Annotated in this window: 386 protein-coding genes and 3 pseudogenes (1 of these 389 only partly in view); 119 read left to right on the top strand and 270 right to left on the bottom strand. The window is 47.1% G+C overall.

Annotated features, from left to right (window positions below):
- A protein-coding gene (locus tag EC604_RS10685; RefSeq protein ID WP_123064143.1) for an ATP-binding response regulator crosses the window boundary here: on the bottom strand, positions 1–1,576 show its 5' portion. It extends 62 nt beyond the left edge of the window; 1,576 of the gene's 1,638 nt are visible here — the first part of the coding sequence; the start codon lies at positions 1,574–1,576; the stop codon falls past the left edge of the window.
- A gap of 456 nt (positions 1,577–2,032) precedes the next feature.
- Here EC604_RS10685 and EC604_RS10680 point away from each other — a divergent pair, with 456 nt between their 5' ends.
- Positions 2,033–3,994, top strand: a complete 1,962-nt coding sequence (locus EC604_RS10680) for an anaerobic ribonucleoside triphosphate reductase (RefSeq protein WP_123064142.1) — start codon at positions 2,033–2,035, stop codon at positions 3,992–3,994.
- On the top strand, positions 3,991–4,500 hold the full coding sequence (gene nrdG, locus EC604_RS10675) for an anaerobic ribonucleoside-triphosphate reductase activating protein (protein ID WP_123064141.1): 510 nt from the start codon (positions 3,991–3,993) through the stop codon (positions 4,498–4,500). Before EC604_RS10680 ends, nrdG begins: the two co-directional genes overlap by 4 nt.
- Positions 4,501–4,607: 107 nt before the next feature.
- Here the strand turns inward: nrdG and EC604_RS10670 are convergent, their stop codons facing one another.
- Entirely contained in the window at positions 4,608–6,356 is a 1,749-nt protein-coding gene (locus EC604_RS10670; protein ID WP_123064140.1) for a methyl-accepting chemotaxis protein, read from the bottom strand.
- A gap of 293 nt (positions 6,357–6,649) precedes the next feature.
- Entirely contained in the window at positions 6,650–9,481 is a 2,832-nt protein-coding gene (locus tag EC604_RS10665) for a glycoside hydrolase family 3 protein (protein ID WP_123064139.1), read from the bottom strand.
- 366 nt (positions 9,482–9,847) lie between these two features.
- On the opposite strand from EC604_RS10665, the gene EC604_RS10660 reads away from it, so the two are divergent.
- The 7 genes from EC604_RS10660 to EC604_RS30485 all read left to right on the top strand — a co-directional run bounded on the left by EC604_RS10660 (position 9,848) and on the right by EC604_RS30485 (position 19,712).
- Complete coding sequence (locus tag EC604_RS10660) at positions 9,848–11,392, top strand: FAD-dependent oxidoreductase (RefSeq protein WP_123064138.1); 1,545 nt, start codon at positions 9,848–9,850, stop codon at positions 11,390–11,392.
- Between the two features lie 348 nt (positions 11,393–11,740).
- A complete protein-coding gene (locus tag EC604_RS10655; RefSeq protein ID WP_123064137.1) occupies positions 11,741–12,352 on the top strand; it encodes an HAAS domain-containing protein in 612 nt (203 codons plus the stop codon).
- Complete coding sequence (locus tag EC604_RS10650; RefSeq protein WP_123064136.1) at positions 12,349–13,272, top strand: DUF4097 family beta strand repeat-containing protein; 924 nt, start codon at positions 12,349–12,351, stop codon at positions 13,270–13,272. Before EC604_RS10655 ends, EC604_RS10650 begins: the two co-directional genes overlap by 4 nt.
- 83 nt (positions 13,273–13,355) lie before the next feature.
- Entirely contained in the window at positions 13,356–14,075 is a 720-nt protein-coding gene (locus EC604_RS10645; protein ID WP_090924125.1) for a 3-ketoacyl-ACP reductase, read from the top strand.
- A gap of 40 nt (positions 14,076–14,115) precedes the next feature.
- Complete coding sequence (locus EC604_RS29890) at positions 14,116–14,268, top strand: hypothetical protein (protein ID WP_161556914.1); 153 nt, start codon at positions 14,116–14,118, stop codon at positions 14,266–14,268.
- 95 nt (positions 14,269–14,363) lie between these two features.
- Positions 14,364–14,522, top strand: coding sequence for a hypothetical protein (locus EC604_RS10640; protein WP_192895082.1), 159 nt, complete (start codon positions 14,364–14,366; stop codon positions 14,520–14,522).
- A gap of 210 nt (positions 14,523–14,732) precedes the next feature.
- Entirely contained in the window at positions 14,733–19,712 is a 4,980-nt protein-coding gene (locus tag EC604_RS30485) for an S-layer homology domain-containing protein (RefSeq protein WP_240036784.1), read from the top strand.
- A gap of 187 nt (positions 19,713–19,899) precedes the next feature.
- On the opposite strand, the gene EC604_RS10625 is transcribed toward EC604_RS30485, so the two are convergent.
- Both EC604_RS10625 and EC604_RS10620 read right to left on the bottom strand, forming a co-directional pair.
- On the bottom strand, positions 19,900–20,448 hold the full coding sequence (locus EC604_RS10625; RefSeq protein ID WP_123064135.1) for a helix-turn-helix domain-containing protein: 549 nt from the start codon (positions 20,446–20,448) through the stop codon (positions 19,900–19,902).
- Between the two features lie 41 nt (positions 20,449–20,489).
- The gene (locus EC604_RS10620) at positions 20,490–20,855 is read right to left on the bottom strand and encodes a glyoxalase superfamily protein (RefSeq protein WP_430538764.1); all 366 of its coding nucleotides are present in this window, start codon (positions 20,853–20,855) and stop codon (positions 20,490–20,492) included.
- Positions 20,856–21,164: 309 nt separating this feature from the next.
- Between EC604_RS10620 and EC604_RS10615 the strand changes: the two genes are divergently transcribed.
- From EC604_RS10615 to EC604_RS10600, 4 genes are all read left to right on the top strand, one after another.
- A complete protein-coding gene (locus EC604_RS10615) occupies positions 21,165–21,842 on the top strand; it encodes an alpha/beta hydrolase (protein WP_123064133.1) in 678 nt (225 codons plus the stop codon).
- Positions 21,839–22,612, top strand: coding sequence for a DODA-type extradiol aromatic ring-opening family dioxygenase (locus EC604_RS10610; RefSeq protein WP_123064132.1), 774 nt, complete (start codon positions 21,839–21,841; stop codon positions 22,610–22,612). The genes EC604_RS10615 and EC604_RS10610 overlap by 4 nt, the downstream gene beginning before the upstream one ends.
- Positions 22,613–22,893: 281 nt before the next feature.
- On the top strand, positions 22,894–23,502 hold the full coding sequence (locus EC604_RS10605; RefSeq protein ID WP_240036782.1) for an SMI1/KNR4 family protein: 609 nt from the start codon (positions 22,894–22,896) through the stop codon (positions 23,500–23,502).
- A 180-nt stretch (positions 23,503–23,682) separates the two neighbouring features.
- On the top strand, positions 23,683–24,684 hold the full coding sequence (locus EC604_RS10600) for a cation diffusion facilitator family transporter (protein ID WP_123064130.1): 1,002 nt from the start codon (positions 23,683–23,685) through the stop codon (positions 24,682–24,684).
- A gap of 178 nt (positions 24,685–24,862) precedes the next feature.
- On the opposite strand, the gene EC604_RS10595 is transcribed toward EC604_RS10600, so the two are convergent.
- The gene (locus EC604_RS10595) at positions 24,863–25,450 is read right to left on the bottom strand and encodes an NAD(P)H-dependent oxidoreductase (RefSeq protein ID WP_123064129.1); all 588 of its coding nucleotides are present in this window, start codon (positions 25,448–25,450) and stop codon (positions 24,863–24,865) included.
- Between the two features lie 135 nt (positions 25,451–25,585).
- On the opposite strand from EC604_RS10595, the gene EC604_RS10590 reads away from it, so the two are divergent.
- Positions 25,586–26,620, top strand: a complete 1,035-nt coding sequence (locus EC604_RS10590; protein WP_123064128.1) for an AraC family transcriptional regulator — start codon at positions 25,586–25,588, stop codon at positions 26,618–26,620.
- A gap of 245 nt (positions 26,621–26,865) precedes the next feature.
- On the top strand, positions 26,866–27,366 hold the full coding sequence (locus tag EC604_RS10585; protein ID WP_123064127.1) for a hypothetical protein: 501 nt from the start codon (positions 26,866–26,868) through the stop codon (positions 27,364–27,366).
- 305 nt (positions 27,367–27,671) lie between these two features.
- Here EC604_RS10585 and EC604_RS10580 read toward each other — a convergent pair whose 3' ends face one another.
- The 5 genes from EC604_RS10580 to EC604_RS10560 all read right to left on the bottom strand — a co-directional run bounded on the left by EC604_RS10580 (position 27,672) and on the right by EC604_RS10560 (position 32,517).
- On the bottom strand, positions 27,672–28,376 hold the full coding sequence (locus EC604_RS10580; protein WP_123064126.1) for a CPBP family intramembrane glutamic endopeptidase: 705 nt from the start codon (positions 28,374–28,376) through the stop codon (positions 27,672–27,674).
- Positions 28,377–28,730: 354 nt separating this feature from the next.
- Positions 28,731–29,804, bottom strand: coding sequence for an ABC transporter substrate-binding protein (locus EC604_RS10575; RefSeq protein ID WP_123064125.1), 1,074 nt, complete (start codon positions 29,802–29,804; stop codon positions 28,731–28,733).
- On the bottom strand, positions 29,801–30,610 hold the full coding sequence (locus EC604_RS10570) for an ABC transporter permease (protein WP_123064124.1): 810 nt from the start codon (positions 30,608–30,610) through the stop codon (positions 29,801–29,803). Before EC604_RS10570 ends, EC604_RS10575 begins: the two co-directional genes overlap by 4 nt.
- Positions 30,585–31,418: an ABC transporter permease gene (locus EC604_RS10565; protein ID WP_090924110.1), complete on the bottom strand. Its 834-nt coding sequence runs from the start codon at positions 31,416–31,418 to the stop codon at positions 30,585–30,587. The genes EC604_RS10570 and EC604_RS10565 overlap by 26 nt, the downstream gene beginning before the upstream one ends.
- Positions 31,408–32,517, bottom strand: a complete 1,110-nt coding sequence (locus tag EC604_RS10560) for an ABC transporter ATP-binding protein (protein WP_123064123.1) — start codon at positions 32,515–32,517, stop codon at positions 31,408–31,410. Before EC604_RS10560 ends, EC604_RS10565 begins: the two co-directional genes overlap by 11 nt.
- Before the next feature lie 251 nt (positions 32,518–32,768).
- Between EC604_RS10560 and EC604_RS10555 the strand changes: the two genes are divergently transcribed.
- From EC604_RS10555 to EC604_RS10545, 3 genes are all read left to right on the top strand, one after another.
- On the top strand, positions 32,769–33,008 hold the full coding sequence (locus EC604_RS10555; RefSeq protein ID WP_123064122.1) for a hypothetical protein: 240 nt from the start codon (positions 32,769–32,771) through the stop codon (positions 33,006–33,008).
- A gap of 94 nt (positions 33,009–33,102) precedes the next feature.
- A complete protein-coding gene (locus EC604_RS10550; RefSeq protein WP_123064121.1) occupies positions 33,103–33,297 on the top strand; it encodes a hypothetical protein in 195 nt (64 codons plus the stop codon).
- Between the two features lie 207 nt (positions 33,298–33,504).
- Entirely contained in the window at positions 33,505–34,752 is a 1,248-nt protein-coding gene (locus tag EC604_RS10545) for an MFS transporter (protein ID WP_205127926.1), read from the top strand.
- Positions 34,753–34,812: 60 nt separating this feature from the next.
- Here the strand turns inward: EC604_RS10545 and EC604_RS10540 are convergent, their stop codons facing one another.
- From EC604_RS10540 to efeO, 8 genes are all read right to left on the bottom strand, one after another.
- Complete coding sequence (locus EC604_RS10540) at positions 34,813–35,271, bottom strand: NUDIX hydrolase (protein WP_123064119.1); 459 nt, start codon at positions 35,269–35,271, stop codon at positions 34,813–34,815.
- A gap of 129 nt (positions 35,272–35,400) precedes the next feature.
- Positions 35,401–36,654, bottom strand: coding sequence for a nitric oxide synthase oxygenase (locus EC604_RS10535; RefSeq protein ID WP_123064118.1), 1,254 nt, complete (start codon positions 36,652–36,654; stop codon positions 35,401–35,403).
- Positions 36,655–36,781: 127 nt separating this feature from the next.
- Positions 36,782–37,261, bottom strand: a complete 480-nt coding sequence (locus EC604_RS10530; RefSeq protein ID WP_123064117.1) for a Dps family protein — start codon at positions 37,259–37,261, stop codon at positions 36,782–36,784.
- 412 nt (positions 37,262–37,673) lie between these two features.
- Entirely contained in the window at positions 37,674–38,405 is a 732-nt protein-coding gene (locus EC604_RS10525; protein WP_123064116.1) for an HAD family hydrolase, read from the bottom strand.
- A gap of 78 nt (positions 38,406–38,483) precedes the next feature.
- Positions 38,484–40,052, bottom strand: coding sequence for a DUF2920 family protein (locus EC604_RS10520; protein WP_205127925.1), 1,569 nt, complete (start codon positions 40,050–40,052; stop codon positions 38,484–38,486).
- 311 nt (positions 40,053–40,363) lie between these two features.
- Positions 40,364–42,307 carry an FTR1 family iron permease gene (locus EC604_RS10515; protein WP_240036780.1) on the bottom strand — a complete coding sequence of 648 codons (1,944 nt, stop codon included), beginning with the start codon at positions 42,305–42,307 and terminating at the stop codon, positions 40,364–40,366.
- Between the two features lie 213 nt (positions 42,308–42,520).
- Entirely contained in the window at positions 42,521–43,801 is a 1,281-nt protein-coding gene (efeB, locus tag EC604_RS10510; RefSeq protein ID WP_123064114.1) for an iron uptake transporter deferrochelatase/peroxidase subunit, read from the bottom strand.
- A 4-nt stretch (positions 43,802–43,805) separates the two neighbouring features.
- Entirely contained in the window at positions 43,806–44,702 is an 897-nt protein-coding gene (efeO, locus tag EC604_RS10505) for an iron uptake system protein EfeO (protein ID WP_123064113.1), read from the bottom strand.
- A 375-nt stretch (positions 44,703–45,077) separates the two neighbouring features.
- Between efeO and EC604_RS10500 the strand changes: the two genes are divergently transcribed.
- The 3 genes from EC604_RS10500 to EC604_RS10490 all read left to right on the top strand — a co-directional run bounded on the left by EC604_RS10500 (position 45,078) and on the right by EC604_RS10490 (position 49,194).
- The gene (locus EC604_RS10500; protein ID WP_123064112.1) at positions 45,078–46,022 is read left to right on the top strand and encodes a zinc ribbon domain-containing protein; all 945 of its coding nucleotides are present in this window, start codon (positions 45,078–45,080) and stop codon (positions 46,020–46,022) included.
- 263 nt (positions 46,023–46,285) lie between these two features.
- Complete coding sequence (locus tag EC604_RS10495; RefSeq protein ID WP_123064111.1) at positions 46,286–47,032, top strand: DUF3105 domain-containing protein; 747 nt, start codon at positions 46,286–46,288, stop codon at positions 47,030–47,032.
- A gap of 440 nt (positions 47,033–47,472) precedes the next feature.
- Entirely contained in the window at positions 47,473–49,194 is a 1,722-nt protein-coding gene (locus EC604_RS10490; RefSeq protein WP_123064110.1) for a methyl-accepting chemotaxis protein, read from the top strand.
- 190 nt (positions 49,195–49,384) lie between these two features.
- Here the strand turns inward: EC604_RS10490 and EC604_RS10485 are convergent, their stop codons facing one another.
- Positions 49,385–50,338 (bottom strand): nucleoside hydrolase, encoded by a 954-nt coding sequence (locus EC604_RS10485; protein WP_123064109.1) that lies wholly within the window; start codon positions 50,336–50,338, stop codon positions 49,385–49,387.
- A gap of 268 nt (positions 50,339–50,606) precedes the next feature.
- The gene (locus EC604_RS10475) at positions 50,607–52,838 is read right to left on the bottom strand and encodes an MMPL family transporter (RefSeq protein ID WP_123064107.1); all 2,232 of its coding nucleotides are present in this window, start codon (positions 52,836–52,838) and stop codon (positions 50,607–50,609) included.
- A 211-nt stretch (positions 52,839–53,049) separates the two neighbouring features.
- Here EC604_RS10475 and EC604_RS10470 point away from each other — a divergent pair, with 211 nt between their 5' ends.
- Positions 53,050–53,685, top strand: a complete 636-nt coding sequence (locus EC604_RS10470) for a TetR/AcrR family transcriptional regulator (RefSeq protein ID WP_123064190.1) — start codon at positions 53,050–53,052, stop codon at positions 53,683–53,685.
- A gap of 112 nt (positions 53,686–53,797) precedes the next feature.
- Here the strand turns inward: EC604_RS10470 and EC604_RS10465 are convergent, their stop codons facing one another.
- Entirely contained in the window at positions 53,798–55,315 is a 1,518-nt protein-coding gene (locus EC604_RS10465) for a PLP-dependent aminotransferase family protein (RefSeq protein WP_123064106.1), read from the bottom strand.
- Between the two features lie 181 nt (positions 55,316–55,496).
- On the opposite strand from EC604_RS10465, the gene EC604_RS10460 reads away from it, so the two are divergent.
- On the top strand, positions 55,497–56,078 hold the full coding sequence (locus tag EC604_RS10460) for a GNAT family N-acetyltransferase (RefSeq protein ID WP_123064105.1): 582 nt from the start codon (positions 55,497–55,499) through the stop codon (positions 56,076–56,078).
- A 35-nt stretch (positions 56,079–56,113) separates the two neighbouring features.
- Here the strand turns inward: EC604_RS10460 and EC604_RS10455 are convergent, their stop codons facing one another.
- Complete coding sequence (locus EC604_RS10455; RefSeq protein WP_123064104.1) at positions 56,114–57,010, bottom strand: diacylglycerol/lipid kinase family protein; 897 nt, start codon at positions 57,008–57,010, stop codon at positions 56,114–56,116.
- A gap of 468 nt (positions 57,011–57,478) precedes the next feature.
- On the opposite strand from EC604_RS10455, the gene EC604_RS10450 reads away from it, so the two are divergent.
- Positions 57,479–58,141, top strand: a complete 663-nt coding sequence (locus tag EC604_RS10450) for a hypothetical protein (protein ID WP_123064103.1) — start codon at positions 57,479–57,481, stop codon at positions 58,139–58,141.
- Positions 58,142–58,413: 272 nt separating this feature from the next.
- Here the strand turns inward: EC604_RS10450 and EC604_RS10445 are convergent, their stop codons facing one another.
- The 5 genes from EC604_RS10445 to uxaC all read right to left on the bottom strand — a co-directional run bounded on the left by EC604_RS10445 (position 58,414) and on the right by uxaC (position 64,389).
- Positions 58,414–60,297, bottom strand: a complete 1,884-nt coding sequence (locus tag EC604_RS10445; RefSeq protein WP_123064102.1) for an ABC transporter ATP-binding protein — start codon at positions 60,295–60,297, stop codon at positions 58,414–58,416.
- Positions 60,294–62,021: an ABC transporter ATP-binding protein gene (locus tag EC604_RS10440; RefSeq protein ID WP_123064101.1), complete on the bottom strand. Its 1,728-nt coding sequence runs from the start codon at positions 62,019–62,021 to the stop codon at positions 60,294–60,296. The genes EC604_RS10445 and EC604_RS10440 overlap by 4 nt, the downstream gene beginning before the upstream one ends.
- Entirely contained in the window at positions 62,018–62,596 is a 579-nt protein-coding gene (locus EC604_RS10435; protein WP_123064100.1) for a MarR family winged helix-turn-helix transcriptional regulator, read from the bottom strand. Before EC604_RS10435 ends, EC604_RS10440 begins: the two co-directional genes overlap by 4 nt.
- A 176-nt stretch (positions 62,597–62,772) precedes the next feature.
- Entirely contained in the window at positions 62,773–62,919 is a 147-nt protein-coding gene (locus tag EC604_RS30260) for a hypothetical protein (protein WP_205127924.1), read from the bottom strand.
- Positions 62,920–62,949: 30 nt separating this feature from the next.
- Complete coding sequence (gene uxaC, locus EC604_RS10430) at positions 62,950–64,389, bottom strand: glucuronate isomerase (protein WP_123064099.1); 1,440 nt, start codon at positions 64,387–64,389, stop codon at positions 62,950–62,952.
- Between the two features lie 295 nt (positions 64,390–64,684).
- Between uxaC and EC604_RS10425 the strand changes: the two genes are divergently transcribed.
- Positions 64,685–65,443, top strand: coding sequence for an MBL fold metallo-hydrolase (locus EC604_RS10425; protein ID WP_123064098.1), 759 nt, complete (start codon positions 64,685–64,687; stop codon positions 65,441–65,443).
- 585 nt (positions 65,444–66,028) lie between these two features.
- Here the strand turns inward: EC604_RS10425 and EC604_RS10420 are convergent.
- On the bottom strand, positions 66,029–67,522 hold the full coding sequence (locus tag EC604_RS10420; protein WP_123064097.1) for an alpha-amylase: 1,494 nt from the start codon (positions 67,520–67,522) through the stop codon (positions 66,029–66,031).
- A 203-nt stretch (positions 67,523–67,725) separates the two neighbouring features.
- Positions 67,726–70,044: a helicase C-terminal domain-containing protein gene (locus EC604_RS10415; protein ID WP_123064096.1), complete on the bottom strand. Its 2,319-nt coding sequence runs from the start codon at positions 70,042–70,044 to the stop codon at positions 67,726–67,728.
- Positions 70,045–70,331: 287 nt separating this feature from the next.
- On the opposite strand from EC604_RS10415, the gene EC604_RS30820 reads away from it, so the two are divergent.
- Positions 70,332–70,829: an antibiotic biosynthesis monooxygenase family protein gene (locus EC604_RS30820; RefSeq protein WP_123064095.1), complete on the top strand. Its 498-nt coding sequence runs from the start codon at positions 70,332–70,334 to the stop codon at positions 70,827–70,829.
- A gap of 559 nt (positions 70,830–71,388) precedes the next feature.
- Here the strand turns inward: EC604_RS30820 and EC604_RS10405 are convergent.
- The 5 genes from EC604_RS10405 to cidR all read right to left on the bottom strand — a co-directional run bounded on the left by EC604_RS10405 (position 71,389) and on the right by cidR (position 76,073).
- The gene (locus tag EC604_RS10405) at positions 71,389–72,060 is read right to left on the bottom strand and encodes a GNAT family N-acetyltransferase (protein WP_123064094.1); all 672 of its coding nucleotides are present in this window, start codon (positions 72,058–72,060) and stop codon (positions 71,389–71,391) included.
- 19 nt (positions 72,061–72,079) lie between these two features.
- Complete coding sequence (locus EC604_RS10400; protein WP_123064093.1) at positions 72,080–72,772, bottom strand: GNAT family N-acetyltransferase; 693 nt, start codon at positions 72,770–72,772, stop codon at positions 72,080–72,082.
- A gap of 50 nt (positions 72,773–72,822) precedes the next feature.
- The gene (locus EC604_RS10395; RefSeq protein WP_123064092.1) at positions 72,823–73,680 is read right to left on the bottom strand and encodes a carbon-nitrogen hydrolase family protein; all 858 of its coding nucleotides are present in this window, start codon (positions 73,678–73,680) and stop codon (positions 72,823–72,825) included.
- Between the two features lie 209 nt (positions 73,681–73,889).
- Positions 73,890–74,621: a hypothetical protein gene (locus EC604_RS10390; RefSeq protein ID WP_123064091.1), complete on the bottom strand. Its 732-nt coding sequence runs from the start codon at positions 74,619–74,621 to the stop codon at positions 73,890–73,892.
- A 531-nt stretch (positions 74,622–75,152) separates the two neighbouring features.
- The gene (cidR, locus tag EC604_RS10385; RefSeq protein ID WP_123064090.1) at positions 75,153–76,073 is read right to left on the bottom strand and encodes a cidABC operon transcriptional activator CidR; all 921 of its coding nucleotides are present in this window, start codon (positions 76,071–76,073) and stop codon (positions 75,153–75,155) included.
- Positions 76,074–76,274: 201 nt separating this feature from the next.
- On the opposite strand from cidR, the gene EC604_RS10380 reads away from it, so the two are divergent.
- From EC604_RS10380 to EC604_RS10360, 5 genes are all read left to right on the top strand, one after another.
- Positions 76,275–76,646, top strand: coding sequence for a CidA/LrgA family protein (locus EC604_RS10380; protein WP_123064089.1), 372 nt, complete (start codon positions 76,275–76,277; stop codon positions 76,644–76,646).
- Entirely contained in the window at positions 76,643–77,323 is a 681-nt protein-coding gene (locus EC604_RS10375) for a CidB/LrgB family autolysis modulator (protein ID WP_123064088.1), read from the top strand. The genes EC604_RS10380 and EC604_RS10375 overlap by 4 nt, the downstream gene beginning before the upstream one ends.
- A 104-nt stretch (positions 77,324–77,427) precedes the next feature.
- Positions 77,428–77,946 carry an AbrB/MazE/SpoVT family DNA-binding domain-containing protein gene (locus tag EC604_RS10370; RefSeq protein WP_123064087.1) on the top strand — a complete coding sequence of 173 codons (519 nt, stop codon included), beginning with the start codon at positions 77,428–77,430 and terminating at the stop codon, positions 77,944–77,946.
- Between the two features lie 128 nt (positions 77,947–78,074).
- On the top strand, positions 78,075–78,779 hold the full coding sequence (locus EC604_RS10365) for a Crp/Fnr family transcriptional regulator (RefSeq protein ID WP_123064086.1): 705 nt from the start codon (positions 78,075–78,077) through the stop codon (positions 78,777–78,779).
- 84 nt (positions 78,780–78,863) lie between these two features.
- Positions 78,864–79,700, top strand: coding sequence for a DNA alkylation repair protein (locus tag EC604_RS10360; protein ID WP_192895081.1), 837 nt, complete (start codon positions 78,864–78,866; stop codon positions 79,698–79,700).
- 162 nt (positions 79,701–79,862) lie between these two features.
- On the opposite strand, the gene EC604_RS10355 is transcribed toward EC604_RS10360, so the two are convergent.
- Positions 79,863–80,240, bottom strand: coding sequence for a DoxX family protein (locus EC604_RS10355; RefSeq protein ID WP_161556911.1), 378 nt, complete (start codon positions 80,238–80,240; stop codon positions 79,863–79,865).
- A gap of 526 nt (positions 80,241–80,766) precedes the next feature.
- On the opposite strand from EC604_RS10355, the gene EC604_RS10350 reads away from it, so the two are divergent.
- Entirely contained in the window at positions 80,767–81,054 is a 288-nt protein-coding gene (locus EC604_RS10350) for a winged helix-turn-helix transcriptional regulator (protein ID WP_123064188.1), read from the top strand.
- A 148-nt stretch (positions 81,055–81,202) separates the two neighbouring features.
- On the opposite strand, the gene EC604_RS10345 is transcribed toward EC604_RS10350, so the two are convergent.
- The 5 genes from EC604_RS10345 to EC604_RS10325 all read right to left on the bottom strand — a co-directional run bounded on the left by EC604_RS10345 (position 81,203) and on the right by EC604_RS10325 (position 87,408).
- The gene (locus EC604_RS10345) at positions 81,203–82,189 is read right to left on the bottom strand and encodes a Gfo/Idh/MocA family protein (protein ID WP_123064084.1); all 987 of its coding nucleotides are present in this window, start codon (positions 82,187–82,189) and stop codon (positions 81,203–81,205) included.
- Positions 82,190–82,258: 69 nt separating this feature from the next.
- Positions 82,259–83,917, bottom strand: a complete 1,659-nt coding sequence (locus tag EC604_RS10340; RefSeq protein ID WP_123064083.1) for a glycerol-3-phosphate dehydrogenase/oxidase — start codon at positions 83,915–83,917, stop codon at positions 82,259–82,261.
- A gap of 412 nt (positions 83,918–84,329) precedes the next feature.
- Positions 84,330–85,817 carry a glycerol kinase GlpK gene (gene glpK / locus EC604_RS10335; RefSeq protein WP_123064082.1) on the bottom strand — a complete coding sequence of 496 codons (1,488 nt, stop codon included), beginning with the start codon at positions 85,815–85,817 and terminating at the stop codon, positions 84,330–84,332.
- Positions 85,818–85,839: 22 nt separating this feature from the next.
- Positions 85,840–86,409 (bottom strand): glycerol-3-phosphate responsive antiterminator, encoded by a 570-nt coding sequence (locus tag EC604_RS10330; protein WP_123064187.1) that lies wholly within the window; start codon positions 86,407–86,409, stop codon positions 85,840–85,842.
- Positions 86,410–86,634: 225 nt separating this feature from the next.
- Positions 86,635–87,408 carry a GTP cyclohydrolase II gene (locus EC604_RS10325; RefSeq protein ID WP_123064081.1) on the bottom strand — a complete coding sequence of 258 codons (774 nt, stop codon included), beginning with the start codon at positions 87,406–87,408 and terminating at the stop codon, positions 86,635–86,637.
- A 402-nt stretch (positions 87,409–87,810) separates the two neighbouring features.
- Between EC604_RS10325 and EC604_RS10320 the strand changes: the two genes are divergently transcribed.
- The 4 genes from EC604_RS10320 to gntK all read left to right on the top strand — a co-directional run bounded on the left by EC604_RS10320 (position 87,811) and on the right by gntK (position 92,745).
- Positions 87,811–89,085, top strand: a complete 1,275-nt coding sequence (locus EC604_RS10320; protein WP_123064080.1) for an ABC transporter substrate-binding protein — start codon at positions 87,811–87,813, stop codon at positions 89,083–89,085.
- A gap of 94 nt (positions 89,086–89,179) precedes the next feature.
- Positions 89,180–90,130, top strand: a complete 951-nt coding sequence (locus EC604_RS10315; RefSeq protein WP_240036778.1) for a carbohydrate ABC transporter permease — start codon at positions 89,180–89,182, stop codon at positions 90,128–90,130.
- A gap of 20 nt (positions 90,131–90,150) precedes the next feature.
- Complete coding sequence (locus EC604_RS10310) at positions 90,151–90,978, top strand: carbohydrate ABC transporter permease (RefSeq protein ID WP_123064079.1); 828 nt, start codon at positions 90,151–90,153, stop codon at positions 90,976–90,978.
- A gap of 216 nt (positions 90,979–91,194) precedes the next feature.
- Complete coding sequence (gene gntK / locus EC604_RS10305) at positions 91,195–92,745, top strand: gluconokinase (protein ID WP_123064078.1); 1,551 nt, start codon at positions 91,195–91,197, stop codon at positions 92,743–92,745.
- A 623-nt stretch (positions 92,746–93,368) separates the two neighbouring features.
- On the opposite strand, the gene EC604_RS10300 is transcribed toward gntK, so the two are convergent.
- On the bottom strand, positions 93,369–93,758 hold the full coding sequence (locus EC604_RS10300) for a nuclear transport factor 2 family protein (protein WP_123064077.1): 390 nt from the start codon (positions 93,756–93,758) through the stop codon (positions 93,369–93,371).
- A 202-nt stretch (positions 93,759–93,960) separates the two neighbouring features.
- Here EC604_RS10300 and EC604_RS10295 point away from each other — a divergent pair, with 202 nt between their 5' ends.
- The 3 genes from EC604_RS10295 to EC604_RS10285 all read left to right on the top strand — a co-directional run bounded on the left by EC604_RS10295 (position 93,961) and on the right by EC604_RS10285 (position 96,219).
- Positions 93,961–94,272: an ArsR/SmtB family transcription factor gene (locus EC604_RS10295; RefSeq protein WP_123064076.1), complete on the top strand. Its 312-nt coding sequence runs from the start codon at positions 93,961–93,963 to the stop codon at positions 94,270–94,272.
- A complete protein-coding gene (locus EC604_RS10290) occupies positions 94,272–95,126 on the top strand; it encodes a hypothetical protein (protein WP_123064075.1) in 855 nt (284 codons plus the stop codon). Before EC604_RS10295 ends, EC604_RS10290 begins: the two co-directional genes overlap by 1 nt.
- Before the next feature lie 133 nt (positions 95,127–95,259).
- The gene (locus EC604_RS10285; protein ID WP_090921690.1) at positions 95,260–96,219 is read left to right on the top strand and encodes an MraY family glycosyltransferase; all 960 of its coding nucleotides are present in this window, start codon (positions 95,260–95,262) and stop codon (positions 96,217–96,219) included.
- Between the two features lie 178 nt (positions 96,220–96,397).
- Here the strand turns inward: EC604_RS10285 and EC604_RS10280 are convergent, their stop codons facing one another.
- The 3 genes from EC604_RS10280 to EC604_RS10270 form a co-directional block, all read right to left on the bottom strand.
- On the bottom strand, positions 96,398–97,216 hold the full coding sequence (locus tag EC604_RS10280; RefSeq protein WP_123064074.1) for a carbohydrate ABC transporter permease: 819 nt from the start codon (positions 97,214–97,216) through the stop codon (positions 96,398–96,400).
- Positions 97,216–98,109, bottom strand: a complete 894-nt coding sequence (locus EC604_RS10275) for a carbohydrate ABC transporter permease (RefSeq protein ID WP_123064073.1) — start codon at positions 98,107–98,109, stop codon at positions 97,216–97,218. Before EC604_RS10275 ends, EC604_RS10280 begins: the two co-directional genes overlap by 1 nt.
- A 168-nt stretch (positions 98,110–98,277) precedes the next feature.
- Positions 98,278–99,621, bottom strand: a complete 1,344-nt coding sequence (locus EC604_RS10270; RefSeq protein ID WP_123064072.1) for an ABC transporter substrate-binding protein — start codon at positions 99,619–99,621, stop codon at positions 98,278–98,280.
- A 490-nt stretch (positions 99,622–100,111) separates the two neighbouring features.
- On the opposite strand from EC604_RS10270, the gene EC604_RS10265 reads away from it, so the two are divergent.
- Positions 100,112–101,134 carry a LacI family DNA-binding transcriptional regulator gene (locus tag EC604_RS10265; RefSeq protein ID WP_123064071.1) on the top strand — a complete coding sequence of 341 codons (1,023 nt, stop codon included), beginning with the start codon at positions 100,112–100,114 and terminating at the stop codon, positions 101,132–101,134.
- A gap of 903 nt (positions 101,135–102,037) precedes the next feature.
- Here EC604_RS10265 and cydC read toward each other — a convergent pair.
- The 4 genes from cydC to EC604_RS10245 are packed head-to-tail and all read right to left on the bottom strand — an operon-like array spanning position 102,038 to position 108,247.
- Positions 102,038–103,987, bottom strand: coding sequence for a thiol reductant ABC exporter subunit CydC (gene cydC, locus EC604_RS10260; RefSeq protein WP_123064070.1), 1,950 nt, complete (start codon positions 103,985–103,987; stop codon positions 102,038–102,040).
- A 1-nt stretch (position 103,988) separates the two neighbouring features.
- Positions 103,989–105,830: a thiol reductant ABC exporter subunit CydD gene (gene cydD / locus EC604_RS10255; protein ID WP_123064069.1), complete on the bottom strand. Its 1,842-nt coding sequence runs from the start codon at positions 105,828–105,830 to the stop codon at positions 103,989–103,991.
- A 1-nt stretch (position 105,831) separates the two neighbouring features.
- Positions 105,832–106,860: a cytochrome d ubiquinol oxidase subunit II gene (cydB, locus tag EC604_RS10250; RefSeq protein WP_123064068.1), complete on the bottom strand. Its 1,029-nt coding sequence runs from the start codon at positions 106,858–106,860 to the stop codon at positions 105,832–105,834.
- A complete protein-coding gene (locus tag EC604_RS10245) occupies positions 106,832–108,247 on the bottom strand; it encodes a cytochrome ubiquinol oxidase subunit I (protein WP_123064067.1) in 1,416 nt (471 codons plus the stop codon). The genes cydB and EC604_RS10245 overlap by 29 nt, the downstream gene beginning before the upstream one ends.
- Before the next feature lie 373 nt (positions 108,248–108,620).
- Here EC604_RS10245 and EC604_RS10240 point away from each other — a divergent pair, with 373 nt between their 5' ends.
- The 4 genes from EC604_RS10240 to EC604_RS10225 are packed head-to-tail and all read left to right on the top strand — an operon-like array spanning position 108,621 to position 112,991.
- Positions 108,621–109,952, top strand: a complete 1,332-nt coding sequence (locus EC604_RS10240; RefSeq protein WP_123064066.1) for a hypothetical protein — start codon at positions 108,621–108,623, stop codon at positions 109,950–109,952.
- The gene (locus tag EC604_RS10235; RefSeq protein WP_123064065.1) at positions 109,952–110,872 is read left to right on the top strand and encodes a glycosyltransferase; all 921 of its coding nucleotides are present in this window, start codon (positions 109,952–109,954) and stop codon (positions 110,870–110,872) included. The genes EC604_RS10240 and EC604_RS10235 overlap by 1 nt, the downstream gene beginning before the upstream one ends.
- Positions 110,873–110,874: 2 nt before the next feature.
- Positions 110,875–112,314, top strand: a complete 1,440-nt coding sequence (locus tag EC604_RS10230; RefSeq protein ID WP_123064064.1) for a glycosyltransferase family 4 protein — start codon at positions 110,875–110,877, stop codon at positions 112,312–112,314.
- Entirely contained in the window at positions 112,311–112,991 is a 681-nt protein-coding gene (locus tag EC604_RS10225; protein ID WP_123064063.1) for a class I SAM-dependent methyltransferase, read from the top strand. Before EC604_RS10230 ends, EC604_RS10225 begins: the two co-directional genes overlap by 4 nt.
- Before the next feature lie 242 nt (positions 112,992–113,233).
- Here EC604_RS10225 and EC604_RS10220 read toward each other — a convergent pair whose 3' ends face one another.
- The 5 genes from EC604_RS10220 to EC604_RS10190 form a co-directional block, all read right to left on the bottom strand.
- On the bottom strand, positions 113,234–115,201 hold the full coding sequence (locus EC604_RS10220; protein ID WP_205127923.1) for a glycosyltransferase: 1,968 nt from the start codon (positions 115,199–115,201) through the stop codon (positions 113,234–113,236).
- A gap of 101 nt (positions 115,202–115,302) precedes the next feature.
- Positions 115,303–117,390, bottom strand: coding sequence for a tetratricopeptide repeat-containing glycosyltransferase family 2 protein (locus EC604_RS10215; RefSeq protein WP_161556909.1), 2,088 nt, complete (start codon positions 117,388–117,390; stop codon positions 115,303–115,305).
- On the bottom strand, positions 117,317–119,764 hold the full coding sequence (locus EC604_RS29715) for a glycosyltransferase (protein ID WP_161556908.1): 2,448 nt from the start codon (positions 119,762–119,764) through the stop codon (positions 117,317–117,319). Before EC604_RS29715 ends, EC604_RS10215 begins: the two co-directional genes overlap by 74 nt.
- Before the next feature lie 80 nt (positions 119,765–119,844).
- Positions 119,845–121,110 carry a DUF6385 domain-containing protein gene (locus tag EC604_RS10195; protein WP_240036776.1) on the bottom strand — a complete coding sequence of 422 codons (1,266 nt, stop codon included), beginning with the start codon at positions 121,108–121,110 and terminating at the stop codon, positions 119,845–119,847.
- A 39-nt stretch (positions 121,111–121,149) separates the two neighbouring features.
- On the bottom strand, positions 121,150–121,620 hold the full coding sequence (locus EC604_RS10190; protein ID WP_145413978.1) for a DUF6385 domain-containing protein: 471 nt from the start codon (positions 121,618–121,620) through the stop codon (positions 121,150–121,152).
- A 285-nt stretch (positions 121,621–121,905) separates the two neighbouring features.
- On the opposite strand from EC604_RS10190, the gene EC604_RS10185 reads away from it, so the two are divergent.
- Together EC604_RS10185 and EC604_RS10180 are read left to right on the top strand one after the other, a co-directional pair.
- The gene (locus EC604_RS10185; protein ID WP_123064059.1) at positions 121,906–122,439 is read left to right on the top strand and encodes a hypothetical protein; all 534 of its coding nucleotides are present in this window, start codon (positions 121,906–121,908) and stop codon (positions 122,437–122,439) included.
- Positions 122,440–122,469: 30 nt separating this feature from the next.
- The gene (locus tag EC604_RS10180; RefSeq protein ID WP_123064058.1) at positions 122,470–123,051 is read left to right on the top strand and encodes a hypothetical protein; all 582 of its coding nucleotides are present in this window, start codon (positions 122,470–122,472) and stop codon (positions 123,049–123,051) included.
- A 264-nt stretch (positions 123,052–123,315) separates the two neighbouring features.
- Here the strand turns inward: EC604_RS10180 and EC604_RS10175 are convergent, their stop codons facing one another.
- The 20 genes and pseudogenes from EC604_RS10175 to lspA form a co-directional block, all read right to left on the bottom strand.
- Entirely contained in the window at positions 123,316–124,737 is a 1,422-nt protein-coding gene (locus tag EC604_RS10175) for an MFS transporter (RefSeq protein ID WP_123064057.1), read from the bottom strand.
- Positions 124,738–124,808: 71 nt separating this feature from the next.
- The gene (locus EC604_RS10170) at positions 124,809–125,987 is read right to left on the bottom strand and encodes a winged helix-turn-helix domain-containing protein (RefSeq protein WP_161556907.1); all 1,179 of its coding nucleotides are present in this window, start codon (positions 125,985–125,987) and stop codon (positions 124,809–124,811) included.
- A 247-nt stretch (positions 125,988–126,234) separates the two neighbouring features.
- The gene (locus EC604_RS10165; protein ID WP_123064055.1) at positions 126,235–127,029 is read right to left on the bottom strand and encodes an ABC transporter ATP-binding protein; all 795 of its coding nucleotides are present in this window, start codon (positions 127,027–127,029) and stop codon (positions 126,235–126,237) included.
- A 1-nt stretch (position 127,030) separates the two neighbouring features.
- On the bottom strand, positions 127,031–127,891 hold the full coding sequence (locus tag EC604_RS10160) for an ABC transporter permease (protein ID WP_240036800.1): 861 nt from the start codon (positions 127,889–127,891) through the stop codon (positions 127,031–127,033).
- Positions 127,892–128,090: 199 nt separating this feature from the next.
- A complete protein-coding gene (locus EC604_RS10155; protein WP_123064054.1) occupies positions 128,091–129,140 on the bottom strand; it encodes an ABC transporter substrate-binding protein in 1,050 nt (349 codons plus the stop codon).
- A 369-nt stretch (positions 129,141–129,509) separates the two neighbouring features.
- Positions 129,510–131,528: a methyl-accepting chemotaxis protein gene (locus tag EC604_RS10150; RefSeq protein WP_123064053.1), complete on the bottom strand. Its 2,019-nt coding sequence runs from the start codon at positions 131,526–131,528 to the stop codon at positions 129,510–129,512.
- A 272-nt stretch (positions 131,529–131,800) separates the two neighbouring features.
- Positions 131,801–132,445, bottom strand: a complete 645-nt coding sequence (locus EC604_RS10145; RefSeq protein WP_123064052.1) for a helix-turn-helix transcriptional regulator — start codon at positions 132,443–132,445, stop codon at positions 131,801–131,803.
- A gap of 21 nt (positions 132,446–132,466) precedes the next feature.
- The gene (locus EC604_RS10140; RefSeq protein WP_090921769.1) at positions 132,467–133,354 is read right to left on the bottom strand and encodes a rhodanese-related sulfurtransferase; all 888 of its coding nucleotides are present in this window, start codon (positions 133,352–133,354) and stop codon (positions 132,467–132,469) included.
- Between the two features lie 255 nt (positions 133,355–133,609).
- Positions 133,610–134,719 carry a hypothetical protein gene (locus EC604_RS10135; protein ID WP_123064051.1) on the bottom strand — a complete coding sequence of 370 codons (1,110 nt, stop codon included), beginning with the start codon at positions 134,717–134,719 and terminating at the stop codon, positions 133,610–133,612.
- 62 nt (positions 134,720–134,781) lie between these two features.
- Positions 134,782–136,299, bottom strand: a complete 1,518-nt coding sequence (locus tag EC604_RS10130; RefSeq protein ID WP_123064050.1) for a sensor histidine kinase — start codon at positions 136,297–136,299, stop codon at positions 134,782–134,784.
- A complete protein-coding gene (locus EC604_RS10125; protein ID WP_123064049.1) occupies positions 136,296–137,009 on the bottom strand; it encodes a response regulator transcription factor in 714 nt (237 codons plus the stop codon). Before EC604_RS10125 ends, EC604_RS10130 begins: the two co-directional genes overlap by 4 nt.
- A gap of 270 nt (positions 137,010–137,279) precedes the next feature.
- Positions 137,280–137,543: pseudogene (locus EC604_RS10120) on the bottom strand (Rpn family recombination-promoting nuclease/putative transposase); the annotation flags it as partial.
- A 95-nt stretch (positions 137,544–137,638) separates the two neighbouring features.
- Positions 137,639–138,556 (bottom strand): helix-turn-helix transcriptional regulator, encoded by a 918-nt coding sequence (locus EC604_RS10115; protein WP_123064048.1) that lies wholly within the window; start codon positions 138,554–138,556, stop codon positions 137,639–137,641.
- Between the two features lie 111 nt (positions 138,557–138,667).
- Positions 138,668–140,077 (bottom strand): MATE family efflux transporter, encoded by a 1,410-nt coding sequence (locus EC604_RS10110; RefSeq protein ID WP_123064047.1) that lies wholly within the window; start codon positions 140,075–140,077, stop codon positions 138,668–138,670.
- Between the two features lie 276 nt (positions 140,078–140,353).
- Positions 140,354–141,235 carry a carbohydrate ABC transporter permease gene (locus EC604_RS10105; protein WP_240036798.1) on the bottom strand — a complete coding sequence of 294 codons (882 nt, stop codon included), beginning with the start codon at positions 141,233–141,235 and terminating at the stop codon, positions 140,354–140,356.
- Positions 141,236–141,272: 37 nt separating this feature from the next.
- Positions 141,273–142,154, bottom strand: coding sequence for a carbohydrate ABC transporter permease (locus EC604_RS10100; RefSeq protein ID WP_123064045.1), 882 nt, complete (start codon positions 142,152–142,154; stop codon positions 141,273–141,275).
- A 62-nt stretch (positions 142,155–142,216) separates the two neighbouring features.
- The gene (locus EC604_RS10095) at positions 142,217–143,554 is read right to left on the bottom strand and encodes an extracellular solute-binding protein (RefSeq protein ID WP_123064044.1); all 1,338 of its coding nucleotides are present in this window, start codon (positions 143,552–143,554) and stop codon (positions 142,217–142,219) included.
- A 166-nt stretch (positions 143,555–143,720) separates the two neighbouring features.
- Positions 143,721–144,509 (bottom strand): response regulator, encoded by a 789-nt coding sequence (locus EC604_RS10090; RefSeq protein ID WP_123064043.1) that lies wholly within the window; start codon positions 144,507–144,509, stop codon positions 143,721–143,723.
- Positions 144,499–146,292 (bottom strand): cache domain-containing sensor histidine kinase, encoded by a 1,794-nt coding sequence (locus EC604_RS10085; protein ID WP_240036774.1) that lies wholly within the window; start codon positions 146,290–146,292, stop codon positions 144,499–144,501. The genes EC604_RS10090 and EC604_RS10085 overlap by 11 nt, the downstream gene beginning before the upstream one ends.
- Positions 146,293–146,721: 429 nt before the next feature.
- Positions 146,722–147,204 (bottom strand): signal peptidase II, encoded by a 483-nt coding sequence (gene lspA / locus EC604_RS10080; RefSeq protein ID WP_123064042.1) that lies wholly within the window; start codon positions 147,202–147,204, stop codon positions 146,722–146,724.
- A gap of 223 nt (positions 147,205–147,427) precedes the next feature.
- On the opposite strand from lspA, the gene EC604_RS10075 reads away from it, so the two are divergent.
- Complete coding sequence (locus EC604_RS10075; protein WP_240036772.1) at positions 147,428–147,907, top strand: heme-degrading domain-containing protein; 480 nt, start codon at positions 147,428–147,430, stop codon at positions 147,905–147,907.
- A gap of 127 nt (positions 147,908–148,034) precedes the next feature.
- Here the strand turns inward: EC604_RS10075 and EC604_RS29880 are convergent, their stop codons facing one another.
- From EC604_RS29880 to EC604_RS10010, 15 genes are all read right to left on the bottom strand, one after another.
- Positions 148,035–148,202 (bottom strand): hypothetical protein, encoded by a 168-nt coding sequence (locus EC604_RS29880; protein ID WP_161556906.1) that lies wholly within the window; start codon positions 148,200–148,202, stop codon positions 148,035–148,037.
- Positions 148,203–148,272: 70 nt separating this feature from the next.
- On the bottom strand, positions 148,273–150,075 hold the full coding sequence (locus EC604_RS10070) for an S-layer homology domain-containing protein (protein ID WP_161556905.1): 1,803 nt from the start codon (positions 150,073–150,075) through the stop codon (positions 148,273–148,275).
- 361 nt (positions 150,076–150,436) lie between these two features.
- The gene (locus EC604_RS10065; RefSeq protein WP_151458064.1) at positions 150,437–151,414 is read right to left on the bottom strand and encodes a permease prefix domain 1-containing protein; all 978 of its coding nucleotides are present in this window, start codon (positions 151,412–151,414) and stop codon (positions 150,437–150,439) included.
- Positions 151,415–151,420: 6 nt separating this feature from the next.
- Positions 151,421–151,747: a PadR family transcriptional regulator gene (locus EC604_RS10060; protein WP_090921618.1), complete on the bottom strand. Its 327-nt coding sequence runs from the start codon at positions 151,745–151,747 to the stop codon at positions 151,421–151,423.
- A gap of 209 nt (positions 151,748–151,956) precedes the next feature.
- Positions 151,957–152,904 carry a nucleoside hydrolase gene (locus EC604_RS10055; protein ID WP_123064039.1) on the bottom strand — a complete coding sequence of 316 codons (948 nt, stop codon included), beginning with the start codon at positions 152,902–152,904 and terminating at the stop codon, positions 151,957–151,959.
- Positions 152,905–153,016: 112 nt separating this feature from the next.
- Entirely contained in the window at positions 153,017–153,421 is a 405-nt protein-coding gene (locus EC604_RS10050; RefSeq protein WP_123064038.1) for a DUF350 domain-containing protein, read from the bottom strand.
- Positions 153,409–154,875, bottom strand: a complete 1,467-nt coding sequence (locus tag EC604_RS10045) for a glutathionylspermidine synthase family protein (protein WP_123064037.1) — start codon at positions 154,873–154,875, stop codon at positions 153,409–153,411. Before EC604_RS10045 ends, EC604_RS10050 begins: the two co-directional genes overlap by 13 nt.
- A 54-nt stretch (positions 154,876–154,929) precedes the next feature.
- The gene (locus EC604_RS10040) at positions 154,930–155,385 is read right to left on the bottom strand and encodes a hypothetical protein (RefSeq protein WP_345789267.1); all 456 of its coding nucleotides are present in this window, start codon (positions 155,383–155,385) and stop codon (positions 154,930–154,932) included.
- Complete coding sequence (locus tag EC604_RS10035) at positions 155,385–155,849, bottom strand: hypothetical protein (RefSeq protein ID WP_240036770.1); 465 nt, start codon at positions 155,847–155,849, stop codon at positions 155,385–155,387. The genes EC604_RS10040 and EC604_RS10035 overlap by 1 nt, the downstream gene beginning before the upstream one ends.
- Positions 155,850–156,562: 713 nt before the next feature.
- Complete coding sequence (gene abc-f / locus EC604_RS10030) at positions 156,563–158,692, bottom strand: ribosomal protection-like ABC-F family protein (protein WP_123064035.1); 2,130 nt, start codon at positions 158,690–158,692, stop codon at positions 156,563–156,565.
- Between the two features lie 98 nt (positions 158,693–158,790).
- Positions 158,791–158,952: a hypothetical protein gene (locus tag EC604_RS30135; protein WP_192895079.1), complete on the bottom strand. Its 162-nt coding sequence runs from the start codon at positions 158,950–158,952 to the stop codon at positions 158,791–158,793.
- Between the two features lie 221 nt (positions 158,953–159,173).
- Positions 159,174–159,626 (bottom strand): hypothetical protein, encoded by a 453-nt coding sequence (locus tag EC604_RS10025; protein WP_240036768.1) that lies wholly within the window; start codon positions 159,624–159,626, stop codon positions 159,174–159,176.
- Between the two features lie 125 nt (positions 159,627–159,751).
- On the bottom strand, positions 159,752–160,036 hold the full coding sequence (locus EC604_RS10020; protein WP_123064033.1) for a hypothetical protein: 285 nt from the start codon (positions 160,034–160,036) through the stop codon (positions 159,752–159,754).
- Between the two features lie 127 nt (positions 160,037–160,163).
- Positions 160,164–161,162: a glycosyltransferase gene (locus EC604_RS10015; RefSeq protein WP_123064032.1), complete on the bottom strand. Its 999-nt coding sequence runs from the start codon at positions 161,160–161,162 to the stop codon at positions 160,164–160,166.
- Positions 161,163–161,200: 38 nt separating this feature from the next.
- Positions 161,201–162,277, bottom strand: coding sequence for a phosphotransferase family protein (locus EC604_RS10010; protein ID WP_123064031.1), 1,077 nt, complete (start codon positions 162,275–162,277; stop codon positions 161,201–161,203).
- A 360-nt stretch (positions 162,278–162,637) separates the two neighbouring features.
- On the opposite strand from EC604_RS10010, the gene EC604_RS10005 reads away from it, so the two are divergent.
- Positions 162,638–163,081: a hypothetical protein gene (locus EC604_RS10005; protein ID WP_123064030.1), complete on the top strand. Its 444-nt coding sequence runs from the start codon at positions 162,638–162,640 to the stop codon at positions 163,079–163,081.
- A 119-nt stretch (positions 163,082–163,200) separates the two neighbouring features.
- Here the strand turns inward: EC604_RS10005 and nikE are convergent, their stop codons facing one another.
- The 9 genes from nikE to EC604_RS09960 form a co-directional block, all read right to left on the bottom strand.
- Positions 163,201–164,001 carry a nickel import ATP-binding protein NikE gene (gene nikE / locus EC604_RS10000; RefSeq protein ID WP_123064029.1) on the bottom strand — a complete coding sequence of 267 codons (801 nt, stop codon included), beginning with the start codon at positions 163,999–164,001 and terminating at the stop codon, positions 163,201–163,203.
- 178 nt (positions 164,002–164,179) lie between these two features.
- Positions 164,180–164,986 (bottom strand): nickel import ATP-binding protein NikD, encoded by an 807-nt coding sequence (gene nikD / locus EC604_RS09995; RefSeq protein WP_123064028.1) that lies wholly within the window; start codon positions 164,984–164,986, stop codon positions 164,180–164,182.
- Between the two features lie 34 nt (positions 164,987–165,020).
- Positions 165,021–165,848 carry a nickel ABC transporter permease subunit NikC gene (nikC, locus tag EC604_RS09990; RefSeq protein WP_123064027.1) on the bottom strand — a complete coding sequence of 276 codons (828 nt, stop codon included), beginning with the start codon at positions 165,846–165,848 and terminating at the stop codon, positions 165,021–165,023.
- Positions 165,848–166,792, bottom strand: a complete 945-nt coding sequence (nikB, locus tag EC604_RS09985) for a nickel ABC transporter permease subunit NikB (protein WP_123064026.1) — start codon at positions 166,790–166,792, stop codon at positions 165,848–165,850. Before nikB (EC604_RS09985) ends, nikC (EC604_RS09990) begins: the two co-directional genes overlap by 1 nt.
- 84 nt (positions 166,793–166,876) lie before the next feature.
- Positions 166,877–168,517: a nickel ABC transporter substrate-binding protein gene (gene nikA / locus EC604_RS09980; protein WP_123064025.1), complete on the bottom strand. Its 1,641-nt coding sequence runs from the start codon at positions 168,515–168,517 to the stop codon at positions 166,877–166,879.
- Positions 168,518–168,794: 277 nt separating this feature from the next.
- The gene (locus tag EC604_RS09975; RefSeq protein WP_123064024.1) at positions 168,795–169,832 is read right to left on the bottom strand and encodes a glycoside hydrolase family 130 protein; all 1,038 of its coding nucleotides are present in this window, start codon (positions 169,830–169,832) and stop codon (positions 168,795–168,797) included.
- A gap of 70 nt (positions 169,833–169,902) precedes the next feature.
- Positions 169,903–170,742: a carbohydrate ABC transporter permease gene (locus EC604_RS09970; RefSeq protein ID WP_123064023.1), complete on the bottom strand. Its 840-nt coding sequence runs from the start codon at positions 170,740–170,742 to the stop codon at positions 169,903–169,905.
- Entirely contained in the window at positions 170,739–171,626 is an 888-nt protein-coding gene (locus EC604_RS09965; protein ID WP_123064022.1) for a carbohydrate ABC transporter permease, read from the bottom strand. Before EC604_RS09965 ends, EC604_RS09970 begins: the two co-directional genes overlap by 4 nt.
- Before the next feature lie 227 nt (positions 171,627–171,853).
- Positions 171,854–173,164 carry an ABC transporter substrate-binding protein gene (locus tag EC604_RS09960; protein WP_123064021.1) on the bottom strand — a complete coding sequence of 437 codons (1,311 nt, stop codon included), beginning with the start codon at positions 173,162–173,164 and terminating at the stop codon, positions 171,854–171,856.
- Between the two features lie 225 nt (positions 173,165–173,389).
- On the opposite strand from EC604_RS09960, the gene EC604_RS09955 reads away from it, so the two are divergent.
- The 3 genes from EC604_RS09955 to EC604_RS09945 all read left to right on the top strand — a co-directional run bounded on the left by EC604_RS09955 (position 173,390) and on the right by EC604_RS09945 (position 176,992).
- Positions 173,390–174,574, top strand: coding sequence for an AGE family epimerase/isomerase (locus EC604_RS09955; RefSeq protein ID WP_240036764.1), 1,185 nt, complete (start codon positions 173,390–173,392; stop codon positions 174,572–174,574).
- A 2-nt stretch (positions 174,575–174,576) separates the two neighbouring features.
- Positions 174,577–175,755, top strand: a complete 1,179-nt coding sequence (locus EC604_RS09950; RefSeq protein WP_123064020.1) for a glycoside hydrolase family 130 protein — start codon at positions 174,577–174,579, stop codon at positions 175,753–175,755.
- 208 nt (positions 175,756–175,963) lie between these two features.
- Positions 175,964–176,992 carry a substrate-binding domain-containing protein gene (locus tag EC604_RS09945; RefSeq protein WP_123064019.1) on the top strand — a complete coding sequence of 343 codons (1,029 nt, stop codon included), beginning with the start codon at positions 175,964–175,966 and terminating at the stop codon, positions 176,990–176,992.
- A gap of 168 nt (positions 176,993–177,160) precedes the next feature.
- Here the strand turns inward: EC604_RS09945 and EC604_RS09940 are convergent, their stop codons facing one another.
- Positions 177,161–178,588: a hypothetical protein gene (locus tag EC604_RS09940; protein WP_123064018.1), complete on the bottom strand. Its 1,428-nt coding sequence runs from the start codon at positions 178,586–178,588 to the stop codon at positions 177,161–177,163.
- A gap of 314 nt (positions 178,589–178,902) precedes the next feature.
- Entirely contained in the window at positions 178,903–179,418 is a 516-nt protein-coding gene (locus EC604_RS09935; protein WP_123064017.1) for a DUF2179 domain-containing protein, read from the bottom strand.
- Positions 179,419–180,008: 590 nt separating this feature from the next.
- Here EC604_RS09935 and EC604_RS30815 point away from each other — a divergent pair.
- The gene (locus EC604_RS30815) at positions 180,009–181,274 is read left to right on the top strand and encodes a Glu/Leu/Phe/Val dehydrogenase (RefSeq protein ID WP_205127922.1); all 1,266 of its coding nucleotides are present in this window, start codon (positions 180,009–180,011) and stop codon (positions 181,272–181,274) included.
- Between the two features lie 54 nt (positions 181,275–181,328).
- On the opposite strand, the gene EC604_RS30255 is transcribed toward EC604_RS30815, so the two are convergent.
- The 10 genes from EC604_RS30255 to EC604_RS09885 form a co-directional block, all read right to left on the bottom strand.
- Complete coding sequence (locus EC604_RS30255) at positions 181,329–181,505, bottom strand: hypothetical protein (RefSeq protein WP_205127921.1); 177 nt, start codon at positions 181,503–181,505, stop codon at positions 181,329–181,331.
- A gap of 601 nt (positions 181,506–182,106) precedes the next feature.
- Positions 182,107–183,774 carry a hypothetical protein gene (locus EC604_RS09925; RefSeq protein ID WP_123064015.1) on the bottom strand — a complete coding sequence of 556 codons (1,668 nt, stop codon included), beginning with the start codon at positions 183,772–183,774 and terminating at the stop codon, positions 182,107–182,109.
- A gap of 1 nt (position 183,775) precedes the next feature.
- Complete coding sequence (locus EC604_RS09920) at positions 183,776–184,573, bottom strand: ABC transporter ATP-binding protein (RefSeq protein WP_123064178.1); 798 nt, start codon at positions 184,571–184,573, stop codon at positions 183,776–183,778.
- 231 nt (positions 184,574–184,804) lie between these two features.
- Positions 184,805–185,458 (bottom strand): PepSY domain-containing protein, encoded by a 654-nt coding sequence (locus EC604_RS09915; RefSeq protein WP_161556904.1) that lies wholly within the window; start codon positions 185,456–185,458, stop codon positions 184,805–184,807.
- 241 nt (positions 185,459–185,699) lie between these two features.
- The gene (locus tag EC604_RS09910; RefSeq protein WP_161556903.1) at positions 185,700–186,536 is read right to left on the bottom strand and encodes a PepSY domain-containing protein; all 837 of its coding nucleotides are present in this window, start codon (positions 186,534–186,536) and stop codon (positions 185,700–185,702) included.
- 105 nt (positions 186,537–186,641) lie between these two features.
- Positions 186,642–188,027, bottom strand: a complete 1,386-nt coding sequence (locus tag EC604_RS09905; RefSeq protein WP_123064012.1) for a sensor histidine kinase — start codon at positions 188,025–188,027, stop codon at positions 186,642–186,644.
- Positions 188,024–188,776 carry a response regulator transcription factor gene (locus tag EC604_RS09900; protein WP_123064011.1) on the bottom strand — a complete coding sequence of 251 codons (753 nt, stop codon included), beginning with the start codon at positions 188,774–188,776 and terminating at the stop codon, positions 188,024–188,026. The genes EC604_RS09905 and EC604_RS09900 overlap by 4 nt, the downstream gene beginning before the upstream one ends.
- A gap of 53 nt (positions 188,777–188,829) precedes the next feature.
- Positions 188,830–189,474 (bottom strand): SDR family oxidoreductase, encoded by a 645-nt coding sequence (locus EC604_RS09895; RefSeq protein WP_123064010.1) that lies wholly within the window; start codon positions 189,472–189,474, stop codon positions 188,830–188,832.
- Between the two features lie 521 nt (positions 189,475–189,995).
- The gene (locus EC604_RS09890) at positions 189,996–191,177 is read right to left on the bottom strand and encodes an NAD(P)/FAD-dependent oxidoreductase (protein WP_123064009.1); all 1,182 of its coding nucleotides are present in this window, start codon (positions 191,175–191,177) and stop codon (positions 189,996–189,998) included.
- A 25-nt stretch (positions 191,178–191,202) separates the two neighbouring features.
- Positions 191,203–191,640, bottom strand: coding sequence for a DUF1641 domain-containing protein (locus tag EC604_RS09885; RefSeq protein ID WP_123064008.1), 438 nt, complete (start codon positions 191,638–191,640; stop codon positions 191,203–191,205).
- Between the two features lie 788 nt (positions 191,641–192,428).
- Here EC604_RS09885 and EC604_RS09880 point away from each other — a divergent pair.
- Positions 192,429–192,605: a CsbD family protein gene (locus tag EC604_RS09880; protein ID WP_090921556.1), complete on the top strand. Its 177-nt coding sequence runs from the start codon at positions 192,429–192,431 to the stop codon at positions 192,603–192,605.
- Positions 192,606–192,803: 198 nt separating this feature from the next.
- Here EC604_RS09880 and EC604_RS09875 read toward each other — a convergent pair whose 3' ends face one another.
- Complete coding sequence (locus EC604_RS09875; protein WP_240036762.1) at positions 192,804–193,805, bottom strand: NAD-dependent epimerase/dehydratase family protein; 1,002 nt, start codon at positions 193,803–193,805, stop codon at positions 192,804–192,806.
- Positions 193,806–193,959: 154 nt separating this feature from the next.
- On the opposite strand from EC604_RS09875, the gene EC604_RS09870 reads away from it, so the two are divergent.
- A complete protein-coding gene (locus EC604_RS09870) occupies positions 193,960–194,484 on the top strand; it encodes a cupin domain-containing protein (protein WP_123064007.1) in 525 nt (174 codons plus the stop codon).
- A gap of 52 nt (positions 194,485–194,536) precedes the next feature.
- Here EC604_RS09870 and EC604_RS30980 read toward each other — a convergent pair.
- From EC604_RS30980 to EC604_RS09825, 10 genes and pseudogenes are all read right to left on the bottom strand, one after another.
- Positions 194,537–194,653: pseudogene (locus EC604_RS30980) on the bottom strand (DUF3658 domain-containing protein); the annotation flags it as partial.
- A gap of 24 nt (positions 194,654–194,677) precedes the next feature.
- Positions 194,678–195,313 carry a TVP38/TMEM64 family protein gene (locus EC604_RS09860; RefSeq protein WP_240036760.1) on the bottom strand — a complete coding sequence of 212 codons (636 nt, stop codon included), beginning with the start codon at positions 195,311–195,313 and terminating at the stop codon, positions 194,678–194,680.
- A gap of 280 nt (positions 195,314–195,593) precedes the next feature.
- On the bottom strand, positions 195,594–197,117 hold the full coding sequence (locus EC604_RS30975) for an HNH endonuclease (protein ID WP_430538763.1): 1,524 nt from the start codon (positions 197,115–197,117) through the stop codon (positions 195,594–195,596).
- 45 nt (positions 197,118–197,162) lie between these two features.
- Positions 197,163–197,312 carry a hypothetical protein gene (locus EC604_RS29875; RefSeq protein ID WP_161556902.1) on the bottom strand — a complete coding sequence of 50 codons (150 nt, stop codon included), beginning with the start codon at positions 197,310–197,312 and terminating at the stop codon, positions 197,163–197,165.
- A gap of 219 nt (positions 197,313–197,531) precedes the next feature.
- Positions 197,532–198,704 carry an acyltransferase gene (locus tag EC604_RS09850; protein WP_123064005.1) on the bottom strand — a complete coding sequence of 391 codons (1,173 nt, stop codon included), beginning with the start codon at positions 198,702–198,704 and terminating at the stop codon, positions 197,532–197,534.
- Between the two features lie 211 nt (positions 198,705–198,915).
- Positions 198,916–199,404, bottom strand: coding sequence for a GyrI-like domain-containing protein (locus tag EC604_RS09845; RefSeq protein WP_123064004.1), 489 nt, complete (start codon positions 199,402–199,404; stop codon positions 198,916–198,918).
- A 239-nt stretch (positions 199,405–199,643) separates the two neighbouring features.
- Positions 199,644–200,999: a cryptochrome/photolyase family protein gene (locus EC604_RS09840; RefSeq protein WP_123064003.1), complete on the bottom strand. Its 1,356-nt coding sequence runs from the start codon at positions 200,997–200,999 to the stop codon at positions 199,644–199,646.
- A gap of 26 nt (positions 201,000–201,025) precedes the next feature.
- Entirely contained in the window at positions 201,026–202,192 is a 1,167-nt protein-coding gene (locus tag EC604_RS09835) for a response regulator (protein WP_161556901.1), read from the bottom strand.
- Between the two features lie 106 nt (positions 202,193–202,298).
- Positions 202,299–205,412: a hybrid sensor histidine kinase/response regulator gene (locus EC604_RS09830; protein ID WP_123064001.1), complete on the bottom strand. Its 3,114-nt coding sequence runs from the start codon at positions 205,410–205,412 to the stop codon at positions 202,299–202,301.
- 427 nt (positions 205,413–205,839) lie between these two features.
- Positions 205,840–206,259: an SRPBCC family protein gene (locus EC604_RS09825; protein ID WP_123064000.1), complete on the bottom strand. Its 420-nt coding sequence runs from the start codon at positions 206,257–206,259 to the stop codon at positions 205,840–205,842.
- A gap of 194 nt (positions 206,260–206,453) precedes the next feature.
- Here EC604_RS09825 and EC604_RS09820 point away from each other — a divergent pair, with 194 nt between their 5' ends.
- Positions 206,454–207,221 (top strand): class I SAM-dependent methyltransferase, encoded by a 768-nt coding sequence (locus EC604_RS09820; protein WP_123063999.1) that lies wholly within the window; start codon positions 206,454–206,456, stop codon positions 207,219–207,221.
- Between the two features lie 967 nt (positions 207,222–208,188).
- Here EC604_RS09820 and EC604_RS09815 read toward each other — a convergent pair.
- Positions 208,189–209,223: an NADH:flavin oxidoreductase/NADH oxidase gene (locus EC604_RS09815; protein ID WP_123063998.1), complete on the bottom strand. Its 1,035-nt coding sequence runs from the start codon at positions 209,221–209,223 to the stop codon at positions 208,189–208,191.
- Positions 209,224–209,297: 74 nt separating this feature from the next.
- The gene (locus EC604_RS09810) at positions 209,298–209,492 is read right to left on the bottom strand and encodes a 2-hydroxymuconate tautomerase (RefSeq protein ID WP_123063997.1); all 195 of its coding nucleotides are present in this window, start codon (positions 209,490–209,492) and stop codon (positions 209,298–209,300) included.
- A 377-nt stretch (positions 209,493–209,869) separates the two neighbouring features.
- Between EC604_RS09810 and pepT the strand changes: the two genes are divergently transcribed.
- Positions 209,870–211,108: a peptidase T gene (gene pepT / locus EC604_RS09805; protein WP_123063996.1), complete on the top strand. Its 1,239-nt coding sequence runs from the start codon at positions 209,870–209,872 to the stop codon at positions 211,106–211,108.
- Between the two features lie 196 nt (positions 211,109–211,304).
- On the opposite strand, the gene EC604_RS09800 is transcribed toward pepT, so the two are convergent.
- Positions 211,305–211,997: a Crp/Fnr family transcriptional regulator gene (locus EC604_RS09800; protein ID WP_123063995.1), complete on the bottom strand. Its 693-nt coding sequence runs from the start codon at positions 211,995–211,997 to the stop codon at positions 211,305–211,307.
- Positions 211,998–212,294: 297 nt separating this feature from the next.
- On the opposite strand from EC604_RS09800, the gene EC604_RS09795 reads away from it, so the two are divergent.
- The gene (locus tag EC604_RS09795; RefSeq protein WP_429350252.1) at positions 212,295–213,134 is read left to right on the top strand and encodes a methyl-accepting chemotaxis protein; all 840 of its coding nucleotides are present in this window, start codon (positions 212,295–212,297) and stop codon (positions 213,132–213,134) included.
- A 201-nt stretch (positions 213,135–213,335) separates the two neighbouring features.
- Here the strand turns inward: EC604_RS09795 and EC604_RS09790 are convergent, their stop codons facing one another.
- Positions 213,336–214,769 carry an alanine/glycine:cation symporter family protein gene (locus EC604_RS09790; protein ID WP_123063993.1) on the bottom strand — a complete coding sequence of 478 codons (1,434 nt, stop codon included), beginning with the start codon at positions 214,767–214,769 and terminating at the stop codon, positions 213,336–213,338.
- A gap of 424 nt (positions 214,770–215,193) precedes the next feature.
- Between EC604_RS09790 and EC604_RS09785 the strand changes: the two genes are divergently transcribed.
- Positions 215,194–216,123, top strand: a complete 930-nt coding sequence (locus EC604_RS09785; RefSeq protein ID WP_123063992.1) for a response regulator — start codon at positions 215,194–215,196, stop codon at positions 216,121–216,123.
- A 185-nt stretch (positions 216,124–216,308) separates the two neighbouring features.
- Here EC604_RS09785 and EC604_RS09780 read toward each other — a convergent pair whose 3' ends face one another.
- Positions 216,309–216,485 carry an aspartyl-phosphate phosphatase Spo0E family protein gene (locus EC604_RS09780; protein WP_123063991.1) on the bottom strand — a complete coding sequence of 59 codons (177 nt, stop codon included), beginning with the start codon at positions 216,483–216,485 and terminating at the stop codon, positions 216,309–216,311.
- A 423-nt stretch (positions 216,486–216,908) separates the two neighbouring features.
- The gene (locus EC604_RS30810; RefSeq protein WP_123063990.1) at positions 216,909–222,113 is read right to left on the bottom strand and encodes a fibronectin type III domain-containing protein; all 5,205 of its coding nucleotides are present in this window, start codon (positions 222,111–222,113) and stop codon (positions 216,909–216,911) included.
- A gap of 535 nt (positions 222,114–222,648) precedes the next feature.
- Between EC604_RS30810 and EC604_RS09770 the strand changes: the two genes are divergently transcribed.
- Both EC604_RS09770 and EC604_RS09765 read left to right on the top strand, forming a co-directional pair.
- Positions 222,649–223,272, top strand: coding sequence for an acetate uptake transporter (locus tag EC604_RS09770; protein WP_123063989.1), 624 nt, complete (start codon positions 222,649–222,651; stop codon positions 223,270–223,272).
- 186 nt (positions 223,273–223,458) lie between these two features.
- Positions 223,459–224,007 carry an acyl-CoA thioesterase gene (locus EC604_RS09765; RefSeq protein ID WP_186331743.1) on the top strand — a complete coding sequence of 183 codons (549 nt, stop codon included), beginning with the start codon at positions 223,459–223,461 and terminating at the stop codon, positions 224,005–224,007.
- 93 nt (positions 224,008–224,100) lie between these two features.
- Here the strand turns inward: EC604_RS09765 and EC604_RS09760 are convergent, their stop codons facing one another.
- Both EC604_RS09760 and EC604_RS09755 read right to left on the bottom strand, forming a co-directional pair.
- Positions 224,101–225,177: an anthranilate phosphoribosyltransferase gene (locus tag EC604_RS09760; RefSeq protein ID WP_123063988.1), complete on the bottom strand. Its 1,077-nt coding sequence runs from the start codon at positions 225,175–225,177 to the stop codon at positions 224,101–224,103.
- 18 nt (positions 225,178–225,195) lie between these two features.
- Positions 225,196–225,789 carry an ANTAR domain-containing response regulator gene (locus EC604_RS09755; RefSeq protein ID WP_123063987.1) on the bottom strand — a complete coding sequence of 198 codons (594 nt, stop codon included), beginning with the start codon at positions 225,787–225,789 and terminating at the stop codon, positions 225,196–225,198.
- Positions 225,790–226,437: 648 nt separating this feature from the next.
- Between EC604_RS09755 and nirB the strand changes: the two genes are divergently transcribed.
- From nirB to cobA, 3 genes are read left to right on the top strand one after another with little or no spacing between them, the layout of a single operon-like run.
- On the top strand, positions 226,438–228,879 hold the full coding sequence (gene nirB, locus EC604_RS09750) for a nitrite reductase large subunit NirB (protein WP_123063986.1): 2,442 nt from the start codon (positions 226,438–226,440) through the stop codon (positions 228,877–228,879).
- A gap of 16 nt (positions 228,880–228,895) precedes the next feature.
- Complete coding sequence (gene nirD / locus EC604_RS09745) at positions 228,896–229,213, top strand: nitrite reductase small subunit NirD (protein ID WP_123063985.1); 318 nt, start codon at positions 228,896–228,898, stop codon at positions 229,211–229,213.
- A 49-nt stretch (positions 229,214–229,262) separates the two neighbouring features.
- Positions 229,263–230,078 (top strand): uroporphyrinogen-III C-methyltransferase, encoded by an 816-nt coding sequence (cobA, locus tag EC604_RS09740; RefSeq protein WP_240036758.1) that lies wholly within the window; start codon positions 229,263–229,265, stop codon positions 230,076–230,078.
- 67 nt (positions 230,079–230,145) lie between these two features.
- On the opposite strand, the gene EC604_RS09735 is transcribed toward cobA, so the two are convergent.
- The gene (locus tag EC604_RS09735) at positions 230,146–230,781 is read right to left on the bottom strand and encodes a TetR/AcrR family transcriptional regulator (RefSeq protein WP_161556900.1); all 636 of its coding nucleotides are present in this window, start codon (positions 230,779–230,781) and stop codon (positions 230,146–230,148) included.
- Positions 230,782–230,981: 200 nt separating this feature from the next.
- Here EC604_RS09735 and EC604_RS09730 point away from each other — a divergent pair, with 200 nt between their 5' ends.
- Positions 230,982–231,749: an SDR family NAD(P)-dependent oxidoreductase gene (locus tag EC604_RS09730; RefSeq protein ID WP_123063983.1), complete on the top strand. Its 768-nt coding sequence runs from the start codon at positions 230,982–230,984 to the stop codon at positions 231,747–231,749.
- A 446-nt stretch (positions 231,750–232,195) separates the two neighbouring features.
- On the opposite strand, the gene EC604_RS09725 is transcribed toward EC604_RS09730, so the two are convergent.
- From EC604_RS09725 to EC604_RS09715, 3 genes are all read right to left on the bottom strand, one after another.
- Complete coding sequence (locus tag EC604_RS09725) at positions 232,196–232,450, bottom strand: hypothetical protein (RefSeq protein WP_123064172.1); 255 nt, start codon at positions 232,448–232,450, stop codon at positions 232,196–232,198.
- Positions 232,451–232,647: 197 nt separating this feature from the next.
- Entirely contained in the window at positions 232,648–234,123 is a 1,476-nt protein-coding gene (locus tag EC604_RS09720; RefSeq protein ID WP_123063982.1) for a sensor histidine kinase, read from the bottom strand.
- Entirely contained in the window at positions 234,123–234,800 is a 678-nt protein-coding gene (locus EC604_RS09715; protein ID WP_123063981.1) for a response regulator transcription factor, read from the bottom strand. The genes EC604_RS09720 and EC604_RS09715 overlap by 1 nt, the downstream gene beginning before the upstream one ends.
- Positions 234,801–235,049: 249 nt before the next feature.
- On the opposite strand from EC604_RS09715, the gene EC604_RS09710 reads away from it, so the two are divergent.
- From EC604_RS09710 to EC604_RS09695, 4 genes are all read left to right on the top strand, one after another.
- A complete protein-coding gene (locus EC604_RS09710) occupies positions 235,050–235,883 on the top strand; it encodes a polyphosphate polymerase domain-containing protein (RefSeq protein ID WP_123063980.1) in 834 nt (277 codons plus the stop codon).
- Positions 235,876–236,556, top strand: a complete 681-nt coding sequence (locus EC604_RS09705) for a DUF4956 domain-containing protein (RefSeq protein WP_123063979.1) — start codon at positions 235,876–235,878, stop codon at positions 236,554–236,556. The genes EC604_RS09710 and EC604_RS09705 overlap by 8 nt, the downstream gene beginning before the upstream one ends.
- A 65-nt stretch (positions 236,557–236,621) precedes the next feature.
- Positions 236,622–238,997 carry a carbohydrate-binding domain-containing protein gene (locus tag EC604_RS09700; protein ID WP_123063978.1) on the top strand — a complete coding sequence of 792 codons (2,376 nt, stop codon included), beginning with the start codon at positions 236,622–236,624 and terminating at the stop codon, positions 238,995–238,997.
- A gap of 645 nt (positions 238,998–239,642) precedes the next feature.
- A complete protein-coding gene (locus tag EC604_RS09695; RefSeq protein WP_240036757.1) occupies positions 239,643–239,957 on the top strand; it encodes an ElyC/SanA/YdcF family protein in 315 nt (104 codons plus the stop codon).
- Between the two features lie 77 nt (positions 239,958–240,034).
- On the opposite strand, the gene EC604_RS09690 is transcribed toward EC604_RS09695, so the two are convergent.
- Positions 240,035–240,610, bottom strand: a complete 576-nt coding sequence (locus EC604_RS09690; RefSeq protein ID WP_240036755.1) for a class I SAM-dependent methyltransferase — start codon at positions 240,608–240,610, stop codon at positions 240,035–240,037.
- Between the two features lie 128 nt (positions 240,611–240,738).
- Positions 240,739–241,419 carry an FHA domain-containing protein gene (locus EC604_RS09685; protein WP_123063975.1) on the bottom strand — a complete coding sequence of 227 codons (681 nt, stop codon included), beginning with the start codon at positions 241,417–241,419 and terminating at the stop codon, positions 240,739–240,741.
- 241 nt (positions 241,420–241,660) lie between these two features.
- Between EC604_RS09685 and EC604_RS29870 the strand changes: the two genes are divergently transcribed.
- Positions 241,661–241,816 carry a hypothetical protein gene (locus EC604_RS29870; RefSeq protein ID WP_161556899.1) on the top strand — a complete coding sequence of 52 codons (156 nt, stop codon included), beginning with the start codon at positions 241,661–241,663 and terminating at the stop codon, positions 241,814–241,816.
- A 116-nt stretch (positions 241,817–241,932) separates the two neighbouring features.
- Positions 241,933–242,358: a hypothetical protein gene (locus EC604_RS09680; RefSeq protein WP_123063974.1), complete on the top strand. Its 426-nt coding sequence runs from the start codon at positions 241,933–241,935 to the stop codon at positions 242,356–242,358.
- 145 nt (positions 242,359–242,503) lie between these two features.
- Here EC604_RS09680 and EC604_RS09675 read toward each other — a convergent pair whose 3' ends face one another.
- The 4 genes from EC604_RS09675 to EC604_RS09660 form a co-directional block, all read right to left on the bottom strand.
- The gene (locus EC604_RS09675; RefSeq protein ID WP_123063973.1) at positions 242,504–245,080 is read right to left on the bottom strand and encodes a DUF2339 domain-containing protein; all 2,577 of its coding nucleotides are present in this window, start codon (positions 245,078–245,080) and stop codon (positions 242,504–242,506) included.
- Between the two features lie 266 nt (positions 245,081–245,346).
- Positions 245,347–246,663, bottom strand: a complete 1,317-nt coding sequence (locus EC604_RS09670; RefSeq protein ID WP_123063972.1) for an MFS transporter — start codon at positions 246,661–246,663, stop codon at positions 245,347–245,349.
- Positions 246,664–246,956: 293 nt separating this feature from the next.
- The gene (locus tag EC604_RS09665; protein WP_123063971.1) at positions 246,957–247,601 is read right to left on the bottom strand and encodes a bifunctional 2-keto-4-hydroxyglutarate aldolase/2-keto-3-deoxy-6-phosphogluconate aldolase; all 645 of its coding nucleotides are present in this window, start codon (positions 247,599–247,601) and stop codon (positions 246,957–246,959) included.
- 95 nt (positions 247,602–247,696) lie between these two features.
- On the bottom strand, positions 247,697–248,494 hold the full coding sequence (locus EC604_RS09660) for an IclR family transcriptional regulator (protein WP_123063970.1): 798 nt from the start codon (positions 248,492–248,494) through the stop codon (positions 247,697–247,699).
- 287 nt (positions 248,495–248,781) lie between these two features.
- Between EC604_RS09660 and EC604_RS09655 the strand changes: the two genes are divergently transcribed.
- Positions 248,782–249,372: an AAA family ATPase gene (locus EC604_RS09655; RefSeq protein WP_123063969.1), complete on the top strand. Its 591-nt coding sequence runs from the start codon at positions 248,782–248,784 to the stop codon at positions 249,370–249,372.
- A 176-nt stretch (positions 249,373–249,548) separates the two neighbouring features.
- Here EC604_RS09655 and EC604_RS09650 read toward each other — a convergent pair whose 3' ends face one another.
- Complete coding sequence (locus EC604_RS09650; protein ID WP_240036753.1) at positions 249,549–250,640, bottom strand: LCP family protein; 1,092 nt, start codon at positions 250,638–250,640, stop codon at positions 249,549–249,551.
- Between the two features lie 82 nt (positions 250,641–250,722).
- Here EC604_RS09650 and EC604_RS09645 point away from each other — a divergent pair, with 82 nt between their 5' ends.
- Entirely contained in the window at positions 250,723–251,697 is a 975-nt protein-coding gene (locus EC604_RS09645; protein ID WP_123063967.1) for an aldo/keto reductase, read from the top strand.
- A 139-nt stretch (positions 251,698–251,836) separates the two neighbouring features.
- Here EC604_RS09645 and EC604_RS09640 read toward each other — a convergent pair whose 3' ends face one another.
- The 3 genes from EC604_RS09640 to EC604_RS09630 form a co-directional block, all read right to left on the bottom strand.
- Entirely contained in the window at positions 251,837–252,298 is a 462-nt protein-coding gene (locus EC604_RS09640) for a MarR family winged helix-turn-helix transcriptional regulator (protein ID WP_123063966.1), read from the bottom strand.
- A gap of 143 nt (positions 252,299–252,441) precedes the next feature.
- Positions 252,442–253,119, bottom strand: a complete 678-nt coding sequence (locus tag EC604_RS09635) for a TIGR00266 family protein (RefSeq protein ID WP_123063965.1) — start codon at positions 253,117–253,119, stop codon at positions 252,442–252,444.
- Positions 253,116–253,514, bottom strand: coding sequence for a winged helix-turn-helix transcriptional regulator (locus EC604_RS09630; protein WP_123063964.1), 399 nt, complete (start codon positions 253,512–253,514; stop codon positions 253,116–253,118). Before EC604_RS09630 ends, EC604_RS09635 begins: the two co-directional genes overlap by 4 nt.
- Before the next feature lie 168 nt (positions 253,515–253,682).
- On the opposite strand from EC604_RS09630, the gene EC604_RS09625 reads away from it, so the two are divergent.
- Together EC604_RS09625 and EC604_RS09620 are read left to right on the top strand one after the other, a co-directional pair.
- Positions 253,683–254,903, top strand: a complete 1,221-nt coding sequence (locus EC604_RS09625; RefSeq protein WP_123063963.1) for an MFS transporter — start codon at positions 253,683–253,685, stop codon at positions 254,901–254,903.
- A gap of 206 nt (positions 254,904–255,109) precedes the next feature.
- Positions 255,110–255,952 (top strand): aldo/keto reductase, encoded by an 843-nt coding sequence (locus EC604_RS09620; protein ID WP_123064171.1) that lies wholly within the window; start codon positions 255,110–255,112, stop codon positions 255,950–255,952.
- Between the two features lie 49 nt (positions 255,953–256,001).
- Here EC604_RS09620 and EC604_RS09615 read toward each other — a convergent pair whose 3' ends face one another.
- From EC604_RS09615 to EC604_RS09570, 9 genes are all read right to left on the bottom strand, one after another.
- Complete coding sequence (locus EC604_RS09615) at positions 256,002–256,181, bottom strand: aspartyl-phosphate phosphatase Spo0E family protein (protein ID WP_240036751.1); 180 nt, start codon at positions 256,179–256,181, stop codon at positions 256,002–256,004.
- Positions 256,182–256,298: 117 nt separating this feature from the next.
- A complete protein-coding gene (locus EC604_RS09610; protein WP_123063961.1) occupies positions 256,299–257,627 on the bottom strand; it encodes a helix-turn-helix domain-containing protein in 1,329 nt (442 codons plus the stop codon).
- A gap of 357 nt (positions 257,628–257,984) precedes the next feature.
- Entirely contained in the window at positions 257,985–259,031 is a 1,047-nt protein-coding gene (locus tag EC604_RS09600) for a pectinesterase family protein (protein ID WP_123063959.1), read from the bottom strand.
- Positions 259,028–260,140 carry a glycoside hydrolase family 88/105 protein gene (locus tag EC604_RS09595; protein WP_123063958.1) on the bottom strand — a complete coding sequence of 371 codons (1,113 nt, stop codon included), beginning with the start codon at positions 260,138–260,140 and terminating at the stop codon, positions 259,028–259,030. The genes EC604_RS09600 and EC604_RS09595 overlap by 4 nt, the downstream gene beginning before the upstream one ends.
- Positions 260,141–260,261: 121 nt before the next feature.
- Positions 260,262–261,230, bottom strand: a complete 969-nt coding sequence (locus EC604_RS09590; protein WP_123063957.1) for a LacI family DNA-binding transcriptional regulator — start codon at positions 261,228–261,230, stop codon at positions 260,262–260,264.
- Positions 261,231–261,268: 38 nt separating this feature from the next.
- Positions 261,269–262,864, bottom strand: a complete 1,596-nt coding sequence (locus EC604_RS09585; protein ID WP_123063956.1) for an extracellular solute-binding protein — start codon at positions 262,862–262,864, stop codon at positions 261,269–261,271.
- 81 nt (positions 262,865–262,945) lie between these two features.
- Positions 262,946–263,827, bottom strand: a complete 882-nt coding sequence (locus EC604_RS09580; RefSeq protein WP_090921438.1) for a carbohydrate ABC transporter permease — start codon at positions 263,825–263,827, stop codon at positions 262,946–262,948.
- A 29-nt stretch (positions 263,828–263,856) separates the two neighbouring features.
- The gene (locus EC604_RS09575; RefSeq protein ID WP_418792713.1) at positions 263,857–264,774 is read right to left on the bottom strand and encodes an ABC transporter permease; all 918 of its coding nucleotides are present in this window, start codon (positions 264,772–264,774) and stop codon (positions 263,857–263,859) included.
- A gap of 428 nt (positions 264,775–265,202) precedes the next feature.
- Positions 265,203–266,087, bottom strand: coding sequence for an AraC family transcriptional regulator (locus EC604_RS09570; RefSeq protein ID WP_123063955.1), 885 nt, complete (start codon positions 266,085–266,087; stop codon positions 265,203–265,205).
- A gap of 115 nt (positions 266,088–266,202) precedes the next feature.
- Between EC604_RS09570 and EC604_RS09565 the strand changes: the two genes are divergently transcribed.
- Together EC604_RS09565 and EC604_RS09560 are read left to right on the top strand one after the other, a co-directional pair.
- Positions 266,203–267,432, top strand: coding sequence for an MFS transporter (locus tag EC604_RS09565; RefSeq protein WP_123063954.1), 1,230 nt, complete (start codon positions 266,203–266,205; stop codon positions 267,430–267,432).
- An 86-nt stretch (positions 267,433–267,518) separates the two neighbouring features.
- A complete protein-coding gene (locus EC604_RS09560) occupies positions 267,519–268,304 on the top strand; it encodes an ABC transporter ATP-binding protein (protein WP_123063953.1) in 786 nt (261 codons plus the stop codon).
- A gap of 181 nt (positions 268,305–268,485) precedes the next feature.
- Here the strand turns inward: EC604_RS09560 and EC604_RS09555 are convergent, their stop codons facing one another.
- From EC604_RS09555 to EC604_RS09535, 6 genes are all read right to left on the bottom strand, one after another.
- Positions 268,486–269,214 (bottom strand): class I SAM-dependent methyltransferase, encoded by a 729-nt coding sequence (locus EC604_RS09555; protein ID WP_123063952.1) that lies wholly within the window; start codon positions 269,212–269,214, stop codon positions 268,486–268,488.
- Between the two features lie 166 nt (positions 269,215–269,380).
- Positions 269,381–270,676, bottom strand: coding sequence for a glycosyltransferase family 2 protein (locus EC604_RS09550; RefSeq protein ID WP_123063951.1), 1,296 nt, complete (start codon positions 270,674–270,676; stop codon positions 269,381–269,383).
- The gene (locus EC604_RS30130; protein WP_167375743.1) at positions 270,669–270,812 is read right to left on the bottom strand and encodes a hypothetical protein; all 144 of its coding nucleotides are present in this window, start codon (positions 270,810–270,812) and stop codon (positions 270,669–270,671) included. The genes EC604_RS09550 and EC604_RS30130 overlap by 8 nt, the downstream gene beginning before the upstream one ends.
- Before the next feature lie 18 nt (positions 270,813–270,830).
- Entirely contained in the window at positions 270,831–271,706 is an 876-nt protein-coding gene (locus EC604_RS09545; protein ID WP_123063950.1) for a diguanylate cyclase domain-containing protein, read from the bottom strand.
- Between the two features lie 143 nt (positions 271,707–271,849).
- Entirely contained in the window at positions 271,850–272,962 is a 1,113-nt protein-coding gene (locus EC604_RS09540) for a glycosyl hydrolase (RefSeq protein WP_161556898.1), read from the bottom strand.
- Positions 272,963–273,047: 85 nt separating this feature from the next.
- Positions 273,048–273,488 (bottom strand): MarR family winged helix-turn-helix transcriptional regulator, encoded by a 441-nt coding sequence (locus EC604_RS09535; RefSeq protein ID WP_123064170.1) that lies wholly within the window; start codon positions 273,486–273,488, stop codon positions 273,048–273,050.
- 236 nt (positions 273,489–273,724) lie between these two features.
- On the opposite strand from EC604_RS09535, the gene EC604_RS09530 reads away from it, so the two are divergent.
- Positions 273,725–274,165, top strand: coding sequence for a GNAT family N-acetyltransferase (locus EC604_RS09530; protein WP_123063948.1), 441 nt, complete (start codon positions 273,725–273,727; stop codon positions 274,163–274,165).
- Positions 274,166–274,294: 129 nt separating this feature from the next.
- Here EC604_RS09530 and rlmN read toward each other — a convergent pair whose 3' ends face one another.
- From rlmN to greA, 3 genes are all read right to left on the bottom strand, one after another.
- Complete coding sequence (gene rlmN, locus EC604_RS09525) at positions 274,295–275,413, bottom strand: 23S rRNA (adenine(2503)-C(2))-methyltransferase RlmN (protein WP_123063947.1); 1,119 nt, start codon at positions 275,411–275,413, stop codon at positions 274,295–274,297.
- Positions 275,414–275,566: 153 nt separating this feature from the next.
- Positions 275,567–276,922: a sodium-dependent transporter gene (locus tag EC604_RS09520; protein WP_123063946.1), complete on the bottom strand. Its 1,356-nt coding sequence runs from the start codon at positions 276,920–276,922 to the stop codon at positions 275,567–275,569.
- Between the two features lie 313 nt (positions 276,923–277,235).
- A complete protein-coding gene (gene greA / locus EC604_RS09515; RefSeq protein WP_123063945.1) occupies positions 277,236–277,712 on the bottom strand; it encodes a transcription elongation factor GreA in 477 nt (158 codons plus the stop codon).
- Between the two features lie 292 nt (positions 277,713–278,004).
- Between greA and EC604_RS09510 the strand changes: the two genes are divergently transcribed.
- Positions 278,005–278,877: an arylamine N-acetyltransferase family protein gene (locus EC604_RS09510; RefSeq protein WP_123063944.1), complete on the top strand. Its 873-nt coding sequence runs from the start codon at positions 278,005–278,007 to the stop codon at positions 278,875–278,877.
- A gap of 82 nt (positions 278,878–278,959) precedes the next feature.
- Positions 278,960–279,664, top strand: coding sequence for a 4'-phosphopantetheinyl transferase family protein (locus EC604_RS09505; RefSeq protein ID WP_161556897.1), 705 nt, complete (start codon positions 278,960–278,962; stop codon positions 279,662–279,664).
- 112 nt (positions 279,665–279,776) lie between these two features.
- Here the strand turns inward: EC604_RS09505 and EC604_RS09500 are convergent, their stop codons facing one another.
- Both EC604_RS09500 and EC604_RS09495 read right to left on the bottom strand, forming a co-directional pair.
- Positions 279,777–280,523, bottom strand: a complete 747-nt coding sequence (locus EC604_RS09500; protein WP_123063942.1) for a Bax inhibitor-1/YccA family protein — start codon at positions 280,521–280,523, stop codon at positions 279,777–279,779.
- Positions 280,524–280,780: 257 nt separating this feature from the next.
- Positions 280,781–281,137, bottom strand: a complete 357-nt coding sequence (locus tag EC604_RS09495; protein ID WP_123063941.1) for a nucleotide excision repair endonuclease — start codon at positions 281,135–281,137, stop codon at positions 280,781–280,783.
- A 692-nt stretch (positions 281,138–281,829) separates the two neighbouring features.
- Here EC604_RS09495 and EC604_RS09490 point away from each other — a divergent pair.
- Genes EC604_RS09490 through EC604_RS09480 form a run of 3 tightly spaced genes read left to right on the top strand, consistent with a single transcriptional unit; the run spans position 281,830 to position 284,692 of the window.
- Positions 281,830–283,284, top strand: a complete 1,455-nt coding sequence (locus EC604_RS09490) for a PLP-dependent aminotransferase family protein (RefSeq protein ID WP_123063940.1) — start codon at positions 281,830–281,832, stop codon at positions 283,282–283,284.
- Between the two features lie 32 nt (positions 283,285–283,316).
- On the top strand, positions 283,317–284,237 hold the full coding sequence (locus tag EC604_RS09485) for a D-alanine--D-alanine ligase (RefSeq protein WP_123063939.1): 921 nt from the start codon (positions 283,317–283,319) through the stop codon (positions 284,235–284,237).
- Positions 284,234–284,692: a GNAT family N-acetyltransferase gene (locus EC604_RS09480; protein ID WP_123063938.1), complete on the top strand. Its 459-nt coding sequence runs from the start codon at positions 284,234–284,236 to the stop codon at positions 284,690–284,692. Before EC604_RS09485 ends, EC604_RS09480 begins: the two co-directional genes overlap by 4 nt.
- Positions 284,693–284,826: 134 nt before the next feature.
- On the opposite strand, the gene EC604_RS09475 is transcribed toward EC604_RS09480, so the two are convergent.
- The 5 genes from EC604_RS09475 to EC604_RS09460 form a co-directional block, all read right to left on the bottom strand.
- Positions 284,827–285,306: an SDR family oxidoreductase gene (locus tag EC604_RS09475; RefSeq protein WP_240036749.1), complete on the bottom strand. Its 480-nt coding sequence runs from the start codon at positions 285,304–285,306 to the stop codon at positions 284,827–284,829.
- Between the two features lie 19 nt (positions 285,307–285,325).
- On the bottom strand, positions 285,326–286,774 hold the full coding sequence (locus EC604_RS09470; RefSeq protein WP_123063937.1) for a GNAT family N-acetyltransferase: 1,449 nt from the start codon (positions 286,772–286,774) through the stop codon (positions 285,326–285,328).
- Between the two features lie 256 nt (positions 286,775–287,030).
- Positions 287,031–288,563 (bottom strand): copper amine oxidase N-terminal domain-containing protein, encoded by a 1,533-nt coding sequence (locus EC604_RS09465; protein ID WP_123063936.1) that lies wholly within the window; start codon positions 288,561–288,563, stop codon positions 287,031–287,033.
- Between the two features lie 187 nt (positions 288,564–288,750).
- Positions 288,751–288,891 carry a hypothetical protein gene (locus tag EC604_RS29865; protein WP_161556896.1) on the bottom strand — a complete coding sequence of 47 codons (141 nt, stop codon included), beginning with the start codon at positions 288,889–288,891 and terminating at the stop codon, positions 288,751–288,753.
- Between the two features lie 156 nt (positions 288,892–289,047).
- Complete coding sequence (locus tag EC604_RS09460; RefSeq protein ID WP_205127920.1) at positions 289,048–289,509, bottom strand: DUF1877 family protein; 462 nt, start codon at positions 289,507–289,509, stop codon at positions 289,048–289,050.
- A 160-nt stretch (positions 289,510–289,669) separates the two neighbouring features.
- Between EC604_RS09460 and EC604_RS09455 the strand changes: the two genes are divergently transcribed.
- Positions 289,670–290,134: a DUF4385 domain-containing protein gene (locus EC604_RS09455; RefSeq protein WP_123063934.1), complete on the top strand. Its 465-nt coding sequence runs from the start codon at positions 289,670–289,672 to the stop codon at positions 290,132–290,134.
- A 104-nt stretch (positions 290,135–290,238) separates the two neighbouring features.
- Positions 290,239–291,546 carry a VWA domain-containing protein gene (locus EC604_RS09450; RefSeq protein ID WP_123063933.1) on the top strand — a complete coding sequence of 436 codons (1,308 nt, stop codon included), beginning with the start codon at positions 290,239–290,241 and terminating at the stop codon, positions 291,544–291,546.
- A 60-nt stretch (positions 291,547–291,606) separates the two neighbouring features.
- Here EC604_RS09450 and EC604_RS09445 read toward each other — a convergent pair whose 3' ends face one another.
- Positions 291,607–292,392, bottom strand: a complete 786-nt coding sequence (locus EC604_RS09445; RefSeq protein WP_123063932.1) for an SDR family NAD(P)-dependent oxidoreductase — start codon at positions 292,390–292,392, stop codon at positions 291,607–291,609.
- A 253-nt stretch (positions 292,393–292,645) separates the two neighbouring features.
- Between EC604_RS09445 and EC604_RS09440 the strand changes: the two genes are divergently transcribed.
- Positions 292,646–293,305 (top strand): TetR/AcrR family transcriptional regulator, encoded by a 660-nt coding sequence (locus EC604_RS09440; protein ID WP_123063931.1) that lies wholly within the window; start codon positions 292,646–292,648, stop codon positions 293,303–293,305.
- Positions 293,306–293,457: 152 nt separating this feature from the next.
- Here EC604_RS09440 and EC604_RS09435 read toward each other — a convergent pair whose 3' ends face one another.
- The 7 genes from EC604_RS09435 to EC604_RS09405 all read right to left on the bottom strand — a co-directional run bounded on the left by EC604_RS09435 (position 293,458) and on the right by EC604_RS09405 (position 299,514).
- Complete coding sequence (locus tag EC604_RS09435; protein ID WP_123063930.1) at positions 293,458–294,510, bottom strand: LLM class flavin-dependent oxidoreductase; 1,053 nt, start codon at positions 294,508–294,510, stop codon at positions 293,458–293,460.
- A 153-nt stretch (positions 294,511–294,663) separates the two neighbouring features.
- Complete coding sequence (locus EC604_RS09430; RefSeq protein WP_123063929.1) at positions 294,664–294,963, bottom strand: hypothetical protein; 300 nt, start codon at positions 294,961–294,963, stop codon at positions 294,664–294,666.
- On the bottom strand, positions 294,960–295,217 hold the full coding sequence (locus tag EC604_RS09425) for a hypothetical protein (protein ID WP_123063928.1): 258 nt from the start codon (positions 295,215–295,217) through the stop codon (positions 294,960–294,962). The genes EC604_RS09430 and EC604_RS09425 overlap by 4 nt, the downstream gene beginning before the upstream one ends.
- 100 nt (positions 295,218–295,317) lie before the next feature.
- Positions 295,318–296,136 (bottom strand): class I SAM-dependent methyltransferase, encoded by an 819-nt coding sequence (locus EC604_RS09420; protein WP_123064169.1) that lies wholly within the window; start codon positions 296,134–296,136, stop codon positions 295,318–295,320.
- Positions 296,137–296,639: 503 nt separating this feature from the next.
- Positions 296,640–298,301, bottom strand: coding sequence for a DUF4179 domain-containing protein (locus EC604_RS09415; protein ID WP_123063927.1), 1,662 nt, complete (start codon positions 298,299–298,301; stop codon positions 296,640–296,642).
- Complete coding sequence (locus EC604_RS09410; protein ID WP_123063926.1) at positions 298,258–298,815, bottom strand: RNA polymerase sigma factor; 558 nt, start codon at positions 298,813–298,815, stop codon at positions 298,258–298,260. The genes EC604_RS09415 and EC604_RS09410 overlap by 44 nt, the downstream gene beginning before the upstream one ends.
- Before the next feature lie 357 nt (positions 298,816–299,172).
- Positions 299,173–299,514 carry a zinc ribbon domain-containing protein YjdM gene (locus tag EC604_RS09405; RefSeq protein WP_090921192.1) on the bottom strand — a complete coding sequence of 114 codons (342 nt, stop codon included), beginning with the start codon at positions 299,512–299,514 and terminating at the stop codon, positions 299,173–299,175.
- Positions 299,515–299,786: 272 nt separating this feature from the next.
- Between EC604_RS09405 and EC604_RS09400 the strand changes: the two genes are divergently transcribed.
- Positions 299,787–300,938, top strand: a complete 1,152-nt coding sequence (locus EC604_RS09400) for a VanZ family protein (RefSeq protein WP_123063925.1) — start codon at positions 299,787–299,789, stop codon at positions 300,936–300,938.
- Positions 300,939–301,109: 171 nt separating this feature from the next.
- Here the strand turns inward: EC604_RS09400 and EC604_RS09395 are convergent, their stop codons facing one another.
- The 8 genes from EC604_RS09395 to EC604_RS09360 all read right to left on the bottom strand — a co-directional run bounded on the left by EC604_RS09395 (position 301,110) and on the right by EC604_RS09360 (position 308,747).
- Positions 301,110–302,570: a carboxylesterase/lipase family protein gene (locus EC604_RS09395; RefSeq protein WP_123063924.1), complete on the bottom strand. Its 1,461-nt coding sequence runs from the start codon at positions 302,568–302,570 to the stop codon at positions 301,110–301,112.
- Between the two features lie 169 nt (positions 302,571–302,739).
- Positions 302,740–303,081, bottom strand: a complete 342-nt coding sequence (locus tag EC604_RS29860) for a hypothetical protein (RefSeq protein WP_123063923.1) — start codon at positions 303,079–303,081, stop codon at positions 302,740–302,742.
- A 54-nt stretch (positions 303,082–303,135) separates the two neighbouring features.
- On the bottom strand, positions 303,136–304,308 hold the full coding sequence (locus EC604_RS09385; protein WP_123063922.1) for a metallophosphoesterase family protein: 1,173 nt from the start codon (positions 304,306–304,308) through the stop codon (positions 303,136–303,138).
- Positions 304,308–304,646, bottom strand: coding sequence for a DMT family transporter (locus EC604_RS09380; RefSeq protein WP_123063921.1), 339 nt, complete (start codon positions 304,644–304,646; stop codon positions 304,308–304,310). Before EC604_RS09380 ends, EC604_RS09385 begins: the two co-directional genes overlap by 1 nt.
- Positions 304,643–305,413 (bottom strand): HAD family hydrolase, encoded by a 771-nt coding sequence (locus EC604_RS09375; protein WP_192895078.1) that lies wholly within the window; start codon positions 305,411–305,413, stop codon positions 304,643–304,645. Before EC604_RS09375 ends, EC604_RS09380 begins: the two co-directional genes overlap by 4 nt.
- A 124-nt stretch (positions 305,414–305,537) precedes the next feature.
- Positions 305,538–306,914 (bottom strand): ABC transporter substrate-binding protein, encoded by a 1,377-nt coding sequence (locus tag EC604_RS09370; RefSeq protein WP_123063920.1) that lies wholly within the window; start codon positions 306,912–306,914, stop codon positions 305,538–305,540.
- 52 nt (positions 306,915–306,966) lie between these two features.
- Positions 306,967–307,836, bottom strand: coding sequence for a carbohydrate ABC transporter permease (locus tag EC604_RS09365; RefSeq protein WP_240036748.1), 870 nt, complete (start codon positions 307,834–307,836; stop codon positions 306,967–306,969).
- A gap of 35 nt (positions 307,837–307,871) precedes the next feature.
- On the bottom strand, positions 307,872–308,747 hold the full coding sequence (locus tag EC604_RS09360; protein ID WP_123063919.1) for a carbohydrate ABC transporter permease: 876 nt from the start codon (positions 308,745–308,747) through the stop codon (positions 307,872–307,874).
- A gap of 165 nt (positions 308,748–308,912) precedes the next feature.
- Here EC604_RS09360 and EC604_RS09355 point away from each other — a divergent pair, with 165 nt between their 5' ends.
- Positions 308,913–309,515, top strand: coding sequence for a GbsR/MarR family transcriptional regulator (locus EC604_RS09355; protein WP_429350250.1), 603 nt, complete (start codon positions 308,913–308,915; stop codon positions 309,513–309,515).
- Positions 309,516–309,724: 209 nt separating this feature from the next.
- On the opposite strand, the gene EC604_RS09350 is transcribed toward EC604_RS09355, so the two are convergent.
- On the bottom strand, positions 309,725–313,759 hold the full coding sequence (locus EC604_RS09350; protein ID WP_123063918.1) for an S-layer homology domain-containing protein: 4,035 nt from the start codon (positions 313,757–313,759) through the stop codon (positions 309,725–309,727).
- Between the two features lie 203 nt (positions 313,760–313,962).
- Positions 313,963–314,511: a hypothetical protein gene (locus EC604_RS09345; RefSeq protein ID WP_123063917.1), complete on the bottom strand. Its 549-nt coding sequence runs from the start codon at positions 314,509–314,511 to the stop codon at positions 313,963–313,965.
- A 98-nt stretch (positions 314,512–314,609) separates the two neighbouring features.
- On the opposite strand from EC604_RS09345, the gene EC604_RS09340 reads away from it, so the two are divergent.
- Positions 314,610–315,527, top strand: coding sequence for a phosphatidate cytidylyltransferase (locus EC604_RS09340; protein ID WP_123063916.1), 918 nt, complete (start codon positions 314,610–314,612; stop codon positions 315,525–315,527).
- A 150-nt stretch (positions 315,528–315,677) separates the two neighbouring features.
- Here the strand turns inward: EC604_RS09340 and EC604_RS09335 are convergent, their stop codons facing one another.
- Both EC604_RS09335 and EC604_RS09330 read right to left on the bottom strand, forming a co-directional pair.
- The gene (locus EC604_RS09335) at positions 315,678–316,253 is read right to left on the bottom strand and encodes a hypothetical protein (RefSeq protein ID WP_123063915.1); all 576 of its coding nucleotides are present in this window, start codon (positions 316,251–316,253) and stop codon (positions 315,678–315,680) included.
- 211 nt (positions 316,254–316,464) lie between these two features.
- Entirely contained in the window at positions 316,465–316,851 is a 387-nt protein-coding gene (locus tag EC604_RS09330; protein ID WP_161556895.1) for a LysM peptidoglycan-binding domain-containing protein, read from the bottom strand.
- A gap of 309 nt (positions 316,852–317,160) precedes the next feature.
- Between EC604_RS09330 and EC604_RS09325 the strand changes: the two genes are divergently transcribed.
- The 3 genes from EC604_RS09325 to EC604_RS09315 all read left to right on the top strand — a co-directional run bounded on the left by EC604_RS09325 (position 317,161) and on the right by EC604_RS09315 (position 319,680).
- Entirely contained in the window at positions 317,161–318,213 is a 1,053-nt protein-coding gene (locus tag EC604_RS09325; protein WP_123063913.1) for a bifunctional transcriptional activator/DNA repair enzyme AdaA, read from the top strand.
- 51 nt (positions 318,214–318,264) lie between these two features.
- Positions 318,265–319,050: an isocitrate lyase/PEP mutase family protein gene (locus tag EC604_RS09320; protein ID WP_123063912.1), complete on the top strand. Its 786-nt coding sequence runs from the start codon at positions 318,265–318,267 to the stop codon at positions 319,048–319,050.
- 114 nt (positions 319,051–319,164) lie between these two features.
- The gene (locus tag EC604_RS09315; protein WP_123063911.1) at positions 319,165–319,680 is read left to right on the top strand and encodes a hypothetical protein; all 516 of its coding nucleotides are present in this window, start codon (positions 319,165–319,167) and stop codon (positions 319,678–319,680) included.
- Positions 319,681–319,836: 156 nt separating this feature from the next.
- Here the strand turns inward: EC604_RS09315 and EC604_RS09310 are convergent, their stop codons facing one another.
- From EC604_RS09310 to EC604_RS09280, 7 genes are all read right to left on the bottom strand, one after another.
- Positions 319,837–320,535: a hypothetical protein gene (locus EC604_RS09310; protein ID WP_123063910.1), complete on the bottom strand. Its 699-nt coding sequence runs from the start codon at positions 320,533–320,535 to the stop codon at positions 319,837–319,839.
- Positions 320,532–321,413: an ABC transporter ATP-binding protein gene (locus EC604_RS09305; RefSeq protein ID WP_123063909.1), complete on the bottom strand. Its 882-nt coding sequence runs from the start codon at positions 321,411–321,413 to the stop codon at positions 320,532–320,534. The genes EC604_RS09310 and EC604_RS09305 overlap by 4 nt, the downstream gene beginning before the upstream one ends.
- Positions 321,410–321,790 carry a GntR family transcriptional regulator gene (locus EC604_RS09300; RefSeq protein WP_123063908.1) on the bottom strand — a complete coding sequence of 127 codons (381 nt, stop codon included), beginning with the start codon at positions 321,788–321,790 and terminating at the stop codon, positions 321,410–321,412. The genes EC604_RS09305 and EC604_RS09300 overlap by 4 nt, the downstream gene beginning before the upstream one ends.
- A gap of 138 nt (positions 321,791–321,928) precedes the next feature.
- Positions 321,929–322,099, bottom strand: coding sequence for an aspartyl-phosphate phosphatase Spo0E family protein (locus tag EC604_RS09295; protein ID WP_123063907.1), 171 nt, complete (start codon positions 322,097–322,099; stop codon positions 321,929–321,931).
- Positions 322,100–322,356: 257 nt separating this feature from the next.
- On the bottom strand, positions 322,357–323,742 hold the full coding sequence (locus EC604_RS09290) for a transcriptional regulator (protein ID WP_345789266.1): 1,386 nt from the start codon (positions 323,740–323,742) through the stop codon (positions 322,357–322,359).
- A 298-nt stretch (positions 323,743–324,040) separates the two neighbouring features.
- The gene (locus EC604_RS09285; protein ID WP_123063906.1) at positions 324,041–324,958 is read right to left on the bottom strand and encodes an aldo/keto reductase; all 918 of its coding nucleotides are present in this window, start codon (positions 324,956–324,958) and stop codon (positions 324,041–324,043) included.
- Between the two features lie 193 nt (positions 324,959–325,151).
- Positions 325,152–326,042 carry a diacylglycerol/lipid kinase family protein gene (locus tag EC604_RS09280; RefSeq protein WP_123063905.1) on the bottom strand — a complete coding sequence of 297 codons (891 nt, stop codon included), beginning with the start codon at positions 326,040–326,042 and terminating at the stop codon, positions 325,152–325,154.
- 260 nt (positions 326,043–326,302) lie between these two features.
- Here EC604_RS09280 and EC604_RS09275 point away from each other — a divergent pair, with 260 nt between their 5' ends.
- Together EC604_RS09275 and EC604_RS09270 are read left to right on the top strand one after the other, a co-directional pair.
- Positions 326,303–327,796, top strand: coding sequence for a leucine-rich repeat domain-containing protein (locus EC604_RS09275; protein WP_161556894.1), 1,494 nt, complete (start codon positions 326,303–326,305; stop codon positions 327,794–327,796).
- A gap of 278 nt (positions 327,797–328,074) precedes the next feature.
- Positions 328,075–329,415: a glycoside hydrolase family 30 protein gene (locus tag EC604_RS09270; protein ID WP_123063903.1), complete on the top strand. Its 1,341-nt coding sequence runs from the start codon at positions 328,075–328,077 to the stop codon at positions 329,413–329,415.
- A gap of 203 nt (positions 329,416–329,618) precedes the next feature.
- On the opposite strand, the gene EC604_RS09265 is transcribed toward EC604_RS09270, so the two are convergent.
- A complete protein-coding gene (locus EC604_RS09265; protein WP_123063902.1) occupies positions 329,619–330,581 on the bottom strand; it encodes an endo-1,4-beta-xylanase in 963 nt (320 codons plus the stop codon).
- Positions 330,582–330,887: 306 nt separating this feature from the next.
- Here EC604_RS09265 and EC604_RS09260 point away from each other — a divergent pair, with 306 nt between their 5' ends.
- Together EC604_RS09260 and EC604_RS09255 are read left to right on the top strand one after the other, a co-directional pair.
- Entirely contained in the window at positions 330,888–333,224 is a 2,337-nt protein-coding gene (locus EC604_RS09260) for a 5'-nucleotidase C-terminal domain-containing protein (protein ID WP_123063901.1), read from the top strand.
- A gap of 628 nt (positions 333,225–333,852) precedes the next feature.
- Entirely contained in the window at positions 333,853–335,301 is a 1,449-nt protein-coding gene (locus EC604_RS09255) for a DEAD/DEAH box helicase (RefSeq protein ID WP_123063900.1), read from the top strand.
- 200 nt (positions 335,302–335,501) lie between these two features.
- Here EC604_RS09255 and EC604_RS09250 read toward each other — a convergent pair whose 3' ends face one another.
- From EC604_RS09250 to EC604_RS09240, 3 genes are all read right to left on the bottom strand, one after another.
- Positions 335,502–336,911, bottom strand: coding sequence for a DKNYY domain-containing protein (locus EC604_RS09250; protein WP_123063899.1), 1,410 nt, complete (start codon positions 336,909–336,911; stop codon positions 335,502–335,504).
- A gap of 39 nt (positions 336,912–336,950) precedes the next feature.
- A complete protein-coding gene (locus EC604_RS09245) occupies positions 336,951–337,727 on the bottom strand; it encodes an SDR family oxidoreductase (RefSeq protein WP_123063898.1) in 777 nt (258 codons plus the stop codon).
- Positions 337,728–337,833: 106 nt separating this feature from the next.
- Positions 337,834–338,610: an FRG domain-containing protein gene (locus tag EC604_RS09240; protein WP_123063897.1), complete on the bottom strand. Its 777-nt coding sequence runs from the start codon at positions 338,608–338,610 to the stop codon at positions 337,834–337,836.
- A gap of 313 nt (positions 338,611–338,923) precedes the next feature.
- On the opposite strand from EC604_RS09240, the gene EC604_RS09235 reads away from it, so the two are divergent.
- A complete protein-coding gene (locus EC604_RS09235; RefSeq protein ID WP_429350249.1) occupies positions 338,924–340,741 on the top strand; it encodes an AbfB domain-containing protein in 1,818 nt (605 codons plus the stop codon).
- Between the two features lie 121 nt (positions 340,742–340,862).
- Here EC604_RS09235 and EC604_RS30445 read toward each other — a convergent pair whose 3' ends face one another.
- From EC604_RS30445 to EC604_RS09220, 4 genes are all read right to left on the bottom strand, one after another.
- Entirely contained in the window at positions 340,863–341,198 is a 336-nt protein-coding gene (locus EC604_RS30445) for a hypothetical protein (RefSeq protein WP_345789268.1), read from the bottom strand.
- Between the two features lie 33 nt (positions 341,199–341,231).
- Positions 341,232–341,438 carry a hypothetical protein gene (locus EC604_RS30440; RefSeq protein WP_240036745.1) on the bottom strand — a complete coding sequence of 69 codons (207 nt, stop codon included), beginning with the start codon at positions 341,436–341,438 and terminating at the stop codon, positions 341,232–341,234.
- A gap of 224 nt (positions 341,439–341,662) precedes the next feature.
- A complete protein-coding gene (locus tag EC604_RS09225; RefSeq protein ID WP_123063895.1) occupies positions 341,663–341,935 on the bottom strand; it encodes a CD3324 family protein in 273 nt (90 codons plus the stop codon).
- Between the two features lie 279 nt (positions 341,936–342,214).
- Positions 342,215–343,123: a helix-turn-helix transcriptional regulator gene (locus tag EC604_RS09220; protein WP_123063894.1), complete on the bottom strand. Its 909-nt coding sequence runs from the start codon at positions 343,121–343,123 to the stop codon at positions 342,215–342,217.
- A gap of 184 nt (positions 343,124–343,307) precedes the next feature.
- On the opposite strand from EC604_RS09220, the gene EC604_RS09215 reads away from it, so the two are divergent.
- The 4 genes from EC604_RS09215 (at position 343,308) to EC604_RS09200 (ending at position 347,198) form a co-directional block, all read left to right on the top strand.
- Positions 343,308–343,874 carry a hypothetical protein gene (locus tag EC604_RS09215; protein ID WP_123063893.1) on the top strand — a complete coding sequence of 189 codons (567 nt, stop codon included), beginning with the start codon at positions 343,308–343,310 and terminating at the stop codon, positions 343,872–343,874.
- A gap of 500 nt (positions 343,875–344,374) precedes the next feature.
- On the top strand, positions 344,375–345,448 hold the full coding sequence (gene rsgA, locus EC604_RS09210; RefSeq protein WP_123063892.1) for a ribosome small subunit-dependent GTPase A: 1,074 nt from the start codon (positions 344,375–344,377) through the stop codon (positions 345,446–345,448).
- A 14-nt stretch (positions 345,449–345,462) separates the two neighbouring features.
- A complete protein-coding gene (locus tag EC604_RS09205; RefSeq protein ID WP_123064164.1) occupies positions 345,463–346,479 on the top strand; it encodes an aminoglycoside phosphotransferase family protein in 1,017 nt (338 codons plus the stop codon).
- A gap of 137 nt (positions 346,480–346,616) precedes the next feature.
- A complete protein-coding gene (locus EC604_RS09200) occupies positions 346,617–347,198 on the top strand; it encodes a dihydrofolate reductase family protein (RefSeq protein WP_123063891.1) in 582 nt (193 codons plus the stop codon).
- 161 nt (positions 347,199–347,359) lie between these two features.
- Here the strand turns inward: EC604_RS09200 and EC604_RS09195 are convergent, their stop codons facing one another.
- From EC604_RS09195 to EC604_RS09165, 7 genes are all read right to left on the bottom strand, one after another.
- Entirely contained in the window at positions 347,360–348,487 is a 1,128-nt protein-coding gene (locus EC604_RS09195; RefSeq protein WP_123063890.1) for an SGNH/GDSL hydrolase family protein, read from the bottom strand.
- Positions 348,488–348,535: 48 nt separating this feature from the next.
- Positions 348,536–348,940 carry a hypothetical protein gene (locus tag EC604_RS09190; protein ID WP_123063889.1) on the bottom strand — a complete coding sequence of 135 codons (405 nt, stop codon included), beginning with the start codon at positions 348,938–348,940 and terminating at the stop codon, positions 348,536–348,538.
- Positions 348,941–349,198: 258 nt separating this feature from the next.
- Positions 349,199–349,921, bottom strand: a complete 723-nt coding sequence (locus tag EC604_RS09185; RefSeq protein ID WP_123063888.1) for an amino acid ABC transporter ATP-binding protein — start codon at positions 349,919–349,921, stop codon at positions 349,199–349,201.
- Positions 349,918–350,574 (bottom strand): amino acid ABC transporter permease, encoded by a 657-nt coding sequence (locus tag EC604_RS09180; protein WP_123063887.1) that lies wholly within the window; start codon positions 350,572–350,574, stop codon positions 349,918–349,920. The genes EC604_RS09185 and EC604_RS09180 overlap by 4 nt, the downstream gene beginning before the upstream one ends.
- Before the next feature lie 18 nt (positions 350,575–350,592).
- Positions 350,593–351,390: a transporter substrate-binding domain-containing protein gene (locus EC604_RS09175; protein WP_123063886.1), complete on the bottom strand. Its 798-nt coding sequence runs from the start codon at positions 351,388–351,390 to the stop codon at positions 350,593–350,595.
- A 318-nt stretch (positions 351,391–351,708) separates the two neighbouring features.
- Positions 351,709–352,611 (bottom strand): response regulator, encoded by a 903-nt coding sequence (locus tag EC604_RS09170; protein ID WP_123063885.1) that lies wholly within the window; start codon positions 352,609–352,611, stop codon positions 351,709–351,711.
- Complete coding sequence (locus EC604_RS09165; RefSeq protein WP_123063884.1) at positions 352,583–353,899, bottom strand: sensor histidine kinase; 1,317 nt, start codon at positions 353,897–353,899, stop codon at positions 352,583–352,585. The genes EC604_RS09170 and EC604_RS09165 overlap by 29 nt, the downstream gene beginning before the upstream one ends.
- A gap of 248 nt (positions 353,900–354,147) precedes the next feature.
- Here EC604_RS09165 and EC604_RS09160 point away from each other — a divergent pair, with 248 nt between their 5' ends.
- Positions 354,148–354,645 (top strand): DinB family protein, encoded by a 498-nt coding sequence (locus EC604_RS09160; protein WP_123063883.1) that lies wholly within the window; start codon positions 354,148–354,150, stop codon positions 354,643–354,645.
- A gap of 115 nt (positions 354,646–354,760) precedes the next feature.
- Here EC604_RS09160 and EC604_RS09155 read toward each other — a convergent pair whose 3' ends face one another.
- The 4 genes from EC604_RS09155 to EC604_RS09140 form a co-directional block, all read right to left on the bottom strand.
- The gene (locus tag EC604_RS09155) at positions 354,761–355,741 is read right to left on the bottom strand and encodes an SMI1/KNR4 family protein (protein WP_123063882.1); all 981 of its coding nucleotides are present in this window, start codon (positions 355,739–355,741) and stop codon (positions 354,761–354,763) included.
- A 186-nt stretch (positions 355,742–355,927) separates the two neighbouring features.
- On the bottom strand, positions 355,928–357,553 hold the full coding sequence (locus EC604_RS09150) for a rhamnogalacturonan lyase B N-terminal domain-containing protein (RefSeq protein ID WP_123063881.1): 1,626 nt from the start codon (positions 357,551–357,553) through the stop codon (positions 355,928–355,930).
- A 261-nt stretch (positions 357,554–357,814) separates the two neighbouring features.
- Positions 357,815–358,432 (bottom strand): hypothetical protein, encoded by a 618-nt coding sequence (locus EC604_RS09145; RefSeq protein ID WP_123063880.1) that lies wholly within the window; start codon positions 358,430–358,432, stop codon positions 357,815–357,817.
- A 186-nt stretch (positions 358,433–358,618) separates the two neighbouring features.
- Positions 358,619–361,219, bottom strand: coding sequence for an S-layer homology domain-containing protein (locus EC604_RS09140; RefSeq protein WP_429350247.1), 2,601 nt, complete (start codon positions 361,217–361,219; stop codon positions 358,619–358,621).
- Positions 361,220–361,440: 221 nt separating this feature from the next.
- On the opposite strand from EC604_RS09140, the gene EC604_RS09135 reads away from it, so the two are divergent.
- A complete protein-coding gene (locus tag EC604_RS09135; RefSeq protein WP_123063878.1) occupies positions 361,441–363,780 on the top strand; it encodes an AraC family transcriptional regulator in 2,340 nt (779 codons plus the stop codon).
- Between the two features lie 20 nt (positions 363,781–363,800).
- Entirely contained in the window at positions 363,801–365,456 is a 1,656-nt protein-coding gene (locus EC604_RS09130) for an extracellular solute-binding protein (RefSeq protein WP_240036744.1), read from the top strand.
- A 386-nt stretch (positions 365,457–365,842) separates the two neighbouring features.
- Here the strand turns inward: EC604_RS09130 and EC604_RS09120 are convergent, their stop codons facing one another.
- Both EC604_RS09120 and EC604_RS09115 read right to left on the bottom strand, forming a co-directional pair.
- Positions 365,843–366,148, bottom strand: a complete 306-nt coding sequence (locus tag EC604_RS09120) for a hypothetical protein (RefSeq protein WP_123063876.1) — start codon at positions 366,146–366,148, stop codon at positions 365,843–365,845.
- Positions 366,149–366,207: 59 nt separating this feature from the next.
- Positions 366,208–368,361 carry a TerD family protein gene (locus tag EC604_RS09115; protein ID WP_240036742.1) on the bottom strand — a complete coding sequence of 718 codons (2,154 nt, stop codon included), beginning with the start codon at positions 368,359–368,361 and terminating at the stop codon, positions 366,208–366,210.
- A gap of 380 nt (positions 368,362–368,741) precedes the next feature.
- On the opposite strand from EC604_RS09115, the gene EC604_RS09110 reads away from it, so the two are divergent.
- Positions 368,742–369,884, top strand: a complete 1,143-nt coding sequence (locus tag EC604_RS09110; RefSeq protein WP_240036740.1) for a hypothetical protein — start codon at positions 368,742–368,744, stop codon at positions 369,882–369,884.
- 141 nt (positions 369,885–370,025) lie between these two features.
- On the opposite strand, the gene EC604_RS09105 is transcribed toward EC604_RS09110, so the two are convergent.
- Positions 370,026–371,171 (bottom strand): response regulator, encoded by a 1,146-nt coding sequence (locus EC604_RS09105; protein ID WP_123063874.1) that lies wholly within the window; start codon positions 371,169–371,171, stop codon positions 370,026–370,028.
- Positions 371,172–371,323: 152 nt separating this feature from the next.
- Between EC604_RS09105 and EC604_RS09100 the strand changes: the two genes are divergently transcribed.
- A complete protein-coding gene (locus tag EC604_RS09100; RefSeq protein ID WP_345789265.1) occupies positions 371,324–374,482 on the top strand; it encodes a hybrid sensor histidine kinase/response regulator in 3,159 nt (1,052 codons plus the stop codon).
- Between the two features lie 139 nt (positions 374,483–374,621).
- Here EC604_RS09100 and EC604_RS09095 read toward each other — a convergent pair whose 3' ends face one another.
- From EC604_RS09095 to EC604_RS30430, 16 genes are all read right to left on the bottom strand, one after another.
- A complete protein-coding gene (locus EC604_RS09095; RefSeq protein ID WP_123063873.1) occupies positions 374,622–376,127 on the bottom strand; it encodes a malate:quinone oxidoreductase in 1,506 nt (501 codons plus the stop codon).
- Between the two features lie 405 nt (positions 376,128–376,532).
- On the bottom strand, positions 376,533–377,291 hold the full coding sequence (locus EC604_RS09090) for an ABC transporter ATP-binding protein (protein WP_192895084.1): 759 nt from the start codon (positions 377,289–377,291) through the stop codon (positions 376,533–376,535).
- A 116-nt stretch (positions 377,292–377,407) separates the two neighbouring features.
- On the bottom strand, positions 377,408–378,208 hold the full coding sequence (locus EC604_RS09085; protein WP_123063872.1) for an ABC transporter ATP-binding protein: 801 nt from the start codon (positions 378,206–378,208) through the stop codon (positions 377,408–377,410).
- Positions 378,205–379,059, bottom strand: a complete 855-nt coding sequence (nikC, locus tag EC604_RS09080) for a nickel transporter permease (RefSeq protein WP_123063871.1) — start codon at positions 379,057–379,059, stop codon at positions 378,205–378,207. Before nikC (EC604_RS09080) ends, EC604_RS09085 begins: the two co-directional genes overlap by 4 nt.
- Positions 379,056–380,003 (bottom strand): nickel ABC transporter permease, encoded by a 948-nt coding sequence (gene nikB, locus EC604_RS09075; protein WP_123063870.1) that lies wholly within the window; start codon positions 380,001–380,003, stop codon positions 379,056–379,058. Before nikB (EC604_RS09075) ends, nikC (EC604_RS09080) begins: the two co-directional genes overlap by 4 nt.
- A complete protein-coding gene (gene nikA / locus EC604_RS09070; RefSeq protein ID WP_123063869.1) occupies positions 380,003–381,574 on the bottom strand; it encodes a nickel ABC transporter substrate-binding protein in 1,572 nt (523 codons plus the stop codon). Before nikA (EC604_RS09070) ends, nikB (EC604_RS09075) begins: the two co-directional genes overlap by 1 nt.
- Positions 381,575–381,759: 185 nt before the next feature.
- Entirely contained in the window at positions 381,760–382,923 is a 1,164-nt protein-coding gene (locus tag EC604_RS09065) for an immunity 26/phosphotriesterase HocA family protein (protein ID WP_123063868.1), read from the bottom strand.
- Positions 382,924–382,967: 44 nt separating this feature from the next.
- The gene (locus EC604_RS09060) at positions 382,968–383,366 is read right to left on the bottom strand and encodes an Imm7 family immunity protein (RefSeq protein WP_123063867.1); all 399 of its coding nucleotides are present in this window, start codon (positions 383,364–383,366) and stop codon (positions 382,968–382,970) included.
- 75 nt (positions 383,367–383,441) lie between these two features.
- On the bottom strand, positions 383,442–383,831 hold the full coding sequence (locus EC604_RS09055) for a contact-dependent growth inhibition system immunity protein (RefSeq protein ID WP_240036738.1): 390 nt from the start codon (positions 383,829–383,831) through the stop codon (positions 383,442–383,444).
- 11 nt (positions 383,832–383,842) lie between these two features.
- Positions 383,843–384,280: a hypothetical protein gene (locus EC604_RS09050; protein ID WP_123063865.1), complete on the bottom strand. Its 438-nt coding sequence runs from the start codon at positions 384,278–384,280 to the stop codon at positions 383,843–383,845.
- 8 nt (positions 384,281–384,288) lie between these two features.
- Positions 384,289–384,780 (bottom strand): hypothetical protein, encoded by a 492-nt coding sequence (locus EC604_RS09045; RefSeq protein WP_123063864.1) that lies wholly within the window; start codon positions 384,778–384,780, stop codon positions 384,289–384,291.
- A 52-nt stretch (positions 384,781–384,832) separates the two neighbouring features.
- Positions 384,833–385,435, bottom strand: a complete 603-nt coding sequence (locus tag EC604_RS09040; RefSeq protein WP_123063863.1) for a pentapeptide repeat-containing protein — start codon at positions 385,433–385,435, stop codon at positions 384,833–384,835.
- A gap of 14 nt (positions 385,436–385,449) precedes the next feature.
- The gene (locus EC604_RS09035) at positions 385,450–385,749 is read right to left on the bottom strand and encodes a hypothetical protein (RefSeq protein ID WP_123063862.1); all 300 of its coding nucleotides are present in this window, start codon (positions 385,747–385,749) and stop codon (positions 385,450–385,452) included.
- A gap of 19 nt (positions 385,750–385,768) precedes the next feature.
- The gene (locus EC604_RS09030; RefSeq protein WP_123063861.1) at positions 385,769–386,992 is read right to left on the bottom strand and encodes a WXG100 family type VII secretion target; all 1,224 of its coding nucleotides are present in this window, start codon (positions 386,990–386,992) and stop codon (positions 385,769–385,771) included.
- Positions 386,993–387,183: 191 nt separating this feature from the next.
- On the bottom strand, positions 387,184–387,669 hold the full coding sequence (locus EC604_RS30435) for a hypothetical protein (RefSeq protein WP_240036736.1): 486 nt from the start codon (positions 387,667–387,669) through the stop codon (positions 387,184–387,186).
- Positions 387,558–387,986: a hypothetical protein gene (locus tag EC604_RS30430; RefSeq protein ID WP_240036734.1), complete on the bottom strand. Its 429-nt coding sequence runs from the start codon at positions 387,984–387,986 to the stop codon at positions 387,558–387,560. Before EC604_RS30430 ends, EC604_RS30435 begins: the two co-directional genes overlap by 112 nt.
- A gap of 163 nt (positions 387,987–388,149) precedes the next feature.
- Between EC604_RS30430 and EC604_RS09020 the strand changes: the two genes are divergently transcribed.
- Positions 388,150–388,503: a helix-turn-helix domain-containing protein gene (locus EC604_RS09020; protein ID WP_123063860.1), complete on the top strand. Its 354-nt coding sequence runs from the start codon at positions 388,150–388,152 to the stop codon at positions 388,501–388,503.
- A 76-nt stretch (positions 388,504–388,579) separates the two neighbouring features.
- Here EC604_RS09020 and EC604_RS09015 read toward each other — a convergent pair whose 3' ends face one another.
- From EC604_RS09015 to EC604_RS08990, 6 genes are all read right to left on the bottom strand, one after another.
- Entirely contained in the window at positions 388,580–390,280 is a 1,701-nt protein-coding gene (locus EC604_RS09015; RefSeq protein WP_123063859.1) for a histidine kinase N-terminal 7TM domain-containing diguanylate cyclase, read from the bottom strand.
- Positions 390,281–390,655: 375 nt separating this feature from the next.
- Entirely contained in the window at positions 390,656–390,835 is a 180-nt protein-coding gene (locus tag EC604_RS09010) for a hypothetical protein (protein WP_123063858.1), read from the bottom strand.
- Between the two features lie 49 nt (positions 390,836–390,884).
- Complete coding sequence (locus EC604_RS09005; RefSeq protein ID WP_123063857.1) at positions 390,885–391,655, bottom strand: AAC(3) family N-acetyltransferase; 771 nt, start codon at positions 391,653–391,655, stop codon at positions 390,885–390,887.
- Positions 391,656–391,918: 263 nt separating this feature from the next.
- The gene (gene araA, locus EC604_RS09000; RefSeq protein ID WP_123063856.1) at positions 391,919–393,343 is read right to left on the bottom strand and encodes an L-arabinose isomerase; all 1,425 of its coding nucleotides are present in this window, start codon (positions 393,341–393,343) and stop codon (positions 391,919–391,921) included.
- Between the two features lie 323 nt (positions 393,344–393,666).
- Positions 393,667–394,362, bottom strand: coding sequence for an L-ribulose-5-phosphate 4-epimerase (locus EC604_RS08995; RefSeq protein WP_090923505.1), 696 nt, complete (start codon positions 394,360–394,362; stop codon positions 393,667–393,669).
- A 2-nt stretch (positions 394,363–394,364) separates the two neighbouring features.
- Positions 394,365–396,014, bottom strand: coding sequence for a xylulokinase (locus EC604_RS08990; RefSeq protein ID WP_123063855.1), 1,650 nt, complete (start codon positions 396,012–396,014; stop codon positions 394,365–394,367).
- A gap of 470 nt (positions 396,015–396,484) precedes the next feature.
- Here EC604_RS08990 and EC604_RS08985 point away from each other — a divergent pair, with 470 nt between their 5' ends.
- The 3 genes from EC604_RS08985 to EC604_RS08975 all read left to right on the top strand — a co-directional run bounded on the left by EC604_RS08985 (position 396,485) and on the right by EC604_RS08975 (position 399,860).
- Entirely contained in the window at positions 396,485–397,576 is a 1,092-nt protein-coding gene (locus tag EC604_RS08985) for a GntR family transcriptional regulator (protein WP_123063854.1), read from the top strand.
- A gap of 227 nt (positions 397,577–397,803) precedes the next feature.
- Positions 397,804–398,658, top strand: coding sequence for a helix-turn-helix transcriptional regulator (locus EC604_RS08980; protein ID WP_240036732.1), 855 nt, complete (start codon positions 397,804–397,806; stop codon positions 398,656–398,658).
- A 239-nt stretch (positions 398,659–398,897) separates the two neighbouring features.
- Positions 398,898–399,860 carry an aldo/keto reductase gene (locus tag EC604_RS08975; RefSeq protein ID WP_192895083.1) on the top strand — a complete coding sequence of 321 codons (963 nt, stop codon included), beginning with the start codon at positions 398,898–398,900 and terminating at the stop codon, positions 399,858–399,860.
- Between the two features lie 139 nt (positions 399,861–399,999).
- Here EC604_RS08975 and EC604_RS08970 read toward each other — a convergent pair whose 3' ends face one another.
- Entirely contained in the window at positions 400,000–401,214 is a 1,215-nt protein-coding gene (locus EC604_RS08970) for a sensor histidine kinase (protein WP_123063853.1), read from the bottom strand.
- A gap of 165 nt (positions 401,215–401,379) precedes the next feature.
- Positions 401,380–401,925: a 50S ribosomal protein L25 gene (locus EC604_RS08965; RefSeq protein WP_123063852.1), complete on the bottom strand. Its 546-nt coding sequence runs from the start codon at positions 401,923–401,925 to the stop codon at positions 401,380–401,382.
- Between the two features lie 338 nt (positions 401,926–402,263).
- Here EC604_RS08965 and EC604_RS08960 point away from each other — a divergent pair, with 338 nt between their 5' ends.
- The gene (locus tag EC604_RS08960; RefSeq protein WP_123063851.1) at positions 402,264–403,736 is read left to right on the top strand and encodes a hypothetical protein; all 1,473 of its coding nucleotides are present in this window, start codon (positions 402,264–402,266) and stop codon (positions 403,734–403,736) included.
- 160 nt (positions 403,737–403,896) lie between these two features.
- Positions 403,897–404,760: a hypothetical protein gene (locus EC604_RS08955; protein WP_123063850.1), complete on the top strand. Its 864-nt coding sequence runs from the start codon at positions 403,897–403,899 to the stop codon at positions 404,758–404,760.
- A gap of 166 nt (positions 404,761–404,926) precedes the next feature.
- On the opposite strand, the gene EC604_RS08950 is transcribed toward EC604_RS08955, so the two are convergent.
- The 4 genes from EC604_RS08950 to EC604_RS08935 all read right to left on the bottom strand — a co-directional run bounded on the left by EC604_RS08950 (position 404,927) and on the right by EC604_RS08935 (position 411,803).
- Entirely contained in the window at positions 404,927–406,792 is a 1,866-nt protein-coding gene (locus EC604_RS08950; protein ID WP_123063849.1) for a hypothetical protein, read from the bottom strand.
- Positions 406,793–406,803: 11 nt separating this feature from the next.
- On the bottom strand, positions 406,804–409,095 hold the full coding sequence (locus EC604_RS08945; protein WP_123063848.1) for a glycosyltransferase family 2 protein: 2,292 nt from the start codon (positions 409,093–409,095) through the stop codon (positions 406,804–406,806).
- A complete protein-coding gene (locus EC604_RS08940; protein ID WP_161556893.1) occupies positions 409,095–410,189 on the bottom strand; it encodes a bifunctional glycosyltransferase family 2/GtrA family protein in 1,095 nt (364 codons plus the stop codon). The genes EC604_RS08945 and EC604_RS08940 overlap by 1 nt, the downstream gene beginning before the upstream one ends.
- Before the next feature lie 345 nt (positions 410,190–410,534).
- Entirely contained in the window at positions 410,535–411,803 is a 1,269-nt protein-coding gene (locus tag EC604_RS08935; protein WP_123063846.1) for an L-lactate MFS transporter, read from the bottom strand.
- A gap of 247 nt (positions 411,804–412,050) precedes the next feature.
- Between EC604_RS08935 and EC604_RS08930 the strand changes: the two genes are divergently transcribed.
- Positions 412,051–412,773, top strand: a complete 723-nt coding sequence (locus tag EC604_RS08930; RefSeq protein ID WP_161556892.1) for a YheC/YheD family protein — start codon at positions 412,051–412,053, stop codon at positions 412,771–412,773.
- Between the two features lie 137 nt (positions 412,774–412,910).
- On the opposite strand, the gene EC604_RS08925 is transcribed toward EC604_RS08930, so the two are convergent.
- Both EC604_RS08925 and EC604_RS08920 read right to left on the bottom strand, forming a co-directional pair.
- Positions 412,911–413,246 carry a hypothetical protein gene (locus EC604_RS08925; protein WP_123063844.1) on the bottom strand — a complete coding sequence of 112 codons (336 nt, stop codon included), beginning with the start codon at positions 413,244–413,246 and terminating at the stop codon, positions 412,911–412,913.
- Between the two features lie 218 nt (positions 413,247–413,464).
- Complete coding sequence (locus tag EC604_RS08920) at positions 413,465–415,594, bottom strand: 5'-nucleotidase C-terminal domain-containing protein (protein ID WP_123063843.1); 2,130 nt, start codon at positions 415,592–415,594, stop codon at positions 413,465–413,467.
- Positions 415,595–416,101: 507 nt separating this feature from the next.
- On the opposite strand from EC604_RS08920, the gene EC604_RS08915 reads away from it, so the two are divergent.
- Positions 416,102–416,728 (top strand): hypothetical protein, encoded by a 627-nt coding sequence (locus EC604_RS08915; RefSeq protein WP_123063842.1) that lies wholly within the window; start codon positions 416,102–416,104, stop codon positions 416,726–416,728.
- A 166-nt stretch (positions 416,729–416,894) separates the two neighbouring features.
- On the opposite strand, the gene EC604_RS08910 is transcribed toward EC604_RS08915, so the two are convergent.
- The 7 genes from EC604_RS08910 to EC604_RS08880 form a co-directional block, all read right to left on the bottom strand.
- Entirely contained in the window at positions 416,895–423,194 is a 6,300-nt protein-coding gene (locus EC604_RS08910; RefSeq protein WP_123063841.1) for an Ig-like domain-containing protein, read from the bottom strand.
- A 393-nt stretch (positions 423,195–423,587) separates the two neighbouring features.
- Positions 423,588–424,979: an ADP-ribosylglycohydrolase family protein gene (locus tag EC604_RS08905; RefSeq protein WP_123063840.1), complete on the bottom strand. Its 1,392-nt coding sequence runs from the start codon at positions 424,977–424,979 to the stop codon at positions 423,588–423,590.
- A gap of 1 nt (position 424,980) precedes the next feature.
- Entirely contained in the window at positions 424,981–425,940 is a 960-nt protein-coding gene (locus EC604_RS08900) for a nucleoside hydrolase (RefSeq protein WP_123063839.1), read from the bottom strand.
- Positions 425,941–425,950: 10 nt separating this feature from the next.
- The gene (locus EC604_RS08895) at positions 425,951–426,886 is read right to left on the bottom strand and encodes an ABC transporter permease (protein ID WP_123063838.1); all 936 of its coding nucleotides are present in this window, start codon (positions 426,884–426,886) and stop codon (positions 425,951–425,953) included.
- Positions 426,879–427,928: an ABC transporter permease gene (locus tag EC604_RS08890; RefSeq protein WP_123063837.1), complete on the bottom strand. Its 1,050-nt coding sequence runs from the start codon at positions 427,926–427,928 to the stop codon at positions 426,879–426,881. Before EC604_RS08890 ends, EC604_RS08895 begins: the two co-directional genes overlap by 8 nt.
- On the bottom strand, positions 427,925–429,481 hold the full coding sequence (locus tag EC604_RS08885; RefSeq protein WP_123063836.1) for an ABC transporter ATP-binding protein: 1,557 nt from the start codon (positions 429,479–429,481) through the stop codon (positions 427,925–427,927). Before EC604_RS08885 ends, EC604_RS08890 begins: the two co-directional genes overlap by 4 nt.
- A 150-nt stretch (positions 429,482–429,631) precedes the next feature.
- The gene (locus tag EC604_RS08880; RefSeq protein ID WP_123063835.1) at positions 429,632–430,759 is read right to left on the bottom strand and encodes a BMP family ABC transporter substrate-binding protein; all 1,128 of its coding nucleotides are present in this window, start codon (positions 430,757–430,759) and stop codon (positions 429,632–429,634) included.
- 266 nt (positions 430,760–431,025) lie between these two features.
- Between EC604_RS08880 and EC604_RS08875 the strand changes: the two genes are divergently transcribed.
- Both EC604_RS08875 and EC604_RS30125 read left to right on the top strand, forming a co-directional pair.
- A complete protein-coding gene (locus EC604_RS08875; protein ID WP_123063834.1) occupies positions 431,026–431,787 on the top strand; it encodes an AraC family transcriptional regulator in 762 nt (253 codons plus the stop codon).
- Between the two features lie 376 nt (positions 431,788–432,163).
- Positions 432,164–432,310, top strand: coding sequence for a hypothetical protein (locus EC604_RS30125; RefSeq protein ID WP_192895090.1), 147 nt, complete (start codon positions 432,164–432,166; stop codon positions 432,308–432,310).
- A 557-nt stretch (positions 432,311–432,867) separates the two neighbouring features.
- Here the strand turns inward: EC604_RS30125 and EC604_RS30970 are convergent.
- The 11 genes and pseudogenes from EC604_RS30970 to EC604_RS08820 form a co-directional block, all read right to left on the bottom strand.
- Positions 432,868–433,125, bottom strand: a pseudogene (locus EC604_RS30970) (CD3324 family protein); the annotation flags it as partial.
- 11 nt (positions 433,126–433,136) lie between these two features.
- Positions 433,137–433,841 carry a hypothetical protein gene (locus EC604_RS08865; protein ID WP_123063833.1) on the bottom strand — a complete coding sequence of 235 codons (705 nt, stop codon included), beginning with the start codon at positions 433,839–433,841 and terminating at the stop codon, positions 433,137–433,139.
- Positions 433,842–434,074: 233 nt separating this feature from the next.
- Positions 434,075–434,950 (bottom strand): AraC family transcriptional regulator, encoded by an 876-nt coding sequence (locus EC604_RS08860; protein WP_123063832.1) that lies wholly within the window; start codon positions 434,948–434,950, stop codon positions 434,075–434,077.
- A gap of 103 nt (positions 434,951–435,053) precedes the next feature.
- Complete coding sequence (locus EC604_RS08855) at positions 435,054–436,304, bottom strand: TerD family protein (protein ID WP_123063831.1); 1,251 nt, start codon at positions 436,302–436,304, stop codon at positions 435,054–435,056.
- Positions 436,305–436,542: 238 nt separating this feature from the next.
- Entirely contained in the window at positions 436,543–436,953 is a 411-nt protein-coding gene (locus EC604_RS08850; protein WP_123063830.1) for a VOC family protein, read from the bottom strand.
- Positions 436,954–437,224: 271 nt separating this feature from the next.
- The gene (locus EC604_RS08845) at positions 437,225–437,857 is read right to left on the bottom strand and encodes a hypothetical protein (protein ID WP_429350245.1); all 633 of its coding nucleotides are present in this window, start codon (positions 437,855–437,857) and stop codon (positions 437,225–437,227) included.
- Positions 437,858–438,079: 222 nt separating this feature from the next.
- Positions 438,080–438,856, bottom strand: coding sequence for a class B sortase (locus EC604_RS08840; protein WP_123063828.1), 777 nt, complete (start codon positions 438,854–438,856; stop codon positions 438,080–438,082).
- A gap of 22 nt (positions 438,857–438,878) precedes the next feature.
- A complete protein-coding gene (locus tag EC604_RS08835) occupies positions 438,879–444,944 on the bottom strand; it encodes a DUF7601 domain-containing protein (protein WP_123063827.1) in 6,066 nt (2,021 codons plus the stop codon).
- 409 nt (positions 444,945–445,353) lie between these two features.
- Positions 445,354–446,844, bottom strand: coding sequence for an aldehyde dehydrogenase family protein (locus EC604_RS08830; RefSeq protein ID WP_123063826.1), 1,491 nt, complete (start codon positions 446,842–446,844; stop codon positions 445,354–445,356).
- A 14-nt stretch (positions 446,845–446,858) separates the two neighbouring features.
- Positions 446,859–447,944, bottom strand: coding sequence for a 5-methyltetrahydropteroyltriglutamate--homocysteine S-methyltransferase (locus tag EC604_RS08825; protein WP_123063825.1), 1,086 nt, complete (start codon positions 447,942–447,944; stop codon positions 446,859–446,861).
- 181 nt (positions 447,945–448,125) lie between these two features.
- Positions 448,126–449,865 (bottom strand): ABC-F family ATP-binding cassette domain-containing protein, encoded by a 1,740-nt coding sequence (locus tag EC604_RS08820; RefSeq protein ID WP_123063824.1) that lies wholly within the window; start codon positions 449,863–449,865, stop codon positions 448,126–448,128.
- A gap of 391 nt (positions 449,866–450,256) precedes the next feature.
- Between EC604_RS08820 and EC604_RS08815 the strand changes: the two genes are divergently transcribed.
- Positions 450,257–450,655, top strand: a complete 399-nt coding sequence (locus tag EC604_RS08815; RefSeq protein WP_123063823.1) for a hypothetical protein — start codon at positions 450,257–450,259, stop codon at positions 450,653–450,655.
- A gap of 139 nt (positions 450,656–450,794) precedes the next feature.
- Here EC604_RS08815 and EC604_RS08810 read toward each other — a convergent pair whose 3' ends face one another.
- Together EC604_RS08810 and EC604_RS08805 are read right to left on the bottom strand one after the other, a co-directional pair.
- Complete coding sequence (locus tag EC604_RS08810; RefSeq protein ID WP_123063822.1) at positions 450,795–451,658, bottom strand: aldo/keto reductase; 864 nt, start codon at positions 451,656–451,658, stop codon at positions 450,795–450,797.
- Entirely contained in the window at positions 451,658–452,044 is a 387-nt protein-coding gene (locus EC604_RS08805; RefSeq protein ID WP_240036789.1) for an ArsR/SmtB family transcription factor, read from the bottom strand. The genes EC604_RS08810 and EC604_RS08805 overlap by 1 nt, the downstream gene beginning before the upstream one ends.
- A gap of 371 nt (positions 452,045–452,415) precedes the next feature.
- Between EC604_RS08805 and EC604_RS08800 the strand changes: the two genes are divergently transcribed.
- The 3 genes from EC604_RS08800 (at position 452,416) to EC604_RS08790 (ending at position 456,303) form a co-directional block, all read left to right on the top strand.
- Entirely contained in the window at positions 452,416–453,411 is a 996-nt protein-coding gene (locus tag EC604_RS08800; RefSeq protein ID WP_123063820.1) for a YndJ family transporter, read from the top strand.
- A 132-nt stretch (positions 453,412–453,543) separates the two neighbouring features.
- Positions 453,544–453,996, top strand: coding sequence for a HEAT repeat domain-containing protein (locus tag EC604_RS08795; RefSeq protein ID WP_123063819.1), 453 nt, complete (start codon positions 453,544–453,546; stop codon positions 453,994–453,996).
- A 276-nt stretch (positions 453,997–454,272) separates the two neighbouring features.
- Complete coding sequence (locus EC604_RS08790) at positions 454,273–456,303, top strand: right-handed parallel beta-helix repeat-containing protein (RefSeq protein WP_123063818.1); 2,031 nt, start codon at positions 454,273–454,275, stop codon at positions 456,301–456,303.
- Positions 456,304–456,544: 241 nt separating this feature from the next.
- On the opposite strand, the gene EC604_RS08785 is transcribed toward EC604_RS08790, so the two are convergent.
- From EC604_RS08785 to EC604_RS08775, 3 genes are all read right to left on the bottom strand, one after another.
- Positions 456,545–457,000 carry a hypothetical protein gene (locus tag EC604_RS08785; protein WP_123063817.1) on the bottom strand — a complete coding sequence of 152 codons (456 nt, stop codon included), beginning with the start codon at positions 456,998–457,000 and terminating at the stop codon, positions 456,545–456,547.
- Between the two features lie 274 nt (positions 457,001–457,274).
- Positions 457,275–458,012, bottom strand: coding sequence for a UMP kinase (gene pyrH, locus EC604_RS08780; RefSeq protein WP_123063816.1), 738 nt, complete (start codon positions 458,010–458,012; stop codon positions 457,275–457,277).
- Between the two features lie 419 nt (positions 458,013–458,431).
- A complete protein-coding gene (locus EC604_RS08775) occupies positions 458,432–461,299 on the bottom strand; it encodes an S-layer homology domain-containing protein (protein WP_123063815.1) in 2,868 nt (955 codons plus the stop codon).
- Between the last annotated feature and the right edge of the window lie 74 nt (positions 461,300–461,373).

Raw genomic sequence — 461,373 nt, 5'->3', positions numbered from 1 at the left:
CGGCATCAAAGACCTCCGTCTGCTGAATATCCATATGCATCCCATATGGAACGAGCACAATGACAGGCAAGGCTTCAATCTGCTGTTTCAGCGCAATCACGAAATCGACTGTAATGCCCTCACGCAAGCCCAGATCTACAACAGCCACATCCGGCTTGTAACCTTCCTCGATCCACTCATATGCGGTAGCTGAACCCGAAGTCATGCACACATCCATCTCCCATCTTCGCATCAAGGAGGATACCCCCTGCAAAATATCAGGATCTTTGGCGAGCAGCACTTTTTTGGCTTTCAAACGTTGTTGCACACTTGTGATTTGCGGCAAATCCCAATATCTACGTAATGGCAATGAGATCTGGAACTCTGTTTCGTCACCTTGCGGACTGTTCACCTGAATACGACCATGCATCAGAATGGCCAGATTCTGGCTGACTGCTAGCCCGAGATTGCTGCCAATCAGTTTCTCCGTACTGATCGTGTCCAGTTTGGCAGTAGAGGTCCGCAAACGGTTTTCGGATAACAGCTGCCCCGTGTATCTAACCCGTAGCAAGAGACGACTTGTATCCTCTGTTTCCTCGCCCCTCATCTCTGCTGTCACCAGCACAGCACCTTCCCGAGTCGAATCTATTGCGTATTGCATTACATGGCCCAACATCTGGCCAATCTTGATCTCATCACCAATGAAAACTTGCGATACATTCAGATTCAGGTTTAATCCCAGTTCTATCTTTTTGCTTGCGGCTGTTCCGGCATAGAGATAGACGGTGTTCTCAATGGTGCTGACCAAATCAAAGGGATCATCATGAATAACTGTTTTCCCTGCCTCATTGATGTTAAAGTTCATCATGTTGTTGAGCAGTGAAAGCAGAATATTACCGCTCGTTTCAATCATATTCACATACTCAGCTTGTTCCTCCGACATATCGGGTGTCCGCATCAGATCCGTTAATCCCAAAATGCCGTTCAGCGGATTACGAATCTCATGACTCATCAGTTTGAGCATTTGTGTCTTGGTCATGGCCTCGGATTCAGCACGTTCCTTCTCCGCCTGTAATTTCTCTTGTAGCTGTTCTGAATCGCTAAGTCTCTGCTCCTGAACGTGCAACGCACTCTCCAAGTCGACAACGTATCCCAGAAATACAGCCATGGCTTTCAGCGTCTTCATATCGGTTTCACTGATCTTATATCCTGGATCGTCCATTATGCATATCGTTCCGAAGGCTTCACCTGTTCTACGTACAATAGGTACTCCCACGAAAAATCGATTTCCCAATCCACCCGTGACATCCATTAATCGTGTCACAGAATGCCCGGTGGTCTCCGAAATGGTGACGACACTGTTATTGTCTCTCAAGACCAGGCTGCAGTAAGATTCCATAAACGGAAGTGCAGTCCCTTTGACAATCAATTCTTCCTTGCGGTTGAAGGCTTCCAGAATGAAATTGGTCACTCCATCATTCGTAGCTACGAAGATGGTATTCACTCTTAATATGCCACTTAATACGTCCACAATGTGGGACGCTGCTTCTTCAATATTTTCATAGAAGCCTTGGTTAACGCCTTCTACCGTCCCCATGATCCAACCCCTCTTTGTTTGTCTTGGCTGCTATATTAAATTCACCGATCAGAATGTTAATTCACATGCAGGGGTCTGCCGGGGAATCCGAACGATTGTCACAAACTATACTTATATGTTTAACACCACAGAAGTACAAGAGAATCATCCTGGTGCCTGTAACCTCTTTTCTCACCGAACAGATCTGAAAAAACGCTTCGATCCACGATATCTGTCTTGTAAGTTTATACTTGCAGGGTAAGTAGAAATTATACGCCTCTGTTTGACATTTGGGAACCTTAAACCCGCGCCAAATCCCGGAAGACGCTCTTCTTCCTCACAGGGGGTGTGATCATAATCACACCCAAAAAACCACATATAGTTTATAAATGGATAATATCAATCTACATGTAGTATATATCTCATATATTAATCCAATTATAATCTATTCAAAAATCATTTAGGAGGCACGTTTACATGACTATGCTAGAGCATGCCGCACCACCGGCAACCGATCTGTTATCTGACCTGGGAAGACGTATTATTGGCGCAGAAGACGCTGATACGCTGAGGGAGAATGCAAATCTGAATGGAGATTCCTTCAGCGGCAAGATGAGCAGGCTCGGATCGGAGACAGCCAAATGGCATGCCATGCGTCATGTATTGCCAGAAGCGCTTGCAGATGCGGTGGAGAATGGCGATCTGTATGTGCACGATCTGGATCAGTATGCCCTCGGAACAACCAACTGCATTTTTATTCCATTCGATCGATTGCTGGCTTCCGGCTTCAATACGGGGAATGGATCGGTTCGCACACCACAGACGATTATGTCTGCGATGGCTCTGGTCGCAATCATCTTTCAGTCGCAGCAAAACAGCCAGTACGGCGGCGTATCTGCCAACAAAATCGACTGGGATCTCGCACCTTATGTGCAGCGTTCATTCATAAAACATTTCCGCAAAGGGCAGCGGCTTTTTAATGAACAGGCTTTGCTCACGGACGAGCAGCTGCATCTGGACAGCACCGAAGCGAAGCAGCATTGCCCACATGCATTTGCTTTTGCATATGAAGAGACGGAGCTGGAAACAGGACAAGCTGCCGAATCTCTTATACATAACCTGAATACGATGAGCAGTCGGGCGGGCGGACAGATTCCCTTTACATCGCTGAACTATGGCATGTGTACATCAGCTGAGGGTCGTCTTGTGTCCCGCTCCCTGCTGGAAGCAACGATTCGTGGCCTTGGACATGGGGAAACGCCTGTATTTCCACAGCATATTTTTCAGTGCAAGCAAGGGGTTAATCAGGCCCAGGGCGACCCGAACTATGACTTATTCCGCCTGGCGGTAACCTGTTCTTCGCGGCGCATGTACCCTAACTTTGTCAATGTGGATGCAACGTTTAATTTACCTTTTTATCATCCGGAAGACCCGGACACGATCATTGCGACGATGGGCTGCCGCACACGTACCCTTGCGGATCGGTTTGGACGAAATCGGCAGAGTGGTAAAGGAAATCTGTCCTTCAATACCGTCAATCTGGTGAAGCTCGGGATTCGGTTTGGCATTTGCCAAAATCAGCGGGCTGTCGCGGATCGGGAAGGATTCTATGTGGCTCTGGATAAAATCATGCACAACGCTGTGGATGGTTTACTTCATCGGTATGCCATTCAGAAAAAACAGCCTGCCAAATCATCGGACTTCATGATGCGTGAGGGGGTATGGGAAGGCGGAGAGAAGCTGGAACCGGATGAGCCGGTTGCCGATCTGTTGAAACACGGCACGTTGTCTCTTGGATTTATCGGACTCGCCGAATGTATGACTGCTATGTATGGGCGCCATCATGGACAAGATATGCATGTGCATCGCGAGGCGCTGCATGTGATTCGCACGATGAGAGCGTTCTGTGATCGGATGAGTGAGTTGCATAACCTGAACGTTACGCTCTTTGCTACACCTGCTGAAGGTCTATCCGGCAAATTCACCAAATTAGACCGGGCACGGTACGGGCCCATCTCCGGTGTAAATGAGCGGGAATATTATACGAACTCATTCCATATTCCGGTCTATTATAACCTTCCAGCCTACCGTAAGATCGAACTGGAAGCTCCATTTCACGCTCTGTGTAATGCGGGAGCCATCTCTTATGTTGAACTTGACGGCAATGTACGGGCGAATACAGCAGCCTTTATGCGTATCGTACAGTACGCGCTGGCACAGGATATCGGTTACTTCTCGATTAACCATCCGATTGATCGCTGCCCTGAATGCGGGTATGAGGGGGCCATCGGTGATACCTGCCCAGAATGTGAAGTTCACGAAAATGAGGTTCACTTCCAGCGCTTGCGCCGTGTAACCGGTTATCTGACAGGAGATTACAAGGTACGCTTCAATGCTGCGAAGCAGGCCGAAGTGCGGGATCGGGTGAAACACCGGTGAATCTGTTTGGTTACATTCCCGAGTCGGTCAATGAAGGAACCGGCCTGCGTGCTGTGCTGTTTATCAGCGGATGCCGCCACGCATGTCCGGGCTGCTTCAGCCCGGATTCTTGGAGTTTCCGCGCAGGTGAACCCTTTACAGAAGAGTGGCAGCAGCAGATTTTGCAGGAGGTCACGAACCATCCGCTGCTGGATGGCGTGACGTTATGCGGGGGTGACCCCTTTTTCTCAGCAGCAGCATGTACTCGGTGGGTACGCCAGTTTCGGGATGCCCGTCCGGATCTGACAGTATGGGCGTACACGGGGTTTGATTACGAAGAACTCATTACCGACCCGGAGAGAGCCGCGCTTGCGCAGCTGTGTGACGTAATTATTGACGGACGATACGTTGCGGCAGAGCGCGATGTATCTCTGCCCTTCCGTGGAAGCCGTAATCAGCGTTTGATCGATGTACGGGCCACTCAGGCATCTGGAAACATCGTTACATTGCATCTCGGTGCAGTGTAACGATGTTTTTATTGTATACAGAAAAAACGAGCAATAAAGTGAACACCAAAAAGTAAAGCAGCCTCTGCTGCTGTTCGCATGTTCAGAGCCTGCTTCACTAACCCTCGTTATACCTGAAACCTTTGGATGACCTGATTCAGTTCGTAAGCCAAACTTCTCAGCTCGTGAGAGAGGCTTGATACTTCTTCCATCAGCGCCAGTTGTTCTTCCGAAGAAGCACGGGCCTTGTTCGCATTGTCGGATGAATCCGTGGCCACGGTACCCAGCTGTTCCAGGGAAGCTGCAATCTGATCACTGCTGGCTGACATTTGCTCGGAGGCGGCAGATACTTCGTAGACTTGTCCCGATACCTTTTGAATAGATTCGACGATCTGGCGGAAAGTTTCTGCCGTTACGACGGATGTCTCTGCTCCTTGTTTAGCGACATCCACCGACTCTTCAATGGAGGTCACTGCCTTCTCCGTATGATTCAGAATACCTTGCAAGATCTGGTCGATCTGATCGGAAGACTCTTTGGAGCGAGCCGAAAGCTTCTGAATCTCTTGTGCAACCACGGCAAAGCCTCTTCCTGTCTCCCCTGCTCTAGCTGCCTCAATGGAAGCATTCAGCGCAAGCAGGCTCGTCTGATCCGCAATATCCCGAATCATGGACATGATTCCACCGATGCTGCCGTTCAGTTGTTGAAGATCATGGAGAACGACAACCGTGCCTGACATGTTAAGTTCAATCTTCTGCATCTGATCGACCATCGTTGTAATATCTGCCTCGCCTCGGCTAGCGAGATCGGTTGTATCCGAAGCCAGTTCAGCAACCACCTGAGATGAATCAGCAATTCGTTTGATGCCAATGACCATTTCGCCAATGGATTCCTGGCATTCATTCGTGGATTGTCGTTGCTGTTCTGCCCCGGAGGACACCTGCAGCATCGATTCGGTAATCTCTTGTGAAGCTTCAGTGGTACGTTCTGAACTCATCTGAAGATCCGCAGCTGAGCGGGTCACACTCGCAGAAGTGGACTGAATGCCTGTAATCAGTTGCTGTAGACCCCCAAGCATATGATTAAATGCGTTGGCAGTTTGGCCGATCTCATTGTTATTGCGTACATCCAGGCTGACGGTCAGATTACCCTCGGCTGCCTGCTTCGATACGTCTGCCAGTTTCTGTAATGGTCGAAGTACAATTCGAGCCAGAATGACCATAACCAGAATCATGATGATTGCAATGGCAAATCCACTCCCCAGACTGTACAAAAACATCCACATCTGATCCTGCTTGACTTGGGCTGCGTCCAAATCCAGACCAAAAATAGCAATCGTCTTACCCGTATCATCTTTAATCGTGCTTAGATAGGTCACCCACGTCCCAGCAGTATCCGTGTAAGATTCTGTAAGAGCGGTTCCGTTCTGGAATACATGATCATATGTATCTTGAACTATATCTGGAATTTCATATTCGACACCGGGAACCATATCCATTTCATAGAGAGCCTGATTGACTTGCAACCCAGTTAAGATCTGTTTCCCATCACGTTCAATAATATCCGATTTGAATATATAGGCGTTTGCAATGGAGGCAACGCCTGTCATCGCATCGAGTTGTTCTTTCAATGACGTCAGTTCGGGAGATGTTGGGTTAGGTGAAGCCTCCAGTTGCTGATTCGCTTGTTCTACCCATTTATGGTTGAGCTGAAGCTGATTGGACAGCGCCTTACCTACCTGATTGATTTCTTCGTAGTAAGCCTGCTGACTTTGTTTGAAATTCAACACACTCATCAGGATGATCATTACAAACAAAATGATGGCAATCAGGACAGAACTGGTGAAAACTAAACTTCGATTGCGGAAGTAGCGTAACATTGGAGATTCCCCTTTTCCTTTACTTTTCTAGCTTACATATCCGTCCTGATAAAGAATGCGTTCGGGTTCGATTCCTTTCTCCACCTATGCCTATAGCATATGATATGAAACTATATAGTATATATCGTTATATAATTGTTATTTATGAATGGGGATTATGTAAAAATCAAAAAAGGCCCACCCGCAAAAACGGGTTGACCTCATACGTATAAAGAGTAGGAATAGAAGAAGATTAGTGACTTCTCACTCTATTCTTAACCTATTCCTAACCTCTTCTTATTCCATCCTGAAGGTTAACGAACTTCAAAATGACGAACACGGGCGCCCGCAGGTAACACCAGGAAGACATCCTGCACTCCTGATGCGCCTGTCAGTTCAACCTGTACCGTAGACCACCGCTGGGCACCGCCTTGTGCCAGTTCTACACGTCCTGCGATTATACCATCTGGCGCACCCAATCTCACCTCCAGCACACCTCCCTGCTGTTCTGAGGATAGACGTGCCACAAAAGCAGTGGCCCCGTTGCCGAGGTCGGCATCTTTAAAGACGATCCACCCCTGCTCCCCTATGACACGGACAGCTGTGCCGCCCTCTTTGCACTCATCCAGTTCCACACTCTGATAAGCATCATAGTTCTCGGCGCGTGTAGTCACACTCAGGTCACGAGCAGGTATGGTCTCTCCATCTATTTTTAGATCCGCGACCAACTGCACATCCGAGGAAGATTTGGCTGCCATAATCGAATAGATGCCCTCCTCCACTACATAGCGATCACGAGTAACATCCCAGATGGCCAGCTCCTGAACAGGCAGGTCAAAATGAACGGTTGCTGTTGCTCCAGCTTCAATATGAAGACGTCGGAATGCTTTTAGCGTTTTGAGTGGACGTTTCACTCGTGACTTGCCTGCGCGCACATACAACTGCACGACCTCGTCACTGGCGATTGAACTAGTATTCGTCACATCCACACGAATGGCAACGCGGTCGTCTTTTCCTGCTTGTGCAGGACTAACCTCCAGATTGCTGTATTTAAATGAAGCATAGGTCAGACCATGTCCGAACGGATATAACACATTTCCTTCAAAATATTGATACGTGCGACCCGCTTGGATAATGTCATAATCCCGGATATCAGGCAGTTGATCTTCCGATTGCACCCAGGTCATGTTCAGACGGCCCGCAGGTGCATAATCTCCGTACAATACGTCAGCTACTGCGTTCCCCAGCTCCTGTCCGGCGTGTGACGTATACAGGACGGCTGGAATATTCTCCTGAACCCAGTTGCAGGTAAATGGATAACTTCCTACAATCACCACTATGGTGCTCGGGTTAGCCTCATATACAGCCTTTACCAGTTGAAGCTGTGATTCAGCCAGCTCCAGACTTGGGCGATCCACTTCTTCTTTGCCGTTAACAAGCGGGTTGTTACCGACAAATACAATCGCTGTCTCGGCTTCTTTGGCTACAGCAACAGCTTCGTCAATCCCACTGGATGCGACATTTTGCTCGAATAGCTCTGCAACACCGAACGTTTTCAACTCTTCGGTCACCTTGAGTGCATCATGACCATCGTTCGATGCCGTCACGGTTTTACCATTCCATGTGGTAAGCCCCACACGACCATCCGCCTGTGGCAACAGATGAAATACTTCTTTGACAAACCAGCCGTATACTTCATTAGCCGAAGCTGTGACAGACTCTTCATCTGTGGTCAGGTATTTGCCGTTACTCTCCGCCTGCAACGTGTAACTGCCAAACCCCCAATCCGTCACCCGGAATATCTCGGCTTCTTCTGAAGCTTTCACTGCCATCTCAGATGAGCCTTCCGCTCTGGTTAGGCCCAGCTTTTGGCCACTTGCTGCAGATGTCAGCGTGATGCGATCGTCACCATCTTTGAAGGTAACATTATCACTGCCCACTTTGCCGCGAATGGCTTCCAGAGGCGTGATGCTGTAGGGTAGCGTACCCGCATACCAATCCCGATAGACCGTTCCGCCGAGCTGACCAATCACAGCTACTTTTCCTGCTTTTGTTTTGTCTAATGGAAGGGTGCCTTTATCGTTTTTGAGCAGTACCACTTGCTCTCTTGCCGCCCGGAGAGAAAGTGCTTTGGCCTTCTCCGTCATCATGGATTCCTCGCCAATTGCAGCGTACGGATTGCCTTCTTCCGGATCAAATTCACCTAGACGGAATCTCACACGGAATGTATTGAACAAAGCTTTGTCGATATCTTCCATGGTCAGGAGCCCCTGCTCCAGCCCTTCACGAAGCGCTTGTTTGGACAGTTCGGCATCATCGGTGATGCTGTCAATACCTGCTTTGACCGACTCTACCGTACCCGGTGTGTGTGAATCATAATACTTATGATCATTCTTGATGCCCATCACGTCGCCCGCATCACTGACGATAAATCCGTCCATCCCCCATTCACCTTTGACGATCTCGTTCACAAAAGGATGCAGTAGAGCCGGCGTGCCATTAATCGAGTTGTACGCTGTCATCATCGACTGTGCTCCGCCTTGCTTGAATGGCTTTTCAAATGCTTTCAAATAATATTCGCGCATATTGCGTGGATCAATGCTGGATGAACCGTTGCCACGATCCACTTCGTTGTTGTTGCCTAGGAAGTGTTTGAGCGTCGCTACGGCCTTGTAATACTTGGGATGGTCGCCCTGAATGCCTTTGACCAGTGCGGTTGTCAACTCTGCAGTCAGTTCCGGGTCCTCACCATACGCCTCTTCATTTCGTCCCCAGCGCGGGTCACGTTCCATATCCACCGTGGGTGCCCAGAGTGTAAGACCGTTGACGGCAGGATTGCGTTTATAAAATACACGCGCCTCGTCTCCGATAACGGAGCCGATCTCTTTCATCAGGTCTGTATCCCACGTACATGCCAGCCCTACAGGCTGTGGGAATGAGGTAGCTTCACCAAGCCATGCCAAGCCGTGAGCAGCTTCCGTTCCATGTTTGTAAGCAGCAACACCCAGGCGTTCTACGGCTGGCTGGTATTGCAGCATGGATTCAATTTTTTCATCGTCCGTCAAGCGGGACACAAGGTCCTTCACTCGATCGTTAAGTGCCATTGTTGTATCTTGAAACGGATATTTCGTTTGATGAGTTGTCATATCTAATCTCCCTTTAATGTATAGTGTAGAATTATGATAGCGAATACATTTTAATTCGTGGAAGTGGTCCATAACTTCTGAATTTTCTCTCCAAAATAAGTAAGAAACCTTTATAAATCACGATATATATATATTTCAAAAAATATAAACCATAAATCTAAAACGGTTTCGATAATCCTACTATAAAACATTCTGATATAAAAAAACAGAGGGGCATTTCAAGAAAATGTTCCTCTTCCTTTCTTAAAATAAGCGGCTGCTCGTTTTTTTCTGGCATACTCTGGCAATCCTGAATAGAAGTACAGGGACTCAGCTTCTGAACGTCCCCTATTATGCTGTGATCATGATCTAGGAGGAAACCATTCCATGAATAACAATGAGCAGTTGAAGACCAACTTGCCGCAGGTACCCGAATCTCTGTGGCGTGCCGCGAATACATTCGAATCTTATCCGAAGTTAACAGAAGATACTACAGCTGATGTAGCAATTATCGGAGCCGGGATCGCTGGCATTACAACAGCGTACTTGCTGGCCCAGTCTGGTCTGAGTGTGGTTTTGCTTGAAGCCGGAAAAGTGCTGGACGGCACAACCGGACATACAACAGCCAAAGTATCTGCACAGCACGGCGTCATCTATGATGAAATCATGCATCACTTCGGACATGAGCAGGCACGGATGTACTATGAAGGGAATGCAAATGCAGCGAGCTGGATGCGCAGTCTAGTCAAGGAAAAGCAGATCGATTGTCAGTGGGCTGATGAAGATGCCTATGTCTATATTCAATCCGAAGACAATATCAAAAAGCTGGAGGTCGAGCTGACCGCTTATGGTAAACTCAACATCCCTGGTGAATGGGTAGACCCCCTTCCGATTCCTGTCCCCTCCAGAGCAGGCATTCGTATGCCTGGACAAGCACGTTTCGACCCTTTAGCTTACCTGCATTACCTGCTTGCTTCAGCTGTGAAGCAAGGGGTTCGTGTCTATGAACATACGACGGTAACGGACGTGGAAGAAGAAACCTCTCTGAAAATCCGAACCTATGGCGGTTCATTCGTGACGGCAGAGCATATCGTTGTCGCTTCCCATTTTCCCGTATACGATCCCGGTTTTTACTTTACGCGACTTCATGCTGAACGCTCCTATGCGGTGATGGTTGAACCCGAGAAGCCCTATGCAGGCGGCATGTACATCTCCGATGATGATCCAGCCCGTTCTCTTCGTGCTGTTATCCATAATGGTAAAGAGCATATTCTGTTCGGCGGAGAAAATCATAAAACCGGACAAGGCATCTGTACCTTTGGCCACTACGAGCGTCTGGAAAAGTATGCGTCCGAGACGTTTGGGATTCGCAATATCCCGTTTCGCTGGTCTGCCCAGGATCTGATCTCGATAGATAAAGTGCCCTACATCGGGCCGATCACCGGAAGGCATGAACGGATATATGTCGCTACAGGCTTTGCCAAATGGGGCATGACCACAGGCACGATGGCTGGACATCTGCTGGCAGACCGAATTACCGGCAGAGATAATCCGCACGCAGAAGTATTTGATCCGGCAAGATTCAAGGCAGACCCGAGTTTCAAACACTTTATCGTAGAGAACGTCAATGTTGCGAAGGAGTTAATTGCAGGCAAAGTCGGCATCGTGCACAAAAATGTAAACGAGCTTGGCAACGACGAGGGCGCAGTCGTGCGTCATAACGGTAAAAGGGCTGGTGCCTATAAGGACACCAGCGGTAAGCTGTTCCTGGTGGACACGACATGCACCCACTTGGGATGCGAAGTGGAGTGGAATAATGGGGAACGTTCCTGGGACTGCCCGTGTCACGGCTCCCGGTTTAATTATGAAGGACATGTCATTGAAGGGCCTGCGGTCGAAGACTTGCCCATCCTGGATGTGCAGGAGCAGTAAATACAGTAGAAGTAAACCATGTAGCATATAAGCCCTACCAGATGCACAGAAGATGTATTTCTGAACTCCATGTGTGAACGTACGTAGAGTTCCCTGACATACATCTCATCTCATAGACCGGATCGGTATCCGTCTCCAGACGGAAGCAGCCGAGCCGGTTTTTCTGTATGCTGATATAGAAGTAGGTTATAACACGATCTCACATTACATCAATACTGAATGCGTGGATGAGTCCACTAGTACTGCACTAAAACCATACATACGAATGATTTTAGAACAGAACCAAGAGCAGGGAACGATGTGAATGTAAACATCCAGTTTAAAATAAGGCTTCGAAAGGAACACAAGATGAATAGACAACAATTTATGCAAGCTATGGAATTGGTTTTACGTCCGATGGACCGGCTGGAACGTGCTGAACTACTTGCAGGTTATGCCCACAAGTTTACGCTAGGGTTACGTGAAGGCAAATCGGAGGAAGACATTGCACGGGAGCTCGGCCACCCGGAGGAGATTGCACGTAAAGTACTCGGTGAACGGTATAACGCTAACGCATACTCTGACACATCCGATAGAGGTAGAGTTCCCTTCGATGCACCATCGTTCAGAGAGATGAAACCACCTGTTAATCACAATCGGGCTACGCGGAACTTTTTTGTATGCATCGGTCTGATCTTCCTTAACCTTGCACTCATGATTCCGATCGGTCTTAGCCTCTGGTCCGTGTGGCTTACGATTGCAAGTCTATCCTTACTTGCTCTGGCTCCTGTCGCTGCTGCCTTCGACTATCTGTATCTGAATCACCTTGAAACAACAGAAGTTTTCGTTGCCATTGGGCTGCTCGGTATCGGCATTCTGTTTGCCCTTGCCTCCAAATTTGTCTTTATTGCATTTAAGAATGTGACACTTCGCTATATTCGGTGGAATGTAAACGTGATGAAAGGGGATGTTTCTGCATGAGCACCAAAAAATGGATAGCACTTGCTCTCGTCTGCATTGGAATAGGTTTACTTGGAACATCGGTCTATGGTTTTCAGTTCAAGGATGAAAGGGAAGCCTACAGCAAGCGGTGGGAACTCAACACCGGGGGACTGCAAGATGATCTGCAAAATATTCAGCTGGATGGTAACTTTAATGCGGATATTGAATTCATCGTTAGTCCAGATAACAATGCGTATATCGAAGTGGATGGAAAGTGGGATCCTGAGGTTATTCAAAGTTTCGAGGAGGCAAGTTTTACTGATGGAACATTCCAGCTGGCGCTGCAAAAACACAACCGTCTGAAGTTGTTCTCTTTTAATTGGAACTGGGGGGAACAAGATTCAAGAATAATCGTGGCTTTGCCAAAAGGATATCCCTTGAATGATGTCACATTACACTCTAGCTCAGCGGATTGGGATATAACTGGGCTAAATGCTGAACACTTGGAGATGAAAAGCACCTCAGGCTCCATCGTATTGCGTGATATTCAGGTTCCTCGCATTGAATTGTCACTGACCTCAGGGGACATTGCTGCTTCTGCTATCCAAGGCGATTTAGCCGTAGAACAGACATCAGGAAGCTTCACGGCAACACGAATCGATGGAAAAGTAAACAGCGTGATTCAATCAGGAGATGTGGAAATTGCACAATTGAATGGTGAGGCTAATGTTGAATTCACATCCGGCAGTATTGATATCCAGCAATCTCACGCAGCGCCTATTCAGGTATCAGGGACATCGGGGGATATATCTATTCAAGCTGCGCCTGATTTTGATGGGATTTATGAGGCCAAGGCTACTTCGGGCGATGTTAATATACCGGAGTCACCAGGCATAAGTCAGGATGTGATCCAGGCACGCACGACCTCTGGTAGCATTCGAATCACCCAACCGCGCTAACGTGTGATGAAGCATATTTCCGATCATTGGGTAAAGTATAGTATAATCAAGTGCTAACCCAAATGCTGAGGAGGAATATTCCTATGGAACTTAAAAATAAAACAGCCATCATTACTGGCGCCGGTAAAGGTATTGGACGTGCCATCGCGGAAGCCCTTGCCAAAGAAGGCGTACATCTTGGACTGATCGCCCGCACAGCTTCCGATCTGCAAGCTCTTCAAGAGTCTTTAAGCCAGCAATATGGCGTGAAAGTAACGAGTGCTGCAGCAGACATCTCGGATCGCTCTCAAGCTGAAGCAGCGGTAGCAGCTATTGAGATGGAGCTTGGAGCGGTAGATATCCTCATTAACAATGCCGGAATTGGAAGTTTCGGTACACTGTTAGAGATGGATCCTGAAGAGTGGGAACGCATCCTGCATGTGAATGTCATGGGTACATACTATGTAACTCGCGCCATTCTTCCAAGCATGATCAAGGAAAGCAGCGGCAGCATCATTAACATTGCTTCAACGGCAGGTGAGCGCGGATTCGCTACAGGTTCAGCCTACTGTGCGTCCAAATTCGCATTGCTTGGCATGACGGAATCCTTAATGCAGGAAGTTCGCAAATCCAACATTCGTGTAACCGCGTTGACACCAAGCACCGTGAATACGGAACTGGCTGTGAATGCCGGACTCAAAATCGGAGACGAGGATCGCATGATGCAAGCCGAAGATGTAGCCGAACTGGCGCTGGCCACACTCAAGCTGTCTGACCGCGTATTCGTCAAAGCCGCAGGGATCTGGACAACCAATCCACAGTAAGATGTGAGTGAAGGTTTCCACCAATGAATTGAGGCATGCAATGAAGACACCATCAACCAGCATTTTGGTTGGTGGTTTTTGTGTTTATTATAGAAAGGATAACAAACGCATTCGTGAAGATGCTGAAGGTAAAAAATTCAAAATTAGATATGACTCTGCTGGGAAACGTCAGGAGTTTGAATATCATGAGTAAGACCAAACCAGTTATGACTGTGTTTGCTGGAACCAACGGGGCAGAATGGTCATTAGATTGCTGAAGAGGATATCCGTTATCGATATGGTGAATCATTGAAGAACCTTACACCAGCTCTAACCACTGCAGATCGAGTTGTCATCATTGATAATACATACGAGCCTATTATTGTAGCGGAAATCATGAAAGAGCAATTAATCTATCGTGTAGATCTCATCCCTGCTTGGGCTAATCCTATTTTGGCTCAATACTGATACTCGAGTGACATTATAACTGTGACTACATCCCTTAAAGCTTACGTATCAATATCTTCGGACAGAGGTCAGGCTCCCCTCACCTCCAATAACAACAGAAAGGTCCCAGCCTATAGGCTGGGGCTTTTTTTGTTGCTCAGAATTTGTTCAGAATAATGTGATATGGTCAAGCGAGCTAAAGTATAGAGACTTGGGGAAGGAAGATGGAAATTGTCGAATCAAGGAGCACAGGCAAAAAAATTCAGTACGAATTTCTCTGATTGGAAACAAGTAGCTTTAAAAATCGTTCGGCTAAAATTGTCGTTTTTGTTGCTGTTTAGCACATTTATGCCGATCAATTGGGGACAAGTAGCAAATGCAGCACCTATAACGAGTTCCCTTGATAATTGGTACATCCGATCCATCGGACAAAATATGATTGGTGTGACATACGGCAACGGCATGTATGTAGCGGTTGGAACAAGTGGAACGGTGTTGACCTCCAGTGACGGAGTGAACTGGATGACCCGCACAGCGGGCACCGCAACTCAATTAAATGGTGTTGCCTATAGCAACGGCACATATGTGGCGGTGGGACAAGGTGGAAGGATATTGACCTCCAGTGACGGAATGAGCTGGATAATCCGCGATTCTGGCACCACGAATGATCTTCGTACAGTCAATTACATCAACGGCGCGTATATGGCGGTAGGTGCAAATGGAACAATCTTGACCTCTGGTGACGGAGTGAGCTGGACGAGCCAGGCCTCAGGCACCACCCAATTTCTTTTTGCCGTCAACTACTTCAATGGCACGTATATGGCGGTGGGGGCCGTTGGAACGATCTTAACCTCCAGTGACGGAGCGAGTTGGACGAGCCGCTCGTCGGGCACCACTACTGGCCTATACGGTGTAAGCTACGCCAACGGCACGTACGTAGTGGTGGGGTTAAGTGGAAAAATCTTGACTTCCAGCGACGGAACGAACTGGACAAGCCGCACATCGGGCACCACAAATAATCTTGTTGGCTTAATCTACGGCAACGGCACGTATGTGGCGGTTGGGATAGGTGGAACGATCGTGACCTCAAGTGACGGAGTGAGCTGGATGACCCGCATGTCGGGAACCACGAATAGTCTTGTTGGCATCAGCTACGACAACGGCACGTATATGGCGGTGGGTAATGGTGGAACGATTGTGACCTCCAGTGACGGAGCCAGCTGGACGAGCTCCCTGTCAAGTGTTGTCTCGAATCATCTTTTCGGTATCAGCTACGACAACGGCACGTATATAGGGGTGGGCAATGGGGGGACGATTGTGACCTCAAGTGACGGAGCGAGCTGGACGGCCCGCTCGTCGGGCACCTCGTTTCCTCTATACGGCTTCAGCTATGGCAACGGCACCTACGTGGCGGTGGGTTATGGTGGAAGGATATTAACCTCTAATGACGGAACGAGTTGGACGAGCCAAACATCGGGTACTTCGAATCATCTTTATGGCGTCACCTACGGCAACGGCAAGTATGTTGCGTCGGGGGCAAGTGGAACCATATTAATCTCTAGTGACGGATTGAATTGGACAAGCAGTTCGTCAGGTATTACCAATGATCTATGGAACATGACTTACAGCAATGGTACGTATGTGGCGATAGGAGTAAATGGAACGATACTGACCTCCAGTGACGGAGCGAGCTGGACGAGCCAGACGACAGGCACCACGAAAAATCTTTACGGTATCAGCTACGACAACGGCACGTACATGGTGGTGGGGCAAAGTGGAACGATCTTGACCTCCAGTGACGGAGTGAGCTGGACGAATCAAACGTCTGGCACCACCAATGAACTTCGTGGTGTAAGCTACGCCAACGGTACGTATATGGCGGTAGGGGTAAGCGGAACGATCTTGACCTCCACTGACGGAGCGAGCTGGACGGCCCACACGTCAGGCACCTTGAGTACTCTATATGGTGCCATCTACGTCAACAGCAAGTATGTGATGGTTGGGACAAACGGAATAATTTTGCAATCACCAGCAGTAGCCACAGTGACCAATGCGGCAACGCCGGGCATTGATAACCAGCCGACGGGCGCCACGGTAAATGAAGGCGACAGCAGCCCGAACTTGAGCGTAGTAGCCAACGTAAGTGACGGCGGAACGCTGTCCTACCAGTGGTACAGCAATACGGCGAACAGCACGAACGGCGGCACTGCAATCGCAGGTGCAACCGGCACAACCTTTGCCGCGCCGACGACACCGACAGGCACGACCTACTACTATGCTGTCGTGACGAACACAAACAACAGCGTGAGCGGCACCAAGACGGCAACGGCAACGAGCAACATCGCTGCGGTCAACGTGAACGCACTGACCAACGCGGCTACTCCGGGCATTGATAACCAGCCGACGGGCGCCACGGTTAACGAAGGAGACAACAGCCCGAACTTGAGCGTAGCGGCCAGTGTAAGTGACGGTGGAGTACTGTCCTACCAGTGGTACAGCAATACGGCGAACAGCACGAACGGCGGCACTGCAATCGCAGGTGCAACCGGCACAACCTTTGCCGCGCCGACGACACCGACAGGCACGACCTACTACTATGCTGTCGTGACGAACACAAACAACAGCGTGAGCGGCACCAAGACGGCAACGGCAACGAGCAACATCGCTGCGGTCAACGTGAACGCACTAACCAACGCGGCAACGCCGGGCATTGATAACCAGCCGACGGGCGCCACGGTTAACGAAGGAGACAACAGCCCGAACTTGAGCGTAGCAGCCAACGTAAGTGACGGCGGAACGCTGTCCTACCAGTGGTACAGCAATACGGCGAACAGCACGAACGGCGGCACTGCAATCGCAGGTGCAACCGGCACAACCTTTGCCGCGCCGACGACACCGACAGGCACGACCTACTACTATGCTGTCGTGACGAACACAAACAACAGCGTGAGCGGCACCAAGACGGCAACGGCAACGAGCAACATCGCTGCGGTCAACGTGAACATCGCACCTACCCATACGATTGCTCCTATTGCGGATCAAACGTTAGCTTCACTTACTCAAGGTTACGCTCCGGGTACCCAAGAGACAAAAACTATCGATGTAACTAATACTGGTACAAGCAATTTATCGAATCTGCAGGCTACGGTTAGCGGAAACCATGCCAGCAATTTTGTGATTACGCAGCCGAGTACAACATTAATGAACGGAGCGACCACGTCAGCCTTTACGGTTAAAGCGAAAGATGGCTTGCCAGCGGGGACATATACCGCAACAATAACGTTATCAGCAACCCGAATGACGGATGTGACGTTTACGGTGATACAAGTTGTGAACATGCCGAACGCACCGGCAAATCCGCAAAACCTTGTGGCTATCGGAGGAAACGGTGAGGTTACGCTAAATTGGAGTACGGTAACGGGAGCAACGTATTACAACCTTTATATGGCGACTGATCCAAGTCAGCTTAGTAACGCTTCAGTTGTTACCGTCACTTCCTTTACCTACAATGTACAAAACTTGCTAAACGGCACGACCTATTTCTTTACAGTGAAAGCAGGTAACTCGGGAGGCTTGAGTGGGGAATCGAATCAGGCAAATGCCACTCCTGCAACTGTACCAGCAGCACCAACGAATATTTTGGCAGTAGCTGGAAACGGAGAAGCCACCGTTACCTTTACAGCTCCAACCGAGAACGGTGGAAGTCCGATTACGGGGTATGAAGTAACCGTTTCACCAGGGAATGTAGTCACTACAGGAGCGGCAAACCCGATTGTGATTACAGGTTTAACGAATGGAACGAGCTATACGTTTAGGGTGAAAGCGATCAATGGTGTAGGAAAAAGTGCAGCCTCCGCTGATTCGAATGCGGTCATTCCGCAAACGCCATCCGGCGGCAGCACGGTTCCTATCGATACGCCATCCGTGTCTAGTACTCCAACGATCCCGGAGAAAACGACTACGGAAATGGATATATTTGTCAACGGTAAAGCGGAGAATGCGGGGACTATAACGAGAACACAACGAAACGGTCAAACCGTTACAACCGTGCTTATTGATCAGAAAAAGCTGGAGGACAAGCTCACGGCGGAAGGCCAAAATGCTGTGGTGGCGATACTTGTAAACAGCGAATCCCATGTGGCCGTCGGCTCACTGAACGGTCAGATGGTGAAAAACATGGAGGACAAACAAGCTGTTCTTGAGATCAAAACCGATCGTGCGACCTATACGATTCCAGCGCAACAAATCAATATTAATACCATATCCGAGCAAGTCGGCAAGTCGGTAGCCTTGCAAGACATCCAGGTACAAATCGAAATCTCCGAACCTACAACAGATATGGTGAAAGTTGTTGAGAATGCGGCAGCCAAGGGAACGTTCACGCTTGTCGTACCGCCGTTAAACTTTACGGTGAAGGGCATCTACGGAGATAAGACTGTCGAAGTATCGAAGTTTAATGCCTATGTCAAACGAACCATTGCGATTCCGGATGGTGTTGATTCCGGTAAGATTACCACAGGAATTGTTGTTGAAACGGACGGAACTATTCGTCATGTTCCGACCAAGATTGTCGTGATTGACGGTAAATATTACGCGCAAATCAATAGCTTGACGAATAGCACGTATTCTCTTGTCTACCATCCGCTCGAATTCGAAGATATGGCCAATCATTGGGCAAAACAAGCAGTGGGCGACATGGGATCACGGATGGTCATCGATGGTACGGGCAATGGTATGTTCAGTCCCGACCGAGATATTACCCGTGCTGAGTTTGCAGCCATCATTGTTCGCGCATTGGGACTCAAGACGGAAAATGGAGCAACACCATTCTCAGACGTACAATCAACAGATTGGTACAGCAGCGTTGTCAATACTGCTTATGCCTACCACTTGATCGGTGGTTTTGAAGATGGTACTTTCCGTCCGATGGACAGGATTACACGGGAACAGGCAATGGTTATCCTCTCCAAAGCCATGGCCGTCACTAGTCTCAAAGGTAATCTTTCTGTTCAAACGACAGACGTAATACTTCGTCCTTATGGAGATACGGCAGCTGTGTCTGCATGGGCGCTGAGCAGTGTCGCTGATACTGTAGAGGCTGGCATTGTATCAGGAAGAAGCGGCAATGAGCTTGCACCAAAGGATTACATTACTAGAGCTGAGGTTGCCAAAATTATTCAGGGACTATTGCAAAAGTCCGGCTTGATTTAAGCAAGGGGACGACGGCAACTGAATTGTGGATTTGCACAGCTAAGGCTCGCAAAGATGACCATGACATAAACAGGTGAGGGACACATGTCCCTCACCTGTTTATGCTTTTGTAAATACGTTCGATTTAGATCTGTACTAACGAAAGCAGACGGCACTCATCATACTTTACATCTGTCATCTCTCCTGCTTACTTGTTCAACAGATGATCCAGCTCCAATTCCTTGGACACCGCAATCAGTACAACGGCGGGTTCCTTGCCGATATTGGTCACTTCATGCGGTACAATCGCGTTCCATGTAAACGAATCTCCCGCTTCCAGCGTCTCGACATCTTCCCCCTGCTTTGCTTGGATGACACCTTGCAGTACCAGATGACTTTCTTCTCCCGCATGTTTGCTGATCCCCGTCGAAGCTCCTGCTGGCAGTTCTACAATGGACATACGCATCGCGCCTTTGGCGGTTAACTGCTGCACTTTAATCTGCCCGCTACCTGCTGTAGTCTCCTTGCGTTCATGCTTGCGAACCACATTCATACGCTGCTCTGATGTCAACAACAGGTAAGGAAGCGGGACGCCCAGGTAGTCCGCTATGCTTTCCAATGTAGCGATGGACGGTGACGTTTTGTTATTTTCCACATTACTGATGAATCCTTTGGATAACCCTGTCCCCTCACAGAGCTGCATAATCGTAATCTGTTTCTGTTTGCGTATCGTTCGAATGGCCAAGCCAATATCCATGTGACCGCCCTCTCTTCTCTCTTACTGCCGTTCCCTTGAAATCAAGATTCAACCGTTGACTCTACAAAAATAAGCCGATTACCGAATGGATCGGTAATGGTCATCTCCCGTGAATTCCAAGGGGTTTTTTCAATACCAGGTCTCGCATATTTATATTTTTGCAAAGAAATCCGCTCATGCAGCTCCTCCAGATGCTCTGTCTCAATGCGTAATGCCGCACCAGGGGTACAGTCTCCGTGATGTTCGGACAGATGAATGACAATCTCATCCTGCGACACCTGCATGTACAGCGGCATATCGGCCTCAAATCGATGTTCCCAGTCCACGTTGAACCCCAAGTAATCCGTGTAAAATTCCTTAGCCTTCGCTTCATCAAAAATTCTAAGAATAGGTACGATATGTTTCATCATCTTCTTCACGTCCTCCTCTACAGAAATAAAGTACAGTATGGATGCTCAATCCAAGTTCCCCTATACAAAACATATTTTCATCATACAAAAAAAGTGTTGACCCTACAATGAAAGCATGATAAATTTTGTTCATCAATAAGAATATTATTTTCACATTGGTGAACTTTATGTTTTTAGTTTAATCCCTGTCATTACTTCTTTCCACTCTTTTGCTTCATTGGTTTGATCTATGCATTTTTTTGATCTATACATTCATTTTATACATTGATTCATCGCAACTCATATTCCACCTGGAGGTGTATTGGTTTGAATTCTACTTATATTCATGAGGTGAAACTGCCTCCACATTACGATAAAGCCCAGCAATATCCCGTTATTTTTGCCCTGCACGGCATGGGATCAGATGAGCAGGACATGCTTCGATTAATGGAGCCGCTGTCTTCCGATTTCATTATTGTTGCCATTCGTGGACCTATTGTACAGGGCGGAGGTTATGCTTATTTTCAGATCAAAAGTATAGGCAATCCCGTTCGCGAATTATACGATGCCTCGGTTCAAGGACTGCAACAACTCATCATCGAGCTGTCGGCTCAATATGCGATCGATCCTGCACGGCGTTATATCGCCGGATTCAGCCAGGGCGGCATCATGGCGATGACGCTTGCCTTGGTGATGGGCGATGCCATCAAAGGTATCGTTGCTATGAGCGGATACATTCCGCAGTTTGTGAAGGAAGAATATGCTTTGCAGCCTTCATCCAATCTATCTGCATTTATCTCACACGGCGATCAGGATCACCTTTTCCCGTTACAGCTGGGTGAAGATAATGCTTCCTTTTTCCGCATTCATACGAATCAAGTTACGTATGTGCCATACAGCGGGGGTCACCATGTAACCCCTGAGTTATATGCCAAACTCCAACACTTCCTTCGGACGGATGCTGGGGTAACTACAGAAGACACGAAAGGAATGATTGAATCATGATGCCATCTTTGTTTATCGCCCATGGCGCCCCTTCACTTGCACTGGAGGAGAATGCGTACACTGAATTTTTGCAAAAACTTGGGCAGGATCTGCCCAAACCTAAAGCGATCGTTCTATTCTCCGCTCACTGGGAATCAGCTACACAGCTCGTTTCTTCTGTCACCGGCTCATATGACACGATCTATGATTTCGGCGGTTTTCAACCCGAACTGTACCAGATCAAATATCCAGCCCAAGGGCATGCAGAAACAACCGCTGAGATCGTCAAGTTGTTCACCGAAGCGGGCATTTCAGTGCAGACGGATGAGGTACGCGGCCTGGACCATGGAGCATGGGTTGTACTGCGCCTGCTCTATCCCGAGGCAGACATTCCTGTAATTGCTCTGTCCGTTAACCGTTATCTGACGGGTGAGCAACAGTATCAGATCGGTCAAGCACTCGCTTCTTTGCGTGAGCAAGACGTTCTTGTCATTGGCAGTGGCGGAACCGTGCATAACCTGCGCCGTCTGAACTGGGAAAGTCAAGGTGTGGATTCCTGGGCAACGGAATTCGACAACTGGCTTCAAGATAAGCTGGAGCGCTGGGATACGGATGCCCTCTTCGCGTATGACAAACTTGCTCCGTCTGCTCAGGCAGCGGTTCCTACACCCGAGCATTTCGTACCTCTCTTGATCGCCATGGGTGCAGGAGATAAGAAGAAACAAACCTCTCTTTTATTCCGGGCGTATCAGCTGGGCAACCTGAGTTTGTCCTGCTGGAAATTTGAATAACATGAACTTTACTTAAATCATATAAAGACAAAAGCGTGAGTCACAGGATAACCCTGCTGCTCACGCTTTTTTGAGATATTGTTAGGCGGCTGGATGCAACTGCATAGACCACAAGTGTACTTTTACACATCCATATTAATTCAGTATGCGGAACTTCCGCCTAGGTCTATCGTTTCTTGTACGAGCTTACGGAGTAAATCTATACTAGTGGGAAACCATCTCATCATCAGATTTACCAGACAAGTATTACATGCGAACTCTCATTAAGGAGGCGAAACATGATGTCAGAGCCAAAATCAGAACAACGGATCGATGAACTCATGGAAGAATTGTTGGAACTGCTGGAAGAAAAGGTACAGGATGAGGAAAACCAGGAGTTGCTAGAGGCCTACCGCGACCGGGAAGGGGCAAGCGATAAGGAGCTTGACGCGTTCGAGCAACACTACGGAATACGACTACCGGAAGACTTCAGGACATTTTACAAACGTAAAAATGGCAGCGGATATGCCTTTCACATCCTTTTTCCAGGTGATGCAGCACAAAACGAAGATATGGTCTTCTACATGTTATCGCTGGAACAAATGCAGAGAGAACATGACGGCTCCGTAGAGATTCGGATGGAAGACTACTTCTCTGAAGAAGAAATGCGTGAGCTCGACCCACGAATCAAGCCTTATCTTCATCAGAAGTCGTGGATTACCTTTGGTAAGCTGGGAGGCGGATCGCTGTATTTGATGATGGACTTTGACCCGACAGAGCAAGGAACATACGGACAGATGATTATGTTCAAACATGATCCTGACTTTGTCTATTACGTGGCCGAAACCTTTACCGAATTGCTGGAGCAATCCAATCGCAACTTGCGTGAGATCGACGTGATCGAATATTAAATCAATTAAATTACATCTATTTTATCGACAATCATTGTCGCACGGATGGTGATATGATCATTTTTTCATAATGCTGGGAGTAGTAAAGGCAGTTATAATAACATTTAGTGGAAATGCACAAGCTACCGGAAGAAGGACTGTCTTTCTACATCAACTACATATCTGGGAGGAACTACCGAAGTGGCTGAACAACCGAAGTCAGAGAGCTTTATGTCTCTCGTCAAAAAAGGAAACACATCCTCTGCCGTAGCCATGGCGGGAAACGCCATACTTGCACTATGTAAAGGAGGAGCCTTTATATTCAGTGGCAGCGGCGCCATGTTCGCATCAGCGATGCATTCACTGGCCGATGCCATTAACCAAGGGTTTGTATTTGTCGGAAGTGTATTATCCGAGAAAAAACCTACACGCCGCTTCCCGACCGGATTCGGACGGGTCATCAACATTTTCTGCATGATTGCCGTTATTGTAGTGACGATCATGGCCTATGAAACGATTCATGAAGGCATTCATCTGCTCCAGCATCCTGCTGGTCACTCGGGCGGACTGTGGATCAACATTGGTGTGCTTGTGCTTAATATTGTGATTGATGGAGCCATCCTCATCAAAGCCATGAAGGAAATCTTGAAAGAAGCTCGTGCGCCAAAAGCGACAGGATTTGCCCTTGTGCCTGCAGCGATTAAAAATGTAGGACGCGCGGCACCGCCAACCCGCCTTGTATTTTACGAGGACGTTGTAGCCGTGCTTGGAGCGACGCTTGCGCTCGTTTCTGTTGTTGTCATTGCACTGACAAACTTCGCTTTGCTTGATGGTATTGTCACCACCATCATCGGATGTCTGATGATCGCCGTTGCTTTCCGTGTCGGCTATGACAACATGATTGGTCTGATCGGTGTCGCCGCTCCACAGGATATCGAGGACAAGGTGTCCCAGACGATTTTGGCAGACAGCCATGTGGCTGATATCCAAATGATGCGTATTATTCAGGAAGGCCGGTATTACCATGTCGAGGGTCTGATTGAATTAACCAAGGGATTAAGTCTTGCCGATGCAGACGATATCAAGTTCCGGATTCAGGAGAAACTAATGACAAACCCGGATATTGCTGACGCGGCGATCTCCATCATTGAAGATGACGGCGTGAACAGCTGGGGCAAGAAACATTCGGACGTTATAAAATAGCAGTGAACTCGCAGGATCATAACTGGCTTATCACTGCTTTTATCTGAACAACAAAGAAACGAAGCAGGAAGTGCTCTGCCTCGTTTCTTTTGTATTCTTCGATCTTTTTCTATACTCTGTTCCTTTGTTCCTTATTCTTCATGTGCGCTGCTCATCTAATATGACTATCCCTCTCAGATCACCGTGCCTGCTTCATTCCCATTTCATTCACCTTATCCAGCCATTTCTGACGGAACGCATCTGTGGACTTGCGGACTGGACTAATATCGGTCACGCGTATAGGGGATACACCGCTGAATTTAAGGATGTTGGATTTCATGATTCGGTGCCCTGCCTGTCTATATACCAGTGTATTGTACAGGCGTGGTGTATCCGATGTTACGATGAGGTGCGCAGACTTCCCCTTGAGCAATTTATCCCAGAGCGGTGAGTTGTCCCGATATCTCATGGCGAACCCCGGCAGGAAAATCCGATCAATAAACCCTTTCAGCACAGCGGGCATCGTTCCCCACCACATTGGATAAACAAATACCAAATGATCAGCCCAGCGAATGAGTTCCTGTGCCTTCAGCAAATCAGGCTCGAGCTCTGTCCGCTGACGATAGCCGTATCGGAGATTAGGATTGAACTCGATCTCACTTAGATCGATCATCTCTACAGTCCCACCTGATTTTCGTACGCCCTCTGCGTAGGACTCTGACAGTGCCTTACAATAACTCTGTGGATCGGGATGACCGTTAATGATGAGAATTTTATTTGCATTCATACGTATATTCCTCCTGTATAATATGGTTCATGAAGACCGATGAAACGAACATATCACAAGCATAAAGTGAAGGAAGAGATAAAAAAATGATCAACGACGCCAAATCATTGCGGATTCGTGCAAACAGGAGGACTTATGAAAGATCTTAACCAAAGTGTCCCGATATCCATGGTATATCCTATTTTGAAAACGCTGGTACACAAAGGTTTTGACTCGGAATCCTTTTTCAAAGACATCGATCTGGATCCCTCCATCATGGAGAACCCGGATGCCCGGTTGCCCGTCACTGAATTGGAACGGATTATGCAACGTGCTGCTGATTATGCGAATGATCTGTATTTTGGATTACACCAGGGCGTGCGGCTGGATTTTGCAGATTTAAGCTTGCCCGGATATGTCATGATGCACTCCAAAACGATTGGTGATGCACTTAGCGCGTACCAGCGGTATAACGATATTTTGTATAGTGGATTTCAACTAGAGTGGGAAGTTAGCGGGCCGGATGTGATCATTCAGTTGTCTGTGCAAAATGAGGAACTCCCCATGTCTCGCCATTGCGTAGAGGATATGACTGTTTCGGTATTACATCTGATCAACAAGTTGGCGAATCGCCAGGCCGTGGTCCGAGCAGTCCAATTTCGTCACGAAGCTCCTGACGGGGCAGGTGATCTGTCTGTTTACGTGAACTTTTTTGGGGTCACTCCCGAGTTTGGTACTGCCCAAACCCTCTTGCGTCTATCCAAAGAGGTTCTGACGCTGCCCGTTTTATATTCGGATGCCAGGATGTTGAAGGTTTTCGAGAAGATGGCGGAGGAGACCCAAGCAGACTTGTATGCCTCTCAGCCCTTCTCCAGCAAAGTAAGCCGTTGGATCACAGAGAGTCTGCCTTCCTTCTTCCCCACATTACAACACACGGCAGCACATCTCGGCGTGAGCATTCGCACACTACAGAGCAGATTGCGTGAAGAAGGTACAACGTTTAACGAAATCTCTGTTCAGGTACGGAAGGAAATGGCGCAACGTTATTTACAAAGAGGCAACTATGCTTTCGGCGATATCGCCTATGCCCTGCATTTTTCAGAACAAAGTGCCTTTCAGAATGCGTTCAAAAAGTGGACGGGACAGACCCCAGGGCAATACCGGGCTAATCTGGCGAAAGCACAGCCGTAAATACCAGCCAGGTCATAAACATCTGATGCAACCACCCATTGTCATTATGCGAGGTGCACCAATTGTAATTGTGATCGACTCGGCAGGGATAGGATCGTAACCCCATACCTAGACTTTAGTCTAGGATAAGTTTAACGCCAAAGACGGAGGTTCCCCTTTTCCAGTTCGTGGTATGCTGTGTATAACGAAAGTGATTATACATATTGTACGGATGAAAGATTCCACAATCAAAAAGGAGAGAAATTATGGCTAAACGTACGATTCTTGCACCCGTCCTGATTTTACTCGGTGTGTACCTGATTCTGAATCAAGGCGGCACAATGGGCCCAGGCACAATCTTTGGTACTTTCTGGCCTACGTTATTTGTGATTCCGCTTGGACTGTTCTTCCACTGGCTATACTTCTCCATGATTGGCCGTGGTGTTGGATTGCTCGTTCCAGGCGGCGTGCTGCTGACCGTGGGTATTGTATGCCAGATCGCGATGCTGTTTGGTAACTGGGGCACGATGTGGCCTGGCTTCATTCTGGCACCAGCGGTTGGTTTGTTTGAACTCTACTGGTTTGGCGGCAAAAATAAATGGTTGCTGATTCCGATTAATATTTTGACGGTCCTTTCCCTGTTGTTCTTCACTGTCATGTCGATCGGTTCAGTACTGAGCAGTGTGAGCTACATTCAACCGTTTGTGGCCATTCTGTTGATTGTGGGCGGGGCGTATATCATTATGGGGCGCAAAAAGCATATGTAGTGGCATGATATCTGATGAATTGGGCTAGATTACACTGAGCCATTCCAGGGACAGAACAACTGCGGATCGCTGTTACCCCCAGATTTTTTTTGAGTATTATATCACTTGAGAAAATCTGGTGGTAAAGGCGAGCGCTTCGCTTCCTTCGTTTGTCCTGTCCCCTCCGTTAATGTGTGACTTGTTAATTATCTGATATCGCACTAAGGTGCTATTGCTTAGAAGCAAGGAAAGTAGCCATCCCTGATCTATAGGTGATCAGGGGTGGTTTTTGTTTTTTATGGGGGCTTTGTTTCATGTGACATTGTCTATTGGCTTGGTTTTGATTGCGTAGCTAAGTTGTATTTAATCCAGAAAAAAAGGATCAAAGGCAGGGCCGCGTTTGACGCTATAAAGAAAATCAGTGAAGGTATTCCGGCAAGTGGCATGTAGCTTATGCCTGTCACTTGAACGAACAACTGCTCACCGTTCGGACCGTCAGAGAACAGGATGGATGATGCTTCGTTCCAGCCCAGATGGCTGCCTGCTGCAAGAGCCATAGAACCGGTTTTGGCATACGCATATGCCCAAACCAAGCCCATGATAAAGGTCGTTGTAAATACAATGAGCATAACCGGGATGTTTCCGAACACACCGCCCGAGAACCAGTGATACATCCCAAACGCTATGGAAGAAAGTACGACTCCCCATCGTACTCCTAACCAGTGAATCATAAGCACAAGCAATGCACCACGGAAAAGCAATTCCTCAAACCAGACGGATTTGAAGTTCCACCAACTGGCTATCCAAAAATCAGCCCATACATAGTTAGCGTTCCCCTTCCAGCTTGACATGGTAACCAAAGATTCTGTCCAATGAACTGCTGAGGAAACAAGGATACCCAACAGCAAAGCTATGGCAAATTGCCGCAAACGCAACCCTGCCGGACGGTATCCGAGCACAGATAACGGTTGCTTGATCGTGAAACGAAGCAAGAGCCAAGATAATAGGATAAGCACGGTAATGCCTAACATCACGCCCCTCCTTTCCTTTTCATTTTAGTAAGACAACATGAATTCAATCATCACATCTGCACAGTTAGAGATTCTTTTGCAATTCATCCCGTTCCGTCCCCTCCATCCCGATATACTCTTTCATATTCGGGGTTATGGGCTTTATTACGCACGGGTGTAAATAAAGTTCCCGGCAACCAGAATTGCCAGAGCGGGCTTATGATCAAAGCTATGTTCGATACCCTATGCCAAGCTCTTCGTTTCGTTCCCTCAGAGCCTAGAATCCACTCAACGTCAAATATCCCCTGAAGCCACCAATAGGCTCAGGGGATATTTGAGTTGTATTCGTTGCAGTTTGCGTAGACTGGAGGACAATTATTTACTATGCATTTTAAACTCCAGAAACAGGTCGTTATAATGCGATAGCATTTTTTTGCCCAGATTGTTATAGACCTCCAGCTTGCTTGTCAGTGTCTCGTCCGGATAGAAGCGTTCATCCTGCGAGATATCTTCTGGCAACAGCTTAAGTGCCTCCGCATTCGGTGTAGAGTATCCCACGTACTCGGCATTGCGTGCAGCATGGTCCGGGTCCAGCATAAAGTTGATAAACTGGTGCGCGCCGTTCACATTTTTAGCTGTTTTCGGGATAACCATACTGTCGAACCAGAGATTTGAACCTTCCTCCGGTACCTTGTAATCCAGCTTGTCATTCTGATCCATAATCTCCGATGCATCCCCAGACCATACGAGTCCAACCGCGGCTTCTTCGTTCGCAAGCAGCATTTTGATCTCGTCCCCAACGATGGCTCTTACGTTAGGAGTCAGAGTAGAGAGTTTTTTGAGCGCAGCCTGGAGATGGTCTTCGTTCGTATCATTAAGTGAATACCCCAGACTATTCAGCCCCATACCGATGACTTCACGAGCACCATCGAGCAGCAGGATCTGATTTTTCAAACGCGGGTCCCACAGGTCATTCCAGCTGTCAAATGTCAGACCACCCACCAGCTCCGGATTATACACGATACCAACCGTTCCCCAGAAATAAGGGATGGAGAATTGGTTGTTTGGATCGTAGTTCAAGTTCAGGAACCGGGCATCGATGTTTTTCAGGTTGGGCAGCTTGTTGTGATCGATCGGAACGAGCAGATTTTCTTCTTTCATTTTGCTAATCGCATATTCGGAAGGAATCGCCACGTCGAACGTTGTGCCGCCCTGTTCAATCTTGGTCAGCATCGCCTCATTGGAATCAAACGTCTGATAGATGACCTTCATGCCGGACTCTTCTTCAAATTCCTTCAAAAGATCAGGGTCAATATAATCGCCCCAGTTGTAGATGGTCAGCGTGTTTCCGCCGGAATATCCCTGGCTTTTGTTCAGATACGAAGCCAGAATCATCAGGGCGAATGCGGCCACAAACACAAGCGCGAATGTCCGTACCAGCTGTTTCATGGACGCAGCCCCTTTCCTCCCGCTGGTATGCGTGCTGCACGGCGATTAAGGAAGTAATATCCAACCACCAGCAACACCGTAAGCAGGAACAGCAGGGTAGACAACGCATTAATCGACAGCGATACGCCCTGCCTTGCTCTGGAGTAAATCTCCACCGAAAGTGTAGAGTATCCGTTCCCTGTCACAAAGAAGGTTACGGCAAAGTCGTCGAGTGAGTACGTCAAAGCCATGAAAAATCCAGCGAAAATACCGGGTTTCACGTAAGGCAGCACAACGCGCGTTAGAATTTGCCATGATCCTGCCCCCAGATCGCGAGCCGCATCCATCAAGGTTGGGCTCATCTCCTGCAGCTTAGGGAGCACCATAATCACAACAATCGGCACACTGAATGCGATATGTGACAGCAATACCGAAGTGAAGCCCAGTTTGATGCCAATCATCGTAAACAGAATTAGGAAGGATGCACCAATAATGACATCCGGACTAACAATCAGCACGTTGTTTAGGGATAACAGTGTGTTTTTGGTTCGTTTGCGACGTACATGATAAATCGCCAGTGCACCTGCCACACCCAGAATGGTTGAAATCGCAGAGGACAACAGCGCAATAATAAACGTATTTAATACAATAATCAGCAGCCGAGTATCCGCAAAAACTTCCCTGTACCATTCCAGCGTGAAGCCTTCGAACCCACGCATATGGCCACCGCTATTGAATGAATAGAAGATCAAATAGGCAATCGGCGCGTACAAAATGGCGAACACAACCGCCAGATAGACGTTAGACAGCTTTCCGTTTCTTCCCATTTCGCACCTCCTTCTTGCCTGATCCGGTTAGAAACATAATGACCGCCATCGCGATAATCAAAAAGACGGCAATCGTCGAACCCATGCCCCAGTCCTGGGTAACGAGAAAATGTTGCTCAATCGCTGTACCCAGCGTAATAACACGGTTCCCCGCAATGAGGCGGGTAATCATAAACAGGGACAGCGCCGGGATAAATACGGCCTGACAGCCTGATTTCACCCCGCTGATCGTCAGCGGAAAGATCACGCGGCGGAACGTCAGCCAGGATGAAGCGCCCAGATCCCGTGCAGCATAGATCAGGGACGGATTCATCTCTTCCAGCGCGTTAAAGATTGGCAGAATCATAAACGGAATGAAGATGTACACCGAAACAAAGATAAAGCTGAAATCGGTGAACAAAATCTGCTGTGTGCCAATGCCCACCACTTCCAGCAGGGAGTTGGTCAGACCGTATGTGCCGAACAGGCCGATAAAGGCGTACGCTTTTAACAACAGATTGATCCAGCTCGGTAAAATGATCAGCAGTAACCACAGTTGCTTATGCTTCGTACGGGTCAGCATGTACGCCGTTGGATACGAGATAAGCAACGAGAACGCTGTAATCAGAAACGCGTACCAGAACGAACTGAGCGTCATCTGCATATACACCGGCGTAAAGAACCGTGCGTAGTTGCCCAGTGTGAAGTTACCCTCCACATCAAAGAACGAATAATAGATAACCAGCAGCACCGGCGCTACAACGAACAACACCATCCATAACACATATGGAATCAGATACGCATTGCGCGTGCTGGCTTTAGTCTGCATGAGCGGCCTCTTGATAAGCTTCGAGTCGTCTGTCGAACTCTTCCTCGGTTTCGTTGAAACGCATGACATGAATGGCTTCCGGATCAAAATAAAGCCCGATGCGCGATCCCACGACCGCTTTCTTCGTGGAATGAATCAGCCATTCGTTACCTGCGTCATCGTAGGTCGAGATTTCGTAATGCACGCCGCGGAACAGCTGCGAGTCCACCTTCACCTTGAGTTTGCCTTGCTCCTCGGTTGTGATCTCGAAATCCTCTGGGCGGATAACAATCTCAACAGGCTCATCCGGTTGCAACCCCTGGTCGACACATTCATACTGTGCACCTGCAAACTCAACGACAAAGTCCTGTTTCATCCTGCCTGCCACGATATTCGACTCTCCAATAAAGTCCGCGACAAAGCGGTTAATCGGCTCATCATAAATATCATTAGGCGTGCCGCTCTGCTGAATGACACCGCCGTTCAGGACAAAGATTTCATCAGACATGGCGAGTGCTTCTTCCTGGTCATGCGTGACAAAAATAAACGTGATGCCCAGCCGCTGCTGCAGCTCTCGCAGCTCGTACTGCATCTCCGTACGAAGTTTCAGGTCGAGCGCTGACAAAGGCTCGTCCAGCAGCAAAATTTCCGGCTCGTTCACAATCGCGCGGGCGATCGCCACACGCTGGCGCTGTCCGCCGGACATCTCGCCAATCTCCCGGTTCTCATAGCCGGACAAATTGACAAACTTGAGAGCTTCGAGCACTTTGCTGCGAATCTCGGATGTTTTCATTTTTTTAATCCGCAGGCCAAAGGCTACGTTCTCAAATACATTCAAATGTGGAAATAACGCATAATCCTGAAATACCGTATTCACCTGACGCTGATGCGCAGGCACCTTATTAATCAATGCCCCGTTAAAATAAATGCTGCCCTCCGTCGGCTCCGCAAAGCCGGCGATCAGCCGCAATATCGTTGTTTTACCGCAACCGGACGGACCGAGAAGCGTATAAAATTTCCCGCGTTCAATCTCAAAGCTGACAGCTTTCAATACAGCCTCATCCTGGTCGTATTGCTGTGTCACCCGCTCGAACCGAATGATCGGTTGTTGTTCTGACATGCTTCACGTCGCCCCCTTATCCTTGGGTTTATCCTAAGAAACCTTACCTATTATACACGACTTTAATTAAGTCATATCTCGAATATGAATAATTTACCCCATTTTCTTTTGTTTTGAAAGGTCACGCTCGTACGTTACAGATTTTAATATTATGGCAATAAATCTATTTTCTTAATAATTAGTCTTCTATACAAACGAATTAATAGATTCGGAATAGTATAACGTATATCCATTACAAGGAGGTATTCTTCATGGCTAACAACTTGTCCCCACTCTCTCCAAAGAGTAAAGCTGCAAACAAAAGCAAGCTGGTGTCCAAAAACCGCGCGAAAAACAAATCAAGAAACAATGCAGGCAACACAAGCAAGGCACAGCATATCCAAGAAACCGTCGTTAACGTCATTCTGCCAGAATCTAAAGAGAAAGATACACACCATCACCATCATCATCCACACTCTCATCATCACCATCACTGCAATCCTTACTGCTAATCTATCTATTTCAATATGTTGGCTCGCCCATACGAGTTGATAGATTCAAAAAATAGATGATGCAGATCATGCATTAATCAAGGAGGCATTCCTTATGACTAACTTCTTCTCTCCACTTTCTCCAAAAAGCAAAGCTGCGAACAAAAGCAAACTGGTTTCTAAAAACCGCGCGAAGAACAAGTCCAAAAATAACGCAGAAAACACGAACCACTCAACCCATATTCAAAAAACGGTTGTTAACGTTGTTGTACCTGACCATGAAAATAAACATCCTCACCATCATCACTGATTGCACATATGGCTATTGCTCCGCATTGATCTAAATTACGCAGTATAATTCTCACAAGAAAACGTAGCAGTGACATCTGCTACGTTCCTTTTTGAGTTACTTTGATTTTTCGAAGTGATTCAGTAAAGAATGAATAACGCCGGGACTCCATATCATGGAGTTGAGGTGAGGAAGACCATGGAGATGCGCCGTAATCTACCCCTTTTAATGAGTGTCTGTTTTCTTAGCCAGATGGGGGGATTTATGATTCTGCCCCTCTTTCCGATATATATCGACCAACTTGGCCTATCCGGCTGGGAGATGGGTTTAATTTTCGGAATGTTCTATTTAGGTAAAGTAGCCGGCGGGCTGCCTGCCTCTGCGCTCTATCGCCGGGCAGGGGTCAAAATGTCTCTGGTCCTTATGCTACTTATGCTTGCCACATGTACAGCTGGTTTTGCCATTGCCTCTACGCCCCTGTTCCTCGGTGTGTTGCGGTTATTGCAAGGAATGGCTTCAACCGGGCTGACCGTCATCGTGCGCTCCATCATCAGTGACGGGGGAAATATGGATAACCGGGGACTATACAACGGATATATCAGCAGTAGCGAGGGTGGGGGAATGATTCTGGGACCGGTCATCAGTGGCTGGCTTGCGCTCCACGTACCGCTGTCCGTTCCGTTCTGGCTGGTTGCATGCTGTTGTCTGATCGCCATGGTTATTGTTATGGGTATGCAAAACAAAACAACGTATAGATCATCTGGCTCAACACCCATTTTAGAGATGAAGGATAGTGAAATCCTCTCTTCGGCTCCTGCAGATCAAACTTCACGTCAAGAAAAGATTGCTCAGGAGTATGCCTCCAATAATACACAGTCTCGCCCAAGCCGTGGCACAGGTCCTATTCCTGTCCCGCTTACAGGATACATAACGGTGCATGTCCTGGAGATGAGTGCCTATGCCGTTTTCCTGACGTATTTTGCACTTTATGCAATACAGATCATGCAATGGGATACCTTCTCTGCCAGTCTGGCCTTTACCGTAGCCGGAATCTCTACCCTTGCGGCTGCCCCTTTTGTCGGTTTTCTCTCCGACCGCTTGGGTGATCGGCTCCTGCTGTGCATGCTGGGCATGTTCCTGATCGGCGTTGAAGTCGTTGTTTTTCTAAGTACATCTGTCCACCTCTGGGTGTACATTGGCATGTTCATCGGTGGCATTGGCGGAGCTTGTTACATGGATTCCTTTTTTGCGCATGTCGGGGATCACACTCCTGAAGCGAATCGAAGCGGAGTCATTGGTAAAATTGTCTCGTCAGCCGAGATCGGCTCTATTGCATCTCCCCTACTCGCAGCACTTCTGATGGAGACCTTGTCTCTGTATGCTGTATTTGTCTTTAATCTTGTTCTGATCGCGGCAGCCATTGCCGTTCAAGCCATCATGCGGAAGCAGATATCGGATGAAAGAAAGATGACGTAGCAGTTCTTTTAATTGGGAAGAGCTGTTCCTCCTGATCCAGAGAAACAGCTTTTCAGATTTTTAGAGGAGCGAAATTAGATCATGTGCATTTTCCTCGATTTTGCGTTTTATGTAAGGGTCTGTACTTTCAGGCAGTTCTGTCGGGTGATAAAACCTCGCTTCAAGAACTTCAACCCCGTCCGGATTTAATTCTCCTTCATACTCTGTACAGATATATCCAATAACTACATTATAGTATTCATCTCCATTCCTTAATTTGGCATACAACTGATCTCCCGAGAACACACCGTATAGTTGCATTTTTTTTATTTCTATCCCGATCTCTTCTCTGACTTCTCTTCGTGCAGACTCTTCCACCGTCTCACCGAGTTCCATTATCCCGCCAGGCACTCCCCACGTGTTATCCATATGTCTGACTAACAAAATTTCACATTTATCGTTAACAATCATGACGCTTGGCCTTACCAGAATTAACGGAGCATCACCCACCTGACCCCGTAACATTTCAATGTATCCCACGACATCGCCTCCTATCACGTATATGTTCAGTATAGAATCCCCTGGAGAATTCATATATAGAAAAAAATGTATCTTTTCTTTCTTATTTTCGTTTATAAACGTTAAAAAATAAAAACCCGATCACACAAATTAATGTGCAAACGGGCATTTCATTGGTGTATTCCCAGCCTGTGGCTGGGCGGCTTTATCGGACGGATGCTCTTGGTCGTTTGGATGATCCAGGTTCTCATGGTGCTTATGATATTGCTCACGGGTACCCTCGTCTGCGGCAACAGCCATCCCATTTTGAAACCTGTATGCGGGGTTCTGGTGAAAAAAGTTCGGCTTCACAATCTCATTCCGATAGGAACTGTGAAAAATATGAGTAGTGGCTGGGGACACTGGTGGAATCAGCCACACCCAGTCTCCAGTCAGCTCGCGTCCAGCCTTTTCTTCCCGCTGTTCAAACAGAGCAAACTGTGATGCAGCCGTATGGTGGTCCACGATACTCACGCCTGCCTTTTTGAATGAATGCAACACAGCAACATTAAGCTCCACCAGAGCTCGATCTCTCCACAGTGTCGTTTCACTCGACGTGTTTAACCCTAGTGCAGCAGCTACATCTGGCAACTTGTTATATCGGAATGTATCGGCAAAGTTTCGCGCACCAATCTCCGTTTCCATATACCACCCGTTAAATGGCGCAGCCGGGTAATTAATGCCCCCGATTTCGACCCGCATATCAGCGATCATTGGCACGCCGTACCAACGCATGCCGAGTTCAGCAATCTCCGCTCGCTCCGGGTGCTCAATCTGCACTTCGATGATCTCCTGCTCTGGTATTACATACCACTCTGGGGCCTGTCCTTGAGCTTGAATAATGATCGGCAACACATCATAATCGCCCCGAGCTCCCTGCCAGCCGAGCGAATTGGCCGCTTTGGTCAGTTCAACGGAAGCAGGATCACCCACAATGCCTTGCTCTGTCTCATACCCCGCATAACGGATCAACTGATGATTCCAGATACGGATGGGGGCTCCACCTGGGCCTTCTGGCGGCAAAATGGTAATCGTAGGGATGATCTTTCCGCCATTGGAAGCTGTATGGATATGATCCAACACAGCCTCCGCAGCCTCTCCTGAAGTTTCTGCATGGCGCGCGTCTACGATCCGCAGTTTATCCCAAAACAGCCTCCCGATACAGCGGTTGCTGTTCCTCCAGGCCATTTTGCAACCATGCTCCAATTCCTGGGCGGTATGGGTATAGGTTCCCGTCTTCTCAATCTCGTGCAAAATGGCAATAAGCCGGGCCTCTGCGTCTTCACGCGTATGGCCCAGCTCTTCGTAACTTGTATATATAAACCGTTCAGCTTCTTCCTGTAATCGATCCAGGTCTGTCCGCATTTCTCATTCCACCATTCTGTACATCTTGGATGCCATTATTATACGGGAAGCACACCGGATTTGTAAGCGAACGGGACGTTTGTTCACGGACTCTACATATCGTTGTCAGGAAACAGGTTCACTTCAATTATTTGCCCAAAAATGCGTTTAACATCCAGATCTCTTTATCCAGCGCTGCGGTAAATCCAATCAGCATATCTTCGCTTGCATTGTCTTCTGCTTCTCCAGCTTCATGAATGCCTTGGCGAATCACATTCAGCATTGCATTCAGATCGGCAACAACGTGTTCAACCATCTCTTCAGCAGACAATTGTCCTTGTACCTCTGTTATTGGGGATAGACGCAGTTGTTCTGTAATCGTTGCTACAGGACGACCACCAATGGTCAGAAGGCGCTCAGCAACCTCGTCCATATTCGCTGTAGCCAGGTTGTACAATTCTTCAAACTTGGCGTGAAGTGTGAAGAAGTTTGGTCCTTTGACATACCAATGGAAGTTATGCAACTTCGTGTAAAGAACAGACCATCCTGCGATCTGGCGGTTCAATACCTCTTGAAGTTTAGCTGTGTTTGTTACAGATGTGTTTGGGTTAGTTTGGATTGTGCTCATGGAATTTATCCCCTTTCGAATGTCTCACTTTAGTTTTGTTTATAATATGATTTGTTTGGAATCTCTTTGTTGTTCTTTTCTTCAATTTAGACTTAATCTAAATCTTGTTTTAATTATAACATTGACTATATACTTTGAAAAGAGCTTTGGCCTCTCTTCCAAATGAAGATTCCATGAAGCTGGGCTTCATGATGAACTTAAGGCTGCTTCCACTATGAACAAGGCTGCTCATGTAGTTATACCGCCAACCTTATCCACCTTCAGTGAACATTCTCACACACCCAAATGAGAATAAAAAAACAGCCCTTCATCTGCAACCACAGATGACAGGACTGAACGCCTTGTTACAACATGATCATAGTTCAATTCTTAGAAATGCTTCGATTCTCCGAGTTCCCGCCTATGAACAAACCTATTCAAACGTAAGAAATTGACTGATTTCCTCGTAGTTCCGTGCCGTAAAATGAGGTTGATGATCCGATTCAGGCGATGCCTCACGGTGATTAAACCAGATGATGTTCCAGCCTGCGTCTACCGCTCCGGCAACATCGTTGCGCCATGAATCTCCAACATAGTAGCTATTATCTGCTGTTGTTCCTGTCTGCTTGTTCACATGCTCAAACAGCCTGCCGTCCGGTTTCGCATAACCGACTTCGCCAGAAATAAACACCCGTTGCTCGTCCACCAGACCAAATACATCCAACGCTTCTAACTTACGCCGCTGATGCTGCCCTTCTCCATTTGTAACCAGCCCCACCGTATGTCCCTCCGCTAGAAGTCTGCGAATCAGATCATAGGCTCCTTGGAAGGGAGTAATCTCAAACTGTCTGCTCAAATACCTTCGTTGCAGTTCTTGCGCTTGCCCAGGCTGCAGTTCAATCCCAAAATCAGCCATCGTCAGCTCGAATCTACGGCATCTCATACGCTCCACCGCATCCTGTTTGGGAACCGCCGAAAGGTCTTCCTGGGCAGACAGCCAGTCGCTGTAATACCGAAAACGATGATATGCCAGCGCATAATCAAACGCTTCCGGTAATTCCAACACCTCCTGCAATGCTCTTCGAAGCGGCTGCAAGTGATCATATAAGGTATCATCCACATCGAAAAATATGGCTTTGGCTGTATTATTTCCACGTAATATCACTTACTTGTCCTCCTTGAAGAAAGGTGATATACCGAACCAAACGGGGCAATTAAAGCCCCGATTTGTAAATGAAACATTTTAATGCGTTAGATACGGACTAAAAACAGTGTGCATCTCATTCTTCCACATCAAAAAAGAAGGTACAACTTGTTCCGTCAACTGACTATTGAACAAAGGCCAGTTTTCATTATTAAAATGTTCAATCACTTTAAGAAGGCCATTCTTTAACTTTTCACTGTTTGGAAACAGGTCGTTTTTGCTCAGAAATCCAGAAAATGCGTTGATTTGTAAATTTATCGCTGTAAATGCTTCAATTATATCCAACATAACACCAAATACATCTCTGTATTCATCGTTTGAGACTTTTACAACGACATAGTTCAATGCTTCGTCTATTGAGTCACAGATATCTAACAGCTGCGGCATCATCTCAAACGATCCAATCAGATTATAGTCTGTCTTGATGTTATCTGTGATCGTGACGTTCATTGTATAGTCGTCATTAAAATTGAACACATAATTCTTGTTACCACAATTGTATGAGTTCGTCTTATTCATGGTGAATTCATTGTGGATTGATTCTTTCACTAATCCATACTCCCCATCTTGTTCCGCCACATGGTCAAAGAGTTTTCTTAGTGAGGCATTCATGGCATGTGCATAAGTTTTAAATAAAACACCATCTATATCTTGTTTTCCAACTCTTTTGTAACTAATAGGATTAAACATGTTTAATAGAGTAGCTACTTTATCTTTGTCTGCTACCGAGGCGATTTGATCTTCCTCACAATGAAAAATATAATATCTCGTGTTGGATTTAACTCTGTGCTCCCTAAGTAATAAGTTACGAATCTGCTTATGTGAGTCTCCAAAATAATGAGGTGATGTTTCATCCATAATCGTCCATGGATTGTTATAAGCTAATGGTAGAGTAAAACTTTTATTTTTAACATTCACAGTGACAGCAAAGTCACTTTCTAATAACTCTCTACCTGCAATATATTTCATCTCGGAGCGTGAAAAGCCTGAGTTGTCTATAATGACCGAAAATGTGTCCGGGGCAAACTTACCGCAAAGCATAGCTATATATCCACCATATGAAGAACCATAGGCAATTATCTTTTTCTTATTGGCTAATGGATATTTTCTGAGAACCTCACCCAGTACAGTTAGGCAATCTAGAGCAGGTAAGAATCCAAATGACTGATACTCTTCTCGTGCTGTGATCATAAGAGCCTGACATCGGTGATCCAAGGCGGTGATCCCTTTTCTCTCAAGCAACTCACCTACCTTCATATAGAAGTCACTATCTAATGAGATATCATCCCAGTAGGTTGCTGGAACACCGTAGATTCTCTCCATATTTCCAATGAATTGATTATCCAATCTGGTTTCCATGCTTCGGTATATACCAAAGTAATTCATGGAGACAACGATGCATTTATACTTTTCTGCCAGATAGGGATTTAATTTTTCAGATTGATAAACAGAATCCGCAAGTCCACCAAATCCGGGAATGGTTAGTATCACTCCAGTTTCTTCAGTTACACCTGCACTTGGCAACGTAACATAATAGTCCAGCTCTTCTCTAGCAAAACCTAATTCAATATCTGCATGCGGCCTTACCCTATACTCTACAGTTCCCAATTTTTCTCCTCCAAAGTATGTTTTCATAATAATTAAAAGGCATTTTGTTATCCTCATTATCGGAAAAGCAACCTGCTTTGATTAATTTGATCTGTCCTCTGAAGCAACGGGACAGACCTGTACTACATCTGTAAATCTTACTTTTTATTTGACATCCGCTCCTCATACTCGTCATATGATTAGGTGTTGTTTAAAATAGAAATAAGACATACGTCGTGTGAACTCTTCAAGGTTCTGACGTATGTCCTGCTTCTCCTATTTAATTCAAACTTCGCAACTTAGTGAGTTCAACTGCTTGATTCAGACAGATGTCAGATAGATGTACTGGACATGTCTCTCGCTGAGCGTTTCTCGGTGCAAACCAGACTAAAGACCAGATAGAGTAATACCACCATTTGCGGCACAAAGGTCTCCCATGTGGGATACATGCCAAGCCAGCTTAGGGCAGGCAACTCATGTGCCACATGTGCAGGAAGCGTGGCCGACACCTGCAGGGCGTGAATACTCTCGCCCAGAAAACGAAAGACCAGATAATAGATCAGCAGCGTAGCCGTGAGGAAAAACCAGCGCACCGGCAGACGCACACTGAACTGAATAATCGCTATGGCCAAAATAACCAGCATCACCAAGGCTATACCCACCCCGATGAACAACTGGGACAGCTGAATGGAAGGAGCCATGCCGATGTAAAAAATAGTGGTTTCCGCACCTTCTCTTAATATGGCAAGCCCAGCGACAGCAAACAAAGACCATAGACTTCCGCGTGCAAGCGCTCCTCCTACCTGGCGTTCTACATAACTGTTCCATGAGCGGGCGTTTGATTTGTTATGCATCCATTGTCCGACCGTTAACATCAGAACAACTGCCGCAAGTCCGGTATATCCTTCAATCATCTCGCGTGTACTGCCTGAAGATGCCGCAGCCAGCACCAGTGTTAGCACTACAGCCATCGCTACACTCAAGAGCAAGCCGCTGCCCGCCCCAGCCCAAATCCATCGCCGCGCAACAGCTTGTCCGCTCTTCTTGGCGTAGGCCAGCAAAGCAGCCAGTACCAGAATAGCCTCCAGTCCTTCACGAAGAAGAATTAAGGCCGCATCCCATGCAGTATAAGACGTTGTTTCCGTTAAAGGTTCCAACCGCTCTATCATTTGGGATACCACCACTGTTGCTTTCGATGTATTCGGCGGACTGGAGACCAGGTAGCCAGATGCTTCCGTCATCTCATTCTCGATTGCGGTATACGATGCAGGCGAAGAGATCTGCACCTGTCCTTCGACGGAAGGCCAAGCAACGATAAACTGTTCCATGCCTGCAGCCGCTCCGGAGCTATCCCCCGCCTGAATCTGCTGCTGCACCTGTTCCAACAATTGCAGCAGATCAGCTAGCGATGCAGAACCAGCATTGACTTCTTCTTTATCCAGTTCTCCATCCTTGAGTGTACCCACACTGTAATCCGTCAGCAACGTCACCATTTCGTTCATTTGCTGGATGGCCTGTGATTCCTTGCGCGGTTCAGCTTGCATTGCAATCCGAATCAGGCTCATCTTTTTCTCAAGCTGGCTGTATACCCCAAAATGATCCTTGCGAATCGGTGCTTCCGTGCCTTTCCAGGCAGTAACGATTCGTTTATACGTACGCTCTGCCAGAAGCCAGTCTCCTTTTTGCATTGCGACAAGACTGCTGCGGGAATCTGGAAGTAAATGTGCTGCCGCCTTCCGGCCTGCGTCACTACTGCCTTCCGCACTTTGGAACGCTTCTACGTATGCATTGACTGCCCTTGCAAGGTCTGCTAGCGCACTCTTGGCAGCATCGGCATCGCTGCCCTTCAACACATCTTGAACCTTGGTGAGTGCATCGTTAACGGTAGCTGCCAAACCGGCGACCTGCTCTGCATTTTGCTCCGGTTCCAGCTGTCCGGCCTGTTGCCATAACGCCTGAAAATCGGATATATCCCGAACGGCATCATCCAGCTTGCCCTGGCCTGCCTCTACCAGCGCACTTCCTACCGAAGGAAGCAGAGCATGCAATTGATCCGTTTTCGCACTTTCCTTTGGTACAGCGGACGCAGTTGCACCTGACGCATAAGAAGCATCTCCAGAAGCGTAAGCAATACCCTCAAAGGCATCGACGCGTTCACCAAAAACATAATCAACGTATTTGAACTGTCCCTCTCCCATCCATGAAAAAGAATAGATGAGGCCTACGAGTATAGATAATGTAATTCGTAAAGGTAATGTGATGCGTAGCAAGATCATATCGTTTTGCCCCTTAATCCGTGACCATTTGGATGTGGACTTCGATGTAACATAGATACAGGTATGGAGGTAATCGTTGTGGATCTAGTAGATGTGACGTTCGTTTTCATCGGTGTTTTGTTCCTCCTCTGCTCGTTGCCAGAATGCTTCATGATGTTACGAATGCTCCTTTTAAACAACGTTTATGTCCAATTCACCGCAACTCAATCAGCATTAGAACAATGTCTCCCCGATATATCCACCCTGTTTGCATCCGGGGAAACAGGCAAAGACGGCACTACCCACATGCACCGTATATTCATTTAGCTTGTCACTCTTCGCCAGCCGTGTCTGGATCGGGATAAATTGCTTGTCCATATCCCGTTGGTAGCTAATAAACAGCAAGCCTGCGTCAAGCTGGCCTGTTTTGGGATCGAGGCCGCTCGAATACGAGTATGAGCGGCGCAAGATCTGTTGACTCCCGTCTCCCTTGGCGAGCCGCAGATGCGATGTTGCCGGGATTAAAGGTTGTCCATCGGTGGATTTGGCCTGCAGATCCACCGGGTCGAATTCTCCACGGCTGCCGATCGGCGCGCCGCTGTCACGGTGGCGACCAAATGTCGCCTCCTGATCCTTCAGGGTGGAGCGGTCCCAGACCTCCACACGCATGCGCACCCGGCGGACGGCCATGTAGCTGCCGCCGGCCATCCACCCTGGACCGTCACTCGGCTGCGCCCAGACGGTCCGGTCCATGAGCACGGCATCCGTAGTATCCGGATTGCCGGTGCCGTCTTTGAAGCCGAGCAGATTGCGCGGTGTTCCACCCGCGGGGTCGGCTCGGCCTGTGCGCTGGAAGCCCTCCTGGGTCCAGCGCAGCACCGCATGCCCTCGCGCAATACGCGCGAGGTTGCGGATCGCATGGAAGGCGACCTGCATATCGTCTGCGCAGACTTGCACGCACAGGTCGCCACCACACCATTGCGGGTCCAGCGCATCCCCGGCAAATGCCGGCAGGTCGCGCAGTCCCCGCGGCTTCGGGCCCTTCAAGCCGAAGCGCCCGTCAAACAAAGACGGCCCCACACCAAACGTCAACGTGGTACGTGACGGTGTCAGGCCTGCCGCCTCCCCCGTATCGGTGGGCGGCGTATTCAGCGTGGTGTTATGCTCGCCAATCATCTGTCCGGAAGCCATGGCAGCCGAGGCTGCCGTCCAGTCCCGGAACAGACGGCGAAGCTCTTCCACGCTGCCTGCGGTAACGTCAAACGCCGCAAAGCAGATAAAATCCTGCGCGGGCGTAATAATGCCAGCCTGATGCTTGCCATAGAAAGGCAAACCCTGTTTATCAGCCGCCGCAGGTTCTACGGCGGCGACAGAAGAGCCTTTGCGGCCGAGCGCCATCAGTCCGCCTGCGCCGCCCCCGCCAATAAGCAGACCAAGCCCAGCTACGCCGGTCAGCTTCAGCATCTCACGCCGTGACAACGGCTTTTTCAGCGAATCCTGCTTGTTCTCCGTCATCGTTCTACACTCCCAGCACTTGTCCCATATTGGACAGCGGCTCCGCGAGCGCATCGAGATTCTGGCTTAGCTTGCGCACATCCTCATCCTTCAATTTCTCATAAGAAACGTACCCGTCACCATCCTTGAACGGAGCCAGCTCTTTCTCCAGCGCCTCAAATCGATCCGCAATCTGCTGGTTTAGCTGTTTGTCCTTGGCTGCCAGATCATCCTTCAGCAAGTTGTAAATCTCGCGTGCTCCTTCCACATTCGCCGCAAAATCATACAGATCTGTATGCGAATACCGCTCCTCTTCCCCCGTCACTTTGCTGGAAGATACCTCGTTCAGCAGTTCGACCGCACCTGTGACCATTAGACTCGCATCGATATCCATCGTTTCCACTTTAGCCCGCAGCAGCTTCGCATCACTGAGCAGTGTGTCAGCATATTCGCTCATGCCGTCGGTTGTTTTGTCTGCCCACAATGCTTTCTCAATCCGGTGAAAACCACGCCAGTCTGCAGCTTCAACGTCTCCATCGCGTGCATCAATGTTAGGGTCCAGATCACCTAGCGCCTCTGCTACCGGTTCAATCCGTTCATAATACATACGCGCCGGAGCATAGAGCAACTTGGCCTTCTCCAAATCACCCGCCTTCACCGCCTCTGTAAACTTCTCGGTCTCCTTCACAAACGCATCAATCTGCTCTACGGCAAACGTACGATACCCCTCAACCGCAACAGAGTAATCTGCAGCAGTTGCTTCTTGGCCTGCCTTGCTTGTATCCTGAGACGCTGTCTGGGCTTCACTCGTTACAGCTGTCTTCTCAGATACCTTGTTCACAGCCGCCCCATCATTGCCACAAGCTGCAAGCAAAACCGAAGTCACCATCACGACAGCTGGCAAAGTCACACTTTTTCTCATACTCAACACGAACACTCCCTATGGACGCAGTAATTAGGCAACAATTCCCGAAAACATGGAACGAATTCTTCAATTCAAACGGGAACAAATCTTTAAAACAATCCTTTACCGATACAGGAACGTCGAGCAGACATAAACATATCGCTCTTGACTCCCAGCTTTTAATTGATAATGATTATCAATTTCGATAATGACATCATAATTCCGTCCTATCTTTATGTCAATATGAAAATAAGATAGGTCAATTCCCGTGTTTCATAAGGTTTATTTTGGGTATTTAATTCTGCGATACATAGACAAAGTTCGTCATAGAACGTTAAAATGAGACACAATGTTAACTTGTTCCATAATTTAAGAAATTGGAGGCTTATGAACATGAAATGCCAAGTATGTAATCACGAAAATGGAGATGCCCAGTTTTGCGAGAAGTGCGGCTCTAATTTGACTGGAACCCATGCTTCTTCTGATCCTGTGGATTCCGTAACACGAACAAATTCAGCTTCTGCTGACTCGGAATACACGCATTGGTCCAGCAACAAGGAATCTGCTTCTCATCAACCAGAACCTACACGCTCTTCTTCCGTTTCGCCTGTACCATCGCTCGTGAAAGAAACAGCAACAGTAAATTCCAGTAACAATGATGCTCCTGATCAAGATCATTCCCAAAACAACAATGGAAATCAGTGGAACAATTTCGTGCAAAATGAGAAGGTACAGCAAGCCAAAGAAGTAAGCAAACAATACTTGTCCTATTTCCTCAGCGTACTGGCTCGTCCGTATCAATCGATGAAAACCGTTGGTGAACAGCATACCCTGCATGGGTGGTTAACGATGGCACTGTTTGCTGTTTTGACCTCTACATATGTTCTGATCACATTTGGCCGCCTCGGTGCGGAAGGCATATTTATTAGCGGATTTTTGCGCCCGCTCCTGTTTTCGGCTATTATTCTGGTTGCTGCTGTTGCACTCATCTATGGTGTACTTAAGCTGGAACGAATTACTTTCCGTCCCAAAATTCTGGTTGCCCAGTTCGGAACCCTACTGGTTCCTGCAATCGCTACGCTTCTGCTCGCTAACTTGATGATTGTGATCTCCTACTCATTCGCGATCTCCCTACTGGTGCTGTCGTATATTATGGTGTTTGTTGCTATGAATACCGTGCTGTTCCAGCATCCGCTAAATCGGACCAAAGCTGCCATTGACAGCACGTACAGCGTGCTGATTGTGAATGCTGTATTGTTTTACTTAATGTATCGTTTGTTATTTTCGACTATAGCTGGCTTATTTAGCCCGTTATTCTCGCCGTTTGGACGCTTGTAAATTCGTTTCTTCTACTTAAGATTGCTGAAATGGAGACTTCCCCCGATTGTGGGGGGAGTCTTTTTCATTTGCGAAAGGCAACATTGCACGGATCATATTCCATACACTATAATGTGTAGTGTAATATATATGTTTTTATTTACTTATATGAGTGAGCATCTAGATGGAGCAACTTTGCTCTTTTCTTTATTTTGATCCATCCTTAACACTACATCACGTAGTGTAACTGATTCATTATTTTACTAAAAAGCGGAGGAATTCGAATGGACATGAACCACATGGATCATATGCAAATGGAACACCAAACAGGCACCTCATATCTGGGGTTGATCATTGGAGCTGCTATGCTGCTACTTTCGATCGCCACCTATATCTGGGCATCACGTACACGCGGCAAAATTGTTAGTCATATGAAAAAGAACGAGCGAGCAACCATCCAGAAGAAAAGCCGCTCTCTTCGGCTTACGGCCCATGCTCTGATCGCTGTATCGATCGTAGCATTCGGAGTTTTTTTCCTGCAAGGTGCCGGAAAGACCTACGATGTAGCCGACCTCCCGAACAATGCAGCAATCGATGTGACGGATGACAAATACTATGGAGCCACCCACACCGAGGAACCGATCCAGTATGAAATGAAAATACCGACCTCAGGTCCACATAATCCACATGATATCAAATTTGGCTTTTACACCGACTTCCCGGGGTATCCTTATCTGGTTCACAACATGGAGCATGGAGACATCATCATCTATTATCGTGAAAATGCCAGTGATGAGCTGAAGGAACATCTCCAATATCTCGCAAAATTTCGCCAAGCAGGCTCAGGCATTCTCGCCGTACCCAACAAAGATATTCCTGAAGGCAGCGAGGTCGTTGTGACCGCCTGGACCAAAACGATGAAGCTGGACAAGTTCGATGATGCCAAGGTAGGTACGTTTATCCATCGTTACATCAATCAGGGGCCTGAGAAGATTCCGCCATCCATTCGCCAAGGCGGCGGAACAATGTAGAGGGGTTAATCAATCCACTGAAAAGAGACATAGCCCCATTGAAGCAACATAAGCATTATAGGCAATTTTAAATGTAACGATCTCCAGAAACCTTATCTCCTGAAAAAGGAGTGCTTAAGCTCAAAAACAATCCTTTTGCGCAAAATAAGGTCTTTCAGGAATCGTTACATTTTTAACTGTCCAAAAAGGAGCACACAGTATTTCCCAGGATTGATATTCTCCTAACAACAGAACCACGTAGAACACCACAGCATAAATGCTGGCTTTAAACTCTCACAACTTCTAATCCTTTTCCAATCTTATGCCGATAAACTGAAGTAGAAATGTGTAACGAACATATACCTTTATTTATAGGCCTACATTCCTGACCTACTTTACCTTACATATTACATATCACTTACTATTACAGTTTTACATATCAAGGGGGAGCAATCGGAACGATGAATAGTTTGTTTATGCGAATTTTTTTGTTTTTTTCCTGTCTGATGCTGGCTGCAGGGGCCATTTTAGGCATAACGATGTACCAGGCATCTGCTCAATTGGTTGAACAATCGATGGGGATGCAGGCACAGGCTGTAGCTGAACGTGCAGCCGCTTTAATTGATACGACACTGTATGCTCCACTCAGCACGGGGCAGGACAAAACGGCGTATTACGATACGCTGCGTGCACAACTTAGCCAGTTACGTGAAGCCAACGGACTCAAATATTTGTATACATTAGGCACACGCGAGGAAAATGGAAAGGCTGCGTATTATTACGTGGTAGACGGGGCCGCACCGGATGTAGCCGAGGATGATTTTTCCCCATACGGTACAACGGAGGAAACACTGTACGATGGCATGCTTCAAGCCTTTGCACAAGACATAGCGGTTCGCGGAGAGCTTACGCGGGATGAAGATTACGGGGCTACGATTACCGCTTATGTACCGATTCATGGATCGGATGGCAAGATGTTAGGTGTTGTAGGCGCAGATCTGGACTCTACCGCGGTCTATGAACTCATGGCAAGCAACCGAATTACGATGGTTTGGACAGCGCTGGCGATTGTATTACTTAGTGTATTGCTGGTGTATATTTTCGCACGTTATCTGACAAGGCCACTGGTGAAGCTGAAACAGCTCATTGCTGAGGTTGGAAAAGGAGACCTCACCGTCAACGTGGAGCTTGGACGCAAAGACGAAATTGGGCAGCTCGCTTCCGAGTTCAAACACCTGGTCACGGATACCCGGCAAGTCATGACGGGCATTCGCCAAAGCTCGGATTCCCTGCTTCACGCCGCAGCAGGTGTATCCCGGCATTCCCAGGCAACGGCCGAGGCCAGTCAGCGGATTGCAGAGCACACGAATCATACTGCACAGGGGGCTTCCGAACAGGTGGTACGGGCTGGAGAAGTCACTGTAGCCATGGAAGAAATCACACGTAGCATGCAGCATATTGCTCATTCTTCTTCCAGAGTTGCCGATGTGTCACAGCAGACAACGAACGATGCCATTCAAGGACAGGCGAAGCTGGATACAGCCATCCGCAGCATGGACGAGATTCATCAGGCCAATGTGCAGATGGCCACATCGACGACACAGCTTACGGATTACTCCAGCCAGATTGAATCCGTTGCCCACCTGATGAAAAATATTGCTTCACAGACGAACCTGCTTGCACTCAATGCCAGTATTGAAGCAGCCCGTGCAGGTGAACACGGTAACGGTTTCGCTGTAGTCGCTTCCGAGGTACGCAAGCTTGCAGGAGAATCCGAGCAATCTTCACAACATGTAGCCGAGTTGATTGCCGAGATGACACGTCAGACCTCTTTGCTTGCAGAACATATGTCGGCAAGCACTACAGCGGTGCAATCCGGTCTGACTGTCGTGCAAGAGGCAGGTCAATCGTTCTCTTCCATTCATGGCGGCATTGAAACGATCAACGAGCGCCTGCATGAAGTGTCCGCAGCTTCTGAACAACTGTCAGCAAGCTCAGAGGAAGTGTCGGCATCCATTGAAAACATGGAACATATCTCACGAGAATCTTCATCCAGCATTCAGAAAGTATCCCATGCTGCCGAAACGCAGCTGCAATCCATGGACGAGATCAGTGCCTCCGCCGAGTCGCTACGTGTTTTATCCAGTGAGCTGAATAGCCTGATCAGCCGCTTTAAGATCTAGTTCGTTGCCCGCTTGCTCGACACCAAAAAGCCGCATGGCAGTGATCCACATCATCGGGGTTCTTCCCGATCATCGGAACACAGCCTGCGGCTTGCTGTAGCTCTTACCTTTATACGATGCGTGTCGTTTATACGTATCGTATAAAGGTCTTTTTATCTTAAATGAAGGTCAGCCCTGCGGCTGCCGATCATTAGTAACGCTGCGGAGCAGCTTTTTTACCCAAATCAATCATGTATGTGAAAAATGCTTCCGGATCTGTATCATATACCAGTTGTACCGGACGTCCATCCGCTTGCTCCACCGTGCGGCCTTGGCTCGGGCCATCTGGAATGACGATGCAGTTCACGGTTTTTTTCTTCACGATGTCCTCGCGGCCTACGGAAGCCGTAGTCAACACATCCCATAGATAATAGGTGGAGTTGGTCTCACTGTACACCAGTGGCGGACAACCTGCATAACAGTTCCCCAGGAAATCCACGCCTTCGAAGCGGCGTTCTGCTGCCCAGCGGTTACGAACTGCGGGTGTAAGAGGTACTTTATTCGTGCTTTCGAGTGCAACCAGATCAATCTGGATACCGCTCTGCCATACGCGATAAGCCGCTTCCGGGTCCCAGAATACGTTCCATTCCGCAGTACCGTCATGCTCCGGCTCTTCTACGTTTCCGCGTTCGAATGTACCGCCCATCCATACCAGCTTGTCAATTTTCTCTTCGATGTCTGGTGCTTCGTCCAACGCACGCGCGAGGTCCGTCAGCGGGCCAGTGAACAACAGCAATGTTTTGCCTTCGGTATTGCGTACTTTCTCAATCAGATGCTGATGCGCAGGAATAGCCGAGAGCGGCGCTTCCATTTTACCGGATTCATTCAGAACAGGCAGTGCATCTACATAGAACGAGTGCAGTCTCCATGCTGCTGGAAACGGGTTTTTGCCTCTGGAATTAGATTTGGCTACTTCAATAGAATACGTCCCAAAACGATCGATAATTTTACGGCTCGCATCGGTTGCTGGCTCCAAATATCCGTCTGCCGGAATAACCGATACACCGGTTACGTTTACATTGTCCATTTGCAGAAGCATAAACAGCGATACGAGATCATCCACGCCGCCGTCATGATTGAAATACACATTCATTTTGTTCGTCATGCTTGCTTTCATCCTTCCTCTGGTTACCCCATTAATGTGAACTTGTCCGTCTGCCCAAGGCCGACGCTTCTTCTATTATGTCCCATAACCCTAAGCCGAGTAAACCTTCCGCACCCAAAGAATCCCTTATCTACAGCATCCCCTCCGCATTTTTCCCAGCTTATCCATTCCATCTCAGACTTACAACCCCAAGGCTCTCGCCTCTGGTAAAAAAGAAAGATGGACCACGGGCATGAAGCCCCGCCGTCCATCTGCCCATCTCCATGGTTTACAGGGATCGGGATGGTGTCTTCTCTTGTTTCTCGGCAATCTCCGTATACTTGCCTGGCCAGAACGCCCATTTACCCAGCAGCGCTGTAATCGCTGGCACCATGAACGGACGAACCAGGAACGTATCAAGCATTACGCCTACCGCGGTAATGATACCGAACTGCACCAGTACCTGAATGGGCAAGGTTGCCAGAACGGCGAACGTGCCCGCCAGAATCAGACCCGCAGAGGTAATAACCGAACCTGTCTCGCCTACCCCTTCCTTAATCGCCTGACGGAGCGGCATCGTTTTGCGTTTCTGCCAGATGCTTGAGATCATGAAGATGTTATAATCCTCGCCCAGTGCCACCAGGAAGACGAAGGAGTACAGCGGTATTGCACCCTGAATCGCCTCTGCTCCAAGGCCGTAGTGGATGATGATCCAACCCAGACCAAGTGCGGAGAAATACGAAAGTACAACGGTCGCGATCAGATACGCTGTTGCGACTACGGAACGCAGGTAGAGCAGCAGCAGCAAAGTGATCATACCGATGACGACCGGAATAATAATCTTTGCATCACGCTCTCCAGTCACTTCAATGTCGTACTGTTCGGCTGTCTGCCCATCAATCCACACTTGTTGATCCACATTGGTAACTCCGGCATCTTTCAATGCCGTTTCCGCCGTAGCTCGCAGGTCTGGGATATGTTGCATGGCTTCGATCGAATATGGATTGAGATTGAACTCTACGTCATACGCCGTAATGTTGGCATTCTCCGCACCTTGCTGCGCGTCACCCACCTTGCTGATATAATCCAGCGATTCAAGACGTGCTTTCAGATCCGTCTCTTTGCCCCCAGCATCCACGATCACTTTAACTGGAGCCAGCTCTCCTTGGGAAAATTGTTCCCCAATGACCTTAAAGCCTTCACGCGAAGGTACATTTTCCGGAAAGGAAGATAACAAGTCGTACGTAAATTTCACTTGAGTTGAAAAAGCAGCTAGTCCACCGAGCAAAACAACTGTAATCGCCAAAACCGTCCATGGTTTCGTCGTTACGATGCGTCCGATCCAGCTTTCACGGACTTTACGCGGAGCTGGAGCCGGTTTTCCTTTTTTCTTGGCACGCTCGACTTCCATCTCGTGAGTACGTGGAACAAACGGATAGAACGATCCCCGTCCGAAGATGGCCAGCAGCGCCGGAACAAGCGTCAGACTTGCAATAAACATAATAAAGATGGACAAACTGAATGGTACGGCAAAACGATGATATGCACCATATTCAGCCAGCAGCAGCACCAGCAATGCGGCAACGACCGTAAATCCACTCATTGCAATCGCGCCGGATGAACCAGTGATGGCCTGGAAGATGGCTTTCTTTTTGTCCGGCTCATGATAGAGAATTTGACGGTATCTGGAGATCATAAACAGACAGTAGTCCGTACCTGCTCCGAAGAGCAGTACAGTCATGATCGAGATCGACTGAGCATCAACTGTAATCCACCCTTGATCCGCCATAAATCCGAGAATCGGACTGGTGACCATATAGGCGAAGCCTACGGCAATAATCGGAATGATCGCTAGCACCGGTGAACGGTAGATCAGCAAGAGCAACACGAGTACAAGCACGACAGTTGCGATGAGCAGAGACACATCGGCGGATGAGAACAATCCGTTTGCATCAATCGATATCCCCACTGGTCCGGTTACGCGTGCAATTAACTTGCCTTCAGTATCTATAGCCGTATCAAATGGATTCATGCCGAAGATGGCTTTTGTTTTCTCCTCTAACCCTTCGACACCTGCCTTCAGTTGCTCTGAATCGGCATCTTTGTTGAAAAACAGCGGCATGACGATGGTGCTTCCGTCTTCCGAAAGCTGACCTTTAATCGCCTGCGGTGGCAGCTGATAGAGCGGTACAACCGACTGTTGCTGCTCCACCGGGTCTTGATCCAATCGCTCGGTTAACGCCTGAATCTGCTGGATCTGATCCTCTGTGAGTCCGGCAGAGTTACGCCAGACAATCAGTGCGGGTAAGCCCTCGCCGCCAGGGAATTCCTTTTTCGCCAAAGCAGCGGCCTGTACGGATGGTTTCGAATCACTTAAATCTTGTGCGTTGTTGGTCTCACGCTGATTTACTGCGGGCCATACCATACCAAGTACAACCGCAATGATAATCCACACGAGCAGTGTAACCCATTTACTTCGTTTGCCCGCTACGAAGCGGCCATAACCTGAACCTTCCTGCATGGTCTATTCATCTCCCTAGTTTTGTTGAAATCCATCATACGAGAAATCTTTTTATCAAAAACAGCTTTTAAATTAATGTCATGGTATGGAAATGAACCATGGGTCATAATATAATCGAGTTAATTATATATACCGGAAGGTTAATTATGCAATCCCTAATTTTTTGAAAAGTCACAATACGTTATTTTATCCGTAAATGAGGTCGAGTATGATGAACAAAAAACCAAGAAAAGAAGCACGCCCGACGCGTGCTCCAGGCAGACCCAAAGCAGGTACAGATCAAGCTTCCGCCTACAATAACATCCTAATGACGGCCTCACGGCTGTTTATGGAATACGGATACGAAGCCGTTTCCCTTCAGCAGATCGCTTCGTTATGTCAGGTGACCAAAGCATCGATCTATTATCATTTTTCGAGCAAACCGGAACTGTTCACCATAGCGATTACCCGTATGATGGCGATGGGCATGCAGCAGACCACACTGCGGCTTGAAGAACCCGGCACGTTGTACGAACGGCTGGTCAACGTGGCGGCTGCCAAGATGCAACAGTCTCATGTGGATACGGAAACGATGATGCGTGAAGCCGAAACGTATCTGAATGCCGACCAGTTTGCTCAGATTCGGGATGCAGAACATCGTATCTTCGAAGTTCTCGCTACACATTTCCAGCGTGAGATGGACAACGGGTATTTGAGAGAAGCCAAACCCTTGTTGCTTGCTCAGGCCTTCACGTCCCTGTTGATGTTAGCCAACCGTGAAGATGTACGCCGTATGCACGATACGATTGCCGAACTGGCCGAGGAACTCGTCGGACTCTTTTTGGACGGAGCAGTTAAACATCCATAGGATGATTAGACGTGTAAACACAACTTACCCATGTGCGCATCTGGAGAACATTTAGTAAGGTTTCAATGATCGTTAAATCGGCCGAATTTGGCTATAGTAACCTTGACTTAAATCAACAGATAGTCTCCCATACACGCGCCAGCGCGGCGATGCCTGGCTCGATGTTCTCTGCTTCAATGCCGGCAAATCCGATGATAAACTCTCTTTTGCCGTCAGCAGGAGCACTTCCGTCTGCCCACAGATACTCCGCCGAGGCCACACGTATACCCATCTCTAACGCCTTAGCCACCATATTGTCGGCTGGATTCGGGTTAATCAGCCTTAAGACCAGATGGAATCCGGCGTGTTCGCCCTTAATCTCCATTCCCGGTTGATCCCCGAAATGCTGCTGAATGGCCTGCACAGTCAGGTCATGTTTGCGTTTATACAGATTGCGCATTTTACGAATATGTTTACCCAACTCTCCCTCCCGCATGAATAACTCCAATGTCCGCTGATGCAGACGTGAAGCTGACTGTTCGAACAGAACCGTTCGATAAACCTCGCCAAAATGAGGAACGAGTTCCTTCGGGAGAACCATGTAATGCACGCAAAAAGCAGGGGCAAGCACCTGAGAGAATCCTCCCATGTAGATAACAGGTGCGTTCTCCCGCAGTCCCTGCATCGAAGAAATAGGACGACCGGAATATCTGAATTCGCCGTCATAATCATCCTCAATCAGATAGGCCCCGGAACATTCCGCCCAGTCCAGCAAGGCGAGTCTGCGGCTGATCGGCATCGGCATGCCCATGGGAAACTGATGCGACGGGGATACACCAGCCAGTGACACATCTGCTTGATCCAGTTCATCCAGATTTATGCCTTCGCTGTCCAGTGAGATTGGGATAATCTCATATCCATAATTCCGAAAGGTTCCAGGTAACAGGCGATACCCGGGGTTCTCCACGACAATTGATCTAACCCCACCTTTGCGAAGCATCGTCTGTGTAAGCAAGGACATGAGCAGATGCTGCTCTGCACCTATCACAATCTGCTCGGGCGTACAGCGAACTCCTCTAAATTGTCCTAGATAGGCCGCAATCTCGTTGCGCAATCCCCACTCACCCTGCGGGTTTCCGTAAAATAATAAATCCTTGGACTCTTCACGCCAAACGCGGTTTGCGTACTGCTGCCATTTTCCATAAGGAAACAGGCTGAAATCATTGTGTGACATATGAAAATCATAGGTAACATTCGTCACCGGACGTAGGCTCTGTAAGTCTTGTGATACTTCTCTAGAACCTGGCTGATCCTGCCTGTTGATCATGCTAATATGTTTAACCCCTTTTTCATTTCCTGCCGTATGTATATCGGACTTCCCCAGTAACATATCGTGATAACCTTCAACAACAGCTCGAACGCGGTAACCTCTGCGCGGCTGGCTATACACGTACCCTTCCGCAATAAGCTGCTGGTAGGCCGCTTCCACTGGTGTTGTGCTTATGCCCAGCAGTTCTGCCCATTTTCGTACAGAAGGAAGGCAGCTGTGTTCCACCAATTCCCCGCGGAAAATCTCCCGTTTGATATGATCCGAAAGCTGAATATAGACGGGTACACTGTCGTGCTCATCAAGTTTAGGTAATTGCATCATAACTGACTCACTCCATCTGTCCTTTTCATTTTATTAAAACTGTATATTTGGAAGTATACAGTATTGGGATATACTCATGTCAGAAGCAAGGACTTACAAACAATATTCAGGCGAAACAACACGCTATATGCCTTACAGGCCCCACAAGTTTGCTTGAATAGATCAGGAGGAAAACAAAACTATGTCACACCCTACATCTACAAATCGCATCGCCAAACTCATGCAGACTGAACGCATTTACCTGCGCCCATTCGATATCACCGATGTCGATGCTTATTATCCAAGCCTGTTTGAGCCCGAAATGCGTAAACAAACAGGAACTCAAGCGAGCTTTACCCGTTCTCAGGTTGAAAAGTATGTAGAGAGTTTAGCTCAAGACGACTCACGCCTGAACCTGCTTATTGCATTACAAAACACAGACGAAATCATCGGCGATGTCGCCCTGATGGACATGCATGCCAAAAATCGCAGTGCACATATTCGCATCGCCATTGATCAGCCAGCTCACCAAGGCAAGGGATATGGTAGTGAAGCCTTGCTACTTATGCTGGACTACGGCTTCGGCATTGCCAATCTGCATCGGATCGAACTGGATGTCTTTGCGTTTAACGAACGCGCCATTCATACGTATGAGAAGCTCGGCTTCCAGCGTGAAGGCGTGAAGCGGGACATGTTGTACTACAATCACCAGTATCATGATGCCATTCTGATGAGCATTCTTGAGCATGAGTTCCGGGAGAAACATCTGAAAATAGACAAATGATAGAGTTCACGCAAAAAATACAAAAACCGGGGAGGTTATTCCTCCGCCCCGGTCAGAAAATGCAGATGACCCGCCAGCACCGACAGCTCGGCGGGTGTCTCCATGTACAATTCGCCATCCGTATCGGCCGGCATCGGTACATCTGTTTTTATTTTCAACGTCGACGCCTTGAAGTAGGAAATACTCTCATTCCGCGGTTGCCATTCTCCCTCTGGCTTATGTGAAAGCACCTCACGCAGAAGTGGAATGCCTGTCTCATGAATAATAAGCACATCCAACTTACCATCCTGCAACGCATCCGGAGCAAAAGGTAACGCATTCGTGCCCAGAAAACGTCCATTCGCCGCGTAGATCATCACCGCTTCACCTGTTGTCCGCTCTCCATCGATCTCTAGCTCATACTGAAATGGATCGGAACGGGTTATCGTCTGGAGTGTGCTGATGAAATAACTGACTTTGCCGAGCGCCCCTTTCAAATTCTCGTTAATGTTCTGTGAGGTATCACTGATAAGACCTATTCCGAAAAAGTTCGTAAATACCCGGTCATCTGCTCGTCCCACGTCCACCGGTATAACCCGACCTGCCAGCATCTCTTGTGCCGCTGTCTCGGCATCCGGTGAAATGCCAAGTGATCGTGCAAAATCATTACATGTACCGCCTGGAAGTACGCCGATCTGTGGAGGATTTTGCAAGGATGCCAGCCCGTTTACACACTCATGCACCGTACCATCGCCGCCTAGAATAAACACCACATCGAACTCTTCCCCGCGCTTCCGGCACAGCTTCTCTCCTTCACCCGGTTCATCCGTACGAACCACGACCAATTCATGAATAGCTGGAGCAAGTACGCCTGTGACCAGACCTAATGTATTCTCCCGATTGGCTTTCCCTGCATGAAGATGATGTATTAACAAGGCTTTATTCCATTCCATGCTGCTTTCCTCCATTCCAATGCTTGTTTCCCTTTACCCAAAAAGGTTGAAGTGATAAACAAAACCATGGCTCAGCGCATGATCGTGACATGCGAACCGTGGTTGTGAAGGTGAAACTTCATATGAAGAAGCGACAGACGGAATATGCATCGTTTTTGTTGTTCATGCGTAATACCAGATAGCTGTACAGGACAAGCTACTTTCATTCATTTTTGGCAACGTGAGTTGTATTTTATTTTATAAAAATAAAGCTTCTGTTCTGTCTGGAGCCACATGATTACCATCATTTATTATCATGGTTTCGCATCTCCGGTCTTATAGCCATTACCTGCTTTAACCGGATGTATGCATGAGAAAAAAGGTTCCTCCGCAACCTATGAGATATAAGCAACAACTTCGCGGGAGCAACCCATTCAATTCGCTTCAAAACGGTTATATGTACACTATACACGAATGGAGGAATTCCCTATGATTCCAGCTACAATGGAGCAATTAGAGCAAGTTCGCAAGGAATGCCGTACGATGGTTCGCAAAAGAGCAACCGCTTCTGCTGGCTCCACACTCGTACCTCTTCCCGGTACAGATGTCATCGCTGATGTGGGCATGCTGATGCAGCTGTTACCTGCCATTAACAATAAATTCGGATTATCTCAAAAACAGCTCGACGGCATGGACCCTGAGACGAAGTCCATGATTTACGGATTTGTGATGTCGATCGGGAGTAAAATCATCGGCCGCATGGTCACGAAGGAATTAGTCATTCAGGTGCTCAAACGGGTGGGTGTACGAGTAGCGACGAAATCGGTCGCCAAGTTTGTTCCGTTTGCGGGGCAAGGTCTCGCCGCCGCTCTCAGCTTCACTGCCATGCGGTATGTGGGCAACAAACATATCGACGACTGTTATGAAGTGGTTAAACGTATGATTGAACAGCGCGAAGGCCTGCCTGGTGAACCGGCAACGGCATCACTGGAGGAAGCTACCCGCCATCACCTTGAGGAAAACTTGCAGGATATAGCCGAACATGAAACAAAGCAGCATGCTGATACGAAAGAGGAAGAGGAAATCAAACAGGACCATCAGAGCACCAGTGAAGGTAAGAAGGGTTTCCTGTGGAGACCAAGGCTTAAATAGTACGTTAAATTGTCTTCCATACATTGCATATCTGCAAGCGAACATGCTTGGGCGGGACAAGGCACAGCATCTATCCACAGGAAAACGTTGTGGCATAGCAGTGATAACACAAACGGGACGAAGCAGTGCAATGACTGCGACGTCCCGTTTGTGTTGATTTATGTTACACCAGAGGTGCGTGGAGCACCGTGGTGGAGGTTCTATTTTTCCAATAAACTATGGTTTCCAGATGTTCCTAAAGGGCCTGACAGCCTTAATAGATATCCAGTCCGTTAGATTGCCTGCGGCTGTTGCTCCGTAAACTGACTGTTATACAGATCCGCATAGAAGCCCTGTTTCGCCATCAGTTCCTCATGATTGCCCTGCTCAATCACATTACCGTGATCCATGACAAGGATGAGATCAGCACCACGAATGGTGGACAGACGGTGAGCGATAACAAAACTCGTACGATTTTGCATCAATTCATTCATCGCTTTCTGGATAAAGACCTCGGTCCGTGTGTCGACGCTACTGGTTGCTTCATCCAGAATCAGGATGGACGGGTCCGCCAGAATTGCTCTCGCAATCGTCAGCAATTGTTTCTGACCTTGAGAGATATTGGACGCCTCTTCATTTAATATCGTATCGTAACCGTCCGGCAGTGTGCGAATGAAATGATCGGCATGTGCAGCAACAGCAGCTTTAACCACTTCCTCTTCCGTTGCACCTTCCCGTCCGTAGGCAATGTTATCCCGAATCGTACCATTGAACAGCCAGGTATCCTGAAGCACCATACCAAACATACTGCGCAAATTACCACGGGACATATCTTTAATGTTAATGCCATCAATCGTAATCCGGCCGCTCTGGAGTTCATAGAAACGCATGAGCAGGTTAATCAGCGTTGTTTTCCCGGCACCTGTCGGTCCAACGATTGCTACGGTCTGACCTGGTGCAACATTAATATTCATATTGCGAATGAGCAGTTCATCTTCTTTATAGCCAAAATCCACCGCCTCAAAAGCTACAGCCCCTGCCGGGTGACGCAACGTTGCAGGTTGTTTCGACTCAGGAACTTCCTCTTCCTCATCCAGCAGTTCAAACACGCGCTCTGCCGAAGCAATCGTGGATTGAATAATGTTCGAGATGTTGGCAATCTGGTTAATTGGCTGTGTGAATTGACGCGAATATTGTGTGAAGGCCAGAATGTCCCCGATGGAGATGGAACCCCGTGTAACAAAAATCCCGCCGACCACACAGATCAGCACATATCCCAGGTTACCGACAAAGTTCATCAGTGGCATAATAATCCCGGAGATAAATTGTGCTTTCCAACCCGATGCATATAGCTCTTCATTCACTTTCTCAAACTGCTGTACGGATTGCTCCTCACGTCCAAAGGCTTTGACCACCTTGTGGCCGGTATACATTTCTTCTACGTGACCATTCAGTTCACCAAGCGACTTCTGCTGTCCGGCAAAATGCTTTTGCGAACGGGAAGCGACCAGCATAACCACCACGACACTAAGCGGTAAAGTCAAAATCGTAATCAGCGTCATCCATGGACTGATCGTCAGCATCATAATGATAACACCCACAATCGTTACCACGGACGTAATAAACTGAGCCAAACTTTGCTGCAGTGTGTTACTGATATTGTCCACGTCATTGGTTGCACGGCTAAGCGTCTCACCATGTGTACGGGAATCAAAATATTTCAGCGGTAAACGTCCAACCTTGGCACTAATCTGCTCACGCATATCATAGACGACCCGTTGGGCCACACCCGCCATCAGATATTGCTGTACATACGCAAAAGCGGCACTGAGCAGATACAGTCCAAGCAACAGGTACAATACTCGCATCAAGGCTGGAAAATCAATCCCTGCTCCCTGCACCCCCTGCATAATCGCAATAGCTCCATGGGCAAGGATATCTGTACCCTCAGCCATAATCTTCGGACTAATAATGCCAAACACGGTACTTAGAATGGCAGCAATCAGAACACCGATCAGACGAGAGCTATGTGGCTGGAGATACTGAACCAATCGGCGCAGTGTGCCTTTGAAATCCTTCGCTTTCTCGGCTGGAGGCCGCATACCCATTCCGCCGCCGGGATGACCCGGTCCGCGCGGAGCACCAGATGCTTTGTGCTGTGCTGTACGTTCACTCATGCGATCTCCTCCTCAGTCAGCTGGGAGGATACAATCTCACGATATACTTCATTGTTCTCCAGCAGCTCTTTGTGTGTTCCCGAACCGACAATTTTGCCCTCATCCATGACGAGAATACGGTCAGCATCCATTACCGTGCTTACCCGCTGAGCTACGATCAACACAGCCGCTTCCGTCGTTTCCGATTTGAGCGCAGCACGAAGTTTGGCGTCCGTTTTAAAATCAAGGGCCGAGAAACTGTCATCGAAAATATAAATTTCAGGACGGCGAACAAGTGCGCGTGCAATGGACAAACGTTGTTTCTGTCCACCTGACACGTTATTCCCGCCTTGTGCAATTAGGCTGTCATACCCTTCCTTCATCTCGGAGATGAAGTTTTCGGCTTGGGCCGTACGTGCCGCATGAATAACTTCATCCATACTCGCATCATCCTTACCTTGCCGAATGTTATCTGCAACCGTACCGGTGAAAAGGACGGCCTTTTGTGGGACAAACCCGATTTTGGATCGAAGCTCTTCTTGTTTAAGCTCCCGCACATCGGTTCCATTCACACGCACAGTACCTTCGGTCACATCATAGAAACGTGGAATGAGACTGAGCAATGTGGTTTTACCCGAACCCGTACCGCCGATAATCGCTGTCGTTTCACCGGAACGTGCCGTAAACGAGATATCGGACAACGCTGCATTCTCTGCACCTGGATAACGGAAAGTAACATGATCGAACTCGATCGTTCCCTGCATGGATTTCATGGTGCGGGGCTGTGCAGGATCAGAAAGATCCGGCTGCATATCCAGCACTTCGTTAATCCGCTCTGCCGAAGCTGATGCTCTTGGAATCATCACAAAAATCATGGATACCATAATCAATGAGAACATAATCTGCATTGCATATTGTACAAAGGCAATCAGGGAACCAATGTTCATATGTCCGCCATCAATACGCAGACCACCAAAGTAAAGAATGGCAATCATCGAAAAGTTCATGACCAGCATCATCACTGGCATAACTGTCGCCATCAGAACATTGACCTTAATCGACGCATCTCTTAATTCCGTATTTGCCCCATTGAAACGAACACGCTCATGCTCACCACGGTTAAAAGAACGAACAACCCGGATACCTGTCAGCTGTTCACGCAGAACCAGATTAAGCCGGTCCAGCTTTTTTTGAATTTGCTTGAAAAGCGGAAATCCTTTGGAACCAATTAAGGCGATTGCTCCTGCAAGTACAGGCAGAACAACCAGGAAGATGGTGGACAGCTTCGCGTCCTGAGAAACAGCCATGAAAATCCCCCCGATACACATCATCGGAGCCATAATCATCATGCGCAGCATCATCGTTAATACGTTCTGCACCTGTGTAATATCATTTGTTGTACGCGTAATCAGTGAAGCTGTACCCAGCTTATCAAATTCCTGCAACGAGAAATTTTCAACATGCCGGAACACTCGGCTGCGCAGCTGTTTGGCAAATCCGCCCGCTGTGCGCGAAGACAGATAACTCGCGATAATGGAACATGTGGTTCCGCCAATGGCAATCAGCAGCATGAAACCGCCAATTTTCCAGATATAAGGTACATCACCTTTGACGATACCAAGGTTGACGATATCAGCCATTAACGTAGGCAAGTACAACTCCGCCATCGTTTGCATAAAGATAAGCGCCAAAATAAAAATAATCGGAATACGATAGGGCTTTAACATGCGAAATAACTTCATCATGGCGTATCATCTCCTTGTTCGGGTGCTTCTGTTTCAGGTGCTTTATTATCGTTTGCATGTCCTTCATCCTGCTCAGAAACCTGAGCATCAAAGAAGGTATACACCTTGCTGAGCAGTTCAGCCAGTTGCAAACTATCCTCTTCGCCCAAATGTTTAACCAATCTGTTGAAGGTAGCCATTCGTTCTTCATGGGCTGCACGAATAATTGCACGGCCTGCGTCTGTAATTGTAATCCGCACGGCCCGGCGATCCTCAGGGTCCATCGTCCGCTCAACAAGCCCTTCATCCTCCAGACCGCGAATCACGGGCGTAATGGTTGGTGATTTTACTCGCATTAATGCGCTGATTTCGGACACTTTTAATCCTGGGTGTTCCTGGTTTAAATGGCTCTCGAAATCGGGCGGGTTATGCCGCCAATCCATGCGCTCTCCTGGATGTGCACCATGGAGCAAACAAGCGAGTACCATAATTTCATTGTGATTGCGCCCATGTGGTTTATGTTGTCTCCATTTGCCTTTGTTAAACTGCATGATGGAATACAACAGCTTTTGGGCTACCGGATCGATCCCAGCCATCTTACCTTCCTCCTTCTTCAGAACATCATGTCCCGTAAAACAATCCATAGTCCGCCTATTAAGTAGGTCCTTTATTTAATAGCCCACCAATATAATAGCAAACCAATTTAATAGTAACTCAATTAATTAGGTTACCTAAGTATATTCTCAGCTTATGTATATGTCAATCATTTCATTCATGTCAAAAGCATCCATTCTTCAAGTGACTTATTAGCTATTTGCTCAACTGTTTCATCATGACAAAAAAACTCTCCACCCTGCGTTTGCTTAAGACCAAACGAAGGGAACGGAGAGCTTTTTGAAATAGCATTTTCTATATCCATTTTCTTAAAGCAGACCTGTTGAATCCATATTTATTTTGAAGCAGATACACTCTCCGGCACAGTAGCAAACGGGAAATAGTCTTTAGCATTATTGTAGGCGATACCTTGTACGATCTGACCGAGCAGCTCCATATCGTTTGGCGCTTCGCCTTGTTCTGCCCATTCACCAATCAGGTTGCAGAGCAAGCGGCGGAAGTATTCATGCCTCGTATACGAGAGGAAACTTCTTGAATCTGTCAACATGCCGACAAAACGGCTGAGCAGCCCCACATTCGCAAGCGCCTTCATCTGAGCGAGCATGCCATCCTTCGTATCATTGAACCACCATGCCGCGCCAAGCTGAATTTTACCTGGCACGCCTCCACCTTGAAAACTTCCAATAATGGCAGCGAGCACTTCGTTATCTCTTGGATTAAGGGAGTACAGAATCGTTTTTGGCAGAGCATCCTGCTGCTCCAGCGTATCCAGCAATCCGATAACAGCCGCTGATAATGGCGTATCATTCACAGCATCGTACCCTGTGTCAGGCCCGAGCTTTTTGAACATTTTCGTATTGTTATTACGCGCTGCATTGATGTGGAACTGCATGACCCAACCACGCTCCGCATACAGCTTACCAAGGAATGTGAGTGTAACCGTCTTGTATCCGTCCTCTTCCATGCGTGAAACCTTCTCACCAGCGAGTGCTTTGGCAAATGTAGCGGCGGCTTCCTCGCGTGTCGCTGCAGCATAAGGCACATAATCCAATGCGTGGTCAGAGACACGGCCGCCTACGGAATGGAAGAACTCCACACGGGATTCCAGCGCAGCCAGGAATGAGTCATAATCTGTAATGTCCGTGCCCACAACCTGTGAAAGCTTGCCTACCCATTCGATAAATGTATCTCGGTTTAATTCCAGCCCTTTATCCGGGCGGAAAGACGGCAGTACCGCTGTGTCAAAACCTTCAATCCCCTGAATCTTCAGGTGATATTCCAGAGAATCGGTTGGGTCATCGGTGGTGCACACCACGGTGACATTGGATTTGGTAATTAGATCACGCGCACCGAAGCCTTCGCCGGTTAGTTGGGCGTTTACTTTTTCCCAGATCGCTGGGGCGCTTTTCTCATTAAGCACTTCATGTACATCAAAATAACGTTGTAATTCCAAGTGAGACCATGCATACAGCGGATTGCCGATCATCATCGGCACTGTTTTGGCATAAGCAAGGAAACGGTCATAATCCGTTACCCCTTCGCCGCCCGTCACATATTTCTCTTCAACACCGTTAGCCCGCATCAGGCGCCATTTGTAATGATCACCATATAACCAGGCCTCTGTCAGATTGCCAAATGTTTTGTTTTCGTAAATTTCCTGAGGACTGAGGTGACAGTGATAATCCATAATCGGCATGTCTTTTGCATACTGCTCGTACAGCTTGACCGCCGTTTCATTGTGAAGTAAAAAGTGTTCATCCAGAAAAGATTTCATTCGCCTTGCACGCTCCCTTTAGGTGAGTTTACGTTCATTTAGGTTCACTTTCCATCTTTAAGCTACACCGTTTGGCGCCAAAGTTCAATACAAAATGATAGCGTTCTCAAAAAAGGTTGATTTAGGCACACTCTTGGAAACACGGTATACTGGATTTAACGTCAATGATACTGATTTAAAGATGGACACTGATGTTACTCATAATAAAATCGCTACAATAAGATCGACACAGGATATTAATCAAAGCCTGACCCTAAGCGATCTTACTTTCGCCAAAATAAGGAGATGAAACCTGATGAAAATGAAAATTACTTTTCTGGGTACAGGAGATATGTTTAGTGTAGAACAACATCACAACAGTATGCTCGCTGAATTCGGCGATACGCATCTGGTCATTGATTTTCCAGAGTCCAATGCCAAAGCGCTCAAGGAATACGGATTCGCGATGACAGGCATTCATAATGTGTTTATCACCCATCTGCATGAGGATCATATTAACGGGGTGCAGATGCTGGGCTATTATTCCCAGATTGTCGGGGATCGCAAACCACGCCTGTTCATTCATGAAGAGTTGGTTGATCCACTGTGGAACATCCTTTCTCCAGGCATGCGGTATACAACGGACGGCGAGCGTACAATGAGTGACTATTATGATATCATTCCGCTGCCGGATGGCGGAAGTTTCGAGCTCGGCGGGGTCACGTTTGAGACATTTCGCACACAGCATGTTCCCGGCATGGTCAGCAACGGGCTGATGGCGAAGCCTTATTTTTATTATAGTGCGGACAGCACGCTGAATCGTGAGCGAGTGGAACAGGTCGCCCCCGATGTGCAACTGATTTTCCATGAATGCCACATGCATGACCTGGTGATTAAATCCCATACGTCACTGAAGGATTTGGAGCAGCTGCCCGCTGAAGTGAGACGGAAAACGGTACTGATGCATTATCATGATGAATATGCCGATGCGGCCAAACGTGCGGCATTCAACCGTACGTACGCGGAAGATCTGCGCATGGCCGGCACGCTGGAGTCCTTTGAAATTGGAGAGTAATTCAGAAAGGCATTTTACGCTAACGATCACCAGAGAGCTTATTCGGCATAAATTTTGAGGTTTTTAATTCTAACGATCACCAGAAACGTTATTTGGGTGAATTCTCTGTAAATGATACCGTTTTGACTGAATTTCGGTAAAATAAGCTCACTGGGGATCGTTAGATTTACGATAACCCGGTTTGGGGGCAAATAAGGTTTCCTGAGATCGTTAGAAATTCCAGAGCCCCAGGTTCCACTCAAAGTTCTCTACCCTAATTAGAATTGAAACACTTAAGCTAGAAACTCAGATTTTCTAAAAAGAAAAACCACCTGAATCAGCACGCAGCAGCGTGTCTGTCCGAACTTCCTTCACTCGTTGGATACTATCGAACAAGTGGATGCAGTTCAGCTTCAAGTGGTTTCATCCTTGCTTGCAATTCTTTATCATATGAACTTTTTAATTTGTGGCGTACCAACTATACCGAGACATTCTCCCGCAAATATGAGCCCACGGTTATTTAGGTAATTCTCAATCCCGTTTCCACCATTTGAATGTCTTTAGCAGCATTCAACTCCGCCTTCGACAATCGAACGCACATTACTCTTAATCTGTTGTATCCGTGCCAGTGCCACAGTCCTCGCTCGTTTCCGGCAGTGCCCAGACAGACACCCCTCCGCCGCAGACGTGGAACGTAGCCCAGCCATCTTGCTCAATGGTGATCGAATCTTCACAACTACCGGTGAGGTCTTCCCAGACTTGCCCTGCACGATGCTCTCCGACAAACATTCTCTTCTCACCGTCATCTCCGTTCGAGATGACCACTGCGCAACCCGAGCCTTCTATCTCTTCCACGCCGCGGCGAACCCAACCAATGGTGTTGGGATGATCGAAATAGTCTTCCTGCTCTCCATAGGCTTTGTTGCAACGAGCTGACAACAGAATGTCCAAAATCTCTTTTTTGCCCTCCACCAGTTCAGGTCCGCCAATCCCGTAATAATCGCCGTAAAAGACGACGGGATATCCGTCACGACGCAGCAACGTCAGTGCATACGCGCTCGGCTTGAACCAATCGCCAACCCAGGATTCGAGCGCCTCATGAGGCTGTGAATCATGGTTGTCTACAAAAGTCACCGCATGGGTTGGATGAGTCTGAACCAAGGTGTCCTCAAAAATTTTGGAAAGGTCAAAATCGCGTCCCGCCAACGAGGCCTCGTGAAATTTATAGTGAAGCGATACGTCAAACAAGTCAATCTGGTAATCCACTGTGTCTAAAAAGGTACGACAAGCATCCAGGTTGGGATTCCAGAACTCACCGACGATGTAAAAATCTTGCCCGCGTTTGCGGATCATCTCCGCAGCAAATTCCTTGATGAACTCATGGTTAATATGTTTGATCGCATCCAGTCGGAACCCGCCACACTGCAGCGTATCAATCAGCCATTTCCCCCACTCGATCATCTCACGCCGTACATCCGGGTGGTTATAATCTATATTGGCAAACATCAGATAATCATAGTTGCCAAACTCATCATCGACGTTTTCATTCCAGGTTTTGTTCTCGCCAGCAATGCGGAACACACCCGTACGTTCTTCTTTTGCATCAAAATCGGTGCCGTTGAAGTGTTCGGATGTCCATTTGAAGGAAGAATATTCATTGCCCCGGCCTGGAAATGTGAACTTCGTCCAGCCTTCAATCTCGAACGGTTCGGAAATTTCCTTCGTCCGGTCGTTGGGATCAACCTCGATCACCTTAAAAACTTCCTTCTCATCTGCTCCAGCCTTGTGATTCATTACAAGATCCACATAAACGACAATGCCGCTCTTCTGACATTCTGCAATGGCTTCCACCAGTTCCTGCTTGGTGCCATATTTCGTGCGTACCGTACCCTTTTGATCAAATTCACCCAGATCGTACAGATCATACACGCCATAACCTGTATCATCTGCAGACACTGCTTTCGTTACAGGAGGCACCCATACAGAGTCTATGCCTTTTGCTTTCAGTTCCGGGGCCATGTCAGCCAGTCGCTTCCAATGATTGCCGTCAGCAGCCAAGTGCCATTCAAAAAACTGCATCATGGTATGATTTCTCTTCATCACAAACCGACCTCCTTGATTTGCATTCGAAGCGGACCGCGGAACGGATAGGGTATCGCCGTTGTTCGTTCGTGCTAACCAAGTTATAACCCGATTGCCCTATGTTTCAATCATGAAAATGAAAGAATGTTAAGAAATTCAAAGAAAATTTTTCGTAAAGCACTGAAAATAGCACGATAAACACATAAAAAACGTAAACATCATCATATCCGTTTATAATCCATCCATTCGTCAGGTAAAAGAGAACGGTACGGCTCCTGCGTGAAACGGTCATCAACTAGCACGAGTACACCCTTATCTTCTTCGGTTCGAATGAGCCTGCCTCCAGCCTGAAGCACTTTGTTCATGCCCGGGAATACATAGGCGTAGTTAAAGCCGTTGCGGCCCGACTTGTCAAAGTAATCCTTGAGCACGTTATTCTCCAGACCAATCTGTGGCAGCCCTGCTCCTACAACGACAACGCCATTCAGACGGTCTCCCGGCAGATCGACCCCCTCCGAGAACACGCCGCCCATCACCGCAAAAACAAGACGTGTGCGCTCAGGATGCGGCTGGAAAGCCGCCAGGAACTGCTCTCGCTCCTGCTCGTTCATGCCCTGCTCCTGCATCACCGTATCCGCATCGCTGGCCCCCGGAAGCTGTGTATATGTTTGATAGATCTCGCGCATGTACGGATAGGAAGGGAAAAAGACCAGCAGGTTGCTGCGCGGCCACTCGGATACGAGTTGCTGTAACATCTCGGCAATCGGGCGTTTGGACCGCTCCCGGTCTTTATAACGTACAGACAGAGGCATGAGCCGAACGTCCAGCTGTTCCCGGTTGAACGGAGACGGAATCTGCAATGTGTAGTCTTCTTCCTCTGCCCCCAGCATATCGCGGTAATAACGAAGAGGTGACAAGGTTGCCGAGAAATGAATAGTCGAGCGGAAGCCCTTCGCCGTCTGACGCAGTAGCAAAGACGGGTCCAGACAGAACAGTTTCACCCGTACCTCGCTTCGTACACACTCTGCATAGGTGATAAAACGCTCGTCATATAGCCTAGCAATTCGTACGAAGTTCTGTGCAGTAAAATAGGCATCGAGCAGCAGCTGATCCATCTCAGCATTGCCAGACCCACCCTCGGCCAGACATTGCTCCGCCACCATGACAAATGGCTCAAGCCGTTCAATCAGTTCCTCTGGCGCTTCTTGCTGTATGATCTTGCCCTCTTCTCCGCCGTTCTTACGAAGGGTGATCAGATACTTGTCGATGGCTCCGGTATAGTCCACAATCGCTTTGGCGGCAGGTACACTGCTACCGAGCGTCTGGAACTCTCTTTTGACATCGAGAAATACGGCTTTTTCCAGCTCTGCCGAGAACATCATACGCCCACGATCCACCAGATTATGTGCCTCATCCACCAACAGCACCGTCTTGCGCTTCTGTTCCTCCAGCATCCGTTTGAGTGAGATACGCGGATCAAAAATGTAGTTATAATCGCAGATCACCGCATCGGCTGCATATGCCGCATCCAGCGAGAACTCAAACGGACACACCCGATGTTTGCGGGCATACTGCTCAATGACGGGCCGTGTCATCAACGTTTCATGTTCCAGCATGTCCAGCACAGCACCATTAATTCGGTCATAATACCCTTCACACATGCCGCACTGCCCTGTATCGCAGGCTTCCTCGTCCTTGAAGCAAATTTTGTCCTTTGCCGTCAAACTGACGACATGCATGTTCAACCCTTCCGCCTGCATCCGGGCAAAAGCTTCCTCCGCCGCCACTCTCGTAGTCGTTCTCGCGGTCAGGTAGAACAAACGACTGGCCTCACCTTCACCGATGGCTTTCACCGTAGGAAAAAGTACGGACATGGTTTTGCCAATGCCTGTAGGTGCTTTCGCCATAAGTCCCTGTCCTTCACGAATCGTTTTGTACACTGCACCTGCCAGCTTACGCTGTCCTTCCCGGTATTTGCGAAAAGGAAACGGCAGCTCGCGCACACTAACGTCCCGCTCCGCTTCATAAGCAGCAATCATCTCCGCATACGGTGCATAGCCGGCGATGACTTCTGCTGCAAACTGCTCTAGTTCCTGCCGCTCCGCCACGCGGCGAAACCGCCGCTCTTCACCCGTCACCGAATGCACATACGTCAACTGCACTTGCATCCGCGGCTCATCATGCTGAACGGCATACATGTAGGCATACATCTTCGCCTGGGCCCAGTGCACGTCGAGGCCACCTTCCAGCTCGTCCAGGTTACCCGCCGTGGATTTGATCTCATCCACCGTTAATTGCCCCTCCAGGCGAATCAAGCCGTCACATCGGCCTTCAATGACGTAGGTTAGATCTCCATGCTGAAGCTCGGCTTCCAGTACAACTTCTTTTAAATCTTCTTCGGTATATGTCTTCTGCACACGCTGATGAATTCGCGTTCCCTCTTGCATCGATGCATTGGTGCGAAATCCCGGACGGATACTGCCGCTCCGATAAACATACTCGACCAGCGGCCTGACTGATATCCGGATTGTTGTTTTCATACGATCACCCGTTCTGCTTGTAGTGGTTCTACTTTATCACGAAACGGGTTACTCTAACCAGATTTTTGGCAAATTGGACTCGTCCGTTCCCATATGCTATGTTGAGTTGTATAAGTTGAACTAGTTCACGTTACACTTGGACACTTCGATGACAGAACAATCTTTCGATCGCTGTTAAAGCGAACGCTCTGCTTCTCCGGCTTATTTCTGTCCTCTACGTTCTCGCGTGTAAAAATATAGTCAAACTTATTATGGTGTTTACGTATTTAAGAGGAGGCAGACTTCCTATGTATATTTATCTAGTTCCATCTCCATTGCCCGATGCGCTTGCGGCATATCCACATCTGACACTACGTGCTGAAGGTCAGGTACTTCTCGCTATAGAAACCACCGATCGTCTGCTGCATATTGAATCAGATGAACAGGTGGCTGCTTATGAAGCATTTGACGATGCAGGGTCATGGACAGGCGGCGGCTTCGCTGTGTTGAACAACATTCCCGTTACCGAAGATGGTCGAGCTGATTTTGAGGAACGTTTTAAAAATCGTGCTCGCAAAGTAGAAGATGAGCCTGGATTTGTCGGTATTCGTGTACTTCGTCCGCTTAAGGGGGATACATATGTCGTACTGACTCTATGGCAGACGGAGGAGAATTTTAAGGGCTGGCAGCAGTCGCAAGCCTACAACCACGCTCACCGCAATCGCAGCACAAGTGAAGGCCTGACTGCACAGAAACCAACCATGTTCCCTCGGCCTTCCTTTGTGACCACATATACGATTGAGTAGAGAGTAGAATTGGCGAGTTACGCTTAAGTAGAGTTGCTGGAGCTGGGATTTCCGAATAACAGGGCGTATAGTCGTATGATCGTGGATTCGCATAGCTACACGACACTAGGCTACGTACTAACGGTTTACCTGGGTGCGGAGTGAGTGGGGAGTTACGAATTGGAGCGAATGTAGCGATACAACCTCACCATCCTAGTATTCGAAATTCTAACGATCTCAGGGGAGCTTATTCGGTTCTTTTTGTCCTTTCTGGAGATCGTTAGCGCATTCCCTCACCCTCTATTCAGTAAAGCCACAGTTGCTCTACATGGAACAAATAAGTACCCGTAATTCAGAACTGAAACAGACTGAATTACGGGTACTTAAATTTAAACTTTAGTTACACTAGCGCCTCGTTCCAGTTCCAACTCAAACCACCGCTTCATCTCCAGCACTAGCACACCACACACCATAAATTCAATCTTACACTTCGTACATCTACTCTATCTTGTGCTTCTATAGTTTAGAGGTTCTTGTTCTCAGCGCCCTATTTCCTCTATATCTGCTACTGTGCAACAACTTACAACGGGAGCAATGCCACGGATTCACGGGCATTCAATTGCTCTACCATGGCAAGCCACTCTTGCGGTTTATTTGGCAGCACAGCATAGTACCGATTCAGGAAATCGGCAACCAGACTGGATGGCAGCTCCGAAAGGGACTCATCGCCTGGCATAAAGCACAGATCCAAGCCTCCTACCGCTTCACCGTCGCCTTGCCAGGATGGATGAACGTACGGGAAGTCCAGACGCTGATACCCCAGATGGGACAGCACTTCGCGGCGCACGTATGGGTCCATCGGTTTGATGCCGCCAAACGCATGATCCTGAGTCAAATAGGGATTGTAGATTTCGGCAAACATGCCGAACAACGATTTGCCGTTGGCAGCGGCGAGCTGCTGCAGATCAAGCTTCCGATGATTCGCCAGGAACGCGCCGATTCCCAAGCCTTCGCGTCCGATAATCGTAAAATCAGTCATGGCCACGTTCCAGTCCTCATAGTAACGGTACTCCGTTGCACCAACCACTTGGCCTTCATGTACAGCGACAAACACCCGAATGCCCGGGTCTTCCAGTGGTTCAGCCCATAACGGGAAATCGAGCACTTCCTCTGGCGGGAAAATTTCCTGCATCAACTTATGCATTTGAGCAAACAACGGGTCCTGAATGGATGTAATACGTGTAAATTCCATACATAAAAACCTCCCTATTTTAGATATGTATTGCTTTAAACGGATTACGCCACTCCATCAGAGCCGCGTAATGACAAGATTCCTCATCATCCAGATAATCGCTAGCCACACCAACAGGCATACGCCCGCATCGTAGCAGAAATGAAATAACCGGGTCATGCCTTTCTCCAGCGGCAACCTGATCCAGATACTGTTGTGCTGTCATTTGCTCAACTACCCGGTGATATCCAGGCATCCGCCCTGCCCCAAGCAAACGATCCATTCCCTGTGCAATTACAAGATGGTACATCGCCTGCATCATCAGCTGGGCCAGCCCCCACTTACGATATTTCGGGCGGACACAGAGGTCAACGATGTATAACGTATTCCCATCCGGCTGGTGATTGCGGATATATCCATCGTCTGTGACCTCTGCCCACGTATGGCTGGATGGGTGCGCAGCATCCCACTGCATTCGCAATGAAGTCATCGAGCCAGCCAGTTCCCCATCCACTTCGATGCAGATGGCTCCATCAGGATAATGCTGAATATGGCTGCTGAGCTGTTCTTGGTTCCAAAGCAGTTCCTCCGGATATGGTGGCGGAAAACTCTCTGCCTGAACACGGATAAGCTCTTCAAAGTCATGGGCCGCATAATTGCGGATGACCGCTTTGGCTCTACCATGTTCACTACTATCATCGGGAGGAGTTATCAGCATTTCTTTGACATACATCCTGCCTAATCCCTCCTTTGTTTAGCCCTATTCAGCTTCCAAAAGTAGATCTATTCCCAATCGGTGTACAGATCCGTACGACGGTCACGCCAGGTTGTTACCGAGCCACGTTCACGCACCTCGTACAGCAAATTCAGGTCGAGGTCGGCGGTTACAATCATATCGTTATTAATCTCACCTTCCGCCAGAATGCCGCGCGGAGGGAATGGTACATCATTCGGGGTAATGATCGCAGCTTGTCCATAATTGGCACGCATGAAATCCACTGTCGGCAGATGACCCACCGTTCCCGTTAATACAACGTAAATCTGGTTCTCCACCGCACGAGCATGACTCGTGTACCGTACCCGGTAAAATCCGTGGCGGTCGTCCGTACAGGAAGGACAGAAAATTACATCTGCTCCCTTGGCTTTCGCCATACGCACAATTTCGGGAAATTCAATATCATAACAGGTCAGCATCGCAATTCGACCTTTGTCTGTATCAAACACTTCCAGTCCATCACCCGCAGCCATATTCCACTCCGTTACTTCGGTCGGCGTAATATGAATCTTCGCCTGACGCGCAATCCGTCCATCCGGGTAGAACATATGCGCTGTATTGTACAGCTTGCCTTCCCGCCGGATAACGTGAGTGCCTCCGATCAGATGCATATTATATTTAGCAGCAAGCGAGATGAATAACTGCTCATACTGCTCTGTAAAATCAGGCAAATCTTCAATGGTTAACGCATTCCCCTGTGCGTCTCCAATGGACATTAATTGAGTTGTGAAAAATTCAGGGAACAACACAAATTCCGTTCCGAATTCGTCAGCTGTCCGTATGTAATGCTCAGCCTGAGCAGCAAATTCCTCAAATGAACCGATCGTTTGCAATTGATATTGTACAGCGGATACCCGCAGTTTCATAAGTCCCACACCTCCACCAGTATTGTGTCTATATTGTATCAATGATCCGACGATTTATCTAATGCTATAGCTATGGAGGTAAGCCAATGTAGCAGCAATATCTACGTTATTCATCCCTCTACATCCTGCACTTTTATACAAAAAAGCCTCTTCATATGATGAAGAGACTTTAGTAGACTCATTTATTCAATTAAATACCTGGAACCCGCTTATTCAATATCCGAACGTTTCACAATATTGCCGTCACCAAAGATGATTTGATCCATCTCAAACTCAACCTTGATTTTTTCTAAAGGTGTCTCCCTAAGTTCAGTATCTTTATCCATAAACTGATTTAATTCGAAACTACCCTCATAAGACGTGGAAGCTCCAGATTTGATGGGTTCATCATATTTAACGTTTAGTGACTTGATCTCATTATCAAACATGTCTTTGAAGGTAATGACTCCCTGAAACCCTTTAATATCCTTGTCCGAAATGTTCTTCAAGTCAAGCGTCATATGTATAACGTCGCTGAAGATCCATTTATTCGTGTCTTTCAATGTCACACTTTTTTTGATTAAACCAACCTGCACAGACTCATCCAACAGTTTCAATTGACTTTGTTTCTTTGCTTCAGCTTCTTCCTGTTTTCTTTTGATTTCTTCCTGTCTCTTCTTCTCTTCTTCCTCAAGCTTCAGCTGTCTTTGCTTCTCATCGGTTATAATTTGTCCCACCGTTTTAGTAGAAAGATCCGTATTGCTACCCATTGAATATAAAATAGCCTTTCCCAAGAGATCTTTATCTTCTTGCGTGATTTCAGTGCTATTTTTAATATCCTCGGGTACCGTTTCTGAGTATAGTTTTTCGGTTAACGGCTTACCACAAGCCACCAGCATAATCGTCATTAAACCAATCACTATAGACAACTTGAATCCTTTATTTGCAGTACGTTTCTTCAACTTTACACAACCCTTTCGAATTCGGAATAATTGGCAGCCAAGACGGCATAACGAGAAACCATTCAAGTCAATTACCGCGCTCAATCCAGACATACTTACCTCGAAATCTCTTTTGAAATTCGAGCTGCATACTTCATACTTCACACGTCATAGATGAAAAATATATGTAATCAACGCGCACTCTACTCTGTATAACTTTCACAGACTTCAAATCATCTAACTTCTGAACGCTCAGACACCAACCCAGTTTGTAATTATCTTTTTCCAGCAATCTTGTATGCTTTCCTTACTAATATTTTCCTAAAGCACACCCCCTCAGTATCTTTATATCGGTTGAAATGACAATAAAATTAGAAGAAAAGATCGATAAAACTGGAAAAATCAAAAAAATAATTCCAATAAAATTCCAATACAAGTGTTGTATAGTCATTATCCATACCATGTCATATGAAAAAGCCCGTTAATCAGGTCATTAGTGATTGATTAACGGGCTTCCGATCATTCATAACGGAACTCCAAACGATAACTAACCTACGGATGCTCAGGCCTAGTAATCGACTTTACTCTCTGTTCCCCCAGCATGGACTGGGTAAATCCGATCCATTCACGGGTAGCAAAAGACAGATATCGATCCTTCCGCCAGATCATGCCGAGCTGCCAAGGAATGACCGGTTCAATAACGGGGATGATCCTTACGCGCATATGATCAACCTCACGGCAGATCGTCTCCGGCAGCAAAGCCACACCCAGATTCGCAGCAACCATCGCACTTAGCAGATCCCACTGGGAACTCTCATACACCACGCGCGGCTGGAATCCGGTTTGCTGGCAAGCCGCAATAATGCGGTCATGGAGCGCAAAATCTTCCCTAAACAAAACAAAGGCATCCTGTTCCAGTTCATGCAGCGCCACCGACTTCTTTCCAGCAAGCGGATGCGAAGGGTGCACGAGCAGATTAAGCTTTTCCTGAACAAACACAAAATGATCGAGCAGTTCATCTACCGTTGGCAACACCGCAACACCGATATCCAGCGCACCACTGATGACATCGGCCTCCACTTTTTTCGCCCCATCCTCGAACAATTGGATGCTCACCTGTGGATACGCTTTGTGGAATTCACCGATAATCATCGGAAAAAAGCTTGATCCCACCATCGGCGGCAGACCAATGCGCAGATGTCCCTTCTTCAGATTCATCAGATCGTCCAGCTCGGACGAAAGACTGCGGAACGATTTTTCAATCTCCAGCGCCTGCCGAAAAAAGACATGCCCCGCATCCGTTAACTGTACCTGTTTACCGTATCGATCCAGTAGGGTCACGCCCAGTTCCTCCTCCAGACTTTTAACCGTCTTACTAATCGTAGGCTGGGTGATATACAACACCTCGGCGGCCTTTGTAAAGCTCTGCTGCCGGGCAACTTCGAGAAAATATTGCAAATGTCGAACATCCATCGTTTCCTCCCCCTCCTGTCCTTCTGGCCACATCTTTTTTACTACTATAGATAAAAGGAATAGAAAACATTCTTAATATGCATTTTACTCATGAAAGATTGCGCTGTAAAATTTGTGATACGAAGCAACGTTTCCATTCATTTTCATAATCATACGATTTAAATTGATCAGACACATGTTGATATACAAGGAGGGATTCGCGTGAAAAAATGGGGCATCGGGATTGCACAAATTGCGGTATTAATGGTTTTTTCACTGCTTATGGACCTGCTGGCCCGTACTCTCCACCTGCCTGTACCTGGCTCCATTCTCGGAATGGTCGTGCTGTTCATCTTGCTACAAACTGGCGTGGTGAAGCTGCGGTGGATTGAAGTCGGAGCGGCATGGCTGCTTGGTGAACTGCTGTTATTCTTTATCCCGTCGGCGGTTGGCATCATGAATTACATGCCTATGCTGGAGCATGACGGATTGCAGATTTTATTTATCGTGCTGCTAAGCACGTTTCTGGTTATGGCCTGCACCGGCCTCGTTGCTACACGTATTGCCAAACGAAAGGAGCGTCACACCGGATGATTGGATTTTTATGTTTGCTATTAACGGTCGGAATCTACATGGTTGCCAAAAGAATGTATCGCAGTCTGCCCAAAGTATATCTGTCACCGCTACTTATTACGCCGCTGCTCGTTGTAGGCGTACTCCTATTAACCGGAACCGATTATGCTGCATACAGTAGCGGAGGCAAATGGCTTAGCCTTCTGCTTCAACCTGCTACGGTCGCTTTTGCGGTACCGCTCTACACCTTCTTCCATGTGCTCAAAAAACATATTTCCGAAATTGTCGTCAGTGTCATGACCGGATCGGTTGTTGCCGTACTCTCCTCGGCTATGCTTGCAAAATGGTTGCACCTCGACTCCGGCTTGATTCACAGTCTGATTCCGCGCTCGATCACAACGCCCATTGCGATGAATGTATCAGCTTCCATCGGGGGAATCCCGGCAGTTACGGCCTTATTCGTGATTATGACGGGGCTGCTTGGAGCTATTATGGGGCCTTCCATCGTCAAAATGCTTCGTATTGATGGCGAAATTGCGCGCGGTACCCTCCTCGGAACAGGTGCTCATGGCACGGGGACTTCGAAAGCCTTTGAACTGAGTTCATTGACCGGAACGATCTCCAGTATCTCCATGGTTTTGGCTGCGCTCTTCACTTTAGCCGTCGCTCCCGCGCTCTCCAAACTTATTTTCCCATAATAGTTGGAATAATCCCTTTTTTTTGAAATATTATTGTTGTATTAAAGCCCTTTCTTCCTTACAATAAGGACAGGTTTTAATGTTAATATTGCGGGGGAGATGCGATGAAAAGAACCGGAATGAAGAGATCTCTGGACCGTCTCGGACGAATTGTCCTTCCCAAAGAGATGCGGGATACAATGGAAATCCATATCGGCGATCCGCTTGAATTTTTCATTGAAGGGAAAGAGTTGATTTTAAGAAAGTACAAATCAACATTGTGTATTTTTTGCGGTGACGTGGATACGGAAATGTATTTCAAAGAGCAATTCATCTGCCGGACTTGTGCGATTCAATTAAAACACCCAGATGACACTCCCGACTGGTTCGTACCTGAAAACAAACAGGTTTCTGCACCCAAAGAACGTCCTGTTGCCAAACCCGCTGCTGCCTCAGCTTCCTCTTGGGAAGAAGGAGATGCTGCTGCGAGCAAGGACTACCCCGACCTGCGGCCAAAGACGGCGCGCATGCTGCAACAGATGAAAGAGATTATCGAACAGCATCCTGGACTCGCTCAACAGCAAATTGCGGAGAAACTTGGCATTAGCCAGGGACGTGTCTCTCAACTAAAAAAGTTATTATAGCTAGAACGGTATATCATCATAAATAAACAGCGTACTCCCTCAACGACGGTTAGCACGCTGCCAAAGAACCCTGGCTTCATCGGGTTCTTCTTTTTTTATCATTTTATATGGTGAGCGAAAGGAGCCTCATGAATAAAATTTTGTATTTGTCTCAATTCGACCTCATGTCCTCCTTATCCGAGGCCGATCTCGTTGAGATGGACAGCATGACGTCGATAACAACACTCCCTAAACATACAACCATTCAGAGACCGGATACATTTACAGAAGGTTTCTATTTTGTCAAACGGGGCAGAATTCGCTTGTATACATTAAGCCCTGAGGGAAAACAATTTACGGTGGATATGTTGAGTGCAGGTCATGTTTTTGGAGAAATGAAGGGTATTTCCCTCGGCACACGTGATTTATATATTGAAACGCTGGAGATCTGCGACATCTGCCTGATGGACAGAAACCGATTCGAGCAGTTTTTAATCGATCATCCGGCCTTTATGATGAGGATGATGCATGTGCTGAGTGAACGAATCGAGCGAATGAGTGAGCTGACACAGACTCTTGCACTCGGGAATTTGCATGACAAAATTATTCATAGTTTATGTCGGTTGGCCGAGCAGATGGGTTGGACGCAAAAGGATGAATATTGCCTGATTCAGTGTACCATTACACATCAGGAGATTGCCTGGATGGCAGGAGCCTCCAGAGAATCGGTTACTGCGGCTATAAAAGAACTATCGCAATCAGGCCGTATCCGTACCGGATTCAAATCAGCTTCTATCCATGCAAGTGAACTCAGGGCCTTTCGCCAATTGATTTCCCCGTTGCAAGACGTATAACTTGTAAGCTGCCTTACATCCCTGTGCGCCTGTTTTATTGTACTTTATGTATAAATGAGTGCAGACAAGCAAGGAGGCCAAACTATGGAAGCTAACCCTGACAATATCATTGCCGAAGATATTCTGATTCGCAAAGGTGCGCGTAAAGCCGTAGAAATTCCAGAACATGTTCGCCATCTGTTACAAAGCGGGACGATTGAATCCGTGAATCTGACGGAATGGCTGGCGGTAGACCATATTCTTCTCTTGCAACAGATCACCCGCGAACTTGATGTTCCCCTCTCTACACAGGATGTCTATGGAAAACTAGAGCCGAAGGAACAACAGCGTATCATGAAAGTTATCCCTGCAATAGGTTCACTCTGGCTGGAATATATGGAGAGAATACCAAGACAGAAAGAAACAGACCTTTTCATATGTTTAGCAAATCACCGCTCAGACAGTGTTCGCTGCTGGGCAGCTTATATCATTGGGCTGAACCCCCATCTGCAATTGACGGAAAAGCTGAAGCAGATCCGCCCGTTTGCAGCGGATACCCACTTTGGTGTAAGAGAAATCGCTTGGATGGCTGTGCGGGATTCCATCCGCGCAGATTTATCAACGGCTCTGCACGATTTAATCCCGTGGAGTATCGACGCGGACCCAATGATTCGTCGCTTTGCTATTGAATCTACACGCCCTCGTGGGGTATGGGCGAAACACATCCAGCCTTTGAAAGATAATCCGGAGATTGCCCTTCCCTTATTATCCCCTGTGAAATCCGATGCACACCCCTATGTACAGGATTCCGTCAGCAACTGGTTGAACGATGCCAGTAAGACAAACCCGGATTGGGTTCGGCAGACATGTGCCATGTGGATCGAACAATCGGATACCAAACATACACAACGAATCGTTAAACGCGGTCAACGAAGTATCTAATGTGCGGGGAGGATGTGCTTGAATCTAACAGATCATTGCAAGCACATCCTGCAATGGATAACGGACGTAATCCCAATTCATGAAAATGAATTGCCGGCTATGTAACTCCCTGCATGACAGGCCTAAGCTTAGCCATGTTGAATAAGCATTTCCATACTTTGATTAAGCCTGAACCATATCCATATTGCTCTCTTCTTCTTCCAGTCTGTGCAGACTAACCAGTAACACAACGATATTTGCTACAAGCAATACTGCTGGGAGCGGTATAGCCGCATATTGTGCATAGATTAGATGGCTGCCTACAGCTCCGATCAGAATAAACGTTAGTATTCCGGAAGCTAAGATACGCGTACGCGGAATGAGCAACCCAACCGCACTAAGCAGTTCCAACACACCGATCAAATACATTGTCCACGTAGGGTAAGAGAAACTCTCGAAGGTATCAATCATCATCTCCGCTCCCGTAACTTTTGTATATCCCGTCATGATGAAAACACCCGCCAGCACCACCAAAAAAACATATCCCAACACCGTTTTCATATCTTTCATCTCCCATTCATTCAAATGTTATTTTGAGAAGCTTTAACTTATCGCTAATCTTTTCTGCACAAAAATCAGTAAAATACAGTATGTAAGCACTTATCTATGTAAAAGTTCCCTAGAAGAAACTGTAGTTTACTAAGATTTACTAGAACCTTAATAACGTTCAAATTCCCGATGTTTATCCACTGCTCTGGTCTCATGCGTGACTACTCATCCGGAAATGATATGTACATTTATAATACGAATTATTACTCATAAACTTACTTTTATGAAGTGAGTATATAATAATAAGATAATTTCATCAAGTAATTTTTCGTGAAATGATGTATAATACATACAAAAGGTATGTTACAGTATATTTTGTAGTGACGCCCCTTCACTTGAAGGTGCTTTTATTTTTCAGAGCGGCAGAAACTTTTGTCCTTTTATATAGGTTGTATTGCACATTTGCCATGAATCGAGGTGAAACACGTTGAAGTTGAGAAAAGTAAAATCTCCAAGCCCTTGTCTGATTACACAAGCCATGGACATCATTGGGAAAAAGTGGGTGCTGCTGATTATGTATCAGCTGTTATCCGGACCAAAACGGTTCACGGAACTGGAGGCCGAGATGGCGATTAGCGGACGGCTGTTATCGGAGCGGCTGAAAGAGATGGAGACGGAAGGCATTGTAACCCGGCATATGTATCCCGAGATTCCGCCCCGTGTGGAATATGAACTCACCCCTAAAGGTAGAGCGATCGAACCTGTCATTAATCAAATCTACAGCTGGTCCTCGGACTGGTTAAAAGAACAGCAACAATCGAACTAGTCCTAATACATGTTATGACCCGTTACCGTGTTAACACCTGCATTGCTGCCCCCTGCAAGGTAGCTGCAAGCATACGAAAAACGCCTGCATCCGGAACCACAGAGAACATGGTTCGGGTCGCAGGCGTTTTTGTGCGCTAACGATCTGTTTAAGCTTGGAGTTTTACAGGCAGACCGGAGTCCACGGATTCCTGAGCAGCGACGGTGATTGCCTGTGTACGGCAGGCATCTGCGTAATCGGACAAAATGCGGGAACGATCCCCCGTGCGAAGTGCATGAATAAATGCTTCATTCTCACGTTCGTAGGGATTCTGTCCAGCTGAAACCTCAAGTCCTGCCATCGGATGTGACGCCGCACTCGGTAACAGAAGACGGTCGGGTGTCCAGTCCCATACACCGGCATCCGTGTAGAATTGCAGCCCTGCTCCACCCTCACCGTCAGGTAGTAGACACGTATTCGCAATGCTCGCAATCGCGCCGCTTTCCAGCTTCAGCGTCACGTTAGCGACATCATCAACCGTCACATGCTCATGTTTGTCATGTATGCTGCGCTGGGCTGCTACGGCATAGACTTCCGTCACTTCGCCTGCACAGAAACGCAGTAGATCCACGATATGGGTCGTCTGCTCCACAAACTGACCTCCAGATCCATCTTGACGGCGCCACCAACTAACGCCAGGCATACCGCCCATCCAGCGCCCCAGAGCCATACCCACCTTTTGCTCCTGCATGGCTTGTTTCATGACCTGCGCAGCACCCTGGTAACGGAAGTGATATCCTACAGAGGTTAATAAAGAAGACTGTTGCACTTGCTCCAGTATGCGGAGTGGTACGTCCATTCCTGTGCTCAGTGGTTTTTCCACCAGGAACGGAATGCCCCGTTTGATCAACGCTGCCTCAATGAATCCGTGAGACATGGGAGGTACACAGATGTATACGGCATCCAGTTTCTCATTATCCAACATATGTTCAAGATCATCGTAACCCGCTGCATCATATACGGAGGCCATCGCTTCTGCCTTTTCGAGTGTTGTTCCACATATACTTGCGACACGAACACCTTCCATACGTGTAAGAATATCTGCGTGTACTTTACTAAACCAACCTGTTCCTATGATTCCGATCTGTAATGTCATGGATGTGATCCCCTCTCTGTTACGCGCTTACATGTTCCATTCGACCCAGTTCCGCAAATTCCTGCTCCTCTAACTCTTGCCGGATGCTTCCAGCAACAGTTGATCCAATTCCTTAGCGTAGGTTGCTACCTGCTGTTCTGACCAGCCAAGCTGTTCTGCCATATATATGCTGACTGCTGATTTATAACGGCGTACCTCATCGATGCGGAAAAATAAATCCCCCGTTCGGCGTACCCAGAAATCGGCTGGCGTTGCCGCCATCTCTTCCTCCATCGCGTAACGAAGCATCAACAAAAGCTCCTGTGACATGCCGTGAAGCTCTGCCTTGGTTCGTGGATCAGGCATACGCTCGTATAGCGCATCCACGTTGGAGCCATACGTACGAGCAAGCCGTTCCGCTGCTTTCCGGTCCAGACCTAACGCGACGCCATCCTTGATCTTGCGTTCGGTGTACGTGACGTATCCGGCTGAGCCGCCAACATCTCCCCCGGAGATCGGCATCTTCTTGGTTACACATGGTCCCGGAGTGTAACCGAACTCTTGGTGCATCTGACGTGCGACCAGATCCACGACCATCTCGGCCATTTTGCGATATCCCGTCAGTTTGCCTCCAGCGATAGTAATCAGGCCGGAATCCGATACCCAAACCTCATCCTTACGCGAAATCTCTGAAGGGCCTTTGCCCTCTTCATGGATCAGTGGACGCACGCCTGCCCAGCCTGATTCCACATCCTCTGCACGAATCTGGACATCCGGGAACATGCCGTTCACTGCATCAATGACATAATCACGGTCTGACTCCGAAATGAACGGATGAGCCGGGTCATCACGGTATACGGTATCGGTTGTACCTACATAGGTTTTGCCATCCCGCGGCACCGCAAAGACCATGCGTCCATCCGGCGTATCAAAATAAACCGCTTGCCGTAGCGGGAACCGGGCTCCGTCAAATACAAGATGAATGCCTTTGGTCATCTGTAGCGTTTTGCCCTGGCGTGAGCCATCCACTTCACGGAGGGTATCCACCCATGGCCCTGATGCATTGATCACTTTTTTCGCCATAAGCTTATAACTATTTCCGTTTAGTTGATCCATCACATGAATGCCTGTAATCATTCCATTCTCTTTCTGAAAAGAAGTTGCTTTCATATAATTAACAGCCAGCACCCCGTGCCGCACCGCTTCCTTCATGACTTCAATCGTAAGTCTCGCATCATCCGTCCGGTACTCCACATAACGTCCGCCTCCCAGCAGTCCCTGCTTCCGCAGCAAAGGCTCACTTGCAGATGTATCACTGGCACTCAGCATCTGACGACGCTCACTGCGCTTCACTCCAGCAAGCCGGTCGTACACCATCAAACCCATAGATGTACTGAAACGGCCAAACGTGCCTCCCGTGTATATGGGCAATAACATCGGTTCTGGTGTCGTTACATGTGGCCCATTCTCATAAACCACCGCCCGCTCTCTTCCAACTTCGGCTACCATCTTCACTTCAAACTGCTTCAGGTATCGCAAGCCGCCATGAACCAGTTTTGTGGAACGGCTCGATGTGCCTGCCGCGAAATCCTGCATCTCCACAAGCGCCGTCTTCAATCCACGAGATGCCGCATCCAGAGCAATTCCTGCACCCGTAATGCCTCCACCAATCACCAATACGTCAAAATGTGCATTCGACATTTGTTCCATAACTTCGGTTCGTTTTGCCGCCGAGAACGTTGCTGTCATGTACGACCCCTCCATAATTCCCCTTATTTTTCTCTAAAAAACAACAAAAAAAGAACCACGTCATTCGTTCAGCAATTGCTGAACGCACGTGGTCCCTCCCGATCTCCAGACATCATTTTTTAACTTGTAACCTAATCCTATCACAGATTTTCGGTGGCGTGAAGGCCTGATTTGACACATTATTCAAAAAAATTCAAAAAATTTTTTTTGTGCAAGGATGGAATTTCAAAGCAATCCACTAAATCTACAATTTTCCTTATTGTGGACAATACATCCCCTCCATCCAGGAAGATAATCCCTGTAAATCAAGCGTCATTTCCCACCAGTAAATATCATTTATAACATATGTTTAATGAAAAAGTACAAATGACCATTTTTAAAATTTTAGGGAGGCTTACGTCCGTTTTCTATTTTATTTAAAAGCCATGGCCGCCTTGATTGCTCGTTGCCAACCGAAATATAACTGCTCCCGCTCGTCCTTGGCCATCACAGACTCAAAGACTCGCTCCGTATGATCGTGCTGGTTCAATTCATCTACGTTTGACCAGAACCCGACGGCCAAGCCTGCCAGATAGGCTGCACCGAGAGCTGTCGTTTCGTTCACTGACGGGCGTTCCACAGGAATACCCAGAATATCACTTTGGAATTGCATCAGGAAATCATTCGCCGCCGCACCCCCATCAACACGTAGCATATGTACAGGGTACCCAGAATCAGTTACCATGGCCTCCAGTACATCCTTGGTCTGATAAGCCAGCGCCTCAAGTGCAGCACGGATAAAATGCTCCTTCGTGGTGCCGCGAGTAAGGCCAAATACCGCCCCTTTCACATCACTGTCCCAATACGGGCTCCCGAGTCCCACAAAGGCAGGTACCATATAGACTCCATCCGTCGAAGGTACCCGCTTCGCATAGTCCTCACTGTCTTTGGACGAACGAAGCATACGAAGACCGTCTCTCAGCCACTGCACAGCTGAACCTGCTACAAAAATGCTGCCTTCCAGCGCATATTGAACTTTACCATCCACACCCCAGGCAATCGTTGTAATCAGCCCGTGATCCGATTGCACAGGTTTTTCTCCTGTGTTCATCAACATGAAACATCCGGTACCGTATGTATTTTTCATACTGCCCTGGATGTAACATCTCTGACCAAACAATGCAGCCTGCTGATCTCCTGCCGCACCCGCGATCGGAACCCGGTGACCGAAGAAGTGGTAATCTGTCGTATGCGCATATATCTCGGAAGAGCCACGAACTTCAGGAAGCATCGCCTTAGGGATATTCAGAATGTCCAACAATTCGTCATCCCACTGCAGCTCATAGATGTTATACATCAGGGTGCGCGAAGCATTCGAAACATCCGTAACATGGGTCCCACCGCTCAGTTTCCAGATCAGCCAACTGTCGATGGTGCCAAACAGTAACTCCCCTTTCTCTGCCCGTTCACGTGCACCAGGGACATGATCCAGAATCCATTTTACTTTTGTGCCCGAAAAGTAGGGGTTAATGAGCAAGCCTGTTTTCTGATGAAACAGGTCGTCCAGCCCTTGCGTTTTCAACTCATCACAGATGGATGCTGTCTGTATGGACTGCCATACCACTGCGTTATAGATCGGTCTGCCGGTTTGCTTATCCCACACCACTGCGGTTTCCCGTTGATTGGTGATGCCGATACCTGCAATCTGTGCAGGTTTGATGCCACTCTCCGCCAGACAGGATGCCATTACAGCGAGGATGGAGCTCCAGATTTCGTTGGCATTTTGCTCCACCCAGCCCGGTTTGGGAAAATACTGCGGGAACTCTTGCTGTGCCATATGCACAATCTCGCCGCTGTGGTTAAACAGAATTGCCCGGGAGCTGGTTGTGCCTTGGTCCAGAGCCAAAATAAATTTTTCCATACCTTGTGCCTCCAGTGTGTAATCATAATGTAAGCGATTTCTTAAAATACTTGATCAAATCATCATTGGATGTCGTTACAGCTGCCGCTCCGACACCGAGTGCAAGTTCTACCTCTTCAGGTGTGCGAATCAGTCCCCCTGCAATGATGGGGATACCTGTTCGTTCAGACACCTCCGCAATAATATGCGGAATGACGCCAGGCAATACCTCGATATAGTCCGGCTGTGTTTTGGCAACCAGTTGGTAACTTTTCTCCAGCGCATGGGTATCCAGCAGGAATACCCTTTGAATCGCCGTAATGCCTTTTTGTTTTGCTTTCTGGATGATACTGGCACGTGTTGAGATCAGGCCGGCTGGGCGAATATGCTGGCATAGATATTCTGCAGCGTACTCGTCATTTTTCAGCCCCTGCACCAGATCGGCATGCAACAAAATCTTCTTTTCATACCGCCGAGCCTGCTCCATCATACTCTGCAGCTGTGCGATATGCGTTTCCAACATAACCCCGTAAGTATAAGGGCCTTCGATGATTGCTTCAAACTGCTTCATACTCTTCGCCGCTGGCAAAATACGCTGTCCCTCAAATGCCACCATCGTTCCTCCTGCATCCATCAGATGCCTATATTGTATAATTCGTCACACACCAACGGCAAGCTATTTGGGGGAAGAACAAGGAAAGCAGCGACGTATCTTGCAACGAAAAAAGACTGCTACTGCACTTTTCAATGAAAAGCACCGTAACAGCCCATCTACACTGCAATCTACGTTTGATTACTATCAATCAAAATCTTACTCCAAATCGTTATTTTTAATCAATCAAGCCTGTGCATGTGGAACACGTGTCTCTGTCCCCGCATCGGCCCAGTTATCGCTTTCCGCCAGGTGACCTGAACGGTTCACTTTCGTTTGCAGATACTTCTCATTAAATGCCGACCGATCTCCCCATAGCGGAACACGTCCGCCCACATTGAGTCCTGCTTCCTGCAAAGCAGCCAGCTTACGTGGATTATTCGTGATCAACGTAACCGGAGCCGAGCGAAGTGCGCGCAATACAGCAATTGCATCGTCATAATTACGTGCATCATCCGTGAAGCCGAGTTGCAGGTTCGCATCTACCGTATCCAGACCTTCTTCCTGCAAAATGTAAGCCATTGCTTTGCTGAACAGGCCAATGCCCCGTCCTTCATGATTCGCAAGATAAAACAGCGCACCTGCGCCATGTGCCGCAATCATTTTCATCGACTGCTCCAGCTGGAAGCCACAGTCACAGCGTTTGCTGCCAAAGATATCGCCCGTGTGACAGATGCTATGCATACGAATCAACGCATCCTGCGCCTCAGCAAAGTCGCCATATACCAGCACGCTGGATTGCTGACGCTCTGCCAGTTCAGCACCCGCAAGAGATGCGATCAGTTCGCCGCTTTCCATCGCTTTATCCGTTTTCAGCCAGCTGTACCACTGAAATGTTCTCGTTTCCCCATCCAGATTGACCGGCAGTTTAATGGGCCCCACCAAATGTATGAATTCTTTTCCACTCGGAAAAGTCTGGATTTTAGGGGCAAGCAGTTGAATAATATGTGAATTGATCATCGTTCGTTCCTCCTGTTAAGCATCTTCATCTCAAATTGTGCCATAATATTATGCATTCGCAACCGCTTTGATTTTGGATCACTTACTGACGCAATAAATTCCAAAGCATCTTATTTTCAAGCTCTGTTCACAGCGAAATATTACGTATCTATATAATCCTCACTATAATTAGTTACTTAATGTAAGTTAGTTTAGAATAAAAATTATATTGTGTCAAGTAACTTTTATTTTTAAAGTAACTACTAAATTTATGTTACGCAATGGACACAAACCATGTGTTTCATTCGAGGAATATTGGGTATGAGTTTAGAAACTGCTCATACACTATTGGTGTAGTCCACGAAGCCCAGCCTTAGTCCTTGATACTTCTTGCGTCAAACCTAATGATGAGGGGGTTAGCCTATGAAACGCCGTAGAAGAACTTGTTGGATAGCCATCATCATGGTCTGTGTCCTGCTAATCAGCGGATGCTCCATCTGGCCGGGACAGGATGATTCAGCATCCAGTAAAAAGGTAGCGCTTACATTGTGGTACTGGAATCGATCCATTGACGACAAACTCATTGCCAAGGCCAAAGAGAAATTCCCGAATATTGAACTGACTGCGCAGAAGATCGGCGGGGATTTCAAAGCCAAGCTTAAAACGACCCTCGCTGCACGTTCAGGTGAGCCAGATATCGTTGCACTCAACGACTGGATCATGGAGTTATTCCCAAGCGAGGATCGCTTCTATAACCTGTACGATCTAGGCGCAGGAGAGGTCGAAGACCAGTATCTGCCGTGGAAATGGAAGCAGGGCGTGACGCCAAATGGACAGATGATCGGCTTTCCGATGGATACGGGGCCAACAGCACTTTTCTATCGCGCAGACTTGTTCAAGGAAGCAGGGCTACCTTCCGAGCCGGAGCAGGTTGCACGCCAGATCGATAACTGGGATGCCTATGCTGTTGCCGGAGAGCAGATCAAGGAGAAGTTTGCCGGAAAGGTGTTTCTGACCGATAACATTGGAAGCGTTTACAATCAAGTTCTTTCTCAAGCTTCAGAACGTTATTTCCGTCCAGACGGGTCGTTTATCGGCATGGATTCTCCTACTGTACACAAAAGCTGGGATACAGCGGTTGCTTTCAAGGAAAAAGAACTGCTTGCTAACGCTGACGGCTGGACACCCACCTGGAATGCAGCGATGAATAACGGCGAAATTGCTTCGTTTGTTGGTGCCGTCTGGATGAAGCAAGTACTCCAGGAGGCAGCACCGGATACTTCAGGCAAATGGCGTGTTACGCGCGCTCCTGGGGGAGATGGCAATAATGGTGGCTCCTTTCTCTCCATTTTAAAATCAAGCAAACATCCAAAGGAGGCCTTTGAATTGATTCGCTGGCTGCAAAGCCCAGAAAACCAACTGGAGCAGTACCAGACACTCAACCTGTTCCCATCAGCCCCAAGCGTGTTTGATAAACCAACCATGAAAGAAAAGGAATCTTTCTTCGGCGGGCAAGCAACAGGTCCGATATTTGCTGAATCTGCACAGCATGTGCCGGATGCCTTTTTTGGCGAACGATATCCGTCTGTACACAACATTATCACCCGGCGGCTGAATGATATCGCCAAACAGGACGCTGATCCACAGCAAGTCTGGTCGGATACGGTGCACCGCGTCGAGCGGGCATTACAGCGTTAAAGCATGCATTTGATCACAACGGTTATCACTTATATTTATTAGCTTCACTGGATCTCGTTTGATGTGGTTCGTTATCCGTAAAGGAGGAGTTGTTATGGCTGTCACCGAACCTCGCACGTCCCCTGATTCCGGTCCGTTCCAGCCCGATCTAGACCGGCAAAAATCACTTTGGGCCCGTATATGGGAGCATCGTGCGCTCTATGTTGCCATCTCGCCTTTTTACATTTTGTTCGCCGTGTTTGGCCTATTCCCGATTGCCTTCTCGTTCTATCTGGCCTTTCATAAATGGGATGGTATCGGTGTGATGACGTATAACGGCTTGAACAATTTCAAATATATGCTTACGGATGCCGAGTTCTGGCAAGCGGTCGGCAACACGTTTATGATCTGGATTTATTCGACCATTCCCATGCTTTTCTTCGCTCTGATTATTGCGTTTCTGCTACATGCGCCTTTCATCAGATTCCGTACCTTGTTCCGGGTCGGTTACTTTCTGCCCAATGTGACGTCTATCGTGGCTGTAGCGATCATCTTCGGCGCACTGTTTGCGAACAATTACGGCTTCCTCAACTATCTGTTGCAGTCGGTCGGCCTTCCCGTAGTCGAGTGGCTGAATGCACCATGGGGCATCAAAATCGCTATCTCCTCCATGGTTGTCTGGCGCTGGACCGGATATAACGCCATTATCTATCTGGCCGGACTTCAGAGCATCCCGCAGACGCTGTATGAAGCAGCCAGAATTGATGGGGCATCCGCTGTGCAATCCTTCTTTCGTATTACCATTCCGATGCTACGCCCCGTCATCCTGTTCACGGTCATTACATCTACGATTGGCGGCATGCAACTGTTCACTGAACCACAAGTGCTCGTGGGAAATGACGGTGGTGCCGGAGCAGCCGGTATGACCATCGTACTTTACTTGTACCGTGAGTCATTTATCAACAACTATTTCGGATACGGTGCTGCCGTTGGCTGGGGCATGTTTCTGATTATTGCCCTGTTCTCGATCGTGAACTGGAAGCTTGTTCAAGGCAAATCATCCTGATGTGACAAGGGGGAGCGCTCATGGCGTCCAAACATCTCAAGTCGCTGGTGCTGTATACCGGCCTGATCGGTGGCATGCTTATATCCATGTTCCCGTTCTATTGGCTCATGGTTATGTCCACCCGAACAACGTCCGACATCTACAAGTTTCCGCCCCAGCTCTGGTTCGGCGGTGAACTGTGGAATAATATTACACGGGTTTTGCAGCAGATTGATTTCTGGGGAGCCTTTCTGAATACCTTGTTTGTATCAGGTATAGTGACCATTCTGGTGTTATTTTTTGATTCACTGGCGGGATTTGCGTTTGCGAAGTTTGAGTTTCCCGGCAAAAAATGGCTTTTCGTCCTGCTGCTCGCCACCATGATGGTGCCTTCCCAGCTGTCGCTGGTCCCTTCCTTCGTGCTGATGGCCACGTTCGGGTGGGTGGGTTCCTTCAAAGCCCTCATTATTCCGGGCATGGTCAATGCCTTCGGCATCTTCTGGATTCGTCAGTATGCGACGGAATCCATCCCGAACGATCTGCTGGATGCAGGACGAATTGACGGATGTAATTTCTTTCGTTTGTATTGGAACGTTGCGTTGCCGATTCTACGGCCTGCGTTTGCTTTTCTCGGAGCATTCACCTTTATCGGCGTGTGGAATGACTACCTGTGGCCGCTAATTGTACTGACAGATGCACGCAAGTACACGTTGCAAATTGCATTATCTCAATTAAATGGACTCTATAATACAGACTATGCGATGGTCATTGCAGGTACACTGCTTGCCGTTCTTCCACTCATCATCATGTTCCTGTTCATCAGCCGCCAGTTTATCTCGGATATTGCCGCAGGAGCTGTGAAGGACTGACCTTTGAGAAGTAAGAAAACTCTAGAGCGGAGCACGTAGATGAAGCCATTTTGATCCTTCCCTCAAGTCTGATATTCTTATTATATAGATGATATACCAGACGTTATATAAGCTTGGATGAGCTGTTATGTGCAAGTCGAGGAGACAGAACATTTTTGACACGCATTCCATAACACTTTCCGACGCAGTAATTGAAACGGAAGAGGGATGATCACCATGGCGGCTTCACCTTATATGATTGGCGTAGATATCGGCACAACCTCGACCAAGGCTGTGTTGTTCAAGCAAGACGGCAGCATTGTGGCACAAGGTGGTGCAGATTATCCGCTACACACACCATCGCCCGCGATTGCAGAGCAGGATGCAGAGGACATTTTCCAAGCAGTTATTTCCTCTGTGCAGCAAGCCACCTCTAAAGCTGGGGTAGAGCCGGACGACATTCTGTTTGTCTCGTTCAGTTCAGCCATGCACAGCGTCCTGCCTGTGGACGCACAAGGCAAACCGTTGATGCGAGCGATGACATGGGCAGACAATCGCAGCGCCGAGTGGACAGAAGCACTCAAATCGGAGATGAACGGACATGAAATCTACCTGCGAACAGGCACACCGATTCACCCGATGTCCCCACTCACCAAAATCATGTGGTTAACCCGGGAACAACCGGATCTGTTCAGACAGACGCATAAATTGATCTCCATGAAGGAATATGTTTTCTACAAGTTATTCTCTGAATTTGTTATCGACCATTCGATGGCTTCCGCCACCGGACTTATGAATCTGGAGAAACTCGAATGGGATGCAGAAGCATTGCATGTTGCCGGCATTACGCCAGAGCATCTGTCCAGCCTTGTACCAACAACTCATGTATTCAAAACAGGACTTCACCCCGAGTATGCCAAAGCGATGGGCATCGCGGAGACGACTTCATTTGTGATTGGGGCAAGCGACGGTGTGCTCTCGAATCTGGGTGTGAACGCCATTGACCCAGGGGTTGTTGCTGTGACGATCGGCACCAGCGGGGCGATTCGTACGGTCGTGGATAAACCAGTGACCGATCCAAAAGGGCGTTTCTTCTGTTATGCGCTAACGGAGGATCAATGGGTCATCGGGGGCCCGGTGAACAACGGCGGAGTGATTTTCCGCTGGATTCGGGATGAGTTTGCGGCTTCTGAGGTGGAAACGGCAAAACGCCTCGGGATTGATCCGTATGAAGTCCTGACACGTGTCGCTGAAAATGTACCGCCAGGTTCAGAGGGACTATTGTTCCACCCGTACATGACAGGAGAACGCGCACCACTCTGGAACCCGAATGCACGCGGGTCGTTTTTCGGCCTGACGTTGCATCACAAGAAGGAGCATATGATTCGTGCCGCACTCGAAGGTGTGCTCTTTAACCTGTACACGGTTATGCTCGCGATTGAAGAGAAGATTGGCCGTCCGAAAAAGATCCAGGCTACTGGAGGCTTCGCCCGCTCCGAGCTGTGGCGGCAGATGATGGCCGATATTTTCGATCAGGATGTCATCATCCCCGAAAGCATCGAGAGTTCCTGCCTTGGCGCCGCTGTACTCGGGCTGTATGCCACAGGCCGTATCGATTCCCTGAGCACCGTTTCCGGCATGATTGGATCGACACACCGCCATCAGCCACACCCGGAACGTGTACGCGTGTATCGTGAACTGTTGCCGATTTTCATCCGTATCTCACGCAAATTCGAAGAGGATTATGCCGATATCGCGGCATTCCAGAATCGAATGATGCAGGAGTAAGCGCGAGTTGGCACAGCAAGGAGCCGCGTTAGCGATTCTTAGAATCGGATAGATGGTGCTGATGTGTGAGCCTATGCGCTAAACATCTCCAAGAGCCGGACGAATGATGCTGGTGAGGAGTAAGCCGCTAACGATACTCTGAATCAGACGGTGCAGGAGCGTAGTAGCGATCTCCAATATCAAGATCAGGTACAAGATACTAACTAAGATAGCATTTGGTGCAGATGACAAAAAGCTAACGATCACCAGACACCTTATTTCTGAATTTCCAGGCTAAAAGTGGCCTAAAAACAGCTATTTGGCGTAAATAACGTCACTGGTGATCGTTAGAAATTAGGGAACTCTGGACGGCTTCGCCTCTTCCTCTCTCACCTCCTCTGTATTCTCGCATCCCTCACCTAAACCTAAATAAACCCCACAGTATTACACTGTGGAGTTCATCAAATAACTCAAATTACAATAAGTCAATACTGATTACCACCCAAATGGTATTACATTACCTACTTATAGCTATCGCGTGATTATAGCTCTCAAGAACTTATAATAACTCTTACAGATTAAATTCACTCTTATGAGTGACCTTAACGCTCAGACATATTTACTCTGGCGAATTAAATTCACACTTACGAATTATATTTGCTGAACGCATTCTCGTCCGTTTGTACATTTTCCAGATAAACAATCTGGCCAGCATCATTCACACGCGCAATATCCACGCCCACCTTCGCATACACCGATCCATCTGCTGCTTGTCCGCACACAGCCCAATTGGTTTGATAACTACCATCCGGTTGGGGCACCCAGGCATCCCACATATGTTTAATGTCTTGGTTGTAATCATAGAAAGCTTTCATAAACCCCTCAAACCCAGTATGACTAGTGCCATTCAACACAATCTCGGCATCCGGTGTAAACAGGGATAACAAGTCCTGCATAGCCCGTTTATCTGTCCGTGAAGCATCAAATAATCTGAAATAGTTATTTAACATCGTAATGTTCACTGCTGTATTCATTAGTAGTTAGCCTCCTGTTGGTCTCATGCTGTCTCGAACGAAAAATTTCATGCCGTATGATCAGCACATGCCATCAGTTCGAATAATTTCGAACTAAATGCTGTGATAAGAAATGTATCACACTCGCTTACCGAATCGCAACATACATTTCGGTTTTTTTCGAACATTGAAAGAAGTAGCCAACTATGCTAACGTCTATTTTATGAGAACTTTAACGATACCTACCGCTTCGGAAATGAGTTTGACCGCGGTTTGCAATGCACTCGGTGACCCGATACGCATGAAGATTGCATACTGTTTAGCCAGCTCGGGTGAGAAAAATTGCTCCGCTTTTGAAGTCGACCATATCTCCAAATCAACGTTGTCCCACCATATCAAAATCCTGCGAGAAGCTGGTATTATTCAGCCACGAATTGACGGCAAACACCACTTTTATTCCCTGAGAAAGGACGAACTAATTGCACGTTTTCCAGGACTGGTCGCTATGATTCTACAAACAGGAGGCTCAGCCTAATGGATAAAAAAGCTGCCAAAATTCTACTGAGTACATTTTGGGGCGGTGGCGGTTGGAAATCACCCCATGACCCCTTCGAGGGTGATGAATTTGAATATGCCAAAAGCAAGGGCGTCATGTTCGACCCGCTCACGATCAGCCATGACGAAATCGTACAGCGCCTGCATCACATGCATCAGAACCCTGTGCTTAAGGAGCGCGTCATTACGGCCTTTCTACACAGTCTCTCGACCAAAAAAGTGTATCTGCGCAGCGCATTATCCAGCTGGGCATTGACACGAAACATGCCTCTGCATACCTACGGTGAACGCCCGGCTTTACACGCCAATACAAGCGCCTGCGGGGACTGCAACTTCCTTCGTTTACAATCGGATAAACAATATGTTGATGAAGATCTGAATGTACTGAATTTTGAACGAATCAAATGGGGTGGGGTGCGCCACGGTTGGTTGCTCTACTGCCTGTTGGATCTGGAATTGTTGCTTCAGGATTACAATGATAATAGTTGCAACAGCACTGAGAGCAGTCATTTCCACCCTTACCCAGTAACTACGGAAGACCAAACAATTCTTGCCAAGATGCTGGAAGCCTCACAGACAGGAGACCCGAAAGACAGCGCCCGCTCTCTGGAGAAAAAGTGGAAAGAATGTCTGCCCTCTAGCAAACAGGAACGGGACTCCCTGCTAGAAATCTGGGCAGCCGCAGGTATTCTGGTTCCCGGGGATACGCCAAGGAAACGTAAAGGTGGTTCGGGCGACTTTGTCTTTGTCGCAACTTGGCAGGGCGATGATGGATATCATGCCGAAAACGTACTTGATTACTTTGGCCCTTATCTGCCTCAAAGTAACTTCTAAATTTGTTTCATCTATTACATCTGAATCGCATGACCATCCATGCTCCAGGTTACAATACTGATATCGACAGATTTCGGGTTGAACTCGTATAATAAGAGGAAATGAGGATGATGGGAGTGAACCAAGCGAGTTTATGATGTACATACTGGCTTTCATATTGTCTTTTGCTGTCGTGGTTTTGCTGATTCCGCCGCTGGGCCGACTGGCGCACAAACTGGATTTTGTGGACAAGCCCCGGGAAGATGTGGAGCGTAAGCTACACAGGCAACCGATACCACTGACCGCTAGCTACGCGATATTTACTGGATTTTTCCTGACATACATTGCTCTTACAAAAGAATTGACCTGGGAGACAGCCGCATTGGTTGCAGGTGGAATGCTTCTCCTGACGATCGGCACGATTGATGACTGGTACAAAACCAAAGGAAAAGACTTTCCCGCATTACCTAAAATGATTATTCAAGTCTCGGCTGCGGTGCTCGTCTTTGCGTCAGGTATTGCGTTTACCGGATTCGTGAATCCGTTCAATGCAGAGTATGTGCTCCTGCCGATCTGGCTGCAATTCATTCTGACGATCCTGTGGATTTTCGGAGTTACGACGGTGATTAACTTCTCAGATGGTATGGATGGACTGGCTGGTGGTTTGTCCGCGATCTCGGCAATTACGCTGTTTATCGTAGCCATTACGAAGGGCCAGAGTGATTCAGCACTGATGTCCATCACTTTAGTTGGGGTAACGCTTGGTTATCTCAAATACAACAAGGCTCCGGCCAAAGTATTTATGGGCGATGCTGGCGCTACGTTCCTAGGCTTCATTCTAGCAGTTATCGCACTTGACGGTGCATTCAAACAAGCGACGATGCTGTCCATTTTCATTCCGATCCTGGCACTCGGCGTACCGATTTTTGATAATATTTTTGTCGTGATCAAACGTTTCTTGCAAGGCAAAGCAATCTATCAGGCCGATGCAAGCCAAGCTCACTATCGCCTGCTACGTGCCGGTTTGAACCACAAACAGGTGGTTGCCGTGCTCTATCTGGTCAGCACTTGTCTATGCCTGTCCTCCATTATTTTGTTGTTAGTCGATATGTAAAAGAAAATCATTGTATCCTCCAATGCAAGCTACGCAATGAATGATTTAATAGAAATACAAGAATCCACCCTCATTAGCATGAGGGTGGCTTTCTTTGGTTATTCGATATCTTGTTACATTGATATCTACATATCAAGAACACATCAAGATTAGCCGTTTTTTCTAATTCGTAAAAAACCTATGATTTAACCGCGCCAGCCATTGCACCGCCAACGATAAAACGTTGCAACGCAACGTATAACACAACCAGTGGCAACGTCACGATCAGAATACCACACGCTAGTAGCGGCCAGTTATTCATATACTGCCCATAGAAGGTAAATAACCCTTTGGTCACTGGCTGATAATTCGGATCAGACAGATAGATCGTTGGACCAATAATATCATTCCATACCCCGATGGCTGTGAGAATAATGCCTGTTGCCAGAATCGGCTTCATTAACGGGACAAGGATGGTGAACAGATAACGGGTGTACCCACATCCGTCCATGGCAGCAGCCTCATCCAGCTCGCGTGATACCGATTTGATATAACCGACAAACATCAGAAACGCAATGCCCGTACCCGTCGTTTTCAGCAAAATGTAACCGGTTTGCGTATTATACAGACCCAGTTGATTGATCAAAGAGAACTGTGGGATCAGCGGGTTCGGCAAATACATGGAAATCAAAAAGAAAATATAAATAAACGTGCTAAACTTCACGTATCTGCGAGCAAGCGGGAAGGCTGCAAATATAGACAAAATTAAGGTCAGCAGTGTGGACACGCCCGTGTAAAGCACACTGTTCCACATGTACTGCGAGAAACTGCCTTTTGTCCATGCTTCGGCAAAGTTCTCCAGCCGTATGCCTTCCGTTAACGCTACAGGATTCAGCAAATACTCCGTCTGTGTTTTCATCGACACATTAAACAGATAGAACAGAGGGAAGACGTATAGCGCAAGCATCAGCAGCACAATAATGTAGCTGATTGTTCTTGATGTTCCGCTTTGCTTCATTATACTTCCACCTCTCTTTTCCGAAGATAGAACAACGCGACCATGGAGATCGTGAACACAAACAAGAACTGGATCATCGCTACCGCAGAAGCCAAACCATAATCCGCCGTACCGCTGCCAAACGCTGTTGCATACACGTCAAATGCCAGTGTCGTTGTATTAAACTTACCGCCTGTGAGAACGTAGATAATGTCAAAGGTTTGCAGTGCGCCGATGATAGACAACAGCATATTTACGGTAAAAGAAGGAGCAATCATCGGAAACGTAATGTTGGTGAATGCTTTCCAGCCCGATGCACCATCCATATAAGCTGCCTCGTATAGATCACTCGGAATCGTCTGCAAGCCAGCAAGGAAGATCGTCATGGAGTACCCCATGTACATCCAGATTTGCACGAAAATAATGAGCTCGAAGGCAATATTATAATCCCCGAAAAAGTTCGAGCTCGTGCCAAAGAAATTCAGAAGTGACTGCGCAGGTCCGCCGAGCGGATTCGCTACGAGCTGCCAGATCAATCCGGACACCGTTACACCCAGCACGACGGGCAAAAAGAATACCGCACGATACAGCTTGTCGCCTCGAAGTTTTTTGTTAATCAGGATTGCCATGAACAGACCTACTGCGTTTTGGATGATGACTACGGCAAACGCAAAATATAAGGAACGCCCGATCGCGTCCAGCCGGTCACCCGCATTGGATGCGCCAAAGAAGGTTTTATAATTTTCGAAACCGACAAAGTTCCATTCCTGCCCTCTCACTCCAGTCGCATCGGTAAACGAAAACAGCACAGTCACGAGCGACGGGCCAAAGCCAAACACGACATAAAGCAACAGCGGAATACTTAAATATAGATAAGGAATCAGCCGCGCCTTCCCTTTTCCAAACGGATACATCGTCCTCACACCTTTCATCGGGTAAAACCAAAAAACCGGAATAACAGCTTTGCTTGATCGAGGTTGGCCTGAAGGCTCTTACCCCAAGCGCTATTCCGGTGGATACTCTGTATGGGAATCTTAGATCGAGAATCGAATTATTTACAGTAGACGAGTCCAATCATGGGTTTATTTTGGAGCTGCTGCATCCCAGTCTGCTTGTGATTTGCTCGCAAGTTCCTCTGGTGTAGCAATTGGCCCAGCCGGTTTAAGCATCTCTGCGTGAACACTGGACTCCGCAATGTACTGTCCTACGTTCTGACGATTAATAAACAACTGATCCCAGGAAAGCTTGAAATTCTCAAGGTATGGTTGAATGTCTTTGATAAACTCGCTCTTGATTTCTACATCAGGCTGTGTCGGAAGGAATCCGGCTGCATTAACGAAATCCGTATAGTTACCTTTCTCCGACAGCATCTCAAGCCACTTCAGCGCATAATCCTTATTCGGTGACTTATCTACAACCATCCAGGTCATATCGTATTTACCAGCCAAGTCTTTGTTTTTCGCCGCATCATTACTACCCGGAATTGGGAAATATCCAAACTTTAGATCCGGGTTAGCCGCTTGAATCGTCGTAGCATCCCACGTACCGTCCGCAATCATCGCCACCTTACCTGTAGCAAACAGACTTGGCAGTGTTCCGTAGTCAATCCCCATGAAACCAGGCATTGCACTGTTCATTAGCGTTTGAGCCTTTTGCAATACTTCGATCTGTACCGGATCAGTCAACTTGGTTTGACCTGTCCACAGACCTTTGATGTAGCTCAGTTGGTCGTCATGAATCGAGGCTTGAAGCCCTTGTACTGCAAGGCCAATCGGCCAGACATCTTTACCTGCGAAGCCCAGTGCTTCTACGCCGTTATCTTTGAATACTTTGATGACGTTTTGCAGTTCATCCCACGTTGTTGGCACTTGCAGATTGTATTTGGCAAAAAGGTCTTTATTGTAGAACAAGCCTGTAAATGCCACTTTACCCATGTTGACACCGTACACCTTGTCGTTGTACGTCATCGCGTTCTGCACATCAACTTCGTTATAGTTTTTGATAAAAGCCTGACCCGACAAGTCACTGATCAGCCCTGCATCGATCCACTGCTTCCACATCGGATCAGCCGCACCCTTAGACCAGTCTTGCGGAGCACCAACGAAGCTGGACTTGAGCGGAATGATATCTACATCGCCCGTACTACCTGCGTTCATCCGTGTTTGCATCAATTGATCGTATGTTGCATCTGCCGGAACTGTTGTGTACTCCACTTTCACGTCCGGGTACTTCTCCTCAAACTTTTTATTAAATTCTTTGATGTAATTGTTGATATTCTCTTGCTGCCAGTGAATGATCTTTAACGTCACCTTTTTGTTTCCATCCGTAGAAGCCTTCCCATCTGAATCGGTCGAACCGTTGCCACATGCTGCGAGCACAAACATTAAAGCGGTTACAAGTGTAATAGATAAGATCTTTCTCTTCATATCACTTTCCCCCAGCCATTCAAGATTAATTTACGAATTTAGCGAATTCACGAAATCAGTTTCGTTAATTACACCCTCATTATGACTCCACCTGATAAATTTGTAAATAGTTTATTTGAGTTTTTACAAAATATGTGATGAAACCGCGTCATATCTGGGATTGAGCGTTGCTTTACGGGCAACTCCATATTTTATTTTACGAAACCTCTATTCGGCGGCTTTGTTTTTACACCTCTACTCTTCTTTTCAATCTAGTTAAAACAAGCCTCTACTTGCGGAAAAATAGGTTATTTTTACTAAAACATGCTGGTGTTTTCGTTAGATTCGAGAGCAAATACTAAAAATATATCCACACATATCATAATCATCTCGACGATTACCCTTTCTGTTATTGACTCTCAGATGGTTGTGACATAGAATGTTGGCAAGAAAGCAATAAAAATGCGCAGCCACAATCTACGAAACTAGTTTAGAATTTGAGGGATATATGATGAATATCAAAACGATAGCTCGTTTGGCCGGTGTGTCTGTTGCAACAGTGTCCAAAATTATTAACAACTATCCTGACATTGGTGAAGAGACACGCCAACGTGTACTTAAGATTATGGAGGAAACGGGTTATCGCCCCTCATCTTCCGCCAAAACACTGGCAACTAAAAAGTCCAACCTGGTGGGTGTTGTCTTTGCAGGGAAATTGAATGTGGATTTCAGTCACCCTTTCTTTGTAGAGGTCATTAATGCCTTTAAGAAACAGATCGGCCTGTTAGGATATGATTTGCTCTTCTTTTCCAATGAAAAATTTCTGGATCAGGGAGAGGACTATCTGGCACGTTCCAAATATTTTCAAGTGGATGGCTGTATTATCATTGCCGGGGATGAGGTGGAGAGCAGCGTATCTGACCTTGATGCCAGTCCTATTCCCTGTATCGGAATTGACATTGAGATGACTGGACAGAACTCCTGTTATATCATGTCGGATAACGAGAAAATCTCTACCAAAGTGGTGGAACAATTTTATATGAATGGATATCGGGATATCGGGTTTATCGGGCTAAAGCGTGCCTCCCTCGTCATGCAGCATCGGGAAAAAGCCTTTAAACAATCCCTAAAGCAGTTTAGTCTAGAAGAGAAACCGGAATGGTTGGTATATAGCCAAGATTATGCCGCTACCGATGGTTACGAGGCAGCCAAACAGCTATTACAAGCAGATGTCTTGCCGCGAGCTGTATTCGCCGCCACGGACTTGCTTGCATTTGGAGCAGTACGAGCCTTTAAAGAGGCGGGACTCCGTGTTCCCGAGGACATCGCTGTTGCAGGTTGTGATGACATTGAGGCCTGCCGCTACAGTGATCCGCCACTCACAACTGTTAAGCAGGATACAGACAAAATCGGACGTCTTGCGGCAATGATCCTGTTCGACCTAATGAACAAACAAATGGATAATCGTTGCATTAAAGTAGAGCCGGAACTGGTACTGCGCCGATCCTGTGGCACGTTGCTGGCATACCAGTAAAAGAGTCAGGCAGTGTAAAAGAAGGACTGGGCTGCTCGGCTGGATATCGCGTTATTCAAGTTGAGCGGCACTGTGATTTGAGAGTGACGTCGAGTAGAAACATCGTCTGTCGTGTCAGGTATATGTTGAACTCGAGGCTCTGATTATATGGATGGTTCGGTAGCAGTTCGTTATTTGATTGGTTCTTTTGGTTCTTTAGTTGGTTGGTTGGTTCGTTGGTTGACACTGAGGTGAAGCTAAATAGTTACTCTGTTATTATTTTTGTTGGAACCCCGTGTGCACTAGTTACCTCTCTCCCCCCTTCCATACTCTAACGATCACCAGAAGCCTTATTTGCCGGATTTGGCCTTGGTAAAAATTCTAACGATCACCAGCGACGCTATTTGAACCAAAACGGCTTATTTACTGCGGTTTTCGGGCACAAATGTGAAAATAGCGTTCCTCATGATCGTTAGAATTCGAAAAGAGCTAAATTGGGCCAAATAGCGTCATCTGTGATCGTTAGCCACATTGTCATCAAGTAAAAGATCCATAACTGACCCTGACGGGTGATGGAGAGGGCTCAACGAATCTTCGAATCTTCCATAACCCTAGACTGTATTTACCTTTTCCATTGTTGTAGCTTGGCAGTGCACAGATGGGGAGTAATGGGTGTTCAGTAAATGATGGTCAGTACATGAAGAGAGCTGCATAGTCGGACACCGACTTCGGGCGACTGGCGACTTCGGGCGACAAACAACAAAAAGACGAAGCAGGACTGTGCCTGCTTCGTCTTTTTTACATTATTTACTGCATTATATATTTTCCTGCATCCTATCTGCTACTCGTTGACACCACAGGACAACTAGTGGAGGGACGAAATCTCTCTACTCACATAGGGTCACAATCTCCTGCTACGGTCGGTTACTTGAAAGCAGCGGTGGGAGGCAGCGGGGATTTGCGCTGCCGATCCAGCCATCCGGGCCGATCCAGTTCAAGGAGTCGGCGATATCGTTCTTCCCGAGCTAGCAGTTGTTCGTGAGAACCCTGCATGACGATGTTTCCATTTTCCACAAACACGATCTCGTCCATCTTCTCTGCACCAATCAGGTGGTGGGTAACCCAGATTAAAGTTTTGCCTTGCAGGCTGTCCAGCATGGTGCGCATCAGTTCGCGTTCTGTCACGGGGTCTAACCCTACGGTCGGCTCATCAAAAATAACAACGGGCGTCTTCCGCAGCAAAACCCTGGCTAGCGCAATCCGCTGACGCTCTCCGCCGGAGAAGCGCAGTCCTGTCTCCAGCATCGGTGTCTGATACCCCTGTGGCAGAGACTCGATCAGTTCAGCCAGGCCAACCTGTGCAGCGACCTGCCGAATCTCTTCATCCGTTGCATCCGGACGACCAATCCGCAGATTGCCTGCAACCGTCGTATTAAAGAGATGTGGGCTCTGATTGAGCACTGCTATCACTTCGGTTACACTCTCGCCAAGCATCTCTACAGGCAGATCATTGATTAGAACCTCGCCGGATGAGGGAGACAAAGCACCTTGAATCAGCTTCAACAACGTTGATTTACCGCCACCGCTACGTCCAAGAATAGCCATTCGTTTGCCCTGAGGCAGATGCAGCGAGAGATCCCGAACGGCATATGCTGTCTCTTCTTCATACTGATAACTCACTTGCTCTATGGTAATATCCGCGCGCAGTTTCGGCGGAATACGTAGACGGATTCGTCCATCTGTAGTCGTTCCCCTATCCGCTGCGGGCATCCCCTCGGTCGATTGCATCGCAACTGAACTAGATCGATGTTTGTTATGCGACCCAAATGCGTGAGACTTCTTTTTCTGCTCTTCCCAATTCCGACGTCCCATATCTTCCGAGCCTTCCAGCTTGTTTAATCGGTCCAACGATTCACGGTAATCTGGCACATGCCCTGCTGCGTCACCGACCGGCAACAGCGATTCCGTGAGCGGGAACAGGACGAGCACAAATGCCGCAATCATAACCGCAGGTAGCTGAGCCGCTGAAGCATTTTGTCCTGCCCACATAGTGACCCACACAACCATTACTCCAATGAGGCATTGAGCAATAAAATCGCGCCAACGGTTCCAGCGACGCAGTCTACGGCGAATCTGATCAGCATACTCCTCATCCTCTTCCTGCCACTGCACGAACGCTGACGCTCTGCCACTTGCAATCCAGTCTCCCAGCCCGAGTACGCCGTCGGTCAGACGTGTGTACAACTTGCTGTTTTCTCTTTTGAGCTGCACACGCCATCTCCAGGTTCGTTTTAAAGAAATTGCAGGAAGCAACACAACAATAAACAACATGTACAGTGCCATCCATAGTGCAAACATCGGATCTACACTGCCAAATGCCAGTACAGCAGCACCGTAGATCACAAGTGCTGTAACAGCGGGGAATACGGTACGCAAATAAATATCTTGCAGACGTTCTACATCATCAGCCAGTGCACCGAGCACGTCACCGGTTTGCATTCGCGAACGCAGAAACAGAGCCTGCGGCTCCAAAATGCGATACAGCTTAACCCGCTGATCTGCGAGTACACGCAAAACAGCATCATGCCCAGCCAGTCGTTCGACATAACGGAACACCGCCCGGAAGATCCCAAAGGCACGTACACCCACAATCGGAACATAGACCATCAAAATATTTTCAGGACGCAGCGCAGACTTGGAGATCAGATATCCGGAGGTAAAAAGGAGCATCACCGCACAGAGAGCCGCGCATGTGCCGAGTGCAATCGCACCGATAAATCGCCAGCGGTACTGTGCCGCGTATGGAGTAATCCAGCTATTTTTTCCACCTTGTCCGCCTCGTTCGCTCTCTGTACCTGGATGTCCGGATTTCATCTCATATCGCCTCCATCTGCGCCTCAACCATGTGATAATATACCCCTTTTCGTGCAAGCAGTTCCTGATGTGTGCCTGTCTCGGCTACCGTACCGCCATCCATGACAATAATATGATCCATATGCGGCATCCAGTGCAGACGATGAGTTGCCAGAAAGACGAGTTTACCTTCGAACAAGGGCAGCATCGTCTGCTTCAGTTCATATTCAGTCTCCACATCCAGATGTGCCGTAGGTTCATCAAGCAACAGAACACTGCGTTCACTCAGCAAAGCTCTTGCCAGCGCCACACGTTGCTCCTGGCCGCCGCTGAGCTGTCTGCCCCCTGCACCAATTGGTTCATGCAGCCCATTTGCAAGAGATGACAATAGCTTTGTCAGCCCAGCTGCCTGCGCTGCTTGAGCCACTTCCACATCGGATGCTTCCGGCATGTAAAAACGAATATTATCCGCAATTGAACCGCTGAAAATATACGGATGTTGCGGAATCGCAGCCGTCTGGCTACGCCAAGCCTTGAGCAGTTCCAGACTCATAGGCTGACCATTGACCTGCATTTGTCCGGCTGTTGGAAGCTGAAAACCTGCGAGAACATCGATGAGCGTTGATTTTCCCGCTCCACTGGCACCGATAATTCCGATCTTACCAATGCCCTTCAGCTGAAAACTCACATCCTGAAGGGAATAAGTTCCCTCTGCTTCATGCTGAACCTGAATATCCTTCAGCGCTAATCGGCTGTGTTCTCCCCAAGAGGATGCCGTTGCCACATTATGCATCCCATGTTTATCCCGGTTAAACACCACTCGCAGTTGTGAAGAGGAGACAGGGCCGTTTTCATGTTCACCCAACACCCCCGCTTGATCCAATTCACTTGCATAGGCCTCTGTCTGACGCTGTTCTGCGGCCTTGCCTCGTCCAATCACTTGATTAATCGCTTCTCCAGCTTCCTTGCCATCCAGAGTCGCGTGGTAATCTGCACCCAACATGCGTACGGGCAGGAAATACTCCGGTGCTAGAATTAATACCGTTAGAGCAGGAAACAGTGACATATGTCCTTCCGTAAGCCGGAGTCCGAGACCTACCGCAACGGACGCAACCGACAACATGGTGAAGAAATCCAGCGCAAACGAGGACAAAAAGGCCATGCGTAGTGTGGACATCGTTGCTTTTCGGTATCGCTGGCTCACTCGCATGATGGAGCCCTCGTGTGTCTTGCTTTGACCCAGCGTTTTCAACGTTTCCAACCCACGCAGCGTATCCACAAAATGATTCGCCAGCGCTTTATGGGACTTGAATTGTCCATCGATCTTACGCTGAGTCGCCAGACCAATAAGGATCATAAACACGATCAGAATCGGCAGCGTCAGCATTAATATCACACCGGACATCGTATCCAGTTTGAATACATAAAGCAGAATGATAACTGGTGTGAAGCCCATGCCCAGCATACGCGGGATAAACAGCTCCAGATACGTTTTATATTGGGAAATACCTTCACGTGCCAGCGTCACCAGATGTCCCGTACCTTCTGTTTTGGCATAACGCGGCCCAAGTCTAAACCATTGTTCCGTCATCTGTTTACGCAGATCGGTTCCGGTTCTCTCCGCATACCGCGTAGTGACAAGCTGTAACCAGAATGACAAGGCATAGCGAGCGGCAAAAGCAGCCAGGAACAACAGCAGCACCGGATACTGTGACGAAACCGCAGCACCTTCAAACAATGCCGTAATGGCCTGTGCCAACCATTTGGCCTGCATAATAATCGTCATCGCCTGTAACAGCACCAACGCAGATGCCAGTGCGAGTACCGGCCGGATGCCCGGCAGCTTCATTAGCCCGCGTCCCATGTCAGTACTCCAGGTGGTGCTGTTCGTTCAGACGTTTGCGGAAAATATAATAACTCCAGATCTGATATCCAAGTACAAATGGCAGTAATGTGCAGGCAACAATGGTCATCACTTTTAATGAATAAGCACCCGATGCTGCGTTATATACAGTCAGATCAAATGCCGAATTGATGGAACTCACCATAACTCGTGGGAATAATCCGATAAATACGGAGGCAAAAGCAATGGCAATAACCGCACCCGTCATCCCGAAAGCCCAACCTTCACGCTGCTGACGAATGAAGTAAGCCGCAAGAGACAGCGCCACAGCACCCAGCGCAATCATAATCCAGAGCGCCCAGCCGCGAACGGTAAATACGTCGGTCATCAAATAGGTTAATATCGCGTATATAGCAAGAACTGCCACCAGTGGTATCATCAACTTTTTCGCCATGTGAAGTGCACGTTCTCTCAATTCACCTACGGTACGCAAGGAAGCAAATAACAGCCCGTGAACCAAACACAACAACGTTACACTCAAGCCGCCTACAACGGTGTACGGATTAACAATATCCAGGAAGCCGGCATGCATCTGCATGTTCTCATCAATAGGCAGCCCCTTCATCAACGTTGCAAAAACGACCCCAAACAGGAATGGCAGCAACGCACTTGCCACCACAATAATGATGTCCCACGTTCTACGCCAGTGCTGCTGTTTCATTTTACTGCGGAATTCAAAGGCAACTCCGCGTCCAATCAGCAATAGCAACACAACCACCAGCGGCAGGTAGAATCCGCTGAACAGCGTTGCATACCAGTGCGGGAAGGCTGCAAACATGGCACCGCCTGCGGTCAGCAGCCAGACCTCGTTTCCATCCCAGAACGGACCAATTGAATTGATTAACGTACGACGTTCACGATCTGTTTTGGCAATCAACCCCGTAGACATCCCCACCCCGAAATCGAATCCTTCAAGAAAGAAAAATCCGATAAACAATACGGCAATCAGCACAAACCACAGCTCACTTAGTAACAACGGAATACCCCCCATCTACGCCAAACGGATCGGCCGGCTCATCATGCTCTTCCGACTTATCGACTGCATATGGACCTGCTTTGATTTTGCGTACAAACAGGAAGACCATCACGATGCCAAGAACCGTATACGCAGCAGTAAAGGCAATCGTGGAGAACAAAATCATTCCTGCGGAAACATTCGGGGACACACCTGCTTCGGTCGTCATGTACCCGAACACCGTCCATGGCTGTCTTCCGACCTCGGTCATAATCCATCCTGCTGAATTTGCAATAAACGGTAGGGAGATCGCAAAGACCATCAGACGCATAAACCAAGGTTTAGCCACTTCCAGCTTCTTACGCCAAGCCAGATATGTGCCATACATCGCAAGCAGGATCATCAAGCCGCCTGCAGCAATCATGACACGGAAGCTCCAGAACGTCGTGCGTACAGGAGGGATATAGTCCCCAGGTCCGTACGTTTGTTGATACTCAGCATTCAGTTCTTTCATACCTTTGACACTGCCTGAAAATTTACTGTAAGACAGGTAGCTAAGTAATCCAGGAATTTTGATCTCACCCGAATTTTCCTGCTTCTCCGGGTCGATGGAGGCTATGACCGTCCACGGGGCCGGATCTTCTGTTGTCGTCCACGTACCTTCGCTTGCAGCCATCTTCATCGGTTGTGTTTCCACCAGATATTGTGCCTGAAAATGCCCCGAGAAAGCTACGCCCAGCGAGGATACGAGACCGATAATAATGGCAATGTTGAAAGATCTGCGGAACACGTCCACGTCTTGTTTTTTCATTAACTTATACGCACTAATTCCCGTCACCACAAAGGCTCCCGTCATTAACGCACCAAAAATTGTGTGCGGGAATTCAACGAGAAGCTGACCATTCGTAAGCAGTGCAAAGAAGTCATTCATCTCCGCCCGGCCATTATTGATGGCGAATCCAACGGGATGCTGCATAAACGAGTTCGCTGCCAGAATCCAAACCGCTGACAGGAATGTACCGGCAAATACGAGCCAGATGCAGGCCAGATGCACTTTTTTAGACAAACGATCCCAGCCGAATATCCATAAACCGATAAATGTCGATTCCATAAAAAACGCTAGCAGAGCCTCAATCGCCAGTGGCGCACCAAAGACGTCACCGACAAACCGGGAGTACTCCGACCAGTTCATGCCGAACTGGAATTCTTGCAAAATACCGGTGACCACACCGACGGCAAAGTTGATCAGGAACAACTTGCCCCAGAACTTGGCCATCGTTTTGTAAATCTCTTTTCCCTTCGCAACATACAACGTCTCCATAATCGCTACCAACAGCACGAGGCCAATGGATAGCGGTACGAAGAAAAAGTGGAAAATCGTTGTAAGTGCATATTGGATACGCGATAACATAATCGGATCCATACCTTTACCCCTTCTTTCTGTTCGCTTTAGCAAGATACGTAAATGGCCTTGAAGCGGGCATCTTCGCTGTCTGTCCTCCAAATACGTTGTTGAACGTATTGTGCCAGATTACCTATTTTTCACATGTGATAATTCTCACAATCCAGCCTCTCTTAAGCAAAAAAAGTGACCTCGGTCACACAATAGATAAAATTAAGCCTATTTATTGCGCTTGTCCGTACCTCCATTCGTCTTGAGCTGATGCATGTATTCATGGAAGTTGTTCATGTTTGGAGACAAATGCCCATATGTTAGTGTCAGACGGAGATATGCGAAGTGCTGCAACGACTTTTTACATACCAAAAATCCCTTGTCAAAGTGTGGTGAGTTACAGATGGAACACGCTGAACAGGCAACTGATACTGGTCCAACGCAAAAAATGAGGCAGGAAGAGGACTCCAAGAAGGCAACAACGGATCTGTCTGTGTCCACAGACATTGCAGTTCAATATGTGATTTTCCCGCGAAAAGGTGGCTGGTCATCCTTCCCCTACCCGGACATCGCTGCGTTATTCGTAGCTCAAGAAAGCACGATCTTTTATGTCAGCAGCCGTACATCTGAAGAAGAAGATTTGCCAAAAGCCATTCAAGTGATCTCCCTATCGGAGGCGGAAAAACGATTACAGGAACAACATACCGTTGCAATCGTTACACATCCATATTGGCTTATGGCTGTAGCTTCACTACAGCCGGAAATATGTATTGCACTATTGCCTGAACCGGTAGGAGATGAAGCCGCATCTCCACTCTGGGAGAGCAGTATCTCCAGACTTGTCGGCATTGCCGATCTGGTGGCCACATCTTCGGAGACCCGGTACATGAAGCTGCTCTTTCAAGGTACCCGTGCCATCTGGTTAGGAGGAGAAGACACTTCTCCCGCCGGTTACATCCATTATGAGGGTACACGTATTCCACTGCGCGATTATGAGATATTTTTTATGCATGCACTTCAGCAGGTACTGACAGGTAAGCCAGACCACATTACCATGCTTCAATGTCGTGCGCGAGCCGATTACTACAGACAGCTCCGAGCCAAAACAGGTGCTCATGAGACTATTTCGTTTCTTCTGTCCGCTTATGAGTATCTGCTGGAGGATTCGCGCGCCAGCACTTCACTCAAGGAAGCATTCAGTCATGCTGTTATCAACGGAAGACAGGATTGTGTGGTGTCCCATTACCGGTTCCTCTCCGCCATCTATGCGAGATCAGGTCAGATTGAAGAAGCCCTACAGGTGTTTGGCATCAGTGCAAATAACGAGCAGGAACGCCATCATTATGAGCAATTGTGCCGCTGGCTTGAAGCCGGAGAGGAACAGTTGGTGCGGGCAGAACTGCTGCGTATCAATGATGATTATGGCAGTGCTCTGCGCGTTCTGGATGAGCTTGGCGGGGAAACGGCAAGACATTGGAAGTTCCGCATCTATCAGGAAACGGAGTGTGTGGAGGATGCGCTTGCGCTCGTTCATGCCAGTGATATTCAGGATGCGGCCAGCCTTCTGCAATATCGACAACTATCCGGGACAGCTCTGGCTCTTCGGGGTGAACGTCACGGTGCGGTAAGACAGTTTCTGGAGACAGCTGTGGAGGATGAAGAGGCTTTAGCTCGGATTATGGAACTGGAGCTGCTGGATCATGCTGTACAGCAATTGCTTGGGGAGGTGCCTTAATGATAGACCCGAAGAAGCGCAGAACCCCTGGAAGTAGACCCGTTATGCATGATTCGCTTCAAACGTCTTCCAGTTCCGAATCCCAAAGTTCCTCAAGTCAAGTTCATCGTATCGTTAACTCACGGATCGAAGAGGAACCCCATCCTTCTGCCACACGTGATGTAGAGGTGGATGCGTATGAACAAAACTCTCCCGTACGCCGGGTGCGCAGAAGTAAAAACAACAAGCTGACTGCCATGCTCCAGGTACGTAATGAACAAGGTCGGTATCTGGAAGAAGTGTTGCAAGATCTGAGTGTATTCGTAGATGAAATCGTCATCGTGGATGACGCCAGTACAGATGGAACACCGGATATATGCAGAGCTTTCCCAAAAGTAGTTCGTCTTGACGTATTGGAGAAGCCACTGTTTGCCGAAGAATGGCGCCTTCGCAACACGTTATGGCAAGCTGCAGTCAGTACAGATCCAGACTGGCTTCTCTCGGTAGATGCAGATGAACTATACAGTGCTGAAGCCAAAAAGGCAATGCGCAAGCTCATTGATCAGGACTATGCAGACTGGTTTGCCTTCCGATTCTACGATATGTGGGGTTGCCGAACACATTATCGGGAGGATGAGCTTTGGGCGATGCACAAACGTCACACCGCCTCCCTTGTCCGTTACATGCCGGGCTATCCTTACTTTTACCCGCAACAGAATCACCATGTTCCTCGTCTTCCCGCGTCCTGTACCGTGTTGCCAGGAGTATGCACTGAACTGAAAGTTCAGCATCTCGGCTGGGCAGGGAGTTTGGAGGATCGGGTACGCAAATATTTACGCTACAAACGTATTGATCCGCATGGAGAATGGGGCAACCCAGCGCAGTATGAGTCCATTCTGGACCCTGAACCGCGCCTGCTCCCTTGGAAGGAGGAGTCCTAATTATGGGTGTGGTCAGCATACTGACCCATAGTTTTACCGATGGTTACAACCGGAAGTTTGGCCGGGTATTTGGAGGCGGACTGGAACGTTATATTCTCGATCTATGCAGTGTCATCCGCGGACTCGGACATATCCCCGAGGTGCACCAGCTATCCTATTTTGAAGCATTCCAAACCCGAACCGAACAGATTGACGTCTATGGTTATGATTACGACATGGAAAATGTACCGGAAGCCTTTGACCGAATGGCCGCAGCAGCCCGTGGTCCGATCATCTATGCCAGTTGCCTGTGGCAGCCCATCACCTATAAACCTGGCAGCCTTGGGATATGTCATGGAATTAATTGGGACCGTCCCCGCCTGCCGCTCGAGACGAAACGCCAGGTTGCCGATCACATTCAGCTGGCGCTGGACGGACTGGTTCGCATCGTTTCGGTAGACTCCCATTTCCAGACCTTCTGCCGGGCAACTTGTACGTATACTGATTCAGAACAAATTGTGCTGATTCCTAACGCAGTGGACACCTCTTATTTCATCCCAGCTCCGCCAAGCAGGGCACTCGCACCGCATCATGAAGAAGAGTGGATGTCGGCATGGAAAAAAGAGGCGGCACTTCAGGCTGGACATGAAGACATTCTCGTTCAGGAATCCAGAGCAGATGTAGTGCATCATGATACAGCAGGTCATGATGATTCAGATGTATATTTCAAGCAAGGGGAAAAAGCCCAAACGAAGAGTTTTAAGAAAGAGCACGGTGAAGGCTCTGTTGCCGGTGTTATCTCTTTTGAAAATGGGGTTGCCGAAACTACTTCTCAGCAAGGTCAAGTTCATTCGAACAACGCTGTGCCTGTGCCAGCACCACGTCCAATCCGCATTCTGTATCCACGCCGCATCAGCAGCGAGCGCGGTATTATTCCTATGATGCTTGCGGCAGATAAGCTGCTCGGGGCTTTTCCAGATGTGGAAGTTGAATTTGCCGGAGAGTTAGTGGAAGGCAGCACGGTGGGCAGAGCCTTTCGCTATTGGCAGCGTACACATCCGCATACGGCCCGCATCCATCAGCATACGTACGATTTCAAAGATATTCGTGACGCTTATCATCAGGCGGACATCGTTGTCATTCCTACGCTATTCTCGGAGGGAACCTCCTACGCATGCTTGGAAGCGATGAGCTGCGGTCTTCCGGTGATCGCTTCGAATGTCGGGGGACTCAATGATCTGATTCAGGATGGGTTCAACGGATTGCTTGTGCCCCCGGGTGAGCAGGCACTGACTGCCGCGCTCGTCAGGCTTGTTCAAGATCGCACCGAGCGGGAGCGGTTGGGTATCTATGCCCGCGAAACTGCACTGTCCTATGATCTGTCCATATGGCGCAGCCGTTGGAGCAGGATACTGGAATCTTTTTTAGCTGAAACAGGATTGAGGGAGGCGATTCAAACATGATGGACACACCCGACACCACGGCAATGATGGAATCAAGGTATATCCGGCAAAGCGACCCGAAGACAGATACGCTCGTTTTTCCGCTTCATCCCGCATGGTGGAGCCGTCCTTATGAGTATGAGTGGGCACGGCAGTTTGCACGTTCAAGCGACGTAGTGCTGGATGCAGCTTGCGGCATTTCGCACCCGTTCAAATTTTGGCTCACGGAGCATTGCCGCGAAGTTCACGCATGTGACTGGGATGAACGCATCTTGTCGGAAGAGGCGATTCGTTCAGATATTGCGGCTGATTTTGGCGAGCAGGCGGCTCTCCATCTGCCCGAACATTACCTCACCCGGCTTCACCGCGCTCAGGCCAATCTGGCTCAGCTTCCTTATCGTCCCGAGCAGTTTGACCGCATATTCTGCATCTCTGTGTTGGAGCATCTGGATACGGGCACGATGCTGCGGGCTTTTCGCGAATTCGCTCGTGTGTTGAAGCCGAGCGGACAGTTAATCGCCACTTTTGATGTGCCCGAGATGCGACCGGATTTACTGGAAACGATCATGGCTGTCACAGGCCTGACCATCGAAGATAAGCTAACTGTGGAAGAGCCGGCGGACGCAATCTCCTCGGAGATGTATGGTGCACCCATCCGCTGTTTCAGGGCTGTGATCTGTAAGACGGGAAAGGGATAGTGTCATGAAATATCAGGCTCAACTTTTCATTCCTCAATCGTTGTACAGCAAATGAGAAAACGATTAGGCATCCGAACGTAATGCGAGGAAACGGTAGTATTACGGGGTGCATAGGTTTATTCGTCTGAAATAGCACGCCAAACTGGCGGTAAATGCAGTGTGTGCCGGGATGCCCCGGCTTTTTTTGCTGTGCTGAAAAGCCGGGGCATCCCGGGGGTATCCGGCGCTATGAGTACGCCGGATTACAGGTATACCAGCAGCATGTTGCACTGCTGCTGGTAGGCTCGGGCATGGTCTGCGCCAGAGGAAGTCAGGCGCAGCAGGGTCTGCAAGCCCGGCGGCGGAGTCTTCGCCGGGCGGCCTTGGGCGGCAGCATGCCGTGCCGTGATCCGGGCCGCGTAATCGGCCCAATCACGCGCCAGGCTCTGCCGCCCGGCGAGCAGCGCGAGCGTGCCCGCGAGGAGCGCATGCGCTGCCAGCACCGGGGCGGGCACTTCGTCCGCGCAGGGCTGCTGCGCGCCGCTAGGCGTGCCGCATAGCGCAAGCAGCCCTGCGCGGGCGCAAGCGGGCGCGCGCAGCAGCCCGCAGCGGGCCGCAGGCGGGAGCGCTGCAAGCAGCGCCAGCGCGCCGCCCGGCGGCAGGGCCTGCAGCAGGCGCAGCCATGCGGGCCAGGCGCCCACGGCGGCGAGCGCTTGCGCGGGCAGCGCCATGCTGCTCGCAGCGCCGCACGCTGCCGCGCCCTCGCCTTGCAGCAGTGCCTCGGCAGCACGCGCCACCTCCGGTACGGCTACACGCTGGCGCGTTCGCGTTGCCGCCGCACGCCCGGGCACGCTGCACTCGCGCTGCTTGTGGCCCAGCGCCCACAGTGCCAGCGCAGCCTCTGGCCCATGCTGTACATGCGCTGTCCACAGCCGCAGCGCCTTGCTCGCGGCTGCATCCTCGCCGATCTGGGCCAGCGCCAGCCCAGCGGCAAGCGGCTTCGCGCGATACGCCGGGCCCAGTACCCCTGCATGGCGCAGCAGCCATTCCGTCCGATGCGCCGCCAGCGCGACCGAGACCAATGCTTGCCACGCCGCTAGCGGCAAGCTCCCCCCCTCGGCTACGCCAGCAATGGCCTGCGGCCGTCCCGTGGCTGCCCCAAGCAGCAACATTCGCTGCCATGCCGCCACGTTGCCGGGCTGTATGTCCAGCGCTGCCGTATAGGCTGCTTCCGCTTCTGCCCAGAGGCCAGCCTGCTCATGCGCCATGCCTTCCAACGTTAGGCTGCGGTAGCTTCCGGCACCAGACACCGAGGTATACCTCCTTGCTGTCGATACAGCCGTTTTCGCCTGCTTTAACCATTTTAATGCACGATCTGCACGCCCCTGATCCAATTCGAGCACAGCGGCAAGTTCAAGCAGATCCGGGAAATCATCGTACACCGTTACCCAGGTCTCCACCACAGAGAGCGCCAGCTCAATCTGCCCCAACTCTCTCCACGCATATGCTGTTTTTAGCACCACATCCGAATGATACCCACACGTCGGATCAAGCTGCGCCAGCAACGGCAACAGCAATCGAAGTGCTTCATCATACTTCGCTTGCTGAAACCACTCGGCAGCCAGCGCATATAGCAGTTCCTTCTGATCTGGTGTCTGCTGCAGAGCCAGCCGAATCAATCTCATGTTGCGCACATCTTTTCGTTTAGCAGCAATGACCTCATCCAAATAACCGTAATGAACAACCTCGATGTCTGAATGACGAAGCCCTTGCGGCAACAACGCGAGAATGGAAGAAGCGACTTCCTCATGGATTCTTCCACGAAAAGTAATCCGGTAGTCATTCCGAAATAATCGGCACACCTCATCCGTTACACGTTCTTCGCCGGAAATACCCAGCAGACTCGTCACCTTAACCCAATACCCCCACACCTCTTCGCTCCCCGCTTCGAGCCATTCCAGTAACTTTGACTTTGTCCATGACGTATGCATCCACATTTCATCGGCGTCCAGCACCAAAATCCACGAAAAACTTGCGGCAGCCAGCGAAAGATTACGCGCCTGGCTGAAGTCTCCGTTCCACTCTGTTTTAACGATCGTTGCATCATATCGCTGAGCAATAGCTACGGAATCATCCGCCGAGCCTGTATCCACGATTATGATCTCGTCTATGATTTCACTTACAGACCCCAGACAACGATCCAAAAACGAACTCTCATCTTTCACGATCATGCATAAACTGATACCTTCCTTCACCCGCACCCTACCCTCCTTCCGGGAAAACCCTCCCTGCCCGTCCTTCGCCTTCCACTTATTGTTCGCCGCTCTTCTGATCAACCTTCGAATCCGTCTGCTCCAGGCAACTCCAGCCGAATATGCTGAATGACAGGCCAGTATGAATGACGCTGCCTTTTCCCAGACTTCACCTGTTCTGTATCAGACGTAAGTTGCGCCAGATGGTGATCTGCGGCACGAATCAGTCCTTTAACAAGCCAGCTCGTTCCGCTCAGTGTATCTGAAGCTCCCGGAAAAGGTTCACGAATCCACCTTTTGGCATCTATGATCTCCCGTTCAACTTGTTCTCCCTGACTTCTCTCCTTCGCCAGCTCACCGTCAGCATGCTGTTCCTTCTCCAGCCTTTTTTCAGTTGTATCATCCACTTCATCCAGCAGTTGCCGCCCCCGTTGAATCAATCCATGCAGCGCCTGCCATCTTCCAGACTGAACACACCCTTCCAGCATCAGCCCGAGAGCTTGCCACCCGTCGTACAGCCCTGCATGATCTGCGTCCGCCGCACCCTTAAGTCCAGCTGGATTCTCCATTTTCGATCTGTTCTCCATCTCTACTGCGGCCTTCCCCCATCTTGTAAAACCCGACTCTGCTTCAGATGCACTCTCCCTGCCCTCGCCTACCTGTGAGCCGTGCATCAGCCAACGGGTAAAAGCATCCTGTCCGCTTGTTTCCTGCCCCTCTTTCCCCTCCAGCCAGCGTAAACGTTCAAGCCAACGGGCAGCCATAGGTGCAAATGAACCCTTTTTTCGCTTCACCGTTTCGAGTTTCAAACGCGCTGTACTCCAGTCCCCCCGTTGTACATGCAGAACAGCCTCAGCTACAGAACGTTTCTCTCGTTGCTCGCCGGAAGAACCAGACGGCAACTCCACAAGCAATTCAAGCGCCGCATCATAACAATGGCACTGTTCCAGAATGCCCAGTACTTTGGATAGAGCTTCCTCCGAACTCATGGCAAAACGAGACTCGATCACCGCTGGAATCTGCCCCTCCTGCCCCGATACCCGCATAATTCGAAATAGGCGATACAGTGGCGGTACCAAACTGGATTTTGCCCGCACCGTTTCCACATAAGCATCGACTGCTCCTTCAAGATCGGCCTTTCCTTCCAGCAAGCGGCCAAGCAAGTACCATGTCTGGTATGTGCCCATGCCTTCTTCTGTATGAAAAATCGCTGGCGGCGGCCCCTGCCGAATAGCTTTACGAAGCCATATCTCCGCGGCCTCCGGTTCTCCCAAAGCATCTGCACATACCGCACGATGATGCATCAGATCCGTGTATTCCGGAAAAAGTTCCAGCGCCGCATCCACAAGCTCCAGTGCCTCCTGCCAGCGCTGCAAATGCTCCAGACAGCGGACTTCGTATTTCAACAGCAAATGAGCATAACTGGTCACTGCAGGATCAATCATCTTCCGGGCTTTGCCGAACGAATCCAGCGCCTGCTCCGCTTCACCCACACGTAAATACTCCACGCCCAAATTATAGTGATGGAACGGTTGATCCGGCTCTTCCACCACCGCCTGTTGCAGTAGACGCACATTGCGATTTACCTTGTCCTTGCGCTCGACAACCACTGTCTGATACCCGTAATGGTGAATCACCATGTCCGTGATATGAAACGCAGCCTCCGGATTTCGCTCACAGATCGCCGCCGCAATCTGCTCATGAATCCGGCCCTTGAACCGATGCTCAGGATGATTGCGGAATAAACGCAGCACCGGATTCACTGTCGCGCCCTGCTGACCCGAACCCGTATAGTTATGAATGTTTAAAAACAATCCGTCACATCCGCTGACTTCCGTCCAGCTTCTGATCTGCTCCCGAGCTGTCGCTTCCAGCGCCTCGTCCGCATCAAGAAAGAGAATCCAGTCGCCGGAAGCCCGCTTCAGGCCAGCATTTCGTGCCGCGGCAAAATCATCGCACCACGCAAACTCAACCACCGATGCGCCATACTCCCGTGCAATGGCCACACTGCGATCAGATGATCCGGTATCTACCACGATGATCTCATCCACCGCACCCTGTACACTCTCAAGGCAACGTGGCAGCATCTCTTCCTCATCCTTGACGATCATGCACAGAGAGATCCGCTGCGCCTGACTCTGCTGTCTCTGATGCTGATGTGCCTGCATGATGATTCCTCCTTTCTTTTGCATGATATACTGTCCGCCAAGGTATACCCTCCGCTGTTCGCAACTGTTGCTCCAAAGCCAGCTGCTGATTCACAAGAGCTCCAGCCTCGGAGGAACGATTCCGTTCCTGACGAATTAAACCGAGGGCCATCTGCAAGTAACAAACAACTGCTCCGGTACGGGCTTGACTGAAATCCGGTTTTTGCTCCAGTGCCTGTTCCAGGAGCGACAGCGCTTGCTCCACGTGTCCTTTGGAGTACAGCGTTTCGCCCAGACAGAACAGCCCTTCCGCATCCAGTTCCCCTTCTGCCATACACTGAATCAGCATCTCGGCAGCAATCATCGTGTATCCATGCCGATGCAACAGACTCGCATAACTCTGCCGAATTGCTGCTTCTGAACTCTCAGTATCTGACATGATACGAGCCAGTCGCTCATGCAACTGCTGTGCGATGACCAACTGCCCGCTTTGGATCGTACGGGCCACTAACTTCCTTGCGATCCTCTGCACCGGTTCCCCCCATTGCAGTAGCCGCCCATCAGATGCATCAGGTACCAAAGGTACAGAAGTGCTAGTTGATAAGGTCACAGGCCTATACTCAAACAGTAACCGGTCCGCTACCTTCCACATTCCCTTCTCCAGAGAAGATACATTAGCGAAAAAGGATGAAGTCAAGCGCCTGCCACTCGCCCAGCATGCTAACGCCCAATCATTTCGCTCATCCGATTGAAGGTTCATATCAGCATCATCCTCAACTCCTGACGTGATGATAGACGAGACAGAGGTCCGTTTATGATCCGCTCTGTCCGCTTCCCCCCAGCAGCTCTCAGCGAGGTTCCATGCATCGGTGACTTGGCCTGCACACAACATCCAGTGAAGTTGATCACCTGCTGGAACATGAATATGGGATGCCTCACCACCCAGAAGAAGTAATGCCTGCTTATACGCTCCACAATCAGCGAGGGCATAGAGTATTTGCATCAGCACAAGCTCTGATTCTTTTTCTACAGAGGGGTGCGGCCGGTTCGTTTGATCTGCATGATCCGTCCCATGGATCTGATGTAATCGATTAGCTAGATGAAGCAAACGAGCTGCAATCGATTCATCCGAAACCCCCTGTTGCTGCAACGCATCCGCCAGCCCCACCCAAGCAGGTCTATAGGTAGATAGATGCTCCAGGGCAAGTTCGTATAGCCGAACTGCTTCTTGCCCGAATCCCCGTTTCTGCGCAATCCGTGCCATCGATGTACAAGCCCGGTAACTGCAAGAGCCTGCTTCTGTCACGTAAAAAGCTTTGGTCACGGCTTCATCGCTGCCAGACCTTCCGTGATCATTCGGACTGGGGCCACAGGTGCTCGCCCGCGCATAGGCACGATACGCCCGTTCCTGCAAACCTTGTTGTTCCAGAACCTCACCGTATATCAAATGCAGATCAGCGTATGCAGGGTAACGTTGACTTTCTCCGGAAAGCAGCAGATGTGCTTCTTCGTAACGCTCCAGTTCTACCAGCACTTTGGCCAAATCTCTTACAAGGGTGGAGCGATAGGGAGCTTGCCATTCGGCAAGTTTCAGCGACTCACGAAATGCCTTCGCCGCCTGTTCCAAATCACCCAACTGGCAGCGTGTTACGCCCAGATTATACAGATGAAAAGGATCTCCCGGATCATCGGTAAGTTCCTGCTCGATCAGGTGCAAATTACGCTTGGCCTTATCACCTTTGGCGATTACCGTAGCTAGATAACCATCATGCCCCAGACGCAAAGGAGCAAGCGGCTCTTCTTCAACTTCCACATCTACATCTACATCAACATCTGCTGAATCGTCTACTGCACTTGGTTCCAGTGAATCTAAGTGTATACCACTCTCTCCTATGGACTTATTTAGGGTAACGTTAGAGCTTTGATGGTTCGTATTTTGGCGAAACAACTGCTCATGAATGCGCCCTGTATACTGATAACCGTGCTGAGCACGGAACAGCCGTACCGGATGGGACAGGATCTTGTCCTCTACCCCTTCGCCGTATTGATTTTCGATCATGATGCGTAATCGGGTGATGCTTTTATGGACGTTTGGCAGAACATTCATCAATTGTTCCAGACCTTCGATGACATACTCATCGGCATCCAGACAGAGAATCCATTCCGTCGTTGCCAGAGGCAGGCTAATATTTCGGGCTTTAGCAAAATCATCTTCCCAACTGGCGTGTATCACTGTCGCACCATATGTTCTGGCAATATCAGCTGTCCGGTCGGACGAGCCTGTATCCGTAATGAACCATTCCGAACCTGCTTGCTTCAAGCTGTCCAGACAGCGGGGCAGGTGCTGCTCTTCATTTTGCACAATCATATGAATGCCGAGTAACCGGTTCTGCATCCGCATTGACCTCCGATACAAAAAAAGTACATGAAGCCCACCAAAGTGAACTCCATGTACCTATATGACAGCAAAGCGGGTTATGTGCCTTGTCCATTGAAGAACACATCAATCGTGCTCGGTGCGCCGATCAGACTCGAACGATAAGAAAGACGTGTGTATTTCAGAAATCTTTGAGGTACCAGAACATCTACAGAGCCGGACAGGATCCCTGTTACCGTAGCTACATCTGTATACCAGTTGGTCCCGTTGGCACTGATCTCTACCTGGGCATCCACCCTATTCAATCCTGGTCCCCTGTTATAAACGAAGAAGGAATACGTGCCGAACACACTCGTTGTCACAGCAGGCAGTGGAGTAAACGTGTTAGCCGTCGGCGTGCCGATAAGCTGGTTCTCCTGAAAACTTTTTTGAGAAATGGATGTAACGCTGCTCAATGTACCGGCCGTAATCGTTGCGCCGAGCACACTCGAAATGGTTCCGTTCAACAGGTTGGTTAACGTCCCCGCAGTAATGGTAGCCCCGAGTACACTGGTAAGTGTACCGTTCAGCAAGTTCGTCAATGTTCCGGCCGTTACTGTCGCACCGAGCACGCTTGTGATCGTTCCGTTTAACAGGTTCGTCAGCGTTCCTGCCGTCAACGTGGCACCAAGCACACTCGTAATGGTTCCCGCCGTAATCGTCGCACCGAGGACATTCGTAATCGTTCCGTTCAACAAGTTCGTTAATGTACCTGCGGTAATGGTCGCGCCAAGTACGCTGGTGAGCGTACCATTTAAGAGATTCGTCAGGGTACCCGCAGTCACCGTCGCGCCAAGTACACTCGTGATTGTCCCAGCTGTAATCGTAGCGCCGAGAACGTTCGTGATGGTACCATTTAGCAAGTTGGTCAACGTGCCGGCTGTTATTGTTGCCCCGAGCACACTGTTGATCGTTCCCGCGGTAATCGTTGCGCCGAGCACACTGGTAATTGTACCGTTCAACAGATTGGTTAGTGTTCCGGCCGTGACGGTTGCCCCGAGAACACTCGTAATCGTACCGTTTAACAAGTTGGTCAGCGTTCCAGCTGTTACTGTTGCTCCCAGCACACTTGTGATCGTTCCCGCCGTGATCGTAGCACCCAGTACATTCGTGATGGTACCATTCAGAATGTTGGTGATTGTGCCCGCGTTAATGGTAACCGTAGTCAGACCTGAAATGTTACTGATCGTCCCGTCTAGAATGATACCTACCACATTCCCGCTTGTATCCGTTCTGACGGGCTGAGCCGTACCTGTACTATCCTGACCAAAAATCAGCGTTCTCAAGTTATCCGGATTCGTATTAAACGTTGTAAAGTTAGGCATGAGCCTCGTCCTCCTCCCTGGACAATCTGTGTAATTAAACTACCTTACGAGCATACGCTGTGCCTGAAAATATACATCAAGCCGAGTAGGCTGAGCCGGATTTACAGGCAGGAGCACAAGCCGGGTATAATGCAGAAATCGCAAGGGAACCAGCGCCTTCGTCTGTCCTCCCTCAATGACTTCCTGACTATCCACTGCATAATCTACGGCATTTGGGCTGACCTGAACTTGAACGATCGCTGGATGTTTTCCACGATTCACAACGCCATAGCTGTACATGCTCAGAGATGAGGTGTCCTGCGGTGGGAGGGCATGTTCGCCTTGACCTGTCTCTGCTCCAGTGTAGGTATGCTCTGTAAAACAGTGAGTAGCACCAGGGAGTTTCGTGCGTGAGAAAGCACCCTGTTTGAACCTAGGACGGGTAATCCGGGAACAAGGGGGCTTCAGCAGTTTAGCGCGGCGAGAACAACGGGATGGGCGGCGGCTGACATATTTAGTTTTTGGTTTCATTGTCTGCTTGGCTGAGAGTTTCGTTCTCTTCCTGCTTCGCTTGGCTGTTCGACTCATCTCGATTTCCCCTTAAAAAATGTGCTTACGCATCGTATGCCCGGATTGAGAATACGGGCACGGCATCCGCCGTTATTTACGTATTCGGATGTAATCCCCAAACGCTTTCTCTTCCTTTTACATATCATGCTAGTAATGAGGACATGCGAAATAAAGTAGGCTATGTGCTATTCTCCATCTATTCCATACGTCTAGGTATTCCATTTCGTCCAGGGGAGGTTAAGTGGGATGACCAATGCTAATGTATTCAACCAGTCTAACGGCCCTCTATTTACCCAGCTGACCAATACGTTCGCGGCCCCGGGAATTGGAGCAGCTCCGGATACCGGGGCGGCTGCAGCAGGTAGTTTTTTTGCCCTGACCACAAACAATGTCTCAATTCCTTCGAGCCAAAATCTCCTTCTACAAATATTAAATGCCGCCGGAAGCGGCAGAACGATACGCATTGCGAGCCTCTCAGGGGGAACAACAGCAGCAGCTACACTCGTAGTCTATTCCGGTGGAACCGTCACTGTCGGCAGCACGCCCGTACCCGTCAATACACTGCTGGGCAATGCCAATACCAGCATCGCAACGACAAGGCAAAATACAGGGACTCTTGGGGGTACCTTCACCAGCCTGCTCAGCATACCGCTCACCGCAGGCATATACGTTTTGGATTTAAATGGCTCCATTGTTGTGCCTCCGGGTCAATCGTTATCCATAAGCTTGGGAACAGGAAGCCAAGTGGGGTCTATTAATCTATTCTGGTGGGAATTCTAACCTGGATTTTGAGTAAAGGTGGTGCGAATCATGCCGAACAATAATGTATTTAATCCCTTGAACCAACCCGTTTATACGTCCAATACCAACACATATATCTCACCTGGCATTGTTGCCCCACCCGAAAATAATGCGGGCAGCACGGGTAACCTGTACAACGCAGGTTCAACCAACTCCACCACACTGGGTTTGCTAGGAGGAAGCGTAACTGCAACACTACAACTCGCCAATCCTACCGGAAGTGGCAGAACCCTGTATGTCTCCCGATTGTCCGGTGGCATTACTGTCGCACTCAACTTGTTATCTTCCTTCAGTGGAACGATGAGCCTGAGTGTAAATGGTACCCTTTCATCCCCAAGCACACTCTCTGCGGTAAACAGCAATCTTTCCAGCAGTAACACAAGTGCCGCTCTCGTCCGATTCTCTACAGCAGCCCCATCTGGTGCGACTGCTGTAATGTCCATGCCTCTGCAAGTTGGCCCATTCCAATCCAATGAGTTCGGCAAATATGTCATTCCTCCCGGTCAGGCAATTAACCTGTCCGTGACAGGATCACTCTCCGTTGCTGGATTGTTAGCCTCCACGACGTATTTCACTTGGTGGGAAGTATGATAATCTATAGCCGTGCCTCTATGCAGGCCAAGGAACAGAAATAGCCACGTTCGGATGAGTACCGAAGGCGGCTATTTTATATGCGGAGATATCGACTTTGCCAAAAGGATCAGGCACAGCATTTGTTCCCTTGTAATGACATCCCCCTTTGGAAAAGGTAGTTCAAAAAATCTGGGGATAACAGCTGCTCTCCAGGTTCTTCTGTCACCGGAGTGGACTGTGTAAAATCTATAGTTCAACTTATATAGCTATGAGAAAAGCTTTTTACGAAATTCCTTGTTGGGCAGACCCTGTCTTCTCTACCGAAGAGGATGTTCTGCTGATCGACCACAACATACGCTGTAACAAGATGCCCCCAAGTCCAATGGCTAGTGTAACCAGGCCAATCATTTGAAAGGTTGGACTCGGCCCGACAGAACGAATGAGTGCACCTCCCGCCAGCGGGGCAGCGATCAGTACCACACTGTATAACGAGTTTTGAATGCCAAATACACGTCCTACATAATCAGGAGAGGTCTCTTTTTGCAGCAAATAATTCATCGTAACCATAAACAGTCCATTCCCCAGACCAATACACAAGCCCAAGACAATAATCCATGCTGTCGATGTATCTGGACCAACCCAGCCTAGTGCTGCAATGCCGGTCCCAATGAGAAAATATCCGCCGCCAAGCCCCCACCCGTATCCTAACCTTGGCAATCGGTTTAACAGTAGAATGATAAACACCGCTCCCGCACCTACGGATGATCCGAGCCAGCCGAGCAGGGATTCATCACCAGGCTTGATCCCCCGAAACAGGGTTGTAAATTGATATTCGATCATCAGAATAGACATCAGGCCCAAACATCCAAACACGATGGTATTCCTCACCGCGCGACTCCGGCGTAAATACCTCCAGCCCTCCTGCCACTGCGTGAAGAAGGATTCCGATTCCTTCGGAACTTCACCGGCATTCTCGCTTTGGATAACAGGTTCCTTCTTCTCCGCCAAACGTCGCAATGGCCATAACACAGCGCCCGATAACAGACGAGCACACGCATTGATCAGAATGCAGATTTGCGGAGAGAAAAAGGCTAACACCACCGCGCCCAGAAGGGGGCCGGCGATCTTCGCACACTGATTCACAAAACCGTTCAGAGACGAGGCCTGAAACAGTTGCTCCTCCGCCACGATCTGCCGTGTCAGCGCCTGCTGGGCAGGAACATGGAACACACTCATCATCGCACGCAGAGCCAGAAGGGGTAGCAGCCATGCTGGACTTGGCGCAAATAAAATCCCTACGGTTAGTGCGATGGTAATCCCATCACAGAGAATCATGATCCTCACTTTATGCAGCCGATCAGCCAGCGCTCCAGCTACAGAGCCAAACAGGATGCCGGGTACAGCCATACAGACGGGGATCAGTGCTATAATTAACGGATCAGCACCCCAACGGTAAGCCACCATGACCTGTATTGCCAGTGCATCGAACCAATCGCCAAAGGTGGCGAGCGCATAAGCAACAAACAGACGCACAAACCTCAGATTAGCCCAGAGGCTTTTTGAGGTTTGTGAAGCAGATTCACCAGATGAATCATCTGGTGTAGATGAAGGAAATACGTCGTTTCTTGATGAGTTCGCTGGACGAGATGGATTCTCTACATTGGATAAGTGGGGTTCTTCCGTCCTTGATGATTGTTGCTTCATACTTGATTTTCCTCCCTTGATTACAACCAGCTTATAAAATGGACTGCTCCTTGGCTGTAATCATAGAGGCGCTATGTCAGAGGAAGATCAGAGGATTCGGAATCCGTTGATAAAAAGTTAATAACGGTATTTACGATCTGCTGCCCATATACGGGAACACCATATGACTTACCGATCTCTGTATATATCTGCTGATATTTATTGCGAAGTCTTCCCGGGGTTCGATGGTGATCCATATACAGGAGGATCTGATAGGCTGAATTCAGATATAGCGGAGCATTGAGCGACATTTTTAATACATCCAGACCGTCATCCATTCGCAGTTCTGCCTCTCGCACCCGTCCCTGTCGAAGTAGCCATAAACCCTCCATCACCTGAAAACGACCAATTTCTCGCAGATAGGGAGCATCCTTTAATTCAGATCGCAACACAGCCAGTTGTTCCTCGGCAGCTTCTCCACTCCCACCCCACAGTTCAACCGATAACGCGGCGATACCTACGGGTAATTTGAAATAAGTCAACTGTTCTGCTTCCATTACCTGATATGTCTCTTCCAGCAGCCTCTTAGCTTCCTGGTACTGTCCCGTCTCCGCGTAGATATCAATAATATTCAGAATACGCAGTTCCTGACGATACTCGGCGGGCAACAAAGGTGATTGGATCGCTAGCCTGTATAATTCCAAACTTTCGGCTGGCTTAATGAGAGCATGTACATAAATCAATAACCAGTACAAGCGCTCTTCCAAAGGGAAGTCATCTGTGCTCGTCAGCCACTCCAGATCTCCCTGGATAAAATGCATATACAATTGGTAGTATGGTGAAATCTTCAAGCCAAGTGCTTCCTGCTGGTGAACCAGCATCTGAATTGAATTTCCCTGACCGAACAGATGATATTTGCGGAGCAGTCCGTGAATCACTTCCTGCATCTCTGGATCATGAACCGAAGGATTAGAGATCAACATCGCTTTGTTCTCCCGCAAGGCAAGTCGGTAGCCATAACCCCTGACCGTATCGAGGCTAATCTCATCCCAGCGTTTTAGCTTCTTGCGTAACCGATAGATATGATCGTCTACGGTTCGTTCCACCGGATATTCCAGCGGCCATACCCGATCCAGCAGTTGACTGCGCGTAAAGGCCTTGTCTTTGTTTGCGTACAGAAAATGCAAAAGGGCAAACTCCTTCGCCAGCAAATGAATAGACTCTGTACGCCAATATACAGTGTAGCTTCCTTCCTCAAATTGTAGAGACACTGCCCGTTCCTCCTCTTGCTTATTTCTATGTATGCCAAACTGCTACATCAGGGAATATTCCTTCAAAAACCTCTCGTTTATGTTTATTTAATTCTCTTTGAACCGTCTACCTCACTCTGAACCTCTTCAACATACCACATAAAAAATCCCTTTGCGAAAACGCAAAGGGATTTGGATACGAATATACGTCGCTAACATGGTTTGCCGATGTAATACGCCATACTCAGCACCCCAGCTACGGTACTTATTATCCCAGTACCACGCGGTCATCCGCCATTTTTTTGCCGCTAATCCGCTCGAATTCCCCGAGCAGTTCCGGCACCGTCAGTGTGCGCTTGCGCTCTTCACTGACATCGAGAATGATTCGTCCTTTGTCCATCATGATCAGGCGGTTGCCGAGACGAATGGCCTGTTCCATATTGTGCGTTACCATCAGCGTGGTGAGTCTCATCTCACGGACAAGAGTCTCCGTCAGCTCTGTAATCAGCTCTGCGCGAGATGGGTCAAGTGCCGCTGTATGTTCATCCAACAGCAAAATCTGCGGCTGGGTGAAGGTTGCCATCAACAAGCTGAGTGCCTGGCGCTCGCCGCCGGAAAGCAGACCTACCTTAGCATTGGGGCGTTTCTCCAACCCAATACCCAGCTTCTCCAACTGTGCATTAAAGATTTCACGTCTGGAGCGTGTCACACCAAAGCCAAGCCCGCGTCCTTTGCCGCGTTTATATGCCATCGCCATGTTCTCCTCGATCGACATATGCGGAGCGGTTCCAGCCATCGGGTCCTGAAAGACACGACCGATCCAGCTGCTGCGTTTATGCTCCGGCAGATTTCTGATCGAACGATCGTTGATGAGCACGTCGCCCATATCTGGTTTCATCACACCTGAGATAATGTTCATCAAGGTCGATTTCCCGGCGCCATTACTGCCAATGACCGTTACAAAATCACCCGGATTCATAGTCAGATTTACACCAACCAGAGCTGTTTTCTCATCTGTTGTGCCCGGGTTGAACAGTTTGGTGACTTGTGTAATCTCTAACATGCTACATGCCCCCCTTTGCCTGTTGACCGCCGGAACGCATCAGCTCTTCGGTCCGTTTGCGAGCGAGGCTGCGCTGTTTCATCGAACGCTGCATCGTAGGGAAGACGAGAGCGATAATAACGATCACAGCCGTGATCAGCTTCAAGTCGGACGTATCAAACCATTCCACCTGCAAAGCCAGTGCAACTACAATACGGTAAATGATTGAACCGACTACAGCCGCCAGTGTTGCCCAGAATACCGTTCTGGCACCGAGAATTGCTTCACCAATAATGACGGAGGCCAGACCAATAACGATCATGCCAATACCCATCGTAATATCAGCAAACCCGGATTGCTGGGCAATAAATGCACCAGACAAGGCTACCAGTCCATTGGACAAACTGACACCAATAATGGTTGTCACATCCGTGTTCGCACCAAAGCTGCGAATCATGCGTTTGTTATCCCCTGTGGCGCGGAGCGCGAGTCCAATATCTGTTTTCATGAACAGATCGAGCATGATTTTAAATACCAGCACAACAATAATGATAATGATCATGACATGTTCACCTGAAAACGGCGTTTCCACGCCCATAATCGATTTATTCGGCGCACCAAGAATACGCATGTTGATCGAATACAGAGCAATCATCATCAAAATCCCGGACAACAGTCCGTTAATTTTGCCTTTCGTATGCAAAAGACCCGTGAGGGCTCCAGCAATCATGCCGCCAGCCATAGCTGCCAAGCAGGCCAGCCAAGGGGAGTAATCATTGGAGATCATGACCGCTGCAATAGCGCCTCCTGTCGTAAAACTTCCGTCTACGGTAAGATCGGGGAAATCCAGAATGCGAAACGTAATATACACACCAAGTGCCATAAGTGCATATAACAGTCCCAGTTCAATGGCCCCTTCAATGGAATTCCAACTTATACTCACACTGCTTCCTCCCTGTCTATCTCTGTCCGAAAAGAATGAGGCGAACCCACCTGCGCGTTCGCCTCACCTCCATCTGCCGAAGTATTGTTTTACTGTCAGCTGCTCAATAAATCAGTCTGGCCGTTGGTTCACTGGTTCATTATTGGATAATGTTGTTCGCCTGGTCTTTCACTTCAGCCTTCATCTCATCCGTTACTGTGATGCCTTGAGCTTCAGCTGCCTTCAGGTTCAGGATCAGATCCAGCTTGTCCGGAACGGTCACCTTCATATCGCCCGGTTTGGTTCCATTTTTCAAGATGTCCGCAGCCATCTCACCGACTTGGTAGCCGTGGTCATAATATTTAAATCCTACGGTTGCAAAAGCGCCTTTCTCTACCGTATCCCGATCACTGGAGAAGAACGGAATTTTGTTGCTGTTTGCCGTCTGGATGATCGTATCTACTGCACTTACAACGGAGTTGTCGAGTGTAATGTAGAATGCGTCAACTTTACCAACCAGCGAGTCTGTCGCTTGTTTGACTTCCGATGTATTGGTTACTGGTGCTTTAACCAGCTTGATGTTATGTGTTGCCAGAGCCTTCTCGGCATTATTAGCCATGACAACTGCATTTGGTTCACCTTCGTTAATGACCAATCCCACAGTCTTTACATTCGGCAGGTTCTTAGCGATAAAATCAGCCAATTGCACAATCGCCTCTGGATTCGTATCCGATGCACCAGTTACATTGCCGCCCGGTTTGTCCATATCACTCACGAGCTTCGCACCCAGTGGGTCCGTCACAGCTGCAAACAAGAGTGGCTTGTCCTTCACTTGCTGTGCAAGAGCTAGTGCTGATGGCGTAGCAATCCCGAGCACGAGATCGTTTTTGGAATCACCCGCAATTTTCTGTGCAATAGACAAGTTGTTCGTGGAATCACCTTGCGCATTGTTATAATCAATCTTGAGGTTTTTGTTCTCTTCAATGCCGGCATCCTTCAGAGCTGCGATGAAGCCTTCACGTGTAGCATCCAGCGATGGGTGTTCCACAATCTGGGAGATAGCAATCTGATAGGATTTTTCTTCGCTTCCGCCTCCTGTTGTGCTGTCTGATCCTTTGGACTCCGAGCCTGCACCACTGTTATTTCCGCAACCTGCCGCTACGATCATCGAAGCAGCCATCATCAATGACATCCAAAACTTCTTTTTCATCTGTAAGAACCCCTCTCCAAATGTTAAAAATGTGGTCTTCCCGGTTACACTCCATCTTGTATCCCCTCAGGTACGATAGAGCGGGACAAAACAAACACTTCAACGCATTGTTGCTTTGATCGACAAAAGCAGACAAATCTAGACTTTTGGCATGCGACTGAGGTCCATGCCGTGTTGCTCTTTTATTGTTTTCCTAATATTAAAGGGCATCCCGGCTTCCGTCAATGGTTGAACCGCTTCCAATTTCGTTTTACCCGGATACGTGATAGAAAACTTTACATTGTTAAAAAAGACAACCCCAAATAACAGGTTGCCTCATTTTTATATCTACTTTAATTCATAAGCATCGATCTAATACTTTATCTCCATCTACAATTTAAACTTCTCAATCTGTGACCGCAGTTGCTCTGACATATTAGCGAGTTCTGCTGATGAGGAAGCCACTTCCTCCATAGAAGCCATTTGTTGCTGTGCTGCTGCGGAGACATTTTCAGTCTCTGCTGCTGTCTCGCTAGCCGAATCAGCAATGAGGCGAATAGAGCCCACCAGGCTTCCCGTTCCAGAGACAATCTCCTCTGCCGCCGCTGTGACACTACGGATACTGTCAGCGACCTGTTCCACGGACGAGCGAATATTCGTAAACAGCTCACTTGCAACTTCGCCCGCCTGTTTGCCCTGAGCAGCCTGCTCAACGGTCTGCTCAGAAGCACGAAGTGTACGCTCAATCTCCACCTGAATGCGCCCAATAAATCCAGCAATCTGCTCTGCGGATGCAATTGACTGTCCAGCAAGATTACGAACTTCATCGGCCACGACGGCAAATCCCCGGCCAGCCTCACCAGAACGTGATGCTTCAATTGCAGCATTCAGAGAGAGGATATTTGTTTGCCGGGCGATGTTGCTGATTACACCTACAACCTCACCAATAGAGGTGGACAAACTGCTGAGGTTTTGAATCGTACCGGACAGCTCACGAATGCCATACTCCATCTCATCCATCTTCCTACCCAGATCATGCATCGCTGTAGATCCATCCGTTGCGAGTACATTCGCTTCCGAAGCAACGGTAGATACATGAGAGCTATGTTCTGCGACACCATTAATCTGCATCGCAATATTTTCCGCTACATCGCTACCATCTTGTACACTTGACGTTTGACGCTCCGAGCCCTCGGCAACCACCATAATAGCCTCCGTAATGCTCTGTGATGCATTGGAACCTTGCTCAGCACCTACGGCTAGCTGTTTGGCAGAATCGGTTAATTGTCCGGACAGATCCGAAACATTCGTCATCAACTGATGTAGTTGCTCACTAGATCTATTAAATGAATGCAGGGCTGCGCTAATATCCGTTTTCCCTTTTACAGGAATGCGATACGTCAGATCTCCTTGTGCCAGTAGATCAATCCCGTGTGTGAGTTGACGAATGGGCTTTACAATTTTTGTCGCGATTAAAATACTGAGTAACAACGCGGCCGCAACGATGATAATTCCTACTGTAAGTATAAGCAAGAGCAGATCGTTAACCGGTTTTGAAAATTCACTCTCATCCATATATGTAACAACAACCCAGTTCAGTTCTGTTTGAGTCATGTATCCCAATCTTTTAACACCATCTATTTGAAAATCAAATGCAACATAATTGCCTTTTACCGCTTCGGCAAATGCTTCATTCATATGGGTGTTGCCCATATCCGTAATATTACTATTCATAATCTTCGTCTCATCTGGAGAATAGATAAAGATTCCACTCGCTGTCATCAACACTGCTTGTCCCGTGTTACCGTGCTTAAATGCACTTACATCTTCGACCAATTCATTAATACGATAACCAGCAGTATAGAAACCAACCGGTTGACCATCTTTCATAACTGGTGCACCAATGGCAACGCCAAGTGTATTATCTACTACAGAAATCAACGGTTCAGAGACATACGAACGACCCGCCTGAATTTCTTTTACATAAGGCCGGCTCGATAAGTCATATTCTTTACCTGTCGCGTCCATCGCAAACTGTCCTGTTACATCCGGTGAATACAGAACCGTAGTAAACTCAGGATGCTGCTCTTTTAAACTGGAGAGAAATTGCATCTGTTGCTCTTTATTGTCCTCAATTGATGCACCTTGCTCGGCAATCATTCTAACGACGGTTTGTTGCTCTTTCATTTTGATATCCATTTCTTTGGCCAACAATTTCGTATCTAATACGAGCTGTTTCGTTGAATAACTTTTGACCTGATTAGATGTAGGAACATAGAAGGTAACCGAAAGGAACGCAACACAGACAATGACGATGATCAGTGAAGACAGCATGATTTGTCCTGCCGTTTGCCTTAATGAACAAAATGTGAGTATTGAACGAAGAAAACCTGATTTTTTCCGAGCCATGACCTATCCCCTTTTTTTTAGAAGCTATAATTTTTATATGATATATATCGGTATAATCACGAGTGTTTTTAATCCGAAAAATACCGCTTCTAAAAAAAGTTTTGGATCAGAATTCAGATAACAAGAAGTTTAAATCACATATGTTCATAATGAGATATGGGTGTGTGTATTCAAATCAGAGTGAATAAACGTGTATAAAAACTATGTACACGTGTTTTTTTAGATAAAAAAAAGACTGCTTCGACATTCGAAACAATCTTATAGATGACCCGCTATGATGACTTCCCCGATACCTCGCGAATCTGGTACTTGCACTTTTTGCCGCCATCGGCGTAACATTCAGTGCGCTCGACGTCCGCTTGCAATAGGGAACGAAATAACTCTAACTCGCAGCGGCAAGCCTGCTTGTATACACTCGCGACCTGTACAATCGGGCAATTCAGTTCAGTGATGACATACGTGCCATCTTCTTCTCTGGATGCATCAGCCATATACCCGTTGGCATTCTGGATTCGTGCCAGTTCCTCCACACGTCCGGCAAGGTCATGCCCCTCCATCTGCGGCAAGCCACTGCGAAGCAACTTGTCACGGCGGCCTTCGAAAAGGGCATCCACGACTCCGCTGCCTGCCGTATCAGACAATTCATCAAGCAGTTCCAGTGTTAGAGAAGAGTAGGACTTCGGGAAATAACTGTCTCCGCGATCCGTCAGATGATATACCGAGGAGGGACGCCCTGCTGTTGCACGAGCCTCACGCACCTCGATCCATCCTTCCTGCTCCAGTGCTGTCAGATGTCGGCGAATCGCCATTCCGGTCAGCCCTAGCTCCGCCGTGATTTCACGAGCCGTCATCGTTCCTTGCTGCTTCAGCATGAACAGAATCCGTTCACGCGTTGTACGTTCTTCTTCACGCTTCATGTTCAGCACCTGCTCTCCTGCTTATGCCTGTACGGGCGCTGCCTCCCGGCAAGCATCCGAGCAAAAGCGGTTATGCGTCTCTTCGCAATCCTCACAGCAGACATGCTGCAGGTTGCAGGTCGGGCAATTAATATATCGGTCATGGGTCGTACCGCAGTGATAACAGCTGGCGATAACAATATCCTCATCGGTACGGTTGATCGGTACGGAAATCCGCTCGTCAAATACATAACATTTTCCATCAAACAGACGCCCTTGCACCTCAGGGTCTTTCCCGTAAGTTACAATTCCGCCTTCCAGTTGGGCAACATCCTGGAAACCTTCTTTGATCATAAACCCTGTCAGCTTCTCACAGCGGATACCGCCTGTGCAGTACGTAATGATTGTTTTGTCCTTCATATCGCCGAGATTCTCGCGAATCCACTCGGGGAATTCACGGAATGATTCGACATCCGGGCGGATAGCGCCGCGGAAATGACCGATTTCATACTCATAATCATTGCGTCCATCGATGACGATAACGTCATCCCGTTGCAAATGCTCGTGGAATTCCTTCGGTGAGAGGCGTTTACCGCTAATCTCATTCGGATCAAGTTCATCGTCTACGCGGAAAGTCACCAGTTCTGCTTTGTGACGCACAAAGATTTTTTTGAACGCATGCTCTTCCACATCATCAATCTTAAACACCATATCCTTGAACAACGGGTTGGCGTGCATGTCCTTCATATATTGCTCCGTCTGCTCCGGCGTTCCTGATACCGTACCGTTAATACCCTCGGAGGCAATCAGAATACGGCCTTTCACCCCTAGGTCTTTACAGTATTGCAGATGCTCCTGCGTAAACGTCTCGGGGTCTTCAATCTTCACGAACTTATAATATAAAAGCACGCGATACGCGCTGTTACACATGTATATCACCTGTTCCTCTTCCATGTTGTTGGCCGGTTCTTCCGGCGAGCCACCTACGTTGCACCCTGACTTGCAGAAAAAGAAAAGAAACAGCCGCCCGAAACATCGTCTCGAACTGCTGTCTAACCATTCGACTTTATATTCCTGCATACTAGTTTATCGGAAGCGCAAGGACTTAGTCAATATAAATGTATAGTAAGGCATGAAAGATATGGAACACGCCTTCCATGCCGTCACTATCCTTTGATTGGGCAACTATTCCGAAATCGTAATAATCGAGGTCACAAAGTGATATTTTTCATTCTCCATCACGGATTGTGACAGCAAAATTTTGTTTCCCTGCGGGCTCCAAGCCAACGCATCAGCTACATTGTCCATCTCTGCGGAGATCTGGAATTGCTCTGCCGATTCGGTATTGGAAACAAACAATCCTTTTTCGTTATCCTTATCCGAATTAATCGTGTACGCAATCTTGGAGTCGTCACCCGACCAGCTTGTGCCAAAAATCTGCGTGCCTCTGGCGAGTGTGGCCTTCTCATTGCCTTCCAGATCGGTGAGCACCAGCGCCCGTTTGGTATCCGCTGTTCTTTTTACAATCGCAAGCCTTGTTCCGTCGTTCGAAGGGATGACCCACTCCACGCTTTTGAGCACCTGTTTGACTTCGCCCGTCTTCGCATCATAGGTGTTCAGTTGACCGTCTTCTCCGGTAATGTAATAGATCGCGTTGCCCGACACCTTGATGCTGCGCACATTAAAGTTACCTGTCTCTACCAATACCTTTGTGGTACCGTCCAGTGAAGCCGAGACCAGATCCCCTTTCATATTGGAAAAAACGACATGTTCATTATCCAGCCAGGCACCTTCCTGAATGAATCCATCCTCTTTACCCGCGGCAATCGCTTCTCCGCTCTTCAGGTTCAGAATAAAAGGCCAGCCTGTCGTTTCCTCCGTCTGCCAGTAGAACAGATGCTGCCCATCCGGCGACACCTGCGGCGCTCCCAGGTTAACCTCGCTCTCTATGAGCGGTGTATCTGTGCCCTTCGTCAGATCATACATGTACAGGTTGTGCGGATACCGTTCCTCTCCCTCTACATTAACGGGTTTCATGGACGTGTTTTCTTTATCCGTCACAATCGAGTTCTCGCTCAACCAAGCGATTCCTCGCATATTAGGCAATTTATCTATTTTCTCAAGTTTGAAATTCTGGTAAACGGACGTGTTCGTGTTATCTTTGACCGTAATGTCTGTACCTGTTTTTGCACCTTGTGAATTGCCAGACGGCTCTGTGGTGCTTCCACAAGCGACAGTGGTCAATAATGCAGCTGCCCCCAGCGCTCCAAACGTAACTTTCATCCATCTCATCATGTCGTGATCCCCCTCGGTTACTTATGCTATACCCCCATCATAAAGCTGGCATACTTCCAAAGTTATTCAGACTTGTTTCCAACTTGTAAACTTGTATCTATGTCTTGATCTGCCAGTGGGAATACGAGTTGAAATGTCACGCCATCTTGATGCGCTGGATCGCTCGGTAATAATGTAATCGTTCCGCCTTGCTTCTCAACAAACTGCTTTACGAGGGATAGACCCAGTCCGGTTCCGCCTGTTTTACGAGCTCTGTCCTTATTGACCGTGTAAAACGGTTCAAAAATCTTCTCCCGTGCCTCTTCCGGAATCGGCGTACCTGAGTTATAGATGCGAATGACCGCCTGATGTTCCTCTGTACGCCGCTCATTCTCCACTCGAATGATGCCTCCAGGAACGTTATATTTGATCGCATTGTCCAGCAGGTTGATGAAAATATGCATCAGACTTTCCCGGTCACTGTGAATGATGGCAGGCTCCAGGCCCAGATCCATGTTCAGTGCAAACTTTTCGGCCTTACCTCGCATTCGTCCGCAAGCATCCTCCAGCAATGCACCGATCTCTACATCCTCCGCCTGATTCTCAAAATCATACTTTTCCAGCGCGGACAGATGCAGCACCTTTTCTACCATTTCATATAATCGTTCGGTTTCCTTCCCGATATTAATCGTCGCATCGTCCAGCAGTTGTGGATCATCCTTGTACATGTTTAAGAGCTCCACATATGCTTTGATCGACGTCAATGGTGTCTTGAACTCATGACTGATGTTGCCGATATATTGTTTCTGTTGCTGCTCAAGCGCTTGTAACTTCTCGATTGCCAGTTGCAGCTTCTGCTGCTCGGCATGCATGGCTGCAATGTTTTGTTGAATAGACGTGCTCATATAATAAATCCCTTGTCCCAGCTCGCCCAATTCATCCTTACGTTTGACCGGAGATTCGGTAATATAGTTGCCTTCTTGAATGGAAGACGCTGATTTCTTCAACCGGGTAATCGCTACAGCAAAACGGTTGTAGAACAGATAGCCGAGAATGAAACTAAGCGCGACCACCGTGATGCCCGCCCATAGGAACAATTGTTGAATCCGGGCATAGAAGTCCTGATAGTTCTGCACGGAATATTGAATCCAGATGGCACCAATCTGTCCCTCCGGGCCGTCCAGCGGGGCGGCATAAAGCAATGTCTCCCCCTGCTCGTGATAGGCAATTTTATTTTTCAATGCGTAATTCAAGGTCTCCTCAACAAGTTCACTCTCGGCTGGGGCAAAGGAAGCCCCTACTTGTTTGCCACTCATGTCATATAGTGCAATCGGCAAACCCGTTGAATCAGAGAGAGCCTGCGCCAATCTGCGTCCATTTTGTTGCAGGAACCGTTCCGGCTCTCGGCGAATGGCCTCCGTATAATACGCTTGGCGCACATTCAGATTAATGAGACGCGTCTGCTGCGCGAGAGTACTCTCCACCTGTGATTGCTGATTAAGTTCAATGCCCCGCAGCACGAGGGAGCTAAGCACAACCACCGTGAGGATGAGCAATGCAGCCAGAAACACGCTGAATTTTAGCTTAATGCTGACTCTCATACCGCTCCGCCTGCTTCAGGAGCAGCTGCCTTGTACCCAATACCGTATACCGTTTGCAGCAGTTGCTGATCGGTATCCCCGATTTTTTTGCGCAAACGCTGGATATGAATATCTACCGTCCGTGTCCCCCCTGCGTACTCCATGCCCCACACTCGATCCAGCAAATCATCCCGTGTGTACACCCGTTCCGGATTAGACATCAGGATGGTTAGCAGGTCGAACTCCTTCGGTGTTAAATCCAGCTTCTCTTCACCCACCGTCACTGTGCGATGAGCAACATGAATACGCAGTGTTCCATTGACAATCGCTTGGCTCTTGGAGTCGTCCTGCGGTGGGGTATTGCTCTTCTCCACCCGACGCATCAGTGCTTTCACGCGGGCGAGTAATTCACGGATTTCGAACGGTTTGGTCATATAATCATCTGCGCCCATTTCAAGGCCGACAATTTTGTCCACCAGTTCGTTCTTGACGGTGAGCAAAATAATTCCGATATCCTCCCGATCCTCCAGCCTGCGGCAGACACCATATCCGTCCAGTTTGGGCATCATCACATCCAGAATCATGACCTGAGGATGGAACAAAGCAACCTTTTCCAATGCCTCTTCGCCATCACTCGCTGTCTCCACTTCATACCCTTCACGCCGCAGTGCGTACGAAATGGCACTAACGATGCTGGATTCATCATCCACAACCAGCACTTTTCTATTCATCGGACTCATCCTCTTTATCTGTGTCATTGGTTTATGCGTTTATGTTAACAAGATGGCGATCAATATGCCATGAAACTTTGGTCGTTTCCAGCAATAGACGAGTATAGTCCAATCTGCACGCTGTCCTTTTTCTTTTTATACCCCAAAGACAACAAAAAGAGCCATTCCACCGATGGACTGGCTCAAAATTTCTCTATTACATGTTGACTGTAACCATGTGAAATTGACTGATAATATTTAAACGCTAATCATCTTTGTTGGTACCTATTGCTAAGGTAGCAACTTTCGGATTTCCTCTTCGGAAAGTCCTGAGGCTTTCACAATGGCGAACATGTCCACACCGAGCGCCAACAACTCACGGGCCATCTCTTGTTTACCTTCCCGTAAGCCTTCCAACCTGCCTTTGGCCGCCCCTTCTGCCCGCGCGCCCTCAATCATTGACTTCTCATCGCTCAACGCCTTCATCCGGGCGTCATACGCCATGCGGGTGGCAGCATCATGACTCAGAAATTCCAGCGTATCCATCGCTTTCTTTTCCGTCACACATCTTCAGCTCCATTCTTCACCAGCATTATACCATAATTCCCATCCCTCCTTCCGTTTAAAAATAACCCGCGCTATTTGATTTTTCATTCCTCAAACGATAAGTTTAACGGCTCGTCCGACATCTCATATTCCGTCTCCATATGCGTCACAGGTGTGTTTAGATCCACCTCTTCGAAGCGGAAGCTGTCGACCCAGACCTTGCCTTTCCCGTTCAGGATCACCCCAAACGAGATCACTGCGCTCTCTGCCGGTACATCCAGTACAATGCTGTACTGATTCCATGGCTGTGTACCCGTGATCGGCCGATCATGCATATTATCAAACTGAAGCACATCCTGCACCTGATTGTCCACACGCATCCAAAGTCCGCAGAACGCTTCCACACGATCGGTTTTGACAAACCCGGACAGTTTCATCCGTTTACCTACATACTTGTCTGCCCTGAACTGCTGCATCATCGTCGCAAATTCATTCGGTTCCATTGGTGTAACGGCCTTCAAATACCCTGAGGCCTTGCCTTGATGTACCTCCGCAGGATCAAGTCCCATCTCATAATTTTGCGGGTGACTCCCCGTTAACATCCAACCTTTGATTGCCGTTGTAGAATTCATCTCTATTTCTCCTCCTCTGGTTTTTCCAGTGAATAGTTTAAGATCAAATAATTTGCGAAAACGTCCAGGCGGCATGCCATACATTTTGCGAAAAGCCCGGGTGAACGCTTCCTGACTTTCAAATCCACAGGCAAGTGAAATGTCCAATATACCCGCATCTGTGGAGCGAAGTGCAATAGACGCCAGACTCATCCGCCGATGGCGAATGTAATCAACCACCGTCATGCCCACTTCTTCCCGAAATAGCCGGTGATAATGATACGGCGATAATGCCGCATGGGCAGCCACGTCTTCCAGTCCAATCTCTTCATGCAGATGGTTCTCGATGTAGAACAAGCTATGCTGAATCATCTCCTGATATCGACTCAATTGAGGATGTCCCCCTTCCATATCCTTACTATACGTGCTCAAGAAGGCGCCGTTTTGATCATTTTTGCGGAAAAATCAAAAAAGAAGAGCCAGACCAAGGACAACTCTGTCCTTGACTGACTCTTCGCGTATTTAGACTGCCGGAACCGGCTGTGCACCAGACTCTTCTTCATCATGCTCCACCAGCTCATGTCTCTCCCATGCACGGCTCTTCCAGCGGAAGTACATAATGACCGCACGTGTCCATTCGTCTGCCGCAATAGCAAGCCATACACCTGCCAGCCCCAGATTTAAATGGAACACCAGCAGATATCCGAGAGGCAGACTCATACATACCATGGAAATCAGGCCCATGTATACCGGGAACTTCGCATCCCCTGCCGCACGCAGAGAACCGATAATGACGATATTGCATGTACGTCCGGTCTCAAGCACCAAACTTAGCAAGAGCACTTGCGCTCCCAATCGGATAATCTCTGGATTATCCGTAAAGATGCTCATCAGCGGCACGCGGAAAATGATAATGATCACGTCAATCACAACGGTAGCCAGAAGCGCCCATTTTACACTGTCAAATACACGTTTATAAGCGTCATCCTTGCGCCGAGCACCGACAAGTCGGCCAACAATGATCGATGTCCCCATGCCGATGGCCATACTGAACAGATAAATGTAACTGGAAATGTTGCCTGCATATTGCTTCGTTGCCATCGCTTCCGCACCTAGATAGGTCACGTACAGCGTAAATACGAGCTGGCAAGAGTGGTACACCATCGACTCCATCGCAGAAGGAATGCCGATGCGCAGAATTTTGCCAATAAAATTTTTGGACAGCTTAATGTAATATTCAAAATCTACACGCACTTCGCTGACACGATACAAGAGCCAGAAGAAGATCAGCAAGCAGACGAAACGGCTGCCTACCGTCGAGATCGCTGCACCTTCCACACCCAGCTTCGGCAGTCCGAAGTGACCAAAGATCAGAGCATAGTTACCAATCACGTGAATGACGTTCATAAACACGGACACATACATCGTTTCCTTGGTATAACCGTGTGTACGTATCGTTGCGGCCAGTGCATTAATGAGGGCCTGCAGGAAGATTCCGCCCCCGACAATGCTGATATAGGAACGGGCATAATCATAAATTTCACCTTGTATATTCAAAAGCGACAGCAAGTGTCCGCCAAACACCAGGAAGATCACACTAAGGATCAATCCGACCGCTAGGTTTAGCGTAATGGCATTACCTGTAACCTGTGCTGCTTCTGTCAGCTTTTTCGAACCGATATATTGGGCTACTACAATGGCAGCACCATGTCCAATGACTTCAAGTACAAGAATCGCAATCGAGATAATTTGGTTGGCCGCTCCCACCCCGGAAACGGCATTATCCGATACCGAGCTAAGCATGAGCGTATCCACGCTCCCCATCAACATAAACAAGAAGAGTTCTAGGAAAATAGGCCAAGTCAGCCGGATCAGCTTCAGGTCCTGGGCATCTGAACGGAGGGACTCTTTGGTCGAGGATATTGCTGTCATTTTCTCACCTTTCCAACGTTTGCTTCAATTCATAGGGTATGTTAGCACAGGTGGTTTGAAAATGCAGTAGTTTTGCGAAAATAATTGAAAGTATTTTGAAAATTCCAGTAATAGGTAGTTTATTGTTTTCATAAAACCTGTTTGGCTGTCGCTTTTTTATGGCGTTCTGTGACGACTCCAAGACATAACAAAACCCTCCCACCACGCTAACTAAGCGAGTAGTGGAAGGGCTTAAATTCTTTTACTTTTAAAATCAGTGGAAGCACTGGCAGGCAATCATCCTTTAACCGAACCTGCAGCGATCCCTTCAACAATTCGTTCACTCAGCACAAGGAACGCAATCAAAATCGGCAAAATGCTGATCATCAGCGTAGCCCCGATGGCACCCCAATCGGTGGTGTACTGCCCGATAAAGTTCTGCACTCCGACCGTCAGTGTTTTGTATGCATCCGAACTGATGAAGGTATTCACGAAAATAAATTCGTTCCAGTCATAGATCATGTTAATGATCGCGGTTGTAGCAATGACCGAAGCCGTCATCGGCAGTACAATGCGGAAGAAGATGCGGTTCACCGAGCAGCCGTCCATCACCGCTGCCTCTTCTACCTCTCTTGGAAGCGCATAATAGAATCCTAGCAGAATCATAATCGTAATCGGCATATTAAATGCAATGTAAGAAAGAATGACCGATAACGGATGATCGGTAAGATTCAACTTCAAAAACAGGCTGAACAGCGGAATCAGCGTGGAATGCACCGGGATCATCAGCCCTACCATGAACAGTCCCAGCACCAGTGAACGCCCCTTCCAGCGCATGCGTGTGATCGCAAAGGTTACGAGACTTGCAAACAGCACCGTAAACACCACTGAAACGACCGTAATCCATACACTGTTGAAAAAGTATAAGCTGATATTGCCTTCCGTCCATACTTTGACATAGTTCTCCCAACGCGGCTGTGCCGGAAGCGCAAAAGGAGCCATGTCGAATACTTCCTGGTTATTTTTGAGTGAGAATAACATCAGCCAGATTAAAGGCAGGATTTGAAGCAAAGCCACCAGTGACAGAAGTACATAGAGCAGGACATATCCAAGCCTTCTCGTCCATGCAGGGCTGTGACCTGTCTCCGGGCCTACTGGCAGCCGAACAGCCGGTTCCATCTTCAACGGGATGACCTCCTTTCATTGTAAGTAAGCGTCAGGAATACTGAATTGTATCTTTGGATGCCGTTGCTTTGCGAAGCAGCCAAGTCACGACCAGACAGATCAGAAGCAGGAAGAAACCTACCGCACTGCCGTATCCAAAGTCAAAACTGCGAAATGCCTGACGATACATGTAGGAGGCCATGACTTCACTGGAGCCATTCGGACCGCCATCTGTCATGACATAAATGAGGTCAAAATATTTCAGTGAGCCGACCACGGCGAGCACCACGGTCACTTTAATGACTTCCGTAATGAGCGGCAGCTTAATCCGGAAAGCAATTTGCCACGGGTTTGCACCATCTATCCGCGCGGCCTCAATAAGCGATTCCGGGATATTTTTGAGTGCTGCATAGTAAATCAAAATATAGAAACCTGCATACTGCCACAAAATTGGCACGAACAATGCATACAACACCAGTGATGGCTCCGCCAGCCAAGCTGGCGGATTGCTAAATCCGATGGCTTCCAGGAAGCTGTTCAGCACACCGTTGCTGGGGTGGTAGATTTTCAGCCATAACTGGGCAATCGCAACGGAGGATAACAGCATCGGAATCAGATATATTTTACGAAATAGATTTGCACCCTTGATCTTGCCTGACAGCACCAATGCAATCATCAGATAACCAATGAGACTCAGCGCAGAGAATAAGGCTAACAAAAAGGTATGATTGGCACTCTGCCAGAACGTACTGTCCTGGAGCAATCTGGTGTAGTTATCCAAACCAATAAACGTCATTGCCCCAATTCCATCCCATTGCATCAAACCGTAATAGCCCGTAAGTACAATGGGGATGTAGACCAGAACCAGCAGCAGAAGCAGCGCAGGCAGTACATACAGTGCGGCCACCAGACGGTTCGACATGACTTTGTCCAAGACGTAATCCTCCCTTCAAGCGTTCAAACATTCAAATGGTGTACGTGTCGGTGAGGTCTACATCAGTTGCCTTTATCGATCGCAGCCTGATGATTCTTCACAAAGTCTTCCGGTGTAACTGCTTTGCCAAACAACGCCTGAATCATGTCGAGATGCGCCTGGGCAGCAGCCGGTTTCATCTGCACATCTGCAAAGAGGGTCAAGCTACTCGCCTGATTCAGCTCGTTCAGCAGATCGATGTAAAGTTGTGGCAGCTGGACTGCAGCGGTATCCACTTTAGTTGCTGGAATGACCCCAGCTTCGGTCACAGAGCTTTCGCCCCATTTTTCCACAAAGTATTGAATGAATTTCTGTGCTTCGTCCTTCACTTTCGAGTTCTGAGCCGCAAACAATCCTACGCCCGGTCCGCCTACCCAGCTGTTAATGTCGCCTTTGCCGCCGTCAATCGTCGGGAATTTGAAAAATCCAACCTTATCCTTGAATTCCTGCGGAATGTCCGGGTTCGTTGTAAAGTTTGGCAATTCCCATGTTCCCATCAGATACATAGCCGCTTTTTCATTCATGAATTCGGATTTGCCCTCATCGTTGGACAAGCCGTTAAAACCTTTGTTGAATGCATTCATATCCACCAGCTTCTGCACTTCAGCCGCAGCCTGTGTCAGCGCCGGATCATCAAACTTGCCAGAGCCATTAATGGCTTTCTCCAGCGCATCGCCGCCTACACGATTCGCCAGGTACATGTACCAGAGTGAACCCGTCCAGCGGTCCTTGTTCCCTAGTGCAATCGGCACTTCACCGTTATCGGTCAGCGTCTTCACCACGTTTAGGAATTCATCATAGGTGGCTGGTGTCTGCAAATTATATTTATCAAATATCGCTTTGTTGTAATAAATAGGTGAGATATTCAGCTCGATCGGCAGTGCATACGTTTTGCCGTCTACCGCGTAAGCCTCGGTCGTTCCGGCGATAAACTTCTCCCCAAGTTCCCCTTTCAGTAAATCATCGAGCGGTGCAAACAGGTTACCCTTCACATAAGGCTCCAGGAATCCCGCAGCCCAGGTTACGCCCACATCGGGAAGTTCATTGGAAGCAGACAGAATTTTCAGTTTGTTTTTGTATTGTTCATTCTCCAGCACTTCCTGCTTGATCGTCACATTTGGGTTATCGGTCTGATACTGCTGGATAATATCGTTCACCAGCTTGTTCTGTTGTGCCGAGCTGCCAGCTGGCCAGAGATGCATGAATTTCAGAGTAACCTTGCCATCTCCGCCACTGTCACCGCCGCTTGCATTACTACCGGAATCATTGCCCGCCCCGGAACCTGCATTGTTGCATCCAGACAAAATGACAGCCAAAATCAGCGTCCATGACAGGATCATCGCCAGTGTCTTTCTTTTCATATTTCCAACCCCCAATAGTGGAATTTCGGTTTTTGTAACCGCTTTAAAAAAATTGTAGCATGGGCACCACCAGCCTATAAGGGTAGAATGATTTGGAAAAACTCCACTATTTTGAGTATTTATTACCTGCTTTATTGGACGAGAGAACTCTCCTTCATTCACTCTGTTAATCCTTTTCGTTCACGGCATGACGATATTTACTCGGACTGATGTTCTCCAGGCTTTTGAATACTTTGATAAAATATTTATCGGTCTGATACCCTACTCTCTCCGCAATTTCGGAGATGGGCAGGTTCGTCTGCACTAACAGCTCCTTTGCTCGCTGTACCCGTTTGCGCATGAGATATTCGCTGAAATTCAGCCCGACCTGTTCTTTGAACAGCACACTAAAATAACTGGAATTCAGGTGCAGGGAATCGGCAAGCTCACGCATAGTCATCGGGTCACCCAGATGTGTCTCAATGTATGCTAAGGCTTCTCCAATCGGTGTATTATCCTGGTGCTCTCTCCGTTCCCGGATATCTACCAGCTTCGGGTCAACGAGGTCCTGCATCGCTTGAATACGTCGTTGCTGCTCATGAAGGAGAAGTGCCTTCTGTACCGTCTGAAGCAGCTGCTCTTTATCAATCGGCTTGAGCAAGTAATCCACCACACCCAGCTTAATCGCTTGCTGCGCATAATTGAAATCTGCGTATCCTGACATGATCAGCACCGCAGGTTTGCTAGGAAAATGTTGAATAGCTTCCACCAGAGACAAGCCAGAAAACTCTGGCATTCGTACATCCGTAATCAGGAGATCAGCCGGCTGGCTTGCAAGCCACTCTTTGGCCTCCACGCCACTCGCAACCGTCTGAATCCGGTTCTTCCCGGCAGACCATGCTTCAAGCGTCTTCCGTATGCCTTCTCTTGTACGCGGCTCGTCGTCCACAATCAGAATTGTTTTTTCATGAATCATGTGCAGCCTCCGTTCCCCTCGGAATCTCGAATCGAATCACTGTCCCTGCTCCAGCTTCGCTCTCCACAGTAAGTTTGGCATGCTCACCAAGCTGACGACCAAAATAAAGCCGTAGACGTTGATATACGTTGATCAACCCCACACCAGCTCCTCGGCCTGGAGCTACCGGCTCACCACCGTTTAGCGCCTGTTTAATCGTCTGAAGACGTTCCTCGTCTATGCCCGGCCCATTATCGCGCACCTCCACACGCACTAGCCCTGTTATTGAGGAAGGATATACATCGATCTCTACCCTTCCGGGTTTTAACGTGCTCTCGATGCCATACAAAACAGCATTCTCTACCAGCGGTTGAATGAGCAGTTTCGGCATAGGTGTACTGCGTAGTTCCTCACTCAGCCTGATCTCCCACTGCATCCTGTCACCGAGCCTCATCTGCATAATGTTCAGATATCGCTCTACATGCTCAAGCTCGTCCGCAATCGTCACCCATTCATCCTGGTGCGGACTGGAGATAATGTACCGAAATAACCGAGACATTGCGATAACCATCCGCGCCATCTCCTCCTCTCCTTTTTCCTCCAACGACCAGTAGAATGCTTCTAGTGTATTGAACAGAAAATGAGGGTTGATCTGGGATTGCAGCGCCTTCATCTCAGCTTGGGACTGCATGACCTCTTTCTCATGTACCACCTGCGTCAATTCATTCTGCCTGTATACCATCTGGTTATACACGTCATTCAGTTCATTGATTTCTAAGGTGGAGCTGATCATAAGGTTAGGCCTCATTGCTCCAGGCTGTGCCCCACGCATCGCTCGCATCAGCCGAATGAGCGGACGGGTAATCATCGTGGAGAGGAAGAAGGACATGACCAGAAAAAGCACAACGCCGATGACGCCTGATACAAGCAAAGCCGTTCTCAGGATCGACACCCCTTCCGTGGTCTCTCGCAGCGGTGTCAGTACAGCTAGCGTCCAGCCTGTTAGCTCGGAACGTTGCTTCACTACGATATAAGACTCTTTCCCGTTCTGAACGACGGACTCACTATCCATCACTGCCTGAGGGTCCAGATGTACGTCCAGATTGGAGGTCACGACTTCACCACCGGCGTCCAGTAGCATAATCGAATCCTGGGAGCCATCTGCCCCGTTCGAATCATTCAATTGAAAAAAACTACGTTGCATTCTCACAACCACGTATCCCCCATGCTCAAAAGAACGCTCCAGCAGACTGATCCGCCGAACAGCCAGAAGAATGCTCGGATCGTCGGGATCGGAGCCAGCCCACACCAGTCGCCCCTTACCCTCGTCCGCTTTGACAATCCAGTTCCGCTCCAGCCTATGACTTAAGGAACGGTCATCCATCGGAAAGATACGACTGTAATCCGTGGTGTATATCTCCATACTCTGGGCGCCATTAATAAAGGATTGGTAACTGCCTGCGATCTGCAGCAATGCCTGTCGCTGATTAAAGCTCGCCTTCTGCCCTCGCTTCTCTTCATTCAGCAGACGTTGCACGTAAGCATCATCTGCAACCTGGGCGGTTAGGGAATTCACCTGTGCAATCAGTGCATCTAACCTGCCACTGGCCTGTACTGCGGTCTGATGGATATGCTTTTCGGCATTGCTTTTCAGCAAAGCCGCTACACGGTCATAGGCTGTGATGCCTGCGAGCAGAAGAACAATGAGCATAACCATCACAAAACCGACAAAGATCTGATTGCGAAGCGAGTTAAAATGTTTTGTTTTCCGCTGCAATGTCCAAACGTCCTCCTCTTTCTGCATGTAAAAGAAACCACCATCTCACGCCCGCCTTTTTGCATTGACGGTGTTCACTCGATGCCGGATTTTATCTACATTATTCTGTTATGCTTGAATTAAAGCGCTTGCAAATTGAATTCGTACAATGTTATCTCCCCTACGTCCCGCTCCACTTTGTTTACCGATTAAACTAACAAATTCAAAATAGCACAGTTTGGTTTGGGAATCAATGGAAAAGTATTTTCCCAATGCCTACCTCTCTTTTTCCTTGCATTCGTCTCATCATTTCTCACATAAGTTTTCAAACCGCTATCGGTTATTCGTGCGCAAAGCCCTTAAATTTTGGGGTGCAGCACCTCTTGCATGTAACGTGCTAACTTTGTTACATCAAGCTGGCTACACCCCAATATGTATTCAACATGTTAAAACGCAGGGTGTATCATTGAATAGATGTCACCCCTTAGGCAATGCATTACGCAAGCGTTTCTCCCGATACCGCTGATAGGCGCGTATCAACATGCCGATGATGATCATCACCACACCAATGTTAATCGCCACATCCGCCAAGTTTAAGATACCCTGCCCCGACGGAAACACCAGAAAGTCCGTCACACGAGCATAAACAAAACGGTCTATGGCGTTGCCCAGCGCACCACCGACCATGAAACCTGCCCCGGCCTGCATCCAGAATCCCCGTATCTCACCTTTATGCCGATAATAGAGCATACCTGCGATAAACAGCACGGCAATGACCCCAAACAAACGCGCATTCCCTTGAAACATGCTTCCGGCCATCCCGCTATTTTCATAATGCTGCAGCTGCATCCCTGAATCCCCAAGCCGCATCACTTCGCCAACCTCCATATACATCCGAACCGCTATTTTGGTACCCTGATCTACAAGCGTAACCAGCAACGCGATAAAATAAAACAGCATGCTTTTCCCCCTCCTGCCTGCCTGAATTGCTCTTTATTTCAATTGTAAAAAATCATCATAACGTTCCCCTTACTTTACCACAGCGGTTATAACGTCTCCAAATGATCGGGTCTTGAGTCTCTTCTAACATCCGATAAAGTGTGTAATTCAGTGCGGGCAGGTAGAACCCTGTCCTGCGTCGAATGTAGAGCTTCATCACACATACGAAGGAGATGTCTTTCATTTGAATTCGATAAATCCCGAAATCACTGGCAGATTAGCGCAAATGCAGCAGGAAGAACAAGAACTGGTATGGGATACGTTCAACTCCGGAACAGCGCTACAACTCGGTCTGCATCTAGTTCAGGAAGCGAAACGCCGCTCACAAGCGGTAACCATTGATATTACGCTAAAGGGGCATCGTCTCTTTTTGCATGCGATGGAAGGCACACACCCCGATAACGAAAATTGGATTCGGCGCAAAAACAACGTGGTCAACCACTTCGGCTCCAGCTCCTGGCATACGGCCTTGCGATTACGGAGCGAAAACAAAACATTGGAGCAAGACTACCAACTAAATGACTCCGATTATGTACTGGCTGGTGGCGCATTTCCGCTGATCCTAAAAGAGGAAGGGCAAGTGGGGACAATCACAATATCGGGTCTGCCTGATGAGGAAGATCATGATCTCGTTACTACTGGCATTCGCTCGTTTTTGAAATAGAGCCTGCTTAAGGAAAAATAATTCCCAAGTCGCTCACCATACAAAAAACACCTTCTAGAGAAACGATATGAAAATATCTACTCTGAAGGTGTTTTGTTATAAAACTGTCCTTACTATCTTTTTATTCCTAGTAGACAGCCACCCTTACATCAGGTTTATTATCTTCTGGTACACTTGCTGTAAAAATGACATCATGACCCGTACGAGACACGTCCCATCCAATAATGGAGTGTCCGAATGCAGACTCAATTCTACCAGCCACTTCATCTAATGTCTCTGTTCCTGATAAACTCACACGTTTTACAGTTTCATTTGTGCCGTCTTGAAATACAACTCTAATACTTTACATACTAGTTGGAGCAGCATCAATTGTTAAAACGATAGTAACTTTTTTGAGGTACTCCAACAGGATGTGCGGCCCCTACGGTTGTAATCTTACTATCCGGCATGCCGATTCCTGTGTTCAACCCGGAAAGTCTTGCCAGAGCTTTACTATTATTCGCTGCCGGAAGTTTGGCTGTGAAGATCACTTTCGTCCCACTGGCAGATACATTCCAATCCGGAATGGTTGTCCCAAATGCTGTTGCGATCTTGTCCGCAAGCTCACTTCCCGTTTCGGGACTTCCCATCATATTTACATGGACTACCCATTCGGATGCTCCATCCATAAATTTAACACCTATCGGCCCATCACTACTTTCGGAACCAGGCAAACTTAATGTTACTACCTGAGACGTATTAGTCGCTGGATTTCCGGCAACTGTAGTTGTGCTTGAAGGCGCACCAACTCCTGATGCCTCCAATGCATATAACCGAACATGTTCGTTATTCGTGCCCGGTTGCTGCGATGTAAAGTGTACTTTGGATCCATCGGCGGCTGCACTCCACCCCGGTATGGATGTCCCAAAGGCTACGGCTATTTTCGATGCTACTTCCGTTGCCGTTTCTGTACCTGTAATAGAAACCGTTTCTGGGATCGGTGCTCCCCCATCTGTAAAATAGACATAATATGAACCCGGAGCTGTTGCTCCATTTTCGATTTCCAGTGTTACTACCTGTGCTGTATCAGGCATCGGTACAGCCCCTACGGTTGTAATCTTACTATCCGGCATGCCGATTCCTGTGTTCAACCCGGAAAGTCTTGCCAGAGCTTTACTATTATTCGCTGCCGGAAGTTTGGCTGTGAAGATCACTTTCGTCCCACTGGCAGATACATTCCAATCCGGAATGGTTGTCCCAAATGCTGTTGCGATCTTGTCCGCAAGCTCACTTCCCGTTTCGGGACTTCCCATCATATTTACATGGACTACCCATTCGGATGCTCCATCCATAAATTTAACACCTATCGGCCCATCACTACTTTCGGAACCAGGCAAACTTAATGTTACTACCTGAGACGTATTAGTCGCTGGATTTCCGGCAACTGTAGTTGTGCTTGAAGGCGCACCAACTCCTGATGCCTCCAATGCATATAACCGAACATGTTCGTTATTCGTGCCCGGTTGCTGCGATGTAAAGTGTACTTTGGATCCATCGGCGGCTGCACTCCACCCCGGTATGGATGTCCCAAAGGCTACGGCTATTTTCGATGCTACTTCCGTTGCCGTTTCTGTACCTGTAATAGAAACCGTTTCTGGGATCGGTGCTCCCCCATCTGTAAAATAGACATAATATGAACCCGGAGCTGTTGCTCCATTTTCGATTTCCAGTGTTACTACCTGTGCTGTACCTGCATTGTTTTCAGCAAAATCCACATTCCAGCCTATGTTATTCTCGGAGAATACAGCACCTGCGGAACCTTTACTCCACAATGAAAATTCTGACGAATCCTTGAATTCTAAAGCTACTTTCTCGTCACTAGGTAATTTATAACCTTTTATGTATCCTTCTTTTACCGCCTTCTGTACTTCTGAATAATTCCAATCTAAGGCAGACAGATCAGTATAATGCACTCCTGCTAGCTCATTAAATTCAAATTGACAATTAACTAATGCCATAAATTCTCCACGTGTAATTACATTGTTGGGCCTAAAGGAATCGTCGGAACATCCTTTGATCAATCCTTTTGAAAGCCATTTATCAATGGTAGGTTGTGCCCAATGCCCTTCAATATCTGAGGTCACATCTTGACCATAAACAACTCCACCTGATAGACATAACATACTCATAACTAAGATAAATATGTTTACTTTTTGAGTCATCCTTTTAAAAAACATACATTTCCTCCTATTAAGATATAGATATCTCTCACTAATTGATCGGACAAACCTTTCCTTCACTCCCTTTCCTTCTCATGTTGAATGTAGATCAAAGTGCTAACTTCGACCATTCAATTTCTAAATTCTATAAATGTAGTATAGCATTTTCTAGAAGGTACCATTAATACAAAAAATAAAGATCCTTACCGTAATATGGATCTTAATGATGAATTGACCTTTTTAAGTAAAATTAGAATGTGATAAAAGTTAAAGTAAAAAAACTCCCCCGAAAATTAATACATCGAAACTCTCAGGGGAATTATAGTTGAGATCAGGATGGCTTTTTATTTTTCATAATGTGATATACGTTGCTAAAGCTGCCGGAGAGAATGCCGACGATCGGGAAAATCGCCCAGTTAATATCCCAGCGCTGGTAGACGAAACCCGTAAAGAGGAAGAACGCTGTCGCGAGCGGCCAAACCACAGCCTCAACAGCTCTCACTGCTCGTGCCTCTTCTCTCTTGGCTGCATTCAGGTGCTGATTCTCCAGCAACGTCGTATAGGAACCCTGAATATTACCGTAATAGACAAACAAAAACACACCAATCCCCGCTGTAGCTAAGAGAGCCGACACACCGTAAGAAGCATACGTATCATTCACATAGGCCCCTGCAAAGATGAAAACAGGAGACAGGATGCACAGGCACACGCCCGTAATAAGAGCCACTCGATATGTGAGTGCAAAGCTTGCCTTATTACGCTGAAGAGTCATCAGAAGGGAGCGGGGGAGCTGGAACCCTATCTCCATATACTCAAACCGTCCCAGCTTCATACCGCTGTAGATGAACATGCCCACGGCAACAGCCACCAATACAAACATTCCACTCATGCCCAGCACAGAGCCAATGCCGAACGTACCTTGATCTGATGAAGACCCAAAGCTCTCGAACAGCGTATCCATTAATATAAGAAAAGCTATTCCCGCTGAGGACAGCCACACGCCCAGCCCCGTCCAGAAACCTGCACTTCGCTTAGCCGCGAGATAGGCCTGAACCTCTTCTTCGGTCAGCACTGGATATGTTTCCGCAGCATCCTCAGTCTGAATACCGAGCTCTTCCATCAGTTCCTCGATGTTGCCAAATTCGGAGATCACAATGCCAACCGCCTCATTCTCCGATCTGCCCTCCTGTTTTAACTCCAGATACTTATCTTCCATACCCGAAAGAAGCTCCTGTTTCATGCGCTCCACCTCAGGACTTCTCGGCAATCCCGCAAACATATTGTCCAGATACACCATTATTGTCTCCATATCCGATCACAGCTCCCTGATAAACAGATTAACGACCTCTTGCGTAACCTTCCATTCCTCGCATTTTTCCCTGTAATAGTCCAGGCCAGCTGGCGTGATCCGGTAATACGTGCGGCGTTTTCCCAGACTTTCATCCTGATAAAAGGATTCAATATAACCGTTTTTCTCCAAGCGGGTGAAGGCCGAATAGAGTGTGGTCTCCTTCATGACATACTTTTCATCAGTTAGCTGCCTGATGTTCTTGGAAATCTCGTATCCGTACGATTCTCCTTCAAGCAGCATATAAAGGATCAGCGTATCATTATAACCGCGTATTACGTCACTGCTGATCACAAAAGGTATTCCTCCTCATTACTTCATCTGTCGTAGTAGTTTGAGTATAGCATAGTTACTACGACAGATGAAGTAGTTTAGTTGAAAATAGGAAAAATAAAAATCCGCACCTGGTTAGAGGTACGGATTTAAGAGCTGTAACCTTAGTTTACGCATGTTCAGTCAACTATTTAACAAACGGTTCTCTTTCTCTGCGTTTAACGATGCGATTACTGAATGGCGGACAGCACATCCAGCAGCATGGACTTGAACTTCGGACGATCAATCGCTTCACAGACACGTACATTTGGCGCTTTACCCAAACGTCCGTTGATATCCACAACACTGTATCCTCGCGTTAATTCTCCTGCCGCTTCCACATCGACGTAATAATGACCCGACTTCGTCATGAGTGACTCATCTGCGGCAACCGCCATTAACAAAGTGTCGGGATGGGTTGTTCCGTTCAATTTATGTACCGATTTGTTGAATTGCATGACCACTTTATTAATCGCAATGAAGAAATCGGAGCCCGAGGTACGGAGTGCTGCAATCTCTGCATGATCGTTATCATCCATAACGGAATATTGAGTGCACATCTCCCAGCCAACCATCGTAATCGGAATGCCTGCATGCAGTACAATTTTGGCCGCTTCCGGGTCTACGTAAAAGTTATATTCTGCCGCCGGCGTGATATTGCCCAGTGCATTGTTCGTTCCACCCATGATGTATAGATGAGCGATCTCAGGGATGATGGTTGGATCTTTCTGAATCGCCATTGCAATGTTCGTTAGCGGCGCAATCGCCAGCAGTTCAATCTCACCTGGATGTGCATGCACCTTTTCGATAATAAAATCAACCGCATGCCCGCTCTCGGGACGCTGATCCGCCTTGGGGAAATGCGCGCCGCCCATACCATCATCGCCATGCACATCTTCTACCGTACGATGCTGGGCCTGACCATAGGCCATGAGTGGACGCTCGCAGCCTTTGTATACCGGAACCTTCCCGCCATGTCCGGCAACTTGCACGGTGTACAGTGCATTTTCAACCTCTTGGTCAAACTGCACATTACCTCCGGTGATCGTAATGCCCTCCACCTGAAAATGATGCAATGCCGTCAGAATCGCAATCGTATCGTCTCCTGCTGTATCCGTATCAATGATGACTCTTCTCATGCTGCCGCGCTCCTTCTTCTGTATAGTATTCGTTCTATATCCGCCAAACGGCCCTCGTGTATATCACCATGATCATTCGACGGACATATCTATGCGAAACGTCAGGTCTATTTTACATCAAAAATGTACCGATGACGATGGAAACGCCGATGATTACGGAACGAAGCAGTTGTGCCACCGCCATATTACCACGCGCAATTTCATCACACACTCGCATTTTCGGGATCAGGAAATCAAATATAATATAAACCAGACACAGAATAATGATACCCAGCCCCGACCACAGTAGCATATCCAGCCACGAATGCGTTGAGAACGACACCATACCCACAATGATACACAGACCTAATAACTTGCTTCCCATGTACATACCTGCTGCCTCGTTGCCTTTGGCGATTTCCTCGCTATCGTTATATCGGGTCAATTTGCTAAACGCAAAATACCCCACAATCAATACCACTAACAGAATGCCAATCCCCACCGCAACATTCACGAGGTTCAATCCTAGCTTTTCCATTCCTTCTCCTCCTCATCATTCATCGGTTCACGTACAGCAGCAGCGCAATAATATGCCATATCTCCGGTAACTTTCTCCCCTACCCGGGGTAACATTCCGGCAAAACGTCCACCAATCACAAATACACCCGTTAGCACATAACCATGGTATTCTCCATCCTCTGTCTGAATTACAGCCTGTTCCATCGGCACGAGTTGCTGATATACCTTGGGCTGGTTTGCATAATAGGCGGTGACCTCTTCGTCCTCGTCATCATATCTATTCAAGACTACAGGTATGTCCCCTGTGATGTCTGACTCCAGTTCTCTTTTCAAATTAGAAAGAGAATGTGCTTGAGTGTTCGTTGCCGTATCTGCATTCTTATTCGCATTTGTATCCACGACGTCCGCCTGATCTTGAACTGCTTGATGATCCAGCAAAATGGTCCCACGGCCCTCGCGCCCCCAATAGCTTTTGGCTACGTAAGGTACATCGCTCTGCTCAAACGGCTCCGCGGTGAAGTAGGTTGGCAACAGATAACGTGAAATCACTTCCATCTCTGCCTCGTCAAAAAGCGTAAATCCACAATACTCTGGCGTCTGCTCATTCCGCTCGTACAGCGACCAGAGGGCAGCCATAAAACCTTTGCTCTGCATCAGCACATGCTGGACAGGATTCATCAGGCCAAGCTGTCCTTCTCGCACTAGTTCAATCAGAGCAGCACCAATGTCTACATCGGTCGTCTCGTCCCGATCCCCGATCAGGTATTCCAGCGGATACAGCCGATACAACAATCGAATCTCGCAGCCCTGATGATACAGCGCCTCTCCCGGCACGATCTCAAGCTCCTCCAGCGGAGCATATAACACCTCGTATCCGGCTTCGCGGCAACGTTCCATAAGGTAGGCGGTGTTGGTTCGATCCTCAACATGATCGCCATATGAAGTAAACGTCACCGGCCCTTCTAACCCTTGCTCGGCATAAAACGTCAGCCAAGATCGGAAACAATCTCGGATACGTGCATCCATATGCACAGAGGGTGCAGTCCATGTATGGTCTTCTGTCCGTCCGATCAAAATGTGTTCAAGGGCCGCCGATTCAGGAATACCTGTCGGCGTGTCGGTGTTATTTTCAATACATTTCAGACCAGCTTCGCCAATAATCCAGTCCTGACGGGTGATTCCGCCCGTGACAGCTTCCATGCGTGCTGCGGCGATCAACCCCGGGTGGATACCCAGAGGATGCTCCAGAAATGAATCCGGCATATAGCGCTGAATAAAACGCATGACTTTGCTGTAAATCGCATCCACCGCCTCCGCCGCAGTGTGTAGCTCATCCAGTTCATCCGGTGTGTAAACCGTCAATGCGGGTACACAGTACTGCTTGCCGTACATGCGATGATATGGGATCTTCTCTCCAGCTTCACCCGAGAAAATCTCCTCGTGACTGAATGGCATCGAGTACACTTCCCTCATCCTGCCAGCCTCCCCCGAATGATGCGGAGAATGATTGCCTGCTTCATGATGTCATTAACCTCCCGAACTTCGGAAAAAGCTGCCGAAACCGCTCGATTTGGATTTGGTTGAGCTTTTATAAGAGCTGCTGCTATCTTTGCTTCCACGATAAGACGATCCACCATATCCGCCGTAATAATAATGACCGCTACTGGAGTCGTACTCACAGCCTGTATCATATTCGGGATCACATTCGTCGTTGTTACTGCCACATCCCGCAAGCACTGCAGGCACAGCCAGCATCAGCGAGAATGCAACCAGTTTCGCTTTGGAGCCCGGTTTGGCATCTGATTTAGGGCTTGGTTTGAAGCCCATTCCAGAGTCTAATGTGGATGACGATTTTGACTCTAATGCGCTGCTAGATGCCACTGTGGTCTCAGAACTAGACTCTAACGTGAATGCAACTTCATCCCCGACAATGTTTCTGGACACTTGCCCGGATAAAGGTTTTCGCACCTCTTCTTCCTTCATTACAGATCCACCTCTTTCATGAAAAACAGTACTTTCTTTCGATCCGCATCGAGCACGGAGTACAAAAACTCGTACGTCTTGCCTTCCCGCACCATGTAGTGATCCAGCAGCTGTTCGGCCAATTCCATCGTGTAGCCAGAAGATTCCGCAAGCTCCAGCTCCTCAAAGGAACGTCCATTCCACAGCATATATTCCGGGCTGTACATGGAAGACATTTTACACATGCCCAGCGCTGCATCCGCAATAGCAGCACCGTGCCCTTCCGGCATCTGCTGTTCATACGCAGTCACGTAGATGGCATGTTCGCGCCGATCCTGGCACTCATTGGACAGATGAGCCCATAATTTGTTTTTCATCAGGGTAGCATCCACCAGCTTGCGCATAAACAGTTCATCCCGCGTCACCGAGGTCTGATCAAGCACGCCCGTTTCTGCCTGTTTATCCTCCGACCAACTGCGGTACATCAATGAATAATAAATGGTGATTCCCTCCCTATCTGCAAGCTCGTAGGTGAGCCGATTCAATATACACAAACGTATTAAACGCATGAAGAGGAAAAAAGTTACACTATTCGCCGAGACATGTAAAAAGAAACACAGACATTTTTATGATTCTCTTTATAAATGTACTCCAGCCTGCGTACTTCCTGCGTACTTCCTGCCTACTTACCCGCGTAGTTGCCTGCTTGCCTGCCCATTTTATCCCTCTCTCATGCACTAACGATCACCACAGAGCTTATTTGGCGGAAAAACAACCTTTCCAAATTCTAACGATCAGGAGAAACATTATTTCGGAGAAAAACCAGTGAAATCGCCTAAAAGCTCCACATTTTTAGTAAATAACGTTCCTGGTGATCGTTAGAATTTTAAATCACTAAAAAACAGCCAAATAGCGTCTCCTCAGATCGTTAGAATATTCTGATTCACAACCACACAGATAAGGACTGCCTCATGTCAGTCGATGCATACCAAATGCATCAACCGTGAGACAGTCCTTTACGTCCTTTGTACTCTAGTCAGTTTCTTTGTACTCTAGTCAGTTTCTTTGTACTCTATTTAGTTTCCTTGTAATCTAGTCAGTTCCATACACTTATAGCTATTACCTCAACAATCAGCCTAGTATTTACCCCATGGTACGAGTCTTAGATGTTTTACTTGCACCATATCCGGTTCCACTATCACATCTCAGCCCATTGAGCCAATAACTCATCGTATGCTGCGGATAACTGCTCCCGCTCGTTCCAGGTTTGTTCCAGCGCTGCCGAATCATTGGCTAACGCTTCAAGCTGCTGATCAAGTTCCCGAATTTGAACCTCCATACGAGCCATCGCCTGCTCCAGCTGCTGAGCAGACCCGTGATTCCCACGATTGCTACCACTTCGGCTTCTGCTTCGGCTTTGACTGCTACTGCGGTCACCATTCCCGTTTCCAACATTCTTGTTCACCCGTCCAGCGTCGAGCTCAATATGAGCTTGCTCCAACATGATCTCTCCGCTTGCAGATATAGCATCAGGTCCGCCGCCCCCTGCTTTCAGTCGGGCACTTTTGTTCACTCCGGTCACCGCCGACTTCGCGTCGATCCCCGTATCCATCCCTGTTGCTTTTCTACTTTTTCCCGATCCGTTCCCAGCGCCTGCACGAGTTTCCGATGGTACCTCTTTCGCTGCACGTGCCTGTAAATCAAGCTTTTTCTCCCGGTACGCTTCATAATCTCCGAGGTATGCCGTCAGCTGTCCGTCCTCCAGTTCCCAGACACCGGAAGCCAGACGATTCACAAAGTATCGGTCATGGGAGATAGCCAGCACGGTACCTTCAAAATCAGCAAGTGAATCTTCCAGCGCTTCTCTTGAGGCAATATCCAGATGGTTGGTCGGCTCATCCAGCAGTAATACATTGGGTTTGCGGTGTACCAATAGCGCGAGCCTCAGGCGAGTCCATTCCCCTCCGGACAGTTGCCCTACCGAACGGAAAACATCTGCACCATAGAATAGATATCTCGCCAAAATGCCACGAGCCTCCCCTTCCTCTACGCCTGCTTCCAGACGGAAGTGCTCCAGCACACTCCGCTTTGGATTCTCAGGCTCCTCCTGCTGAGCCAGATATCCCACATCAACGCGCGCGCCCCATTCCAGCTTGCCTGCATCCGGCTGTTCTTCACCCAGCAACAGCTTGAACAGCGTGGTTTTACCGGAACCGTTACGGCCGATCAAGGCCGTTTTGTCCCCGTATTCAAGTAACGCCGAGACACCTTGCAAAATATCTCGATCACCGTATCGTTTCTCCACGTCTTCCAGCACGGCTACACGTTTACCTGTCCGATCCGTCGGATTCACATCAAAATCCGCATGACGACGTTCAAGCACGGGACGCTTCACCTGCTCCATCCGCTCCAGCGCTTTGCGCATGGAGGCTGCACGCCGGAAAAACTTTTCATTCCCGCCGACACGGCCCCATTCCTCGAGCTGGCGAATCGTTTCCTTCATCTTTTTCATGACCTTCTGTTGCTCTTTGAACTCCTCGAACTGTTTCAACAGCCGCTGTTCCTTCACCTTCATATATTCGGTGTATCCTCCCGCAGCGGTCTGTGCTTCGCCATCCTCCAGCTCCAACGTATTTGTCACGACCCGATCCAGGAAATAGCGGTCATGGGAGATAAGAATAACGGTTCCAGAATACTCTCGCAAAAATCCTTCCAGCCACTCCACTCGCTCCAAATCAAGGTGGTTTGTCGGCTCATCCAGTAATAACAGGTCAGGACTCACAATCAGCTGTGAAGCCAGCACAACACGCGTCTGCTCCCCGCCTGAAAGAGAACCGAAACGCCATCCGTAATGAGTCTTGGCAATATCCAGGCCATCCGCGACCTGATCAATCCGTGAATCCATCTCGTATCCGCCTTCGCGTTCGAACCGCTCCTGTAGTGCTGCATAACGTTTCAACAGACGATCCAGCTGCTCCGGATCTGCCGCACAGGAAGGATCGGACATCTGTTGTTCCATCTCCTTCATCTGGTTACGACAAGCGATTAACTCCTGAAATCCAAGGCCCAGTACATCCAGTACAGAATGGTCATCCAGCCCTTCCGGTACTTGGGCAACGTAACCGACTCTTGTATCTTTTTTTAGCATCAATTGTCCTTCATCCGGCTGGCTTAACCGGGCCATCAAACGCATCAAGGTAGTTTTGCCGCTTCCGTTGCGGCCGATCAGGGCAACCTTGTCCCCTTCCATAATTTCAAATGTAATGCCATCCAGCACCAGATGTGCTCCGTGATATTGTTTCAACTGTTGCGCGCTAATAATCATCATAATAAGGTTCCTCCTATGGTGTGGAAGAGCCTGACCGCAACACAAAAAGAGCCGCAGGAGGTTAGCTCCGCGGCCCTTCAGAATTCAAGCAAATATGCTTATAGTCCGAATGAGGTCAAGGCAGGCATCTTCTCGCAAATGTTAACTTCCGTATATTCAAAATTGGACAGACTTCTCCCGTTGTTCGAAAAAGTGTGAACAATGCCAGCCATAGCAATCGGCAGCTGGCTAATACGGTTGTTAAGCATCTCGTGATTCACCTGTCTTCACCTCCCTTTGTCATAAGTAATGTCAATATATCACAGACGGCCGCACCTCTGCAACCACGTCATACGCCTAGGGCCTCTGCCATATGCCTGTGCCATTGTTGTGGGTACGCCTATGGTTTTCAAACAGTCATCTGAATTAGCATTTTTCATCCCTCGACTACTCGTGCTGATCTCCTACCAATCTCCTACCGCTCTTATACCCGAAAGGCAAACTACCCCAGATAAGCCATCTTGATATCCACTAAATGATCCAAATTGATCTCCACGCGCAGTTCGTCATGCTCATTGATCGCAATTAACGAGTTACCGCTAACACTTAATTTTTGGATGGGATTGGTGCCCTCGAAAAAAATCCCCCACACCAAACGATCTGCTGCATCGGTACAAGCAATGAAGCCTTCATTCCCCATTTGCCCGTCTCCGCCAATAACTTCCCCACCTTGATAATCCACACTTGCCCACGCATCCACCATCGTCCAGCAATCTGGATTGTACTTCACTATACTATCTATCGTCGTATCACACAGCGGAGAAACAGACAGAGTACGCTCATTGTTGTTAGGGTCGAAATATGTTCGGATATCTAATATGGTGACCGTTCCATCAGCAAAAGCGATGCAATTCATACCTGGCATCTCTCGCTGTTCGGCAGACCAATGTTCCATGATTAAGCTATTCATCACATGTTCCTTTCTTTTTTAAAGCAACCGTAACTTACACCCGTATGGCTTCCAGCATTCAGCATTTGGCTACATCAAACTCCTGAAACGGCATGCCCGTATATCCCGGATTAACGCCTTCCACGACGCCGAAGCACCAGAGCCGTAACCGCAACGGTGACCAGCGTCAGCAGTCCTGATGTACCTAATGCCGCACCAAGGAGCGCATACCCGATACCGTTCCAACCCCCTATATCGATGCTGATCAAAATAATAACCGCCCCGCCAAGCAACGTCAGACACGGCAAAATGGATTGAACCCACGTCACTCGGCGCCCCTGCGCCCGATATATCACCCATTCGATCAACAGTTGCACCACCCACATCCCAAGCGTCCACAAAATAACGATATCCACAAAATCCTCTCCTTATGATTGGATATTCATACCGACCGCTACAGAGCTGTATTACGGCATAACCTCTCCATAGAGCATGAACTAGAATGATCGCTTTTTATCCATACATATTCATACCGTGGCGCTCTTACTTCAGCCATTCTGCAAAAAAGTTCCGGTACCCTTCTTTCATAATCGTCCTTGAAAAGGCACCAAATGCATACTCGCGGTTGTCCTCCGATACACTGCGCGGCGCGGCCGCCGCCATGTTAACCAGTTCAAACCAGTTATCCTCGTTGCCGGCAAAGGCATGCGTGGATCTGATGTGACCGTAGCAGGCATGCTCGGGCTTCACGACCATTTTCCCCATCGCCATCGCTTCTGTCAGCGGCATCGCAAACGTATCAAACGCCGAACAGTTCCAGTACACCTTGGCTGAGTTCATCAGCGTAAATATTTCATCCTGGGTGAGTGCAAACTTCAGCTTCACGTTACTTGGGATATCGTATTTCTTCATGCTCTCCTGGTAGCGCACACCGCCAAAAACCATGTACACTTCCTTGTCCGGGTTCTGCCGGGCATATTCGAGCACAAGGTCGGGACGGCGGTTCGCCTCATCCCGCCCGATCCAGAGCACGCGGTTATGCACAACCTGACTCGGGTCATAATGGCGGTGCGCCAGCTCTTCGTTAAAGCCAATCGGAATGACGTTCACGTCATGCACGCCGAAATTGCGCCCCAGCTCTCTTTTCAAAAACTCCGTCTGCACAATCGCTTTATCCACCATCGTATAGAACGGCTTCATCATCTCATACCCCGTCAGTGCCGGGTCAGGGAAACTGTGCGGAAACAGTACACTTTTCGGCAAAAACATCTTTAAAAACGTAAATCCCGATACCGTATAGATCACATGCTCTATATTTTGGCTATGGATCTGATCCAGCACGATATCATAATTCACCAGGTCACCCTTCTCATGCTCGTACCCCGGCAGCCAGTCGTATCCGCTCACATGACGCTCCGGCGAGATGAACACAATGTCCACGCCCAGCTCCAGCCCGATCTGCTTCAGTCGATCCGCGAACACCCGCGGCCCCTGAGCCTCCGTGAATTGAATCTTACGCATAACCAGTCCGACTTTACGCAAATGTTTCACCCCTTTTTTCCATTCTTCGCTTCATTCATCTAATCTCTTATCCCGTTCAAATGTTCCATGCACTGCTCCAGCGTTGCAGCTGTTTCGTGCCATTGATTGCGCAGTTGCTCCTGCGGCCACACACAGTCCGGATTCCGTAAATCGCCGTCGATCAGACGTATCATCCAGAGCGAGAATATGATCGCATAAGCATCGTACCATTTTGCAAAAGAATCCCGTTCAACCTGCACGCCAAGACTCTCCAGCTTGTCCAGATACACCTTCATCACACGTGCCCGCAGCCCCGGTGTCATCGTACGAGGAAAGAGCGGATGCGACAAGTCCAGCAGATGGTATACATCCCAGAGAGGCGTATTCAGATGAGCATGTTCCCAGTCCAGAATGACCAACCTGCCTTCTACCTCGGCTAGGTTGCCGGGGTGCAAATCGCCATGACATAGTACAAGCGGCAGCTCGTCCTCCGCCGTGAGGATCAGCATGGTGAGTCTGTCCCGGTCCGCTGCAGATAACGTCAGATGCAGTTGACGCAGAAGTTCATCCGTTGCTGACTGGTGCTGTTGCAGTTCATCCAGCATATCGCGGATGGGCGGCTTATGCCCGACTCGCGGCAGTTCTTGCCATGTTGCAACAGGCAGAACATGCCAAGCCGCCATATGTGCGGTAGCATTCAACATGGTCGATTCGCACAAATGATGCTCCAGTTGTCCCATGTCTTCGTAGATCATCCAGCTCTGCTCTGGAGCTTCCGCCTGATCCGAAGTCGCGATGAGCTGTGGATATACCGGAGGTAAGTGCGGCATCACATGCTCGTACATCCAGCGTTCCCGTCCATACTGTGCAGGATTCGTCAGCGGTTTGAAAATATAAGACTGGCCGGATTGAACAGTAAACCGTTCCACATGCCTGCCATTCAGCCCTCGATAGAGAATCTGCCGTGCTATAACCTGCTGCTCATCTAATATTCCTTCGGGTGTCACCCAGCGCTCTGGAAACATGTCATTCGCTAAATTCTCCATATGATTCATCTTCTGCATGTCTCGAGTGTCATCCATCTTCCTCATGTCCTCGAAATTCTCTGCATCCTCTATATTCTCCATGCTCTTCATAAACTCACCCTCCCTTCTGTCTGACCGTTCCGTACAGGATTTCTATTCATCATACGTTGCAGATGAACGGCCTGCAAGGGGGGGGCTTAATGGAAGCAGAGGTGTAGCACAAGTGCGTGCATTCATCCAATGACTGCAATATGTCCGCAATTTTTCTCCCCTTGCCATTCATTCCTTTCCGATCCCTCCAGAGACAATGATATAATGAATGGAATGATAGATTCTAAGGTTACCCGATACTTAATCACTAACAGATATTAGTTAGAACATAGGCATATATGGTCAGCTATAACGCAACATTTGGCATGAACAAGTAACGTGCATAGATCCAACCTGAACATTTACATAGGAGGAACGACCATGAACATTGTACTGATGCCTGAAAAAGTAGATTTTCGCATCTCCACAACCGATCTGAAGGCCATCTATACCGAATCCGGCGGTGTCACTTTACGTGTAGATGTGCAAACGCGTTGGGATGTGCCTCTAGATCAATACCGGGAAATCGAACTCACTTTCGGCACCGTCGCTGAACTGCGATGCATCACACTCAATTTTTTCGAGCTATACACAGATCAAATTGAAGGAATCAGCCAGCAAGACGATGTGCTCGCCTTCTGGGAGTCAAACAGCTATCATCCCGATCCGGGCTTCTATGAGGTGATGAATTCACCCATTTTGAACGAAAAAAGAACGCTCTTCGATCCCCGGAACCGGCTTAATCTGAAGCATTATCTTGTCGCTGGATATGACAGTTATGTAGAGGTTATTGCCTCATCTTATCAGTTTGCGGTGAAGGATTAGAACGGTCACCCGAGAATAAAGATACAACGTTTCGGCTGATCCAATACATACAAAAAGAACCAAGCCGATTATTCAACTTGGTTCTTTTTGTAACTCAAATTGGTCTTGGTTTTTCAAACCTATTCAAACACAATCCGACCTGACGGATGCTCTGGCAAAATGGAGGATACGAGCTGCCGGACAGCAGGCTGATCCGACTCCAAGATGGAATCCGTCGCATCCCCGGTATAGACCAGCCTTCCCTGATCCATTACGGCGATGCTGTCGCAGATCGTCAATGCGGCGCGGATATCATGCGTGATAAACAGATAGGACAGTCCATACGATGCTCGCAACTCTGCCAACAAGGACAGGATTTGTGTCTGGTGCACCATATCCAGGCTGCTGATCGATTCATCCAGCACGATTAACTTCGGCTTAAGTGCAATCGCTCTGGCGATGTTGACCCGTTGTAATTGCCCTCCGCTGAATTGATGCGGAAGCTTGCTCGCGTCCTGCGGTGTAAGCCCGACCTGCACGAGTAGCTGTTCAATCATGCGCTGTTGTTCCTTGGCAGACAGGCGCTCGTAATTGTCCAGCGGCTCTCCGATAATCTGCGCGGCCGTCATCATCGGATTCACGGCGGAGTAACAGTCTTGGAAAACGACTTGCAATTCACGACGCAGCCCTTTAAGCACCGTTTTATCCGCCCGATAGATGTCCTTGCCTTGAAATAATACCTGACCCTGGCTTGGTCTTTCCAGCCCAAGAATAACTTTGCCCAAGGTGCTTTTACCTGCCCCACTCGTTCCGAGTAGTCCAAGGCAAACACCTTCTTCAATCGTAAGTGAAACATCTGCCAGAACAGAAGGGCGCGATCCCGAACGCGGGAGCCAGCTCCGCTTGCCATAGCTATGACTCACTTCATATACTTGTAACATCCGGTTCATCGCCCTCCTTCCTTCGTTTCAATCGTACGTATCCCGACAGTTCTGCACACTACTCCACACCGATCATGTCTCCAGCTTTAACAAGTCCCTGCACGATAAGCACGTTTTAACCGCTGGAGCTTGTGACAACTTGCCCCTGTCTACTTCTTTAGCGACCAAAAGACCACTTCTAGTGGCCAAGAGACAACTTCGGCCGGGCATTTAGCAGCATCCGAGTATACTCATGCTGCGGATGATCGAACAATTGATACACGTCTGCCTGTTCGATGATCCGCCCCTTCTGCATAACCGCTACTTCATCTGCCATCTGTGAGATGACACCCAGATCGTGCGAGATAAGCAAAATAGATGTACCGTGCTCCTTCCGAAGCCGATCCAATTCCCGGAGCACATTCAACTGATTCACGACATCCAGTGCTGTTGTAGGTTCATCGGCAATCACCAGAGCTGGCCGCAGACACATGGATACGGCAATCATCACTCGTTGCAACATGCCTCCGCTGAGCTGAAACGGATAACGTTTCAGCAGCTTTGCCGGGTCTGGAAGTTTCATATCAGCCAGCGCAGCAATGGCCTGTTCCCGCGCTTCTGCTTTGGACATTTTCGTATGCGTTCGCAAAGTTTCAATAAATTGAGAGCCGATCGTATACACGGGCGTAAAAGCATTCATCGGATTTTGCATAATAAATCCGATGTCCCTTCCGCGTATGCGACGCATATCTTCTTCGGATAAGTTGCTAAGCTCCCGTCCGTTCAGACGAACACTGCCTGAGGATTCCATCCTGCGGGGATGCAGCAAGCGCATCAGCGCATTACACGTCACCGTTTTGCCGCAGCCACTCTCACCAACAAGGCCGAAGACCTGCCCTTTTTTTAAAGTCAGCTGAACAGGTTCCAGTAACGGGACGGCTCCCTTCGCTGTCTTGAGCTTAACCTCTAGATCACGAACTTCAAGTACGATCTCTGCCACGTCCATCGTCACATTCCCCCTTGTTCAGTTATTTTCACCATTACTTTTTGGAAATGTCGTAACGATCAGATAAAGCTTCTCCCAAAATGTTAAACGTCATCACAACTAGCAGAATAGCTACACCCGGATAGATCATCAGCTCCGGATGACTGCGAATATACCCTGTGCCTTCATGAATCATGGCTCCCCACTCCGCATTAGGCGGCTGAATGCCAAGTCCTAAGAAAGACAGCGCCGAGATATCCATAATCGCCCAGCCCATCTCGAGTGTTCCCATAACCACGATGGGGCGCTGCACATTGGGAATGATATGTTTACGAATGATCGTCCAGGTAGAGGAACCACTAATTCGAGCGGCTGCGATAAAGTTCCGTTCCTTCAAGCTAACAACCATATTCCGGCAGATTCGTGCATAATGCACCCACTGTACCATCATGAGCGCCAGCAGAATCTGCATTAGACCTGGACCGAAGATCCCGACGATGCCCAGCACCAGCACCAGTTGTGGAAATGCCAATATGCCTTCACATAAACGCATCAGCACATTGTCAATCCAGCCGCCCAGATAACCGGAGATCGACCCAACAATGAGACCGATAATCAACGACGACAGGAAGATCATCGTTGCAAATCCAATCGAAATCCGTGCCCCATAGAGAAGTCTGGAGAGATTGTCCCTTCCCAGATGATCTGTGCCGAGCCAGTGCTCGGCAGATGGAGCCTTCAGCTTCTGCAACAGGTTAACTTTGACCGGGTCATGCGGTGCGATCCATGGAGCTAATAATGCCAGGATGAAAAAAAGCAATACGACCGCAGCGCAAATCCAAATTATTTTTTTCCCTCGAAACAGTGTACGCCATCGGTTCATCAATGCTCTGCCCGTCCTTTCGCCGAAATCCGCGGGTCCATATACAGCTGTACCAGATCAACGATCAGATTACATACGATGAACAGACACGCCGAAATAAAGACATAACATTGGATCACGGGAATATCTCGGTTGAAGATGGCTTCTACAAAATAACGCCCGAAACCCGGCCACGAAAAGACTTGTTCTACAATAATCGTTCCGGTTAACAGCCTGCCCATGGTCATGCCCATTCCTGTAATAAACGGGGTGATGGCAATCTTGAGCACATGTTTCAGCATAATGACCCGTTCACGTATGCCGCGCGTTCTCGCGTATTGCACATATGCTTCCTGTAATTGTTCCAGTACACTGGTGCGCAACATACGGGTGTATAACGCAATCATCACCATAGAAAGCGTAAGCGTAGGCAGCACCAGGTTCTCCCAAGAGCCGCGCCCTTCGACCGGAAGCCAGTCCAGTTTCACAGCAAAAAAGAAAATGAGCAAGTAACCAAGCCAGAACTGCGGAATGGAAGCTCCAAAATAAGAGATCGCTCGGCTCACCATATCAATCCAGCTATTTTTGTATACCGCCGCCAAAATCCCCAAAGGAATACTCACCAGTGCAGAGAACAGAATACTCCACAAGGCCAGTTCTGCTGTGGCCGGAAACTTATCCTTGACCTCATCGATCACCGGTTTATTCGTGAGATACGAGGTACCAAAATCCAGCTGGGTTATTCTCTTCAATGTATCCACATACTGAGTGAGCAAAGGCCGATCCAGACCGAATTCATGTCGCTTCTCCGCCAGCAGCTCTGGTGTTGGATAAATGTGTGCAGCAGTCAGATACGCTTCGGCTGGATCAACCGGTGAAATATGGATCAGCCCAAAAGTCACGAGTGTAGCGATAAAAACGATAGGAATGATCGCGATCATTCGTTTACCTATATAGCCGATCACCAAACTTTCCTCCCCTTTACCATGCCACACAAGCTCTTTTTGCCTGATGTGTTACGTGTTCATAAATACGTTCTTCAATTATGATTATGGATTGCTTAACTGCATTCCCACGAATGGATTCTCATCACGATTGGCCGGGAAAACAAATTTAGCAATTTTCTTCTGATATACGGCCGTTTTCTTCACATAAGAGATCGGTACAATCGCCGACTGCTCCTGCAATGTCGTCAGGATGGATGTATACAGTTCCTGACGTTTCTTCTCGTCTGTAGAAGACAGTGCTGCATGCACCTGGTCGTCCAGTTCCTTTTTCATCGGCAACGCGCTAAGTGTCTCGGAGATTCCGAATCCCGGGCTTGCTACGACGTTAACGAAGGAATGCGGATCGTATGGCGCCCCGTAATTGTACCAGAAGTACAGGTCGAAATCATTGGCTTTCAGACGTTTAATCTGTACCGTTAGTTCAAGTCCGGTAAGGTTTACTTTAACCCCCAGCTCGCCCCATTCGGCCTGAATGGTTTCGCCCATCGCTTTTTGAATCGGATCGGTTTTATCAAAAATCAATTCGAATTCCAGCTTCTGTCCATCCTTCTCACGCACGGTTCCGCCTGCTGGCAGCTTCCAGCCGGCTTCATCCAGCAACGCTTTGGATTGCTCCACGTTATATTCAATCGGTTTCAGATCCACATTGGTATATGGATAGTTTTTGGACAATGCGGTATCAGCCGGTTCTTCCAGACCCGACGTGACACCTTCTACCATCGCTTTTTTGTTGAAGCCCTGTTGAAGCGCCTTCCGCACTCTCACATCAGACAACTTCGGATTCGAAGAGTTAAGCAACAAATCACGAGTACCTACAGGATCGGACAACTCACTTACATACTCATCATTCTCACGCAGCTGCTGGAATGCATCCAGACTAATTACACCTTCACCGTAAATCAGATCGAGATCGCCTTTTTCAAAAGCAAGCACACGTGTCTCTGCATCAGGGATGATTTTGACCGTAATCTGATCAAATGCGGGTGCAGTTCCCCAGTAATTCGGGTTACGTTTGAAGACCGCGTACTCATCCTGCTTATAATCAGCGAGCATCCATGGACCCGTACCTACTGGTTCCTTGATGCCTTTGGATGTATCCCCATCATCCGGGAATCCAGCCGCACCCAGGAAACGGAACGGACGAACAACAGACAAATCCTGAAGTACAGGATAATACGGCTCGGTAAGAGTCATGCGGAACGTATGGTCATCCACGACCTCTGTCTTGCCCAGCACGCCGATAATGCCCAGCCAGCTATGTGTTTTTTTATTTTTCATGATCGAGTCAAAATTCTTTTTCACAATTTCAGCGTTAAACGGTGTGCCGTCGGAAAATTTCACCCCTTGGCGCAGCTTGAATGTATATACTTTGCCATCATCAGAGATGGTCCATGACTCAGCAAGTGCCGGTTCCAGTTTACCACCCTTCTGGTAACTCACCAGTGGTTCGTAGATCATGGATTGGGCAAACAATTGGGACGGATTGTACGTATGTGGATTCATCGTACCGATATCCCGCGGCCAGGACATCGTAATCGACTTCGCCGAAGCCGCCTGATCTCCCGAAGCAGAAGAAGATTCTTTGTCACTTCCTGTATTACTGCAACCCACGATAAATAACAGCAACAACAGTGTTGTTGCCATCATAAGGGTAGTCAAACGTTTCCGTTGTTGTCCTGACATAGATATAAACCCCTTTTCTCTCTTCTCTCATTCTTTACCTGACCATCACCGTGATAATGATTCTCATATTCATTAAGAATATGAAGTAGCCTCCCTTTTGTCAACAAAAATCGACATAATATGTATGCCCATTAAATAGCTAGAAAAGCCCTTCCTATAGGAGGAGGAGCTTCCCGGGTGAATATAAGCAAATTTGCTGCATATTCTCTGCGTATTTCCTTTTCATTTCATATCTATATTCAATTTATCTAGTCATTTCTGAATGTGCATTAACTCATTAAAGTTTGCCCTCCTCGCGGTCGCCAGCAATCACTTCATCCGTTTCTTTGACATATTTCACAATTTCGTCAACGGTTGTGTAGGCCACACCGACATAGGTATCCGCTGCACCGTAATAGATGGCAATTCGTCCAGTATCGGCATCATGCAGGGTTGCACACGGGAAAACAACGTTATCAACGAAGCCCTGCTCCTCATACCATTTCTCCGGCGTGAGTACGAAGTTGGATGAACGATACTTCACTTTGGACGGCTCATCCAGATCGAGAATGACCGCACCCATACTGTACACAAAACCGTTGCACGTTCCGGTTACGCCATGGTAGAACATCAGCCAGCCTTCGGATGTCTCAATCGGAGCGGGACCACCGCCAATTTTCACGGATTGCCACCAGCCTTGACCGCCTTTGCTCATGACATGGCGATGTTTGCCCCAGTACACCAGATCCGGGCTTTCGCTCAGGAAAATATCTCCGAACGGGGTATGTCCGCTATCGCTTGGTCTGGAGAGCATCATGTAGTTATCGTTGATTTTGCGTGGAAACAATACGCCATTGCGGTTGAAGGGCAACATCGGATTCTCTAGACGGACAAACGTTTTGAAATCCTCTGTCTTGGCTAGGCCCAGGGCCGCACCGTAAAAATCGGTACACCAGATGATGTAATAGGTATCCTCCACTTTAACCAGACGCGGGTCGTATGCGTAGTTCGGCATAAACGGTTCGCCTTGTTCGTCCACAAAAGCGATGCGCCCTTCTTCAATCGTCCAGGATAACCCATCTTCACTGGAACCCATGTGCAGGTGCGGACGGCCATTGACCGTCTCGGCGCGGAATACACCGATAAATTTCCCATCATAAGGAACGACTGCACTGTTGAAAACGCGAGCAACTCCCTTCACCGGGTTACGCGGTACAACCGGATTAGCCGAGTGTCTCCACACCGGGCCTTCCGTCCCTTCCGGTTTATCCTCCCAAGGCATGTTTGGCAAAGCGGCCCCAACGATGTGTACCTTTTTCGTTTCAGCAACTGTCATATCTCATTTCCCCTTTAACAGTGATGTTTCAATTCAATTCACTTCTTTTGGATTGAATGTTTTTACGGAATTATTTCACAGAGCCCTGCGCAAAGCCGTTATAGATGTACTTCTGGAGCAGCAGGAAAATAATCATCGTAGGGATAATGGCAATCATAATCCCGGCACTGATGACCTCCCACTGTGATCCGAAGGGCCCCTTAAACTTGAATAAGGCAGTGGATATTACCTGCAAGTCGGTCTTAGGCATATATAGGAACGGCGTATAGAAATCGTTGTAAATGTTGACACCTTTGACGATGATGACCGTCACAATCGCCGGTTTCAGCAAAGGTAATATAATTCTCCAGTAGATCGTGAAGTACGAAGCGCCGTCCAGCATGGCCGATTCGTCGAGTGCACTGGAGATCGAGCCAAGGAATTGCAGGAAGATGTATACCGCGATAATATCGGTTCCCAGATACATGACGATGGCTGCCCATCGTGTGTTGAACAGGTCAAGTGCGTTAATAATCTGGAAGGTGGCGACTTGCGTAGTCACACTTGGGATCAGGGTAGCCAGCAGAAATGCAGTGACCATGATTATTTTGCCTTTGAACTTGAAACGATCCAGAACATAAGCAATCATGGAGCCTGTCAACGTTGCACCTACGATGGAGATGATCAGGATAATAACTGTATTTTTGAAGCCGACAAGCATGTTGCCATCCACAAATGCCTTGGCATAATTCGCAAAGTTAAGCCAGTTGGCGGGCGGGGCAAGCGGACTGCTTGTGGCGTACTCGGCATTGGTTTTCAGGGACGCAAACAGGATCACTACGATAGGCAAAAGTGCAATGAACGCCGCCAGAATCAAAGAAGCGTATTTCATTACGCTTGCGATGGTATATTTGAATGGGTTCACGTTCATTCCTCCCCTTTCATGCTGACACGCTGCACAAGCGTCACAAGAATAACGATCAGAAGCAGCACAACAGCCATCGCTGATGCGAGTCCCAGTTTGCCGTATTTAAATGCCAAGTGAACGGTCTGAATCACAAAGGTGATACTGCCGTTGGAACCGTCGGTCATAATATATGGAATATCGAACGCACTGATGGCGCCGCTTATGGCCAAGATCAGGTTGAGTTGCAGAATGCGGGTAATGCTCGGCAAAATAATATGGCGGAATTGCTGCCAGCGGTTCGCACCGTCAATATCGGAAGCTTCGTATACATCCTTCGGAATGGAAGAGATCGCGCCCAGAAAGATGATAAAGTTAAAGCCCATATATCTCCAGACGGATGCACCCGCGAGGGATACGTTAATGATATTCGGGTTCCCAAGCCAGAGCTGGGTGTACTGTCCCAGTCCGATCGCCTGCATCAGCGTATCGAGCGTCCCATCCGGTTTGAAGAAAAAGAGAAAGATAAACCCGATGGCTACACCATTCAGCAGGTAAGGAAAGAACAAAATGCCCTTGAAAAAATTTTTGCCTCTAATTTTGAAACTCAGGATGGTGGCAAAATAAAGGGCCAGGCCCATCTGTACAAAGGTAGCAACGAAATAGTACAGACTAACGATGAACACTTTAAAATACTCCGGGTCGCTAAAAATACGTGTGTAGTTTTCGAATCCGACATAATTTAATCTTTTGCTATATCCATTCCAGTCGGTAAAGCTGTATTTGAACATGTTAATGACAGGCAAATAAGCAAATGTAAATAGCAGTGCCAGCGGAATAATCGAGAAGGCACAGATAATAAATATGCGTTGTGCCGAGTAACTCCAGTTTGAAAGCCTTACGTATTTCATTCTCCCCACACCTCCCAGCGGTTCAGCCGCCTTGGTTCATAGACGCTCCGTATCACTCCTCGGATGTAACACAGGTTGGGCCAAGTAAATACATATTTAACAGGTTATCGCCTTAGTCATTCCACTAATGGCTTAAACACGCTGCGAACCTGGCCCCAAAGCCTCGAACTACCGGCACCCACATTACATCTGCTCACATCCGCTGTATGATACGCTCGTTGTACCTATTATTTCGTGACTTCCGCACGCGCTTTTACCCATTTATCGTTCAGATCTTTCATAATGTCATCATACGATTCACTCCGGTTGCCGATGGCCGCTTCAATAATGCGTTTCTTGAAGTCAGGTTGCCAGAGACCAATCTCGCCTTTGTTATCGATTTTGTCCATCAGTCCTTCCTGCCCCTCTTTAGCCGGAGTTAAAGTAGAGAATTTTACATCTTTGTACTGATCTAGAATCGGCGGCAGCTCTGCGCTCTTGTCTGCACTCATGCCTCCACCCTGCTGGGTAGCATAGTTGGATTTGGCCAGAAACCAGTCGATCCATGCTTTTGCCGCAGGTTTGTTCTCGCTGTTCACATTCATGCCAATGTTATAGTCTGCGGACAGCGGTACGATAACATCGCTAGCGTTGGTCGGGAATGGTAAGAAACCAATATTGTCTGGTGTATCGGTCATGCCTTGAATCTGTGTGATTGCCCATGATCCAAGAGCCATCGTTGCAATCTTGCCATTAGCTAGATCCGCCTTGGAGCTTTCCCAGTCTGTTGTTGTCGGGTCTTTCTCAATCAGGCCGTTCTTGGCTGCATCATAAAGCACTTTGTATAGCTCATAATGCGGCTGTCCTGGCACAAAGTTATCATCCGTATTGGGTTGATCTACGTTGACATAATCTACACTACCCGCAACCGTTGGCAGGTCAGCCTCCCATTGGGTAAGTGCCCAGCCTGATGCGTAGTTGGTGTAGAGCGGAATGGCATCCGTATTATCCTTCACCTTCTGAAGTGCTGCCTGGAATTGTTTAGGTGTCTTCGGCAACTCGGTGATCTCTGCGTCTTTGAAGACTTGTTTGTTATAAATGATACCGGAGAACGTGATGACCGTTGGAATCCCGTATACCTGGCCATCCACCATACGCTCTTCAATAGCAGTGTATTTGTCTTTCAGTTCATCGTATGTGCCAAGCGGCTCGAAAAAATCCGGGATATCGGCGATTGGAACACTCGTAGGAATCATAAGTACGTCGCCATAGTCTTTAGTGCTCATCCGAATCTTCACTTGTCCCTCGTAATCAGCCAAGGCCTGAAAATTCACTTTAACGTCCGGGTATTCCTTGTTGAACTCGGCCGCATAGTCCTTGAATACGGTATCAACAATATCTGTGCGTTGCGTCAAAACAGTAATTTCGCCCTTGATATCTGCCGGATCTGTACTGATCTCTTCTCCCGACTGCGCCTCACCTCCTGATGAACACGCAGCAAGCAGTGAAGTGATGAGTAGCATCGTCAGTAACAACACCCAGCCTTTATTTTTCCTCATTGTTCCGACCCCTTCCTTAATTAAATTAAGTTATCGTTAAGGTTACAGGATAGATTCTATTATGGTAACGCTTACCTGTCAATTGAATAATTTATTACTTCACTAGTAAAACCAAATATACATTTCGTTGACAAGGCAATTTCATAGAACTAATATTAATATATAAAGTTAACGATAACTTAATTTATTCAAATATGATTTTTTACGGATGAAGGAGTGCTCTGGATGACTCATAAGATGGTTCAGCTTCAAACTGAAATTGCGGAGCATTGGAAAAGCAAAATTATGCCGTTCTGGTCTAAGTTAAAAGATGAAATTCATGGTGGATTCTATGGCTGGGTTGGCAGCGATCTGCAGGTGGATCAAGAAGCACCCAAAGGCGGAATCGCTACAGCACGGCAGCTTTGGTCTTTTTCCGCAGCCTACCGGGTAACCGGTGAGGAGATCTGGCGGGAGCACGCTGAACATGCCTATCGTTTTCTCGCTGATCACGTGATGGACAGAGAGCACGGTGGGATGTACTGGATGGTGGATGCCATCGGTGAACCGCTGGATTCGAGCAAACATGTGTATACTCAGTCTTTTGGCGTATACGCGCTCAGCGAATACTATCGCGCAACCCGTGATGCTTCTGCGCTGGACTTAGCGAAAACGCTTTTTGCGATGATTGAGAGCAAAGGTTACAACACAGAAGCGCCTGCTTACAGAGAGCAATTTGACCGATTTTGGAATGAACAACCGAATGAAATGTTGAGTGAAAACGGGGTCATTGCGGATTACACGATGAATACGCATATCCATGTGCTGGAGGCCTACACCACCCTATACAAGGTGTGGCCGGACCCGCAAGTGAAGGCAGCGCTTGAGCGCCTGCTTGGAATTCTGTATGAACGGGTGTATGACAAGAACACCAAGTTCCTCGGGGTATTTTTCAACAAAAGGTGGGAGTCCATCATTGATCTGCGCTCATTTGGACATGACATCGAGGCCAGCTGGCTGATCGACGAAGCCCTCAAGGTGTTGGGGCTTGAAGATCATCCGCAGTATGCCGCCATGGTTACAGATATCGCATACAACATTTTGAATGTAGCTGTGCAGCCGGATGGTTCACTCATGAATGAACAGGAAGGCAAGCATGTAGATACCACTCGCATCTGGTGGGTTCAGGCGGAAGCGATGGTTGGTTTCTATAACGCCTATCAGCGCACTGGGGATTCTAGATTTCTGGAAACGGTCGAACAGTTGTGGAATTATACGCAGAAGCACATCGTGGATTACCGGCCAGGCGGTGAGTGGTACTGGGCTGTGGACGAAAACGGCACACCTGATCAGCATGAAATGGCCGGCCCGTGGAAATGTCCGTACCATAACAGCCGTTTTTGCATTGAACTCATGGAGAGGATGGGATAAGCATGATACACCCGAAATATAGAACGTTACTGGAACAGCAGGAGCAGCTTTTGTCACGAAAAAATGAGGTTGACTCTTCCTTCTACAATGGCATATACCAGCGTTATCAATATCCGGTCATTACACGCCATCATGTTCCGCTGCACTGGAGATTCGATCTCAATAAGAACTCGAACCCACATTTCATGGAGCGTCTGGGTATTAACGCAACCCTCAACCCGGGCGCTATCTACTTTAAAGGCAAATACATCATCGTTGTACGTACCGAAGGACTGGATCGAAAATCATTCTTTGCCCTTGCCGAGAGTGACAATGGCATTGACGGATTCCGCTTCACCCGCAAACCGCTCGTCTGGGACGATATCGATGCAGAGGAGACCAATCAATATGACATGCGCTTGGTTCAGCATGAGGATGGCTGGATCTATGGCATCTATTGTTCGGAACGCAAAGACCCTGAGGCTCCTGCCTTCGACACCTCCAGCGCTATTGCACAGGCAGGGCTTGTCCGTACACGTGACCTGATTCGTTGGGAACGCCTCCCGAATATTTCAACAAACTCCCCGCAACAGCGGAATGTGGTGTTGCATCCCGAGTTTGTGGGTGGCCAATATGCTTTTTACACGCGTCCACAGGATGGCTTCATCTCTACAGGCAGCGGCGGCGGAATCGCCTTTGGTCTGTGCGAGGATATTCTGAATCCGGTTATTCACGAAGAGATCATTATAGATGAACGGAAATACCATACGGTGTATGAGGTGAAAAATGGTCAGGGCCCTGCCCCGATCAAAACAGACCGTGGCTGGATTCATATTGCCCACGGCGTGCGGAACACCGCAGCAGGTCTTAGGTACGTACTGTACACCTTCGCCACCGATCTGCATGATCCGGCACGCATCATTGCCAAGCCGGGCGGCCACTTCATTGCCCCTTATGATGACGAGCGCGTGGGCGATGTATCCAATGTTATTTTTTGCAACGGTGCAGTGGTTAATGAGAAGGGTGAAGTCTTTATCTACTATGCATCCAGTGATACACGCTGTCATGTCGCCACAACCACGCTAGAGCAACTGGTAGACTACACGTTTAATACCCCTGCTGATCCTTATCGCTCCCTTGACTGCGCCAGCCAGCGGGGACACCTGATTGAGCAGAACGAACGTTTATTGCAAAAACAATGAAACGAACATCGGCTGATCCATCTTGACTAACCCTGCGGGACTCGCGAAAAATAGTGATGCGACATCTGGAATCGCTTTATTCCGGTTGGGTTAAGATGTATACTAAAATGGATTGTTATTATGTTGAAAGAAGCGCTCACCATAATGACATCACATTGTATTTAAGCCGGCTTGAAGGAGGCGACCAAAGCTGAAGAACAATATCACCATGCGGGATATCGCCGACAGGCTCGGGGTCAGCAGTGTGACCGTCTCGAAAGCGTTGAATGACAAAGAGGGTGTCAGTGGGGAATTAAAAGAAAAGATTAAACAACTTGCCGTTCAGATGGGTTATCGTTTTAACGCGACAGCCCGTTCTATGAAGGAAGGCTTAACTCATAATATTGGCGTAATTATCCCGGAGCGGTTCACCGGGCCTACGCAATCGTTCTATGTACGCGTGTTCCAGCGCATCACCAAACATCTTGAGGAACAGGGGTATTACGGTATTCTTCATATTCTGAACAGTGAGGACGAAGAAGAGCTATCATTGCCCAAACTGTACAGCGACAGCAAGGTCGACGGCTTCATTGTGCTGGGTCAGATCAGCAAGGAATATATTGAATTGGTGCAGTCGATGGACGTACCTAAGATGTTCCTCGATTTCTACGATGAACATTCCGATATCGATTCCGTTGTGACGGACAACTTCTATGCCGCGTATGAAATGACAAACTATCTGATCCAGCAGGGACACCGCAGCATCGCTTATGTAGGTAATCTGTATTCCACAAGCAGCATTCAGGATCGTTTTCTAGGTTATTATAAATCTTTGCTTGAGCACCGCATGCCTATGAACCCGGATTGGGTGCTTAATGATCGGGATGAACGAGGCACGTTTATCGAGATCGATCTACCAGAACAGCTTCCCACCGCATTTGTCTGCAACTGCGATCAGGTCGCTCATCTACTCGTGCAGAAGTTGACTTCGCTGGGTATTCAAGTGCCGGCTCAATGCTCTGTCGTTGGGTTCGACAATGATATTTACGCTATGCTATCGGAACCCAAGCTCACCACGGTTGAAGTGGATATCGAACAGATGGCACGGACGGCTGTTCAATCCATGCTCAAAAAGATGGATGACCCTAGCCGTAGCTTCGGCCGTGTCCATGTAAAGGGCAATATCATCTATCGCGAATCGGTGAGTCCTGCATCAGAGGCCCCGTCTCAAGTAACGAAAACGATGCAAAAACAATAAAACAGAAAATAACTAAACATAAAGCCTTTAAACCACAAACAGCAGATTGAAGGCATTTAGACCTGAGGAAATAACATTTTACAAGTAACATTAAAAAACAAGCGACCCAGCAAGAAGTGCAGGGTCGCTTGTTTTTTAACTTATTTTATATCGTACGGAGCGCTTAACTTAGTAACTCGTCTTCAGCCAATTGTCTTTAGACCAAGTTAACTTTCCGGCGCCTGCACCATTAGAACTTGTTAGACGTGCATTCAACGTAGACGGATCATCTGTCTGATAGCTGTATGGAAGGGAAGTAAAGCCGTTCCACGAGAACGGTTTGATTGCAGCTGGAACGGGTGCAAGCGGACTGCCCGCAGTATCACTGTTGCCACGGAAGGAACTTCCATCCAGAGAGTACATCGTATCGAGCACGCTGATTTTACCGGTGTACGTGGCGTTGGTCGGATCTGTCTGATTGTTGCGTACAGGGTACTGCACATCCTTGATTACTGATTTTTCGACCAGCACAGCGCCACTTTCGGTGGAGATAGCTCCATTGCTGGTAATACCGAATTTGTAACCTTTGGAAGCGATGGCTGTTGCCATAGCGCTAGTAATACGTGACTGAGCTGAACGGGCATCGGCAGCATCCATGATGATGTTATAGGCATGGGCATTACCGCCACGCAGACGAGGCATGCGATCCTGGATGTCTTTATACAGGTTATGATGCAGGGTGATCGACAAATTAGCGTTAGCCGACTCCAGACTGGTCGCACCGACGAGGTGCCCCTTTTTCTGCGGGCCGGAGATGGCAATGACGTCTTGTTTACTTAGACCGACCGCACTGCTTCGCAAGTAGTTATACATGGGATAGGAAGCTTTGTTTGCTTCCAGTTCATTGATCTGGCGGGTGACCCAGCTGTTCGCACTGCCGTCATCCCCTTTGAAGGTAGACCAGGAGATGGTTACACCGCTGGTTCCTTTTTTCGAATCGACGAGTCCGTCATACGCTTTGTTAAACGTGCAGTGATCGATCCACACACCGCTGCTGTCCTCCAGGGTAATGTAGTCCCAGTCGTTTTTGTCATAGTCCCCTTTGGTGGATTCATCCCACTCCCACAGCTCATCGAATTCCAGGTTGCGAATGATCACATTGGAGCTTCGTTTCACCGTGATGGCAGCGTGTTTGATCTTGGAGCCATTCGCCGAGAAAATGGTGAGTCCATTAAAGCCGTCCACCGTAATTTTGCTGACCCCCGTCTGCTTCAATACCGGATGTGTCAGTGCATCGTTATGCTTCGCAAAAGGTGAAGTCTGTGCCGCGCTAGGAATCTCGTTCCACCCTAAGTCGAGGTCGTTCATAATCTCAACGACTTTGACACCGGAGTTCTTTTTCAGAGCCAGCGCCAGGTCGGTGGCATTATACACTTTTTTATACGTGGACGTGTTCGACTCACTGATGATTCCGCCACCTGTGTTCCCTTGGGAGAAACCGGCCAGATTGTAATCTGCATTGCCCGCTGCCTGCACACTTGCAGGTCCGGATAATAAGGTGAACCCTAGCGTGAGAGCCAGAGCCGTGCTGCATAAACTTCGTACTGTTTTTTTCATCGAATCGATTCCTCCCGATAGTATAATGTTGAATGGTGAGCTGTCCTGCCTGTCCCTCTGCGTCATGTCATGTCGCAAGTGACATATTCACAATGTACTTGTCGAAAACGATTACAACAATAATCCTGATTTCACATCCCTGTGAGAATGGCGGACAGGAGGCAAATGGTACCCGAAACAACCTGGCATCGTATCAAGTTAACTTGTATAACGGGGTATGAGTGAGGAATGGGAAATCCACGGAGAGAATAACACGTGTGCAGATAAATGAAATAAAAAAGACAGGACCGCATCTAATGCAGACCTGCCCGATTTTACTTTTTGATTGAACGTGTCCAGAAACCGCCATGGAACTGTTTGGGCTCAACGGTAATGACAAAAGCTTTGGGATCGAGACCAAGAATGGTCTGGTAGAGTAACTTCTGGTTTTTGCGTTTCGCCAAAATCTCCATGACCAGCCGATCTCCGTCTCGTCCACTACCGACCCATGAGGTTACACCGTACCCTTTATCGCGCAAAGCGTTTGCCAGCCCTCCGTCCATCTGGTTGCAGATCACTTTCACGGTAACGTAACCTAGCGCAATCTTTTCCTCAATCCATGCTCCGAGCAGTACTCCAAGTCCATATCCCACTGCGTATACGATAAGCGCTTCTGGCTGTTTCAAATAGTTAAGCACCAGATTCAAGCCCAGCACATAGATCACAATCTCACCCATACTGATCAGGGCAGCGATGTATTTCTGTCCTTTGAGCGTTAAGATCATGCGAAGCGTGTAGGCCGATACATATACAATCTGAATCAAAAAGATAAATAACAGAATTTTAAGCAAAGACGATCCCTCTTTCCTAGACCTTTTTGAATAATCAGGCCCTTTGTTACGTGCTGCAAGGCGAACACTTATACCTTATTGGGAATGCATTTAACAGCTTTGGCTCATGTAGTCCATCATATTCCTCTATCTCCATCATTGGACGTTATGTCCTCTTCCTAAACGGCTTCATGTAAATTTTCAGTCATCGATCTAGGGCGTGTCTGAAAGCGCTGAAGGAAGAAGATTTTGCCAATCTTCGTTCCAAGCCAGAAAGTTTACCGCAGGCGTGCCGGAGCACGTCAAGGGAAAGTGACGCAGCAGGGGGCGAAAAGGCGGTAAAAGATGCACTTCAGAGGATTTCAAGACACGCCCTAGTCCGGATATTCCGGAACTGCCATTATAAAACGGTTTGTATCCATGTTCAACCCGGCGAAGTCCCCAGGGGCGTAATAACCGCAGCGTGAATATGATGTATGAATCAAATTGGATATAGGTAGAGTCCATATCCATATGCAGCAAAATATAACCTTAATTGAAAGCACACCATAGACGTGATGTAGGCTTTTAGGAAATGGAGATGCCTTTGGCGGATACAGGACGGATTAACTTTGAAGGAGGAGTATGCCGTGCAGATCTGGCGTGAAATGGAACGTGAAGGCATGGAAGAGCTGTTTTTTTGCCACGACCCCTCCAGCGGACTTAAAGCAGTCGTTGCCATTCATAATACTGCCCTGGGTCCGGCTTTAGGGGGATGCCGCTGCTGGACTTATGCATCCGAAGAAGAAGCCGTCCGTGATGCGGTAAAGCTGGCCAAAGGCATGACCTACAAAAATGCCATGGCAGGTCTGCCTTATGGCGGCGGCAAGGCTGTTGTCTGGAATGTGGTTGGCGATTCGGAGCAGATGACGACGGGGGAACGGATCGGAGAAGTGCTCATCGTGGAGCCCGCGAAGGGCAATATAATTGATGCGGCGCTGAAGGATCCGGCAAAGGGGGGAACACTTGGCGTGACACCAGTAGACGCGTCATTGGACGGTACACTTGACCAAGTGCAGGCAGATCCAGCGAAGAATGAAGAAATTCGTGCGTCCCAGTTTCGAGCACTGGGGCGGTTTCTGGAGCGACTACACGGTCGCTTCGTGACAGGTTTGGATCTGGGCACGACGGCGGCAGACATGGACCAGATCCGGGTGGAGACGGCATATGTGACGGATACCACAGGTTCCCTTGGCGCACAGGATGACTTCACTGCCGACATGACCGCCTATGGCGTGTACACCGGCATTGTCACCTCTCTGCGTCACCAGGGCGTAGCCGATCTGCAGGGCATTCCCGTTGCCGTCCAGGGACTGGGCAAGGTCGGGTATGCCCTGTGCCGTTACCTGCATGCAGCCGGGGCACGGCTGATCGTGGCAGACGTTGTACCGGAACGTGTACAACGCGCCCTTGTGCAGTTCAGCGGCGCCATTTCGGCCGATCCGGCCCGTATTCACGCCGCTGACTGCAAGGTGTTCGCCCCCTGTGCCCTAGGGGGCGTGATCACCCCGGCGACCGTGGAGGAGCTTCGCTGCTCCATTGTCGCCGGGGCGGCCAACAACCAGCTGAGTGAACGACAGCTGGTTGCTGGCCGCATGCAGGCGCGCGGCATTCTGTACGCGCCTGACTACGTGCTGAGCGCAGGCGGCATTATTAGCACCGCCTGCGAACTGCAAGGAGCTGGGCCTGACCTGATCCGCCAGAAAGTGGCGGGGATTGCAGGCACGCTCAGTAAGGTATTCGCAGAGGCTGCGCAATCTGGAATCTTCACAGCAGATGCAGCCGACCGCCTGGCCGAGGTCATTCTCGAATCAGGACAGACTGACCCCACCCAGTAAGTTACACTTAAAACATCTCTAACTTTCATGGATGAGGTGAGTACTGTTTCAGCATTATATTCGGAGCCTTGCAGAGCTCTTTATTCTAAAAAGTTCCCCACCTGCTCTCACACTTACATCTACTTCTACATCTACATCTACATCTACTTCTACTTCTACTTCTACTTCTACATCTGCATTTACACTAACATCTGCACCACCAGTTAGTTGTCTCCATACTCTAACGATCACAGGAAACGTTAATTGGCCTATTTTGCATGTTGCACCAGGCTAACGATCACCAGACACGCTATTTAGCAAAATTCACCTCTTTTTCGGGCTAAAACACCCTCTTTTGCAGAAATAAGCTTCCTGGTGATCGTTAGAATTCCTGAGCGCCACTTTTCGCCCAAATAAGCTCATCTGAGATCGTTAGAATCACAACACACCTTTGTCTCTACTGCACACTGGCTTACTTGTTTGGGTTACTTATCCAATCTACTGCAATGTGAGTTACTCACTATACCTAATTCACCTAATTCATTCACTATTTTCGCATTGTTTGCTTTGTTTGCTTTGTTTGCTTTATTCTCTTCATTTCTTCATTTTCATTTACTTCATACACTTTATTTTAAGCTACCCTATCTAACCCCTGCGCTTCTTCCCATGACTGGCAACCCTTCTTATGTAACAGAGCCCCGCGCGCGGGTAGTTGCAAGCCGCTCACGGGGCGAAAATAAATAACCACTTACTCACTCTTGCTTAGACTCACTATATAGAATTACACGACTTAAGCCAGGAGCCAGTTAAACCAGGTTAAACACTCCAGAAAGGTACCTTGGCAGACTCCAGCTCAAACGACCACAGACGACTTGACCGCTGGTTTCTTCACCCGATACAACAGCGTCCACAGCAGCACATTCGCCACAATCAAGATCACACCGTACATCCAGACACCTCCGGAGAAGGAGCGGAAAAAGACATGAGCGCCCCACAGTAAAGCGAATACAGGTAAAGCAGCGAAAATATACCAGCCGTCACTTTGCTGGGCCACACTGAACGATTGGGAGAACGGTGGCTTTTGCAGCATAAACTTGCCGGATACCGGGATCAGCGCCGTAGCTGTGAGCAGAATAATCGCAATATCTGGTAAAATCCGAAGTCCAAATGTCCATGTGAACACAACCGCATTTAGCAGAAATACGGGTATGAATATATTGCTTAGAAATGCCTTCAGGGCGCCTCGATATAATACATTTTCATTAGCCATTGGCGCGGCGCGAAAGATCCATGATGCCTTGTACTGACCAGAATATTTCAGCATGATTACGATGGTTACCAAAAGAACCAGCATAATATATAAGGTGTACATAAATGAACTTTGCCTGAATTCCGTCCAGGTCGACGATTGTAAAGCGGTATACCAAAAGATATAAGGCATTACTAATGAAAAGCCTAGCGAAGGGTATACTTTAAGCTTGAATTCCCGCTCATTACGCATCATGCTGGCTGACAGACGAAAGCAGGCTTGTTCTTCGGCAGAGCGACTGAACAGCTTGGCAACCATGCGATCCCACTTTCCCCGGCAGCGATCTGAGGTTTGTCCGGAATGAGCCATTTTTTCTAAATACAGCTCGAAGGATGGCATAAGCTTCACATATACGATCAGGCATATCACCGGAACAACAACAGCAATCGCTGTTAACGTGTAGATCCACACACCGCCATGACCTGCGAATAACCAATCGTATGCAGCAGCATACCATAGCGGCGGTAACAGCAGTTGCCACCATTCCGGCGTAAAAGCTACTTTAAAATCAATAATATCAAAGGAACGAACGACAAACTGATATCCAATTGCGATCCCCACGGAAAGCAGAATCTGCACCATATTAATCATGTCTTTCAGCTTCTCCCCATCCAGAAACTTCATCATGAACAGATAGATGAGGGATGTGGTTACGAGGATCAGAATACTGATCAGAATAATCTGTAACAGAAAGAGTAGAAAGAAACCAATCCCGTGCGTAACAAGCCCGGCAATCAGCGGCGCAGCCGTCACTGAACCTGTCAGCAGCACCAGATAGACCCCCGCATGAATAGCTCGGGCCATCCCCACGGTACGCGCATTGACAGGTTTGGTCAAAATAATATTTCTATCCCGGATGTCGAGAAGCACGGATGAAAAATCCGAAATCATCGACGTCATAATCATAAACATAAGCACGCCAAACAGAATACCCATCTGAAGCATGAATTGTCCTGTATTCCAGACGACAAAGGGGACCATGATTGCTCCCATCAAGGCATACAGCCAGAGAGAGCGAACATACTGGTTACCTTCTTTGTTCTCCTTACTCTTTGACCTTCCGGCCATAATCGTAGGCACTCTGCGCTGATCCATCTGGAACTTCACCCGTAAAATAAGGCGCAGCACATCATAATCAGCACCCGTCTTGGCGATGATCGGCCGAAAACGATCCAGAATTTGGAGCGTACGAAAATCGGAGGGTTCCGCCATATTAGTTCACCTCCTGCACAATCGAAACAAAGCGCTCAGCAATCGCCTTATGTTCATTAAAGCCTGTCAATTGATTAAACACTTCCTCCAGTGACCCTTCCATCGATTGCTGCTGAAGCTGCTTGAACGTCCCATCTGCCACGACACGACCCTCGGCAATCAATACAATCCGGCTACTGATCTTCTCCACCACATCCATAATGTGTGACGAATAGAAGATCGTTGTGCCTTTCGCGGACAGCTGTGACAAAATCTCTTTCACCACCATCACACTGTTGGCATCCAGCCCGCTGAGCGGTTCATCCAAGAACAGCAGATCAGGATCATGTAGCAGTGCCGAGATTAACAGCACTTTCTGACGCATCCCTTTGGAGAAGGAGGCAATGCGGGAATGATATGATTTTTCCAGTCCAAAACAATCCATCAACAGCCTTGCTTTATAGTCCGCATCTTCATAAGACAAGCCATATAACTCTCCCGTAAACGTTAAATACTCCGCCGGAGTTAATTGTTCATACAGTTCTGCCACTTCCGGTACATACCCGATTCTACGCTTATATTCCACATCGCCGTCAGCGATATCCTGTCCAAAAATACGAACGTTCCCCACATACCCTTCCACTAATCCAAGCAAAATCTTCACTGTTGTACTTTTGCCAGCTCCATTGGGCCCGATGTATCCGATCATCTCCCCCCGATTCACTTCCAGATCGATGCCGTTTAATACATAACGCCCGTTATACCGCATACGTAAGCCTTCAATTGACAGCACTTGTTCTCTAGTCGTTTCCGATCTCATTTGTTCACCAGCCAATTCGTTATCCAGCTCCTTGTCTATACTATTTTCTACAATTCTACTAGTTTACCACAGTTTGGATTAAAGAAACTATGAACAACACTATGAAGTACGACAAAAAGACGCTTCACTCGAAGCGTCTTCCCGTCTGATACGATCAGCCTAAGCTATATAAACCCGTCAAACGGTGGTCGGAGTCGAAAATCATTCCTATACTCCCCCGCAATTTAACAATTAATCCTCGTCATCAAAATCCTGATCAAACGACAACACTTTACCTGTGTTCGCATCGATATCAACGTCTGCCTCACCTTGAGCTGTTCTCAGCTCAATCTCATAGACATAACGACCATTATCACGGTCCAGTTCAACCTTGGTTACTTTGCCACCAGTCACTTGTTTCAGTGCAATGTTGGAAGCTTGTGCAACCGTCAATTTAACCTCATTGGAAGCAGACGCACTCGAAGAGTTACCTGTTCCATTTTCCCGATAATCATCATCGTCATCGTAGTCGTCATCATTAACAACTGCCAAAACCTTACCCGTATAAGCATCCAACCTAACAGTCACATCCGGTTTACCTTTTCGGTCGATCTCAACTTCATAGAACGTTTGACCGTTTCTACGCTCCAGATCCACATCATCCACTTTACCTTCCACTGCTTTCAGCGCTATGGATTTAGCTTGGGATACGGTCAGCAGCTTACCTGTGTTGTTCTGGTTCACACTCGTGGATTGTGTCACTGAGGCTGGTGCGGATTGTGTAGTTTCAGATTGTACTTTTGGCGCCGGTTGCCCGTTCATATTGCCGCTAGCTGCAACAGCTGATCCACCAAGCAACACCGCTGCGGACAAGCTGCCAATCCAAAGTTTATGTTTGTTCATCATCATCATTCATCTCCTCGTTATTGTTCTCGTTCTCGTCTACATATTTAGAATAACCTGGGCGAATGAGAGATTAGAGAGAGAAAGATTAGAATTTGATGAGAAAATGAGGAGAGTATTCTTATCCTTTTTCAGAAAATATTATAAATTGAACTGCAATGAGTGTTGACACGATTACTTCAATGTAAGAAATGTCCTTTCAGGCGATCATCACTTATCAATTCATAGATCCTTATAGAAATTCCTAATCGTCGTCCTTATCCCAAGTTACCGAACGTATGGCACCCGAAATCGCATTCACCTGTACCGTCGCCTCCCGGCCGTCTTCCAGATCGATCTCAACCAGGTAATACGGATTGCCACTGTTCGTGCCACGCAGCTCCACATCGTCCACTTCGCCGGGAACTCTCGCAAGTGCCTTCCGCTCGGCCTGCTTCTCACTTAGAAACTGTGGCTCTTTATCCGTTCCTCCCGTTGCCGATGGCGGAGGTGACTTGATCGCTTTGGACGAAACAATCTCGCCCGTATACGGATCAAGCGTCAGTTCTTGGCGGCTGTTATCCTTGGCTTTTACCACTGCGGTGAACACAGGACTGCCTTGCCGCTCAACCAGTTCCAGCGATACAAGCTGCTCCCCGGCTCTTTGCTTCAGCAACTCCGACTTCATCTGCTCACGGCTCCACAACGTCTTCTCTTCAGCCTGCGGACTCGACTCCAGACGTTTGATGGATTGAACAGCCGCCGTAAATGCATCGACCTGCACATCGTATAAACCTGTCTCCGAACGAAGCTGCATCAAATACGTACCGTCCTTCAGGGTAGAATGAATGATCTCTCCCGGGTATTGATTCAGCACAGATTGCGCGACTGTATCAGCAGATAACTGCTCACGAGCAGGTTCCCACGGTTTCCACCATATCACTGCTACGAGGAGCACTATGGCCAATGTTCCGGTCCCCAACCACAGTAACCTTCGTGATCCTTTCCCTGTATGACTTCTATTTAAATTTTTGTCTCCACGCCTATGCTCATGTTCGTTATCACTTCGTGTCATTTCAGGCTGCTGTTCCTGCTCTGCCATACGCACTTCCTCCTCACATTCTTCCATAACTTATCTGAGTATTCACGTTGAAACGCTATATACTAACCTTGTATGTCATCAGTATAGAAGAGAAGAATGAGAATTTCATGAGAGTGAGCTGCCTCGGCTGTCCGATTTGGATCGTGGTAAAATAATACATGCCTCCGTGCCAACCCCCTCGGTACTCGTTAGCTCAATCTGTGCCCCCACAGCGCTTGCCAGCTCCTTGGCCAGCGACAGTCCGAGACCAGACCCGCTGGCACTTCCGCTTCGGGTTCTGGAGACATCGACCTGGTAAAAACGGTCAAACACTTTCGCCAGATCCTCCTGCCGCATACCTATACCTGTATCCGCGATCCGTATCCGGCAGTGTTCGCTTTGGCTATCCAGTTTGACTTCAATGGCATCTTCACTATATTTGCGAGCATTATCCAGCAAAATAAACAGCAGCTGCTTGAGCTTGCTCTCATCGCTCATCGCCCAGAGGGGGCTTGAAGCGTCACACCGCACTTCTCGGTGATACGCTTCGCGGAATGCACGCGTAGAATCCTCGGCCAGCTTCGCAATATCTACGCGCTCTAGCTCTACATTCCATTGCTCCGGCTGTTTGGCCAGGAGCAACAGCTGCTCCGTCAACTCACGCATACGTACCGATTCCGACAGAATCGCTTCCACCGCTTCATCGAACACTTCAGGCCGCTCCTTCCCCCGGCGCTTGAGCAGACTGGCGTAACTCTCAATGATCGTCAGCGGTGTTTTTAGCTCATGTGACGCATCCGAGACAAAGCGCTCCTGCCGTTCGAAGTTCGACTCCAGCAGATCCATCATGCGATTGAACGTCTGGCCCATCGTGTTCAATTCGTCCTTTGAGGTTTCCTCCAGCGGCAACCGCTTAAAATGTCCACTCGCTTGAATATCACTCATCGTACGTGTCATTTGCTGAATCGGTCTTGTCATGCGGTTCGCCAAAATTCGGCTGGAGATCACCGCAGGAATCAGCGCAATAATGGTGACAATCACCAATACGGTGCGCAGGGTAACAAGCCCCTTCTCTGTTTCTGCCACACTCTGGGTAACCTGCAGGTTTACAACTTCTCCATCCGGCCAAATTAATGGCATGGAAACCCACACATAACCAACCTGATCCACCTGGAGATACGCGGCTTTTTTCTCATTTTCATACTGGTAAGACAATTTGCTGAGTTGTTCAGATGCTGCGGTTGTGGTCACAGGTGAACTGCTGCCGTCTTCATGTACAATGCGCAACATGCCATTCACGGGCGCATAAGCCCGAAGCAGATCATCCGGGGGAATCGAGCCAGCGGACTGACGCACTCCTGCGACGATCGATTCGGCTTCTGCTTCAATCCGGCGAATCTCATTATCAATGGATACTCGCTCAAATACGAAATAGACAGACAGATTCACCGCAATTAACAGCACAGCAAATAAAACCGACGAATATCCGTAGATTTTACTGCGCAAGCTCATGATTGCTCCTTCAGGACGTATCCTACGCCCCTTACGGTATGTATTAGAGGTAGCTTGAATCCGTTATCTACCTTCTTGCGCACATAACGGATATACACGTCCACCACATTGGTATCCCCATAATAATCGTATCCCCACACGGATTGTACGATCTGATCCCGGCTGAGCACCTGACGCTGATTGCGTAGGAGATACACCAGCAGATCAAACTCGCGAGGGGTAAGCTCTATGGCTTGTCCATCTCGAAAAACCTCGCGCGTCCCTTCATGCAGTTTCAAATCAGCAGCAGTTAACCACGCTGTGTCTGCTTCCCGCTGCTGACCTGCCGACTCCCGCACGGTTTCCTGCTTCGGGTCATGATTCAACGTCCTGGCAGAAGAAGCCGCAGCAAGCCGCAGCGCTGCACGAATTCGGGCAAGCAACTCCTCAATCTGAAAAGGCTTCGTGATATAGTCATTGGCGCCAAGATCCAGGCCCGACACTTTATCCTCCACTGAATCCTTCGCTGTCAGCATGAGGATTGGAATAGCTGCATCTCTGGCTCGGATTCGTCGCAAAACCTCGATGCCACTTAGACCAGGCAACATGATATCCAGTAAAATCAAATCCCATTGCCCCTCGCTATACTTTTCCAACCCTTCTGTTCCACTGCTTGCTTTCGTGACCTGATACCCTTCATACTGCAGCTCCAGTTCAAGCAATCGTGCAATTTTGGGCTCATCTTCAATGACCAGCACAGTCTCATTCATGCTGATTCCCCCTCACCCGTCATATCCTTCTCCCGTTAGTTTACAACATCTGTTTACAATTTACCTAAAGCGTCCGATACTGCATGATCTCCAGCTATCAGATCAAAAGCCATCCGATAGGTCTTCTCTTCCTGCAAGGAGGCTGCAATGACACGTGCCACATCTTCACGAGCAATACTGCCTGGTTTCAGGTCAGTACCCACAGCCACTTTGCCGGTTCCCGGTTCATTTTTCAGACCTCCGGGACGGATAATAGTATAGTTCAGATCACTGGCAAACAATGCACGATCCGCAAAATGCTTTGCCACATAATACGGTTTGATCTCTTCCGGCCATTTACTCCGCTGATCGGCACCATAGGCGCTGACTAGAATATATCTGGAAATGTTCTGTTTCGCTGCGGCCTCCATCGTTTTCACTGCACCATCCAGGTCGATTAGCAACGTTTTGTCCGGACCCGTCGAGCCACCTGAACCAGCCGTAAATACGATGGCATTCTGATCTTTCATCGCTTCAGCAAGCTCATCCACGGTACCCTCCAGATCACCTATGACAACCTGTGCACCAAGTTTCTTCAGTGCGTCTGCCTGCTCCGGCTTGCGAATCATGGCCGTAACCTGATGTTTGTCTTCCTGTGCCAGCTGTTCCACCAGGTGTTTACCAATCTGTCCATTTGCTCCAATCACCAGTACGTTCATAATTCATTCTCCTCTCGGGTTGCGCAAAAGAGCGATATCATTGCTCCCTGTCTGCTATATCTTTGTTTATCTTATAGACTCTAATGAAAGCCTCATCCTATCTTTTAAACGAAAGCGGCTGCTTTTAAGCGCTGGCTGAGTCGCTAAACCCTACACATCTTGGGTCCGTGATATATCGTAATACGTTATACCAACAGAATTCTTTGGAACGCGCACGTACTGTCCTGCTCATGATAAAGGAGCCCCCGCCTATCTTCACTATTGCCTATCTTCGCTTCTAATGTCTCTCCTACTATCACTTCTGTTTTCGTTTTCTTTCAGGCTCCTATCGGTTCCGGACGTTCCGTTTAATATCTGTATAAAGCCTTGTGTTCATACCTGTGAGTATCTCCAGTGCTTCGCTTACCATCTGCATGAAGCATCTCTCCTCTTACTTAGATCATATCAAGCAAGTTCAAGTCCAGAAGAGCATAACAAAAAAAGGACGCCCAGTGGGCGCCCTTTAACGTTAGTGCTATAGATTAATAAGCCAGTGCGAACAAGCCATGGATGTGGGACAGGTAACGGATGTTACTTGCTTCTTTCATCATGGTTGCAGGCAGACCTTTCAGACGAGTTTGGTTGCCACCGATCATGCCGACAGCGTCTTTACGACCCAAACTTCCGAGTGTACCGGAGAAGATTGGCGAGAAGGATTCCATTGCGCCACCTTTGAACATTACGCCCAGGTTGTGACCAATGGTTTCACCCATTTGCCAAGCCAATTGTGCTGTTGGAGGGTACGGACGAGCACCTTCGCTAGGGAAGACTACTGCGCTGTCACCAGCAACAAACACATCTTTGTGAGATGTGGATTGCAGTACTTCCGTTACTTTTGCACGGCCGCGATCCACTTCGATTCCACTGTTCGCAACAACCGCATTACCTTGTACGCCACCTGTCCATACGAGTGTGTTCGTAGGGATCGAGCTGCCGTCTTTCAGCAATACTTCGTTTTCTTTCATCTCAGTAATCGCTACGCCAACAATGAAGTTAACGCCGCGTTTTTCGAGACTGGATTTTGCACGATCAACCAGTTCTGGCGGGAAACCAGCCAGAATAGACGGGCCTGCTTCTACAGTGTACAGGGAGATATCATTGAAATCGATACCTTTCTGTTGGCATACGCCTGGCAGAAGGTCAGCGAATTCACCAACAAGCTCGATACCTGTCAAACCGCCGCCACCAATAACAAACGTTGCGTCTGCTTTGTTGCCGGATTGTTTGTAAGCATCCAGACGTGCTTCAACGTGTGCACGAATACGGTTTGCATCGCTAACCGATTTGAGTGTGAAGCTGTACTCCTGCAGTCCCGGAATTCCGAAGAATGCAGTTTCGCTGCCGAGGGCAACGACGAGTGCATCGTAAGAGTATGTGGAGCCGCTAGTCATGAGAACTTTTTTCTCGTCAGGCTTGATTGTATCCACCGTATCGATTTTCAGGTTCACATCTTTACCACGCAGCAATTTTTCAAGCGGGAGAGCAACAGCTTGCTCAGCAATGCTTCCTGCAGCAAGACGGTGCAGTTCCGTAATAATTTGGTGTGTAGGGTAACGGTTCACGACTGTAATTGTCGCTTCTTCCGGAGTCAAGTATTGACGCGCAGTCAGCGCAGTCAACAGACCGCCGTATCCTCCACCCAAGATCAAAATTTGCTTCGACATATCCATCCTCCGTTCTTTCTAAGTCTTAACGTTTCGTTTGCCCACGCTCGTTCAGGATGCTCAGGAAAGATTGAGCAAAACGAAGCGTTTGTTGTACGTTTGGATCTTTAAGCATTTTGAGCATAGCGAACAGGCCAACCGAAGATTGTTCGGTTTGCGCACGGTCATTTGCCTCGATGGCAGCAGAAGCTACACCTTTAGCTTTGTCTACAACAGGTTTAGCGAACTCACCCATTGCACTCATTGTGTCGCTGATCAGAACTTTGTCTGTAGCGATACCTTGCGCGAAGTCGTAAGCTTTCGTCATTGCTGTAACCATTTCAGCCAATTTAGGCAGGTTCTCCACCAATACAGTTAGAGACTCCTGTACCTCAGGCTTCATCAGTTGATCCAGTACGTCCAGGGACTGGCGCTCAGCGCCTTCTGTTACTGGCACCTCTTGTTGAGTAGGCGATTGTGACATAAGAGAAAGTCCTCCTTTACTTTGGGATAGAAGTCCGCGACTTTCATGATGCCTGTCAAGCTGAGCCGAACCACAAATACATCAATACACTAAATGTACCAAATTTCACACATTAGGATAAGCGCAGCCAAAGACCACTCTCACGTATGCATGGTATGTTGGGTCTGTTGCGCACAACACATGTTGACGCACAAAACGACAAGCAGGCCGAAACCGAACTCTATACCCTTATATTACACCTCTTACACATGAACATGAAAAAGAAATTTTTTACACTTGTGAAGATATTGTGAACATTGTAACAAAATCGATTTTTTTGTCAAGGCGCGCTGGCTTGTCCCGACAAGTCATATTTCTTTTCCAAACGCCACGAGCTACCATATGTGGTATTAAGACATGATCACAACAAACCATATGTACGAAAAGCACATATGAAAGTGCATATTGAACGTTTTTTCAGGAATGGATTTCCAAAAATATATCGTTCATGCAACGAATTTGGTCACTTTGGTTATTATGCAGCGATAGCCCCAGCCTTATTCTCTAGGTTCAAACATCGTACTCAAGCAAGTATGGACCTTTTCGAATGAGAATGCAAAAACGAATGACCCCAACGAAAGTTCGCGACAATCTCCAGCCGTCCAGACCCATTCTTAGATGACTTCACAAAGACATGAAATCTGACAACTTGCCAAAACCATTTTGAAATGGATTCTGCGCGTGAACGTTTAGATTATCTTCAGCCCGGTTAATAAGGACTACACCAGACAACGAAGGAGATGTTCGATATGAGTAATTCAACTGGCGATAAAATTAAAGCAGGCATTAACAAGGCCAAAGGCGAAGTGAAGGATCAGATCGGTAACGCGACGAACAACAAGTCACTTCAGGCTGAGGGTAAAATGGATAAGGCCAAAGGGGCCGTTCAAGATAAAGTGGCTGATGTGAAAAAACATCACGAATAATGCATTCAGGCTTGCATTCTCGGATAATCTTTACGCTCCTTGCGTGAAGATCGCAAAGAGTGGCAAACCAGCTTAACCGTCGAAATTTAGGCTCCATTCGTTCGGGTCCATTCCGAACACCTATATCTCATGGCGGGGGCGCAAAAAAAAGCCAAGGAAGGTGCCGAACAACCACCCTTCCCTGGCTTTTTTTTGTTTTTATATCGCTGGTACGGAATACCGTGCCATATCAATGATAAAGCTGCGACTTGTACGCGTCGTATGATACTCCCGGTTGAATAACCTGACCCAGTCGGCATGCTCCTGGTACCAGTGGAATGTTTTCTCCAGTCCCTGCTCCAATGTAGTCTGAGGATACCAGCCAAACGCTGCGCGCAGCTTGCCGGAGTGAACAACCAAGCTAGAACCCCTGGATTGTGTAGGTTCCAGTTCCCTTATCTCCTTCGCTGTTGCTGATCGATCGAGAGGCTCCAGCAACATCCCAATCTCTTGCATTGTCGTTCCAATACCGGTAGAGATGTTATAGGTCTGTCCATCTTGACCATGAGTCATAATCTGCTCGATCGCTCGCAGCGCATCATCGATATACAGAAAATCACGTACAGCTGATCCCTGAATATCCAGTGGCAATCCATCCAGCATGCGCCCTAAGTTACGCGGAATAATGCGATCAGGCACTTGCCATGGCCCGTACAAATTGGTCAGACGGAATGTTTTCACCGGAAGTTGATAACATTGAGCGTAGGATTGAGCTAGTGTCTCGCAGGCAACTTTCGAGGCAGAATAAGGGGAGACTGGTGCATAAGGATCTGATTCGTTGTAAACTCTGCCCCATTCGCCACCGTACACTTCAACGGACGAAGCGAGTAAAAGAGGAATGTCGTGATCGGCAGCATATTGCAGGATAGCTTGTGTACTGAGAGTATTATTGCGAAATACCTCTGCGGGCTGATGATATGAATAGTCGACGTGAGGCATGGCGGCAAGATGAATGATGCAATCGGTGTTGGGGGGCAAATGAATATTGTCTTTAGCAAGGTTACACTTGATGAATGGCATATCGTGCAATGGTGGTCGGTGAACAAGTCTCTGACAATAGTCATCCTGATCGAGTAAAGTGACCTGATGTCCCTTTTGCGCCAAAAATTGTGCAAGATTAAATCCAACAAATCCTGAAGCTCCTGTAACCACAATGTTCACATATTTTCCCCCTATTCATTGTTTTCATCGGGCGCTTTAAAGAGAATGTCTGTATCGAGTATAACCTGAAAATGATACATTTTGTATCATTTTACAAATATTTTTTGTTCCTTTATTCCTTGAAAGGTTAATACATGGAAAGAGGTGAACTAAAATGAGAGATCCAAGGCAAGATAGCGATATCCAGTCTATGAATTTTCAGGACGACGGAGTCATTCCGAACAATCCGCATCTGCCAGTACTTCTATACCAAGGAGTCTGGCGGACCGAGCCTACCCGTGCCGAATCCAACTTGAACCGGAACGGCTGGGGCAATAGCTGGATCAACGGGGTATATGATTATCATCATTACCACAGCAATGCACACGAGGCGCTTGCGGTAATGAGTGGATTTGTGAATTTAATTATAGGCGGTGAGAACGGAAAGAAGGTCTATCTGGAGAGTGGTGACGTCGTTGTATTGCCTGCCGGAACCGGCCATAAACGCCTGGAGGCCAGTCCCGATTTTCGAATCGCGGGAGCTTATCCTGGAGGTATGCGTTACAACACACGTACAGGCAAACCAGGGGAGCGGCCTAAGGTGTTACAAGAGATTTTAGAGGTTCCTGTACCTCGCACAGACCCGGTGTATGGGGAAGGCGGACCTCTAACCAAGCTATGGCTCAATCGCAGGATTTGAGTTGTAGTCGTGTTTTATACCTTCATAAACAGGGGGAGATTTCCGAATGGAGCTACATTCCCCCTGATATTCGAACACGATAGAAACGCATGGCACGCGGGCTGCCCTCCATATCCAGCTTACCTTGTAGTACAAGTTGACGTACCCGGTATTCGATAAAGGAGTCTCCGACATGCTGTTTGCTTGGCTAAGTTTATGAGGAAATCGATTTTTCTGAAGCCTGATGTATTGGTTGTCGTTCATCCTGATCGGGGTTAAGCCGGGTGAAGTGACGTTCCAATTTCCGGCTCGCCCACAAGGATAATGCAATGAACAACACAACGCCGATCCAACGTACCGGATGATCCAGAAACTGCTCTACGTTGGAACCAATATACGTTACAGAGAAAATCATGATACCTTTACCCAGCCCCACCGCCAGCAGGAAGGATAACAACCGCATTCGGGCAATACCTGCAGCCACATTAATAATGACAAACGGTCCCACCGGAAAAATGCTAAGCAGGAACACATAACTGAATGCATTTCTGCGAATCCATACCATGCTTCGCTTTACACGCGGTTTACGTGCCCACTTTTCCACAAAAGCAGACTTCCCGATCTCTCGTACGATCAGAAATGTCACGGTGCAGCCAAGCACCATGCCGATCCATGAGTATAAAAATCCGGCCCACAACCCGTACACCGCTCCGTTCACACCCACAATTAATAACGTTGGGAGCGGAGGTACAAATGACTTCATAAACGTAAGCAAAATGCCCGGCAATGGACCGAGAGAACGAAACTTCTCCAGCCAGAACCGAATATTTTCCTCCGTGATGTATGACATAATATCAAGTGCTGCTGGTGTCATCCGCATCCATCCAATCTATTCGATCTATTTCATTCGTAAAATAACGGGTAGCATTGATCAAAGCAGTACAGTTCAGTTTTAAAACAACTCGACTGCCGCCCTCCAAGTATAACGTACATTGGCATGCGGCATCGTTGTCAATTTGAAGAAATATTTAAATAGGAGAGCAAATCAAAAAGCACACCCTGATCATTCATCTGGATGTGCTTCACATATGAAAGCGCCTGAATCTTCAGGAGCATAGCTTGTCTCTTGCTTATTCCAATCCTGTTTCCTGTATCTCCAGGGCGAGTAATTCTGCCTGATGGGCCGCATTCCATTCGGGGATGCCCGAATGAATGAATTCATCCGCATCCATCGCCGCTTTGGATTGATTGCACAGATTGCAGGCGCATACACAATTGAGCGGTGTTGTATGCCCGCCTTTGGCCCGTGGAAGAAGATGATCAATGGTATCTCCGTAGGAACCACAGAAGTAACAGGTGTACTTGTCGCGGTCCAGAATAAACCGCTTGAAATCCTTGTTGCTGAACAATCGGCGAATGGTATACCGATTGACTACAACAGCAGCTTTTTCCTTTACCAGTGTAACAGCAAGTTCCATGTCCACTTCCTGATGCCAGCGGCGTCCTTTGTCCGTTTTGCCGCGCATGCGCACCATGCCTTGACGGTTGGTCCGGAGCGAAGCCGGATCTTCCGGATCAATCGCTGCCGGCGGCGCGTGATGACGCCGCGGACGGCCATCCATGCCAGCCCCGTGACTGCGGCTGGCATGCGATGGCTCCCGCCCTGCGGCGGCTGGCTTTGCCTTCGCCGCCGCATTGGGCTTGCCCGTGCTGGCATCGCCACGGGCAAGCCCTGGCTCCGGCGCAGAGGCCTCAGCAGCTCCGCTGCGGGCCTGCCCTGCGCCGGGCGCGAGCGCGGCCGCAAGCTTGCGGCGCCGCTTGCGTTTGCGCCGGGCTGCGGGCGGTTCGTCCGCAGCCACAGGCGCTGGCCCTGCTGCCGGGCCTTGCGGCGCAGCCGGCAGCAGGGCTTGGGCCGCCGACGCGGGCTCGGCGGCCGGAACTGCAGCGGCAGCTCGCTTGCGCGCCCGCTGTGCACTGCCCTTGCCATTCGCAGCGGCTGCGCCTGGCGAATGCACATCCCCGGGCGGATGCTCCCCGCCCGGCGGTCCTTCATCCACCGCATGCAGATCGGTGGATGCCTCACCCTCGCTCTCTGCCTGAGCAGAGGCATAAGCACTTATCATGTCTGACGGCTTCTTTTTCCGCCGTCTTCGTCGTTTTTTTCGCTGGCTAGACGTAGCAACCGAAGCAATCGCTACATCCTCCTCCATCTGGTTTTTCAGCACAGCCCCAGCCTCAGAAGATAACTTGCTTGCTAATTCATGTGTATCTACGTGTTTCCCCAGATCACGGCTCTGTTCAATGCGTGCGGCCGATTCCAGCGATGTAATTTGCTCGTTCCGTTCCCGTCCGTTCTTCACCGGAGATGAAGCCATGTCTTCCCGAGGGTTGTCCATCCCATCTTGGCCACGACGTTCAAGCATTACAGATGGAGTTGCCTGGGCCACTCGCATATCACGGTTATGATGTTCTCGTACACCGAGTTGACGACAACGGCGACAGGCTCCGCGTCTGGCTCCAGAACTCGCACGCCTTCCCGTTCTACGCCGAAACTCCGACGCAGGCCGTCGCTCCCCGCAATACATACATATCTTGGTTTGTCGCGTTTCGTGTTCTGTCTTTCCTTCGCGGAAAGGGGCTGATCCTGTCTCCATGGTTGTCACCTCGGTTCCGAATGAATCCGGTTTCTTTCTATTGTATCACAACTGCTCGCGAACACCCTCATAGCCGTAAGCCTTGTACTCCTCCGACTTAAATTCAGTTGCCTGATCACTGCATTCGTGGAGAATATGCTCCACATATTCCAATATATCTTGCATCGGTTTCCCGCATTGTTCACATCTCGTCATGTATGATCACCTTGATCCTGTTCTCGAAGTTTTCTAGTTATTATCATTCCGCCTTATGATTACCCTTCTATTCTGAAAAAGAAACATTCGTTCCCACGATAATCACCCATAGTATCTGCAGACAAGGAATCACCTCAGCACAACAAAAAGCCATTCTCAAGCTCAACCTAAGGCTGAATTTGAAAACGGCTTATGATCAGATATGATCTGACTCCAAGATCAGACGTCCACCTGCCCCGAATGTTGCTGTGGTACAAGACGCGGCTTCGGTTTGGGCAGATTACCAAAGATAATCCAGGCATGTGGCAAGAATCGTGCCGCCAGCCCGACCACAATCCATGAAGCGATCAGTGCAACGCCAAATCCGGCAGCGTACCAAAGATGAATCAACCAGGATACCCCCGTTTGGGGTGGATGCTCACGATAGAACAGAAGGAAAAACGGATGAATCAGATAAATACCAAAGGATAATGCACCCAGTCGATTGAGCGGTTTGACAATCAGTGCAGGACCTTTGCGGTAGAGCAAATATGCAATCTGGATAATGACCAGTGCACAGGCATAGGTATGCACATTCCAGAAAAGCTCATACCATAACGTGTTATAGGTCGCAATTTTCAACCGTAGCAAATAATAAATGTACACGTGAGCAAGTCCAGCCGTGATCCACACTACCCACAGCAAAATCCATGAAATTACACGCACTTTGGTTGCATTCGCCCGGCTGATCACAAACCATTGTTTGATCTGCGGGAAATACACGCCCATAAAAGCTCCTAACATAAAATAGGAGAAGTAGGAGAACGCCCAGCTTCCTTTGTTGGGCACCTGGAATCCGTATTTATTACTGACGATGAAGGCCCATTGAATAAGCAACCCGATCGGGATAGACCATTTTACAACAGAAGGATACTTCTTCAGCAGCCACAGCACGAGTGGGAAGATCAGATAAAATTGCATATTAATAAAGACAAAATATAGATGTGTGTAGGCCTTGCCTGTAAACAACTTCTCAATAAAAGTAATCAACGACTCATTAAATGGACGTCCCTGGTAATGCAGATAATGCAGATAAACATAATACATAATGGAAAATAAAAAGTAGGGCAGTAAAATGTAAACAAAGCGCTTCTTGTAAAAATTCGTGACTAATTTCTTGTCTAGCGGACGAGTATAGTAATTATAGAACAGCACAAAACTGCTCAAAAAAATAAAGGTCGGTGTACCATATTTCATAAAAATATTCACAAAGTTGTACAGCCAATAATAATTCGAATTGGTCATTTCCAGCGAAGCATTGGAGGTGGAATGTACAAATAGCACACCGATAATCGCCATAGCCCGGACGAGATTCAACTCCGGTATTCGTTCTCTTTTCAGTGTTTGACTCATAGTTTAGAGGTTCTCCTTTATGTATTCGTCAATATGTTAAATATGACTTAGTCCATGAAGCTCTCTATCTATTAAAAAGCATATCGCTTAACATGTGTAGTCTATTTGCTTAATATTTCTTTAATTTCCAAGAAGTTTTTATATACTTCACATCGTTACACATGTCAGAAAGGCCACTCTGACGCGACCTGTGGCTTGTTGTGTCGTTACTCTAACTTTTTTTGTTTATTGGTACAAAAATGCTGAATTCAGGTTCATGATCATTGGAATCCTGCTCCATAGGATACACTTCATAGTGCGTAAGCGGCTCATTCGATAGACGGAGTCCCTGTTCTTCAATCCATGCATATATTTGATGATATGAAGATTCAATGGATTCTCCTTTGATATGACTGTATTTCGCATAATCATGTGCCGGAATTTTAAATTGAACCATACCCTCCGGAACACTCGAAGATGCCACGTCATCTACCTGGACGGCAACATAGTGAACAAATCCGATTTCTGTCACATGGTACGACAGCCCGAGTAGCTCATCCGGGTGCATCACATTCCCGATTTCATGCAGGCGACGCTTGAATTCGGTCTGCACCTCGCGAATGCCCCCAGCCCCTGCTTCAGCGAACGTCCCCTCCCATTTCAGACCGATCATTGTCGCGGCCTCTTTACCGATCAACTCCACAGATTGACTTTGTTTCATGCACCTCATCCCTTCGGTTATCAATGCAATCGAAAATTCCATTTTTCCCTGTTCTAAATCTATCTTACACTAAAACAGTTACAAAATATGTAATTAATTACCACATAACCCAATCAGAAGTGCAAGAGCACACCCAAATGCAGATGTGGTTTCTTATTTCGCACATTTCTTAATTTATATAACAAAAGGCAAGGAGCTGCCTCCCTGCCTTCATCAGCATATCAGAATGTAGTTAAGACCTAATTTTTCTCCCGGCTCGCCAAAATCTGCTTGTACACGTCGATGGCTGCCTGCCTGGACACCTTCAGATCTACGATTGCATCCTTGCGTGGCTGGTGAATCTCCTTGCTATGCAAGTCCTTCAACTCAGGTAGCCACTTGCGAATATAGTCGCCTTGAGCATCATACTTCTCAGACTGCGTAACCGGATTATTCACACGGAAATATGGCGCAGCATTTTCACCCAGTGATGCGCACCACAGCCAGTTTCCCCGATTCTGGATGTTATCATAATCTTTCAGCTTCCTTCTGAAGTACGCTTCACCCAGCGTGAACGGACACTGAAGGTTTTTGGTCAGAAACATCGCTGTCAGAATGCGGAGCCGATTGGGCATATGCCCGGTCTCGTTCAGTTCTGTCATGGCAGCATCAATAATCGGAATGCCCGTTTCCGCGTTGCACCAACGTTCGAAATGAGCATCTTGAAGAACAGAGAGATCATACACTTTTTCATACGTAAAGTAATGTTGCTCATAGACTGCCCTGTACAAATAGAAATCGCGAAAGCAGAGCTGTCTAATCCACTCCCCAGCTTCGGAGATACGCTGTGCGGCATCATACATCTTGCGAATAGATACTGCCCCCACAGCTACATAAGAGCTGAGATGGCTTGGCTCATAGGCCTCGTACTCATCCCGATGATCCCCGTAATCCGCCACTCGTTCGGACAGAAAACGATCCAGCAACATATGCGGATCCTCTTCATCTCCTGCCTCGTCCGAATTCCCCAACAAAGCACCAGGAACCTTCATAACCTCCGGCCAATCCACATTTCGTTCAGTTATATTCACGTCTGCAATCGTGGCTGCCGATGGTGGATTAGGATGTTCGTTCATGAATTCAACCCAGCGCCGATGGAAGGCAGCAAAAACCTTATAAGGTTCTGATTTGCCTGTAAACGTGGCAAAAGCTTTCAGATCAACCAGCAAATGATCCGTCAGTTGGGTAAAGGCGATCCCATAAGAATCGCAGACGTTACGTATCTCTCGATCCCGTTCTATCGCATATGGCGTCATATCCCGATGGACGACAATCTCACTGATCTTGTCCTCCATGTGGCTCAGTAACCAATCCACCACTTCAGCAGGTCTGCCATAAGCTACTTGCAACTGCCGTTTGGCTTCCCTATACTTTCTGCCCAGTGCTGCAGCAAGACGGAGGAAGTTCACACCGCTGTGCTCCTTCTCCCGGCCTTGTCGAAGCAGAAATGGATCATAGATCAACACATGCAGGCTCTCTTCTTCCTGCTCACGCAAATAATCCAAAGCGCCTAGATCATCTGTACGTAGATCTTTACGGTGTATGAATAATTTCACGCGCTACACCCCTTCTGCCTGAATATCTATTGTTTGGTCAGACTTTCGTATAGCTTGCTCGTTTCAGGTTCGGGCTGATGACCCAGATCCTCCTTCAAGGTCAATGTGAAGGAATGATACAGTCGCGATATGCCTTGCTGGTCATCCATGGAAGCATAGATTTCCATCATTAATCGGCAGATTTCTTCCGAATAGGGCTCACGTTCCTGCAATTCCATTAATAGCTCAATCGCCTGCTCACCCCGCTCGTGGGACATCTCCCAATGAGCAATATCCATGACGAGTCCCATATACTTGCGCCGGAGCTCCCTGCTCTTGGATCTAGCCCAATCATAGTCATGCTCCTCCAGATAATCGCCGCGATAGAGCAGGGCAATCTGCCTCAGATCGTTCACATTATTCGAAGTGACAGCTTGATAAGACAAGCCTTGCTCAAATTGTTCAATATCGCTTACCAAGTTACCTGTCAGCAGACGATAACGGTTCATATTGTACTCCAGCTTGCCTGTCATATTCCATTCCTTCAATAGTTTGCGAATCTGATAGACAGATGTATGCAACAGTGTCAGCCCTTTATCCTGGGAAACATCGGCCCAAAGCTTATCAAGCAGAACTTCCTTGCTTACCCACTCTTGCCGGTGATGAAACAAAAATGCAAATAGTTCCTGTGATTTGGTGGTACGCCATTTATGTTTCTCCGCGCTATGCTCCAGACTTCTGAATATATCCAGATGTTTAAAGGTCAAAAGACCAGGTGCTTTAAATTCCGACTCCTCGGCGGCTTCCGATTCCGATTCCTGCACCTCCATCGCTGCAGCTGTCTGAGCGTGATAAGACATCGTGCCTGCAATACGATCAATAGTCTTGCTGAGTCTGGCGGAACTGACTGGCTTCAATACATAATCCAGAGCATGCAGCTCGAATGCCTCCACCGCATGGTCCGCATAGGCAGTTACAAATATAATCCGAATGCTCGAATCGAGTTGCTGTATATATTCAGCCGCTTCCAGACCATTAACCTCCGGCATACCAATATCCAAAAATACAACATCCACACGATCGATTGCCAAATAGTGAATACCTTCGCGTGCTGTTGAAAAACATTGAACGGAGTCAATTCTTCCGTCTGACTGCAGCAGGCGCTGCAGATGAAGCTGCGCTGGCTTCTCATCATCAATGACTATGGCTCTCAACGTTCCCCAACCTCCTGCCATGAGAGATTTAATATGGATAGCCGCTGTATCGGCTTTTGCTTCTTCATGTTAACCATAATTACCCAAAATTCACGAACTTAAAGTCTCATGTAAAATGATGAACCTGGTTTAGCGGAATATGAAATTGAATTTGTGTACCGCTTCCTACATGACTTTGGATATTCAGTCCTTGTCCGTAGAGCGACATAAGACGGCGATTGATGTTTTGCAGCCCAACACCTCCTGGACCTTCTGTTCGGCCTGATTTCACCTGAGCCATCCGTTCAGGAGGTATGCCAACACCGTCATCCTGCACACGAACGATGACATCGTCACCTTCCTGGAATATATGAAGCCGCACCGTACCGCCTGCGGCCCTCTCCATGACCCCATGACGAATCGCATTCTCTACAAGCGGTTGAATGGTGAGCGGTGGCAAAAACAACCTTATGTCCGGCTGCACTTCATATTTAACGACAAGCCTGTCTTCAAACCTCGCCTGTTCCAGATGAACGTAGGACTCCACCAATTCGAGTTCTTTGTACAAGGGAACCAGTTGCTCTCGATTTTGAAAATCAAAGCTGCCTCGCAAGTAATGACTCAGTTCGATCAGCAGATCCGTTGCCTTGTCGGGGTCTACAGCACAAGTTGCAATAATTACATTCAGCGCATTGTAAAGAAAATGAGGTTTGATCTGCGCCTGAAGAAAGGCCATCTCCGTTCGAATCGTATCCTGTACAGAAGTACGCAGCTCAATTAGAGTCCTAACCCGCGCCCGTAATTCACCCGCATCGACCGGTTTACTCAAAAAATCATTCGCGCCCGCCTGGAAACCGTGCCGAATATCTTCGGGTAATCCACGAGCAGTTAGCATCAAAATCGGCAGCTCGGACAACGATCGATGCTCCCGTAGCTTGCGGCAAAGCTCTGGACCGGACATTTTCGGCATCATCCAGTCGGTAATAACCAGATCGATGGATGGATGCTGCTCATACAGCTCGATGGCTTTAAAGCCGCTGTCTGCTGCGATGACCCGGTAATGCTCCGTAGAGAGCAAGTTCAGAAGCACATGGCGATTCACAGGGTCATCATCCACAATCAGAATCGTAGGTTCCCCAATGTGCTTCTCATTCTGCTCATATAGTGAACTGGAGTCATTCGAATCCCTAGCAACGTAGTCCTTCGTCTTTTTCCCTTGCGCTGTCACATAACGAGCCTTAACAGGGCTGGTCTGATCTTGCAGCAACGGTAACTGTACAACGGGTAACGTAAAATGAAATGTCGATCCGACTCCCGGCTCTGATTCAACCCATATTTCACCTTCACCCAGCTCAACGAGTTTTTTGGTGATGCTGAGGCCCAGTCCAGTCCCCTCATAAGCCCGTTCCATCGTTCCATTGCTTTGCTCATAAGATTGAAAAATATTGTCTAACCTTTCGGGTGCAATGCCCACGCCAGTATCCGCAACAGATACTCTAACCTTATCCCCTTCAACAGAGGCATACAGCCGTATTACACCATGCTCTGTAAACTTGTAAGCATTACCAAGAAGATTATAGAGAATTTGCCGCAGTCGATCCTCGTCCGCTTGCACCAGCGGCAATGCATCAGGCCATTGCTGAATCAGCACGATGGGCTTGTCCCCAAACGTAAAACCCGAAACTTCAACAACCGTTCGAGCGACCGACTCCAGATCAACAGGAACACGATTCAACTCGATTTCGCTGTTTTTCAGTTTGGAGAAGTCCAAAATGTCATTGACTAACAGGGATAACCTCTTCCCGGTGGCGGTAATCATGGACAGATTTTTGGCTTGTTTTGGAGTAACAGCGCCTGCAGCGCCTTCCAGCATAGACTCCGCAATGTTAATAATGCCATGCAACGGTGTCCTCAGCTCATGCGATGTATTCGCCATGAATTCATCTTTGAGGCTGTCAATCACCAGCAAGCGCTCCGACAAAGCCTCCACTTCAAGGAATGACTGTGCAAAACGAATGGCTGTAACAAACATCTGAATCAGAACAAATAACAGAAGTTCAAGCAAAGCGATAAAGGCGGTGTCAACCGCCACAAATGCCCCGATGGTGAACAGCACAACAACCATGATAATGCTCATAAGGCCGACCAGAGCAAAGTGGCTGTCGTTCGTCCTTTTACGCGACCAATGGATCATCGTTCGTATGGCATAGATCAGAACGGAGAACGAGATGAGCAGCATCGGCGCCTCAAAGGTCGAGAACAGCGTGGTTGGAAAAGTAAGACCAATCAGAGACTGAGCAATCAGCAAAATCAAACCCAAACGCACGAACCAATTATGGACGGCTCCCGGTACTAGTGCAGCTAGATATCGAAGCAAAAAATAATACGAGAACGCTCCGCTGAGAAGTTGAATGCGGAGCATCGCATCGTGCGTCAGGAAAGGTATAAAGGTTGCAAGCAGCTTCTCTCCATGTGTGAGAGCGTACAATGCCCCCGATAGACTGAAAAGTCCTAGAAATTGAAGTTCTTTTTCACTTCGTCGCAGCCTGAATAACACGAGAAAAAAAACAGCGGGCAGCATAAATCCAAACAAGGTCATGAGATCCTTGAGCCCTTCCAGCTGTTGACTCCGGAGAATACTGCCTTCATCCCCGAATAAAACAGATGCTACTATGCCTCCGGAGGCATAACTATAATTAGATACCTGAATAATAATGTCAGCTGTATCTCCCTCTATAGAAGTAAAGCCTGTAAAGGGTAGATTCATTTGACGGTCCGAGTCCTTCGTTACCCCAGGGGCCCCCATACCCCCTATGAGATTTCCGTTAATAAAAATGCGATGTGACATGCGGATATTCTGCGTACGAATCCCATAACGATCTTGCAAGTGACGGGGGGTGAGTTTCACTTGCAAGTGATATGTTCCATAACCTTCTCCCTTGCCAAGTGCTGCATTCCATTTGGACGGAACCGGAACCCCCATAGGTGCGGACAATGGTCTGCGGCCTGACATATCCGCTTCAAAATCTTCCGGGCCGAGCAGCTTGTCAGGATAGTATTCCCAGATGCCATTTAACGGAGCAGCACCTTCCTGGCTGAATTCCCATTGACGTAGATCTATACGCCCCTTTATCGCCTGAGGATTGTCCCGCTCACTGATCCATACCTGGGCGATCCAACCCAGCGGAAGCAGAACAACACAAATGAAACTTAGCGTCAGCATGATCCAGTGTTTTCTCATCTATGTATTCCTTCCACCCTCATTACAGCGACAGATATCACTTTTTGTCGATTTATTTCTATAAGATCCATGTTACACGTTTCCGGTGCTCACGGAAATAGTTCATGAGCAGTTTTAGCCCATTTGATAGCAAAAAAATACTTTTGAGGCTTTCTTATGGGAAATTGCAGCCCAAAAGCCCCGGACTTATTCTCGCCAGATGGAAACCAGGGAGAAGCCGGGGCTCAAGTGATGCTCGTAGGGTAAGTCTTGCAGGGAATTACACCTACCTATCATAACGTTCTCTGTTAATCTAACGATAGCCTGTCATCCATTCACGGCTTCCTATGTTCGTCCGAATTAACAGCCTAGCATCGCTTCATAACTTCCTTATTTAGCTACGCAACGCACATCATCCATTTCATCATATTCGGCGGCGTTTTAAGCTTTACTTGACGGCTTCGGCCAACTTCTGTACAAGACCGGCCCAACCTTGAGCCATACGTTCGCGGATCACTGCGTGAGCCTGTCCGAATTCAGTCAGTTTATCCGCATCCCAGCCGCTATGAATCAATGTAAAATGGGTGCCTTCCGCTTGTTCTGCGAGTTCAAATGTCAACGTCCAGTCTTTACCCCAGCGAAAGGCCAATTTTTGCTGCGGCTTCACTTCAATCACTTGGCAAGGAGACTGTCCAAACGGCCCCGCTTCCAGTGTGAATTCTTGTCCTTCAACAGGCTCCAGGTCGCTGGGCATGAACCATGACCCCAGACCTTCCGCTGTTGAGACCTTCGGCCATACCTTTTCCGCAGGTGCCATCAATACAAGTTCTTCCTTAATATCTGGTAATGCTGTTGGTGATGATTCCATTCATGGTGCCTCCTTGACGCTTTTTTCTAACTCAACCTATAATGGGTTTATCTTACATATAAGGTGTGTGATTCCTATGATAGTCTGCTCTGAAAAACCCATTTCCAAACACTTTTGCTGGAAGGGATAGTTCCGCAAAAATTCACCTTCCACACTTCTGTATTAAACATACTTACTAGTGGAGGTATTACACAATGTCATTCAGTTATTACGGCCCTTTATGCACCAAGGTATACGATATGACCAAGCCTATTGGACACTCCTTGGGAGGCGATATTGAATTTTACAGCAACCTGCTGCAACATTGCAACGGACGCATCCTTGAAGCGATGTCAGGTTCAGGCCGAATGCTCATTCCATTACTCGAAACAGGGTTGAAAGTGAATGGAGTCGATTATTCGGAAGCTATGGTTCAATCCTGCCGTTTTCGATGTACCGAACGTAATCTACCTATGCCTGAGCTATTTGTAGCCGATCTCGTAAATTTGCAGCTTCCCTATCGGTACGAAGCCATTATTATTCCAAGCGGTTCACTGATGCTTATTCAGGATCGTAGTTCTTCTATTCAAGTTTTGCAAAATCTGTATGATCACCTGGAACCAGGGGGCAAGTTAATCTTTGATCTCTTTTTGCCTGACATAACTCAACCCGCTTCGATCGATACTTCAACTATCCACTTACCCGATGGTGACACGATTACAGTTGAAGTGAGAACGACCGAAGTTAATCTGCTTCATCAGTACAAAACAAACCTGATTCGCTACGAACAATGGCACCAAGGCAAACTCGTAGGCACAGAGATGCAGGAACTCACCCTAAGATGGTATGGCATGGAGGAGTTACGTCTTGTGTTGGAGAAGATTGGATTCACCGATATTGAAGTCTATGCAGATTTTAATCCCGGGCAATCCCCTACACATTCCAGCCAAAAGTTCGTATATGAAGCAAGGCGCAAGAGTTAGTTATATGAGTTTGGTGCGCTATTTGAACTAGGCTATACTAGGCCGAACTGAACTAGGCTGACAGCTACGTTTATGGCTCGTCGTTTGAGTTCGCCCATTGTATTCGTTTAAAGTTACGAATCTCCAATCTTACGATTGTTCGGAGAATGTAGAAAGAAGTATGCAATGCTGTGAGTTAACCGGGTGTTCACTTTTCATTGTATCAATATGCAGCCAATAACACCGGTTAACCCAGTCAGCTACCACGAACGATTCACAAACGATTCAAGAAAACACAATGCGAAGTATTGTGGCAAATCAAAATATAGAACTGAACTTCTAACGATCACCACGAACCTTATTTGCCCCTAAAAGGGGCTCTCAAAATTCTAACGATCTCCAGTGAGCTTATTTCATCGAAAAACCTGAAAAACCGTCTCCAATGAAGCAAAATTAGCCAAATAACGTCTCTGGTGATCGTTAGAAATGTTGGAAGCTTCCATTTGCCTAAATAAGGTTTCTCCTGATCGTTAGCGCTCACCACACCCGTTTTACCCTATATGAACACCCTTACTCTAAACTCACACCGCTCCTACTCTGACGTTCACCACTACGCTTACGCTTACCAATACTTTACTGTTACTGTTACTCCTGCTCCTGCTCCTGCTCCTACTCCTACTCTTACTCTTACTCATACTCTTGCTCATACTCACATTGCTGCTTGCTCCTGCCTCACCCTAGCACTCATGTCCACACTTATACTTACACTAGTACTTATACTCATGCTGATACTCATATTCATATTCATATTCATGTTCATACCATCTCACGATACTCCACAGCTCTCTAAAATCTATAATCATATCCAGGGACCATACGAATATGCTCCCTGGGCATCCCTATCTATAAATAAGCCGCAGGATCACTTTCCCAGCACTCAGTACCCGGTGTCCTGCTTCCTGATAGTAGGCGTCAGCCAACAGAACCTTTAATATCCACGGGAGTATTGCTCGGCAATCGCCGCCTGCTCCTTGTTAACGCCCAGCTCAAGGGCTGCATGATTAGCCCAGTATGGGTCACGCAACATACCTCTTCCAATCGCAACCAAATCAGCATCACCATTACCGATTACAGACTGTGCCAGTGCTGCATCCTCCAGCATGCCTACAGCGATGACAGGCGCCTTCAACTCTTCCCGGAAACGACGGGCAAAAGGAACCTGATACCCCGGATAGTTACCAGGTTTACGCTGACCGGATGGCCCCTCGCCCCCGGAGCTGACGTGGAACATGTCCACGCCTGCTTCCTGATAGGCACGACCGATCTCAATCATATGATCGAGATCATACCCCCCGTCCGCATATTCCACCGCAGAGATTCGCATAATTAGCGGCATGTCAGCAGGCATTTCTTTTTTCACCGCATGAATCACCTCTGCGCCAAAACGAGACAGATCTTGTCCATACACATCCTCGCGATGATTCATCAGCGGAGAATGAAATTGGTGAATCAGATAACCATGCGCACCATGAAGCTCAATTGCATCCACGCCCGCCCGAACCGCGCGACGCACGCCATCTGCAAACTTCTGTACCATCGCTTCCACTTCTTCGGTGGTCAACGCACGCGGCTCTTTATATTTTTCTCCCGGGAACGTGACAACAGATGGAGCAACAGGCTGGGGCGCATCCTCGGCTTTACGTCCTGCATGTGCGATCTGGATCGCCACTTTAGAGCCATGGGCATGTATTCCCTCCACCAGCTTGGTAAAGGCCGGGATATGTTCATCTGACCAGATCCCAAGGTCATTGTCCGTAATGCGTCCATCCGGATCGACGTCCGTCATCTCGATAATAATCAGTCCTGTTCCACCAACGGCACGGCTCACATAGTGAACCTGATGCCAGTCATTCGGGATGCCGTCCTTGGCTGTGACCGAATATTGGCACATGGGCGCCATAACGACACGGTTCTGTAACTCTAGGCTTTTGAATTGATAAGGTGAGAATAACTGCTCTGCCATTGTTAAGTACAACTCCTATCCAAGGTTTATATTTGTAGTTCAGCTGCGTGAATATGTCATCCGCCCGAACTTAATCAGTTTGGTTCCTGATCGGAGAACATTTTCCCGTTTTTGCCGTAGTTATCTTGCTCCAAATCCTCTATGAAAATAAAAACCTTACTTGCTTCCACACCCAGCGTATCGCAAGCAACCTCGGTCATTCGTTCGATCAACTGGCGCTTCTGCTCCTTTGTTTTGCCTTCCAGCATCTTCACTGTAATAAATGGCATGATCTAAACACATCCTTTCTTCATAGCTATTATGAACCTGAGGTTCAAAAATTCAAGTACGCACTTTTTTGTGCCCTTCCACAGGCAGTCTTCTCAGCTTCATATCACATTCCATCGCGTCAGCAGAATACCCTTCTCGTAACCAGGCCAAAACATGGTATGATAGCGTTACGAGCCCGCCAAAAGGGATATCCTACCAATAGGCTTCCGTTTTGAAAGGCTCAAGAGGATGTCAAAATTCAAAATCCAGCAAAACGCAAAGACATTCTGGAGTACCCGATTCCCTGAAGATAATGCGATCGAATGATAACGTTACACTTGTCTTGCCTGGCACATCATATTCAACCTATATATTACCCATAAAGGAGCGATTACACTTGAAAGATATATTGATTCAGAGACTCAGCACATACGTAAAGATGGATACCCAATCCGATGAAAATAGTGACACCTGCCCATCCACGCCCGGACAACTGGCGCTGGGCAAGGTGCTTGTTGAAGAATGTACCTCCATCGGACTGCAAGAAGTTACGATGGATGAGAACGGCTACGTAATGGCTACCCTTCCGTCCAATACGGACAAGGATGTGCCTGTCATTGGATTCCTCGCTCATCTCGACACAGCCACCGACTTTACCGGAAAAAATGTAAAACCACAGATTGTCGAGAACTATGACGGTGCAGATCTCGTGCTGAACCGAGAACTGGACGTTATTTTGTCCACCAAAGACTTCCCGGAACTCCATGAGTATAAAGGCCATACGTTGATTACCACCGACGGCACAACACTGCTAGGTGCAGATAATAAAGCAGGGATTGCCGAGATCATGACCGCGATGGCTTATCTGATGGAGCACCCGGAAGTGAAACACGGCAAGATTCGGGTTGCTTTTACTCCCGATGAAGAGATCGGCCGCGGTCCACACAAGTTTGATGTCGCTGCCTTTGGTGCTAAATATGCGTTTACCGTAGACGGTGGGCCACTGGGGGAACTGGAATATGAGAGTTTTAACGCGGCAGCGGCCAAGATTACGGTACGTGGTACGAATGTGCATCCCGGCACGGCAAAAGGCAAAATGGTGAATTCACTGAAAATCGCGATGGAGTTAAACAGCAAGCTACCTGTAGAGGAAGCACCTGAATCGACTGAAGGTTATGAAGGCTTCTACCACCTGCTGGCGATGGAAGGTGATGTAGAGCTGACGAAGATGCACTATATTATTCGCGATTTTGATCGGGAGAAGTTTGAAGCACGCAAAACCAACCTGTTAAACATCACAAGCGAACTGCAAGCGAAGTATGGAGATAAAAGTGTTACGGTAGAGATGAACGACCAGTACTATAATATGCGTGAAAAAATTGAGCCGGTTCGCCAGATCGTTGATATCGCGCACGAAGCTATGACAAAACTGGGTATCGAGCCAATTATTCGCCCAATTCGGGGAGGAACAGACGGCTCCCAGCTCTCCTACATGGGCATGCCAACACCGAATATCTTCACGGGCGGGGAAAATTACCACGGCAAGTTCGAATACGTATCGGTAGATAATATGGTAAAGGCCACACAGGTCATTGTGGAGATTGCACAATTATTTGAGCAGCAGGGAAATGTCTGATCGAAGCAGATAGGACCAAGGTCGATTCATATATATAAGACCAAATGAAAAAGAGCACCTTATTCGTTGAAGGGTGCTCTTTTTATTATGACGGGCGGGATTGAACATGCGGGGTACAAGGAATGTAAAGTAAGTCAGCGAACAACGTTGCATGGTGCAAAGACACTTACTTATTCGTACTATGATCTCCTGCAATTTACTCGTACACATTACCTCCTGCAATCTCTCGCAGTTCCTCCACGTTCTGAATGATAATCTTTCGTCTTACTTTGCGAATAATATCTCGTCTGCACAAGTCCTGAATGACCCGATTGAGATGCCTGTAGCTGGTACCCAGCAGATCAGCAAGTTCCGTCAATTTGGATGTCTGAATCTCCTCTGATGCAGCCGTATCTTGATCAGCTGTAGATAACATATAGCTGGCAAACCTGCTTTCAACAGGATACAACATGTTCAGGCTCGACAGATTGGAGAACGTGTACAGCTTGTGTGTCACCTGACTCAGCATAAAATGGAGGAATTTCGGATTCTCGGCATACGTGTTCTGAATGACACGGTAGCTGATGGCGAGTAACAAACTGCGATTCACAGATTGCACGATATTGTTCGCTTCTTTTCCGTTCACAAGCTCCAAGTCACCCACAAGGGAAAGTGGTGTACTGAATCTGAGCAACAGTGACTTGCCATTTGGCAGTGTTGTGAAGATTTTGAGCTTACCTTCAACGAGAAAATATAAGCGTTCAGGACGTTCTCCTTTTTCACAAATAATCTCGCCCTTCTCCGCCTCCAGCAGACGCAGCTCGGCTATTAACGTTTCGTCCAGCACCTGATCTAATTCATGCTCCCGCACAAGTTGCCGCATAAGCTCAAAGTTCAACACTTCCTTCATCCAACCCCACCTCCAACGTGATCTATCTGATTAACAAAATAAATGGACACATGTCCTATATTTCAATCAAATTCGCAACGAATAATTGGCATAAAAACAGTTACAACTAGAACTAATATCCAAGAAAACGCACCACATGGGAAAAAGTTCGAAGTTCATTTGGAAAATAGTTCGAATTTCATGCAATCAAGCATTCAGGATATCCGATTTTTGTCCGATGAACAATAGAGGTTCTGCAAATTTTCCAATTCACTTCACATTTAAATATTGAGAGGATGATTTAGTTCCATGAGTAACATAAACATTATTGATGCACTGTTAAAATCCTTGCCGTATATTAGTCTAATCCTTCGGGAGCCAGCCAGCCTGACCGTGTATGACCACGAGAAAGTATTAGATGTAATTATGACAGAGAAGTTCAATCTTGGTTTTGAAAAAGGCATGAGACTTTTGGAATCCTTTCAAAACTTCGCCGTTTTGAAAAATGGAAGAGAAGCCACCCTCTCTACACTACCTAAGGAGATTTATGGAATTGAGCTAGACACACTGAATGTTCCTATCTTTGATGATCATAATAACGTTGTTGCTGTATTCTGTGTGTCCTATGACCAATCGAATCAGAATCAACTGGAGGACATCGTCCAAGAAAATCAAGACATCAATGCAAACCTTGTTGACATGGTGCAGCATGTAGCCGCTCATGCCGAAGAATTGCAGGCTACCAGTGAGCAGATTTTGGAGAACACACGACTGGCTGTCCAGAACTCATCCCAGATTAACAAGGTTGCTGGTTTCATTCGTGAAATTTCCGAACAGACCAACTTGCTTGGCCTGAATGCCGCAATTGAGGCAGCCCGTGTAGGTGAAGCCGGTGCCGGGTTTGGTGTCGTGGCATCCGAAGTGCGTAAACTATCTGTTGATGCGAAACAAGCAACGACCGATATTGATGCCAGCTTGAAAGAGGTACAGCAAGTGATTCAGCAGATGGAGGTTGAAGTATCCCAGATCGCCGCTTCTTCACAAGAACAGGCAACACTGGTTGCATCGTTCACCGATGTCATCGAGAAGCTGAATGATACGGGCACACGTATGAAAGCTCTGTCTGAGCAGCTAATCACTTACTCCGTACAAAAGTAAAATAGGGAAACAAGAACAACTCCTACACGAACGATCCACATAAAAACCTTATTAATAGATTGAAGTATGTACTAAACAGGACTTGGATGCCATCATGGTAGTCCAAGTCCTGTTTTATGGTGCCTTATAACAAGCTTATTCGTTTGTTTATTAAACCTTTGAACGAACCAGAATTGACATCAATCTAAATCATGCACAATATTATCCTGTCGCATCCAGCTCTGCACCCGTTACTTCCTCTTCCGACTCCCAGCATTCAATTTCACCAGGAATATGAATACGATCACGGGTAAAGACAGGATCACGTCCCTCGGCCTTTTGACGCTTATAATCCTTCAAAGCTTCAAAAGTGACTTTAGACAGCATCAAAATGGCAATCAGATTAACCACAACCATCAGCCCCATGAATAAGTCAGCCAAATCCCAAACAAGTTGCACCTTCGCTACCGCGCCGAACAGCACCATGCTAATTACAGCAACGCGATAAATCCAGAGCCAAACTTTGTTAGACTTAATAAATTCAATGTTTGTTTCCCCATAATAATAGTTACCAATCAACGTACTGAAGGCAAACAGGAATACCATCACTGCCAGGAAGCCTGACGCCCACGAACCGATGTGTACACTGAGCGCAGCTTGAGTCAGCTCAATACCACCCAGATCTGAACCCTGATATACCCCGGATAACAAAATAATCATAGCCGTACTTGTGCAAATAACCAGTGTATCTGTCAGAACGCCAAACGCTTGGATCAGACCTTGTTTGACCGGATGAGAGGTATCTGCCGTTGCCGCAGCATTCGGTGCACTACCCATCCCGGCTTCATTTGAGAATAATCCGCGTTTCACGCCATTCATCAGCGCAGCCCCCAGTGTCCCGCCAGCGACCTGTTCGATGCCAAAGGCATTTTTCACAATCAATGCAATCATGGCTGGAAGTTCTGTGATGTTTGCGAGCACGATAAATGCAGCCACACCAATATACAACACTGCGAGCACAACCACGATATATTCTGATGCTTTCGCGATCCGTTTAACCCCGCCCATAATGATACCTGCAAAAACAACGGCCATAATAATACCAACCGTCAAGCGATCCGTTCCAAAAGAGTTCTGGAATGCCACTGTAATGGTGTTGGACTGTACAGCGTTAAAGACCAAGCCGAACGAAAGGGTGATCAGGATAGCAAAAAGAACCCCCATCCATCTTTTTCCAAGCCCCCGCTCCATATAGTAGGCCGGCCCTCCGCGAAATCCGCCTTTGTCCTTAACCTTGTAGATCTGAGCCAGCGTGCTCTCAACAAAGCTCGAAGCCGATCCGATAATCGCAATAATCCACATCCAGAAAACAGCACCAGGTCCCCCTAAAGCTATGGCAAGTGCGATCCCTGTAATGTTTCCCGTACCCACGCGTGCGGCCATACTGATACAAAAGGCTTGAAATGGCGAGATTTTACCCGGTTCCTTGCTCTTTGGCTCTCTGAGCACCTTGACCATATCACCGATCATACGGAACTGCATGAACTTCGTTTTCGATGTGAAATAGACACCGCAGACGACCAGCAGAATGATTAACAGTTTAGACCAGAGAAAATCATTGAAAATAACGACAACATCTTGTATTGTTTGCTCCATCGATACGCCCCTTATTATGATGTATTATAAAAAAAGACTACTGCATTCGTTTCTTATCCCAGCCCTGTGTCTGACCGAGTGTTGTGCTTGAAACAACTGAAAATTTGCAACATTTTACACAACCATAGACTCAGACTAATACATGTTACTTATACTACAAGCGCATCTACCGAAATAGACAAATACCTACATGATTTCTGCACATTTTTTTTGAAAATGCGCCTCTCTCATCCAGTCACTGTCATCTAACCTCACATGTGAGCTTCTATGCAGAATCGCGATTGGGAAGTATGATAGGTGAGGTGCCTCAGGAGATGGAGATAGCCATTATGTGAAGTAAACAAGATTTTATGGCGACAAGAATCGCCGTTTAAATAGAGCTTTTCAAGCAACACCGTGATGAATTGGAAAGGACGTGAAAGATTTGCGTTATTTTATCGTGGATGATGATCCAAGCGTGCGTTCCATGCTAATGGACATTATTGAAGATGAAGGATTGGGTGACATTGCCGGGGAAGCCGAGGATGGAGCACATATTCATGCCGAATTGCTGGAGCTGCATAAGGTGGATGTCCTGCTGATCGATCTGTTGATGCCGCATCAAGACGGGATACAGACCGTTCGTGCGCTTGAAGGAAAGTTCAAAGGCAAGATCGTAATGATCTCCCAGATTGAGTCCAAAAACATGATTGGAGAAGCCTACTCCTTAGGCATTGAGTATTATATTACGAAACCGATTAACCGGCTGGAGATTTTATCCGTGTTGCGCCTTGTTGAAGAGAGACTGCGTATGCAGCAGTCTATAGCGGATATTCAGCGTACGCTACAAGGACTGACGGGTTTACAGACAGGTGAGCGCAAGCAGGCACAGGCTCCGGACAAAACCATTACTACCACAGGTCATTTTCTATTGTCCGAGATGGGCATGATTGGGGAGGCGGGCAGCCGAGATCTACTAGACATGCTGGAATACCTCGAACAACTAGAGACGGAGGAACATAAGCTATCACCTTACACCTTTCCTTCGCTCAAAGACATCTTCCAGCAAGTAGCTCAGCGTAAACTAGGAGAGACTGCCTCGGTTGCAGACATTACCAAAGAGGTAAAAGCATCGGAACAGCGGGTACGCAGAGCCATTTTTCAGACACTGAGCCATGTGGTTTCTCTTGGATTGACGGATTATACCCATCCGAAATTTGAGAACTACGCTTCCAAATTTTTTGATTTTACCGAGATTCGCAAAAAAATGCTCGAACTGCAAAACAACGTGGAGCCCTCACTATCCCAAACCCGTATCAATACAAAAAAATTCGTGCAGGTGTTGTACTTGGAAGCCAAACGCATGCTTCATTAAACCCAAAAGGGCATGAATGATCCACCTTCAAAGCTCTCTCACAGTGATGTGAGATTAGCCCTGACGGCGGTCTTCATGCCCTTCCTAGATTGGGGTTGATGTGCTGCTCTGTTCGCCCAAACCATACAAGTCATATCATGATACATTGTTGCGATATATAGTTGCATTCCCGTTTCATACCACTCTCACGTTCGCGTCTGACTCCGGGATATTCGATTATACTCATTAATCAATTCATCCAGTGCCATTGACTGGCGAATGACTTCAGGATGTCCAAGCCTTCCCTTATTATGCTCCACCAGTTTATGAAGGTTATGCCTGGCTTTTTCTATTTTATTTTTCAAATCCAAACTCATAACCATGGCCCCTGATACCTCCTTCATTTGTGTTCCATTGTAGTGTTTCCTGTCAATCTATAGTTGGATTAACATATGGCATAGGAGACATGGATGTTTTGTATGCTTCTCCAAAATTTGAAAGGGCTAATTTTATTCTAATAGAGATTGGTGAAAAATACCAGATGTAACGCCATGTTGTCACTTTCTCCCCACTCTATACGTAGCCTCTGTTTATGCCTTTTCCGCATGAAAAGGTTTTGTGTCATAATTGTGTATTTTATAAAAATAAACCAAAATGCACCCCTCCAATCTCGAACCCCATAGTTGGTGTCCTTCTGAGAATGGAGAGATGCTCTCGGTTACCTCTTATTTATGTCGGATGAAGCGTTCCTGTTGTTATGCTGACGTATATTTACACATTGGATATCCGTTATTAGATGTGGAATATCAGTTCGTAACTTTCACTTGTATCGTTTCACTTGTAGTCTTCCCATTATCATTAATCCATTCCACTACATATTCATAATCACCGACGGCACGATCTTTGATCTCAACCTTGGCTGTCTGCGCATGAGGAGAAGATGCTGTTAGCGGCTGGCTGTCAATCTCAGTACCATTCTCATACAATCGGTATGATGTGGCATTTGTGCCCCACCACATATTCATTGTGATCGTATAGTTGCCATCTCCATCCCAATTGTCGTGGGACAACTCAGGCTTGGATGGTTCAGCATTACGAACGGTTATCGTCAGCGGCTGACATTCCGTCTTACCTTTGGCATTCGTTAGCTCACACGTATATATATAGGTGCCATTGGCCCGACCTTGAATGGAAGTGGATGCCTTCTGTGCTGCAGGGGTAGATGCAGATAACTTCTGACTATCCAGCAGTTCTCCGTTCTCATAGAGCTTATACTCCGTACCATTATTCCCCCACCACATGTTCATGGTCACCGTATAGGTTCCATCACTAAGCCCGTTTCCGTGACCGTTATTGTCTGACAGAACAGGTACTCCGGGAGCACCGGCAACCTGATCCCCGGCCACTACCGTTATTTCAACGGTTGCCTCGGCGCTCAGTCCTGCACCATTCTCCGCACGAGCCGTAAAGATATGCTTGCCGACAAGCCCAGTCAGTGCAATCTCATCCCCTGACTGCACAATCCCGCCATCCCAAGTCAGCTCCAGACGTGTAATCCCCGATTCAGGGTCTTCAGCCTTCACCTTCACTTGAAGCACATCATCCTCACTCAACTGCTCCGCAGGCATACCTGTTATGACTGGAGGTGTAGTGTCTTCTGGCTCTTGACTGCCACCCACATAACGAATATTCGGTGCCTTGGGTTGCTCCATGTCTGTACCGAGATAAAAGCTGGTGTGTGGCGGCTGGTTATAAGCAACATTTTGCCATGCTACGCCGAGGCGATAGACCGGATCATGCATCAGCGTACGAAGCCGCACGTCGGTCTCATCGGTCGTGGTATAGATCCGCAGCTCGGTGCTGTCTTGACTGCGCCAAATGACTTCCTCACGCCAGTCACCAAACAGATCAGCTTGTAAGCTTGGATTGGCTTTGGTTCCATTGTTGGAAGCAGCCCCTGTTGCTGTCAGCAGGTTAACCGTAGTTTGGTTCTCGTAGTCCCACTTGTCAATTCGAATACCATCCTGCAATTCACGCAGCAAATCTCCGTCCCACCAGATGCCAAAGTTGGTCGAGGAAGGAATTTTGGTTGTAATCAACTCTCCCTTGGCACTGTACAGTCCGGTAATCGGGATATGCTGTTCATTCGTAATTGTGGCTGCCCACACTTCAGCACCCGGATAGTTTGGATCGATATCAGCCGCCATGCCGCGCCCCGTGTCCATCCCCGTGAACACGCCCCACAGCACTTCACCTGTGGCTGCATCTCTCATCTCCATGCCGTATTTCGAGCTTCGATCCTCATGTACCCCGAATACCTCCATGCCCGGACGGGTTGGATCAAGGTCACTCAGATGCATGGCGTCTCCATGTCCCAGTCTTGTGTTGTATAGCGGCTTGCCATCATCATCAATCGCCATCGCTCCGAATGTAATCTCATCCTTGCCATCACCGTCCACATCACCTACAGACAAGTTGTGATTCCCCTGACCTGCGTAGGAACCATAACCCTCATCGTTCGAGTCAAAACGCCATACCTGACTGAGCTTACCATCCTGAAAATTGTAAGAAGCAAGCACCGTACGTGTGTAATACCCGCGGCTAAACATCGCACTCGGATGCTCCCCGTCCAGATAGGCAACAGCCGCAAGGAAGCGGTCTACACGGTTTCCGTATCCGTCCCCCCATGCAGCAACATCTCCGCGCGGCGGATCATACTTCACCGTATCCAGCGCCGCCCCGGTCTCTCCATCAAATACGGTTAGAAACTCATCACCCAGCAGCACATATCCGGAGCTGTTACGATGATCTGCATTCGCATCCCCGATGACTTTCCCTTGTCCGTCAACGGTTCCGTCTGCGGTCTTCATCATCAGTTCAGTGCGGCCATCTCCATCAAAATCATAGACCAGAAACGGTGAGTAATGTGCACCTGCCCGGATATTCGGCCCCATATTGATCCGCCAGAGACGGGTTCCGTCCAACTTGTAGGCATCCATATATACGATGCCGGTAATGCCGGCCTGAGAATTATCCTTGCCGTTATTCGGCGACCACATGAGTACAATTTCGTACTCGCCGTCTCCATCCACATCCCCGACACTGGCATCCCCTGCGTAATAGGAATACGGCTGCCCGTCTTTGGTATACGCATCGGCAGGTTTCTGCAGCGGCACAGACAGGTATTGCTCCTGCCATACACCGAACTCTTTCGTCGCTGGCTTCTCTATTCCATTTTCTACCGTTGTAACACGGTATTTAGAGCTGTCCACACCTTCGGCATCCGTATAGTTCGTGCTTCCTGTCAGCGGCTCTGCGTTAAGCTTCACATCATCACGATACAGATTGAAAGCGATCGAATCCGCATCCAGGCCCAGCATGCGCCAACCGATGTAGTTGCCTTGCCCCGTTTTCACCGCAACCGGTGCACGATCCAAATACTCCATGGCCCGGTTCAGCGTTGTGGCTACCGGAGTTTCAAGCACGCTGGACAGCTCGGATATGCCACCTGCATTCACTGAGGCCACTTTATAATAATAAGGAACCGTACTAAGAATGGTGGAGTCTTTATACGAAGTTTCCTTGGTCCGACCAATCATCTCATACGGCCCACTCTGGCTTTTGGAACGATAGATTTGGTAAAATCGTGCACCAGTAGCTTCATTCCATATGAAGGAGACATCGTTTTTCTGGATCTCTTGTAACGCCAGCCCGGAAGGTGCTTCCGCTTTCGTTACACTCGGGTCAATTGTAGATACGTTCAGTGCATTGGATGCCAGCGACTCCATTCCTGTCTGATCCACTGCCGATACTGTGTACACGTAGTTCATCCCAAGTTCGATCTGGTTATCTGTGTAGGCAGGATTATCAACTGTAGCAAGCAATTCGGGTTTAGTTGCTCCGGCAGATTGCCGATAGACCTTGTACTGTACATCTCTAGCAGCTGCCTCCCACGACAATACTGCACGGATCGGATCACTGTTCAGATCGAGTTCATCCAGTTGAAGCCCGGATGGAGCCATAAAGGTTGGTGTGATCTCCAAACCGTTCAGATGCGCGGTCTGTCCACTAAACACCAGATTCATCTGACCATCCTGAACCTGGACATCGTTGATCACTTTTTCTGCGATATTCTGTGCACCGGAAGATACCGTCCCATAGTCCTTGCCCTCGATATTGATATTGGTTCGAGCGGAGCCGATCCAGTCCCCAATGTAGGCTTTAACCGAATAACCGCCATTCGGCATATCTACCTTAAACTCATAATTCCCGCCAAAATAGATGACGAAGTCACGGCGCAGCGCATCCGTGGCACTGCCACGATCCCGATCGGCCATATTGGCCGAAGAGGTAAGGCCATATCCTCGCTCCGGCGTGTATAACGTATTTCGAGTCACTTCGTTATACCCTTCTGCGACCGGAGAGCCCACTGGACCGAAGTCGTATCGATATGCAGCCGATTTCGTTGTGAAACTCACCTCGTCCGAAGGCTCGGATTCGCCTCGACCATTCACGGCAGTCACACGTACCATGTAGGTCTCACCTTCGGTAAGGCCAGATAAGGTCATGGTTGGAACCGTTGCTGTTCCAGCAAGCGTATACGCAGATGCTGGCTCGGAGGACAGCTTGCGATAGATTTTGTAGATATCCGCTGTATCATCTGCTGTCCATTTCAATACAGCACCGGCATTGCTGATGCTGCCAGCTTTCAAACCGCTTGGTTTCACCGGAACCTCGGCAGGCACTTCAGCATCTTTCACTGCATCCGCCAATGGAATATCAAGTTCACGCACCGCACCCGCTACCATTCTTGCGATCTGAATGGCACCATACTCCTGAAAATGCGTATTGTCAGCAACTCCGTTAGGGAACGCCTGATAAATCCCCGGTGCAACATGCAGGAACACCGACAACGTAGCCTCAGGCCCAATCGAGTCATAATACTCAACACTGAGTCTGCTCAGATCGATCAGAAGCACATCGTTTTCGGACGCTACCTCTTTGGCTGCCTGAACATATTCAGGGAAGGAAACATTGAATTTGCCCGCACTTGCATTGAAGTCCCTGCGCCCCATCGGCGTTACCAGAATCGGCGTTGCCCCCCGTTGCCGCACACCGTCTATGTAGGTTTTCAGATAGATTTTGTAATCGGCCGGGGAAGCGTAGCGGTCAGGCACACTGATGGTGGCATCATTATGTCCGAACTGTACAAATAGATAGTCTCCTGGACGGATCACTCTCAGAATTTCATCCAATCTCCCTTGAAAAATAAATGACTTGGAGCTGCGTCCGCCAATGGAATGATTTTTGATCTCCACAGAGTCATTGAAAAAGGAAGGGAACATCTGCCCCCAGCCCGCTTGCGGTTCCCAATACGGATTGTAGGTTTGCATCGTGGAGTCCCCTGCCAGATACAGAACAGGTTTGCTTCCGGCATCACGCTCAGCTTGCTTGGTAATAACCAGTGCATTCAAATTCGCAGCAGCACCGGAGAAGACCAGATTCATCTGACCATCCACCAATGCGATATCAAAATTCATCTCCAAATACTCGCCTGCAGCCTTGCTGTTCAGCTGCACCTTGTTCATGCTTTCTACATCTATTGCAATCTCTGTAGCTCCGGCTGCATCCCCGGCAACAAGCGAGACCGTATAGTCACCGTTCGGCAGATCCACGTTGAATTGTCCACCTGCAGCAAATGTTGCAAAATCAGACTTGATCGGATCACTCGTTCCACGGTCCTGCACCGTCACCTTAGATGCATCCGCAAAACCATATCCCCGTTCCGTTGTATAAACTGCATCCGCCCCCACACCGGTATACCCCTCCGCCACAGCCCCTGATCCAAAATCATATTGATAAACGGTTGTTTCCCCCGTATCAACAGCTGAATCCGGTTCTGCCGCACTTACTGCTGTCGTGCCAAAGAATGCACTCCATCCCAAGCTGGAAATCGTAAATATAAATATCAGCAAAATCAAGCCCAGCTGTCGTGTCTGTTTTGCAATCATCTACACCCACCCTTTCGTTTCTTCAACATGTCCTTCCACTTCCCTTATCATCATGACCTTGCACTTCTTGATCGTGGAATACGTACAGACTTTCCTGCTGAATTCAAATAAGTAAGCGCTTGCATTTTGTTGGTTTACAACCTTCCTCCGCTACTTACGACCCTCTCCGTCCTTCCCTGGTTCCGATTCCAGTTCCCCCTTTCCTGCCGCAGTTTATGCCGCCACTCTCAGGCTCGGCCGAACTGCAGATTTGATTTCCCCTCGATACTAACGTTAAATTTCTGGAAATAACATGTAATTATCCGTCTTTTTTCACCACAAACCCGATATATTAAAGCCAACCCATTCAACTGACTGTCACATAAGCAACCGTTTTCCGCTGTTTCAGGTAATAAATCCCCTTTCCTTAACCGGGCCATTCGGTTACAATAGGGCGATATGTGTGTCCGGGTCCGGCGGATGCCAAATGAAGTTCGAGGATGGCCTGTACAGGTTCATCATCCAGATTTGATATTATTGGAGGCTTATCAACACCATGCAAACCGAGTCACAGACTAAAGTCAAAATCATAAACGCCGATCCCAGCGCGATGGGATTATTTGGGCTTGCGATCGTAACCCTTGTCGCGTCTTCCCAAAAGCTCGGCATTACCGACGGACTTAGCTACGCTATTCCGTGGGCGATCTTCCTGGGTGCTTTCGCCCAACTATTCGCATGTATTCAGGATTCCAAACGCAACAACACCTTCGGTACCACTGCTTTCGGTGCGTATGCCTTCTTCTGGTTCGCCATGGGTGCCAACTGGATGATTAAAATGGGTGTGTTCGGCTCTACTCTCGCTGAGCAGACCGATGGCAAGCAGCTTGGATTTGCTTTTGCCGGATACCTGATCTTCACCTTGTTCATGACGATTGGCGCCGTTGAAGCCAACAAAGTGTTGCTTATCATTTTCATTCTGATCGATTTCTTGTTCCTTGGTCTGACCTTTGACGCTTTTGGCGTAGCACCACATATCTTCCATACAATCGCTGCATACGCTGAGATGGCGATTGGCATTGTGTCCCTGTATGGTACAGGTGCTTCCGTTCTGAATGCTCACTTCGGTTATGCTTTCCTTCCGATCGGCAAACCGTCCGGTATTTTCAGACCTAAGGCTTAATATACAGATTGATGTTCCACCGCCTGCGCGCCGGTCCGCGCCTGGCGGTTTTTTCGTATAAGCGAGTCTCATACCTCTACATTTGAATATGATTCTGACCGACACCTATACTAGGGAGAAAGAATCCGCAAGAAATGCTGCATTAGAAATACAGTGATGGTGGCCATACTGCAAGGAGGAAGAGACATGAGAGAGATACCGAAACCTACGGAGATGGATCAAACGGAGAGAAAGTATGTACGTGAAACGCGTTGCTTCAAAACGGCACGGGTGTTCCCGACAGATGTTAACAATCACAACACCTTGTTTGGCGGCAAGTTGATGTCCTACATTGACGATATTGCCTCCATCGCAGCCTCCAAGTTGTGCAGGGTAAATACCGTTACTGCATCAACCGACTCTGTCGATTTTTTGTACCCGATTAATCCTACAGACTCCGTAACACTTGAATCATTCGCGACGTGGACTGGTCGCAGTTCCATGGAAATTTTCGTGAAAGTCATTCGTGAGGATCTGAAGACGGGGGAGAAAAAAATCGCGGCGACAGCCTTCCTGACCTTTGTAGCTCTGGATGAAAACAACCGCAAACTGATTGTTCCCCGGATCATTCCCGAGACCGAAGAAGAGAAAAAGCTGTACGAGACTGCACCTGACCGGGCAGCTATGCGGAAACAACGGCGGGAAGAAAGCAAAAAGTTCGCTGACTTCCTGACCGTAACGTATCCTTGGGAATAAGCACAGAACAGAGCAAATGAAAGAGGAAATAGTACCTTACGCTGAAATATACAATTCGAAGTAACACGAGTGTTACCAAATTCAATGAACAGATTAACCAGATGATGCCGGATAGATCGATATCGTTCTGCTATCCGGCAACTCTCCTCCCATAGAAACACACCACTGTTGATAGAGACGGAATGCCGCCCCACTCTCTATATGCTGTTTACAGGTATATATCCCTTGCTCAATGGAAGGGACACGCCCTGCAACATATAGACGAAAGCCCGCATTCAACAACACCTGATTCACAAATGTGAGATGACCCTCACCACGCAGCACACTCTCGGCCACTTCAACCTGCTTCGCCGCGGTCCAGATCATATCCGGCACAGGCATATCCAGATCGTAGATTGAAGGATCTACGAGTTCAAGCTTCATCTCACCATTTTCCACAGCATATACACGTGTAGGACGATCAATGTATAGATCCTCCGACCCTTCCATACCTTGAACAACATAAGCACGTTGATACTGAAAACGAGTAAGAAGCTTGGCTATTCGATCCAGAAACGTATTATGAAACACCCCAAAAACAAGATAAGGCGAATGATTATAATCAATCAGCTTCTCGGCTGTATTCAGTACCGTCCGAAAACCCAGTTCTTCCCGTAATGGGCGAAGTCTGCGAAGCGGCTCACACCAGTCTTCTGCAGAAACATACATTACACCTGTATGGAGAGCAGCACTCCGGGCATTTTCCCGGTCCATCCTTCGTGTATCAATCCCTGCCTCTCTCAATACAACAGACAATGTAACTCCCCATTTGGGCGGTAAAGGTTCACTACCGTGTAGCGTAACCGGCAAGCCCGTTGCTGCCAGTACAAATGCCACAGGATATGTTGCCATAAATGACTTGGTTCGTCCGTCGTAAGGACCTGCACAATCCAAACTATCCTGAAATACGGAGGAACGCTCCGCACTGTTCCGGCACGCATGGACAAAGGCTTCCATTTCCTCGACATTCTCCATCTTCATCCGTTCTGCCATAAGAAATGCAGCCGTCTGGGCAGGAGAAACTTGCTGTTTCAATATATTCTCGGCAACGATGAGTGCCTCTGCATAATTCAGATCACGCGAACCTCGTTTGCCGCGCCCTACCTCTCTGAGGATCTGAGACATATCCATAGAGCATCCTCCTCCCAATTATGACTGGAGCAGTTGATGTGCTTTCACAATCGCTGTAGCTACATCGACCATCCGTTTGCGTTCATCCATCGCTTTTTTGCGTAACAAATCATAGGCTTCCGATTCGGAGATCTGCTTTAAATCACATAAGATCGCCTTCGCCATATCAATCCATTTCCGATCTTCCAGTCTGGATTGCAGTTGCTTCCGCTCCTGATCCCATTGCTTGCGTTCCATATAACGCCGCGCAGCAAAGTGCAGCGTCCAGTGAATTTCCGGCCCAGCCATGGACGGTGTAATGATGCCATCAAACGAGGTGTCAACCTCGCAGTCATGGGCAGAGGAAGATGCTGTATCTGGAGCACACCACCAGAGAAGCGGAGTATCCGACTTCTCCTCAACCAGCCGCTTTACCCAATAAGCCACGTCCGCAAGAGACAAATGCAGGATGGAGGCATCGACTTCACGAGCAAGCTTCATCACTTCATCCTCACTGTCCGAGACCTGCACATGATAACCAACCGCTCCCAGCAACTTCTCTGGTGTCAGAGGGATTGCTTCGGACGAGCCGGCCGGAATGGGTTGTACTCGGATGACCAATATGGATCGCATGATGGATCAATCCCTCCTTATATTGATATACAGACCCCGTGCTCGCTTTTAATACATTAACACACGAAAGCGATATAATGTCATGTTACCTGACAAAAAACAAGAAATAAACATCTATATTTCAAAATCTCAGGGTACTCTGAAGTATTCATGCGAGGCGCCGCGAGATACAACTTGATCCTCGGTCTAATCTCAACGGGTTAAAGTGGAACAAATCATGGATTCACTGTGTTCACCATGGCATATTTCCTACATTATATAACGTTTCAGAAGCATAAAATGGAGTTTTTTTCTTATTTTTATTATTTAGAGCCATATTCTCCGTTTCCGATTCAGATTTTCTTTAAACTCATGTAAACATAATTAACTTCAAATTTCAAATACTTTTTTATGTTAACTATATTGACACGAATAGATCATTATTTTATAGTTAACCCATAAGAACTCTATAACTGAAGGATCACTCACAGTTACAACGGCGTAGCTGGTTGAAACGGCAATGAAGCCTGTTTTGCAAATTCGGAGATAAGGGATGCGTATGTATATGCGCAGTCCTCCGAGGCATGACAGGCTTTTTCGATTTTTAAGAACAGGCGAAGGCAGTGTAGTACACAGAATACAGAAATGGATCTGAGGGGGCTAACCACAATGAGTACAACGAAAAAACTGGTGCTGGTCGGCAATGGTATGGCGGGAATTCGTACAATTGAGCATATTGTGAAACTCGCACCACATGCGTATGACATTACCGTCTTTGGCGCAGAGCCGCATCCAAACTACAACCGAATCATGCTATCTTCCGTTCTCGCAGGCGGAACATCCATTGAAGATATCGTGATTAACGACTGGAGCTGGTATGAAGATAACGGTATCCATGTCTATCCGGGTGACCCTGTCGTGCAGATTGATACGGTACGCAAGGAAGTTGTATCTCAGAATGGAGTTCACGCATCCTATGATGAGCTGATTATGGCGACAGGTTCACAGGCATTCATTCTGCCTCTCCCAGGCGCGAATAAAGAAGGGGTCATCGGTTTCCGTGATATTAAAGACTGTGAAACGATGATGCAAGCATCCCAGAAATATCGTAAGGCCGCAGTGATCGGCGGCGGATTGCTCGGTCTGGAAGCTGCCCGCGGACTATTAAATCTGGGCATGGACGTGACCGTCATTCATATTAACGGACATCTGATGGATCGAAATCTGGATCTACCTGCTGGATTAATGCTTCAGCGAGAGCTTGAGGAGCAAGGCATGAAGTTCCTTTTGAACAAACATACCGAAGAGATTACAGGCAAAGGCCGCGTTAAGGCCCTTCGATTCACCGATCAAACGGTGCTTGAGGCAGACCTCGTCGTGATGGCGGTCGGTATTCGCCCGCAGATTGAACTGGCGCGAAACAGCGGCCTGGACGTTAATCGCGGGGTCATCGTGGATGACTATATGCATACCAGTATCCCTGGAATCTCTGCTGTAGGAGAATGTGCGGAACATCGCGGTATTGCCTATGGACTCGTAGCTCCGTTATATGAACAAGGTATGGTTCTTGCCAAACGGCTCGCTGGTGCAGCAACCGAAGGATACGAAGGATCGGTCACTTCAACCAAGCTGAAGGTTTCGGGAGTCGACGTATTCTCTGCCGGACAATTCAAGGACTCACCGGACACACGCAGCATTCGCATCCAGGATGATGTAGACGGTGTATACAAAAAAATGGTGATCAAAGACGGCAAGCTCGTCGGAGCAGTGTTGTTTGGTGATACGACCGATGGCGCATCTCTCTTTTCCTTAATTAAGAGCGGTGAGGACATCAGCGGCCGTGAAAAAGAAATTCTGCTCGGCGCGCCTTCTGGCGGTTCCGGATCCGGCCCGTCTGTAGCAGAACGCATGGCTGCCATGCCGGATGATGAGATCATCTGTGGCTGTAACGGTGTAACGAAAGCTGCCATCGGCGATGCTGTTCTCAATAAAGGATGTAACACCGTCGGTGCTATCAAATCCTGTACGAAAGCTTCTGCTTCCTGTGGAGGATGTAAACCAATCGTGGAGTCATTGCTCACCTATTATGCAGGGGACAACGTAGGCGAGCAAACCAAAGAAGGTATTTGCGGCTGTACTTCGTATGACCGGGATGAAATTGTAGCACAAATCAAGGAGATGGGCCTGAAAACCGTCAAAGAAGTCATGAACGTACTGGGCTGGGATGAGCCAGAAGGCTGCTCCAAATGTCGCCCTTCCCTTAACTACTACCTTGGCATGATCTGGCCTACGGAATATGAGGATGAGCGGGTATCCAAATTCACGAATGAACGTTACCATGCCAATATCCAGAAGGACGGCACCTATTCAGTTATTCCGCGGATTTACGGTGGTGTAACATCCCCGGCAGAACTGATCAAGATCGCAACAGTTGCAGAGAAATATGATGTGCCGATGGTCAAATTCACAGGTGGACAACGACTCGATTTGCTTGGCGTACAGAAGGAAAATCTGCCGAAGATTTGGGAAGAGCTCGATATGCCTTCCGGCTTCGGTTACGGCAAAGCATTACGTACAGTAAAAACATGTGTCGGTAATACGTTCTGCCGTTTCGGTACACAGGATTCGATCGAAATGGGCATTCGCCTGGAGAAAAAACTCGACAAGATGGTCGCTCCAGCGAAAGTAAAACTGGCAGTCTCCGGATGCCCGCGGAACTGCGCGGAAGCTACCATCAAGGACCTCGGTGTCGTAGCCATTGATGGAGCCTGGGAGCTTCATGTCGGCGGCAACGGCGGTGTGAAGGTTCGCGCAGCCGAGCTGTTATGCACGGTGAAAACGGATGCTGAAGTCGAAGAGTGGACTTACGCTTACCTGCAATACTATAGAGAGAACGCAAGATGGAATGAGAGAACAGCGGCGTGGATTGAACGGGTAGGTCTGGATCATGTGAAGGAGGCTCTGGCGGACCGCGATGTACGTCTCGCACTGGTGGAACGTCTGGAAGTGACATTGGGTCACACGGTAGATCCTTGGAAAGAGATTATTGAAGATGAGAAATTGCGTAAAAACTTCACCCCACTGTCCGGTGCAGAACCGGTAGCTCACTAGAAGAGGAGGATCAGCGATGAGTAAATTTCGAATTGGGCATCTGGCCGACATTGATGAAAAAGGAGCTCGTACCTTTCTGGTCGAGGATACCGAAATTGCCGTTTTCAAACTGAGTGACGGCAGCCTACATGCCGTAGAGAATCGCTGCCCTCACAAGGGCGGCAAGCTATCGGAGGGCATGGTCTGCGGCACAGCCGTTCACTGCCCGCTGCATGACTGGAAGATTGATCTGCGAAGCGGCAAAGTACACGAACCGGACGATGGTTGCTTGAACACATACAAAACAGAAGTGGACGGAGATAGCGGGGATATCTATATTACGATTGCAGGTTAACTAAATGGTTGGCTTGACAAGGCAATGCTGACAGAAGGAGGGGTGCACGATGGATTTTGTTAAACCTGCAGAAGTCAATTATAGGAACACGGTCATGAGCCGGGGGTTGGTAAGTATCATTGGTGCCGGCCCTGGTGATCCCGAACTGATTACAGTCAAAGCCCTGAAACGTATTCAGTCCGCTGATGTCATTATGTATGACCGACTTGTCACAGATGAATTAATTGCTGAGGCGCGGGATGGCGCTCTCCGCATTTACTGTGGCAAAGCTCCTGGGCTTCACTCCATGAGCCAGGAAATGATTGGACGTATGCTGGCTTCTCATGCAGCAGAAGGCAAACACGTTGTCAGGCTTAAAGGTGGTGACCCGTTCATCTTCGGCCGTGGCGGTGAGGAAGCGCTGATGCTGGCGGAATCCGGTATCCCGTATGAGATTATTCCAGGCATCACTTCGGCTGTTGGCACCTCCGCTTCTTCGCTCATTCCACTAACCCATCGCGGGGTCGCTTCTTCTTTTGCCTGCGTAACGGGAACTGGCAGTGATGGAACTGTATCCTCTGTTCGCTGGGACCTGCTTGCCCATAGCGTAGATACACTTGTAATTTACATGGGGATAAGCCAGTTGTCACAGATTCAGCAAGAGTTGCTTCGTCATGGCAAAGCGGGGCATACGCCAGCAGCACTAATTGAGCGCGGAACGACAAGCGAAGAACGAATTGTTACAGGCACACTTGCCGAACTGCAGACATTAGCAGATAGGCATCGTATCTGTAATCCAGCTTTAATTATGGTTGGAGAGTCTGTCCTTATTCGCGAACAACTGCTCCAGATGCAGCGCGCTGCATCTGCTTCAATGACGGGCTAACCTTCAGTTGTACGTAAGCCCCCGTAGCGGAAGGCATTCACACAGCATTAGCATGTATTTGCATGTATTAGTCCAGCAGCATTCGCTCATTCATTGTCCGGCCCTTCTGTCCTGGTTCAATCAGCAGACGGGTCGGTTTGATGTTAATGAGAGCTGTCAGCTGTTCCCCCATGTAATGAGCGGAGTATTTGAACCCTGTTTCTGCCCAATGCATAATAACCCCCACGGTTGCTGATACGAGATAACTTAACATGATGTCATAATTGATCACTTGCTCACTATCTTCAGTCACCAAAATGAAGTCCTGAGTAAGGTAATTTCGGAACACATTGTTGATCCTGAGCGCCATATCCCCATGCATCGTCATCAAAGCCTTGAATTGATCCTGATGGTTTTCAATATATTCAAACACAGGCATAGTCGACGGTAACAGTCCGGTCATATCCACTTCTGTAAGATTAGCATAAGGCACGGCGTAAGCCTGTCCTAATCCTTGCAGGAAATCTTCCAGAAGGAATTGCAGCAGCTCCGGTTTTCCGGGAAAATGCAAATAAAAAGTCCCCCGATTATAATCCGCCCGTTCCGTGATATCTCGTATGGTGAGGGCATCGGCCCCCTTCTCCAATATTAAAGACACCGCCGCAGCGATGATTGCATCCTGCGTTCTTCGTGCTCTCCGATCCTGAGGATGTTCGATAATCAACAATTCCGCCTCCTTTGTCCATTATTGTAACCTAAATGAACAACGCTTACATCTGTGTTCAATAGCTGACATTTACGCTGTCAATGATTATTGTCACATGTTTATGTATATCTTAACATTAAGACAGGAGCTAAAAACGACAGGTTTTCAGCTTTGGAAGATTACCTGCCCATTATATATTATAAGGAGACGATTCAATCATGAGTACATCCTACACACAAACCGCTGTAATTACAGGAGCTGCCGGAGGTATTGGTAAAGAGCTTGCACGTCGCCTGGCTGAACGTAAAATTAATCTGGTATTGGTTGATTTGAACGAAGAAGCGATTGCCAAAACGATTGCTGAATTGAATCTCGATCAAGAGCATGTCATTGCGGTCAAAGCCAACGTATCCGATGAAGCAGATGTTAAAAATTATGTGCAAAAAGCACTGGATGCCTTTGGACGTATCGATTATTTTGCCAATAATGCTGGTATTGAAGGGCCTACAGGTCTGATCGAAGACCTCAGCGTTGAAGCACTCGACACGGTATACAACGTAAATATTCGCGGGGTATTCCTGGGTCTGCAAAACGTCATTCCTGTGATGAAAAAACAAAAATCCGGTGCGATTCTGAATACCTCTTCCCTTGCTGGTCTGATGGGCGCTCCGGCGGTATCTCCATATATTATGTCCAAACATGCCGTTGTTGGTCTCACACGTACCGCTGCTAACGAACTGGCACCTTTCAACATTCGTGTTAACGCCGTATTGCCAGGTACAATCAACACACGTATGATGCGCCAGATCGAAGCTAACTCCGGCAACGTGGAAGATTACCAATCCGCTACAGTATCCGCCATTCCAATGGGCCGTTACGGTGAACCGGAAGAAGTTGCAGCTGTGATGAATTTCCTGCTGTCCGAAGACGCATCCTACGTTACAGCATCCCTTTACACCGTAGATGGCGGTATGATGGGACAATAATAGGTAATTGATGGTTGGTAACACCAACATCATTGGCACATGGGCGGACGTATAGTAGAACCTACGGGTGCGTACTCTACGCGATGTCCTCGGGCGAGATGCCCTATAGTTTGTAGAGAGTAGCGTGTAGCGAAATTTTACTGACATCAGGCCAAGCCCAAAGTTTTTTACTTCCACACCGCTTGTTTGATGCTAAAAGACCTCGACACCACCATTAGGGGAATCCCCGTTGTGTGAAGTTGAGGTCTTTTTCTTATATGCAATAGCTGCGCTCTCATCCGGTGCTAATTCACTACGCTAGCGATCACCAGGAACCTTATTTCAGTAAAAACACCCTATTTTCAACAAAAATGACCTTCTACTCCGAAAATAACGTCTCTCTTGATCGTTAGATTTAAAAACATCCGAAAACACCTAAATAGCGTCGCTGGTGATCGTTAGAATTTTTAATCCACGTATCCCGCGTGACCCTTGTCCATCAAATAATCCATTTCCGCATCCAAAATACTTTCTACAGTCAGTTCGTCGAGTTTCACATCTTTACGGCTTAAAATGTAGTCAGCCAGATCGTCACCGTCGATATCGACGTCTTTGCCTTTGGCATTCTCATGCGCCTTGTTGATGTAGGCTTGCTCATGCTTTAATACGAGTTCGATATTTGTCTTGCTCGCCTTTGTTTTGTCTGCGATATATTGCATCATTTCCTGCTCATTAATTTCGTTGTTGTCTGCCACAATAGTTCATCTCCTCGGTTATCCTTCTTGCTGTCATTGTAGCATAGGTTATCCCATTACGGGCGGAAGTTATGCCCAAGCCTCTGAAAATGAGCTTAGCCGATACTCCCGCCGCACATCATCGTAGACTTGGCCTTCTTAACAGCAGTCCACCCTATGCCCTTTTACGATAACCTCACGTAAAATGTCGCCCCCTCGCCCACAACACTTTTGGCGTAAATCTCTCCCTTATGTTGCTCTACAATAGACTTGGCAATTGCCAGACCCAGGCCATGCCCGCCGTGTTTGCGTGCTCGGGATGCATCCGTGCGATAGAAACGGTCAAAGATCCGTTCCAAATGCTCCGGCGCGATCCCCTCCCCTGTATTGGAGATGGTCAGCATGACATCGTGATTCTGCTTCTGGAGTTTAATGTTCACAGCCCCTTTTGGCCCAGAATATTTCACGGCGTTATCAAGCAAGATCAGAACAACCTGCTTGATCTGCTCCGGGTTTCCGTGAACCATCAGATCAGGATCAATGCTGTAATCGAGGGTAATATTTTTTTCGAAAATCACGGCTTCCATTGGCAAAATAATACTTTCCACCGCATCACTCATATTAAACTTGGTGTGGATGAGGGTGGAACGCGAGTCGTCCATCTGAGTCAGATACAGCAGATCATTCGTTAGTCCAGACATCCGCTCGGTTTCTGATTTGATATAGTGAAGCCATTTGGCCTGGCTTTCAATGGTCTCCTCGTGGTTCGCCAGCAACACATCCGTATTCGTATGAATGATGGCTAGCGGTGTCTTCAACTCATGGGAGGCATCGGCGATAAACTGTTTCTGTTTCTCAAACGCTTCACGCACAGGTGCAATAGAACGGTTAGCAAAATAACGACTTAGGAAGTAGATGACGATCAACATAATCAGCCCAACCACGGTGAATGTGTAAATCAAATTGGTCAGGATCCCCTGTTGCGCGGTCACGTCCATGAAAACAATCATATGTCCGTCTCCACTTGGATCAGCCACATAGGCCCAGTCCGTGCCATCCAGTGCGAATTGTCCAGTCCACCGATTACTGTCACCTTGGCCGGTTTTCTCCTGGTCTACTTTTTGTAGCGCTTGTGTGTAAAAAGAGTCCTCCATATCAAACCGCGAATGGGTGTCGGTTATCTTCCACTCGTTATCGGTCTGGATCATAAAAGAAACCGACCGGGCAGGAGGTGCACTGGAATCTCCACCCGGTCGATACCCACCAAAGTTCCCACCGTTCATGCCGTTGTTGCCCCCGCCCCTACCCGGAGAAGAGGGTACAGTTGCCGATCCTGAATTCGCTCCTTCGTCAGCATCGGAGCCAGTACCTGAACTAGAACTTGAAGTAGAACCTGTATCCGTTGTTACTCCCGACCCCGAGTTCGTTCCCGTTCCTGTTCCTGCTCCCGCTCCCTCACTTTGCCCTTCACCTCGTGACTGTTGAGCACCCAAACCAAAGGGACTATGGTAGAAATCGGACACCTTGTACAGCTCCATATTCGTTTCGCGTTGCACATTCTGGTACGTAATGGTGTAGATCGTTACAAAGGCCACCAGCATCATAATCGAGATCGACACCAGATTGACAATCAGGAACCGGTTACGGAGTTTGTTAAACATCAGCTCGTCACCTCAAGTACGTATCCTACGCCCCGAATCGTATTAATGCGAACAGCCGAATTCAGGAAGATTAGTTTTTTGCGTAAGAAAGAAATATAAACCTCCACGTTGTTATACTCGACATCCGAGTCGAATCCCCATAATTTCTCGATGATCTGCTCTTTGGAGGTGATCGCTTGTTTGCGGGTGATCAGCAGTTCCAGCAACTCGTTCTCCTTTAGATTTAATTTGATCTCCTTGCCCTGTGCACTCAGCTTCAACTGCGTGGTATTCAGTTCGATATCACCAAACTTTAATCCATCCTCAGGGATCACTTCCCCTTTACGTCTCAAGGCTGCCCGAATCCGGGCAAGCAATTCTTCCGTGGCAAAAGGCTTCGCAATATAATCATCGGCACCGTAATCGAGGCCGGATACTTTGTCCGACAGTTCTCCTTTGGCTGTCAGCAAAATAACCGGCGTATGATTCCCCTCGCTGCGCAGCGTTTGAAGCACTTTGATGCCATCCATTTCCGGCATCATAATGTCCAGCAGTAACAGGTCGTAGATGCCGCTCTGCGCATAATCCAGTCCGGATCTGCCGTCGTGGACCATGTCCACGGAGTAGTTGTTTTTTTTCAAAATCTGCGATACGGCCTCTGCCAGATGAACCTCATCTTCCGCTATTAAAATTCTCATCCTCTATTCATCCTCTGCTCACGATGGTTTGTATGTCCTTATTCTATCAATTAAACCTTGAATCAACCTTAATAATTGGAACACCCGCACGATATAGATGAAGGCAAAGAAATGTTAACGCAATGTAAAACCATTTAAGATTCATTCAAGGTTGCTTCGTTAAGATACAGACAGGGCAGCAACACACAACAAACCAAACATAATCAAAACATACACCAACTTATCCATACCCGAAAGGACTGAACCATCATGGCGATTGAAGTATTCAACCGATATGAGAGCAAGTACCTGTTGACCGATGAGCAATACCAGCATTTTTACAGCGATCTGTTACATTACATGGAACTGGATGCCTACAACAAAACACATGAGTTTTACTCCATCAGTAATCTGTACTTCGACACACCGCAGGATTCTCTGATTCGAGCGAGTCTTTCCAAACCGAAATACAAAGAAAAGCTGCGCTTACGTGCCTATGGAATACCCGAAGAGAATGCAAAAGTATATCTGGAGATCAAAAAGAAAGTGTTCGGCCTCGTCAACAAACGCCGAACGGCGCTGAAGCTGGACGAAGCTTATGATTTTGTTCGCTCGGGACTAGCGCCAGAGCTGGCCGACTACATGAACCCGCAGGTGCTGGAAGAGATCAAATATTTTCTCAGGCTCTACGATCTCGAACCTAAAGTTTATCTGGCATACGAACGCAAAGCATTGTTTGACAAGAACAGCCGCGATCTTCGCATTACCTTTGACACTAACATTCGCAGCCGCAGATATGATCTGAAGTTGGAACAAGGAGATTACGGTGAACCGCTCGTGAAGGACGGGCGCTGGCTCATGGAAGTCAAAGCCGAAAAAACCGTTCCGATGTGGCTCTCCCAATTGCTGTCGGAGCACAGGTTGTACCGAACTGGATTTTCCAAATACGGCAATGAATACAGACATCTGGTGAGAACCACCAATCTGAATTATCAGACGGAACGCGGGCTTATCCCTGGTACCGATTTCAATCCTAATGATGCGACCGCGGCTGCTTCACAAGAGAAATTAATTCGAGAAAGAGAGCGTGTATTATATGCTTGATACCCTTTTCAGCTCCGCCCTAGACGATTCAACCTTGAGTTTCAGCAGTGCTGTCATCACGATCGGACTTGCCATCCTTCTAGGACTTATCATCAGTTTTACCTATATGAAAACCAATCAAGCCACTTACTCACAAAGCTTTACGCTGACGATGGTTGTGCTTCCCGTGATCGTTGCGATTATTATTCTGTTGATCGGCAGCAATATCGCCCGGGCATTCAGCTTGGCGGGAGCCTTCTCCATCATTCGTTTCCGCAGCGCACCTGGTGATCCGAAAGACATTGCTTACGTTTTGTTCACGATGGCATCCGGTCTGGCTTGTGGTGTGGGGGCTTTTGGTTACGCTGTTCTGTTCACCGTTATTCTGTGTGTGCTGATGTTTGTACTGAACCGATTTAACTTTGGCGGGAAGAAGAGTACGCAGAAAACACTCAAGGTTACCATTCCTGAGAATTTGAGCTATGAAGAAGCGCTGAACGAAGTATTCCATACCTTTAAAGTCCCATTTGATCTGAAAAAAATCAGAACGACCGAACTGGGTAGTCTGTATGAACTGGTCTACAACGTCACGATTCACGAGAGCGTGAATCAGAAGCAATTTCTGGATGCCATCCGTACACGGAACGGCAACCTGGATATCTCGTTAACGATGAGTCCAACGACAGAATATTAAATTTGGAAGATTCGCTTGCTCGCTTATTCGATTGACCCATTATGATTTGGAGAGGAACGATATATATGAAGAAGAACAATTCTCAGAAACGTAAAAACATGATTACAGGCAGCAAACTGTGGTCCATCGCCATGATTACCAGCTTGCTCGCAGCATGCAGTGCTCCAGCAACGACAAGCAGCACAGCAAATGCAGCCGTCTCCACAACTGGAACAACCAAAATCGTATCCGTCAGCGAGTCTACGTCCGTGAAGTATGCTGATCTGGTCTCACTCGATGCCGATGATACAAATGTCAGCTGGACTGAAGCGGAATCGACCATGATTAAGCTGAACGGTACGACAGCAACCGTAACCGGGTCCGGTGCGAAGGCAGCGAGCGGTTCGGTTACTATCTCCGAAGCAGGCACTTATGTGTTGAGCGGTGAGCTAACCAACGGCCAAATTGTGGTCAACGTCGCTGATAAAGGCGTGGTACATCTCGTGTTAAACGGCGCAACCATTCATGACAATGACAGTGCAGGAATCTATATTCAAAAGGCAGGAAAAGCGGTAATCACGCTTGAAAAAGGAACTCAAAACGCCGTTTCTGATGGTAAAACATACGTATATGCCGACAGCAGCACCGATGAGCCGGATGCGGCCATCTTTAGCAAAGCCGATCTTACGTTTAACGGTGCGGGTCAGTTGACCGTCACAGGCAACTATAATGAAGGGATCACAAGCAAAGATGATCTGAAAATCATCAGCGGTTCCATTAACGTCAAGGCAGCTGACGACGGCATCAAAGGCAAAGATATGGTTGCCATTCAGTCAGGTACCATTACGGTTGATGCAGCGGGTGACGGCATTAAGTCAACCAATGATACAGATGCCAGCAAAGGGTTTGTCGCAATTGCAGACGGCACCTTCAACATTCAGAGCGGCAGCGATGGCATTCAGGCGGAAACCGCACTTGTCACCGATGGCGGTACGTATAACATCGCGACGGCTGGCGGCAGTGCGAATGCACCTGCCAAGGTCGAAGAAGGTCCCGGCGGTGGTGGATTCGGCGGAGGCCGTGGTGGATTCGGTGGTGATGGTGCAATGAATGGCGGAACGCCTCCAACCGATATGGGCACACCACCAGATGGTAAACCGCCTGCCGACATGCCAGCGATGCCAAATAGCAATGGCTCGAACACAGGTACACAAGCAGGTACAGGTAAGAGTACGAATGCAACGACGACTACAGAGGAAGAGTCTATAAGCGCCAAAGCGCTTAAAGCAGGAACCAATCTCACCGTCAATGGCGGAACATACACAATTGATTCTATGGATGATTCCTTGCACAGCAATAGCAATGTGACAGTAAACGATGGGACTTTCAACATTCAGTCCGGGGATGACGGTATTCATGCCGATCAGGCGCTGACTATTAACGGTGGAACCATCAAGATTGTGAAAAGTTATGAAGGACTCGAAGGGGCAATTATCACCTTGAATGACGGGGAAGTGGACGTAACAGCATCAGATGATGGGGTGAATGCCGCTGGCGATGAGGCAACAACAAGTAGCACAACAGCAACTACATCGGGAAAAGATACAAATAACAGCAGTTCTGTTATCGACACAAACAAATCAGTAGATACAGATACTGACACAAACTCTGCTAACTCCACTGGAACGACGGGTACCACATCCACGTCAAATCACTCGGTACAAGATACAGATGCAAGTCAGCAGAACCGCGGCCCTGGCGGTATGCCAGGTGAATCATCAGGCAATAACGAACTTCACATCAACGGCGGAACTCTTACCGTAAATGCTGGTGGTGACGGCCTCGATGCCAATGGTTCCATCACAATGACGGGCGGAACGGTTATCGTGAATGGCCCAACGAATAATGGGAACGGGGCACTGGATTATGACGGAACGTTTGTAATCAGCGGCGGATATCTTGTTGCGGCGGGAAGCTCTGGCATGGCGCAAGGCACTTCCGATGCTTCAACGCAAAATACAATCGTGATGACCTTCCCTGAGACACAAAAAGCCGGAACACTGGTTCATGTTCAGGATAGCAAAGGCAACAATATCCTGACGTTTGCACCAGCTAAAGATTACCAAAACGTAGTCGTTAGCTCACCTGATCTCGCAAAAGATGGATCTTATGTCATCTTCTCTGGCGGAACATCGACAGGCAAAGCGGTGGACGGGCTCTATACTGGCGGTACCTATAGCGGCGGAACCCAAATCGTTGCCTTCCAATCCACAAGCAATGTGACCTGGGTGAATGAATCGGGCGTAACGACAGCCCGCTCCGGCATGGGTGGTTTCGGTGGCGGCAATGGACAAGGCGGATTCGGCGGTGGGAGAAATCGTTCGCAGTCCGGTACATCTACGGATACAATGGGTACGACAAGCACAACTGGAACTACAGGAACTACGGATTCGGCAAAGTAACCAAATTCAATAAGCTGTTTGAATAGATGGCAGTTGCCATTGCCTGACCTCAGTAAATTAAAAAGTCCGGCTCTGATTTCACAATCAAGTTGAAATCAGAGCCGGACTTTGCTTGTTTTTCCCATAGGAAAATAAGTCATCTAACAGAACCCTGTCATCTTAACGCAAATATGGATATATATTCTAAAGGTTGCTTAGCTGGTTTCCAATTAACTATGACACTGGAGGAGCGTTCTTTTTACGCAGATAAGTTACATTCTTGGATAAAGGAACATACTTAATTGGGCAACAGCTGAGAACAACTTCAATCGGGTATGGAAACCAAGCCGCGTGATTCACTATATGGCTCAAGGATGAAATCAGGGTATCGAAAGCATCGAAAGCTCAGGTTTTCACGTCAGAAATTAAATTCTAACGATCACCAGGAACCTTATTTTGCAGGAAAACACCCTTTTCAGATTCTAACGATCACCACGGAGCTTATTTCCAGGAAATATGCCAAAAAACAGCCAAAATATAGCTTTTCTACCGAAATAGCGTCACTGGGGATCGTTAGATTTTTATAATAGCTGAATCCAGCCAAATAGCGTCTCTGGGGATCGTTAGAATTAGTCAAGGCGAAATCTAGATTCGTGGGGAACCATTTTGCGTGAAGATCAGGCCACGAACACCTTTGAAAACTCAACATTTCCGAAGCATATTCTTCATAAAAAAGGGATCAATCCGGCTAAGGCAATATTAGTGTATAAATCGGTCCATGCACGCCGTGCCTTACTGACGTATCAGACTGTTTTTAACGAGACGACTTTCTATGTGAAACCTGTAACCGATAACAGTGGGATTACCAAAGATAACTGGTATCTTGATGATATGAAAATTGCTCCCGTGATGAAAGAGCTAACCAAGGTAGGACAATACTTTGCCCATCATATCCCGAATTGGGTCAACCGTCCAAACTAGCTGTACATACTCATTAAGCTGTAGCGATAGTACAACCTCACATGGTCGATTTTTGAAAATACCCACCTGTCCCACTCTCAAAAAGCATACACATACACCTTCGTTCGCAGTGCATCGCGGCAGGTGATGGTACGCAGTGGCTCCTTGCCCGGCAATGCAAAGCAGACGCTAATGACCTTCGCCCCCGGCGGCAGTTCCCGTTGGAACTTGTCCACGAGCCGATTCATTGCACCGGGAAATAGATAACAGATCACACAGTCCGCATGCGCATAGGAGCATGTGTAGATGTTGCCTCGGGTGAAGCGCAGGCGCCCCTTCAACGAATGCTGTTGTCCTCCGGCCCGGCGGAGCAATATACTCAGCCATGTTAACCATTGAGAAGTCCACAGTGGGATGAGTGAGTTTTCGATGCCGGTCAGTCTTTTGCCAGGACAATATTTCACTACATCCATGCCCAGCGTTCCCCATCCCGAACCCGCTTCCATAATATCTGCATAACCCGATATACGATTAACCTCCTGTATAACCACTTGTCTGACCGGGCGGGATGTCGGCATGGGCGAAATTCCATTTTTCCAGCTTACGATTACAATCCATATAACGGCAATCAAAGTTAACACGGCGATAAGCCATGGCAATAATTGAATAATCATCATGATCTCATCATAACAAAGGGAAGCTTCGGCGGTCTATGACCGCGCAAAAGCTTCCCTTTGTCCATATTCTTATAAAAGGCATGATCATTGTTACTTGGTATTTCTGTCTAGAGGATATGATGCAACTATTCGCCAGTTTCCCCGACATGAGATTTCATGTATACCCCTTTTTTGTACACGGATTTAATAGTAAAATGAATACCCAGCTTGCGATTCGTGCGGTAGATGAGCGAGTTAATCTCATCGATACCCACCGGATCACTCTCCAGCATACTTCGTTCTGGCCACACCTGAGCAATGATCTGCTCCCTCGTGACAAAATGATCCAGTTCACTGTACAGCAGTTTGAACAGTTGATACTCCTTTTTCGATAAGGGAATCTCATCCTCGTTCACCTGCACTGTCTGCAAATGATCCTGTAAACGCACACCTTCACCGAGCAAGTCCGATATACGGTATTCTCTCGTCTCCCCGAGATCGCCTTCCACTCGAAGGTGAATCAAACCGTTGACCAGTGTCAGGCTGTCCCCTTCGCCAAACGGATATTTCTCATATGGGACAAGGCGCTGCCCGTTAAGTTCGGTTCCATTTTTACTATCCAGATCCTCGATCCAGAGCTGTTCTTTCGTGTCATAATGAATGCGGCAATGCCGCTTCGATATCATCTGATTATAGATGGACAAGTCCAGTTCACTGACACCTGTGTAACGCCCCACCGTAATCGAGCGCCCCTGGCTCACATAGGCGAATGAACCATCGCTCTCCTGTCCCGGCGTACGAATGACGATTTTTGCCGTCTCCCGCATGTTATTCCCCACCTTTAATGTCACTCGATCTCTATCTTTTCATTCTAGTACTGATAAATTCATCAGATTTGTTCCATTGTTTGCATGCCTGCCATTTCATATAGTGATATACAGGAACACCATAGACTTAAACAGACTTAAACACTCATTACTCATTCTATTACTATACCAGACGTTGTGCTTTTTTTCTCATAACGCCCCGACGGACGCTTTAGCTTATTCAACAAGAGAGGTATTTCCCATGAAGAAAAAAACCATTTTGATATACGTACTGCTTGCCTTCGCTTTATCGATCACCCTAACCGTGCTGTCACGCGTGAGTGACGATGGCGGTGTATCACCAGAAGGGACATCGGCCTCCGAAATCTCCTGGCTTCGTATGAACAATCAACCTTAAATGTGGCAGCTACTCTATTATAAACGCGACTCCTGTGCAAAACGTTTCACGAATGTCATCGATGCGTAACATTTGCAGCACGTCTTACGTTCCACGATATAAGGGGAGGAATTACAGTGAAAAGAAATACCATTCACGCGATCACATGTGCTCTTTTTGCTGCTTTGATCCTTAGCAGTTGTCAAAGCTCGGATCGGCCCAATCCAGCGGAATTAAATAAAACTCCACGAGAGCTGGGGTCATTCTATCCGGATAACATTACGGAAGTAGATTCAATTGAAATCATGAGTGGCAGTGACGGTTCTACAAAAAGGACAACCAATCTTCAGTTGATTCATGACTGGATTGAAAAGATTCGACATGTAAATATTGTTCAGCATCCAGATGCAGAAGACACAACAGGGGTTCTGTTTCATGTGACCATGTTTAAACAAGAAAACGTCATATTTTATATGACACCTACCCATATGAACCATCAGCCAATTGAGCCTCAAGGTGAACTGGCAGACCTCATGACTGAGCTTTACGAAGCCATCCCATAGCTCTTATTGCACTAAAAAGGACTCTGAAATCACTTCCATTCCAGAGTCCTTTGACAACGTTCAACGAAGTATGCAACGTAGCAAGCACAGCGTTTTCTAACATGATTAGTACAACAACACTGGTTATACGCCTGCATCAATTCTGTTAATCATCTGTTTCTTCGACCTTCGCCGCGCTCTCCTTCGCCTGTATCTCCTCCATCCGGCTGGACACCTTCTGATACAGATACGAAATACCCAACAGCAACACACCAAAACTGAAATATGCAAAGATTTTGCTGCCTGCGGTCAGGAGACTGACATCGTAGAACACCATCTTGCCCGTGGCGAACAGCGTCAGGCCCAGACCGAGACGCCGAATCATGACGTATTTTCGACGGAATCCGTACGCAATATAGAGAATCGCCAGCATCAGATAGATCAGGCTAAACATCAGCCCGACATCGCCCCACTGGAATTGAATGGTCAGAAACACCGTTATGACGCCGAGCAGATAGGTCCCTGCAATAACAGGATACCACTCCACACTTTTGAACTGACCACGGATGCTTGCAATGAGCAGGTCACGCCCAGCGAAGAACACACCTACGTTGAAAATAATCAGGACAATCAGTCCGACAATCTCGGCCGCCGTATGCTGTTCCACACCTGGCTGCAATGCAGGCATTGTCAAAGTGACAGCCAGTGCAATACAGCATCCAACCGCATGCAAGAAGAGTGTATACCCACGCAGGAACGGGTCACGAAGCCATTTCACTTTGCCCAGTCCATACGCCAAAGCAATCGTCAGCGCAGCAAACATAAGCATCTTGTAGAACATGTACAAGACGAACGTTTCATCAACAGCCCTGACATACAGTTCGTTCGATTCATAGAGCACGTATAACCATACATTCACAAGGGTCACGTACCTGAAACCTTCCAGGAAACCGCGCTCCCATGGGGCGTAGTTGAAGCTTCTTCCCATTCCTTCGGAGGCATTTCCGCGCAGTGCCCAAGCATAATAAAGCGTAATGAGCAGGGTGCCCAGCGTAAGGCTGGAGTATTTTAACATGAAATACGATTGTTCCCCCACAAAGAATAACGATAACAAATCATACTGCACAAAGATTGTAATACATAGGAGCACAATGCCCCAACCCGCACGTTCCACCGCCTTGAACTTTCTGAAATGTCCAAACGTAACGAGCAGCACTCCTTCGATCAGCCAGCCCATCGACAGCCATCTCGAACCAAACTGGAACGGAACAAACAGAATGGTAAAGGTGAGCGACGTAAGATAGAACAGTAGAATTGTCTGCTTCTCCAGCGCCATATAACGCTGAACGAACCTCGCAAGTCCGAGATAGACGAGTGCAAAAATAACAGCAAGCAAGCCCTGCGCATCATTCCAGCCCGCCGCATCAAGCAATACATATAAAACAAGACAACTCAAGCTTGTATTCATCGCTAACAAAGCAAAATCCCACCAGGTCAGCTTCACCCGATGTTTAAACGGATACGCAAGCGTAATACCCAGATACAGAGCAAAAGTCACCACAGAATACAGCATACCCACCTGTTCACTTGGCGACAGCCACAGCAGAATCAGCATGGACGGCGCGTGGAACAGGAAACTGATATAGTGCACCACCGGCCAACGCTGCCCAAAGGAAATAAACACAATGATGCCGTTCAGCAACAACAGATAGATCATTGCGGTATAGACCGCTGTGCCTTCCAGCCCAAACGTAAAAAGGTACGAGAAGAAAGGCAAATATCCACCCACAAGACCAAAGGAACAGATCGTCTTGGACTGATACCGCAACGACAACAACACGGACACGGCCGACACCAGAACGGATAGACCGAGACCTGTATATAACCCGATGATCTGAAGCAGAAAGTAACTGTAGAAGATCGAACCGAACAGCACGGAGATTCCTCCGCCTAGCAATCCCATTGCAAATGTTTTCTTTTTCCGGCGGAACAGCCATTCCCCACCTGCGAGCATCAGTACACCAAGCAGAAAGAAACCCGCACCCTTCATCTCATCGCTAAACCATGTTGAATAAGAATATCGGAAGGCTGCTCCTACCCCCAAAATAATGAGCAGGATGGCTACTTTGTTAATCCAGCTTAGTCCAATGCGCATCTCCATCCGGTTCTGCTTGATTCGGCGCTGGATCGTTTCCTCACTCAGTTCCTCCTCTGCCATCTGGTCATAACTATGCTGCATCTGTCCGCGCACAGCCTCGGCTCTCTCCCATACTGCCTGCTTGTGCGATTCGATCCGCGCATTCACCTCGGTTGCCAGATAGGCAATCTGTTCCTTCATCTCAGCCGCATCCTCTTGCAGATGCTGGGAAGCCTGATTGAAGAGAGTATTCAGATTAGATTTGGTGCGATGCTCTAATTCGCTGATATGGTCATTATGTACTGCTGTTTTCCCTTGAAAATAGGTCTCCATCTTCTCCCGGGATACCCGGATCAGATTCAGCTTCTCGTCCAGCATCTGCTCGGACAACGCCATGCGAAGACGCGCATTTTCCTCTTCCATCTGGCGTGCACGACGTTCCAGTTGTTGCAGTTTAAATTGCTGCGCTTCCGTCTGTTCCAGCAACTGTTCATTGCGAACCGTAAGGTCATCGGACTGATACTCCTGCAGTAAGGCCTGATAGTCCTTGGCGAGTTGCCTCTGCTGCTCCTGAACCTGCCTAAGCCGATCCTTAAATTCCTTCATGGACTTCCTCCATTGGTTGTCATAAGATGTTTTCCTATATTTTACTATACTTATGGCAAAAATTGAGGTTTTCATGATAACTTTCCATCTGATGCATTTCTGAGGATCTACATATAAAACATAAAAAACACCAGCACTCCAGGTCTGTGATATCACAGATGCCAGAAGATGCTGATGCTTATTAATAAAAGCAGCGTGGAGATATCTAAAAACGATCCAAATATACTATGGAAGGTAATTATAGAATGTCATTTTCGTTAATCGACTCAATGCGTCGGTTTAGGGATGGGGTTTTTCAAAAATACACCGTACGACAAAGCGCCCAGAAGCAGCAAACCTGCGCCCAGCAAAAACACATTATTAAAGCTGCCTGTCGTATCGAGAATGTATCCGGTTACAACAGGAGCAAGCGCAGCACCCAAGAATCCGCCAAAGTTCTGTATTGCACCCAAGGAGGCTACTTGTTCACCCGGAGCAATATCTGCAGCCAGTGTCCATATGACACCTGATGGTAGTTGCGAAGCAAAGTAACCAACAGACAATAAAACGATACTCACAACCGTACTGTCGATGAATGGGATAGGCGCTACCGACGCTGCGGCCAGAATAGCTCCACCAACGATAGGAACCTTACGTGAGGTGACTGCATTTACCCCTTTTCGAATGAAAAAGTCCGAGATTAACCCGCCCAACAGTACGCCGATAATTCCGGCTACAAACGGAATCGAGGCAATCCAGCCCGTTTCCTTCAGCGTAAAGCCCTGCTCCTTCTCCAGATAGCTTGGAAGCCATGTCAGGTATACCCAGATCGTAAACATAATACCGAAGTTTCCGATGATCATAAACCAGGTGCTTTTGTGTTTGAACAATGAACCCCAGTTTGCTTTCGGAGCATCAGCAGTTTTTTCTTTTTCCATATCTGTGCTCTGTTCAGCTGCAGCCACCGGCCCTTTGATCAGCTGTTTTTCGGCAAATGTCGGATCACGATACACTTTAAGCCAGATCAGCATAATAATCAGACCAATGACACCCACAAAAATAAACATACCTCTCCACGTCATCGTTAACATTAGAACCGTCAAAAGCGGTGGTGCGATGGCATTTGCAATCTGTGAACCCGTGTTAATGATCGAGGTCGGCAGTCCCCGCTCACTCTTGGCAAACCAGCGCTCGGTAACCTTCAAACCCGAAGTGAAAAAGGGAGACTCCGATACACCAAGCAGCATCCGCATCGCGTATAACAGGGAATACGTATTGGTAAACGCACTGAGTATGGTTGCGACAGACCACAGTCCAGACGCCCAAGTAAACATCTTTTTAGGTCCAAATTTGTCCACGAGCCAGCCAGCTGGTAGATTAGCCAATGCATAAGGCCATAAAAAAGCGGATAACAGCAAACCCATCTGTGTGGACGACAGCCCGAATTCTGCTGCTATCGTTGTATTTGCAATGCTTAGATTGGATCTGTCCAAATAATTCACAACTGCACCCAGGAGCAATAGTAAAATGATGCCCCATCTCAAACCTACTTTCGGTGCTTGAGGTACCGAAGCAGGGGATGGCGATGGTTTTAATGTTGCCATGGAAGTCACTCTCCTCAACATACATAAATATTAAATTACTCAAATTATATATAATGAATAAATATGGAAATTAAAAGTTTGAGCAAGCCCTGCTCTTCCCCCAGTAAGGGGAAGATTTCAATGAAGTATACGTTTTCATAACTGGGTAAAAGCGCTTTATATCTCTGCTGCTGTCCCAACAAGCTCCAGCCCTTCGTCCCCCTGCATACTCACAACGACCAGCGTAGTGCAAAGCCCTGGTCGCTGTGAACTTCGTTTACACGCGCACGGGTTATCTGATCTTCTTGGGTTAATTAACGCGCAGCAGCTACCGCCTGCAGAAACTCTTCGGCAGCCTTTGTTACTCGTCCATAATCACCGGAATCCTTGGCTGCTTTGGTGATATAACTGCCGACACCAACGCCAACACAGCCAGCTGTAAGCCACTCATGCACATTTTGCGGCGTAACTCCACCCGTAGGCGCAATCGCAGCTTGAGGCAAAGGCGCAGACATCGCTTTTACATACTGTGGCCCTACAGCTTCTGCCGGGAACAGCTTCACGATATCCGCTCCCGCTTCAAGTGTCTCTACGATCTCCTTGGCAGTGAACGCCCCACTAACGGTTACGGCCTGGTAACGGTTAGCCACCTTGATCATATCAGGGTTGAGTTGAGGACTCACCAGCATCTCTGCTCCAGCCAGTATAGCAGCTCGCGCCGTTTCCCCATCGAGAATTGTACCTGCACCGATCAGAATGCCTTGGGAAGCATATTTACGTGATAAAACCTTGATAACATCAAGCGCTCCCGGTACACTCATCGTGATTTCAAGCGCCCGGATTCCTCCTGCAATTGCAGCTTCTGCAACGGATAGTGCCTCTTCTTCACTTTCTGATCGAATAATCAGTACAATGCCGGTTTCGGCAATGGTGTTCAAGTTCTCCAGCTTACGCCACATATCTGTATCCCCCTTAACTCATATGTCTATATAAATTGAACTAAAGACTTTACACAATTCACTCCGATGATAGAATAACCTCTCTCCACATCGCCCTACTCTTGTCTTTGCGGATACAAACGATCACCGCTGTAGCCCAGCTGACCTGAGAGCTTCCATGCGGCTTCTTTAACCAGCTTTACAATGCTAGCCTCACGTTCCGGGGTCATGCCGGAATACATACTAGCTACACTGATTGCAGCCACCGGCTCGTCCCACTGATCATAGACAGCAGACCCGATGCAGTACATCTCCAGATGATCCTCACGGTCATCGATAGAGTAACCGCGCTCACGAATCTCCTGCATGTCCTGCAAAATATCGGGAACCGTCACTTTGGAGTAGGATGTGCGCGAAGGAATCTCGCCTTCTCCCAAAATCTCCAGCACTTTGCTGGTTGGAAGAGCTGCGAGCAACGCCTTACCCAGTCCGGTAGTATGCATATACCGGCGAGAGCCCAGCTTGGCCGTTGGACGCATCACGGAATAACTCTCCGCTTTGTCCAGATATACAATCCTTCCCTTGTCTTCAATGCCAAGAAAGGCCGTACTGCCTGTCTGACGATTCAATTCCTGAAGCAAAGGCCGGGCCATATGGGGAACTCCCATATTGGACAAATAAGCCATACCTGTCTCAAATACTGCAATACCCAGGCGATATGTCTTGAGACGTGCATCGTCCATTTCAATAAACCCTTTGTGCAGCAACGTCTGCACGAGTTCAAACCCGCTGCTCTTGGGCATGTTCATCTGTTTGCATATTTCATTCAGTGTTAACGGAGCACCACTCTTGGCAAATAAAACGAGTAAATCTGCTACACGCTCCGCAGATTTATTCATGCGAATATTGTCCATGTTATCTCCTTCAAATTCTTCGACGTCGAAGTTCGCATATGTGAACTTATTTCACATCACCGAACGATGCCCTCATTATAGATCAGGCCTTCAGAAAATATCAACCGCTTTCCCGAAAATTTTTTTATGAATTCTTTTTCCCCAAAAGGGATTGTTTTTCTGAGAGAAACAGTTTACTCTAGAAGCAAATGTTCACCAACGCGAATCAGGTTCGTATATGCGAACTATATAAAGAGTAAAATCTATTCATGATCGATATGATCCTGATCATCTGTAGGGGGAAGCACATGAAACCTGTACTGATTTTTCTAATTGGCTCCGCTGGCTCGGGTAAATCAACCATCGGCAAGAGACTAGCCACCGAGCATCAATTTTGTTACTTGGATAAAGATGTTTTGTGTAACACGTTTACAGGCAAACTTCTGGAAACGCAAGGGTATTCTCCTCATGATCGTGACGGCAACGGCTATTACCGCGATGTCGTGATGGATCTAGAGTACGAAACGTTACTAAACGTAGCCAACGACAATCTGCAACTAGGCAGATCGGTTATTCTGGATGCGCCTTTTGTTGGTTATTTTCATAAAAGCGATTACATTGATGAGTTGGTTCACAAATACGGGTGGGATCAGGTCATTCCTGTTGTGCTCCGGGTCGATGTAAATATGGATGTGCTTGAACAGCGCTTGCGAAATCGAGGGTTGGAGAGGGACAGATGGAAGCTCGAGCATTGGGATACTTTTGTGCAAGGATTGAAAGCCAACGTCTGTACGTGGGAAAATGTAAAGCTTGTCTCTGTTGATAACAGTTCAGAAAATTTGGATCTGGAACAGCTGACTTCACAGTTGCCCTTAGCTGTAACCTCACTTGGTTCTTAGCACTGACCTTAAACGAAAACATATGAATCTGACACCCGTATGAATATCCATATCAATACGCATCAAAAAAAGTACACAGAGAGCATCTGCCCTGCTGTGTACTTTGGTGTTTTTTTATCATATAGTTATCTATTCATCAAGGCCGCGAAGATCCACTGTTCCCCATTGATGTGAATCTAGCTTTTATCTGCTGTATCACTTGTATCTGCTTTGCCGCTTTCATCTGTCGATTCAGGCTCAATAAGCTGTGTTGTATTCGGGTCCAGCCAGCTGGCAATCATACCGCGTACATATTTCAGATCGTCCTCAGACAGATCGTAGTACCAGGTACCACTGCGCATCTTCCCATCGCCCTTCAGCATGTAATTGCTGATAGTTGGAATGCTGTCTTTCATATATAGAGACTCGGCAAAATTCACGATAAAGTCCGATTTCATATTTGTTGTAAAATTCGATCCGGCAATCTTGATGATATCTGGGATTTTGGTCAGATTTTTGACCTCCAGCGCACGATTCATAAAGCTACTTAAGAAAATCCGGTGACGCATCGTACGATTGAAATCAGAATCCTCCCGATATCGTACATATCCCAGCGCCTCTTCGCCATTATAGATCGGTTTATTAGCCTCTACGAATAACTTCTCATGGATCTTAAGTTTGTTCTCTATGTTTTTCTTGATCGGCAGCTCAACACCCCCAACCGCATCGACGATGTCCTTCAAGCCATGAAAGTTAATCGCCGCATAGAAGTCTACTTTGTTCTCCAACAGCTTCTCCACCGTGTCCATTGCCATCTTGGCTTCGCCGTGCGCATAAGCCGAGTTAATTTTCGATTTCACATCACGACCCACAATTTCGGTGTAGGAGTCACGCGGAATGGATAACAGTAACACTTTATTATCCTCTGGACGCACGACAGAATAAATGATCGTGTCCGAACGGCTTGGTTCATTATCCCGCTGGTCGATGCCCAGTAGCAACAGTGAAAAAGGATCGGTATGCTGAACAACAGGCGCATCCTTATCCCCTGCGGGTTTAAACGAATCATCCAAAGCTTCCTTCACCGTACCTGAGGCGAACAGGTTAAATGCCAGCACAACGAGTTGCTTCTGATAGATAAATCCGATGCCTCCGAGCACAATCAATAGGCTCAGTATGATGATGAGCGGCTTCTTCCATTTTTTCTTCGGTTTTTTCGGCTTCCGTCGGGTTAAATGTGCAGCACTGTTTTCCATCATATCTCCTTTAGTTGCGGTTTCTTCATTCATTTAACTATATTAATAACACGTTTTCAATAGATTACGATATAATCGGCTATACAAATACTGGACACAGAAGGAGCGATGAGAGATGGAATATCGACGTTTAGGCAACAGCGGTCTGCGTGTATCGGCGCTGGGGCTGGGCACAAATGCATTTGGCAAAAGAGCTGATCAAGCCGCTTCGACCCGCATTCTTCATGCAGCACTGGACCGTGGCATCAACTTTATTGACACCGCCAACATCTATGCTGGCACAGAATCAGAACGAATTATCGGACAGGCACTAGCCGGTCGGCGGGAAAACGCAGTGCTTGCTACCAAAGCCGGCTTGCCCCGGCATGATGGTCCCCATGGGCGCGGCTCCTCGCGCTACCATCTCCAGCAAGAGCTGGAATATAGCCTGCGGCGTCTGCAGACGGATTATGTTGATCTGTACCAGATCCATACCTTCGACCCGCATACCCCGCTGGATGAAACGTTGCGTACGCTCGACGACATGATCACGTCCGGCAAAGTGCGCTACATCGGCGCCTCCAATTACGCCGCCTGGGAACTGATGAAAGCCCTCGGCATCAGCGAGATGCGCGGATATGCGCGGTATATCTCCACGCAAACCAGCTACTCGCTCGCCGACCGCACACCTGAGAACGAACTCGTTCCGCTATGTCTCGATCAAGGTGTCGGCATTATCCCATATTTCCCACTGGCTGGCGGCATCCTGACGGGGAAATACAATGGACAAGCCAGCATACCTTCTGGCTCCAGAGCAGATACCGACCCTTCCTTCAACCGCTTCCTGCTGGAACATAATATTCAGCTTAGTGAACAGGTAAGCGCCAAGGCAGAGGCTGCCGGTTGCTCTCCAAGTACACTATCGCTGGCATGGCTGCTAACTCGTCCGGCCGTATCCACGGTAATCGTGGGAGCCACGCAGACGGAGCAGCTGGAACACAATCTGGCTAGCCTTGATCTAAAACTTTCAGATGAATTACTGACTGAACTTGATCAACTCAGCGAGGACTTCCGTCATGGTCAGCCATTCGCATCTTATAGACTAGATTAGATTCCAATGACAAATAAACCTTCCAACCTTACACGGTTAGGAGGTTTATCCATTTTTCGTCATTTTTCGCGCAAGATATATCATGAATCCACTTCATGCAAACGGAAGCCGCTGATGAAAATTAAAAGTAGTATCTGTATTATTGATCCGCTCTGTGCCTGATGAATTCCTGCATGATTTCCATATAACCTTCTCTACGATCCGCTAAAAGCTCGAAGAAGTTTTTATCGGATTCCTCCACGAGATTCATGCCTTCAATCGCCAGCCTCGTCCCCTCTGGCGTTGTCGTAATGATATTCGCCCGTGTATCCGTATGATGACGCGCACGCTTAACGTATCCTCTCTTTTCAAGGGCTCGTAACACTTGGGAGGTAACATTAACGTCTACATTGGCAAAATGAGCAATCTGTACCTGGGTGACTCCCTTGCCTTCCGAGTCGCGTTCATTAAGCCATAGACATGTATGCAATAATATAAATTGCGGCTGAGTCAGATCAAGCGGTTCCAGAACCCTCCGTACTTCCTTCTGCCACATTGTGGTTACCTGCCATAACAAGTATCCGGGACTATCTTGCGGATTCGTGTATCGTGAGCTTTTCATTGTTCTACCTCCGTGATGTACGATCTTGTGCAACAGAGTTGTATGTATATATCATACATGGTATAAGGAAACTGTTATAATAACGCTTCGAAATACACTTCCGTTGCACCTCTGTTCATTCATCTATGAAATAATATAACGATTTATCGTGTAGGAATAAACTGTTTTATCCATTGACCAAATCCCTGTGGATTTCGACTCTGGATTAGGACGGTACCCTCTCCTCGAAAGCGGCAAACTAACCCTTCGCCACTCGTCACACTGGACAACCAGCCTTGGGATGCTTTTTCGATGCGATAATCAACGTAATGAGGCCAAGCTACCAAGTGGGCATTATCGACAATAATCTCTTCGCCAGCAGCCAGTTGTATAGGATGTATCGCACCATAGGAGGACAGAAACACAGTGCCTCGTCCGCTAATCTCAATAATAAAGAAGCCTTCTCCGGAAAAAAGACCTTTTTTCAGATTCTGCATTTTGGTATTCACCTGAATGCCTTCTGTTCCTGCCAGAAATCCGTCCTTCTGTACATAGAGAGAGTACGAACCATCCAGTTCTACTGCCTCCACACTGCCCAGTGTTGTTGGAGATAACAAAATCTCCGCGTTCCCCCCGGCTGCCGTCAATTCCTGAAAGAAAAATTTCTCTCCACTCAGCATGCGGCCAAATCCAGCGAGCATGCCGCCTTCGGCTGATCCTTTGAGTTCAACGGTAGGCGACATGGACACCATGGCTCCACTCTCAGCCTTGAAACGCTCTCCACGCTGTAACTCTACCTTAAGCATAGCAAATGCGCCATCGTATAGAATTTCGTATCTCACGGTTTCATCAGCTCCCTGTCATTGTCAGTAGTAAAGTCATTGAGTCCGTTATCTTCCAGCACAGCTGCTTTGTCACCATATTCCTTGATGATATGCTGGTCACCCCAATTACATAGTGCGGTCAGAATCGGCTCTAAACTCCGGCCGTAATCACTCAGTTCATACTCTACCTTGGGTGGCACCTGATTGTACACGATTCTTTTTACAATACCGTCATTCTCCAGCTCACGTAGTTGCTGCGTTAACATCTTCTGGGTGATTGCGGGCATAATACGCTTTAGATCACTGGTTCGTTTCTTTCCATGTGTCAGGTGACAGAGAATAACACACTTCCATTTGCCGCCAATAACCTCCAGCGTTGCTTCAACGGATATATTATATTTTTTGCGCTCCATCGTTGTCTTCCTCCCCGATGCATCTATTATTTGCTTCCGTTCATGCTAATGTATAGGCACCAAAAAGTACGTAGGGTACTAAAAAGTACGTACTGTTCATGTTATACCGAATAATTCATAATAGCATTTGCCGGTAAGCAAATCTACATTCTAGGAGTTGAACAGGACATGCATCATGAGACAAAACACAGCACTTGGGCGCTACTGGCATTAGCAATCAGCGCTTTTGCCATCGGTACAACAGAGTTTATCAGTGTAGGACTCTTGCCTCTGATCGCAAATGATTTTCATATTAGTGTATCTTCAGCGGGGCTGACCGTTACCATATATGCTCTGGGTGTCATGTTCGGTGCACCGATCCTGACATCACTGACGTCTGCTATATCACGCAAAACATTGCTGCTGGCCATCATGATGGTTTTTATTGCCGGCAATACCCTGGCATCCTTATCCACCGGGATTACTGTGCTTCTTATCGCACGGGTGATATCAGCTCTCGCACATGGCTTGTTCATGTCGATTGGCTCTACCATAGCAGCTGATTTGGTACCCGAAGGCCGCAGAGCAAGCGCTATTGCCACGATGTTCTCGGGTCTGACCATTGCAACGGTAACGGGTGTGCCTATTGGTACATTCGTAGGCCAACATGTTGGCTGGCGAGCCGCCTTTATCCTGATTGCAGCTGTTGGCATCCTTGCCTTGATCGTTAACCTCTTGCTTGTGCCCTCAACGTTACAACGCGGTATACGTACAGCCTTTCGAGATCAGGTGAAACTCGTAACGGGCGGTCGTTTGATGCTTGCTTTTATCATCACGGCCGTAGGCTACGGAGGCACATTTGTTGTGTTCACATACTTGTCTCCGCTATTGCATGACATTAGCGGTTATTCGGATCAAATGATTGCTTTCATTCTGCTGTTATACGGTGTGGCCATTGCCATTGGTAACATGATCGGCGGTAAAGCAGCCAACCGCAATCCATTGAAGTCACTTCTTGTCATGTTCGTTGTGCAAACGATCATCCTTGGCATCCTGTATTTCACCGTTCCGTTCAAATGGGCCGCACTCGTGACTATTATGGGCATGGGGCTGCTCGCTTTCATGAATGTACCTGGCCTTCAAGTGGTTGTGGTTACACTCGCAGAAAGGTTTGCACCACAAGCCAAAGATGTCGCGTCTGCCTTTAACATTGCCGCGTTTAACGGAGGTATCGCTATAGGTGCCTATCTGGGCGGCGTCGTGAATGACTCCATCGGTTTGATCCACACCACCTGGGTCGGTGCATTAATGGTGCTCATTGCGGCAATCCTGACGTTATGGGCGCAACATCTTGAACAGCAAGTTACCACAAACTCAGACAGGTTGGATACAAATTTTGTTAAGGTTTGATCTAGTAGAAAAGTAACCTTTCTTGTTATAGATCAGAGACCGCTCGAATCCATATCTGGTCTCATATTATATCGACATACTATATACGTTACTATATAGGTTGGACGTTATTTGATCTACTATGATTTAATTTTGTATCATGAATTGTTGGCAATTTCACTCTATATGGAAATATAAACAGATTTCAAGGAGGATTTCTCATGACAATAGCAAAAAATCTACAATCGACAACAACATTACACAACGGTGTTCACATGCCTTGGTTTGGCCTGGGCGTATTCAAGGTCGAAGAGGGATCCGAACTGATTGAGGCGGTAAAAAGTGCAATCAAACAAGGTTACCGCAGTATCGACACGGCGGCGATCTACGGCAATGAAGCAGGAGTTGGACAGGCCATTGCTGAGGCATTGCAAGAAAACGGGTTAAAGCGCGAAGACCTGTTTATTACCTCTAAGGTATGGAATGCTGATCTTGGTTATACAGAAACACTTGCCGCATTTGAAACCACGATGAGCAAGCTGGGACTGGAAGTTCTCGATCTATACCTGATCCACTGGCCCAAAGCCGGTAAATATAAGGGTGCATGGAAAGCCATGGAGGAACTGTACGCAGCAGGCCGAATTCGTGCCATTGGCGTAAGTAATTTTCAGATTCATCACCTGCAAGATCTGATGCAGGATGCACAAGTGAAACCGATGGTCAACCAAGTGGAGTACCATCCCCGTCTAACGCAGGAAGATTTACGAGCATTCTGCAAACAACATGGCATTCAGCTTGAAGCCTGGTCACCGTTGATGCAAGGTGAGCTTCTGGATAACCCAGTACTAGCAGAGATCGCCGCAGCCAAAGGTAAATCTATCGCACAGGTTATCCTTCGCTGGGATCTGCAGAATGGCGTTGTAACCATTCCGAAATCAACCAAAGAACATCGGATTATCGAAAATGCAGCCATTTTTGACTTCACGCTGTCCACGGAAGAGATGGAACAGATCAACTCGTTAAACGAGAATTTGCGGGTAGGCCCAGACCCGGATAACTTTGATTTTTAATTCAATTCGTTAAAATAACACCACTAACCTATGAAACAAAGTCGATTATTTATCCATCGGCTTTGTTTTTGGTTTCTTCTTTATGATTAAACTGGGTAATGAGTTTATCCAGGATCATGGACTGCTTGATTACTTCAGAATGTAGAAATCCGTTATATTCCTTTGTAAGTTCGTTCAATCGGCCCCTGGCCCGCTCCATTTTCAACTGTATAAGTACACTTTTTCTCATCAAATTAACCCCTCTGAAACATTGTAGAATCTGATGTCAGATTATAGAATATTGTTTTAAAGGCACAAAAAGAGTTCTATTATATGAAATTCGACCGAATACACTTCCACTTTAGCCTTACTTAGCTTCATATAACTCTGAACGATCTCTAATTTTTTCGAAAATAGCTAAACAGGAATTAAGAATTGTGCTACTCCCCATAGCTACGGATAGATTCAAGCCTTCCAACATAAGCTCTGTGGCAGAAAGAATATCCTTACTCTCAATGAAGCGATACACGGCCAAATCCCCTAAGAACTGGACGTATTTTTCTTTTATTATCGTCGGTTTATACTCCCCGAATTCGGCTTTTCCCGATTGATAAGGTATATATTCCGCAAATCGTTCTAAAATCGTGTCAATATTGAAATGATAAATATTTGCTGCTTGGATCATGTGCCACAGAGCAATGAATATCTCCCCTTCACGGGTTGCTATATAATCAGCATATTCATCTATAATCTGCACTTCTCCTGACATCAGACGATACAGGTAGGTATTCGCAATAGCCCATTCTGAGAATTGTCCAATAATCTGTTCAGCTTGCTCGTCTTTCTCCCGAATCCAGCGTTCCCCTTTATCGTATAAACCTACAAGATCCAGTGCTCTTTTGTAATCACCGCACTTCTCACTTGCAGTAGCTTGGGCCAGATAGGCGTATAAAATATAATAATAAAGCGGTTTTTCTGTCTCTTTCTTTACTTCTATCGGCCGAACAGAACGGTGTTGCAATTCATATTGTATCGTTGCGATTCGTTGCATCTCTTGGGCTAGTGTATTCACTTTCTCCCACTTATGGGCCATTCCGAATGCATGGGATAGTTGCTTTAGTGCTTCAAGCTGATCGGCTTCATCCAGTCGGTTCACGTATGTCTCGAACCGAGTTGCCGCTCGTACATTTTTTTCCATATTGTCCCCTAGATCAATTAAAAACAAACGATATTGGCAACGTGCAAGACGTTCAGAATGCTGATACTTTTCCGCTTCACATACCCCTCTGTATAAAACTGATGCAGCCATATGTTGGTTATTTTCAAATAACTCCTCAGCTATATCAAATAATACGGATACATAAGCAAGGTCTTCTAAAATACGGTTTGTAACTTGCTGGATACAATCCACCCTATCCAAATCAGCACAACGAAATATAAACGGCCGTATACGTCTGATGGAGATCAGGGTTGAAAAACACTCGTCTATATAATCATCAAAAAAATAATCTTCAGGTAATCCCATACCCGCGGTAATCGCTATAAGTTGATTCATAGATATGGGTTTATTGCCCTGTAATATACGGCTGAGCGTACCTGAATTGATGCCTGATGTCACAGCAAAGTGTGAATGTTTAATATGATTATCTTGTATGTACTGCATCAATTTTTCTCGAATTGAATTTGTACACTCCATCATACACACCTCCGCTAATATACAAGTAATGGGTTGAATTTCCTGTATATAACTATACCAAGTAAGAATCATTCATGGGTCTAAAAAATATGATCTAACACATGATTTTCTATACTCCATTTATCCATTCCGAATCATAGCACAACCGGCTTAAGCACAATCCCATCCCCTGTTTATTTAAGGGTTATGATCGCCCAAATAACATTTCCGGGAATCGTGAGATTAACAAGCACCAAAGAGGCTGTGTCTAAATTCGATTCGAAATTTAGACACAGCCTCTTCTCACTTTGTAAAACCTTCTTGTAAAAAACTTCACCCCAGCCAAGATACCTGCATCGCTCCAGTTGCAGCCTCGGCTTATTCAAATGGCTTCCAGCCATCCTCCCCCGACAGAACGAGGGACAACGCATACTCGGCTGCTTCTTCCTCTGTCAGTATGTGAGACCAAGGCACGCGCACATCGGCACGTCCGGCTCCTGGCCCGGCACTTTTATATTCGGCGTAATTAACCGTGGTTTCCGCTTCGACCTTGTTCCAGTTATGCCAGCCTTCCTGTTTCACATGCGCACCGAGCCAGCAGTTCAGGAAACAGACTTTGGAATGATTACGCCACGGCCTGCCCAGATACACCGATTGCGGAGGGGCATTGCTGGTCAGATCACATTCCATAAACACATACCCGTAACGAATATCTTCTGGTGTAGAGGCCGCCGTAATCCAGCCATTCACATGTCCTTCCGCAACCTCCGCTTCCGTCAAGCGACTCTTCGTGAAGATCTCACAACCCTTGAACACAACCGTAGCCGAGCCAAAAATAAAGTCGATATCCCCTTCGATATAACAATCCTCGAAGTACTGTCTTAACTTCCTGCGCTCGGCACCGTCACGAGGCCCACCGAAATAACTGCGGTCCAGCGGTTGCTCAGGCAACGGTCCGGTAAAGATCGTATCCTGATGACCGATAAAACGGCATCCGCGGAACACAGCACGATCTCCATCCACATAGACTGCTAGCGCCTGTCCTACCTCGCTGCCTGGCCCAGCCGAATTCACGAAAGAGATGCCTTCCGCCTTGAAATCATCAGCCCCGATAAACGCTGTGTACGAATGGAATGTATGATACTGTGAACCGTCGGGAAATCGCTTGAGTGCATGGTCATCATAGGTGATGATCGTCTGCTCGGCGCCCTCACCAATCAGATGGATGCCCGGCTTATCCATGTGCAGCTTCTCATAATATACGCCTGCCTTCACTCGAATCGGAAGGCCGTGAGTACCATGATCCGGATGAGCATCCACCGCCGCCTGAATGGTTGTATAATCTCCTGATCCGTCAGAAGCAACCGTAATACTGGGAGCAGATGACTCCATCACGAGATCCGCTGCCGAGCGTTTCTCCGTCATGGCAAACGCTCCATTTCCAGTGCCGCCAGCAACAACGGAGCAACACCCATAAAGGAATCGCTTACAATGGCCTCGCTGACATAGTAGCCGTACGAGCCATCACGATCCAGACTCAATCCTGCACCGTGGCAGATGCCGTTCAACCGAACGCCTTCAGTGGTCTCCTCCACCAGCTTGGAGGTAAGCCCTTGCCATCCTTTTTCCGCCGCAGCTCTGAAGTGAGGTTCCAGATAATGCAAACGTACACCTTTCGCAATGGCATATACAAACATGCTTGACCCTGAAGCTTCCAAATAATTCCCTTTGCGGAACCCTTGATCCAGCACCTGGAACCATAGTCCGCTCTCCTGCTCCTGTACACGTACCAAGGCGTTACACATCCGCTCAAAGATACCAATGATCGTCCCTCGTTTCGGATGATTCAGCGGGAAATGTTCCACGCTATCCACGATGGCCATGGCATACCAGCCCATAGCTCGGCTCCAGAAGTGCGGGGAACATCCAGTCAAGGAGTCGGCCCAAATCTGCTCTTTAGATTCATCCCAGCCGTGGTATAACAGCCCGGTACGCGGATCACGCGTCTGGCGTTCAATCAGTAATATTTGATGCGCGACCTCGTCCCATAACTCGGGACGCTGAAACGTCTTCGCATATTGGGAGAGAAAAGGGGAAGACATGTACAGTCCATCCAGCCACATCTGGAACGGATAGATTTTTTTGTGCCAGAAACCACCCTCGGATGTGCGAGGCTGCCCTGCCAGTTGCGCAGCGAGCAGATGAGCCGCCTCCGCATAACGTCCATCCTTGGCATCGTCCAACAACGCAAACAGGTTCTTCCCTTGGTTAATCTGGTCCAGGTTATATTCTTCCAGAGAATACGTACCGATAGAGCCGTCTGGCTGCACATACAGATCCATATGTCTTTTCATAAAATCGATATATTCCTGCTTGCCGTATTCTTCTCCTGTTCGTGCCATAGCCATTAACGTCATACCTTCCACGTATGCCCATCGCCCTGAAGGAAATGCATGGAAACCATCCTCGTTACATTGCTGCATGATCGTAGCTGCAATTCGCTCAGACCAGGATAACTGCGTCTGTACCTGCATCGCGTTACCTCCTAGTAGTTTATATGAATTCCAATGCAATACCGTGCATCGAATCTGTTACTAGCCACTGCTCTCATTCTACGTATTCGTTCTAAGCTAACTATCTTCTATAAAGCCGGCATTACTGCCGGCACGTTGCTGTTGAATTACGCAGATTCAGCTTCGGCTGGATGACCACCGGCACATCCACCTGCTCGTCACGAATCAGGGAGACGATGAGCTCTGCCGCCTGAGCAGCCAGTTCATCCAGCGGCGGGCCAATGGTGGTCAATGCTACTTCGGCATACTGCATATCCGGCAGATCGTCATAACCGATAATCGAGATATCACGCGGCACGCTGTAGCCCGCTTCGAGCAACGCCCGAAGTGCTCCCCGTGTGACGAGGTTGTTCAAGCCGATAAATGCCGTGGGAGACTCCGCACCAAACGTATAATTCCGGATCGCGAAATACCCGTCCTCCCACGAAGAATGCGCGGGCAACACATCGTCCTCATTAAAAGTCAGTCCTGTGCGCTGCAAGGCTTCCCGATATCCCTCCAGCTTCACATGCTGTGAGTTACCGATAAATCCAATTCGGCTGTGACCGAGTGACTTCAGATGCTCCACGGCCTTGTACAGCCCCTCCTTACGATCAATCTTGATGTAAGGAGAATTCGGGGCTTCATCTGTACCGAGTACAAAACACGGCATGTTCAAGGTCGCAAACTTTTTCCAGAATGCATCCCGGTTGTCCAGCGCATAGTCCCACAAAATACAACCATCGACACGCAGCTGGCTGAACACGTCCACCCCGTCATCGGCAACAACCAGAATCATCTGATATCCTCGCTTCTTCAGCTCGGTATGCAGGCTACCCGAAATGTTGGAGAACAATGGATTGCTCAGTTCGTCCAGCACAAAGCCGATGATATTGCTTCTGCCGGTGGAGAGCTGCCGGGCCAGCATATTTTTCCGGTATTGGTGTTTTTCCGCTACCGCGAGCACCTTCTGCTTGGTCGCCGGTTTGATCCGGGGATCATCATTCAGCGCTTTCGATACCGTGCTGTAGCTTACCCCCGCCAGTTTCGCTATATCTTTAATGGTAATCAAATTGAATCAACACCTCTCATATGCCTGAAACCTGTTTCTTATTTCTGTGCAGCTTTATAGCGATCGTATTGTGCCTGTCTGCCTGCGATCACCTGTTCAACGTTCATGCTTTTTAGTGTCTCGATGTACTTGTCGAACTGATCCAGGCTTGCATCACCGCTAATAAACTTGAAGTTCATCTCTTCAACATATGTGGTAATGTCAGGCATAGACATGCTCTCTACGCTCGCTTCATCCGGCAGAGCATACACAAACGGGAACGGTTCACGCACATATTTCTCTAATTCTTTGTCCAGCTTCGCGTGCCATGGTGCAACGATCGAATCCGCTGAATCCGTGGATTGGATGTTTGGCAAGTTAACTGGGCCAATTCCGAGCTTCTGGATATATTCATTGTCCTTACCTTTATCTGTGAATTTCTTCACGCCATTCTCTTCTGTATACGTATCATCCTTGATGCCCCAAGTGTAATATGTCTGTGCTTCGTCACTCACTGCATAATCCAGGAAGCGGAAAGCCAGTTCCGGATTTTTGCTATCCTTACTGATGCCGAAGATACCACTAACCGGTGTACGTCCGATGTAGAACTGGTCTCCGTGCGGCCCTTTTAATGGCAGAATGCCTTTGATAATTGGCTCTTCCGGCTTGTAATCCTTGAAGAGTGGGCTGTACACCATCGACATATACCAGCTGAAATTAAACGTCGCTCCGGTTACGTCTTGCGAGATCCGTGAAGTAACCTGGTCGCTTGTGGTACTCGCGTAGTCCACTCCGAGCAGACCTTCCTTGTACAGACCATTCAAGTAAGTCAGGTATTCCTTGTAGGCCGGCTCATAATAGCTGAAGTGCACTTTGCCTTGATCGTCTGCATAAAAATTGTTCGATAGGTCAAGTCCAAAGGCTGGCCCAAAGGCCATCGGCACAAACTTTGATTCCATCGACAATGGAATCTCATCGGCTTTGCCGTTGCCGTTCGGGTCTTCTGTTTTAAATTTGCGCAGCATGGCTGTGAACTCATCCAGCGTGGTTGGCTCAGATAATCCCAGCTTTTTGAGCCAACGCTCATTCACCATGAATACAGGCATGTAGTTACGCGTCAGCGTCTGCTGGGGAACATAATACATTTTACCATCTGGCGTCGTTAAACTGGCTTTCACTGATGGCGACTTTTCATATATTTTTTTGAGATTGACGCCGTACTTATCTACCAGATCATTGATTGGAATAAACAGACCGCTGTTAATATATTTCATTAATTGATCCTGATCCGGCAGGTAAACGATATCCGGGAGTCCTGTACCAGCAGCCAGTCTTGGATTGACCGCATCCGCATAATTCTGAGGAGGAATCAGATCCCAATCGACTTTTACACCTGCATTACTCTCAATTTTCTTAACGATCGCTGCAGTGGACAAATCCACGTTGGTTGTCCATGCGTTCGTTGCCAGGATGGACAGCTTCGCATCCGGTTGATCCGTTACCGGCCCAGCGCCAGTATAATTGAAGGCTTTCTCTGTACTTTCAGGTGTTTTCCCCGCATCGCTTCCTGTACCTGTTCCCCCGCTGCAACCCGCCAAACTGATCGCAAGTATCGCCGCAATTACACTTTTTCTTCCTGCCCCTTTGACTTTCATCCATCATTCCTCCTTGGTATGAACCCTTTTGAACTCCCTTGAATGACTTGCTTGAATGACTGTGGTGCTTGGTAATGCAATCTATCCTTTCACGGCTCCGAGGGTAATGCCCTTAACGAAGTACCGTTGGATAAACGGGTAGATCATCACGATCGGCAGAATGCTGACCACGATGGATACATAACGAACTTGAAGCGATGAAACCGCCAGTGCGCCGGATGTCATCGTACCGCCCATCTTCTGCATCACCTCTGGCGAAGCCATGATCAGCACCCTTCGCAGGAACATCTGGAGCGGTTGCATATCCTGTTTGCCTAGATACAGCAAGGCTGAGAAAAAATTGTTCCAGTGGAATACGGCGTAGTATAGTGTCAGCACGGCTAGTGTAGGCTTAATAATCGGAACGGCCAGACGATACAACATCGTCATCTCATTCGCTCCGTCAATACTGGCGCTTTCAAAGATTTCATTCGGAATACCTTCAAAGGCCGAACGGCAGATCATGACGTTAAACGTAATGACCAGCACAGGCAGCACCATCACCCAGCGAGTATTGTACAGACCGAGTGATGTAATCAGCATGTAGACCGGAATGAGTCCACCTGAGAAATACATGGTGAAAGCAATGAAGAAGTTCAGCTTGCGCCGCAGGAAAAACTGCTGTCTCGACAACGGGAATGCGGCAAGGCAAGTCGCCACAATGTTAAGCAGCGTACCCACAACGGTGTACCAGACCGTGTTATAGAAGGAAACCCACAGTTCCTTATATTGCAGCACCATCTTATATCCTGAGAGTGTGAACCCTACAGGCCATAGCACCACTTTCTGTTTATCGATGGCATCCACCGAACTGAAGGAAATGCTGACCACGTAAAGGAATGGATATAAGGTGACTACAACCGCCAGGATGGTCAGCAGGTAGACGAAGACATAGAATAATCGGTCACTTCTCGATTTTTGCATACAGGTTCTCCTTTGGATCAGTGTGTGTCTTACCAGAGTGACATTTTGGTCAGGCGGCGAGTCAACGTATTGGCTGCAAAAACAAGGATAAAGGTGATGATCGAGTTGAATAGTCCAATAGCTGTAGCGAAGCCATAGTTCTGACCCTCAATCCCCATACGGTACACATAAGTAGACAGCACATCTGCCGTTTCATATGTGGCTCCGTTATAGAGCAGGTATACTTTCTCGAAGCCTACGCTCATAATGCCGCCAAGCGACAGCAGCAACAGAATAACGATGGTTGGTTTGATGCTTGGCAGGGTAAGATGCCACAACTCCTGGAACTTGTTTACGCCATCGATTTTGCCGGAGTCATACATCTCAGGGTCAATTCCCATAATGGCTGCGATGTAGATGATCGAGCTGAAACCAAAGCTCTGCCAGATGTCTGAACTTGTGAAGATGGTGCGGAACCAGCTGGCATCCATCATGAAGTTTATTTTTTCCATACCGAGTCTTGCGATCAGGGTGTTGATGATACCGTCTGTTGGTGATAGGAAGTTGATAATAATGCCGGCCACCACAACGGTGGAGATAAAGTGAGGAAGATAAGTTACGGTTTGCGCAAAGCGTTTAAAGGTTCGATTCTTAATCTCTACGATGCAGACTGCAAATAGAATGGGGATGGAGAAACCGAACAGGAGTGGCAGGAAGGCAAGTAAAAAGGTATTACGCAACAGCCGCCAGAAGTAAATCGAGTTGACGAACTGCTCAAACCAGCGCAGCCCCACCCATTCGCCACTGAACATGCCTTGACCCGGTATAAAGTTGCGAAAAGCAAGCAGTACACCCGGCATGGGCAGATACATGAAGATGAGATAATACAGAAAGATTGGTGAGAACATCAGCAACAAATACTTATCCCGCCGAATCAGACTGAACAGCGTGGACATGCGTTTTTTCAACGTAAACACTCCCCTTCGTTCCAAAATTACAACGTTTGAATTTTTTAATAAAAAAAATCTCGTTTCCCATAATACATCTGATATCGGGCTAACTCCAATTTTGTAACAACCCATACTATATCGCATAATTACAAGAGAAATTGCATTTATTCGGTCTCTTTTATGCCTCAACTATGCCTTTTCAAATCTTACATCCCCCAATTACAACGTTGTAATTTTAATTTAAATGTATACGCTTTCATAAACTTTTTCTCATCTTAGCAGAGTCTTGAATGTTTAGCAACAACAAAATCAGGAATACCCTTTAATTTTTATAACACCATGCCCCGAGGAGCAAACGTGAATATTGCATGGTACCCGCATTGGAAAAAGAAAAAAGGGCAGAAATAGCGTTGCTATTCCGCCCCAACATGTATTACAACGACGTATCATAACTGATTGCGAAATTGCATCGGTGTTACACCCTTAACGCGCTGAAACGCTCTGTAGAACTGACTGACGTGTGAGAATCCCAATGCAAAGCTTATTTCCGTCACTGATTCGGTTGTATTGCGCAGACAACGAACGGCTTCCTCCACACGTAAATTCAGTAGATACTGGTACGGCGTTGAACCTGTCAGCATTTTGAACGAGCGCATAAAATGATACCTGCTCTGATGTGCTACCGCTGCCATGGAGTCGATGTCCATCGGGTTTGTGAAGTCACTGTGAATATACTCTAATACACGCTGCATATGAGGATCTATGCCCAAATTACTTCCGTTAACTCCAAGGAAATGTGGACGATTATTGCCAGAAAGCAATAGCCCCTCTGGGCTCCCGGACCATATGGAACCAGCTTCTCTTGCTGCTCTATGCGAATGCTCGGGTCCAGACAATATGCGTTCAAGATACTGCTCTACAGACAGCTCGGTTTCCTGAATGAGCAACGGGTCCGGTTCATCCTCCAGCCCAGTCACATGCCATCCTCGGAACAGTCTGCCGATCTCTGCAGGATCAAAAGCTTGGGTGATCTGTAATTCAGAATGAACTGATCTTGAACCGCGGTCTGCTAATCCTCTTGGTAGATTACGAAACTTGATGACAATGACGGCTGCGTCCGAACCGATCTCAAAAAAGTGCTCCGTCCGGGGATGGGCGATGATTCCGAATCCAGCATGTAATGTATACGTCTGTTGTTCCTGCACCAGCAAGCATTGACCTCTAATGGGCAGGGTTACCTGATACCAGTCATCATGCATATGAGGTTCATTGGCGAACCCGCCAGAAGCTTTCCATAACTCTAAACCATTGAATGTCATATTTAATTCCATCGTTTCTCACCTGCTGACATTATAGCAAATCGTGCTTAGATTCCAAGCACTTTTCACAAAGACAAGCTCTCTAGCTATCTTTTATTATGGATAAAAATATCCGAGGTGATCTATGATGGCTCAAGCCGCCGTAAACAAAATTCAACTAAACCACGCAGCGAACTGGGCCCTTGCAGGGGTGAGTTTCGCCCATCTGCTGAATGATGCCATGCAAACGGTTGTTACGTCAGCCTTCCCGCTGTTCCAACAAGCCATGCATCTCAGCTTTGCACAGATGGGCTGGATTGCCTTTGCACTAAACATTACTGCTTCGGTGCTGCAACCACTGATCGGCTATATATCCGATCGCAAACCCATGCCTATTCTGCTGCCCGGCGGCATGATATTTTCCCTGTTCGGGATTCTGGGCTTTGCCTTTTCGTCCTCGTTATGGATGCTACTCATATCCGCGTCGCTGATTGGTATCGGCTCATCCATTCTTCATCCCGAATCCTCACGTGTTGCCCATCTGGCTGCCGGTCGAGGGCGCGGCATGGCACAGTCCATCTTTCAGGTTGGCGGGAATACCGGACAAGCTATTGCCCCCCTACTGGTTGCTTTTGTACTGCTTCCGCATGGTCAGTTACAATTTCTGTGGCTAATGGCCTTTGCACTTATCGGCATCCTTATCCAAGCTTCCGTCAGCCGTTGGTACAAGAATAAGCTGAACGCCTCACGCCCCCATCGGACACAGTCCGTACAGCACACGCTACATGAATCAGAAGCAACGCCTCAGCCCGTGAGTCGAAGACGAATCGTTATATCCATAATTGTTCTCATCCTGCTGTTATTCTCCAAGTTTGTTTATATTGCGGCTATGACAGGATACTACGCCTTCTATTACACGGATGTGCATCATCTTCCACTCTCGAAGGCACAGCTCTGCTTGTTTATCCTTCAATTCGCAGGCATGATTGGAACCTTGCTTGGCGGGCCACTCGCGGATCGTTACGGGCGCAAACCGATGATCTGGTTTTCCATTGCAGGTACCGCTCCGTTCTCACTACTGCTTCCTTATGCAGGCCCTGTCCTGTCTATGGTGCTATGCGGTATCATCGGATTAATCCTGATGTCGGGCTTCAGTGTTATTATTGTCTACGCTCAGGAATTGCTGCCGCATCACATTGGTACAGTATCTGGACTGTTCTTTGGCCTGTCATTTGGTATGGCTGGACTGGGTTCGGTTGTCATCGGTTCTCTGATCGATGTGAACAGCATTTCATTCGTCATCCGGCTGTGTTCCTTTTTGCCCCTGATCGGCGTGTGTGCTGTATTCTTGCGCAGTGATCGATCCGCTAAAGCTTAGCAAGCTATTGAACCTTCCATAACAGTTCCAATACAATAAGTTGAGAAGCGGAGGCACGATATTTATCAGAGAGAAGGGATGGTTCAATGATCATTGATATACAGCATGTGACTTGGAAAAGAGAATCCCTCACCCTGCTGAACGATGTCAGCTGGCGTGTAAACAAAGGCGAACATTGGGCGCTGCTTGGCCTGAACGGCTCTGGCAAAACAACGCTCCTCAATATGATTACCGGCTACCTGTGGCCTACGGAAGGCAGCATCTCGGTACTCGGTCATGAATATGGCAGTGTAGACCTGAGGGAGCTTCGAAAGTCGATTGGCTGGGTAAGTTCCTCCTTGCAGGAGAAACTGTACGCTTCTGATCGTACGCAATATGTCGTGATTAGTGGGAAACACGCTACGATCGGTCTGTATGACAAACTGGCAGACGAAGATTTGGATCAGGCGATGCACTGGATGCAAACGCTGGGTTGCCAGCATCTGTGGGATCGTGAGTATCGCACTTGCTCGCAGGGGGAGAAGCAGAAATTGCTCATTGCCCGTGCCCTGATGGCGAATCCACAGCTGCTCATTTTGGATGAGCCTTGTAATGGGCTTGATCTATTTTCCAGAGAGCGTCTACTGGACAGCATCAGTGAACTGACAGCACGTTCAGACTCACCTTCGCTGATCTATGTAACGCATCATACCGAGGAAATTTTGCCCGTCTTCAGGCACAGCCTTTTGCTCCGTCGGGGTGAAGTTTTTGGGTGTGGATTAACCGCTGATCTCATGACACAGGGCGTATTAAGTGATTTCTTTGAAGCCCAAGTAGAAATAGATCAGCATGGTGAACGAGTTTATGTACGGGCAGCAGCATCTAAAGGTTAGAATTATCTGTATCCAAAAGGAACAGAGTGAGGCGGAATAAACAGCAAAGCCCAAATACTTATCCACATGTGGATAGTTTTTGGGCTTTCTACTCCTATATATTGTGTTATCCACGGTTTTCTGTGTAAAACTTTCGCCAATCTGAGTATAACTTCGCTTCTAAGTTTGCCTCTTCCTTAGCCTACTTCCGTGCGGAGAGAAACAGAAAAAGCGGAATACGCCGTCTGCGCTGATACGTCTCTTCATTGACGAATTCTGAACGCTTAGGTGCTGATTCACGCAATTGCTCCACTTGGAATCCAGCTTCCTGCAGGGCCATGTAATACGATTCAATGGTACGGTGCATTTTTTGGACGGAACCGCCAAGCCACTGCTGCTCCCGATATCCCTCGACGAAGTATTGATCTACGATCCGATTGGTTCGTGTTCCGGAGGGTTGCAGCGTTGAAGTAATCACCGGATGTTCTACCGAGAAAACAAAGGTTCCGTCCTTTTTAAGCGAACCATATACTTTGCGAAACAGGCTTTCGACATCCTCGATGTAGTGGATCGCCAGTCTTGAAATGGCAAGGTCGTATGAATTTACAGGATACGTCCACTCTTCGAGATAAGATTGCTCAATCCGGGCATTCAATCCCTGAACGGATATGCGGGCAGCCCGAACCATATTCGTTGAACCTTCGATACCTGTATAAGCCAAGCCGTTATACTTCTCGCCGAGCAGTTCTACAGCAAATTTTGCGTCTCCACAGCCGAGATCGAGAATATTTTTACCAGTAACATCCCCGATCATCTCCAGCATAACCGGTCTCTCCAACGTATCATTGGCGTTATCCTGGCCTTGCCGACGTTCCATATACGTCTCAAATACCGCGTCATTATCGTAAAAGTCAGAACCTCTTTCACTCATACCTGCACAGACCTCCATTCTATGAGTTACACACTAGTGTAGTTCACCCTGCACTCACTATAATCTGTAAAAGTATACCGGATTCAGGCAACCTTCACCATAATAAATAAGCTGCTTGCCGGAGCTTACTCCGCAAACAGCCTTCTTTGGTTTGAATTTTTGATCCCTAGCCAAATCGCTCGGTTTTGTACCATTTGCTCTCGCGTTTACGAATCTTGTCCATCAGCAAATTGTAGAAGGCCCGGATTGAGATCAGAATGAACAGCTGCGCATAAGTGAAATACGATACGCACGCATAGATAAAGTTACGGGTGTTGCTCTGCCCGATATCCGCCGCCAGTGCCAGATTGATCTGAAGCACATAGATAAAATACATCAGCGCCCAACCAATGACCAGATAGACGTAGGCATCCCCGGCAAACTGGAATGGAGAAATGGCCTCCGGTTTGAATATTGCAATAACCTGATAAACAAGGTTCACCACAAATATGATGTCCGACACAATAATGGCCAGCATAAACCAGAAGTAACTGACCGCGTAGTAGAGAACAAGCAATTTATTGCGCCAGCTGGAACGGTTGAACAGGTTATGAATGTTATCCAGAACTACCTGGTAATTCCCCTTGGCCCAGCGTTCACGCTGTTTCATATATACACCAAGCTGTTCTGGCTCCTGCTGATACGCTTCCGCTTGCGGCGCAAGGGCAACCAACTGCCCTCGGTTCATAATTTCAAACGACAATGCCGTATCTTCCGTAATGGCTGTCACATCCCAGCCGCCGATTTCCCGGATTAGGCTTGTCTTAATAATATAATTCGTGCCCGGAATTGTCCCCAGCTTGAAGAGCTCCCACAGCCCGGTGTGGTAGACACGCTGAGACGTTATAATTTCGAGATTAATACACTTGGAGAGGAAGTTTTGCCCACGGTTACGTGCTTTGTTTCGGCCGAACACGACCCCGTACTGTTCGGGATTCTCCAGTGATTTTTGCGCGAGAAACATCAGTGAATTTCGCTCCGGTGCAGCGTCTGCATCAAATATACAGATCCATTCTCCGGTGGCCAGTTCCAGTCCGTCGTTCAGCGCACCGGACTTGCCACCCGTACCTTTGCGTTCAAGTACAGTGACGTTACGGTGCACATAACTGGTCTGTCCAAGGAACGATTTTAGCCGATCAGCTGTGTCATCCGTACAATTATCTGCAATGACAATCACCTGCAGCTTATCCTCCGGATAGTTCAGTCGCAAGATATGCTCCACCGTTGCCACGATGACCAAACCCTCGTTATGAGCAGGTACCATAACCGTGACGGTCGGGTAATGATCCATATTCTCCGGAATCTGAATGCCCTTCTTCTCCTGTTTGTGGATAAAACGAATAGCCCCAGCCATAATAACGATCGATTCGAACACAGCGATCCAAATACTGAAAATCGACAAGATCAGAATGAAATCAGCCATCCGTTTTCCTCCGATCATACCTTCGAATTACTCTTGAGCGAAATCGGAGCGTGGCAATCGTTAATCCGATGGTAAACACCACAAAAATACAACTGACGGCAATACAGATCGGGATAAACCAGGACATATAATCCATCCGCCTCGCTCCTTTCGGTTAAATATATTCCCCGATTAAATCTGTTTCCGTGTTTCGCTCCAGCGCGGCAAGGACAGCGTCCAGATTGTCATACTTGCTGAATTGTTCCTTCTGAAAAACCAGTGCACCTGATTTGATGATGGTCTGGAGTTGGTTCCCTTTTTTATCGAGCACATCCAAATCCATAATATTTTTTTTTATTCTTCGGGTTAACATAGGTAGGTAATCCACATTGACCATCGGACACAAAATGACAAATCGACCACGGTCTACGAAAAACTTGTGATCCTCGTATCTAATCTGCTTCTGTATTGTCTGTGAGATCTCAAGCAGAAATTGGGAATACCGAACTGAACCAAGTGACTCCTGCACAAGCGGCAGAAATTCAATCTTAAACATGGCGATGCTGAATCCATAGCAGTCTGCATAACGTCTGGCAAGGTTGCTCTGTTTCACCAATGTATCTCCAAGCGCTTCCTTATTACCCAGCGTTGTATCCAGATCGACCTCTGGATTGTGATCCTTCATCTGCTCCAGACGTTCAATAACCCTTGCACTTCGCACAAGTCTTCTTTTGATATAAGCAGCAATTGCCGTGTTTGCCGGAATAAGCAGCCACCAGGAAAACACGAGCGCATTGGGCTCTGCAAAAGTCACGAGCCACACAAAATAAGTGACCAAATAAACAAATATCATCACGACGGATACACCAACAGGAAGTAGAAGTCCCACGGCTAGCGCCCCTAGTGACGCTATGCTAAATACTACATCCAGCTTGGTATAACTTTGATTCATGTACAAGTGGAGATATACAAAGAACTGCTGTACGATGGCGAGACTAATCAAGATTGCGTAACCCCAGGCAAGACGCTGGGTAGGTGCGTTATTTCTCATAGTCCTCCTTCTCTGCATCTGCATCGAATTTCAGAATGGCTCGGTGCCAACACCTCTTTTTATCAACTGCAAAATTCAACAAAATTCGACAATTAAAGACAATAATATAGTAACATGCAACCTCGGATTATATAAATAAAAATTTACTTTTTAAGAAAATTATACAAATATGTTTCACCCAGTAACGGGAACAAGTTATCAAACAGGTGGGTGTTTCCATCAAATACATAACCGCCCGGATATCGTTTGTCTTGCCCTCGCAGTGCGATCATATGTTGATACAGCTGCTTTGCCCAATTTGGATCACCTGAGCGAACAGCAAGCAGGATGGATAAGCCATACACCGATGCCGATTCATAATCTACGGCTGGGGCTTGTGTTCTACGATCATACTGTCCGGGGAGCTTGCCCCGAGTGCTGAACTCTTTTTTGAGAAAAGCAATCAGCTTGTCGGGTTTACGCCCCATCTCCATCACATGATTGGCAACGATGAGCTGATCGATCAGATTGACTTTGTCATCATAGGTGTAAGCCTTGGTATTTACATTCATGCTTTTCGGATAGAATAATCCATCGTCAGGCATTTTATGCAGTACATCCTCGTACCTGCTGTAAGCGTCCGGCTCCAGCATCCGATGGTCTCTCATCGCTTGCAAGGCGAGCAAATCCACATAGACCAAACTTAAGGTATCCGTGGAATGTCCACTTTTGAAATCATAAAAATCAACCATGTAGCCCTGCTGCTCGGTTCGCTGTGTTAACGTTCGGGAAAGAGCCGATGCGGTTGCCAGTTTGTCTGCCCTGCCTCGTTCCCACCTGTCTGCCGCTTGCAACAGAGCCCCCATAATCCGTAGATCGTCACCCAGCGCGTTGGTTGCCACATGGGCTTTCCCCTCAAAATCAAGCTTCCAGGCGATGTATATGTCGGGCCTGATCACATAGTATTTCTGGAGCTGTTTGTAGGCCTGCTCGAACATAACTTCGTTATCACTTGCCAAAGCATACTGCATCCACAATCCAAGCGACTCCGACAGTGCCTCTCGGCCAGCAACGATGTCCGCCCTCTCCGAAGCCGCTTCCTGCAAATAGGTTGCAAGTGTGCCATTCGGATTCGTCATATGTTCCTCTACAAAGGCCACTGTTGGCGATACCTTCTCCATCACAAACCGCTCCCTCCATAGCAGTACAATCGCAACAGATACAACAACCGCAAGTAATATGTACCATGACCGCTTTTTCTGGAAAATAAACTTCACACCATTCCTCCTGACGGGAATATATGACGGAGCAACTGGGCCACTTCTTATACTTTTGGAAGCAGGCCTTATCCACAGTGTGCGCTTAATCATGGTTATCCATGTATGGGCGGCGACCGCCCTTTTTAACAAATTTCCAATCGACCTCAATGTTATGTCTCATCTTTCGTAGCAGTTGGATCGCTGTCTGAATCTCTTCCTGTGTCAGACCGTTCAACGTTACCTGATCCGAATGCACACCTTCTTTGCGAATAAACTGCCAAGCTTCGAGTCCTGCCTCCGTTGGATACAGCACCTTATTCTTCTTATTACCCAATGCTGGCTGTTTGACAATGAATCCGTCGGATTCCAGTTTGCTAATTGCCCGCGCTGCCGTTGTACGATCTACCTTGATCAGTTCAGCCAGCTGGTTCGGAATGATGCCAGGGTTCTCGCAAATACGGTACAAATACAAATATTGCCCTCGGGACAAGTTCAGATGCTGAAATTCCACATTGCTGATGGAATCCAGACAGCGGGCGATCATGCCAATCTCGCGTAACACTTCCCTTGGCTCGTTCAGTTCTTGCGGTTTCTGTAATTCGTCGTTCGGCTGATTCGGTTCTTTGGCTACGTTAGGTTCTTTCGGTTCAGTCACAGAGTTCACACTCCTATAAAATTGTTGCATTCGCAACATAATTAATGATATAACTACACTAGATTAGTGTATCACTTTCAGTTCCATTCCGATATTCCATCCGACTAGTTAAAGGAGAACGATTCATGAATATATCTGTTGTTGAAGCGAACACTCAAGAACTGCTTGATGCGTGCTTTGCCATTCGTATGGCCATTTTTGTGGAGGAGCAAGGCGTACCTGCAGCCGATGAATTCGATGCATTTGATGCGCTAGGGACAGAAGCACGCCATATTCTACTCTATGTGGATGGTGTACCTGCAGCTTCCTCCAGACTACGCATTGTGGAGCAAGTTGCCAAGCTGGAACGCATCTGCGTGATGCTCGATTACCGCAAACATGGTCTAGGCCGTGTATTAATTAACAAGCTGGAGGAGATGGCCAAAGAGGACGGATTAGAGAAAGCCAAGCTGCACGCACAGGTTCAAGCCTCCGGTTTCTATGAACGTCTTGGCTATGCCCCTGCTTCTGAAGTATTCATGGAGGATGGTATCCCCCATCTGCTGATGACAAAAAAGCTGAATTAAGATACATATCACTCAGCTCGAAATTAGCCTGTAACTCAAACAAACGCCTCTATCTTCACTTCATAGTGAATACATAGAGGCGTTTGTTGTGTTTCTTAAATTCAGATAGTCATCCCTGATTTGCGTGCTTTATCCCATAGCCAGACGGCTGGCATCTGGTGTTGCGGCTGTTTTTCCAGCTGCTTTAGCTTCCGCATTTTTCATCTGCTTGCTACGCAGCTGTCCGCAGGCCGCATCGATGTCTGTACCATGCTCCATACGTACCGTGGAGTTGATGTTGTTCTTCTTCAGCGTATCGTAGAATCCCAGAATGCTCTCTTCCGTACTGCGCTGGTACTGGCTATGCTCATCCACTGGATTGTATGGAATCAGATTCACGCTGACCATGCTCTTGCGGCTGGACAACAGTTCAGCCAGTTCCGCAGCGTGCTCGCGCTGATCGTTCACATCCCGAAGCAAAATGTATTCGAACATAATGCGTTTATTTGTTTTCTCCAGATAATAATCCACCGCATCCATCAATTGTTCAATCGGGAATGCCCGGTTGATCTTCATGATATGTGTACGCAGCTCATTATTCGGCGCATGCAGGGAGATCGCAAGGTTCACCTGCAGACTGCTGTCTGCAAACTCCTTGATTTTATCCGGCAATCCGCTTGTGGACACCGTGATTCGCTTCGCTGCGAGGGCTAACCCTTTGCGATCCTTGATTACTTCAATAAAATTGCTCATATGCTCAAAGTTATCAAACGGTTCGCCAATGCCCATTACCACAACGTTGGTGACCCGCTCGCCTTGACCCGCTGCGTCCAGATGCCGCTGTACATGCATGATCTGTTCTACAATCTCTCCTGCGGAGAGATCTCGGCTCTTCTTGATCAGCCCGCTGGCGCAGAAACTGCAGCCGATATTACATCCGACCTGTGTCGTGACACAGACGGTCAAGCCATACTTTTGCCGCATGAGCACCGTCTCGATGAGGTTGCCATCTTGCAAACGGAGCAAGAATTTCACCGTGCCGTCCGCCGACTCCTGCTTCACATGTTCACTCAGTGAATTCATCGTGAAATGCTGAGTGAGCACATCCAAACATTCCTGACGAACATCGGACATGCCGTTAAAATCATGCACCCGCTCTTGGTATAACCACTCCCAGATGCGGGATGCGCGTGATTTTTTCTGCCCATGCTCGGGCAGCCAAGTACGTAATTGCTCTAATGTTAATCCATATATGGATGATTTAATCATGGTATAAACCTCTTTTCGCAGAAAGCATATGGCTCATCGGTCGTCTTACCCAAAAAACCTCTACTCTGTATTGTCCCAAAATTAAGAAGGGAACACAAGGGCTTTTGCATTTCTTCCAAGAGGTTTTATGCTTGGTAAATCTGCGCAGGCGGCCTAGAAGTGAATAATGCCAGACGTATGCAGCAGCACGAGCAGAACCAGAATAGGTGCAACATAACGAAGCATGAACAACCAGATGCGGAACCAGCCGGAGCTTAGACCAGCTGCCTCCGCAGCCGTTTTCCAAAAGTATCCCGCAAAGATCGTAACCAATAACCCGCCTACAGGAAGCAAGATGTTGGACGCCACAAAATCCATCCAGTCGAATACACTCTTCGATCCGATCTTCCACTCCGGGAACAGTCCGAGCGACAGAACGGAAGGCAGTCCTACGATGAAGACAGCGAGAGAGATGCTCCATACGGCACGATTACGACTCCATGCAAAACGCTCCATGAAATATTTAACGGGAACCTCCAGCAGTGATACTGATGATGTTAACGCCGCAATTGCCAGAATTATAAAGAATAATCCAGCGAACAGAAAACCAAGCGGCATCGCCGAGAATGCTGCAGGCAGTGCGATGAAAATCAGGGACGGCCCCTGGTCAGGTGCAATACCAAACGAAAACGTCGTTGGGAAGATAATCAGACCCGCGATAAAGGCATACAGCAAGTCACCTGCACCAACTGCAACTGTTGCCGCGCCAAGGGACTGGCTTTTGTCCACATATGAACCGTACGTTACGAGAATACCCATACCTAGTGACAGCGAGAAGAAAGCATGTCCGAGCGCAACCAATGCCGACTCCGTTGTAAGCTGGGAGAAGTCTGGATTCAGGAAAAAGGAAACCCCCGCGCCTGACCCCGGCAGGGTAACTGCACGAATCATCAGCACAATTAACAGAACCAGCATCGCTGGAATCAAAATTTTGTTAAACTTCTCAATCCCGTTCGATACACCCTTCGCTACAATCCAGCCAGTAATCAGAACGGATACCAATTGCCATACAATCGGCATATAGCCTCCGACGAAACTGCTGAATTGTCCGGCATAATCCGAATTGTTAAACAACGTGCCGCTGAACGAAGTTACGGCATATTGCAATGTCCAGCCTGCGATGATGACGTAGAAGGACAGAATAATAAACGGTGTTAATACTTGCAGTAAACCAGCTGCCAGCCAGCCTTTATGCCCGCCCGCTTTGATAAAAGCAGTCGCTGCGCTCCCCCGCCCACTGCGTCCAATAGCCAGTTCGGCAAGCAATACAGGCAAGCCGATCAGCAAGAGACAGACAATAAAGAGCAGGAAAAAAGCCGCCCCCCCATTTTCGCCCGTAATATAAGGAAATTTCCACATGTTACCGAGACCCACGGAACTACCGATTGCCGCCAAAATAAAACCGGCACGCGAGAAGCGCTCCCCTTTGCCAGCGTTGTTCGGGTCTAGATCAGACTTACTCAAATTCATTGTATCTACTCCATCACTTTAAAGTTTTCCCGTAATTATATACTAGTCCGCGTGTCAGGTCATGCAAAAATCAGTATTTGTCGAAAATTCACCAAATTGGAGATGATTTCAGGATGTATTCAGTATGGGAAAATAACCTGAAGCTTAACCATACCCATCAACAATTAACCCTGAGTTAACTTGGAAAAACAAAAAGAGGAGATGTTCCAGACAGCTCTTCGCGCAGCCTCTGAAACTTCTCCTCTTTTAAAGAAATTCTATATATCGCAGGGTGATATCCCCGCATATGTTTACTATTTTTACTTTACGCTGACTATACTTTGATCTCCAGCAATTCGTATTTGATGACGCCCATCGGAGCATTGACATGAATCACACTGCCCACTTCTTTGCCCATCAACTCTTTGCCCAGTGGACTCTCATACGAAATTTTGTTGTTCGATACATCCGCTTCCGCTGGACCGACCAGTTGATATTCGATCTTTTCAGCAAATTCAAGGTCGTTCAACAGTACTGTCGAGCCAATGCTTACCTGGTTGGAATCGATATTGTCTGCGCTGATGACTCTTGCTTTGGTCAACATCTTCTCCAGAATCAGTATGCGGGTCTCCATAAATGCTTGATCATCTTTGGCTGAATGATACTCACTGTTCTCCTTCAGGTCCCCGTAACTGATCGCAAGCTTCAAACGTTCTGCCAGTTCCTTGCGTTTCACCGTTTTCAGTTCCTTCAGTTCTTCCTCCAGCTTTTCCAAGCCTTCCTGTGTCAAAATCACTTCATCATTAGCCATGTTTTCCATCTCCTAATCCTGCTATCTATCTCTATTCTAACCTATTTCCACTCCAAACGGTTAACATACCCCGGAAAAAGAAACCAAACTCCCATATATCGAAATAACTCCACACTGGGAATATGATGTGCGTACCTTATAACTCCTATACTTTATGATCAGTTGATATTGTACCGGTACAATTAGAGTAAACACATGTGTGCATTTCAGATGTTCACTTATACAATGAGTTCAGGGCAGCAACATTCAAGACAATGACCTGCAGCCCATCATATGACTTGAGGTGATCGAGATGAATGTTACATTGACTCCAGCTGAAATAAACGCTTATCTGAAACGGATAGGCTTGGATACGATCAAGAAACCGACTTTAGAATTCCTTGCCGAACTGCAACAGGCACATATCCACCATTTATCTTGGCAAACGGTCGATATTTTTGCAGGTAGACCTGCGGGCATCGATCTGCAAGAATCCGTGCAACTTATTCTACAAGGACGCAGCGGTTACTGTTTCCATTTGAATGGCGCATTCAGTGTTTTACTTCATTCTCTTGGATATACATTGCATTGGCACCGGGCAGGCGTTCAGCCGCATGGAGAACAGCCGCGTGTGAACTCGTTCCATCTCGGTCTGTCTGTCTCTTTGCCAGATGCGTACCCGAATGTGGAACGTTGGATTGTAGATGTCGGTCTGGGGGGTATGCCTTTTGAACCTCTCCCTCTTCGTTACGGAACCTATGGACCTGCGCCGTTTACTTATACATTAATGCCTTCTTCCGTTGTTCTCGGAGGATGGAGGCTTGAATACGAGCCTAACGGACCAAGTAAGGGAGTCGATTATGATCCCGAGGAGCTTACCCTCTTGGAAGAGTTTATTCCCAAGCATGAATTCTACAGCCAATCCGTGGATTCGCCCTGGCATAATGCATTTTTGCTCCGTCAGAGAGATACCAGCCACAGCTATGAGCTCAGGGGATGCATGCTTCGCACGCATGGGATCGAAGGCATTAGCAAGACGGAAATTCAAACCTACAATGAGTGGAAAGACGTACTAACCAAGCTTTTCTATGAACCGTTAGTGAATTATACGGAACAAGAACGTAGGGAGATGTGGGATCGAATACAGTTTGCGCATGAAGAATGGAAAAAAACACAACTAGCCTGATCCACTGGGGAAAACGCGAGATAAGGATAAATATAGAGGAAAGCCTGTCATCCATGCCGAATACAACGTCAGGTGATAAATGATGATAACTATACAAGTACTGCAAGTACCCTCTGTGATACCCGAAGTATGCTGGGATCTTTTTCTGTCATCCGTCTCTGAGGAGCGGCGGGCACAGGCTTCTCGTTTTATACATCTGGCGGACACTTACCGCTCTGTTATGGGTGAAGTGTTAGCCCGTGTGAAGTTAAGCAAGTTGACTGGCCTAGGGCATGGAGAGATTACGTTTACCCGTAACAAATATGGCAAACCTGCCCTCACTCACGATGCTGATGTACAATTTAATGTCTCGCACTCCGGCGATTGGGTTGCACTGATTACCGGAAGTAAAGATGAGCTTGGTGTGGATGTGGAGAAAATAGCACCGATTGACCTGCAAATCGCAGAGCGTTTCTTCTCTTCATCAGAATGTCAATTATTGGATGGTAAGCCTGAGGTAATGAAGCGGGAGACCTTCTATCGTCTGTGGACGCTGAAGGAAAGTTATATCAAGGCTGTGGGCATGGGGCTCTCCATGCCGCTGGATTCCTTCGCTATTCTTCCCCATGTTCAGCAAGATGGAGAACTTGATTGGCGATGCAACCATGACGGGCAAATCGTTAGGCATCGCTTCTACAGTCATCCTTTGGATGAACAGCATATGTTCGCTGCCTGTGCTGCAGAAGGCGAGTTGCCAAACCAGCCCGAAATCGTGACGCTGGAAAGTTTATACACTGAATTGGTTTAATTTGCAAAAGAGGACCCCTTACGGAGTAAAAAGGAGCGAATCTATCCGGTGGTAAAGATCCCCGGCGGTTCGCTCCTTTTATCTGTAAACCCATATAACTGTAACGGTACGATTAGTCGCGGCTCCGCAGCTTGCTGAGCAGACGAAGGATTTCAATGTACAACCATACCAATGTGACCATCAACCCGAACGCACCGTACCACTCCATATACTTGGGTGCTCCTTGCTCTGCACCACCTTCAATAAAGTCGAAATCCAGTACCAGATTAAGCGCAGCAACAATGACGATCACAACCGAGATGCCGATCCCAATCAGACTATTTTCATGCAGATATGGAACCGTAATGCCGAACAAACCGAGCACAAAGCTGAGCAAATACATAATCATGATGCCGCCTGTTGCAGCCACCACACCTAGTTTAAAGTTCTCCGTTGCTTTAATTAATCTTGTTTTATAGGCCATTAACAGAGCAACGAATACAGCCATGGTCAACAAAGCCGCTTGCAAGGTAATTCCGTTATACAAGGACTCATAACTTGCCGAAAGTGCACCTAGGAACATTCCCTCTGCTACCGCGTAGATCGGTACAAGATAAGGAGATACCACCGGTTTAAACGAAATAATCAGCGCCAGAATGAAACCCACAATTAATCCGCCATAAGCAAGCGGCATCACTTCTTGTCCGTTAAAAAACATCATCCAGGTTGCAAATGCACTGCCCAGCAAGATGATCAACGTGATGAACGCTTTGTTCACTGTGCCGTTAATCGTCATGTAATTCTGGTATCGATCCTCTCCATATCCTCTGTTCTCAAACGTGCTGTCTTTAAGTGTAGGATTACCACTACGACCGATCAACACAATCACCTCTTCTTATGTATTTGGTATATCTGTGAAACTAAGGGCCTAGTGCTACTTCCTTGAAATGTGAACTTTTCAGCTCCTATAACTTGTTACGTAGAACTATATTTGCGAAGAGAATGGAATCGGATGCAATCATGGATTACATCCTTTCCATCTTTACACACACCTAGGACATATGTCCTAAGTATTTCAAGCTTACTTACTTGCTTGTGCATCTTGAATAACTTGAATAACTTAAATAACTTACCTGCTTACTTATACAGCACCTTGTCTACATTATACTTCGCCTGCATTGTGTTGATGATATAAGTCTCGTAAATTTCACGATCCATCGGATCTTCTACCAAGCAAACTTCAATCTTCGTGACTTCCTCACGGTGATTCTTGATTGGGGATACCGTATCTTCAAAATGCTTTTTGATTCGCGGTCTTAATTTTCGCGCTTTCCCGACAAATAACAACTCATCATCGGCATTATAAAACATGAAAATTCCGCCTTGCTCCCGTGTAATCAGGTGAAAATCCGTAAATCCGTAAATGTGGCTTAACTGCGGATTTTCCTGCTTTGTAATCGTCACATCTGGTGTTGGAACCGTAATCTGAATCATCCATTTCACTTCCTCTATATTCTCTAGAAATACATCCTAACACATATCATAATCCGACACCATTTCGAGTTAAATGAGGTACAATTCACGGAATTTTCGCTTTTGCGACAAATATTTCAAAAAAAAGGTTAACTTCCCTGATTCAAAGTGGTACTATAGGGGTATGAGGAAGAATTTGGGCACTGAGACATATGTCTTTGTATCCACACTCGTCTTATAGGCCTAACATGTTTTATCTTTTTCATACTGAATTCGGTGACGTGCACACGAGAAGAGTACAGTTAGTAAGAACCGTAGCTTTGTAGATTGTAGAATCACCATCTATACGAAAACCTATTGCAGCAAGCAGTGAATGGCAATAATTAGCCTTTTAAAGATTTCTTGTAATTACAGCACCAAGTTTATCATCTAGAATTAGAATCATATAGATCGCATAGAGCATAGCAAGTAGATCCACGTAGAATTATACAGCAGGTATTTTCTAGAGACTAGTCAGAAACGTAACTGTAGCTAGAACAGGATAGCATTACACCCTTAGAATTGAACAAGTTTCACCTCCAGCCCGGCATATGAGCCAGGGCTTTTTCCCGTTGTGCGTACAACTCAGGCCACCTTAGTTGCGAAACAGAGGTATCGTGGTTCTTTCTGCTGGGTTTATAATATGGCAAGATACCAGTAGAGGGAGTGATGGGATGTATTCCGATCTGCAATTGACGGAGGACCGCCCTGTATATATACAAGTCAAAGATTATTTAAAACGATTAATGTTAAAAGGCGGTCTGCAACCCAATCAGAAGCTACCTTCGACCCGTGAGCTGAGCACGCTGATGAAGGTAAGCCGCAGCACCATTTTGCTCGCCTATGCAGAGCTTGAAGAGGAAGGGCTTATTTATGCGCTCAAAGGTAAGGGGAATTACGTCAGCACACTTATTGAAACACAGCAGACCAATGCAATACATTGGCAACTAGACTGGACAGCAGAGGTAAGCGATTATGCAATTCAGGCAGAGCAATATGATCTGATGAAACACGGCTCAGGAGCCGAGCGCGGTGAAATTTCTTTCACCAGCATCGCTCCGGATGAAAAACTGTTTGATCTTCAAAATGTGAAACGGGCCTTCTTGGATCGCATGTCACTTGAAGGAGAAGTTTTACTAAATTACGGCTACGCGCAAGGATATAGACCGCTCATGAATTATTTGCTGCACTATATGGAGAACAAAGGGGTCGACCTTGCGGGCAAAGATATTTTGATTACGAACGGGTTTACGGAGGGATTTGACCTGGTACTTGGGGCATTGCGCAAGAAGAGCGGCAAAGCACTCTGTGAGAATCCCACACATCACACAGCCATCAAAAACCTGAAGTTGCACCAGTTTCAGTTAACTGGTATCCATATGGAACCGGATGGCCTTGATCTGAAGCAGCTGGAGCAAGAACTGGCTGGAAGCGCGTATGATCTGGCATATCTTGTGCCCTCGTATCACAATCCGACCGGAATCGTGACTTCACCCGCAAAACGAACTGAAATTATACGTTTAATGAACGAGTATCGAGTTCCGATCATTGAAGATGGATTTAACGAAGAGCTTCGTTATTCGGGCTCCCATGTCTCGCCCTTGATCTCCAGTATGGGTAAGGGTAATGGCCTTGTCTATCTTGGCAGCTTCTCCAAAGTATTGTTCCCCGGACTGCGTGTGGGCTGGATTATCGCCGATGTCGCATTGATCGATTATCTCGAAAGCATGAAGCGGGCACGCAGTATTCATACGTCTACTCTGGATCAGTCCCTGTTATATCAATATTTGAGCAACGGCAATTTTGAAAAATACCTGAAACGGGCTCGTACCGAGTACAAGCGAAAATATGAACTCGCTGTGCATTGTCTGAAACGGCATCTGCCAATGTGCCAAATATCCGGAGCAGGCGGCCTGCATCTGTTCGTGCAGTTTCCACCAGAGGTGCGAACAAGAGAGTTGCTGACCGCCTGTAAGGTAAAAGGGGTAACCTTTACTCCTGGAGATACCTTTTATCTGGAGCCAGGTCAAGGGCTTCACACCATGCGTCTTGGATTTTCCAGAGTCAGTGACGAGAACATCCGCAAAGGCATCCGTATTATCGGAGAAACGGTTGCGAGTATGATGTAAGGAATTTAGATAACTATAGGGAGGATTTTCACATGAGAGTCGGCGTTATTATGGGCGGAACATCTTCAGAGCGGGATATATCCCTGCTCACTGGACAGGAGATGATTGCGAACTTGGACAAAAGGAAATACGAGGTCGTACCGATTGAGTTAAATTCCAAACGGGATTTGATCGATAAATCGGACGGAATCGATGTAGCCTTGCTTGCCCTGCACGGTAAATACGGGGAAGACGGTACGGTGCAAGGCACGCTTGAATCCCTTGGCATTCCTTACACGGGTTGCGGTGTGCTTGCAAGCAGTGTATGTATGGATAAGGACATGTCCAAACGGCTCATGCGGCAAGCAGGAGTACTCACAGGAGACTGGCTCCAAGTGAACCGAATGCAAGATCTGTCCTCAGCGGCAGTCCAGCACTTAACGTACCCAGTCGTTGTCAAACCAAATTCGGGCGGCTCCAGCATTGGAACGCAGATTGTCCATGATCCATCATCCCTGCCTGCGGCGGTAGAAGCTGCTCTTGCCTGGGATGACAGTGTGATGATTGAGCAATACATTGAGGGTGAAGAGATTACCTGTGCAATTGTCGATGGTAAGATGTTACCCGTGATCTCTATTCATGCCAATGCTGCCTTTTTCGATTATGCAGCTAAATATGATGATAACGGTGCGGATGAGCAGGTCGTGCATCTCCCTTCTGAGTTGCATCAGCGCGTAGAAGCCGCTGCGTTAACTTGTTACAACGTACTTAAATGCAGTGTCTACGCCAGGGTGGATATGCTCATTCGGGAAGGTGTGCCTTACGTGCTGGAGGTTAACACCTTACCGGGGCTTACCCGAAACAGCCTGCTGCCCAAAAGCGCAGCCGCTGCAGGGATTTCTTTTGCCAAGTTGCTAGACACAATCATTGATCTGTCTCTCAAAGAACGTTCCGGGGAGTTGTCTCGTATATGAGTCTAGATGTAAATATCCGGCATAGCACCGATCAGGATTTGCAGGACATGGTGATTCTCATGGATCAGCTGGGATACCCAACAACCTACGCCGAGATGCAGGAAAGATATGCTCACATCGCCGCTGATGCCAATTTTACAACGTTGGCAGCCGAAGTGCGCGGACGTGTAGTGGGACTGCTCGGCATGCAGACATCCTATTCATATGAAAAGAACGGCAGACATTGCCGTATCATGGCACTGGTTGTTCATGAGCATTACCGCGGCTCCGGCATCGGCCGTCAGCTTCTACTCGCTGCTGAGCAGTGGGCAGCAGCACAGCAGGTGGACTCTATATCGCTAAACAGCGGTAATCGTGCCGATCGTGAAGCCGCGCATGCATTTTATCAGGAGATGGGTTATACCGCTGGCAGTACCGGATTCAGCAAAAAACCACAGCTGCTGCAACACAATTGAATGAGGTGTGGACGACCAGACACGACTGCCGCAACTTTATCGCGCGTATATCTTAGGATGCCATTCGCTGATATCTAAACCATAAAACATGCCCTCCCAAGCGCTAAAGTGGCTCGGAAGGGCATATTTATATTTCATTTTCTTATCTGATTGATATAGTACTTGGCAGATTGTGCACCGTCAATCGGAATGATGGCTCCGTTGATAAATGGCGATTCACCAGACAGCAAGAATGCAACCAGACGTACGACTTCCTCGGGATCACCCGGACGTTTGGCCGGGTTGTCCTTTACAAACTCTTTGGACGCCGGCTCCCAGTCATTCGGGTTAATCTGTTTGAATGAACCGATCACCTTGTCTGTCAAAATGGCTCCTGGAGCTACTGCATTGATGCTGATACCATGCTCCGCATATTCAATCGCAGCATCCTTGGTCATGCCAGCAACGGCATGTTTACTCGCCCCATAAGCGATCTGATTAGGCACAGCACGAATACCACCAAAGGAGGAGGTGTTGACGATGGAGCCCCCGCCTTGCTTTTTCATCACAGGAAGCACATGTTTCAGGCCATAAAATACACCTTTCAGATTAATGTCGATCACCTTGTTGAACATTTCGGTTTCATAGGTCTCGTTAACGCTGATTCAACAACTCATATGCCTCCATTAATCTCTCAATGGGAACGCCATTAATTTTCATTCCTGACACTTGGCAGGCCTCAAGCTCAACACCTGAAAGATCACAGTCGACAAAACGACTGTCTCTCAAATCACAATGTCTCCACTGCATTGGCACACGGTCTGCACCAAGATGTGTATCCTGAAACTGAACCCCGTCCAGCGCACAGAATTCAAACTTGGTGTTTGTTAAACGCAAATCTGCTAACAGCATTCCTGTCATATTCAAGTTCGTTAATTTGCTTCCACTCAGATTACAATCGGTGATGCGGCTGTTCTTCATTGTACTGGCGCTGTACCACATCGAATCCAGGTTCGCCTGAACGTGTTCTCGTTCCTTCACTGGATCATGCTGCCCGCTCCCGCCATCTATCTTCTTCTCATAACCATACTCAGACTCAGAGGCAGACATACGTACATACCCCAGCTTTTCGTAAAAATGATGATTACTCCGTTGCCGGCCAGAAGTCTCTAGCCTCCAGTGCCGAATATGAGGAAATGCAGTCTCCACCTGTCTGATTACTTGTGATCCTACACCGCGCCCTTGGCAGACAGGGTCGATATAGATTCTATCCAGCCTTGCAATTTCATGTCCAAGCACATTTATGCTTACGCCACCAATCGCACAGCCATCTGCTTCCACCACATAATAGTCCCACTCGCGAATCACATATTCATGGAGGCGAACTGCGTTATAACCCGGAGGACAAAGATTGCTATCCACGTGCTGCTCTCCGTTCGCCCAGACGTGCATGGCATGATCAAAGGCACGTGTGCAGATTTCCGTCAACACAGCGGCATCCTCGTGTTCTGCTCGGCGCAGGTTTATCGATAATGGTTTGGGTTTCATCCGCCCAGTGGCTTTCCCATTGGAGTGGGTGCTGTTAAGTTCAAAATAATCATAGACCTCCCCATCAGACAGGCATCTTCGATTCACATACTGGAAACCTGTATGCTCCAGCACTTTGCGAGAAGCCGGGTTATGTGTCTTCACAATGCCCACAATCCGGTTTAACGATGTATGTTCGAACAGATACGTCGTCAACGCTCGTACCGCTTCTGAGATATAACCTTTGTTGCGGTGATCGCGTGAAATGGCATAAGCTACCTCACGATCAGATGGATCAAGCATATCGTTTGGAAACACACCACACCAACCGATCAACTGCTGGCTCTCCTGATGAATCACCGCAAGCATAACCCGCACATCCTGCGGATTAAACTGTTTATAACTCCCTACAACAAACTGCAAAAATTCACTTAATTGCTCCTCAGTCATCTTCCAATCGGGTAACAGGTCGGTAATTTCAGGCTGATGTGTCAAGGTTGCCAGCGCGGCTTGGTCTTGCAAGGTAAAGGGACGTAACATCACTGTACTCGCAACAATCGTAAATCCATGATTCATATAAAACACCTCTTAGGGATTATTTTGCGATGACACGACAAAAAGGAGCACCTCCAATAGAGGTACTCCCGAATCGTTTCATCCTTTCAGATCAAACGCCGAAGCTCCTCGTAATGGGTCAAAAAAGGACAGACGTATCCCGTGTTGGTCTAACGGAATTTTTGCGCCTTGTTCTTTTCTACATCATTACGAGAAATCTGGCATTCTCTGAAATCCCCTTTCAATTCACGCATCGTTTATAGCTATCCACATTATATTATGGACGATCAATGAAAATCCAGCCTGTATCTTGTTCTTTTTCAATCGTGGCTCCCAGCGATTCAGCCATGAAGCGCAAAGGCACATAAGTCTTGCCGTTTTTGCCAACAAAGGCGGATTCCACCATCGTGACTTCTTGCCCCGCAACTGTTGCTTTCGGAGAATCTACCGTCAGTATGATCTCGTCTCCAGTGATGTCGTCAATGACAACGATCTGTTTCGAACCTTTCGTCCATTTCACTTCTGCATCCAATTGCTCGGACAGATACCGAAGCGGCACAAAGGTTGTATTTTTGACCGTCATTGCACCATTTTCTTCACTCGGATGAAGGAAGATACTTTTGGTTGTAATCTTCATCTCATTTTTCAGGAATTGATAAACAAACGAATTTGGATCAAAATTGCGAAGCACCTGACCCGGTGTAACTTCCCCTTCGGTCAGTTCCATCACACCACGGGAAGCATCCACTTCATCTATAGTGACCGCGCCGCCAATATTCCATAGCTCGCTGTCTGCGCTAACAGTTACAGCACGAACTGGCAAGTCTTCGGATGCAGGCACAGCAACCTTCAACGACATCTTTTGTTTACGAATATCCAGCTTGCTGTCGATGAAGAAGTCCATGTTCAATTTGGTTTCCGGACCAAATACCGTTTTCAGTTCAGTCGTATTTTGCAGCAGGTTGTTCAGCTCCTGATCATAGTTCACCAGAATGCTGTCCAAACCTTCTTTGATCATGGCATAGATGGATGTAACTGCTTCCTCCTTCGAATTAGGCACGATAGAAGTGATTCCTTCGTTCTCCATGCCTTCCAGACCCATATAGCTTTCAAATACAGGGTACAGCACATCATACAAGTCTCCAATCAACTGCTTGAGGCCTTGCTCATCCTTAGAGATACTTGTAAGGAACGGCTTAACCATCGCAAGCAGCTCTTCACCGTTAATCTCCATATGCAGCTTGTTCAGAGATAATGTTTCGCCATTTACAGCTTCCTGAACAGGGGTAACGGATATGTTTTTCGGATTGGATAGATGTTTCATGACAAAAGTTAATACCTTTGGAGAAAGCTCTTGCATCTGTTTCTCCAGCTCTTTTGTATCTATAGGAAGCAGCATCGTCTCTGCTCCCCCAAGTGTATCGAGAGATATGTAGACCGGTTTCTGTGCTCCATCCACATCGATGGTCATGCCCGACTTGTCCATAGACAGATGGAAAGGCAGTTTTGTGCCTTCAATACTCACTGATCCTTTGACCGATGCCGTATTCGTGTCCTTCATCTTGGCATGATCAATGTTGAGTGAAATGGAGTTAATACGTTTGATCATTTCGAGGTCTTCATCGGTTGCGAATTGTTTGTCCGGTTCTATGTTAATATGCATGGATTGTTTGGTTTCACCGGATTTTACCTTGGTGTTATTGACCATGGCTTGGCCAACATCAACTCCGCCCACAGCCTGACAACCTGTAAGAATAACCAGTAACAGGACAAGCGGTACTGCCATCCATTGGCTTAACTTTCGGCTCATAATTGGGATCTCCCCCTTAGCAAAATATGGTTCACTCCATATTATGAGGGCAGTTGGAAACAATGTAAACGGATACGCATAAAAATAGGCCAAATAGGCCGGAACACGTCCGGCCTTCTGGTTCTTCTATCACTCATATGTCATAACATGCGCGTGGAAACGTGCTGTTTCATGTAATATTTTCAGACTATTCCTGCTCCTGATCTGCCGCAGACTCTTCATCTTTCTCTTCATCTTTCTCTTCATCTGCTGGTGTTGCAGGGGTCTCGAATTGATCCGGTTCATCGTCTTGGATCGCTTTGTTCTCTTCGTTCTGATTTTGTGTCATAATCGCTCTCCCTCTTTTCAGCGGAATATCATCAAGGCACTGCCTTGTTTGTATTAATAACCGGATGGTGCATAAATCAAACATGGTGTTGTGATTTCTGCAAGTTGATCGAAGTTGATTGAAATGGTTATATCTTTTTTGCAACATCCTGCCCTTTTAGAAGACGTAAAAGATAATCCCGTTGCCGTTCTCTACGGTAACCTGAAACAAAGCCTGAATCGTATCTATCGTTTGCACAATCTCCTGAAAAATCTCTTCTTCTTCCCAGCCTTCCATGACGGGATATACCCCTTCAGCCAGCATCTTGTCCAAGCTAAAACGTGCCCTCACATCCTCAGGAGTAAGCTGCTCCAAGGCCATGTACGCTTCAAGAACCTGCTTGTTATTAATCAAGAACAGATCCATATCGGAATAGTTCCCTAAATACTGCTGACTAGCAAGCGGCACAACGTATCCTAGCGGAGGTTCTCCATCCAACAGGTTACCGTTCAACGTGAACTGAAGCATCTGCCACGTTTTATCAATATCCAGATCGACCTGACAATCATGTACACTAACCTCTCCAGATTGAATAGAATTCAACAACTCATCGGTTACTACCACATATCTGCCCGACATGCCCATCGCGTTATCCCTCCTGACATTTCCTTCTATTGTTCCCCATTAACCGTGCATGTTACATCAGAATCGGGGTAAAAAGGAAAAAGGGCACCATAACGTCACCAGAAGATGCTCATGTGGGGAGAATAAACGAATCATTTCCAAGGAGGAGAACCGGATGAAAAAATTTGACTACAGTCTTAATTACGAGGAACTCGATCTGCGCAAGCAGCCTGAATTATATACCGTTGGCCGGGGCGAGCAAGGGGTACTCATGGTGGAACCTTACAAAAGTGAGATTCTGCCGCACTGGCGGTTCAAAACACCAGAAATTGCGACAGAGTCATCGGAGAAGATCTATGAACTATTTTTGGAGTATAAGAAGCAGGGGGATTTCATTGGCATGGATATGGCTCGCAAGTTTTTACAGATGGGCTACACTCGGGCGAGACGTTATACCAATCATAAAGGCGGGCGTAAATATTCGAAGAAGGATGGCTCGATCCTGCCTTATCAGAACGACCCGGTGAAGGCGGAAGCAGCAGCTATTTTCAAAGCGCAATGGGAAGTAGCGAAGAAAGACCCCGACTACGTGAAGATGATGAAGCAACATCGGGAAAAGTACGAGTCAGAGGAAGGCTAGGCGCATATTTGAAATCATTGACTTGTGGAAACATATGGTTCAGAATCTATCTTGTTACTGTTTACTTTTCACCACTATTTTGAAGAAAAGAGGCGCAGCCGACTATGACAGATTCGTTTATACAATTAAACACAGGCCAGAATACCAACATCAACGAATGTGCTCAGCTTCAGGTGACCATCAAGTGCACATCCGCTCCCTCTGCCTTGGATGTTAGCTGTTTCATGGTAAACGAAGCAGGAAAAGTGCCGTCAGACGACTATTTTGTATTTTATAATCAGAAGGCAGACCCACATCAAAGTGTACTTCTGCAACAGGTAGAGGACTGGCAATCCACTTTTGTACTGGATACGCATAAATTACGGCAGGCCTCTGTAGAAAAATGTGTGTTCACGGCTACACTCGATGCGGGACATACATTCGCCAATGTTCGTACATGCCAGGCGGTTGTTCAAGCGGGTTCCCAGCAGATTACGTATGAAATTACTCAGGCTACCGCAGAAACAGCACTTATTTTCATTGAAGTTTATAAGCATCGTGACGGATTCAAAGTTCGTGCAATTGGCCGTGGTTTCTTTGGTGGATTGAAGCCGCTGGCAGAATCTTACGGGGTGGAGATTGAAAGTAACGATGCCTCGGAAGCCGAACAGGCTCTGATCCAAGCACAAGCTGAAGTTGCAGCATCCTCTTCCCAAACCACTGCACCTGTTGCTGAATCAGTCCCGAGTCCTCCACCACTAAACTTGACCAAAATCGATCTTCTCAAGCATAAAGTAACCCTGTCTCTCCAAAAGAAAAAGGTCGAACCTATTCAGGCACGTGTTGCCGTTGTATTCGATGCATCAGGCTCTATGTACCATCTGTATCGTAAAGGCATCGTTCAAGAAGCCTTTGAGCGTATACTGGCGATTGCATCTGCATTTGATGATAACGGTGAATTAGACGTATGGTTCTTCGCCAAAGACTTCTTACGTGCTCCCAGCGTAACGGCACAAGATTTTGAGAATTATATTACACGTACATATACATTAGGAAGTAAAGGCGGTACCAATAACGAACCCCCTGTTATACAGGATGTCATTCGCAAGTACACCGTCGAGGAACCTAATGTAAAGATTCCAACGTATATTATCTTTTTTAGCGATGGCGGGGTGAGCCAAAAAGGAAAAATCTCGAAGCTTATTACCGAAAGTTCAACCAAAAATCTGTTCTGGCAATTCGTTGGCTTGGGGAGAGCCAATTACGGTGTTCTGGAGAATCTCGATGAGATGAAGGGACGTTTCATTGATAATGCTAACTTCTTCGCACTGGACGACATTTCAAAGATCAGCGATGAAGAATTGTATGATCGCCTGCTCAACGAATTCCCAAGCTGGATCAAAGAAGCTCGGGCCAAAGGCATTCTGGGCTAGAGGTTACAGCATTCATCCCCTCTGGCCAATTCAGATTTGTAGCTTTTCAGCTTTGCAATCTTAGAATCGTGGTCTTAACATGCTTCCGACAATTCGCAGCATGGACTTGCGTGGCATGAGGCGGGAGAACTGTGCTGTCCAGTAATTCCGGGCACCCGGTACTGCATATGGCTTGCCTTTCTCCAGTGCCCTCATGGCCACTTCCACGACATGCTCAGGTGTATCACGTTTGCCTACAGAAGCTTCATTAGCACCTACCACATCAAAGAACGGCGTCTCGGTTGAACCCGGACATAAGGCCAAAAATTGAACACCGCGCTTCCTGTTTTCCTCATATAACGCCTCTGTAAAAGAAAGTACAAACGCCTTCGTCGCACCATATACAGCCATATACGGATCCGGTTGAAAGGCTGCTGTCGAAGACACATTAATAACAGCGCCATTCTCCTTCTGTAACATGCCTGGCAAGAAAAGATGCGTCATGTTTGTTAAGGCCAATACGTTCAACATAATCTCATCCTGCTGCCGCGAACCTTGCACTTGTTCAAAGTATCCATGAGTAGCGAAGCCAGCATTATTGATCAGGATATCAATCTGTATTCCCCGTTTCTGGCATTCCTCATATACCTTGTGTGGTGCGTCTAATTCGGAGAGATCCGATACAATCACCTCGGCTCTCACCTGATATGTACGTTGTATTCGTTCTGCCAATTGTTCCAGTTTGGACTCCGTTCTTGCTACCAGTACAACATGGTTACCCCTTGAAGCCATTTCGAGTGCAAAAACTTCACCTATTCCTGAAGAAGCTCCTGTAATAAGTGCCCATTGATGTGGTTGTTTTATCATTTTTCATCCATCCTCTACATTGAGTATAAACATATGATTCTATTAGGAAACAACGTTTCCTAATAGAATCATCGTAACCAAATCTCATGATTATGTCAAATTACATCTGTTATACTTAATTTAAGAACATCATGCCTACTCTGTCAGGTCGGATTAAATTGACGTGATCTGGCCTATAACAGTAGAATGACCATAAGAAAAGGAAATGCCCTGGTTTCTGTTTAACAATAATACGGTTATGAGGATGAAATAAATGAAGGATATACTTTCGGGGTCCGCGGAATCTGCACATACAGTAACAACCTTTCAGGAAGCAAGGCTGCAACACTCGGATAATCTTCGGCAAAATGTTGTACATGCCGCTGCTGCTTTATTACAAGAACACGGACCCGAAGCTGTCACGGTACGCCGCGTAGCTGAACGCATGGAATGCTCTACCAAGATCATATATAATCTTTTTGGCAAGAAAGAAGGGTTAGCCAAACATCTATATTTAGAGGGATGTTCTCTCATGGCCCAGCGTTTTGAAGCTGTACCCCGGCAAGCATCGTTTGAACAATATTTCCGTGACCTGGCTTACGCCTATTGGGACTTCGGCATTTCTCAAACCAGCTTCTATCAGCTGATGTTTGGAGGTTCTTTTTCCGAATTCAAACCGGATGGAGAGACGTTACAGGGAACGGCGACTGCACTCAAGCAAGTGTCGGCGTTAGTTGAGGGAGCGATTGAACAAGGAAAGATTCAGGTGCAAGACCCCTTGCTTGCGGTGCGCATGATCTGGGCTCCCTTACACGGTGTGATTCATCTGTACCTGGGAGGACATATTGAAAACGAAGAAGCTGCCAAAACCCTCTATGACCATACGTTATCGATGGTCGTAGATTCCCTTGTGAGCACATCTGCGAATGGATAAAAACAGAATTTGTGCATACAGAAACGATTAAAGACAAGCATAAAAGGAGCCTATCCGTTGGTGTAATACACTTAGGATAGGCTCCTTTGCTATTCTATTTCCTGTGTGCATGGATAGATCGATTCATATCCAATACACCCCTCTTTGCGTCCTTATTCGTTCTCCGCTTCCCAGCGCGCGATTTCTTCACGAACTTTTGGCGCTACTTCTTTGCCAAGCAATTCAATGGCACGCATAACTTCATCATGCGGCTGTGTGCCGAGCGGAGTGTGCAGCATGAAACGTGTAATGCCAACCTCTTTGCGCAGATAGATGATTTTCTCAGCGACGGTGTCCACATCCCCTACGTACAATGCACCTTCCAGGCTGCGTGCCGCATCAAATGTTTCTCTGCCATAATGTCCCCATCCGCGTTCACGTCCAAGCTGGTTCATTACCGCTTGTGCAGGGCGGAAAAACTTTTCTACCGCTTCATCGGTTGTATCGGCAACAAAGCCGTGGGAGTGGGAAGCAACGGTTAACTTGGAAGCGTCGTGTCCAGCGTGTGCAGCAGCTTTTTTGTACAGCTCCACCAGAGGGGCGAACTGTTTCGGGCGGCCACCAATAATCGCAAGCACAAGTGGCAATCCGAGCAGACCTGCACGGACAACCGATTCCTGATTACCGCCACTGCCAATCCAGACCGGAAGCTTCTCCTGTACCGGGCGCGGGTAGATGCCCAGGTTGTTGAAGGAAGGGCGATGCTTGCCCGACCAGGTTACTTTTTCCGACTCCGTCAGTTTCAGAAGCAGATCCAATTTCTCGTCGAACAATTCATCATAGTCGCCCAGATCATAACCGAACAACGGGAACGACTCGATAAATGAGCCACGTCCGGCCATAATCTCTGCACGTCCATTCGAAATACCGTCGAGTGTCGCAAAGTCCTGAAACACACGTACTGGATCATCTGATGACAACACCGTTACCGCACTGGTCAAGCGAATGTTTTTCGTCTGCGAAGCTGCTGCTGCCAGAATGACCGCCGGAGATGAGGCTGCATAGTCCGAACGATGATGCTCCCCTACGCCGTATACATCCAGACCCACTTGATCTGCCAAAACAATCTCTTCCACCACATCACGAATACGTTGTGCGTGGGTTATTAGTTTTCCTGTATTAACATCCGGATTTGTTTCCACGAATGTACTGATTCCGATTTCCATAGTATGTTCCTCCCTGTGTATGAAGCGATCCGTCGTTCATCTAACCTATTGTAAGTAGATCACCTTTTGTTATTTACCTTTATATTGGACTATTTCGAGCAAAAATACAAGTACCCTCTGTTTCCAGAGGGCACTTTTCTTATTACATCAGGATCACTTTAGGAGTATTTCCATAGAGTTTAGATTAATAACGGCGCCTGTTTGTTTCATAAAATTGAAACCCAAAATCCCGTCAATCTCCAAACCATAATCCATGCTTCCGATCTCAATTTCAAATTCTTCCACAACAGTTCCATCTTCCGGAATCATTCCGATATCCATAACCACATCTGCGTTTAATAATGTACTAGCCGACCCTGTATCAAGAAGTACTTTCTTCAGCGTAAGTTTTTTACCTCTGTAAACCAGTTGTACACTTATAAAGGGCAATCCATAAATATCTGCTATCTTCATCTAGGACCTCTTATTCCAACATACCTTTCTCTAGCCACAACTTCAGAACGTGAGGTATGAAAAAAACAATATTCCCGATTAGGTTCTTCCTGATGCAATTCGCTATATCGTTTCAAGGCCTTTGTTGAATCAGTAAATGAATCTATAACAGCCATTTCTTCAATATAACGTTGACCTTCTTGCGAATAGGCCTTCGTCGCTTCAAAAACAACCCACTCATTCGGGAAACGTTCTTGAACCTCTTTCCATTGCATAGTTGACGCCTCCGATTATTCGATACCTCCATTATATCATGCAATCTATCCATTCAATGAATTCACTAACCGAAAATTAAGCTATAGAAATGCTAGCCTTCTACAACTTCCTTCCGATATACAGCAGATGAGATGAGATTCCCAAAATGGAAGGGTCTTTGGCTGCCTCAATCATGTATTGGATAAGTCCCTGCTCCTCACCCTGTTCCTTCCAATAGTGCGACTGTTCATCTGTGAGCACTGCTTTCAGGCTGGAGGAACCAATCAACTGAACAGTCTCGAATCCGTGCTGCTCCATGAACGGCACAACATCCTGCACACGAAAATAGTATGCTCCCGTAAAACGCCCTTGATCCTGATGATCAAACGTGCCTCTTTCGACAAAAGACTGGATCGCGTCCATACTGTCATTGGGTCTCCAATGCTGCGGAGATTGCAGTGAGTTGATACTCATCCGCATCCGGGTCTGTACTGCCACAAACACAACGCCTCCCTGCTTCGTTACCCGATAAAGTTCACGCACTGCCGCTATCCGCGCTTCTTCCTTCTGCAGATGGTACAGCGGTCCAAGCATAAGCACCGCATCATAGGTGTCATCGGCAATCCCGTTCAGATGGGTCGCATCCAATACATGAAATCCCTCAAACTGCTGCGTCAGCCCAAACGCTTCGGCCTTTTCTCGTGCTTGTTCTACGGATGAAGGTGTAAGATCCGATAATGTAACCCTGTATCCCCGTTTGGCTAACTCCATCGCATATTTTCCCGGCCCTGCACCGTTATCCAGAATCATGCCGCTCGGCGGAAGATGTTCGCGAATATAATGCATGTTAATCATGAATTCAATAGGCTCACGCTCCAGCCTGCCCCACTCATCAAATCCAGAATAATATTGAATAATGCGGTCTCGATCTCTGTCCATCTCTTGCACACCTGCCCTTTTCTCCATATTAGGCCCTATAAACCAAAAAAGACCTGCCACCTCAGCTAAGAGGCGACAGGTCTGACCTTCGCGGTACCACTCTTTTTGATTCATGGAGTAGATCGACATCGTTTACCGTCCTATCCTTCCATAACATCTCATGACCTGATGACGGAGGTTACCCGTCAGGATCTACGTGAATTCAGTTCATCATATCCACCATTTCATTCAGTCCTTCGTTCGCTGAACCAATGAAGACATTTCTACAACTGCTCTTCGATCCTGCTGCTCACAGGTGAGTTGGGGACAGGCTGGACTGTCTCGCACCGAATTGACAGTTCTCTGAACCACGCCATATACCTTAATACTCCTGATCATTGCGTTTGTTATTTTAATTTTACCAAGTATAGTTCTCCTAAATATTTACTGTCAACTCTAAATTCACAATAAACCAGAATGGCTCTCTCACTTATAAAATACAAACCTCATTACTTCAATCCTTCTTATTTTTTCTTCTCTTCCACTAATGGTACAGCTATTCTAGCTTCCGGTTCTTCTGTACTATACATCCACGGATATACAACGGCCGTATCCGATGTATACTTCTCATACCGATCAATACCCTGATTGTCTCCGTCACCCGCAAACTGGGTCTTGGTAGGCATACCATAGCTTCGTTCACCCTTTATGAGCATGAAGGTCTGATTCATTCCCCCAAAATGCGGATCATCACTATACCTCTCCACGTACAAATCCCCGTCCTTAAGATAATATGTCCAATGAATTATAAAACCGTCCAGGTTTGAATCTACAATCTGTGGTTTCTCTCGAATTGCAGATAAAATAACCGGCTCGAACTCACCCTCAATATATTGGATTTGATGATGGGCATACAGAGTCATTGGGGTATCCGGATGGATCTCCAGACCCGGGTTTACTTCAAAACGCAGTTCCGTTTGATTTGAATTTTCTGCCGGCCATACGGCACCTTCCAACCGGGTACCATTCACATCCAGATTATATTTCAAATAGGGGAGTTGCAAGATAGCTCGATCCTGAGCAAGAATCACCCGGATTTGTGTCGGCGTAATGATGGCTTCCTTCACAAGCACCCCTTCCGATTGCTGGCCTAGAGGGAGATTCAGCACTCTTTTACTCGTACCGCTAAGCATCTCCGTTTTATCTAATCGTATACCGATATTCAGGGGCTGATCCATTCTACCTTCTTCTTTATGATAAGCAAGTGAATACGATGAGGCTTGTTGCTTTAACATGTCTAGATTATAGAACTGTTCTGATATATATTCACCATGCGCTCCTGGCTTACCGTTTATACTTGGTGCAATCCACTCTAAAGTCTGTCCTTTTTGATCGTATACTTTTAGATAAGGAAAAGCATAATCACGAACCTCCGACTGATCAAAAGTTAAAGAGGTAGACAGCATCACTCGATTATCTTTTTCATCGAATATATTCACAGCAAGTTGACCCAAACCGTCTTTATGAATATCGAACCCTTGTGAATTCCGCTGGGAAAGATCCAGGTTAATTGCCTGTTCCTCCGGAGCCAATACCTGGATCCCGCTTACCGTGAAATCAACATTGGCCTTATTTCCTGAGGGTGTCCACTCCGTTTCAAAATATCCTTTATATTCTCCGTCCGCCTGATCAAAATCATGATAGTACCTGCCTTCAATAAGCTTTCCTGTCTCATCCCGCAGACCAATCGAAGGGAATCTTACGGTATCCCCTTTGTACTTCCCGGGTTTCAGGGTATATAAAATCACCGTTCGATTATCATCAGTAAAGGCTGTATCGAGTGTTAATGTTACACCGCCCACTGTCACCGATTGATCCAGTTTCTGCCCAAGTCCATTTTGCAACGCATTCTGAATCCCCCTCCGGTGATCCAACAGGTCAATCCAATTATAGTGAACTGCTGCATATACGGGTGTCGCCATAAGAATAACGGCTGCTGTTCCGATCAGTGCGCTCTTTTTCCATCTCAGGCTTCGCCGTACATTTTCGTTCCTCGCTGAAGCATGAAGTTCAGGGCAACGTTCTTGATCCTTTTGAATCTGATCCCACATGGCATTAAAATCGGGATAATGGATATCCGCATCATTTTTCAGATGATGAGACAATCTTTCTTCCGTATGTTTCACTGTACACTTCCCCTTTCTGATGTGGTTTGCTGGCTTTCTCCCATTTTTTCCTGAGCAGACGAATTCCCTTATATATTCTGGACTTCACCGTACCCAGCGGAACTTCCAGCGTCTCGGCCGTTTCCGATAAACTGAATTCGTTCATATAGCGTAGCAGAATCGCTGAACGTATTTTCTCAGGCAACTCCTGAACCCATTGTTCCCAGAGTTCCGATTCCTCCGCATGCTGAGCCACCTGGTCAACCGGATCAACCGTTCGTTGCGGTGTGAGCATAAAAAGCCTTTTTTCCCGTTGCTTGGATGCATGCTCTCTTTTCATAAAATTAAGACAATGATTCACTGTGATTTTCATCAGCCATGTTTTCATGTATTCTACCTTCCTCCAATCCTGACGGAAGACGGTAATAAAAACGTCGTGGCACACATCTTCTGCATTCTGCGCATGATGGAGCATGTAGTAACACGTCCGGTACACATCTTTGTTGTACATTTCGAACAGTTCTTTTTCAGTCAAACGACTCACCTCCTTTCTTTTGCATCAGCCTTTTCAAATCTATAGACAAAGCCGATCCTCCAAAGGTTCATTCTTCTTCTCTCAGCACAGCCAAAAAAGAACGTTCACTTCCACAGCAATGCAGAAATGAACGTTCTTCATGGATGAAGACAAGTATATTTGAACTCACGTACAGTGCAGTCCCTGAACGCAAGCCTGGGGCGTATCTTGAAACCTACTGAAGTGCATCTTTTAACGCCTTTTCGCCCCCTGCTGCGTCAATTTCCCTTGACGTGCCCCGGCACGCCTGCGGGAAACTTCCTGGCTTGGAGCGAAAATTCAGCGAAATTGGCTTTCTTCAGCGTTTTCAGACACACCCTAGATTTTTTTCACAAATTCGGACTTCAACTTCATCGCGCCAAGGCTATCGATCTTGCAATCAATATCGTGATCTCCATCGATCAGACGAATATTCTTCACCTTGGTTCCTTGTTTCACGACGAGTGAGCTGCCTTTCACCTTGAGGTCTTTAATGACCGTAACGGTATCCCCATCATTCAGTACATTTCCATTGGCATCACGCACAACTTTGGATTCCTCGGCGTCTCCTTGATCTGCTTCCAAAGACCATTCATGCGCACATTCCGGGCAAACGAGCAAATTTCCGTCCTCGTACGTATATTCCGAATTACATTTCGGACAATTAGGCAAAGTAGACATATGTATTAAACTCTCCATTCTAAAATTGGCTTACATGCAAGTATACGGGATTTGGGCCGTTTGTTCCATACGATGGATCACTGCAACAAATGTTTAACTTATAGGGAAGGTTCTACCTACACCGAATTTAAACCAAATTTAAACTTGGTTCTACCCTTGCTTTAAGGAAATTCGCTTAATATATAAGTATCCAAACAGTAACGAATATCATTCTATAAACCTTAAGGACATTGTCCTCTGTTTATATTCCCATGCCAAAGGAGCTTCTGCTTATGTCATCCTATGTTTTTCCCATTCAGACCGCGTTTATCATCTTTGTCATCGCATCCATGTTCCTGCTGGTGCCGTGGTTAATCTATGGTTATCGCAAAGACGGCTTCTTTAGCTGGTCCCGGTTTGCCGTTAGCTTTTCTTTTATTTTCTTCCTAATGGCTGCTTACTGCCTTGTGATCCTGCCGCTTCCCGCGACTCGAAATAACTGTGCTGGTCACACAGCGAATGCGGTCTATTACAACCTTCAACCCTTTATGTTTGTGAAAGACATTATGAAGGAAACACCCATCATATGGTCTCAACCCTCTACGTGGATCAACATGATTAAGGGCCGTGCTTTCTTGCAAGTGCTGTTTAATGTTCTGCTGCTCATGCCACTAGGAGTATATATACGGTATTTTTGGCAAAAAAGAGCATTCTGGAAACACGCCTTTGTCGCTGGTTTCGGGCTTTCCTTATTTTTCGAAGTCACCCAACTCACCGGGTTATACGGATATTTCAATTGTCCTTACCGATTGTTCGATGTGGATGATCTGATTCTGAACACCTCCGGTGCAGTGATTGGATTTTTCGCAGCCCCGCTGGTGTTGGCCTTGTTCCCGTCACGTGAGAGTATTCAGGCTAAGAGTGAGCAAATCGTGGAGCAAAACCGCGTCTATCCTGTGCCCCAGCTGCTTGCACTGCTGATCGACGGTATTGTTGTGGTGATTATCACCAATCTCATGTCGATCTTTACCTTATCTAACGATATCCAGGATGTAATAAATACGTCCACGGCGATGGTTATTGTTCTGTTCTTCATCCCATGGGTTCGCAACGGAGTTACACCGGGCTCTGCCGTTCTCCGGTTCCGATATGTTGATCGTCAAACGAGCGCCCCAACGCTCTCAGCGCTATTGAAACGATTTATTGCTATTTATGCTCCGTGGCTTCTGGTAACGATGATTCAGCTGGTAAGTAAATATGCATACCCTAACTATCAGGATGATATCACTCAGCCTTACCTCATCTGGATTTCTCTGGGTGTCGGCATTCTGTACTTCCTCGTGTATATTACACTGTTTATCCATGTCATCGTCGTATTGTTCTCGGGTGGAAAACGTTCCTTTTACTTCGACGAGGTCGCACGAACACGAGCCTCGCGCAAATAGAAAATGAAGTTTGCTCTCCCTAACAGAGACGATCACCTAGCCAAAAAAGGCGGCATCTCATGGTTAATCCATGAGGCCGCCTTTTGTATTTTAAAATACCGAAACTGCTACCGAAATTGTACATTGTTGAACTCACTGCATATCCTCAGACTTGCGATATGAAGGGATACCTTACTTAACACCCAGCAGTTCGCGTTTAGAAGCCTCTGGATCATGAACAACCTCAATCTCATGGTTGATGATCAGTGTCGCCCGATCCTGACGATATTCAGGCCATTCGATTCCTGCTGTCTCCGGCTTGCCGTTTCTCGCAAAGGAAATCCAGGCATCCTGCACCTTGAGAGCAAGCGCTTTAGCCGCTTCATCCGGCTCAGCTTTCATGAACTTTAGCGCATCCAGCGTGTTAAATACAAAGAACATCTCAATGCTGTGAATGGCTCTTTTCAAAAGCGGATGCTCCGGCATCACCCAGTCAAAACGGTACATCCACACCGGAGCATGCTTCTGCTGTGCAGATGCATACTGCAATGCTGACCGCCAGAAGAACAGATCGGTCATGACTTGAGCTTGTCCATCCGCTGTCTTCGGATAACTATCAACGATAGCGACGCGATTCTCCAGATCCGGCGTCATGAAATCGACACCCTGCACCATATCAATTTCATTTGAAAAAGGGACATCCGGCTGAATAAATAACGATCCTTCATGCAGCGTTGTTCCAATTAGCACTGGAATATCCTGCGCGAATCCCTCACTTACAGCCTGGAGTGGTATCTGAGGCAGTGTCTCACCATCGAGCACAGGTTGGAACAACAAGGCCATGCCTGCTCCGCTCTGCTGCTTCACCGTTTCTGCCGCCGCCATAATCTGTTCCACTGGAATGCTGTTCAGCTTGGTCAGGCTGTCCCGGTCTATACCAAGAACCTTCAACATGCCCTCACGCAAAGCCGAGGCTTGTTCTGCCGGCATGAACTGTGAAGCACCACTCTCCATGATGGCACGCTCGAACAGGCCTTTGGCTGCTGGCATCGCCATTAGTGCGGCAATACTCATACTACCTGCCGATTCACCAAATACCGTTACCTGACCGGGGTCGCCGCCGAAGGCAGTAATGTTATCTTTCACCCATTGTAACGCAGCTACCTGATCCAGCAGTCCTGCATTAGATACATAGGAATCACCCAGCGGAGCCATGTGCAGGAATCCTAGCGGCCCAAGACGATAGTTAATGGTGACCACGATGACGTCGCCACGAACAGCCAGCTGTGTGCCATCATAGACAGGCAGACTGCCTGATCCGGTTACAAATGATCCCCCATGAATCCAGACCATAACGGGAAGGGGGTGACTGCTTTCTTTTTCAGGTGCCCAGATGTTCAGATACAGACTGTCTTCCGACTCTGGCGGCTTTTGCCCGCCCATCCATTCTGAATCCCGACGCGGTTGTATATTCTCAGGCCCGAATTCGGTCGCCTGTCTGATTCCCTCCCATGAATCGGGCTGTACCGGAGCTCGGAAACGCAGCTCTCCCACTGGCGGCTTCGCATAAGGAATCCCCTTCCATACACTTGCACCCTGTAAAAGCTCGCCTTGAACCGTACCATATTTCGTTTGAACCTGAAGTTCTCGCATTCCGCTTCTACATCCTCTCCGTGAATTAAATATTTTCATGCATTGGTAACCATGATTAGAGCTTAATAAGGGCTAACCATGTGTATATATTTGAGTATAAATCGTTGGCATACCCATTTACAACTTTGCCCAGATTGACACATTGGGTCATGCTCTCTTTTGAGTTGGATTAAAAAATTCGATCTAGAAATTCGCCGAATGTATATCCTGTACTATAAAATTTTTCAGCAAGAGCAACTATGCTTTTGAGTAGAAAATTAAAAGTATTAAAAATAATGATACCTAACACAGATATAATCACAGGCAACATCCATTTTCCATACAAATTCCAGTTTATATCCCTCAAGAAAAGCCATCCCCTTACCAAAATATTAAATCCATTTACCAAAACAGTTATTTCATTCCCAAAAGGATACGTTAATAATACTTTGTATGTTCCAGAAAATACAATATTTAATAATGATTGGATTGCAGTAAGGATTGAAACAAAAACAGAGTCGTGCTTATACACGACTCTGCTTCAATTGCGATTATTTCAATCTTCCTCTTTTCACAAAAAAGATGATTACCGCTCCAATACTGAATATCGCACCGTATACTCAGCACCTTCAATCCACTTTCCGGCAGCGAAGTCCCGTCCCTTCACAACCACTCGATCCTTGTAAATCTCAACATGCAGCCCTTCGCTACCCTCCAAATGCTCATCCTCATCCGTCCATAGATAGGCAACAGAGGAGGCGTTGAACATGGTTGGCATTTGGCCTGTACCATCGTACATCGTATGCGGTGCTTGTAGCTGCCAATGCGTATGCCCGGAGAACAGAATCGCTTGTGGATACTTTGCCAGCACGGCCTTCAGTTCTGCATCCTGATTCACGCCATACCAGCCTTGATTTTGGAGTGATCCGGCAACGGTGTCCATCAGCGGCTGATGGATAAAGATAAAAATTGGATGATCCAGTACAGCCTGTTCAGCCAGCTTCGTATCCAGCCATTCCAGTTGTTCAGAAGACATCTCACAGTCCTTCGGATGCGGCTGCTCCGTACCAAGAAAGATGTAATGATATCCATTGATCCAGTGATCGTGATAACTTCCCTTCATGCCTGTCGCCGCTTCAAAATCTTTCAAACGCCTATGCCATAAGCCTGCTACAGTAATTGTTTCGGCGTTGGCTCCAGCAGGTATTTTCGTCTGAACTTCTCCTTGTGCACTTCCGTCTGTATTTCCATCCTCACTGTCATACCCATGGCCATCTACACCGTCATCTGGACTCCCCACTTCTCCTTCATGTCCGGCCTGTCCAGGTAGCACAAATTGGTTGCCAGCCAGCTTCTGAATCAGCGCCGCTGACTCCTCCGCTGTCTGCTTCACCGGATGCTCTAACTCCGCATCTTGCTCCAGCAGTTCAGCAACATGCCCTTCGGTCATCTCAAGTAATACCAATGGCGGCTTCTGCCAGATGACTGCACCGATATCATGATTACCCACCGTGAAACGTATCTCCGGCAACTTCTCCTTATATTGCTCCCAGATTCGCTGCCATTCCCGATACTCACTCGGTAGCCCGCGATCCGTCACATCACCTACATGCATAATGCCACAGCTTCCATCGCTAAACGAAGCTATATCCGCCAGCGCCTGCTCCAGATGTCGGTTATGCCTATGATCTGCCTCGTCCCGTATATGTGTGTCCGTGATCACCTGGAAGGTAGCCAGTGGCTGCTCAGTAATACTCATTACGAATCACTCCATTTCAGTCCAATAATGCCTATCAAAATAAAACCGATCCACACCATCGATGTCAGCCGAAGTCGTTCCCCAAAGAAATAATGCCCTACCACACCAATCATCGTGATCCCTACTCCTGACCAGATCGCATAGGCTACCGCCAGCGGCATATACTTGACGGCATAATTCAGAAAGGTGAAGCTCGCGGCATAACATATAAACATCATCACAGAAGGCCACAATCTGGAGAAACCATCCGACACTTTAAGCAAGATCGTGGCACTCAGCTCCAGACCAATGGCAAGTGCCAGCAACACCCAGCCCAGATAAGCCTGACTGTTTGTCATCGTCCTGACCCGCCGGAGAGCAATTCATGGAACGTCTGGATGGTTCGATCCGCCAGTTGTATCTTACCAGACTCACCAATCCCAATCTTGTAGCCTGCTCCGGCCGCTCTCGCCATCTCCATATCCCCGTCCGTGTCCCCAATCACCATGACCTGCTGCGCCTGTACACTGAGTCGCTCACAGGCAAGCAGCAACATATCGGGAAACGGTTTACCGCGATCGACCAGATCGGTTCCAATGACGATGTCAAAGTAAGCATCCAGCCCCATCCATTGCAAATGTTTGTTTGCGCTTGCCGTCTCGTCCGCTGTCACCACGCCCATTTTCAATCCCTGATCGCGAGACTGCTCCAGAAATTCCCGCACACCGGGCAGCGGATGCGCCGGACGATGTGCCTCCATCGCCTCCTCCGCCTGTGCGAGACATGCTCGAACGATCATTTTGGCCTCTGCCCAGCTGAGTCCTGCGCGATATCCATGCCACGTCAGCACGGCATATACTTCATCCATCGTACCCATGGCGAGCGGGCCCCGGACGTCATAACCGTTCATACGTCCCTGTTCATCGTGAAACGTGCCCCAAATCTGCGGAAGATCGGCTTCATCCATCTCTAGACCACGAATAACCAGTTGTTCTCTGAAATCATTCAACACACAATCCGTCCAGAACCCCCACATGCCTGTAAAATCAAGCAACGTCCCATCCTTATCAAACAGAATGGCTTGAACCTGCATCTGTGATCTATCGTCTACCTTATTCTCTTGCATGGACTAAACTCCTTGTCTGTGATCGTAATGAATGGAAAGGACGGTACGTGGTGTACCGCCCTTTTTGCTTAGGCACTAAAGCTTATACATGAGAGGGGATGCAAACTTCATGTAATACAATGAATTATTTTGCGATGCGGTCAAGTTCCTTCTGTGCTTTCTCTTTGGCTTCCTTCAATGCCTGCTCTGCAGGTACATTGTTGATCTGCACTTTATCAGCCGCTTCCTTCAAGGCATCGTTAATTTTGCCACCTGTCGGATCACGGAATGGAGCTGAAGCATGTGCTGCCTGTTGCAGTGGCACGGTAATCTGTGGGTGCTCTTCGCTAAACTTCTTGAATTCAGGATCTTGCTGTGCAGATTGACGCACCGCAATGTAACCCGTATTCATCGACCATGAAGCGGTGTTTTCGGTTTTGGAGAAATACGTCAGCCATTTGTATGCTGCTTTTTGCTGCTCTGGACTAGCCGCTGCCGGAATACCTGCAAGAATTGCACTCGCTACCGGTTTACCTTCGCCAATGCCTTCCCAGCCTGGCTGCTGCATGGCCGCTACGATTTTAAAGTCCAGATCGCCTTGGTCACCACTTGAACCGGTGTATCCAGCCGCTTTATTTTTCATCACATCGTCAATGGTCTTGTACCAATACTCCCAGCCTTGACCGCCATATTGAATGCCCATGATTTTGTCTTCGTTGATCCATTTGCGGAACAGTTCCCATGTCTCGATCCATTCAGGGGAGTCAATCATCACCGTTTTACCGTCATCACTGAGAATTTTGCCGCCTTTGCCCATAACCGCATCAATCATGTTGTCTCTGCCCCACATCGGCTCCCAGCCATAGAAGGTCGTTTTGCCATTTTCCTTCTTGGTCATCTTTGCGGCAGCCTCGGCAAACTTCTCCCATGTAGTCAGGCTTGCCGGGTCAATTCCGTTCTCTTTGAAGGTATCCATACGGTAGTACATAATTTGAGTCGTGCCATACATCGGCAAAAAGAATTGCTTGCCGTCCACATTTCCTTGTTCCAGGAACGTTTGAATGAAATCTTCTTTTTTGAATTCCGGATCAGCCGCGATCATCTCATCCATAGGTGCATAATAGCCTTTGCGCGCCCAGTCAATATTGGCACTCAGAACGGCAGCAGGTACTTTCTTTGACGCAATGGCCGCTTGAAGCTTCTGCTCAGTCTCCGTGTAATCCGCTTGTACGATGCCTTTCACAACCACTTCGTTCTGCGAAGCGTTGAAGGCATCAATTTTCTTTTTCATATTGTCGCCCAGGTTACCGCCCAGCCCATACCAGAACTCAATCTCCACCGGCGCTTTGGCCTGAGTGTCCGTGCCGCCGCTAGCGGCAGCCGTTGAATTCGATTCTGTCGGGGCTTGTGTCCCGCATGCGGTTATTAAAGCGATGCTTGCAGCGAGTACCAGCGACATGCCGCCTTTCCAGCTCAGCTTCAGTTTCTTTTTCAAAGTCATGTCTGACTTGCTCCAATTCATTGTTGTTCCTCCCGTTTTTAGGTGACTTTATTAGGCGAAAAGGTGAAGCATATCAATTCTTGTTTACGCCAGCCGTCATGTTCACGCTCTGCATGATCGTTTTCTGGGTGAACACGAAAAGAATGAGTAAAGGTGCGATAGTAAACGCACTTGCAGCCATAATCTGCGGCCAAGCCAGTCCATAGGCTCCGCCTTCCACGAAGAAACTTCGCAACCCGGCAGATACCAGTTGCAGGTCAGGATCTTTGGTGATGAGCATCGGCCAGAAATAGTTGTTGTACTGTTCGATGAATGTAATCAGCACCATCACGGCGAAGCTGGAGCGAACGAGCGGTGCAATAATCGTCCAGAGAATGCGGAAGTGTGATGCTCCATCCAGCTGTCCGGCTTCCACCAGTTCATGAGACACCTGCATAAAGGCCTGACGAATCAGAAAAATGGAGAACACGCTGACACAGTTGGATACGATCAGGCCCGTGTAAGAATCCAGCAGGTTCAGCTCACTTAACACCAAATAACCGGGCAAATATACGGCTGTGCTCGGGATCATGTAACCTACCAAAATGATTGCGGTCAGCGTGCCCTTGAGGCGAAATTTCATATGCGTCAGGGCATATGCCATCATACTGGAGTTCACAATCTGGAGCAGACAGATCGCTATGGCGACTCCGGTGCTGTTCAGCATGTACCGTGCAAACGGTGCGGCGTTCCAGGCATCCACGTAGTTCTGCCACAGTAATGTCTCTGGCCAGAAGGTCGGCGGGAACTGCCAGATTTCATCATTCGTTTTGAATCCGCTGATCACCATCCAATAGAACGGAAAGGCAGTGGCAAGGGCAATCATTGCAAGCACCAGATAGCGAAGGATGGCACTGATTTTTACTTTTTTACGGGACAACTTCTGCATCTCCCTGGGCTTCATTTGGCTGGTTTTGCTTGTTGGCATTGTCATTGTCATTAGTAGTGCACCAGGCGTCTGCCAAGCAGGAAGGAAACTCCCGATAACAGCACGCAAATCAGAATAATGACTACAGCGATCGATGAAGCTTCCCCGACATTAAACGATTCAAAGGCAGACTGATAGTACATATACAACAGTGTTCTGGTTGAGCCCGCTGGGCCACCCTGGGTCATAACGTTAATCTGGTCATAAGCCTGTAAGGATTGAATTGTCAGTATGATGGAGAGGAAAAAGGTCGTTGGTGAGATCAGCGGCAACGTAATGCTCCTGAACTTGTCCCAAGCTGCTGCGCCATCAATGGAAGCTGCTTCAAGCAGATCCGATGGCAGATTCCTTAGAGCTACCAGATAGAACACCATCGCCCAACCAATCGACTTCCACAGGGTTACAATCAATACGGCAACCAGTGCCCAATCCATGTCACGCAACCATCCAATCGGCGATATCCCCGCCCAACCCAGCATCAGATTGGCTAATCCCACTTGCGGTTCAAAAATCCATGACCACGCGATGGATACGGCAACCGTCGGTGTTACCCATGGTGAGAAGAGTAATGTGCGAAAAATACCGGATGATTTCATTTTGCTATTCATCAGCATCGCTAGTGCAAGTCCTCCCACAATCGTAGGGATCACACTCCCGAGTCCGAACAACAGCGTGACTTTCAGGGATCGATAAAATTCAGAGTTGGTTAGCAGGTACGTGTAATTGTCCAACCCGACGAACAGCTTGTCCGGGCTCATGAAGTCCCAGTCGGTAAAACTGAGATATACGATGTATCCCAGAGGCCCCAGCCAGAAAATCAGCAACGGGATTAGAGCAGGCAACGTAAATAGGACCGCCTCCGACTCCCTCCAACATTTCAAGCGCAATTCTCCCACTCCTTATTGTCCAAGTTTTCTTTAACATTTGGCAATTTGTAGATATATATTGACTCATTTGATCTTCCGTACAAAAATGATTGTACATTCAATTTGAAAAATCTATTTCCGGGTTGTGTTAAAATTCGAAGAGTCATGTAAAATATGAATATGTTCATGGATACGTTATCCTATTGCCGAGGTGACATTGTGGGAAAAGAAATTGCCGGGAAGCCGAATCATTTGTCGTTACCCGATCGATCTGCGCTGAGGGAGAGAGTCATCGATGCAATTGCCAATACGATGGATCTGTATGGAGTTAATCATACGTTTGGTAAATTGTATGGCGTGATGTATTTCGAAGACCGTCCGATGACGCTGGAAGAGATGAAGACCTCTATGAATATGAGCAAAAGCAACATGAGCTATGCGGTTCGTTCGTTAACCGAATCCCAAATGATCTATAAGCTGGATGAGAAGAAGGAGCGGCAGGACCAATATGTAGCGGAGACTGACTTCTTTCGCACGTTTCAAAACTTCTTCGGATTAAAACTGCAACGGGAAGTGGATGTGATGCTGGAAGGCATCCGCGAGGTCATCCCTGACCTGACAACCATGATTCTATCGGAACATACAGCTGCACAAGAACGGGAAGAGGCATTGCGAGATTTACACAAGCTCCAGCATGCAGAGCAATACTATGTCTGGCTTCAAGGATTCGTGGATCGATTGCGAGAGGGTAAGCTGTATGAAAATGACCCACAATCACCAGAAGATTAAGATTACCCCAGCGAAGGTTGAACGTAAGCTTTGAGACTTTGGCTTAGCAAAGTTAACTGTAGATATACGAAGCGTACTTTATTTTAAAATAAAAATATAAGCAAAAGAGCTGTCCAAGCCACTGAATGACTTGGGACAGCTCTTTTATCGTTTACAATTTCCATTCTATTTACTTTCGAGTACTTTCTAACTTAATTGTCTTGAAAAAATCACTTCTGTGCCGCAGCTTCAATATCTGCATATGCCCAGTGGGTTGCAGGCACGTCGCTAAAGGATGGCGTGGCCACTCCCGTCAGCGGTGTACGCTTGAACAGGACGTTTAGCACTTTTACCGCTTCGGCACGAGTCAACTTGCTATCCGGTTTGAATGTACCATCATTGTAACCCGTCATCAGGCCTGTGGATTGCACATAGGCAATTGCATCGGCTGCCCACAGATCAGCGGCTACATCTGTAAAGGACGCTGCTTCTGGTGCTGTTCCTGTGGTATCAGTTGCTACAGCGTTTGTTTGTTGCTTCTGCAACCACCGGTACGCAATGGTTGCCATCTGTGCACGCGTGATTGAACCTTCCGGCGCAAACGCTGTGCCGCTCAGGCCGTTCATGATACCTGCGGCCTGTGCCTTTTGAATCTCACTTGTTGCCCAATGTGTTGCGGCTACATCGGCAAAGGTTGTACCTGCCACCGTAGCTGCTGCTGTTTCACCCGGCAGATTACGAGCCAGCATCGCAGCCATCTGTGCACGTGTAACGAATGCATCTGGACGGAAATCGGCACCGAAACCTTGGATGTACGGATGATTTGTCTTTTGAGAAGCTTTCAGCCCATCGACGACAACCAGTGTAAACGTACTGAATTTGGTTACCGTAAACTCAATACCTTCGCTGTTATTAGCCAGTTTCACGAGTTTGCCTTGCACCAGTTCTTTGGTACCGTCACTGTGTTCAATGTACACAGCCAGGTTATCCAGAATCTGCTGACGAGTTGCCACATCGGTTGGCAGGCTGTTGCCTAGTGGCAATGTCAGCGTCACTTCACGGCTCTGTATGTTCGTTTCGATCTCAACCGGACGAGCCAGTACACGAACATTCGTATTCGGTGCAACTTGCTGAATCACTTGCTCTTTCCTCGCACGCTCTTCCAAGTCTTTGCGCTCGGATTCCTTTTTGAGCGGAACAATACGGAAGTACAAGTCTTGATCGAATCCAGCAATGGACTTCGTTGGAATGGAGATTACAGCATTTTCCGTCGAGATTTCCAGTTTCATCGAACCGTCACTTAGATCTTTGACAGCAGTTTTTGGGACTTCCACACGTGTCTCGGACACAGCGTCTTTGGTATCTGGAATGACGATGCGTGCTGTATCGGTGCCCAGCTGTTTTGCTTTTACAACCGATTCCTTGGCAATCGCATCTGTCATTTTCACCAAATCTTTAACCGCGCCGTTAGTTTCGGTTGTACGTGTGATTGGTGTTTTGGTTAGGTTTGTACCGTTAACGCCATTCACATCCACCACGATCTGTTCTTGCTTGGTCGTTGGTGCAGGTGTAGACGTTACCGGCGCAGATGATCCACCGCCACCGTTACCACCTGTGTTGTTACCCGGGTTAGGTGTCGACCCAGTACCATTACCACTGTCACCATTGGCTGTAAAGACAATTTTCACAGCACGTCCCGGCAACTCATCACTAAACGCTTTATAACGAACCCATACTGTTTTGTTACCGCTAAAATCCAACTTCTGAATGGAAGACAGATCGATCCAGTTCAGTTTGCCATCGAAGGAAACTTCCATCGTATCATTTAGACCCGTTATTTCGTTTTTAACATCGTCCCCTTTTATATTAGGAGCCGTGAAGAAACGATTAATAACGTATTGTAAGTTCCCAATATCCTCATAGCTGTCTTGTTCATCAAGTACCCATTGTGCCAATTCCTTTTGATCTTCTGCGCTAAGCTCTGCTCTTTTGGAAAGGTCAAGGGCACCTGAACGATTAAATTCATAATTGTCGAAGAAAGCCTCTCCCTCAATTCGATCTTTCATAGCATTCTCGAGCCACTGATTCATTGGGTCAATTTTGGTGGCCTTTTCAATAGATTGATACGGGGCCGTCAAAAGCCCTAACACTACCATTGGTTCCACGATATCTCCTTGGTAGAGTCCTTTCAACTTTTCATAAGCCATTGAATACATGTATTTATAAGCAAAAACATTTTTGTCTACTTTATTGGTGAGTTTTAAATATTTTTGACCAATGCTTCCATACTCTTCTGCTTCTTGGTCGTTAAAGTACTCTGATATATCTACCAATTTTTGTGCAAGTAAATCCAGTTTATTGCTCAAAGCAGCAAGCTCAGTTTGTTCCCAAACAGATTGTGCCAGAACACCAAGTTCAATCATGAGTTGAACCTGATTTTTATTCTCGTAATCTTCACTGACGTATTGGATCAAGAATCCTGCAATGAAATCTCTAACCTTTGGGTTTAAATTTTCGTAGCCGTCAGGAAATTTAATTCCTAACGCCGGATCTTCCATAGCATCACGCATGGCTGTTTTATTTCCACTTTTCCTCGCAGCGTTCAAGACAGACAATGCATCCGTGTTGTTATCACTGGAGAAAAATTTGTCAAAAGCGTTCTGGATTTGAACAAAGGATTCGTACCCGCCAGCTGGACGCTCCGCAATCATATGATCTGCCAGTGCATTTAACTTTTGTGCATCTGTCTTTATACCATCCATCTTACTCACATCTATAGGAAAGCTATTTATAGGATTTCCCAGGTTATTATTATTGTATTTGTTAATGTCAGACTGTATTTGTTGCAATCCGAACAGAGAAGCCAGCATTTCATTAGTGGTCAGCGCCTTGTTAATTAAAGGGGTGAACCTTGCTGCATCATCAAGATAATTTAATAATCTGAACACAGACGACGGACCTTTTTTAAGTTGTAGCTCAATCATAGACGCCGTGATACGTTTTTCAATGTCTGAGGATTGAGGATATTTACCTACAAACTGATAAAACATACTGTCAGGGGCAGGGTAATCCAAATAGTTAACTTGTTGCATCTGCTTCGTATATAGTTCATTAAGTGAATTCATTTCAGCCGGTCCACCAATGTCATGAATGAATTCAACCGCCTTCAAAGCTAACTGCACGAGGTATTCAACTTGCTCTTTATTGGCGTACCCTTCACTGGTTGGTGGATCTAAATTAAGCATATAAACTGCGATATCCTTCTGATCATCTGAAGATAGTTGTTTGAAACCAGGTACATCTATGAAATTTTCATCACTTAATAGTTCGATAACTTCCTCAATATAGTCACTGGCATTCCCTGTATCCGCCGCCTTCTTCAATTGGTTATACTTGGTCAGCCCTGGTTTAAAAAAGGCATCAAATGCCTTTTGAACGTCAGATACTGTTTCATAACCTGTACCTTTGTGATCAAGCATCCATTGAGCCAGTTCATTTTTTTCGTCGTCGTTCTTAAGCGTAGACATTTTGCCCATATTAAAAACAAATGGTGGGAAGTCGGGCCTAAAATCAACATATTGTTGGATAAACGTATACATGCGAAAAAGATTCATTAACGCTTCATTCATGCTAGAAAGGTCGTTAGCTTTATTTATTTCTTTATATTCTTTCATTTTCGTGACCATAAATTCGAGCTGGCTATTAAAGTACGTAGTAAATGAAGAGCCTTGAAATCTATTATCAAAGGACAATATGTCGTCTACAAACATAGTCAAATCTGCTCCGGTCAGATGCTTATATTGATACCCGGCTTGGGTCCACTCCGTTTCACTTACATTTGAAAAGTAGGACGGCCATTTTGCCATGGAGTCGTACACCTGATCCATTACATCTTTTTTTGCATCAAATTCAGTTTGTTTGGGTAATACACTGAGATTATAAATCAGTTTAAATGCGTATACAGCCTGATTGTCACTATTATATTGCACATCTAGTGGAATCAGCATAATCATACCTCTGGCAATCTCATTCTTTTGGTCCTCGCTTAAAGCTGCGTAACCTTCAGGCAGCTGTAGCAATTCTCCTTCTTCAAGCAAATTACGAACATAAGCTATTTTTTCGCCAGAGTTGGAATCGTCATACCCTTGTCTCTCCATGTTTATACGTTCGAATGGGTAAGATCGAGCACTCACCACACCTCCAGGACTTACAATCTGAAGCAACATCATTGCCACCAACAAAAAACTTACTATCTTTCTGAACAAGGCTTCGCTCTCCTCTCATTTCGTGTTTGATCCTTATGCCTGTATCTTTGGACCTAGTTTAGAACACAACAATAAACAGATTCTAAACAAGAAATGATAATAAAAGGAAAAAAATCCACTCCATAGTTGAAAACAGAGTGGATTCCTTCATATTTTTCGTCAAAATTCATCATTTTCAAAAAAAAATTTGGTGAAATTCCTGCTTAACGGTCCGGCTTCACCTGATATTCCATTAGTCTCCCCTCATACACCAGTCTCAGTTGCTCGCTTTGGCGAAAATCATCCGGGGTTACAAGCGCAGGTAGTTTGTTCCATAGCTTGATCCCTGAGCGTTGCAGAATCTCCGCTACGAACTGGGAGCAAAAATAGGAGTTGCTGAACTCTACTGGTTCCTTGAGTGTAATGCCGAGAACGCCCAGTAGGTTGTACATATATTTCTGGCGGCTGCGAATGAAAATGTGCAGCACTCGTTTCATTTTTTCCACTTCACGCTCCGTGACCTGAAGCTCATAGATGACACATGTCGTATTCGGATATTTACTATACGTCCCTGTCTGGATATCTTCCTTCACAAACCCACCGTTCAGCGGATTGCTCGGATGTTTGCGACCGAAGCTGTACAACTCCGTTAATTCCCGGTCGAACGAGATGGAAGCGTGATTATACGGCGCTTTGGTGTAAGTCTGAATGACTCTTGTAAACAACGTACCTGTATTCGTCAGCAAAATATAAATCGAACGTTCGTCGGTCATCCTCATATTTCCCCTTATCAAGTTGGCACTATTCCTTCATAATAACATAGGTACCCTATAATGGAATCTCATATTGAATAAGCAGGTGATCTTCGTACATGAACAGCTCTCTACTTACATTAACCCTGATTTTCGCAGCTCTACTCGTTATACATATTGTGTACAAAGTGATTGCCAAACTGCAGCCAGACAAGGATTATTCGGGTATTGGGACGAAAATCAAAACCTGGTGGGGCATGCTGGCCATCTTTTGCCTCGCTACCCTATTTAATCCCATCGTCTCGTTGATCTCGCTGATGGTGCTGGCATTTTTCTCCCTCAAAGAGTACTTTTCCATGATCCGCAACACCCGCAAAGCTGACCGCCGTCTATTTCTATGGGCATATCTCGCGATCCCGGTGCAATTTTACTGGATATACATTGGGTGGTATGGCATGTTCATCATCTTTATTCCGCTCTATGTATTTCTCGTCCTGCCCATGCCACGTCTGATCAACAAGGGAACGATCGGGTTCCTGCGCAGTGTCAGTTCCACCCAATGGGGACTCATGCTGATGGTGTTTGGGCTCAGCCATCTGGCTTATTTCCCTTTTGCCTCACCCGAGTACGGATCAAAGCTGGTCCTCTTCCTTGTGGTGTTGACTCAGCTTAATGATGTGGTGCACTATCTCGTATCTCTGTATTTGGGCAAACGAAAAGTGGTGCCTACAGCGAATCCTTTTATCACCTGGGAAGGGTTTGTATGTGCATTCCTGGTCACGACGGCCACCTCCTATTTCATCCATCCCTACCTGACACCATTTGATTGGCAGTTTTCCCTGTTCATCGGGGCACTGATTGGCCTCGCCGGATTCTTCGGCAGCCTCACCGTATCTGTGCTGAAACGAGATCTGCTCATCGGGGATGACAACAAATCGGATGCACTCAAAAAGAGCTATCTCAGCAGGGTCGACAGCCTCACCTATACTTCGCCGGTCATGTTCCACGTCGTTCGGTATTTCTTTGAATTCATGTAGAAACGGTCTATTACTAATAGTAAAAATACAACTTCTAAGCAAACGATGATGAACATCAAAAAAAGCAGCCCTAGGGCTGCTTTTCCCGTTTTATTTTTAATTTTATCCGTACAATGATTTATGTTTCTCCGTCTCCTGGGCTTTCTATGCTTACTTCAACTGAATCTCCTTCTCGGACATCAGCATGTTACCCTCATCATTGGTAAAAACAAATGTGGCTTTTCCGCGTTCGCCCTTCATCTCGTCCGAATAGATAAAACCTGAGAACTGTCCATTACCGCTAAAATAAAAGCCGTCCTCTCCGTTCCCGCCATGCTCGATCGCTTCCTGCATCGTATTCACAATCGTTACCGTGTTGGATGTCCAGCGCATTTCCGTTAGGCTATACCCCTTAGGAACCTTTTTGATCGCAAAATCAAAGCTGTTGCCCTCCATCGGTTTATCCGATTGATCAATAACAATGTCAATATCCTTTGACGTTGCCGCAGCGTTAGACTGCGTCTGCATCTTGCCCTCTTCACCTGCTGTGCTATTCTGATCGTTCTTGTTTTTGGCCTCCGCATTAGGTATCGATCCCTGTCCAGCTTCCTCGATCGGTTGCTTGGACTGCGGGTAAGCGTGCTCCTGTACAGACTCTTTATTATTTTTAGCACCACAGGCGCTAACAACAATCACCATACATAACAAAGCAGTATACAGTGCAGATCTTTGGATCACCTGTTTCATACTCCATCTTCTCCCTTCGTTCTTATTGCATCCTTCTCACACACAGATTAGAACATGAACCTTATTCATCACTACACCATATCGTCCCTCATGAAGCTCCATAATATGTAAATGAATTAAAAATTCTAGACTATACCTGTTCTTTTGTAGTGATGAGTGTATGAGTTTTCATGCAAAAAGATGGGAATCAGACGTGTACTGATTCTTATGATTAATGTTGGAATTGCGGCAACTCCAGCACCTGTCCTGTCTGAATGGTTCCGTGTGACAATTGGTTTTTATCTTTGAGCGCTTCGACATAAATCCGAGTATCCATCTGATCCGGTTTGTTCGCAAGAGATATACTCCACAGAGTATCCCCGGAAGATACAACAACCTGTTCATTCAGCAGCACAGGCTGATCTCCCGCCGACGCCTTGAATACTACACTGCAGCCAGCAATAAATACGCTAATCGTAATGAGCAGTTTAATCATAGCCGAGCGTGTGATCTGATCTCGTAGAAAGAGCCTTGAAGCGTATTTTTCATATGAGAATTCCGGCTTGGTTCTTAGAACCTGTTCAGGTTCATGAATGCTTTTGTACGTGGAATATTTCATTTCCATCTAACCCCCGATTGTTATCTTCCTTTTTCGTCAATCTTCAACTTCTTTGCCTATATAACTTCACTTAACAACATAATTTTTAATCTTTCTCTAAAGCTAAGTAGGCATATACTACTACCTTTTAATCTAATACATAGGTCTATGTTATCACTTCATTCTAAACAAATTCTGAACATTGCTCGGTCTGAATAAACAAAAGTTCCAATTCGAGAATGGATGCCTGATTTTCGGCGATGGGACGTATGATTCTGCCCTATAATAAGGGAAAGATTGTGATTCTACTGGAGTAAGGACGTGCGGCTTATGATCTCTGCAGATCTGAAGGAACAATATTACCAGGCGCTGATAGCTAAAGATTCAGAATATGAAGGTTTATTTTATGTCGGGGTCAAAACAACGGGGGTATTCTGTCGTCCCACCTGCCCGGCTCGAAAACCTAAGTTTGAAAACTGCGAATTTTATGAAACCGCTCAGCAAGCCCTGCTCGCGTCATTTCGACCATGCCAGCGATGCCGGCCTCTATCTCACCCCAATCATGTTTCGGATGTGGTTCGCATGCTGGTGGAGGCTGTCGAGAAGGAGCCGGAAAAACGCTGGAAGGGGCAAGATTTCAGGGCACTATCCATTGATGAATCCACTGCTCGCCGTCAGTTCAAAAAACGATTCGGGATGACCTTTGTCGAATACGCTCGCGCACGGCGTATGGGACTAGCACTGAAACATATTCGTTCAGGACGTACTGTCATTGATAGCCAACTCTCCACCGGATATGAATCCAGCAGTGGATTCCGGGATGCCTTTTCAAGGATTATGGGAGCTGCACCTACACATGTAGATGATGAACGGGTACTGAAGGCATCCTGGATCGATACAAGGCTTGGCCCCATGATGGCTATAGCGGATGAGCAAGCTTTATATTTACTCGAATTTATAGATCGCAGAGGGCTGGAACGCGAGGTGGAACGCCTGCGCAAGCGCACCAAATCTGCGATTGTTCCTGGCACAACAGCACCTATTCAATCCATTGAACGGGAATTAAATGAATACTTCGACGGCAAAAGGACAGCGTTCGACACAGCGTTGTTCTGTTTAGGAACACCATTTCAGAAGGGGGTATGGGAAGCGTTATTAGCCATTCCGACTGGGGAAACGAGGTCGTATCAGGAAATTGCAAACGTCGTTGGAAAACCTTCTGCCTGCCGGGCCGTAGCCCAAGCAAACGGGGCAAATCAGCTAGCTATTGTGATTCCGTGTCACCGTGTGATTAGTGCAAGTGGTGAATTGGGCGGTTATGGAGGTGGACTGACACGGAAAAATTGGTTGCTTCAGCACGAGAGACAGATGTCATTGAAGTAAGAATTAACAGTAGCAACACCCTATTTATTTCTATAAAGGAAGTGAGTCAAGTTGAAAAACAACCATTGCAATCAGAAGGAAAAAGCTGAACAATTTCATCGATATCATGTGAAGGAACACCCGCTTGTACTGGTGAACGTGTGGGATGCCGGGAGCGCACAGACCATTCAATCTACAGGTGCCAAGGCTATTGCTACGGGAAGCTGGTCTGTTGCCGCCGCTCATGGGGAACAGGATGGTGAAGCTCTGCCGTTCCAATTGGTACTTACTAATCTCGCACGTATAACAAAGAGCATAGATCTGCCTGTAACGATCGATATAGAGGGAGGGTATGGCAGGTCTGTGTCAGAAGTGAAGCAAAATGTGCTACAAATTATTGAGCATGGGGCGGTAGGCATTAATATCGAGGATCAGTTGCCCTGTGATGAAGGCATGTACAGTGTCGCAGAACAATGTCTGAGATTATGCGCTGCTCGCGAAGCTGCAAATGAGGCAGGCATTCCCCTTTTTATCAATGCACGCACAGATTTATTTCTACAACAAGTTCCTGAAAAACATAATGAAGCATTAGTTAACGAAGCAATTGCACGGTCCGAAGCATACGCGGAAGCAGGGGCAAGCGGTCTGTTCGTTCCAGGCTTACAGGATCAGCAATGGATTCAGGAACTATGTGACCGTTCGCCAATTCCCGTCAATGTGATGGTAACCTCCAACGAACCTTCACCCAGGCAACTGGCAACACTAGGGGTAGCACGAATCAGCTACGGGCCTTATCCTTATCTGCAAGTCATGGAGAACCTCAAAGTACTTGGGCAACGTATTTTAACAGGAGCATAAGGATTATACTGATGAGGTGTGTTCATACCACAGTCCCTCTTGGACAAAGGATAGGATGTTTCCAGCCTTCACCTGTGGTATAATCCCACTACCTAACAGTAACAGGAGGCACATATGCTTAACGTTGAACAAAAGCTTGAAATTCTGGAATCGTACCCGCAGCTGCAACGCAAAAATGTTTCTCTCGGTCGTGTGAATTTCCACTACGAGGACAGTGCCTACGAGAAAAAGATTGTAGCACTCCATATTCACCCGAACGGTAATGGTTATATCTATGCAGGGTTATTGCCGAACTACGATACGGATGCCAAAGGGTTCGTCAATGTCCGTGATTACTCCGAAGCGGATCTACGCACATTGCTGGATGCAACGCTCAAAGCGATGTCTCATAATCCAGACGCAGTTGAAGTGACTGAGAAAGTACCCTCTCCTAAAGAATCTGCCCCAGTCACCCTGTCATCAGGCGGTGGTATCTGGATCAATGAAGAGGGACACACACTTACGTTAAAATATGACAATGACATGTGGTGCGTGTATGCTGATCAGGAGCTGGAGATGGCTTTTGAATCACGCGGTGAAGCTGGCGAGTATCTTGAAGAGGAAGGTTTCAAACCGCAAGCTCAAGCTTAGATTAAAGTACGACCCATGTGAGAAAATAAAGAAAACACGAGGCGAGCATACGTCCTCGTGTTTTTCTTATCCCTCGTGCCTAATTACTGATGTAATTATTACTGAACATCCTCATTTGCGTTCCCCTAACGGCTTAAACTCTGTAATTCATCACAGTCAGTCTTTGCTGCTTTTGCGTACCAACAGAGCATGCTTCATCATGGGATAGGTGGACAGAAGCAGCGCGCCACCGATTACACCCAGCACCGTGAATACGAGCATTCGATTTTGATAGGCAATCCAGAGCGTGAATTGTCTCATATCTCCAAATGCAACCACCAGCGACATCACCAAGCCCAAGCCAAACAACAGAAACAGAAAGTTACGCATTCCCAGCCTGATCCAGCACACCGTCAGGAAAACGGACAAGCCAAATACCAGAAAACCAAGCATCAGGTCCATCCATAGATATGGAAGCACAAGGTAACGGGAAGAGTAGAGCATCCCCGGTTGGTACAACGTGACTTGCAGCCATCCTCCGACATTCAGCAAATGAACAAGCAGGTAGATCAAATGCAGAATGACCATCGTGCCCACAACCATACAGACTCCCATCATATAGAATGATTTCATGAATTGAATCCGAGTACTGCCCATACCGATGGCTACAGGGTAGAGCGTGACCAGACCTGCAATGGCAAAAGTACAGATCCCTCCATACATCGGCCCGAATAACTGCGAGGAATAACGGACATCAAACAGAAACCCAATGGCTACATAGACCGCTGTAAGACCAAGAGCAATGGATGTGAAGATTACCAGATATAAACGCATGTCGTCTAATATCAACCGATTCGTTCCTTTTACTGCATTCATGCTCTCACCTCCTCCTGTTTCCGCGTTACATTCACCAGATAATCCTGGAGCGTTGCTTTTTCAATGGAAAGCCCATGAAGTTGAGCCTTGGCTGCCCATTCCTTCGAATACACATCATCAATCATCACTTTGCCGGTTGTACCCATGCGAGCAGACTCGATAATATTCGTACCTACAGAGGCTAGCTCCACATCTTGAATTAACCCTGTTAGGAGAACTCCGCGTTCGCGTACTTCCTCCATAGGGCGATGATATAACACTTTTCCTTGATGGACCACAATCAGGGATTCACACAAAGGCTGTACCTCTTCAATATGATGCGTCGATATCAGAATCAGACGAGGGTTATTTTCATACGTTTCTAATAATGCTTCATAAAAAAGCTTTCGTTTCTCGGCATCGAGTCCATTTGTAGGCTCATCCATAATCGTTACACTTGCGTTACTGCACAGCCCCAGAATAATTTGAGCTGCTGTCTTCATGCCCTTCGAAAATTTACTCATCTTCTGTTTCGAAGGCAGTTCGAATGCATCGATGAGCCGCTTGGCAAGCTCCTGATCCCATTGTGAATGAAAATGTGATCCGATGGTAACCAGATCATTCATTGTCCAGCTTTTACCGAGCGGATGATTCTCTTGGATATAACATAGATGTCCTTGAGCAGACAGATTATTGTATGGGTTCTGGCCCATAATTTGAATGGTGCCACTGTCAGGGCGATTGTGTCCGGCGAGCAGACTCATCAGCGTCGTTTTACCTGCACCGTTTCTTCCCCAAATCGCACCAATGACAGGTTCATTCTCATGCAGGGTGACACTGTTCAGAATAGAGGTTTTATTCTTTTGATAGCTGTAACATACCTGCTCCATATGAATCATATTTCACTCTCCTTATCCTTCTTACCGCGAATCAGATCAATAATCATGTCCTCGTCCATACGAATACGTCTGGCTTCTTCAAGTAAAGGTTTGATGAATTCCTCGTAAAAATGCTGCTTCCGTTCGATAAGCAAGGCTTCCCTGGCTCCCTTGGCAACAAACATTCCCACTCCTCGCTGTTTGTATATGATGCCTTTGTCTACCAACTCCTGCAGCCCCTTTCGCGCCGTAGCCGGATTAATATTGTAAAAGCGTGATAGCTCATTCGTCGAGGGAACCTGCTCCTCCACCCTCAATCTGCCTTCCACAATATCATCCATGATCATCATGGCAATCTGATGGAAAATAGGCTGGGATTCATCCAAAGTCGATTTCATCTGTTACCAACTTTCATACATAATAATAATTTTTTGTGGGTCTTATCTTTGGGTCAATTTTTTATCTTTTAGTTAGTTGGTTAGTTACTCATGTAACTAACTATAGTATACAAAAACACAAATGTAAATAGACCTTTGTTAATTGATCAACTTCTCCACACGGATTCGGTTATATTGGTTCAGGAGAGCGTCAAGGACTACGGATTGTCTAATCACTTCAGGATGAAGCAGACTACCATATTGCAGGTGTATCTGATGCAGCTGTTGTCTCGCGTCTTCAATCTGTAACTTTAATTCCATACGGTCCATAGCACCCCCTCCTTTTGTCATATTTTAGCTTATTATGCCAATCAGTAGTTTATTGGGGATATGACAGATGCACCCTTCTATACGTTACTGGACCGTTTATACATACAAAAAAAGAACGCCTCTGAATTATTCAGAAGCGTTCTTTGGCTCAGGCTTATGTCCCTAAACCGTGATCATTCGTTCGGTAGATTGGGGGAGGCGTATCTTCCTTGACTGGAGATGGCCCGGTAACGGTCGGCAGGATATTCACCGCGATACTACAAGTAACTATCAGCAAAGCCAGTTTTTTCTTCATTGATTTTTTGCACCTCACCAATCAAGATTTTGTATTGCTGTATAGCAGTATCGGACGCATAATCCCTGTATTGTTCGAATAGTCCGACACTTCTAAGCATACCTCGTCCATCACTAATTTCAATAGCAAATCTTAAGCTATCCAGCACAAAATTCAAACCTTGTGCAAAGTGATCCCTCTTCAGATAATACTTGCCCAATCCAGCCAAAAGTCGGACGTAACGATCATCCGTAACCTGCTTGCTGACTTTCCCAATTCGGTTCCGCTGTTCCTGATAAGTAAAATGCGGTGCATACTCTTCTAACACATCATCGATATCCATATCGTATCGATTCGCCGCAGTAACAATATCACATAACGCAGGAAAGATCTCGTTCTCTTTCGTTGAAATGTAGGCCAGATACTGAGGAAGGATTTCGAACTGTCCAGCCATTAATTGATATATATAACGATTCCCTTCAGCCCATTCCTGAAATTGTTGAATAACAACCATTTCTTCATGATCCGGATCTTTGACCCAAGAGGAATCGGTGTATAACGAGACATATTTGAGAGCCGTCTCATAGTTGTCTAAATGGAAGTACGCACTCCCTGATGCCAAATAAGCATACATAACATAAAAAATGATAGGTCGTTTTGTTTCTTCCGCTTTCTTTCTTCCATTTAATTCATAGTGAATGGTCGCCTTCACTCGCAGTTTCTCAGATAACTCCTGCACTTTACTCCATCGGTGAAGTGAGGCAAACGCGTTAATGAGTTCATTTAATGCATCCAGTTGATAGCGTTCATCCAGCCGATCCACGTAATATTCAAATTGAGCCGCAATAATGACATTCCGCTGCTGATCATTCGACAGTCCGAGCTTAAACAGGCGATACTGACAGAGCGCAAGCCGCTCAGAATGTTGCATCTTCTCGCTTTCAGCGATCGTTTCATATAAGAGGGTTGCCGGTTTCCATTTACCAGCATGGTAGAACTCCTCCGCCACATCAAATAACATCGGGATATACGAAAGATTATCCATCATCAGACGGACGACCTCTTCGATACAGTCCAGCTTATCCAGTTCAGCACATCGATGCAAAAAAGGGCCTAACCTCCGCCAGTCCGGGGTTGCATGCACAAAGCACTCATCAATATACAGCTCATAGAAATGGCCCGCTGCAAGCTTCATGGCGGCTGTAATGCGGTCCAGTTGCTGCATGGAGATGGGTCGATTTTTATTCAAAATGTTGCTGAGTGTACCAGAATTAATTCCGGACAGATCTGAAAATAAACTGATCGACATCTGCTCACGCTTCAGATAACTTGCTAAATGATCGCGTATCGTGGTTGTTGTCGGCTTCAAGGGAACACCACCCTCCAAAATAAAAACACCAAAAGCGAGACTACAGGTACATGCAAAAGTAATTATATGTAATATGTGCGTGCTTTTCAATAAAATAATTTCAACTAATTTGTATTAATTACATTTTAACCCTTTTACAACGAAAAAGTATGCATCTATATTTTATATCGAAATGGTCTGTTCTTCCAAGACCCAACTATATAAAAAAACACGAGCCAGACAGGCTCGTGTCATTTGTCCGAATATCATTGCATATTCGGCGTATTTTCACTGTTATTCCATACTCAAAGGTTGTGAACTAAGGCAGTACATTCCCTGCAGCTCGATAGATTTCATACCACTCTGGACGAGTGAGGTGAACTTCACTTGCTTTCACACAATCTTGCAGACGTTCAATATTCATTGTGCCTGTCACAGGTTGCATCTTCGCAGGATGACGAAGCAACCACGCAATCGCAATGGTCGTATTGCTCACGTCATACTTCGAAGCGATCTCATCGATCTTTGCGTTCAATTCCGGGAATTTCTCATTACCCAGGAAGACACCCTCGAAGAATCCGTATTGGAACGGAGACCATGGCTGAATGGTGATATCATGCAGACGGCAGTAATCCAGAATGCTGCCATCTCGGTTCACCGCAGCGTCATTCTCCATATTCACGTTGATGCCGCTATCGATCATCGTCGTATTGGTAATGCTCATCTGCAGCTGGTTAGCTACAAGGGGCTGTTTGACATATTTTTTAAGCAATGCGATCTGGTTCGGATTCTGGTTGGATACGCCGAAGTGACGTACTTTTCCCTCACGCTCCAACTGATCGAATGCTTCCGCCACTTCCTCCGGTTCAACAAGTGCATCCGGGCGGTGCAAGAGCAGCACGTCCAGATATTCCGTTCTCAGACGTTGCAGAATGCCATCCACCGAATTCAGGATATGCTCTTTGGAGAAATCAAACATTCCTTTGCGAATGCCGCATTTGGATTGAAGAATCAAATTTTCACGAACCTGGGGATTCATCTGCACAGCATCAGCAAAAATCTCCTCACATGTTCCTGTGCCGTAAATATCAGCGTGATCGAAGAAATTCGCGCCAACTTCCATAGCAGAACGTACAAAATGCTCTGCGTCCTTACTGTCCAATGAATTGATTCGCATACAACCTACAGCAACTACAGGCACATCGAGTGCACTGCTGCCCAGTTTAATGGTTCTCAAGATGTTTCCCCTCCATATTCAAAAATAGTTTGTGTGCATGAGCTCTGATACATATCGGTATATGTATGTCCATGCTTGTCTTCCGTCTATGATTGTGACACATATCTGCAATCGGTTTCAATAGACTATCCCCACATTTATATGGAGAAATGATTTGTTTTAAGTAAGACTGCCCAGCCTTGAGCAACAATCCTTAATCTTTTTCCGGCACGATCACCTTCATATAACCAGGCAATACACGAATATCAATTGGCAAAGCAGGACCTTCCTCCCCATCAACATTCGTACGAATAGTTTCGTCCGAGCGAACATGCACTTCTTTGGATGCAAAATAGTGCACGTCTTTATGCTCCTTCAGATTGCCGAAGAACAGTGAAGTCCCTAAGGTCAAGCTGTTGAATACACCGATATTTCGAATCACAAAGCAGTGGATCAGCCCGTCGTCTACCTCTGCATCTGGTGACAATTTTTCGAACCCTCCGACCGAGTTGGTAAGTACCGCCACAAAAAGCGGTGACTCTCCTTCCCAGAATTGCCCGTCATATTCGATCTTCAGAACGTTTGCCTGTGTATTTACCAGATCCTTCAATCCTTCTTTCAAATAAGCGAATGATCCTAGCTTCGACTTTTCCTCTGACGAAACAGAGAATAACGCCTCCGCCAAGGAGCCGGCAGCCACCACATTGGCAAAGAGTCGCCCATTCACCATGCCGAGATCGACCAACCGGGTCTGTTCCGAACGTAACTGCTCGATCGCTTCCTCCGGGTCAAGAGAGATATGTAACGCCCTTGCAAAATCATTCACTGTTCCCAGTGGAACGATGCCTAGAAGAGGACGTTGTTCCTGATCAAGCATACCGTTGATCGTCTCATGTAATGTGCCATCTCCCCCGATCGAGATGACCAGATCACACCCATCTTTGCAGGCATGTAGACCGTAATGGGCAGCATCGCCTTCCCCGGCTGTTTCGTTCACCACGACTGCATATTGTCTGGCTTCCAGAATATCCCGAACCTGGGATACATATTGTGCTGCTTTTTCCTTGCCTGACGACGGATTGCTAATGATCATTGCTTTCCTCATTGATACATCTCCCTCTCCGCATATAACCTCTGTACATCCTTACCCTATTCGTAAAGGGGTTGAATACAGCGCGAAGCAAATATGTTGATCACCATGCAAATATTTATAATTTACACAAAGTTATACTGAAAAAGTGCAGGGCATGGCCCTTATCATATAGAATACAAGTATAGATCGATGCGCGTTTTAAATTTACTGTTCCTATGTTCCCAAGACGGGTTAATAATAAGAGATCTTATGATTTGGAGGGAAGGCATGTAATGAAGAGAATCACATTGTTATTGTTGATATGTATTCTAAGTATAGGTACCGCAGGGCAAGCGATGGCATACACCACCACTGATTCGGATCACTCCCTCATTAAAGATCCTGCGCTGGAAGAAGGGCTCAAGCTGATTTTGAACATCCCTGTAGGTGAGCCCCTGACATCTGAGGATATGAAGAATCTTCGAGTAGTGGATCTGAGCAATGCTGGCATTCAGAGTCTTTCCGGGTTGGAACATGCTGTTAATTTGACCCATCTGCGTCTCTACGGCAATGAAATCACAGATCTCACACCACTAGAACACCTGACGGAGCTCCGCGAGATTGACGTCCGCAACAATTACATTACATCCATTCAGCCTCTTGCTGCATTAGAGAAACTAGGCCGGCTATATATCAGTAACAATTCGATAACTTCCATTGACGTTGTGCGGGAATTTTCCAGATTACATACACTGCACGCCAGCGGCAATCAGATTTTAAGCCTGAGCGCGCTAACAGAGCTACGTTCGCTAAAATGGCTCGAAATCTCTAATAATTTTATTACGGATCTTACACCACTTACGGAACAGACCGAGCTGAAGCGGTTGAATGTGGCAAACAACCATATCTCATCACTCGATGCTCTCACGACTCTACCCAATACACTGCAAGAGCTGAATGTGGCAGGTAACCATATATCGCACCTTGCCCCCCTGAGCCACATGACAGAATTACGGAAACTGGATATCTCGGGCAACCAGATCCAGCAATTGAGCGACATCGAAGCATTAACCAATGTAACCGAGCTGAATGCGGAGTCCAATCAGATCTACGATCTGGAGCCGTTGCGTAATTTAACCAAACTAAACGTCTTGAAGCTGTCCAACAACCGGATCTGGGATCTGTCACCGCTCTCGGATTTATCTTTTACAGCCGATAATTCAGGTGCACAAAGCGTAGACAATATCTCCGCGTCCGCCTCTATGTCTTTAAGCTCACCAAACGTAACGACAGAAACAGCTGCTACCGGGCTTACTGTACATAACAATTATCTGGATGTGACGAGTGGAAGTCACACGATGCAGCTCCTCAACCAGATGAATGTCAGAGAACAGAAACGTACACCGCAAGGGCGTTTTCAACGACTGATTGAAGGATCTACTACAGCCTATGTGGGTGACCGGGCGTATGAACTGGATGCACCTCCTTTTATTGATAAAGGCCGGACCTATGTGCCTCTTCGCTTTGTATCCGAGCATTTGAATGCTCATGTGAACTGGAACAGCGGTACACGTGAAGCAGTGATTACACAAGCGGATCAAACGATTCGCTGGAGCGTAAGCAACAAGCAGGTCACCATTAACGATGAACCCATCATGAATGATGCTCCATTGTTGATGAAGGATGGCAATGCCTATGTTCCGATTCGATTTATCTCAGAACAGCTTCATACAACCGTTGGATATATCGCCAATAGTAAAACGATTCTGATCTTTGAAAACAAATAACCATATCCCCGCTGATTTCTTAGCGGGGATTTTTTTCTGTATTTTGAGGAATAGGGTATATCGTGTTGCCTATATAGTGATTCTTTAATTACAACCACCTTAGGTATTATAGGTATGGTGACCCCCTCGTTTACAATCGATGATTGTGTATTAATACGCTCTCCACCTTGGATTAGGGTAAATATTGCACGGATTAGCACATCTGCTTTTGCAGTGGAAGTTGGTATACTGAACGTAATCAAGTGGATTACTTACCAGCCTACGAGGAGGATCATCATATGACGTTTACGTTTAACGGATATTCCACTACACCTACAGAGCCGTGGAACGAGTTATCGTTTTCAACCAATCATGAAAGCGCCAACTTAAAACTGACCGGTGAACAGCATCAGCTTGTCGAAGGCTTCGGCGGCTGTTTCAATGAGCTTGGTTATTTGGCTTTGGCCCATCTAAGTGACGAGCAGCGACATGAAGTAATGCACTCCCTCTTCCACCCGGAAGGGGAGCATCGGTTCACAATCTGTCGCCTGCCGATTGGCGCGAGTGATTATGCAGAGCAGTGGTATAGCCACAACGAAGTAGACGGAGATGTGGCCATGGACCATTTTTCCATCGAACGGGATTTCAAATATCTGATCCCTTATATCAAGGAAGCTTTGAGTTATTACCCGGATTTGCAGTTATTCGCATCACCATGGAGTCCGCCAACCTGGATGAAGTTCCCCAAAGCCTACAACTACGGAACACTGCGTTGGGAAAAGGAAATTCTCGAAGCCTACGCTTTGTATTTTGTGAAGTTTGTTGAAGCTTACCGCGAAGCGGGCATTACGATTCATCAGGTACATGTGCAGAACGAAGTGATCGCGGATCAGAAGTTCCCCTCCTGCATGTGGACAGGTGAGCAACTACGCGAATTTATCGCGGATTATCTGGGGCCAGCTTTTGAGAAACATGGGCTGGATACGGAAATCTGGCTCGGAACCATTAATGCACCTGATCCGTGGGAAGAACTGATGAAAAAGAAAACAACCGGATTCGATGAATACGCCGGGCTGGTGCTCAGCGATCCCAAAGCCTACTCCTATATCAAAGGGGTCGGATATCAATGGGCCGGCAAACATGCCATTCAACGCACCGTTGCTAGTTACCCGGAGCTTCGCTATATGCAAACCGAGAATGAATGCGGGGATGGTAACAACTCGTGGAACTACGCCAAGCACGTATATAACCTCTATCAGCACTATTTCAGTAATGGCGTCAACGCCTATATCTATTGGAATATGGTGCTTGAGCCCAAAGGGCGCAGTACATGGGGCTGGGAGCAAAACTCAATGATCACCGTTGATCCTGCAAGTAAGGACGTCACTCGTAATCCAGAGTATTATGTCATGAAACATTTTGCTCATCATATCGTTAACGGTGCTCGCCGGCTGGGTCTCTCTGGAGCATGGAGCGGCAAAGCCGTTGCTTTCCGCAACCCGGATAACAGTCTCGTTATCGTTGTTAACAATCCGTTCCCGGATCGCCGTGACCTTCACTTGACGTTCGCCGAAGGACAAACGATTCATGTGCAGCTAGAAGCCGATTCCTTTAACAGTATGGTGATTACAGCGAATTAAAACACTATGTAGAATGGCATGAAATGCAAACATGGCATGATGCTGCTACAAGCCAAAGATCCTGTCCCACATCGTAACGGGACAGGAATCTTTTTTGAGGGGATAATGCAGGTTAACTGATTTTAACAGATAGAGTGAATAAATTCTGCTTGTACTTGTACTAAAGTTTATACAAATGCCAACTCTAAGGTCTGTACCTGGGCTTATGGATTGTTCGCCAGGTAGGTTTTCAGCCACTGCATTGCAGGACGCTCTGTGCCGTTGCTTCTTACCAGGTGGGAACCACTAGTCCAAGTTTGGTTTTCGTTGTAACCCCACAGCGTAACACCTTTAACAGCCGGGTGCTTCCAGAGTACCGGGAATTTTTGTTGGTAACGTTGCAACTGGGTATTGTCATCGCCAGTCATGTCCAGCTCGGATACATACACTGGAAGGCCAGTCGCTTGCAGTTTGTTCAGAACGGTGTTCATCGTGTTCACAGATACGTTGTCCATATTGAAGTAGTGCGCTTGAATACCGATGCCATCAACAAGGCCTCTGTTTTTCAGCAAGTTGATAATTTGGATATATTGATCTGCTTTGGCAGGATCACCGATAATACCATATTCATTGATCAGCAATTTGGAATTCGGGAAAGCTTGTCTTGCTTGCTCAAAGGACCAGATGACCCAATCCCAACCTGTCTGTCCATCTCCACCAATCGCATTGCGGAAGGCTGGCTTTGCATGCAACGGCTCATTGACTACGTCAACATATTCCGCTTGGGAATAACGTTGTCCTGCAGCACGAATCCATTGAATCACTTCGGCTCTTTGATCATTAGCAGAAAGGCCGTTAATCCAGTTAGGTGCCTGACTTCCCCAAACAAGGGTGTGGAATTTGAAAGGCATTTTATTGTTTTTCGCATAGTTGTAAGCCATATCTGCCTGGCCCCAGTTCATCACATTACGTGTGCCTTCTACCGCACCCCATTTGGTGGAGTTCTCTGGCGTGACCTGATTCCAGTACGGACTGAAATTGTTTGGTACCTGGCTAGCTATAATATTCCCCAGGAATTTACTGCCTTTAGCCAATCCGGCACTGACACTGCCCACCGCGACTGACGCGGCCAGCACACCTGCCAGAGCAAGCGTACCTACCGTCTTAAACCATTTGGACTTCAACATAATATTCCTCCTTGGTTGGGTTTATTTTATAAAGCGCTTACAAGGACATCATAATGGATAATTTTGGTTTTATACACATATAAAACATACTATTTACTTTGAAAAGTATACTTCCTATTGCTTTATCTATTTTCCCTACTTTACTCCACTGTATTGAACATATATGTTACATCAGCGTTTACATTGCGTTGATGTTTCTCTAGTATGGAATGATACATATAAATACACACACTAGATAAGTTGAGCTATTTTTTTGTATAGAAACAACTCTAGTTCAACTTATCTACGACACAAAGGAGATTACACATGCGTGCACTTGTTTTGAAACGTTTCGCCAGTTGGTCATTATCTATTCTATTAGGCACTTCTTTACTGCTCGCTCCGCTCGCTGCGGAAGACGCTCACGCAGCTGAAGCTAATCCGGAGACTAAAATCACTTTGCTTGGCACATCTGATATTCATGGTCGCTTCATGCCATGGGACTATGCGCTGGACGGGCCAAACCCGGCTGGTAGTATGACCCAGCTCTATACGATGGTAAAAAAAGTTCGTTCTGAGAACCCTAACACCATCCTGCTCGATGCGGGAGATATGATTCAGGACAACTCAGCTGAGCTGTTCAATGATCAACCCCAGTCACCAATGATGGTGGCCATGAACGAGATGAACTATGATGCCTGGGTTATGGGTAACCATGAATTTAACTTTGGCTTAGATGTGCTGGAGAAAATCTCCTCGCAGTTCAAAGGCCAAGCGCTTGTCGGTAACATTTTCAAAGAAAACGGCGACCGTTACATGCCTGCTTATACTATTATTGAGCGGGACGGTATCAAAGTAGGCGTTATTGGTATGAATACCCCGATGATTACTGAATTTGAAAAAGGAACCGATCACCTGGATGGTGTCATTGTCAAAGACCCTGTAGAAGAGACTCGCAAAGCCATAGCTGAGCTGAAAGGCAAAGTGGATGTGATGGTTGGTCTCATGCATATGGGACTGGATAACGAGAACGGGAAACCAGGAACCGGCGTCACAGACATTGCCAATGCCAACCCGGAGCTGGCTGCTATTTTTGCCGGACATATGCATCAGCTGATTGAATCACAGACGGTGAACGGCGTGCTGATCTCCGAGCCCAACAAATACGGTACACACATGTCACGTATTGACCTGACGTTTGCTAAAGAGAACGGTAAGGTTGTGCTGAAGAGTAAAGAAGCGAAGGCACTCGCTGTCAAAAAAGCAGACGGTACTTATGAAGTTTCCGATCCTTCCTTGGAAAAAACACTGCACCCGTTCCATGAGTTCGCCCGTGCCGACGCCAACATTGAGGTAGCTGAATTAAAAGGAACCAATCTGGTACCTGCAGATGAGATCAGAGGCATCCCTGCTGTGCAGATTCAGGAAACGCCCCTGTCTGATTTTTTCACCGAGGTCATGCTCCATTATAGTGATGCTGACGTTGTTGCCCATCAGATCGATAATGACAAAGCCAAACTGGACGTTGGCCCGATCAAGAAAAAAGATATTTCGTTTAACTACCAGTACACATTTGGTGAAGTGACGGTATACGAAGTGACCGGACGTGATCTGAAGGAATACATGGAATGGTCTGCAGGATACTTTAACTCTACTCGCCCCGGAGATGTAACCATCAGCTTTGATCCGAAGCGACGTGCTTCCAAGTACAGCACCGATGACTTCTTCGGCGGTGTGACCTATGAGATCGATCTGACCAAGCCATATGGCAGCCGCATTACCCATTTGAAGTATAATAACGGAAAAACGGTTCAGGCAGATGATACACTCAAGCTCGGTATGAATGCTTATCGAATGGAGGCACTGGTTGCCAAAGGCGGAGCACTTGAAGGACGTAAGTTCAAACAACTCTGGTCTTCTAAGGATGCTTCGGCCTTTGGTGAGATTCAAGGCACGATCCGCAATCTGTCTATCGCATATCTGAAAGACGTGATGAAAGGCGTCTACGAACCGAATATTCAGCATAATTGGAAAATCACTGGTGTAGACCTGACTGCACCGGAACGTGCAGATGTCGTAGAACTTATTAATGCTGGCGTTATGACTGTGCCGACAACGGAAGATGGCAAGTACACCAATATTGCCTCCATTAACATTTTGGATGCTATAACTGAAGATGAGATGCAAGCCCTATCTTCCAAAGCAGGGGTAGATGCAAGCCAGTTCAAAGGCGTAAAAACGAAGGGGGCCTTCTACCAGCAGTTAAATAAGGCTCGCAAGGCTACACAAGGCCAAGGCAATGCTGGGACTTCCCCGTCTCCAGCACCTGCACCGGAGGAACCAGTAACTTCAGCGAAGCCAAAACCAACTCCGGTTCCTACACCTGGAGCGCCAAAGCCAGGCACTCCGAAACCAGGTAAACCACCTGTGTCTTCAGACAACGGCAAGCCAAGTGTCGCAGTTTCAGGCAAACAAGCCAAGGTTACGGCCGCTCATCTGAATGTACGTGCGGGTGCATCCTCCCGATCTAAAGTGATTACTTCTGTGCCACAAGGTACGATGCTTGAGGTAGTTAGCACAGGCCATGCCTATGGCTGGGTCAAAGTGAAGCTGAATGGACAGATGGCATACGTATATGGAAAATATGTAAGCATTTCAAAATAACACTGTATGTATCAAGGCGATGCACCCATGTAATGATGGAGGTATCGTCTTTTTATTAATTTTCTTAATATGGGTTTACTATCGAGGAAGCTCTCTGTAGAATGATACAAATCGTTTCACGTGGAACGTTGCACATATAAGGACGATCATAGAATCTCCTCATACCCTGATTTAATGGCGACATATCTTCTAACGATCTCCAGAAACGCTATTTAGGCGAATTTTCGTATTTTTATTTTCTAACGATCTCAGGAACTCAGGAAACCTTATTTTAGGAAAATGAATTGAAATCGAGCATTTTTATCATATTTTTAGCAAAATAAGCTCTCTGGTGATCGTTACAATTTAAGAAATCCCTATATGGCTCAAATAAGCTCATGTCAGATCGTTAGAAAGTGCGGTTGCGGGTAATGATCGTGACTACCTTCACCTGTATGGATGGTAAACTGCTATTCAGAACGTGAGTCTCTTTATTTGCCACGCGCTTTTCGTGCACATAGAGTATAATAGGCAGGTATATGTTACATGTACGGTGCAATGCTGGTAAGTAAGATCATTCACATCCTTACTGAGACCAAAATAACGTGAGCAAACTGCATTTCAAAACTAAACGCAAAAGAGGTAAACGATGAGTAAGCAGCATTTTAAAGATTATGGCCTGGGGGAAGAAATCGTCAGAGCACTGGACAGCCTGGGTTACGAGAATCCCACCGAAGTTCAGACCCGGGTTATTCCCGTTGCTCTGGAGAATCAAGACCTTGTTGTGAAATCACAGACAGGCAGCGGCAAAACAGCCGCATACGGCATACCGCTCTGTGAGCTGGTGGACTGGAATGAAAATAAACCACAGGCCCTGATTCTGACTCCCACACGGGAGTTGGCCCTGCAAGTCAACGAAGATATTACTAACATTGGCCGCTTTAAACGTATTAAAGCAACCGCACTGTATGGGCAGTCTCCTTTTCACATTCAAAAAGCTGAGCTGAAGCAACGAACCCATGTGGCTGTCGGTACACCAGGCCGGGTTCTGGATCATATTGAACGGGGGACGCTGCCGCTGGATCGCATCGCATATCTGGTCATTGATGAAGCAGATGAGATGCTGAACATGGGCTTTATTGAGACGGTACAAGCGATTATTCAGGCATTGCCGCAGGAACGGACAACTATGCTGTTCTCGGCAACGTTCCCGGAAGATGTAGCGAAGCTTTCACGTCAATACATGAACACCCCTGTAGAAATCGAGATTAAGGCTAGCGGACTGACTACAGCAACGATTGAACATGCCGTGATTCGCACTTCCGAAGTGAACAAAACTGCGCTGCTTCAGGACTTGTTTATTACAGAAAACCCGGACAGCTGCATTGTATTTTGCCGCACACAGGAGAATGTCGATAAGCTGTTCCGCGTGTTGGCTGATCTGGACTATCCAGCGGATCGTATCCACGGCGGCATGGAGCAGGATGAGCGAATCGAAGTTATGAACGCCTTCAGACGTGGACAATTCCGCTATCTGATCGCCACTGACGTTGCTGCGCGTGGGATTGATATCACGAACATCACCCATGTCATCAATTATGATATCCCCCTTGAAAAAGAGAGCTATGTTCACCGTACAGGCCGCACGGGCCGTGCAGGTAAAACGGGCAGAGCCTTTACTTTGGTAACTCCGAAGGACGGCAGACGTCTTGCGGAGATTGAATCCTACATCGGATTCGAGATCCCTGTGATCAAAGCGCCTTCAGAAGATGAGGTAGATCGCCACCGGGAAGCATTCGAGAAACGCCTCAAGATCGCACCTGAACGCAAAAAGGACAAGCGTGAGCAGTTGAACCAGCAGATCATGAAGCTCAACTTCAACGGAGGTAAGAAGAAAAAACTTCGTGCAGTTGATTTTGTAGGAACGATTGCGAAGATTGAAGGCGTAAGTGCAGACGATATCGGGATAATCACGATTCTGGATAACGTGACGGATGTGGAAATTCTGAATGGCAAAGGCCCGCTTGTGCTGGAAGTCATGCAACACACCACAATCAAACGCATGCAGCTCAAAGTGCGCAAGGGCCATAAAAATTAACGAAGAAGCGATAAAACAACGGGCAACGAAGGAAGAAACGAATTCATTCGCTCGCTTATGAACTCGAAGCAGAACCAGGGACAAAGACTTTTGGAGTCTGCCCCTGGTTTTTTTATCTGAATATACAAATGAAATTTAAATCCCTAGAATGGCTTTAGATCTCAACTCATTTTCAAATCCCACACCATCATTTTTCAAATCTACTTTTTCTTCTTGCGCACCGCTCCATCGTGGATAGAATACCGAAACAACTTATCCTCCGCGCTACCTTCATCATCCATCACTTGAAAGGTCTCCGCATCCGCCGTTCTGTATACCCCTCCTGTCACAAAACTGAATACAGCCTGATCATCCTTGCCCCAATACCTGTTCAACATGACAAAAGATGCTCCATCGATGCCTTTTACGGTACGTTTGCCATTGGCATTATACAGCCCATTGCGATCCATAGCCCAGCTCTGGGGATCAGCTTCGAGCAGATGAGTAAAGCTGGCACGATCTATCTTTTTATTGGCTATGCCCCACGGATATACCTGATTCGCATCTACAGCCCAACTGCCCGATGGGGTAAGCAACTCAAAGGTTGCCGCATCCGCTCCCTTGATCCGTTGAAGCACATCGTCAGGATGACCGAAAGGCTGACGGGTACGCGCATACTGCGCATGATATACGTCCTTCTTATCTCTGGATAAACCCAGATGCTCCGTACCACCTAACACTTCAAATGTGGATACATCAGCCCCCTCAATACGGTACCCGTTGTAATACACATGCTGCTTGTCCCGCCCAAATCGTCCTCCAAGTGACTCGAAGCTGTCCGGATCTGCTTCACGGATAATACGCCACTGAAAATAAACCCGATTCCGGTCACGCGCAAATTGTCCATCTAGCGGTTCAAATGAACTCTGATCCGCTCCGCGAACCAGATGGAAGGTTTCTTTACCCTCTCGCCTGTACCCACCGCCAAACTCTGTCCGATAGAATAAGGAGGTTGCTGTAACATACCAATTCCAAGCAAGCTGCACCGCATCATCTGCACGATGAACATAATCGGCCTGCCACCAGCCGGGTATATCTGGATAATGCTCCCGCAACCAATCTACGATCTCATGTTTATAATCATTGGCATAACGAAGGCCGCTCGACAAGTGAAACAAATGATCCAGATCCGTACAGTAATCATGCTGCGCAATGGCTGCACTTGTATCGATTTCATCGAACACATGAAAATGCTGGCTGTCTTTGACATACAACTGGTGTTTATCCTTTGCAAAATAAGGTGTCCCTGGCAACAGCTCAAAGCTACCTGGATCGGAGGGAGAAACGGGCATGTCCTCCAGATAGACATACTGCGAATCAGAACTGTAGTCCTCGTGCACAACGCGGAATGCTTCTGTATCTTGACTGAACAAACGGGCCTTGTTCGTACGCGCATCGAACCACCATATGCCCTGGTGATCCATAAGGTAGGCAAATGTCAGCCAGCCTTTGGGGTAGGTCGATAAGACTTCGAAACCATCAGCAGTAATTCCGCCTTTGACCAGCACCGTCTCTTCGTCCTCTTTCTGTAAGACCACTAGAGCATTCGCATTGATCACAAAGCGATCCATAACCGTTCCCCCTTCAATCCATGGCTATATCGTCAGAAATTATAAGTGTGAGCCACCACTGGCGTCCAAACATTGTCCTGTCATCCAGCGACTATCTGCAGAGGCAAGAAATGCAGCGATATCAGCCACATCCTCGGGTTCTCCCCAGCGATTCATTACAGAGAGCCCGGCTGCATACGCCTGTCCCTGTGGGTTCGTAAGTGTTCCTGCATTCATCTCGGTATTAATGATCCCCGGTTGTATGGCGTTAACCCTGATCTGGCGGCTTCCCAGTTCTTTGGCTAGCAGCTTCGTGAACGTATCCATGGCCCCTTTGGTCATACTATAAGCAAACACTCCTGGAGAAGCTACGCGTGTAACAAAAGAGGAAATATTGATGATACACCCTCCATCCCGAAGTCGAGAGACGGCCTGCTGTGTCACAAATAGCGGTGCTTTTACATTAATTCTCATGACATCCTCAAAAGATTCTTCCGTCGTTTCCTCCAAGCTAAGGACTTGCCCTATGCCAGCATTATTGACCAGAATATCCAACTTTCCTTCTTGTTTGTGCTTCCGAACAGCAGCATCGACCTTGGAAAACAATGCATAAATGCCATCCATTGTACTTAAATCAGCTCCAATGGCCTGTCCCTGCCCGCCATGGTCTATGATGTGCCTCACCACACTTTCCGCTCCCGCCTGCCTTGTTGCAAAATGCACAAGAACGTATGCCCCCTCCTGTGCCAGACGGATCGCAATACTTCGCCCAATACCTCTGCTCGCACCTGTTACTAAGGCTACTTGTCCTTCCAGTCTTCTGCATGTCTCGTTCATAACGTCATCCCCTTCAATGAATAATATGACCTTCTCAAAGGCTCAGGACAGTTATATCACGAGACGACAATCACAATCTTGCTCTTATATTCGAGCGATACCTCAATCACTTGTACAGTCCCAATCGGTGATGAAGCTGCTCTCGAATCTCTGTCGGATTGCTCACTTTAACGATCAGCGAAGGTGTGTACTGCTGCTGCATGATTTCATAAGAAAATTCCGGACGGGATGATGAGGAAACCGTCTGAAACAACTGATAGAAATATAGGCCATTCGGTTCGTCTGAACCTCTATACTTATACGGTGCCTGATAAATCAGGTAAGGAAATTGGGCCAGATCAGGCTTAGAAGGTCTCTTTTTCTCGTTATCCGACAACAGACTTATCCATCGTGGATCATCGACCATATCCTCAATTAAGTTATAACGAGATGCCTTCATTGTCACATTCTCCAATATTAATTCAGTCACATCGGCTGTATTCTCTCTCGCAAAACCATATACGAATCCTGCCTGACTCGGCTCCTCGCTATGATCGGTGCGGCTCAAACAGGCAAAGTACAATGCGCGTAGCGGCGACGCTGTAAGTTCCAGCAAATTCGTAGGCAGGCCCTCGTGATGACACCAGGCCAGCACATGCCCGCGCTCCCACTCTCCTGCTTGATCTGCCATATCTCGGACATAATCATTTACTGCATCCACATAGTAATCAGGATTATTTCGAATCAGCCTAACGATACTGGATCGGAGTAGAGACGAAGATAACGAGGCATATGCCTTGTCTTCTCCACGATAATAATACCCGTCCTGACCGTTAGGTAACTCTTCGATCATCGCTATATAGTCTTCTACCGAATTTACCTCATAGTGTACGACATTACTCATAGCACCCAGCACCTCCAGCGCCAAAATATGTTTTATCCTTCATTTCCCTACAAAGATACTACCATTTACATACGAATTCATCTGATATCCGGCTTCATATCACAGTAAACAGGGACGGAATTCATGCTCTTGCCGCTTATTCTTCGTAAGATATTGCTAAGTTCAACAATCTCTGAATTGTTCACTTGCTAAATATTGTAAATCAACTACAATAGATTTGAAAGCGCTTTAATATCTTCTAATCTTGATGGAGGTGTACGTAATGGGAAAACGTAAAACGGTCTGGCTTCTGGTTTTCACACTCGCATTAACGATGTTTGGTCTACATCCTGAACGAAGTAGCGCGGCAAGTGTAGCAATTACCAATGGCACCGATTGGCTTGATACGGCTGGCAATCCCATTCACGCCAACAGCGGTAACATCCTGCAGGTTGGCTCAACGTATTATCTGTATGGTGAACACGCGGTAGGCGGTAAGTTTGACAGTGTGAACGTCTACACCTCAACCGATTTGAAAAATTGGACTTTTAGCAATGCCATCCTGACCAAAGGCTCCGCAACAGAACTCGCCTCCAGCAAGATTGAACGTCCCAAAGTGATCTATAATGCCTCCACCAAGCAATATGTACTCTGGGCTCATTACGAGAATGGTACAGATTATAATCTCGGCCGCGTAGCGGTAGCCACAAGCAGTACACCTAATGGCAAATTTACGTATGAGGGCAGCTTCCGCCCGCTTGACTATGAATCTCGTGACATGACTGTTTTTGTGGACACGGACGGCACAGGTTATCTCGTAACGGCCTCCCGTAAAAACGGTGGTGCGAATGATACGATGGCTATTTTTAAGATGAATGCAAGTTATACAGGGGTACAGTCTTTTGAAGGATGGCTATTCGAGAATGCATACCGAGAAGCCCCCGCTGTTGTGAAAAAGGGAAATCGCTACTACCTATTCACCTCCCAGGCCGCCGGCTGGTATCCGAATCAGGGCGCGTATGCTACAGCTACTTCAATGACCGGGCCATGGTCTGCACTAATGCCTTATGGCAATCCATCGGCCTTCGGCTCCCAGATTCATGATATTGCCACGATTCAGGGTAGCAGCACCACGTCGTATATCTATATGGCGGATCGCTGGAATCCGATGAATCTGGGCGAGCACAAGCATATCTGGTTGCCCCTTACGCTGAATGACGGCAATGGAACGGCGTCACTGGAATGGTATACCACATGGAATATTGACGCGGCAACAGGCCAGGTCACGCTGCCCCCTCTCGTCAATCATGCCCAAGGCAAGACAGCTTCCGCCAGCTCGACGGCCTCTGGCTCGTCCCCTTCCCTTGTCAATGACGGTAACTATCAGACCTCGTGGGTGGCTTCTTCCAATAGCTGGCCTGCGTGGTGGCAGGTCGATTTTGGAGCACCAAAGACAATTACGGAGATTAACACTTCGTGGTTTATGTATAAAGGTTCCGAGGGGTATTACAAATACAAAATCGAAATTAGCAACGATGGTATAAACTACTCCACGCTGGATCGCACCAATAATCTGACATATGGTTTCACCACGGATGCGGTGCATTTCACGGCCCGCTATGTGCGAATAAATATGGTCAACGCTGTCTTGTGGAACAATCCGGGCAACTGGTATACCCCAACACTGCATGAAGTCAAAATGCTGGGCCCATCCACGCCTGAAGCTACAGGCTACAGCCAGTTCACTTCACACAATGTGCCGGATCGCATGATCCGTCACGCCAATTATGTTGCTCGCATTGATGCGAATATCTCCCCGGCTCTGGATGCCCAGTTCCGCGTTGTACCGGGTCTTGCCAGCTCTACAGGTGTTTCGCTAGAGGCAATCAACCACCCTGGTTACTTCCTGAAACGCAATGCAAATAACAAAATTGTACTCGAAGCCTTCACAAACACCACCGCATATAAAGAGGATGCAACGTTCCTGATTAGCCCCGGCTGGGCTGACAGTAACAAACTTTCTTTGCAATCCTACAGTCAACCGGGATATTACATCCGACATTATGATTATGTGTTGCAGCTAGATGCCGTGAATGCCGCCAGCAATGCGACTACAAAAGGAGACGCCACGTTTGCACGGACGAATTTCTAAGCAACGATGATGTTAAAACAGCCTTTCTCCATGCTCAGCAGACTATTTCCTTCACAAGAAATAGTCTGTTTGTAGTGGAGTAGAACTTTTATGTCGGAAAGCTGACTTCCGGATATACCCATCAATCTAACCTATGATTCGAGAAACGAAAGATTAATTTGAGCCCATCCGCGTCTGCGGTTACGGCTACTTCTTCCTCGTACAAACCTTGCGTATAATTCGCTACCGTCTTGCGCCAGAAATGCTGACCCACTTTGTTTTTCTCCCCTAGATTGGTGAATATCTCCCAGTTGCCCTTAAACATGGCGAAGATCGTTGCCGCCGCTTGCTCCGCAATGCCCATTCCCCGATATGGTTGCAGCAGGAAGAATTCGTGCATGAAAAAATCGACCCCTGGTGAACAGTGAGGCGGTGTTGCCACCAGTGCGAAACCTGCAGGTCTGTCCTCAGCCATGATCAGAAAAGGATAGAGACGACCCGGCTTTTCCCATCATACATTTTGCACATCATACTGATCTTGTAATGTTCGGTAGGCAGAACTTTCCTCGTAAATGCCATGTTTATTCGGTCGATGTCCCTCCTGCAGCCCATAATGTCCAGACAGGTCATACAGGTATAACGGATACATGTTTTTGATGATATATGCCTTTTCCAGATTCGTCAGCTCCACATGCATGTTCATCTCTATCCAGATCACCGTTCCTTCCGCTGGTTACGCCCGTTTCCTTACTCTATATAAGTAAACTTGCCCTCTAGACTCCATTGTACGAATACTGGCGGTGGACAGATATGTACTATTCGTTTTCAAACCATTTTGTACATCCACATGTCTGCACACGAAAAGTGCATAGTAAAAAGCCACATCCAATAGCTCGAATGTGACTCACACTTCATCCAGTTTCATTTCACTTGATTTCAACTTCACTTCACTTTTTTGCAATATACAATTTTCTTGATGCTCTCCAGAGATAAACAATATTGCTCTACAAGCTTATCGATCGTTGCTCCCGTTGCAAACTTCTGGCGAATCTCATGGTTCCGTTCCCGAATTAGTTGTCGACCGCCTGAATTCTCTCCCCATTTCTTATGGGTATCCTTCGGCCTCGGAATATAGATTAATCCACCAGGAAGATGTCGCTGTATTTCTTCAAGCAATGCCTTCGGAAGGACGGCATCCGCATTCACATATTTCATCGTACTCCACTCCTTAAAAAGTTAATCTTTAAGGTAGCAGGGTCTTACGAGAAAACTTCTGATTTTATCATATCAATGATGGCGGAAATGGCTATCAGGCTCTATGCAAACAACCGCCGTTGTTCCTCGCATGGACTCTGCATAGAGCGTGTCGTGAAATTTATTATGAATCGAATCATGGTAGCCCCCCTTTCGCTGAGTCTATATAAGGTTGCATTACGTGTGCCCAGTCATTTCGGGTAACATTTCTATATCTTCCATACGGAAAGCCGATATCCTCTAATCCTCCCTATATTGTGCTACGCTTTGTTCCAACATCGTACGTACCTGCTCCTGTAATTCTGGTGGAGATATTACCTTGACCTCGGGGCCATAGGAGAGCAACCTACGCGCGGTAAAAGCAAACTCCGAGTGAGGCACAATACCGCTCCATTTCTGGTCTGTCACCGTCTTAAATATCACGTCCGATGCCGCTATTCTTTCCCCGAATTCCGTGAATTGCAGTACAACCTCTTCGCCATCTGTGTGCGTTGCCTGTTTCAGCCATGCTTTTAGTGTGGGTACAGATTCATCGATCTGATCCAGCACCGTAAGCTGCTTTATTCGATCCACACGATATAACAACACGTGATCGTTATCCCGTGCAGGCATGTACCAGTACCCCCGCTCATAATAGATGCCCAAGGGATAGACGTTTACCTTTTTCCAGCCACTACGAGCGTTGTACATGAATAAAATAGCTTTCTTCTCAACTGCGGCTGTTAACAGTTCCGATGTAAGGGAATCGTGATGATCACCCGGATGCTGCATAAAAGCAATGTGTTCCCGCAACCCTGCGATCCGTTCCTGTACATCCGAAGGCAGTGTAGAGAAATACTGTTCTGCCAGATGTTCACGAATTGAACCATACGGAAAATCAGGAACCAGCTCCAAATATTCAAGCATCATAAACAGACCCAGTGCTTCTTGTTGTGTAAGCTGTAATGGCGGTAGAATCCGATTGGGCAACACCCGATATCCGCCGTTAACACCTACCTCGGTATATAAGGGAAACCCCATTTCCTGTAATGCGTCCAGATCACGCTGAATGGTACGCATCGATACGTCAAATCGTTCTGCCAGCTCCCGAGCTGTGAACTTGTGTCTGGAATCCATGAGGCGCATCATCGCCAACCTACGTTGATTCAAAATCTCTCCACCTTTTAACTACGTCACATTTTGTCATAGAAAAATTGTAACACATACGAGCTGTTCCACGAACGCGAAGACGTTATAGCATCCTTGAATGAGTTTACTTTGCAGGCAGGCCCTCCGCACATAGATGTAGAATTATAAAGCATCTACCACTAAATGTCGGGAGCTGAGACGAGCGATGACCAGTAAAGAAATTTTCTCTCTAGATGTACGTGAGGTTCTGGATTACATTGAACACGGCGATATATTAAAGAGGCCGTATCTTCCCTTTGCCGATGGCGTTGCAGTAGATGGAGCAGCTTCTGAGGCACCAAATCCGTTTACGAATCTAGAGGAAGCCTTGATATTTTACCAGGATGAGGATGTAGAGCCGCCTTTTTATTTTTTATTAGACATCACCGCAGATGCCTCAGGAGATATTCCGCCCGCTTCCGGTGAGGAACAGAGATCTCTTGCCCAAGCGTTCATTCTGTATGAAGAAGAGCAAGACTTCTACGGCATAATGAAAAATAAATTAGAGGGAATGGTCGATGAACTGCGCCTGAAGCCTGATCAACTCAACCATCTCGCTGATATCATCAGCGGCGATCTATTTCAGATTGCACGAGCTCGATTGTTATGCAAGGAGCCACATCCTTATTTTGAATCCATGTTTAATGTCTATAAAAATCAGGGAATGCCTGTCGGCTGGATCGGCAGCGAATCTGCCAGTGAAGGGCGCTTCGTCATTTACAGACGTTCATAACATACGAAGTTACTACGGCTAATCCATGCTGATTCAACCAGAGCACAGACAGGAGAGATTATCTTGAGAGACAGGATTGCAGCCTTTCGGGGTTCCAAGCATTTTGAATTAAAACATGTCACGGATCATGTCATTGCGGATTGAAATCTGCATACAAATAACATTGAATTATTTTCCATTACAGGTTATGGTAAAGACAGCTTAGCGATAAGCAAGTTCCTTACACGAAGGGAGAGGTTTTAAATGGCTGCTACTTATATGGATATGGTGGTTCAGTATTAAAACCGAATAGCTGGCATATCTGAAAAAAAGCGGGATGTCGCCCGTGTTTTTTGTTATGCCATCCAAAGTAACCTTTCGTGAATATTGCTGTTTGCAGATACGATGAAGGTCGTATCTTTTTTGCGTCCTGATGCCGCAGAACAGCAGCTTCGTAAGAGGCTGCTTGTTTGCGGCATTTTTGCGTCCAAAAACAACATAAAGGAGCTAACCTTATACCAATGATGACTTTAAAAAACTACGGATATATCGAAACAGAAGATGTTCCAGATGGATTGTTACCTGGCAGAATAACGGAACTGCGGCGGGAGCAATTCACCGTCATGACAGAGCGTGGTGAAGTCACCGCTGTACTAAAAGGTTCATTTTATTATCAGGCGGATATGCCAACTGACTTTCCTTGTGTGGGGGATTTTGTCCTGCTGCGCTACAACAATATCGGTGATTCCCTGATTGTTAAGGTGCTGCCCCGAAGGTCCAAATTCTCGCGTGCAGACTATGCAGGCCATGCTGCAGGCTATGCCAAAACGATATTGGAGCAGGTTGTCGCCACCAATTTCGATGTTGTATTTATCCTCACTTCGCTAAACCAAGATTTCAATGTGAATCGCATTCTGCGTTACCTGACACAAGCCAGACAAAGCGGTGGTAAACCGGTCATCATTTTGACCAAGGCAGACCTCGTTACAGAAGATCATGCCATGCTCACGGAAGTTAAACAAAGGATCTCCGATGTACCTGTTCACGTGATCAGCAGTCACACTCGCTTGGGGCTGAACGAACTGGACACATATCTAGCACCAGGTCAAACCGTTGTATTTCTCGGCATGTCTGGCGTGGGTAAATCCTCTCTGCTCAATGCATTAATTGAAAATGACGTCATGAAAGTGCAGGCCATACGGGAGGACGACAGCCGTGGACGCCATACCACAACACATCGTCAACTCTTCATGTTGCCTTCGGGCGCAATGGTTATTGATACTCCTGGCATGCGTGAGCTTGGGCTTTTCGATGCTGACGAAGGTATTCATGCAAGCTTTGCCGATGTCGAAGCATTATTCGCTCAGTGCCGCTTTACCGATTGCCGCCATAAGACCGAGCCTGGATGTGCAGTTCTCTCAGCACTCGCGGACGGTTCATTACAGCATGAACGTTGGGAGAATTATATTTCCCAGCAGTCAGAGAACAAGTATGTACAACACAAAACTAACTACCTCATCGAAAAAAGAGCAAAAAACAAAATCAACAGGATTCAGAGTAAACAAACCAACAAAAGCGGAGGTCGGAAGAAATGAATAAGACGAAGATGATGAAAATAAAGATGCAAACCTTAACTCATGTTTTAAACCAATATTTTAAGATGAATATTCTGAAAGCGGAATATCATACAACAACTCTGCATGGCGGAACTGTGGGCAACGTCAATCTGGTAACGGGAACAGCCGAAACCGAAGATGGCCAAAAGTTGCCTTACCAACTTGTACTGAAGGTTCAGAAACAATGGGAACGTTATAACGATCCCGGTTCCTGGCGCCGGGAATATGATCTGTACATCTCTGACCTCGGAACGACATTCTCGGAAACCTTCCGCTGGCCCACATGTTATTACGCGGAGATGAATGCTGAAGAAAATGAATTTCAACTGTGGCTGGAATATATCGATGGTGTGTCCGGTCTGGATCTGTCTATTGAAATGGTTGAACAGGCTGCACTGGAATTAGGGCGTTATCAAGGTAAACTGTACGCAGAACAACCGTCAGCGCTGAAGAGTCTGACCAACTTGAGCCATGCCGATCTCATGAAAAATACGTATCTGCACTATCGCTCATGGCCTGTCGTTTATGATTACATCCGTTCTGAAGACTGCGAGTTCCCACCCCATATCCGGCAAATGTTGATCGATATGGATGAACACTCGGACGAAATATTCGCTCGTATCGAACAGTTGCCCCTTGTGTTAAACCATCGGGATTTCTGGGTAACCAATCTGATCTATGCCGATGGGAACATCGCGCTCATTGATTGGGATACCTCGGGGTGGGGATACTTTGGAGAGGATATCGCAAGCCTGGTTGCCGATGAGTGCGATATTGAGCATATGGTGGAATATTATCAGCGCTGTGTTCCTGCGTATTACAAGGGCTTTGCAGAATATGCCGAGGCTCCCCCACTCGCTAGCCACTGCGTGCATGAGATGATTCTGATCGTATTCGGGTACAGACTTGTCGAAGGTTATGTACATGCCGAGTCCGATGCGGCGAAGGAAGAAAACCTGCGTATACTACAGAAAATCTATGAAATGAAACATAGCCCGCTACAGGGATAAACGGTGCGGTAGTTCATTGATTATCCAGGCTTCCAAGCTCCCTCCTTGGCTGTACTTTAAATAAGCATTTAAACTACGTCAATTATTGTCATAGTTATGTTGTATCTTATAGGTATCAAAGGAAGGAGCGATGAAATATGGCTACATCTAATTCGAAAACAATTCTCTACATTGCAATGAGTCTGGATGGATATATTGCCCGACTGGATGGTTCGGTCGATTGGCTGTTTGATGTGCAAGGTGACGGAGGAGATAACGGCTATGCCGCATTCTATCAGACCATCGGGAGTGTAATTATGGGGCGTTCTACGTATGAGGAAGTGCTTACTTTATCCGAGGATTTCCCTTATGCAGATCGTCCGGCCTATGTACTTTCTCGCTCAGAACAGCCACCTGCACCGCATGTACAATTCACAACCGAGAATGTGGAAACGCTGATTTCCCGGTTAAAACAGACCTCTGAGGGAGATGTGTGGGTTGTAGGTGGAGGACAACTTGTTCAGGCGGTGATGGAGCAACAAGTCCTGGATGAGATTGAGGTCGCTATTATCCCGAAAGTACTGGGTGAAGGTATTCCCTTATTTCCAAAGGGCACCGTGCCGACCCTGCTGAAAACCATTCGTACCCAGACGCTTGGACAAATCATATCCATCCGTTATGAAGTACAGCTTAGTCTTGTAACAGAGGGTTCACCAGAATTAAACGACCAGACTCCATAAAAACTCAACGAAGACCGTACAGCAACCCGCTGTACGGTCTTTCGTTATTCCACGGCACAGAAACATCATAGAAGCTGCCATCGGAGAACCTACACAAGTTGAACTGTTCATTTGCACAAAAACGGAGTATTCCGTGTAAAAAATGTAGTTCAACTTGTATATTATAGAATTCGCCCAATGTATTCTGTTAAAACATCAGCCGCCCGGCGATGTGATTGATCGCCAGGGTGTGTCCTTGCACCCATCGTTTCCTCGGTCGTATTCGGAAGCTGCAGGATCGAAACAGCAGGATCTCTTGTTTGCTTGTGATAGGCATCCACTGCACGGTAGATCGCGGGCAGTAAAGAAGCTCCAAGCATGCCATAAGCCCATATGATATGCGCTTGCGGGTTGTTTTTTCGCAGCTTGATCAGGAACTGCTCTACCGCCTTCTCGAACTTGGCCAAGTCCGCCTCGTGATACGTCCCATCTTCGTTGAGGCGTTGCTTGTACACTTGTCCGGTCAGTGGATCTGTCCAAGCTGGAGACTGGAATGCGCCGTCGTCATTGCTACCCAGATTGACTACAATAACATCAGGCTGCCATGAGTTGAAATCATGTGGCTCTAACGCGCCAAGGTGCTCATTTCGCTCCCCCTTCAGCAGACCGCAGACCTGTTCATAATACTCCGGAATATTGCCATTCGGGTTGTTGTCCCAACTGCTCAGCACGCCCCATCCGCTCTGAGAGATGACACGATACTCTGCACCTAATGCTTCAGCCGTCATGAACGTATAATTGTGCAGTGCACTGAACCACATCGGTATCCAGTCCTCTTCTGTCTTCGCCCCAATGGCTCCTTCTCCCGAGGTGATGCTGTCTCCGATAAACTCGATTTTAAGAGGCTTCTCTCTCACAGGCAGGAACGTGCCATCAGCCTTCACCGCATGAAACTGCAGACTGTTGTTCGGGTCACCACTCATCGCCTGTACATCCTTGATGATACGCACATTTTTGACCATATTAGGATTCATGCCACGAAATACACAGATCCAGGCTCTGCCTCTGATTAACATCTGACGACTTACCGGAACACCATTAATAACAATGCTGATCCAAGGCTCAAGCAGATCATAGGACGACTCGATTTCTACCCAAAATTCCGCACCCCGTATGTTAAATTCGACTGCACTGCCTGTCCAAAACAAAGTCACCGGTGACCGCCCCGCCGTAGTTCTGCCGTGTATTTTTACATGCTGTACATCTGAAATGGCAATGACCTCTAATTCTTCATTGGTGCTATTACTCATAGGAACCCTCCTGTTAAATTCATAATTAAAATCTCACTTAAAACTTCACTAATCGGGCACTACCACCCGGAATGGAGCATGCCCTGTTTCCGCATGAAGAAGCTGTGTGGGTTTGCGCAGACGCAGACTGCAGATCAGTCTGACTATGGCCCGCTTCCGCTCGACTCCGACCAACGAAACATCAATCCATAGAGGAACCAGCGGAACATGCCAGCACAAGAGATCCACAGCCTCATCTACTGTAAATTGCCGATGCTCTACATTCTGCGGAGCAAGCACCACCAGCCGCATCATCTCGTCTGCACCGTTCAGCGATTTGTCCAGTTCGGGAGATGGCTCAATGAGCAAGCCAATCTCCTCATACTCCTGTTGGTCCCGCTCCCTAATCTCTTCGATGGCTTGTAACAGATGTGCTCGGAAGATCACTTTATCCATCTGAGTTATTCGCTCCATAACCCCATGCCCTCCCTGGTCGTGATATGTACTGACGCTACTGATGAATCTATCTATATGTTTACATGGACACTCCAACTTATATAGAGTTTTTTTATATGTATTACGCACAACAGCAAAAATCCCCTGCAAGCAACCCTGTTCAAGTTCATCATATCAGATGTGCTCAAGTCTATGGTTTGCCCGTAAGGGATATGTTCATTTATTTTTGATTACCGTAGGAAAAAAGGTAGCCTTATCGGGCTTCTATTCTGCGCGTTACAGCACCTTACCTAGGAATGCCTTGGTTCGTTCATGACGCGTATTCTGAAAAAGTTCCTCCGGCGTGCCTTCTTCGACAATATAACCGCCGTCCATGAAGATCACTCGGTCCGCGACCTCACGGGCAAAGCCCATCTCATGTGTCACCACAATCATTGTGATCCCTTCATGCGCAAGGTTTTTCATAACTTGCAACACTTCCCCGACCATCTCGGGGTCAAGAGCAGAGGTCGGTTCATCAAACAACATCACACTCGGGTTCATGGCGAGTGCGCGCGCAATGGCTACACGTTGCTGCTGTCCGCCGGACAGTTGCTCGGGATAGGCATCCTTTTTCTGAGACAGCCCTACCTTGCCAAGCAGTTCCATTGCTTTTTTCTCATTTTCGGCTTTACTCAGTTTCCGGATATGTTTAGGCGCCAGCATGATGTTCTCCAGCACGGTCAGATGCGGGAACAGATTGAACTGCTGAAATACCATGCCGACATTGGTGCGCAGCTCGTCGATGTTGGTCTTGGGTGAAGTGACTTCCACTTCGCCAATAATTACTTTGCCTGACGTGACTTCCTCCAGAAGATTGAGGCAACGCAAGAACGTACTTTTGCCGGACCCCGAAGGGCCGATTACACATACCACTTCCTGCTCCCGAATCGTTGTGGAGATATCCTTCAGCACCTCGTTCGCACCAAACTGTTTCCTCAAGTTCTCTACCGTAATCATCGGATTGCATACCTCCTCTCAATGAATCGGGAAGCCCGGGATAACAGCACAATGATGATCAGATAAAATATGCCGACAACACCCCAGATTTCAAAAGCCCGGAAGTTGGAAGAGATAATAATCTCCCCCGTTTGTGTCAACTCAGCGATACCTATGGCTGATAAGAGTGACGTATCTTTAATGGTAATGATGGACTGGTTCACAAAAGTAGGAATCATACGGCGTGTTGCCTGCGGCAGGATCACAAGCCACATAGTCTTAAACCGGCTTAGACCCAGTGATCTTGCGGCCTCATGTTGCCCTTTGCCGATGGACTCGATGCCTGCCCGGAAGATTTCCGAGATGTATGCACCAGCGTTCAAGCTAACCGCAATAATTCCTGCCGTCATGGCTGGAATACGCATATCCAGGAACACCGGCAGACCGAAGTAAATGAAGTATACCTGTACGAGAAGAGGTGTGCCACGGATGATATCCACGTAAAGCGAAGCCACCAGCCGCAACAACCGATTTAGGGAAGTGCTCATCAGGCCGGAGACTAGACCGATCACCATCGCAAAGATGAGCGAGATCACAACAATTTTCAACGTAACGACTGTTCCCTCTAACAGAAGAGGCAGTGCGTCCAGTATGACTTGCCAGGAGGAATCCATCCGTACCACCGTTCCTTTCTACTTCGCTACTGTTCCCAAATATTTTTCCACGATCTTGTCGTATTCGCCGTTCGCTTGCAATTTTTTCAAGCCATCATTAATCTTTTTCTGCAATTCAGTGTCGCCTTTGGCTACAGCAATCCCGTAGAAGTCGCCGTTCAAGCGGTCACCAACGATTTTTAGCTTGGAATTAGGGTCAATGGCGATTTTATAAGATACAACCGGGAAATCTTCGAGTGTCGCATCCGCGTTTTTATTCGCTACTTCCTGATACATGGATGGGCTATCATCAAAATATTTCACAGTTGCACCATACGTTTTCGCATATTCATCAGCGAGATTAGCACCTGACGTTCCTTTTTTGATCGCAATCGTTTTACCTTTCAAATCTTGCGGACTCTTAATATCGTTGTTAGCTTCATTCACAATTAAGGACAGTCCGGCTTGATAGTATGGTTCTGAGAAATCCACAACCTTTTTACGCTCATCCGTGATACTGATCCCTGCAATCGCTCCATCCAGCTGATTCGCTGTAATGGCTGGAATGATACCTTTGAAATCCATCGGCTTAATCTCCACCTCAAAGCCTTCTTCTGCCGCAATGGCATTCATCAGGTCAATGTCGATCCCAACGTATTTTCCATCCTTTTGAAACTCAAACGGAGGGTAGGTCGCATCCGTACCAAACGTATATTTTGCTGCTCCCGATCCACTTGCTGATTGGGCATTGCTGTCTTCTCCTGATTTTGCTGCGCCGCAGGCACTAAGTGCCAGAGCAAGAACTGAAGCCATAACGATGGATGCTACCTTTTTCATGGAAAAACCCCTTTTCCTGATTAGATTTGGGATCGACCGAATCGATCATTTGTATTTATGTACGTATTGTATTTCTACACCTACGAGAACTTACGCAATCCTACACATTTTATTAACAATTCATGAAAAATAAATTAACATACATTTGTTTTAAACTATTTAATAGTACAAAAATCTATATAAACGGCACAAACAACCATAAATTATGTAACTTTATATAACACAAAATAAAAAAGACTCTCGAAAAGGGCCTCGAGAATCTTACAATTAAAATTACAAATTCCTGCGCTTTGATATTGATTTCATTCACTTGCTGTTTTAGCTATTTATTTTCTCTACCGTCTCCATGTAAAACACTTGCAGGAATTTCTTGATGTTCACCTTGCTCTTGTTATCGCTTGCCTGCTCCTCTTCCATCGCCCTCATCTTCATACGCACGTCCTGAAAATCAAAATAAAGCGGCGCATAATGCTCAAATTTAGGATTGCTGTAATCTGTAAGTCCAATGGAGGCGAGATTTGTCAGTGCCGTCAGAACTGTTCTGCGGATGCGCTGCTCCATTGCCTTGCACTCCTTCTCCACTTCCTTGGGCGTTAGCTTGTACTTTTGAGCCACAGCTTCATAAGATTCCTTCAGCGGCGGTAGCTCGGAAGCCTGCTTTTGCTCAATAGCGTACTCCATCAAAGCTACAATATCTTTGCTCCCACTCTCACCAATGATGCCCAGGTCCATTAATATGCTTCGCGCCGTGTCTCGCACTGTTCGGGTCTGAGCAGGAGCCGGGGTAGGAGCCTCTACCAGATTCAGCCGAGCCATGGACTGTTTGATCTCCTGTACATAACGCTCATACTTCCATTGCTCATTCACTTTATTGAGTACATGCTCTACTTCCACCCAGTTGATCGGTTTGTGAATGAAGAACTCAATCCCCTTCTGGTAGGCCGCTCCCACCATCTCTTTGTTGACCACCTGTGAGATCATAATAAATTTCCCGCTATAGCCGCTCTGCTTCAGGTTCGCCACGGTTTCAATCCCGTCTTGATCTGGCATCAACAGGTCAATCAATACGACATCGGGCTTGAGATCCAGAATCACACGCTCTCCTTCCAGACCGCCCTCGGCCATGCCTGACAGCTCTAAGGTTCCGCAATTCTCAATGATATCCTGCAGCATGCTGCGGCTCACCACATCATCATCCACGATCACGATCGAAAGTGTCATGGGCATCGGCCTCCTTCATTAGATTGACTCTGGGGATCATGACTGTGAACACAGTACCCCGTCCGGACGGAGCATCTTCTACCTGAATCTGTCCTTCCAGCGACTGAACGATATCACGTACATGGGACAGGCCGATCCCTGTGGCAGCAATGCCAACTTCATTAAACTTGGTCGTATAACCGGGTTCAAAAATAACCCCGCGCTTCGCATCAGGTACACCTTTTCCCGAATCCGTCACTACAAAATGTACATCCGCATCCTGTTCAAAAACCCTTACTCGAATCATGCCCTCCTGCTCAATCGCCTCAACCGCATTAGCCAGCAAGTTATTCATGACCGTAAGTAGTGGGACGTAGTATGGAGACTCCCCTTCACACTGTTGTTCAATCTCGATCTTGACCTGTTTGTTCAGCATCTCACTGTATTTCCGATTGGCTTTACCTGCAAAATGCACCACTTCCGACAGACTCATATTGACCGTCTTCTCGTTATCATACAGCTTCAACAATCCGGCCAATATGCGCTGGGAATCCTTTTTCACTTCATGAATCTGTTGAGCAATGCCCAGTGTTCGCTGGCTGTATTCGTTCATGTCCTGCTCACGCAGATCGCGATATAGCTCATAACTGTTAGCCGTAATACCTTCAATGGTATTCATCGCTTTTTTTAGGTAAAAAACCTCACCGTACAGTCCCGAATTCACACTTAACATCTGTTCGATCCGCTTTTCCTGTTCTGCATGCAGGAGCCTGATCTGTCTGACCGCAAAACTGTTATACAGCCCGATGACAAAGTAACTTCGCAGACCGCCCACAATCAGCAGATACAGCCATTCACGCATATAAAAAATATTCGTCCCGCTTAGCACACCTCGCACGAATAACTCGGCCAGGTTGGAGGAAAAATCAATACCTGTGATGATGCCGCCGAGCAACAGCGGAGGAATCTCATGAAAACGGCGCTTGATTTTACTCAGCCCATAGGCAAAGACCACATAATACAAACCCGCTCCCAGGTTATCCCGCATGCTTTCCAGCATGGATAAGGTGTGTACATGGCGAATCAGGTCAGCAGATTGAAAAGCTATGCTCGCGAGACCCGTCAGAATCCCTGTTTTTATATAAGATAAATGGGGCATAATCATCAGCAAAAATAAAAGAATGCTGACCCCGAGGCCAATCCGGAAATAATCTTCCCGAAAGGGATTAATTTTGAACTGAGCACCTACGGACGTAGCCACGGCAACGGCAACCATTTGCACATTCTCGTTTTTGAACCAATTGCGCATCCCTTTTCCACCTACTATCGCAACGTTCACAAGCCCACACTGCTGGGACTCGCGCTTCTGATGTTAAATATACTAACATACGAAAGAAACATTAGGAATAATTAAAATTTGGGGAATACATGATCTTTGATCCTAGGTAACCTAAAAAAAAGATGGAGTGTTTAACCGATTTTAATTTCTCACAATTTAATTGTATAATATATAAAGTGGCAGGTCAGAGACCTGTTCTTCAGAGAGGAAGATTGCACATGTCAGATGTTAATCAAAGTTTTGGACAAGCTCTGGTGAAATCCCTGGTCGGAGAGCGCGGACATATTCGTATCGCCAAAGCACTACCGGATATTGATGTCGAACTTGCAGGACGTACACACGAGGCCATGCCTTATACCATCTACCAATTGGTCAAACATATGCACTACTGGCAGAATTTCATGCTGGAGCATGTGGAAGGGCGCAAGCCGCAGATGCCAGCGAGCGTAAGCGAAAGCTGGCCAGTGGAGACAGCCCCACAGGATGAAGCAACGTGGAAAGAGGATATTCAGGCATTCCTGAGCGGTATTGATCAAGCGGTATCCATCGCAGAAACGGCCCAGTTGAATGATCCACTGCTCTATTTCCCAGGAGAAACAAAGGGCGGATTATTACGTAATATCGCTTCACACAACTCATATCATCTGGGCGAAATTGTATTGCTCCGCCGTTTCTATGGCGCATGGCCACCTCCAGGCGGCGGATTCCCAGCATAGTAGTTTAAAAGTGCAGCGCAGATTTATGTCGAGCTATTCTTCATTACAAAAGATAAGCCGCAAGGGTCAAGCCCCTGCGGCTTATCTTCTATATAACATTATTGCATAAAAAGCATTAAACCTCTGGTCGCATTAACCCTTGAATAAACGTCTCAAAGTTCGGTGCGAGGGGAGTAATTACACGCTGTTCTTTATCTACGTACACGACCTCTGGCTCACCATCATTCCCGAAAGAACGGTAGTCCAACATAACAACGCCTGCTTCAGAAGGGGCTTTGGCAATAACCACACCAATCTCGGGATAACCATCACGTTCAATTACGGTCCAGCTGCCTTCTCCACCGCATAGGGAATGGCGCTTTTCACGGCCGATACCTAATATCCCCTCAATCTCGACATACCCGGTCTCTCCCGAACCTTCATTCGTCACCGGGAAGAAGCGGTTATACGGAATGCCACCGTTATGTTCCTTCATCATCTCAATATAAGAGACAGGCAAGCGGAATACCAACTGCTCCTCCACCGATTCGATCAAGCCATCACTTGGTGGATCGGACACATACTGCTCCAGAGCCAGCTCGCTGTCATTCCAGAACTCACCCGATACCGGGACGGGTGGATCAACATGAACTACAGATATAGATGAGATTACCGCAGGTGACTCTTCGGCAGCTGTCTTTTCCAACGTGCGATCTTCATTCTCTTCACCCGTAACGTCCTCATCATTTTCTTCGTACTCATCTTCATCGTCCCGGTTTCGAATCCATTCCAGAAACTCCAGTGTATCCTCATCTCCGGGCTCCAGCTCGTCGGAGCGTTCGAAAGCTTGCTCCGCCTTATCATATTGTTCCAGATAGTAATAAGCCAGTCCAATCCGATACTGCCAGAGCGGGTCATTTGCTCCCTCTTCGGCCACGGTCAGGAATTGTTGCACGGCTTCTTCATATCGCTCCAGATTGTTTAAGGCCCTGCCCAAGTGATTCACTAGCTCGTAGTCTCTCTCTTCCGCAGGAATCTCCTGCACGGCTTCTACAATCTTCTCGTACTCGTCTTGCTCATGCCAAGTTTCCAGTTGTTCCAGTAACTCTTCGTTCATCATCGTGCCTCCGTTCCTTCTTCTCATCATTATGTATTGAAAATTATACCACTATACGGAACCGCTTCTCCAGCGAAGAGGGAACCCGACCGAGTAAGAAGCACATTTTAACCTGAAAATCATAAAAAAGCAGCCCAACCTCATGTTATCCATTCAGTCAGGCCACTCAAGCTATAGCTTTCTTCGTTAATTCAGCAGTTCCACACAATCGTACACCCAACCTGCACTTAACCAATTCCCCAAGTCGCTGGAGCCGCTGATCGGTGTAATGCTGATCGTATTTGCACCGTTAACAAAGTGTGACGCGGGAATATTCCAGCTAAAGGTGGTATTGTTGCCCCGGTACGTGCCGATGGTGAAACTGCGTGAATTAGGCTGAGCGGAAGGGGCTGGATTACTTAATGTGCGTCCATTAATAGTTACACTTGGTCGCCCATTAATGTATGCAGCCGTAATACCGATGTTCAGCACATGTGAGGAAGATGCTTGTGCTGCATTCAAGTTAAAATTCACCGTTGTAGGCGAGTTCTGGCCCCGGAATTGAATAGCCGGAAAACGATTCGTTGCACTGCCTGGAGTATACGTCACCGGCCCCCAGCTTGGGTTTCGGCTGTCCGAAGGATGACGAATCGGAATCGTCTGACCGTTCAAGAATTCCCGTGGTGTCCCGTCCCAGTTCCCAATCCGCCAGATACTGGAGGCTTTACTCGGATCATTGGTAATGGTGCGGGTATTTACGGTTGTGGTTTGCCCTGCGGTAACGTTTACATTTTCCGTGTACACAGCAAGCTCACCTTTATATACCGTCATGGTATACGTTCCCGGAATCATGCCGTACTTGGTAGCGGCACCGCTCGAAGAGGCATTTGCCCAATACTGAGCGTTGCTGTTCGCGAACCCAATCGTATAGGCATAACCTGCCTCCATGCCAGAAAGTCCATTCAACACCACATTACCTCGGCTGGTCACCCATCCTTGCAGATTTAATCCCGACATCCAGCTGAAATCAGGTACCGCAGGTGTTCCTCCAGTTGTAAAAATAAGTGCATAGGGACCATGCAGGCCGAGACGCCAGTTCTCCGTCTGGGCATGTCCCGAGTTCATATAATTATAGACTTCGGTTTCAGAGCCGCTTTGGAACTGAATATCACGGAAGAAAGGCCCGCCTGAGCTCTTCTCTCGGTTGCCGTACGCCATGAATACACCTACTCCGTTACCCGTTACCCCTCGGACAGACAGGTCTTTCGCCTGATCATTACCATAATATTTGGAGGCTGACTGTCCATTCGCAAATCCGAATACATCCTGACTTTCAATCGCCCCCGTATTACCCCGGTTATTCGAGTTCACTGGCACACCGGTCAGCACACTCCCATTGCCGCGGAAAATATAACGCAGTTCCCCAATAGACGGCTGTGCCGTAATATGGGTGGCCATATAGATGATGTTTTCGCCGCCGCGCGAAGCATAATAATGGGTTAATGTACTGGTAGAAACGGTGATTAATACCGTTGAACCCGAAGGTGATCTATTCCACGTCACATTCGCGGATGACCCTAAACCTGAACCAATGTGTGATCCTCTATTGCTGTTCAGCTCCGTTCCGTTCATCTTGGCCGAGATGATATCTCCATTCGTTTTATTGACCACATACACAAGTCCCGACCCGGTATTTACCTCGATTCGGGAACCATTGTCTGTCACCTGAATGGTGGCTGCATGGCTCTTTGAAGCAGGAAAAGCAAAAACGGAAGCAACCATGGCGATGAACAGCAGCATACTCGTCCATTTTTTTACCAAACGTTGAGTCATGTAAATATCCCTCCTGATCTATCCCCCAAATATGAAGCGCTTACATTTAAATGTATGCTCAACCTTCTTCGGTGTATTTTGAAGTGCCACATCGTTTGATGTGTACCTCATAGTTGCAATACTTCGTTGCGTATTAACCCCCTTTCCCAAAACACCTTGTGATATAATTTTCTTACAATTTCATTATTATAATACCATTATATTACATATTTACACAATGGTAAGCCTCTCGTCCCTATCTTGTTTGAATACTTCTCTTTCTTATTTGGTGTCCATTACAAGCTCGTATTGATTAAAAATCCAGCCACTCCTGATCTGCTCGGCAGCCTTCTTGCTAATACGCACCGAAGGTTTTCGCACCTGTAAACCATCTGGTTCGAGTACCGAAAACCGCAGCAGTTGTGTTCTGTTTTTAATCTCACTCACCAGTTCTTCGTACAACTTATAAGTGAAAGGCCGATGTTCCCTGATATCCTCATACGTATAATCTGTTCCTTCTCCACTTTCGGCTTGAATTCGGATATCTTTGGGGAGCGAAATCATAATGCTAGGCAGCTCATCCACCGCCCATTGTTCACGATAGGGAAAACTGATACCTTCATTTCTGACGAAAAACCCAGCCATTCCCTGATCCACAGTAAGTACGATCGAATATACAAAGTGCGGGAAGTAATCTGGTGCCTTCTCAGTAGCTGCATAGTAATCATAAAATTGCTTATATGCCTGAAGCACCTGTTGTTTGTCATATGGGGTCTTGGCATAATTCGTTGAAATAAATGAAGCTCCTCGCTCCTTAAACAGTTCCAGGATCTCACCCCATTCTTCCGGTGTGATCCAAAACCTGATTTTGTAGAATCCGCTATTAGTCAGTCGACTCATCTTCTCCCCGCCCTTTACGTAAGTTAGATTCGTACAGGTAATCATCCATATTTTACTACAAACTCAGATGACATAGATGTCTACAGCATCATTCACAACAAAAAAAAACGAAGCGGCTCGTGTGTACGAACCGCTCCGGCCATCTTGATCTACTCAGATACAATGAGTTGTTATGAGATTCTAATTTTACAGACCTGCAATCAATGATTTGATTGTGCTGTCACTTTCCAGCGCACGGATGATGATCGTTACTGCTTCAGCGCGAGTTGATTTGCCGTTAGGCGCGAACTCGGAAGCCGTCAATCCATTAACCAGCTTGGCGGATGAAGCAAGTTCAATCGCTTCAGCAGCCCAGTTTCCGGCTTTTACATCACTGAATTTAGTTGGAGCATCCGTAGCCAGCGCGTTCAGATTGATAACACGGGAAATGATAGCAATCATCTCGGCACGAGAGATCGTTGCATTCGGCTTGAAGGAGCCATCTGTGTATCCACCGATTACACCCTTATCTGCCAGAGCTCCGATATATCCAGCAGCCCAGTTAGAACCTGCATCTTTGAAGCTATTTGCTGCTTTATTTTCACTAAGTCCAAAAGCACGTGCAATCATTGCTGTGAATTCAGCCCGTGTTACAGGAGCATTCGGCTTAAACGATCCATTCTCATAACCGTTAACGACACGCAGTTTCAGGGCAATGTTAATATTTTCGTTAGCCCAGTGACTCGTGATATCACGAACGGCGAATTGTTGATTTTGGGTTGCCGCAATAGCATCGCTTACTGTTTTCAGTAAACTTTCCGGGTTAACAACTCCGGAATTGAACGGACTTGTCGTTGTGCCTGGATTAGGCTGTGTTCCCGTCGATGGCGTCGTTGTGCCAGGGTTAGGCTGCGTTCCTGTTGATGGTGTCGTTGTACCTGGGCTAGGCTGTGTGCCTGTTGAAGGTGCAGTCGAAGAACCGCCGCCACCATTTCCCGGTGTAGTACCTGTGTTGGTTGTATCTGTGATAACTAAAGCAATACGATTGCTTTCATATACAACTTGTGTGCTGTATTTTGACGGTAATCCTTGGACTTTAACCGAGGAGAATTGACCCGTTCTTTGGTTCGTACCATGAGTAACTAGTGTGAACGTTCCCGCACCCGGTACATAACCGTTACCAAAATTCACATCCAACTCTCCAGCTGCCTGAATCGCACCCTTCACATCAAGTACATCTGAAGCTGTCGCTACATTCAGCTCCAGCACCCCTGTTGATCCTTGAGTGAAGTTTCCTTCAATGTTCCATTTTCCGTATACACTTTCGGTCACTGTACCGCTGTTGTTTGTAACGTTACCTGTACCAAATGCCGAAGCCGTATCGCCTTCCAATGTACCTCCGTTGATCTCTGTACCACCGGAATACGTGTTGTTGCCTCTTAATTTCAGGGTACCGCTGCCATCTTTAGTCAATTTACCTGTACCGGAAATATCGTTTCTCCACACATCCTGTGCATTGAATCCGCCTTTAGCCGCATCCATCATTACTTTCACGTCATGATTGAACGCGCCGTATCCATCTGCAGCAGCAAACAAGTTAAGACGTCCCCAGCCTTCTGGATCATCCAATACCGGATAACCGGAAGCAATAGCTGTTGTCGCCAGTACTGCACGACGTTGCTGATCGGACAAGTAAGGCTGTCTGGTTTCAAGCAGTACTTCTGCGCCTTTAGGGACAGCAACAGGTTCGTTCGTTGAACCGATCTGCGGAAATCCATATGTTAAACGTTGAGTGTATTCTTCTTTATTTTTTTGATAATCCGTGAAACGATCTTCTGCTGTTCCATTTTGTTTCAACAGGACATCATGTGCCTGCTTGTACGCATCTTGTTTCAACTGTTGATTGTCTGGATCATTCAAAGCCGAAGCTGCAAATGCCGTCGCCAGTACACGACCTCCCATAACATCAAGCGGGGAGTGCATGCCGGCCACAATCCGGTCATCTCCCATTTCAGATGCACGTGTCATTAATTCCTGAAAGCGCTCAGGAACAGAATAAGCCAGTGCAATTGCTGCAAGGTAAGAGGCATTGGTGTGCCCACTTGGGAATCCGCCATCAGATTCTGGAGTGCTGCTTCTCACAGCTTTAAGTGTAGGTACAATAATGGATAAATCATCTTTCCAACGGAAAGGTCTCATATATTGGTAGAATTTCTTGGCTTGTTGTGTTGAGGCATAGTCCCCCCGCACTTTGCCAACCAAATCCACCATTTTCCCAAGCTCAGAATCGGAGTTTCCTCCTTTGTTGGAATCATTCGTATCTGTAAACTTCGTTGTCAGTGCTTCTTGCGGAATATACGTAATAGAAGTGACCGTTCCGGACATCTCACGATATACGTCTGTTAATGCACCAAGCCCTTCAACTGCTCCATATGTCTGGTTTCTTCGATCGGTATAATAAGCTTCCTCTTCATCTTTTGCGGTACGCGTTTTAGAAAGGTTTTCCACGTAATCAATATTGTAGTTCAATACCTGTTCATTCAGCTTGGTACCGTTATCCCAAGCAGATCCCGGTGTCCATAGTTTAAGAAACTCCGAGAGAGTACCTATTGCCGGATTGCCATCAAGAGTCATGCCTGCACCCGTGTTATTTTTGTATTTGTCTACAAAATATCCCCACTCTGGTTGAGGTGGCAATGGAATGGTTGTCTCATCCGATGCAGCGAGCACGTTGCTTGCGGCAAAGGTGTTGGATAAAAGAACGACTCCCATCGCTGCGGCGAACAATCTCTTCTTGTTGCGTTTGATCACTTTCGTTTTCAAATTTGTCGACTCCCATCGTTTAATAGTTGGTCTCGGTACGGTCTCAATGTAGCATTGGGGCCGCAAAACCAGCAATAAAACAATTTCGTCATTGTATCAATTTCGACGCAATATCATAAATCCTCAACATTTTACATGAAGTTAATATAAATCGTGAACCTTACTGAATTCGGGTAGTGTATAATTTGGGCCGGGAGGAATGTTTGATGAAAAAGTGGAGCTCTGCATGGGCGGGACTAGCCCTGTCTTATGGTTCAATCGTCATCGTTATTGTGCTGCTGATCTGCTCATTTTTCTATATCTATTTCTCACGCAGTTACAATGAAGAATTAAGAAATAAGAATCAGCTGATTCTTGAAAATACAGCACGTACTATTGAAGGAACTGTACTCAAGCGGGTGCAGCAGATGTATGTTGACCTTTCTCTTAATAAATCAGCCAACATTCGTCTCTTTGCCGATCAGGAGGATCGAAACGGATTAAATCAGGTGGTTGACCTGCAAGAACTGCTCAAAGCCAAGGTTGCCGCCAATACCGATATTGTGCAAGGCGTTCATCTCTATTATCCTGCACGTAACGTTATGCTCTCCTCCCTCTATGGACTTCGCTATAACGCAGATCAGAGCGAAGGGTCTGTGTATTATGCGGACTGGCTTCAGGAGATGCGTACCAGTAAACATAACAGTCTATGGACGCCGGCACGTCATATTCCAAAGGATATTTTCTCCAGTCAGACAAACGAGAATACCAATGGTTTGTTTACGTATGCGCACAGCTATCCTTTTCGCTCAACAGGGGAAACCAGTGATGTCATTATCGCCATAGATGTAAAAGAAGAGGCTGTAAATACCATCATCGAGAATATGATGCCTTCCCAATATCAACATACCGTCATCGTCAATGCTGCCGGGAATGCAGTGAGTCGATTGCAAGAACAAAGTTCCGAGCAGTCTGATATGTACGCGGCAAGTCTCAAAAAGGCTCTTGAGCTAGGCCACACCAAAGGCAGCTTCGACGAAAAGATTGGGGGTGCGCCTTATGTGGTTTCCTATCAAACGCTACCATCAACTCACTGGATGATCTACAGTGCCACGCCATCCAGCTATTACTATGAACAGTCCATCATGATCCAGAAACTTATTCTTGGGATCTGTCTCATTGCACTGTTGATCGGGTTGATTTTATCCGCTGTGTTTGTACGTGCTAATTACAGTCCGATCAAACGACTGGTAGGCCGCATTAAAGATCTTTCGGGGACCGCATCTCATCCAGTTACCAATGAATTTCGCCTGATCGACAACGCCTTTCTTCATCTCAAAGAGCAAGTAAATCATCTTGAAGAGACTGTACATGCGAACAGTGCAGCTGTAAGGCACAAAGCTGTGCTTAACCTTTTGCAAGGTAATCCGGAACACAGGCCATGGAAAGAGGAACGTGCCGCTCTAGGTATCGCAAGACAATACAAGGAATACTGCTGTATGCTGATGAATACCGGTGCAGGGATTGCTCCAAGTGGCTCATCCAAACAGCCTGAGACCATTGCCAAACTGATGCACGGGCTGGAATGCTTGTCCCTGCAAGATAGCCGTCTCATTGCCGAAGAACTGCCGGATAAGCGACTTGCCGTCATTCTATGTACCGATGTGGCTTCAGAAGCATTACTGGACAAGTTCGCCGAGCTGCTGCTCGCAGAGACACGTCAGCAGTTGCAACCAGACATTCAGCTGTCTACAGGCTGTTGGGTCAAGGATCTCCGTAATATTCATCTGAGCTTCAACGAAGCGCAAGCCTTGATGAAATATGCTTATCTTTTGCCAGAGCTGCACATTCTGAAAGACCATTCTCTGCTTCAGCGCGAGCACAGCCTGAACGAGATTCCGCAGACTTTGCTGGCCAAGTTCAGAGACAAGCTTCAGAGCAGGCAACTAGATGAGGCTGTAGGCACTATCGAACAAGTGGTTGAACATATGCGGGAAGGACAGTTCCCTGCGGATTATTGCCATTTTATCCTGTCAAATATGGTGTTTATCTACTCGGATGCAGCCAAAAACGTGCGTTATAAGCACCCGTTGCAGTTCGGACACCCTGATCTGTATCACGAATATACAAATCTGCATGATATATTGGCATACCGTAACTGGCTGACAGCATCGATCACCACATTTATAGAAGAAACCGAGAATCGTAACAGTGATCGAGCTGTCTCCACCATCGAACTAGCAAAGCAATATATTGAAGCCAATCTTTCGGACGACCTCTCACTTGAGGCTGTTGGAAGCAAAGTATTCCTTAGTCCCAAGTATCTGAGCAAGCTTTTTAAAGAAGAAATGGGTGTCACCTACACCGACTATGTCACATCAAGGCGGATGGAACAGGCCAGACTGTTGATTGAAAACAACAACATGACCATTGACCGTGTTGCAAGCTCGGTTGGTTACGGTACAACCGCATATTTCATTAAACGATTCAAAGAAATGTACGGCTGTACGCCAGGCAATTATGTGCGCAATCTCTCTTCGGCAGCAATATCCGAGGCCAGATCATAAGGATGAGGAGGATGGATCGGATGAAAGTGAAGGAACAGAAGGCAGGAGCGAAAGTTCCTTATCGCTATCGGGTGTTTCTGACTACGGCACTGCTGACGTTGATGGGCGTTATTGTTGGCGGCTGTAATCTGCTGAACGGACCCAGTGCCGTGGTCGAATCAGAGCCCGCCGGCACGTCATCCACTCCTTCGGGCAAAGCCAAATATCACATCTCGTGGACGTTGCATCAAAATCTGCCCGTTCCGCAAGATGCCGAAATATTGAAACAGGTAGAAGAGCAATTTGGCGTAAATCTGGACATCTGGAATATGGAAAACAACAAATACGAGTCGCTTCTCGATATGAAGCTGGCCCAAGGTAACATTCCCGACCTATTTCGTATCCGTCAGCCGCAGGATCTATTGAAATACCAGCAGCAAGGAGTGCTAGCCGAGATCCCGGTAGAGATGCTGAAGCAGTATGCTCCGAATCTCATGCGTATCATCCATGAACAAGCCCCGGCCTATGAAAATGCAGGAGTTATAGACGGCAAGTATTACGGCATCCCTGTCATCAATCCAACGAACATCTATCGTACACCGGTGGTATATCGACAGGATTGGCTTCACAAGCTGGGTTTGTCCGTTCCGCAGACGCTGGCGGAATTCGAGAAGGTTATCTATGCATTGACCTTTGATGATCCAGACGGCAATGGCATCCAGGACACCTATGGTTTATCCAGCGAAGGCATGAATGTGGTATTCGGAGCCTTCGGTCAGATTGTTTTTGCAGACCAGCTGTATTTCGGTACGAAGGACGGGAAAAAAGTTATTGGTGCGTTACAGCCCGAAATGAAGGAGGCACTGACCTACCTGCGGAAGTGGTACAAGGACGGTGTAATCGATCCCGAGTTTGTTACTGGCGAGAATAAAGGTGGTTACAAACATCTGTCCCATGCGTTTATTAACGGTAAAATCGGGATGACCTCGATGGGGAACTACTACCACTGGATTCAGGATGGCGATTATGAGGATTGGCATGTTGAACGTGGCGGTAAAGTGGTAAAAAGTCCAGTCCAAGCAACATTTAATGTAAAAGAATTAACGGCCAAGTTCCCTGAAGCTCAGGTTACATTAGGCCAACCCTTCATTGGGCCTCATGGACAACGCGGTTCGAAAGGCAATGACATGTTAATGAGCTTCACCGCGATCGGAGCGGATGCGGTCAAGGAGCCGGGCAAGCTGGAGATGATCCTGTGTATTTTGGATGAGGTGAGTGCAAACCCTGATTCAGATAAAGCAGCAAGTATGGTCTACGGCGTGCAAAATAAACATTGGGTCTGGACACCTACCGAGCCACGGAACATCGTTATTATGCCGCCGTATGACACCATGTTCGGGTATCAGAATACGATTGGCGCCAATATCGGCATGACGGTTCCGCTGAAAGAGACGGGAGAACGCGAACAATGGGCTTCAACGCTACACCTCGATCAGAACGGCATTTATAACGTACTGGAGGTCGCTACCCCCGCTCTGGCTAAATACAGCGATTCATTGATCCGGTTGAAGAACAAAGCCTATATCTCGTTTATTACAGGTGAGCGACCACTCCGTGAATTCGATGAGTTTGTACAGGAGTTCATGTCTGCAGGCGGTGCAGAAGTGGTGAAAGAAGCGAATGCGTGGAAGCAGTAGCAGAGTCCAAATTAAAACGTTCCACAGATATACTGACACTGCCGAAACGCCAAAAACGCGCATATAGCGCGTCATAGGCTCGTTACATCTCCATCAAATAAACTATATTCATAGTTTTATTTGTGTTGCGTTAGAATAAGCAGCAACATAACAAATAACAGAACAACAATAATTGCAAAACTGACACTAGCCCAAATAATATTTTTTGCTGAAGCCTGAGGATTAATAACTTTCGAGAAAAAATGAATAAATAAATAACTAAATACAGCAACTATAGCTAGAATCAAAGGTGTGAGTGTCATATTTCAAATCCTCTCATTTTAGAAAATCAGACTGTGTCCATGTCCATGTATAGGAAGCGGGTCTTGCTTCATCATAATTAAACTTTAAAACAGGCTATGTCTATCGGTTAAACAGCCGTCCTTCTTAACCACCGTCAAATATGCCCAATCTTTTCCACGCTTGATCGGACTGTTTACATCTTCTTGAAACTTGATGACCGCCTCGTCATACTGCTGTTTCTGCACTTCACTTAGACTCGCAACGTATCGCTGTCTCGCCTGTTCAAATTGTGCCTTTGTACCATAGCGATAGTAAAAATAAGGGCTGAGTATCCTTTTTTTCCGCTTAACATGGTTCTCATGTTCTTCTTCACCAGTTGTGCTCGCACATACATACTCATGGACTTCCAACACAACACATCTTATTAAAGTACCATTTCATTTCACTCCAGCCCATGCCGGGTCTGCGATCAAGCCAGATACTCCGCCATAATCTGCTCAATATCATACGGTGTCACACCTTCATCGACCGCATAGATGGTATCGGCCTGCTCCTTCGTATCCACCAGTTCACCTCTTGCCTTGGCATGCAGCATGAACAAGTCATACAGGTGAGGTTTGCGTAATGAAGTCATCGCTTTCCCCATCAGCACGATGCCTCCCCGATTGCCTTCCACATTGTTGTAATAGTCCGGGTACCTTGTCAGCGCCAGATCCGTCCAGATGATTGTACGGTCGACCAGATCCAGAATGACGGGAATTGCAATCTGCGTATCAGCCGTAATATCGATCTTGTTCTCCACCGTGGATGGTTCATAAATTTCGCCCGAGCCGGGTTTCTTGCGCATCATCCAGCCTGCAAAACACTCCGGCAAGTTACAGTATGGATGGCTGGTGAAGGAGTGAAGTGTGGTCACCACATACCTTCCGCCATAATTCACAATCGAAGGGATATGCAGATCAATAAACTCACTCGCCCCATAAGGTGCAGTCACAATGTCCCCGCTATGGACAGCCTTATATTTCACAGACTTCAGATTCGTATATGAGATATGTTCAACATAGTTCCAGTCCTTGTCATACATAATCGCAGACAGGTCAATATCCACACGCCCTGTAGGCGTGCCATCGACCTCGCCCTCTTTCCACCAGCTGAAGAAACGAATCGTGTCGCCCTCCCCCATCGGAATACGGCTTCCTCTCACAATCGTTCGTAAGGCTTTGCTCGCGGAACGCTGTGAAAAAGGCACCAGATAATGCTGCAGCCGCTCATCGACATACGTCTTCCCGAGCGAAGGGAATTCAGCGAATCGTGCGATTAGAGCCTGCTCGCATAATTGCACCACTTCCTGACAGACTGCTTCATTCAGCTCCGGCAGCTCATTCGGGATGCCAACCGCCTTGGCCACATTGCCTTTCGGAAAAAACACCCGCATTTTTGACGCTTCATTCCGCTGTGCGAAATGCTGTCTCACCTGCAATAACACCGGCGTGGACACCTGAGCAGCCACCTCTCCAAAAGCGAGTAACACATATTCTTCATCTTCTGTGATCCGCAGCATATGATCCAGCTTCCGCGCGAATTCACCCGGACGCTGGGACAGCAAGTCGATCAGGCTCCAGATATTCCGATACTGGAACGCGAGCTCCACGCTGCCGTTAAAGGTTGAGAACGGCTTGTGATTTCGTAGAATATCAAAGGCGGTCTGGCTACGCGGATACCGCAGCTTGTATTCGGATGGATGCAGAATTTCCCCCAGCCGAATCCAGCGATCCCTGTAGCGCAGCATATCCTCTGTGATGGAGCCGCATTGCTCCAGCAAGCTGAGGAGCAGGCGGCGCTCACGGCGTTTGAATTTACGAAAAGGCGTGGCGGTTGCCAGACTGACGTCCCCCTCCGACCAGGATACTGCCAGTCGGAGCACATCGCTTGCCGTTTTAAAATAAGGCCCGATACGTTCCATGCTTGCCAGTTCATATTTCAATAGCACCGCAACGACAAAGCCTATATTTTCCTTAAACGGAATCTCCGCAGGCAGTATGGTTTCGACCTCACTCGGATCAGCATGTTTCAACGCTTGTTTGATATCTTTCTTGTCCGTATCCGAGATGGAGCCTTTTGCCTCAATTAACTGACGGATCAGCTTCTGGAACGCTTGCTTGCTCCCCAGATCAATGATTTTCAACTTCGTTTGCTCCACTAGAGGAGACCGCACGCCTGCAGCCATAGCCGAAGGCTCGAAATCGTCAAGCGTAAGATGCGTCAGGTAATGAAAAACGGCGTTCAAGTACAGCTCCGCTTCATCCTCTTCCATCACCTGCTCCGGGAATCCCGCATACATCGGTTTGTACTGCACGTGGGCACCGACCATCACTTTGAGGTCTCTCACCAGTTGCCCAATCAATGCTGAAAATTGTTCCTCGGACAGCGTTCGCAGTGCCTGCATCAGCTCATTCGAGAAGGTGAAACCGAGAGATTCTATATTTTTGAGTGCTGTCGCCAGAACTTTTTTGGGCAATGGATGCTGTCGCTGTTCGCTCGGTTGAATCATAAGTTTGCCGGCTCTGCGCACATAGATACTGTTCATTTTTATATTGCTGTAATCTACATTTTTATCGTTCATGATCAAAGAGTCCAGGAAAGCCATATCCCTATATAACATTTGGTGGTTAGGTTTAGAAGGAAGGAATATGATAGCCTGGACGCCTCCTCTCTGATTTGAAATCTTCAGGAGAGCGGCGACCCTAGAATCTCCAATGATGTGTAGAAGGAAGGATCGCCATAGCCTGAAGGCCAAGAGTTCGAAGTTCCGAAGTTCGTCACCCGAGCCTTTGGTGAACTCATCATCTCAGATTTTGGCATTCATGAGCAGGGCGAAAGTATTACGACATGATTTATATGGAAGGAGTGCCCGAATAGGTGTCGAATAGGGTTCAATACTTACATTTGAAATGAGGTTATCTGAAAATGAAACTCCACACTTTATATAATGATTATAATCGTATGAAGTTCTCTCTCCCCTTGGAACCCGTAGACGGTGATATGATGATGGCATTTGATCAATATGAGGATGACAGTGCAGCGTTATTCTTTGCTGATCACCCCGAGGAAACCTTCTCAGGCTGGATCGTCCGATTACGCCCGAAAGACCCCTACTATGGGTCCAAGCCAGACTGGAAGCCCGTATTAGCTGAAACATTTGAGCAACTTAATGTATATGATGAGATGATTCTGTACTACCTGCTGTTCACGATCAATAGCACGCTGTCCATCAACACACACAACACCTACAGCGATATGAATGATGTGATGAAAAAATATAGCTTCCTCCAGCTGTCCCATCTGCATGACATAACTTGTTTAAACGCTGCGCAGAAGCATTCGCTACGCGACTTTTTCTTCTTTATCTATCTCTACGCTCATCCGGTGAATGATGAGACTTTATATGCCTGTTCATTTGATCAACAACGTTTGATTCATACCAAAACGGGGATTCCACTCAAGGATTATTTCATTGCTCATTATAATCACTACACCACACATCGCGACGAATTCGCGGAACACATCGTGATCTCAGCAGAAGAGATTCAAGCCTGCAAAGCGTTAACTCTGGAGCTGTTACAGGTCATTGAGGGCCGTTCCCCTAAGTTAATCATACCTTCTATTAAAAGTTTGGAGCCCGCCATTCAACTCATTAACGACGTCGATGGAATGCTCAAGCTATACAAGGATGATCCTGCGGCGTTTTGCCAGATCATTAGAGATTTGCTCGCTGATGTCATGATGGATGTGACGTTTGATACAAACGCTGATGCTGATGCGCATACCGATACCACTGCCAATACGGATTCCCTTCGAGATGTTACCGAGAGTGCTTCGGAGAACTTCAGATCATATCGTGATTACTGTTTTACTGTACTGCTTCAAAATTACGCTTCATATATCCTGTTCTTTGATTTTAACGAGATTCGGGTGCTCACAGACGCTTTCCAAGATAACCCTAAGGAATGCAGTTTCATCATCAGCAAATTATTCACAGATACCATCTTTCTACAGAAGATCATACGCCAGCAAAATATTGATCTGAACGAGTATCCCGAGGTGACCCCATTTTTTAACGAACAGGCTAGGGAGTGGTTTCTGTAGTACCCCTGCAACGAGTAACAATAAGTAACAAATGCTCTTGGCAGTGTTATTGGTATAAAAAAAACAGCCTCATTCATGAGGCTGTCACAAGGTACCACACGTTTATTTTTCCATACGCCAAATATCCCAGTGAGCAGATGCTCACACATTCCTTGTTTTCCATTCCTGATACCATGACTCCACTTCGGGACCAGGAGCTACTCCTGCCTCTTGTTGTAATGCTGATGCCAACTGATGATATTGAGCAGCCACCGGGTCTTTGTTGCCTAATCGATCATACAACTTCATGAGAGAAAGGCTGACCCCCTCCATCATCGGATCAAATTGCTGTATCTGGTGGTACAACATCAGGGCTTCATTGGGGTGTCCCGATTCAATGTAGTATTGCGCAAGCTTCAGCGCATGATTCTGCCAGAGCGCATGCAATCGTTGACGTTCCAGCTCCGCCCATGCGTAATCATCCTCACCGAAATACTTGCCCTCATATTGATCCGAAACATACCGATACTCGGCAACTGTAGAGTGCGATAATGAAGGTAATCGGTTAAGACGGCTCTCCCACTCTTCCGCATCAATCCGGAGTTCACCCGTCTCCAATATATAACCGAATTGTTGATAACGTACCGAAATCCGGTCCTCACCCACGAATTCGTTCAGCATTCCACGTAAGCGATGAATGCCACTGTGCAGGTTCGTTATGCCTCTCCTCTCATCGAGCTCCGGCCATAACAGCTCAAGCAAGGTGTCACGCTTGATCGGTTTATTGCGATGATGGAGCAAATACGCGAATAGTTCTCTAATTTTGGTCGTTCTAAACTTCAGATGTTTGGGTGCTTCATTCGGATGCAACTGCACCTGAAGCATTCCCAAGCAGCGGATTAACATTCCTTGCTCTGTTGTGTCTTCGATCACTTCCATTGGTGCAGGTACAGCTCTGCGCTGATACATCTTCATCGTTTTATCCAAACGATTCCGTGTTACGGGTTTCATAATATAATCCAACACTTCAAGGCCATAAGCCGTTAGGGCATGTTCGTTATAGGCAGTTGTGAAAATAACTTCCGTTCTGGGAGATACCTCATGAATTCGTTCAGTTGCTACGATTCCATTCATCCCCGGCATTTCAATGTCCATAAAAACGAGGTCAGGCAGATGTTGCTTAATTTGTTCTATCGCTTCTTCCGCCTTCAAAAAAGTACCAATGACCTCGCAATCCTCTCTCTCGACTAACAATTTATTTAACCTGCTCAGAGCGAGATTTTCATCATCTACCAAAATCACTCTCATATGCACAGCCCTCCGACTCGCTTGATGATCCATTAATCAATAATTTTACCATAAACTTTGGATTGCGAACGCTATCAATTTGTTAATACGTCTAAAATTCCAAATAAAAAAGCACTCTGATCGAACACGACGATGCAGGAGTTAGACGAAACGTGTCGAAATTAAAATCTGCCATGAAACCAATAACGAATATGAAAATACCTAGCTATGTTGTATTGTCCCTTGTATTTTTAACCATTTTACTTAGCTTTCGCTGGATATGGTCTGTCTCTTTTGCAATACCGGATCATCCAGAACCTGTTCGAGGCGTGCTGGATCTTCGCGGTTGGGATCTTGCTGACACTTCCCCGATCTCTCTGGATGGAGAATGGGGTTTCACACCCCATACATTGATTTCTGGTGGAGAGGATACAAATACGGATTCGGACATGGGGGCGGACATGCCTTCCACCTGGGTCCACGTCCCGGGCGATTGGCGTAATGCGTTACAATCACAACCTGCATCGTCGTTCGGATATGGAACGTACCAGCTTCGCATACTGCTAGACCCTTCGGTGAAGAAAATATCCCTCTGGGCTCAGAAAATTCAAACCTCATCTATCATCGAGATCAACGGAACGGTAGTTGCCAAGTTTGGTCAACCTGCCAGCAATGCCCAAAGCTATAAACCAGAAAGGACTGCATTCGTAACTTCCTATGCACTAGACAAGACGAGTGAACTCACTCTACTTGTGCAGACAGCCAATTTCGACGACCCATTCAGTGGAGGAATTACACGTTCTCTGTATTTGGGTTCTCCCGCAGCCATTGGAAGTGAGCGGGGGTTATCGATTGATTTGCAGAAAATCACGTTTGCCATACTGCTTCTGCACAGCCTGTATGCTTTTGTGATGTTTCTGTTTATCCGGAAGCAGCGGGCGTTGCTCACGTTTTCTTTGTTAATACTGGCCACAGCCTTAACGGTTGTCTCTGACCATGATGGCCTGTTATTAAACTGGTTTCCATTAAACTTCACTTGGATGGTAAAAGCCAAGGCTATTTCATATGCTTCATTCGCGCTTTTCCTTCTCATGCTAGCCAGAAGCTTTGCGAATCCGAATCATGGGCGCAAGCTCTTTCTTGCATATGCCAGCGTTGTAGGAGGATATCTATTATTTTTGCTCATTGCTCCCGTAACGCTTGTGTACCAAGCACTTCATACTCAAATTCCTGATTTCCTGTATTTGTTCGCCATTGGCTGGTCTGTGTTCCTGTTCTTCAAAATGGCCGCAGCCAAACAAAGCGACGCAAGCTTTTTGCTCTTTGCAGCAATGAGCAGCTTGTCCAGTGTGCTGTGGGGAATTGTGAACTCACATAACGAAATCACCAATGTGTATTATCCGATTGATGTCATTGCAGCCATATTTGGCTTCGCAGCCTACTGGTTCAGGAAATATTTCCGCAATGCCACTGAAATTGAAAAACTGTATGAACAGCTCAAAGTCGAGGATCAGCAGAAAGATCAATTCCTAGTGAACACAGCGCATGAACTGCGGACTCCCCTGCATGGGATTATTAACATTGCCGAAAGTATTGCGGTACGCGAACAGCGTCAATCCAGAGGACAGCATACAGAGGACATGAAACTGCTTGTCAATATCGGGAGACAGATGTCGCAACTAATTGATGACCTTCTGGATGTCATACGTCTGAGAGAAAAACGCATCACATTGCAGAAAAAACCATTATCCCTCGCCTCTGTCATATCCGGCGTCATTGGTATGTTCCGTTTTATGGCTGAAGGCAAGCGAGTCCAGATCATTGTGGATACTCCCGAAGGATTACCGCTTGTTCAGGCGGATGAGAGACGGCTTGTTCAGGTCCTGTACAATCTGCTGCATAATGCGCTCAAATTCACGGATGAGGGCACTATTACGGTATCGGTCAGAGCGGATGAAAATAGCGTCATTATGCAAGTTTCGGATACGGGCACGGGAATCAGCGAGGAGCTACAAGAACGAATATTTGAAGCTTACGAGCAAGGTACTGCTCAAGCACGTTTGAGTGGGGGGATTGGGCTCGGGTTAAGCATCAGCAAACAGCTAACAGAACTTCATGGTGGTGAACTTACTGTGCAGTCCGTGCTTGGACACGGATCTGTTTTCCAAGTTTCGCTGCCGCGAGGAGATACATCGGCCTTAACCGACCAGACCGATCAGACGGAGCAGTCACGATGGGATGTCCAGCATTTGAGTGAAGTTGCTGTGAGCCTAGATGAAAATCAGCATCCTGTGAACCCCGTCATACCTGGGAAGACGACTGCTCGTATCCTTGCTGTCGATGATGATCCGGTCAACTTACGCGTGCTCATCTCGATGCTGTCGAATGAACCCTATGATATACAACCTGCCACTTCAGCGTTAGAAGCACTTGAACTTCTGAATACACAGTCATGGGATTTATTAATTGCGGATGTGATGATGCCTCATATGTCCGGTTATGAACTGACAGAGAGCGTGCGTAAACGTTATTCCGTATCGGAGCTTCCTATTCTGTTGTTAACGGCCAGAAACGAACCTGCTGATATTTATGCCGGATTCATGGCAGGTGCTACCGATTATGTGACCAAGCCTGTTGACGCTGTAGAGTTGAGACATCGCATTGGTTCATTAATTGTGTTGAAACATTCCATTGATGAGAGATTGCGGATGGAAGCCGCTTATTTGCAGGCACAGATCCAGCCTCACTTCCTGTTTAACACACTCAATTCCATAATGATGCTCAGCGAGATCGATACGGATCGAATGCAGCGTCTGGGGGATGCTTTTATCGAATATTTGCAGACCAGCTTCCATTTTGTAAATTCAGAGAAAATGGTAGAGATCACCCATGAGATAGACCTTTCGAAAGCCTATCTCTACATCGAGAAGGAACGGTTCGCGGAACGGCTCACCGTAGTCTGGGACATTCCAGAAGACATTGATGTGATTCTTCCTCCGCTCACAATCCAGCCGCTGATTGAAAATGCCGTTCGCCATGGTGTCCTCAGCCAAGTAGACGGTGGGACGGTATGGATTCGCATCGTTACCCAAACTGCCGGCACGCTGATCGAGATCGAAGATAACGGCTCAGGCATGCATCCGGAACAGATTGAACGAGCGCTCGCATGGCCTAAACCGAATCCGTTAAAGCCTGGAGGCATTGGGTTGACCAATACCCATCGGCGCTTGAATCAGCTCTATGGGCAGGGTTTGACGATCGTCAGCTCTCCTGGGCAAGGAACGAAGGTTTCCTTTTTTATTCCCGATCAGACGGATATGGATTCGTTTTAATTTACTTTTCGGGAAAACTAAACCACAAAAAGCTGAGCCTGGACTTGATCCGGACTCAGCTTTTTTACTTTTATTTTTTTATTGTCTACTTCATTAAATTTCTTGATTCATTTTCTTGCTTCATGACGCACTAAATCCATTACACATGCAATGCTTGCTTCTCATCCGACAATCCCAGCGATTTCGCGGTAGACAGATTCACCTCGCGTAATAAATCGAGATTCTCTGCAAGTGAGATGCCATAAGACGGGATCATCTCTTTGATCTTTGGTTCCCATTCCTTCATATGCTGCGGGAAACAACGCTCCAGAATCTCCAGCATAACTTGAACCGCTGTCGAAGCACCCGGCGAAGCGCCTAGCAGTGCTGCAATGGAGCCATCTGCCGCAGTCACGACTTCGGTTCCGAACTGCAGCGTGCCTTTGCCCCCCTGAACCGTGTCCTTGATGACCTGAACACGCTGACCTGCCAGCACCATATCCCAATCCTCGCTCTTCGCGCTCGGCACGAAATCACGCAGTTCCTTCATGCGCTGTTCTTTCGTTAACATGAGCTGTTGAATAAGGTATTTGGTGAGTGAGAGCTCCTTCACACCCGCCGCAAGCATCGTTAAGAGGTTATGCAGTTTTACCGAAGCAATGAGATCGGCGTTTGATCCGGTCTTCAAGAACTTCGGCGAGAAACCGGCGAATGGCCCAAACAGCAGTGACTTCTGGTTGTCGATGTAACGTGTATCCAGATGCGGCACGGACATCGGTGGAGCGCCTACGGAAGCTTTGCCATATACTTTGGCATGATGCTGTTCTACGACTTTTGGATTTTTGCATACCATGAAGATCCCGCTTACCGGGAAGCCCCCGATATGTTTGCCTTCCGGAATACCGGACTTCTGGAGCAGGTGCAGACTTCCGCCGCCCGCACCAATGAAGACAAATTTTGCCCGATGGCGTTCAACGGCTCCACTCGTCAGATTTTTCACAGTCAATTCCCATGACTTATCACTCTTGCGTTTAATGTTCTTCACGCTATGTTTATAGTGGACTTCCACCTTTTGTTCCTGCAGATGTTTCAATAGCATGCGCGTTAAAGCACCAAAGTTAACGTCCGTACCGGAGTCAATTTTGGTCGCCGCAACCGGCTCGCTGCTTGTACGGTCTTTCATCATCAGCGGCATCCACTTCGCCAGCTCCTCCCGGTTGTCCGAGAAATCCATGCCTGCGAACAGCGGATGGTTTGACAATGTGTCATACCGTCTTTTCAGAAACTGCACATTACTCTCGCCATGCACGTAACTGAGGTGAGGAATCGGCATAATGAAGTCCCTCGGATTCCGAATCAGACGACTGTTCACCAGATAGGACCAAAATTGCTTGGAAACCTGGAATTGCTCATTCACCTTAATGGCTTTACTAATATCTACGGTTTTGTCTGGTCGTTCAACAGTATAGTTAAGTTCGCACAGCGCAGCATGCCCGGTTCCGGCATTATTCCACTCATTCGAGCTTTCTTCTCCTGCCGTGGCAAGCTTCTCAAAAACCTTAATATTCCAGTCTGGTGCCAATTCTTTCAGCAAAGTTCCCAAAGTTGCACTCATAATTCCGGCACCGATCAAGATTACATCTGTACTCGTTTGTCCCTGGCTCATGTCTACCGTCCTTATATCCTATATTTGCCAAAAGGATGTAAGCGTTATCGATTTGGCATTGGCTGCAAGCCCACTCTTCGAGGGTTCACGCCTTGTCTGAATGAATATAACCTTGAACTAGTGTATCAATAATATGGAGCAATTTAAATATGCAATTTCAAGATATTTGCTATTCCCTCAGTATACGCTAGTTTGCCGCGGTTCGTTAGCCCGGTTATAGGCCTGAAAGATTTATTTGTTCAAAGCAAAGAAGGAACTTTGCATTCGCTAGGCATAAGGCCTATTTTTAAAGTTTATGATTCGCTGTGAAAAAGAGTGCATAAAGAGCCGCATGCATCATAACCTTCGCATAACGGCTCTTATTATAGAAAGAAGTCAGTTCACATGCTTCTACGTACTGTGACCTCAGAATATCGAAATCAGTTCCTTCGTATACGGGTGGCGTTCCTCGGCGAACAACGCATCCGCGCCAAATCGGTCTACGATCTGCCCGGATTGCATCACGATAATTCGCTGGCTCATTCGGTGCACCGCCGCCAGATCATGTGAGATGAACACGTAGGACAGGCCAAGCGATGTCCGTAAATCCGTGAGCAGTTGCAGGATGGCTCCCTGTGAAATGACATCGAGACTGGCCGTTGGCTCATCCAGGACAACGACATCGGGCTCAATGCCGATGGCCCTTGCAATGGTCACGCGTTGCCGCTGGCCGCCACTCAGCTCATGAGGGTAGCGGTTCGCCAGTTCGCTTGGAAGTTCCACCGCCTCTAGCAGCTGGCGGATGTAGGCTTCCTTCGATGTATAGGTGAAGTGTGTGAGCTTGGCATCCCGGCCTAGTTGCTCATAGGGGTCGATCAAGGATGATCCAATGGTAAGTTTCGGATTCAGTGCAGCCGAAGGGTTCTGGAAAACAATCTGAATCTTGCGACGGTGCGGACGCAAACGGCGTCCATCCAGCCGGGCAATATCCTGCCCGCCAAGCTGGATCGAGCCATGATCTGCATCCTCAATACGAAGTAGGCAGCGGGCCAGTGTGCTTTTGCCACAGCCGCTCTCTCCGACAAGGCCCAGACACTCGCCGCGATTCAGGGTGAACGAGATATCGTTTATGGCAGGATGTTCCGCACCAGCATAGGTGCGGGTGAGCTGTTCCACACGTAACACGACTTGGTGATCTGATGATGGATTGGTTGATGGATTGGTTGATGGATTGGTTGATGAAGCCACATTGGACGGATCTGATGGACTTAATCGCTCACCTCTGTCATTTACTGTGCTTCTCACTCTGCACCCACCTCCTTTAATCCAGACTTTAACTCGTTGCTTAATACAGGTGCTGCTTCAATCAATTGGCGTGTATATTCATGCTGGGGATGATCCAGAATACGGTGTTTGCCGCCTGATTCCACGATCTGCCCTTCTTTCATGACAGACAAACGGTTCGCATATCGGCGCACATGCCGCCAATCATGCGTAATGAACAGGATCGCACAGCCCGTCTCGGCTTGCTTGCGTGCGAGCAGTTCCAGTACGCGATGCGCGGACATGCTATCCAGCGCGGTCGTTGCTTCATCGGCAATGAGTAGCCGCGGCGAAAGCATGAGCGACGTAGCAATAGATGCTCGCTGTAGCTGACCCCCGCTCAGCTGAAACGGATAACGGCGAAGCAGCTCCGGGCTCAGTCCAACGGACTCCAGCGCTTCTGCGGCACGCTTTTTGCGGATAACAGCAGACTTCTCTCCATGCACCTTCTGATATTCATCAAAGTGTCCGCCAATGCTGCGAAAAGGTGTGAACGCTCCCTGATAGTCCTGAAAAATATACGAGATATCGCGTCCACGCAGCGCACGCATCTCCTTCGGCTTCCGTTCGAGCAGATTGCTACCTTCGAACAGAACACGCCCAGATGCACGCAGGTTGGTCGGCAGTAGCTGTCCGATCGCCTGCGAGAGCAGGCTTTTGCCGCTGCCGCTCTGTCCCACGAGCGCCATGAATTCCCCTTCGCGGACGGCAAGGGATACACTGTCCACAATCGTCCGCTCCCGGCTGAAGATACTCAGCTCCTCCATAGAGAGAATCATGACTGCACCTCCTTTTTCACATCAAACTGATCTCGCAAGTAGTCTCCCAGCATATTCGCCAGTAGCACAACCGAGACAATTGCCAGGCCCGGAAAGACCATTAGCTCAGGTCTGGATTGGAAATAAGGACGCGAGTCATTCAGCATCGCTCCCCATTCAGGTGTCGGCGGCTGTGCGCCTAGTCCGATGTAGGATAAGGATGAGATCAGCAGGATGATTTTGCCGAGATCCAGACTAGCCAGTACCAGCACATGACCTGCAATATGCGGTAGCAGATGTTTGGTCATGATTCGTGCATCGGACAGACCGTTGGTTCGGGCTACACGGATGTAATCCTTTTGTGACTCGGATAGGACAGTGCTTCGAACCAGACGCGCGTAACTCACCCATTTCACGATAACAATCGCCAGCACCAGATTGCCGATGCCTGCACCAAGCAGACCGCTCAGTACAATCGCCACGATGGTGTCCGGAAAAGCCAGAAACGCATCCGCGATACGCATGAACAGCTTGTCGATCCAGCCGCGTTTGTAACCTGCGATCAGGCCAAACGGAATGCCGATAATCAGTGCTGCGCCGAGTGCCAGCAGGCTGTAACCGAGCGTCTGACCGCCCCCGAGAAGCAGACGTGTCAGCACATCACGGCCCAGATGATCGGTGCCAAGCGGATGAAGCGCGCTCATCCCTTGCAACCTGCTGCGCAGGTCGGTGAGGGTGTGATCATGTTTAAGGTATAGAAAGGCATACAGGGAGGCCGCGATAACGAGCAGTGCAAACAGCATGCCGATGATAGCCTGCCAGCTGTGCTTTTTGGTTTTGGTTGACGGCATGCGCAGGGGCATCGTTTTCATCGGTGGGCCTCCCTTTCCTTCAATTTCATCTCTGGATTTAAATAACGGTAAGACAGATCTACCGCCGTATTCACCAGGAACACGACAACCGCCATAATCAGGATATATCCCTGAATCAATGGATAATCGCGCTGGCGAATGGCATCCACAACCAGCTTGCCGATCCCCGGATAAGCAAATAGCACTTCAATTACCACAACGCCGCCAATCAGACTGCCCAGACTAACTCCAAATACGGTGATCACCGGGGGCAGACTGTGTCTGAATGCATGCAGGAAGAAGATCCGCCCCTCCGAAAGCCCTCTGGCCCGGGCAGATCGCACAAACTCCTGGCTCAGAGAGTCCAGCAAGCTGGAACGTAAAAGACGCACATAAACGCTGGAGATGGCAAGTCCCAGCGTCAGTGATGGCAGAATAAGTGAGTTGAATCCGTCCCGTCCCATCGTGGGCAGACTGCCGAATCGCACGCCGAACAGGTCAATCAGGATGAGTCCCAGCCAGAAGCTGGGCACAGCTGCACCCAGAATAGACAAGATACGGCTCCCCTGATCAATCCAGCTGCCCCGATATAGTGCAGACAGGGAGCCCAGCGGGATAGCCACGAATAGCATGACCAGCAGTGACCCGATTGTAAGCTCGGCTGTTGCCGGGAGTGCGCGCATCAGTGTCTGCATTACCGGCTGACCTGTTGAATAGGACACACCAAAGTCCATCCGTACAAAATCAAGCAGCCATCGGCCAAACTGCACGGGAAGCGAGTCATTAAAGCCCATCTCCTCGCGCAGTGCTTCGACTTGTTCTTTACTCACCGATAATTCCTCAACATTCAGGATGGTTAATACCGGATCGCCGGGAGCAAGTCGGATGAACAGGAAACTCACGAACATAATGAAGAGCAGAAATACAAAAACCTCCAGAAACTTGCGAAGCAAAATGCGAAACATTACATCACATCCAGCTTGTTTGTAATCATGTAGTATTCACTGCGCGTGGTAACCCAGTTCTTCACCTTTTTGCTGTTGTAGGCCACAATCGTTGCTGGATGCAGTACAAAAGAGTTCAGCACGTTATCGTGTACATAATTGGCTGCTTTCTCTGCCAGCTCTGCGCGTTTCTTCGGTTCAACCGTAAGATTGAGCTCGTCGATGATCTTGGTCAGCGCCGGGTCTTCCGATCCACTGAAGTTCAGCGCACCCTTCGGATGGTATGTCGCATTCAGATAATAACCCGCATCACCGCGCGGAGCGGTCAGATTACTGTATGTAGCGATGTCCCAATCCCGGTTGGAAGCCATGTATTCTTCCGGTGCATCAATCTGACGAATCTGCACATCGATTCCGATCTTTTTCGCATCCGACTGGAACACTTGTGCAATGAGTGGCAGATCGGCGCGTGACGAATAGGTGAGCAGCGTCAGCTTCAATGGTTTGCCGTCTTTGGTCATTACACCGTTTTGCTGGGTGTAGCCAGCATCTCCAAGATATTTTACAGCCACATCCGGGCCAGTCTCCGTTACTGCATGTGTATATTTAGGTGCAAATGGCAGCGATGGCAGGAATGGGCCAATGGCAGGCTCGCCGTAGCCAAGCAGGATTGTATCAACAATGCCTTTCCGGTCAATCAGCGCATCCAGCGCACGGCGGACATTCACATCCTTGATGCTCTCCCGCTGCATATTCATCGTCAACTGGTGCACGCGGAACGTGGATGTGGATTCGACTTTCAACCCATCGATGGCTTTGAGGGATTCCAGACTTTCCACTTCCGGGCGGTAGACAATGTCTACTTGACCGGACTTCAGTGCAAGTGAACGTGCGTTAGCATCTTCATTGAACGAAAATGTCACGGAATCCAGCGGCGAAGCCCCGTCCCAGTAAGCATCGTAGCGGCTCAGCTCCAGCTTGCTGCCTGCCGTGAAGGAAGTCAGCTTGAACGGGCCTGTACCGACAGGTTTGTTCACAATATCCGGCTCACTAACGTCAATAATCGCCGTGTTTGGATTCACCAGCTCGGATGCAAACTCCGGGAACGGCTCGGTCGTTGTGATCTCCAGTTTGTTCCCCTCGGCTTTGATTGTATCCACCTTCAAAGTATTTTGGATGGCTACGTTCTCTTTCAACGCCCGCTCCAGAGATGCTTTAACGGCTTCCCCCGTCATCGGTTTGCCGTTCTGGAAAGTCACATTGTCGCGCAAGTTAATCGTCCAGTGCTTACCATCTTTACTCTCCCAGTTCTCGGCCAGCCACGGCGCAACGGTCAGATTGTCCTCATCCAGACGAAGTAGCGTTTCTGTAACGCCCGCACGCAGCGGCACATAACTTGAATCCACATGCGGATCAAGTGAACTGGTCGAGAAGTTATACAGGAAGTGAACATTCTTATTCGCTTGGGTATTGGTATCGCCTTGCGCCGCCGGACTAGATGTGGATGCTCCGCAAGCGGTAAGTAACACCACCGCACTTAGGGCCAAGGAGATTAGCGCCAGCAAAGGCTTCTTTTTCGTAAACAAGGTCATGCCCCTCTCTCTTCATATAAATATCAACCTCAATATTAATCGTAACAATTACTATTTAAACAATGAATATTATCTTATCGTAATGATTACGTTTTGACAAGATATTTTTGGTGGGTTGAACGCAAAAAAATCCGTCTCTCGAATGAGAGCGGATTTGGGATGTTTTTTATATGAGATGCGCAGGATTAATTCTCTCCATCTGTAGGGATGCGATACTTTCTTTTTACATAATCGATATACTGCAAGCGCGTCATAGCCCCCGTCTTCTGGCAAAATTCATCATATGTAATGTCCTCCGATAATCCGAATTCCGCCAACGCCTGTTTACGCTCCTTCGCATACTGCGGATGGGCCAGGTCCTTCTCATGCATACGCTCAGATGGCGGGCCAAAGCATTCGGTGGTCAGACCCGAGCAGGCTCCGTGATTCATGAAATTCCGTTCCAGCCTAAATGGCGTTTGCTCCTCAGGTTTATGTAACGTGCCCAAGCCCCAACTCAAACGGACTACACGCTCATTCGTAACGCTGGTTGTCGGTCCGTACCCTATAGGAAACAGGATATCCTCTTCCTCCAATGGTTTATGATACACAAACTCATATCCTCCACGAAAAAAGAAGTCATCCATCACAATCCTCGTTGTCTCCGACATCGGGGCCGCCAAAATGTCCTCTAGCGAAGGGGAACGCTCCGTTGTCTTCCATAAGAAGGGCCTCACAAACAGCGGCATGGTCATGACCGATCTCCAGATGCTTTGCTCGGAAAATAAATGATCCTTTTCCATCTGACGAAGGTTGCCAATCACAAGCACATACCCATCGGTATGCAGATCCAGCTCTACTCTGAAAATATCACCTGGCACCGCCTGATAACGTTGGTTTGGCATATTTTTTAATCGATCCAGCTTGCGGCCATAGTCATCCGGCACGGTGCCCGGAAAATGCTCCAGCCAGGAGATGATCTCTGCTTTGGATGTCATGTGGGAACAGTCCGAAATCGGTAGACTCACGCTGTTACGTTTATTATAAGCTGTAACGTAACTCTTGCCATCATACGGACTGATTCCGGCGGAGAACGTAACACCTTCTGCCTTGAAGCCGGATACCGTTGTGTAGGTCAAATTTTTCTCCTTGCCTCTGCTCGTCTTAGGCACAACAAATTGCCGATCTCGCACCTCAATATACACGTCCTCTTCCACATAACTCTCCGGCAGGCTCGATATTCGTTTACGAATAACGTCTCCATCAAAATAAACATAGTAGCCCTTCTTGATGTCTACCCTATCCCAGTGCGATTCAACAGGCTCCAGACCAACATATGCGCGGTTCTCATTGCTCAGCCATGCATCCACAAGCAAACTCTCCTTTCCAAAAGTAATACTGCCCTGTCTTTTTATTAGCACTCATCCTCTAATTTAGGCACAAAAGGGGAAAGAAATGGATCTTCTTGCTCTGCAATCTCACCTCGTATTAACGTATACACCTTGAACTGATTAGATGATGCCGTATCATCACTATCTCTTACGTAAAGAATGCCGTAGGAACCCGGAGCTATTTCACCTGCTTTTCTGAACACTTCAATCGGATTGTATTTGGTTTCAGGTTTGTGGTTATCAAGGCCAGCAATCCAAAGCTGATAGTCACCATTAACAGCCCTCAGATCTAGTACACTTGAAGGCCAATTCAACTTCTCAATGTACTTCTGTAACTCCTGAATAGCTTCATCATATTGATCCTCATCTTCTTCAAACGACGCGCTTTCTCTTATCGTTGCCCATCCATGGTATTCGTACATTTTTTCATCCCCTCGGGGTTTGTCTGATGTAAAAATACTGACCTTATTTCTGACAGCCCAGATAGTAATCTCTTCTCAAAATTTTGCTATAAACCGTTGCACTAAGTCAGCGTACTCTTCTTTTTCCTCTTGATGAGTCCATCCGAATTGTGAAAGACTAGCATGAATATGCTGGATCAATATTTCCAACTGTTCCAAATTCTGAAATTCATCCAGTTCGATACCATACAAGAGCTCTAGCAAATGACCGTCATACATCTCCCCAGCAAGAGGATCCTCGGACAAAATTTCCATCGCCTTTTCTATGCCCAGTTCCAAAAACACACGCTGACCCAGCATTCGGCTTACATCTTCTAAGTTTAGATCATCTACTTTTTTGTTAAGCAGCCTACCGTACCACTGCTCCAAAGCCACAGGATTACCGTTGTCCATCTGGCTATCATAATCTATACAGTAAATGTCCATAATCCGTTTACTCAGGTGTACCCCTCCGAATCCGGTGAGATTAATAAGCCTCTGAGAAAATCCTCCAGTACCCTTCGTTCCGCAATACCTGCCCCAGACAGTGCAGTAGCCACACGCTCTAGTAACAGAGGTTCATGTATTAATCTTTGTTTATACTCAGGAGATGTGTAGCTCCTTAGTGTGTCTATACATATTTCAAATAACTCTCTATCCCCAACAGTCAGTAAAGATATCAATAATTCAAATCCATGTATCTGTTGAGTACTATCCAAGCAGTACGCAAGCTTCTTCTGCCAGTTGAGGGGTTTGCTCCATGCTGCTCTAGATAAAAAGTCCCAATCATCTGGATTAAAATCCCCCAGAATTTCTATCGCTATAACACAACCGTCATCGTACCAGGAATCAACTGTTGTCTCGGCGGATAAAAGATTATCAAGTTCTTTGTACATTTCGTTTCTTATCCCATCATCTTAGGATTTTTGTAACACCAGTCGGAATCATAGGACATGGAGTGTAGTTTATTAATATCTTCCCAAGTGTAGACCCAATCGTAATCTGCTACCCAAAAGTAGTCCGATTGGTTAAGCTTCAAATATTCATAAACAAATTGAAAAATTACCTCTTCTGCACCAAATACCTCTTCTATTGTACCTACCCGAATGAGATCCTGTTTAGGGTCTAGATTTAGATCCTCATAATCATGAAATAAAACACTTTTATTTTCTTTTGCCTTTACATATAGAATAAATTGGTGGTTATTCTCTCCACTATTGTACGAATGACTTAGAACATTCAAGGTTGTTGAAGAAAATCTCCCATTTTCAATATTTTTATGATTATCAAAAATTAGCCTATGATCTGATTGAAACACAGCAATTATAGTGTCAGATAAAAACTTCTCTGGTGAATACTTTTCACGCTCCGTTAGAAAAAAAGCTGTTGTTCCCATGTTATTTTATTGCCTCTTTTCATGATTCCAGAGAAATTTAAAACCTGATAGATTACTTTCTTTCTTCGGCCTTCATGCGAAGCCAGTCCCTTGCTTCCTGCCCTTTGAGAATTTGAGGTTTATCGGCTGAGCCAATATTAATACTGTGGAAATTGGCCTCTTCTATTCCTTTGATGTTTCTTAGCGTTACTCCATAAAACAAAACCCCTTCAAGCCTCGCTTCACTTATGTCTACATCTGTTAATGAAGCATAGCTAAAATCAGTTAAAGAGAGGTTGCAGGTTGAGAAATTACAGTTTTTAATTGTCGCATTATTAAATAGTGTTTCCCATAGATCTCCTCTTGAAAATCGAACTGTATCCAAATTAGAGTTGGAGAATTCTGCATATGACAAGTCTGATTTGTAAAAATCACAATGGATCAAGTTGCTATTTTTATATAATGACGAACTTAAAACAGAGGCATGAAAATCTATATTGTTAAGACTCAGACCCTCAAAAGTACAACTAGCTATAAATGACTGTTCTAAATAAATATTAGAAATATCAAATTCTCGAAAATCAACATCCTGCAATCGAAGTTGCTCACCTTCTTGACCGCTAGTATCAACCCATTTTGTATGAAGTTCGAATCTGTTATACATATCGTTTCTCATCCGTCCCTCGTCCTCTAATCCATGTAAGAAACAGCTGTGTTAATAACATTAGTCAATTTTAATTCGGGGTATTTTTTGTTAATATCCTTGAGCGTGTTAATATATTCAACACTTTGAAGATTATAAGAAATTTCTTCGAACACCTCACTGATCCAAAGAATTTCTTCTTTACTACACTTTTTTAGAAATGCGATTGTTTCGTTTTCATTTTGACTTAAGAGATTAATTAATTCCTCTCTGTAATGCTCTATTGCGGGATCATTCATATGAAGATCTGCTCTTTTCCGTATTACTTCCTTGGCTTCTTTGAACATCTATAAATTCCTCCTATGATTATGGTTGTTTTTCAGCATCAGGAAAGATAGTTCCAATCTCTCCATTCGTCTTTATAACTCCTACTCTAACACCTTTGTATTCACCATAAATAACTACACCATCTGGCTTAGATGCATTTTGTGGTATATCTACGACACTCTTTCCTGCCTCAACAATATCTGACTCTGACCAGTTTTTTGGAAACCAAGCCTGATTACTCCCTTCTCTTTTTGCTGGAGTTTTATGCTCAGGCACATTACCTACTCTTACGCCATTAGGATATGTTTTTTCAATATTATATTCAAATCCGTTAGTTCTAAGAAAATCAATATTGGACTGTCCATGTCCTCCACCTCTCATCTTAGATATCTTTCCATTCTTCGGGTTAACAGTGAAGTCACCTTTAGAAGAATGTTCTATTACTTTCGGACTTACTTTTAAATCTACACTATTTCCCCCAGTTGATCTTGCATCAGACTTGTTCTCTTTCCTAGCCTTATGATCCTCCAAATTCTTCTTCAACTTCGCCACCGCCGGATGAGAAGAAGGCAAGCGAAACGGGCCTTTGCGCCCAGGCATACTTCCGCGAACCATCTGAAAAGCCATAAAAATCTGACTGAACTTCAGAGAAGTTACCATCATCTGTGCATATCGATCATTCACTGGCTCGCCTGTGAAGGGATGAACTCCATTTTCAAAGGCTTCAATCTGCAAGGCATCAAGATCTTCCCCCGGATCTTCTGCATGACCTGCTTGCATCCGATTGATATCCACATGTCCTTGATCCTTCTGATACGCCTGCAAAGAAGCTTGATCTGGAACACCATTCTCGTTCACTGGCATCCACATCAGCCTGCCGTACATATTCACTTGTGCCATCCGGTAGCCTTTATCCTCCGAACCCGCATCACTCCCCGAGCTCTTCACCATCGATACCGCACCCACAGCACCAATAACACCACCCAGACTGCCCTTCTCGGCATCTGCCTGCTCAAACCTCGTAGCAATATCCGTTAATTCTTTCGAAGTATACAACATGCTCTCCAGTGCTTTCTGTAATACAGGACGTGACCGTGCAAAATCACCATAAAAACGCTCCTGCGTCACACCCAGCCATACGGCCTGAAGAAACATGATCTGCCTTGAAAGGTTATCCTGGATATGCTCCAACTGTTGTCTCGCCTGATCCACTTGATTCGATACGTGATGTAATTGTTCAGGGGTCACTTTGATTGTACTCATACGCTTTCTCCGCTCATTTGAAATAGGATTATCCTATGTTAGCAGAAGTGTAATATGTAAAACCATCCGGCTAACATCCTGAATTTACCTATAACCCGACATCTGATATACCACTCATCGGTGCTATAGTCCTATATGCATATACCCACATCCAAGCACATCCTACCATTTTCAGTAAACGCAACGACTCCCTATTTTATCCCTGTTAAAAACATCCGATACCGCTCAATCTGCTCCTCCGTCGCCATTTCCCGCAATGATTCCAAAACCGCTGTACACTTGATAATATGCCTTTCCATCCCCAGTCTGTCCGCTACACACATCGCCTTCAAAATAAACTCCACCGCCTCCTGCGGCCTTCCCATCCACTGTTCATATAAAGCCCTTTGGTAACAATAATAGTACATATCATCGTTGTTTAACGAATCCATATCCACTCCTGACCCATCAACCTTCTCCTCAATCATCTGTATGATTAAATCAATCCGCCACCCATGCCGCACCGCGGCCTCTGTGATCACCTTCAACCCTGACAGACGTTCCTCCGGATACTCTAGCAACAGGTTCACGTACCCTTCCAGCAACTCAACCTGCCCGGCTTCAATCTCAAGTGCATAGCGATGGATTTCAGCTTTACGTTTGAACTCCTGCACAACTTGTAGCTCTGCCTCATCCATTCCTTCCATACACCCCAATGTTGCATACTGCCGGATACAAGCTCGCGCCTGATCGATCTGCCCTGCTTCTGATAAGCCATACCTCGCATCATATGACTCCATCCCATGTAATAAACCAATGGACGTTCCGTATGAGTATAAAGTTTGGACCCACCTTTCTCCTGACACTCCACTCGTTCTTCATATATACACTGCGCGCACTGGTACAACACACCCGCCGTCTCCAGCACCTTGTTCCAATTTTCAAAAGCCACAGCCATATCGAGCATCTCAACGATAATGTCCGGTTTGAGGGATTTCAGGATAGATGATCGCAAAAAAGGAAGCCTCCTTTAGCTATTCTGAAATTATTGTATAGATAAATAAAAAGAAGATCAATATAAAATGTACTAATAAGTACTATTATAACTCATTTAATTTCACATCCGTTAGTCTGTCATGACTTTATATCCTCTTCTAACCTTAAGTAGAGGTGATCAAATGAGTTTACCAGAAGCTGTTGGTAATCGAATTCGTGAATTAAGAAAGGCCAAAGGCTGGACTCAGGAGCAACTGGCTGAAGCCGCGGGTCTTCATTATAGTTATATTGGCGGAGTTGAACGAGGAGATCGCAACATTTCCTTGGAGACGCTCGAGAAGATCATGAATGGCTTTCAGGTTCCTGCCGAGGAAATCTTTAAATTTGAAGAAGACTCTTCCTACAAAAGAGCCTTGAATGAACATATGACTTTAGTTAGCGGTCAACATGCGGAACAAATCGAATCTTTAACCAGAATTAACAAGGAAATTTTGATCTCCATTGAAAATGCAAAAAAACGCTCAGATGAACGTTAATTTGTGCACGTATATCATACATATTCTTTCCAAGAGTGGAGCCATTGTCTCCACTCTTTTTTACACATTACCCTTCTCACACCACGCCCCGCGCCAACACCCCATACTCCACCCGGTTCCGGCCTTTTTGCTTCGCCTGATACAGTGCCTTGTCCACTGCATCAAATAGCTGAATTAAATAGCGCTCGCCATCCTCCGGCACATCTTCATCCTCATACGCAAAATCATCAATCGATAGAATACCGACGCTAATTGTAATTGCTATTTCCCCCAACCCATAATTCAATGCAATACGGTTGGACTCCACGGTCTGTCTTACACGCTCCGCCATATCAATCGCTAGATCATGCTCCGTATGCGGCAGGTAGATCATAAATTCCTCTCCACCATAGCGGGTCAAAATGTCAGTACTGCGCACAGACTGCCGAAGTGCCTCCGCTGTGCGCACCAGCACTTCGTCCCCAACAACATGACCATAGTGGTCATTGATGGCTTTGAAGTGGTCGATATCGAGCAGCATGAGGGAAAACGGCATTTTATATTGCAGGTTCGTGAGTACTTCATGATTCAGATGTTGCGTCAGGTAACGACGGTTATAACAGTGCGTCAGACTATCCGTCAGCACCAATTCTTCAAGCTTCCGATTGGCCTCGGACAACTCCTGACGGATCAGATCCAGCGCCTCATTACGCTCATGCAGTATCTTATTCTGCTGGTTCATCGCCTTGGCATAGAAGCGCTCCTGCGAGACATCCTGGAACGTCAGCAGGTGCCCTAGCGGTGCAAGCGCCGAGTCTACAATCGGAGAAGATTGCAGAATATAGTGGCAGAGCTGGCCGTCTTTCTCTACGACCACTTCGATCTGGCACAGCTCCATTTTTTTCAAAAGATACTTATTCAGAAACGTCCGAGCATCACCCTCCACTGAAACACCGGCGAGAAATCCCTCCATGTCCCAGATATCCCCTACATGTTGTTCTATGAAAAAACGAGAGGCTTTGTTCACCTCCACAATCACTTCGTTCTCATCCAGCACCAGAATGCCATACGGGATCGTATTAATGACGTCCTCATGGGCGATGGAGACCAGGTTGAACACGTTGTACCTTTTGATCACATATACGAAGAACAAGTCCGACACGAAGATTCCCAGAGAGGTCAGGCCCGGAATAATCGGCAACCAGCGGCTCAGTAGCACATTGAGGACCGCATCCAGCGTTGCGAACATGGCCAGCACAAAAATACCCCAAAGGGTGATTTTGACCTGTTTTTGAATCATGGCTGGTGTCTTGGAGGAAAATACCGCACGAAACATAATGACGAGAGAAGTAACGAAGTAGCTCACCAATATGAACATGACTACCCAGAACCACGGGCCGTAGGCACGCTCGATATAACCGCCCTCCAGAGGCATGACAAAATCATGCCAAGGGTTCGCAACAACCCCAATCGCTCCGATCACAGCGGGTACAAACAGCAACACCAGCCGCCTTTGGCTGAGTCGTTCCGCATAACCCGTAATAAATAGCGTCAGCAGCAGCCACCCACTCCCCAGCAGCGAGACCGCTACAAAGGACAGCAAAACATAGAATAATTGCAGGCCCGGATCATCCGTGAGTGTACTCGCAAATTGACAGAAAGGCCACATCATCATCAAACCGTGAAACAAAAAATACACCTTATGTAAATTCGTAATTCTAACGGTAGCAAACACATACACGCCCACACCAAACAATAGCACGAATAACGAAAGATCATACCACACTAATGGGTTCACGAATCTTCTCCTTCTTGGATGTGACACTGATTCCATGGTTATCAGGGATAACTCTGATACGTTACCAAACGTTGAACTTTGATTTTGCTTCTGAACATTCTAAAACTATGATGAGATACAACATCTGCGATGCTTTGATTTTACGCTGGTTAAATTACCCATATCGTACCACACCCCTGATACGCTGAGTAGCCCATTCACTGGAATTCCGACCAACCTCTGATTGAAATCGCAATCATTTTTTGCATTTTTGTGAACGTTTTTTTGAAGACTCCACGTCAAAAAACGCCCAGCTTTCAACTGAGCGTCATCCAGCCCGTAACGGGATAAGTGATCTATTTTATTGAATAGAAAACTTCCCTACTGGGAACTCCCTTACTTCCGTTCGGCTTCTATGTTTCTTTTTAATCTGTCCATAACTTGCTCATGATCCATTAAAGGTTCTTTAACGACAGTCTGCTTCTCCGCAACGATTAAACGAAGTTGAAGCTCGTTTCTCGCCTCAGCTAGTCGGTTGTTTCCATCCAATTGATTAGAAGACCGCTTGCTTTCCATAAAAAATCAGACTCCCTTTTCGTACCTGATATCAACGCTTCAACTCCACTTATTTCACATCTGCCAACGGCTCATTGTCCGAAAATAGATCCGGGTTTTCCTTCAACATCTCCGTAAGCACCTCGGTTGTTCTCGCGGCATCACAGACACTTGCTAAGGCATCCCCAAAACTTCCTTTGTTCATCGCACCTGCTTGAACCAGCACCTCATCGACCTTCCAGAAATGCTCTGACCAAGATAATCCGCAATGTCTGCGTGAAGGCACGGAAATTTTAGTTCCATCTGGCAAAACGGTATAGAGCATCTCATGTCCATCGGTCATTCTGCCTGGAATATCCACCCATTCCTCGATCCCATGAATAAACGTGTTTCGCTTCAAGTCCACCCCCACCAGCAGGATTGTCGCTTTGTGATCAAGTAGCTTGCCCCATGCAGAACCACGTGCACATGGCGTATCAAAGAGATGATCGTCCTGTGTGAACGCCCGTGCGTCCTTACCTAATGCTGCTACAGAGTGTGTAGGATGCCAGGAACGGACAACGTTAGGACGTTTGCGGAACAATTCCGGGAGAATGCCCACACAACAGGAAGACGTTTCCACGTGGAACAATGGATTGCTTTTGTTAATGGTAGACCACGTATGCGTAGGCAAAACGAGCAATCCATCCTTCATATATTCAATCAGCGCATCCAGCACGGTATCTGCCCCGCCTTCTACTTCCCCCATACTCTTCATGGAAGAATGCATCAGCAAGGTGCCGTGACGATCTATGCCTAATTCCTCTAGCTGCGCGATAAGACTGTCGTATGTATGTGTCATCTTGGTAACCTCCTTGGGATCGAATGATGTATCGAAAAATAAAACAAAGAGCCGAGATATGTTCTCGGCCTCTGTAATTACACTTTTATACGGCAAGCAGATGCTCACTTTAACGTTGAATATGCTTATAAACTTGATCTCTGATACTCTGATCATACTTCAGACATGAACAGAGTACAACTGAGATTCATTGGTTGCAGTTGGAATTACGTTAATAATCAATGAACTATAAAATGATGATTCCATGTTGTGAGTGAGTATGACTATTTAATTACCACGTATTCCAAGTTCACCAGCTTCGCATACGTGATGATCTGATCTGTAGTCAGGTTCAGTGATACCACCGTGTGGTGTCCGCCACCGTTCTCAATCCAAGCTTTAACTCCGTCCTGGAAGTTTGGTTTTACTGTCCACAGTACACGTGCTACTGGCAGATTTGGTGCCGGAACCGTTGGTTCGAAGGCAGACACTTCGTTGATCAGCAATTTATAGTGCGTACCGAAGTCGGCCATGGATACGACGACACCTTCGCCAGCTTTGCCGTCAAATACGAGACGAGCGGGGTCTTCACGATCGCCAATCCCCAGTGGAGATACGATGATTCTTGGTTTAGTGCTCGCCAGTGTCGGATCAACCTCAAGCATGTGCGATTGCAGAATGGCTTCTTGGCCAGATGCCATCTCATATGTGTAATCTTCCATGAAGCCTGTGTTTTCGTTGTGAGCCATAATTTTGAGCAAACGATCCAGTGCGGCTGTTTTCCAATCGCCTTCACCCGCAAATCCGTAGCCTTGAGCCATCAGACGTTGTACTGCCAGACCCGGGAGTTGCTTCATGCCGTGCAGGTCTTCAAAGTTCGTTGTGAAGGCCGTGTAACCACCGTTATCCAGGAACTTTTTGATCGCAATTTCATAGCTTGCTTGCACACGTACACTAGCTTCCCATGCTTCTTTGCTGTTGGTACCATAATCGAATTCATACAGATCCGCATATTGTGTGATTAATTCATCAATCTCTTGCTCAGTTACTGCGTTCACGTACTCTACAAGGTCGCCAATGCCGTAGTAGTCTACTGTCCAGCCAAACTGGATTTGAGCCTCGACTTTATCACCTTCGGTTACTCCTACGTTACGCATGTTATCGCCGAAACGAGCAACTTTGATGTTAAAGCTCTCGTTGTACGCCACCGCTACGTCCATCCAGTCCGCAACCTGCTGTTGCACTTCCGGACGCTCCCAGTAACCCACAACAATTTTATTTTGTTTTCTCAGACGAGCATTGATGAAGCCGTACTCACGGTCACCGTGTGCCGCTTGGTTCAGGTTCATGAAGTCCATGTCGATGGTTGCCCATGGAATGCTCTCATTATATTGCGTTGCGAGGTGAAGAAGTGGCTTTTGCAGCAATTTTGTACCGCGAATCCACATTTTTGCTGGAGAGAACGTATGCATCCAAGTGATTACACCCGCTACTTCGTCGCGGTAGTTCACTTCTTTCATGATGCTGGTGATTTTGTCTGCGGTTACAGCCAGATCTTGCAGTACAAGCGGGTAAGGAAGTACGCCGCTAGCGTTCAGGGCATCCGTAATTTTCTGTGCGTTTGCTTTAACTTCACCGAGTGCTTCTTCACCGTACAAATGTTGTGAACCGACAACGAACCAAAATTCTTTTGCTGCTGTTGCTGACATGGAATCATCCTCATTTCATTAGTTTATAGTTGGATAAGATGGGTTTACACCTGGACACTCCGATTGCAGTACCATCTTCCGATCGCTGGTTATCCTCGGATTTCTTTTCCTTCCCCTCTTAAGGAGGGAAATCCGATGATAAACGCCAAGCATATCCTTCCGATGTAGCTTTCGTGCCGAAAGCTTTTAGCTCCGCTTCTACAGATTGGTTCTGCATTCTTCGTTAGTGGTGTAAAAAGGCTTATTCAACTTCGGGTTGAGCAAAGTAGTTACACCGGGTCACTGCGATTGCAGTACCCATCTTTCGTCGATAAGATTAAGAATTATTTCTGGCCGTAGTATGCGTCCTTGCCGTGTTTGCGCAGGTAGTGTTTATCCAGAATGCCTTGCGGAAGTTCTTTGGCAAAGTTGTTCAGCTGGCGCGCGTACAGGTTCATTTTGCACACTTCCTCCAGCACAACGCTGTTCACCACAGCCGACTTGGCGTCTTTGCCCCATGTAAACGGTGCGTGTCCATGCAGAAGGACTGCCGGAATCGCCATCACATCCAGCCCACGTTGTTCGAACGTTTCAATGATTACACGGCCTGTCTCCGCTTCGTATCCGCGATCAATCTCATCCTGGTTCAGGAAACGTGCACATGGCACGGCTCCGTAGAACGTATCGGCGTGAGTCGTTCCCATGACAGGCACGTCCAGGCCTGCTTGCGCCCAGATGGTTGCCCATGTGGAGTGTGTATGCACGATGCCGCCAATTTCCTTGTAGTGTTTATATAGAACAGCATGGGTTGCGGTGTCCGAAGAAGGTCTCATCTCCCCCTCAACCACATTACCGTCGAGATCAACAACGACCATGTCGCTGGCTTTCATTTTTTCATAATCGACTCCACTTGGTTTAATGACGAACAGACCGCTTTCCCGATCAATCGCGCTGACATTACCCCAAGTGAATTTCACCAGTCCGTGCTTCGGCAGCTCCAGATTGGCCTCGAATACCTCTTGTTTCAGTTGCTCCAACATGTTTAGTTTCCTCCGTTCTCTACCAGATGCTCTACAGCGGCGTGCTCAATGGCAAGTCCGCTCCGGTAGCGTTCAATAAATGCTTCAAATCCCTTCACATCGGCGGCTTCCGGTGCCACTTCGACCCCTTCTACATCCTTGAACACCTTTTGCTCCAGGAAAACATCCAGCGTTTCTTGCTCACCCTGGTTAATCAGGTACGAAGCCAGCAAAGCCATCCCCCACGCGCCGCCTTCACCAGCGGTAGACATTACGGATACCGGAACGTTCATGGCCGCTGCCACGATTCGCTGTCCCACCACAGGTGTCTTAAACAGACCGCCATGTGCCAGAATGCTGTCGATCGCCACCTGTTCCTTCTCGGTCAGGATGTCCATACCCATCTTAAGTGCGCCGAAGGCACTGAACAGATGCGTACGCATGAAATTCGCCAGGTTAAACTTGCTTTCTGGAGAGCGCACGAACAACGGACGTCCGTGCTCCAGTCCTGTAATATTTTCACCGGAGTAGTACCCGTAGCTGAGCAGTCCGCCCCCATCCGGGTCGGCTTCAAGTGCCTTGTTAAACAATACGCTGAACAACTTGCCGGAATCGGCCTCGATGCCCATCGCTTGAGCAAACTCGCGGAACAATCCGATCCATGCGTTCAGATCACTGGAGCAGTTGTTCGCATGTACCATGCCGACTGGACTTCCATCTGGCGTAGTCACCATATCAATCTCGGGATACACGCTGGACAATTCTTTCTCCAGAACGATCATCGCAAAGACCGACGTGCCCACCGAGATATTCCCCGTCCGTTTGCGCACACTGTTTGTGGCCACCATACCAGTTCCTGCATCACCTTCAGGTGCGCACAGTGGAATGCCCGCTGCCAGCTCTCCTGACGGGTCAAGCAGCTTCGCTCCGGCTTCCGTCAATGCACCTGCATGTTCTCCTGCGAGGTACACTTTAGGAAGCAAATCCTCAACCTTCCACGGGTAACCTTTGCCAGTGATGTGCTCATTAAACTGGTTGATCATTGCCGGATGATAATTATGCGTTGTCTCGTCAATCGGGAACATACCTGATGCATCACCGATTCCAATCGCTTTATTCCCTGTTAGCAACCAGTGGATGTAACCGGCCAGTGTGGTCAGGTAATCGATCTGAGGCACATGGTGCTCTCCGTTCAAGATCGCCTGATACAGATGGGCAATGCTCCAACGTTCAGGGATGTTGAATTGCAACAATTCTGTCAGCTCGCGTGCAGCCGCACCCGTCGTTGAGTTACGCCACGTACGGAACGGTACGAGCATTTCCCCCGCCTGATCCAGTGCGATATATCCGTGCATCATCGCCGAGAATCCGATTGAACCCGTAATCGTCAGCGGCACACCATACTTCTGCTGTACATCCTGCTTCAACTCGCGGTATGCCGTCTGCAAACCCGTGATGATATCCTCCTGATTGTACGTCCAATAGCCGTCTTTCAGCAGGTTCTCCCATTCATAACTGCCGGAAGCAATTGTCTCAAAACGCTCATCAATCAATACTGCTTTAATGCGTGTTGATCCAAGCTCAATCCCAAGTGAGGTTGTGCCCTTGGAAATAGCTTCTTTCACATCCACATGACTCGTCACTTCCGCATTTCCCCTCTCTCTCGTTGCCATCTACGTCCGAGGAATGGCATCTATTCAGGTGCACGCACAATTAGTGCAGCTCCACTTCCGCTTATGGCTATAATTCTATTCCAGCATTCCAAGAATGCGCTTTCCTGTTCTGACAGCCTTAGTATATTTTTTGTACGTACATTTGTCAATGAGATATCAAAGTTATACTCACAAAGAACTATTTTGCCAAAAATCCAATAATACCAACGAATTTTTATTCATTTTCCTAGTATATATGTAGGGTTCAATTCGACAAATAGATTGCCAGTTGTACGTATCATTCCGAGAAATGTACGGTTTATCTTGCAACTAAAGCGATTCATGCTAGAATATGTACGTACAACTTAAGCGATGATTGAATAACTTATTGATCGAAATAATATTAATACAAGGTTATTCTGTCATCGAAGTACAGTGCAAAGACCTACAATTCAATTTATATAGAAGTTACAACGAAAGAAGTGGACGACGTGAAGCCGAAATACCAAGTGATTATTGATGATATAAAGAGCGATATCCTGTCGGGAATATACAGCATGGGTGAGCAGATTCCCACGGAATCGGCTTTGCAAGATAGTTATAACGTGAGCCGGCAGACGGTTCGCAAGGCCATTTTGGAATTATCCAACGAAGGGTTTTTACGCAGCGAAAAGGGGTCCGGCACCTATGTCAGCAATCAATACCGATCGCGAACAGGTGGCAATACTTCCAAGAAGACAATTGGTGTCATCACCACCTATATCTCGGATTATATTTTCCCATCCATTATTCGCGGTATCGAACGTCGTCTGAATGAGGACAACTACTCGTTGCTGCTCGCCAGTACGAATAATGATGTGGCACAAGAGAAAAAGGCACTTGAGATGATGCTCTCTTACGGCGTAGATGGTCTGATTGTTGAACCGACGAAAAGCAATCTGTACAACCCAAATATTGCGTACTATCTGTCCTTTAAGGAGCAGGATGTGCCGTTTGCAATGATCAATGCGTTTTATGAGGAATTAGAAGTGCCTTTCTTCTGTCTGGATGATGTGCAGTCCAGTTATCTGGCGACTAAGGAATTAATCTCCAAAGGCCATACCCAGATTGGGATCATTGCCAAAATGGATGATCTACAGGGCAAGTACCGGATGAAGGGATACATCAAGGCACTAGGAGAAGCAAAACTGAGGTTCCATCCCGAGCATGTGCTCTCGTTTGACACTGCATCAAAGGCTGATCTGTCTGCGAACGTGACAGCCTATCTGCAAGAAAATAGGGATGCACTCACCGCAATTGTTTGTTACAACGACGAAGTTGGATTGGAGGTAGTGCATGCTTGCCGCCAGCTCGGCATTTCAATCCCGGATGAGTTGTCCATTATTGGTCAGGACAATTCCTATATCGCCAAAAATGCAAACATCAGACTCGCCACACTCACGCATCCTCAAGAGCAGATGGGACGTGACGCTGCCGATTGGGTCATCCGCAAGCTGCAGGGGAAGAAAGACCTCCCCAATCAAACCTACTATCAGCCTGAGCTGGTGGAAGGCGAGACTGTGAAGGAGATGGAGATTGAATAAACATCCCCATGCTCTCACTCATATTTTTCTCACATTCTAGCCCTTATGCTTACTTTATTCTGTAAACACAGAAAACGCCGTGAGCCAGTAGCAATGGATACAGTAGTGATATAATAGATGGAACACGGAGTAACATATATCGTACGGATACGGTAAGTTCCGTAAAGATTTACGTTTATCACAAGCAATACAATTTAGGATAAAAAAACTCAGGAGGTGATTTCGTCATGGTTGATATGAACGGCCTATCACAACCAGCCCATCTGTCACCTGTGGACTTGAACAGCATGCGTGCCAAAACCTTGGGAGATTATCTGAAATCACGACGCGCACGGCTTCAACCAGAGCAAGCAGGATTCGCCAAGACTCATGGGCAACGCCGAACACCTGGGTTGCGCCGAGAAGAGGTTGCCATACTGGCAGGGGTTAGCGCAACCTATTATACGTTTCTGGAACAGGGGCGAGAGGTAGCCGTTTCCCGAGAAGTTATCGAGAGTATCGGTCGGGCACTCCAGTTGTCTCCCGACGAGCACGCCCATCTGCTCGGCCTATGGAATGGCAATGAACCTGAGATGGCGCCGCCAATTACCTCGGAACTCTCTCAACCTTGGCGGGATATTGTAAATCAGATGGCATTTCCGGCGTTCATCACGAATGATCGTGCCGAGCTGCTTGCCTGGAACATATCTGTCGACAAATACCTGTTGGACTACACTTCACGTACTCCAGCGCAACGCAATATGATGTCCAGCCTGTTTACAGATCCTGAAATGCGCGCTCGCATCATCAATTGGGAGGAGATGGCGGCACATTCCGTTGCCATATTCCGCACCTCTTATGATAAATATGCACATGATCCGTGGTTCCCCCGGTTTGTAGAAGATCTTTCCAAAGAAAGCCCTGAATTTGCATCGTTATGGGAGTTGCACCGAGTAGAGGCAAAGCGGGTTACGCGCGTGTTCTACCAACCTCCAGGCCAGGATCAAGTAAATGTATACGATATTAAATCTCTATCCTTCACCCTCGACCATCCAGATCTGCATCTGTGCATCTATTCTCCAGTCAAGGAACAGGAATCTTAAACTCGCTTGTCCCTCTTCTTTCACAAACCGATTGATCTACACTTCATTTACTACCGTAGTTCTATACAAGACAACTGAAATAATACCTCATCCTGGTACTGCCGTTACTAGCATAAGCATGCTGTGGTTGGGGTAGTAACTGCGAATTAAAATAGGATCATACCTTAGCGTAACAATGAAAGGTCTATATTCTCTAATTTGCGGAAAAGAGGGACAATATGATGGAGTTTACTCATGGAGTGGTGAAAAGGAAGTTAGGTTCACTTGGACTTGAGGTATCCGCGCTGGGACTGGGTACCATGATGATGCCTGACAACGAGGATTCTATACGCACGATCCATGGCGCACTGGATCAAGGAGTTAACTTTTTCGACACAGCTGATATATATGGGGAACATTTCATGCAACAAGGACTGTTCGGAGGTAACGAGCAACTGGTGGGTCGAGCTCTGAAAGGCCGTCGTGATCAAGCCATTTTGGCGACTAAATTTGGCATCGTATCTCCAACCATGAAAGTACTCGGACACCCAGCGTATGTCAAAAAATCAATCGATTCCAGCCTGCTTCAACTGGGCACAGATTACATCGACCTGTACTATCAGCATCGCGTTGATCCGGACATCCCCATTGAAGAGACCGTCGGCGCTATGGCTCAACTTGTGCAGGAGGGTAAAGTCCGCTTCCTTGGTCTTTCAGAAGCAACGGCGGATCAGATCCGGCGGGCACATGCCATTCATCCCATCACAGCGGTAGAAACAGAATACTCGCTATGGAGCCGCGAAATAGAGGATGAGGTACTGCCTGTGCTGGATGAACTGGGTATCGGTTTTGTACCCTATAGCCCCTTGGGGCGCGGATTCCTGACTGGACAGATTCAGACGTTTGATGATCTGCCTGCGGATGATTACCGCCGTTTCTTCCCTCGTTTTCAAGGCGATAATTTCAATAAAAATCTGGAAGTCGTTCGACTGATTGAGCAGCTTGCCGCACGAAAAAACTGCACTACGCCTCAGCTGGCTTTAGCCTGGCTGCTAGCGCAAGGGGAGCAAATTGTACCTATACCTGGTACGAAACGTCTAGATCGGTTGCAGGAGAACCTTGGTTCATTGCAGGTCACGATCACACCGGAAGAACTGGCTGAGATCGAACACATCTCGCCAAAAGGGTTTGCAGCCGGCGAGCGTTACCCTTCGTTTTCCTGAATCAGAGTTGACTAAGAGTAAGAACAGGAAAAAGGCTGCCACTCGGCAGCCTTTCTTAACTCACTTTTTAAATCTTCTTATCTCATACTCTTCTTTTATTTATTCCTCTTAACAGGGAATCTACTACTCTCCGTGCCCTTTAGATGCGGTCTGTTACCGGAAACGTCAGGATCACCGTCGTACCCACTCCCTTTTCACTCACATATTTGATCGTGCCGTTAACCTTCTCCACGATGTTGAAGCAGATCATCAGCCCGAGTCCCGTACCATTCGTTTTCAGCGAGTAAAACGGCGTACCCAAAGCTTTCACCTCCTCCTCCGTCATCCCGCACCCCTGATCCACAATCTTGATCTCCACCTTCTGCTTCACAAGTCTTGCTGTTACGTGAACCATGGCTCCCGTATCCGAGGCTTCGAGAGCGTTCTTGATCAGATTAATGATCACCTGCTTAAACTCAACGGCATTCATGAGGATCGTGCAGCCCTCTTCAATCTCGATATTGATATGTTTATTCGATAACATGGCGTAGGAGCCCAATAAGCTAGCTACCCCCTCAAGCATCTCTTGCACATCTACCTTCTCATCAACCAATATTTCTCGGTTCGGTTTGGCAATGGACAAAAATTGAGAGGTTACTTGTTCCACCGTATTCAGCTCATCGATCATCAGCGCAAACTTGGATCGATCTGCAGCGTCGAAGGCCTGATTTTGTTGATACAACTGCAGGAATCCCCGTACCACCGTTACCGGATTACGGATTTCGTGCGCAACCGCTGCCGTTAGATGTGCAATCATTTTGAGACGTTCAGATTGTTGTACCTGTTCCAGATATAGTTCCTGCTTTCGAATCCGATCAAAGGTTAAATAGAAAATGAGAAACAGGAGCAGTTGACTCGCAATGATGTTAATCAGATTGCCAGCTAGATCTATATGTATATATTTGTAAACGTTATCTTGCTTGTGAATATACGTCGTCACAATCACCAGCATGACTGTATTCAAGCTGAGCGAAATGTAAAACAACTTGAAGTCATAGAACAAGATCGCGAGTGCCGGAAGCAAACAGATCATAATGTAAGTCGTCCACGTCTGAGGGTAGATCAAAGCTAGCGTGTAGAAATAGACAAACCCAAGTAAAATAATGCTCAATCGAAATGCAAACGTTTCATATCTGGGGTAAATGAGCAGACATACAGGTATCGTCACCACACATAACAAATGAATGACATATCCGATGGTAATGCCCTGAAGTTCTGCGGTAGATACTACTAAGCCGGCTGCCATTAGAAGGATCATTAAAATCATCGATACATAATAGGTCTTCCGGTTCACTGGACTATGCAATTCCTTCATATATTCACCACCTTGTTCGTGAATTCCTATATATAGTATTGTATCTTATTTCCTGTATCACCTTCCATGGATGAGAAATAATTTATTTTGGGCCCTACCAAAATAAGCTGCATGGACATTTAGCCCATGCAGCTTTTCAAACACTTTTAAAACACCAAGACATCATTAAGGTTTAATGACAGAGAGAAGTGACTCGTTGCCCTCCGAGATCACCGTTACTTCCGGTGCGAACTCGGCATCCTCAACATGCAGGGTTTGACCAATTTTCATTGCACTAATATCAAACTCGACCACGGTTGGCAAATGACGAGGCAGCGCCTCCACTTCAATAGCGGCTAACTGAATCTGCACAACACCACCGTACTTCGCATCCGCTGGGGTTCCGTTGAACTTGACCGGAATTTTGGTACGTAGCACCTCATCGTTCTGCACCTGCTGAAAATCGACGTGAATCAAATCTCGTGTAACCGGATCACGCTGCAGATCTTCCAGCAATACGGTAAGTGAAGGCTTTTCTTCGAATTGCAGTTCGATGAATCCGGACGCACCTTGGTTCAACCATTTTTGGAAATGTACTGCCGGGATATGAATCATCTCATTCTCTGTATTTCTGCCAAAAACAACACCTGGCAGGCGGCCAGATTGGCGCAAATCCCGAAGTCGGGATGGCTTTAATTTGACGCGGGTCTCCGCTTGTATATGAGTAGTCATGCTATGTTCGCTCCTCTGTATTCTATGATTTTCTGTACACGTTCACTTTCCATCATCCAACATTCCCCTACGGGGGCTAAAGAGAGAAACATAGCATCACCACCTCCACATGGCTTCATTTTACAACCATTAAATGTAAACTCCCACAATATACAGCAAGGCACTCTACTTGGAAAAGTAGAATGCCCTTGGGATGCTTCCAGCCTATCATAGAAACCTTGGTTTGTCGATAAAGCGGATAGCCACAGAACTGTAATATTCAACACTTAACAAACCTACATTATTGGTATATTATAGAATTGTAGCAAATAATTATAATAAGAGAGGAGTTTACTACTTTGAAAAAGACACTCTCCATGCTTATCGTCATGAATTTGGTTCTTACATTTGCTTTTAGTTTCAGCGCTTCGGCTAACAGTGATATTGAGGGAAAGGAACTACCGGATGCACGCATTACGGAACAGGTCATACAGCCGGAAAAAGAGATCGTCACTGAGCTGACCAAAGCCCCTACTGAGTTGGATTCTTCTCCATTGAAGGAACATCGGCTCAAGGAAAACATGAACCTGAATGAAGCTTCTGCCACTTCCAAAACACATAAGCAACAAAGTCTGCTGATTACTCCGCAATCGGAGGATACAGATAACACATCGGCCGCAGCTGAGACCACTACATACACTGGCTACATCCAGGAGCAAGGTACCTCCAGCTATTTATACCCGATCTATGTACAGCCCGGGCACATTCTGCAAGTACAGATGGATAACCCCGCATCTGCGCAGCTTGATTACGATCTATATCTCTATGAATTCGATATGTCCACCGGGGAAGTGAATCCGAATCCTATTGATTACTCCATCTACGGGACATACTTGAACAATTACGGGAATGGGTCCAGAACGTTATCTGAAAATGTAGGCACGAAAAATATCACTTCCGGCGCCAAAGCCTACTTAATTGAAGCCTACGGCAAGGTTGGTGCCAGCATCAACGAGCCGTTTACCCTGACGGTCTCCACAAGCTCGACATATGATGCCTTCGAGACAGACGAGAATGCGCTGCGTGCCTATCCGCTTACCGTTGCTGTTGGCGGCTCTACACTCGCAACCCGTTCATTGAATTCGGAGATCGATCAGGATTGGTACAAAATCACCGTTCCTGAGAGCAGAAACTATGATGCGATGCGCATCACGCTGGATCAGGCTTCAACGGCGAATGGTTACAAAGCTGAATTGTACGGGGCTTTAAGTAACAACCGAATGGCCTTGATGCCAACCACGAACGGTAATGTGTCGTTAGGTACGGGCACTTATTATTTGAAGGTTTATACGACCAACACGTATTCCGATACCAACTATTCACTGCATTTGCAACCCGTATTACGTGCAGACAAAATTGTCATTACGGGCTACAACTCAAACGGCGGCCCCAATGATTACCCCTCCTACGCATATGGACGCTACTACCGAATCACCGGATCAAGCTTCACGGTGACAGGGGTTGCGGCTACTTCCGATAACTATGCCGTTGCTAATGCGGAAGTCGAGGTCATCTGGGCGAATGATGCCTGGTCTGAAAGCAGCAACAACCGTTATCGCAGTGCCAAAGTCATGACCAACAGCAGTGGGCAGTTCACGGCAACGTTGTCCCTGCCTCCTTCCGCCGGTAGCCTCAGTCAGTACTTGCCGGGAGCCATAAGCTTTACCCATTATTATGATCTGTGTGCTGTGGTGGCCAGAGTAACGAGTCATCCAAGTGTAAACACGACCGATATTGTGTATCACTTCGCCTACAGTATTTATGGCGGCTGATTGAATCAAGGAGAGCAACGAGCGGTGGAAGACACCCGTTCGTTGCTCTTTTTTGTCCATTTATATTAAAAATATGGAATATTATTCCGATAAAAAGGAGAGACATGTCTGATATGGAAATTAGAGCATTTATTCTTTTGCAGAATAGGGGTGTTTACGAATGAAGGTTCAAAGCACGACGCCGTTTGACCTCAATGCCTACACTCATTCACAACAACGCACAGGACAAGCGAATCAGCCAACGATGATTACAGGGAAGTTCGATTTGTCTCATGACACAGATACCGTGGAGATCAGTAACGCTTCCAGACAGCTCGCCTCCTTGGATATCGTGAACCATTCAGCCGTTTACTTCGGCACCGTTCAGATTAACGAGTCACTGGAACGCCTGCTCAAGGGCCAATCTTCTGAGGTCAAAGAAACGGTGTATGGTATTATTCAATCCAATCTGATTACGGACGTGACGGAAGAGGATGGTCGATCCGCTCTACTCGAACTCGGTCTGACACAAGCACAATACATAGCGAACAACTACATGAAGGGTGATCAGGCTACCGAGTTCATGAATACGATTCGCCAGATTGGAGCCATCTCCACAACCAGAACGATTAACCCTGAAACGAAACAAATTCAGTATGATACACCACCGCAACGACCGGTCGGTGCGCCAGAGGATTACGTTGATCTTCATTATATGATGCGTAAATTCCAGCCCCAGACCTATGATAAGTTGCAGGACGCCATCGTAAACAACAAAGACTGGAGCAGCATTCTACAGAACTTTGCGAAACAGGCATCTAAGAATCAAGCATGGATCAAAGAATACCATGAGGATGCGGCCCGCGCTGCGGGTAACCTGCCCATCCCGAACCGATTTGAAAGGGCTGACATGACCAACCCGAGCTCATTTGTCCATTCGGTGAAAGAGACCATTACCCGGACCGTTTCGCCATACAACAAACTGCTGATCGATAATATCGAAGCCTTTATACGCAAGCTTAAACCCGAGGGTAATACTGCCTAAGCAGAAGTTCTACATCAAGCATATTAAAAAGCTCCACTCACCGGTTTCATGGGAGTGGAGCTTTTGTTTAGTCTGTCCTTGTTACTACCGCAGCGTGAGGATAAGACGGAAGCCACTTCTTTTTTTGAAGGACGCGTGTCTTGGATCACTGCGTGGTAGGCTTCATTTAAACTGAGGTTAAAGTCAGCATAATCTTATCACCGGATCGGGTGATCTTATAGATCCCTTTTTGCATATCAACGCCGTAGTGCTTTTTCAGTAGCATTTTCGCATTAAGATCCGTCTCAATCACCACAAGGTAGTCATAGTTACTTAACAGATTGTCCATGTTATCTTCGTAGAACAGCACGATACCGTCCACATTGGGAGCATATAAGAAGTATCTGCCTACGTATTGCATGTAATAACTGGTGACCTGCTGATCCCGGTCAGAGCCATAGAACAGATACTTATTTCGATCTTCCTTGCCGCCCGTATACCACCGATCCCCTGTCACCTTATGAACTTCGTAGGGCAGGGTCTTGTCATACGTTTTGGTGATCGAGATCATACCATTATATTCGGACAAGAGGGTTGTTGCCGCGAGTGCCATACAGGCGATGATTCCCTGTTGATAATGCTTCTTCGTCTGTACCGTCTTGAATGATTGATAATCGGGAACTTCACCGATGCGGTAATGGAACGTACGCTCAATGTCCACAGCTGCACAGAGTACCAGTCCACCAGCGAACAACACCACGATACTTGATGCGTAACGCTCGAACCCAGCCAGTCGAACAGCCTCATCCACAGGCATGGAGAACAGATATAGTGCCAGAATACCGGCATAGTACAGTACAACGACCACATTCAGTGCAATCAGCACTTTCCATAGGTTCCATTTCTTCTTGAGCACCACATAGGCCACAATCGAAGCAGCAATCGCAGCAACTTCAAAAATAACAATACCCAGCACAGGTCTGGAGGTAATGTCCACGCTGGATTTCAGGAAAAGCACAAGAATTTCCCACTTTTGTTCTGCTGTTTTACCCGACTTTAAGGCTGCGGCAGCTCCCTCGAACTTGTTATTCACACCGTGGAATACCGTTGCCATACGCCAGCTCCAGCTGAAATACGGCAGTAATGCCCCTGCAATGGTACCGAGCACAGCGAGTCCAATCTTCCAGTTCGCACGTTGCTTATTCGTAAGCCAGATGTATACGAGAAAGATCAGCCCCACGGCAGCAAAAATGATGCCTGTGCTTTTGATTATCGTCAGCAGACCCGCCAGCGGCAGAATAATGATGCAAGCTCGCTTAAGATCCTGACGATACTGGTATATCGCTGCCACAATGGCGAGTGCATAGATTGGAAGCAGGAAGTCTACCAACAGGTTGGTAATGCGAATCGTCAGGTTGAAGAAGGACAATGTCGATAAACCTAACCCAAGAAAAGCATATAATAGAAACCTTTTTTTCTCTGACACGATGCCAAACATGGCATAAAAACAAGAAAAGATCAGCAGCCCCTGCGCCAGCAACATGATCGGCTCAGCATGTCCCATAAATCGGCAGATGTAGTAGATAAACGACGACGTGCCGAGCGGATAATTTTTAAACTCAATCAGGTCCGAATTCGGTGTTGGAAACGCATTGGTGCTCAGCATCTCCTTCACTACAATCGCCCAATGTGAGAAATTATCGTAGTGAGTCAGCTCCGTGTGGAACAGAATGAGCAAAAATACGAAAACCACGCTCAGAAAACTCAATTGAAATAACGAAAATGAAAAAGACCATGTGCCCCGTTTACTCTGGTACAAAGCTTGTATCACTCTGCCTCTAAATAACAGTAAGCCTGTGACCAGCACAACAATGCTACCCGTGAAGAGCTGCCCTGCTAATCCGGCAAAATAGACGATACACGCGATAGCCGAGAACACAAATATCGGAATGAACTCCCACCGGATGGACATCACCTTACGGACAAACTGCATATAACCGATCATCGATATTATGAGTAAAATGCCCATCACAAGTTGAAGCAAAAACAGCATGTCTATCTCTCCTAACCCTCTTTGGTGAACCGCTCAGCTTGTGGATGAATCAAATCACTCAGCAACTGATCAATCAAACCACGCCCCAAGATCTCATCGATATTCTCTACGGAGAGAAGCACTTCACGTTTGTTTGCCGTTGTTTTTCCCGTATGTTTTAAGACCACTTCAATATTGCTTTCGGTGTAAAAAGTAACTTCTGACCCTTCTGCTATCTTACCTTGCAGATTCGTGGCAGAGAAGAAACGATAATTAAAGCTGAGCAGTGTACAACTCGCATGATTCGTAAACGTTACGGGAAGATGAAGGGAAAGCCTTGGCATCTTCCGCTGATCTGATTTGGGCTGCACAATCCGTTTCTTCACATTACGCAGCATGTCGTCATATGCAGTGTCCCATAGGTTCATTTGCTCCGGCAGCGAGTGCTTCCGGTCATAGATGAGCTGCATGTATTGCCGTTTATCTGTCTCACTGAGCGGCTTAACCGTTGCGGAATAACGCCAGCCCTCGCCATCTGCTTTGACATATACGATAACCGCATCAAGATTGGCCTCATATCGACTCGATTTGACGACCAAAGAGATGGTCTTCTGCTCTGGTAGATAAATCGGGTACGGCACATAAAATGCAATGCCATTTTCCGAGAGATCCACGGTTTTGGCCTCGTAACGCAGTGTGCTGTCCGGATAACGGATAATAACGTCCTCTTGTGCCCTGATCCGCTCATTCTCCCGGTATGCTCGGCGTCCGATCATAAAGAAGAGTGCATAGAACAAGGCAATCATATTGTGAACGAGCCAGAAGATGATAATACTGCTGAAAAACAAAGCAATGCCGTACTTGCCATTCACATACCGGATAATCGCAGCGATGGACAGGATCAGCAGAATAATATGCGGCAGTGCATACTTCATTGATGCGATCCACTCACGTCCGGTTGAACGATTTTTATTCGTCACCTTGAACTTGCGTTCACGGATGCCTACCGTCTCCAGAATCACCGGCCAGATCAGATACGGCATGAAGATCGTATCAATGACCTGACTCCAGCGCTGATTCCGTATATTACTGGACAGATAACGCATCGACAGGCTGTAAAAGAAATACGATGGCAACCAGAAGATCAGAATCTGCCAGAACGTCGTATTTACAATCTGGAAATCAAATAAAGCAAACAGAATTGGAGACAGGATAAAGATCAGCCGATTGAAAAAAGACCACCAGTATAAAAAACTGCTCACATAGGTCACTCTAGTCCAGAAAGGCAGCTTTCTGGAGAGCGGTGCACGCGTATTTTGCAAACTCTGAATGATACCCCTCGCCCATCGTATCCGCTGCTTGATCATGCTTGGAATTGTGGTCGTGGTCTGCCCTGCTGCCTGTACCTCCTGAGTAGCATACGTAATATATCCTTCCTGCTGTAACCGAATGCTCGTCTCAAAATCCTCCGTAATGGTGTTCAGCGGAAATCCACCGATATCCACCATACCTTGTCGGGCAATCACCGTATTACTGCCCGTATAGGCAACGGCATTGGACGCATTGCGCAGAATGTTAACCTCACGCGAGAAAAAGTCCTGCTCGTTCGGAATACCCTGCTCCGCATAAAGGTTGAACTGGAACAGATCCGGGTTGTAAAAGCTTTGCGGGGTCTGCACCAGCCCCAGCTTAAAGGTTGGGTCCATCTCCTCTTCACGGCGAAGGCGCCATTCTCCATTTTCTTCGATAAACGTGGAGAGCATGAAATAGGGTACGGTTTTCATCAGAAACGTATGCTGCGGAATCATATCTGCATCAAAGGTCGCAATTAGCGGAGAAGATGTCTTGCTCAACGCATTGTTCAGGTTACCGGATTTGGCATCTTTGTTGCCGGGGAAACCCAGATATCCTACGCCGAACTGCTTCGCCAGCTCTTCAACCGCAGGTCTGGCCCCATCATCGCACAGATAGATATGTACCTTGGACTTGTCCGGGTAATCCATAAACGTACAGGCATTTACCGTTTTATACAAAAGGTCAACGGGTTCATTATGGGTGGCGATAAATACATCGACGTGCGGATAATATTCATCCGGGATCACCGGAAAATCGAGCTGTGCCCGTTTCTTTTGCATCTTTTGAAAAAACAACTCAAAAGTCGTCCCTACAGTAACCATCTCCGCCATAATGAGCAACATGCCAAATATGACATTCAGCACCCCTTCTCCCCATGGCAGCGTAAAGAACATACGCCAGATCAAATAGATGGTCATGAGAATCATGGTGATGATAAAAAATACATTTTGCCTTTTCTCGTTTTGCACTACAGCTGCTTCCTCCTTGCTGCAAATACCCACCTCCGCTGCAGTTGGAAACTTAGCAGGAACAGGATGGCATCACAGACGAATTTTGCTGCCTTCTCATCCACGAGGAATAGGGTATGGAATAAATACACGCCTGTACTCGACAACAAAATCACCAAGCCACACAATGTTAAGTAACGCCACAGGCTACCCCTGCTGCCCTCCTTGCGGAACACAAAATATCGATTCAGAACATAATTCACAACAATAGAGATGACACGGGCAATAACAGTCGCGAGCAAAATTCTTAAATAATGCTGATCTCCCATCATGGGACGCAGGAAATCGATCAAAAACCAAGCAATTCCCAAATCAACGACAGAACTGGCAACCGACGATGATATAAAACGAAAGAAATTTGAGAACAGCACACCCATAACGCGGGCACTATCCTGAATGGCTTTGAAATGTGTACCCGCATTGCCATTCTCATAGATGACCTGAATGGGCACCGTATGAATGGCAATACCTGACTGAATACAGGAGATCAGCATCTGCAGTTCATATTCAAATCGCTTGCCCCGTACATCCAGCATAAATGACAATAACCCTGTACCGAAGGCACGAAGTCCCGTCTGGGTATCGGACAGTTTTTTTCCATATAACAGCGCAAAAATAAACGACGTCATTCGATTACCAAACAAAGATTTAGGTGGAATATCGCCCTCACTGAAATCCCGAACGCCGAGCAGTAAGTCATTCGGACGACGTTTGGCTTCCTGAGCAATCCGATAGACATCCTCGGCAGCGTGTTGCCCATCTGAATCCGCAGTAACAACATAGTGAGCCTGCCCATAATGCTGTGCTATGTAACGAAATCCGGTCTTCAGCGCCTCACCTTTCCCCTGATTCTGCGCGTGCCGCAACAAGAAGCATCCATTATCTTCTAATTCCTTGAAAATGTGCTGGTATTTCTCACCAGAACCATCATCTACAATGACCAATTTCGTAAAACCATAGTCTCGCAACTGACGTACATAGGATAAAAGTCTATCATCTGGTTCCAGCGAAGGAATGAGGATGATCGTTTCGTCCTTTTCTTTTGCTATAATCATCCGAAATGAGCCCCAATTCGACATATTTTCATGAAAACTTGGTGTATATTAGTGTTAATATCTTCCTTGAATATAGGAGAGTATACCATCGAAAAGGTGGGTCGTAAACGAGAATTTTTGTAATCTAATGGTAAAAAAGTTTTACATTTTTATGTACATATGTTAGTCGTAACAGACTATATCCCTCTGACATATTAATCATTCGGGTACCTTATAAATAATAAAGAACCGCCCGTTTATTAAACGGGCGGTTCGGGTTATATCGAATGATTTATATGACTTAATCATCAGCCTGTTGAAATGACTTTCCACCATGATCAAACATGCTATTGAGATACTTTCATCTCAGACTGTCACTTTATGGTTGTTATTCACACTTTTATTCTGATATTTGACAGCCCACTTATATACGAAGGTCAGAATAAATCCGGTCAGACCACAGACTGCTGCAATAACAAAGGCTCTCTGATAACTGCCGTCTGCACTATACACATTCCTCATAATTGAGGGTCCGAAATAGCCGGCCAGTGCAAATCCGATAAACATAATCCCGTAATTCACACTGTTGTTTTTGGCCCCAAACTGATCTGCCGTGAAGCCTGGGAATACCCCCATTAAGGAACCAAAGCTTAAACCAATCATGGAAATTCCCATATAAAATGTACCTACATTGTTCTCTCCTGAAAAATAAAGCATAATCAGGCCAGCGACAGATAAGAGAGACGTAATGGCAAGTGTATTGATTCGGCCAATTTTGTCTGAGATATACCCGGCCAGAATCCGGCCACCTGTATTAAACAGCGCCAGGATCGATACAACTGTTGTTGCCGCAGCAGCGGACAAACCAACCATTTTCTGAGCGATAGGTGAAGCTTGAGAGGTGCACATCAGTCCAGCAAAAGCTCCGCTGATCAACAGCAAGATCATCACGTAGAAGATCGGGCTGGCAAGCATGCCTTTCCAATTCTTATCTTCTCGCGGAGAACGGGCAAGTTGGACAGCACTCGGTGTCCATCCTGACGGAGTAAAATCAGCCGGACATTTCTCAATAAAGAACGAAGCTACGCAAATAATAAGGAGAAAGGCAATCCCTATTATCATGAATGCAGAGGTTACCCCCGAGTTGCTGATCAAAACATTGGCGACCGGAGGTATAATCACCGAACTTAAACCATAAGCAGCCGTTGTTACGCCCCCAACCAATCCGCGTTTGTCCGGAAAAAATTTGATGGAGTTGCTGATCGTGCAACCGTAAACCATTCCCGTTCCCAAACCAAGCACAATCCCATAAGCAAATACCAGAAAACCTACAGATGTGGCAAAGCTGGATAAAATCATTCCGCCCCCAAATAGGATCCCTCCAACCAGAATGACCTTCTTGGGTCCGAACCTGTCATTAATCCATCCACCCGATATCATCGTAATGGGTCCGACTGAATTGCAGATTGTAAACGCAATGGCCAAATCCCCTGGTGTCAATGTACGTCCTGTGAGACCACTTAGATAAGCTGCCATTGGGGCAGCAAACACACTCCATGCATAAATGGAGCCAATACATAGGTTGATAAAACAGCTTGCAATCAGAATAATCCATCTCTTTTTTGTCAGTTCCACTGAGATCTTTTCTCCTCATGATTTTATTGTGAAATAATTCACTAACTCATGCGATAAAGTGTAGCACAGCTTTTTATATCCATCTATGACAACACGTATAGCTTTATAAAGGATTTTTGTAGTAGCTGATAAGGGCGGAGAGTCACAATTTTAGACGAATGGCGGCTTATGCCAGAGATAAGTTTCGACTATGATGAAAGGAGATTCGTAGACCTTGTGTAGACCCTGACTAAAGGCTGTGATGTTAATGTTATTTCAACGGGATAAATGGCTGCAATATCGTGCATTTAACAGTGTACCTTTACTCGCCAGGCGACTTCCGGAAACAAAGTTGTTAGGAAAAGAATCACTGCACGATATGTTGTTACAACATTCAAGTGTCGTGCTGAAACCCTGCGACGGACGTTATGGGAGAGATATTGTGTTCATCCGGCGTCTGAAAACGGGTACCTACCAAATCCAAAACGAGAATAATATCATTACGATGCAAAACAAGAGTGATTTACAGGATTGGCTTAATCAAATCAACATGGATCGTGAGTATATCATCCAGCAACGTATATATTTAGCTCGCATTCAACAAAGGCCGTTCGATCTTCGTATCATGGTTCAACGTCAAAAAGCAAACTCGTCCGCTTGGAAGGTAACCGGTTCCTACGCCAAGATCGCGTCACGCGGATATCTGGTGACCAATGTGACCAACCGTACCATGTCTGTGTTCAAAGCACTGCAATTAGCACGTGTTGGTGGACGGAAACTGCTCCTTCAAGTGGAGCATACTGCTCTGCTGGCTGCCAAGAGCCTCGAAGTGCACTACCCTGATCTGAGACAAATCGGTTTTGATATCGGCATCGATAAGAAAGGCCGAATCTGGATTATTGAAGGCAATTATCGCCCTGACCTTCGCACTTTTCGGCGCTTGAAAGACTCTTCGATGTATCGCCGAATCTTGTGGTATCAGAAGCATTAATTCCAATCTTTACGACGCAAGAAGCGACTCTCCATAGATTTATTGGGAGAGCCGCTTCTTGTCTTATAACTGTGAGAATCCATTTACTGCACGTTTGTAAAACACCCTTCTCTTTGTTCAACCTATTGCCGATATCGTCAACATTTCCGGCGACGTCTAGCCGCACTTACGACACGTGTTACACGGAACTGGTTCGGACCAACCTGGATGATAGCGAATTGGCTGTAGGATGTTCCTGATGACGTGTATGGTTCAGCTGCGATATCGCCACTTGGTGTTCTAACCGTTGCAGTGATGCGAGTGACCAGACAAACTCCACGTCCAGAAGCTTGCCATGTCTCATCACGCTGCACACTGTATTGATCATTACTGCAAAAGATAGATGCATACTCGACAGCCCCAAACGCATTATACGAAGTAGAGTTATAAATTCGAACCGGATCATAACCACCTGTAGGTCTACGATTTCCCATTCTCAAAACCTCCTTATTGTTGATAGTTTATTAGATGCAATAGAGCGATTTTGGTGAGGGATAGACGTGGACAAGGTTGAAAAAGTGTATTTGCCTTACAAAAAAAACCACCCGCTGGATTAGCGAGTGGTTTGCAGCTGTTGTAGCCATGTAGAAAGCTCGTCACATGATAAAAACTTCCTGATCCGTAAGAGCCATCAGTGCTTTACAAGTTAGAATTAAGAAGCTTTCGCCGCAGCTGCTTTTTCAATGATTGCTTTAGCATCATTCATCGAAAGGCCTTGCTTAGGCTCCAGCATTTTTTTGTCTGTTGCACTGAAAATACCTTTATCAATCAACTTCGCCAGTGGCTTTACTGCGTAAGCAGAAACGGATTTTCCATCCTCGAAGCCAGCGATGATCGTTGCTGCCTTCGCTTCGGATGCCGGGCTGTTCACCAATTTTGCCAAAATGGTTGCTGCCTCTTCCCGAGTAATATCGCGCTCAGGATAGAAGTTACCGCCATAGCCTTGAATAAATCCGGCTTTAGAAGCTTCTGCAATAGCATCTGCATATGCAGCATTCGCAGCAACATCTTTGAATTCAGGTGCTGTAGATACCGCGTTAAGCTTCAGCATATCCACGAGCGTAGTGACAAATTCAGCACGAGAAATAGGTTCATTGTTCACTGGTGCTGGAGTTTCTGCTGGCTCTGTAGCGACACCAATGTTTGTAATGCGGGCTTCTTTTTTAGCTTGAATATCGCCGCCCTTGAATGTATCTGTGATGTATTTGTAGAACACATCCAGATCAATTGGGCCAGCCAAGGATGATTTCGCATCCAGCAGCACTTTATAGTTATCTCCACCTGCAGCCATGAAATTGTTCACCACAGCGGTGTATGATTTTTTAGGATCAACCGGTGTGCCGTCTTCTAGTGTAAGAGCCGTCACACGTTCAGCAACCGGCTTGCTGAAGTCTGCTGTGTATTTCAAACCAGCAATTTGCAAAGTTTTTGTATTTGGTGTGCCGTCAGCATTGGTGCCCCATTGCTGTTGCAGCAACGTTTTTACTTGCTCACCTGTCAGCTCCAGCTTTACGAGTGTATTGCCGAAAGGCTGGATTTTAGCCAGATCTGCAAAGATCACATCCCCTTTGGGCAGGTCTGCACGGATACCACCTGGATTCATGAACGCAAAGTCAGCTTTGCTTGCTTTATCGCCAAAGTCTGCTTGACGCATCGCATCTGCAATCAGGTTGCCCAGCGGAGCTTCGTTATTGTAAGCATCTGTACGCAAAACTGTACCATCTGTTGTACCTACTGGCTTCGTCAGCTCAGGGTGCTTGTCCAGAGACTTTTTAATAATCGCTAGTGTTTCAGGATCTTCTTTTACACCTTCTTGGAAAGTGGTTGTCACCGTAGCTGATTTTTCAGTTACATCCCCCGTAACAGGGTCAATCATAAGTTTGATATCTTCAAATGCCGTACCATAAGAGTACGCTTGCACGATCAGTTTGCCATTCACGACACCGTTCGCCAGAGCGTGATTGTCACCCGCAACAATGACATCAACAGGAGAATCTGCAGGCAAAGCTTTTGCCAGATCAGCCGCTTCTCCAGTTGTTACCCCTTCTTTGGTCGATGCTGGGTCATGTGCCAGGACGATGATCGTTTCTACGCCTTGGCCTTGCAATTCTTTTGCATATTTATTAACGGCTTCAACCTCTTCTTCAGCGCTCAGGAAACGTACACCTGCTGTACCTGCTGGAGATACTTTGTTCGGCGTTGATTTTGTCACGAGTCCGATGAATCCGATTTTTACGCCGCCTACTTCTTTAATCACATATGGTTTAATCAGAGGTTTACCAGTAGCGTTTTCAATCACATTTGCATTCACATAATCAAATTTTGCGCCGGCATGAGTTACTTTACCTTCTTTTGGATCCAGACCGCCAAAAATTTGAGCCTTCAATGCGGCAATCCCTTGGTCAAATTCATGGTTACCTAGGGAACCCACATCAAATTCCATCATATTCATCCATTCCATCGTTGGCTCATCACGATCAAGGGATGAGACTGGAGCAGATGCACCAACCGAATCGCCGTTATGGAACAGCAAGGAATGCTCATACTTGGCTTGAGCTTCTTTGAGATAGGTTGCTAGAATCGGAGCCGAACCTGCCTTCTTATCACCAACCATAGATGTTGTATCCAGTTGGCCGTGGAAATCATTGATTCCTATCAAATGTACTTCTACATCTTTGCCTGCGGCAGAAACGGAACCAGCCGCGCCGAACAGCTGAGTGAGTAATAATGTAGCAGCAGCCACACGAATAGTGCTTTTCCCCAACACTTTTTTCCAAGACATGAGTAAACAAAACCCCTCTCCAATTTCATATCCTGAGATATTTTACCACAGTTCAATTCATAAAAGTGGTTGATTCTATTAAATTTATGTAAAAAAACTTTATAAAAAAGATAGAACGCTTTATATTGAAAATGTTGTATTTTATATTTTTTTCTTGCTTTAGAGGAATAAAATGTTATATATTCACTTTGTAATCACTTTCCGACTCTGTTACATGAATGAATCATCCTCTTTCACTACCACTACGCCTTCCTGCAACTTCTACAAATCATGTTTAAGCTCATAACGATATAAACCATCTATTATAGCGCTTTGATTTCCATTAAAGGAGGTGACCCTGAGAGCACTGTACATATGGCTGTCCCATGAATTACCACTGGGGGATGTGTTGATTGCTCTTTCACCACTTCTGACCGAACGCTATGTTGCATTACGGCAATACCCGTAAGCGTTTGTTGTACTACGCAATTTGCATCAACCATTCTAAGGAATATAGGAGAGTGTCCAATGAAAAAGCTATTTTTCCCTAAATCGTTCCGCATTTTGATCGCGTGTTTGTTGATCCTAGCCTTTGCTGTACCTACAACGGCTTCCGCAGGCTACCTTGGAGATAAACTGCTGGTCGGCCAGAACATGCAAAAGGGGGACTACCTCACCTCGCAGGATGGTAGGTTTTCAGCGATCTGGCAAAATGACGGAAATTTTGTAATCTACCAGAATGGTTCTTCGATCTGGGCCAGTGGAACAAGCAATAGCATGGCTCAAACTTTCCAATTTAATCAACAGTATGGTAAACCTATAATTTACGGGTATGGATGGGTGTATAAAGACGTTTATCAGTACGCTTATCGCTACGTTTATAATCCTGTCACATTCAGATATGATTATGTGTGGAGCCCAGGATGGGATAAAGTTCTGGTACCTGATACATCCAAACTAGTAGCTGTCTGGTCTATGAATAAGGAAGCGTGGATTCCCGGCCACCATGGCAACACGCTGCCAGTTGATACAGCGGGTGATACTCTTATCATGCAAAATGATGGTAACTTGGTACTCTACAACACTACCTTGACCAACGCAAATTATCCGAATAGCGGGATTCCTGTCTGGGCTTCCAATACGGGCGGTCGCTAAGAGGATTGATACTCGGGGCTACAGGGCTATGATCAATCATTACGATGTTATGTAAAAAAGCCGAAGAAGGGATTCACCCTTCCTCGGCTTCTTTTCGTTTTTCCCTGTAATGAAGCATTCCTAAAAGATACACTTCATCTGCTTGACCATGTTATTGAAGCGAAATTTACCACAGATCTTCCGGAATGTATTTTAACATGGTTTCGGAGCCATCTGGATTGATTTTATACGTATGCGTTCTTGTCGCTTCCTCAAGATGTCCGAATGACCATCTGCCCAAAAGATTATCTGGATAAGAAGCTTGGGCCCCGGTCAGTGGGCCTCTGTACAGCATCCCATTGATCATTTTGACAGCTTCCTCTCGGGTAAGCTGACTGTTTGGTTGGAAAGAGCCATTTTGGTAACCTGATAGGAAGCCAAAACGGTAAACCTCATCGATAGACTGCTCCGCCCAGCTTACCTCAATATCGGTGAACGAGCTGATTCTCAATATATTGTTCATCTTCAGCTCTCTTGCAACTCCCAGATAACGAGCAATGGCTGTTGCCAGTTCTGCCCGTGTGATAGGTTGATCCGGCTTGAACGTGTTATCCGCATAACCTTTAAATATCTCTTTGTTTACAACTGCTTCGATATAATCGGCTCCCCAGTAACTTGTAGCAACATCGCTAAATAACTGAACGTGGTGAACCTCATCTTGCAATTGCAGTGTCCGGGCAAAGATGGCAGCAATCTCTGCACGGGTAATGAGTCGTCCAGGTTTAACGTTGCCATCTGGATATCCCATAATGTAACGGGCATGCTTATGTTCATAACGGTTAGAATACAACATCACCTTGATCAAGGATGCATCATCTTGTGTATTCGTAAGCGTAAGCTTGTGATCCGTGCCTATACTAGCCGTTATGGTCCCGAAATCTTCGCCTTCGCTCATTTCGTTAACCTTTAGTTTGAACGTTAGCTTACCTTGCGTTCCTCCCGCCAGCTTACCAACATTCCAATTGAGTTCCTGATCTGTCAAAGTACCGCCGTTCGCATCAACCAAACTTAGCCCTGAAGGGATCTTAGCTTTGATATACACACCATCGGCATCGACCGAGGTTTTATTGGCATAGATCACGGTGAAGGTAAGGGTATCTCCTTCCCCACCCTTCATTTTGTCAACTAGGATCGCTGTAGCGAGATCGATAGATTCCGTAGGCATCGTAGTTGTTGGAACAGTTGCTGGTGGAGTTGAAGTTGTCTGTGAGTTTGGTGCACCCGCACTCGTTCCTGCTCCTGATCCTGTTCCTCCAGATGTTGGCATAGGTGTCATGCTAAAGTTATACAGCACAATATCCGTACCCACATGAATCAGCGGTTGGCTTGGATCAACAACTCTGCTATCAAAATCCTTATATCCAGCTCTCTTCGCGGTTAAATAATAGTCCGTATGCGGAAATACCATAAAGGCATATTGCCCTGTCGCATCACTTGTCTGCGGGTTGGCATTATCCGCTGGTGGGAAGTTATTCACTGGCGGCAAGTTAACAACTGTTCCGTTACTGTAATGAAGTGTAACAACAGCACCGGTTATCGGTTGACCTGTTACGGAATCTGTAATTGTACCATACGGGTCAATAAGCACTTCACTGATGCTAATCTGTCCGTCTGCATTAATTTCGGCATTCATGTGCCCTACAACGATAGGTTGTGTCCCGCCTCCTGGAAGCGGAATGTTATAGATGACTTTTGCCGTATAGCTGCCCTTGAGCACACTGTCGATATTAAATATACCGTTGTGGTCGACTGGACCTGTATGATCGCCATTGCCATCATTGATCAATACATTGTAGCCACCGCCCACAGTCCCATCGAGCGTTGCGGATTCCCCTTGCGTTTTTCCAACCAGGACAATACCTGATACGGTTTTATTTCCATCAAAGGAATGGCCATCCACACTTCCGTTTACGGGGACGTTCTGATTAAACGTGACCGATTTCTGCTGACCGTTGATCTCAACCAGCTTTGTAATCGATACATCATACGTCACATTCCCCTGCGGTATAGCAATGGTGTATGCCCCATCAACTCCTGTAATAGCAACCGCGTGAAAATCAGCAATGCCATCTCCGTCAAAATCTTTACTTACTTTGATCGTGGAACCTGCTAGCGGATGTCCTGCCTGGTCTGTGACAACACCTGTAATAACCCCAGGAGTAATCGTGATATAGATTGTGTCGCTAACCTGGATACCCTTTTGGCTATCATCTACGGTTGCCGTCAGCGGTATGGATACCGATCCCGCACCCCCAAGAACTGCTGCAGTAAAGGTTGTCTTAGCAACGCCTTGTGCATCTGTCAGAACCGTTATCGTATTGGTATTTCCGGTAAAATGACCGTACGTTGTATGCGGTACTTCAAACACAACTTCAACGCCTGCCTGAGGACGCCCCTCTTTATCGGTTATCACCGTCTTAAATTCGGATGTAGCCGTACCATTACCAAGTATGGATGAGGGGTTGGCTGTTAATGTTATCTCGTAATCCACAAGTTCAAAATCTTCGGTGATACGTCCGTTTCCATTCACATTGGCTGTAGACACAGAGACTTCTCTATGCGCCGGGCTATATCCATCACGCACAACTTCCAAAATATAATTATTGATGACGACGTCTTCAAAATTGTACTTCCCATTTGTATCGGTCGTAGTACGCCCCTTCTCTTTACCCGCAAGGTCGCGCAAAATTACAGTAGCACCAGATACCGGATCTTGGGTCTCTTTATCTCTGATTGTTCCATCAATGCTAGGGTTGATAAATGTGATTGTAACCGTAGCTTCGTTGGAATTACCTACTCCATCATAAGCCTGATAAGTGAACGTCACACTGCCAGATATTTCTCCAGCAGGCACAAACGTAAATGAACCATCAGTTTTAACATTCAGTGTACCCTTGCTTGTATCACTCAGGGAGCTGATGCTCACGGCAGTAAGCGTACCGTTCCCTACAACGGTATCATTCGATAGAATACCAGTTGCCGCAGGAACGTTCAGCGTACGGCCCTTCACTACCTGATAGCTGTCATTCTCAGCAATAGACAGCTTACTGAATTTTGCATAATAGTCTCCAGCTGAGGAAACTGTCAATGCATAAACTTTATCCGTACTTACAGGTGTACCTGTACCTTCCTCGTTGTCATACCATCCTGCGAAGGCATAACCGGAAGCTGGAACTGCCTTAATCGTTGCAGATTCACCAAGTGCGTAGACACCGTCACCTTCTGTTACGCCACCAACATTACCAATGACATGAGTCGTGATCGGCACTTTGATGGTGATGGTAACCGTAGCTGAACTTGAGTAGGCTGTCCCGTCATAGGCCTCATAAGTAAATGTCACATTACCCGATGCATTTGCTTCCGCAACAAACGTAAACGATCCGTCCGGATTTACATGTAGTGTACCTTTGCTCGTATCACTAAGCGAACTGACATGGTCCACGGTAAGCGGATGATTCTCATCATCGGTATCGTTAGAGAGCAAGCCCTTCTCCGCTGGAACATCCAGTGTGTCTCCGCTTCTAACGTTGTAGCTGTCGTTTTTCGCGGTTGGCTTATGTGCAGGTGGTGTAATGTTAATCGTTACCGTCGCTTCATTCGATAGGGCAGAACCATTATTAGCTTTGTAGGTGAACGTCACACTACCCGATGCTTCTGCTTCCGCCACAAAGGTGAATGATCCATTTGAATATACATTCAGTGTCCCCTTGTCTTCATCACTGATTGAACTGATACTTACAGCAGTAAGTGTACGTCCCTCGCCATCCGTATCGTTGAGCAAAATGCCCTCTTCCACTGGAACACTGAGAGTTTCTCCTCTCACAACGCTATAAGTATCATCATGGGCTACTGGTAGCGATGTGAACTTTGCATAGTAATCCTGATTCGTCTGAACCGTGAACGTATATGTTGTATTCGTACTTGAAGGCGTCCCTGTTCCTCCCGGGTTATCATACCACCCTGCGAATGTATAACCCTGATTCGGAGTAGCTGTAATTGTTGCAGAATCACCAATGTTATAGGTGGCATCCCCTACAGATGTACCACCAACGGCTCCAATAACATGCGTGTTGATTACAGCTGTGGTCACGTTGGTTACATCCGTAGATACCGTATTGGACGCAAGGTTAATTCCTGAAATGACAGCATTATCGCTATCTAACGTCTGCGGCGTGCCCGGTGCAGTTTTCGTAAAAGTAAGCACCTTGCTGTCATTGGCCGGAACATCAATCCCTGTTTGGGTTTGGCCATCGCTAATGACGCTGAGCCCTGTAATAGCTGTATTTGTATAGTTATAGATGGTCACTTTGTAATCTATAGACCCGTTAATTGGAACGGTTGCCGGGCCTGTCTTCATAATTCCCATCTGCAAATCAAGCTTCCCGTTGTTTCCAAGTCTCATGATGGCCTTGCCATTATTCAGTGATTCCTCGGTTACATACGTCGCGCCGATTCCACCCGTTTTGGAAATCGTCTGTTTACTTGTTAAAGCCTGATAATAGGGACTGTCAGCAGGTGGGTGGAAGTACGCTGCCGTCTTGGCTCCATCACTCGCATTGCCCGCATTGATGTAACGGGATGTGTCACCCACCTGATCAGGTGCTACCTGAAATGTCGGTTTTACTTTATAACTGATTTTAAAAGAACCGCCTGCTGGCGCGCTATAGTCTCCAGGCTGCGGACTTGTCCGGTTTTTGAAACGGTAAATATGCGATTGCATATCATCTGCGTCAATATACCATGTAAGACTGCTAACGCCTGCGACGGTTTTAATGACCGCCTTACTTCCATACCCCGCGAATGCATACGCTGTACCACCGTTTATATTCGTACTTGTGTCTACTGTCGCAACAGCATCCCCGATTTTTAACGTGGACAGATCCACAGCAAAATCATTGCTGATATCGTCTGCAACAACGATAGCACTCGCGATATCTGCCGTTTCCCTACCGTTCCCCAGATCCGTGGTTTCCGGTATGTTGAGAAGCGGAAGTATCGTTGTAGTAGCCTCAACATCATTGGTTAAACCGGAGAAAGCTGACTTCACAATGTCATACGTTGGGGCAAATGTGTAATAACTACTGTATACAAATGAATTGGCATAGTTAAATCCATTAGGCCCCTGAGATGCATATGCACTCAGTTTGTCATATGTGTTCTTGGCAGTACCATAGTTATAATTACTATCTTCCTTATTCTCGTTGACTCGTTTCGGATCAAGTCCTGCCCACGCATACACAGGTTCGTTACCGTTATACGGTCCATTGATCGCTGTTGTGGAACCTAACCCTACAGTATACACTTTGGACTGAGTGGCTTCTCCCCCATTGTATTCGGTGTATTTACGGTCCATAAGATCCTTCATATATGCACCGGTAAGAATGGTTAACGCAGCAATTTCCGGATCACCTGTATTTGCCAAACCGACGCCCGCTGTAGCTGGCACATACTTGTTAACATTCGTTCCGCTTTGATTATAATTCGGGATTGTTGTAGCCTCAGCTAATGCATTGGCAAAATTGGTCTCAAATGAACTGCCTTTCGGCGAAAGAGACCATGCTTTCTTGGCATGAATTGCCGCTCCATCAGATAGAAGGAATAAATAAGGCTGTCGCTTTGGACCTGCTCCCTTCGTTCCCACCTTACTCATCGTCTTCGAGACACCGTACATGATTCCGTCCTGAGTGGGAGTGCCGGGCCCTAGTCCGACTGCAGGTTGTGTTCCAACGGAACTACCATCTTTGATTAGATTACTGTTCAAAGTAACCGTTTGAGTATTGCCACCTACGTATTTCAGATAGTCTTCTGTACCATGACCCGAACTAAATTCGTAATGTCCCATCTCCATAAATGTACCGAGATGGTTAGCATCAGCTGATCCCCCGAACCAATATACCGCAACACGGTTGTTGGAATTGGCGTTCATGACTGTACGGATGGCGTCATTTGCAGCCTTAGCCATAGCTTCTACGCGATAATAAACGCCTGCATCTCCAGCTGTGAGCGCTATTTCTTTACCGCTGCGGGTACCCATTGAAGAACTCATATCCAAAATAAAAGTTACGTCTGCCGCAGATCCGTTCGCATTGCTGTTACCGCCAACGCCTGGATTCGTGGAGTTGGATGTCATATATTCTTGTGCTAGCGCAGATAATTGAATATTGAATGTACCATCACTCTCTGCCGTAACACTCTTGTCTGTCCAGATCCGTCCATCTGAGGCAGCTGTACCGAAACCAGCAGGTGCTGTATCTGTGACCGGATCGGCCGTTAACTTCACACGATATTGCTTGTAGTTTGCCTCTGCTGTGGTTGGAGCGTTATTTGCATAGGCTACTGAACCTAATAATGCAGATAGGCCACTCCCCCCCAGGATTAAACATACCGTGAGCACAATAGAAATGATTTTTTTGATGCCTTTGGTCATATCCTTTTTGCCTCCATATAAAATTGAAATGTAACTGGTTTCTTGCTGTAGATAATCCTGAATCCCCTTTCATATATGCAACCCAGTTAACTTGCTATAGGGAATTCTTGTGCCTGATCTACAAACGTGCATTAACAAAGCAATCTACTGAATCTATTATTGTCTATGACCTACTTTCTATATAAAAGATGATTAGCGAAATTCAGTATAACCTCTGTCGCTAAACAAATACTGAACAACAAAAAAGCCTCAGGAAAATCCTAAGGCTACACACTATTAATATAATTAATTCGAGTTCTATTTTATGATAGGATCGTTCCAAGCAAAGGAAACTGACGCATCAGGGGCGAAAAGGCGGTAAAAGATGTACTTCAGTAGGTTTCAAGACACGCCCTAGTTACGCGCTTGATTGTGAAGCTTCAAAAACACCTGATAGCTGCGTTCAGCACAGGAAGAGATCGACACCGGATCGAATCCAACCAGATCGGCGTACAGCGTGTCGTTTAGTGGAGCTGTCCAGGATTCGGGCAACTGTGCTGCCCCAAGGCGCGCACCCATGATCGAGCCAACCGTAGCTCCATTACAATCGGTGTCGAGCCCACCATAAACAGACGTGACAACCGCCTTCTCAAAATCATTGCCAGCATACACCAGCGATGCTGCTACCAGTGCAGCATTGTTATTGGTATGCACCGCATCATAATGACTGAACGTATCCCAGATCCGGCTTACCAGTTCCCGCTCACTGCGAGCCGAGAGTCCGATCTCCATGCCTTGAAGCACATCGGCGGCCAGTCGGCTTGTGTGTGGAATCTCGCTGAGTCCGATTTCCACAATGCGCTCGCTATTATTTTCCACAAACGCCGCAGCGATCATCGCTGCATTCAACATCTCACCATAAATACCATTCTTGGCATGAGAAAAAGAGGCATCTCTCCAGCCAAGTTCGGCTGCCAGTTCAGGTCGTCCGGCTACACCATATGCCAATCCGTCAGCGCGGATTGCAGCTCCGATCCACTCGCGGTATGGATTGAGATGCATACGTACACGTTCCTGGCGTAGTGTCCAATCCGCAGGTTTATCCGACTTCAGGTGCGAAGTCTCCTGGGCAAAGTTCATGTATGCTTGTGTCTCCGCTGTACATACCTGACTGTATGTGAGACGGTGATGCCACAGTTTTCCGATATCCCACGAATCCCAGTCCAGGCCTTTTTCCTCCAGCAACAGCAAGCCTAGTATCGTGTAACGAATATCATCATCGCTCTCCATAAACCGAATTTTCTCTCGGACACTTAAAGGCCCCAGTTCTGTCAAACTCAAGCCATACTCGTTCTCCGCACGGGAATGTTCAGGAGTATACCCTCGAATCGGCCAGGCATCAGCTCCCTTGAACCAAAGCTCAATATTTTCCCAGCCTGGGCGTCCATCCTTACCGTAGAGGTAATCGGGGTGTTCCAATGGCTTCCCTAGTGCACACCCAACACTTCGCCCGAGCCAAGCCCCGTAGAATTTATCTCGCCATACTTGCTCACTCCAGTCCGCTTGAAGCTCGCGAGGGCCCTCTGGACGCAAAGCACGGATGTCTTCCAAATTCGAAGGTTCTGCAAAAGGAAAATCAGCGGACACCTGGAGTTCCATCAGTTCTTGGTAGAGTTGCAACAGCTTGCTCTCATCATCAGCGGCCTCGTCCCACTTTTGCATTAACCCCTGAGTGTCACAGCCTTCCTCACCACGTTGAAGCAGTTCAAGTCGCACCGTCTCTCGCAGGTCAGTCCACCCTGCCATATTACGAATCCCCTTGTGTAGATTGCTGTACACGAGCATCCAGAATAGCAAGTGCATCATAGATGAGACGAATGAACGCATCACGGTTAACATCCAGCAGCACATTCACGTTAGGCTCACGGTCTGTCTTCGTGCGCAAGTCGCCCACGGTCATTCCGCGTGTGTATGTTCCCTGTGTTTCAATCGTCACATCCAGCATTTTGCTGTGGAACAACTCGGGCTGTAGCAGCCATGCAATGGCACACGGATCATGCAGGGCATTGCCATGGTAACCCATCTTTTTGCCGTAAATCGAGTAGAAGTCCAGTAGTTCTCCAACCATAACTGATACAGGGCCGCGTGTTTTCAAAGCTTCAATCTCTTCGTCAAAAATAGCCGCTTTATCCGTCACATCCAGTCCACTCATCGTGATCGGAATCCCTGATTCAAATACAATTTGGGCTGCTTCCGGATCAACGTAGATGTTAAACTCTGCTGTACGTGTCACATTTCCATAGGCAATGCCTCCACCCATCATGGAAATGCCAGCAATCCGTGATTTCAGTTCAGGATACGCCCGAATCAGGGTAGCAATATTGGTCAACGGTCCAATTGGCACAAGGGTGATCGGCTCATCCGAAGACAGCAACTGATGACGTATAAACTCTACAGCACCTACCTCGATGGCACGAAAACGACTTGGCGGCAGTACAGGGCCATCCATTCCCGATTCGCCATGAGCTTCCTCTCCGGTCACCAAGGCACCCAACAACGGCCCTTTCGCACCTTTCGCTACCGGGACGTTAGCCCCGACAAAACTGAGAATTTTGAGTGCATTATTCGTAATCTTCTCTAAGGTCTGGTTACCACCCACCGTTGTGATGCCCTTAATCTCCAGCTGCTCAGGGTGAGCCAGCGCCAGCAAAATGGCAATTGCATCGTCGTGTCCTGGGTCACAGTCAATAATAATAGGTTTCGTCATCGTTATCTCCTCAGTTCGTTTTTTGTGCGAGTTTACGTCTCTTCTTGCGTGTCTCAGCAATCGCATAAACAATTAGTCCGATCACAGTAGCCACATAAGGCAATGTACCGATCAGCTCAGCTGGTATCTTGAGCACTTGCAGTGCATTGGCCAGCGCCTCCGCTCCACCGAAGAGCAGTGAAGTCAAGGCTGTACCTACCGTTGTACTGCGTCCCATGGACTCCGCTGCGATGGCAATCCAGCCCCGGCCAGCAATCATATCTCTGGTGAACAGAGACAAATATCCCATCGACATGTAGGCCCCGCCCAAACTGGCGAAGAATCCACTTAGTAGCAAAGCCATATACTGAATCTTCACGACACTGACACCAACCGACTGTGCCGCATGCGGATTCTCGCCGACGGAACGAATTTGCAGACCTAGTGGCGTACGTTTTAATAAATAATAGACGGCAATAACGGCTAGAATGGAAGCATACGTCAAAATATGATGCCCTGACAGAATCGGGCCAAGCACCGGAATTTGTTGCAACAGCGGAATGTCTATACTAGGTAGCACCTTGCTCGGCAAAGACGTGGATGAACCTTTGTCTCCACTAAGCAAGTACAGTAAAAATACCGTCCCCCCTGATGCAAACATATTAATGGCAACGCCGCCCAGAATAATATGTGTCTTGAACTTCAGGGTGAAAAAAGCAAGCATTCCGGCAATTGCCGTACCCGAGAGGACAGCACCGAGCAATCCAATCCAGGCGCTAGCTGTGTAGGAACTGACCACAACTCCAGCAAGCGCAGATACTAGCATAATGCCCTCCATACCGATATTGATGATCCCCGCTCGATTGGAGATCAATGCACCTAAAGCCGCGAACAAAATCGGAGTAGTAACCCGTAATACAGAGAAGGCAAAATCCGTCGTTAAAATGACGTTCAGCAAGCTATTCATGCAGTTTGGCCTCCTTCAGCAGCATCCGATTCTTCCAGAACTTCAAGAACTGCTCCGCAGAGATCAGCAAAATAATGACTGCTTGAATAATGGAAATCATCTCGGAAGGCACATCCGACAAACGAGCCATCAGGTCCGCACCGATACGGATATAGGCGAGGAAGAGTGAGGCACCAATGACGGAAAGAGGATTGTTCTTGGCAAGCATGGCCACAAGTGCACCATCCAGTCCATATCCCGGCAATGCCGTCCATTGAAAGCGATTATACATGCCCAGCACTTCGACCGAACCACCCATACCGGCAATAAAACCTGCAATTAGGTGCACCAGAATGATGACTTTTGCTGTTTTCATACCGGAGTATCCAGCAAATTCGCGGTTGGCTCCCGTCATGCGCAGCTCATATCCCCACTTCGTGCGATACATGAAATAATGAGCAAGAACAATCAACACCAGCACAATGATCAGTCCGGTATGCAGCCGTGTGCCTGGCATTATTTTGTCCAGCTGTGCCGTCTCGGCAAATTTATAAGATACATTCGAGAACGCCTTGGCATCCCGCAGGTGATAATTCAACAGATACAAGCCAATTCCAAAAAAGATGCTATTAAACATCAGTGATGTGACCAGTTCATTGGCATTCCATTTGGCCTTTAGATAACCGGGAATAGCTGAGAGTAGTGCACCCACAATCGAACCCGCTCCAATCGCCACGATCGGGTGCATAATTCCGTTCATGCTTAGATGAATAGCCAGAATGGCAGCAACAATGCCTGAGATATAGAAGATACCTTCAGCACCCAAATTGAACATGTTCGTTTTAAATAGGAGTGACACCGACAGCCCTGTAAACATGAGCGGAATTGCCATTTCCACAACATTGCCCATGCGGCTTAAGGTGGACAGCGGCTCAAACAGGAAGATGCGGATAGTCTCTACAGGCTGGCTGCTCACCAGAGAGATAATAATAAATGCAATAGCTAAAGAAATAAGAATGACTGCTGCCGTGCGGTATACTTCAAAATATTTTAATCGGATCATGGGGAAGCCTCCTCCTCATACTGCTCCTGCTGCTCACGAATCCCAAGCATGTAGAGACCCAGCTCCTCTTCGCTGACGCTTGACGGCGAATCCAACCGGGCGGCAATCTTGCCGTCATATAACACAAGCAGTGTATCACTCATTTCCAGAATTTCATTCAGATCAGCCGATACAAGCACAATTGCAGAGCCCGCATCCCGTAGCTCCAGCAACTTCTGATGGATAAACTGTGCCGCTCCAATGTCCACCCCCCGCGTAGGTTGCTCTGCTATGAGCAGATCCGGTTCGGTTGAGCACTCACGGGCAACGACTACCTTTTGCATATTGCCTCCTGACAACATACCGATTGGCTGTGACGGGCCGGAGCAACGAACCTTGAATTCCTCCACCAGAGAACTTGCCAGCTTTTGAATGGAGGACATGCTGAGAAGTGGCCCTCTATTAAGCGATTTCGAACGATAGCGGGTAGAGATCAGATTATCTGCAATACTCGCCTCACCAGCTGACCCCTGACGCATCCGATCTTCCGGAATGTAGGAGACGCCGAGCCCACGAATCTCACGGATACCGAGTGAATGAATATCCTTTCCCTTCATTTCGACCTTGCCTCCTGCATAGCGGTTTCCCAAGCTTCCAGTCAGTGCTTCTACGAGCTGACTTTGCCCATTGCCTTCTACACCAGCAATCCCGACAATTTCTCCTGCACGAACATGAAAGCTGATATCCGACAACAGTGCCTTGCCTTCGGGATCAACTGCCCCTAAATTCTGCACAGACAGTACAGGCTCACCATAATTCTTCTGCGTCTTGTCATACTTAAGCACAACATCCCGTCCAACCATTAGCCGTGATATTTCCTGTTCTGTCACATCTGCAATGTTAAGCACACCCTCGGTACGTCCGCCACGCAAAATGGTAATTCTATCGCAGATCGCTTTCACTTCTTTCAGCTTGTGCGAGATAAACACAATCGTATGTCCTTTTTCTTTCAGCAGCTTCAACTCTCGGAACAACTCTTCTGTCTCCTGTGGAGTTAGTACGGCTGTAGGCTCATCCAGAATAAGTATTTCTGCACCACGTAGCAGAGCTTTCAAAATCTCTACCTTTTGCTTCATCCCTACGCTCAAATCCTCAACCTTGGCCCTTGGATTCACGGACAGATTGTACTTGCGCGCCGTTTCCTCCGTCATGCGGACAGCTTCTGCATAATGAATGCCCACACCACGTCTCGGCTCCATGCCGAGCACCATATTCTCAGCCACGGTGAAGGAAGGAACGAGCATGAAGTGTTGATGCACCATACCGATTCCAAGCGCAATAGCATCCTGAGGGTTGCCAAGCTTGATCTGTTTTCCTTTTAACAAAATCTCGCCTTCGCTCGGCTCTTCCATGCCAAACATCATCTTCATCAATGTAGACTTGCCCGCCCCGTTCTCCCCGGCGATGGCATGAATCTCTCCCTCCTGCAAGGAGAACTGAACATTCTTGTTAGCAACCACCCCATTGGGGTAAACCTTTGAAATATTACGCATTTCCAACAGTGCGCCGGACATGTCGGGTTGCTCCTCTCTACTAACAATGTGCACAAAAAATGTACAGCCGAAAATGCATCAATGATCATGACTACATCTCCAGCTGTACAACATACACTCGGTTATTTCACTCCGATGATCCTATCCAGTAAACGAAAGTTTATGCTTATCTTATGGCTTCACGCTATTACGGATCGCTTCGATCTCTGAGGTTTCCATGCCCATCGCATTGGATACCTTAATCTCTTTGTTTTCAAGTTTCTTCTTGATCTCTTCTACTTTCGCTTGCAGATCAGCAGGGAATACACTTGTATAGATGTCATTCTCCGCAATACCAACACCGTTCTCGACAAAGCCCATCACCTGGCGCTTTCCTGTCTCCAGCTTGCCCTCTTTCGCCTGGGTCACGGCTTCCAAAATCGATGTGTCGATCTTTTTGATCGCAGAAGTAATGATAAGGTTAGCTTTGGCAGGGTCTGTCTCTTTGAGCAACGCAGCCTGGTCCGAGTCCACGCCGATCGCATACTTGGTTTTTTCCTTGGCTGCATCAAAAATCCCCAGGCCTGTACCGCCCGCTACGTTAAAAATCACGTCAACTCCCGAGTTATATTGAATAAGGGAAAGTTCTTTTCCTTTGGCCGGATTGACGAAATCACCAGCATAAGATACAGCGACCTTAATATTTGGATCTACATACTTAGCTCCTTCAATGTAACCGACGAGAAAAGCATTGATACCGGGAATGTCCATCCCGCCCAGGAAACCGATCAGGTTGTCCTTGTTTGCATTTGGCATGTCCGACTTGGTCGTGAGCGCCGCAACCGCTCCCGCCAGAAAGGATACTTCATTAGTAGAATAGGACATATTATATACATTGGCCGGGGCATCCTCGATGTCTGTATCGTAGTTAATGAACGTTTTATCCGGATGCTGCTCCGCAGCAGCATTAAACATTTCTGTAATTTCAGAGCCACCAGAAATGACGATGTCCCAGTCCTCAGCAGAAATATCGTTAAACGTTGGCTCCCACTTTGTTTTGTCTGCACCCATTTCAATGACCTTGGTCTTAGCGCCCAGTTCGGACTTAACTAGCTCAAGACCATGATTAGCAGCGTCGAAGAAGGATTTGTCTCCCAGTGTACCTGGAATCAGCAATACCACTTTCAGTTGATTGGTCTGCTCACCGCCATTCCCCGTTCCTGCTGAACCCGTTTCACCTGTTGTACCCTTCTTACCTCCACATGCGGACAGAAGCAACAACAACGCTACCATACAAATTACCAACGCATTCTTCTTCATGTTCTTTACTCACACCCCTGTTTGTTGTTAAAATCATGGATAATCTGTCGTGCTTACAGCCCAGCTTTATAAATCATGTAAATTAAAACCTAATTCTGAATTGTAATGCGTTTTCTTTTCTGCTATAACCGAACGTAAAAACGATTACTTTCATTTAACATTCGTTTATGAGTATGATCATAACAAAATCAAGCCATTATATTTATATGATTTCGGTCGCTTTTTTGTACGATTCGGCTAATTGTCGAAATTAGGGGGAAACAATAATGGATCAAGTTCTATATGTTGTCAGAGCCGAACACGCCCGGTTCACACATATCATCCCTCATCGCCATGAATGTTATGAGTTGGTATATTATTTTAAAGGGAACGGGACATCCATGATTGGAGAGCATAACTACCATTTTCAAGCTGGAACCTATGCACTTATTCCGCCACACCAACAGCATGATGAGGATCATCGCGGGGACGCTGAGGTACTTTTTGTTGGATTTCAGACGGATCTGTCCGAAATTGCCGAGCTGCAAGGCATGCATCAGGATGACCGGGAGCATAACATCCATAACTACATGCTACAGTTGAACACGGAATATACACGGCGGGGTGAAGGTGCTCAGGATTACCTGAACGACCGTCTACACCATATGTTACTGCACTTGCTCCATCGTGGAGGTAACAGCATGTACCCTCTGTTCTCCGGAGATCGACTCCAACATGTGCTTTCATATATAAATGAACATTTCACACAACGTCTCTCCATCGAGATGTTAGCGAACATGTCCGGATATAGCTATGATCGCTTCCGGCATCTGTTCAAAGAGAAATACGGAGCCTCCCCTTCTCGATATATGCTAATTAAACGCCTGGACTACGCCAAGCACCTTCTTGCCAGCACACAGATGTCCATCTCCGATGTCTCAGCCGAGGCGGGATTCGTGAACGATGCGCAGTTCTGCAACATGTTCAAAAGAGAGACCGGCATAACCCCGCGCTCTTATCGCAAAAACTTGCAGATAAAAAGCATCTAGCACCCTCGATTCATGCTCTGTAACAGAGTGAGGGTGCCAGATGCTTTTTTGGGGTTATACCTCGCCTGTTGCTACGTTCAACTTAACGAACGAAAAACGCCCTATCTACTGGTTTGTTGATAACCGTAAACAGGACGTGAGATTGTTCTTATTTTTATGGATAGACCTTGTAAAAACCGGCACGTTATAATACTCCCCAAATCCCCTCTCGTCAAGAAATAATGTGCGAATGAGCGATATAATGAGCGAGCCCCCCTTATGCTTTCTATACAGTAATGAATTTCCGGATATGCAGGGCAATATCACTTTTTTCAATTCATCCGGTATCACGTAAAATATTGTTCAGATTGATGAGGAATTAAGAAAGGAGCTTTACATGAACAGCGTGGATAAAATCCAATTTTTTCTCTTTTATGGCGAAGAGATCGACCTGTTTGGCGGGCATGAAATGGTCAAGGTGCGGACGCTTGGCAAATTCGATGATGAAGACCGCGATAATTTTTTACTCCCTGTTAGAAAGTGATGGCGTAGGATAAACTGCACAATGTTTGCTTTACTACTAAACTTTGTAGATTAAAAAGAAAGAATATCATTTTCCCAATTATATTAAGGGCCTCCTTTACAGGATGGCCCAGCATTAAATCAAACTTTATCAACAAAAATGAATACATTGCCGAAATGTTTCATGAATCTTTTATACTCGGCGTTTTCTTTTAATACAATGATGGAGGGATAGGCATTTATTTTGCGTTGTTTCAACGAAGCGAGAAATTCCTTCTGCATCATGCAATGAAACTTTCCTTCCCTATACTGAATAAGAAGTGGTGGGGACATCGATGTATCATCACTTTCGCTTGCTACGTTCTCCACGTTATCGAATTCTTCATACTGAATAAGGCGTAATGGAAACTGCACCACTCCAAAGTATAAACCATCTTCCTTTATGAGTCCCTGCACATCGGGAGAGGCCTGGCAAGTGAGCAACAAATAGCATTGTATCCATTCTTCAAGCATGCCGGTATTGGCATAGCTTACAGCCGATTCTAGTATCGGAGAATACGTTAATTGTGCATCGGTATGCTTCGAGTAGATGATTTTCTTAATGGAGTCCAGAGATAAATAATATTCATCCGCAAGTTCTGATACAGTGAGCCCATGAGCGTACTTATTTCGGATCATTCGATTGCGCTTTCTGAGTTGAGTTCGGTAACCCGACGTTTCGCCCCAACCCTTTTTTTCCTCCCCGGAAGGAATATACAATAGTTTGCCTGCCGCATACTTCTGAACTTCTTTCATCAGTTCCTCGGGAAGAACATCGCTAGCATTGATATATTTCATAATATCACCATCTATAACGCGTAAATTCGATCTTTTAGTTCACTGATAGACTTCATAATGGACCAGCAGGACTCCGTATCATCAATAGATGCGTGCCAGCGCAAGACGTCAATGCCTTTATAATAAGCCATACATAGAAATCTTTCCTGAAAATCGGGTATGACAATCTCCCTTTTTTTGCAGTAATCAAATAATAATTCTGGAATACGCAAGTATGGCTTATTTAAATCCATAATTACAAAATCGAGAAGAAAATCGCCGATGCCGGATCTGCTCCAGTCAGGGAATCCAACCGTCGTTTTGCCATCCGTGATCATATTAACGAAGAATGTATTGTTATAGACCAAATAGCGTTTCCCCTCACAATACGGGATTCTATCCTTCATTTCCTGCAAATATGTTTCAAAAAATTCACGATCAAGTATCGTTGTCTCGAACATCTCCTGCCAATTGTACCAATAGCCCTCTTGAGGTTCTGCGAATGTTTCGATCAGAAATTCTTTACAGCTTCCGTATTCTGTTTTGCATTCCTCATCAAATTCACCGTAGCCCTCGATTCCCTGGATATCAGATACATGAATTTCCATGATCTTGTCAAAAAATAGCTCGTGGCACTCCGCAAACTCTTCCAGGTTTAATTGATCAGCGATACGTCCATTCGGCGTCATATTTACGTTTTCAGATAGCATCGAACGAATCATGTGGTCTTTACTCATCTCTTCTTCTCCCTTTCCAATTTTGGATTGATCAGGTGCGCATCTGACATAGGAAAAGGATACCACTCGAATGGTGCGGGATATAGGTAATGAATATCTTAAGTGAACTTTACATAGCTCTATAAAAATTCCCCTATACTTGGATCAGGGTTTACCATGCTGTGTTCAAACATACGTTTAAGGCCATCCTCTGATGGATGGCCTTCAATACAAGTAACCGCACTACTATTCTATTATCTTGGAATAACAGGTATCCAAATCTCGCTCTTAAAGTTGGGAGATGACACATCTTTACCTTCATTCCATAAGATTTCCGGTCCTTCCGCCACTTCATAGCTGGCAGAAGGAAACCATTCGGAATAGATTCGACCCCATACCTGTTGTAACGTTTCCGGGAAAGGTCCAACCGCTTCGAAGACGGCCCACGTCATTGCGGGAACCTCTAACTTTGCAAATCTCTCAGGAAACTCCTTGGATGATGTAGCAGCACCTATATAATGGTCCAGCTCTCCTCTTTCCTCCATTCGCCCTTCAGAAAAATGCACCGAAGCTGAAATTAATCCCTGTGGCTCAACATTGGAAAGTTGTTTCAATTCACCAATATCCTCACTGGTTAAGCTTTGCCACATTGATGCAATTTCCGGGTTCACCCCGTCAAATTGAATGGGTACCCTTTTCATGATGCCTACAATATGAAACGATTCCTTCTCAACGATACGATAGTTCATTGCATTTCCTCCCTGAACGGTTAATTGGAAGGTCATTTGCGGATAAGCCACTAGAGAGGGAGCATCGGATTTGACTGAAGAGGGTGTTATCCCGTGTAAAGCTTGGAAGGCTCTGGAGAAGGCATCTGCTGATCGATAACCATATTTCACAGCCACATCCACAATTCTTAAATCACCAGCCTGAAGTTCGAATGCCGCGAGTGTCAGACGTCTCCTCCGAATGTACTCCGACAACGGAATGCCTGCAAGAAAGGAAAACATTCTTGAAAAATGATACTCTGAACAATGAGCCCTTTTTGCCGCTTCCTTCAGATCGATGTCTTCCTCAAGATGCTCTTCAATATACTGTAAGGCTCTATTCAGATTGGCCAGTGAATCCATTCAAATGACCTCCTTTCAGGTATAGAATATCAAGAGTGGAATGTTCACATCCGACATTTCATGCACAGATTTGTGGGACAGTTAACTTGAACGAACCATTTGATTATTTATAGTCATTCATCGGCCCTTTATCCATGATCACTTCTACCATTTTGGAAGATCCCATCTTGAGCTTGGGCCTATTCTCTGAATTAGGCTTACTATAAAGCTCCAATGGACTTATGATTACACCGTCTGGTGTGTTATACAGTATTCCTGGTACACAGGTATATATCTTATCATTGTTATTAGCATTCTTAGCCGAGATCGTAACAGAGGTTCCCTCATGATTATCTATACTCATCGAGACCTTGTATCTGTAGAAAGAACCTGTCCCATTGGACTGAGCTGAATAAACGACAGGAACAACGGCAAGAATATCATCTCTTAATCTTAATTTGATAACCTCTGTCTTAATGGCTTGGTTGCTTCTTCCCACATCGCCCATATGTTCCACGGCCCCGTTACCAAAGCTTTGAAGAGGAGGTACGCCCTTTGCACCGAACATAGCTACATCAATCTGCTTCCCATCCTTATTGTAGACCAAAGCGTAGATATCATAATCCGTTCCAGTCTCCCATGATACTGTAGCTGTAATTTCTGGTGTTTTATCAATGAGTACTGACTTTTGCCCTTTTTCGAGGTTAATCTTACCCGTCACCTTTTGAAGGTTTAATGATGACTTGGATGGTTGCGTATTTTTATGATCAGCAGCAGCAACACTTGTTGAATCAGGGGTTTTTGATGATTGATCGGAAGTATTCTGAGGTTCGGCAGGCTTGCTCGGCTCGTCCGCTTCAACCTCAACACCATAGTTTTTACATAATCCTTCAAGCCCGGAATTAAATCCGCGCCAGATTGATTTTGCCTTGGTTTGCCCATTCCTTAGATATAATTCCAGAACTACGATTCCATTTTCGTTTGTGAAAACAGAGGGTGATAACTGAATAATTGTACTGTCAGTACATATTTCGGCTGTCAGATTTTTCACATTCGAAAATCCAGTGTTCTGATCCTCTGTCAGTGTTATCGCTATTTTGGTTATCCCTTCAGGTACTTTATCCATATCAAAATTAATTCTATGTACTTTTGTATTGCCCACTTGCTCGGATGGTAAAAGAGTGGCTACACCTGTGGAACTTGTTGGTTGATTGTAAAAAATGATCCCGCTATCGCCTTGTACCTTGTCAGAATCCGTTAAAAGGAAGGCCGTTAATGAAACATCGATAGAATTCGAAATCTCGTGGCTAATCTTGATACTCCCTTTTGCTGAACTTAAAGTTGTATTTGCCCCCATCTGAAGAAACTGACTCACTCCAAATCACTCCCTATCCATAGATGTCTCGTACTCAAGCTGATCTTTTCATTCGCTAAGCGCAGAATATGTACTGACTCACTTATATTACCACAAGAAGGAAATACTTAGGAGCTGAATTGCCGCCAGTAGTTATCAGTTGCTTTTCCCCTCTAAAAACAGGAAAAAAACGCCCTGTATACTGGTTTATTGAAACCGTAGCAAGACGTGAGCTGATTTTTATGCGTATATTTACGGGTCAATGTCTCTTATTAAATCTTTGGATCGCTTCTTTGCTTATCGGTTCAAAAAAGTTTACCAAGTTGCCCTCCGGATCACGGAATAGCATCGAGCGGTTTCCCCACGGCATTGTGGTTGGTTGTTGCACCCAATCATGAATGAATGTTCTCAGGCGCTCATATTCCGCTTCGATATCAGCAACATGAAACTCCAAAATGACCGGATGATTCATGGCCCTGGATGCATTTGCAGCGTCGACTCCAAATAATGCTGTGGTCTGGGTGTGCCCGATAGCAAGCGTACATGATGGTAAAACAAACTCTGCAAATACAGGTGCAGAGCGCTCCGCCGATACCCTAAGGACGTGCTCATAGAACGCCACCAGGCTATCTACATCTTCAGTAATCATGCGTACAGAAGCAAAATTCACAATAGATCATCCTTCCTCGTCTTCTTCATTATTTCTCCCTAAATCTTGTTCCTTGCCTCTCTTCTTTGCTGTACTGATCTGATTATAAAAAAACGCCACTGACAACGTTATGTCAGTAGCGTTTATAGGCATTCTCAAGACTTACATATCTCGAAGCAACGAGGTATCCAATTCCCCTCTCCCCAAATAACCGCTGCAGAGGACAGGACGACCGAGGACTTCATGACTTGCGATTTTCGTCTATTGCGCTTAAGAAATTCGTCTATTTCACTTAAGAAAACTGACAGAAACCTGCTACGGGATGCTGTATTTCTGTACCTATTTTAGCGAAAATGTATAGCGAACCGAAACCAAATGGATAATCGCCATCCTCTCGAATCAATGTATCGGGATAACCATCTTCATCAACTTGGAAGAAGAACGACAGTGACTCTTTCTTGAGTTTTGCGAAATAATAGTCTTCATCCTGAATCAGTCTCGGATTACCGCCCGCCTTAATCAAAAAGGGCTGCTCCATTGAGTCTTCGTCCTTGCTTCGTTCTCCGAATAAGATAGAGTGTTTTATCAGATCCTTGTGAGTAAAGGATTCCTGGGTGCTTTCCGTCGAAACAGGATGTTCAATCACCTTGACTGAGCAATCAGGATAGATGTTATTTTCCAGATAGGTTTCACGATTTTCAGGGATAAAGATCGAAATCATGCTATCGGGTTTGAAGGGGTGGTTAAGGCTCAGATAAAAAGCATATTTTTGGTTACCTTCATGGATGAGCTCTGATTGGTCGTCAAAAAAATCGGGTGCATTGCCGCCGATCCAGCCTGCTCTATGTTCATTGGTTAAGAACGGTTTGGCATAATAAAGAATAGATTCTACTCTAGTAGTCAAAATATTCGCATGATTCTCTATCGTCACATTACAACTCCCTCTCCAGAATCTGATATTCACTTGTTTATTCGTAAATAGCCCTCATCACCATTATAAAGAAGACTTTTCTTTTCTCTAATCCACCTACGTTTAAACTCATTCCTGGAACTTTATTAAGAGCTAGGGGATAAAACAAAAAAATCGCGTGCTCTAAAAGAGAGCACGCGAGATGAAACCCAAAAATTTCGTGTTTTGTCATCGACCTTAACGCTTTCTAGCAACTACCGCTAGCCGGCCATTCTCAGTCGAATATTCACATGTGGACAGTACAACAAGCTTATCACCATACTGAGCGTTTACACCTGTGTCGTAAAGAGCGAGTTTTTTGATATTTTGAACATATGAATCAAACTCGGTGGATGTCTGTACATCCCCAATTTGATAGTATTTAAACACGTCATCTGATTTACGATACACTTTGGATAGAATCACAGCAACAATCTCGTACTCTTCCTTTTCGTAAAGCGTGCTAAACTCGAATGTAACGTGCTCTTTATAAAAGCTTTCACTTTTGTATTTCATTAGATCTTTAAACATCCAGCCACTTTTCATATGATGTCCATGAATCAGCAAAATATCTGAACCCCTGATCTGGCTATGCCTGTCCAAAAAAGGAAGGCCACCTTGGGTTTCCCTCTTATCGAAATCATGATTGAGATAATACTCCACATCCTGTGGATTTTGCATAACCGGGTACTCAATTCGAGTGCCGCCAATCTTTAGCCAGCCCACAATGTCCGAGTTCCGTTCGTAAAGGGCTCGAAATTCAGGGAGCATAACTGGATTTTTCTTCTTATTGAACAAAAAAGAGGGGATTGCATCCCCTCCGTTTTTATTCGACCCTTTCTCCCACATGTTCGCCAACTCATCTATTTTCTGTTGCTCAGCATAATCTCGCAGCAGCGTTCTCGAAACACCGATGAGGGAAAATACCAACACAAAGGAGGAAATGGCGATAAGAATTTTTTTGGTTTTGTTCATGTTCTTACCGCCTTTCCGGTCATTAAATGTGCTTTTTCTTCTTGTTACCGAGCAGACAGAAAGCGATCGTGATCAAGGACATCAGTGCCAAAATCATATAGAACATTGGCGATATACTGTTGTCTCCTGTTTTCGGAGCATCGTCCAACTCGTTGCTAACGTCATCCGTAACATGGTCACCTTTGCTCGCTCCACTGTTGCCATTATTGGTTCCGGTGTTGCCAGTGTTTGTTCCTGGAGTACCGTTATTGGTTCCACTGTTGCCGGTGTTCGTTCCCGGAGTACCGTTATTGGTTCCGCTGTTGCCAGTGTCAGTTCCTGGGATACTGTTATCGGTTCCTGGAACACCATTATCTGTTCCACTGTTCCCATTGTTCGTTCCTGGAGTACCGTTGTTGGTTCCTGGAATACCATTATCGGTCCCACCGTTCCCATTGTTCGTTCCTGGAGTACCGTTGTTGATTCCTGGGATACCAGGGTCGGTTCCACTGTTGCCGGTGTTCGTTCCTGGAGTACCGTTATTGGTTCCACTGTTGCCATTGTTGCCTCCGCTGTTGCCGCCGGAGCCACCACCTGAACGGATCGGCTTCATTGGCACGTCGTATTTGACAATGTCAAAATCTACAGAAATCGTACCGCTAGTGTGCGTTTCGTATCCATCCTTCGTTACGACCAGATAGTAATCTGCTTCAGGAAATACCATGTACGCATAGAATCCATTGACATCGCTATCCTGCTCTGGACTCTTGTTGTCGTGCGGCGGGAAATTCGGAACCGCTGGTAGGGTTACTTTTGTACCCGGAATGCGGCCTTTATCTCTATTCCGCTGTGTATCCGCATAATACAGTGTAACTATGGCTCCCTCAATTTTCTTGCCCGTGCTCGCAGTTCCTGTAGTTTCATCATAGACCGTACCGTAAGGGTCAACTAATTCCTCAGAAATATTCAGCTCTCCGTTAGCTTTCACGTCGAGTTGCGTCACTTTGAGGAGTAACTCCTCACCAGTCTCCACTTGATAACGAACTTCCATGGTATACTTCTGTTCGCTTAACCCTTCCACGGAGAAAGTTCCGTTCGAAGCCATTGGAAAAGCCTTAGGGTGACCATTTTCCGTAATATAATTACCGTCTCTGTCTTTCAGGTAGATATACATATGGCTGGTATGCAAGCTGTTAAATAGCTCTGTTGTTCCGTCCATTTGTTTGAGCATAATGATACCTACAGCCGTGATATCCGCTGGAATAGTCTCGTCTGTAACACTGCTGTTTACATTTGCTTTTTGCGTAAACTTAACAGGTACATCTCTCCCGCCTACTCGGTACAACTTCGTATATGTGATCGTGTAGTCCGTATCGGCTACGGCTGGGACCGCATATTCACCCTTCTCATTTGTCTCAATCTGAAGCTCTTCGCCTGTCTTCAGATCGGTCACTGTGATGGATGCATTCGGAATGACTTCTCCTGTATTGTTGTCACGCAGTACACCTTCCAGATAAGGGCGAGTATTCTTAAATTTAGCCTCCGCCGCTTTTTTCTCCGGAATCACACCCGTGCGAACAAAACGTTCAGGGTCTGTCACATAACCATCTTTCGTATAATCATCCTGCGTTACCGTATACTCGAGAGATGACGGCAGTCCTTGCACAATAAGTGTCTGGCCATCGGTAAGCTCGAAGCTATCGCCGTTCTTGATCATGCCCTTGCTGCCATCTGACTTCTCGTAGGCGTAGGACTCATCTGATCCCTCACCTGTGAAGGTGACTGTGTACTTAAACGGCTTGCTCTTATCTTCGTCTTTGCCTTTCACTGTGTTGCTGATGAGTAGTCCGCCCTTCAAGACGCGCACGTTCGTGAATGGAGCTTCTTCATCCATGCCTTTCATCACTTCGGAATAATACCGTTCCTCAGGAGTAGTCATGTATTCATCGGTTGTGTAATCTTTTTGGCTAACTGTGTATTTCAGATGTTTAGGCAGGCCTGAAATATCCAGTGTCTCTCCGTCCTTGAGGCGGAAAGTGTCGCCTGACTTGATCGTGCCTGTACTATTATCCGACTTCATGTAGGAGTATCTTTCATCTTTGCCTGTATCCTCAAAGTGGATGGTATACTCGAATTCCTTCGTCTTATCGCCACCGTTGCCCATGACCGTATTACTGATGGTCAGCTTGTTGACGATTCGTTCGTTGATGAAGTCCGCTTTATGATCACCTTTGTTCACAATGGAGCCGGACAGTTCTCTCGTATCAGGTGTAGTTGTATAGCCATCAGCGGTCGTATAATCGTCCTCGGTCACGGTATAGACCAGATTCGCAGGCAAAGCAGGAAGCAATACGGATTCCCCGTGCTTGAGGACGATCTTGTCTCCATTTTTGAGCGTTCCAGACGTATTATCCGATTTCTTATAGATATAGTCTCCGTCCTTACCTTCACCAGCGAAGGTCACGGTGTATACAAATCCTTTGTTCGGATCACTACCGTTGCCTTCTACCTTGTTGGTAATGGTCAGCTTGCCTTGGGCAGGTGTAGGCACAATCAGCGGTTGATCCGAGGTTACTTTTACTCCGTCTACCCAGAGTGGTTTCCCTGGTGTATTTCCTACATATACTTGATAAACCCTTGTCGTTGGCAACCAGGTATTTGTGTCAATATACGTTTCCTTCAGCTCATAGTAGCCTGGGTCAGGGAATAGCAGATTAAGTTTCCCTAAACTATCGGTTTTCCCTTTGGTAACTGTAGCTCCGTTGTCTTTTTTATAGAGTGTAAATTCTACGTCCTTAAGCGGATTTCCATTGGGATCTACTTTTCTCAGAGGCAGTAAAGCATTCGAGCTTGAACTACCTGCTACGTCTGAACTGTCCAGTGTACTTTCACTTCTGGCACTGACAGCACTCAGACTGTCATCGCCCTTCAGTTTCACCTCGTTGCCCATTTTATCTCCGGCTTTCGCTTTCGAAGGATCAACTTCAGTTTGGTATACAAACTGGTAAAACTTATTCGGGTTGTTCATTTTGAATTTGAGAACGGTAGTCCCTTCTGCACCTGGTGCAACCTCTACTTGAACTTCGCTATTAGGGTCGCTCAGGTCGAGAGATTCACCTCGTTCCAGAGTACCACTAGCTGTTAGCTTAGCAGGATAGACTGCCATACTAGGTGATGTCAACACAAGCTTTCCGTTAACTTCATAACGTAGGTTCATGCCTGCACCCAGGGTATCCTCCAGATAAACGCCCTGCTTCATGTTAAACGGCGGAGTATAGTTTACTGTCCATTCCAACACACCTGGAACAGGTTTAGTTACCGACTTGCCCAAAGTCTGGATCGGTACGATAATCTTACGCTGTTCAGAGACAATCTTTTCTACTCCACCCCAAGACATATGGAGGTCAGCTTTGTTATATAACACCTGCTTGTCCGTGCCACTCGTCGTGTATTCGTTCAAATATTCCTCTAAAGCTTCGTTAGAAGGTCTTGCCTTCACCAAGATAACATAAGGACTTTCCAATTTAGAAAAAGTGAACGTTCCTACGTTGCCATTATGGGTGAAGGAGCTTACGACATGAGCATCAGTGCCTGGTTCAATAATCGTTTTGGCATCGTTTCTCGTACCGTATTCTGTACCTGCACCGTTGTCGGAAAATCCTTTCCAAAGCTCATAATCTTTACCCTCAGAAAAAGGAACAAACTCCCAGCCTTCAGGCAATGTATCCACTAACTTCATATTGCTAATGACTCGATTACCGCCATCTTTAGCCATTTCCTCTGTGTTATATCCAGGCATGTTTACTCCTAGACGGAAGGTGACTGTCTTGGTTGTCCGGTCATAAGCAGAAATCGTCCATGCATCATTACTATCGTTTCTAATGTAACTGTTAACGTTATTTGGGCTAACATTTTCAAGTGTGCCATCTACTTTCAATGGTCTCGAAGCAAAGAGCATATCCTTGTTCAGCATTCGAAGGTGAAGATTGGCGCTGTTTTGCGCTTGTCTTACGCTTTCGCCATCAATGAGCAAAGCACGATTCGAACTTGTTTTCCCTACGTTGATGTCCTGTCTAAAAAGGATGTCCGGGTTGGTCTCCAGTGCACGGAAGCTGAAAGATGCGGAATTTTCCGTATATCCAGTCACCTTAATCAAGTCCGCCACCACTTTACCATCCACCGTTAAAGGGATCGCCTTCATCGTCAGATTGTCTGCACTCGTCTTCAGCGTTCCTGCCTTATACTGCTTCCAAAGCTGCGCGGAAGTTACATTTGCTTTGATCTTCGCAATGGTTTCTACACTCACTTCACCACTTACATCTACGGCATTGTCCAAGACGTCCAAATTACCGCCATGTACCAAGACATCATATACTGCCGCATTCGGCAGAGCATATTGTGGAGCAAGGTTAACCGTCCACGTGATGCTACCTTGGTTATAATCCTCTATAGATACAGCGCCTGACTTTGTGAAATTATGCGCGCCGATGTTAACGATGGCCTCATCCGTTACAGCTGTGGGCCTCGTACCCGCCTTCACATCGTTGTTCTGTATATCAGCCGGTGTATCCAGATTCCAGTTGGCACGAGGATCGATTCTGAAACTGGAACCACTTATTACTTTGCTTTTAATAAATAAATCCACTTTACCGTTAATATTTCCAAAAGAATACACGCCGTTTGCATCTGGTGTAATGGGTGTTAATCCAGATTCGGTGCCATCCTCTTGCCATTCAGCCGATAAAAAGTTCAGCCCGGCGGGTAAACCATTGGTAATCGTAAAGTCCTTTAACCCTCTTTTGTTATATTGGTTAACCGTGACTTTCCAGGTAATGGTCTCACTCGCATGATCGTATGAGGCACTGGATTGAATCCAGTCGGGAGCAAAGGTCATCTCCAGCCCAGCCTGTACAAGCATGCTATTGTCTTGTCTCAGTTCCACTTTACCATTCATATCCCGGTGGCTACGCCCCAGATTGCTTGGTGGGTTCCGATACTCGAAATAATACGATTCCTTAGGAATCCAGGTTTTATATTCCACTTTTGGCTCTGGACCTGTTCCTGATGGGAAAATGTAAGTCAGCGATCCGTCTGCTCCAACGACTGGGGATACGTTCTGATCGTTAACTTTGAAGGAACCCTCCACATAAATACCGCGTGAATTTCCAGATCCCGTATTATATGCTGAGGGATTGGTATAAAATGTCTTCCCGTCTAATGGCAATTTGATCGTTTTATCAAACTGGTCGGACGCGGATGCGGTTGACTGCCAAGTAATCGCGCCTTCAACAAATTGAGCCGGTTGAATTCCACGATAACTATACTGATCCCACCTGATCATTCCAGGCGAGGTTAACGTGATACCATACTCTGCTGTAACATTTGGATTCTCTAGCTGATATGTACTACCAAAGATGTTAACAGGCTTTTTATCACCGTAATTCAATCCTGTTACATCTGCATCAGCTGTCGTTTCGAAACTGAAAGTAATACCTCGTCCTACACCATTGAAAAAGTTATCATCACCGTCGAAGACAACTCGAATGCTATTTGGAGTAAAGTAGGTCGTACCCAGCTGTTTGGTGCCTGAGTCAGTCTGTGCATACAGGGGTCTCGTCGCTGTCGGAAGCACGACTTCCTTGAAGTAATCCTCTCTTTTCAGCTCAATCCAGTCACCCTTTTGAATGTATTTCTCAGGATCTGCATTCGTTGGATTGGAATCATCCCCATTGACAGGTACCTTGAGCCCTTCCGATTTGAGCGTAAATGGTTTTCGTCCCTGAATAATACCGTTCAGATCAATAACCACATTCCCTTGCTTCAACTCCAGTGGGAAGGATACATTAGATTCCATAAATACTGCTGTTTTGTCCATTGGGACAGCTGCTGCCATCATTATGGAATTGTCTGGTACATCGTACACTGCCTCAGATACCGAAGACGGTTTGTCCATACTCTGCGAGTCAGATCCGCTAACTGCTTCCATTCCAGTATCGTTAGGTACACTCTCTGCATATGCAGCAGTGGAGAACATCACTGTCTGCAAAACAAGCATAATTGCCAGAAATAAGGACAATAACGGTTTACCTACATTGCGTCTTTGCTTCAATACGAGAATCTCCTCCATTTCATAAATTTTGGGCGGAACCCGGAAACTTTTTCTCTCCCCTTACCCGCTCTTCTCCTTACAACAGGAAATTGATGAAAAATCCCATCAAATATATATGGCATACCTGACCATTATAAATTAGGGGTCTAACCAAATTCTGACCATAGGTATATTTGCCCTTTGGACATGATTCGTACTGAATTGTGTCCATTAGATATGTGGTGCATTTTAAGCTATAAATTATGGGTTGCGAATCTTATATCAAAGCAAAAAAGCACCCTGTCTACTGATTTGACAATCAGTAAACAAAGCGCAATTCATGGAGAGCCTAAATTTAATTTTTAATTCTAATTTCACATCATATTTATTCCCTGCACGATGTCAAAGTGGTGTGCTATTCGATTAAAATCTATTCGGGTATATATGGAAGATCCAGCATCTTCGGAACGTTGATCACATGCCTTTCCGTATACGTGAGAATACCCTCTGCGCCGTATTCACGGCCAATACCCGATTGCTTGAAGCCACCAAAAGGGAACCGAACATCAAGCCCCTGCACAGCAGCTGTATTGATCATGGTTGTTCCAGCTTCGAGTTGACGTGCCAAAGAGATGGCATCCTCTTCTTTTCCCCACACAGAACTCGTAAGTCCATATATGCTCTCATTGTGCAGTTTAATGACCTGCTCTTCATCGTCAAATGGCAGAACTGGAACCGTCGGACCAAACTGTTCCTCCACGACAATCGGATCATGAACATCGCAATCCAAAACAAGTGTAGGTTGCAGGTAGTAGCCTTGTTCAAACCGCTTTTGATCGAGGATTTGGCCGAGAGGGATGGCCTTGGCCCCGCGTTTCTGCGCATCTTCAACCAAACCATGCACGTACTCTCTCTGCTTCAGGTTATTAACGGGCCCCACGGTCGTGTTTGGATCAAAAGGATCACCAATTCGAATCCAGCGATTGGCCGCCTCTATATATTTTTCCACAAATTCATTATAAATCGAACGGTGTACATATACGCGTTTGGCAATCATACAGATTTGGCCTGTTGTCAAAAAGTTAGAGATGACAATCCGGCGCATGGCTCGTTCGTCTTGAACATCAAAGCTTTCCAAGAAGATTGCCGCGTCATTCCCGCCAAGCTCCAGCGTCATATCTTTAATTGTTTCGGAAGCGGCTTTGATAATATGCTTCGCTGTTGCAGTTCCACCTGTAAAGGCGATTTTCGTCACAAGAGGATGACTCGTCAGTTCAACGCCCACATCTGCATCACCGTATACAACATTGATTACACCAGCCGGGAACTCACTCGCAATGATCTCTGCCACCCTCGCCGCCGCCAGTGGTGCATATGGACTCGGTTTAAGCACGATCGTGTTGCCCGCAAGTAATGCAGGAGCGATCTTGATCGTAGATAGAGCAATTGGGTAGTTCCATGGACTAATCGCTGCCACAACACCAATTGGATCGTTGGATATAATGGTTTTACCATGGTCATGCTCCTGGATCTCTTCCGCCAGAACGGATGTAGCTTCATTACAAGCAAACTCCATCCACATCAGCGAAACAAAAATTTCACCGTGTGCATCATACAGCGGTTTGCCATGCTCTCTGGACAGCAAATGAACAATATCATTCTCCGCCGCTCTAATTTTCTCTATTGCCTTGCGCATCCGAATTATGCGTTCGTCAATGGAGGTCTGCTTCCATGTTTTGAAAGCGCCTGACGCGGCTTCAATAGCGATGACCGCTTGTTCTTTGGTCGTGACAGGAAAATATCCTACGATTTCAGTTGGATTAGCCGGATTCTCTTTTGCTAACTGCGAAAGGGATTTTACATGTTGACCGTTAATAAAGGCTTCAACGGTAACTGTCTCTTGATCTGCTTGAATAGTCATATGAAATCCCTCCGTTAACTCCATACTTCCTCTGCAATTTCCTTAACGTAACGAAGTTTGCGCCATTGTTGTTCTTCTGTTAAAATATTGCCTTCTTCGGTGGAAGAAAAGCCGCATTGCGGGCTCAAACAAAGCTGATCAAGAGGAACAAAGGTTGCCGCTTCTGCAATCCTGGCTTTGATCTGTTCTTTATTTTCTAATTCGCCGTTTTTCGATGTGATTAAACCAAGCACGATTTTCAAATCTGTTCGATTCACATATTTTAATGGCTCGAAACTACCTGAGCGCTCATCGTCAAATTCTAAAAATAACCCATCTACATTTAAGCCTCCAAAAATAACTTCAGAAGCATAATCGTAACCACCCGTTGAGAAATAGTTGGATTTATAGTTCCCCCGACAAATATGCATCGTCACAACTAAATCTGCCGGTTTATGAGCCAAGGTTTCATTAATCATACGCTGCATCGTTTTCAACTCTTCCGCCGGTTCCAAACCTTTAGCGCGCAGTTTATCATGACCAGCCTCTGAAAATAGGTCTGCCCAAGCTGTATCGTCTAATTGCAGATAACGACATCCTGCATCATAGAAGGCTTGAATGGCCTTTTGATAGGCCGCAATCGTATCCTGAAGGAATCGCTCCCGATCCGTATAGCTGTTGGCGCCGTTTTCCAATCGATAAAGAAGCATATTCGGACTTGGAATGGTTTGTTTTGCGACAGCGTCACCTGCATGTTTTTTCACGAATTTAAAGTGCTCCACAAAGGGATGCTTAGAAAAATCGACTTTGCCTACAACCCGAATTCCACCCTTGCGAGTCTGCATGTTATGGAACTGAGGTCCATCAATTTCCTCATACAGCTCTACGCCATCCAAGCCGCCCAGAAAATCAAAATGCCACCAGCTTCTGCGGAATTCACCATCCGTAATAGCGAGTACGCCATTTTCTTTTTGTTTCTCAATCAATCGGATAATCTCTTGATCCTCGACATCCCTTAGTTCCCCATATGTAATCGTGCCAGCTTTATATTGTTCACGTGCCTGACTCAAGTTCGCAGGACGTAGGAAGCTTCCAACATGATCGTTACGAAATGGTATCATAGAAAAATCTCCTTCTAACTTTTAGTTTCCTGAGTATAGCACGATCAAAATGATTACCCGTAATATGAAAAAAGCATGACTGGTCATAGCTTTTAGCAATAACAAAAAGCCCTCAATAAGCAAAAAATCCACAACCTCATCGGGTAGTGGATTTATAGAATGGAGCGACGTTATTTGATGATTATAGCTGCTTAATGATGCCTTCCAGCTCATCAACCAAGCCTTTTGCACGTTCAAAATCGGTATTTTTCAAAGCCAATTCAATCTGCATTTCAACAGCCTTTTTATTTTGTTCATTTTGCAAATAGTCTTTATTGAAATGGCTGGCGTAAATCATCTGTCTGAACTTGCGCATACTCATTTTTCTGATCGTCTTATTCTCAATGATGAGTACATAATCCATACCGTTGACGACCGAATAGAAATCATGCGAAACCATAAGAATCGCGCCTTGATATTCTTCGATGGCTCTCTCCAGTGCAATCTGCGAATAGATATCCAGATGGCTTGTCGGTTCGTCAAGAAGCAACAGGTCAGCTTGCACCCCGGCAGCTTTAGCCAGTTGAAGCATGTTTTTTTCGCCGCCGGACAGTGATTCGATCTTTTGATCCAGGATTTCGCCTTCAAAGCCGTAGTTCACAAGATAGGCCCGGATCTCATCATACGTTTCGAACCCGGCATCGATGAATTCGTGGAGGATCGTATTCGAATCTTTGAGCGTTTCGCCTTGAAGCTGTGATAGATAAGCCACGTTGATATCGTCATTGATTTCAATAGATGGCTGATTATTTTTGAAAATATCCCGGAGCAACGTTGTTTTTCCGGTACCATTGGGGCCGATGATGGCCACTTTATCTGTCGATTTGATCTCGAAGTTCACATCTTGCAGAACTAGCTCGTCAAAGGAAACACTATAGTTATTGACCTTGATAGCGATGCTGTCTTCGACTTGATGATCCAGACCAAACTGAATATTCGGCTGCTTAATATCCACAAACGGCGCTTTGATTCTACGCGCTTCCAAGCGTTCTTGAAATTTCACTCTCGCTTTTAATGCTCTTCCTCTGGAAGCTTCCGAATTAATCGTTGCGATTGCTCTGAGATTTTCGATAACACCGTCGTATCTTTCGATCTCTTCCGCTTCAGCAACTGCGATTTCCTGCAGTTCAATCTTCGTCTGAAGCAAGGAGAAGTTGTACTCGATATATCGTCCATCGAATTCCTGGAGTTCCATGTTTTCAAGATGGATGATTTTGTTGAAACAATGATTCAACAGATAACGGTTATGCGTAACGACCAGTAGCATGCCTTTATGGGAATTAATCAATTTTTTAAGCGCATTGAGATTTTCGAAATCCAGAAATACATCCGGCTCATCCATGATCATCAGATCCGGACTGTGTAGCATTTCCTTCATCACTTGAATAAGCTTGAATTCCCCGCCGCTTAAGGACGATATGCTTGCATCCTTTAGCTTCAAGAGGTTGGCCAGGTTCAACTGTTTATGAATGATGTTTTCATAATCATCTCCACCCATGGCCTCCAGTGCGTCCAAAGCCAATTGGACTTTTTCCAGCAACGAATCCATATCCGATGTGTTGGCCATTTCCGCATACATCGCTGTGATTTCATCCTGAAGCTTGATAAACTCTTCTCCGATATATTCAAAAACGGTCATTTCTGTCGTTGGGTCTACCTGTGAGAACTGACTCATATACCCGATGGTGCAATCAGGATCGATCTCCAGCTTTCCCTCGAACAGATGCTTTTCCGGGTCCATCAGGATTTCAATCAACGTACTTTTGCCACTACCACTTGTGCCGATAAAAGCGCAGTGTTGGCCCTCTTCGAGGGTAAATGAAATGTCTTTGTAGAGTTCTTTTTGTGGAAAAGAAAAGGATAGATTTTGGACTTTGATCATGGTGTTACCTTTCTTGGTATCTAAAATAGTGTGATTATTTTGTGGGATTGTTGCAAAACGTAAATTCGAATAAGCCTGAGGTTGTCGATTCTCAGCGTAACACTGATTGGCGGCAAGTACAATTGATTTGTATTACTAGGCCTGAACCAAAGTTTGGCTATGTTGATTAGGTATTCTGTGATACGATTCTCCGTGCTATCTGGAGTAACAAGTTTAGGGTCATCCTTTGTCGAAAGGCCCTTTCGCCTTGCTCAACGACGTACCTTAGGAAATCATTCTTTAATTGACCGATATCCATATCACATCCTGCGTATACTCTGGCATTCCATAATATATTTCAAATTGAGGACCCTCAAGAAAAGTTTGTTTTGTTATCAGGAGGTATATACAAATGAAAAGAGCACTTATTAATCTAATTTCAGCTCTATTATTTAATTTACTTTTGGCCATCTGCTCTTATGTACCGCTAGAGAAAAGACTTCCTAATTCGTCCTATTCATCATTTAGTGACACTTACTTATTGTTTTTCTTATACAGCTTTCCTTTATATTTTGTATTAGGATACATTTGTTCTGTTGTATTTGATAAATTAAAGATGCAAACAAGAGGAGTACAATTCTACTTAGGCTTAGTTATTACTTATGCCTTGGCAATATGTATTTCATTTGCTTCTATTATTATTTTCCTCAACAATGAGATAGACAACAAACTAGTTGTACTATTGTTTTGTTTCTTAGGTGCAGTGTTACATGGAGTTGTCTCCGCCATTTTTAGATTCAAAAATCGGTAAAAATACAAACTTAGGGTGTTTTTCTTTTCAAGAGCTTTACGGCTCCGATATTATCTGTGTTAGTGGTACATTCCTCTGGTTGTCTGTAACAGCACGTTTAGGGCCATCCTTTGTCGGATGGCCCTTTCGTTATACGTTATTATGGACGACTGAATAGCTTCATAAGTTTGATGTAAATCGGATGGACCATAAGACCTGTCGGGCTTACGGAGTATCTTTTTCCCGTATCCAAGCGGCGAATATGTTCCATTTCCTCTGCATTCAACTCAAAGTCGAATAGATCACTGTTCTCTCGTATTCTTAGAGGATTTGATGATTTCGGGATCGCAATAATGCCCCGCTCCATATGCCAGCGCAAAATGACTTGTGCCACTGATTTCTTATGATGACTAGCGATTGCAAGCAGTTCGGGGTGCTCCAGCAGTTCTTTGCTCCCCTGTCCTAGTGGGCCCCATGCCTCGTGCAGAATCTGATTTTTTACCATATAATCATGTAATTCGCGCTGCTGGAACTCCGGGTGTGTTTCGATTTGATTCACCATCGGCAAAATCCGGGCATGTTTCTTCAGATGCTCCAGATGTTCTATCTCGAAATTAGCTACACCTATGATTTTGATCCGGCCTTCATCGTATAACTCTTCCATCGCTTTCCAGGCGTCTACATAATGGGCACCGGCAAAATGAATTAAATACATATCAAGATAGGTTACGTTCAGTCTTTGGCAAGTTTGCTCGAATGATTTTCTCGTCGCATGATATCCGAGATCTGTCGTCCATACTTTTGAGGTAATAAAGAACTCCTCTCGAGGAATGTCACTTTTTTGTACGACTCGCCCTAGCGCTGCTTCATTCCCATAAATTTTCGCTGTATCGAAATGGCGATACCCGTATCGAATCGCCTCTTCAACCGTTTTTTCGAAAGATTCCCCCTGCTTAATCTTATATAAGCCGAATCCGAGTTGCGGAATCTCGACTCCGTTTGATGCTTGCATTGTACGTTTCATCAAAGATCGTCCCTTTCATTGGTTCGGGATCGTGATTCCGTGGCTGGCTCCTCACATTGTTCAAATAGCTTATCAATTTCACTCGCCAAGTTTTTCAACGACTTCAGCTTGCTTCCGGCGTCCAGCCGATAAAAGTTACGAGTTCCTTCTTTGTGAACGCTGATAATCTGCGCTTCTTTCAGTATTTTCAGATGGTGCGATACAGCAGGCCGGGAGAGGTGTGTTTGTAATCTGATCTCACCCACACGCATTCCCGTTTTCTGCGGCCCTTGAATCAAAGCCATTAAGATCGCCTGCCGAGTCTCGTCTCCAATTGCATTCAGTACCTTCTGGTTGTTCTTAAATTCGGTCGCGATTGTATTCAAAAATTGCTGTTCGACGGGAATCTCCCCTTTTCGTTGAACCGTTTAATTCTTTTGACGGATATAAGATACCACGATCTCATACACAGCAGTACATCGGGAAAGAAATCCAAGAACAACATTTTTCCAATTACTTTTTCAGTTATAAGGGGTTTCTCAAAAAAATTGCCAATACTTGGGGGGGGGCGCTTCACCATGTTGTCTAGGGGCTCGCTTTATAGGCTAGGCATAGTGAAATTCCATCTACTAAATAAATACCAGTGTAGATCAAATAGGCCATATTTTGAAAATTAAATGTGTTAAACTTAAATAAGCATTGCCTATCTATCCTAAAGGATGCTACATAACTGAATGCAGGCCGTTTATACAACAAATATAGTTAGAAAGGAACCGCCATGAATCGCTCTCTCAAGCAACCGATGAAATCCATTTTCGTACCTGTGATTCCCGGTGGAATCATGACGATTCTTATATTTTATTTGGATTACTTTCACTTCGAACTTGTTGAAAAGTTTTTATTGTTCGCGGCATTCCTCATCGTACCTCTTGTCATTTTGCTTTTGAGATATGATGCAAAGAATACACAGCAACGAGTGGTTTATGTTCTTATGCAATGGTTTCAATATCCGGCAGCGCTTCTTACCCTATTTTCCGTCATGAGCAATAAGATGTGGGGATTCGAAGGCACGGCAATACCAGGCATGCTCTCCCTAGGCTGGCTACTGTTCACACTACTGCTTGGTGTCTATGGCTTGACCACGATTGTGATTGCTAAAGGAAAAGCAGCGGAAATAGCGATTGGTGCGGGACTTGTTTACTTTTTTATCGGGGGCATGTGGTTTACGTTATATCAATATCAAGTGGAGCTCTTCAATGCTAATGTGGCGACACACGCGTTAAGCTCGGTTCACTTTCATTTCTCATCTGCGATCGTTCCGATTTTCATTGGTGCACTGGGACGGATTATGGCAAAAAAAAGCTGGTATCCCTGGGTCGTTGCCATCGATATTATCGGACCGCTATTGATTGCTTTTGGTATGATTTTCTCCAAGCCGATCGAGTACGTTGGTGTCGCTTTATTCGCATGTAATATTGTGGTTTATACTGCTTATCTCCTGGCTTACTTGAGGAAAAATGCTTTTAATATGAAGGTATCCTTCTTCTTAGGCCTTTCTAGCCTAGCCTTTTACACGGTTGTTGTCATTTCCATCTTCTATCCGTTACTGAAAAATATGTACTCCTTAACCATACTCGACTTTATTCCTATTTACGGAGCTCTACACGCATTTGGTTTTGTTTTATGTGGACTGATTGGTTGGGTGTACATGGTAGACTCTAACCAGGGGAAAAAGATTGGCAAGGAGAATAGATGGGTTGGTACATCTTTATGAATTGGGTGAAAGTGATTTTAGGCTAGCCCATCAGCTTCATAGGAGTAGTTTAGTCAGGTTCGTGCTATAATAGTGATCACATAAATAACATTCATCATTTGCCGAGATGGCGATGATTAAGGAGATTGAATTTTGACGAACAACCATGAAATTGGAGCAGTTAACGAGCTACCAGAAAACTTTGAAGAGCTCAAACGGGCGGCTAATCGGACGTCAAGCTGGAGAGACAGACTGAATGCGGTGAACGAATTGGGGAACTGGGATACAGAACCTACCATTAAGTTGCTGCAGAATGTTTTGAAAAATGATCAAGTGTTTCAAGTGCGCGAAGCCGCATATCTCAAGCTTAAGCAGTTGGATGAAGATGTACAGATGCCTGCCAAAAACAAAGGCGAGCTGTTTAAAGGTACCAACAAAATTTTGCTGCGGATCAAAAAAAGCCTTCCCGAAGGTCACACATTTGAGGAATTTAAGGAAAAATTGCAAAAGACACGTCTGGATATCTATGATACTTACGAGGGCGACAAAGATGCTGAGTTCGACTCCTGGCTTCATGGAATTTGGGAGACACTAAGCAGAAGATAGCCTCCGATCACCGGTATGAATAGCCGAGTGCGAAATAATAGCCGAGTAAAAAAGCCACTTCAAACGTTGGAGTGGCTTCTCTGTTTTTTCAGGGTCATCTCCATCAGATCAATGTCACCAGAGCAGCTGTTCATAAAACATCCATCTTCCTGTCTCTCCCATTACATTTATTTTCTAGTATAATAACGGGATACAACAATAATTTTAAAATGAGTCTGCCTTCAGCTTGTAAGGAACGCTTACGAGTTATATAAGGTAGGAAGAAGGAGAGCTGTTATGGAATATCATGTATCCATACATGGGAGTGATCAAGGAAAAGGAACAGCGGATCAACCCCTTCGTACCATATCACGCGCCGCGGCTCATGCCCTGGCTGGTGATACAGTTATCGTTCATGCGGGAGTATACAGAGAGTGGGTTAACCCGGCGAACGGAGGAACCGAAGAGCATCGAATCGTCTATCGATCCGCAGGAGACGGCGAAGTCGTCATTACAGGAGCTGAACGGATTACTAACTGGAAGTCCGAAGGAGAGAACGTTTGGAGTACCGAAGTGCTGAATTCTATCTTTTCCGTTCGTAATCCCTTTGAGGTAGAGCTTAGTGGAGACTGGTTGTTTGACGGGCCCTTCCCGATTCATCTTGGCGACGTCTACTTGGATGGGAAATCATTGTATGAATGCGATAGTATTGAAAGCGTTAACAATCCTGAGTTATGGCCTGATGCGAAGTATCCCAAGGATTCACTGTTGAAATGGTATGCGAAAGTGGGCTCTACAACAACAAAAATCTGGGCTAATTTTGGCGGAAAAGACCCTCGTAAGGAAAATGTAGAAATTAATGTACGTCCTTATTGCTTCTGGCCTGAGAAACCAGGACTCAATTATATCACCGTAAGTGGGTTTACACTTCGTCAAGCCTCTCCTCAATGGGCACCGCCTACCGACTACCAGGAAGGTTTGATTGGACCCCACTGGAGCAAGGGCTGGATTATTGAGAACAATATAATCAGTGAATCCAAATGTGTTGGTATTAGCCTGGGTACCGAAATCGGCACAGGTCATTCCAACTCTTTGGAAAAGCGTAGTAAAGGCGGGACTCAACGGGAGCAGGAAGTTATTTTACGCGCATTACGCTCCGGCTGGCATAAAGATCACATCGGCAGTCACATCGTTCGAGGGAATGTAATTCATGATTGTGAGCAGGCAGGTATTGTCGGTCATATGGGAGCAGCCTTCAGCCACATATACCAGAACCGCATCTACAACATTCATCACAAACGGCTCAGACATGGTGCCGAAGTCGCGGGAATTAAACTGCATGCTGCACTAGACACTCAAATTAACGAAAATACGATCTATAGCTGTTACCGTGCGCTTTGGCTTGACTGGCAGGCACAAGGAACTCGGATCAGCCGCAATGTATTTTTTGATAACATTTCAGAAGACCTCTTCGTTGAGGTGTGCCATGGCCCGTATATGGTCGACCATAATCTGTTCCTCTCACCTATGAATTTCAGAAATATGGCCCAAGGCGGAGCATTTGCTCATAATTTATTTGCAGGCCGATTTGTCGTCCGATCCGAAATCACGCGTATCACGCCATATCACTTCCCTCATGAGACGGCCATGGCGGGATACTCCAATATCACTGGAGGAGATGACAGGTACTACAACAATATCTTTTTAGGTGATAACGATGCCGACGCCGATAAGGAACCTGTTCCAATCACCTTTTTTGAGCATCTCCCCCTTAAACCAAGGGATGCCATTGGGGAGGACGGGAAGACGGTCATGGATGGTGTGCCGGACAATTCCATTTGTTATCTGCATGCTGTGGGACTTGGTGGCTATGACAAACACCCGAATGTCAAAGATAAAAAGTGGTGGGAATACACCAAAGAAGAGCTTATGAAGCTTGGCGATGCCGCGAAGGATTTCTTTATAGGAAACGCCGTTCTACCAGTAGCTATGGGTGGAAATGTATATCTCAACCATGCCGTTCCAAGTCGTCACGAATCCGATGCGAAGATACACACACAGAAGGCTATAAACATTAAGGTTGATCCTTCGCTAGGCAAGGTGCATATTCAGATCAATGAGCCCGAATTGCTTCGGGGCACCTCTGCCATGGCGATTACCACCGACCTGCTCGGAAAGACATATCACGCCGATATGAAGTACGAGGAACCCGACAGCACTCCATATCGCTTTGACTCCGACTTTTTCGGAACAAAGAGACCCGATGCAGATGTTACACCAGGTCCGTTTGAATTAAGCGAGAAGGGTAATGTTGAGCTTGAGATTTAGTTTGTTATTGAGGGTCCAGTCAATTTAGGTGACTGGATCTTTTTTTATATGTTCCACTACTAAAATTAGAAACGTCCGTAGTGAGGTGATCTGTAATTTCATAATAAAAATCTTCTGGTTTTCAAATAACAACTAAATACAAATCTTCTCGTTATCCTCAACTTTCTCAGTTACATCAACAACACCAATTTGTTTTCTTGTTCCTTCATAAATGCTTAGCTTATATCGTTAGTTTAAAAATTCATAAACTCTTTATTTTATTTATATCAGCTCCCAGATCTATACTCAACGTACCAGACATACCTTGTGAGGAAGAAATGTTTACAAAGTAGTCTCCAGTTGACCAGACCTTGTCGTTAAAGAAGTTATGCTCCTTTCCATCCGCTGGAATAGTTCCGGACATCTTCATTGTTCCTGCTGCAGATCCTAGGTTAATGGTGAAAGTAAATGGCTTAGAACCTGTGCTTTTAAACTTCACCTTTACATAACCATATCCATCCGGCATATCAAATTGTTTCATAGTTGAAGTGCCAGCAAGGTCTTCATTGCTAATTACTGTTAATGTGGGTAAAGAAGTATTAATGGACTCATTTGGTGTTTCCGATTCTGTATTTGAATGAGTAGTAGTCATGTACAGGAGAATAAGGATTCCCATGGTAATCAGAACCGTCAATAATATTTTTGTGTTATTTTTCATAGTAAAAGCCTCCAAATTTTGTATCTTATTCTGATTTATAAACTATATATTAATGTAAACTAATTAAAGTTGAAGTACTATCATCCATTTTACCCTACTTGTGGTACGACCCTTCCGTAATATAACTAAACACAACGTTCAGTCTGACCACAAAATATACATATCAATATAAACACAAACCCACTCCTTGGGTGGAGTAGGTTTGTGTTCATACCTTTTCCTTTATGGAACTATCATTCCGCTACATAAAGGGGAGTAGCATTTCTAACATACTTCATTCCAACTCTAAGACTGATTCGCCACTAATTATCGTACCGTTATTCTTACCTTCACAAATTTCCTTCATCGATCCTGGTTTATCGAAGTTAAACACATGCATGGGCAGATTGTAGTCTCTTGCTAAAATGAAAGCTGATTGATCCATTACCTTTAAGTTTTGTTTTAATACATCGTTGTAATGAAGTGAGCGAAATTTCCTTGCATCTTTATCCAATTTAGGGTCTGCATTAAGAACACCATCAACACCTTGCTTTGCAACTAATAAAGCATCACAATTAACCTCGATGGCTCTTTGTACTGAAGGATAGTCTGTTGTAACGTAAGGTTGACCATTCCCCCCTGCAAAAATTACAATATAGCCTTTTTCTAGATGGTGGACTGCTCTTAGACGAATGTATGGTTCTGCAACTGAAGTAATAGGTATTGCCGTCATTACTCGTACTTCCTTTTGGGTCTTGGCCTTAAGAACTCCACGAAGCATTAAACTATTTACTACAGTCGCAAGTGTCCCAATATTATCAGCTTCTGCCCTTTCTATCCCCCAGCTTTCCGCCATATTACCTCTGAAAATGTTGCCCCCACCTATAACCAACGATACTTCAACGCCCAAGTTTACAACTGACATAATTTCATCTGCAATATGATCTAACATCTCTGGCTCAAAACCAAATTCAGAGTTTCCTGCTACTGCTCCACCACTTAGCTTAACGAGAATTCTTTTGTACCTTGACAATTCTTACACCCCCATAAAATAAAAACACTAAAGCAATAAATGCTTTAGTGTTCTAATGGAATGGAAATATGAAATTACGCAAGTCGACTGAATGTAAGTCTTCTGTTTCCACCTCATACTCCCACTCCTTCCATGTTTTTTCCATCAAATAATTTTACATTACGTAAAGGCAGATTGCAATTACCCTATTTTTTCGGGGGGCATCAAATAATATTTTCTTTAATGACTGGCACAGTGAAAAAATAAGCTGAAAAGTGAGTATTGGGAACGAGTGGCTGCTTAGAATTTTTCGCCGTTACTTGTAGTATGGTTCACCGTATCATCTATACAGCGAAATGAAGAACGCCCTAATCGGGCGTCCTTCGTAATTGAAATATAGGCTTAAAACGGCGAGTTTCATTCAGAGAATCGACACTATACTAGCTAAACGAACCCAACAACGTCTTCAACTGTGGATTAAGCTCCAACATATTCAAGATGATCTGCAAGGCTTCTGCACGTGTGGCATTGTTCTTGGGATCGAATATTCCATTCCCTTTACCGCTAACAATACCTGCTTGCGCTGCTGCTATAATCTCGCTAGCTGCATAAGCACCATTCAAATCATTGAAGTTGCCTTTTATGGTATCTTTCGTCACGTTATTTAGGTCTACGATACGAGACAGCATGACCACCATTTCTTCTCGTGTAATCGTCTGATTCGGCTTGAACGTACCGTCCGTGTAGCCATGAATTACCCCTGCCGCGACTAGGTTCTCAACCGCTTCTTTTGCCCAGTGATGATCGATGTCCTTCAAAACAACATTCGTATTGTTGCCCGCTTGGATATTAAACACGCGATTCAGCATCGCGGTAAACTCCGCGCGGGTGATCGGATTGTTTGGCCTAATCGTACCATCGTCATAGCCATTAATCAGTTTCAATTGGACGAAGATATCGATTGTTTTTTTAGCCCAGTGCCCTTGCGTGTCAGTAAAATCAATTGTAGCGTTTGCTTCCTTCGCTTCCGCTACTTTGGATTCAATCGTCTTTACTAAATTGGTTTCATTAACAATGTTACTGTTAAATACATCAACCGTAGGCTCTGGAGAACCTGGTGTCGGTGCTGAATCAGGTGCCGGAGTAGGTATCGATGGTGTCGGTAACCGATCGGGTGCCAGAGTAGGTGTCGATGGCGTCGGTAACCGATCGGGTGCCGGAGTAGGTGTCGATGGCGTCACGGCATTAGAGGTGTCGGAAGCTACGCTTCTGCCCGCACTATTGACAGCTTGCACCGTAAACGTATACGTCACTCCATTGGATAGCCCGGTTACCGCGATTGGGCTGCCCGCTCCTGTTACGGTAATATTTCCTGGCATAGCTGTAACCTCGTAGTAAGTGATGTTGCTTCCGCCATTGGCCGGGGGAGTGAAGCTTACCGCTGCTTGTCTATCGCCAGCTATTGCGGCTACGCCCGTTGGAGCCGATGGAACCGTTCGCGGCGTTGCGCTCACTTCATTGGAAGAAGTGCTGTCCCCTCCCGGGTTCGTCGCTTGGATGACAAAATAGTACGTTGTGCCGTTCGTTAACCCCATTACATCATAGCCGTATACCGAACCTGTTACCGAAGCTTCCTCTGATCTATAAGCACCGGGGGTTGTGCTTTTGAATATTTTGTACCCTGTGGAACCGATCACCGCATCCCACGTTAGACTTATTCGAGCATCTCCCGGTGTAGCTGGCCCCAGTACCGGTACTCCAGGCGCCGGGACTTGCGGTGTTGCGCTCACTTCATCAGAAGCTGCGCTTATTCCGGATGGATTCACTGCTTTCACGACAAAATAATAGGTTGTCCCATTGGTTAATCCGGTGGCATCATACGTTAATCCGGTCACTGTAGCGACTGCATCTCCATAAGTGCCGGAAGCTGTCCTCTGATACACGGCGTAGCTGACGGATCCATACACTTCGCTCCAAGTCAAGCGTACGTGACTGTCTCCCGTTGTAGCAGACTCCACTCTCGGTTCAGCTACTCCAGGCCAGGGGAGTATTACAGACTGGCTCGCAATTTGTGCCATTCCGCTCGCATCGAAGGCGAGCTGCGCTCCCGTCGCCTGCGTAGCATTCGTTGCGCCAAGGTCGGTAAAGGTTACAACACCCGCGCTCGCTGTTGCCGTCGCTGTTCCCGTCAGCGTCCACGTTCCCGTATCCTTCTTCGATACCGTCACGATGGTGCTATTGTCGCTCACGCTCGTATTGCCGTAAGCATCCGTAAGCGTCACGACCGGCTGCTGCGCGAACATACCTCCGTTACTGGCTGGTGCCGTAACATCGGTGGTCAACACCATCGTAGCCGTACTTCCCGCTACTGGCGTGATACTCAGCGTATTCGCCCCCGGCGTTGCCACGTCTGCCACGCTCAAGCCGATAGGTTGCTCCGCAGCCTTGTTCAGCTTCAGATTCGCCGTGGCTCCCCCGTTCGCAAACGTAACACTGACCGTGTTCGGTGACGCGGTCAAGTCCGTCCCGTTAAAGCTGCCATACGAACCGTTCGGCGCTTGCACGTAGCCGGATATCGTCACATCATGCGCTCCGCTGAACGTCGTATCCGTAGTCCCCAGCTCGTCCTTCACGGTCAGCGTGATCGCATCATCCACACCGGCTCCGGGAGTAGGCGTGGATGCGGACGCGCTGACTGTTTGCGCTGGCATTGGAGCCGCCAGCTTCCGGACCATATAGTTCGAATAATCCGCTACATACACATTCTCGATGCTGTCTACAGCCACTCCACGCGGGTAGTTCAATTGGGCCGACGTCGCTGCTACCCCGTCTCCTGTATAGCCAGCAGTACCCGTGCCCGCCAACGTGCTGATCTTCCCCGCTGGATCTACTTTCCGAATTCGCTGGTTACCATAATCTGCTATATATACATTTCCGCTACTGTCTACAGTTACTCCAATCGGGAAGAAAAACTTTGCTGACGTCGCCGCTCCCCCGTCTCCTGAATAGCCGGCTGTACCCGTGCCCGCAAAGGTGCTGATTTTCCCCTCTTTATCTACTTTCCGAATTCCATTGTTGCCAGAATCCGCTATATACACATTCCCGCTACTGTCTACGGCCACTCCAGTCGGGCTGTTCAATTGGGCCAACGTCGCCGCTCCCCCGTCTCCTGAATATCCACTAATACCGTTACCCGCCAACGTGCTGATTTCCCCTGTCGGATCTACTTTCCGAATTCGCTGGTTACCATAATCCGCTATATATACATTCCCGCTGCCGTCTACAGCCACTCCACGCGGGTAGTTCAATTGGGCCGACGTCGCCGCTCCCCCGTCTCCTGAAAAACCTCAACTACCCGTGCCAGCAACCCTAATAATTAAAA

It is taken from the genome of Paenibacillus amylolyticus, assembly GCF_003719335.1.
GTDB lineage: Bacteria > Bacillota > Bacilli > Paenibacillales > Paenibacillaceae > Paenibacillus > Paenibacillus amylolyticus_D.
This window is presented reverse-complemented; position numbering and strand designations above follow the sequence as displayed.

Bases quoted from the DNA above. Each gene is read 5' to 3' on its own strand.
- EC604_RS10680 (WP_123064142.1), top strand. From the start codon at position 2,033: ATGACTATGCTAGAGCATGCCGCACCACCGGCAACCGATCTGTTATCT.
- EC604_RS10670 (WP_123064140.1), bottom strand. From the start codon at position 6,356: ATGTTACGCTACTTCCGCAATCGAAGTTTAGTTTTCACCAGTTCTGTC.
- EC604_RS10665 (WP_123064139.1), bottom strand. From the start codon at position 9,481: ATGACAACTCATCAAACGAAATATCCGTTTCAAGATACAACAATGGCA.
- EC604_RS10660 (WP_123064138.1), top strand. From the start codon at position 9,848: ATGAATAACAATGAGCAGTTGAAGACCAACTTGCCGCAGGTACCCGAA.
- EC604_RS10655 (WP_123064137.1), top strand. From the start codon at position 11,741: ATGAATAGACAACAATTTATGCAAGCTATGGAATTGGTTTTACGTCCG.
- EC604_RS10650 (WP_123064136.1), top strand. From the start codon at position 12,349: ATGAGCACCAAAAAATGGATAGCACTTGCTCTCGTCTGCATTGGAATA.
- EC604_RS10645 (WP_090924125.1), top strand. From the start codon at position 13,356: ATGGAACTTAAAAATAAAACAGCCATCATTACTGGCGCCGGTAAAGGT.
- EC604_RS29890 (WP_161556914.1), top strand. From the start codon at position 14,116: ATGAAGACACCATCAACCAGCATTTTGGTTGGTGGTTTTTGTGTTTAT.
- EC604_RS10625 (WP_123064135.1), bottom strand. From the start codon at position 20,448: ATGGATATTGGCTTGGCCATTCGAACGATACGCAAACAGAAACAGATT.
- EC604_RS10620 (WP_430538764.1), bottom strand. From the start codon at position 20,855: ATGAAACATATCGTACCTATTCTTAGAATTTTTGATGAAGCGAAGGCT.
- EC604_RS10610 (WP_123064132.1), top strand. From the start codon at position 21,839: ATGATGCCATCTTTGTTTATCGCCCATGGCGCCCCTTCACTTGCACTG.
- EC604_RS10605 (WP_240036782.1), top strand. From the start codon at position 22,894: ATGTCAGAGCCAAAATCAGAACAACGGATCGATGAACTCATGGAAGAA.
- EC604_RS10595 (WP_123064129.1), bottom strand. From the start codon at position 25,450: ATGAATGCAAATAAAATTCTCATCATTAACGGTCATCCCGATCCACAG.
- EC604_RS10590 (WP_123064128.1), top strand. From the start codon at position 25,586: ATGAAAGATCTTAACCAAAGTGTCCCGATATCCATGGTATATCCTATT.
- EC604_RS10585 (WP_123064127.1), top strand. From the start codon at position 26,866: ATGGCTAAACGTACGATTCTTGCACCCGTCCTGATTTTACTCGGTGTG.
- EC604_RS10580 (WP_123064126.1), bottom strand. From the start codon at position 28,376: ATGTTAGGCATTACCGTGCTTATCCTATTATCTTGGCTCTTGCTTCGT.
- EC604_RS10575 (WP_123064125.1), bottom strand. From the start codon at position 29,804: ATGAAACAGCTGGTACGGACATTCGCGCTTGTGTTTGTGGCCGCATTC.
- EC604_RS10570 (WP_123064124.1), bottom strand. From the start codon at position 30,610: ATGGGAAGAAACGGAAAGCTGTCTAACGTCTATCTGGCGGTTGTGTTC.
- EC604_RS10565 (WP_090924110.1), bottom strand. From the start codon at position 31,418: ATGCAGACTAAAGCCAGCACGCGCAATGCGTATCTGATTCCATATGTG.
- EC604_RS10560 (WP_123064123.1), bottom strand. From the start codon at position 32,517: ATGTCAGAACAACAACCGATCATTCGGTTCGAGCGGGTGACACAGCAA.
- EC604_RS10555 (WP_123064122.1), top strand. From the start codon at position 32,769: ATGGCTAACAACTTGTCCCCACTCTCTCCAAAGAGTAAAGCTGCAAAC.
- EC604_RS10550 (WP_123064121.1), top strand. From the start codon at position 33,103: ATGACTAACTTCTTCTCTCCACTTTCTCCAAAAAGCAAAGCTGCGAAC.
- EC604_RS10545 (WP_205127926.1), top strand. From the start codon at position 33,505: ATGAGTGTCTGTTTTCTTAGCCAGATGGGGGGATTTATGATTCTGCCC.
- EC604_RS10535 (WP_123064118.1), bottom strand. From the start codon at position 36,654: ATGCGGACAGACCTGGATCGATTACAGGAAGAAGCTGAACGGTTTATA.
- EC604_RS10530 (WP_123064117.1), bottom strand. From the start codon at position 37,261: ATGAGCACAATCCAAACTAACCCAAACACATCTGTAACAAACACAGCT.
- EC604_RS10515 (WP_240036780.1), bottom strand. From the start codon at position 42,307: ATGATCTTGCTACGCATCACATTACCTTTACGAATTACATTATCTATA.
- efeB (WP_123064114.1), bottom strand. From the start codon at position 43,801: ATGACGGAGAACAAGCAGGATTCGCTGAAAAAGCCGTTGTCACGGCGT.
- efeO (WP_123064113.1), bottom strand. From the start codon at position 44,702: ATGAGAAAAAGTGTGACTTTGCCAGCTGTCGTGATGGTGACTTCGGTT.
- EC604_RS10500 (WP_123064112.1), top strand. From the start codon at position 45,078: ATGAAATGCCAAGTATGTAATCACGAAAATGGAGATGCCCAGTTTTGC.
- EC604_RS10495 (WP_123064111.1), top strand. From the start codon at position 46,286: ATGGACATGAACCACATGGATCATATGCAAATGGAACACCAAACAGGC.
- EC604_RS10490 (WP_123064110.1), top strand. From the start codon at position 47,473: ATGAATAGTTTGTTTATGCGAATTTTTTTGTTTTTTTCCTGTCTGATG.
- EC604_RS10485 (WP_123064109.1), bottom strand. From the start codon at position 50,338: ATGACGAACAAAATGAATGTGTATTTCAATCATGACGGCGGCGTGGAT.
- EC604_RS10475 (WP_123064107.1), bottom strand. From the start codon at position 52,838: ATGCAGGAAGGTTCAGGTTATGGCCGCTTCGTAGCGGGCAAACGAAGT.
- EC604_RS10470 (WP_123064190.1), top strand. From the start codon at position 53,050: ATGAACAAAAAACCAAGAAAAGAAGCACGCCCGACGCGTGCTCCAGGC.
- EC604_RS10465 (WP_123064106.1), bottom strand. From the start codon at position 55,315: ATGATGCAATTACCTAAACTTGATGAGCACGACAGTGTACCCGTCTAT.
- EC604_RS10460 (WP_123064105.1), top strand. From the start codon at position 55,497: ATGTCACACCCTACATCTACAAATCGCATCGCCAAACTCATGCAGACT.
- EC604_RS10455 (WP_123064104.1), bottom strand. From the start codon at position 57,010: ATGGAATGGAATAAAGCCTTGTTAATACATCATCTTCATGCAGGGAAA.
- EC604_RS10450 (WP_123064103.1), top strand. From the start codon at position 57,479: ATGATTCCAGCTACAATGGAGCAATTAGAGCAAGTTCGCAAGGAATGC.
- EC604_RS10445 (WP_123064102.1), bottom strand. From the start codon at position 60,297: ATGAGTGAACGTACAGCACAGCACAAAGCATCTGGTGCTCCGCGCGGA.
- EC604_RS10440 (WP_123064101.1), bottom strand. From the start codon at position 62,021: ATGATGAAGTTATTTCGCATGTTAAAGCCCTATCGTATTCCGATTATT.
- EC604_RS10435 (WP_123064100.1), bottom strand. From the start codon at position 62,596: ATGGCTGGGATCGATCCGGTAGCCCAAAAGCTGTTGTATTCCATCATG.
- EC604_RS30260 (WP_205127924.1), bottom strand. From the start codon at position 62,919: ATGGATATAGAAAATGCTATTTCAAAAAGCTCTCCGTTCCCTTCGTTT.
- uxaC (WP_123064099.1), bottom strand. From the start codon at position 64,389: ATGAAATCTTTTCTGGATGAACACTTTTTACTTCACAATGAAACGGCG.
- EC604_RS10425 (WP_123064098.1), top strand. From the start codon at position 64,685: ATGAAAATGAAAATTACTTTTCTGGGTACAGGAGATATGTTTAGTGTA.
- EC604_RS10420 (WP_123064097.1), bottom strand. From the start codon at position 67,522: ATGAAGAGAAATCATACCATGATGCAGTTTTTTGAATGGCACTTGGCT.
- EC604_RS10415 (WP_123064096.1), bottom strand. From the start codon at position 70,044: ATGAAAACAACAATCCGGATATCAGTCAGGCCGCTGGTCGAGTATGTT.
- EC604_RS30820 (WP_123064095.1), top strand. From the start codon at position 70,332: ATGTATATTTATCTAGTTCCATCTCCATTGCCCGATGCGCTTGCGGCA.
- EC604_RS10405 (WP_123064094.1), bottom strand. From the start codon at position 72,060: ATGGAATTTACACGTATTACATCCATTCAGGACCCGTTGTTTGCTCAA.
- EC604_RS10400 (WP_123064093.1), bottom strand. From the start codon at position 72,772: ATGTATGTCAAAGAAATGCTGATAACTCCTCCCGATGATAGTAGTGAA.
- EC604_RS10395 (WP_123064092.1), bottom strand. From the start codon at position 73,680: ATGAAACTGCGGGTATCCGCTGTACAATATCAATTGCAAACGATCGGT.
- cidR (WP_123064090.1), bottom strand. From the start codon at position 76,073: ATGGATGTTCGACATTTGCAATATTTTCTCGAAGTTGCCCGGCAGCAG.
- EC604_RS10375 (WP_123064088.1), top strand. From the start codon at position 76,643: ATGATTGGATTTTTATGTTTGCTATTAACGGTCGGAATCTACATGGTT.
- EC604_RS10370 (WP_123064087.1), top strand. From the start codon at position 77,428: ATGAAAAGAACCGGAATGAAGAGATCTCTGGACCGTCTCGGACGAATT.
- EC604_RS10365 (WP_123064086.1), top strand. From the start codon at position 78,075: ATGAATAAAATTTTGTATTTGTCTCAATTCGACCTCATGTCCTCCTTA.
- EC604_RS10360 (WP_192895081.1), top strand. From the start codon at position 78,864: ATGGAAGCTAACCCTGACAATATCATTGCCGAAGATATTCTGATTCGC.
- EC604_RS10355 (WP_161556911.1), bottom strand. From the start codon at position 80,240: ATGAAAACGGTGTTGGGATATGTTTTTTTGGTGGTGCTGGCGGGTGTT.
- EC604_RS10350 (WP_123064188.1), top strand. From the start codon at position 80,767: ATGGACATCATTGGGAAAAAGTGGGTGCTGCTGATTATGTATCAGCTG.
- EC604_RS10345 (WP_123064084.1), bottom strand. From the start codon at position 82,189: ATGACATTACAGATCGGAATCATAGGAACAGGTTGGTTTAGTAAAGTA.
- EC604_RS10340 (WP_123064083.1), bottom strand. From the start codon at position 83,917: ATGACAGCAACGTTCTCGGCGGCAAAACGAACCGAAGTTATGGAACAA.
- glpK (WP_123064082.1), bottom strand. From the start codon at position 85,817: ATGGAAAAATTTATTTTGGCTCTGGACCAAGGCACAACCAGCTCCCGG.
- EC604_RS10325 (WP_123064081.1), bottom strand. From the start codon at position 87,408: ATGATCAATTCACATATTATTCAACTGCTTGCCCCTAAAATCCAGACT.
- EC604_RS10320 (WP_123064080.1), top strand. From the start codon at position 87,811: ATGAAACGCCGTAGAAGAACTTGTTGGATAGCCATCATCATGGTCTGT.
- EC604_RS10315 (WP_240036778.1), top strand. From the start codon at position 89,180: ATGGCTGTCACCGAACCTCGCACGTCCCCTGATTCCGGTCCGTTCCAG.
- EC604_RS10310 (WP_123064079.1), top strand. From the start codon at position 90,151: ATGGCGTCCAAACATCTCAAGTCGCTGGTGCTGTATACCGGCCTGATC.
- gntK (WP_123064078.1), top strand. From the start codon at position 91,195: ATGGCGGCTTCACCTTATATGATTGGCGTAGATATCGGCACAACCTCG.
- EC604_RS10300 (WP_123064077.1), bottom strand. From the start codon at position 93,758: ATGAATACAGCAGTGAACATTACGATGTTAAATAACTATTTCAGATTA.
- EC604_RS10295 (WP_123064076.1), top strand. From the start codon at position 93,961: ATGAGAACTTTAACGATACCTACCGCTTCGGAAATGAGTTTGACCGCG.
- EC604_RS10290 (WP_123064075.1), top strand. From the start codon at position 94,272: ATGGATAAAAAAGCTGCCAAAATTCTACTGAGTACATTTTGGGGCGGT.
- EC604_RS10285 (WP_090921690.1), top strand. From the start codon at position 95,260: ATGATGTACATACTGGCTTTCATATTGTCTTTTGCTGTCGTGGTTTTG.
- EC604_RS10280 (WP_123064074.1), bottom strand. From the start codon at position 97,216: ATGAAGCAAAGCGGAACATCAAGAACAATCAGCTACATTATTGTGCTG.
- EC604_RS10275 (WP_123064073.1), bottom strand. From the start codon at position 98,109: ATGTATCCGTTTGGAAAAGGGAAGGCGCGGCTGATTCCTTATCTATAT.
- EC604_RS10270 (WP_123064072.1), bottom strand. From the start codon at position 99,621: ATGAAGAGAAAGATCTTATCTATTACACTTGTAACCGCTTTAATGTTT.
- EC604_RS10265 (WP_123064071.1), top strand. From the start codon at position 100,112: ATGAATATCAAAACGATAGCTCGTTTGGCCGGTGTGTCTGTTGCAACA.
- cydC (WP_123064070.1), bottom strand. From the start codon at position 103,987: ATGAAATCCGGACATCCAGGTACAGAGAGCGAACGAGGCGGACAAGGT.
- cydD (WP_123064069.1), bottom strand. From the start codon at position 105,830: ATGGGACGCGGGCTAATGAAGCTGCCGGGCATCCGGCCGGTACTCGCA.
- cydB (WP_123064068.1), bottom strand. From the start codon at position 106,860: ATGGGGGGTATTCCGTTGTTACTAAGTGAGCTGTGGTTTGTGCTGATT.
- EC604_RS10245 (WP_123064067.1), bottom strand. From the start codon at position 108,247: ATGGATCCGATTATGTTATCGCGTATCCAATATGCACTTACAACGATT.
- EC604_RS10240 (WP_123064066.1), top strand. From the start codon at position 108,621: ATGGAACACGCTGAACAGGCAACTGATACTGGTCCAACGCAAAAAATG.
- EC604_RS10235 (WP_123064065.1), top strand. From the start codon at position 109,952: ATGATAGACCCGAAGAAGCGCAGAACCCCTGGAAGTAGACCCGTTATG.
- EC604_RS10230 (WP_123064064.1), top strand. From the start codon at position 110,875: ATGGGTGTGGTCAGCATACTGACCCATAGTTTTACCGATGGTTACAAC.
- EC604_RS10225 (WP_123064063.1), top strand. From the start codon at position 112,311: ATGATGGACACACCCGACACCACGGCAATGATGGAATCAAGGTATATC.
- EC604_RS10220 (WP_205127923.1), bottom strand. From the start codon at position 115,201: ATGATCGTGAAAGATGAGAGTTCGTTTTTGGATCGTTGTCTGGGGTCT.
- EC604_RS10215 (WP_161556909.1), bottom strand. From the start codon at position 117,390: ATGCAGGCACATCAGCATCAGAGACAGCAGAGTCAGGCGCAGCGGATC.
- EC604_RS29715 (WP_161556908.1), bottom strand. From the start codon at position 119,764: ATGCAGAACCGGTTACTCGGCATTCATATGATTGTGCAAAATGAAGAG.
- EC604_RS10195 (WP_240036776.1), bottom strand. From the start codon at position 121,110: ATGCCTAACTTTACAACGTTTAATACGAATCCGGATAACTTGAGAACG.
- EC604_RS10190 (WP_145413978.1), bottom strand. From the start codon at position 121,620: ATGAAACCAAAAACTAAATATGTCAGCCGCCGCCCATCCCGTTGTTCT.
- EC604_RS10185 (WP_123064059.1), top strand. From the start codon at position 121,906: ATGACCAATGCTAATGTATTCAACCAGTCTAACGGCCCTCTATTTACC.
- EC604_RS10180 (WP_123064058.1), top strand. From the start codon at position 122,470: ATGCCGAACAATAATGTATTTAATCCCTTGAACCAACCCGTTTATACG.
- EC604_RS10175 (WP_123064057.1), bottom strand. From the start codon at position 124,737: ATGAAGCAACAATCATCAAGGACGGAAGAACCCCACTTATCCAATGTA.
- EC604_RS10165 (WP_123064055.1), bottom strand. From the start codon at position 127,029: ATGTTAGAGATTACACAAGTCACCAAACTGTTCAACCCGGGCACAACA.
- EC604_RS10160 (WP_240036800.1), bottom strand. From the start codon at position 127,891: ATGGCACTTGGTGTGTATATTACGTTTCGCATTCTGGATTTCCCCGAT.
- EC604_RS10155 (WP_123064054.1), bottom strand. From the start codon at position 129,140: ATGAAAAAGAAGTTTTGGATGTCATTGATGATGGCTGCTTCGATGATC.
- EC604_RS10150 (WP_123064053.1), bottom strand. From the start codon at position 131,528: ATGGCTCGGAAAAAATCAGGTTTTCTTCGTTCAATACTCACATTTTGT.
- EC604_RS10145 (WP_123064052.1), bottom strand. From the start codon at position 132,445: ATGAAGCGTGAAGAAGAACGTACAACGCGTGAACGGATTCTGTTCATG.
- EC604_RS10140 (WP_090921769.1), bottom strand. From the start codon at position 133,354: ATGTGTAACAGCGCGTATCGCGTGCTTTTATATTATAAGTTCGTGAAG.
- EC604_RS10135 (WP_123064051.1), bottom strand. From the start codon at position 134,719: ATGATGAGATGGATGAAAGTTACGTTTGGAGCGCTGGGGGCAGCTGCA.
- EC604_RS10130 (WP_123064050.1), bottom strand. From the start codon at position 136,299: ATGAGAGTCAGCATTAAGCTAAAATTCAGCGTGTTTCTGGCTGCATTG.
- EC604_RS10125 (WP_123064049.1), bottom strand. From the start codon at position 137,009: ATGAATAGAAAAGTGCTGGTTGTGGATGATGAATCCAGCATCGTTAGT.
- EC604_RS10115 (WP_123064048.1), bottom strand. From the start codon at position 138,556: ATGGAAGGGGGACATCCTCAATTGAGTCGATATCAGGAGATGATTCAG.
- EC604_RS10110 (WP_123064047.1), bottom strand. From the start codon at position 140,077: ATGACAGCAATATCCTCGACCAAAGAGTCCCTCCGTTCAGATGCCCAG.
- EC604_RS10105 (WP_240036798.1), bottom strand. From the start codon at position 141,235: ATGGAACCGGCTGTTCGGCTGCCAGTAGGCCCGGAGACAGGTCACAGC.
- EC604_RS10095 (WP_123064044.1), bottom strand. From the start codon at position 143,554: ATGAAAAGAAAGACACTGGCGATGATCCTGTCATGGACGCTGATTTTG.
- EC604_RS10090 (WP_123064043.1), bottom strand. From the start codon at position 144,509: ATGATTCATGAAAAAACAATTCTGATTGTGGACGACGAGCCGCGTACA.
- EC604_RS10085 (WP_240036774.1), bottom strand. From the start codon at position 146,292: ATGCAGAAAGAGGAGGACGTTTGGACATTGCAGCGGAAAACAAAACAT.
- lspA (WP_123064042.1), bottom strand. From the start codon at position 147,204: ATGCTGTTTTATTTTATCGCGTTGCTGGTTACGCTTGTAGATCAGGGT.
- EC604_RS10070 (WP_161556905.1), bottom strand. From the start codon at position 150,075: ATGAGTATGTTATGTCTATCAGGTGGAGTTGTTTATGGTCAAGATGTG.
- EC604_RS10065 (WP_151458064.1), bottom strand. From the start codon at position 151,414: ATGGAGACAATAATGGTGTATCTGGACAATATGTTTGCGGGATTGCCG.
- EC604_RS10055 (WP_123064039.1), bottom strand. From the start codon at position 152,904: ATGAGAAGAGTCATCATTGATACGGATACAGCAGGAGACGATACGATT.
- EC604_RS10050 (WP_123064038.1), bottom strand. From the start codon at position 153,421: ATGGAAAAGCTAGGATTGAACCTCGTGAATGTTGCGGTGGGGATTGGC.
- EC604_RS10045 (WP_123064037.1), bottom strand. From the start codon at position 154,875: ATGAGGGAAGTGTACTCGATGCCATTCAGTCACGAGGAGATTTTCTCG.
- EC604_RS10040 (WP_345789267.1), bottom strand. From the start codon at position 155,385: ATGAAGGAAGAAGAGGTGCGAAAACCTTTATCCGGGCAAGTGTCCAGA.
- EC604_RS10035 (WP_240036770.1), bottom strand. From the start codon at position 155,849: ATGTACCGCAGTTGGTCGGAGGATAAACAGGCAGAAACGGGCGTGCTT.
- abc-f (WP_123064035.1), bottom strand. From the start codon at position 158,692: ATGATGATTATTAGCGCGCAACAGTTGAAACAATATCACGGAGCACAT.
- EC604_RS10025 (WP_240036768.1), bottom strand. From the start codon at position 159,626: ATGGAACATTGGTCTGCCGAACAGCGAGAGATGCCAGGTATGAATTGC.
- EC604_RS10010 (WP_123064031.1), bottom strand. From the start codon at position 162,277: ATGAAGAGCATGGAGAATATAGAGGATGCAGAGAATTTCGAGGACATG.
- EC604_RS10005 (WP_123064030.1), top strand. From the start codon at position 162,638: ATGAACATTGTACTGATGCCTGAAAAAGTAGATTTTCGCATCTCCACA.
- nikE (WP_123064029.1), bottom strand. From the start codon at position 164,001: ATGTTACAAGTATATGAAGTGAGTCATAGCTATGGCAAGCGGAGCTGG.
- nikD (WP_123064028.1), bottom strand. From the start codon at position 164,986: ATGGACGTGGCAGAGATCGTACTTGAAGTTCGTGATCTAGAGGTTAAG.
- nikC (WP_123064027.1), bottom strand. From the start codon at position 165,848: ATGAACCGATGGCGTACACTGTTTCGAGGGAAAAAAATAATTTGGATT.
- nikA (WP_123064025.1), bottom strand. From the start codon at position 168,517: ATGTCAGGACAACAACGGAAACGTTTGACTACCCTTATGATGGCAACA.
- EC604_RS09975 (WP_123064024.1), bottom strand. From the start codon at position 169,832: ATGACAGTTGCTGAAACGAAAAAGGTACACATCGTTGGGGCCGCTTTG.
- EC604_RS09970 (WP_123064023.1), bottom strand. From the start codon at position 170,742: ATGAACGTGAACCCATTCAAATATACCATCGCAAGCGTAATGAAATAC.
- EC604_RS09965 (WP_123064022.1), bottom strand. From the start codon at position 171,626: ATGAAATACGTAAGGCTTTCAAACTGGAGTTACTCGGCACAACGCATA.
- EC604_RS09960 (WP_123064021.1), bottom strand. From the start codon at position 173,164: ATGAGGAAAAATAAAGGCTGGGTGTTGTTACTGACGATGCTACTCATC.
- EC604_RS09955 (WP_240036764.1), top strand. From the start codon at position 173,390: ATGACTCATAAGATGGTTCAGCTTCAAACTGAAATTGCGGAGCATTGG.
- EC604_RS09950 (WP_123064020.1), top strand. From the start codon at position 174,577: ATGATACACCCGAAATATAGAACGTTACTGGAACAGCAGGAGCAGCTT.
- EC604_RS09945 (WP_123064019.1), top strand. From the start codon at position 175,964: ATGCGGGATATCGCCGACAGGCTCGGGGTCAGCAGTGTGACCGTCTCG.
- EC604_RS09940 (WP_123064018.1), bottom strand. From the start codon at position 178,588: ATGAAAAAAACAGTACGAAGTTTATGCAGCACGGCTCTGGCTCTCACG.
- EC604_RS09925 (WP_123064015.1), bottom strand. From the start codon at position 183,774: ATGGCGGAACCCTCCGATTTTCGTACGCTCCAAATTCTGGATCGTTTT.
- EC604_RS09920 (WP_123064178.1), bottom strand. From the start codon at position 184,573: ATGAGATCGGAAACGACTAGAGAACAAGTGCTGTCAATTGAAGGCTTA.
- EC604_RS09915 (WP_161556904.1), bottom strand. From the start codon at position 185,458: ATGATGAACAAACATAAACTTTGGATTGGCAGCTTGTCCGCAGCGGTG.
- EC604_RS09910 (WP_161556903.1), bottom strand. From the start codon at position 186,536: ATGGCAGAGCAGGAACAGCAGCCTGAAATGACACGAAGTGATAACGAA.
- EC604_RS09905 (WP_123064012.1), bottom strand. From the start codon at position 188,027: ATGAGCTTGCGCAGTAAAATCTACGGATATTCGTCGGTTTTATTTGCT.
- EC604_RS09900 (WP_123064011.1), bottom strand. From the start codon at position 188,776: ATGAATGAGACTGTGCTGGTCATTGAAGATGAGCCCAAAATTGCACGA.
- EC604_RS09895 (WP_123064010.1), bottom strand. From the start codon at position 189,474: ATGAACGTACTGGTGATTGGAGCAAATGGACAGATTGGTAAACACCTG.
- EC604_RS09890 (WP_123064009.1), bottom strand. From the start codon at position 191,177: ATGTCGAAGCAAATTTTGATCTTGGGTGGAGGATACGGCGGTCTGTTG.
- EC604_RS09885 (WP_123064008.1), bottom strand. From the start codon at position 191,640: ATGTCACAATCGCCTACTCAACAAGAGGTGCCAGTAACAGAAGGCGCT.
- EC604_RS09880 (WP_090921556.1), top strand. From the start codon at position 192,429: ATGAGTAATTCAACTGGCGATAAAATTAAAGCAGGCATTAACAAGGCC.
- EC604_RS09870 (WP_123064007.1), top strand. From the start codon at position 193,960: ATGAGAGATCCAAGGCAAGATAGCGATATCCAGTCTATGAATTTTCAG.
- EC604_RS09860 (WP_240036760.1), bottom strand. From the start codon at position 195,313: ATGTCATACATCACGGAGGAAAATATTCGGTTCTGGCTGGAGAAGTTT.
- EC604_RS30975 (WP_430538763.1), bottom strand. From the start codon at position 197,117: ATGGAGACAGGATCAGCCCCTTTCCGCGAAGGAAAGACAGAACACGAA.
- EC604_RS29875 (WP_161556902.1), bottom strand. From the start codon at position 197,312: ATGACGAGATGTGAACAATGCGGGAAACCGATGCAAGATATATTGGAA.
- EC604_RS09850 (WP_123064005.1), bottom strand. From the start codon at position 198,704: ATGAGTCAAACACTGAAAAGAGAACGAATACCGGAGTTGAATCTCGTC.
- EC604_RS09845 (WP_123064004.1), bottom strand. From the start codon at position 199,404: ATGAAACAAAGTCAATCTGTGGAGTTGATCGGTAAAGAGGCCGCGACA.
- EC604_RS09830 (WP_123064001.1), bottom strand. From the start codon at position 205,412: ATGAGAAAACACTGGATCATGCTGACGCTAAGTTTCATTTGTGTTGTT.
- EC604_RS09825 (WP_123064000.1), bottom strand. From the start codon at position 206,259: ATGGAATCATCACCAACAGCATTACCAGATATTAAGGAAGAACTTGTA.
- EC604_RS09820 (WP_123063999.1), top strand. From the start codon at position 206,454: ATGTCATTCAGTTATTACGGCCCTTTATGCACCAAGGTATACGATATG.
- EC604_RS09815 (WP_123063998.1), bottom strand. From the start codon at position 209,223: ATGGCAGAGCAGTTATTCTCACCTTATCAATTCAAAAGCCTAGAGTTA.
- EC604_RS09810 (WP_123063997.1), bottom strand. From the start codon at position 209,492: ATGCCATTTATTACAGTGAAGATGCTGGAAGGCAAAACAAAGGAGCAG.
- EC604_RS09800 (WP_123063995.1), bottom strand. From the start codon at position 211,997: ATGAAGGAAGTGTTGAACTTTGAGCTTATGCGGCAACTTGTGCGGGAG.
- EC604_RS09790 (WP_123063993.1), bottom strand. From the start codon at position 214,769: ATGGAGCAAACAATACAAGATGTTGTCGTTATTTTCAATGATTTTCTC.
- EC604_RS09780 (WP_123063991.1), bottom strand. From the start codon at position 216,485: ATGGTTATGAGTTTGGATTTGAAAAATAAAATAGAAAAAGCCAGGCAT.
- EC604_RS30810 (WP_123063990.1), bottom strand. From the start codon at position 222,113: ATGATTGCAAAACAGACACGACAGCTGGGCTTGATTTTGCTGATATTT.
- EC604_RS09770 (WP_123063989.1), top strand. From the start codon at position 222,649: ATGCAAACCGAGTCACAGACTAAAGTCAAAATCATAAACGCCGATCCC.
- EC604_RS09765 (WP_186331743.1), top strand. From the start codon at position 223,459: ATGAGAGAGATACCGAAACCTACGGAGATGGATCAAACGGAGAGAAAG.
- EC604_RS09760 (WP_123063988.1), bottom strand. From the start codon at position 225,177: ATGGATATGTCTCAGATCCTCAGAGAGGTAGGGCGCGGCAAACGAGGT.
- EC604_RS09755 (WP_123063987.1), bottom strand. From the start codon at position 225,789: ATGCGATCCATATTGGTCATCCGAGTACAACCCATTCCGGCCGGCTCG.
- nirB (WP_123063986.1), top strand. From the start codon at position 226,438: ATGAGTACAACGAAAAAACTGGTGCTGGTCGGCAATGGTATGGCGGGA.
- nirD (WP_123063985.1), top strand. From the start codon at position 228,896: ATGAGTAAATTTCGAATTGGGCATCTGGCCGACATTGATGAAAAAGGA.
- cobA (WP_240036758.1), top strand. From the start codon at position 229,263: ATGGATTTTGTTAAACCTGCAGAAGTCAATTATAGGAACACGGTCATG.
- EC604_RS09730 (WP_123063983.1), top strand. From the start codon at position 230,982: ATGAGTACATCCTACACACAAACCGCTGTAATTACAGGAGCTGCCGGA.
- EC604_RS09725 (WP_123064172.1), bottom strand. From the start codon at position 232,450: ATGATGCAATATATCGCAGACAAAACAAAGGCGAGCAAGACAAATATC.
- EC604_RS09720 (WP_123063982.1), bottom strand. From the start codon at position 234,123: ATGTTTAACAAACTCCGTAACCGGTTCCTGATTGTCAATCTGGTGTCG.
- EC604_RS09715 (WP_123063981.1), bottom strand. From the start codon at position 234,800: ATGAGAATTTTAATAGCGGAAGATGAGGTTCATCTGGCAGAGGCCGTA.
- EC604_RS09710 (WP_123063980.1), top strand. From the start codon at position 235,050: ATGGCGATTGAAGTATTCAACCGATATGAGAGCAAGTACCTGTTGACC.
- EC604_RS09705 (WP_123063979.1), top strand. From the start codon at position 235,876: ATGCTTGATACCCTTTTCAGCTCCGCCCTAGACGATTCAACCTTGAGT.
- EC604_RS09700 (WP_123063978.1), top strand. From the start codon at position 236,622: ATGAAGAAGAACAATTCTCAGAAACGTAAAAACATGATTACAGGCAGC.
- EC604_RS09690 (WP_240036755.1), bottom strand. From the start codon at position 240,610: ATGATTATTCAATTATTGCCATGGCTTATCGCCGTGTTAACTTTGATT.
- EC604_RS09685 (WP_123063975.1), bottom strand. From the start codon at position 241,419: ATGCGGGAGACGGCAAAAATCGTCATTCGTACGCCGGGACAGGAGAGC.
- EC604_RS29870 (WP_161556899.1), top strand. From the start codon at position 241,661: ATGAAGAAAAAAACCATTTTGATATACGTACTGCTTGCCTTCGCTTTA.
- EC604_RS09675 (WP_123063973.1), bottom strand. From the start codon at position 245,080: ATGAAGGAATTTAAGGATCGGCTTAGGCAGGTTCAGGAGCAGCAGAGG.
- EC604_RS09670 (WP_123063972.1), bottom strand. From the start codon at position 246,663: ATGGCAACATTAAAACCATCGCCATCCCCTGCTTCGGTACCTCAAGCA.
- EC604_RS09665 (WP_123063971.1), bottom strand. From the start codon at position 247,601: ATGTGGCGTAAGCTGGAGAACTTGAACACCATTGCCGAAACCGGCATT.
- EC604_RS09660 (WP_123063970.1), bottom strand. From the start codon at position 248,494: ATGGACAATATTCGCATGAATAAATCTGCGGAGCGTGTAGCAGATTTA.
- EC604_RS09655 (WP_123063969.1), top strand. From the start codon at position 248,782: ATGAAACCTGTACTGATTTTTCTAATTGGCTCCGCTGGCTCGGGTAAA.
- EC604_RS09650 (WP_240036753.1), bottom strand. From the start codon at position 250,640: ATGAATGAAGAAACCGCAACTAAAGGAGATATGATGGAAAACAGTGCT.
- EC604_RS09645 (WP_123063967.1), top strand. From the start codon at position 250,723: ATGGAATATCGACGTTTAGGCAACAGCGGTCTGCGTGTATCGGCGCTG.
- EC604_RS09640 (WP_123063966.1), bottom strand. From the start codon at position 252,298: ATGAAAAGCTCACGATACACGAATCCGCAAGATAGTCCCGGATACTTG.
- EC604_RS09630 (WP_123063964.1), bottom strand. From the start codon at position 253,514: ATGGAGCGCAAAAAATATAATATATCCGTTGAAGCAACGCTGGAGGTT.
- EC604_RS09625 (WP_123063963.1), top strand. From the start codon at position 253,683: ATGCATCATGAGACAAAACACAGCACTTGGGCGCTACTGGCATTAGCA.
- EC604_RS09615 (WP_240036751.1), bottom strand. From the start codon at position 256,181: ATGAGAAAAAGTGTACTTATACAGTTGAAAATGGAGCGGGCCAGGGGC.
- EC604_RS09610 (WP_123063961.1), bottom strand. From the start codon at position 257,627: ATGGAGTGTACAAATTCAATTCGAGAAAAATTGATGCAGTACATACAA.
- EC604_RS09600 (WP_123063959.1), bottom strand. From the start codon at position 259,031: ATGACGGAGAAACGCTCGGCAGCGGATCTCGTGATGGAGTCATCTGCT.
- EC604_RS09595 (WP_123063958.1), bottom strand. From the start codon at position 260,140: ATGCAGGTACAGACGCAGTTATCCTGGTCTGAGCGAATTGCAGCTACG.
- EC604_RS09585 (WP_123063956.1), bottom strand. From the start codon at position 262,864: ATGAAAGTCAAAGGGGCAGGAAGAAAAAGTGTAATTGCGGCGATACTT.
- EC604_RS09580 (WP_090921438.1), bottom strand. From the start codon at position 263,827: ATGCAAAAATCGAGAAGTGACCGATTATTCTATGTCTTCGTCTACCTG.
- EC604_RS09570 (WP_123063955.1), bottom strand. From the start codon at position 266,087: ATGGAATTAAATATGACATTCAATGGTTTAGAGTTATGGAAAGCTTCT.
- EC604_RS09565 (WP_123063954.1), top strand. From the start codon at position 266,203: ATGGCTCAAGCCGCCGTAAACAAAATTCAACTAAACCACGCAGCGAAC.
- EC604_RS09560 (WP_123063953.1), top strand. From the start codon at position 267,519: ATGATCATTGATATACAGCATGTGACTTGGAAAAGAGAATCCCTCACC.
- EC604_RS09555 (WP_123063952.1), bottom strand. From the start codon at position 269,214: ATGAGTGAAAGAGGTTCTGACTTTTACGATAATGACGCGGTATTTGAG.
- EC604_RS09550 (WP_123063951.1), bottom strand. From the start codon at position 270,676: ATGGCTGATTTCATTCTGATCTTGTCGATTTTCAGTATTTGGATCGCT.
- EC604_RS30130 (WP_167375743.1), bottom strand. From the start codon at position 270,812: ATGGATTATATGTCCTGGTTTATCCCGATCTGTATTGCCGTCAGTTGT.
- EC604_RS09545 (WP_123063950.1), bottom strand. From the start codon at position 271,706: ATGAGAAATAACGCACCTACCCAGCGTCTTGCCTGGGGTTACGCAATC.
- EC604_RS09535 (WP_123064170.1), bottom strand. From the start codon at position 273,488: ATGATCGCCCGCTGTCTGGATTCCATCAGCAATGTGGAATTTCAGCAT.
- EC604_RS09530 (WP_123063948.1), top strand. From the start codon at position 273,725: ATGAATATATCTGTTGTTGAAGCGAACACTCAAGAACTGCTTGATGCG.
- rlmN (WP_123063947.1), bottom strand. From the start codon at position 275,413: ATGATTAAATCATCCATATATGGATTAACATTAGAGCAATTACGTACT.
- EC604_RS09520 (WP_123063946.1), bottom strand. From the start codon at position 276,922: ATGAATTTGAGTAAGTCTGATCTAGACCCGAACAACGCTGGCAAAGGG.
- greA (WP_123063945.1), bottom strand. From the start codon at position 277,712: ATGGCTAATGATGAAGTGATTTTGACACAGGAAGGCTTGGAAAAGCTG.
- EC604_RS09510 (WP_123063944.1), top strand. From the start codon at position 278,005: ATGAATGTTACATTGACTCCAGCTGAAATAAACGCTTATCTGAAACGG.
- EC604_RS09505 (WP_161556897.1), top strand. From the start codon at position 278,960: ATGATAACTATACAAGTACTGCAAGTACCCTCTGTGATACCCGAAGTA.
- EC604_RS09495 (WP_123063941.1), bottom strand. From the start codon at position 281,137: ATGATTCAGATTACGGTTCCAACACCAGATGTGACGATTACAAAGCAG.
- EC604_RS09490 (WP_123063940.1), top strand. From the start codon at position 281,830: ATGTATTCCGATCTGCAATTGACGGAGGACCGCCCTGTATATATACAA.
- EC604_RS09485 (WP_123063939.1), top strand. From the start codon at position 283,317: ATGAGAGTCGGCGTTATTATGGGCGGAACATCTTCAGAGCGGGATATA.
- EC604_RS09480 (WP_123063938.1), top strand. From the start codon at position 284,234: ATGAGTCTAGATGTAAATATCCGGCATAGCACCGATCAGGATTTGCAG.
- EC604_RS09475 (WP_240036749.1), bottom strand. From the start codon at position 285,306: ATGTTCAACAAGGTGATCGACATTAATCTGAAAGGTGTATTTTATGGC.
- EC604_RS09470 (WP_123063937.1), bottom strand. From the start codon at position 286,774: ATGAATCATGGATTTACGATTGTTGCGAGTACAGTGATGTTACGTCCC.
- EC604_RS09465 (WP_123063936.1), bottom strand. From the start codon at position 288,563: ATGAGCCGAAAGTTAAGCCAATGGATGGCAGTACCGCTTGTCCTGTTA.
- EC604_RS29865 (WP_161556896.1), bottom strand. From the start codon at position 288,891: ATGACACAAAATCAGAACGAAGAGAACAAAGCGATCCAAGACGATGAA.
- EC604_RS09460 (WP_205127920.1), bottom strand. From the start codon at position 289,509: ATGTCGGGCAGATATGTGGTAGTAACCGATGAGTTGTTGAATTCTATT.
- EC604_RS09455 (WP_123063934.1), top strand. From the start codon at position 289,670: ATGAAAAAATTTGACTACAGTCTTAATTACGAGGAACTCGATCTGCGC.
- EC604_RS09450 (WP_123063933.1), top strand. From the start codon at position 290,239: ATGACAGATTCGTTTATACAATTAAACACAGGCCAGAATACCAACATC.
- EC604_RS09445 (WP_123063932.1), bottom strand. From the start codon at position 292,392: ATGATAAAACAACCACATCAATGGGCACTTATTACAGGAGCTTCTTCA.
- EC604_RS09440 (WP_123063931.1), top strand. From the start codon at position 292,646: ATGAAGGATATACTTTCGGGGTCCGCGGAATCTGCACATACAGTAACA.
- EC604_RS09435 (WP_123063930.1), bottom strand. From the start codon at position 294,510: ATGGAAATCGGAATCAGTACATTCGTGGAAACAAATCCGGATGTTAAT.
- EC604_RS09430 (WP_123063929.1), bottom strand. From the start codon at position 294,963: ATGAAGATAGCAGATATTTATGGATTGCCCTTTATAAGTGTACAACTG.
- EC604_RS09425 (WP_123063928.1), bottom strand. From the start codon at position 295,217: ATGCAATGGAAAGAGGTTCAAGAACGTTTCCCGAATGAGTGGGTTGTT.
- EC604_RS09420 (WP_123064169.1), bottom strand. From the start codon at position 296,136: ATGGACAGAGATCGAGACCGCATTATTCAATATTATTCTGGATTTGAT.
- EC604_RS09405 (WP_090921192.1), bottom strand. From the start codon at position 299,514: ATGTCTACTTTGCCTAATTGTCCGAAATGTAATTCGGAATATACGTAC.
- EC604_RS09400 (WP_123063925.1), top strand. From the start codon at position 299,787: ATGTCATCCTATGTTTTTCCCATTCAGACCGCGTTTATCATCTTTGTC.
- EC604_RS09395 (WP_123063924.1), bottom strand. From the start codon at position 302,570: ATGCGAGAACTTCAGGTTCAAACGAAATATGGTACGGTTCAAGGCGAG.
- EC604_RS09385 (WP_123063922.1), bottom strand. From the start codon at position 304,308: ATGAGTATTACTGAGCAGCCACTGGCTACCTTCCAGGTGATCACGGAC.
- EC604_RS09380 (WP_123063921.1), bottom strand. From the start codon at position 304,646: ATGACAAACAGTCAGGCTTATCTGGGCTGGGTGTTGCTGGCACTTGCC.
- EC604_RS09375 (WP_192895078.1), bottom strand. From the start codon at position 305,413: ATGCAAGAGAATAAGGTAGACGATAGATCACAGATGCAGGTTCAAGCC.
- EC604_RS09370 (WP_123063920.1), bottom strand. From the start codon at position 306,914: ATGAATTGGAGCAAGTCAGACATGACTTTGAAAAAGAAACTGAAGCTG.
- EC604_RS09365 (WP_240036748.1), bottom strand. From the start codon at position 307,836: ATGAAGCCCAGGGAGATGCAGAAGTTGTCCCGTAAAAAAGTAAAAATC.
- EC604_RS09355 (WP_429350250.1), top strand. From the start codon at position 308,913: ATGGATACGTTATCCTATTGCCGAGGTGACATTGTGGGAAAAGAAATT.
- EC604_RS09345 (WP_123063917.1), bottom strand. From the start codon at position 314,511: ATGACCGACGAACGTTCGATTTATATTTTGCTGACGAATACAGGTACG.
- EC604_RS09340 (WP_123063916.1), top strand. From the start codon at position 314,610: ATGAACAGCTCTCTACTTACATTAACCCTGATTTTCGCAGCTCTACTC.
- EC604_RS09335 (WP_123063915.1), bottom strand. From the start codon at position 316,253: ATGAAACAGGTGATCCAAAGATCTGCACTGTATACTGCTTTGTTATGT.
- EC604_RS09330 (WP_161556895.1), bottom strand. From the start codon at position 316,851: ATGAAATATTCCACGTACAAAAGCATTCATGAACCTGAACAGGTTCTA.
- EC604_RS09325 (WP_123063913.1), top strand. From the start codon at position 317,161: ATGATCTCTGCAGATCTGAAGGAACAATATTACCAGGCGCTGATAGCT.
- EC604_RS09315 (WP_123063911.1), top strand. From the start codon at position 319,165: ATGCTTAACGTTGAACAAAAGCTTGAAATTCTGGAATCGTACCCGCAG.
- EC604_RS09310 (WP_123063910.1), bottom strand. From the start codon at position 320,535: ATGAATGCAGTAAAAGGAACGAATCGGTTGATATTAGACGACATGCGT.
- EC604_RS09305 (WP_123063909.1), bottom strand. From the start codon at position 321,413: ATGATTCATATGGAGCAGGTATGTTACAGCTATCAAAAGAATAAAACC.
- EC604_RS09300 (WP_123063908.1), bottom strand. From the start codon at position 321,790: ATGAAATCGACTTTGGATGAATCCCAGCCTATTTTCCATCAGATTGCC.
- EC604_RS09295 (WP_123063907.1), bottom strand. From the start codon at position 322,099: ATGGACCGTATGGAATTAAAGTTACAGATTGAAGACGCGAGACAACAG.
- EC604_RS09280 (WP_123063905.1), bottom strand. From the start codon at position 326,042: ATGAGGAAAGCAATGATCATTAGCAATCCGTCGTCAGGCAAGGAAAAA.
- EC604_RS09275 (WP_161556894.1), top strand. From the start codon at position 326,303: ATGAAGAGAATCACATTGTTATTGTTGATATGTATTCTAAGTATAGGT.
- EC604_RS09270 (WP_123063903.1), top strand. From the start codon at position 328,075: ATGACGTTTACGTTTAACGGATATTCCACTACACCTACAGAGCCGTGG.
- EC604_RS09265 (WP_123063902.1), bottom strand. From the start codon at position 330,581: ATGTTGAAGTCCAAATGGTTTAAGACGGTAGGTACGCTTGCTCTGGCA.
- EC604_RS09260 (WP_123063901.1), top strand. From the start codon at position 330,888: ATGCGTGCACTTGTTTTGAAACGTTTCGCCAGTTGGTCATTATCTATT.
- EC604_RS09255 (WP_123063900.1), top strand. From the start codon at position 333,853: ATGAGTAAGCAGCATTTTAAAGATTATGGCCTGGGGGAAGAAATCGTC.
- EC604_RS09250 (WP_123063899.1), bottom strand. From the start codon at position 336,911: ATGGATCGCTTTGTGATCAATGCGAATGCTCTAGTGGTCTTACAGAAA.
- EC604_RS09245 (WP_123063898.1), bottom strand. From the start codon at position 337,727: ATGAACGAGACATGCAGAAGACTGGAAGGACAAGTAGCCTTAGTAACA.
- EC604_RS09240 (WP_123063897.1), bottom strand. From the start codon at position 338,610: ATGAGTAATGTCGTACACTATGAGGTAAATTCGGTAGAAGACTATATA.
- EC604_RS09235 (WP_429350249.1), top strand. From the start codon at position 338,924: ATGTTTGGTCTACATCCTGAACGAAGTAGCGCGGCAAGTGTAGCAATT.
- EC604_RS09225 (WP_123063895.1), bottom strand. From the start codon at position 341,935: ATGAAATATGTGAATGCGGATGCCGTCCTTCCGAAGGCATTGCTTGAA.
- EC604_RS09215 (WP_123063893.1), top strand. From the start codon at position 343,308: ATGACCAGTAAAGAAATTTTCTCTCTAGATGTACGTGAGGTTCTGGAT.
- rsgA (WP_123063892.1), top strand. From the start codon at position 344,375: ATGATGACTTTAAAAAACTACGGATATATCGAAACAGAAGATGTTCCA.
- EC604_RS09205 (WP_123064164.1), top strand. From the start codon at position 345,463: ATGAAAATAAAGATGCAAACCTTAACTCATGTTTTAAACCAATATTTT.
- EC604_RS09200 (WP_123063891.1), top strand. From the start codon at position 346,617: ATGGCTACATCTAATTCGAAAACAATTCTCTACATTGCAATGAGTCTG.
- EC604_RS09195 (WP_123063890.1), bottom strand. From the start codon at position 348,487: ATGAGTAATAGCACCAATGAAGAATTAGAGGTCATTGCCATTTCAGAT.
- EC604_RS09190 (WP_123063889.1), bottom strand. From the start codon at position 348,940: ATGGAGCGAATAACTCAGATGGATAAAGTGATCTTCCGAGCACATCTG.
- EC604_RS09185 (WP_123063888.1), bottom strand. From the start codon at position 349,921: ATGATTACGGTAGAGAACTTGAGGAAACAGTTTGGTGCGAACGAGGTG.
- EC604_RS09180 (WP_123063887.1), bottom strand. From the start codon at position 350,574: ATGGATTCCTCCTGGCAAGTCATACTGGACGCACTGCCTCTTCTGTTA.
- EC604_RS09175 (WP_123063886.1), bottom strand. From the start codon at position 351,390: ATGAAAAAGGTAGCATCCATCGTTATGGCTTCAGTTCTTGCTCTGGCA.
- EC604_RS09170 (WP_123063885.1), bottom strand. From the start codon at position 352,611: ATGACACTTTCGATCGTGATCGTGGATGATGATGTGGTGAGCCGCAGC.
- EC604_RS09165 (WP_123063884.1), bottom strand. From the start codon at position 353,899: ATGCGCAATTGGTTCAAAAACGAGAATGTGCAAATGGTTGCCGTTGCC.
- EC604_RS09160 (WP_123063883.1), top strand. From the start codon at position 354,148: ATGTCAGATGTTAATCAAAGTTTTGGACAAGCTCTGGTGAAATCCCTG.
- EC604_RS09155 (WP_123063882.1), bottom strand. From the start codon at position 355,741: ATGAACGAAGAGTTACTGGAACAACTGGAAACTTGGCATGAGCAAGAC.
- EC604_RS09150 (WP_123063881.1), bottom strand. From the start codon at position 357,553: ATGACTCAACGTTTGGTAAAAAAATGGACGAGTATGCTGCTGTTCATC.
- EC604_RS09145 (WP_123063880.1), bottom strand. From the start codon at position 358,432: ATGAGTCGACTGACTAATAGCGGATTCTACAAAATCAGGTTTTGGATC.
- EC604_RS09135 (WP_123063878.1), top strand. From the start codon at position 361,441: ATGAAAAAGTGGAGCTCTGCATGGGCGGGACTAGCCCTGTCTTATGGT.
- EC604_RS09130 (WP_240036744.1), top strand. From the start codon at position 363,801: ATGAAAGTGAAGGAACAGAAGGCAGGAGCGAAAGTTCCTTATCGCTAT.
- EC604_RS09115 (WP_240036742.1), bottom strand. From the start codon at position 368,361: ATGAACGATAAAAATGTAGATTACAGCAATATAAAAATGAACAGTATC.
- EC604_RS09110 (WP_240036740.1), top strand. From the start codon at position 368,742: ATGAAGTTCTCTCTCCCCTTGGAACCCGTAGACGGTGATATGATGATG.
- EC604_RS09105 (WP_123063874.1), bottom strand. From the start codon at position 371,171: ATGAGAGTGATTTTGGTAGATGATGAAAATCTCGCTCTGAGCAGGTTA.
- EC604_RS09095 (WP_123063873.1), bottom strand. From the start codon at position 376,127: ATGAGCCAGGGACAAACGAGTACAGATGTAATCTTGATCGGTGCCGGA.
- EC604_RS09085 (WP_123063872.1), bottom strand. From the start codon at position 378,208: ATGATTCTCTCTATGGAGGAGCTGAGTATCTTCAGCCGGGAGCGGACG.
- nikC (WP_123063871.1), bottom strand. From the start codon at position 379,059: ATGAAAACGATGCCCCTGCGCATGCCGTCAACCAAAACCAAAAAGCAC.
- nikB (WP_123063870.1), bottom strand. From the start codon at position 380,003: ATGTTTCGCATTTTGCTTCGCAAGTTTCTGGAGGTTTTTGTATTTCTG.
- nikA (WP_123063869.1), bottom strand. From the start codon at position 381,574: ATGACCTTGTTTACGAAAAAGAAGCCTTTGCTGGCGCTAATCTCCTTG.
- EC604_RS09060 (WP_123063867.1), bottom strand. From the start codon at position 383,366: ATGTACGAATACCATGGATGGGCAACGATAAGAGAAAGCGCGTCGTTT.
- EC604_RS09055 (WP_240036738.1), bottom strand. From the start codon at position 383,831: ATGGACATTTACTGTATAGATTATGATAGCCAGATGGACAACGGTAAT.
- EC604_RS09050 (WP_123063865.1), bottom strand. From the start codon at position 384,280: ATGTACAAAGAACTTGATAATCTTTTATCCGCCGAGACAACAGTTGAT.
- EC604_RS09045 (WP_123063864.1), bottom strand. From the start codon at position 384,780: ATGGGAACAACAGCTTTTTTTCTAACGGAGCGTGAAAAGTATTCACCA.
- EC604_RS09040 (WP_123063863.1), bottom strand. From the start codon at position 385,435: ATGAGAAACGATATGTATAACAGATTCGAACTTCATACAAAATGGGTT.
- EC604_RS09035 (WP_123063862.1), bottom strand. From the start codon at position 385,749: ATGTTCAAAGAAGCCAAGGAAGTAATACGGAAAAGAGCAGATCTTCAT.
- EC604_RS09030 (WP_123063861.1), bottom strand. From the start codon at position 386,992: ATGAGTACAATCAAAGTGACCCCTGAACAATTACATCACGTATCGAAT.
- EC604_RS30435 (WP_240036736.1), bottom strand. From the start codon at position 387,669: ATGGATGAGGCAGAGCTACAAGTTGTGCAGGAGTTCAAACGTAAAGCT.
- EC604_RS09020 (WP_123063860.1), top strand. From the start codon at position 388,150: ATGAGTTTACCAGAAGCTGTTGGTAATCGAATTCGTGAATTAAGAAAG.
- EC604_RS09010 (WP_123063858.1), bottom strand. From the start codon at position 390,835: ATGGAAAGCAAGCGGTCTTCTAATCAATTGGATGGAAACAACCGACTA.
- EC604_RS09005 (WP_123063857.1), bottom strand. From the start codon at position 391,655: ATGACACATACATACGACAGTCTTATCGCGCAGCTAGAGGAATTAGGC.
- araA (WP_123063856.1), bottom strand. From the start codon at position 393,343: ATGTCAGCAACAGCAGCAAAAGAATTTTGGTTCGTTGTCGGTTCACAA.
- EC604_RS08995 (WP_090923505.1), bottom strand. From the start codon at position 394,362: ATGTTGGAGCAACTGAAACAAGAGGTATTCGAGGCCAATCTGGAGCTG.
- EC604_RS08990 (WP_123063855.1), bottom strand. From the start codon at position 396,014: ATGGCAACGAGAGAGAGGGGAAATGCGGAAGTGACGAGTCATGTGGAT.
- EC604_RS08980 (WP_240036732.1), top strand. From the start codon at position 397,804: ATGGTTGATATGAACGGCCTATCACAACCAGCCCATCTGTCACCTGTG.
- EC604_RS08970 (WP_123063853.1), bottom strand. From the start codon at position 401,214: ATGAAGGAATTGCATAGTCCAGTGAACCGGAAGACCTATTATGTATCG.
- EC604_RS08965 (WP_123063852.1), bottom strand. From the start codon at position 401,925: ATGACTACTCATATACAAGCGGAGACCCGCGTCAAATTAAAGCCATCC.
- EC604_RS08955 (WP_123063850.1), top strand. From the start codon at position 403,897: ATGAAGGTTCAAAGCACGACGCCGTTTGACCTCAATGCCTACACTCAT.
- EC604_RS08950 (WP_123063849.1), bottom strand. From the start codon at position 406,792: ATGCTGTTTTTGCTTCAACTTGTGATGGGCATTTTACTCATAATATCG.
- EC604_RS08940 (WP_161556893.1), bottom strand. From the start codon at position 410,189: ATGATTATAGCAAAAGAAAAGGACGAAACGATCATCCTCATTCCTTCG.
- EC604_RS08930 (WP_161556892.1), top strand. From the start codon at position 412,051: ATGTTATTTCAACGGGATAAATGGCTGCAATATCGTGCATTTAACAGT.
- EC604_RS08925 (WP_123063844.1), bottom strand. From the start codon at position 413,246: ATGGGAAATCGTAGACCTACAGGTGGTTATGATCCGGTTCGAATTTAT.
- EC604_RS08920 (WP_123063843.1), bottom strand. From the start codon at position 415,594: ATGTCTTGGAAAAAAGTGTTGGGGAAAAGCACTATTCGTGTGGCTGCT.
- EC604_RS08915 (WP_123063842.1), top strand. From the start codon at position 416,102: ATGAAAAAGCTATTTTTCCCTAAATCGTTCCGCATTTTGATCGCGTGT.
- EC604_RS08910 (WP_123063841.1), bottom strand. From the start codon at position 423,194: ATGACCAAAGGCATCAAAAAAATCATTTCTATTGTGCTCACGGTATGT.
- EC604_RS08905 (WP_123063840.1), bottom strand. From the start codon at position 424,979: ATGGCAGGGTGGACTGACCTGCGAGAGACGGTGCGACTTGAACTGCTT.
- EC604_RS08900 (WP_123063839.1), bottom strand. From the start codon at position 425,940: ATGACGAAACCTATTATTATTGACTGTGACCCAGGACACGACGATGCA.
- EC604_RS08895 (WP_123063838.1), bottom strand. From the start codon at position 426,886: ATGAATAGCTTGCTGAACGTCATTTTAACGACGGATTTTGCCTTCTCT.
- EC604_RS08890 (WP_123063837.1), bottom strand. From the start codon at position 427,928: ATGATCCGATTAAAATATTTTGAAGTATACCGCACGGCAGCAGTCATT.
- EC604_RS08885 (WP_123063836.1), bottom strand. From the start codon at position 429,481: ATGTCCGGCGCACTGTTGGAAATGCGTAATATTTCAAAGGTTTACCCC.
- EC604_RS08880 (WP_123063835.1), bottom strand. From the start codon at position 430,759: ATGAAGAAGAATGCGTTGGTAATTTGTATGGTAGCGTTGTTGTTGCTT.
- EC604_RS08875 (WP_123063834.1), top strand. From the start codon at position 431,026: ATGGATCAAGTTCTATATGTTGTCAGAGCCGAACACGCCCGGTTCACA.
- EC604_RS30125 (WP_192895090.1), top strand. From the start codon at position 432,164: ATGAACAGCGTGGATAAAATCCAATTTTTTCTCTTTTATGGCGAAGAG.
- EC604_RS08865 (WP_123063833.1), bottom strand. From the start codon at position 433,841: ATGAGTAAAGACCACATGATTCGTTCGATGCTATCTGAAAACGTAAAT.
- EC604_RS08860 (WP_123063832.1), bottom strand. From the start codon at position 434,950: ATGGATTCACTGGCCAATCTGAATAGAGCCTTACAGTATATTGAAGAG.
- EC604_RS08840 (WP_123063828.1), bottom strand. From the start codon at position 438,856: ATGAACAAAACCAAAAAAATTCTTATCGCCATTTCCTCCTTTGTGTTG.
- EC604_RS08830 (WP_123063826.1), bottom strand. From the start codon at position 446,844: ATGACTATTCAAGCAGATCAAGAGACAGTTACCGTTGAAGCCTTTATT.
- EC604_RS08825 (WP_123063825.1), bottom strand. From the start codon at position 447,944: ATGATACCATTTCGTAACGATCATGTTGGAAGCTTCCTACGTCCTGCG.
- EC604_RS08820 (WP_123063824.1), bottom strand. From the start codon at position 449,865: ATGATCAAAGTCCAAAATCTATCCTTTTCTTTTCCACAAAAAGAACTC.
- EC604_RS08815 (WP_123063823.1), top strand. From the start codon at position 450,257: ATGAAAAGAGCACTTATTAATCTAATTTCAGCTCTATTATTTAATTTA.
- EC604_RS08810 (WP_123063822.1), bottom strand. From the start codon at position 451,658: ATGAAACGTACAATGCAAGCATCAAACGGAGTCGAGATTCCGCAACTC.
- EC604_RS08800 (WP_123063820.1), top strand. From the start codon at position 452,416: ATGAATCGCTCTCTCAAGCAACCGATGAAATCCATTTTCGTACCTGTG.
- EC604_RS08790 (WP_123063818.1), top strand. From the start codon at position 454,273: ATGGAATATCATGTATCCATACATGGGAGTGATCAAGGAAAAGGAACA.
- EC604_RS08785 (WP_123063817.1), bottom strand. From the start codon at position 457,000: ATGAAAAATAACACAAAAATATTATTGACGGTTCTGATTACCATGGGA.